This window comes from Paenibacillus ihbetae (assembly GCF_002741055.1).
In the GTDB taxonomy this organism is placed as follows: Bacteria; Bacillota; Bacilli; order Paenibacillales; family Paenibacillaceae; genus Paenibacillus_AQ; species Paenibacillus_AQ ihbetae.
Genome location: NZ_CP016809.1, coordinates 5,507,583 through 5,968,955, shown reverse-complemented (window position 1 = coordinate 5,968,955; position 461,373 = coordinate 5,507,583). Strand labels below are relative to the sequence as shown.

The window sequence follows — 461,373 nt, the reverse complement described above, 5'->3', positions numbered from 1 at the left end:
GCTGACGATCATATCCGTCACTTCCTCGGCCTGGGCCAAGACGGCAATCGGATCATACGGCCAGAAGCGTTTGGCATCAAGATAAAACACCCGCCCCTGGTTTACAGCTTCTATCGATGTCCAAACCTTATTGCTCTTATCCATCTCGGCATCGCCTGACTCATCAAAGAAGATATAATCGCCCGCATAATCTTTCAGCACCTCCATGGACACCTCTTTGTAGGTCTCGCCAGTGGCAATCAGTTCTTGTTGGATCCGTTCCGGAGGGGTAAGCTTAAGCTCCTTATAGATCGCCAATCCTCCGCGATAAATACCGTCGCCATAAAGGTAGAAGGTTTTGCCGAATGCGCCGAAGATCGAAAAAGTTTCTCCTTCCTCCACCAAGCCGTTCACCTTCAAGCGCAGCGCTTCTATTTTCTCATCAAACCCGGCCAGCCATTCCTTCGCTTCCTCTTCCTTGCCCAGGATTGCCCCCAGCCCTTCCACTTCTTCATGCACGCTTCGATAGGTCTCATATGGCAGAATGATCGTCGGCGCAATTTTGGACAGCTTCTCGTACACTTCCGGATCGGAGTTGGCGCTGATAATCAGGTCGGGATTGAGCTCCAAGATTTTTTCCGTGGCGTTCTCGCCCGTGCTCTCAATTCCATCGATCATGTCTTGGATATGGACGTTCTCGAGATCCTTTGCTGTCGCGCCCACCGGCTTCTCTCCGAGCAGCAGCAGGGTAGGCAAATAGGCATCGACGACTATTCGCTTCGGCTCAGCCGGATATCGGATTTCTCCATGTATAGTATCCACTTTTCTTGTCTGAGGCTGAGCTGAGGATTCGGTTTGGGGCTTGTCGGCGCTTGCAGCCGTTTCCCCCGCTGTACCCGCACTGCCGGTCGTATTGCTCTTCCCGCCGCATGCGGAAATTAAGAATGAACATAAGATGAGCATTGTGAGAATGACCCGAAACCTAGATATGAACATATTGTCTCCTCCTGATTTCGTAGTGTATGCCTGGATCATGCACCGAATTAGGCTCGATGCAGACGGCTGTATATTCCACTCGATGCGAGCAGATCCTGGCGGATGCCTTGTTCGGCAATGCCTTTATCAGCAGCGACCACAATACGGTCTGCATTCACGATGGTAGCAGGCATGTTATCCCGTGCAGCGTAAGGATTTCTACAAGTGTTATTCCGTGCTAACAAAATGTGCAAGTCCCTTCCCCTTCACCAGTCTCCAATTAGCCCCTTGCACCGGAGCCGCTAAGCTCTGGTCCTGGATAACAGGTAAAGGAAGTAGGGCGCGCCGATCACCGCAACCACAATTCCTGTCGGAATTTCGGACGGTTGAATAACCGAGCGGCTCAGCGTGTCCGCTGTAAGAACCAGCAATGCACCGGTCAGCGCCGTTGCCGGCAGCAGCATCTGATGCTTCGCACCGACCAAGCGTCTGGCCAGGTGGGGCGCGATCAGCCCGACGAATCCAATCCCTCCGCTTACCGCGACGCAGGAGGCCGCCAAGCCGACCGCCGCCGCCAGCAGCTTCAACTGCTCCCTGGTTACGGAAGCCCCCAGTCCGGTCGCCATCGACTCTCCAAGATTGAGAACGTTCATCACCTGAGCTTTGTACATCACGAAGGGCAGAAGCACCAGAATCCATGGGAGCAAAGCCAGTACAAACTTCCAACTCGAGCCCCAAATGCTGCCTGCCAGCCAAACGGCGACAAACTGGTATTTCTCCGGACTTAATCGCAGCGTGAGCACGATCATAGCCGCGCTTATGCCGGCTGCGACGGCAATGCCCGTCAACAGAAGACCCGTTGGCTTAAAGCCCTGGTTCTTCTTATAGGCAAGCACGCAGATCAAGGCGGCGGTCAAGCAAGCACCCACAAGAGCTAAAACCGGCAGCAGATAGACCGGGGCCGCTGTCGTGGTCGGGAACAACGAAATAAACAGCATCACCATCAACCCGGCTCCCGCATTGATCCCCAGGATACCCGGATCAGCCAGCGCATTGCGGGAGATTCCCTGCATCACGCAGCCGGATACCGCTAAACCGGCGCCGATAAGCAGCGAAATAACGATGCGCGGCAAGCGGAAATCAAACAGCACCAAATTCTGCTTATCCGTTCCGCCGCCAAACAACGTTGTAATGACCTCGACAGGGGTTAGTCTCATCACGCCGGTGTTCATGCTGATCAAAAACACCAGGACAATCAATCCACCCAGCACAGACAGGGTGATGATTTTCCGTTTCCTGCTTCTTCGCGCCTGGATGGCAGTTGTGACGGCCTCCATTTACAGCTCCCTCCTTTCTTTGCGTGCCAAATAGAGGAAGAAGGGGACGCCGATCAACGCAATGATCGCGCCGACGGGCGTTTCATAAGGAGGGTTCACCATTCTGGCGGCAAGGTCCGCAATGACGACCAGCAAGCTTCCCAGCACGGCCGAGCAGGGAATGATGAGCCGGTAATCCACGCCGACCAGCTTACGCGTGACATGCGGTATCAAGAGACCGACAAAGCCTACCGCTCCGGCAACCGAGACGGCGGCCCCCGCAAGCACCAGCACGATCACCGTCCCGCCCAGCTTGACGAGCCCCGTTCGCTGACCCAGTCCGCGGGCGACGTCATCCCCAAGACTAAGCATGGTAACGGAGCGCGATAATGCAATGGCCCCCAATATCGCAGCGGCTATCCAAGGCAGCATGATCTTCAAGTGATTCCAATGAATCCCTGCCGTGCCGCCGGCATACCAGAACGCCAAATCCTGTCCGATGCGAAAATACAATGCGATGCCTTCGCTAAGAGCACTTAAGAGCGCGCTGAGCGCGGCGCCGGCCAGAACGAGCCGAACCGGCGTCAAACCGCCTCTGGACATCGAGCTGATGCCATACACGAGCAGCGCGCCCAAAGCGGCCCCGGCAAATGAGAGCAGAATCAGATACATATACGGCAGCCCCGGAAAAAAGGCAAAGCAAACCGCAATCACAAATCCTGCTCCCGCATTTAATCCAAGCAGGCCCGAATCGGCAAGCGGATTCCGGGTCATCCCCTGCATGATGGCTCCCGATACGGCAAAACAGGCGCCTACCATAGCGCCCCCGAGGACCCTAGGCATACGCAGCTCTTGTATGATCTGATGCTCCGTCACACTTGGATTAAAAAAGAACACGGCTTCCCATACGCTCTCTAGATCAATCTCGGCCGCCCCTAGCGATATGGATAATGCCATGCCAAGCATCAGTGCTGCCACGCCTCCCGTGAGAATCAGGGTCGCAGCCCATGGACGCCCTTTTACGTGGACATCAATGTTAGCATCTGAAAGTTTTGGATTGGACGTGTTTGATGACATCATTCTCCCCTCAATCACATGATATTGATTCTCATTATCATTTGTAATGATAAAATATGGCATAGCTTCCGTCCATGGACATGTTGATATTCCCCTCAGGAAAAAAGTCCATGCCCCTCCATCAATCACTCTGCCTCCATCAAGCGACCGCAATATCGCGTTTCGCATCCCTGCTTTTTACCGTCTTGTCCTATTGACACGCAAACCTCCGTTCCGTTACAATGAATCCAAATTGAATCAGGCGATGGAGTTCGCCTTAACCGCTTATCGAAGCTAATGACTCCTACCAGAGGTCGCTTTCCTGGTAGGAGTCTGTTTTGTGTATCCAGGGGTTAGCCGCGAATATACAGAAAACGGGTGAACAGATTTGATTAAAAAATGGGTTGAACCTATCGAGAAATGGCCGCCATACGCCCTGCTTACCAGTTATTTGGTCAAATGGATCGTGCTGGGCAGCATCGTGGGCATGATGACAGGCAGTGCCTCTGCCTTTTTTCTTTATAGCCTTGACTATGTCACGAACCTTCGAACAGGAAACCCTTGGCTGCTGTTCCTCCTTCCCTTGGGAGGCGTGGTGGTCAGCTTCCTCTACGATAAGCTCGGCAAGACCAGCGCGAAGGGAAACAACCTTATCCTGGAACAGATTCATGGCGGCACCGAACCCATCCCGCTGCGGATGGCGCCCCTGGTCCTCTTCGGGACGCTGATTACGCATCTGCTCGGAGGCTCCGCCGGACGTGAAGGCACGGCTGTCCAAATGGGGGGAAGCTTATCCGAGTGGTTCGGCAAGCTCATTCGCGTGACGCCGCTGGATCGAAAGATACTGCTTATTTGCGGAATCAGCGGCGGCTTCGGATCCATCTTCGGCACACCGCTGGCCGGAACGCTGTTTGGGCTCGAAGTGCTAGCCATTGGCCTCATCTCGCACCAGGCGTTAATTCCTGCCTTCATCGCCAGCCTGGTCGGCAACTTAACCGCCACTTCCCTCTGGGGTGTCAGCCATGCGCATTATCCGATCGGAGAGATCCCTCCTGTAAGCTTTATGGTTCTGGTGAAAGTCGTTGCCGCTTCGATCCTCTTCGGACTGGCAAGCCGGCTATTCAGCGAGCTTACCCATTCTCTGAAAAAATGGTATAGCAACGTTTTCCGTAATCCAATGGTCAAAAGCGCAGCGGGCGGTCTGATCATCATTGGGCTGGTTTATCTGCTTGGCACACGCGATTACTTGGGGCTTGGCCTTCCGCTCATCGAAGAATCGTTCACCGGCGAAGTATCACCATTTGCCTTTCTCGGTAAAATCCTCTTTACCTCGCTGACGCTTGGAGCAGGGTTTCAGGGTGGCGAGGTAACGCCGCTGTTTGCCATCGGGGCCACTCTGGGCAATGCGATAGCGGGCTGGATCGGAATGCACGCCCCTTTCCTGGCTGCATTGGGCTTTATTGCTGTATTCTGCGGTGCGACGAACACTCCGATTGCTTGTTTCATTATGGGAATCGAGCTGTTTGGAGGAGAAGGCGCCGTCTATATGTTCCTGGCCTGCGCCATCAGCTATTTGTTTTCCGGGCACTCCGGCATCTACACCTCCCAGCATATCGGTGCTTCCAAGCACCCGCTTCTCTCGTATCCGCCGGGCACGACGCTTGCGGGAGCAAAAGAACTGCATAAAGCAAAGCGCAAGCAAAAGACGTCCAAGTGATGGGGCGTCTTTTCATTTGCCGCAGGCAGCGCTGCCTCACTCTGTGAGCTGTGTAATGATGGATGCTGTACGCTGCTCTAAGTCGAAGCCCGGACGACGCACCAAGGCAGGTCATTTGTACGAAGAACACTTTTTCACACAAAAAAAGAGAGGCACCCCCAAGATCCAATGATCTTGGTGCACCTCCCTGTCGCATCTTCTTGCGATTAGACCGTCGACTTGCGCAGACACTGGCGAGAGCACAGTGCAAGGATAAGCACAATCGGAAGCATCCATAGCGTCAAATGAAAAGCAGATTGACTGGCAAACCATTTAATGATCGGCCCCCACCATTCATAGCGCATCGCGATCAAGCTGAGACCCGAGATCATAATCATAACGGCTGCAAGCATAATAAACGTTCGGATCCCTCTGAATCTTAAGAAAAACGTTCCGATGCCGAGCCCCAGCATGGAAAACCATAACATTAAGATGACATTCACAATAAACTGGATAAGCCATGATCCATCATTCAGATACGGTAAATTGAAGAAGCGCATATGGTCTCCCCAAGCCCCAGTCCCTATTTCAATATGGGACAGCAGCACAAGAATTACAGAGTTGAAGATGCTGATCAAGGTTATAAAAGCAAGGGTCCCTAAGAAAAAGTCCGTTCTGCGTATACTAAACCCCGTGGTGAACGGGAACAGCTGAATCGCTGAGGTCAATGAGGTAACGAACATGAATATATAGATGGTAGCCAAACCGCCTGTATAAATCGTCTCTCCATTAATCAATACGCCGATCAGCAAATTGACCAAGAAGCTGAAGGCCATGATCATCCAAGGCAAATAAAACCACGTAAGTTTATGTCTTAAATGAATATTAATAACGCTCGATATCCCTCTCATTACCGGCTCGCCACCTTTCCGTTTCTCGTTAAATGAACGATTAATTGCTGCAAGGATACGGGGACCGTTTCCAGGCCTGCTTGCGCCGCTTCCTGCTTCACCTCAGCCTCGGACTTGCCCATCACCGTAGCCGAAACCGTAGACCCGAGCGTTTCCGTATGAATGACTTTTCGGCCTTGAATAAAGGCTTCGACCGCCGATTGATGCCCGATCACATTGCAGGTCCGTCCGCGGAGTTCGTCCGTATCGGAATCCAGCAGTATTTTTCCGCCATCGATAAGAATGATATGCTCCAGCAGCCTGCTGACTTCATCAATCAAGTGCGTGGACAGAATAATAGTGCGCGGATGGCTGGTGTAATCTTCAATCAGCTGATCATAGAAGAGCTCCCTTGCTACGGCGTCGAGGCCAAGATAAGGCTCGTCGAACACCGTAATGGGCGCGCGGCTCGCGAGTCCGACGATGATCCCGACCGCCGACAGCATACCGCGCGACAATCTCTTCACAAGGCGCTTTAGCGGCAGACGGAAAATCTCTATCAGCTCGTTGGCGTATTCCGCATCCCAGTTCGGATATACGTCGGAGGCAATCCCCATAACATCCCGGACGGTAACCAAATCCGGATATTTCTGGCTCTCCCGGATAAAGCATATCTGCTGAATCACCTTGTTATTTTCATAAGGATGCTCGCCAAATACGCGGATCTCCCCTTCAGTTGCGAACTGCTGTGCCGTAATCATCTGCATGATCGTTGTTTTCCCGGCGCCGTTTCTCCCCAGAAACCCGTAGATTTTATTCGCCTCAATCGTAAAGCTCACATTATCGACGGCCGTAAAATCCTTGTATACCTTACTCAAACGGTTAACTTCAATGACGGTTTGGCTCATCAGTCTTGCTCCCCTCTGCGGATCATTTCCGATAATTGATCTTTCGTAATCCCAAGCTTCGCGGCTTCCTTCACCATGGCCACCACGTACTGCTCATAAAACTCCGTCTTGCGCTTCTCGATGAGCTGTTCACGCGCTCCGGTTGCTACAAACATGCCAATCCCCCGTTTCTTATATAAAATCCCTTGATCCACCAGCAGATTGACGCCCTTGGCCGCTGTAGCCGGATTGATCTGGTAAAAGGCAGCAAACTGATTCGTTGAAGGAACCTGTGTCTCCTCAGGCAATCGTTCCTCTATGATGTCATCTTCAATTTTGTCCGCAATTTGCATGAATATAGGCCTGCTGTCATCAATTTGAAACGCCATGACCTCACCGCTTTCGTGTTCAGACTTCATTACATTGTTGGTTAGTTACTCATGTAATTAACCATACAAGAGATGGAGTCCCTTGTCAACATTTTATTGGCCAATTTTTACAAATTGGGCGAATGAATCTGTCTTGGGGGGCTAACCGTTTCTTCCCGGCAAGCCGATATAGTATTGGCACAGATGCAGCTTGAGTTGTACTCAAGCCACCCAAACAGACATAGAGAAAAGGAGTTTAGAAAGAACCATGAAAAGAATTCTCTCCCTCGTCGTAATCGCCATGCTTATGATGGTGACTCCGTTGAATGCGGCATCCGCTCCGAAAATGCTTGCCTATGTAGACAAGCACAACCAATCCTTTATCCCGGTACCCCTCCTCAAGACTTATGAAGGAATTCAAGTGTCCTACACGGCTGCGGAGAAGAAGCTTCGTATTACCAAAGACAACAAGCAGATTACACTCTATGTGGGAAGCCGGACAGCGTATATCGACGGCAAAAAAACGCAAATCAAAGCAGCCCCGTTCTCCGAGAACGGCATCACATATGTGCCGCTTCAGATTACTGCTCAGCAATTAGGACTGGCGTTGAAATGGGAGCCTAACCGTACAGCCTTACAGATAAATGACGGAGCATCGTCCGCTTCGTATACGCTGCCGGTGCTGTCGGGCAAGCTCGTTTCGAACACATCGAAGCCGGTCACATCCGCGAAGAAGACGTTCAAGGTTGGCTCCCGAAGCTTCAGCGCCCAGGTGGTAACCGTCTCCCTTCTGCACCCGAAGGTGGAGCTTGGCGTCGCCCTGGCCGGCAATAAACCCGGCAAAGTCGAGGATTTGCGCAGCCTTGCGAAACGGAATCAAGCCATTGCGGCCATCAACGGCACCTACTTCGATGCCTATACAGCCGGTGCCTATAAAGCGCCCTACGGCTATCTCGTTCATAACGGCGCTATTTTGCACAAGGCTCCGGGTGACAATCGGACGATCTTTACCTATGACCGTAACAATCTGGCCGAAATGATTCCGGGTCTTGATTTCAAATCGGAGTATGAGCAAGGACAAATGGAGGGAGCTCTCCAAGCGGGTCCACGGCTGCTGAAAGACGGCAAGGTTTCGCTGAATGTCAGGAAGGAAGGGTTTAAAGATCCGAAGATTCTAACGGGCGGAGGCGCACGAAGCGCGCTTGGGATCACGAAGGATCATAAGCTGATATTGCTGACGACAGGCGGAGCAACCATTCCCCAATTGGCGGAAATCATGAAGCAAACCGGAGCCTACCAGGCGATGAATTTGGATGGCGGCGCATCCAGCGGCCTGTATTTCAACGGCTCCTATCTTACTTCACCCGGCCGTCAGGTCAGCAACGCTCTTATCGTAAAGTTGAAGTAACGTCCCAAATCGGGATATAACGCACCTCAACGCACCTTAGGAAATATGCTCAATCTCACGATGCTCGTACCATAGGGATTATCGAATAAGGCTCCTCGAATACCCGGATGATCGGTTCCGGACATTCGAAGGAGCCTGTTCCTATTCCTCGAAGAATGTTGTCCACTCCTGCCTTAATGTGTTGATATGCTTAATGTGCTGATATGCTGCCGGCTTGTCTCTCGTGATATGTTTCGCTGCGATAACGGTGCGTGTAAATATATAGGAAAACGATGCGAGGTGAGAAGCAATGTATGAATTTCATGGCTGGATTACGATTCAAGTGACAGCTTCGAAAGCCGAGCAGGAACAACTGGAAGCGATCATTCCGAAGATTCAATTAAAAATTACGGAATATGCTTGGGGAAGCGGCCTGCTGTCTCTCAATACCGCATGCGGATGCTACTATCTGCATGTTGGAGGGTTCACGAAGGGGAAAGGGCAGGAGGCCGATGAGATCATGTCGTTATACCGCTATATCGGGGAGATCGCTCCCGGATCATACGGATTGTTGTACTCCAGGGACGACGAGAACCAGGAAGGTGCGGATAACGAATTTCGGGTGCTGGTGCTTGCGCGCGGACAGCTGAAGGAGCAGCGTGATCCTTTCCTCTCTCCGTGCATCCCTGTAATTGAAAATGCATTAAGTTAACGGCAGGGTTGAACGAGCGCAGCATTCCCCCCTTCCATCTTAATCGAACAAATTTTTATTCATTGTAAACTTCCTAAGCCGATGATCCGGTGAGCCTTCAAATTAATTTTGAACGTAAAAAAGGACCATCAAAAAACACCGATTAAAGGATGGTCCTTAATTGACTAATACAATTTTGTAAGACAAACAATCTTTTTATTTTGCTGAAAGGATTGTATTTTCGGCAGGAACCGTTGATTCGATAAAATCTTCGTCAATGTAATAAAACGACTTTTTTAGATTCTCTCTGCCTCCCATTTTTTCAAACCACTTCTGTACAAGTTCAACGTGCTCGTCATCGCTTCTAATATTATTCTCTATTTCTTCGTAAGCTTCGAGACTGTCGTATTGCCATATAGCAAAAATCTCCACATTCCCTTCCTTATTCGGAGCCATCCATCTTCCAACTAATCTTGCACCGTACTTTAATTGTGTCGGTAATAGAGTGCTGTTAAAATGCTCATTAAACGCCGCTGCGATACTTGCGTCAACCATGTACTTTTTTCTTCGGTAAATCATAAGTTTATAGCCTCCGCGTTAATTAACAAGATTTACACACCAGGCAAATTTAATGCATCCATTTCCATCCCAGGACAACAAACCCAAGCCGATTCAGAAAAGCTTACGGTTATTCAGCCAGCTCATCGATCGTCGTTCGAACAATGACTTTAAGCGCTCGAAGCATCGTATCATGGGACAGCGTCGGCAGTCCCGGCTTCTCCAAGGCCATCTCCGTCGATGCCGGAAAATGAATGAAGCCGGCGAGGATTGGCAGCTGCCGCTTCCGAATATCGTTCAGCAGCGCATACATGGTGTTATTGCAAATATAAGTGCCTGCCGTATTAGACACGGCTGCGGGGATTCCCGCTTCCTTCATCCGATTCACCATTGCGCGGATTGGAAGGGTCGAGAACAGACCGTCCGGGCCGTCCGGGTCGATCGGCTCATCCTGCGGCCTCGCCCCCCGGTTGTCCGCGATCACGGATTCAGGCGGCACATCCTTGGTATTTATCGCGATGCGTTCAGGGGTAACCGCGGTCCTTCCTCCCGCCACCCCGCAAGCGATAACCGCATCCGGTTCAAAGGTACGGACCTCCTTCAGCAGGAGCTCGGCACACTCGTCATAATGAACCGGAAGGAGGACCGTTCGGATTTCCACATCCTCGAAGCTTTCGCTTCTCATATCGTGGATCAGTCTTTCCGTCGGGTTGATGGAGCTTCCGCCGAAGGGCTCGAAGCCTGAAATCAGTATTTTTTTCATTTGTCGTCTACTCCTGTTATCCATTATGTGATGTCATTTTCACGATTCTTCATGATTCGGAGGGTGTATCATCCACGGTATTAACTGTATTGAAGGTGTAGGATAGCCTAATTAGTGGATCGTCTGCACGTGCACCCCTTCGGATTCCAGCCGGATACGCAGCGCATGGGCGAATGCAGGCGCGTGCGGGCTGTCCCCATGAATGCATATCGTATCGGCGGCAATCGGAATCATCTTGCCGGACTGCGACATGACCACGCCCTCTTTGACCATACGGAGGACTTGCAGGACCGCTTGCTCCTCATCCGTAATGAGGGCGCCGGGAAGACTGCGCGGCGTCAATGTGCCGTCATCCTGATAGGTGCGGTCGGCAAATACTTCGCTTGCCGTTCGAAGCCCCGTCCGCTGCCCGGCAGCCACCAGCTCGCTGCCGGCAAGCCCGTACAGGATGAGCCCCGGGTCAATCCGGTGGATGGCGCAAGCAATAGCCTTGGCCAGCGGTCGTGAGACTGCCGCCATATTATACAAGGCTCCATGGGGCTTCACATGATGGAGCTGTCCGCCCTCTTGAATCGTTAAAGCCATCAAGGCTCCGATCTGATACGAAACCATATCATACGCCTCATCCGGCGTAATCTCCATCCTTCTTCTCCCGAAGCCGGCCAGATCAGGCAAGCCCGGATGCGCCCCGATCGCCGCACCGTGCGCGATCGCTTGGCGGACGGTATGACGCATGACGGAAGGATCGCCGGCATGGAACCCGCAGGCGATATTGGCCGAGGTGATGCATTTCAGCAGCTCGTTATCCGAGCCGAGCCGGTATTCGCCGAAGCTTTCTCCCATATCGCAGTTAAGGTCTATTTGGATCATGGTCACACCTCCTCTATTTTTCGCTGGATCATCGCTCGGATGATCGACAGCTCGCGCTCCCGTTCGTCCCGGAGACATTCTGCCTCGCGGAGCGTAATTTCCTTGAAGCGCAATGTTCCTCCCGGCTGCAGCTGCGTAGTCAGCGGGATATCGACCGAAGCGATCTGCGCGATTTTCGGATAGCCGCCGAGCGTCTGCCGATCCGCCATCAGGATAATGGGCTGACCGTCTGCAGGCACCTGAACCGTGCCCAGTGCAACGGCCTCCGACACATATTCCTTAGGTAGGGTTAGCCCCAGATCAGGGCCTGCCAGCCGGTATCCCATCCGATCCGATTCCGGACGGATTTTAAACGGTTGATGGAAGAAGGCGTGCCGGCTGACCTCGTCAAAATCCTCATATTGCCGTCCCGGCATGGCCCGGACCGTCACCTCTTGCCCAGAAGCCGGAATCTTCCCCGGGAGGACGGACCATCGCGGCGCATAGAATGCGCCTGTTATTGTAGAACGGTCAACCGATCGGTTCAAAAGCCGGGACGGGTATGCGGACAAACGGTCGCCTGCATGAAGCGGTCGCCCCTCCCATCCGCCGATGCCGGCCCGCAAATAGGTGCTGCGGCTGTCCATAACCTTCGGGACGTTAAGCCCTCCCGACACGGCGAGATATGCGCGGCATCCGGAACGGACTTGTTGAAACGTGAGGACACTATCCCTCCGGACATAAACCGGTCGCCACATCGGTACAGGCGTATCCCCGATCCGCGGCGACAAATCCCCGCCCGTAACGGCAATCCATCCATCCTCTTCCATCCGCAGCGAGAATCCGGACCACGTGATTTCGAGCGCAGCCGCTTCTTCCGGATTGCCTACGAGCCAGTTGGCAATCCGATGGGACTCCTTGTCCATAGCACCGGACGTAATGACTCCGTACTTGCCGTAGCCAAACCTTCCAAGATCTTGAACGGTAACCAGCAGCCCCGGCTTCAAGACGGTTAATCGCATAGCTTCACTTCCCTTAGTCGATCATATTCCGCCCGGTCAATCGGCCGAAAACGAATGTACTGCCCGCCCTGCAGCAAAGTCGGAGGCTGCCGGTCTGGCCTGAACAGGGCGAGCGGAGTACGGCCGATAATTTGCCAGCCTCCCGGCGTTTCGATCGGGTAAATGCCCGTCTGCGTGCCCGCGATCCCAACAGAGCCAGCCGGGATACGCGGTCTGGGCGTCGGTTTTCGGGGAGCGGCAATACGCTCGGGAACACCGCCGATATAAGGAAAACCGGGCGCGAACCCGATCGCATAAACCAAGTAATCCTGCCCGGAATGCAGACGGATGACCTCATCTGCCGTTATTCCGTTATGCTCCGCCACGATCTCCAGATCCGGTCCATAATCACCGCCATAACAGACTGGAATATCCACAACATCCTGTATGGAAAGCGGATTCCCATCTTCTTCATCCGCTTTAAATCGTTCTTGCAGCAAGGAGCACACAACGTCGAAAGTGGAATTCGAATCATCCGGTTTCTGAACCGTCAAGGGATCGTAATAAATGCTGACGGTGGTAAAGGAAGGTACGCACTCTATAAACCCCCGAAAAGGATTCCGTTCCACCCGCTGCGTAAAGTCAACGACCCGCTGATGGACCGCATCGCTGATCCCATCGCCTAGCTGGACAAGAACGGCAGCATCCCCGAGCGGATGCATCGAGTAGGAATTGCTCATCTTCTCATTACTCCATTCCATATGTACTGCCTTACGAATGCCTGCAAAAGCTAAGAATACTCCTATGATAGCAGATAAACCGCTGCCCGTTGAGCTTGAAATCTGCATCAAATATGAAATTATGAATGTTCTTCGCCACTTCCGAAAAGAACAGCGTTGAAATGATGATCAGGGCGGTTTTAACCTACCTCAAGTACATTTTTCGTTAATGCACCCGGGGCGTAATTGCGTAAGGGTAAGAAACATGTGGTAATTTTGGTATAATTTCATCCCGGCATTGGAATCCTACATTTGTCCACGATAAAGGAGGTGCCACAATGAGCGAAACAAACCACAATGGCAATCAGCCGACTAAAGCCGACGTACAGCGTACGGAGCTGAACAAAATGCCGGTTCCGGGTGATTTTGAAACCGGGATTTCCGAAGAGGAAGTTACCGAAGCATTCAATCAGCAGCAACAGCCAAGCGCCGGTCAGCAATCCGACAATCAATCATAATAGGGAAGCCTGAAACAGCCCCGCACCGGATTTTTGCATCATCGCGAAAATCGGTGCGGGGCTGCTTGTTTTTTTCGATTCGCTCGCCTTAAGATTTGCGGCCCTGATAACGACCGGTTCGAAGCTCAATAATATACCCTTCCGGGGAAGGCATGCCCGATTGCAGCGCATCCTGGACGGCCTGTTCTATATCATACGGAACACGTATGAACTGAATGTTTAACGGAGCCCGGTCTTCGCTTCCAAGCTCTCCTTCCATAATACAATAGGAGGTTTCGCATAGCTCAAGAGGGTTGCCGACGCTGCCGGTATTAAACAGGATCTTCCCATCCAGGTGGTGAATAAACGCATTGTGGATGTCACCATAACCGGCGACGTCGGACTCTTCCCGGGTTTCACACAAATCCGAGGCCTCAAACATCGATAACTGCTTCCCCTTATCGTCCCAGGGCTGTATCCGCTCATATACACTGCGGGGCGAGGCATGGAACAGCCTGATCCGTTTGCCGCTCATTTTAAATTCAATGGTACACGCTAGGCTGCTTAAGTACCGAAGACGCTCGGCACCCAGCTTGTTCTGATGCCATTGGAGCACCGGATCCTCCGTTTCATTCCCGATAAAATCGTCCCAGTTGCCCTTAATCACCCGATCGCAACGGCTCCGTATCAGATCGACCGCTATATCTCCGTCCGGGCCTTTGCCGACGAGGTCGCCGAGACAGAAGATCCGGTCCACTCCTCGCCGGTCCATATCGTTCAGAACGGCCCGAAGCGCAGGAATGTTGCCATGAATGTCGGATATAACCGCAATAGTCGCCATAGTTCTCCCCCTAGAAAAGTAACTCGAAACACACAACCTGCAATCGCTCATGCCGCTGTTGCTCTATGTAGAAGGAATATAACAAACTTGCCATGCAGGAGCAATAGAAAAGCGCTAAACAGGCTGCTTTCATGCGGCAATGAACGAATTTATAGGGCGGGCCCGTAATGCGGGTGACCGGATCTGCCGCTTCGGCTATAGCTTCCCTATATCAATATATTTTATGTTCTTAAATGGAATGTTTCCAGGGTTCGTCTACTATGTATGAGAATGAATCGCTTACTTTTTGCTCACATGAGCGGGGTAGCTGAATACTATTTAATCATCAACGACTTCACCGCGTTAGGAGGCCGACGATCGTGAACATTCGCAGGACAGTAAGCTTAGGACTACTCATGCTGATCATGGTGATCAGCGGTTGCGCCGGTACGACACCGACCGAGAAAACGAAAACGCTTACCCTTTGGTACTGGAACCGAAGCCTGGATGACGACCTGATCAAAGCTGCCGAGCAGCAATTTCCCGGAATCCGCATTGACGCCCAAAAAATCGGAGGCGACTTTAAATCCAAGCTGAAAACAACACTCGCCGCCGGTTCGGGAGGACCTGACATTGTCGCCTTTAATGACTGGGTTGCCGAGCTGTTTACAAGCTCCGACCGCTTCTATGACTTGTATGAACTCGGAGCGCAGGAAATCGAGCAGGACTTCCTGGAATGGAAGTGGAGGCTCGGTGTAACTCCAGGAGGAGAAATGATAGCGCTTCCGATTGACACGGGGCCGACAGCGCTATTCTACCGTGCGGATCTGTTCGAGGAGGCCGGCCTTCCATCCGATCCGGATGAGATCCATGAACAGCTGGCAACCTGGGATCAGTATTTCGAGGCCGGACAGAAGCTGCAGGAGCATTTCGATAATAAAGTAAAAATGCTGGATAACATCAATAACATTTATAACCAAGTAAACGCCCAGTCGGACCGGATTTATTTTAATCCTGATGATACGTTTATCGGGGATACAGCCGATTCCTCCATGAAGAAGGCTTGGGATTTGGCGGTAAAAGCGGCTGAGATGAAGCTGAGCGCCAATGCCAGCACCCAGTCCTCCGAATGGAACGCCGCGATGAATAACGGGCGGATCGCATCGTTTGTCGGAGCGGTATGGATGAAGGAAATCCTGATGCAGGCTGCTCCGGATACGTCGGGCAAATGGAGAGTTGCAAGAGCGCCGGGCGGCGACGGCAACAACGGGGGCTCCTTCCTGGCGATTATGAAGACGAGCAAATATCCGCAGGAAGCGTTCGATGTCATCCGCTGGATTCAGAATCCGGACAATCAGATTCAATCCTTCGATAAGATGAATCTGTTCCCTTCCGCTACGAAGGCGCTGGACGCCCCTGTGATGAGCAAGCCGGAGGCGTTTTTCGGGAACCAGGCGACGGGTGAAATCTTCTCCGCCTCGGCGATGAACGTCAAGCCAGCCTATTTCGGCGGCAAACACGGCAATCTGAACGGGATTGTCAGCCGAGAGCTTTCCTCCGTCGCCTTGGAAGGCAAGAACCCGGATAAAGCCTGGAACGACGCGCTCGCGCGGGTCAAGAAGGAGCTTCTGCGCTGATGGCTTCGATACGTAAAGAATCGCCACGGCTGCACCGCGGACACGCATATCCAATCGGACTACGGGAGGTAAACACAAGATGAAGAATTCCATGCTGAATCACCCTGCTCCTCCGGAACAAAAGGCTGTTCCAAGCCAGCCGAAGCAGCGGCTGGCACCTGAGATATGGAAGCATCGTAAGGAGTACTTGGCCATCTCGCCCTTTTTCATCGTATTTGCCATCTTCGGTCTGTTCCCGATCGCCTTCTCGATGTTCCTGTCGTTTCAGAAATGGGACGGCATCGGTGAGATGACCTTTAACGGCCTGAATAACTATCAATTCATGCTGACCGATCCGGAGTTCTGGAAAGCGGTAGGAAACACCCTGCTGATCTGGGTCTACTCCACGATCCCGATGCTGTTCTTCGCGCTGATCATCGCTTTTCTGCTGAACGCGGCGTTTGTGCGGTTTCGGACTTTTTTCCGAATCGGCTATTTTCTTCCCAATGTCACCTCGCTCGTTGCCGTCGCTATCGTCTTCGGAACGCTGTTCTCCAACAACTATGGACTTCTGAATTACGTCCTTTCCTTGTTTGGCATTCCTTCCGTCGAATGGCTGAACAAAACATGGGGAATCCAGCTTGCCGTCTCCGTCATGGTGATCTGGAGATGGGTCGGCTACAATGCCATCATTTATTTGGCAGGTCTGCAGAGCATCCCGACCGTCCTGTACGAAGCGGCCAAAATCGACGGCGCCTCGGGAATCCAGGCTTTCTTCAAAATCACCATCCCGAACCTCAGACCCATTATCCTGTTTACGGTCATCACGTCGACCATCGGCGGCATGCAGGTCTTTACCGAGCCGCAGGTGCTCGTAGGCAATGACGGCGGGGTCAGCGGCGGCGGGCTTACCATCGTCCTGTATTTGTACCGGGAGGCGTTCGTGCACAATTATTTCGGTTATGGCGCTGCCGTCGGCTGGGGAATGTTCCTGCTGATCGCGCTCTTCTCGATCCTCAACTGGCGAATGGTGCAAGGCAAGCCTTCCAATGACTGATGATAGGGGTGAATCTCATGTTGAAATGGAAATCCATATTGCTGCATCTCGGGTTAATCGCCGGTTTGATCATGTCGATCTTCCCCTTCTATTGGCTTCTCGTCATGGCGACACGCACCACTTCGGAAATCTACAGCTTTCCGCCAAAACTGTGGTTCGGTCCACATTTATTCGATAATATCGCGAGGGTGCTGAGCAGCATCGACTTTTTCGGTGCCTTCTGGAATACCTTGTTCGTCGCTTTGGCCTGCACGCTGCTGGTCCTGTTCTTTGATTCGCTCGCCGGCTTTACCTTTGCCAAATTTAATTTCCCCGGCAAAAAATGGCTGTTTGTCCTGCTGCTCGCTACCATGATGGTTCCGGCCCAGCTGTCGCTCGTGCCGTCCTTTGTCATCATGGCGGAATTCGGCTGGGTGGGCACTTATAAAGCGCTGATCATCCCGGGTATGGTCAATGCGTTCGGGATATTCTGGATTCGGCAGTATGCCCAGGAGTCCGTGCCGTCCGAGCTGCTGGACGCCGGAAAAATCGACGGCTGCGGCTTTTTCCGTCTCTACTGGAATATTTCGCTCCCTATACTACGGCCGGCATTGTCATTCCTTGCTGCCTTTACGTTCATCGGCGTTTGGAACGACTATCTGTGGCCGCTCATCATCCTGAACGATGAGAGCAAGTTCACGCTGCAGGTGGCGCTTTCTTCCTTGAACGGCATCTATACCACCGATTATTCCATGGTCATCGCCGGTACGCTGCTTGCGGTCATCCCGCTCATCCTGATGTTTCTGTTCATCAGCAAGCAGTTTATTTCCGATATTGCCGCCGGCGCAATTAAAAGCTGATCCTATAACAAAGACTGCCCGGCAGGATCGCAGATCCGGCGGGCAGTCTTTGTGATGACAGAAAGACGCTTACATTCAGCTTTATTCGTTAAATTTATAAGTTGAGCAAATGAATGGATGTCAATTTATATATTTACCCCGTTAATATGTCGCTTCAGGCACTGGGCCGTCTATCATCCGATCGGAATCCTCGGTACCCCCCTTCCCCATCCCCGAACTAACCTCCGGCTCCTCATTAATCTCGGCGGTTGCATCCAGCTTCTTCGGTCCCATCAGCATCGCTGCAGTCAGCGCCAGCACGGCTGGAATGATCGCCCAAGCAAATGTGGCGGCGATTGAGGAAGCGAGCAGTTCCGAAATGGGCTTCAGCAGCTCCGTCGGAATGAGGGTGCGGGTATCCGGCGCAAGGAGGACGTGCGGGTCCGTGAGCGATAAGCCATCCTTCAGCAGTGCCTTGGTTCCTTCCCCGGTTGTCAGCGACTGCTGAAACGTCCTGCTCTGGATCAGGCCAAATACCGTTATGCCCATCGTCATTCCGACGGAACGCGTGAAATTAAAAGTTGAGCTGGCCATACCGCGCTTGGTGTAAGACAATCCGTGCATCACGGCCGTACTAAGCACCGAGAACGAGCCGCCAATCCCAAGACCGATCAGGATCATATACAAGGTAACGATGAATCGGCCTGATTCAGCCGTCAAGGTGGAAGCCAGCACCATCCCGCCCGCAAACAGCACAAGGGTCGGGATCATAATATTGCGATAGGATACCCGGGTCATAAGAAAGCCGCTAACGGTCGCCGTAATGACGGAGCCGAGCATCATCGGAAGCAGAACAAGTCCGGAGCTCGTAGCGCTTCCGCCGAGCACGCCTTGTACGAATATCGGGATATAAACCGATGCCACGATAAATGAACCCCCACTGAACAATCCGCATAGTACGCTGGTCGTATACAGTTTATTTTTGAACAAGCCGAACGAAATGATCGGTTCCTTCGCCCTTCTCTCTGCCAAGATGAAGAGCACGAGCATCACCGCCGCGGCCGCAAACAAGCCAAGCAGCATCCATGAATTCCATGTCAGCTGCTTGCCTCCCAGCTCCAGCGCCAGCATGAAACAGATGACACCCGTCAGCAGGGTTACGGCGCCAGCCCAATCAATCGGCTGCTTGGAACGCGCATGCGATTCCCGATAAAACCCGGTGACCATAAGGAACGCAAGAACACCCAGGGGCAGATTAATATAAAAGACCCACTGCCAAGCAATGTGATCCGTAATATACGCGCCTGCAAGCGGTCCGAAAATGCTGGATAAACCAAACACCGTACCGAACAGCCCCATCAGCTTGCCCCGCTTCTCAAGCGGAACCGTATCATACATGATCGCGAACGTGATCGGCACGAGCGCCCCGCCGCCAATGCCTTGAACGGCACGGTAAATTGCCAGCTCCGTGATCGAACCCGCAGTGCCGCACAGGGCCGAGCCCAGCATGAACACGATCATCCCGAAGATAAAAAACCTTTTGCGTCCATACATATCCGACAGCTTGCCGAAGATCGGCATCCCGGCCAGTTCTGCCACCATGTAAGCCGAGGTGACCCATACAAAATGGTCCAGCCCGCCCAGCTCCCCGACGATATTGCCCATCGCTGTCGCCACGATCGTATTGTCCATCGACGCCATCAGAATACTGAGGAGAAGACCGGCAAGCACTAAGGTTAGCCGGCTGGTTTGTTCTTTTTTCACTTCTCATACACTCCTTCTCGAATAAGCTTCAACTTTTATTAAGGACAGTGTACAGGGGGATATATGACAGGTGAGTGTCACACTTTATCAAGATGATGATCAGTTGCGATGGGAACGGTGCTAGCGTTAGCCGCATCGTGGTAGAATAAGAGTGCACATCAGAAATGGAGGCTTCTACATATGGACAATTTCGTGAAAAATTTGGAGAAGTACGCGGAACTGGTCGTGAAGGTCGGCGTTAACATTCAGCCCGGCCAGGTTCTGATCGTCAACGCACCGATTGAAACGGCAGACTTGACCCGGCTTATCGTTGCCAAGGCCTATGATGCCGGCGCCAAGTACGTGCAGGTCGACTGGGACGACGAGAGGGTCACCCGAATCCGCTACGAGCATGCACCGGACAATTCCTTCGGGTACTATCCGCAGTGGCAGGCTGACGCGATGGAGCAGCTGGCTGCAGGCGGCGGCGCGATTCTTCGCATCAAGGTACCGGACCCTGAGCTGTTCCGGGGCATCGACTCCGTCAAAGTATCCACTGCCGTCAAAGCCGCAGCGGTGGCGAACGAGAAATACCAGGCCTACGTCCGGAATAACAAAATCAGCTGGTCCCTGATTAAAGCGCCAACCCGCGCCTGGGCTGATAAGGTATATGCCGATCTGCCGGAGGAAGATCGCATCCCGGCGATGTGGGATGCCGTATTCCGGATGAACCGGGTATACAGCGACAATCCGGTTGCCGCATGGCGCGAGCATATCGGACAGCTGAAGGAGAAGCAGAACCACATGAATGCCAAGCGCTACAAGAGCTTCCGCTACCGCGCTCCAGGCACGGATCTTCATATCGATATGCCGGAGGGCTATCGCTGGCTCGGCGGCGGTGACGAGAATGAATCAGGCGTTTATTTCGTTGCCAACATGCCGACCGAAGAGATCTATACGATGCCCCATCGCACCGGGGTTAACGGAACGGTAACCAGCACGATGCCGCTCAATCTGAACGGCCGTCTGGTGGAGGGCTTGAAGCTGACCTTCAAGGACGGCAAAGTGGTCGAGTATGACGCCGAAGCCGGCCGCGAGCATCTGACCACCTTGCTCGAAACGGATGACGGGGCCTCCTATTTAGGCGAAATGGCGCTCGTCCCGCATGACTCCCCGATCTCCAAGCTGAACCGGGTATTCTATAACACCGGCATCGATGAGAATGCTTCCTGCCACTTTGCGCTGGGCAGCGCCTATCCGGTCAACATCGAAGGCGGAACCAAGCTGAGCAAGGAGGAGCTGGTTGCGCGCGGTGCCAATGTCAGCTTAACCCATGTGGACTTTATGGTCGGCTCCGCCGAGCTGGATATCGACGGCGTCCTCGAAGACGGCACCGTTGAACCGGTGTTCCGCGGCGGCCGCTGGGTGTAAGCTGGTCTATCCGGAGATACAAGGACGTTTTGCGAAAGGAGCGGTCCGATCCGAAAGCCGAGAGAAACGCAATCCACGCAGGACTTGCGGATACCCTTCGCTATCCGAGGCTTTCGATGAGATCGTCAGCAGAAAGAGGCTTTCACACCGCATCGCGGATGTGAAAGCTGAAGTGCACCCCTTAGAATAGACATTGGATTAACCCCCTGGTTGATCCGATAAAATTCTAGGGGGTGCATTTTTTATGCCAGCAATTAAAGGTCAGAAGTTTAAGAAGTATTCCTACGAGACAAAGATGGAGGCGATACATCTTCACTTGGTGGAAGGCTGGACTTATCGCAGAATCATGGAGAAGTTTGGGATGACAGACAGACATCGTCTCAAAGACTGGATGAAGAAGTACAAGGAATTCGGCGAGTTTGGACTCATCGATCATCGTGGAAGACGAGACGAATATGTTGACCAAGACAGACAAATGAGCCGGCTGAAACGAGAAAATGAAATGTTAAAAAAGTGCTTGGAAATCTGGATGCAGGAGATGAAACGGAAAGATATATTAGCGTCGAGAAAGCCGCGAAAGAGTATTCAGTGAGCGCTCTTTGTAAGATTTTTGGCGTCTCTAGAAGTGGCTACTATGCTTATCTCAAACGCAAAGGTCAAGATCGGGATCAAATGGACAAGGCACTTGTACAGAAGGTTTACGACCAATACAACGGAGTGTATGGCTACCGTCAGATCCAGTTGTTCTTGCTGCAGGAGCACGGGGTCTGGATGAATCATAAGAAAGTGCTGCGGCTGATGCAAGCACTTGGAATCCGTTCACGAATTCGGCGTAAACATCGATGTAATTACGTTTCTTCAACCGAAGGACGTGTTGCCAAAAACCTGCTAAAGCGCGACTTTAAAGCAGATAGAGCTAACCAAAAATGGGTTACGGACGTCACTCAATTCCGTGTAGGTGAGTCGTGGATCTACCTCTCTGCCGTAAAAGACCTATTTAATAATGAGATTGTAGCCTATCACATGAGTCAGAGAAACGACAATCTGCTGGTGCTGCAGACCTTTGAGAATGCCTTTAACAAGACAAAAAACGTGACTGGACTGATCGTTCACAGCGATCAGGGATTCCAGTACACGTCCTATGCCTACCACGACATGCTGCCAAAGGTTGGCGCCCAAATCAGCATGTCTCGCCGAGGAAATTGTTATGACAATGCCTCGATGGAGAGCTTCTTCTCGCATCTCAAAACGGAAGGGCTCTATCCTTATGATATCCGAAATATGGACGAGGCACAAAGGCGAATTGAAGCCTATATCCATTTTTACAACCAACATCGACCACAACGAAAACTCAATAAACTGCCTCCGGTAGAGTTCCGGAAGCAGTTTGTAGCCTAGGGTCTTTTTTCAATGTCTATTAAATGGGGTCTTGACCAAGCCTCTCTTTTAGTTGCAACGGGTTATTTATTTTTAGGATTCAGGAGTTAAGCTTGGCCGAACAGCGCTTGGATCGTGTCCAATGCCTAACGATCCCTTGGGCCGGCCGCTTCTGCCAGGGAAGACATCTCTTCTTCAATAGAACGTCCTCCTTGTTCGGCAGCTTTGCCCTCATCCGCAGGAGTTCCGGATCCTTCTTCAAGCTCGGCTCCTGCCCCCGCTTCAGCTCCCTTTTCAGCCTCGGCACCTGCTTCAGCTGCTGTCTTAACGGTTAACGGCTCACTCGGCTGTGATTCGATATCCTCGGCATTCACTGCCGTGACGGTAAACTTATACGCCGTTTCCGGAGCAAGTCCGGTTATCTCATATACGCTGTCGGTAACAGTAGCCTTTCGTTCGCCGTCCATGTATACATGATATCGGATGGTCTCATCTTCCGCGCCTTTTACCGGCTCCCATTCAAGCTGAACCGAGGAAGTGGTCACCTTCTGCGCTTTAAGCTTGGATGGAGCGGCAAGCTTGGACGACTCACCGGTAGTTGTGAACGTCCAGACGTCGGAGACGGCTCTGCCGCCAAACTCGTCTTCGGCCACGACATACCAAGAGTACGTTCCATTCGCCTCAAGCCCTTCCCAGCTCTGTGCGACTTCCGCACCGCTTGCTGCTTTTTGAGGGGTGCCGATCACGGCTGCCTTCAGATGATTCACTTGAATGGAATCCGTAGCGACACGCTTTAATTTCGGTTTAAGATCCAGATCAATCGTGAATTCGTCAATGCCCGGCTTCGTATAGTAGTTGTACTTATCCAGGTATGGCGAATACGTGTTCACGATGATTTGATCGCCTTCGGTATCAACATGCAGCAATCGCAAGTAACCCATTCCGCCCTCGGCGTGTCCTTGATAATCCGCAAGCATTTGATATACCGTACGATCCGGCGTGCCGTCGCCGTTATCGTCCAATTCGTTTTTAAGCATGTTTGCGCCCGTGTAGTGTCCGCTCAAGACGGCAACGACATTCGGGTTTGGTACAACAACTTCTTCATACAGCTTGTTGCCGACGGCCGAGCGTGTGCCGTTCGACAGCAGGTAATCGTGGAAGTTGAGGAATGCGATGCGATCCGGATACTCGGCCAGCACCTCATTCATCCATGCAATATCCTCGTCTTCGATGCCCCAACCCATATACATCATGATGAAGTCGTTGCCTTCAACAGAGATAAGATCATAATGACCGCGGTTGTCCTTATAGGAGCCGCCATAGTATGGCTGATCCTTATAGCGGTTCTCTCCGAAATACCGGCTGTATGTCGTATAATCCCAATCATAGCTGCCGACATCATGATTACCAGCCAGGACGCCGTGCGGCAGATCCGCCTGTTCCAGCATGCTCATGTATCCGTCGGCACGTTCCCATTGATACTGGGCTGCCGGATCATTCACGATATCGCCGGTGTGGAACAAATATTTCATATTCATCTCATCGATATTATTTACGATCCAATCGAACTGCTGCTGCTGTATATGCGGGTACAGCTCGGTCAGGAATTGCGTGTCGGACACCCATACGAAGGTATAGTCATAATCGCCGCGGGATGGGATTTCGTCCTGAACGATGATGTCGGCCTTGTTATCCCGGATATAATCGGAGGCTTCCAGCTCCCCGCGCAGGATAAAGTCATCCTCGGATCCAGCGATATGCTTGGTGATCTCCGTCCACTTGCCTTCAGCATGGTTCCAGGCGTACATCGTCACCTTCCGGCCGGCTACCGTGTGCCCTTCCCAGACGACCTCTACTTGATCACCAGGCTCAACCGCATGCTCCAGCTCTACATTAAATCTTAAGTATGGAAACTTGGACGTCGAATCCAACGTGACATACTCGTCATTGGATTTCGAGATCCGTTCAAGCTCTTCCCGGGTTAGCGCTTCCTCGCCTTCCGGATGCCGAACCTTCGGCGGCTCCTCATCGCTGGCATGCTTGGATACGGTAACCCGTCCTTCGCTGAGCGAGTCGTAACGGTATGCCTGGTGGAAAGATACCTTGATCTCATCATCCGTCGGATCGCTCACCTGAACCTTTAACTCCGGCTCTAATCCGTCAATACTCTCCCCATCTGCAGGTGACACGGGAACAGGCGCGTTTGGGTGCTCCTGCGGCGTATGGAAGGTGATGGTCCGTTCCGAACGATTGCCCGCCTTATCGGCAGCCGTAACGACCAATTGATGTGCTCCCGGTTGTAATGCTGCGGAGGAGGCAGCATAAGGAACATCGATCTGCTTACCATCCAGCTCGGCCTGCAGCGTATCCACGCCGGATACGCCGTCATTCGCGGTCACCTCGATCGTAAAGCTTCCCTTATACTCCTTGCCTTCTTCAACACTCGTATGAATGTCAGGCCCTGCATTGTCCACCAGTACCGTTGCTGTTGCCGTTTTCTTTTTGGCTTTCAGCATGACGGTATGAGGTCCGTCCGCTGCCTGTGTCGTATCCCAAGCATACGATACAGCGGTTAATCGGTCAGCCGGAATATCGAAGGTAAAATCGACATAAGGCAGAAACCGGCCGTCATCGCCCAGATCATGTACAAGAGCCGGGTCGCTGTAATTCGGATCACGAAGCTCCGTTCCATCGCTCAGCAGGAGCCGGACATTGCGGGCATTAAAATCGTCCATGTTGCCTGTCGGCTTATCGTCCTCGTAGTATGTCTTGTCATTGTCCCCCGCTCTGAGCGTAATGGTTTGGAGGCCGCCGGACAGCCGCTCCGGCTCAATCGGTACAACGATCGTCTGGTAGCCATCCATATCGGGCTCGGTCCGGTGCAGCACATCCTTGCCGATCGTTACCGTGTTGACGCCATCATCGATACCGTCACCCTCAAAGACAAAATAGGCGGGGAACTCCATTGCAGGCACGCTTTGGACAGGCTTCCCGTCAATATAGAGCTCGAGCTCTTGCCCCGGCACCCGATCCGAGGATCCGCGAATATTGGCCGTTCCGCCAAGCAACTCATTATCTGTTACGTTCAGTCGCTCTTTTGCAGAGCTGCCCGTCAGATCAACCTTATACATTCTGCTCTTCTGTTCTTTGTACGAGTCGGACACTGTAAAGAAGTATTCGAGCTTGTGATGTCCCAGCAGCTCAAGGAACGGGATCGTATACCGGTAACCTTGCTCGCTCTCTTGAAGCTGCACGACCTTGACTTCCTCTTCGCCGTCCACCCGATACGATAGCGACAAGGTGGTTATCGGGTAATTGCTGCTAAGCTCCGCGGCAATGTCCACATTTTCCCCCGGCGACACGACGCTTGTCTCCGTACGATTCACGACGGAGGGAAGCTTGGAATTTTGAACATGCACCGGTTCCGAAGGAACGATGGAATGCTGCAGACTGCCTGGCGTCGCTTTGTGCTCACGATAGGAGATGCGCTGCATCTTGATGCTGCCGTCCTCGGGATATTTATAAAAGATGCCGAGGTCCTCTTCATTCTGAACTTCTCCGTCATTATAGAATGCAGACACCACCGGACGGCCGGTGTTCGTGACAACGACCAGCTCCCTCATACGGGAGTTGGACATGCCTCCGGAGAATATTTTAACGATATCGGTATTTTCCGTCAGATTTGTGCCGTAATTTCGATTAAAATCGTCGACCGTTGCTTGATTGTTCTGACCGTTGATGATCCAGAAGACGAGCGTGCCTCCGGGCTCAATCGTTACCTCATCGGGAATATGGGCCCAAAGGGTATCACTCTCTAAGTAGCGGTACCGAAGCTTGTAATGACTGAAATCGATCACTTGATCCGTGTTGTTGTATACTTCGATAAACTCGTAGCCGTCTGCCGTACCTACATTCGTCGAATCCGGCACGAGCTCCGTGATTAACAGCACCGGCATCCCGCTTGATGGTTGGCCCGGTCTGGCCGAAGCTTGTCCGTAGCCTGAAGCAAACCATCCTGACATCACCAAACTTACGATCAAGAGACATGACAACCAACGATTCCTAACGATCTTTGACATGGAAAACCTCCTAAAATGATGTAGTGAACAATCAATTCAGTTTCCCAATTCTCCAGGTCTCCATGGGATCTCCAAATTTTTAAAGCGCTTACACAATGATTCCCTCGCTTATCACGTGGATTGGATTTGACCGGTTGTTCACCCCGCTTATCAAATCCTAGGCATATCTGAAATTCATCACCTCCCAGATTCATAATTGCATATTTCAGCAGCTATTTAAACAACTTTATGTAAATTTTGATAAATGATCAGAAAGTCTCAGTAACCAACGAACATCCTAGTTCTTTTGAATAGGTCTTCTTCGGAAATCACCCTGAGATTCTGTGAAAAAGGTCTGAACGCTGTACGCGACCCGGTGCTTTTGTATTCATTCACGCTGCAGTTTTTCACTCTATTGTTAAGAGAGTGTTAAAGAAGAGTTGTAGAGATAAGTTTCATAGGAGTTGGGAGATCATCTTAAGTAACCCTATAACCGCCTCGTGAGTCTTTCGCCTTTCGCTCTAAAATAATGGGCTTCTGCTCCTGATGTTCGGCGTCGGGATATAATTCCCTAATGCCACCAAACTTTTGCAATATATAGGTGTTTATATTTATAACTGAATTTCAAAGCTGTTTGTTTTTTTGAAATAAGGTCCGTTCTAAATATATTAGGAGGGTGAAAAATTCGTGAAAAAATCCATTCTGCTTTCCATAGGAATAGTAGCTGCCCTAGGAGCAAGCACGTCCATTTATGCTTATTCCGCCGTCGAGCAAACGCTTGAAACCAATGTACAGGATAGCAGCATATCCGGGACGAAACCGGCTGATCCGGAACATGACGTTATAGAAAATATTTCTCCTGCAAATGAACTTTCTGCACCGCTAACGCCGGTTACTGTAGATATTGAGAATCGCTCGATCGATGACCTGCACATTCCTTTAGATTTGGCAGATCGAGCAATGTCTCTTACCAATCGTATCATCTCCAGCAATCCTATTAAGGAATTAGTATTGGCAACTGCAACGGATTGGGGGACAAATAATGAAAAGCGAGTAATCTATGCTCTTGAAAGCGGGTCGGAAGTTCAGTTTTTTCAAGCAGATCTTTCTCCAAATGTGTCTATTGACTATTTTAAAAATTTGAGCATTTACGATCCGGCTGAAGTGTCCGTCATTGATATCCATGGTTTCCAAGCTGTCATCGAAGATGGAAACCCAAGAAAAACAGTCCACCTTGTAACGAATGAACACGTATATATCGTAGTTTCCGTTTACGAGGATGTGTCTCTTGATTACTTGATTGAAGTAGCGAAACAAATTAAGGTCACAGAAGAGAATACAATACAACAGAAAGTAGAAATTAACGCAACAAACGGTCAAGAAGCAATCGTTTCACCAGATCCGGACGTGCAAGACAACAGGGTTGACCTTTCTCAGCTACCAGAAGGTGTTGAAGTGCGTATTCCTGAATCGTTTAAAGACACTGCTCCTGCAGATATAAGTTCTGCACAGACCAGTGACACTCCTGATATGAAACAACTTACGCCTATCACTGCTCATGAAGTTGGTCCTGGCGAGTTTCATTTCATCACAAGATACCAATCGTTAAATGGTGCTGAGATTGTTGTAAATCAGGTGCCTATCGAGGGGAATACCATTGAAACCATAGGAGATTTCTATAGAGAACCGACTGAAGTTACCGATATCAATGGTGATACCGTTGTTTATGTAGATGGTGAATTTAGAAAAGCCGCACATTTATTGATGAACGATCATCTGTTTAATGTCTCTACTACTACTGGAAATCTTGATGATCTGATGAATGTGCTCAAACAAATTCAAGAGTATCAATCGTGAACTACCGGCCATCGATTCCTATTTCTTCAACTGTGAACCCGTTCCGTATACACGCAAAAAAAGATCCTGCGACAATATGTGCAGGATCTTTATGTGGGAAGCGGTCAATATTCCTTAATTACTATGCAGCTACTTTCCAACTGCTAGGGTGCCTTGCCTGAGAAGTATCGAAGAAACTTCGCTCTTCTTCTCCTTTTACGAGTGTTCATGGCGAATCAACTTCCTTTCGGAATGACATTTCTGTTCTTCCGTCCGTCGATTGACATTTCCACTTCCCACTTGTTATAAATGTACCCGCTCCACCGGGAATGAATCAGACTTTTTCAATTTTTATTGGCTGCCCGACTTGATCTAAAAATTGGAGAGCATCCATGCTTCAGGTCACGCCCAGCGATCAGTTCAAACTCAAGCCATCCATCAAGCCTTCATTGCTGCAGCCAGCTGTGCCAGCTTGTTCGTTGTCTTCCAATTGCGCATCGTAACCGGCACGCTCAGCTTCTGCAGCTGATTGGTCAGCTTCGAATCTCTGGCGCTCTTCCTTAACAGCAAATAAATATTGCTGCCTATACAACGGATCGTTTCTTCCTCGTTCGCAGCGGCAACGAGCTTGTCCACTTCTTCCTGCGAAGGGGCATCCGGCAGCATTCCTACATAGAAGCTGACGAAAGCCGAAGCTTCATCCGCTTCCTGTATCATTGCTTCCGAGAAAGGACAGCTCCGAATGATGTCTTCCATTTCCGCCTCTGTTCGAAAGATGACCGAAATGGAGTAACCGAAGGTCTCGCGGATTCCTTTCTCAAATAATTCCTTCAGCTCGGTCTTGGATTTGGGCGATTCGAACAATACATTACCGCTCTGAATATACGTCTGGACGCGGGACAGACCGAGGCCCGCCAGCATCGCTTTTAAATCGGCCATTTTGATTTTATGGTGTCCGCCGACGTTGATCCCTCTCAACAGTGCAATATAGATGGTCACTTGAAGCACTTCCTTTCGTGCAAGGCTGCAAAACTAGTTCTGTATCGATGCTATTTTCCAGACTTCATTTACTTTAACCATATTATAGATTTTATCCGCTCGATGTACACGCTTCCCCGGATCAGCTAATGTGATGTCCGACCGTTCGATTTCATCGATTATGGTAATAAACGTATCCAGCATCCAAAAGGTTAGCTATGAGGGGAAATTATTAGTCTGACGATAAATTTGAAGTTGAGGCTGAAGCCTTCATTTTAACCAAACCCAACCTCTACTTTCATAAAAAAGCCCCAGCGAACAAATTCTCACTGGGGTGAAGGCGCATGATGCTTGCTTATGTTTAAACCTGTTTAATCTCGCAACGAGTCTTCCACCCGTTCCATAATAAGTCCCGCCGTGCGCTCCCCGTTTGCGATGCAATCCGAGATGCCGACGCCGTAGTACGAGCATCCGGCCAAGAGCACATTCGGGTAATACCGGGCCATCGCTTCCTCCAGCGACTTGACCACATGGCGGTGCTTCAAATGATAGTTCGGCATATTATCCTGCCATTTGGTGACCTCGCATGTAACCGGGCTTGCATTGATCCCTAGACTCCGCCTGATATCATCTAACGCGACCTGTTTCAATTCGTCCTCCGACATCCGGATCAGCTGCTCGTAATAGAGACTGGAGCTCTTATAGAACAGCCGCATCAGCAGGCGCTTATTGCTGGAGGTATGCTCCCATTTCCGGCTCGTCCACGTGCATGCATCGCATTTCAGGTCCGTATCCCGTGCCGTAATAAAACCCGTCCCGTCATAAGGAAGCTCATCATCTTGAATATCAAATCCGAGATAAACGCTAATCAGCGACTTGGTCAGCAATTGATCGAAATTCCCAGCCAGCTTCGGTTCCGGCAGCAGCTCTTTAGCCGACGAGCCCAGCGTAGCCAGGACAACGTAATCCGCATCCAGTCTCTGACCGTCCCCCAACGAAACGGTATAACCGCTCCCATTCCTCTCCAGCTTCGAGGCATTAACGCCTTTAAGAATTTGCGCATCGGAAAGATGGGTTTCCAGTGCGTCAATGATTTCGGAAGCTCCGCTCTTAAAGGAGAGGAACTTCTTGCCGGAGCCTAAGTATTTATGGCGGTTTTCTGCCAGTCCTCCCATAATGCTTCCATAGGTATTCTTGTATTCCAGCAAATACGGAAAGGTTGAAGCGATCGTCAAGTCATGCAGCTCTCCGGAATATACACCCGAGATCACCGGAGCGATCTGGTTTCGAACAAGCTCCTTGCCAAGGAACGCCTCCAAAAACTTACCGAGCGAATCGTCCTTGCCGAAGGTCTCGTTCGGCACGTAATAGTCCTTAAGCGCCTCTACCTTCCCCTCGGCGGACACGAGCTCGCTCTCGGCCAAGGACTTCAGACTCAACGGTATGCCGAACACACTTTCTTCCGGGATCTTCTTCAAGCCCTTATTCGTATAAATAAATGACGTTCCGGTGGCATTGTATACCACTCGATCCGTCAAACCGAGCTCTTCGAGGAGCGGGGCGACATTGGTTTTGCGGGCTACGATGGAATCCGCACCGGTCTCCATAATAAATTCACCGTCATGGACCGTACGGATTTTGCCCCCCAGCGCATCGCCGGCTTCGACCAGCACAAGCTTCATCTCGCGGTCGGCATGCTGCAGCTTTTTCTTCAAATAATATAATGTGGACAGACCGGTAATTCCTCCGCCTATAACTACGGTTGTTGTCACTGAATACACCTCGAACTATGTAAAGTTGAAATCGTACCCCTTGTCTTGCTTTTGTTCCACTTTCCCATTGTATCCAATTCACTAGTATAACATAGGAAATATCGGACGGGCCGCGCCCTTTCCCTCAATTATGTGAACAGATTGCCGGTCCCGATGCCCTTATATCTCCGGAAAATACAAAAACTCCGCGAGTTCACTCGCAGAGCTTTGTAAAGCGGGAAGCGGTTTTCCATCTCACGCAATGTTAAAATTGCCTCTCAAGGTGTTCCTTGGGAACGAATCAGGCGAAGCCTTCCTCATTCCCTGCTCTGTTGTCCATGGGTATCAACATCCTTTCGGTTAGCTGACAATACGTCATGTTATCCGTCTGGTGATGATCAGTTCCACTCCCCACTTAGGATATATATACCCGCTCGATCCGGAATGAAACCATGCTTATCGAATTCGTATTGATGACGTAACTAGGCGATTCATTGTTTAATGGCGGCTGCCGCAAGCCGCTCATTAAACAGGGATTCCATCCGGCTGCAGGTATCCGCAGGCGTCTCCATTCCCGCCCACAGCAGGTTCAGCTCATCAAACAGCAATTCGATTTCGGACTGGGTCAAATGGAGCGTATGCAGCGGATAAGCATGCGGCAGCACATCCAGGTAGCAGTTGTAATGCTCGGGATGGATGGCCGGATCAAGCAATGCATCGTCCTCTGCAACGGATCGAAGCACCGGAATCGTGCATCCGTATTGCTTGATCAGCCGTTGCCCCTCTTCGCCCGTCATATAATCGACCAGCTTCTCGGCTACCTGCCGATGGCTGCTGCGCGCGTTGATCGCAAGCCCCCCGCCGAGCAGCAGCGTGGCAGGCTGCTTGCCTCGCGGAAGCTCCATCACGTCCCATGCGATGGAATGATCGCGAAACTCGTTCATGAAGTAATAGGTTGACATGATCATGGCTACCCGTTCCTTCATGAAGAGTCCCTCCGCCAAATGACTGCTGCCATGCGCGTAGATTGGCGAAACATGCTCCTTATACATCAGGGACAGGCAATACTCCAGTGCTTGAATGTTGTTCTCGTTCGCCATGGTGCTGCGGCTGCGATCGCTCTTCATGATCTGTCCATTATTCTGGAGCAGGAAGACGGGCCAGCGGTTGGACGAGGCGGAGAAGCAGAAGCCGTAATGCTCCACCATCCCGTCCTCATCCGGCGCTTTCGTGCACAGCTTCGCCACGCGGAGCAGATCGTCCCAGCTCTCGAGCGGCTGGTATTCCTTGATCCCGTATTTCTCAAAGATCGACCGGTTAAAGCAAATGACGACCGGCGAGAAGATGAATGGTGCAGCAAGCATCTGCTGCCCCTGCTGGAACAGCGGGAACACCTCCGGGTAGCTGACGCCTTCCTCAAGCAGGTGAGGGGGGATATAGCCGGTCAGAAGCTCGGTGCGCCGGCTCTCTATCCATTCTCTGGAATGCATCTCGGACATCACGAATACATCCGGTCCCTGCTCCTCATCCATTGAATGAATGAGCGTGCGGGTATAATTCTCCTCCGAATACAGCATCAGCTCTACCTTAACGAACGGGTACTTCTTCTCGAAGGATGCAATGATCCGTTTCACGATTTCAATCTCATAAGATGTGGAGAACCAGGCCAGCTTAAGGACGATCGGCGTTCGGTCCTCGTCCGGCAGCTTGACGCGATTGCCCTTGCCGGCAATCTTCTCGATAAGTCCCTCCTGGACAAGCTCATCAAGCGCTTTGCGAATGGAGACCCTGCTCATTTCGTACTTCTGGCTCAATGTGTTCTCCGGTAGAATAAACTCTCCCGGCGCTAGTGTCCCGCTTACGATCTCATTCCTGAGATCCTGTAAGAAACGCTCATAGCGTTCATGAAATTCATTTCTTCTACGTAACAATATATACCGCTCCTATACATGTCTATGAATATCAGTATAACATGCATGAGATAAGGATTCCAATCATTGTCATTTCGGTGGACAGCTCCTTAAATCAGCAAATGAGCGTCAAGAAAACGGTATGCTCTCTCACGTAGATCCGGCGGGAAATCATGACCTTCCGTCCCCAGCCAGCATTCGAAATCGCTCTCGCGGCCCAAACCGCGGTATAACTTCATCAGCTCGGCAAGCCCGTGCGTGTTGTCCAGCCAATTCGGAAAGATCGCATCCCTCATGCCGCACCACATGAACATCGGTACAGGAGCGGCAAGCGCTGCGATCTCATGCCATTCGAACGGCGGGCCCCCTTGCTTCATCACCTCGGTGAGGCCGGCAAAATGCGAGAACCAATCCCGCCGCCCCCATCGGTTCGGATCCGGATCTCCTTGGAACAGGGAGAAGCCGCAGCTGGATGCAACTGCCCGGATCCGCGAATCCATGCCTGCCAGAAACCAGCCGTTGTATCCGCCGAGCGAATGGCCAACAACTCCGATCCGGTCGGAGCGAACCTGCTTCATGGTTGTGAGTACGTCCACGCCCCGGATATGATCGGCCAGCATTTTGCCGACGGCCGACCACGCTGGAAATCGTTTATAGAACGGAGCCGTTTGAAAAGGAGCTTCGCCCTCGTAGATCCGCTCCCCGAATGTAATGGAATCCGGGGCTAGCACGATATAGCCACGGCGTGCAAGCTCCAAACCGTATCTGCGATTGTCTCTTCCCGACGCAAGGGCTACATCCGCCTTCCCGACTTCGGTCGTCGGATGCAGTGCCAGCACGGCCGGCCGCGGGGCGGCAGCGGACACGCCGCGGGGAAGCAGAAGGTACGCATGCACCAGATCCTGGTCCTTGGTTTCATACCGGATATGCTGACAGCAGTGATCCTCTTCTTGCTTCTCGCTTAGTACCGTATATGCGCCCTCACCTAACGCTTCGCTGTCGTACATATCCTCCAGCGGTGCCTCGCCGAGTGTGTGCATCCACACGGACTGAATTTGCCTCCTCTTAGTCTCCCAATCCGATTTCGTCTCCCCCGTGTCCAGCAGTGGAGCAACCCGGTTTATATCGCGAAGCCCTTCATTCGATAATCGCTGAGCTTCATTCATGTCGGCTTGCGCCCTCCTCCCAATGGAATCGCCACAGCTCGGCCCCTGCCGCGTAATAAATATCGTTCCCGATACGGGCCAGCCCGCAGGTAGCCGGCACGGGCAGCGCCGCGACCCGAACAGGAACGTCAAATCCAGCCGTAATCATGAACAGGCTGCGGCTAAGCAGCCCTATAACAATCGGCTTGCCGTCTCGGGAGGACGCCATCATTCCGTTTCGAACGACGGAACCCCACGAGGACAGGTCATGCCGGCTGACAACCTTACCTTGCTTAACATCGAAACGGAACAAGATACTGTCCGAGGTGATTCCGTACACATCTCCCCCATGGCCGGGGCATAATCCCGAAATCTCACGTGCGCCGGCAATCGGAACCCAGGATCCGGTAACGGAACGTGACGCCCAGTCCCATGCATAGAGTACCGCTTCCTTGGACGAGGAGTGCCCCCCGCCCGGTGTCTCGATGCTGGTCCCCCCGATGACAATGCCTTCAGGGAGAACGGCTAGCGACACCGTGCTTTGTTCGGGGATCACTTGCTCATGCCCCAGCATCGTGACGCTTTCTTCATCCACGTTCACGATGCCCAGCCCCCCGCCGACCGCTCCGTAACCAGGAAAGCCGCCGTACAAGACGTGAATGCCATCGTTCAAGGAAACCGCGCAGCGCGGACGATGAACCCGGTTGTCGGCATAGATCAGTCTGGGATTTCTCAAGCTTGGCGAAACCATATCGGTTTCCCGAGAAGCTGGCTGTCTAATCCCCTCCCAATCGCGGGACGTGTCCATTACATGGATCAGGCCGCCGGCATAAGCGGCACCGATGATTTTGGAGCCTTGGGAAGCGTAAGCGGCAATATTGCCTCCGCCCCCCTTCTGAATCATGTCCGAGCCATATTTCATGATTCGGCGGCGGTCCGGTTCATATCGATAAAAATGCAGCGGATGATTGGAGGTGCCGTACAGATTGCCATCCGGTCCGGCGAAGATCGGCGACAGCTCCGCGGCATTGCCTTCATGATGCAGCGGGATTTCCGATCGCGTGCCATCCGCGTGCTGAATGGAGATTCGCATCTCAGACAGCTCCCAGGACAGCAGGCTCCGGCCATTGCTGAGGTCCTGATGAAGCTTTCGGTAACCTTCCCCGCGATACAGCGAAGGAGATACCGAAGCTTCAGGAATTGGACGTTCTTGGCCGTTCTCGATGATGTACCAATTCTCTGCGGCGGCAGCCGACGGATGTGAAGAATTCGGAATCCGGGCATACACCCTTCCGTCTTGCCCCCGGTGTATCTGTGCACTGCCCGGGGCCGCGTTCCCGTTCACCGTAATTGTCTTCACTTCGCTGCTGTCCACATGAACGGCTGCAACCGCTGGAGAGGATGTGCCCAGTCCCGCATAGATCCATCCATCGCTTCCGGCAGCCAGCGTCATCGCATATGTCCGATCGGAATCAAGCCGGGTAACAACCCGGCATTCCTGCATCGCAGCATCCATGCTTAGCAAATAGCTGCCCGGATACGTCGTGGCATAGACTGTCCCGCGTTCATCTTCCGCGAATGCAAAACCCGCGTGCTCCTCACCTGGCGGGACTTCAAACCGTGCTATGTATTCGGCCTTGAAGGGGTCAAGCACATACAAGCACGTTCCGGCTCCCGTACATAACAAGCCGCTCCTCGTGCTCATTGCCGCAAAAGGATACTCCCGGCATAAGTCGGGAAAAGGCAGCTGGCGGCAGCTGCCGTTATCCGGATCCACGATGAGTAAGTAGCCTCTTGCGGCAATGACGATGCGCTCTTCTCCGCTTACGTTTCTGCATACCGCAGCCGACCGAGTTTCGTCGGCGCGGACCGGGTAGCCGAGGGACTCAAAGGGCTTCGTCTCTGAATGCTCACTACTCTTTAACATGGCTGACCCGTCCCTTACTCTGCATGCTGTATGCGCTCGCGACCTTTAAGACGGCCAGCCCGATGTCGCGGATATCCTCATCCGAATAAAACTCACTGATCGGAATTTGCACCGCTGTCTCCAGAGTACTCTCTGCAACGGGGCACAGGCCCTGTTCATAGGAAGTTTCCGTTAGATCAAACGGGAAGCTGCTCCCCAGATAAGCTTGCCGATTCTGAAAGAGCGGCTGCATATAGCACACCTGCGGAATATAGCCTGCCCGGTTCGGAATGCCTTCCGCTTCCAGCGCCTTGCAAAATTGCTCTCTCGTGCAGGACAGCTCGTTCAGCTCCAGTCGAAACATATAAAACCAATACGTGCATTCGTCATCCGGCCGAACCTCGGGAATACGTATTCCCGGCGCGGTGGCCAGCACTTGATTCAAGCGGTCTCCCATCACCTTCCGCCGTTCGCAAATCCACGGAAGCTTGCGGACTTGGGCGATCCCGACAGCCCCTTGAAGCTCGGTCATCCGGTAATTCGGTGCAATGTACTTCGTTCCCCGGTCAAGCTGAGTGCCGAGTCGGCGATAGTTCTTGTCCGCAAAGGCATGCGTGGTCTCATAATCCGCTTCATTCCCTGAATTTACAACCACAATGCCTCCATCGCCGGTTGAAATATGCTTGAAGTCATTGGTGCTGAAACAGCCGTAATCGCCGATGGTTCCCGCCAGCCGTCCCTTATATTTCGTCAAATAGGCCTGGGCGCAGTCTTCAATCACCTTCAGACCGTATCGCTCGGCAATCTCCATGATTGGGTCCATATCGCACGGATTGCCTGCAAGATGAACGACCAGGATCGCCTTCGTCCGCGGCGTGATCCGCAACTCCACCGATTTCGGATCCAGATTGTAGGTGTGCGGCTCCAAATCGGCAAACACCGGGATCGCGTTCTGATACAGGATGCCGATCAAGCTGCCTTGATCCGTGATCGGGCTTGTGATCACTTCATCGCCTACCGAGATGCCGGCCGCTCCAAGCGCAACATGCAGTGCCGCCGTTCCGGATGAAGTCGCAACGCTGTACTTGACTCCATACAATTGATTGAAATCCGTCAGAAACTGTTTGACCTTGTGGCCGAAATGATAAAATAACGTATTTTGCTCAAGAGCCTCAAGGAGCTGCTCTGCTTCCTCCGCACCAAATCGCTTGCCCGAGGCAAACGGCGTGGATTTGGTTTTCGGCCCCCCGTCTAGTGCCAGTGGTTCCATGCTGTCCTTCCCTCCCTTTACCGCGTCCGCTCGGCAGCGCCCTTGATCATTCCGCTCCATTCCGGGCATGGGAGCCCGTAGCGATCGCGCTTCGATTCTTCTTCTACATCTGCATGTGGATGTTGGTAATATCGGATGACGGCTCCTTCCGGCAAATGGCCGGCCTCCAAGGCTCCGCTTGCATCCACAGATAGTCTCACCTTCCGTCTGGCTTGCTCCCAGCTTGTGATTTCCGCACAGGTCCAGAACGTATATCCCAGACTCTTCGCTTGACTGACAACCGCCCGAAAGGCTTCCCTCACACCATCGATATGGTGGATATGCTGCTGGTGAAACAGAAAGTGTGCAACGCCGCGTACGCCTTTGACAGCTTGAAGGAACGGCCCAATGACCGACATGTCCGGAAGCATCGGATGCTCCAGATCCTGCGTCAAAAATCCGATCTGCAGTACATCATACAGCCGGTTGCGTTCTCCAGCCCATGCGATCGGATAGTACGGGTGCGCCGTGCCGAACGGGAAACCGACATTTCCCTTTTTGCTAGGACCGCGGGTTTGATCCGCCTGGATCCCCTCCGCTTCGCACCAACGGTACAATTCTCCCCAGCCTTCAAAGCGGGTGTAATGGTTCTTATTCGATACGATATCCGCTCCGCTTGCCTGCCGTAAATGCTGCAGCTGGCGGGCAAATTCATCCTGGGACCATATGCCGCCCTCCGCTTCAAGCGCATTGAAGTGAAATGCCAGCTCATGCCCCGCAGCGGTGATCATATCGTACGTTTCCCTGGAATATCCGGGTTCGATCATGCACCAAGTGGAGCGGACGCCGCATTCCTTGAGAAGCTCCAGCGTCGTTCTTGCAGCCTCTTCGGAATTGAAGTCGCTGTCATGGGAGATCATCGCAACCTGCTCGATCCCGCGAGGCCAATAGTCCAGAAGCGGGAGGGCAAGTCCGAGTCCTTCTGTTTCCTTCATCAGCTCGTGAACGATCACCTCGCGCCACAGGTCGCCATATGGAATCGAAAAGTAAGGAATATTCGAATCGGACAAGATCCGATCCTTCTTCCAATCGACTTCCATCCCGTCATCCGCCTTCAATATTCCCTCATCGATGCCGCCGGTTCCATCCTCGGCAGGAATACCGTCTTGATACACAGGCCCTCTTCCTTGCTGAAGAAAAACGACCGTGCTCGGAATATCCACATTCCAGCGAATGAGCTTGCCGCTGCCGATCCGAAAGGTCAAGCTCGCTGCACCCAGCTCGCTCCCGGCTTTCCCCAAACGCAGCTTTCCTTGTGCTTCTGCAAGCAGCGATCCAGACTTCTCATGCCTGTTAGACGGTAGCCAAGGCTGGCTGCAAAGTGCCCGGAGGAGCTTTTCTTGAAGGAACGATTCCATCCCTTCAATCTCCGCATACACCGCTTCACGGCAGCCGACCTCGACGCATCCCATCCTGGAAGCCAAACGGTTCAAGCCCCCGTAAGCAATAACGACGGCGCCATCTTGCGCCCACTGCAGCAGTCGGTCCAAATCCTCATCCCGCTCGCCCGCAAGCACGTTCACGATGATATCAGGTCGATATGCATGCAATTGCTCCGCTTGATCGAACAACCGATACGGTATGCCGGCATGTGACAGAATTTCTTCGATATAGAGCTGAAATATATTTTGGCCATGCTTCCAATGATATTCCGCTGCATTGCGGTTTAGCCACAACCCGATTTTTACTGCCTGCATACTCAATGCTGCCTACTCCCTTCTCAGCCTCCCTGGCGATTGAATACGTCTGCCCGCGCCAACCTTTGCGTATGGACAGACGTATTCTCCAAGGACATGCTCTTAACGATTCACCTCGGCTTTATTTGAAAAGCGCTTTTGGGTCTTTCTCCGTAATGCCTGCGTTATATTCCGCGATGATATCGGCTCCGCCCTTGCTCAGATACTCCTGAACAAGCTGATCCCACTCGGATACCGGACGCGTTCCCGCAATCATCTTCACTTGCTCATCCATGACGAATTTCTTAAGCTCGGCTCCCTTGGCATTATCCGTCGCGGATTCCAGGCCGGTGATCGGGTTCGCATACAGCTTGATTTCCTTATACATTGCTTCAATCGATTCAACCAGATCGGACAATTGCTTGGTCTGATAAGTGATCGAGTAGTCGTTGTCGAAATCCTGCGGCGCCCATGCCGTATTGTCCACAAAATAAGTGGATGGCGCGAGTCCGTCAGACGCGAAGTTTTCCTTGTTCACCGGTACGCCGTCTTTCATGTCGTAGCCGACGCCGATTTTTCCGGACCACCAGTCGAAGTCCGCATTGCTCTCGTTCCGGCTGTCTTCCGGGTAGAAGGTGCGGCCGAAATCAATCATCGTAAGAATCCGCTTCAGCTTCTCCGGCTCGGACGCCAGCTTGGCGCTTAGCAGCGTAATGCCGTTAAATCCTGCACCTGAGGTAAGCCCTTGATTACCGTATGCATCCTTGAACGGTCCAAGGCTTACAAACTGTGCGTCCGGATGGATGGCCAGCAGTCCGTCCATGTACTCCTGGGACATACCGCGAGGCGTTCCGATGAAAATGCCGGCCTTGCCCGAATAGAACTCCTTGTTGGTATCCGCCCAATTCAAAATGGCGTAGTCTTTGGTCATCGCCCCTGCTTTATACAGTTCAGACAGCATTGTGATAAATTCCTTCCGGCCGTTGCCGATGATTCCCGGAATATAATTGCCCGCTTCATCCTGATGATACCAGGCATCCGGGTCCCAATACGGCCCTTGGTTGAAGTTCGGGTTAATATCCTGCCCGATGGCCAGGCCGTACGTATCCTTCTTGCCGTTGCCGTCCGGATCGTTATTCGTGAATGCGATCGCGACCTCCTTCAATTGCTCGTAGTTGGTCGGAACCTCAAGCCCCAGCTTATCGAGCCAATCCTTGCGGATGACCGTGACGACCTGGTATTTCGGGGCATACTGCGGAATCGCGTAGATTTTCCCGTCAACCCGCACCGCATCCCATATAAAATCCGGGACCAGCTTCAGCGTCGGATATTCCTGGATATACGGTTCGATGTCAAGGAATGCGCCCTGCTTGGCGAATTTGTTATAGCGGTTCTTTACATCCGCCGACATCAATCCGATCATATCCGGTATTTTGCCTGAGGCGAAGGTGGCGTTGATTTTCTCGTCAAAAGCGGTATTCGGCACAAACGTCGGCTCATACTTGACATTGAATCTCTCATTAATCATCGTCAGCCCTGGGCTGGATGACGGCGGCGGATCCCCATAGCGGTAATCGATTGCCGTAACGGTATAGGTCTGATTCGCTTCGCCTTCGGCAGGTGTCTTTCCTCCTTCCTGCGGCTGTTCCGCACTCTTTGGCCCCGGACTGCTCTGGCCGCAAGCGGCCAGGCTGACCGAGAGAAGTGCAGCCATCACCATGGTAATCATGCGCTTTTTCGACATTTACGTTCCCCCATTTTGTTATGATTTTGGAGCGTGCGCCCCGGTTATAATGATCTCAGTGCCCGCTTTGTTCTTGCAGCAGCCTGAGTTCTCACCCTTTTACAGCGCCAAGCATGACACCCTTGGCAAAATGCTTCTGCAGGAATGGATACACGATCAGAATCGGCAGCGTAGCCATCAGAATCGCCGCCATCTGGATCGTCTCCGGAGGCGGAGGCTGCGCGGCAAACATGTTGTCACCGCCGAGCGTGCCCGTCGTCTCCCCCACCACCACGATCTGCCGAAGCACGACCTGGATGGTCCACTTCGAGGAATCATTGATGTACAGAATCGGAGCAAAGTAGTTGTTCCAATGGGTCACGGCGTAGAACAGACTGAATGCCGCCAGCGCCGGTTTGGACAGCGGAAGGATGATTTTGTAGAAAATCTGCAGATCGTTGGCACCGTCTACAATCCCCGCCTCAATCATTTCGCCAGGTATGTTGAGGAAAAACTGGCGGATCACGATCAGATTGAACGGAGCGATCGCGACTGGCAGAATCAAGGACCAGATCGAATCCAGCAGTCCCGTTGCCTGCACAACCAAATAAGTTGGGATCATCCCTGCCGAGAACAGCAGCGAGAACACCACCATAAACATGACGCTCCGCTGGCCGATAATCGGTCTTGACAAAGCGTAGGCCATCGTGCTGGTAAAGAACAAATTAACCAGCGTCCCAAGCACGGTTACAAGCGAGGTGGTCCATAGCGCCTGACGAAACGTGCGGGAGCTCCAGATGTACTCATACGCATCGGTCGTCCAGTTCGACGGCCATAACAGCAGCCGGCTTCCTAGAAAATCCTCATAGGACGAGAAGGAAACCGAGAATAAATATAGGAACGGAAACAGCATAAGCGCTGAAATCAGCAGCAGCAAACCGATATTCACCGAGTTGAACAAGCGTTCGGCGATGGATTTCTGATTCAAGGATGTCTCTCCTTTCTGTGGACCTGCACAACGGATCAATATACGCCCTGCTCGCCAAAGCGCTTGGATAATTTGTTCGCGCCCATGACCAGGATCAGCCCGACCAGCCCTTTGAACACGCCGACGGCGGTTGAGAAGCTGTAATCGGATTGTTGAATACCCTTAAAGTACACATAGGTATCCAGCGTATTTCCGATATGCATGTTGAATGCGTTCAGCTGGAGGAAGACCTGCTCGAACCCTACCTCAAGGACGTCCCCGAGCCGGATGATCAGCATGATGATGATCGTGCTTCGGATCGCCGGCAGCGTAATATGCCAAATTTGGCGGAACCGGCTTGCTCCGTCCATCACCGCAGCTTCATACAGCGCCGGATTGACGCCGCTCAGTGCGGCAAGGAAGATGATCGTTCCCCATCCCGCTTCCTTCCAAATCACCTCTAAGATCAGAAACGGACGGAAATATTGCGGCTCGGTCAAAAAGCCGATCGTCTGCTGAGCGCCGAATGCTTCCCGCAGCAGGTCGTTAACCAGGCCCTCATTTCGGAAAAAGATCGTCACGATCCCAACCACGACGACCCACGATAGGAAATGCGGCATGTATACCACCGACTGCATCACGCGTTTCAACAGGGGGTTGGCCACTTCGTTCAGCATGATCGCCAGTATGATCGGCGCAGGAAAAGCGAAAATAATTTGCAGAAATGAAATAATAAGCGTATTCCAGATCACCTGAACGACTTCCGAGCTTTCAAAAATGCGGCTGAAGTTATCAAAGCCGATCCAAGGACTGTCGACGATGCCCATGAAGGGGCTGTAATCTTTAAATGCAATGGTGATGCCCAGCATCGGAACATACCGATAGACGATAAAATACAATAGTCCCGGAAGCAAAAGCAGGTAGAGATAGCGGTCCTTCCACATGCGTGCGCGAATCCGCTTGCCTCGGCTTGCCTTAGTCGCGGTCGGTTTTTTTCCGGGCTCCGTGCTGTGTACGAGCGTTTCCATTGGTTTCCCCCCTTTCCTCGGCTGGAATGATCCATCCCTGTTTCAAATCCAGATTATGCTTCCCGGGAGGAACGATCAGGTCCAGCCGAACACCGGACGAATCCAGGCACAATTCGCAGGCCGAGGCGCGAGTAGTTCCGTTGTAAACCGCCCCTCTCAAACTTCCGGTCTCCAAATATAAGCTTAGAGGCTTGTCGGAACGGTAACGGATTCCCTGACCTGCAAAGCGTGTCGCACTGGAAAGATCAAGTCTGCCGGGCTTGCCGGTATCTAGAGGATCCTGCCCCATCATGCTTGAACTCCATCGTACGGCAGCCCCACTGAATGAATAGCCTTCGTAATCCATCGTTTCTGTAGTATCGCAAAACATCATGAAATCCCTTCGCTCCCCTTCTTCTAGTACGGTAAAGCCGATTCCGCTGATACCGCTTGTCGCCACATGGTCTACGGTGATGTTTCTTGGATCGTCGCACTGCGGGATCAATAGCGTAACAAATCGAATGCTGCTCCCGGACGCTGCCTTTACGCTGATAAAAGGTCCGTAGCTTTCCGCGCCCGGATATTCCTGTACGGTAATCCCAAGGCTACCCGGGGCGAGGAAAAACAGCCGAACCGACGCCTCTTCCCCGCGAATTATCAAGCTGGGCTTCTTCACCGACTCTCCCGGACCGAGCAGGGCATGATCATGCCCGTAAATGGATGAGGTGGTGTGGAATAGCAGCTCCGCCTCATCCCCTTCCCGGTTCAGCTCAGCATCGTCGACTATGACATAATAAGACGCGTCGATATGATACAGCGTCCGGCGATACGATCTTAGGCTTTCCCCATAACTTGCCGAAGCGTCCCCGCTTACGACTTCGAAGGAAGGGAACAGCGAGCTGTCGCAAATGTGCCCGCCGCCGAGCGACTGCTGCCCCTGTCCATTGACAAGCAGCGAATTATGCCCGATCGTGCCTATTGTATAATCCGCTCTCGGGCCCGGCACATAGTCCTGATAGCCAGGGCCCGTCAGAAGCCATTCGCCGCCGACATTCAGCATGATCTGGTTCTGATCCCTATGATTGTGATCCTTGGCCGACGGGCTTGAGGTGAAGCACAGGAGGTGATCGCCTCTCCCCCAACCCGATCGCAGCGCAGCCCAGCCGACCGGCTGGAACACGGCGGAGACGGCTCCTTGGTAATAAGCTTCCGGATTGATTGAAAGCGTTTCCTCTTTAAGATATAAAAGTGCAGCCGGATGCTCCGCCTCATACCTTCGCATATACCAGCCCGCTGCGGGATGGGCATGATGAGAGGCCGTCATAGCCATGACATATGCGATATCCAGCTTGTAGAACGAATCCGAGAAGTTTGGAAACGTATTCACAACCGGGGATAAAAAATGCAGCAAACGCTCCGGCAGCTCTTCCGCCAAATAAGGATGATTGACCAGATCGGCATTTCCCGTCATTCTTCGGTACAGATCAGCCGCCATCCATACGTGCCTTGCAGCTACTTGATCATATAAAAAGCCTTCCGTTTCCCCGGAATTCAGCTTGAAATCCAAGTAACCCGTCAAATAATCAAGTGAAGCCTGCAAATATTTGGCTGCATACGGAACTTCATCCGCGATCGCTGCCGCTCCGAACATCATGGCAACATGCTTGGCGGCCACGATATTATGCCGATCCCGATTTCCGATATCAATGGCTAACGGCTGCAAACCTTTACTTAGGATGGCGTCCCTAATACGAAGCCTTTCCCCTTCCGTAATGATATCGCGGATGGCGTCATAAGCAGCAGATACGCCGATCAGGAAGTGGGCATTGCTGAGATTGCCCTCGGCGCCCCGATGATCGAACTCATACCATTTTCCGTAAGAAGCCAATGCGAGTAAATATCCTCTTGCCTTCTCGGCATAATCGACCTTGCCGGTCACGATATAAACGGTAGATAACACGATAAGCCGTTCTTCGATTGCCCTTGCGTACATCGTCCAGTAAGGAAAGTCGGTGTAGCCCTGCGGATCTGGGGTTGGCTCCGGTTCCTCCAACGGCAGCGATACATGCCACTCTTGGGAGATCGAAGGATAGTGGACCGTAAAACCCGTCTCGTTCAAATAACCTGCTGCCCGCTCTACATAACTGTGCCACAGCCTAGCGTATTGGATGACTAACACCTCAGCGGTTTCAGGGGCATCCTCTGCTGTATCCTCCTTACCTCTAATCCGCCGACGGAATGCTTCAGCCTCTTCCTTAAGGAATAAAATCCGCGGGCTCTGAGCTGTTATTCTATGTATGGGCTCGGAAGGCGGTATAACCGTTATACGCCAGCATACGGAAGGGAATCGGTTATCGCCGAAGTCCACCTTTACCTCTGCTTCGCCCGGCTCCAACGCGGTCAGGGTCAACCCCTTCGCCTGAAGCACCTGTGACGGCGTGCAGGTAACGATTCCCGCCGTCGTGCAGCCTTGCAAGACACTGCCGGAAGGACCGATGAACCTGAACGCCAGCGTATGGGTCTCGCCGGTCTCGAGGAGCGGAACTCTAATCATCTCTACCCGGTACAAATCAATGACGCCCCTCTCTTGATTCTTCACCATGTTCATCGCTTTATTGATCGGCTTCGTTGATCAGGCTTCATGCTGTCTTGATCAAGCTTGATATGGTTTTCACTTAATATACATGTATTTTACTTGTATACATTAAAGGCTGTCAATTTAAATTTTTCTTTTTCGTTAAACCTATCGATCGGATTAATCCTCAGCCAAGTTGAAGGTGCCGGTGTATGAACACATGAAAAAGGAACTGTCCGCAGTAGAAATCCAATCCATTTCTACTTCGGGACAGCCCCTATGAGAGCTGACAGACACACCAGTATTTATGGAATCATCATCGTTCCATCTCTATCCATCTTCGGTCTCATCCATTGCCTTACGCACATCATAATCCTGAATATCGATATCGAGCGGCAGCCCCAGCGCCAGCTTTGCCAATTGGCTCCCGATAAAAGGTCCCATCGTCAATCCGGATGCTCCAAGCCCGTTGGCGGTTAATAGGTCCTCCCAGCCGGGAACAGCTCCGATCACCGGAAGAAAGCCCGGCGTGAATGGGCGAAAACCGACTCTTACCTCTTGGAAGGTGCTGTCGGCCAAGCCAGGCGCCAGCTCCAGCCCTTTATTCAGAATTTCCTGCATTCCGGCGGCGGTCACCCTGGTATCGTATCCCTCTGCATCATTCTCGTGAGTCGCTCCGATGACGATCTTCTGCTGATCGAAAGCGAGCAGATATTGGTCAGAAGGCGGCATGACTACCGGCCAATGGCTTGGATTTTGCTGATTAAGAAGCTGCAGATGCATGATTTGCGCTTTTTGATAATGTACCTTAAAACGAATGCCTAAAGGCTTCATCAGCTGATCCGCCCATGCGCCTGCGCACACCACGACTTTGTCGGATAGAAAGTATTGCCCCTCGACAACAGCTCCGGTGATGCGGCCCGATTGATATTGCAGCTGCGCATCGCCGTTTATCAAAACAGCGCCGTTTCGCTGTGCCGACCGGAGGAGCGCATCCCGGAGCGCGCGGCCATCTACCCGCGCGGCGCCGCTGATATGTACGGATGAATATCCTTCCGCGAGCAGAGGAAATGATTCAAGCGTTTTCCTTTCATCCAGGCGGGTGATTTCGCCAATCTCCGGTGCATCCGCTTTACGAAGCTGCGCGCGCTCCGCCATCGCGGTAATTTTCTCCTGGTTATGATGGATGCTAATGGCACCGACCTGGGCATAGCCCGTCTCGGTCTCCCCCTCCGCGGTAAGCTCTTCGATCAAGCAGGGATAGAAGCGCGCGCCGGCCTTAGCCAGACGGTACCAAGCCTGATTGCGTCTCTGCGACAGCCAGGGACAGATAATGCCCGCAGCTGCGTCGGTAGCTTGTCCTGCATCTTTGCGGTCTATGACAAGCACCTCTGCTCCTTGTTTGGCTAACGCGTAGGCTGTCGATGCCCCTAGGATTCCCGATCCAATGACGATGACTTTCTTCATGGTTACATCCTTTCAGAATCAGACTATTAAAAAGCCGCGAAATCGCGGCTTATCTTGGCATGTATACGATTATTCGCGGTAAAAGATCCTCTAACTTCAGGCTTCTTCACCCTCCGAGAAGATTTCCAGCAGCCCTGCTGGCAGCTGATATTTGTGGTTGTTGATCTGAATGCTCTTCAGCTCCTCCAGCAAGGAATCTTCATCATGCATATCCTTGATCGCTTGGACCTCGCGGTTCAGCCGCTCCATTTGGTGGTCGAGCGCATTAGCCGTATCCGCCGCGGCTTTCAGCTCCTCAAGCAGCCGCTGGGGAACCGATTTATTATATTTATAGAAGATTTTATGCTCCAGGCTTGCCCAGAAATCCATCGCGATGGTCCGGATTTGTACTTCTACGCATACCTTCTCCACCCGGTCGGAGAAAAACACCGGCACCTCTACGAGCAGATGCAAGCTTTGATAGCCGTTCGGCTTCGGATGCTTGATGTAATCCTTGACGTTCAGCACGGTCAGATCGCTTTGCTTCTGCAGCATCTCGCTGATTTTATAAATATCGGATATGAATGAGCAGGTTATCCGCAATCCTGCGATATCCTTGATGTTCTCCTCAATCGATGCCAGGGAGATCTCTCCTCCCTTGCGAAGCAGCTTCTTCATCATGCTCTCCGGGGACTTCAGGCGGGATTTCGTATGCTCGATCGGGCTATAGTCATGCAGAGCTTGAAACTCTTCCTTCAGGATCTCGATCTTGGTTTCGATTTCGTCCAGTGCGAATTTATATTTTAGCATAAACCTGGTGATTTCCGTACGGATCAGCTTCAATTGTTCCATTTGCATTACATTCATGAATAACTTCCTTTCGACCGAATGGACATAAACCTTAGGCGCTTACGTTTGCCGCCTCTTCCATTCTCGAGTGGTTAATATTTAGAAACAGGGATTCGTCCTCGCCCTCTATAAATTTTAGTTGATCTTCGGGTACCACTGCAACTTCATCACATTGACGTGAAAAAGAGCCGATCGCTTGACAGCCGGATTCTTGCATGCCCATATGCCCTCCGGCCGATATGTACTAGCAGTAAGTCGGAGCATCTGCCCCGGCAATAAAACGCTTAATCCTTAGCCAATTGAATGCCCGGGCTTCGCTGAGCCGCCCATTGCGGATAGGCGATGCCGAGCAGGATGAGAGATACGCCTATCCACTGAACGGCCGTGACCTGTTCATTCAACACCATCACCGATGCGATGACGGCCACCGGAAGCTCCCCTGCACCAAGAATCGTAGCCAGGCCCGTGCTGATCTTCGGCGCACCAAGCGCAAACAGAAGCACCGGAAGCACGACCCCGAACGTTCCCAGGATCAAGCCGTAGAACCATAAGCCGTTACCGCTAACCATTTGGACATTCCCCGTAAATACGTTCGGGGCAAACAGAACCGTCAGCAGGACAAGACCGCCGGTCGATGTATAAAAGCTGCGGGTGATCGCCGGCATGCCGGTCTCAACCCGCCCGCTGAAGAAGACGAACAATGCCATCATAACGGCAGCCGCGAGAGCAAGCAGCGTTCCTTTCAGGTTAAGCTGAAGCTCGCCTGTACCGAGGATGCCGCCGGCCATCAGCGTCCCGAGAAACAGAATGGCGATCGAAATGGCCGTCGCTTTGTCCGGGAGCCGGCGGTATACGATCGACTCGATGATCACCCCGATCCAGGTAAATTGAAACAGCAGCACAACGGCGATGGAGGCCGGAATGCTTTGCAGCGAAAGATAATATGTAACACCGGTCAGACAGGTGCACAAGCCGACGCCAGCAAGACGAACCGCCTGTTTCCAGGTCACTTTCCGTCTCGCGAACAGCAGCATGAGAATCAGCAAAATAAGCCACCCTGTTCCGAATTGGCTCAGCATCACTTGTTCAAACTTGAATCCGTCACGGTATGCCAGCTTCACAACCGTAGATAAAATCCCGAAGCAGCAAGCCCCTAAAAATACATACAACGAGTTCTTCAGCAATTGATACAACGTTTCGTTCCTCCTCCACACGTCAAAAAAACCCCATTTCTCATTGTTTTGGATCCAGAAAACAATAAAAAATGGGGTTCGTCTTATAAAATTCTATCTAATTATGCTTCCATTCTAAAATAGATTTCGCGGAATGTAAACAACCCGTTTTGTCCACTAGGACGCCATCGTTCTTAGTCTCCGATCAACGCGAGGATCTCCTTCATGCACTCCAGCGCTTTGGACTCCAGCGGCTTAATTCCTTCAACCAAGCCTCTTGCCTCTCTAGCGGTGAGAGGATCGTTCGGCTGGCCCCCTTGCGGAAACGGGAACATCCGGTGCAGTTCATCGAGCTTCTCATACATCCCTTCGTACAATGCCGACGCTTCATCGAAATGCCGGATCAGCTCCGCTGACTTCTCCTCAAGGTGCCAAGCCTGCTTGAGCTCTTTAAAGAACTCTGCCCCAAAATAGCGCCCGTCCCTCAGTACAGCAACATTATAGGCATGACCATTCGGCTCAATCACGCCGCCTTCCAACGCTTCCAGCCAAGTATCATAGGCCGCCAATCCCTTGACGCAATTAGCCGGAATCGCGCTCTCCCGGCCTTCATAATGCTCAATCGCCGATTCCAGCGCCAGCCGGAGCTGCTGTTTCAGGGTCAAATCCACTTTGCCGTCAACGGCAAGCACAAAAATCTCCTCAAGCACGCTGCGGCCCAGATGATCGAATTGCAGCGTCTCCACCTTGCCGCATTCCTCGGCATACAGCAGCCTCGTCTCATCATCATAGCCATATATGGTGCCGAATTCCGGGAAGAACAGATCCCATGCCAGTACCGGAATCCCCTGATCCAGCGAGCGGTGAATCAGATCCAGCGCTCGCGGAAGCTCACGGTGAATGCTGCGTTTGCCCATCGCATCCTTCCCCGTCAATGAAGGATCAAGGAGATTGCTGTTTTCGCCGATATTCGGGGACATCCCGTCGATTACTTTAGCGTGAAATCCGATATTGTGCAGCCCCCGGGGAAGCACTTCACTGAAGTTATAGCCGGTCGGTCCCGCAATATGGACGGTCTTCGGCACGATATTGATCCGGAAGGCATGACCGGTCAGTCCCATGACCATCGGCAGCGAGAGCTTGCGGTCCGTAAATTGCAGCATTTTGTAAATCACATCCGCCGCTGTCGTCCATGTGCCTGTGTCGTGAAAGGCCTTACCGTAGTCCAAAATCCGTTTGCTCATAATTCCCATATCCCTTCTTGTTTTCATATAGGAGTCAACGGTAACGCGGATTTTTTCCTGGATCACCTTTTTGCGGGATCTGGAAATAATCTGGTATACATTGGCTGAAGAGAGCTGAAACAGCTTGGCGATTTCCTGCGGCGACAGCTGGTCGAAGAAATGGGACTCGAAGATCATCCGCTCTCGCGGCTTCAGGCAATGAATGATGTCGGTTAACGTATGCAGCGTTTCCTTCTGAATCAGCTTCTCCTCAGGCGCATTGGCAGAAGCAGCCGCTTCGTTCGCGGTCCGGTTCAGCCTGAACAGAATGCGGTCCAGATCGTTCCATTCGCCATCCTCCTGGCCGTTCAAGCGACCTCCCCCTTCCAGCTCCGTGAACGTTTGCTCCTGAAGCGTGGGTCTCGCCTTGAGCCTGGTGTATGCCTGGTTCCTCACGATCCGCTGCATCCAGGGTAGGAACCGCCCAGCATCGACCAGCTTGCTGAGATGCAGGAAGGCGCGCATCAGCGCATCCTGAACGATGTCCTCTGCCAGATAGGACTCCTGGGTAATGGCTCTGGCATAGCCGTATACCTTTGCTCGGTGTCTGCGTACCAGCTCGCCGAAAGCCTCCCGTTCCCCTGCCTGTGCACGAATGACCAACTCGCTGTCTTCCATTTCATCCCAATCTGTCCGTTTGTCTGCTGTCACTTCCAATGTCTATACCCTCTTTCATTTCGTTGACTGCTTATATGACTCCGGGATCGGGTCATTTCTGACAATTTCGCAAAAAAACTTTTTGAAAGGATCCGAATCCACGTTATTTCTCTCATCTTATCATCGTTTTCTGCTTAGCGGAGGAAGGAACTTACGGTTCCCCCCATAACAAACATGCCTCCATTAGCGGAGTGCATGTTCCCTAAATGGAGGCGACATGTTTTGGTCATTCTACTCATTGCCATGGAAATGGACCGGATTAATTTCAAATCAAGCTTCGCTTACCAAGAACCTTCATTGTCACGCGAGGATGTCCCAAGGTCATGGACAACGCGGCGCTATAATGCGACAATAGACACTGCGCGTCATACTTTAGAAATGAACGACATCATGCGTGAAAGGAACGAAAGCATGGCTCAATTATTTTTCAAGTACGGATCAATGAACAGCGGCAAATCCATCGAGATTTTGAAGGTCGCCCATAATTACGAGGAGCAGAACAAGCCTGTCCTCCTCTTTACTTCAGCCATAGACGACCGGGACGCAATCGGATACGTATCGTCACGGATCGGCCTGCGCCGGGAAGCAATTCCTATTTTCGAGGACACCGATATATTCAGCATCGTGAAAAATCACGATCCCAAGCCTTATTGCGTTCTGGTGGATGAATGCCAGTTCCTGAGCAAGGGCAGCATTCTGCAGCTTGTCCAAATCGTGGATGAGCTGAATGTGCCGGTTATGGGCTTTGGGCTTAAGAACGATTTCCGGAACGAGCTGTTTGAAGGCAGCCGCTGGATGCTGATTTACGCGGATAAAATCGAGGAAATGAAGACGATCTGCTGGTTCTGCGAGCGCAAGGCAACCATGAATCTTAGAGTAATAGACGGTAAACCGGTCTATACCGGCGAACAGATTTTGATCGGAGGGAATGACACGTATTTTCCCGTCTGCCGGAAATGCCATGCGAATCCGCCTCTTCCGCAGCCTTGATGGAACAAATTCACGTACCAGCCGTTGCCAGTGATTTCTAACCGAAAGGAGTAGAATGGTTATGCCGATTGTCAGGCCGTTGTTGACCGACGCTGATTTCAAGGAAGTTTTGGAGAAGTCGATCCCCATCCGCATCTTCAAAGATAACCACCTTATCGAATCAGGCGGCATCGTGATCCGGTTCACCGAGGACACGATCATCACGCAGTCCGGTGTGAGCTCGCTCGGTTACCACGGGAGAGACAACTGCGAATTTTTCGAAGTGAAGGGTTAAGTGCGGCTTCCGCCAAAAACAGGGTGTTTCAAGGACCGATGGCTTGGGTCCGTGAAACACCCTGTTTTTTAGTGAATATTGCTCTTGGCCATGCTTCCGCCGAGCACGTCGGCCACATTCTGGATCGATATAAAAGCATTTTTGTCGATCTCCTGCACAACGGTCTTCAGCTTGGCGATTTCCAAACGGGTGATCACGCAATAAATCATCTGCGTATCCTCTTGGGAATATCCGCCCTTCGCATAAATCATCGTCGTGCTGCGGCCCAGCCGCTGCATGATGGCACTGGAGATTTCCTCATACTCGTTCGAAATAATGGTGACAGACTTGGATTCATCCAGTCCTTCTACGACGATATCCATTACCTTGGCAGCGATGTAATACGAGAAGATCGAGTACATGGCCGAGTCCGCTCCAAACACAAAGCCTGCCGTGATAAAGATGAACACATTAATGATCATGATGATCTGGCCGACCGGGACGCGAAGCTTCTTCGATAGAAGAATCGCCACGATTTCGGTTCCGTCCAGGGCTCCGCCGTAACGGATCACGAGCCCGACCCCTAAACCCAGAATCAAGCCGCCGAAGAGCACGGCCAAAATTTTCTCGTTGGTGAACGGTTCGAAATGATGGAGAAATGTCGTCGCTACCGACAGCATCACGATTCCGTACAAGGTGGAAAAAGCGAATGTCTTTCCGATCTGCTTATACCCGATAAACAGGAACGGCAGGTTAATGATAAAGAGATACAGACCTAGCTTAATTGGCGTAATCTCGGATAATACGATGGAAATACCCGTTATGCCTCCGTCGATGATTTCATTCGGCACCAGGAATATCTCAAGCGCCACCGCCATCAGGATAGCGCCGATCGTAATAAAGATGAACCTTTTGACAATCTCGCCCATCGTCAGCTTCTTATGATTTTTGACCATATCCAACTCCTTTTGTCTTTTTTTTCACACGTAAAAAGCCTGTCGAGATAACATTTTATTAAATATTTCAATATCATGTCAATGTTGATGCTGCTAGAATCCAAGCGGATCAAGCTTTTTTTCGAAGTTCAGGGAGCTGGAAATATTCGTGGTCAGCGATAATCCATCAAGACAAACGCTGCCTTTTTTATCCTGGCAATGATGCTCCCTCCCTTTGTTTAACGGCTTCCCGGCAGCGCCTCCGGAAAAATAGGTTCTCTTAAAAGGAACACATTACTAGAGTCATCACTATACATATAAAGATCGGTCTGGAATCTTTCAAACCGAGAGTTCATAGATGAAAGGAGAATCCGCCATGACATTAGCTGCGGACGACAACGATCAGCAAGTGGGCAATCCCCGGCTCTTGCGTCGCGATGACGGACGGCTCCATTTGTTCTGGCGCATCCTGTTGGGCTGGCTCGCGTTCGTGGCCGGACTAGGGCTGGCCGTCGTGGCGGCTACCGCGGGCGGCTCCTATGGCTTGTCGACGCTCGGACAGCAGATCCTGCTCGCCGTGGTTACGACATCCGTATCGGTACCGCTGACCTACTTGCTCAGGCGTTATGCCGATCGTCGGCCATGGCGCGGGATCGGGCTCTCTTCTCCGCCGTCCGGGCTCCCATATTTCTTACTGGGGATCGGCTTTATCGTGTTGATCATGGCCGTCTCCCTCCTGCTCGGCAGCGCGCTCGGATGGCTGCGGATCGTCGATGTGCATCTCCCTGTGCCTACACTCCTCGTAATTCTGATCAATTCGATGATCGCCTTTTTCTATGAAGCCTTCCCTGAGGAGATAACCTTCAGGGGATATCTGTACCGCAATCTGAACACCCGGTTTCCCCGCTGGCTTGCGCTGCTCCTCCAAATTGTATTGTTCGTTATGGCCCCGATTGCGATAACGGCTTGGATGGTTACGATCGGTATCGGCACCTGGGATCTCATCACCACAGAATATATCATCAGCTTGATTGTCTTCAGTGCGGCGCTTCAGCTGTCCCGCCTTGTGACAAACCATCTATGGATGAGCATCGGCTTTCATCTCGCTTGGCTGGAAATGGTCCGATATGTGATCGTCCCTTCCAGCTCCGCCATCGTGGAGGTAGAATACTTGTCTCCACTCGGCAGTTATCTCATATCCATCGGCTCGGTTATCATCGGGGTAATCTTCCTGCTGATCTGGTCGATTCGTAAAGACATCGATTGGAATGCCATAGTTCCGGATTCGGATCCGATCCCGGAACCTGATCAAACATCCGCTCTGCCTGTGGAAGCCTCGAACGGAGGCAATGAACAGACGAGCTGAACCTAAGGCAAAGCTCCCACCCGCAAGGCGGATGGGAGCTTCACGTTTTATTACCTAATAGATATCGGTTACGCACGAAAGATGAACATGTCAAATTTTAATATATCCGAACCAGTATGATATAATATGGAACAACCGCCAGTGCACACTGGTTACATAAGGAAACTGCCTTTATTACAATGCTGACAATTACATACTTCAGGGGTGCCGCATGGCCGGATGCTTCGTGACACATTGCCGTTTGTGCGCTTATCAACGTATATCCGTCAGCTCCCTACGAACCGTATGTTAGTTTGTCGTAGTTTGGATGCAGGGAGAGGATTGTACTCAACATGGATTGGCTTCAACACATATGGACCTATTTAAAAGATTTGGACATGGAGCAGGTGCAGCGTTGGCTCAAGGAATATTCCGAGCTGGGACCGCTCCCGGGGATCCTGCTGCCCTTCTTCGAGGCGTTCCTTCCGTTTCTTCCCTTGATCGTACTGGTTATGGGGAACGCAGCGGCGTATGGACTATGGTGGGGTTTCTTGTTATCGTGGATCGGGGTTTGCCTCGGATCCATCACGGTGTTCTGGATTGCACGCAAGCTTGGCGGTAAGCTGGGGCTGCTGATTCAGAAGCGGATGCCGGGAACACAGCGCTTCTTTCACTGGATTGAGGAAAGGGGCTTCACCCCGATCTTCATTCTATACTGTTTCCCGTTCACTCCGTCCTCGCTGATTAACATTGCTTCCGGAATCAGCACCGTATCGGCAAGCACCTTCACGATTGCCGTCATGGCCGGTAAGTCTGTAATGATCTTCATGGTCGCCTTTATCGGACACGATTGGCAGGGGTTCGTGCAGCAGCCTTGGCGGATTCTGGTCGCAGCCATTGTGCTGTGGCTGCTGTGGCTTGCAGGCAAGAAGATGGAGAACCGGTATCACCACTCGGACGAGCAGAATCAACCTGATCCCAAATCATAATCGGGAGATCTAATTCATAAGATCGATGCTCTCATGACGTAATCAAGGCAGAACCTCCCGCCAGGAATGGTTAAGAGCCCGCCATGCCCCTCGGGGAATGACGGGCTCTTAACCCTATTTTTAAACCCATATATAAGTACGCCCGGCGAGATGCGGATCACTTCCGGTTCTCACCACTCCTGCAGTGTGGCTGTCATCCACCCGCAATTCTTCCAGCTTAGCCCCATATTTCGTGCCACAGCCGCTCGGTCTCCGCAGCAGCTTCCCGAAGGATGCAATCTTTATGGTCCAACAGCATATGCAGCGCTTCCTGCACGAGCCCGCCCTCAAATTGATGCAGCGGTTCAGGCAGCTCGTCTTGATCCAAAATAAAATATTCCCCTTCAGGAAGCACCAGCACATCGATAATCAAATCCTCGAAGGATACCGCCTCCTCGGACACATGCGTATTTCTGACAATATTGAAATACGCACCCAGCTCCTGCCCGTTTGCATCCCTCCAATAATACAAGTTATAGGGCCGATCTATCCAATAGTAGGCAAAGGTTAGAACTCCCTTGGATATCGTAAGCTCCTTCGCACCGGCCTCCATCGAGAACGATTGTTCGTTTTGATGCATAAGGATGACCGTGCTGCCCTCCGCTTTCAGAAGCTTGCAGCGGTGATCAACCACGGTAGCATCATAGCGTATTTTCCGTTCAAGAATGCTCTTCCCTTTAGGCATAGACCATATCGGCAAGAAACCATCAGCTCCTCTCGGACGTCGCTGCAATCCGGTCCTGTTCCTGTGTCGGGGATATTCCTTCAACCTTAAGGACAAATGCCGCAAGCTGATGCTCCGTATCGAAGCCCATGCTTTCATATAACCGGATGGCGCCGATATTGTCCCGGCTCACGCAGAGCGAAATTTCCTCCGTGCCTACGTTCCCGAACAAATATCGGAGCGCTCTCGCCAGCAGCTTCTTCCCGTATCCTCTTCGCTGGAAATCACTCGAAACGGCGATGTACTCAATACTGCCTTCCCTAAACTCAGGTTCAGCTTCCACATAAACGTATCCTGCAAGCTCCCCGTGTTCCACCGCCGTGAACAGCCTTCGGTCCCCGTTCAGCCGGTTCAAAATCTCCTTCCCTCCATAGTAGGTACCGGGAAAGGACATCGCATGCAGCTTAAGGAATTCAGCCTCTAATTCCGGCGTAATATCCTCCACACCGGTTGAATCGACTAGGGGGGAATCCGAAGTCCAATTTACACCTGCTTTGCCTCTTGATTTCAGAATGGTATGAAGCCCTGAACGTTCAGCACCTATTTCAGCCATGAAGTTAGTACAGTTAACATTCTCCATATTATAAAAACCGTACAGAGTATCCACCACTGCATCCAGCCTGGACAATCCCTCTCTCCATAACCGATTCGCCAACGGAGCCCATTCGGCCTGCCCGGCATCGATGAAGGGTCCCCATACTTCTGCCGAACGGTCCTCTTCATCCACTTGGAAGCCGAGCGCTCCTATGATCCGGCCTTCACTCGCATAGACCGTGAATCTCTGTCCGCGGCCGCCCCCCTCAGCAAAGTCCTCCATCAATGCGCCGTAGATCTCCTCTTCCTGTTCCCCGCAATAGCCGACATGGTGCTGTTTGAGTCGATTCATCCGGGCCAGAAATTCTGATAACTGCTTCCAATCGGTCTTGTCCTGAATGGAATTCATCAAATCCTCCCCCTCCTTCGCGAGCGAATGAAACCATGCTCCCAATCGCTCCTGCAGGCTGCGTCCCAGTCCGCTTGAAACTCGTTGGATTATTCCGCACACCTCTGGTTTATTCTACCATATCACTAGGCTCCTATAGATAGTCAAACATGAATATATGGAACAAGCCGCCAACTTTGGCGGCTTGCATAACATGCCCGTTTATATCGTGATATCGTGCATAACATTCAGTTTTAGGCGTTCCGTCTCCCTGCGTCATGAAAAAGCTCACAGAGGTTACACATCCTTGACCCTCTCGCCGGATTCGGATTTTCCGGCTTGCAGCTGCTCCCGTTCACGCCGCAGCACGGGCTTCAAATCGTCATGGACGCTCCCTTCCCACAGGGACACGCCGGAACGATAAGCTGCCCGTCCGTTCAGATGGCCAGCCACCGGGCCGGTAATGAACACGAACACGATCCCCAGAAGAAGCTTAATGCTGATATGGTCCAGATAGAGAGCAAAATACAGAAAGGCGCCGGCCAAGATCATCAGAACGCCGAGCGTAGCGCTCTTCGTAGCGGCATGGGAACGCATATACACGTCCGGCAGCCGTACCAGGCCAAAGGCGCTTAAAGCGCCTAGCAGTGCACCGATAAGCACCATAATAGCAATCAGGAATTCACCGATCCTGCTCATCACTTCAGCGGTCAATGACATCACCCCTCTCAATGTATCTGGCCAGCGCGGTCGTTCCGATAAATGTTAATATCCCGATCAGCAGGATAATATCGACATATACCGAGGTCCTGAACAGCATACAGAGCACTGCGATGATCGAGAGCAGCAGAATGCCGATCGTGTCCAGCGACATGATCCGGTCGTTCATGGAAGGTCCCTTGATCAGCCGGTACAGACAGGCGAGAATCGCCAGCGACAAAATGATGAGCGAAGCAATCAGTATGCCGTTGATCATGTGCGGGTCACCTCCTTAATGGCTCGCTCGAATGTTCCCCGGATCTGTTCCGACAGCTCATCGGTATCCTCGATGTCCATCGCGTGTATAAATAAGGTCTGCCCATCCGGGGACACCTCCAGGGTAAGGGTTCCCGGCGTTAAGCATATGAGGCATGAGAGCAAGGTGATTTCCCAATCCGACTTCAGCTCGGTCGTATATGCAAAGATGCCGGGCCGTACATTCAACTTCGGCTGCAAAATCTGCCCGATCACGGTGATACTCGACTTGAACAGCTCTTTGAAGAACAAGAGCAGCAGCAGCAATATCGACCACAGCCTCCGCATATAAAAACCACTCGGCCAGAATCTCCGCAGCAAGAAGATCATCAGCATGCCTATAATATAGCCGACAATGAACTGCTGCGGGGTCGGCTCATCTTTCAAAAACATCCAAAGAACCGCAATGACGATATTCAAAAGGATTTGTTGTCCCATAACCACTACTCCTTTAATACGGCGTTAATGTACAGGGACGGATCCGTCAGCACCGCTCCTGCCTGGGAAGTATACGAATATACCCACTCGGAGCCGATACCCATCAGCATGACAATCAGCGTTAAGCCGATTGCCGCACCGTATGCCGTGCGAGGAATGTTGATCGTCTGCTGATCCCCGCGGGCCGTGGAATCGCCCCAGAACGCGCCCATGAACACCTTGATGAGCGAATACAGCACGAGCAGGCTGGACAGAAGCCCAATGCCGCTGAGCCAGTAGTGTCCTTCCTGCAAGCCGCCTTGGAGAATCAACACTTTCCCCAAAAATCCGCTGAGCGGCGGAATGCCAACGAGCGCAAGCAGGGCGATGAAGAACATCCAGCCGATCCAAGGATATCGCTTCATCAACCCGCCCATCTCGCCCAGCTTGGCCGTGCCGGCACTCGTAATGATCATGCCTCCAAGAATGAACAGCAGCGCCTTGGCTGCCATGTCATGCAGCAGGTAGAACACCGCGCCGTTCAGCGATGCCTCGCTGGCCGTGGCGATCCCAAATGCGATAAGACCGACGCTGATCACAATGTTATAGTTCAAGACGCGGCCGATGTCTTTGTACGCAACCGCCCCGAGTCCTCCCAGAATCATCGTCGCAGCCGCCATCCATCCGATGATCGCATGGATGCCGCCGGTTTCGTGGTAGAAGATCAGGGTGAAGGTCCGGATAATGGCGTATAGGCCGACCTTCGTCAGAAGAGCACCGAACAGCGCTGTCACTGCGGCCGGAGGGGCGTTATACGAGCCCGGCAGCCAGAAGAACAGGAACAATCCGGCCTTTAATGCGAACACGATCAGGAACAGGATGCCGATCACCGACAGAATGCCCTCCTGCTGCACCTCGGCTACGCGCAGGGAGAGATGGGCCATGTTCAACGTGCCGACCGTGCCGTACAAATACGCAACGGCAGCAACGAATAGCGTGGATGAGATAATGTTGATCAGCATGTATTTGAGCGTTTCCCGCAGCTGACGCTTGGTGCCCCCAAGAACGATCAGCGCGTAGGAGGAGATCAGCATCACCTCGAAGCAGACGAACAAGTTGAACAGATCCCCGGTCAGAAACGAACCGATGACACCGGCAAGCAAAAACTGAAAAAACGTATAAAAATAATGCTTTTCCCGCTCCTCCCCGATGCTGCGAAAGGCGTAGAACAGACAGGCAGCCGCTACAAGAAGCGTCATCAGCACCAGCAAAGCTGCAAGCATATCCGCCACAAACACGATGCCGTGCGGCGGAAGCCATCCGCCCATATGAAGCGTCTGGATGCCTTGAGTGTCCACCTGATATACGATGAACAGAGCAACAAGCACATTCATTGCAATGCTGATTGCACTCATCCAGCGCTGAAGGCGAATGTTCTTCGCACAGAAGATAAGAAGAACGGCGGTGACCAGCGGGATCAGCAGCGGAAGGACAATTATATTATTCATCGTCCTTCCCCCTTAGCTCTTCCATATTGTCCGTGCCCAGGCGCTGATATGCCTTGTAGGCTAAAACGAAGAAGAAGGAAGTGACCCCGAAGCTGATCACGATGGATGTCAGAATGAGCGCCTGCGGCACGGGATCCACATAGGAGGAAGCCTCTTCGCCCAGCAAGGGAGCTGCGCCGGTCTTCAAACGCGACATCGTCAGCAGAAGCAGGTGGACTCCATGGGTCAGCAGGTTCGTTCCTAATATGATGCGCAGGAGGCTTTTGGACAAGATCTGGTACACACCGACCGCAAAAAGAATGCCAATGGCCAGCGACATGTATAATTCCACGGTTATTGATCCCTCCCGATCGAATTGATGATGGTCATGGTGACGCCTACAACAGCCAGATAAACCCCGAGATCAAACAGAACAGCCGTCGCAAGCTCGGTATCTCCTAGCAGTGGCAGTTCACGGTGCCCAAACGTATGGCTAAGGAACGGCACGCCAATCACCAGCGAACCGATGCCTGTCAGTAGTGCGATGAGAAGTCCCACAGCCGTTACCTTCCGGAATTGAACCGGGATGACATTCCGCGTCACGTCCATGCCGAATGCCATGGACAGCAGGACAAGCGCCGCCGCCGTCATTAATCCGCCGATAAATCCGCCGCCCGGCTCGTTGTGCCCGGCACTGAACAGATACCAGGAGAAGGCGACTACGATGAAAATAACGACCTTCGACACCGTGCGCAGGATGACGTCGTTTCTGCTAGGCAGGTAAACCTCCTGGTAGGGATCACGCTGTCCAAGCAATTGCTCACCCATATCTACCCGGATCAACGCATAGATGCCTAACGAAGCGATGCCAAGCACCATGATTTCAAGCAGCGTATCGAATCCGCGGAAATCCACGAGTATGACGTTAACGATGTTCTTGCCGCCCGCGGATGGATAGCTCTCCTTAATGAAGAAATCGGCGATGGAATCGAATGAGCGGCCGCTGCTCGCAGCCAGCGCAATCAGTGTGACGACGATCCCGACGCCGGCCGAGATCAATAGATTCCTCCATTTCAATCCCATCGGGACCTTCTCCCGCTTCAGCTTCGGCAAATGATAGAAACAGAGCAAGAACAGCATGACCGATACCGTCTCGACAATCATCTGCGTAAGCGCCAGGTCCGGTGCCCGAAACAGCACGAAGAACAACGTGACCATATAACCTGCCGCCCCGGTCAGGATGATGGCCATCAGACGCGTGCGAACGAAAGGCAGCACCAGCACAGGAATAACCAGCGCGATGATGGCCACGGCTTCATAGAAAGAGATCGGAGCGTACGAGCCGCTGCCGCCGTAATGGATATCTCCGATCAGCAGCAATCCTCCGCCCAGAACGAGGATGAAGAAAGCGAAAATATAGATAACATAATGACGAACCGATCCGGTCATATACGTGGACGTTATCGATTTTCCGCCCCCCTCCAGCGCACGAAGCCCCCGGTCGTACAGACGGTTCAAGGTAAATTTCTTGGTCAAGGCTTGGTTCAGTACCCCGACGGAACCATGCAGCTTATAGAGCACGACACCGATGACGATGATCGCGATGGTCATAAAAATTTCCGCCGTCCAGCCATGCCACATTTCGATCTTAACGTGGAAGGTGTCCCCGGGCTCCAGCAGTGCGGGATGGATCGCCGTCATTGCAGGCTCGATCAACGAGTAGGACAGCAGATTCGGGAACAGGCCGAAGATTATCGCCAGCGAAGCCAGCACAACCGGCGGAATCAGCATGCCGATCGGGGCCTCGTGCGGCTTTTTCTCAAGCTTCTCAGGCTGGTACCTCCCGGTGAAGGTTTTGAACACCAGGATCATGCTGTACAGGAATGTGAACACGCTTGCTGTCCAAGCGACCACCGGAATTAGAATTCCCCAGGTTTCGGCCGCCCAGAAGCTCATCTGCGACGCCTGAAGGACGGCGGTAAAGAACATCTCCTTACTGAGAAAACCGTTAAACGGCGGCAATCCCGCCATGGAAAAAGCCCCGATTAATGCCACAGTGAACGTGATCGGCATCAGATTCAGCAAACCGCCCAGCTTGCGCAGGTCTCGCGTTCCCGTCTCATGGTCGACGATGCCGACCACCATGAACAGCGCGCCTTTAAATATGGCATGGTTCATCAAGTGAAAGATCGCGGCCGTCGTCGCTTTGGCATAGATGACGGAATCCGGACCTGCGCCGAAGTAGGCGGCGGCCGAGCCCAGTCCGAGCAAGCTCATGATCAGACCCAGCTGGCTGACGGTCGAGAAGGCAAGCAGCGCCTTCAGATCCGTCTGCTTGATCGCTCTCAGCGACGCATACATCAAGGTGGTCAAGCCGGTGATCGTGATGATCCAGAACCACCATGAATGGCCGGCGAACACCGGGCTGAAGCGGGCTACCAAATAGATGCCCGCCTTAACCATCGTTGCCGAATGAAGATAGGCGCTGACCGGAGTCGGCGCCTCCATCGCATCCGGAAGCCAGATATGGAACGGGAACTGGGCCGATTTCGTGAATGCCCCCAGCAAAATCAGAAGCATGGCCGGAAGGAACAGCGGTTCTCCCGTTATGGTTCCAATGGAAGCGACGATCTCCCGAATGCTGAAAGTTCCGGTCATCACGTAGAGCACGATGAAGCCTGCCAGCATGGCCAGCCCGCCGAACACCGTGATGAGCATGGATTTCAGCGCTCCGTATCTTGAACGGTCCCGATGATGCCAGAAGGCGATCAGAAGAAACGACGAGATGCTCGTCAATTCCCAGAACCCGTACAAAACAAGGAGATTGTCAGACAATACGACGCCGAGCATAGCCCCCATGAACAGGAGCAGATAAACATAGAAGCGCTGGACGGCCTCTTTGGTTCGATCCATATAAAAGATAGAATACAAGACCACAAGGGAACCGATCCCCGATATTAAAAGTGCAAATATCAAGCTGAGACCATCCAGGTACAACGTAATGTCGATGCCGAGCGATGGGATCCACGCTGCCCGTACATGCTGCGGTTCACCTCCCTGAATGGTCGGTATTCGTCCCAGAAAATACGTAAATAAAATGATTGGTACCGGCAAAACAGCCCAGCCGGCATGGATTCGACTCAAGGGCTTACGCAGCAGCATAATCCCAAGGGCGACGATAAAAGGTGCCAGAACGGCGATGTGCAGCAATGACAAAATCTACTCCTCCTATAGTCTGATTTTTTCCTGCATTTAGTATTTCCCCAAATATCCGGATCAAAGTCCGGAAAAACACAAAAAGAGCCCGCTGTTGGCAGGCTCCTCCGGGAAAATCATATCGTATTGTCTCGCGTCACACTGATGAAAAGTATATATGCAGTTCGCTATTTTGTCAAAGATTTCTTCGGGAATGAAAAACATGGAATGGGGACAACACTGTAGTGAAAGGAGTGAATGTCACATGGCAAAAAAAGCTGCTCTATGCGCCCTGATCTTTATCGTCCTGCTAACCGCCGCATACTTAGCGGATTCCGCCTCGCGCAACCGCTACCGGCCGGGAAGCTCCCAAATGATGCAAAAGCCGGGCGAATCCTTGGAAATCTATCATTCCAACGAGATCCGAAATACATCATCCGGCTTCTCGCCGCGTGAATATATTAAAATCCTCCGCGGCTTGCCCGAACCCCCTTCCGACGACACGCCATGATGGGCGATTCGAACCAACGTATCGGCATGGTCTAACCGTGGATCTGAACCTCTTTGTCGACCTTTAAGCGTTTGTTTCTTCGTCTTGACAAGATCAGGATGAGAACCACAGCGAGCACAGCTACCACCCCGGCCAGGTAATATCCGTAACGGTTAATGAGTGCACCGATGTGATCAACCACTTGATCGCCGACGTACATGCCCAAGGAGAAATAGCCGACGGTCCACAGCAATGATGCCGAATAGGAAAAAAGCGCAAATTTCCGGTAAGGCATCCCTTTCATGCCAACCGCATAGGGAGTCACGTTACGGAGAATCGGCAGAAACGCGCTGATGCAGATCGCATAATTGCCGTACTGGCGGGTCAGCCGTTCGGAGACGTCCAGGAACTGCCGGATGCTCTTCCTGTCCCCAAACCGCTCCAGCAGCCGGCTAGCCGTAAAGCGGCTGAGCATAAAGCCTACGGTAGCCCCGGAGCATACCCCCAGATAAATCATCACGAATGAAGGGAATGGCGCTAGTATTTCGGATGCGGCCAGCGCACCGCCCGTCATCGCAACGACCTCGTTCGGCACAGGCAGACCGATAACTCCAAGGCATAAGACGAGAAATAATGCGTAATGCCCGATTTGTTCGATAAAATTAAGCAGCGTGTCCACGCGCCGGCCCCCTAATCCGTCCAAAAGTATATAACCAGCTTACTGAATGCTCGGCATTCGGAAAACGTGCTCAAGACGAGGTTCCTAACTAGACCTGAGACTAGGAATCTTTGGGAATTTCTGCGCTTAAAGCTGTTTGAAGGCCTCGATGAAGGTCCGGGGATCTTCCTTCACCGTATAGGAATATACGCCCTGCCGGGTATGCAGATATAAGAAGCCTCCCTCTCCTCCCATCGTGCGATACGAGAGGTCAAACACTTGATTCAGCGGAAAAACCCGGTACTTGGTTACGATTCTGTCTTCGTACAGGTACATCTTCCGCCACTGTTCTTCGGTTCTTTGTTCGATGCCGTCCACGACGCGATGGATTTTGTAGTAAGGCTGTACCGCGATCCAATTCATGCTCTCCCTCCTTTAGGAGTTGGCTTCTCTCACTTGGAAGAAGGTTTTCGGTTGGTTTTGCCCCTCCCCCGTCTTTTGATCCATTCCATAAGCTCAAGACACCCGATAAATAACACAAATACTGCAAATAACGCGCCCGCCCGCATGGGCTCAATGAGTCCCGCTGAAGAAGCGGCAATCCCGGCGATCCCTACGATAACGATCCCGAGCACGGATAACTTCCATCCTGTCAACATATGTATGCTCCTAAAAATTCCGTAATTAGTGCTTCTTACGAATCTCAATGATGCCCTCCATCGTCCGGGCCAGATTCCATGCACTTTAAAATTGTTTTCCATTTCAGTTATAGGGCCTGTAGGCATCCGTGTCAAATCCGCGCGGGAACCAGCATGGATCCGGGGGAATGAATAGCAATCGAGAAGAAATGCGATGCAGTCAAGTATGATAGATTAACATTGACTGATACGATATCAAGTTGAAAGGATTGAGGAGAACCCATGGGTACGCTGAAGCCATATCTCATTTCCACTAATGCCAGGGAACAGGCGGATTTCTATTTGAACTCGCTTGGCGGAAAGATCGTGTCCCTTACAACGCATGAAGAGGCAATGGGCACGCAGTCCGAACTGAAAGACAAGGTAATGCATATGTGTCTGAATCTTGCCGGCGATAATTACATTTTCATGGCGGATGCCATCGAGCCGTCCTCCCCCGGTACCGACATCTATTTGTCCATAGATTACAATAATATAGCCGAAGCCAGTGAGGCCTTCCGGAAGCTTGCTGAGGGAGGAAAAGTGAATTATCCGTTCGAGCTGCAGCCGTTCGGCATCTATTTGGGCGAGGTACGGGACAAGTATGGCGTGCAATGGATGATTACCTCAGAGACCAAGACGGATGCGACATAGACTCTCGTATAAAGCGTAAGGCAGGTTTTATCTTACTGCTTTGACGGAACGTTTTTGAGGAGCGTTAAGCCGTATTTCCATCCGAAAGGGGGCGCTGGTATGGGAGATAGTCGTTGTTTCCTGAGAGAGCGCCTCTTTTTTACGCTGTTGTATCACGTCGGCTCTTTCGCTTTAGCAGCCCTGCCGGCAAACTTTGAATTGCCAATGTCGTGCTTCATTTGCCATAATTAAGGAAGGAGAGAACCTTTCTGCCTCCAAACCAACATACATAAACAGGAGGAATATGCGATGAATACGACAGGCTGGATCATTCTCATTTTGTTTATCATTGCGGATATTTTCATCATTTCTTACTTTGTGAAACGATCGTCGCGCAAAGAGCGGGCAATGAGCCCAACACGCCGGAGAAACCCTTTCCGAAATGCACCCGAACCGCCTCTGGTGGCCGAGCCCGGGAGTCCCGCTTACGGACTTGCCAAGCGTCTGGAAGCTTCCCTCCCCTCCGCCTTGCCGGATGCCGTCAGGCAGCGGGTGATGACCGAATACCCCGAAATATCGGAGCGGGAGTATGAATGGCGGTGGGTCGAGCTTAAGCGATTCTTTATCCTGTGTGCCGTCATGGACCGCGTACCGATGTTCAGCAAAGCGGTCGACGAAGTGTGGCATGAGATGCTGATGTATACATACGAGTATCAACAATTTTCGGACCGCTTCCTCGGACGGATGCTGCATCATGCGCCCAATACCGGCAGCGAGCAGGTATCCATGAAGAACGAGCGGGCATGGTTCGATGTTATATACGTGCAATTATTCGGGTGGAACGAGTACAGCGCCGCCTTGTGGGGACCGTTCTTCCGTGTTCCTCTGCCGCGCGAAGAGCTGGAGGAGTTCCGTCACGCCCATTCTTTCATCGAAAATGAGCGTTTCAATTCGTGGACATATGAGCGACTGCCCGAAGCAGCCGAGGCCATCGACCAGGTCATCGGCGGACTCAAGGAGAGGCTGTTGGAAGCCGAGAACGGCTCCCCGCCGGCAAGTCGTAAGGTGGATTACGGAAACAATGAGGTGCTCCTTGCCTCGGCAGTCTTCTTTGCCTGGCATTATTCCGACGATTTCATGCATCGGATGGAACCTGAAGTGAAGTACACGGAGAAGACCGCCGGAGCAACCGGGAGCAGCTGCACCTACGCCTCCGCCTGCGGCTCCGGAGGACGGGATGACCCAGGTGACGGAGGCGGCAGCGGCAGCGATGCATCCTGCAGCAGCGGATCTTCCTGCAGCAGCGGCTCCTCTTGCAGCAGCTGCGGTGGAGGCGGCTGCAGCAGCTAAGGCAGCCTTCGTAAATATGTACCAAAGCGGTCAACGCATTTGAATCGGCAAACCGTGTTTTTCACTCAACAGGTTAAAAAGCTATACGGGGATGGAGACAGATTCAATCTTTTAAAAGCCGGATTTTCCTACTTCCAAGGAATCCGGCTTTTGTTTATTTCTGATCGTAGTGGTGATGAATGTTTTATTGATCTGTATAAAGGACCGAACCTTTTTTTCCAAGCGAGACAATATAGGGTGTAAGCCGCTTACCCAGGAGGGCCCACTGAATGCAAAGTGATATTATGTACCAGTTACTCACAAAAATGAAAGATGGTGATCAACAGGCATTTCATTCGATCTATGATGCCACCTATCAGGACGTTTACCGCACAGTCTCGTTTCTGGTCGATCATCCGCAGGACCGGGAAGATGTCATGAACGAAATCTACATGCAAATGTGGAAGTCCCTTGCGAATTACGATACGAATCGGCCATTCCGCTTCTGGCTGCACGGCTTGGTCATCCGTCAGGTGCAGAGATTCCGGGTTAAACGCTGGCGGAGATTCCGGATTTTTGAACGCATTCGTGCCTTCTCGCGGGAAGAGTCTCATTGGGATCAGCCTGCCGTGTTGATGGATGGGACGAACCAGATGATATCGCAAGCCATTCAAAAGCTGACCGACAAACAGCGAACCGTGATCATCCTCCGCTTTTTTCACGACTATACGCTTGAGGAAATCGCGACATTGCTCGATATTCCGCTCGGTACCGTCAAGTCCAGATATCATGCCGGCCTTCAGGCGCTTCGAAAACACATAGGGAATCTCCCCCCAGAGAGGATGGAAAAGATCTATGACTATTGAACACAAAATCCGTGAACATCTGCATCATGAAGCAGAAAAAATGGATTGCCCTCCGGCAATCTCCCGACGAATCGAACAATCTTATTCAAAATATGTGGTAAGAAAAAGGAGCGAGAAACCTATGAAAAAACGCATGATTGCCGGCATCGTTGCCACTGCGATTTTGATTCCCACCGCAGCGTTTGCTGCCCCTACCCTGATTGACATGCTGACGAGAACACCGATGACTGCGGAACAAATCAAGACAGATAAGGTTGGCAAAGCTACGCTCGAGAAGCTGTATCGCGCATTTCCCGAAACGAAATCGTTTGAGATCATCGAGGCAAGCACCGTTCAAGGTGTCCAAACCAGCATAATCCTCCAGGAAAAAGGTGGGGGCAGCAAGAAAATTACCCTTCATACAAACAGTGCTACCGGTGAGATTGAACACTTAATTCAAGAGAATTGGGAGCCTAAGGAAAAGCCCCTCGTTGCTTTAACCGATCAGGAAATCAAATCGAAGGTTGATTATCTCATTAATAACATCTATGGCAGCACTAAAGAGTACGAATTTGCTATGGAGCAAATGGAGAACCCGGATCAAAAAACGCTGCTGTTGAATTATTCCGAAAAGGGGTCAAAAACACCGTTCTATCAGGTTTTGGTTCAGGATAATACAATCAGCGTTTCTGTCATTGGCGGTGAGACCGCATCTTCAAATATTACAGTAGAAGGTTTCTTCTCTACAGATGGTAAGCCTGATTACTTTGCCGATGCCTATTTGAATGATCAAAACCTGTTTTCTTTACTTAACATGAGTGCAACCGAATTAAAGCAAGAATTAGCAAAAGGTAAATCTGTAGTGGAAATTGCGGCATCTAAAAATGTCTCCAAGCAGCAAGTGGTCGATGTTATTGCGAAAACTCAGGTTGATTTACAAATTGAAGCTGAACGTAATGGCGAAATTCCTAATAACAATCTTTCATATGAACAACTGGTAAAAGCGATAGAGCCCAAAGTGCTGCAAATTATCGAACACAAATCGGATAGGCCAGCGAACAAATCATAATCAGTTCAGCCTTCCCTGTTGACCTAGCCATCTGCATACCAAGAGCGCAATCTCCTACGGGGAGATGCGCTCTTGGTGTTCTATCGTCTTTACTGCCCCGCAATTACGCCCCTGGATACACGAACATGATGGATCCACTGAGCCTTGCATCTTGAATAATACACTGCTCAACAAATCGAAAAAGCACCTGCCCATCAATGATGGTTCAGGTGCTTTCTTCCCAGCTGCCGAAGCGAGTTACGCGTTCGAAGAAGTCAGGACCATATCGGTCCGGGTCTGCGGGCCGATCTTGCGGACCGCAATACCGTTGTGCTCCGCCCATCTTGTCAACTGGCGGATTCCTTCGCAGTTCTTATCTTCGAACTTAAAGCTCCAAAACAGCGGCGTTGCATTCTTGTCTTTCAGGCTGAGACGGAACGTTGCTTTGTGACAGCCGGAAACCTTGATCTCGCGGATCTGGTCAGCCTTCACTGAAGCACCGTTAATGGTGATCGTATCGGAATTTTCTTGAATCCGGATTTCCCGTTTGATCAATCGTGCATACCCCTCAATCGCGAGGGCTGCCAGCATAACCGCATTCACTGCCATCTGCATATAGAATAAAACCGGATAGGAGTACTCCGTCAGGGTTGCGACTTGAAACATAATAATGCTGATGACCAGCGAAAAAATTAAAATGTCCTTCATTCTTGTAGAGTAATGGATGGCGAACTTCATCATGATCAGCTCCGTTCCTTCTGTAAGGGTTTACATGCTCTTCTTCTCTTATTATAACACCATTGTACATAATTTTGACACATTTAATTCATATTTTCGTCAAAAATATGCTGTGCACCATGCTCCATTCTATGCTTATCCCCATTCAATTGAGCGGAGAGGCTCGGCAGTCCCGACAAAAAAAAGGAGATACCGGCCTTCTCCTTAGGCTGATATCTCCTCATGATTCTCTTGTATTCGAGTGTTCTGTTTACTTGCTCAATACTTTTGGCCCGTCTTTGTGACGGAACCATTTCATCCCAACGGATACGGTATCAATTAAGTTGATGATTACAATGATGTAGATGAGCCCTTCCCTGGACTGATTCCAAATCCGGTTTACCGTATTATACGATGCTTCGCCCGTAGTCAGCAGGTTGGCATCCACGAGCTGATTCATAAACATAGGGTTCATGATGGCCGGATCGGAAAGTATGACGATCGCAGCGATCGTAAATACGACATTAAAAATGAGGTGTACAGCCACCAGCTGGGAAGTCCATGTTCGCAAGATGAGTTTCATTGCGTCCTTCAAAATACCGATCGCCGTCACGGCCCAGATGAAAGGCAAGTAGATCGCGAACGCTTCTTTATCAAACACCGGTATGTTAAAGGATTGCTCGCCCGAAATCCGGATCACCCCGAGCCAATCGATTGAGAACGTGAACACGACAAAGAACAGGATCGATGCCAAAAAACCGATTATTGGCTCAATGGGCTTAATCCGCGTAGCAGTATCGGGGACGGGGTCCAACTGCGACGGGTCCCAATCCTTCGCCTTGTCGGTTCGTGCTCCCAGGTATTCAATAAAGGCAAAAATCCCTGTTACCCATGCGAACCCTTGAATGCTTACACTCAATATCGTCACAAAATATTCAAGCAGCGACTTCCCCGAGCTGTCTGTGCTCGAAAAATATTCAATGATATACGAAATGCTGAGGAAGATCACCAAAGAATAAATCACAATCTTCAGCACTGACCAATATCCTTCGATCAATCCCGGACCGATCAAATACCTTTCCTTCACCCTATACCGGGCAGCCATTTCATTTGGCGGGCCGAGCTCCAGCAGTACCTGCTCTACAACCTCACGGCTGGCTGTATCTCCTGGAGCCCCCCGATCCTCCAACATGTCCTCTATAAGTCCCCGCAATTCCAATTCAATATCGGCTCTTTGCGACACGGGCAGCTTCTGGGTTACGGCATACACATACCTGTTTATCAGATCCATCATAGGTCTTTCTTCTCCTCCTTGGCGTCGACGAGTCCTTCAAGGCTCGTCATCATATCCTTCCACTCCCTGTACAACTTGCTGTATATCTCTTTGCCCGTCTGACTTATGATGTAGTATTTCCTTGGTCTTGCCTCGTTCGTATCCCACTGGCTTTCAAGCAGGCCTTGCTTTTCCAACCTCCTCAGCAACGGGTATAGCGTCCCCGCCTCGACGCCAATCCCCTTCTCCTGCAATAGGGCGACGAGGGAGTAACCATACTGCGGCTCGGATAATTGACTGAGCACACCAATAATAATGGTGCCTCTCCGAAGCTCCTGTACCAATCCATTCAATATCTCTTGTTCTTCAGACATGTCATCAACTCCTGGAAATAATTATACTGTACGTCACACACTATTGTAAAGGGAACAATAATGGAATCAGGAAATATTTTTTTAAAACAATCACTATTCGACCCAGACGACAAACAAAAAAAGGTTATCGAAGGGTCGGCGTGACCGTATCGATAACCTTTTTATATCCAATAAACGATTGAAATCGGAAATAGACGTTGAACCGTTTGATGATACTCAGCAGTTCTTCTTGTTACTTACTGCAAGTTAAAGAAGGTGAATCTTTGCATTCTACGGGCTTATCGGGCCTGCTTAGGAAATCCGTTGAGATACTGTCTTGGAATGGACGTATCCTTCTGAAGAACAGCTGCCGCTTCCAACGCCCAGTATGGATTGCGCAGCATCCCCCTGCCCACGGCAACGAGATCCGCTTCTTCATTCCCGATGACGGCGTTCGCCAGAGTCGGCTCATCCAGCCGGCCGACGGCAATCACCGGTACATCCAGCGCTTCTTTGATTTGTCGAGCCAGCGGAACCTGGTAAGCCGCATGGGTACCTGGTCTTCCCTCCGCTGCGATCGGACCTTCGCCGCCGGCGCTGATATGGAACATATCTACCCCCGCTGCTTTATACGCCTTGGAGAATGCAATGCTCTCCTCGATGCCGTAGCCGCCTTCCACATACTCTCTCGCGGAGATACGCATGATCAGCGGCATATCGTCAGGCATTTCGCTCTTGGCCGCTTGAATCACCTCGACGCCGAATTTCGTTAAATCTTGCCCATAGGCATCGGTTCTTGTGTTCGTTAATGGCGAATGGAACTGGTGAATTAAGTATCCATGAGCGCCATGCAGCTCGATTGCATCAAAGCCGGCTTGCACAGCTCGGCGAACGGCCAACCGAAACTTCTCCACCATCTCTTGCACTTCTTCGGTCGTTAGGGCTCTCGGCGTCTTGGAATTATGGTCAAAAGGAATGGCCGACGGCGCGACAGGTATTTCCGCGTCCTCCGCCTTCCGGCCGGCATGGGCAATCTGAATCGCAGCCTTCGCGCCATGCTGGTGTATTCCATCGACGATGCGCGCAAGCGGCGCGATATGTTCATCGGACCATAAACCAAGGTCGTAGTCCGAAATCCGTCCGTCAGGCTCCACATCCGTCATCTCAACGATGACAAGCCCGGTTCCGCCGACCGCGCGGCTGACATAATGCAGGTAATGCCAATCCGTTGCGATACCGTCTTTGTTCGTAACGGAATATTGACACATCGGAGGCATCACGATGCGGTTTTTCAGTTCCAAAGCTTTCAATGTAAATGGGCTGAATAAATGTTCCATAGGGCTTCACTCACTCTCCTGTTGTCCTCGAAATTAAATGCATGCGCATGCATTTAAAATAACAGACGAAGGAGCATTCGTCAACAAGGCCTTACAATCAGGGCTTGAGAATCTCCATAATATCCTGGACGCCTTGGCGGAACCTCGGAGAAGAGAACTGCTGCTCCAGCACTTTCAGCACGGTGCTTCTGGCCCGCTGAAGCTTGTCTTCGCCAATGGACGTCAGCGACGTATATATCCCCCTGCGGTCATTCTCGCAGATCGCCCGCTGCATCGCACCGCAGCCTTTGGCTTCAAAGCGGCTGACCAGCCTGGAAATTGCGCTTTGGCTGAGGCCCACCATCGCCTGCAATTGCTGCAGCCTCAGTTTTTTCTCGGGAGCCTCAAACAAAAATAACAGCACGTAAAACTCGTTCAGCGACAAGTCGTGCTGCTGCTGAAGCGTCTGTTCCAGTTCATTCGTTATCATCGCCTGGGTTTGCGTTAGGGACAGCCAGCTGGTTATGAGATCATGCTTTGGATTGGTTGACATTGTTCCCACCTATTCTAGGTTAATGGCCCGTCAGATGGCAGGTCTTCCCCACCCGAAAGGCAGCTGTTGTTTACTAATCATATCAAGGTCTCATTTCAGCCGTCAAACGGCTTTTTCCGATGCCGTGCATCATCGACTGCAAAAAAGCCCGTTCTTTATCATCAAGAACGGGCTTTACATTGTGTATCATGTGTATGCTCGAAATCGCAAACAAGTTGCTACAAGGGAGCCGCGCAGGTGAGCATCGTGCAAGCGCAGGCATCATTTGGGAATCTGCTTTGAACAGAGTCGTATCGTCCGGCTTGGACGATGAACTGTTGACTTTGCTCAGCCGTAGGCTCCTGGAACATTTCCTTTAAATAAAGGAGACGCTTTTTGCGGTACTACCTACTGCTATTGACTCTTGTTATTCAATGCCGGATTCTTTCGCTTTGGCATTAACCTCTTCTATCATCTGATCGAGTCCTTTGGATTTGTAGTTATTCACAATACCACTCCAAACCTGCTCTACCGGCTCTTTGCTCAGCATGACCTTCAGCAGATCATCATGATCCAGCACGCTGAATTTATCCTTGGTCGGAGTAGACAGATAGGTCAGGCGGATATCATAATCCGGTACTTTGGAGTTCTGAATACTCCAGTCAATAAAGTCAACCGCTTCCTGTCTGATCTTTTTGTTAGCAATCGTTGGGTTATCCATTGCATAAGTATCCGAAGTGTTATAAGTAACCAGGTTCAACAGGGTGTTAATTGCTGGATACTTCAACATCAGGCTCTCTTCGTGTAAAGGAACCTTCTTGTCCCCTTCCAGCTTGTAATCCTCGCCCTCGATCCCGTAAGTCAGCAATGTGCTACCTTCCTCGGAAAGAATATAATCGTACAGTCTCAGAATACGGTCCAGCTTCTTATCATCCATCTTGGCGTTAAAGTAGCTTTCGGACCAATAGGTTTTAAATACAGGATGATACCGTTCGCCGTCCGGGCCTTTTAACGGCTTCAATACTTTGACGGCTTCCGTGAATTCTACATCGGGGTAAGCTGTTTTCCAGCGCTTCTCATAAACGTTCTGATCAATGCCTTTAAATCCTCCACCCATAAGCAGTGCTGCTGATTTACCGGAAACAAATTTATCATACGCGGAATCCGGTTTAGTCAACGCGATATCCGGGTCTACCAATTGATTGTCATACATCTCTCTCATGTTTTGCAGGGCAGGAAGTGCGTTTTTGCTGAATACAGCCGGTATGAACTTCCCGTCTTCCTTGATCCATTTGAAATCGCTTCCGCTGCCGTCGCTTGTTGCCGCAGCATTACCGTACAACCAGAAGAATCCGCCTAGCATTTTAACCGTAGAGGATGTAAGACCTGTAACCCCTTTGCCTTCCGGATCTTGGTCTACAATCGCTTGCAGCATGGCTTTGAATTCATCCCAGGTTTCAGGCTCCTTGGTGATACCTGCTTGCTGGGCAAGGTCCCATCTGTACAACACAGGGCGATCAAGTACGCTCCACTGAACCGTAGGGAACATACGTCTCGGAACGTTATAGAATTTCCCGTCCTCACTCAATCCTTTAATATCTGGTGTTTCGAAATACTCTTTCAAGTTCGGGTAAGCGGACAGGTCCTCAGGAAGCGCTTTAACGATCCCCTGATTGACCCAGTTTCTGTAGTATTGGGTTCCGATGGCATCGGTTGCGAAAATATCCGGAAGCTGGCCGGAAGCGGCCCACATCTGATATTTTTGTACATAGTCATCCCATGTCACGTTTACAGGCTTGATGGTGATATTGAATTTCTTCATAACATCCTGAAAAATTTGATCCTCTTGAAACTTGGGAGCAATCGTGTCGATATCCCAAAAACCAACCGAAATTTCGAGATGTTCCTTGAACGGATCATCACTGGCCGCTGTGCCCGAGCTGGTCCCCCCATTGCTGTCGGGTTCCTGATTTGAAGCTTCCTTTGTACCGCATCCAGCAAACAATCCTGCCATCAGCACCAGGATGATGGTCAGCGTGCTGAATTTACGCAGCTTTTGCATTGTAAAACCTCCCTTTTTATGTGTACAAGCAGATGTCTGTATATGAAAGTGTTATTCTTTCATGGATCCGACAAGGACGCCCTTGGCGAAGTGTTTCTGCAGGAACGGGTATACCAGCATGATCGGCAAACAGGAAATCACGATGCTGGCCATCTGGAGACTCGGGGTGTATACCTTCGTCAAATTTTTCTGCTCGGCCATGGTCATAGCAATGCTATTTAATGAAGAGCTGGCCGTAATCAAGATATTTCGAAGGTAAATCTGCAGCGGGGCCTTGTCTGCATCACTGATAAAGATGAGGGCATGCCACCACTCGTTCCACCTTTCCACCGCATAGAACAAACCGAAGGTTGCCATAAACGGCATGGAAATCGGGATGATAATTTTGAGCAAAATATACATATCATTCGCGCCGTCCAGCTTGGCTGATTCTTCGAGGCCATCTGGAATCGTGCTGAAATAATTCTTCATAATAATGAGGTACATCGTATTAATCCCCGCTGGAATAATCATGACGAGGATGTTATTGATCAGGCCTACTTCCTTTACCACCAGGTAAAAGGGAATGAGTCCCCCGTTAAAAAACATCGTGAACAAGATGAGCGTGAGAACCGCGTTTCTTCCCGGCATTCCTTTTTTGGAGAGAGCATAAGCACCCGCGACCGAGATGACCATACTGAAGATCACCCCGCCGATGGTCACCAAGATCGTCACCAGGAACGAGCTCCAGAATTTCGTATCCGACAATACAACCTTATAGGCCGAGAAGTCAAAGGATTGCGGCAGCCAGTATAAATCACTTTTGCTGATGACATCAAACTTAGCAAATGAAATGATGATCACGTTATAGAAAGGATAAAAAGTAATTAGTGCAAGAAAGCCCAGAATAATATACGTTACGATATCGAAGGTACTCATTTTCTTTTTAGCTCGCGTTGGTTCCATCCTCTTTAGCAGCTCCTTTCAGCTAGTACAATCCTTGTTCTCCCATTCTTTTCACAGCCATGTTCGCCAGCACTAAAAGCACCAGGTTGATCACCGACTTCAGCAATCCGACCGCTGTCATATAACCAAAATCAGCGCCGACTGTAAAAGTGGTCCGGTAAATATAGGTATCGATTGTATCCGCTACGGAATATACCGGTGAACTGTACAGGTTGAAAATTTGATCAAAGCTGCCTCCCAGACTCATAAGGCCGCCAATCGTAAGTACAAACAGGATGGCTACTGTGCTCTTAATACCCGGCCAAGCGATATACCGTAGACGCTGGAAGCGGCTGGCTCCATCGATTTCGGCAGCTTCGTACAGATCCGGATTGATGCCTGCGAGCGCTGCCATATAAATGATGGAATCCCATCCAATCTCTTTCCACACATGGGTAATGTAAAGCATAGGCCGGAACTCATTTTCATTGACCAACGGCGACGAAGCTTCAATTCCTAGCAGTGACAAGAACTGGGTATATACCCCGTCATTACTTAGAATATTGGTAAGGATCCCCGCCAGGACAACCCATGAGATAAAGTGCGGAAACGTAAAGAGCGTCTGGAAGAACTTCCTTGCTCGATTGCGCGAAAACTCGTTCATGACGATAGCTAAAATGATCGGAAGCGGAAAATGGATGACCAATTTCGCCAAGCTGATGATGACGGTATTTTCGAAGGCATTCCAGAATTCCTGGTCCTGCAAGAGAGTCTTGAAATGATCCAACCCAATCCAAGGACTTCCTAGTATTCCCTTGCTGAAATCAAACGTTTTTAAAGCTAGTGTGACCCCGTACATCGGCAAATAGCTAAATACAAGGTACCAGATCACGACGGGAAGAAGCATTAAATAATGATACTTATATTGACGAATGGTGCTCCACAAAGCATTTTTAGAGGGGTGCGCCTCCAATCTTTTCTCTGATTTCATTCTTTCTCGCCGCCTTATTCCGTATTTTCATGATCGTGTGCCGTCTCTATGTATACGTTTTCAAGTTTCGAATAGAGGCTGCAGCCATATCGACTTGATGTGATTTATTATATTAATCCTCCTTTTCGGCGCATATAGACATAATTCGGGTTCTGTTTGGACTTAATTATGATCTGATCCGCATCTCCCAATTCTAAGTTTTGTACATAGGAATCCGTAATAATGTCTATATCGCAAGGCCCGCTTCCCCGTTTACCCGAAACGAAAAGTAGTGTATTCTTTCTACAAGAAATGAGTGCGCTTTCAGCGGCATCCATGCTTGCATATCGTTCTACATAGGAGGTCATATGTACAAAGCTATTATTGTAGATGACGAAAAATGGATCGTGGAAGGCATTAAAGCAGGAGTGGATTGGGGAGCATACGGGTTCGAGGTCGTCGGCAGTGCCGAAAACGGCCTGGATGCACTTACAATGATCGATCAGCTTCGTCCGGATGTCGTATTTACGGATATCAAGATGCCGCTGATGAACGGTCTTGAGCTCATCAAAACCGGCAGAGAACGGCTTCCGAATACATTATTTGTCGTGCTCAGCGCCCATGCTGAATTTGCGTACGCCCAGAAAGCCTTAAATTACGGGACGTTCGGCTACTGTCTTAAACCGTTCGAGGTTGAGGAAATTCACAATATGTTAAAGCGGCTGTCGGATGTACTATCGACGCGTCCGCAAGAATCAGTCCTGCCTCCTTCACCTGAACTCTACGAGGCGATCTGCGCCAATGAGACGGACCTGGTTAAGAAGATAATCACACGAAGCGAGATGAACTTACATGATAAACATAAAATCCAGCCTTTGGTTATCGTTGTTCATGGCAATAAGTCTCCCGTTATTTCGGGGACAATCAAGCATCTCCGCTTTCAAATGAGCCCCCGCCGGTTAGGCTGTCTCGTCTATGAGAATGAGACGGAAGTTTTGATTCGAAGCCTACTCTCTAACAGCAAAGAATCATGGTGCAGCATCGGAATCGGGTATGCCCTCTCCGACTTGTCCGAGCTCAGTTCTTCCTTAGAAGCGGCTTCTCTTGCATCGTACGGGATGTTTACAACCGGAAAACCCGGTGTATTCCATGCTCCTCCCCATACCAATCCCCTGATTGAAGAAGTACTTAGGAATTTATCGCAAGCAATGGAACAAAAGGATAGAATCCAATTCAGCGCTGCCATGAACCACGCCAGGCTCCAATTTCGCAGCGGAGCTTTCAGCATAAAGGATGCCTATCTCATCTTCACTGCTTTAATGACTTTGTTCTACAGGGAAGGCGTATCGGGCTCAGCCCGGGTGTATGAAGGATATGAACAGCTTTCATATCATTACGGGGATGCGGATGCCATGATTGACTACTTGATGGAGCACACGCTGGGCTACCTTTCGGAAGAACAGCCCGGACTCAAAACCGAGGTTTCCCATAAAACGATCCGAAAAATGTTGGAGTTTATCCATGACAACTTTACAACCGAAATCTCTATTCAGAGTCTTTCCGAGCGATTTTATCTGAGCCCCAATTATTTATGCCACTTATTCAAAAAAGAAGTCGGTGAAAACTTTATTGAGTATATCTCCCGTCTTCGGATCCAGTATGCCTGCAAGCTTCTTGCCGAAACGGATCTTGCGATCAAGCATATCGGAGAAAAATGCGGTTTTAACGATTATTTTTATTTCACCAGAATATTTAAACGGATCGTAAGCCAGACGCCCACCCAGTACAGGGAGAGCATATCCGGATGAAGTTCTTCAAGAAGCTCTCTATCCGAATTCAGGTGATGATGATTGGATTGATCATCGTTGCGATGGTTCCCTTTATTGTCTTGAATGCGTACAAGCAATCAAGTGAATTAATTATCGATCAGAACACTCAGTATAACAAAGAGCTTATCGCGATCATGAAGCAGCGGATCTCCTCCAACTACTCGGAGATTTCGGAGCTCATGGTCAATCTGGGGTATGATGCCACGGTTCAGAATTTCCTGGCGGAACGCGATGATTTAAAAATTTACGAGCTTGCCAAGAAGGTTGAAAGCGTCATGGGCGTCATCAAAAATACCAATCCCGATATATTGGACATCTCCGTCGTCAGCAACACCGGCAAAGTCGTCTCGTTAAAGGGAACGATTACCGATGTTTACGATACGGAAAACATACCGGAGCAAGACGGTGCCGTCCACTATGCCGGGTTCCGAAAGGGCAGTCCCACGCTTGACCGGGACAAGTTCCTGTTCAGCATGAATATATTCTCGCTAGGCAATAGAATCCCGTACGGGGACAACGCCGGCTTTATGATGATCGGCCTTGATGTGCGTTCCATAAATAAGGAGATCGAAAAATACCCCCGCTTGGCCGGTACCAATTTTTATCTGTTTGACAACCGCGATCTGGTGTATTCCAACAGCAGCCAGGATGAGCATCTAATCCAGCTGATCAACGGCCCTTTGTTTAACAAGGATCAGGATCATATGGTTCTGGAAACGAATGCCGGCGCCCGTTATATCGTGCAATCCCATGTGCTGCCCGAAATTGGAGGCAAAATTGTGACGGCTACGCCAATCAGCCTGCTGACTAAGGGGCTTCAGCCTTTGAAAACGAAGAGCTACATTCTGGTTGTGTTCATGCTGCTGATTATATCCATTCCATACAGTATTCTAATGATGAACTTATTAAAGCCGCTGTCCAAGCTCATGACCTTCATGAAACAATTAAAGACCGGAAACTTGAATGTGCTGCATTCAAAGGTCCGACTGGAAGGCTATGCGGAAATCGAAATGATCTCGAACGAATTCAATACGATGCTCCAGCGGATCAATGGTTTAACGAATCAGCTGGTTCAATCCGATACCCAACTGTATCAATCCGAGCTGGAGAAACAGCGGTTGCAGTACGCCTTTCTTCAGAGCCAGATCAATCCGCATTTTCTAAGCAATACGCTGGATACGATGAAAGGGATCGCCATTTCGCAGGGCAGCAGAGAAACGTATGAGATGGCGGGTGCCTTAAGCCGGATGCTCCGGTACAGCATCAAGGGAGGGGATGAGGTCAGTCTCGGGGAAGAGCTTCAAATCGTAAACGCGTATATCACCATCTATCAGATAAGGTTCTCCGGCCGCTTTACGTATGGACTGGTCTGCCCAGAGGAGTTTTTGCCCCTCCTCATACCCAAGATGATCATCCAGCCGATCGTGGAAAATGCGCTCACGCACGGTCTTGAAACCTTGGGTGAAGGCGGGGCAGTACATATCCATGTGCACACCAACGATAATGGGGATCTTGTTGTCATGGTAAAAGATAATGGGATTGGAATGTCATCTGAGCGGCTGGAGCAGCTTAACCATCTTCTCCATACTGAGGGCAAGGACTCGATATTGAACGGACATATCGGGGTGGCTAACGTTCATCACCGCATCCAATTCAAATACGGCAGCGCTTATGGATTAAGACTTAAGAGTGAAACGGGAAAAGGAACCGAGGTAACCCTCATCTTTCCTTGCATTCTTCCCAATGGTACGTCCGCAAATAAATAGGAGCCATGTACATGGCCCCTTCACAATCGGCATGCCTTTAATGCTCAGGCAGCCAAAGCGCATCTTGTCAACCGAAATGCTTACGCCATCACCTGCGGCTTTGGATCCAGCAGGCCCAGCATCTGAAGCCCGTGCCGGATGCCGTCCTCGCTTACGTCCTTGGTAACATGCCGGGCCGCGCGCTTGACGATGTCAGGCGCGTTCCCCATGGCTACGCCATGGCCGACATACGACAGCATCTCCAGATCATTCAAATAATCGCCAAAGGCGATGGTATCGGCAATCTCCATGCCCAGCGCCTGGATAAACTGCCGGATGCCTTCGGCTTTGGAGCCGCCGGCCGGAAGCACATCCGTGCCGTACGGACCCCAGCGGACTAGATCGAGTCTTCCTTCAAATCCGGACCGATAGGCCCCCTCTTCCTCCTCGGTACAAAACACAATAGCCTGGTAAATATCCCGCCCGAGATAATATTCGGGATCGTATTCCGGAATGGTCAGCTTCAGCTCGCCCCAGCTGGAATCGATGAACTTGTGGTGAGTCACGTTCATTTTCATCGCATCGCTTCCCGCATAAATGATCGGATGATCCAGCTGCACCGCCAGCTCGGTGAGCTGCTGCAACTGCTCCGGAGGCAGCGGGTTCCCGTATATCGGCTTGCCCTCGTGAACGACGTATTGCCCGTTCAGGGACACATAGGAATCAATGCCGAGCAGCTCGCGGATGTCCTGGAAATGATAGGGAGCGCGACCAGTCGCGATCGCGACTTCATGCCCGTTGTCTTTTAATTGCTGAATGGATTCCAGTGTCGACTCCGGGACTCGCTTGTCATGATCGAGCAGCGTTCCGTCGATGTCAAAGAAGATCAATTTTTTATTCATTAGCCCTCGCTCCTCTTTTCATTAGCTGATGGGTGTATTGTAAATGATGAAAAGCATTTCAGAGCAAGCAACAATTTATATCCTGTGATTGTCCAACCGTGCGAATCCTTTGGTTTTTAACCGTATCTTGGTGACCCAAACCTCGTGAAAGACAGTCCGTACAAGGGCTTACAAGCCCATAGCCGGAAAGGGAAGTCTTCCTCTCTGCCTCCAATTCTATTATAAAAACCGAGCCTTCAAAAGGACCCGGTTCATTTGCATTGCATTATCCATGTTTAGGACTTCAGTGTTCTTTCGGCCGCCTCAACCGTATGCTTCAGCAGCGTGGCAATTGTTACCGGCCCGACGCCTGCCGGAACCGGCGTGATCGCGGACGCGCGCTCCGCACAAGCCTCATAATCGACATCTCCGATATTGCCTTCGTTATAGCCGGCGTCAAGCACCACAGCGCCCGGCTTGATCCACTCGCCTTGAATGAACTTGGGCTTGCCGACCGCAGCAACGACAATATCACCTTGCGCGACGATGTCGCCTAGATGGTTCGTTTTGGAGTGGCAGATCGTCACTGTAGCGTTGCGGTTTAGCAGCATCATCGAGACCGGCTTGCCGAGGATCGGGCTCCGGCCGATAACCACGGCATGCTTGCCTTCGATTGGAAGCTTGTAATAATCCATAATCGCGATAATCGCTGCCGGGGTGCAGGACGGATAGTCCGCGAACCCGAACGCATTTTGCGAAAAGCCGAGCGTGGTCACGCCGTCCACATCCTTTTCGATCGCGATCGCATCGAATGCCGCTCTTTCATCAATATGATGCGGAACCGGATGCTGGAGCAGAATGCCGTGCACCGCGGAATCCTCATTCAGCTCGCGAATGGCCGCAATGAGCTCCTCGGTCGTCGTCGACGCCTTCAGCTCGATTTTCCGGGATTCGATTCCCAGTCGCCGGCACGCATTGCCCTTCATTCGCACATAGGTTGCCGAGGCCGGATCATCCCCGACGAGGATCGTCGCCAAGCAAGGAGTAACTCCCTTGGCTTTGAGCTGCTCGACCTTAACGGCCAGCTTGGCCTTAAGATCATCCGATACCGCTTTTCCATCCAAAATCAACGTTTCTGTACTCATGTTCAACCCGCTCCTTCGCCATTGTTAGTCAATAAAACATAAAGAGGCAAGGCGACATGATCGTCTCCTTACCTCTTGCCCAGGCGTACGGCATATGAAACTATGCGCTCCCTCTTGGTACCCCAAGCTACGCCAGTAACGCACAGTCAACGTACTACTACTATACCATGAGCGAGCGGGAGTACGCCATAGCTTCGAATGGAAAGAGTTATTCGTAATTCTTTTGATTAAAATGGAAAGTTGTCTATCGTCCAAGCATAGAATGTCCTCGTAGATGATTTTTTTTCGTCAGGAGGCCCGCATGAAAATTCCGGCTTTATTCAAATGGCTGCCGTTCTTTCTTCCGCTGCTCTTTCTGTTCCCGGCTCTCATGACGATGCCTAGGAGCGGGCTCGCCCTGCTGGGCAGTACCGAAGTGCAGCAGCTCAAAACCGTATTCATCGGCATTTTCCTTGAGGCCCTGCCGTTCGTGCTGCTCGGGGTGTTGATTTCTTCGCTGCTGCAAATCTTTGTCAAGGAAGAATGGGTTCGCCGACTAATGCCGAAGCATCCGGTGCCCGGCGTCTTGTTCGCCTCCCTGCTCGGGATGATCCTTCCGGTCTGCGAATGCGGCATGATTCCTGTCGTGCGCCGGCTCATGTTAAAAGGCATGCCGGCTTATGTCGGGATCACCTTTCTTCTTAGCGGCCCGATCCTGAATCCGGTGGTGCTTGCCGCGACGATGATGGCATTCCGTTCGCATCCCGAGATCACGATCGGACGAATGGGACTGGCCTTCATGATTGCCGTCACGATTGGGTTGCTCGTATTTGCTTTCGTGAAGAATAACCCGCTTAAGCGCTCCTTCCAAGATTTCACGGCCGGGTCCGAAGCCGCCGGAAGCCGGCCATCCCACGCACACAGCAAAACTTGGCGTAGCCTTTTTGTTCATGCCGGCGACGAAATGGTGGATATGGGCAAATATTTGGTGCTCGGAGCCTTCGTTACGGCCTGCATTCAAGCGTTTATTCCGCGGGAGGAGCTGCTTTCGCTTGCGAACGGTCCGCTGTCCTCCTATCTGTTCATGATGGGACTGGCATTTGTCCTCTCGCTCTGCTCAACGTCGGATGCATTCGTCGCGTCGGCTTTTACGCATACCTTTACCGTGGGCCCTCTCGTGTCCTTTCTCGTGCTTGGCCCGATGCTCGATTTCAAAACGCTGCTCATGCTATCCGCCGCATTTAAGACGAAATTCGTCATCGGACTAAGCATTGTCATCGTCATGCTCGTATTTGTCGGTTCCCTGATCGTGAATATTTTCCTTGGCGGATAATCCTTGAACAAAAAGGAGGCGAGCCCTTGCCATGAACCGTTCATCGGCGGTCACGCGGGTCCATTATGCCATGCGTGCGCTGCTATTGGCTGCTCTTGCTATTTATATCATGCACTTGAATGAATCGAATCTGCTTGAATACTACCTGGCTCCGCAGATGCAGAAACTTCTGCTGCTCTGTCCGGTTCCGCTTCTGTTCATCGCCTTCGGCATGGTATACCATGCCGTCATGGGCGACGCCGGCGACGTATGCGATTGCGAGCACCCTCATCCCCGGGGCGTGGTCCGAAATATGACGGTATATGGTTTGTTCGCCCTGCCTTTGTTCTTCGGTCTGCTGGTGCCCGATCAGCCTCTCGCGAGCAGCATGGCTGCCAAGAAGGGCATGGTGTACACCTATCCGAATCCGGATGTCCGGACCGGCTCCGGTTCGGAAGACGTACCCGAAGATACCGGTACCGCTGATGGCGTCGGCAAACCCAACCCCGCCGGTAATGAAAATGCTCCTGTCGATCTCTTCGCACCCAAGGATAAGTATAGCGTCGAATTTGCGGAGCTGGCCAAGCGGCTGTACGCCTTGCCCTCCGTCACGGTAAGGCCCGAAATATTTTCCGAAACGGTCGGCGCGATCGAGATGTATAAGCCTGTCTTTGCCGGCAAGCCTATCTCGGTCCAAGGCTTTGTCTTCAGGGATGACAGCATGGATAAGAACATGTTTGCCGTCAGCCGGTTCTTGCTGATGTGCTGCACGGCCGATGCCGTTCCGTTCGGCATTCTCGTGAGCGGAGAGCAGGCATCCCGTTTCGAGAATGATGCCTGGGTATCGATTGAAGGCACGGTCCAAACCGTGAAGATCGGAGGCGAGGAGCGCCTGCTGATTCAAGCCGAATCGATCGAGACGATTGAAGAGCCGGCTTCGCCGTACATTTTTACCAATCCGGACTCTGTAGCAGCGTTTGATGAGCTGTATCCGGCAGCCCAACCCTAATCGGAGGTGAGGAAGATGAACAAAACACCTGTCATTATTATCAGCGGCTTTCTAGGCAGCGGCAAAACAACCCTGCTCCTCAGACTGCTCGCTTACGCAAAGGCTCAGCGGTGGAGCACGGCCGTTATCATGAATGAGATGGGCGAAATGGACGTAGACGGAGCGGTCATTTCCGGCGATATGCCCGACGTACCGGTGGAGAAGCTGCTCGATGGCTGCATTTGCTGCACGAAGCGCGGAGAGCTCGAGCTGGCGATGGATAACCAGCTCAAGCGTAGCCCCGACCTCATTCTGATCGAAACAACCGGCGTTGCGAACCCGCAGCTAATTCTTGAAGATTTGGCTAAACCGGCGCTGGCCGAACGCATATCCATAGCGCGCAAGGTGGCCGTCGTCGACGCCGGCAAAATGCTCGAATACAACAGCTTCTTCGCTTCGGACCGCACTTTGGTGCGTACGCTCCGGGGGCAGATCGCTTTCGCCGATACCATTCTGCTGAACAAAGCCGGCGATTGCGATGCCAAGATGCTGAGAAAAGTGACGGCGGCGGTTCAGAACATGAACGGCACCGCCAAGCTTCGGCTGACAGACTATGCCCATATTAACGAAGCCGAAGTTTTCGGAGCCGTTCCGCTTCCCCCTCGAAACCAGGGCGGGATGGCGTCCGGCAGCGCCGCCGGAACCAGCTTCTCCCTTGGCCATATGGAAACCGCTGAGCCTGGAGCTACTGCGGCTCAAACCAACTCGCATGCAGCTTCGCCCGCGTTGGCGGAGAAAACGGCTGGCTTAGCGCCGGATCCATCGGTTGCACAAGATCGGCTTCAGGAAAGACATGCGCATCATCATGATGACGGCAGCAGCCGATCTCCTCTCCATACCCATCGGGATCCCAATGAGCCGACCTCCTACGCCGGCCTGGATTCGTTAACCTTGTCCTTGCCGGACTTGTTTTTGCCGCCGGGCTCGTTTTCGGCCGGGATGCAGGAGCTCGAGGCCTTCTTCCAGGGCGTAACCGGCCTCCTTCGAGCCAAAGGCTATATCCGCCTGGATTCAGGTTCAGTGCTGGTGCAGTGGGCAGGGGGCAAGCTGGAGCATAAGACCAGCTCCCTGCCGTTGCAGCGGGGGTATCTTACGCTAATCGGAAGCGGGCTCGACAAGCCCCGAATCACCGAGGAATGGGATCGAAGGATGCGGAGCATCACCCGGTAAAGCAAGGTTTAGATCCTACCGTCCATCATTTGAACAGGATACAGGCACTGGGGAGCCTCCAGTGCCTGTATTTACTCTGTTGTTTCACAGGAACATGAGCGCCCTGCTTCACAAACTCGAACCATACTCCTTAAGTTAATGTTAATTGTATTAATTATCATCTCAAGCAGGGAACGATTCACTTCACTCCATACCATTCGATTCATTGGTAAAAAATATATTGAACAATCCTTTCCCCTCCTCCGATGCGGGTTCTATGCTATCGTTGAAGTCAAGAGGAATACACCAACACGGAACGCATAGGGCACAAACAACCCGATCTTTAGACGGACACCATTTGGAATTGGTTGGTTTATTGTATGCGTATCAACTGCACCTATAAGGAGGTTTTACGAATGACTCATGTACAAAATCCTGGCGTCATCATTGTGACAGGGGCCATGGCATCCGGCAAATCCACGATCGCCGAGCGGCTGGCGGAGAAATTCGAACGTGCCGTACACTTACGGGGAGATACCTTTCGAAGAATGATTGTCAGAGGAAGAGAAGAACTTCTGCCTGACGCCTCAGAGAAAGCGTTAGCTCAGCTTGAGCTGCGGTATCGCCTCTCTGCTTCCGCCGCGGCCGCCTATGCCGCTGCCGGGTTCCAGGTCGTGCTCCAGGACATCATCATTGGACCCCATCTGCAGAATATGGGCAACTTTTTGAAAGGTGTCCCGGTATATATCGTCGTATTGACGCCTAACCCGGAAGCCCTCCATCAGAGGGAAGCGCTGAGGAATAAGAAAGGGTACGGCATTTGGAGCCCCGAAGAGCTGGACCGGAGGCTCCGGGAGGAAACGCCAAGAATCGGGTTATGGCTCGATACGTCGGATTTGACCATTGAACAGACGGTGGATGTCATCTGGGAGCGGATATGGAGCGAGGGAAAAATTGAAGGGGAATAAGGGTTGGCACGCATCCCCTTTCATTCCCTTGGCAGCTCTTCGACCTCAACATCCCCTTTTTGCGATCTCACGATATACAGCTTATCAAACCCTTCAGTATACGAAGGCGTTTGCAGTTTCTTTAATGTACTTTTGATTCCTGCTTCTGCATTTCTCTCTTTACCAGATCTCTTGCTATTCCGCTCACAGGATCGCTCATAATCCGGCTCAAATTACTTGTATCCCTACGAAGATAACGCATTCCATCGATGAATCATCCTTTGATCAATAACGTATTGGGTAATGCACGCTCGATTTCAGGCCTAGCATCGGGGAAAAAAATCAAGAGACTCACTTTACTTTTATTTCCTACCAAACGCTATCCATTTATGATACTTTAGTCATGGATCATACTAACTATGCGCTTGGAGGCCGTATGAAAAAACTACTGAAAACAAAAGTGCTTATCATTTTTCTGGTTACATCATTCTTTTCCATATTCTTATTACCTGAATCAAACGCATCGTCAAATGTTGTACCTAGGAATGCCTACTTGTCAGGAGAGAAGTCCGTTTTTTTAGACGGTGACGTTCTTGTAACACGTGAAAAAGCCTATTCCATCGAAAAAATCAATAATCCGGGTACATATGTCCCTGTGAAATTATTATCTAAACTAAAGAACGTATCCATCGATTACTCCAAACCCATCACCGTAAAATCAAATAAGGGAACATACAAAATTAATGAGAGTAATTCCGTTTTACTAGACGGGACCACCTACATAAAATTAGAATATTTCTATAAAATATCTGGACTGTCCGGCACTGATGATTACAAATCCAATACTATTTTTTTGTGGAGCAGCAAGGAAGGTAAAGCAAAATCGGAAAAATTAATATCCCAGCTCAAAAGGGTATCCGATGATAATCTTAGAACGTATATGGGCAAAAAGGTATACATCTATGATGGAGAAAAAATTGGGCGAGTCATTGAGATCGCAGTAATAAGCAATCAAACAACGAGTGTTAAAATATTGCTGAATGATGGATCCGTCGTTGAAGAGTTTGTAATTGGTTCTACTCCCGATACATTCTGCACTTATTTTTTTTATGAAAGCATAAACAGCTTTTATGCCGGTAAGCATTACTGGGCAAATAAAAACCAATTACCTTCATCCAACCCCCTTTTAAATATTGAAAAGATCTACTTTAAATCGGTGAAATTGAAGGGAAGTAATCTCTTTGTAACTGCAAAAAGATCAAACGGCGCAAACGTTACGTTTAAACTTCCTTTTTATGGGGACCCTGGCACAGTCATAAAGCAAGGCTTTTACACCGTTAATCCCAAGAGCGTCTTCCCTAAGTGGAGCTCCGCTACCTGGAATCGGATCGTTCAGCAAAGGATAGCTATTGGCATGAATCAGGATCAGGTGTTGCTATCCTGGGGTGCTCCCGATGATTATAGTTCGTACACGGGCAGCTATATAACAATGGATCAATGGATTTATGGCGACACTTACTTGCACTTCTATAATGGTATACTTGAATCCTGGTCGGATTATTAAACTCCATCTCTAGGGCAGTCATAGACTGCCCTCAGATTGTCGAGAAACCCTGTACTTTTTTTAAAGTGCAGGGTTTCTCGATTTCAAGTGGTCACTTCAAATGTGAAAATGGGGAGATTACCCCCGTTTTTCCAGGCGATCCAGGTGGATCGCCATCTTCTTCATGTTCTGTACAGCTGCTGTCATCAGGGCCTGTTCCCTGACGTTTTGCAGCCCGCGCAAACGGCAATAGCGATACCCATGGAGCTCTTTGGCATCCGCGAAGCTTCGCTCAATCGTTTCTTTTCGTTTTCGGTAGAGATATTTCCCGGATCGACTCAACCGGTTGCCTCGCACCCACTCTTTGCTGTCCTCCCAGACATGACGAGTTACCACCTTTCGGTGGTTGCGAGACCGCGTGCATTCATTTAATAACGGGCAGTTCTTGCAGTGCTGTGGATCCGAAGCGTACTGTCGGTATCCCTCACGGTTGGTCGTCTTGTACGGTAATTCGTGCTTTGCAGGTTTGCAGGGCAAACATAAAGATTGCGCTCCGCATCATACGTGAACTTCCATTTAGGGAATAAACCCTGGGTCGGGTGAAATCTTCGGTGAGCAATAACGGCAAAAATGTTTCGGCTTTGCAGATGGGTGAAGTCAAGTACCCGGAGTCCAGAGCAACGGCTTCGACTTTAAAACCAAATCGTTCTTGTTGACGATCCAAACGGGACAAATACGGTACAGAATCATGGACATTTCCGGCGGTGACATGGACATCCGTAATCATATTATATTTCAGGTCCACGGTACGGTGGTCTAAATAGGAATCCTTCCGGTTTCCCATCACGAATCATATAACCGCTGTCGGGATCTGTCGTGCTCACTTTAAACTTCCTTTTCCTCGATCACGTCCTCTCTTGGCTTTAGCGCTTTTTTCCATGTGAATTCCGGTCAGCCTCTACAGCCGCATTAAGTTCACTCACATAATCACGAGTGTTTTGCAAAACCTGTTCCTTTGTGTATTTATGCTTGTTCGCATTCGCTTTGACGTGAGTTGAGTCGGTAACTAAGACACGTCCGCCCACCATACGGTGCTGGATAGCTTGAAGCACAATCTCATCGAAGATCTCCTGAAAAATCTCGGTGTCTTTAAAGCGCGTGCGACGATTCCAGCTAATCGTAGAGTGGTCCGGCACTTTGTCGGTTAAACCTAACCCCAAAAACCAGCGGTAAGCAAGGTTGGTTTGAATTTCACGTTCGAGTTGGCGTTCGGAACGGATGCCATAAAAATAACCGAGGAAAATCATTTTAAATAACACGACAGGGTCGATAGCAGGCCGCCCATTATCCGCACAGTAAAGCGGACGAACCTTTTCGTCGATGAAAGAGAAATCGATATACTTGTCCACTTTACGGAGCAGATGATCTTGAGGAACCAATTCTTCAATCGAAACAAATTCGTAAGTCTGCTGTTTTTCTCGATTCGAACGCAACATATGTAACACCCTTCCGAACGGTTTATTTACTATTATTATACAACATTAACGCGGTGTCGTGTTGAATTAAATTCACAAGAAAATAGCTGTCGAGACTTTCTCGACAGCCTGAGGGCAGCCATAGACTGCCCTTTTTTTCTTCGATTTTTTCAAAAAAACTTCTGATGTTCAGGCTGGCCCTATGGAACAAATCAGGAAAGGGCCGTCCAATTCTAGCTCGCTGGTAAAAAACAATTAAGCCTGTTTATTCTCTACACTCTACGGCAGGGCTATGGTTTAATATAATTGTCCGGCCGGACGGAATTCACCGGAAAGGAGGCTGAACGAATTGATTCAGAATACGGAGGTGGCATTCGCATAAAGCGGATGCTGCACGAACAAGGGGAGCCCTAGGGCTCCCCTTTTGTATAACGAATGCCTATTCGTAAATAACCGCCTTAATCTCCTCGCTGTCGATGTTGTTCTTGTCGTACCAGTAGAAGCCCGTGTCAATCTGCGGCTCCAGCTTCTCGCCTTTGATGGCGGCCACGGCGGCTTTCACCGTTTCATAGCCGATGCCTACCGGATTTTGCGTAATCGCTCCCGCCATCGTACCATTCTTGATCGCATCGATCTGGGCTTTGCCCGAATCGAAGCCGATCACGACAATCCGGCCTTCCTTCTTCATTTCGGTGACGGCGTTAATGACGCCGACGGCCGAGCCTTCATTCGCACCGAATATGCCTTTCAGATCGGGATGCGCCTGCATCATCGCCTTGGCCAGGTCCGTCGATTTCAGATGGTCCCCGCCGCCGTACTGAATATCGACGATCTGGATATTCGGGTACTTCTCCTCAATCTGCTTCTTGAAGCCGTCGCGACGGCTGACGCCAGTCACACTCGTCTGGTCATGAACAACCATGGCGATTTTACCTTCGCCCCCGATCAGCTCCGCCATCTTGTCGGCGGCCAGTGCCGAAGCTGCCATGTTATCGGTCGACGCCGTCGTCACCGGAATATCGCTTTCCACCCCGGAGTCAAATGCGATGACCGGAATGTTGTTCTCCTGGGCTTTCTTCAGCAGCGGAATCGAAGCCTGGCTGTCCAGCGCGGCGAAACCGATCGCGCTTGGTTTTTTGTCCAGTGCAGCCTGCATCATCTCAATCTGCTTATCCACTTGGGATTCCGTCTCCGGCCCTTCGAATGTAATGCGCACGCCAAGCTCTTGACCGGCTTGTTCAGCCCCTGACTTTACGGCTTGCCAGAACTGGTGCTGGAACCCTTTGGAAATGATTGGAATGTAGATTTCTCCTTCTGCGGCTGAACCTCCGCTGGCGGAGCCCCCTTCGCTTGAATTGTCACCTCCGGATGCTCCATTGCCTGCATTGCCACAGGCTGACAGCAGACTCGCTGCGAGCATGAGCACGAGCGCAAATACCGATAGCTTTTTTCCCATCTTCAATCTCCCCTTGTTCTTTGAATAGAAGCCCATCTATAAAACTTCCTGAAGGAAGGATTACAATTGCTGTGGGTTGCCTCGTCGATGATAGCGAAATCTCACCGCGCAATTCCCTGCCGAACGAAGCTCTCCCTGCGATTCCCTACGCTTCCCCTCGATTACCTATGCCTTCCTTCTGCGCAGCATATCCGCGTACACAGCCAATATAATGACGAATCCGACAACGACCGTCTGCCACTCCTGCGGTACGGACAAGATGCGCAGTCCGTTCGTCAGCACGCTCATGATCAGGGCGCCGATAACCGTCCCCATGATCGTGCCCTTTCCGCCGCTGAGCGAGGTGCCTCCTAGAACGACGGCTGCGATCGCCTCCAGCTCATATCCGGCGCCAAGGGCCGGGTTGGCCGAATTCAGCCGGGAAGCCATCATGACGCCGGCAAGCCCAGTGAACGCCCCTGTCAGGGTGTATATGACAATTTTCCAGTAACCGACGTTGACCCCGGATAACCGCGTTGCTTCTTCATTGCTGCCAAGCGCGACATTGTAACGGCCGATGATCGTCTTTGACAATATCAAGAAGCCGAGAATCGCGGCGATGAAGAATATAAGCACCGCATTCGGAATATCGAAGCCCGGAATCAGCGAGCCCAGCACGCTCCCCTGGGAAATGTTCGCAAAGCTTTCCGCTTCGGTAAAATAAATCGGCTTCGCACCCGAGATGATGAGTGCCAGCCCTTTCGCGATCATCATCATGGCCAAGGTGGCGATGAACGGCGGTATCTTCATCTCGGCCACCGCCGTTCCCGACAGCAGCCCGCACAACGCGCCTGTCAGGATGCCGCCGAGAATGCCGATCGGGACGGGCAGCCCCCAGAACGTGATGAATACGCCCGACATGACCGCACTTAAGGTCATGACCGTCCCGACGGACAGATCGATGCCACCCGTTATGATCTCGAAGGTCGAGCCAAGCGCCAATACGCCGATGACTGCCGTGGACAACAGGATGCCGATCAGGTTGGAGAATTGAAAAAAGTTGCCTGAGGAAAGCGAAAAAGTGACGAGAAGCACCACCAAGCTTGCGAGGGCGAGCACCTGCTGCAGTGCGCCTGATTTCAGCTGTAGATTCATGGATTGTATCTTTCCTTTCGTTTGGTTAGATTCCGTAAACCGCTCACATCGCCGCCGTTGCCAATTGCATGATGTTCTCCTGCGTTGCCTCTTCATGCCCCAGCTCGCCGGTAATTCTGCCTTCGCACATGACGAGGATCCGGTGGCTCATCCGAAGAATCTCCGGCAGCTCCGACGAGATCATGATGATCGATTTGCCTTGAGCAGCCAGCTCGTTCAGCAGTTTGTAAATCTCGCTCTTCGCGCCTACGTCAATGCCGCGCGTCGGCTCGTCGAAGATGAGAATATCGCAGTCACGGGTCAGCCATTTTCCGATGACGACCTTCTGCTGGTTCCCGCCGGAGAGGAACTTGACTTCCTGGTCAACATGCGGCGTTTTCACCTTTAGCCGATCGACGATACGCTCTGCTTCTAGCCGGATTCGTCCCGTATCCATCCATCCCGCCGGCTTCAGAAAGCGGCGGTAGGAGGCAATAGCCACATTGCTCTTCACGTCCAGGTCGACGATGCAGCCGAAGCGCTTCCGGTCCTCGGATAAATAACCGATGCCGTGGCGTACCGCATCATGCGGACCCTTCATGCGCACGGTCCTTCCGTGTATGCGAATCTCTCCCGCATCCGGCCGGTCCGCCCCGAAGATTACCCGCGCCAATTCCGTTCGTCCAGCGCCGACCAGCCCGGCGACGCCCAGAATCTCCCCTTTTTTCAAGGTGAAGCTGACATCGTTCAAGACTCTTCCACGGCTTAACCCCCGAACCTCAAGTACGGTCTCCCGATCGCGGAAGACGCCCTCGGGCTTGGACGTATCGTAAATCTGGCGCCCGACCATCATGGAGATGATGTCCTGCGTGGAGACTTCCGCGGTCGCCACGGTGGCGATGTATTGGCCGTCGCGCATCACGGTAATGCGATCCGTAATCCGCTTGATTTCATCCATCCGGTGCGAAATGTAAACGATTCCAACTCCTTCGGCGCGAAGCTGCCGGATGATGCGGAACAAATCCTCGATTTCCGCCTCGCTCAATGCCGCCGTCGGCTCATCCATCACCAGCACATCGGCGTTGTAGGAAAGCGCCTTTGCGATTTCCACCATCTGCTGCCTCGCTACCGTTAAATCCGCCACCAACGCGGAAGGATCCATGGCGAGTCCCATGCGCTGAAACAGCGCCTCTACCTGGCGGTTGAGGGCCTTCTCGTCGAGGAAGAGGCCGAGCCCCCGCCGCGGTTCCCGTCCGATATAAATATTCTGAGCCACGGTCAGATCGGGCGCGAGGTTCAATTCCTGGTGGATCATGCTGATCCCCGCATCCTGAGCCGCTTTCGGGTCATTGATTTCGATGGTCCTGCCTTTGTACGCGATGCTCCCCTCATCCTTCTGGTATACGCCCGTCAAAATTTTCATCATGGTGGATTTGCCGGCCCCGTTCTCTCCCATTAACGCATGAACCTCGCCTTTCCTCAGCTCGAAGCGGCATCCGTTCAGCGCCAATACACCAGGAAATTGCTTGGTGATTCCTTCCATATGCACTAGTATTTCGCTCACAGTCATTCACCTCTCTAGCAGTGGAGCCTCTTTTTACGAACATTCTACCTGGGTGGTACGGCCGCCGGAATGGAATATTCTCTTGCCGATGTTGAAAAATCTATGATTTTTCTCTCATCGAATAAATCACTTGATAAAAGGAAGAAGCTACTCCTCCACAAAGGGAAAGAGCAGCTTCTGATTTTCTTCGGTATACATATTGCTTTTGTGAATGACGACCGAGTCGGTATACACCTTGTCGGGAACCTTATCGCCTTCCAGTACGGAAAGGGCGGTTTTCACACCCAAATAGCCGATGTTAAACGGCTTTTGCACGATAATTGATTGAATGACGCCCTCCTCCAGCAGCTTGACCTCCTTGATCGAGCTGTCGAAACCAACCAGCTTGACTTGTCCCGTAAGGCCAAGCTCGCGGATCGCCCTTCCTGCGCCGACGGTAGACGGCTCGTTCAAGCCGACGATCCCATCCAGGTCCGGCCGCTCCTTCAGCAGCCTCATCGTGATCTCGTATGCGCGCTCCTCCATGCCTTCGCTGAAATAGGTGCCGACAATCTCGGTCCCGGCCCTTCCATTAAGGATGCTGCGAACGCCCTGCTCCCTCTCAATTTGGGTCGACGCGCCTTGCACATAGCTTACGATCGCCACTTGAGCCTTCGGTGGAAGCAGAGCTGCAAGCTCTTTGCCGGCTTTCTGCCCGGCATCGAAATTATCGGTGGCAATCAAGGCTTTTGCATAGTTCCCCTGTACAGCCGAATCGATCATGATCAAGGGAATCCCCGCCCGGTGAATTTTCTGAGCAACCGGAACAAGGCGATGATAGTCGCTTGCGGCCATGACAATAGCGTCCGGCTTATCCGGAATCGCCGCCTCGATCAGCTCGATCTGCCGGTCGACGTCGACCTCCTTCGGCGGACCAATGACGGATACTTCTGCATTAAATTCCCGCGAAGCCGTATGAACGCCGTCAATCAAGACGCGCCAAAACTCGATTTCATCCAGCGCTTTAACGGCGACGACTATTTTAGGGGGTTCCTGACGCCCCCCGCCGATCAGCTGATGCACGGCGACTCCGAAGACCACGGCCGCGACGGCTGCCAGCAGAACATATCGCATGCGTATCGGTGATCTCACGACGGAATCTCCTCCCTTCCTGCAAGCTCCTCGGCTCGGAGAGCCGGAATGGTAACGGTAACGGTCGTTCCTGCACCAGGTTCGCTTTCATAGGACAGGCCGTAATCGGGTCCAAAATACAACTGGATCCGCTGATGCACATTAGCGATGCCTACGCTCGTTTTGGATCGCCCTTTCCCCGGAGCGGTCAACAGCTTGGAAAGCTTGTCCGAATCCATCCCGATCCCGTCATCCGCCACCCGCAGCATAATGCGATCCCCTTTCAGCTCGCCGCTGATGGCGATGCTGCCGGGCCCCTGCTTATTCTTGATGCCATGGTAAATCGCGTTCTCCACAAGGGGCTGGAGGAGCACCTTTAGCGTCACGTACGGGTACAGGCTCGGATCGACGTCCAGCGTGAACCGGATTTTATCCTGATACCGCATCTGCTGGATGCTTAAATAACTCGTAATATGCTCGATCTCCGTAGCGATCGGGATCATCTCCCTGCCCTTGCTCAGCGATGCCCGGAACAGTCTGGCGAGTGCCGACGTCATTAGAATCACCTCGTCATGCTTTTTGCTCTCCGCCATCCAGATGATGGAATCCAGCGTGTTATACAGAAAATGCGGGTTGATCTGGGCTTGCAGCGCATTCAGCTCGCTTTTTCGTTTGACCTCCTGCTCGACGACAATCTGGTTCATGAGCTCCTTGACCTTGAGCACCATGACATTGAAGCTGCGGGCCAAGCTGGAGATTTCCTTGGAATGTCCGACCGGAACACGGATATCGAAGTTCCCCTTCTCAACCTCGGCCATCGTTTCCTGCAGTCGTTTGATCGGTCGCGTCAAGTTACGGGAAAGAAGGAACGATAACAGCACTCCGACGCCAAGGCAGAGCATCCCCGCAATGGCAAAGGAGCGCTGCATCTGCCTTTTGTTGTCAACAAGCTCATTCTCGTAGAACACGCCGACGATTTTCCACCCGAAATCCGTGTCTTTAATGCTGTAAATCCGGCTGCCACCGTCTTCGTTCACTACAAATCCGCCTTGGGTATCCTGCAGCACTTGCTCCAGCTGTTCGGTCTTCAAATTGCTGTAGAGCAGCTGCTGCTGCGGATGATAGACGATACGGCCTTCCTTGTCGATCACGAATACGTACCCCCGGTTACCAAGGTCCAGCTTGCTGAGCATGTCGTTGATGACTTTGAAATTCAGGTCGATCAACAGAACGCCGATCCCCTTGTCCGGATCCGCTCCGCTCAGCTCTCGGCTAAGCGAGACGACCCATCGATACTCGTCCTTAACGACAGGCTGCACATGCGAAGAGGAGATGACCGCCTGGCCTTTATGCGCCTGCGCCTGCAGGTACCAATCCTGGTCCTGCGGCAGGATATTCGGATTCAGCTCCGCATCCATTCGATCCGAAATGAAGGTGCCGTTGTATCCGAAGATGTGAATGGAGGCGATATCCTTACGGGAGACGAGGATAGCGTGGAAATAGTCGGAGATCTTCCTCTTCAGCTTGGCCAGCTCTTCCGGCTCGAGCTCGCCGCCCGCAACGAGATATTCACGTACATTCGGATTGTTCATGGCCGCCAAAGACATGTCCTTCATGCCGGTGATATAGGTCTCAATATTCGCGTTCACTTGATTAATCAGCTCGGAGGTGTAATTTTCCGCGGTCTCCCGGACTGCCGATTCCGACAAGGGATAGGAGATAAATATCAGCAGCAGCGCCGTGAACAGCACGAGCATGACGAAAGAGCCGGCGATGCGGGACTGAATGCTTTTGATCCGGGCGGCCGGTCTCATCGACGCTCTCCTCCAGCCGTAATCCGGTTTCGATATTCCGTCGGCGTATCGCCTGTATGCTTCTTGAACAGGACGCTGAAATACTGCGGATCCTGGTACCCCGTACTTGCTGCAATCTCATACGTTTTCATTCCCGAATGCTTGAGCAGCTCCTTCGCCTTCTCCATCCGGATATCGGTCACGTATTCCACGAAGGTCCTGCCGGTATGCGCCTTAAAGAGCGCGCTGAAATAGCTGGTACTCATGAAAATCCGGCTGCTCACCGTCTTTACGGACAGATCCGGATTGCTGTAGTGGGAATGTATGTAGTCCACCGCCTCCATCATTTGACTGCGGGTAAGATCCTTACGGGTCTGCGCCACGCCGCGAAGCGCCTCCCCGCACACGCCTTTGAGCCACACCTCGATCTGCTCCAGCGATCGGAAGGAATACAGGTCGGACAGCAGTCTTTTCTCCATCCCGAACAGATCATGATCGTTGCTGCCGATCTCCATCAAGGTCTGCAGTACGGCGAGCATGACGCGCAAAATCCGTACATGGCATAATTCAATCGGCATTGAAGCGCTTCCAATTTCCCGGATCAGCCGATGGCTGCATTCGTCGACCTCGGAAGCGGTCCCCGCACGGATTGCCGACACAAGCGCCGCTTCGGCTTCGAATCCGTCTTGCAGAGGCTTCCCCCCGCGCAGCTCCAGATCCGTAATGTTCACGACCTGATTGGGCCCCATCAGCAGCCGGTACTCCAGGGCGGCCTCGGAAGCTCGGCAGGAATGCCGGATCTCGGCGACATCACTGCATACGGTCCCGATGCCGACCGTTACCGTGAACTTCATATATTCCTTCACCGAATCGCGAATGTCCTCGGCCAGCCTATATGCCCGTGCATGCAGCTCTTCCGCATTGGGTCCTGACAGCATCGCCATCACCTTATGTTCCTTGAAACGAAAAATCGCGGATTGCTGTGCGCCCCCTGCGATCTCCTGCACGATGTTGTAAAGTGCGAAAGCATACAGCTCCACATCGGCCGTCTCCGCGTGCAGCGACAGCTCGTCCATTTCGGCTGCCATGGCGATATATAACGGCCCGTTTAGCGGAATATTGAAGTACGCCAGCTTGGCCGCGATCTCCGATCTTCGCATCGGCGATGAGGCCAGGCGTTCCAGAAACCGTTCCGAGAGCAGCGCCATGCTGTTCTTCAGCTCCTGCTTCATCCTTAAAAGATGCTCGTTCCGGCCGCTCTCCTCGTCCAGCTCCAGTTTGATTTTGTCCAAGAGCTCGCGCAGCTCGGCAGATGTAATCGGTTTCAAAATAAAGTCGGTCACCTGCAGCTTCACCGCCTGCTGGGCATAATCGAAATCATCAAAGCCGGTCAAAATAATAATCCGCGTCTTCGGATATCTCTCCACGATTTGACGCGACAGCTCCAGTCCGTCCATGTACGGCATGCAGATGTCCGTCAGCACCACGTCCGGCCGTTCCCGGGCCATCAGCTCCAGCGCCTCGCGTCCGTTCTCGCAGGCTCCGATGCACTCATACCCATGTTCGGCCCATTGAATCCGGTCCCGTATGCCTTCCCGTACGATCGGTTCATCATCCACGATCAGGATTTTGTACACGCAGCATCTCCCCCATCCGAAGCAATTCGTATTTTTGTTGATTTTGTCGCGTTATGAGGTGAATATACAGGAAAAGCCCTTCGGCAGGCAACTGCCAAAGGGCTCCATGTCATATTATCTACTTGCGGGTTTGCATCCATGTCATGAAATTGTTGACCACGAGATCGATGAAACCGATCGTCGGTTCATGAATCAGCTTGCCGGATTCATCCATCTTCTCATGGACGGCCCCGATATATACCTCATTGTTCGGCAGCAGAGGAGATGTGATGCCCACGGAAAAGAGAATATCCCGCAAGTGCTCTTGTGCGCGGACCGTTCCCAGCTGCCCCATCGATGCGCCCATGATCCATGACGGCTTTCCGTTCATGACCTTATCGACGCGCGATAACCAATCCAGCGCGTTCTTGAGCACGCCCGGTATGGAATAATTATACTCCGGCGTGATCCATAATACCGCGTCCGCGGCGGCAATCTTCCCTTTAAACTCCTTGACGGCCGCAGGAGGATCCAGCTCAATGTCTTCATCGTAAAACGGAAGAGGGCGAATATCCGCAATTTCAAACGTGATCTGATCCGCATACCGCATTTTCAAATATTCCGCCAGCTTCCTATTGTACGACTCTTTTCTAATGCTTCCTACAACGACTGCAACTTTCATGATACCCTCCAGTTCCGTGCTTTATTAGCACATAAATGCTCATTTGATCGATACCCTACTTGAGATGATTACCATATCTTACAATGTTTAAAATAACTTTTATCCTACTTCATTAACGACAGCAGCTTACACACACCGCGCTCCATTTCGGCTCTTCTCTCTTGCGGCACATATTGGAGCAGGGACAATGCAGCATAAGGCACTTTGATGGCATGCGGATCTTCATATTGTCTGTTCCAATAGCGTGCTTCCGTAATCGAGGCATCTTCGGCGATGTTTACTCCCTGGTTCGATAGCGCCTCAGGCCTTAGGCGGTTGAGCTTCATTTGCAGCCGATGATTGCCTTGCCCGAGCTTGGCCAGCTCGGCGTATCCAAGCCGTTCCAGTTCAATCAGCGCGTGGGCATGGGTAATCCCATGCTCCAGTTCACCGGCAAAAAAGTAAAACTTGCCTTCAACATGTTGATCCGGCAGGACGAGTTCCAGCTCGGAAAGGGCACGCACTGCCAGATCCGATGCATCCCGGTAAGGCGGGACTTCAAGAAGCGAATTTTCCGATCGATCCAGCTGCGTATAATCATTGATTCCGTAATAGCGCGCAAGTTTATGTTCTCCGGCTGCATCCTGCATCAGCTTAAGTACCCCCCGCACGATGGAGGGAGTCAGTAAATCCGGACGGTCCCGCAGCGCCTTGAGCGCCAGTACGCCCAGCGTTACCCCATGTCCGGAGGTGCTCAGATTTGTCAGGTTAGGCAGCAGGCCTTCGATCAGTCGATCCATCAGCTCTGGCTGGGCAGGTTCGAGAGGATAAGGTTCAAACCAATCTTCATGGCGACTGCGCAAGTGACGGCAATTGGCGGCCAGACCCTGCAATACCTCCAGCGGAAGGTCGTGCTCTTTTTGCATATAATAAGCTGCCAAATAAGCTCCGCCGACATGCCCTTCAAACCAACCGACCTCGCCACCCCGGCTCAAAGCAGTCAGACCTTCCTCCAGATATTCGTCGCCAATGACGGAATTCACCTCCTCCCCCACGGCGGCATGCGGCAAATTCAGCCTGACCGCAATATCATCGGGGAAGCTAGTGACCTTCAACCGGATGCTGTACCCGTACATTCTGAAAAGGAGGCCCTCCTCGGTATCCGATATAATCAGCCGGCGATCCAGGGATGACCGAACCCGGTCCAGAAAGCTTTCGTCTGTCACGCCATATGTTATTTCCAGTGAAGGCGCCAGCGCATACATCGCGATCGGGATCCATTTGCGCATCGTCGATACCACAACGGCATGGGCCGTGCCGCCGATTACGAAAGCAAATTGATCCGACTCCTTGGCAAGCGTTAATCCGAGCGTCTGTTTCATCCATAGCCTTGCGGCTATTGGATCTTCCACAGGCAGCCCGACCTCCCGCAAATACAGGAAACCGTAGGTGCCATTTGGAGCGAGCACACCTTCCTTGACATACGGATGGGCAATAAACTCGAGCAAATTCCCGTCTCCATCCCTGAAGTACACGTTCGCGCCGGAATCGATATATTCAACAATTTTTCCGTCCGGCCATTTTAATAAGGGCACCTGCTCGCCAAGCTTCTGAACAATGAGTTCAAATTGGGAAAAAGCCACTTCAAACGCGATGTGGACAGGGGTTACCGGTTCACTCGCTTCCTCAAAGGTCAGCGTGACATCAGGTGTTGGCTGAAATTCGATCTCGTTCTCTTCTTCCCTTGCGACAGGGAAATGAAGCAGATCGTGGTAGAATTGCTTCACCCCCTGGAGCGAAACCGTCTTTAGTTTCAAACCGGCGAAATGGGTAATCATACGGATTCGACCTCCTCTTTATTGCTGATCTTCTTCACCAGCTCCATAAAGATAGAGAGGGCTTCCTTCGCTCGATAATCCAGGACAATCGTCCCTTCCGCTGACTCCGATTCATAAAGGTCGCGCTGAGAGCCCCCAATGGAAATCCACTCCGGACTGTTGATTCCGTGCAAATTGCGCACCGTAGCCTGCATCTGCTGCAACGAGCTCACACCGACCGCGCCGCCCGCCGAGCTCACGGATAGAACCGGCTTACCCGAGAAATGCATTTGCCCCAAATGGTCCAAAGCGTTTTTCAGAACCCCGCTCATCCCACCGTGGTACTCCGGTGTAGTCAAAATAATGCCGTCGGCCTCCATGACTAGACGCTGCAGCTCGCGCACGCCCTCATGACGGTTGAATATCTCGTCTGGGGAATAGAAGGGAAGCGGAGTTTCATACAAGTTAAACAGCTCCGTTTCCACAGACCCCCGATTCATTTGTGCTTGAAGGGCTTTCGCCAAAATGGTGCTCGTTGCTTCCTTGCGGTTGCTGCCCGCGATGATCACGATCTTCATTTGTACTGCCTCCCCTGCTCGTATTTGAATGGTTGTTATCTACATTGTAGAGGAGGCAAGCGATCGAAATCGTCAGCATATGGAGTGATTTTGCAAGCAAAAGCTCTCATGCCTTCGGCTGAGAGCTTCTCAAACTTTAGTCTTAGAAATGTTGGCGTTAATCAGCCCCAATTCATTCCCAGCACCTTATACAATTCCATGCTTTAGCGCATAAATGGCTGCCTGCGTCCGGTCGGCAACCCCCAGCTTATCGAGCAGATGGCTGACATGGGTTTTGACCGTTTTCTCCGTGATGTGAAGGGCTTCGCTGATTTCCCTATTGTTCATGCCCGATGCGATCAGCTGCAGGACCTCTTGCTCGCGGCGGGTAAGCTTATCCAGCTCCTGGGCAGCCATTCCCGAATGACCGGGCCCGCTCGCTTCCTCAACTCCCGCAGGTGAGGTCACATGCGTCATTAGCAGACCGGCCGCATCCGGATGCAGCTCGACCTGCCCCTGGAACACGCGTCTGATCGCCGCTACCAGCTCCTCCGGCTCAATATCCTTCAGGAGATAGCCGCGGGCACCCGCCCGAATGGCGGGCAGCACGTGGTCATAATCGACAAACGAGGTCAGCACGATGACTTTGATGTCCGGCCTTTCTTTTTTTAGCCGGGCTGTCGTGTCGATGCCATTGAGAACAGGCATATTCAAATCCATTAACACGATATCGGGATTTACATGCTTGGCCGTTTCCAGCGTCTCCTCTCCGTTCGCTGCTTCGCCCACCATTTCGATATCCGGCTGGGTTGCCAGAAAAACCTGAAGCCCCCGTCGAACCATGGCATGATCATCAGCGATCAATAATCGGATCATTCGTTGCCCCCCTCATTCTTCCCTGTTAAATTCCCCACCAAGGGCAGCTGTACCTCAATGATGGTTCCCTCTCTGTATGTACTGTATAGACGGAATTGTCCTCCGAGCGATTCGGCCCGCTCCCGCATGCTGGACAGCCCAATGGAATGTCTCGTCAGCTCGTTCAATCGCTGCCTGGTAATCCCCCGCCCCCGGTCCTCAATCCGAAGCTCAACCTCATGATTCTGAAGGGATAAAGCTATCGTTACTTCCTTCGTATCCGCATGCTTGCTTACATTGTTCAGCGCCTCTTGGCCGATTCTCCACAAGGCTTCTTCCACGGTACGCGGAAGCTCCTGTATCCCGCTGATATGTGAATGAACATGCAGCTTCAATCGTTCCCCGTATTGTTTAAGGCCTGTCATAAGCCCTTCCTCGAGTCCGGGCGGACGAAGCTGCATAATCAGCTCCCGCATTTCCTTCAGGGCGCTTTGCGACAACGACTGGATATCATGGATCGTGTCCTGCAGCAAACTGTTCGGTCCCTTCGGCTCCCCGGCAAGCATACCGCTTACTCCCTTGGACATCATGACCAGGGAGAAGAGGGTCTGACTTACGGAATCGTGCAGGTCCCGGGCCAGACGATTTCGCTCATCCATCCTTGCGAGCTCCCGTCTGTTCTCTTCCAGACGAAAACGCTGAAGGGTTATGCCGATATGCTCAGCCAGAGCCTCAATCACCCCGAGGTCCGCCCGATATGAATCACGGTACGGGTTATACGCGACCAGAAGCAGTCCATTTGCGGAATCCCCTGCAACCGCTATCGGGACGGCAACCGCTCGGGTTACGGATGGGATCCAGCCCTCTTCAGCCAAGTGATCCGCAAGCCGCTGCGCGTCTTCGGCACTTAACGGATCCGTCGCGCCTGCTTCCTTCCGGAAAAGGGCCCGTGCGGTCTCGGCAATCGGAAATTGGGCATGGGGCAGCGTGGTTTGCCCTCCGCTGTATAGAGCCCTGAGCGTCACTTCGTTGCCGGCGGGCTCCAGCAATGCGGCCGCAGGCCAATCAAAATAACGGCCGATCAAGCTCATGACCTGTTTCGTTAATTCGGCCCGATCCACCGCCTGGGAAGCATAAGACCCGAGTGCGCCGCTATATTCTCCGAGGCGGGCGAATAATTCCGCCCGACGCTGCTCGGCCGCGTATAGTCGCATGCGCTCCATAGCGCTGCCGATTTGGTAAGCTACAGACTCTAAGAGCGCCAGCTCCTCTTTGGCAAAATGCAGCTTCCCGGGTGCTGCCACGTTCAGCACGCCGAACCTTCGATTACCGGATCGCAAAGGAACGGTTGCATGGTGGGTAATGCCTTCCGTTTCGCCCCACTGGTACCGTACGGCGTTATCCAGCCGTTTGCAATTCAAAATGTTTACGGCATTTTTCAATCGGCCGTCATCATAACGCTCCAGGCACCAGCAGCTGCCGCATCGCATAGGTTCGTTGTTCTCCCGGCGGAGGGCAGGCGGCAAATTCCGGCCTGCAACGAATTCATGCGTTCCCGGCTCCTCCACCAGGAACAGCCAACCGGTCGTAAGTCCCGTCAGCTCCAGCAGCTTCCCAATCACCACGTCCAGCATAGGGATTAGCGCATTCGATTCGTTCAACGTTTCGGCAATGGTCTTCAGCGTGATTAATTCCTGAACATGCGGCGTATCGTGAGTGGACATACGCGAAAACTCCTTTTGTTTTTTGCATTCTGAAGTAACTATATTATATAATCCTGTCACGTACCACCTGTTACCTTCCTAAGCGGCTACCTCATCCAATACTGAACGTTCGCGTCATGAATGTTGGTAAAAAACAATTATTATTGTTTTATCTATTGCAAATTTCCACCAATCTATGGTTTATTATAGAGGTCGGGCCGACGAAATGAGCGGAAAGGAGGCTGAAGCGCAATGATTCAGATCCACGAGGTGGTATTCGCGTAAAGCGAATATCCGTTCCCATGGGAGCCCCCGGGGCTCCCTATATCTGTTTTCCAAATCGTAAATCACAACAAATTATAAATTCGAAAGGAGGAGGGCAAGCATGATCAATGCAATTGTTTTGACACTCAGCGATAGCTTGAACATTCATACAGAAAGAGGAGGGCATCGATGGGCCATTACAAGAACGGTAGAGAAGTGCTTCCCCCCGAGCTGCTGCAGCAAATTCAACAGTATATAGACGGAGAACTTCTCTACATACCGAAACAAAGCGAGCAAAGAGCCGGCTGGGGTGAATTAAGCGGTTCCCGAGAACGCATCGAACGTCGCAATAAGGAAATGTACCGGGCCTACTGTAAGGGTCGGACGATTGAGGAATTAGAACGGACCTACTTCCTGTCAGGGGAAAGCGTCCGCAAAATCATCAGTAAACTTACCCGCGTTGGGACTGGAACCTAAATCCATGAGACTTCCAAACAGCTCACGCGGATTACGATAGGACTGTTTCCCCGAGGGAGCAGTCCCTTTCAATTTACATAGCTATGATCGGCAATGGCCAAGGGCGAGAGGGTGCCAAAGACAGCTAAATCTGGCCTGCACACCGTTTCCCAAGTGCTGTTGGCTCCTATTCGCCTGGTCGATCGGATCAACATCGTTGCATTTCAATAATCGAAAAACAATCAGCCCTTTCGATTCCCGCAAGGAAGTCGGAAGGGCTGTGTTGATTTGGGTGAGCAGTCTGCGATCGGCTTCGTTCTGCAGGCTTAACGCCTTATCGCGTGCAGATGCATTCAGAAGTAAGGAGGCCACGGCCAGCATCGCGACAACGAGCATAAAACGTAACAAGATCCGCTGCAAATATTTGCGAGAGCGAAGCGTCTGCAGCTTTTATCGAGCAGATGGATGCTAGCTCAGCCCGCTACGATTGGACCGGGAAGAATTCCAGCAGCCGGAGGATCCCGTCGCTCTCCCTTGCCACGGCTTCCGCATATATAGCAAGCCGATTCTCCGCTCCCTCGGCAAACCAGCTTCCCGGAAGCAAAAACGATGTCTGGTCCCCGCCGGAAAATACGGGCCGTGCCGTGGAATCCGGCGTCCACAGCCGTCCTGCCACCCGGCCGTTAAAGAACACCGTCAGCTTGAGGTTTTTTCCGTCTACACGCACACGCCATCCGCGGCCATGATTGGAATCCGGCACCACTGCATGCAGCCATGACGTCCCGCCGGACCGCAAAGGATACGGGAGCAGGATGGCGGAAGCTTCCTTCATGGAGGCCATTGCATGCTGCCAGAAAGCTTGCTCTTCCCCCCCTGTCAACGTCCACTCCTCCGCGCGGGTTCCTTCATACAGCAGAACCTCGCCTGCTGAGGAAGCATATTGGCGATTCACTTCGCAGGCGATGGTGAGCGATCGTTCTCCGGTATCCAGCCGGAGGAAGGGATTGCGTGGATTGATCACGCCGTGCTCGCGCCCATTGATATATACCTTGACCGTGCACTGGAGATCGCGGAAATGCAGAATGGCCGCATCGGCATCCTCGGATATTCCAATCGTTTTGCGGTACCAGCCTCGTGCATGAACCGAGGTATCCATCCATGCGCCCCAGCCGATGACCGTCCACGAAGCATCGCTGGTCCCTTCTGCAAACGCCCGATCTCCCTTCTCCGCTTCTGACAATAGAGCATCCACACTTGCCGCCTTGAACCTCCAGTTGTCGGTGAGCCTGCGAATTCGGCGGACACCCGTCACTCCCTTGATCCCTTTCGTGCTTTGAAGTCGGATGGAAGGCAGGCGGTTGTCGTCGAAATTGGTATGCCCCCAAATTTCCGCGCGAACAGTCAGCGCGAGCGGATCCTGACCGGTCCAGTTTCCCGGCAAATAGCACATGCCGCCCGCCGGCACATGTGTTCCTTCATAACGGCCGTTTACATAAACCGACACAATGTCGCTCGCTTCCTCCAGCATCAAACCGCAGTACCCGTCTTCCGTCGGAGCCGCCAACACCGCTTCATACCAGCCAAATCCCCTGTAGATCCCGTAATACTCCAGATGGTTTGGCGCTCTTCCGAGAACGGTACTCTGATCGAACAAAGGGGAGTCGGACGGCAGCTCCAAGGCATTCCAAGCGATGTCGACGGGAGCTGCGGCAGGCTGCGGCCAAACGATCCTATCCTCCAGCAGCAGCCGGCCTTGCCCGATTCCGGTGAGTCGAAGCGCTTCATCCCTTGTACACACCGCTACGTATAAACGACGGCCATCCTCATAAGTCAGGCAAGCAATGCGGCTGCCGTCCTGATGCATGAATCGCAAGCGGCAGCCGTCGTTCATCATGTCGACTTCAGCGCCATTGCTAGTGACCTCCGCTTTCGACCCTCGCTCAAACCGGAAACAAACTTCCGTGTGATGATCGCTTTGAAAGATCATATATCGTTCCGATGTCGTTTGGTCCAAGGTCACCCATACCAGCTCGGCATTGGCATATTCGAGCACGCCGCTGTATCCCCATGTCTCCATTGGAACGCCCAGCGGGAAGAACGGGCATTCGCGGGCACCGATCCGAAACGGCAAAGTGCGCCGAAGGGAACCGGTGTCGAAGGATACTGTTGCCTCCGCTTCCTCACCAGTCAAGTTGGCCATAGCAAATACGATGCCGCCTTGGGGAAAACGAATAACGTGCGGCCCGGCAAGTACGCCGGGTTGAATCCCGGAGGTGCGTATCTCTTGCGCAGTTGCTTCATCCGGTGTTCCTGACGCCAATCCGGTGCCGTAGGTCGATATGAGGCGTCCCAGCATCCGCCCTTCATGGATTTCGGGCCGAAGATGCCCCTCGGGGGATATCATGCCGCCGAAATCATAATCCGTGGTCAGCATCGCCAGCGGATCGCCCCAGTTATTGGCCGCATTGGTGAAACCAAAGTCGGTGCCCGATACCTGCAGATACGGTCCCAACAGCTTCGCGCCGCTAACGAGCAGGCGGCGGAGCAAGTAATGGGATCGATTCGTTTCGGTCACGAGCAGCGGAAACCCCAACTTGTTGAGCCGCTGCTGATACGCCCTCACCTTCTCCTCAAAATCCGGCTGCACATCGTCCGGATAAAAATTACAGGTCGGAAAGATGCCTTCCGCATCGCCGGAGGCGCGAAAAAGATCGCCCTGACCGGCGCAGGCGATCAGCGGCACGCCGATGCCTTCGGCCCGTGCCAGATCCCGCAATGCCGACATATACCCTTTCGGATCTTCGCAAGCATAGAAATCCAGCTCGTTATCCAGTTGTACGCAGATCACCGTTCCCTCCCGGCCATACTCATACCGCCTTAGGATGGGCATGATCCGGCCGTACCATTTCGCCGTTTCGGCCAAGAACTGCGGGTCGTTGTCGCGCAGCTTCATCCCGCTTCGCGTGAGCAGGTAGGCGGGCAATGCTCCTCCGTCCCATTCCGAGCAGATGTACGGACCCGGCCGGGCGATTACGTACAGCCCTTCTTCCGCTGCCATTCGCAGGAAAGCCCCGGCATCCTTATCCTCTTCAAACTCCCATTGACCCGGCTTAGGCTCGTGAAAATTCCAGGGGAAATACACATCGATCGCATGGTAGCCCGCATCTCTTACCTTCCTCATCCGATCGCGCCATTCCGCCCGCGGCAGCCGGAAATAAAACAAGGATGCGCTTAGGAGGACAACCGCTTGGCCGTCAATATAGACTCCCTCTTTGCTTAATTCAATCCGTGGTATCGTCTCCGTGTGTTTCATAATGCCCTCCATTTCTGCATGAAGCCTTTGCGGCATCTTCGGTACCCGCCATTGCCTGATCCGAGTTGCCGTATAGGGCTGTTAATCCTCGTTGATATTCTTCGTTCTTGGTTCTTCGTTCTTCGTTCTTCGTTCTTTGGTCTTCGATCTTGGTTCTTCGTTCTTGGTTCTTCGTTCTTGGTTCTTCGTTCTTGGTTCTTCGTTCTACGTTTCACATCAACACACCGTTCTCACCCCTTAAGCGCTCCGCCGATCTTAATGCCGCTCATGAAATATTTCTGGCCGAAGGCGAAGAGCAGAAGGCTCGGAAGCAGCGTAACCAGCGACGCGGCAAACATCAGCCCGTAATCGGTCAGCCCCTGCCGGCCTGCATTCAGATTGTAAATGCCCATCTGAAGCGTATATTTCTCCGGGGTGCTCAAGTAAATCAAAGGCCCCATAAAATCGTTCCAGTTGCTGTTGATCGTCCAAATGCCGATGGTGACGAGAATCGGCAGGCACATCGGCATAATGATCCGGACCAGGATTCCGAAGGAATTCGCGCCGTCGATCTTCGCCGACTCATCCAGCTCTTTCGGGATGGTCAGCATGAATTGGCGCAGCAGAAAGATGTTAATCGCCGCCGCAAAATAGTTCGGAACGATGAGCGGCAGGTATGTGTCGATCCAGCTGAGCTCTTTGTAGATCAAATATTGCGGTATCATCGTCACCTGGCCAGGGATCATCATCGTCGACAGGACGAGGATGAACAGCGGGCCGTTCAGCCGGTGCCGGAATCGGGCGAAACCGTAAGCCACCAGCACGGAGGATGCCAATTGACCGATCAAGGCAAATGCTACGATAATCAGCGTATTTTTGACGTAAATCCAGAACGGGAACACGCTGAACAGCCGTACATAAGTATCCCATTGAAAATCCGAAGGGATCCAGCGAATCGGAACCGTGAATATTTCCCCGGGAGGCTTCAGCGAACCTGAGATGGTCCATATCAAAGGCAGCAGGAATAAGACCGCGCCCATCGTGAGGACCGCATATCGCAGCACCAGCCGTATGTTCCGCATCAGCCTCGTGCTCTGCCGGCGGACCGGAGTCCCCTTTTCCGTTGCGACCGCGTTATTTCGACTCATAATAGACCCACCTTCTAGAGAAATACAGGTTCACCAAGGTGACGAGCATAATCATGATAAAAATGACCCAGGCGATCGCCGAAGCGTACCCCATCTTATAGAACCGGAATGCATTGTCGAACAGAACGACCATCAGACTGTCGGTCCACGTCTTGGAAGATCCCGGCATGATGACGGGCTCCATGAAAATTTGGAATGAACCGATAATGCCCATGGTAAGCTGGAAAAAGATCGCCGGCGTGATCAGCGGAACCGTAATGCGCCAAAACCGCTGGAACCGGTTGGCTCCGTCGATTTCGCCCGCCTCGAGCAAATCTTTCGGAACCGAAGCAAGCGCCGGCAGCCAGATCATCATGCTGCCCCCGACGCCCCATAAACCGACCAGCAATACAGCCGGCTTGGCCCAGTGCGGATCCTGGGACCAGCCGGGCCCCTGTATGCCGAACCAGCCGAGCATCGCATTGATCAGCCCGGGATTCATGCCGTCGCCCGTTCCCGGCGAGAGCAGGTAAGTCCAGAGCTTCAGAACCGCGACTCCGCCGAATACGGCAGGCAAATAAAAGACGATGCGGTAGAAGTTAATGCCGCGGATCGGCTTGGACAGCAGCACGGATACCGCTAGTCCGAGAATGATCGTCAGCGGAACACCGATCAACGCATAATACAGCGTATTATTGAGGTCTTTCCAGAAGTATGTTTTGTCTTGCGAGAGCTGCACATAGTTATCGATCCCGACGAACTTCGGCGGCGAGAGGACGTCCCATTGCATGAAGCTGAGGATGAACGAGGAAAGGAACGGAAACGCCGTAAACGCCACAAACCCGATGATCCAGGGAGATGTATACAACCAGAAATTTCTCGATTCCCGTTTAGTTAGCGAGCGCGCCCGCCGCGTCTTGACCATGATGCTTCCCCTCCAAATCATTGGTTTTTATGAAGGAAGCGGGGCATCCCCCGCCCCCCTTCGGCACGTTCGCTACTGTTCAAGCTGCTTGGCTTCTTCAAGCAAACGGTCAACTTCGATTTTCATCTCGGCCAAGGCATCGTCCACGCTTCGTTGTTCATTAAAGATCTGTCCAAGGTACGTATCGGCGGCCCGGTTGATCTCATCCCATTTGACGGTTGCCTGTGGAGCGAAGGCCCGCTGGGCGGAGGTCAGCTGGGATTTGAAGTTTGCCGGCGGGTTGTCGCCGATATTCAGGTAAGCATCGGATTCCGCCACCGATTTCAGCGGCGGTATTTCGCCGTGCTCCGCAGCCAGGATCTTCTGTCCGGTCTCGCCGGTCCAGAATTTAACGACTTCCCATGCCGCCTCCTTGTTCTTGGACAGCTTAGGAATAGCGAATGCGTTGGAGAACAGTGGGGATGCTTCCTTTGCTCCCTTCGGTACAGGTGCGATATCCCATTCGAAGTCTTTGATGTTCGCCTGGCTGCTGAGAATATGCCACGGTCCGTCGATGATCATGCCGACCTTTCCGCTGGTCCACATATCAACGCCCTGCAGCAGCTGACTCGCCTGGGGTGCTATGTTGTCCTTCCATATCATGTCTTGAATCGTTTGGATCGCTTTCTTCGCTTCCGGTGAATCGAGCGTTAATTGCGTGCGGTCTTCGCTGAGCAGACTGCCTCCGTAAGAATAAACCCAGGTTTGGTAGCTTGCCCACCACGATCCGACGCCCCCGAGGCCGAAGATGCTGTTTTTAGGATCGGTGATCGTTTTCGCAGCGGCATAAAAATCGTCCCAAGTCCACTCGTCCGACGGGTATTCCAATCCATGCTGGTCGAACAGGTTTTTGTTGTAAAGCAGTATCATGGTTCCCATCCGCATCGGCATTGCCATTACTTTGTCTTGGTAGCTGTACGCACGGATGGCGGCATCGTAATAATCGGAGGTATCGATGCCGTCCCGTTCAAGATACGGGGTAAGATCTTCCAAAGTCCCCTTGGATGCATAGCTGTAGAAGGATTCGGCAAGCTGAACGACATCATAGGGATTGCCCGCAGCCATCGTTGCCAGCTGCTTCTGTTCATATCCGTCGCTCGGAATTTGGATCAGGTTCACCTTGATTTCGGGATGCACCTTCTTGAATTCTTCGTAGATCTTCTCCATTCGCGCTTTATCGAAGTCCCCTCCCCAATAGGAGAAGCTGACTTCCGCGGTTTTGCCCGGCTCCCCGCCGGAATCCGCCCCTCCCCCGGTGTCTGCGCTTCCTCCGCAGCCTGCTGTCATCATCATTGCGGTCACCAACAACATTGCCAACAACATACGCCAAGACTTCTTCATCACCCAATAACCCCTCCGATCACAATTTAGCTTTCACCAGAGTAATGTAACCCATTTCATGAAACGGGTTTCATTACAATCCAAAAAAGAAAGCGGTCAGCATCCGCCGTGTCCTCACTTGTTTGTAAGGGCTTTCTTTTTCCACATTTTATTCGATGCCTTATCGGGTGTCAACTCATTTTTGCGAGCACGAGGACGGATTCGGTTAACGCAAGTTCCGGGTGCTGTTCCGTACGACCAGCTCAGGCTCGATGACCGTAAGCATCTTAACTTTTTCCTTGAGAATCATCTTGTGCAGCACTTGCACACCGGTTCCGCCAAGCAGATCCATTCGCTGGGAAACGGTAGTCAATTCGGGATAGATTGCCGACGCAAGCGGAATGTCGTCGAATCCGATGACCGATACCTCATCCGGAACGGATACGCCTGCCTTCATGGCTGCCTTCAATGCTCCGACGGCCGTGAGATCGTTCACGCAGAATACGGCTGTCGGCCGTTCCCGCCGCGCAAGAATTTTCTCCATCGAGCTCTCTCCCGACGCCATTGAATAATCCCCGTAAAGAACGCTGTCCTTGGCGGCCTCCAAGCCGTTCTTCTTCATCACGCGCCTAAAGGCCCTTACCTTCTGGGCCGTTGTGGTCATTTCTTCGTTCCCGGCAATGAATGCTATGCTTCGATGACCGGCATCAATAAGAAATTGGGTCGCCATCTCCGCGCCCTTGGCTTCATTCAGAATGACTCGATGAAGCGAGGTGCCCGGCAGATTGCCGTTAATGAGCACGGTCGGAATCCGTGATGCCGTCTCAACGACCTCTTCGGCCAGCTCCGGATCGCACTTGGACAAATTAATGCGTCCACCCAGAAATAGAATTCCGTCTACCTGTTTCTCCCGCAGCATATGCAAATACTGCGACTCTTTCCGAGTGTCGCCCAGCGTATCGCACAGAAAAAACGTGTAGCCCATCTCACTGGCCGCCCGATCGATGCCGCTGAATACTTCCGGAAAGAATGGGTTCGTGATATCGGGCATGATCACGCCGATCGTCCCTGTTTCTTTTTTCAGTAAGCTTCGGGCCAGGGCGTTCGGCTGGAACTGATATTTATGGATGATCTGCATGATCTTGGAACGCGTGCTTTCTTTGACAGGCGCCGTGTTGTTCAGCACTCTCGAGACCGTGGCGGCAGAGACCTTGGCCTCCTTGGCTATATCGTAGATCGTCACTTGCTTCATCCACACGCACCCTACCTTTACGTTTTCGTTTCATTTAAATGTATCAAATAAAGCACGAAATGGAAATGCTTTTACGCTAACGCGTGCTTTGCCATTGACCTGCATTGCCGATTCAGGAGGGGATTTCCCGTTTTTTTGAGGCCACTTAAGCAAACGTCTGCAGGCTAGAGGGCATATTTTTAAAGACATGAAGATGCTCTTTGGCTCTTGGATATCGCGTCCTTCCGATTTGTCGACGATTTTGACACTATTTCCGAAAAAAGAATCCGGATCACCGAACAAGCCCTTTCCATAGCGGAAAAGGCTTGTTCTAAGCGTATACCTTTTGTTCCTAACCCGATTCTTCCGGGATTAAGACTCGCTGTCCGTCTCCAGGACCTCCCACCGGTGGCGGAACTTGTCCAGCCTCGGATGCGGATGCTTCGGTTCAGACACAAGTATCAGTCTCAGCCGGACGATCCATTCCTCAAACGAGGAATAGGATGCGAACGCATTGGCGATCTCGGGGGTCATCAGTACGAAATGAGGACTGCCGTACTTCTCGACCAGATGCCGAAGAGCCGTATCGATCGGCGTATATTTTTTTCGTTTCGCTTCGAAAGACTCTACGACGACGAAGGAAGCGCCGCGCTCATCCAGCCATTCCCGCAGCTCCTGTTCCCTCTTGTAAAATGGGCTGACCTGGACTTTGAACATCCGCTTCATCGTCTCCTCATGCAGCGGATACAGAACCAGCTTCGAAAATGCTCTTTTCTGTTTCGTCTGAACCGCCCGCTCCACAAGCTCCTGCACCTGCTCGAAGGGATCATAGAAGATCAACGTTCCCTTTGTCGCCGGAGTTGGCGGTTCATAACCAAATGGGACATATTCCGTTTTTCGCGGCATTGCATTGCACCTCTCTTCCACCTTGTATGACGGATTCCTAAAGCACGGGAGGCACCCTGTGGCGTGTGGCCTGCTCAAAGGCATAGGCAAGCTTGATTAATTGGGGCTCGCTAAATGCCGTGCCAACGAACGTGATGCCCTGCGGCCCTTTTGTAATGTATCCTCCCGGAGCAATGATGCCTCGCTGCGCATAACCGCCGGGAACGGTTATCGATGGATAGCTTGCCCGGGCAGCCAGATCCGCCCCGTATTCATTACCCAGAAACAACAAGGCATCCAGCTTGTGCTCCTTCAAGGCATGGTCAATCCCATTGGTCCCGGCCATTTCCTTGTTCTTCCTTAGGCTCTTCAGGTAGACCGTTTCCGTCAGCGTACCGCTTGTTTCATTTGCCCAGATCAGCGTATCCTGTCCATACTTCAGTGCTGTTTCGGCATGCGTTTCATTAAATGCGATCACATCTGCAAGTGAATGCACCGGCTGCTCTGGGCCCAGTGTGGCCAAATAATCATTCACATATTTCTTGAACTCGTATCGCAGCACATTCGCATCCCAGTGCGTCCCCTGGCAGGGAAGATGCACGGGATCGACGATTTCCGCTCCCAGTTCGCGCAGCACCCGGATCGCCGACTCGACTATATCTATTCTGTCCGAATCGAGATGCTTGTAGTAGTATCTTGGTATACCGATCCTCGCATGTCTCGCTCCGTCAATGACAAGCGCATCCGTATAATCCGGTCGGTGCTGCCGCGGATCGATCTTCGTGGCGTCGTCCCGCTCATCCCTTCCGACAATGGCGCCAAGGAGGATGGCCGCATCCGCGACGGTTCTAGCCATAGGTCCGGCTGTATCTTGGGTGTTGGTTATCGGGATGATGCCGCTCCGGCTCACAAGTCCAATCGTCGGCTTGATCCCCACGAGGCTGTTCTGGCTGGACGGGCTGATAATCGAACCTGATGTTTCCGTTCCGATCGCTGCAGCAGCTAAATTGGCTGCCACGGCAGCAGCGGAACCCGAGCTCGATCCGCCAACAAACAGCTCGCCGGGACCGTATGGATTTAGCGTCAGCCCGTTCCTTGCGCTATACCCCGCCCACATCGTCGGCGACATAAAATTTGCCCATTCGGTCATATTCGCTTTCCCCAACAGAACGGCGCCGGCCTCCCGCAGCCTTGCCGTAATAAAGGCATCGCCTTTCGCAAAAGATTCCGCCAGTGCGAGCGAACCGGCACTTGTGTGCATCCGGTCTCCTGTATCGATATTGTCCTTCAGAATAATCGGAATCCCGTGAAGAGGCCCTCTAGCCCCTTTCTCTCGCCGCTCTTGGTCCAGCTTCCGTCCAATCGCCAGCGCATCGGGATTCACCTCGATTATGGAGCGGAGTCTACCGTCATGCCGGCCGATCCGGACCAAATACAGTTGAACGAGCTCGAATGAAGTGATCAAGCCTTCATCCATCGCCCGCTGCATATCGGATATGGTTGCTTCCACAACCCATTTTTCTTTGTCCAAAGACATCCAAAGTCCCCCTCGTTCTGTGTATTCCAATTACCGCAGCCGGGGATTAACGCTTCATGTTGTGGCCTCCAATCGGTTCATATCCATAGTGATTTCGCTGTATTTGGTGAAATACCTTTTTATTTCTTGCGCAGCCAGTGCTCGATAACCTTCTGGATGGAGGCAACCCGTACCGTTATTCGGAATATCAGGATGTCAATCGTGGTAATTGTATATCGGGATAGCTGGCTGTTAAAAAGCACTTGAGCGCGCGGGCGAGGTGCATTGCTCCCTGGCGTTATTCCCCTCTGTGGTTCTGCTCACATACATTAGGTGATATGTATCTGAATCCACAAACAACGGGGGAGCTCCCGAACGATCCGCTAGGAGCTCCCCACCCGCTGTTTTCGTTACATAATGATCGTTATCGTTGGCGCCGAAATCGTTGGCTGCGTTGTGATTGCAGATGCCGTGTTGGTAAAGCTTGCGATCTCGAGCAGCACCGGAATCCCTTCAGGGACATCCGTGGCATCAAGCACCAAATCCGCGGTCGACAACGTAAAGAGAGCGCTTTGCTGCAGCATGCCGTTGATATACACATTGACATATTCCGTTCCCGTCAGAGCGGGAAATGCCGTGATCGCAGCGCCCGCATCATCAAGAAAGCTCGTCGCCGGCATCGTGGTCGCAGTGGCTCCAATCATGGCTGCCGTTACCACTGCGAAATAGCGTGAGACAACGGGAGTGACCGTCGTCGTTACGACTCCTCCCGTCGCCACCGGCGCCGTGGCGATCGCCGTAATGACCGGTTTAATAACTGGCATAGCCTCTTCCTCCTCTCGATCCATGAATTTCATAGACTCGCAGCACATGCTGCTATCTTATTAAATGCTATTTTCATAGATTTTGATTCCGGCATCGCACCATTTTCCGTTGAGGCGGGCTCAACGCTTATCCGGGGATTTGCAGGCATCCACCAATATTACTAGACCAACGTCCACTCCTGAAATGACAATCACACATATACTGTATCAATGCAATGGCGGAGGTGATATTCTGAAAAGTTCCCTTCAAATGCATAAAAAACGCAGCAGGGATAAAGGTCAACCTGCCCGGCACAGGAATCGCGGCCGCCGAAGAACAGGCGTCCGGAAATGCCGAAGGAAGAACTCTCCTGCGGGGAGGGGATGGTCTCGGAGTATCGTTATCCCTCCTGTACGGCAAAGATTTCGGGGGCCTCAAAGCGTCCAAGGCGTCCACAACGGGCACGGGATAGCAGGAGCTGATGCACCGGGAGGACCGCCTGGAGTACAGGGACCCGGGAGCCCTGCCGGAATACCGGGTCCAGCCGGACCTCCTGGCGAACAAGGGCATGCGGGCAATCCGGGACTTTTAGGTCCACCGGGGCCGCCTGGACCACCAGGCCCCGCCGGTTTTCCTGGTCCGCCAGGCATTCAAGGTCCTCCGGGGCCGCAAGGCCTGCAGGGAATTCCCGGACCTCGGGGCCCGCGAGGCGAACCGGGTGAGGTCAGGCTCCCGGGAGTTGTGGTCACGCCTAATGTCATGCGCTATTTTTATACAACCGATACCTTGGTCGCACTCGATCCTCCGCTGGTCATCCCGGCGAACCAGTTTACGGATGATAACGGTAATGCCGTTACCGAATTGATGGAGATCACGTCAAGCGGTTATTCCAACCTTTACATTAATGGCATGATGCAAGAGGGCCGCATATTTAGCGTCACCCCCGATAGGCTGACACTTTTCTCCCCTGGCGATGTTCTCCTCGCGGGAACACCGGTGATCCTGCAGGTCTTTCAATTTAGCGCCCAAGTGGTCGTATAATGCTTAATTGATGGTTCGGAGACCGCTGTTTATAAAAAGTCCGCCCAAACGGACCTTGGGCGGACTTAACCTTGCATTGTGTCACCAAGGGTTTACTCCCCGATGACGCCTTTTTTTAGAATAATATTGGCGTACAGCGCCTTCTCTCCTGTCGAGACGATGGCGTACGCTTGCTTCGCCCGCTCGTAGAAAGCCGAGCGCTCCATTTCTTCAACTTCTACCTTAGCGTGATGAAACTTGGAGATGATGCTCCGGTATTCATCCCAAATCGGGGTCTGCACGGGATCGCCGGGCATGACGGCCATGAGTGCAGCCGGGGACGCTACATACGTATCCAGCGGGAACAGCGGCAGGATCGCCTGCAGCAGCTCCGGAATTCCGTGACCGTCCTCCCGGACCAATCGCCGGGCATGGCTGGCTGCTGGGAAATTGCCATCACCGAATACGATTTCATCGCCATGGCCCATCTCCATCAAGATTTTCAACAGCTCGGGTGATATCAGATTGGATATTCCTTTTAACATAGACAACCCCCTGATCTATTCGGCATTTCCCTAGATTCGGTACAGCACGGCTGTTTGCGGCTCGATCGCGCGAATTAACCGCTGACCTGGCGTTCCCGGGTAGCCGCTTGGTATTTGGAAAACATCGCATTCCATTCGGAATCCGCTTCCGGATCGTACACCGCAAGCGGGAACGAACGTTTGACGAGCTCGATTCCTTCATCCCGGCTTGCCAAGGCTCCGTTCGCGATGAATTGCACGAGCATATTGCCGATCGCGCTAGCTTCGACCGGACCGGCCCATACGGTTCTTCCCAGCGCATTGGCCGTGAACCGGCAGAGCAGCTCGTTCTGAATCCCACCGCCGACCATATGCAAGCCTTCATATCGGATCCCGGTCAAACGCTCCATGCTCTCCAGCACCTCGCGGTACCGGAAGGCAAGGCTTTCAAGAATGCAGCGAACCATCGCTCCCGTACTCTCCGGCACAGGCTGCCCCGTTTCCCTGCAATACGTCTGGATTTCCGAAATCATATCCGCCGGATTCATAAAGCGGAGATCGTCCGGCTGGATAAAGCTGCGAAACGCCTCCGCCTCCTCGGCCAACCGGACCAAATCGCCGTACCCATAGCCCAGGCCTTGCTGATCCCACTGCCGCTTGCATTCCTGTAGGATCCACAATCCCATAATGTTCTTCAGCAGCTGAAAGGTATCGAAGGCTCCGCCTTCATTCGAGAAGTCCTCCTTCAATACGGCCGGGTGAAGCAGCGGTTCCCTCATCTCGGTTCCCAGAAGCGACCATGTGCCGCATACGAGATAGGCAAAAGACGATGAGCTTGCCGGAACGGCTACGACGGCGGATTCCGTATCATGCGATGCCACCGCGATCGCCCGGATCGGCGGAACGCCGAGCTCCTTCGCGGTTGAACCGGACAGATTGCCGATCCACGTGCCCGGCTCCACCGGTTCGATGAACATGGAAGGATTGAGCCCGAGCTCTTCAATGAGCGGTTCGTTCCACTTCCGCTGCCGTACATGATACAGCTGCGTTGTAGTGGCCATCGTAAATTCACATGCCTTCACGCCTGTCAAAAAATAATTGATCAGATCCGGCGTCAGCAGCAGGGCATCCGCGATATCCAGCATCGGAGAGCTTGCCTTCCGCATGGCGTTCAATTGGAAGATCGTGTTAAACGGCATAAACTGAAGACCGCTCTCCTGAAACAACCGCTCCCGGCCGACTTGGCTGCAGGTTTCCTCCACCATGCCTTCCGTCCTCGGATCCCGGTAATGATAGGGAATCCCGATTAGCTCCCCGTTACGGTCAATCAGCCCGTAATCGACGCCCCACGAATCAATCCCGTAGCTGACCGGGGCATAGCCGGCTTGAAAGGCTTTGCGAATGCCGTTCTTTACCTCCTGCAGCAGCATGGGGGTGTTCCAGTGCATATGCTCTCCGAACTGCACGGGGACATTGGCGAAGCGGTGGATCTCCGTAATTTTTAGAATCCCCTGCGAGCCGCCGTCCGGGGAGGCGACGATCTCCCCAAGCAGCGCCCGACCGCTGCTAGCCCCCATATCGAACGCCAGCACGGCAGATGAATGGCTCATATGATTCACCTCTTCCCACAAAAATGCTCACAAGCACGAAACAGGCTGCCATGAATGTTTAGATTATTTCATTTTCTGAAGCAGCTGAATCCGGTAGTCCTCGCTCTCCAGCGCCGCGATGTCATCGACCTCCTGGTCCGTCAGCGGCACCGGTTGACCGGCAGCCTTGGCGCTCAAGTAAATTTTGGCGCTTTCCTCGACCACCTGTGTCCGGTAGTAAGCCTCGCGTAAATTTCTCCCTGTAGTTACAAGGCCATGGTTGCCGAGCAGGATCGAGCTCGCCTCCGTCACCTTGGCCGCAACCGCTTCGGCGAGTAAATCCGTTGTCGGAATAATATAGGGCACATAAGCGGTCCGCCCCACAAGAGCGGCCTGATCCGGAAACATGACCGGCAGCTCCTTTTCGATTAACGTAAAGGCGATGCAGTGGGACGGATGGGTATGCACCATCGCTCCGATATCCGGGTTGCTGCGGTAGCCATACAAGTGCATCAGCACCTCAGAGGACGGTCTTAACCCGATATCCGTAATCTCGCCTGTCGGTATATGAACCTCGATCCATTGCTCCGGCTCGATTTCCTCCAATGCGAAGCCGCTCGGGGACAGGTACATCATCTCCCCCGACTTAGCGCTGATATTCCCGCCGGGTCCGACGACTAGGCCGTTGTCCACGATTTTTTTCGCATATTTACACAGCTCCTGCCGTGTCTCCATATTTTGCATGGTCTCGTCTCCTCTCCCAGGAATGCTTTTTACTTATACAGCGGACCGAAGTTCTGACAAGCGCGGAAGTCGGCGCTTTCCGGATCGGCGGTGCCGAATAAGCCCCAAGCACGCGGGCGGAATACCTGCTCAGCCGGTACATTATGCATGTTGACCGGAATGCGGAGCACCGATGCCAGCGTAATCAGGTCGGCTCCGATATGGCCGTAGCTGATGACCCCGTGATTGGCTCCCCACTGATTCATGACTTCGTATACGCTTGTGAACGCGCCTTCGCCCGTAATATTTGGAACGAACCAGGTGGTCGGCCATGTCGGATCCGTACGCTTATCGAGCGTATCATGAACCTCGGCCGGCAAGTCCACCGAATATCCCTCCGCGATCTGCAGCACCGGCCCTATGCCCTTGACCAAATTCAGGCGGAACATCGTCATCGGCATTCCACCGCGTGTCAGGTAGTCCGTGGAGAAGCCGCCGCCGCGGAAATACTCAAGGGAAGCCGGTCTGAACTGCGTTGCCTTCAGGGTCCGTTCCACTTCTTCGTCGGTAATCTCCCAGAACGGCTTCATGACCGGCTTTCCGTCCCGCTGCTGTTCACCGGTGCCGTCAAGCGCCGCGGAGCCGGAGTTGATTAAATGCAGAATGCCGCCCGCTGCTTTCCCTTCAAGCTTGTAGCCGGTCACCCGTTCAACCGAAGCCGGGCTCCAGTATGTCCGTACGTCCGCGAATATCTGAGCCGTATTGGTAAGCAGATAACCGAACAGCATGCCGACCCCGTTCAAGCTGTCATTTTCCGTCGCCACAATATACGGCGAACGCTTGCCGTTCCAGTCGAAGGAGGAGTTCAGAATGGTTTCAAGGAAGTCCCCGTTCGGGAAGTGATCGGTCCATTGACGCTGCCCCTGGAAGCCTGATGCGATCGCATGATGTCCTTGTGCTTCCTCCTCGAAGCCCAGCTCCGCAAGGCGTGGATTACCGATCATCAGATCGCGCGTAATCAGCGTCATTTTTACGACCGTTTCCCACTCGTAGTCCTTGCGTTCACGGGACGTCTGAAGCTTCTGCGGGTTGTTGTCCGGTCCTTCGACGCAGTTCTCCTTCACCCACGCCAGCGCCAGCTTGTACTCCTCAGGGTCGTAGATTTCCTCTTCCAACCGGCGGGTAAATTCACTCATATCGACATATTCATTCCGCATGCCGAGGTATTCCTGGAAGAAGCTGTCGTCCACAATCGAGCCGGCGATCCCCATCGACACCGAGCCCATGGACAGATACGCTTGGCCGCGCATGATGGCAGCAGCCAGACCGCTCCGTGCAAAACGCAGCAGCTTCTCCTGCACGTCATCCGGAATCCGGGTATCTCCTTCATCCTGCACATCCTCGCCGTAAATACCGAATGCAGGCAATCCTTTTTGCGCATGAGCGGACAGCACCGCAGCCAGATAGACCGCACCTGGACGGCCCGTGCCGTTAAAGCCCCAGACCGCCTTCGGTCTGGAAGGATCCGCATCCATCGTTTCCGTTCCATAGCACCAGCAAGGCGTCACCGTGATCGTAAGACCGACATCGGCATGCTTGAATTTTTTCTCAGCCGCCGCCGCCTCGGCCACTCCGCCGATACAGGTATCGGCAATGACGCATTCCACCGGCTCGCCGTTCGGATAATGGAGCTGCTCCGACAGCAGCGCCGCAACCGCCTTGGCCAGGTTCATCGTTTGTTCCTCGAGGGATTCCCGCACGCCTCTTCGCCGCCCGTCGATCGTCGGCCGGATTCCGATCTTCGGAAATCCGTCTCTCCATCTGTAATCGTTTTCAATCGTCATAATGCCACGCCTCCCAAATCATTGATTATATCCACATTGTAAATAGATTCGATATGCGGGATAACCCACTATATTGCTTTGTTGCCCTGGATATTCAGCAAAACAGTGAACCGCCGGCCTTGAACTGAAAACGATTTCGAGATAACGCAATTATGCAGTATAATAATGACAGGAAGTTTCGCTTTGGGGAGGGACAACGACGTGCCGAAGATTGAAATACCACACAGCAGAAGCGATCAATTCCGATTCAAGAAAAATCCACAGCTGCTCTTTGCCGGACAGGTCGTGGATGAAGACTTCTTCTACGGACCGCCGCAAATCCATGATTTTTGCGAAATTTTGTATGTCGTGGAAGGCCGCGGCGAATTCAGGATCGCGGGCAAGGTGTACGAACTCCGAAAAGGAGATGTGGCCATCTACAATCCGGGTGTGCCGCATGAGGAGAAGTCGGCAGGAAGCAGTCCCTTTAAAGTCATCTATTGCGGAGTCGATTCCCTGCATATCGAGGGCGTTCCTCAGGGAATGCTGCTGCCTCCGTACGTGGAGCCGGTTATTTCATGCGAGAAATACGCATATAAGGTAGAGAGCTATCTATCGGACATCATTCGAGAATGCGATTCTCAAATTCTTGGCTATGAAACGCTGAGCACGAATCTGCTTATGTCGCTGATTACGGTCATTTACCGGATTATCGACGTGAAGCACCAATTCCAGGCGTTGAAAGGAAAACATGAAATTGCGCTGAGAACCAAGCAATTCATTGATGCCAACTACACCCAGAGCATCAGCCTGAAGGACATCGCCGACACGCTGTATGTCAGTCAGCACTATTTATCCCATCTATTCAAAAAAGAGCTCGGCGATTCGCCCTTCAACTACTTAATCTCCAAGCGGATTGAAGAAGCGAAACGTCTGCTGTCGGATTCCGACGCCCCCGTGCACGAGGTTGCGTCGCAGGTCGGATATGGGAATGATAAGTATTTCTCCATGCTGTTCAAAAAAATAACCGGGCAGACGCCATCCTCCTATCGGGAAAGTCAGCGGCGGCAAGCCCAGTTGACGGAATAACGCAAGCAGGCAGCGGCTATGATGCGGCTGCCTGCTTGACGTTTATGCGGCGAATGCGCCGCCAATCGCAATCCCGTGACGAGGATTGCCGGCTTCCTCGCGCCGACAACGCACTCGTGCCGAGGCACGAATGGTCCGTGTAAGCGAGCTTCGAGCAATCATCAAGATTTTATTAGACGAGGGACGGTCACTTGTTAACCCAAAAAGGTACAAATATTCTACTAAAAATAAGGGGCATGCTTAATCTTGATCGGGCCGACCGATTCGATCCGGCTTTGGCAGCCGAGCCGGTACCCTTCCTCGAGCTCTTCGGGGTCCAGCCTCTGTTCCTCCGCCTGATTCGGTGACGACAAATGCTGGACACCAACGCTTACATGGCATCGGCAGCGTGCGCATGTGCCCCTTTTGCAAAAAGAGTTCCAATCCACATCGTTCCGCTCGGCCAGATCCAGCACCGTCATCCCAAGCACGGGAGCAACGCTCTTGTGAACCTCCCGACCGGAAAGCTCGATGAGCTTGTCGGGAACAGCCTCCGCCAGCTCCTGTCCACCGGATGCAGACGGATGACCGGCCGAATGGCTGTTCTTTCTACTCCTCCAGAATTTAAACACGATATATCCTCCTAAAATGCCTGGAACTATTCACTCCTACGTACGCTTACCATTATACTCGAAAGCCGGGCTATTCTCACGCCTTCTATACGCAGACATTCAATGGAAAACCGCTCTATTTATTTATTTTGTATTCTACCAATATTTTGCTATACTATCATTGCTGTAAACCGTTTCATAGATTCATTTATCTTTCATAGAATGTGGGGGAGATTATTATCGGATACTCAAATCGATTGGGAAAGCTGGCCGCCGCCTCCCTGCTCTCTTTGTCGCTGCTCGGAACCGGGGCTGATCATCATCCAGCCCATGCGGCACCATCCATTTACGTTCTGTTGGATGATGTTCCGCTTGCGTTCGATGCGGCTCCGCGAATTGAGAAAGGCGTAACGTACGTACCTTTCCGGGCCGTGGGCGAGGCACTGGGCATCGATATCAAATGGAACAGCAAGACTCAAACCGTGCAGGCGGTAAAGAACGGCACCGATAACACAACCGAGGTTCAGCTCAGAGTCGGCAGCACCACCGCCGTGGTGAATAAGAAGAACGTCAAGCTGCCTGCAGCGCCCATCATGCGCGAGGGACGCGTGCTGATTCCGCTCAGCTCGTTCAGCAGCCAATTCGGGGCTTCCGTAAAGTGGAATCAGGCAACGCGCACCGTATCGCTCAAATCACCGAAAAGCAAAATGCATCTGCGGGCCTTCTATGCCATTGAATCCTTCAAAGAGCGGGATATTATTCAATGGATGAATTCCGTCGCCTTTGGCTGGAGCCGAATTGACCGTAACGGCGAATTCACCCTTCAAGGGGTTGAATACCGCATGCCGGAAGCCGCCGGAGACATCACGCCCCAGTCACTTGTAGCCGATGCGGAAGAACAGGGCATTAAGCCCTATCTGATGGTATATGCACTGGACGGTAACGGCGAGCTGACAAAAATGATGAGCGACGCCTTGCTGCGGATGAAATCGATCGACGGGATTACCGCCGCCGTTGCGGACAATGGGTTCGGCGGAGTCGTGCTTGATTTCGAAGGATTGGGCTTCAAGCTGGATGCCGCCTCCCAGCAGAAGCTGCTGAACCAATACGTGAAGGACCTTAGAGCTGCCTTGCCGAAAGGGGCTGCCCTGTCCTTGGCCGTACCTCCGTTAAACAGCGCCTATAAAGGGTATGATTACAAAACGCTTGCATCGATTGCCGACGATCTGATTATCATGGCATACCAGTATCACCCGGTTGGCAACAAAGACCGAAAGCCGGAACCGAACACGCAAGTGCAGCAGGCCATTCAGCTTGCTTTGGATGCCGGGGCACCCAAGGACAAGCTGCTGCTTGGTATCAGCCTGGGCAGCGAAACGGAGAACTCCATCGACGACAAGCTTGGTCTGGCCAAGCGCTATCAGCTGAAAGGTGCGGCATTGTGGCGGCTCGGTATATTCAGAGTCTACGGTGATGATATCGAAGGCGCCATGAACAAAGCGGTGATCAAAGAGTGATCCGTAATAAAGGTTGAAGCGTGGATGAGTCCATCCTTCCTCTCTTCACCATACAGGCTGCCGGTCGCTATGGACCTGCAGCCTGTTCAGCTTGTTCAATGCTTCCGTGATAACCGAGCATCTCTGACAGCCAATGAAACGACACAGGCTATGAATTAGCCGATGCCACTCTTCCGCATGACCGGCACAAAAAAAATGACCTCCGTTGTAAACAGAGGTCATCATCAAGACTTATGTATGTATTCGGTGCAATCAATAAAAATCGACCATAGGATTCCTTTACTAGGACTTTCAAGACTTGCATCGTGCAGAGAGTCGGATCATGATCAAGGATTAGCTGGTCTAGCTAACGCTTCCTACCAGCTTCGCATATTCCTCTTGGCCTAGCACCCGACGTGCGGTAACATAACGAGGCTTATAGTAAGAATCGCTAAGCTTGCTGATTCGAACACCCTTGCTGCTTGAAGCATGTGCGAACTGCCCGTCTCCAATATAAACGCCAGCATGTGAAATTCCCTTGCCGTTCGTGTTGAAGAATACCAGATCACCGACACGCAGCTCTTCCTGGTCTACATGCACGCCTACTTGGGCTTGTCCTTGGGAAGTGCGCGGAAGGTCAAGATCAAAATTACGGAACATATACAGAATAAATCCGGAGCAATCAAATCCGCTTGTGGTTGTTCCGCCCCACTTGTACGGTGTTCCTACTAACTGCTTCACTTGCTGCTGAAAGTTAGGCTGCTGATCGGCAAACGCTGTCACGGCACCGGAAGAAAAAATGATTGCGGATCCTAGCAAAGAAATGACCAATTTCTTCAAAATATATTCTCTCCTTCGATGCCTACGGAGTTAGCTAAGGGTTCGGCTGAAGGTCACCTATATTCCCTCTACTACAAGAATAATTCACCCAGGACGGTTCCCCCGTTTTCTTTAGCGAAATTCGGCAAAATTCATTAACATTTTGTAACCCTTTCTTAATATAGTATACAAGCTAGCAAACTGTCAATAATATCCGATAAATCTATCGTTTTTTAGATATCGCCGTCGAATCGAAAGAGTTTCAACAGTGTTTTTACTATATGAAAGGTCACATAGTCATGACATTTATGTTAAAATTGTTTCCGTTTTCTCGTGCGGCGAAATTCTTCATATAAGAAGCCGGCAGCTAAGGCGCCGGCTTCTGTACTAGCAAATGCAAGCTGTATGAAATCACATGTGGTTTATCGACTCGGCATGCCGCAGCAGGACGTCTGCCGCCATTTCTGACAGATGCTTGCCTCGCTGCGCCCCGACTTCATTCTCAAAGCTGCCCAGATTCCCCTTCTCCAGCTTCTTCGTCAAACTGTTCGCGATCCCTGCGTTCCGGATATCCCCGCTGCTCAGGAACCGCTCGATCAGGGCGATCATATCGCCGGGGCTCGTCACCGTCTGAAATTCAATCTCGGCTGCTGCCGTATTGCCCGCTAGATCTGCTCCTTCCACGGTCAAGACATGATCACCGAGCGGAAGCTGATACAGCGGGATAGCTTCACCGGGTGGGACGGGTTGGCCGTCCAGCTTAATGACCGTCCGGCTTCCATCAATGCCGGAAACGGAGTCGGTCATATGGATGACCGGCGTCCAATCGCTGGAGACATTCCATCCTCCCTCTTTTGCCGGTGGCTCTACCCGAATGTCCGGCGGGGACAGATCAATGGCCAATGGAACGGATTGGATGCTTTCTTCAAGACCTGCAGCGTTGACAGAGCGGTAATATAGCGCAGCCGATGCCGCTTCCTGGTCCAGAACGATCGGCCCCGAGTAGTGAGTCCAGGTAACGCCGTCAAAGCTGTAGACGGTTTCGGTAACGGTCGAACCGTCGTCTTGCACGCTCAATTCAACGGTAACTGGCACCGTGTACCAGCCGTTCAGGCCGTTAGGTTGTTCCGGCGTTAATTTGGAAGCCGTGTGCGGCGGCGTATCGTCATCTTCCCCGTAAGGCTCGGGAAGAACCGGCATCATGGTCGGATCCCAGCCATCCGATCCTTTCATCATCATGGGAACCGTGTACAGATTGGCTTCGTCCGGCGTGAGCTGCTTCGACCAATTCGCGCGGGCCTCGGCTGCCGCGCCAGGTCCGGTATTGTTATATTCGTAGTATTTGGCGGTTTTCTCGTTATCCGGCCTTCCCCAGTTATGCCAGCCTTTATCGTGCACGATTCCTTCCATTTCCGAGTTCATGAACAGCACATGGGCAAACGGTCGCCATGGACGCCCAAGATAAACATCGAAGATTCCGCCCGCTCCCGTAATTTTGCTGTTGATGAACAAATATCCGTAAGATTGATTTTCCGGGGTGCTGGCGGCTGTAATATATCCCCCTGAACGGACATTGTGAATGACGCTCTGGTCAAACACGCCGATTCCTGGTCCGTAAATAAAATCAACCGCTCCTTCAATATAGCTGTTCTTCACGTACACCCGTTTCCCGGCATTGTTCACAAAGAACGTGTCCTGATATCCGAGCATTCGTACATTGTTGAAATAGGCCCGATCGCCCCGCAGATCGATTGCCGCCGCCGGGCCTTGGGCACCCGCTCCATTCGCAAACGTGATGTTCTCGGCGGTAAAATCATCGGATTCGATTGCAGTGGCACGCTCATTGAATCCGGTGCCCGTTATCCCGGTATAGGTGATGACCGTCTCTTCCTTGCTCTCGCCGATCAAGCTCACGGCATGCTTCGTTTTGGGAACGGTAACCTGCTCCTCATAGATCCCGTTACGGATATAGATTATCGCTCGGTCCGTATTGCCATCCGGGATGGAGTCTATCGCGGCTTGAACGCTCGTAAACATACCTGTACCGTCCTTGGCCACGATGATGATCGAAGCAGGCGTTGCGCCTTGAGGATAGCTTCCGACTCCCGGTCCGTTCCCGTTTACCGACCTGACCGAATAATAATAGGTTTTACCTGTAACGACATCCGTATCGATCAAACCGGGCTGCCGCAAATCAGACGCGATGACCTTACCTTCTTCGTTTCTGGATTCCGACCTTGTAACTTGGTAAGAAGCCGCACCTTCTACGGCTGACCAGGAGAGCTTGACGCGGTTCTTGCCCGGGTTCAATCGAAGATCAGCCGGAGGCGGCGCGGTACTCGCAGGGAATGGAATGACCCGAACCGCTTCAGAATTCGCGCTGGAGGCGGCGCCGTTATGTGCGGAAACGACATAATAATAGGCCGTCCCGTTCTCCAAGCCGCTGTCCTCATAGCGGACATCCTTTACTTGATCGGCAATGACCGTGTAAGGGCCTCCCTGAACGGTGCTTCGCTTGATCTGATAACTCGAAGCTTCGGGTAAGGCATTCCATGAGATTACAGCCGATGCATCAGCGGCACTCGCGTTAACTCCCGCTGGCGATTCTAGCGGCGCCACCGGGCGGGCCTCAACCGGGTCCGACGCCTCGCTTTCGCCGGCAACGCTAGTCGCAGTTACCGTATAATAGTAGACTTTACCGTTTACAAGCCCCGCATCTCGATAGAAGGGCTCTTCTACACGTCCTACCTCGATATAGGGCCCTTCCAGACTCTCGCTTCGTCTCACCGTATAAGTGATTGCATGCTCCACCGGCTGCCAGGTAAGATCCGCCTGGGTGTGACGGCCAAGTCCCGCGAGCTCCGCCGGCGCCTGCGGCTTTACGGCATTCACCGACGGCGTGACACGCACTTGGTTGGAGGGATCGCTTTCTCCAAACTCGCTCACGGCCGTAACCACATAATAATAAGTGGTTTCATTGATGACGCTCGTATCCGTATACGATGGATTGGAAGCACTCCAATCGGCAGCAACGGTCTCGTAAGGTCCCCCGTTTGTCGTGCTTCTTTTAACGGTATACGATAGAGCGCCTTGCGTACTGCTCCAATCCAGCTGAACCTTTCCGTTCCCCGGGAGCGCCCGCAAGCCCTTAGGCGCGGCTGCCGGCTCCACGTATACCTTGATGTTGTCGAAGTAATAGGTCCCCTTGCCGGTTCCGGGCGTTCTGCCGAACAAGGCGCTTCCCAGTCCTAACGTCCGCATATCGTCCCTAAGCTCAGCCCCCTCCGCTGCGAGCACGTTGTCCACGTAAATATCCATGGTGTTGGCGGCCGCATTGGCAATGACCTTCAGATTGTACCAGCGGTTGGCGGCCGGGAGGCCGGTCAGCTTAACGTCTTGGCCATTCTTGTTCTTGTAAACCAGGGCGTAGGCATCCTCCTGAATCGGTAGCTGGGGCTTGCGCACCTCAAGAGCAATCGGCGTCTTGGTACCTTCTGCATCCTTGATTTGAAGCAGCACCGAAGTGCCAGGCATGGCCGGTGACATGAAATCCGTCTCGACAACGACCGTGCCTGCCTGCCTCGGGAAGTTGATTGTAAACCCTGTGCTGCCCACGGCATTATCGTATACCTTCAGCGCCTTTTCCGAATCGTTACCCGTAGAATTGACGGGGACTTCCTCCACGGTGACCGTATGATCCGCATCCTGAGGCTGCGGGATCACGCCATATCCGTCAGGCACCGAGCCGGCTTCAAGGTTTTCGAAGTCATCGTTCACATAATACACGGTTTTCGGACCGCCGCCTGTATCCGCCGATAGATTGACGTTGGAAATTGTCGCGGTATTGTATTTCCACGTCTCATTATTCACTTTGGCCGCATCCGCCACGAGACCGGCATAGACTTGCTTGGGCAAATCGACCTGGACATTTCCGACCGTGGTCCAGCTGGTTCCATCTTGAGAGATCATCGAGGTGAATTGGTTATCCTTGCGGACAAGCTTGATCCAGTAGGGCAGCTGAAATTCCTGCTCCGGCTGAATTCTTGCAGCTTCTCCCCCCTCTTCTGCGCGGCTAAGGGTGACGCCTCTTTTCCCCGTACGAATATAAGGGACGACCAGGGAAACGAATGGAGCATCCTCCTTCAGGCTCTCGCGGAACATGATACCGGCTTCTGCTTCTTCGTTCGTGGGGGTAATGGCTTCGACGCGAGCAACAATTTCAGCATCGCCCTCTATTTCCTGATAGGCAAAATGAAAGACGTCCTCTGTGCCGCCGATATCGCCTGCCGCCTTGACGGTCACTTCGCCGGGGCGGTTACCAAGCTGCGTGTGTCCCGGAATTCCCGGACTGCCGACATCTGCCGACTTCCAAGGCTTAATGCTCCCTTCGGTGTTCACATGAACGACCACGCTTGTCGAGAACGCCATCGTACCCGTATCGTCAACCGCTTTCGCAGCCCAATAATGGGTGCCGTCCGCGGCGTTCGTCCACTCATAACTGAACGGCTTGCTGTCGTCCTCTCCAACCTTCTCCCCATTCCGGTAAAACTCGACTTTCGTTACGCTTCCGTCTTCATCCGAAACGGACGCTTCAATCGTTACATCCGATCCGGCTTTCACCACCGTGTTGTTCGCCGGAGATGTAATGACCGCAGAGGGATTGGCCGACCCGTTGCCTGTAATGGAATTCAGATACAGCTCCAGATTCGTATATCCTTCCTCATTGACCAGATTACGGTCGCTTGGATCCTTCGGATCCAGACCGCGGGCGGCCTCCCAATCATTCGGCATCCCATCATGATCGTCATCCTCTATCGTGGATCTAACCGGTTCTACGATCGGATATCCCCCTACTTCATTCTGAGAGTTGATATGCATGCCGGTTCGGTGAATAACGTCATGGATGATTCTGGCATCGACGGCATCCCGCTTCGGCAGGATGGCGCCAGCGCCTTGCATGACCCTTTCATAAGCGGCCTCGGCGGATTCGGTCGGCAATGGATTGGCGAAGGAAGCGGGGGCTTCCAGCTTCACGTAATTCGGGTATTTATGAACGCCTGACCAGTTATCCTGTGTATATTCCGGGTATCCGTCCATGATGTTACCATCGATATAGTAGCTTCCGGTGCTCTCCGCATTCATGAACCGGACGACTTCCGTTTCGGGGCCGGGCTTGTAATAATTGTTGATGATATTGGTAACCGCGCCTTTACCCCCGTAAGAAGCAAAGAAACCCCAGTTATATACAACGTTATTGCGAAAATCATGGGAGTTGCCGGCTGTGCTGTCAAAGGCAGGGTTGCGGCTGGAGTTGTGGGCGATCAGGTTATGATGAAAGCTGGTGTTCTTTCCGCCCCATATTCCCCCGTAGCCGTGTCTGCCTTTGGCATGCCTGCTAATATGCATGGCGTCTGCTATGATTGACCACTGCACGGTGACATTTTCGTTGCCGTAAGGGCTGAGCACTTCGTCGACGGACCAGCTGAACGAGGAGTGGTCGATGATAATATCTTTCTTGTACCGCCCGCCAAAAGAGTCTGCTTCCGTTTCGTTCATATCGCCCAGCCGGAAGCGCATGTAACGGATGATCAGATTGTTTCCATCGAAGGACGTCGGGTATCCGATGACCGTAATCCCATCGCCCGGAGCCGTTTGGCCGGCAATCGTCAAATTGTCACCGAGAATTTTGAGCGGAGATTTCAGCTGAATGACGCCGCCGACCTTAAATACAACGGTCCGGTTCCCGGTGCTGACGGCGTCACGCAGCGACCCCGGACCCGAATCGGCCAGCGTCGTTACCTCGTACACGTCGCCGCCCCGGCCGCCGGTCGTATACTTGCCGCCGCCTTCGGCCCCTGGAAAGGCAGGCGTCCGCAGCGATTTCGCCGGAACTTCGGATTCAGGGCCCTCCTCGGCATAGGCGGCTCCTCCGGAGAAACCGGTAAACAGCATCGTGAGAACAAGCATTTGCTTCAGCCATTTTGCAGCTTTCAATGGCGAACCTCCTTATCATATTGAGATAGTTGCAACGGTTATAATTCCATCACCTCCTTTCTAAGCCTTAATGCATCCAACAGCAAAGCTACTTGATCACAACCTCCTCCGGTTCCACTTCAGAAGAAATCATAATCTGCCCTGCCCTATCGGCATGCAGCCCCGAGCATTCGATTTGCCCGGACCGTTCCCCGGTAACCACAAGCAAGCGGTCATCCAGCGAGTCGCTTTCCCCCTTGACGTTCACCACCTGTACATTTCGGCTCTGGTGAAAGAGAAGCAGCGGATTGTCCTGATTGCGAAGGACCATGTCCTGAATCGTCAGGTTCTTTCCATTGCGGCATACAATGCCTTCCCGACTTGTGATGGCCGAGCGCATCACCGTCACCTTCTCCACCGGCATCTCTGGCAGTCCATTGATGAGGAGCGCAGTATGCGCGCCGCTGCAGACGATATCCTGAATAACAATATTGCGGAACACGGGGGTTTCCTCGGTAACGGGGAGCATCGCTTCCGCTTGGTATTCGCCGGAGCCGGCTTTCCCTTCGTAATATAAATTGAAGGAGATGGCATCCCCGTCGATATCCCGCATCCGGATCCGTTCAATGAAGATATTCTCGACCACGCCGCCGCGTCCGCGGCAGCTTTTAAACCGGATGCCGATATCGGTGCCGATGAAGGTGCAATCGGATACGTGCACATCCTTGATGCCTCCGGACATTTCACTGCCGATAACGATCCCGCCGTGGCCGTGATAAACGGTGCAGTTCCGGATGCTGATCCGCTCGCTCGGCTTTCCCAGCAGGCGCCCGGCTTCATTTTTGCCGGACTTCAGACAGATCGCGTCATCTCCTACATCAAACGAGCTATTTTCCACGATCACGTATTTGCACGAATCGATGTCCAGTCCGTCCCCGTTCTGGGCATACCATGGATTGCGGACGGTAATGTTTTGAATGGTAATCTGCTCCGACGCCCAGGGATGCAGGCACCAGGCTGCGGAATTTTGAAAGGTAGGGCCGCTGAGCAGAATCCGCTTGCAGTTTCTCAAGCTGAGCAGATTGGGTCTCAGATAGTCTCTGACAGGCTCATAATCCTGGGGATTTCGGCTGCCTGTCTGTTCGATCCGGGCCAGGTTCTCCTTCCCGTCCCGGGCAGCCGGCGTTGGCCACCACAGTCCCTCGTCATCCACGACGCCGCCGGTATGAATTAAACGATCCCACTGGCTTTCCGTCAGCTTCCCTTGCTTAACGGGCCTCCAGGCTTCGCCGCCTCCGTCAAAGATGCCGCTGCCGGTGATTGCGATATCCTCCAATCCTTCTCCATCGAGCGGAGACTGGCAGCGGAACATCTGCCGGCCCTCATAAGTAGACATCCGGATCGGATAAGCTTCGAATTGCTTGCTGAACATGACGAGAGCACCGGCAGAAGCGTGAAGCTCAATCCGGCTCTGCAGGGTTAACGGACCGGTGTGCCAAATCCCCGGAGGGATGACCACCTTCCCCCCTCCTGCCTTTGCGCAAGCTTCGATTGCTTGATGAAATGCCTGGGTATTGTCATAAACGCCGTCTCCTACAGCGCCATAGTCTGTGATCATAACTGTGTATTCCGGGATTACAGGCAAGTCGGGACATATTGCTTCTTCTGTTTGTTTGATCATGCTTACCTCCGCTTTAGTAAGTTTCAAGTTTGATTATTCGATTGATACCACATGAAGATGTAAGCGCTTATAAAAAAATGCTGCCGATTGCAACCAAAGCCCTTGAAGATCGTCTGCAGGCATGTTATATAATTTTCTACGACCCCAATTGGCCGTATCCGTTGTCTCCGACCTGTTTAGGTACATCAGGCTTCACGAATGACAATAGGATCGGGATCCGCGGTTGCAAAGGAGTTAGAGAGAATGAATGACCGGCTGCAGCCCAAGTACCACATTGGAGAAGATGATTTCTCCATCCAATACATGTCGAGAAACGGTTCCAGCAGCATGCCCCGTCCGCATGAGCACCCCTACTTCGAGCTGTATTATCTGCTTAATGGAGAGCGGGTCTACTTCATGGACGATAATGTGTTCACCGTCAAAAAAGGGGATATGATGATCGTGAACCCGCATGATCTGCATTCGACGGCAAGCTCCGATAAGCTGATCTTCGAGCGGGTGCTGATCGGCTTCTCCCGAAGCTTCATCGAAGAGGGCGATGCCGGCGTCGCCAAGCTGCTCGATCACGGAACATCCAGGCTGGTTCGCATTCCGCTGAAGCATCAGCCCGAAATCGAACGGCTGCTCCTCTCGATGCTCGCAGAATGTCAATCCGGGCAGGCACATTACGGCTCGTTGGTTCGCGCGTGGATGAACGAGCTGCTCATCCGCCTGCACCGGATTGAGACCTCGCTCCAATCGCAGCCCCCTGAATATGAGCATCCGATGCACCAGAAAATTTCGGAGATTGCCCAGTATATCAAATCCAACTATCATGAAAGGCTTACGCTCGATCAGGTCGCCAAGCAGTTTTACATCAGCCCTTCCTATCTCAGCAGAGTGTTCACTAAGCTGACGGGCTTTCACTTTCGCGAGTACCTGCAGGTGGTACGGATTCGTGAAGCCCAGAAGATGCTTGTGAGCAGCCGGGAATCCGTACAATTCATCTCCGAGCAAACCGGATTTGAGCATATTGCCCACTTTAATAAAACCTTTAAAAAAATCGCAGGCACGACGCCCCTTCAATACCGTAAGCGCCATGGATAGCCTCAGGGCCGTTCGGGCTGATCCAATGCCGGGTTCCCCGTCTAGGAGCAGCCCTTCCAGCTTCTATTTCTCTCCTCTTCCAACCCGGAACCAGTCGATATCCGCATACCCTCTGTCTGAGTGATCCTCTCGGCTCGCCGCAAACAATCCTACCTTGGCTCCGACCCAGTGCCCCTTTTCCGCTTCGAACTCCTTATCTCCGCACGGCACGAAAGGACCGCCAGCGCCGGCGTACTCGAAGCGGCATATAGCGCCAGGATGAACCGTCACCCGCAGCGTTACCTTCCCTTCGCTCAATCCACCGGACCACACAATATGTTCCGCCTGGTCGTTTCCTTCGGCACGGAGGAGTTCCATGCCGGATCCGTCCTCCTTCATCCGAATGGCTGCATAAGCAAAGGCTCGCCCGAATATGATCAGGCCCGCATATTCACCGGGCTTGAGTGCCGTTCCGTCCACCCTCGCTTCAGCTTGAAATACTTCTGCCGGGAATTTCTGCATCAGCAAGTGAGGGGCAGCGTAGATCGTGCGGGAGGACTGGTTATCCGGCACCGGGAAGGCAAATAATCGCAAATGGCTCTCCCTCTCGAATGCGTACCAGGCCGGATTGGGATTGGCCTGCCATTGCCACTGGAGACCAAGCTCAGCCCCTTCGAATTCGTCCGAATCATCCGGTGCCTGAATCGCATGCTCCCCGCCGACGTTTGGCTTCGGATAACGCAGAACCGGTTCGCCGATCCCGTCCCCATTCGCATCGATACCGATCTGCGGCCAATCATCGACCCAGCGCATCGGCTGCAGATGAGTGATTCGCCCGTATGCCCCTTTGTCTTGAAAATGCATGAACCAGCATTCGCCCGAAGCGAGCTCTACCCAGCCGCCTTGATGCGGGCCGTTAATCGGGCTGCTGCCTTGATGCAGTACGATTTTGTCCTCATAAGGCCCAAAGACCGAGGTTGACCGGAGCACGGTCTGCCACCCCGTTGATACTCCCCCGGCAGGCGCAAAAATATAATAATAACCATGCCGTTTATACATCTTCGGCCCTTCCATCGTCGGATGATGCTCGGTCCCGTCGAAGACGATCTGGCCTTCATCCAAGAGACGCTTTCCGTCCGGGGACATCCGGCACATTCTTAATAGGTGCTTGATGCCGCATCTGCTTTTGGCGAACGCGTGAACCAGGTAGGCCTGGCCGTCATCGTCCCAGAACGGACACGGGTCGATCAGGCCTTTCCCCTCTTGAACCAGATGCAGAGGCGTCCAGCTGCCTGCCGGGTCCCTTGCTGTGCTCATCATAATGCCGACATCCGGATCTCCATAGAACACCCAGTACTTGCCGTCATGGAACCGAAGGGCCGGAGCCCACACGCCGTTCCCGTGCTGAGGGACGTCATAGCCCGGCAGCTCCATTCGGGGCAGCACATGATTAATAATCCTCCAGTTAATCAGATCCTTCGAGTGCAGAATCGGCAGTCCCGGCAGATGGCCGAAGCTGGAAGCCGTCATATAGAAATCTTCCCCGACCCGGATCACATCCGGATCCGAATAATCCGCATGAAGCACCGGGTTCACGAACGTCCCGTCCCCCTGGTCCGACAGCCAAAGTTTGTTCTGTAATGCTTGCAGTGTTGACGATGAGTGCATCATCGAGTTCCTCCTCCTATAACGAATCTAGTAACCGCTCCATTTCCAGACTGGCAAGGATGAAAGGCGCCACGCCAATCTGGGCATCGGACACCACTTGTTCACCGATGTAATATTCATACGAGCCGTTGCGGTCATCGCTCAGCCCTGCTCCATGGCATATGGAGTGAAGATGCACGCCGGTTTCGCCGGCCTCAACAAACCGCTGAATCAAACCGGCGTACGCCCGCTCCGCAACAGGCCTTGAAGGCTGCTCCAGGTACTGGAGCCGAACGCCCTTGGCCAAAGCATAAATAAACATGGAGGAGCCGGAGGTTTCAAGATAATTGCCTTCCCGGAAGCCCTGGTCGAGCACCTGGAACCACAGCCCGCTCTCTTTCTCCTGCCATCGTGCCAGCGCTCGGCTTAGGCGCTCGAATATGCCAATGATCGTACCGCGCTGCGGATGATCTACCGGGAAAAACTCCAGACTGTCCACAAGCGCCATCGCATACCAGCCCAAAGCCCGGCTCCAAAAGTTCGGGGACCGCCCGCTTTCCGGATCGGCCCAAACCTGTTCCTTCGCTTCATCCCATCCGTGATACAGAAGACCCGTCTTGGGATCCCGGGTTCTGCGCTCCACCAGCAGAAGCTGATGTGCCACCTCGTCAAACAATTCGGGGCGGTTGTAGGTTTTGGCATACTGCGCCAGGAACGGCGAAGACATATAGAGCCCATCCAGCCACATCTGAAATGGATATACTTTTTTGTGCCAAAAACCGCCGTCCGTCGTCCTGGGCTGGCTGATGAGCTGGGCGGCCAGCGTATGGGAAGCCTTTTCATAACGGGAGTCTGGAAATTTGGCCCTCAGGGCAAACAAATTCTTCCCCTGGTTGATCTGGTCCAGATTGTACTCCTCGATGCGATACCCCCGAATGCTTCCATCCTCTTGAACAAACAGATCCATATGCCGTTTCATGAAGTCGAAATAACCATCCTTGTTATAAAAATCCCCTGCGCGGGCGATCGCCATGAGCATCATCCCGGGCACATACGCCCACCGGCGGGCAATTTCCGGGTGAACTCCCTCGCCGTCCGCTTGACGGAGGATCGTCTCCACCGTCCGGACGGACCATGGGTTCCCTTCCATCCATATCCCCCCTCAATCTTCTTGGAAGTATAATTTCAAGCTTCATTATAATGAAACATAAACGATAAAAATTCCGGGTTTGATGCTGAATCCCCCGCATATTTTGCATTTTATGCTCTCTTTCCCCGCACTCGCTTCCTTCATGAAGCTAAAAATGCCGCTAGGATTCAAATCCGGCAAAAAAAGCAAAGAATGAACCGAATTAAACATCGGAGACCGTTTTTATAGGAGCATGCCATTCGGTAACATAGATGGAAACGAAGAATAAACAAGCCGCAAAAATAAGAAACAGCTGAAAGGTTGATGATGATGACTTCACTGCCTCGAGTCCGTCCGGAGGAGGTCGGCATTCCTTCATCCGCCATCCTCCGCTTTATGGAGGACATGACGGACAAAAATATGAACCTGCACAGCTTTATGCTCCTTCGGCATGGCAAAGTGGCAGCCGAAGGCTATTACTTCCCGTTCCACAAAGATTTAAGGCATCCGATATTCTCGGTCAGCAAGAGCCTGACATCGGCCGCTGTCGGCATTGCCATCGGAGAAGGGCGGATCTCCCTGGATGACAAGGTCATTCATTTTTTTCCGGATAAACAGCCGGAGACCGTACATCCGTACACAGCCAGTATGACCATCCGGCATCTCTTGAGCATGCAAACCGTCCACAGAAAATCAACCAATAAGGAGGCCCGGGATATCGTATTCGAATACCTTCATACGCCGCCGAGCCATCCCCCGGGAACCGTCTTTGCCTACGATACGACAGGTACGCATACGCTGTGCGCCATTCTCCAACGGGTCACGGGGACTACCGTACATGACTATCTCGATGCCCGCTTGTTCCAGCCTCTCGGGATGCAGGATATCGAGTGGGAGACCTGTCCGCTCGGAATTAACCTGGGCGGCAGCGGGGCCTATTGCACCACGGAGGATCTGGCCAAATTCGGTCAGCTCTATCTGCAGGACGGGGTGTGGAATGGGACGAGGATCCTCCCTGAGGGCTGGGTAGAGCAAAGCACGTCCAAGGTCGTTGATAATTCCAGTGCCGGAATTTTGCTGGAAGGGCGAAGCGGTTACGGGTACCAGTTCTGGCGGGCCAGGCGTCAAGCCTACTGCGCATTCGGAGCCGGAGGGCAATTCGTTCTCGTCAGCCCGCACCATGACGCCGTGTTCGTGTCGACGGCCAACACCATGCTGAACCGGGATGAGCACCAAGGGATTCTTGACAGCGTCTGGACCCATCTGATTTCTTCCATGCAGGAGCCCTGCCCCTTCGATGATGCCGGTTATGACCGGATGCAGCAGCGTCTGAGCGCCTTGAAGCTCCTTCTGCCGAAAGGAAGCTCCTTCTCCCATGCAGCCGCACAAGTCTCGGGACACCCTTATCGCCTATCAGCTAACGAGCCGGGATGGACAGACTGCCAATTTACGTTCAGTGATCAAGCCTGCGAGCTCATCTTCATTCATGAAACCGGTCGTTCCCGTGTTGTATGCTCCATGAATGATTGGCATATCGGTCCCGATCCTTTTTTCGGCCTTCCCTCCGCTTGCGGTGCAGTATGGGCAGATTCGTCGACTTGCTTGATTCACATTCAGCTGCTGGAACAGCAGCAGATGTTTATTCTTACCTGCCGCTTTGACCGCGACGGTCTAGTGCTGCAAATCAAGCCGGCCGGCGCGCTTAAAACGAATCATCTTGATCTCGTGCTAATCGGAACGCCAATCAACAAGCCTCGAACTATCTGTTCATCATTTGCCTCTCCAGATAACTTGCATTGATTAAATTTGCATGTTAACCAGCCGCAATGAAATGCTCTTTCGATCATGAATACCGTTTATACGCGAGCGAGAGACAATGCAGTCAAGTACGTCAAAGGCATTTCCTTTTACTTGCCCGCTTTGTCTCCCGTTTGCATGATCAATGACCGTTATTGCTGATTCGCATAGGACTCTTTATATTCTGCGGCCATTTGATCGCCGCCGCTCTTTCTCCATCTCTCCACCTCAGCCTTCCAGCCGGCCTCGTCAATCTGCCCCATAATAAACTTGGTTTGCGCATCGGTGATGATCTGCTCCAGTTCTCCGCCGCGTTCATTGTAAGTCGTTGATTTCAGGGTCAGCGCCGGATTCGGCACAATGTATTTCTCGTTCTCGAACACGATTTTTTTGTTCTTGTTAAACAGCTCCGTTCCTTTCGGCTTCTTCTCCATGTTGTACAAATCGCCCCGCTGCGGCAGCGTGTCACGGTAAGGCTTAACCTCCTGAGCATCCTTATCCGCATCGATCGTTTCGGTATAATCTCCTACAACTTTGTAATGGACGCCCTCGATGCCTTTATTAATGACGTTGACCATTTCGGGATCCAGCAGCTTGTCGACGAAGGTCAACACTTTCGCCAGCTCCTCTTCAGACTTGACCGTCGATTTCGGGATTGCCAGGAACCCGGTATTTCCGCTTTCTCCCGGAACCCGAATGCCCTCCGGACCTTGCAGCGGCGATACGTCGACAACCGCTTCCGGAACGACCTTCTCCAGCTTGGTTTGCAGCGATTGGCCGTTACCGCCTGAGATTCGGATATTGGCGCGTCCCGATTCGTACACCTTGTTGAGCTCGGAGGAATCCACCACAGCAAAATCCTGATTGATCAGCTTCTCTTCATATAATTTCCTGAACAGCTTCATAACCTCGAAGAACTGCTCGGATTCAAACTCCGGATAGAAATTGCCTTGCTCGTCGATGCCCCATTTATTCGGTGCGCCTTGGGAAACGGCAAGCCGGGTTAACGTTGATGCCGTACCCTGGTTGTAGCCTTTGTCCAGCATCATTCCGTAGGTGTCCCTTTTTCCGTTGCCATCCGGGTCCTCCTCCGTGCTGTACCGGATAATTTCATACCAATCATCCAGGGTGACAGGCTCCTTCAAGCCGGCTGCATCGAGCCAGTCCTTGCGGTAGCTGACGATCGCCCGTCCCATGTCCCGGAACAAGGGGATGCCGTACACTCTGCCGTTCACGCTGATGTTGTCGTAGTAAGCCTGCGGCTGAGCGGCCAGATTCGGATAATTTTTCAATTGGTCGGTGATGTCCCAGAACAGATCGGCTTCGAGCGAGCTGATCGTCGTTGGCGTATAGTTCAGCTTGATCAGCTTCGGAAGCTCATTGGAAGCGACCATGACATTAACCTTCTCATCGTATGCGGAGTAGGGAATCCACTGAATCCGCAGATCCGTGTTCGTGTATTCGCGTATTTTTTCCTCAATCGGATTATTCGGGTCGGGTATTTCACCTACCTGGTTAACGACCAGGGTGAGCGGATAAGGTCCGTCGCCATCAGCCCCGCTCCCGCCGCTCTTGTCCCCGCATGCCGTCACGACCATCATCCCCGCCAGCATTGCCATTACGGCTGTCATCCATCTTTTCTTCATCTTTACCCCTCCATCATATTCATTTCTATAGAAACCCCTCTTATGGGAAGAAGGCACCATCCAATCGCTTTATCCTTTCACAGAGCCCAGCATGACCCCTTTCGCAAAATGCTTCTGCAGAAAAGGATACACGAGCAGAATAGGCACGGTGGCAAAAACGATGACCGCCATCCGAATCGTTAACGGCTGCACGTCCATTTCGTCGAAGCTGGAATCCCCCACCCGGCTCTGCGCCAAAATCACGATTTCCCTAAGCAGGACCTGAATCGGCCATTTCTCGTTGTCATTGATGTATAGAATCGCATTGAAAAACGTGTTCCAGTGAGCCACAGCATAGAACAAACCAAACGTCGCCATGGCCGGGAGGGATAAGGGAAGCACGATTCGAATCAGTACCCCCAAGTCGTTGCAGCCGTCGATTTTGGCCGAATCCTCCAGCCCGTCGGGAATTTGCTGAAAAAAGTTCTTCAGCACGATCAGGTTAAACGCACTGATGGCATTCGGGATCATCAGGGACCACAGCGTATTGGTCAGATTCAACCCGTTCACGACGAAGTACGTCGGAATCATCCCCCCGCTAAAGAGCATCGTAATCAAAACGCCCAGCAGGATGGGATTTCGGCCCCGGAGATGAGGCTTGGACAACGGATAAGCCATCAGCGATGTAAACGCCAGGTTGATCAGTGTTCCTACTACCGTAATATAGATCGAAACGAGCAAGCTTCGCGGCAGTGTGTCCGACGAGAAAATATATTGGTACGATACGAGCGACCATTCCTTGGGCCATAAAATCAATCCGCCCTTTGCGACTTCAGCCGGGCTGGCAAACGAAACCGCCAGCACATACACGAATGGAAGCACACATACGATCGCAACGATGAATAATATGGAATGGTTAATGATATCAAACAGGCGATTGCCCCAGGTTTGATCTTGACGCATGTCTATTCCCTCCTCAAGTTTTGTCAGCGTGGCTCCTGAATGGACTCCGTACAAAACTCACATCGAAAGCATGTTGATCTTCCGAAAAATGCATCCACGGCATCCCCTAGTACACCCCTTCTTCCCCAAATCGCTTGGCCATCCAGTTGGAACCGAGAACCAAAACCAATCCGACGAAGGATTTGAACAATCCGACGGCTGCGCTGTAGCTGTACTGCGCCTGCGTCATCCCTTTGGTGTACACATACGTATCGAACACTTCGCTCACTTCCCGGTTCGTCGGCGTGATCATCAGGAAGATTTGCTCGAACCCGGAGTCCAGAAAGTTGCCTAAACGTAGAATAAGCAAAATGATGATCGTGCTGCGGATGGCCGGCAGCGTGATATGCCACAGCTGGCGCCAGCGTCCTGCTCCATCGATCCGTGCGGCTTCATATTGCTGCAGGTCTACGCCTGCAAGGGCGGCAAGAAAGATCACGGTACCCCATCCGACTTCCTTCCAGATCGACTGGGACACAATCATCGTCCGGAACCAGTCCTTCTCCAGCAGGAAAGCGATTTTCTCACCCGTTATCTGATAAATGATTTCATTCAGAATGCCGTTCTCGGTCGTAAACAAGATATAGAAAATACCTACGACGACAACCCAGGATACAAAATGCGGGATGTAAATCAAGGTTTGCACAAATCTTTTAAAGCGTTCCCGCCTCAGCTCATTCAGCATGAGTGCCAGTATAATCGGCAGCGGAAAGAAAAAGATCAGATTATATAACGCTAAAATGATGGTGTTGCGAAAAAGCATCCAAAACTGCGGTTCGCTGAAGAAGCGCTCAAAATGCTTAAAACCGACCCACGGGCTGCCGAAGAATCCGGTATGCGGCTTGTAATCCTGAAAAGCCATCGTCACCCCGTACATCGGCACGTATTTAAATACGATAAAATACAGCACGCCTGGCAGCAGCATCAGATACATCCATCTGTCTCTGACCAGATCCCTCAGTAAGAGCTTTCGTTTCTCCAGACGCCGTTCCCTCTTTACTTGCGGTCTTGTTGTTGCCGGAGCTTGATTTGAATTCATTGCATCTCTCCCCCTGCCTGTTTGAACATCATTCTTGTTGCCTGGACTGTATGCGTTTTCATGGAATTATTATCCGCCACCGGCTTTATGTCCGGCTATACTCCGTTCATGACTTTACGCGCAAGCCTTCTGCAATTGCCTTTCCGGCAAGGGCTTTAAGGGTTCCATGATTTCTCCGGCATATGCCGGATTTCACCTTCTGTATGCTGCATATGACATCCTGTGCGGAGCCGGAGCTTCGCGGTATAGCGCTATGGACGGTATGAATTGGCCGTGCCGTGAATATATCCGGGATTCATTTGCCGCGGTCACTTACGGGAAGGCTCTTTATGGTACAAAAAAGCTGCTCCATCTCAACACAGAATTTTCTGCGGATGGAACAGCTTTATTGATTTCTTTTTTGTAGCTGTTTTTTCATAAAATGAACCACATACAAGGTGTGCCTTCATCTTCGAGTAGGTCTGCTCATTCTCAAGCTAACCTTCTTCACGGTGAAGCTGCTCCCGGTACTGGCCGGGAGTTACCCCGAACGTCCGGCGGAACGTACGAATGAAGGCGCTGATATTGGTATAGCTCACTTTCTGACCGATTTCCGAAACCTTCAGCTCGGTCGTAGCCAGCAGATTTTTGGCTATATTCATTCGATACTCGCTTAAGTATTCACTGAAGGAGACACCCATCTCTTTCTTAAATACACGACTGATATAAGCCGGATTAAAATTCATGATCGCTGCGCAGTACTCAAGTGAAATGTCTCTGTCATACTGCTCCTGCACAATCTCAATGATTCGGCGGGTGATGTTCACGAATTGCTTATCCGCCATATCCCCCAAAATTTCGATAACAGGCTTAAACAATCTGGCGTCGAACCAGCTTGCAATTTCGGTTCGGGTCTGCAGCCTGAACAGACGCTTCAGCTCCTCTTCGCCATTCCATAATTGCTGCATCGACAGTCCCTGCTCCTGGGCTATGCTGACGGTCCTGGAGGCAAGCTGCAGCAGCAATAATTGATGCTCTTGATAGAGCCCGCCATTGCACAGCAGCTCATCCAAGTAACGCTGAAACAGCTGCTCGACCTTCCCGAGCTGGCGCTCTTCCAGGGCAAGCATCATCTGATCCTCAATCTGCCTTAATTTATTGTATACCGTCTTCTCTGCGCTGCCCTGATCCTCAATATCGGCATAGCGCACGATGATATTCGACCCGAGCACAAATCGCAATTTAAGTGCCGCGCTGCTTTCTTTATAGGCACGCTTCACATCGGACAACCGCTGAAACGGGTGGCTGATGCCGATGCTGCATTCGAGCCCGAGATATTCTTGAACCTTGGCTTTGATGTGCTGAGCGGTCTCATAGAACAAAGCCTGCCCGGCTTCGGCATCCTTTTCTTTACAGGTCAGCAGCGTCACCTGGGAATGATTCAGCACGATCGGACTGAAGCGGGCCTCTTCGGGCAAGGTTTCCGAGACGATATTGTTTACCGCAAACAGAAGAAGCTCCCGGTCCTGTTCCTGAAACCGCGACTGCTGCAGGTTATCCAGCTCAAGCTGCAGCACCCCGAGGCTCCCCCAGCCCGTGGGAAACCCGTAGCGTTCGGAAGCATACTTGTCATCGGCTCCGGACATTTGCTCAGTGAACAGCTTGAGGACATAGAACTCCCGCAGATGGACCGTTTGGGATTTCATCTGTTTGTCCAGTTCGTTTCTGGATACGGCAAGGGAGGTCAGACTATCCCGGATGAACTCAAACTCGTCCTTGCGGTTGCCATCGGCCTGCTGCGGCTGAACGTTCGTCGCAAACTCATGGAGTCTGCGGATTGGTGAATACATTCTCCGGCTGCCAAACAAGGAAGCGATCAGCACGGTCACAATGATCCCGAAACAGGCGGCGGCTGTAATCAGCGCAATGTTCCCCGTCTGGTCCGTTACTTTATCCAGGGATACCACGGACACATAGGTCCATCCGTTATATTCCGACTTGGCATACAGCACGCTCACCTTTTTGCCTTCGCTCTCTGCGTGGAATGCGCCTTGGAGCTGGCCGGACTGTGCAATCCTTGTCGAGACCTCTCCGTTGATCGAGCGGTAAGCCACCCGATCCTGAACCGGCGACAGGAATGCCTCTCCCTGCTCGTTCAGGATATACTGGGCTGCCCGCAAATTGTCCGGCTCCAGCATGCTCCGGATATCTTTGGCAGTGATTTGCAGGATCAGAATACCTGACGGGGACGCGTTCTTCGACAGCAGCGGTATTTTATGCACCAGCCGAAGAGTTGTTGCCGTTTGTTCCGCGCTGTTCCAATGATCCGTCTCCACCGGATTCGCGGTTTGCGAGATTTCCCCCGATCCCGCTGCCCAGAATATGCTTTCATTGGTATCCAGATACCGCTCGAACTCGGCCTTGTTCAAGCCCTCCAGCGGCTTGAGGGAATTTAAATCCACGACCCATTCATGCTTCAGATTAACGACGTACACCTGGTTTAATATGGTCTGCGTCTGCAGATTAAACATTTCCTTCATCAGTTCCCGGACCTTAATAAAGTCCTGTCCGCTTAACTTGCTGTCCATCACAGACTTGAGCAGCGCGGAGTTCTCAAACTGCAGGGCGGTTCGTTGCATGGAATCGAGCACCTGCTCCACCCTCATCCGGGTCTGGTTCAACAGATGCATATTCCCCTCGTTCACCTTCTCCTCCACGTCTTTGGCGGCAATGAAATAAGAGAAGAATCCGATAAGAATCGTCGGAAAGGATCCCAATAGCAAACTATATATGAGTATTTTGGATTTAAATGTTCCCAATATCATTTGCTCCTTTGTTATGATAACGCTTACAACCAGTATCCTAAGATCATAACATAGAAGCACATGATTTCTATCATGATCGATGCTCATTTGCCAATATTTTTAATATTTTTTGTCCGTGCACTCGATCGTTCAGAGCTCCACGACCGCTTTGATTACCTTGGAGGACGGGTCCAGCCAATGTTTAAATTCGCCGATCATTTCATCAAATCCGCATCGATGCGTGACATACCGCTCCAATTCAAGACCACTTTCCGTTATCGTATTTATAACATGATTGAAGTCGGCTTTGGTCGCATTACGGCTGCCCATCAAGGTCAATTCCCGTTTATGGAAATCGGAATCCTCGAAGGAAATGTCTCCGTTGATTAACCCGACGTACACCAGGGTTCCACCGTGCCCAACCAACTTGAAGGCATGGGTCATGGATCGCTGATTTCCAGTTGCATCAAAAACAATGGCGGGAAGCTCTCCACCCGTTAACGCCGCAAGTTCATTTGACGATTCTTGCCCGGCCCGGATTATATGGTCAGCCTTGGCCCACGACTTGCTGAAGGCTAATCGCTCAGCGTTCATGTCCATTGCGATAACGGTTGCTCCCTTCTCCTTAGCAAACACCATGACGCCAAGTCCGATAGGACCGGCACCGATCACCAAAACCGTATCCCCGCGGGTGATATTCGCCCTTTGAACACTATGGGCCCCTATCGCTAACGGTTCTACCAGGGCCGCCTGATCCATTGATAATCCGTCTGCTCGAACCAAATGGGTGATCGGAACCGAAATGCGCTCCCGCATGCCTCCGTCTGTATGCACGCCGATGACATTCATCGATCTGCAGCAATTGGTTTTGCCTCTGAGACAAGCCATGCATTGTCCACAGTGCATGTAAGGAATGACACAGACGATGTCGCCTGCCTTCAACCCCACTTCATTGTCCCCGATCTGTTCAATCATCCCGGATAGCTCATGACCGAGAATTCGCGGGTAGGTAAAGAACGGCTGATTGCCGTTAAAGGCATGAAGATCCGTACCGCAAATCCCGATTCGTTTAATGCTGATGATAGCCTCGCCATCAAGCAATTGCGGCTCCGGCAAATCCTCGCGGAATTGAAACTCTCCAATCCGACTGCACACAATTCCCTTCATTATGCCCGCCCCCTTTATGGTCTGATCCCTTCATTGTATTCCGGGCGTCCGCTTATCCAAGTCCGACCTTGAATCGGCTCCAGGATCCTTAAAACCTCGGCCGCCAACCTTTGATCCAGAGGTTCTTCGGTCCATTCGGCATTGCGCACGATGTTATCCGGGTTGGCCGTACTGACCAGTGTCGTGGGAATCTGCTCATGCGAGGTCGAGAACTGCACGGCTAGCTTGGCAATATCGATTCCTTCTTTCGCGCAATATTCAGCCGCTTGTCTGCACGCTTCCTTGATTTCCGCCGAAGCCGGATGCCATGACGGCGCTCCTCGATGGCTAAGCAGCCCCATCGACAATGGAGACGCGTTCATGAGACCGATTCCTTCTTGATAAAGCAATGGCAGCAAACGTGTCAGCGTCTGATCATTTAAAGAATAGTGGCAATACGAGATGATTGCATCCACTTTCGTCTGAGGCAGCAGCTTTTCAAACAGCTGTAACGGCAGGCCGCATATTCCGCTAAAGCGGATTTTTCCTTGCTCTTTTAAATGCTGGAGTGCAGGGATACCTTCCTCCAAAATGATCCGTGCGGGCACGAACTCAATATCATGCAGGAAGAGAAAATCCACATAGTCGGTATTCAACCGTTTCAAGCTCTCATCTGCACTGGCAATGATCCGCTTGAATGTAAAATCAAAATCCTGCTCGCCGTAACGGCCGGCTTTGGTGGAGAGATAAAATTTGTCCCGGGGGATCTGCCCGATGGCTTGGCCAAGTACCGCTTCAGCCTTCGTCAGTCCATAATAAGGGGAAACATCAATCAAATTAATCCCTGCATCAATGGCTGCATGAACGGTACGGATTCCTTCGCTGTCGTCCGTTTCCCGAAAGACGGAGCCCAGCGAGGATGCGCCGAAGCTTAATACGGAAACCTCCAGTCCGGTACGACCCAGCTTGCGGTACTTCATAGTATTAACCCACCTTTTTATTGAGATTACGCTTTATAGCAATGAGGATTACTAGCATCCTAGCGAAAAGGAGTAAAGGAATTTCCTCACCCCGTCGTTGTTCGGATATTCAGAGCTTGTAGAACTCTACGGCATTCAGCCCGAACAATCGTGCCCGCTCCTGCTCTCCCCATGTGTTGGGCAGCGCCCCTTCTAACACGTGCACGACTTGGCTATATTCAGCGGACAGCAGACATACCGGCCAGTCGCTTCCGAACATGACCCGCTCGGAACCGAACAGGGCAATGGCTTTATGTACATAATCTGTGAAGTCCTCCTGGTTCCACCGCCGATGCTCGGCCTCGGTGACCATGCCGGACAGCTTGCAGTATATTCCCGGAAAACGTGCGATTTCCTTCATGAAGCTCTCCCAGGGTTCCATCTCCCCGCTTCTTATCGGTGGTTTGCCCAGATGGTCCACCACGCCTCGCATGTTCGGGACTTGCTGAATGAGCTTCAGTAAGTGCTCCAACTGATGGCTTCGAACAAGAAGATCGATCGGAACCTCTTCCTGGATATACATATTCAAGGCTTCGATAAACGCCGGCTCCAGAATGGCACTGGAATCAGGCATATCCTGAATCATAATCCGAAAGCCGATAAACTTTGGATGCTTTGAGAATCGTTCATAATGGCGGCGATGCTCCGGATCAAAGAGATCAATCCACCCTACCACGCCGAGAATGGAAGGATCACGATCGGCCAGGGATAAAAGATAATCCGTTTCTTCTAGGGTCGGGGCCGCCTGAACCGCAATCGTGCCGTCAAGCTGATGTGCATCCAGATACGGTTTTAAATCGGATGGCAGGAAGTCCCGATAAAGCACGGGAAGCTCAGGTGTGATCCATCCGTAATCCCCCCGTTCGATCCGCCAATAATGCTGGTGGGCATCCACTTTCATGTACTTCCCCCGCCTTTCTGTATCGCTTTTCTTATCCCCATTGTATGTTCAAAATCCGTGTATAAAAATAGCGTATTCTTGCAGATTCATAACGTATTTTGATATTGTGAACGTATCAGAGTGAAGGAGGAGGATCATCATGACTCCCATGCGCAAAGCCTTTAACGGAGACCCCTTGTTTCCTATGGAGCTGGTTTATCGGACGCAGAAAAGCCCCCGCATGGAGCTGCCCCACCATCTGCACGATCTTTACGAATTGGTATACATACATCAGGGGAAAGGCACTTTTTTTATTGAAAACAAATTAGTGGAGAAAAAAGAAGGCGACCTGTTTATCATTCCCGGGAACACGATCCACAGCTCTTTCCCTGACCCGGACGATCCGATTATTTCAAGCGCGTTATTCTTTGCGCCATCGCTCGTCCAAGGTGATCCTATCAGCGATTTACAATACGCTGCCCTTCATTGCTTCGAAGTTTCCCGGAAATCGGGAGCTTATCGTTATGAACTTTCAGGTACCGATCGAACGTATATCGAGGACATACTGAAAGCAATGTCGGACGAGTTTGGGCAGACCCGGTTAGGATCCCGGGAGGCGCTTGTGCTTCAGCTGCGCTCTATCCTGCTGTATATCAATCGTTATATCAGCGTCTCATCTGCAGAGAAGCCGGCCCCTGCGGGGCTTGGACCAACTTGGTTGATCGAATCCATTCAATGGATTCACGAGCATCTGGATCAACCCATCGGACTAGCCGCACTGTCGGCTCATGCGTCGGTAGATCCGGCCCATTACTCCAGAATGTTCAAGAAGTACACCGGCCTTACGGTTACCGATTATATCAATGCGAAACGGATCGCGCATGCCAAAGAGCTTATGCTCACGAACGAGATGCCCATAGGCCGCATCGCGGAAATTTGCGGGTACGACACCCTGACGCATTTTCACCGAAAATTCAAAAGCTTGACGGGAATGACGCCTGGTGCTTACAGGAGGCAGGCGCTGTCAACCAGCTAGGGTTATCGGGAGATAGCCTTGGACATAGGATCTCCCGACATGGGGACTGAGCCGATGCTTAGGCTCCGCGAATCCCATCTAATGATAAATTTTATTGCTAAAAATCATGAACGTGTAAGCAACCTTTTCCATTTGGAAGCGTCTATTCCTATATATAGGAACTTTGCGTTCGCAGGAGCTTGCTCCACGCATCCTCACATCCATATGTTAATCTTTACGAACGTATCTAAATCGAGAGGTGATTGAGTACATATGAGTCAAATTACTATGGCGGAAGCTTTGGCTGTCCGGGCAGCCATGAATCGACTGATCAATCAATTGATGCAGGAGCGATTGAACAACAGCAGCACCATTATTGAAAAAGGGGAGACCGCCGAGGTGCCTGCGCGCAGCGTCGATGTCATCACGGAAGAAATCGATGCCGTCTCCGCCGATTTCAGAAAGCTGGACCTGTTAATGGCGATTTCAAATACCACCGAGACGATCCCGTGGAACGGCACCAACATAACCGTCATGGAAGCGATCGAGCTGGCCAAGCAAATGCGCAATGAAATCGGACAGCTCGCGCATCTCGGCTCCCGCAAGAAGCTGGAGCGCCAGACCAGCCGGGGTCTTGAGGGCGGCGCCGTAACGCTGTTCAATGTGGCGTTATATGATCCGGAAGCCTACCATGCAGCCGCCCGCAAGAAGGAACGCGAGGTAACGAAGCTCTCCTCCCTGATCGAGCATGCGAACCATCATTCGAAGATTCCCTTCGACGCTGCGAAGTACATGGAATAACGGAAGCCGCCGGCTTCAAGCCTACAACGTTATGCCGCGTGCAGGTTTGGAGCCGGCGGTTACCGCCGGCTGGCGGGAAAGTGCGGGCAGCCGCTTGTTGTTTGTCGGATACAAACAAATGAATAAGTAAACCTACAATCGACTCCAACTGTGAAAACGGATGACGGTTGACGGATTACGCTCTTCACTCGGTTACGATTGACGGACTTTCGACCGCAAATATGATTCGCCCCGTTTCCCGCCGCCACCTAACACTCTAACCATCGGAATCGCCTCAACCTATGACCGCCGATGAAGCCTATATCTAATCTGCAACGAACAAAAAGCCTCCGGCCCGCTTGAAACGGGTTGGAGGCTTCTGTATGCCCGGGAGCCACATCGGCAAATTTATTTCAATCATCACATGCCTGTGATGGTTCCATTTTATTGAAACAGGGCGGCCGCTCCGACGAGACCGACATCATCCCGCAGACCGGCGGGAACGATCTCATAGGTTCCTAGATAAGCCGGCATAACCAGCTTGTCCGTCATTTCGCGGAGCGCCGGGAACAGCAGCTCACCGGCCCTGCTGACTCCCCCTCCGATGACGATCCGGTCCGGATTAAAGCTGTGAATGACGTTGACCAGACCAAGAGCCATATAGTAGACCGCGCGATCGATAACCTCGATCGCGACGGAATCGCCCAGCCGCTTCGCCTCAAATACATGCCGTGCATTGACGCTGCCGTCGGCAGCCGCCAGCTCGGCGATCACACTCGTCCGCTCCTGAATCTTCAGGGCGGCTTCCTGGCCGATCGCCGTTCCGGAAGCAAACACCTCCCAGCAGCCGCGGCTTCCGCAGTTGCACTGCGGTCCACTCGGGTCGATGATGTGGTGCCCCAGCTCGCCCGCATAGGAGTTGCTTCCAAGGAACAGCTTGCCGTCCAGCACGATGCCCGAGCCGATTCCCGTGCTGAAGGTGACGTACACCATATTCGTGGAGCCTGCGCCGGCCCCGCGTACATATTCCCCCCACGCAGCGGCATTGGCATCGTTCAATACCTGGACTTCGGTATTCAGCTCCCGCTCCATCCATGCTTTCAAGGGGACATTCGTCCATTCCGGCAAGTTTGTGCCGTAAATGACGATGCCCTCCCTGCTGTTCACCGCTCCCGGCGAAGCCATCCCGACACCCCGCAGCGGGTGGCCGCCCGAAACGCTGCGAATCATCGCCGTAATTCTCCCGACGACCTCCTCAGCCGTTCGGGCGCCTGCCGTTTCCACTTGCTCGCGGTTCAGCAGCCGACCTTCGGAATCAAAGAGCGCAGCCGCGATCTTCGTACCCCCAAGATCAACGCCAACTACAAATTCTTGTTGTTTATTAAGAATGGTTTGCAATTTGTGTTCACCTGTTTTCCGATATGTTTGCTACATCTATTGATGAATGCTGTCTGCCAGCGACCGAAGCTCAACCGGATCAATCGGCTTCAGTCCGGACCGGCCGTAGCGGACCGCCGAGCCGAAATGCACTTCCGGTACACCGGTCTGATCGATGAAGTCCCGGATGATCTCCCACGTTAATCCATTGCCGGCCAAGATCTTAAGATGACTTCCGCGCGCCTCTTCGACCAGCCGGCGAATTTGCGGAATGGCTTGCGGTGCCGGCTGGGGTCCGCCCGATGTCAGCACACGGGTAACCGCCGGATACTTCATTAACGTGCGCAGACCTTCGAACTGATCATCCAACTCGTCAAAGGCGCGGTGATACGTCACCTGCATGTCCCCGGTCCACGCCAGGAGAGCACCCAGCGTTTCTTCGTCAATCTTCCCGTCGGGAGTCAGCGCGCCAAGGACGACCCCGGCAGCTCCGGCGCTGCGAATCGCCTGAATCTCGGCGATCATGGTGGCTACGTCGGTCTCGCTGTACACGAAGGAACGGCTGTGAGGCCGGACCATCACATGGACCGGAATGTTTACGGCCTTGATGACCTGCTGGACAAGTCCTATTCCCGGCGTCAGTCCGCCTTCCGTGATTGCCGTGATCAGCTCCAGCCGGTCTGCGCCGTTATTTTCAGCTGTGATGGCGTCATCCACGGTCGTGGCTATAACCTCTAGGAGCATCGGGCTCACTCCTTCCCGGAAGCCGGTTTCTTATGAAACTGCTTCTCTACATAATCCGCCAGCAGTCTGGCGCCGTAGCCGGTTGCTCCCGCAGCCGCATGCGGAAACTCCCGCTTGTACTGAACCGTTCCCGCCATGTCGATGTGAACCCACTTCATCGATGCCGGAACAAAATGCCGGATAAACAGGGCGGCCGTAATTGCACCGGCCAAGGTCGATGTGCCGACATTGCGTAAATCCGCGTAGTCGCTCCGCAGCTCGGACTCGTATTCGTCCACAAGCGGCATCGGCCACAGCCGTTCGCCGTTGCGTTCACCGATTTCGACCAGCTCGCGGGTCATCGCTTCATCGCCCCAGATTCCTGCCAGCTCAAGCCCTAGCGCAGCGCCGACATTGCCTGTCAGCGTCGCGATGTCGATCACTTGATCCGCCTGAAGGGTCGCCGCATGAAGCAGCGCATCCGCGATGATCAGTCTGCCTTCGCCGTCCGTATTCGCGATCTGGACGCTGATGCCGTTCGGATAATGGATGACGGAGGACGGCAGCATCGCATGCTGGTCCGGGAGATTATCGGCAACCGCGATAAGAGCTGTTACCTTCACCGGAGCTTTTCGGGAGATCAGAATCTCCATAGCGCCGGCTACCGCAGCCGCGCCGCCCATATCCATGCGCGCATCGCTTATATCCCTGCCGGTCTTGACGTTCATGCCGCCCATGTCAAAGGTAATGCCCTTGCCGATTAGCACGACATGAGAACCCTTCTGTCCGGCCGGGACGCCATCATACGTAATTTCAACCAGGGATGGCCCGAAACGGCTGCCCTTCCCGACCGCAAGCAGTCCATTCATTTGGCGCTCATGGAGCTCCTGGCCGCGGTAAACATGAAGCTTGGCCTCCGTGTCCTTGAAGCGTGCTTCCAATACAGCAGCGAACGCTTCCGGATTCAGAGTCTCCGGCGACTCGTTGACCAAGTCTCTGGCAAGCCTTGTTCCCCGTTCGCGGACCGCGGCGATGGACAGCAGGGAATCCAGCTCCTCGCGCGGGATTCCTTCCCAATCCTTCGACCGGATATGAAGCTTGATCGAGGCTTCCGTTGCTGTCACGCCCCGATGCTTGTTGAACTGATACAATCCGTATAACCAGCCTTCCATCCAGGCCTGGAATTCCTCTGCCTCAGTCAGCTTGGTTTTCTCCGAACCCGCATCAAGCGGTTTGCGGATGAGAACAGCGCTTGTTTTATGTTCCTTCAGCAGCGCCCGGGCAACTGAGGCCGCTGCTTTACGCACCTTCTCTGCGGTTAGCTGCTCCCTTGAACCCATGCCCGCGATTAAGTAATCCGCTTCATCCCGGGAACGCGCATACAGCCATGTTAAGCTTCCGCTTCGTTTTCGGGAATCAGGGAGGCGAAACGGCGGCTCGTCTCCCTCATATATCGCATAGACCCGGCTTTCGGCTGCATGCGATTCGTCAAATATGATATTCATCGGCGTATTTCCCTCCTCTGGCTCTATTTCAACCCAGCGATTCGATTTGATCCGGTCAGGCTTGCTTCATGATCTCCTCATCATACAAATGGCAGGCCACCTGATGGCCCGGTTCCACTTCGCGGAAGACCGGCGCCTTCTGCTTGCACACCTCCATGCAGGCCGGGCAGCGGGTATGGAAACGGCATCCCGTCGGCGGATTAACCGGGCTTGGCAGATCCCCCTTCAGAATAATCCGTTCTTTCTTCAGCTTAGGATCCGGTACCGGCACGGAGGACAGCAGCGCTTGGGTATAAGGATGCAGCGGACGGTCATAGAGCGTATCCTTATCGGCTGATTCGACCAGCGTTCCCAAATACATAACCCCGATCCGATCGCTGATATGCTCGACGACGCTCAGATCGTGAGAGATGAACAGATACGTAAGGCCGTATTCTTCCTGCAAATCCTGGAGCAAATTCAGCACCTGCGACTGAATCGATACGTCGAGCGCCGAAACGGGCTCATCCGCCACGATCAGGCTCGGCCGTACCGAAAGCGCACGGGCGATGCCGATCCGCTGGCGCTGCCCGCCGCTGAACTCATGGGCGTAGCGCTCGGCATGAAAGCTGTTCAGACCCACCGTTTCAAGCAGCTCTCCGGCCAGCTTGTCACGTTCCTTGGCGCTTAGCTTCGTATGAATGAGCAGCGGCTCGGCTACCAGCTCCTTCACCTTCATTCGCGGATTCAAGGAGGCGTAAGGATCCTGAAACACCATCTGCATATCTTTTCGCAGCGGACGCATCTGGTTCTCGTTGAAACGGCTGATATCGGTTCCATTGAAAATAACCTCGCCGTCGTTTGGCGTTAACAGGCGCGTAACAAGCCGGCCGGTGGTCGACTTGCCGCAGCCGCTCTCTCCGACGAGGCTGAAGGTTTCGCCCTTCCGAATCGCGAAGGAGATTCCGTCCACGGCGCGAAGCTGCTTGGAGCTGCCGAAGAAGCCTTTTTTGACCGTAAATGATTTCTGCAGATTCCGTACTTCTAATAGCGGCGAATCTTTCATGCGGTTTCTCCCCCTTTCGCATGCCCATCCTGCGTCAGCCAGCACCGGCTCTTGCGATCCGCTTCGTTCGCGACCGGGAGCAGCTGCGGCTCCTGCGACAAACAGCGCTCCATCACATAAGGACACCGGGGAGCAAATTTGCAGCCCGGAGGCATGTTGCGCAGATCGGGAACGTTGCCCGGAATGGATTCCAGCCGACGGACCTTCTGTCTAAGCTTCGGCACCGAGGCGATAAGTCCCTTGGTATACGGATGCTGCGGATTCTCGAACAGCTCGGTCACGCTCGCTTCTTCCACGACCCGGCCCGCATACATGACGACCACCCGGTCGCACATCTCCGCCACAACGCCGAGGTCATGCGTAATAAGCAGCATGCCCATGTTTTGTTCCTTCTTCAGGCGGTTCATCAGTTCGAGAATTTGCGCCTGGATCGTCACGTCAAGCGCCGTCGTCGGCTCGTCCGCGATCAAGAGCTTCGGGTTGCAGGCCATCGCCATCGCGATCATGACCCGCTGCCGCATGCCCCCGGACAATTGATGCGGATAATCGTCGACCACTTCATCGGCCCTTGGGATCCCGACGAGCTTCAGCGATTCGATCGCATGCTCGCGCGCTTTCTTCCGGCCGTATCCAAGATGGAGCATGATCGACTCCTCAAGCTGCTTACCGATTCGGAGCACCGGGTTGAGTGAGGTCATCGGCTCCTGGAAGATCATTGCAAGCTCATTGCCGCGGTAGCGGCGCATGTCTTTTTCCGGCAGCTGCACGAGGTCCTTGCCCTCAAACAAGACCGATCCGCCGGCGATTCGGCCGGGCGTATCCTTGAGCAGTCTCATGATAGACAGGGAGGTCACGCTTTTTCCACAGCCGGATTCGCCCACGAGCCCAAGCACTTCGCCTTTGTTGATATGAAAGTCCACGCCCGCCACGGCGAGCACCGAGGAACCGTCCCGCTTGAATTCGGTTTTGAGTCCTTTGACTTCTAGCAATGTTTGCGTCACGTTCAATCCCCCCTATTCGTTCTTCGACTTCGGATCCAGCGCATCGTTAAGTCCATCGCCGATCAGGTTGAACGCGAGAACCGTCAAGAAGATGAGCAGACCCGGAAAATATACGATGTGCGGTGCGATGCTTAAATAATCGCGTCCCATACTGAGCATCGCGCCCCAGTCCGGCTCCGTCGGCTTGGCGCCAAGCCCGAGGAAGCTGAGGGAGGACGCCGCGAGAATGGCTCCGCCGATCTTCATCGATACGTTGACGATGATGCTCGGAACCGTTTCAGGGAAGATATGCTTCCAGATGATCCGGTTGTTTTTAGCGCCCATGGATCGTGCCGCTTCGACGTACAGCGATTCTTTCGCAGACAGCGTCACGCTTCGGATAATTCTGGCGAAGGAAGGCGTGCCGAATACCGCTACCGCAATGACGACATTGGACAAGCCCGGACCGAGAATCGCCACGATGCCGATTGCAAGAAGCAGATCCGGGAAGGAGAACATGACGTCGCTTCCGCGCATGATCAGGCGGTCAATCCAGCCGCCGTAATAACCGCTGATAAGCCCCAGAATCGTACCGGCAATCGCCGAAATAAATACGGCGCTCAGACTGACCGACATCGTCAGCCGGGTTCCGTCGATCAGACGGCTGAGAATATCCCGTCCGTATTCATCGGTCCCTGCCCAGTGCGCAGCCGAAGGGCCTTGCATCATTGCATCGTAGTTCGGCTCATTCGGAGGATATGGAACAATATGCGGGCCGATGACGGCCAGCACCAGCAATATCAAGATGAAAACGCCGGATACGACGGCAAGCTTTTGCTTCATAAACTTGGATATAAACGTGCTGAACTTCCCTTTAACCGGGCTGTTCACCACAGCCTCCCCCGGCACGGAGGATGAATGGACCGTTACTGAAGAATTGTCGCTCATGAGCTCCCCCTCCTATTTCGATGCATACCGGATTTTTGGATTCAGTACACCGTATAATAAATCGACAATCAGGTTAATCAGGATAAATTCGGTCGCAAACATCAGGAGCAGCGCCTGAATGACCGTATAATCCCGGAACGCGATCGAATCGACCAGCAGCCGGCCCATCCCCGGAATACTGAATACGGTCTCGACCATGACCGAGCCCCCGAGCAAAAAGCCGAATTGAAGCCCGGCTACCGTAACGACCTGGATCAAGGAATTGCGCAGCGCGTGTCTTCCGACAACGACGAATTCCCGCAGTCCTTTCGCCCGTCCGGTCCGGACATAATCCTCACGCATCGATTCAAGCATCGATGTGCGCGAGTATCGTGCGAGCATGGACATAATCCCCGCACCGAGCGTGAACGAAGGAAGAATATACGATTGCCAGCTGTCAACGCCGCCGGTAGGGAACCAGCCCAGCTCGACGGAGAAGATTTGAATCAGAACGAGACCCAGCCAGAAGCCCGGCAGGGATATTCCCGAAATGGCAGTGAGCATCCCGAGGTAATCCGGCCATTTGCCGCGATTGACGGCGGACACGATCCCGATCAAGAGTCCGATGACCAGCGCCCAGCCAAGACTCGTAAACGTTAGCACGATCGTCGGAAAAAACCGGCTTTCCAGCATATCCACGACCGGCAGCCCGGAGGTAATGGAAACACCCAGGTCACCCTTCAACAGATCACCCATATAGTTAACATATTGCTGCCACAGCGGCAGATTTAGTCCCAGCTGCTCCCGTATCCCGTTGATCTCCTCAAGGGTGGCTTCCTTACCTGCGACAAGCCGTGCCGGGTCTCCGGGAATCAGGTGAATAAACATGAACACAAGTATCGACACAATGAATAACAGAGGGATGACACCCAGCAGCCTCTGAATTGCATATCTTCCCAAAGGATAAGCCTCCTTTCAACATGCCAGCCTTAAAAATAAATGGGCCGCTTCCTTATCATCAAAAGAGGCGGCCCACCCTAGTTCAACATTTCAGCAAACCCGTGCTGCCAGAATTACTTCACTTCGGCATTCAATACATTGATCGAGCCGTCAGGGAATACTTTCACGCCGTCCAGATAAGCGCGTTTACCCGTAATGACTTGGTCGACGCCCAGGAACACCCATGGAGCGTCTTCCCAGATTTGCTTCTGGATTTTGGCATAGATTTCTTTAGCTTCGTCCGGATTAACCGATGCGTTTGCATCCTTGATCCATTGATCGACATTATCATTTTTGTAATATGCGGTGTTGGAGCCTGCAGGCGGGAAGAACTCGCTGCTGAACAGACCTTTCGTCGCACCGTCCGCATCGCCGGAAGACGGAGACCAGCTGACGTACCACATTTGGATTTTCGCATTTTCCGGCGTAGCCGAGTTGATTTGATCGGACAAGGTCGCGCCTTCCATTGATTTCACCTCAACCTTAATGCCGACAAGCGCAAGCTGCTGTTGAATAAACTGCATGCCCTTCATCGTCTCGGAATCGTTCTCGCCCCAAATCTCGGCTTCGAATCCGTCCGGATATCCGGCTTCGGCGAGCAGCGCCTTTGCCTTCTCCGGATCATAGTCATAACCGGATTGCTCCGAATAGTACTGGGTCATGGAGGACATGGAAGACTTCAGCTTAGAACCCAGACCGGATTTAACAACCTTGATGTAGGCGTCCTTATCGATCGCATAGTTGATCGCTTGACGAACCTTCAGATCGTCATACGGCTTCTTCATCGTGTTCAGCGTAATATAGCGAACGATCGTCGAATCGATCTTATCGACCACAATGTTGGAATCCCCTTCGACCTCGGATACTTGCTCCGTCGGCATCGGGTAGATGAAGTCCGCTTCGCCGGTCTTCAGCATGGCAATACGGGAACCGTTCTCCGGTACAGGCTTGAACGTGATGCTGTCCACCTTCGGAAGCCCTTCCTGCCAGTATTCTTCATTCTTCACGACAACCAAACGGTCGCCTTGAACCCATTCCTTGAACTTGTATGCACCTGTTCCCACCGCATTCTTCGTTACATCCACGCCGTCTTGAAGCGCTTTAGGGCTGATCATGAGCGCCATGGCGGTTTTGTTCAAAAATGCGCTGTACGGCTGGCTAAGCGTAATGACAACCGTGTTCTCATCCGGTGTTTGCACGTCGGATACCGTTGAGAAGCTGCGGCGCATTCTAAGATTGTTCTTTTCGTCCAGGATGCGGTCCAGGTTAGCTTTTACAGCTTCGGCATTGAAGTCGGTGCCGTCATGGAATTTCACGTTTTTACGAAGATTAAACGTATAAGTCAGACCGTCTTCGCTGACTTTATAATCTTCAGCCAAGACCGGAACGAGTTCCATCTTTTCATTGAAACCCATCAAGCCTTCGTACATCGTGCGCGCACCGGAGATCGAGTGCGTATCGCCGGCATTATGCGGATCCAGCGTGAGGAAATTCGCGTTGATCGCAATGGTGACATCCTTGTTGTTTTTCGTCACCGGTTTGCTTTCCCCGCCGGCATTAGTCGCCCCTTCGCTGCCTCCGCCGCCGTTTCCGCCGCAAGCTGATGCTACGATTGTAAATGCAAGCAACAGCATGAGCAGTGACCATGTTCTACTCTTGAATCTCATTGTTTACTCCCCCTTTGATGTAGTTAAGAATCTATAGATTCACTCGGCATGCCTTCGAATGGATCGAGGAGCACCCGAATTCTTCACCCTTTATTTGCTGCATTCAAATACGCACCTTTATTTGTTCCATTCAAATACGGCGCGGCGCTCACCTACAAGCGTTCCACCGTCGTTGAAAATTTCGTTCGGCACAAGCTCGTACAGCCGGTCGATCGTGGCTTGGTTGCTATAACCCAGCCGCTCCAGAATGGTCGCGATGATGCATGGCCATACCTGCTCGGAACCGTCGGATACCTTAAGGGAAATCGCCAACCGTTCCTTCCGCAGCCCGATGCCGTATACTCCTTTAGCACCGCCCTTGGCCGTCAGGTTGTCATCCTTCAAGAGAGCAGAGCATACGAATTTCGTGTCTGCGATGATATCGGGGTATTCGTTCATCACCTTCGCGATTCTTGCTGCAGCTTCTGCCGTCTCCGGATCCCGGATCAAGTCCGGACAAGCGAGCTTCAAGAATGAATAGGCGATCCGGTCCAGCGGAATCGCGAAGATCGGCAGGCCGCAGCCGTCAATCCCTTGCGGGATGGAGGATACCGGAACTTCCGCGATATCGGCGAGCGTTTCAAGGATTTCCTTTTGCAGCGGATGCTCGGGTTGGTAATACGTCGCTTCATCCCAGCCCATATGCTTGCACAATGCAATCATTCCGCTATGCTTGCCGGAGCAGTTGTGGAAAATCCGGCGCTTCGCCTCATGGTTCTGATGGCGCTCGGCCTTCGCATCCTCGTTCAAGGGGTATGTAGCGCAGCAATGGAGCGCGTCCTCCTGGATGCCAATTTTGCGCATGAGCGATTCAAGGGCATCAATGTGGAAGCTCTCTCCCCGGTGGGAAGCCGCAAACAGAGCCGTCTCCTCGCCGGTCAGTCCGTATACTTCGTCAATGCGGCGCTTCATGGCCGGCAGTGCTTGAAAAGGCTTTGCAGCAGAGCGCAAAAACGTCATATGATGGGGATCGCCTGCCGCATAGAGCACCTTCCCGCTTTCATCGACGACGCTCACCGCGCCGTAATGGACATTTTCCAGCACATTGCCGCGGTATTCCTCAACCAATGGAACAAAACTCATGATTATTTCCCCCGATTTCCTGATGAATTAATTCAATTGAAAATAACGATCCTGCGCCACCATACCCGAGCCGATCATGACGCCTTCCTCATGCAGCTTCGAACGGACGATGGAAAAACTGCCCTGAAGCGGCTCCCACACATACCTCGAGCAAAGGTTCACGATCTCTTCATGCACCTCCGGGAACTTGTCCAGGATTTCGCCGCTCAGGATGACGCTGTCCGGGTTGTACATGCTGACCACGTTATTGACCGTGATGGCCATATACGCAAGGGCGCGATCGATTAAGTAGCAGGCCCAGTGAGTACCCGCACGCCGCTCGGCAAACAGCTCCTCGATCGTGCGGACCGGCTTGATTTTACTCGCTTCGGATAATAGGGACGGGATGTTAATATACGTCTGCAAACAGCCGGCCTTACCGCAATCGCACATCATGCCCTCCGGGTCCACCGTCGTATGTCCGATTTCCCCCGCACTGTTCGTCACCCCGCGATAGATTTCGCCTTCAAGAATCAAGGCAGAGCCGACGCCATTACCAAAGCCGAGGAGAACCGTCCGATTCGAACCATAGGCGGAGCCCTTCAACTGTTCGGCTAGGGCCTTTACCTTCAGCTCATTGTCCACGACAGCCTGAAACCCGGTCACGTCCTGAAGCAGGTCGGCGAGGCGGATATTCTTCCAGCCCAGCTGTACGGAGAATTTAACAATCCCCTCCTGGACCTCGATGATGCCGGGAAGCCCGACGCCGATGCCCACGATGCGCTTGCGGTCGATGCCGCCTGTCGAAATCAGCTCTTCGATCGTGCTTCCGATGCGCGCTACGGTCGTGCTCGCCTCCTCGTTCGGCGGTCTGCTGAAACTCTCGCTGCACAGAACGTTTCCTTGGATATCGATGAATCCGATATTCGCCCGATCACGGTCCAGCTCCACGCCAATCGAAATTACCGCGGTATCCAGCAGTCGGATGAGCGAGGATTTTCTTCCGCGCCCGGCGGAAACCTGCTCCTCCGTTTCATGCACATATCCCTCATCCGTCAGTTCGGCTACAATCCGGCTGACGGTCGTCGGGCTCATGCCTGTTTGCTTCGCAATGGCTGCTCTTGAAATCGGCTGTTCATTCTTGATGATCTGGAACACCGTAAGTCTGTTCTGCCGCTTCATAAAATCCTGGTCATGCTTTTTCATGAAGACATCCCCTATTTAATTTCATCAATAGATTAATTAGCGCATTCTCCCAACTTAAAAGGTGGTCAATCATCAAATATCTGTGTTAAATATCATTTTTTTCATTTTTATTCTCCAGTGATGATATTAATAATAAAATGGCATTTGTGAAAGTGTCAATATATATGACACATTTAATTTCCCTTAAAATTTTATTACCAATGTAAGCATTTCAATTTTACCCTAAAAAAACACAGCTCTCCTGCACGGATACACTTGGCTTTTACAGGCGTACAACGTAACATGTACCTGACATCATTATTTTCAAAATACGCAAGCTCAACCGTCAAAGTCATAAAATTAATCCACCGGAGAAATGAATTCCGAGAACAGAGCCGGAAGCTAGTGTCTGCTACTTGATCTCCTGCGCCTGGGCGTTGGTTTATATGTGTTAAGGTGTGAGGAGGCTGTAGCGTCCAATTGCTATTGTTATTGAGGAAGCGTTGGGGGATGTTTTGGGATTATTGGGATTTTCATGTGACAAAAACAGGTTGTGGTTATGGATTGGTGTTTTCCTAATTTCATTATTTGTATTAACACAAGGCTTTATATTGAACGAGTTGGGAACGATAGCTCAAATAACAGCCTCTTTGCTAAGGAGGTTTTCTCGTGGTCACATATCAACAATCTCAATTTAGCAGAGCCAATCAAAAAAGTCGCGGAAGATGCTTTTCTGTATATTTTGGCTTTATGCAGCTCTCCAAAAAAACTGCAAACGCCAAGCGCCAAGCCCCACGGGTCAGGGCGAGCCCTACCCCCAGCGAAGGCTTGAGGATAGCCGATCCTTTGGGAGTCCGTTTCTATCACTTAATATTCCAATCCAGAAACAGACGAACAACAGAGCGGATAGCCTCAACAAACCGGAGCGCCGACAAGAGAGCGGGTATCTCCGAACCTGAGCGCAAAAAATGGCCACCCATTCAAGGGTGGCCTGTCTCGCACTTGCCTTTGGTTTGCTCGCCCTACCGAAGGTCTGGGCAAGATCCCACAACCCCCAGCGAAGGTTTGAGGATAGCCGATCCTTTGGAAGTCCGTTTCTACTGCTTACTATTCCATTCCGGAAACGGACGAACAACAGAGCGGATAGCCTCTAACCGGAGCGCCGACAAGAGAGCGGGTACCTCCAAGCCTGAGCGCAAAAAATGGCCACCCATTCAAGGGTGGCCTGTCTCGCACTTGCCTTTGGTTTGCTCGCCCTACCGAAGGTCAGGGCGAGATCCCACAACCCCCAGCGGAGGTTTGAGGATAGCCGATCCTTTGGAAGTCCGTTTCTACTGCTTACTATTCCATTCCGGAAACGGACGAACAACAGAGCGGATAGCCTCAAACCGGAGCGAAACTACTTGCTCCTATAATACTCAACCGCTTTATCAAAGTAATGCTTCTGATCCTCGGGCAAATCCTCGAAATAATAGATCGCCGCTACAGGGCAGGCAGCCTCGCAGGCACCGCAGGAAATGCAGATATCCGTATCGATATAAAATTGGTCGTCGCCTTCCTCGATACAGTCGACGGGGCACACATCGACGCATTCTCCCGCTTTCTCTTCAATACAAGCCGATCCAATGACATACATCGGTTATTCCACCTTCCCATGTGTGATCGCTTTCATCCATGATTCGTCCGGTCGAAATCTACAGCAAAATATTGAATCTACGATTTCCATACATTGTATACTAAAATATATCATAATTATGTAGGGAGCATTGCCGATTGTCAATCGGCCGTCCCCGGCGGATGGCGAAAATCCAGGCCAATCGGTTGACTTCTATCCATCAAAGACATAAGATGAGACATATTGCTTTCATCTAATCATACTGCTGTGGAAGCTACTCATCGAGAATCAAGGCGGTGATATTATGGAACAGGAAGTCGCTTACAGCACACGCGAATATATCATGCAATTGTTAAAAATAAACGGCGAGATGAGCACTAAATCCATTACCGAGGCGCTCGGGATTACCGGAATGGCCGTTCGGCGCCATCTGGAGAGCCTAAAGAATGAAGGATATATTACATTTCGAACGGTGAAGCAGCCCATGGGCAGACCCGTTTCCCTATACAGCCTTACCGAATCTGCGGAGGATTTCTTCCCTAGAAACTATCATTCCCTTGCCTTGGATCTGCTCCAGGAGCTGCAGGATGAGGCAGGAGACGAGATGATCTCCCTGCTGTTCGATAAGCGGAAAGAGACGCTGCGAAGCAAGTATTCGCCCACCGTTGCCGCAGACGCATTAGAAGCACGGGTTGCGGCGCTGGCGCAAATCCAGAATGACAACGGGTATATGGTCGATTATAAAAAGGTCGCCGAAGAAGAGTTCATTCTCGAGGAATTAAACTGCCCGATCTCTCAAGTCGCGAGCCGCTATCAGCATGCCTGCCGCTGCGAGCTGGATTTGTTCCGCTCACTGCTCGGGGCAGATGTGGAGCGTACGGAATGCCTGGCCAAAGGCGGCAAAAAATGCGTGTATCACATACGCAACAAGCAGCATAAAGCGCAAATGTAATATCCATTCTTGCCGCGCGGCGGCCCTTCCATACAGGAGGGGTCGTTCTTTTTTAAATCGCCTTAATCGCGAACCCTCTCATTCAACAAAGCCCTTTAGCCCAAGGCTCGTACACCATTCTGCTTTATTCTATTCCGGAAATAGCCGATTATGAATCAACCTCTATATTTCCAATACTAGCAGCCGGTCATCCCGCTCGCCAGGCACGCCCCGTCCATCCGTATTATTGGTAATCACATAGATTCGGCCGTTCTGCACCTTGACATCCCGGAGCCTTCCCTCGCCCTCCAGCACAGCCTCAAGCTCGTCCTTGTCCGGTTCGTACCGGTACAGCTTGCTGCCTCGTAAAGTAGCGACATACAGCACATCCTCCTCATCAAAGGCCACGCCCGACGGCGCCAACGCCGTTTCGCCCGTATGGTATACCGGCTGCTCCATGCCGCTCTCCTTCGCGTCGCCAATCAGCGCAGGCCATCCATAATTACGGCCGGCGGCGATGTTATTAATTTCATCGTGCCCGCCGGGAGTGCCGGATGGCCCGTGCTCCGAACTGTACAGCTCCCCGTCCGAATTCCAGTCCAGCCCCTGGGCATTACGATGCCCGAACGAGTAGACATAGGAGTCCGGCATAGGATTATCCGACGGAACCGAGCCGTCCAGCGAGATTCTGAGGATTTTCCCCGCCAGATTCTCCGGATCCTGCGCCAGCTCGCCGTTACCGGCGTCTCCGGTCGTGACGTAGAGAAACCCGTCCGGACCGATCGCGATTCTTCCGCCGTTATGCACATTGGATCCGGGGATATCCTCGAGGAGAGAAGCCGTTTCCTTCCAAGATGTTGCATGCTCCTTAAGACGTACCAGCCGGTTCTTGACCGCCCCATCCTGTTCATACGTATGATAGACAAAGGCCGCCTTCGATTCCTCATAATCGGGGGCAAGGACGAAGCCCAGCAGGCCGCCCTCGCCAATGGAGGCAATCGGCTTGCTCGTGACGGCAGGCCGCCTCGATACTTGGCCGTCTCGGATTTGAACGACATTCCCTTCCCGTTCGCTAAGGAAGATAACCTCCCCGTGAAAATCGATGGCCCACGGCGTTTCCAAATCTTCGGCAAGGACCTTGTAAGGAGCGCCAGTCCTATGCTCAGCGCTTTCCCTCCGTTCTTCCCCGCCCGAAGGCGACGGAGCGTAACCTCCGGAGCATGCCGGCATCAGCAGCATGATCGCCGTAATCAAGGCATACGGTAAGAATGCATGTCGTTTCATCGCATCACTCCTCTGCTCTTACAAGTTTGGGGCGTTCGCCGTCTGAATGCCTTCGCCGGATCCGGCAAGGGAATGGAGCACGACCTCCTCATCGCTGAACAATTCGGTCGTTCCGCCAGAGACGTAACGTCGTTCATGTCCGCGCCCGGTGATGATGATACGGTCCTCATCCCCTGCCATCTTCACCGCCCGCCGGATCGCTTCTTTCCGATTCAGAACGACCTCCCAATTGACCGATTCCCGGTCATTCAGACCGTTCAGCATCTCCGCCAGGATCGTTTCCGGATCCTCTGAGAACGGATTGTCGGTCGTAAAAAACACATAGTCACTATGCGAAGCGGCGATATCAGCCATGATGGGCCTCTTCAGTCGATCACGCTCCCCTCTGCAGCCGAGAACACAGATCATTTTGCCCGAAGTAATGGTTCTTGCCGACTGCAGAGTCGCCTTCAGCCCGTCGGGATTATGGGCATAATCCACCACGACCCGAAAGCTTTGATTGGTTTGTATTTCTTGAAAACGGCCCTGAACTCCTGCAAATTGCTCAAGACTGTGCCGAATGTCCTCCAAATGAAGCCCTTCCACTAAACCGACGGCGATCGCTGCCAGCGCATTATATACATTGTACATTCCATGGACCTTCAGGGAAAACCGCCCGTCCCCCCAAGGAGAACGGACCATAAAGCTGCATCCCTCCGAAGCGTGGCGGATATCCTCGGCGCGTATATGTGCAGGCTGCTTTATGCCATAGGTTACGACCTGCGCCGATGTTCGCTTCGCATAATACGCCGATGCCTCGTCGTCGGCGTTCAGCACGGCTTTCTTCAGCATATCCCGGCTGCTGTTGCCCAATTGGGAGAAGAGAAGCTCCTTTGTGCTGCGGTAGCTGTCCATATCCAGATGATAGTCCAGATGATCATGGGACAAATTCGTAAACACAACGGTTTGAAAATCAGATCCGCGGACCCGTCCCATATCCAGACCGTGCGAGGATACTTCCAGGACGGCATATTCCCCTCCAAGCGCAGCCATGGTATGCAAGTAACGCTGGAGCTGGATCGTATCCGGCGTCGTATTTTGAGCAGGCTCCGTATGCTCGCCGATCCGCATGTACAGCGTCCCGATCATGCCTGTTTTTCGCCCGCAGTCATTCAATATCTTTTCCACCATATGGGTGGTCGTCGTCTTGCCGTTTGTTCCTGTTATGCCGATCAGCCTCAGCCTCCCGGTGGGGTTATCAAAAAAAGCATTCGCAAGAATCGGCAGTGCCCGGCGTACATCCGGGACCTTGATACAGGTTACATCCCCTGGCAGATCCGGCAGGTCTTGCTCCGCAACGACGGCAACGGCTCCATTCGCAACGGCATCGCGGGCATAGTCATGTCCATTGACACGAAATCCGGGTACGCAAATAAACAGACCGCCCGGCTTTATATTACGGGAGTCGGTATCCAGATTCGTTATCTCTCGTGAAGTGCTGCCGGTAATCGTCTTCAGAATCAGCCCGTCCGTCAAAGATTTCAGATTCATGCAAGGCTCCTCGTCTCGTGATGGTATCGTGTCATATAGGATGTAGAATTAGCGATGAGATATACTTTTAATCAACATTTCAAAATTAGATAACCTTCCGCACAGGGATCAAAACATAAATCGTAAGCGTTTCCAATCGATAAAGGGAATTTGTGAATTCGCACAGAATTGTTAGAGATGTACGAATCCATCTGCAAGAACGGTCAGATTCAAAAATTTGCAATGAAAGGAAGATGCGCATGGGACTGTTCGCAAGTGATTTGCTTAAAGACAAAGTGATTTTGATTACAGGGGGAGCCACCGGACTGGGCCGGTCAATGGGAGAGACCTTCGCGAAGCTCGGGGCCCGGCTCGCCATATGCGGACGCCGCGAAGAACGCTTAAAGCAGACTGCCGAGGAACTCAGAAGCCAAGGACTGGAGGTATGGTATAAGACCTGTGACGTAAGGGATCCTGCCCAAATCGCCGAGCTTGTGGACGCTGCCGAAGCACAATACGGGAGGATCGACATTCTCGTCAACAATGCGGCCGGCAATTTCATCAGTCCGACCGAACGCTTGTCGCCGCGAGCCGTTGATGCCGTGCTCAATATCGTCCTGCACGGTACATTCTATGCTACGCTGGAAGTCGGCAAACGCTGGATCGACCAAGGCCATTCGGGAACGATGCTGAACATTGTGACCACCTACGCATCGACCGGATCTGGTTATGTCGTTCCTTCCGCCGCCGCGAAGGCAGGCGTCCTGGCGCTGACCCGTTCACTGGCAGTAGAGTGGGCCCCCTACGGGATCCGGCAGGTTGCGGTCGCGCCGGGACCTTTTCCGACGGAAGGGGCCTGGTCCAGACTTTCCCCTACTCCCGAGCTTGAACAAAAGATGGTGGATCGGGTCCCTCTCCGCAGGGTCGGCCGTCCGGAGGAGCTCGCCGATCTGGCGGCTTATCTGATCTCGGACTATGCCGCCTATATCAACGGTGAGGTCATAACCATCGATGGCGGCGAGTGGCTGCAGGGTGCCGGACAGTTCAACGCTTTATCCAAGGTCACAAGCGATCAATGGGATAAGCTGGCCGAGCTGACGCGGAAAGGAAAGTAATCCACTTCTTTTTCTTCATCTAATGGACAGGAGCAAACACCAAATGTACCGAATCGGCGTACCCTAGTATATGATCCTTGTCCTTGCGGCGGGTTAATCGTATCGGGCTGCACAGCAACCGTCCAGCGGTCAAAGCTCCTGACCTTCCCGCTCGCCGCATCGGCTGATCGGTATCAAGGACCTCACAATCCTTAAAGGCGGTGAAACATCTTGAAGAAGGTTTGGATCGATGCCGGACACGGAGGCAAGGATCCGGGCGCCACAGCCAACGGATTGCAGGAGAAGGATATCGTGCTTGCATTGTCTCTTGCCGTAAAAAAAAGACTGGAAGCCGAATATAGCGGCGTGAAGGTGTTTCTCTCCCGAACGACTGATGTTTTTGTCGAACTGCCGGACCGGACTGCAGCAGCCAATCGGGAGAAAGCCGATATTCTCGTCTCCATACACTGCAATGCCGGCGGCGGCTCGGGTGGATTCGAAAGCTATCGCTACCCGCGAGCTTCCGCAGCTTCGACCGCATTTCACCATGTGCTTCATTCAGAGATCATGTCGGCATTGAAGCCGCTGGGAATAACGGACCGCGGGCAAAAGACCAAAAACCTCCACATGCTTCGCGAAAGTAACATGCCCGCAGTTCTCACCGAGAATCTGTTCGTCGACGTTGCAGCAGATGCTGCCCTGTTGAAACGACAGGAGGTAATGAACGCTTTGGCGGCCGGCCATACGGCCGGTATCGCCAAGGCTTTGGGACTCCAGCGAAAAGGAGGGGATCACGTGGATCATCCAGGACGCGATATTCATGTGGTAAGTCCCTGGGCCGCCGCGGCTTGGGATGAGATGACCAAGAACGGTTATTTTGACGGGAGCCGACCGGGCGCACCGATTACACGGGAGGAATGCGCCATTGTATTCAACCGATTACGCAAAGATCTCCTGTCCATGATAACGGCAAATCAGGAGCAGCTTAAGTCGCTGGAGAAGCGCCTTCAAGCCTTGGAAGAAGGAAAATAAACGATTGGACTGCAAAGAGGCTGTCCCGGGTGCATTCTCCCGGAACAGCCTCTTCTCATTTGATCTATTGCCTGCCTTGTTTGAACCATGCACCATCTGCGACCAAGGCGTCTATTAATCAAGATGCAGACCGTAGGCGCCTTTAGGCATCACACTGCATCGAAATCATCATCCACCAATATCGCAAACACGATTCCAGGGCCGTGAACGCCGATCGTGAGATCGTTCTCGATGTCGGCGGACCGGCTCGGTCCGGATATAAAATGAATGCCTGCAGGCAGCTGCTCCCGCCCGGCTTCATCGAAACGCACCAGAATTTCGCCTAACCGGGTAACCATCCGGTCGACCGGAACGATCGCCATAAGCACGGTAGGCAGCAAACTAACGGATCTCCCCTTGGCCGGCGAAGACGTAACGACGAGCGAACCGGTATAAGCGGCTGCGTAATCCGCCATGACAATACCGATATCGGAGCGCGACGCCTCCGCCCGCCAATTTTCGTCCGGATCCTCGTTCCAGCTGCGCACCATCACATCCGGAAGCGACGACGCAAGATTTAATGCGGAGAGCTCTTCTTCGTCGTTGATCAGGATCGATCCCGCGCTCATCTCGGCAGCTTTATCCACAATAAACGCAGACGCCTCCGCCCGGTTTTTCACCCTTACCACATGGCCGCCGGCAGCTTCAAAATTCGCCGTAAACTGCCGAATGCTATCCTCAAGCGGCAATTGGAACTCCTTCCAGAAATCCGGCGCGCCCCGGAACGGATGCTTCGGCCGTGTCCGAACGCGCTCCCGGCCCAATTTAGCGGCGATGCCGTCCATAAAGGCCTCCTGCTTGGTCCGGGACCGGGCTTCCAGCCGCTTCAGCCACTCGTCGGGTTGTACTGGATTCGTCATTGACCATGCCCTCCGTTCTTTCGCTGGTCCATTAGCTTACTGAGCCTGTCGGCCACTTCCGGTTTCATCGGTGTGGACTCGCTGTACAGCTCCTGTTCAACCTTCGACCAGCGGTCCCGGAATGAATCCTTCGGCAGCTCCGGGGTCACCCGGTACGTATTCCACCCCTTCAACGGCCCGATCCGGGCCCGGATCTCACCGTTGCGAACGACGAGCTTCTGACCGAGCTTGCCCAGCCGGACGACATTTCGGTACCGCTTCGCATTCCCCATCACGACCGAGAAGCCTTTCATGCCCAGCGTTTCCGCCTTGTTCCCGCGCCCGGCCTCAACCTTTCTTCTGCGCAGGTAGACAAGCATATCATGCAGCGGAATCTTGACCGGACACGCCTCATAGCAGGCTCCGCACAGACTTGAAGCATTGGCGATATCGTCCCATTCCGCGACGTTCTTCTTCAATGCCGGCGTCAGTACGGCGCCGATCGGCCCGCTGTAGGTACCGCCATAAGCATGACCGCCAATATGCCGGTATACCGGGCAAGCGTTCAGGCAAGCGCCGCACCGGATGCAATTCAGCAGCTCCTGAAACTCCGGATCGCCCAGCTGAAGGGATCGGCCGTTATCGATAATGATGATATGCATCTGATCCGGTCCGTCCGCATCCTGCTCCCTCCGCGGTCCGGTAATCCCCGACATGTAGACGGTCAGCTTCTGGCCCGTCGCCGATCTTGGCAGCAGGGTCGCCATCACTTCAAGGTCTGCCCAGGAAGGGATGATGCGCTCCATTCCCATCAGGGTGATCTGCGTTTTCGGAACGGTCGTGACCATCCGCGCATTCCCTTCATTCTCGAACAGCACCATCGAGCCGGTCTCCGCGATCGCGAAATTGCAGCCGGTCATACCGATATCCGCCTCCAGAAACTTCTCCCGCAGCTTCGTTCTGACAAAGCCGGCCAGCACCGCCGTGTCCGCAGGCAAATCCTCTCCCGCTTCCCGGGACAGCAGTCCGGCGATTTGGTGCCGATTTTTATGAATGGCCGGGATGATGATATGGGAAGGCGTTTCATTCGCCAGCTGGATAATGTACTCTCCGAGGTCCGTTTCAATGGCCTCCACGCCGATGGAATCCAGCGCCTGATTGAGATGCAGCTCCTCCGAAACCATCGACTTCGATTTCACCACCGACTTGGCGGATGCATGCTTGGCGATTTCAAGCGAGATCCGGACAGCCTCCTCGGCCGTATCGGCAAAATGGACATGAACGCCATTCGCCCGGGCGTTCTCGGCAAACTCATTCAAGTAGTAATCCAGATGGGCAATCGTATGCAGACGGATCTGCCTTCCCCGCTCACGCCAGTCGTCCCAGTTGCCATGCTCCTCCGCAGCCAGCTTCTTGCCCAGCCGGAGCCGCTCGGTCGTAAACCGGACCGCGCTGCGCAAAAAATCGTTCCCTAAGGCATCGCGGGCACGCTCCTTTACCGTCTGTCCTTTCGTCTCAGCTGCGCTCATGGACGCTCACCCCCTCATACAGCAGCTCAGCCAGATGCATCACCCGCACCTTTTCTCCCCGATGCCGCAGGTTGCCCGCAATATTCAGCAGGCATGCCATATCCAGGCCGACAAGCACTTCGGCTTCCGTTTCCAGCACGTGGTCGCTCTTCTCGGTTACCATCGCACCGGAAATGTCGGCCATCTTCACGGCAAAGGTTCCTCCGAAGCCGCAGCAATCCTCCGCATAAGGCAGCGGAACCAGCTCCAAACCCTTCACTCCGTTCAACAGGCGAATCGGCTCATCCTTGATGCCCAACAGGCGGCTGCCGTGGCAGGAGGGATGATACGTAACCTTGTGCGGAAAATAAGCGCCTACATCCGTGATGCCCATGACGTCGACCAGGAACTGCGAAAATTCATAGGCTTTGGATTGAAGCGCTTTCGCTTTCTCCAAGTATTCGGCATCTCCCTTGAACAGCTCCGAATAATGGTGAATCATATACGTGCACGAGCCCGAAGGGGCAACGACAAAATCGCTGTCTTCAAATGCATCGAGTATCGTGCGCGCAGAAGTTCGCGCATCGTCCCAATACCCGCTGTTAAAGGCCGGTTGACCGCAGCAGGTCTGAATTTCCGGAAATTCCAGCTTAACGCCGTATTTCGCCAGCAGCCGGGTCATGGACTCAGCCGCCCGCGGGAACAAAGCGTCGCTGAGGCATGTGACAAATAATGATATTTTCAAACTCCTCCACCCCGCTTAGCACACATTATGATGTATAAAAAAATGACTCAGGCCGAGTCGAATGATCGAGAAAGCCCCCCTTGCGGGGGACTGAATACTGTAGGCCGTAAGGAACAGACCGACCACGACTACACCGATCGAATCGAGATGCCCAGCGCTTGATAAGGCTCAGCCTCGTGACCCGGCAGCCGGCGGTCCGTGATGATCATGTGAACCTGCGACAGATCGGCCACTTGGGTAAATGCCTGGACGCCGAATTTGCTGGCATCGGCCAAGACAATCGCCTGATCGGTCATCCCGATCATTTTATGCTTGATTCTGGCCTGAAGCTCATTGGATTCGCTGAGCCCCCGTTCCAAATGAACGCCTTTGCAGGAGAGAAACGCTTTATCCACGTAATACGCATCGAGCGACCGCTCCGCAAGCGGCCCGACAAACGACAACGAGCGATGGGCCAAAATGCCGCCGGTCGAGATGACCTGCACCTTCTCCTTGGCGCTAAGCTCTGCCGCCACCTTGATGGAGTTGGTCAGCACGGTCAACGGGATATCCGGAATGATCCGGGCCATATACCACGCCGTCGAGCTCGCATCCAGCAGAATCCGGTCGTTCGGCGATATTAACGTTACCGCCTCCTCCGCGATCCGCTGCTTCTCCGCCGCATTCATAATTTCCCGTTCCGCGTACGGCACCTCCGGTTGCGACCGATGAATTTCCGGTTGATCCTTCACGCTGACCGCGCCCCCGTGCGAACGGCGCAGGCGTCCCGATTCCTCCAGCCGGTCCAAATCCCGGCGAATCGTCTCCTCCGTCACGCCGCATATCCGGCTTAGTTCCGCAACACGGATGCTTCCTCTCTCGTTGACCAACTGTACAATTTTCTCATATCGTTCAGCAACCAGCATGATACCGCCCTCATCCTTACTATTGTTGTATTGTGTTCCCTCCGGTTCTTTGTTTGAACAAACCGTAGGCTTCTTCCCATAACGGGATATTCGCAGGCTCATATACGCGAACCTCGAAGGAGTCTCTAATCACGGCACGAGCCTCCCAAATATCCGAAAGCTCGCCAAGCGAAATCCATTGCACCGCCATATTGCCGACGGCGCTGCCTTCCGCAGGGCCGGCCCAAACCGGCCTGCCGATCGCATTCGCCGTCCACTGGCACAACGACTCGTTGTGAATGCCGCCGCCGACCATATGCAGACCCTTGAAGGCTTGACCGGACAGCTCCTCGGTCAATTCCAGCACCTGCCGGTAACGAAGGGCCAAGCTCTCCATTATGCAACGTACGATTGCGCCCGGGGTTTGCGGCGGCTTCTGGTTGGTTCGAGCTGCATATTCCCTGATCCGCTTCGGCATGTCTCCGGCCGGCAAAAATACCGGATCGTCCGGATCGATAAAGCAGGCGAATGCAGGCTCCGCTTCTGCCATCATAACCAATTCGGAATACGAGTACAATACGCCCTCGAGCTCCCAGGAACGCTTCGCTTCCTGCAAAATCCACAGCCCCATGATATTTTTGAGCAGGCGGAATGTGCCGTAGACGCCCCCTTCGTTCGTAAAGTTCAGCTCCCTTGCCCTTTCGGTCAGGACCGGTCTCTCAACCTCCGTCCCCATCAGGGACCAGGTTCCGCAGCTCAGATAAGCGAAGGAACGTTCCAGCGCCGGAACGGCTGCGACGGCAGAGGCGGTATCATGCTCCGCAACCGTATATACCGGTATCGGAGGAAGACCGAGCTCGCCGGTTACGGATTCACGAAGCTTGCCGGCGAGCGTTCCCGGCTGAAGCACGGAATGAAATATGGATGAAGGCAGGTTCAGCTTCCGCAGTAATTCCTCGTCCCACCCGCGGGCTGCAGGATTGTACAGCTGGGTCGTCGTGGCGTTCGTAAACTCGCTTTCCATCTCACCGGTAAGGAAATACCGGAGCAGATCGGGAATCATCAGAAAGCTGCCGGCTTCCTGAAGCAGAAACGGCCTTAACTGCTGAATGGAAACGAGCTGGTAAATGGAATTGAACGGAAGAAATTGAATTCCTGTCCGGCTGAAGATCTCGGCAGGCGGGATTTCGCGGAACACCCGCTCCATGACCCCTTCCGTGGCCGGATCCCGATAGTGGTAAGGGTTCATGAGCAGCTCGCCCCGGGCGTCCAGGAGGCCGAAGTCGACCGCCCACGAATCGATGCCGATGCTGGCGGGCAGTTCCTGTTCCCCTTTTGCCCGGAGCAATCCCTGCTTAATCTCGTGATACAGCCTTAGAATATCCCACTGAAACCGGTCTCCGATGCGAACCGGATCATTCGGGAACCGGTGGATCTCCTTCATTTCGATGGCCCGGCTGTTCAGCCGCCCGAGCATCGCTCTGCCGCTGCTTGCTCCTAAGTCAAACGCAAGAACGCTCACTGTCCCAAGCCTCCTTCTGGTCCCGCTTTAGATATTTTATCGAAAACGCTATTCACCGTTTCGATCCGTAGTTTGGCTATACCGATTGCAGCAGCATGCCGCAGCCCTTTACCGCTTCAGCAGCACATCCTGCTCATAACGCTTGACTTCGGCAAGCCATTCTTCCCGAACGGGCACGCCCATCTTCTCGCAGTAATAATCCCAGACAGCTCCGAACGGATACGATTTGAACTCTTCCATTAAGGCCAGGCGTGTGGTGTAATCGCCATCCAGCTCCGCCTGCTTCAGCTTCTCGGTCGGTTCCAGCTTTGCTTTCAGCAGCGCTTTGATCGTATTGCGCGTTCCGATCACCCAGGCAGCAATTCGGTTGATGCTGCCATCGAAGAAATCCAGACCGATATGCGTCGTGTGCAGCAAATGATTCCGGACAAGCTCTCTGCCGATCTCCAGCAGCTCGTCATCCATAATCACGACATGATCGCTGTCCCAGCGCATCGGGCGGCTCACATGAAGCAGAATGCCGTCCGTGAACAATGCCAAGGATGACAGCTTCCCCGCGATTCCTTCCGTCGGGTGAAAATGCCCCGCATCCAGGCAGATCAGCTTGTTATTGCGCATTCCGTACCCCATGTAAAACTCATGGGATCCGACGACATACGCCTCCGAACCGATACCGAACAGCTTGCTCTCAACCGCATCCAGATTCCATGCCGGATTCAGCTCTTCGGCGAAAATCTCGTCCAGCGCATCCTTGAGCCGCTGTCTTGGAGCCAGCCGGTCTACCGGCACATCCTTGTAGCCGTCAGGCACCCATATGTTCGTGACGCAGGTCTGCCCCAGCTGCTCGCCGAAAAAGGCGCCGATCCGCCGGGAAGCCTTGCAATGGTCAATCCAGAATTGACGGATTTCCGGATCCGGGTGACTTAGCGTAAAGCCGTCCTTGGACTTGTCGTGGGAGAAGCACGTTGGGTTAAAGTCCAGACCGATGCCCTGCTCCTTCGCCCAATCCACCCATTTTTGAAAATGTCTAGGCTCCAATTGATCCAAGTCAACGCTTTCATCCGTGTCCGCATAAATGGCGTGCAGATTGACCTTGTGCGTCCCCGGTATCATGGACATCGCCTTGGTCAGATCGGCCCGCAGCTCTTCCGGTGTGCGTGCGGCGCCCAGATACTCGCCCGTAACGGAGATGCCGCCCGACAATTCCTGGTCGCGGAACAAAAAGCCGCGCACATCGTCTCCCTGCCAGCAGTGAATGGATATTTTGATGTCCGAGAGCTCGGCAAGCGCCCGGTCCACATCGATGCCATGGGAAGCATACTGCTTCTTCGCCTCTTCATAATTCCGTGCAATATCCTGCCTCATCTTGGTACCTCCCGCCTCATAAAAAGATAAGGTCCGCAGGGGACAAGCCCCTGCTTCCTTTCATGGCCGTGCCTGTACGGCCTGGATGCTTCACCAAGGAGTCCAGCTTGTTGCCTTCTGTCTGATCAGCGAGTAAATGCGGCAGGAACCCCGCCGTCGATCGTCAGCATGCAGCCGGTAGTCTTTGAGGATTTCGACGATGCGAAGAAGGCGATGCCTTCAGCGATGTCCTGCGGATAAATATTAACCAGCAGCGTAGTGCGCTTGCGATAATGCTCCTCGAGCTGATCCGGCTCGATGCCGTAAGCGGCCGCCCGCTCGTTTCTCCAGTTCGAGTTCCAGATCGCCGAGCCCTGCAGAATTGCATCCGGCAAAATGGTATTGACCCGGATGCCGTACTCTCCGCCCTCGGCCGCGATGCAGCGTGCCAAGTGCGCCTCCAGCGCTTTGGCGGAGCTGTAGGCGGTCACATTCTTGCCGGCATAGATCGAGTTCTTCGAGCCGATGAACACCATGCTGCCTCCGATGCCTTGAACCTTCATAAGTTTGAAGGCCTCTCTGGCCACGAGGAAATATCCTGTCCCCAGTACATTCATATTCAGGTTCCATTCCTTCAACGACGTCTCATCGAGCGGACTGGATGTCGCCAGACCCGCATTGTTCACGATGATATCGACACCGCCGTAGGTCAAGGAAGTTTCATGGTACGCCAGCTGTACCGCGGATTCGTCGGTCACGTCCATCTTAACGGCAATGGCCCGGTGATCGCCGTATGCAGCGTTAAGCTCTTCCGCAACCTTCTGCGCCCCTTCCAGATTCAAATCGGCCAGCACGACATGCGCCCCCTCGGCGACGAGCCTGCGAGCCGCTGCGCTGCCGATGCCGCCGGCACCGCCGGTTATGAACGCCACTTGCCGGGAGAATTCCGCCTCGGCCGGAGCAAGGGTCAGCTTGTAAAGCTCCAGCGGCCAATATTCTACGTTGTAGGATTCATTTTCGCTCAGGGAGACGAATTCACCCAGCGCTGTCGCTCCGCGCATCACCGCAATGGCACGGTGGTAAAGCGCGCCGCTGACCTGGGACATCGCCCAGCTCTTGCCGGTATTAATCATGCCGAGCCCCGGGATGAGGATAACGCGCGGTGCGGCTTCAAACATGACATCCCCATCGTGCCGGTTCCGTTCAAAATAAGCCTGATACTGCTCCTTGTACGCCGCAATTCCAGCTACCAGCTTCTCTTGCAGCCCTTGGGCGTCATCCGCATCCGGCGTCCAATCGATAAAGAGCGGAACCACCTTCGTATGAACCAGATGATCGGGACAAGCTGCACCGACCTGAGACAGCTTCGGCGAATCGCTGCCGCATACGAAATCCAGCACGTCATCCTGATCGTCGAAGGTCAGGATTATTTTCTTGCTGTCGCTCACCGCTCCGCGAACCGCAGGCATGATCTCGCCGGCAATGCGTCTGCGGACGTCCGGAGGCAGCGGGGCAAACTTCCGTCCACCGAACAGCTTGCTGTCATCGATCCGAGCCTCGATATAAGCCTCCGCCTCGCTAATAATCCGTATCGTTTGGGCATAGCATGCTTCGGATGTATCTCCCCAGGTAACAAGGCCGTGCTTCTCCATCAATACGAGCTCGGCTTTCGGATTGGCGAGCACGCCCTCGGCAATCATCTTAGAGAGGGTGAAGCCTGGACGTACATAAGGCACCCATACGAACCGGTCTCCGAAAATTTCCTGCGCGATTTCTTTGCCGTTATGTGCGCAGCATAAGCTGATAATGGCGTCCGGATGGGTATGATCCACATGCGGAAACGGAAGGAAAGCATGCAGCAGCGTTTCGATGGAAGGCCGCGGGTCCTTGGCATCAACCATGCAGTGGCCGAGATAAGCGACCATTTCTTCATCCGTCATCGACTCGCGTTCAAACAGCGGTCGGATGTCTTCCATCCGCAGACCTGTGAAATTGCCGGCTTTCATCGTGGCCAGGTCGGAACCGCTTCCTTTTACATACATGACTTCAACGTCTTTGCCGCGGAAATCCTTAATCGTTGTTTTGCTTGACGTGTTGCCCCCGCCCCAATTGCAGACACGGCGGTCCGCGCCGATCAGATTCGAGCGGTATACGAGCTCCTCGCGCGTGTTCTGCGCCTGCTGCGCCTTCGAATGTTCCCATAAGCTTTGTACCATGAAAAACTTCCCCTCCGATTCATCTTCGATTGCTTTGGTTTTGCCCTCATCTTAACATGTTTGTTTGTTTTTGAATAGATTGTTTTCAAAAATAAACAAAGATTTTTGTTTTGTTTTTTTGTGAAATTTTCTGAAAAAGCAATAAATCCAAATCCACACTTGCCCAATCCACCTGCCCATAAGTCAACATTTAGTACCCATTCCATTATCCAAATATACGGAACAGCCGCTTGATCAAAAGACGCAGCTTATAAAAACGGAGCTTAAAAAAACGGAGCTTAAAAAAATACAAAAAAAGCTGCCCGCACGCATCCTTTAATGCGCCCAGACAGCTATACGTTTCGCTTCAAATCTTATTTATCCTGATCTGCCGCCGCTGCAGCAGCTTTATCCGCTTTCTCGATCCCCTCAAGCAAAGCGTCCCGGAAAGCGATCTCCTCATCATTGATATAACCCGTAAACACGACTTCGGAAATATCCTTATGGTTAAAAAAGATATTGGAATCTTTCGTCAGATTGCCATGCGGGTAGAAGCAGGCAACATAATCCCAACGCTTCAGCGTCTTCGAGTCGTTCTGCATTCTTCCGTAGATCATCAGCGTTTGATCCCAATCCTTGAACTTGACCACCGATCCGATCGGAAGCAAATGTTTCTCTCCTTGCCCCTGATGCTCTTGATTCATTCGCTGATCCATTTGCGTTTCCATGATCATCAACCCTTCATTAATCTACTACCGATTTTATATACGACAAATACGACAAGAGGAACTCCCAGGAGATAGGAAATACAGATTACGGCTTTCTCTGCGGCCGCATAATCGGTCTCGAGCAGGTTTGGAATCACCGTGCCCAGTATGCCGACAATGGCAATGACGATCATTATGTATTTAAAACGCTGCTGCTTACCGCTCATTGTACGGCACTCCTCCTTTACTTGACGGATATGGAACCCCCGACTCCGACGAGACTGGCCCCCGGACCCAGCGGTATATGGAACTTCAAGCCGCTCTTCCCGACCTCTGCCGACGCTCCGACCGTGCCGAGCGAAGCGGAACCGCCGATATGGAGCTCTCTGTCCGTAAAAGGCAGCGGAATTTTGACCCCGCCTTCGTATTTATTCAGCGTTGCTTCGGCACCAAGACTCAACGTGCCGTCCTTCACCGATGCCTCCAGCTCGCCCTTCACCAGGCTGACGGAGCCTTGCACGTAATCATTCTCGTAACCGGCTTCCACCACGGCGCCGCTGGCACTTGCGCCTTCGGTTAAATTCGCGCTTGCGCTGCCGGTAATGGCTTTGGTATACAGACCATTCTCTTCATTTTTAACGACGCTGCCTTCCGCTTCTACGCCTTTGAGCGCCTTATCCAGTAGGTCCTCTGCACTGGCAGACTGGACTCCTGCCGGTTTGCCGTTCGCAGCTGCCGTCATGCCTAGAGCTCCCGATCCTGCCGATCCCGCTAACGCTGCGGCACCTGCTGCTCCTGCAGTGCCTGCCAGGATTCCTGCTCCAACTCCTCCGGCAGGAACAGCTCCCGCTCCGTTGATCATTTCGTCCGTCGTCCGGAACTTCACCGAGATTTGCTTCAGATCCGTCGAGATCGTCTGAAGGCATTCGAGATATTTGTTCATGGTTGCTCTGGCCTGTTGATAATCCCCGTAGAACCGTTCCCGCGTCATTCCTTCCCATTGGCTCTCCATCTCAAGAATGCTTCGCGATAGACGATCGACAATCTCTCGACTTTGTTGTCCGGACTGCGCGAACTGGGTTGAGACCTGCTCCAGCTGTTCGGGTGTAATCAAAATTCGATTGGACATAAACGATATAACGCCCCTTCTGTCTGTCATTTCATTCAAGTTTGGTATTCCTAATCAACCGGCATGATTGGAAACCATGGGATAACCCTATCAACCATTAACCGGTTCTCCAAACGATTAACCACATTTTTCAATTTTAGTCTGAAATCAGGGGATGGGCAATAAAACAAAGGGGCCAATTATACCATATTCAAATCTAGGAAACTCGGTCCTAGCCGCTAGGGTTTCCTTCTGCTAGTCCCCTACCCATGTCCTTAATCCTATGCGAAAAATCGAGTCCGGGGAAAGGTTCTCTGCTAACTGTCTATGAGGTTACAGCCTCAAGTCCTAGGATGTGGTCCACGTCCATGCTGTTATCGCTTGTGCTACAGAGTCCTGCCGCTTTAGCTGTTCAAGGAACTCCCCATCCAAAGTCGGGGATGAAATCAGCCCAGCGAACGTCAGAATATCCCTCTCTGGACGGTTAAAGAACAGGTCTCTTCTCCTGTAAATTTGAGAAAGTCTAATGGAGAGGGTGTTGTTGAACATGAATCACAGAATTCAAGAAGGGCCGACGTATATTGCAGATATTTTGAAACAGGAAAAATCGTTGATCGTCGCAGGACTGCTCGGATTTCTGCTGGCGGGGATATGCGGGATCTGGGTACTGATATACGGGGCACCGATCGGACCGGAAGGGAATATTGGAAAAGCATTCTCGTTTAATGCCGCGCTCGGGATATTCCTGTTTTCGACCGCAGTGATCCTCCCTTTCTCGGGTATGGGAACCAGATCCAAGGCTTGGTTTCGCTGGAGTTATATTGTGCTCGCGCTGTATTCCTACTTCGCGGAAACCGTTCAAAACTTCAGAGGCGTCGATCCCCGGTTCGTTCGGAACGGGACGGGCTTCGATGAGGCCGTCTCCAATATATTCGTATTAGTTGCGCTGCTGCTCGTCCTCTTTTATGTCATCATCGCTGTTCAATATTTTCGCAGTCGGGTGCTGAACGCCAATCCGGAAATCGTGCTCGGCATACGCTATGCCATGATCGCCGTCATCATCTCGTTTGCCGCAGGAATCTGGATCTCCGTCAACACCGGGCGCTTCACCGGAGCAGACGGCAATATAATCTGGCTTCACGGATTCGGGTTTCACGCCCTGCAGGTCGTTCCGTTTGCAGCTTGGCTGTCCATGATTACCCTCAATCCGGCATCAAGGTTCATCGTTATCCATCTGACCGGAATTACCTACCTGCTCGGCCTCATGGCTATCGGGTGGCAGACGCTTCTCGGTTACACGCTGTTCGAGTGGTCGGCACTTCCCATTGGGGCTGCATTCTTCTTCCTGGTAGCATTCATTCTTTCTGCCTGGATGGTAGGCCAAGCTTATGTACAGCACGCTAACCAACGGATCAACCGTTCATCGCATGGCCGGTGATCTTTCGCCGGGATACGAAAGAAGACAGGGCAAGCGCGCTTACGCCCCGTCTTCTTCCATCTCCGTTGTTTAGGAGATCAATCTTTACCTACCGAACTCTTGCTGCAGCCTGCTAAATGAATAAAAACGGGATCAGGAACAACAGGGCGATCGCTTCCCATGCAAGGACGTTGCCGAAGCCATAGCCGTAGCCGCCGTAACCCCACGGCCCAAACGCAGACGTTTGTGCCCGAGCCTTCTTGGATTTCGCAGCTTTCTTTCCTTTTTTCCCTTTTACAGACAAAATCGAAGCTGAAGGATTCGAGGCATACTCAAGCTCAAGTCCGTTATCATGAACGCCTCGGATCGTGCCTACAACTTCAGTTCCGTCATACAGGACCGCGCATACTTGTTTACCAATGTATCCCCGGCAAACATCAGCCGAAACCGGTATTTGCTGCACTCGACTTTCCCCCTCCCCAGCGTTTGTGTATTATATTCTTCCTGGAGAGTGTGCGGTAATGATAGGTGTCCTGGACGTTAAAAATCCGCGAGTTGCCCCTCGGTTCAAGACCCGCTTGCACGCCGGTAAGCCTTGACCATGAGCTCCTCGTTAATGGCTCCTTGGTACCGCCCCGAAACAACGCCGTCCGGCGTCAGCACATAGGTTGTCGGATAAGCAGTGATCTCGTACGTTCCGGTTACCGTTCCGTCTCGATCATACAACACGGGAAATGTGAGACCATTCGAGTGCACGAAGGATGCAGCGTCCTCCATGCTGCCTTCAAGATGCGTCATATTAACGGCTAGAATGACGACGTCTTCTGCTTTGTGCCGATTATAAAAATCCTTCATATAGGGCATTTCCGCTTTACACGGCGGGCACCAGGAAGCCCAGAAATTAAGGAGGACCGTACGGCCGCGGTAATCCGACAGCCGGACCTCCTGTCCGTCTACTGTCTGCAACGCAAAATCAGGCGCACGTTTCCCCGGCTTGAGGCCTACGGCGATTCCATCGGCATCGTCCGTTAGTGCAGGACGGTCACCCGTCGAGCCGTTGCCGGAGTTGTTCAGGTGATTATATACCGCCCACACAAGTAAAGAACCGATCACAAGCATAACCGCTCCGTTCCTGCCTAGACCGAATGTCAACCATTGCGGTAAGGGAGTATCAAATTTTAACCAGGCGGAGCTCAACAGAACGATAAGCAGAAGCATCACCAGTAGCTGCCCGGCCCCGATCGGACGGTCCGTGATCAGCCCATCGAGCAGTATATAACCAAAGCCGCCAGCCAGTGCGGCCATAAGAAAGGACTTGATTAACAGCGACCCCAGTGATCTCATCTTATTCCACCGAACGAGGACGTAGATGCCGGCTGCAAGGCTCCCAAGCCCTATTCCGCGCACTCCGCCGGTCATATAAATTAGAGACAAGGGGTGGCGGAGCGTACGCACCGGGTCCCAAAGGAGCATACCGAATTTCCATACGGCGAAGCCGATCATCAGCGAATAAACGTAAGTATCAAGCAGCCAATCCCTGTGCTCAAGACGATGTAACCGGACGCGGAGCGTCATATACCCTGCCAAGGCAACGATCAGAAAAACGGCAATATCCGCCCGTATCATGAACGGACCTATCGGAATGACAGTCACGGGGGAACCTCCACCTCCTTGCAGTGTTCTGAGAGAATAGCAGTTACGGATCGCAAATTCATTTATGTATAGTGACTTTTATGTATAGTAATTTTTTATATACAGCAACCATATGAAGGGCAGTAATTGATCAGCGTGCCCATTTTGGAGTAACCATGAAAAGAGTAATCATGGAGAGAGTAACCATTGAAAGAGTGACTATGAAAAGAGAATCGTTAATTGACCGTTCCATGGATGAAGCGTTCACTAGGCGCTAGGTGACTTTGAGATCGATCCAAGGAGCATATTGACGTATCGTTCCGTTCAACTAATTACCCCGCGGGGTATATCATCTATCTTATTGCATTCATGCTTAGATGTAAACACTCCGAAATCGGGTCAGACCTCCCGTTCCGGTAGCTGCTCGATAGAATCCCATTTTAAAGCAAATTCCGTATACGTCTTTCCGCCAATTTCGATCTCCTTCCGCTTGATTTCACGCCCGCCCATACGCTGGTAGAATGCCAAAGCAGAATTCCCCTCAAGGACCCATACCATCAAGGAAGTAAATCCTTTGGAGCGCAAAAATTCCTTCATTCTTGCGAACAGTCGTCTCCCCCATCCCTGACCTTGAATCTCCTTCAGTAAATAGACCGCATAGACCTCACCTTCATGCGGCAGCTTGTCCTCACGCTCCCTCCCATAGGTCATGAACCCGTAAATGGTTCCCTGATCATCGGCAACAACCAAGAGCTCCTCGTCATCCCGAAGGTTGCCGATTTTCCAGCGCCATCTATCCTCCCGGTCCGAGACCGACAGCGAATTCAGGTACGCGTCATCAACAATCCCCCGGTATGTCGTCTTCCAGCTGTTCACATGCACGCTTGCGATACCTTCAGCATCGGCTTCAACTGCAGTTCTGATATACATTGAATTACCTCCCCGTTTTTTTGCACTAGTCCCTTTTCGGGATTTGTTCGGCTCTTGGAGTTCCCTATGGCCGGGACAAGTCCCTAAAGGAACATTCTCGAATAACTGCCATCATTTCTGTTCTTTCTTTTCAGAACATTCTATAGTAAACCGTTACATCTCTCAATTCTTCTATTGTCGGGTCTTCAAAAAGATTCATAGTCTGGCGGGATCCCCAACCTATTTTACAAAGTGTTTCATGTAAACGGCACGATACCCATCTCAAGTATGAGTCCGTCACAGACTACTTAAGTTACAAAGGCCCTATTCCCATCCACAGTTTTCGATATACAGAGATCAAGTTTGAGTTACGGTACTATATTGAAATCACAGGCATCTCTATTAAGTTACTCTACTACTTTTGAAATCGCAGGTATCTTGTTTTGAGTTACAGAAATCCATTTGGAGTTATAGACCTCTATAGCAATAGGTAGCTTTGTAAATTTGTGAATCTATACAGTATGAATCACTATGAGTCACTGAATTTGTCGAGTTACAGAATCGTTTAAGTACAGAATCTTTTTAAGTACAAGTATATTCTTGAGTCAAAAGTATTTTTTTTGAGTTACAAGCAACGATAAAAGTTACGAGCTTTTACACGAATCACGGATATCGTGACAGTCAGCAATCGACGATAACATAAAAACGTCGGCGCACGGTAGTCATCCCGGGCACCGACATCTTTTTGGTTGCTGCATTTCTTTAACGAGGCAGCTCCTCCATCGAGTATGCAGTCCTGATAATTTATAAACTTCGCGCTTGAAAACGCTGCTCTCCTGGTTGCGAAGCCTCACAGCTATTGCTCGATCAACAGATCCAACGGAACCTCCTGCTCGTTCTCCGGCTGATCGAGCGGGAATACGCGAGCGGTCTCACGATCCTCGTCCACATGCTGGATATAGATCGGGGTTCCGTTGAGCAGCACATTCGCCATGACCGGCGAAGCGGCAATTTCCTGGGCACGGTGTATATTCATGCTTGTACCTCCATATCAAGATTGGCAATGCTTAGTATTCTTCAATTCTCCTTGAATATTCTCAAAGTTATCTACAGCATTTCCGTAGCATTCTCCGTTACAAGGAACCAATGGCGCCAGCCCATGTGCTGCATACATATATTAAGACGATCGCACTTTAAAACAAAGGAGTCTGCTCCATGGCAAAAGCACTGATCCGGCTTGAGGACATCAGCCCCGGCGGATGGTATGAAACGGAAGAACAGCAAGCCAAGCTGCTACCGAAAAAGAGCTGCAGCGGCTAATATAGCCATAGGTCACAGCGTGGAAATCACGCTGTGACCTATGGCTTTTATGAAACATTTGTCCTCATGCATCATGGTGGGACGGCTGAATTTTGACACGGAATGCCCTCATCCTAAGTCAACATCATAGAAATCAGGCTGTATTCCATCCGAGTTCTGAGCTCGCGCGGGAATAAACATCATTCCTTTTTATTGTATTCGAATGAAATCTTAACGGGATCCGACATTCCATCCATAGACAGATAGGCGTCGCAAGTTCCCTTCAAATTGCCAGTAAGCTTAATCATGAATTCGAAACTTCCCGTTTCCGTACTGGTCGTCTGGCCTTCGTAGCGAACCTTCCCTTTCGAATCGAGTATTTTCAAATTCACTTGGGACTGGCCGCCGTTCACGACCAGCCCGTCAATCGTCAATTTCTTCGCATCGGCATCCACCACGGCTCTTGCGCCGTCAATTGTAGTGCCACCCCCGGCATGGCCGTCAACGCCGAGAACTTCGATTTCATCCAGGAAGACCCAGACGTTGACCGGGAATTCGACTTTGACATAGCGGGCGTATACTTTATCGGATCCCGCTTTCCCCGGCACGCCATCTGTTATTCCGCTCCAACCCACGAACTCGGCCGAGGCAGCATCCTGTGCCGGTGGCGGAGAAACGGTTGCCAGCGTGCTCCAGGATTCGCCGTCAGATGAAACGGAAAAAGCGACGTTCTGAGGAAAATAGATGCCAGGCCCTTTATCCTGAAGAAAATGGGCTCTAATTGCCCCGATCGATTTGTTGCTGCCCAAATCAAATGTGATGGTGCGGCTTCGTTCGTCAGGGTAATCGCTTCCCGCATGGGCCTGCCACTGCTCGGTGCGGTAATCCGTCCCGCCGAATCGGCCGTCCGTAAGTTCGTTCCCGGAATCGGGATAGTTGCTGTTAGGCTGCTGTGAAATTGTATAGCTTTGGCCAAGAACCAGATTGCTGAGTCCCCCTCCGTCAGACCAGGTTTGAATGAGAACTTGGGCGTAGGAATCAAGCACCGTTGCGGCCGGGACCGAAATCAACCCTTGCGCTTGGACGGCCGGGTCGTGAATGTGCGCGAGAAAATCCTGCATATACGTCACGGCTTGCTTCGGCTTGTTATCGTCCAGAAGAAGTTTGATGGTCTGCAATCGATACGTCAAATCATTACCAAAAGCCGGCTTGATTTCGTTCGATGCGACATAACGCTGTACAACCTCCGCCATCGTCTCCGGCGCCGGGCTGCTATCGATGGCGTACGCTCCGTTCAAATACTGGTACAGCCAGTCATACATTAAACGCAAACTTGGATCCTTGCTTACCCCTAAGTTGTATACTGCATTATTGCCTTGATAGTGAGCTCTGAAGCCATTTTGCATCAGACCGGATCTGACGCCGCTGTCCAAGTATTCGACAAAACGCTGACGAAGTACGGGATCTGTCAGCATTCCGTCATCAAATTCAACTTCGTTCCCCATTCCGTATCGCTTTGCCGTATCCGTAGCATCGTCCAGACGGTCGGAATCCATTCCGCCAAAGAAATAGTTAGGCTGAAGCGCCGCGGCATCGAACCCTACGTCTTTCCACATAAACATTTTGTAAGCATATGAGTGTGGAATCCAGAAAACCTTCATGTTCATGGCGTGCACTTTATCCGACACCATGCGAGCTATGTCTGGTCCCGATTCGGATATATCGATTTGTTCCGGCATCCAGTACATGCCGACAAGCTCAAGATTCGAGTAGTTGGCAGCCTGCCATCTTTGCCGGGTCTGGTCCAGCCACCACTGCACCGCTTTTCCTCTGTTTTCAGACGCTTTTTCTTTGCCTACGACGGCGTCGTTGAAATTTAAGGAACCGCTACCGTCAATGTCGCCAAAATCGGTTAAGGATTCCCCTGGATTCGGAATCATTAACACAACCTTGACTTGATGATCGGGCTGTTTCAGCTTGGCCCCAACTTCCTTGGCAGCCTCATTCAACTGCTGCATATCGCCCGTGGCTGCAAATGTTTTATCCAAATACCATTTCCAATCGTCCAGGTTCGTTTGTCCCTGACCGAAATCGCGACCGGCAGGCGAAGCAATCCCGAGATATAGAACGCCGTCATAAAGCCAATCGACCGGCTCGCCGTCTTTATTTACATAGCTGATATTAGGGATAATCCGTTCCTTCTTCCAATCGCCCAAACCATTCGCGTATTGTCCGTTATACAGCAGATTCAGATTCCGGATCCCGGCCGTAGCTTCCCCCGGCTCCAAAAAACGAGGCTGCTCGGCAGGAACCTTTACCGCACCGTCAACCTTGCCGTCCATACCCATAATTTCGATTTCATCAATGTATTCCCACTGTGTAGGATGCATATAAAAGGTCACCTTCACATAACGGGCATAAGCCAGCTTGCCATCCGTATTCCCGTCTTTGATTCCATCCCGGCTGCCATCCCATTCAAAGGTCTCGTGTCTGGGCGGTCCTTCTCCCCACAGAAGCTGCGTAGCGTTATGGGAAAGCAGCCCCCAATTTTCCTTATCGTCGGAGACATACATCGATACCGACAGCGGCACGAGAATCGAATTCGTAGGAAAATCTTGAAAGAAATTAGCCGTGATCTTTCCAATTGACTTTTCCTCACCGAGATCGAACACAACTTCGCGAGCCTTTCCGCGCAGATGTCCTACCCATGCCGGGTCGTTCATATCCAATGCGCCGTATTTTCCGTCCGTAAGCTTGTATCCGTCATCGGGATGCGAAGCTTCCGGAGCTTCAGACCATTCGTACGGAAGATCTGCCGCGAGATTGCGAAATTGCGTCTCCTGCACAGCCGAAGATGCTGCCGCTTGATTTTCGTCTTTTGCTTGTGGTGCCTGTTCCGCTGCCGGTTCACCAGCATCCGTCAGTTGATCTAGATCGACCTGTGGATTACCTGAATCATTCCCTGCTTCCATCTGGTCTGCACCTGCCGCCTGCAGGACAGTCACATCCGGAACAAGCGATTTCGCCTGAACCGCAGAGAGCGGAGTCAGTAGTAATACGGCTGCCATTAAACCGGATAACCATTTTTTATTCAAATTCATCAAGGCCAGCTCCTTTTCTTTATTCTCGAGTACAGAAATATCAAGAACCTTTAAACCCTTATTTCTGTTCCGGTTGAACGCTAAATTTTGATCCCCCCTTTCGCGAAATCTGGTATAAGTAAGCAGCAAAGCGTATAAGATCGGCTTCCTCCGAAAGAGGAAGCCGTCACCGCCGCGTCCAGTACCGCCAGCGGCGCGGAGTTTCCAGTGGGCAACAGCAGTAGTGCAGCGCTGCCAAACACTCCGCACTTCGGGCGATTCTTAGGCATGGATAAGCAAACTTCGGTTTATCCGTGCTCAGGTGATTCTGTTCTACTTCGCCTTTGCCGCCAGGAACTCATCAATCTGCTTTTGCAGTTCCTGCTGAATTTTTTTGAGGGCAGGGCCGGCTTCCGCTTCAAATTTCTTCAATGTCTCATCCGGATCGATAACCCCGTTGAACAGCGCCGTGTAGTATTGCCCATCGACTGTATTGTACTGGCTGACCTCGTTTTGCACCGGGGTACTGTCAAATTCGAAGCCGGCCAAAATATCGGTCGTGAACATGTCGGCATCCTTAAGCACAGCGTTCAACTCCTCATTCTCGCCCTTCACATCACTGCGCTCATCGACGGGATTCCACAGCCAAACGTAGCCGAATGCAGAGTAGCCAGCTGTATCCAGGGTTTTCATTTTGTCGTCGCCTACCGCTTCCCAATGCTTCCCTTCGATTCCGTAAGAAAGCAGGTCGTAGTTCTCCTTCTCATTCGCCCAGTTCAGGAACATAATCGCCCGCTCCTTATTCTTGCTTACCTTCGGAACGGCCAGAAAGTTCCACTGTTTGAAGTCGGTGATGTTCGCGCCCTTCTCCGGATTAAAGAAGGTGACCGTCTCCAGCTCGCTGTCCGGCACATTGTTCTTTAACGTGTTCTTGAGGGAATCGCCGATGCCGAACGCGCCGTTCGTGACGATTGCCACTTTGCCTGCCGAGATCGGCTGATGAAAATCTTTTGTCGTCAAAATGTCCTTGAAGATCAGTCCGTCTTTAAACCATTTGTGCGTGTTCGCCAGCCAAGTTTCGATCGGCTCCCGATCCTCCAGCAAATTGTAAACTTTGCCGTCATTGTTCTTGTAATAGAGCATCAGGCTGTTGCCCAGGGCGTGGGTCGGTCTGACATGGGTTTCGTAATCGTTCAGCGCATGGTGAGCGACAAATGTATAAGTGCCGGAGCCTGCGGTCATCGGGATGATGCCTTTCTCCTGCTCTTTCACCTTGTAGGCGAAAGCGATCAAATCTTCATAGGTTTTAATCGGCGGTACGCCGAGCTTCTCGCGAATATCTTTGCGCACCATGTAGGAATTGCCGGACATGTAGCTGACGCCGAGCGGAACGGCCATAATTTTGCCGCCGTACTTGTTGTAATCCCACATTTGCTTCGGCCGTTTCTCGAGCACCGTTTGGCCGTACTGGGCCAACAGGTCGTCCAGTGGCTCATAGAATCCGTTAGCGATCATTTGGTTGATATGCAGCCATGGCGCATCGAAGATGAGATCGATGTTTTCGCCGGAAGCAAGCGTCACCTGTGTCTTTTGCGCCAGATCGGACCAGGGTACGAAGACGACGTCGAGTTTGACGTTGATCGTATCCTTCATTCGCTTCTCTGCTTCGGCGATGACCAAATCCATATCCGACGGCCGATCGCCGGGAATCATGATTTTCAGCGTCACCTCTTCAAGTTTGGCGTCACCGCTGGCGCTGTCTCCGGTTTGACCCGACGGTCCGGGCGTCTTCCCTTCCCCTTCGTTCTTGCCCGAACAACCTGCAATCGCGATGAGCGCGATCAACAACACGAGCACGATGGGCAATAGCTTTTTCATAGTCATTCCCCCTGAATCAATAATAGAGAAAATAGGCAGATGAGCCGGTTCATAAACTGCAGCGATTGAAAGCTCGAACCGGCCAAACGCCTTCACGTTTGCCGCTCTACCCTTTTACCGAACCAAGCGTCAAACCTTTAATAAAGAAGCGCTGGATGAAAGGATAGACGAACACGATCGGGCCGATGGTAACGCAGACGATCGCCAGCTGCATGCCATAGGTCGGCACGACGACGTTGTACTGCGTCTGACTCCCGCTCACGTAAGCCATAACATTCAAATTGGACATAAGCTGGCGGATCATCATCTGCAGCGGCAGCATTTTGTGATTGTCGATAAACAGCAATGACAAGTACCAGTCGTTCCAATATTGCAGCGCGTAAAACAGGCTCACCGTGGCAATAACAGGCAGCGCAATCGGCCAGATGATGCGAAAGAAAATATAGAGATCATTGGCGCCGTCCACAGTCGCAGCTTCATTCAATTCATACGGCAGCGTCCGGTAGTAAGAGACAAGAATGAAGGCATAGAACGGATTAAGCAGATAGGGCAAAATGAGCGCCCAAACCGAGTCTTTCAGATGCAGCCAGTTGGCGATCAGCATGTAAAAGCCGACAAGTCCTGCGCCGAATAACATCGTCAGAAAGGTTAAAAACGATAAAATATGGCGGTACTTCACTTTCCGGTGGCTTAGCGTGTACGCATAGGCAGCTGTCAAGAGTACGCCCAGCGCCGTGCCGGCGATCGTCACGATAATCGTAATGCCGTAGCTTAGAAACACCTGCTTGCCGGAAAGCAAAAATTTGTACGCATGGAGGCTGAATTTGCTCGGCAGCAACTGGTACCCCGCCGTCTGCAGAAGCGATTCATCGGCGAACGAGTTGATGAACACAATCCAGAACGGAATGAAGCAAAACAGCGCAAAAGCGCCCAGCACCGCGTACATCAAAACAAGAAACAACCGTTCTCTCACTTCGATCACACCTTAACTGGTTGGGACTGAAGCAAAGGGCCGGTTCGGAGCTGGAGAAACGCAAGTGGTCGCCTTTGTTCCCTAATCGTATCCGCTTAACGAGCTTATACGATCATAACGATTCGGGAACAACAGCGATCGAAAAGCCCGAATCCGGCCTCATGCCAACTCGCCCAACCTTCCTTTTAGAATAGTCTTGAATCCGCGTCCACCTTGCGCGCGATCGCATTGAAGATCAGAATCGTGACAAGCCCCATGCAGGACTGGTACACGACAACGGCAGCGGACATGCTGAAATTCCCCAGCTGCCTCAGCGCACGAAACGCATACGTATCGATGACATCTGTCGTTGGAAAGAGTATGCCGTTATCTCCGATGATCGCGTAAATCATGCCGAAATCACCGTAGAAAATACGGCCAATGCCAAGCAGCGCCAATATCATCACGGTCGGCCGCATCAACGGCAGCGTTATGTAGAGCATCTGCTGCATCCGGCTGGCGCCTTCTATTCGGGCGCTCTCGTAATATTCTGAGGAGATGCCCGTAATGACGGCCAAAAAAATAATGGAATTATAGCCGGCAATCTTCCAGGCGCTAATGACGGTTAAGATATACGGCCATACGCTAGGCATCAAATACCAGTCCACTCCTTCGTAGCCAAGGGCGGCAAGCGCGCGGTTAATGAGCCCCTCGGATGTGCTGAATAGCGTCAACGTCATCATGCTGACGACAAGCCAAGAAATGAAATACGGTAAAAAAATAAACGATTGCGTGATTCGCTTGAACAGCCTGTTACGGATTTCATTCAGAAAGATAGCCAGCACGACCGCGCTGCCGAGACCGGTTACGAGAAACAGTGCATTCAGGAAAACGGTATTCAGCGTCACCCGCAGCCAGTCTTTCCCATTGAAGAAAAACTCAAAGTTCTTAAATCCGACCCATTCGCTCCCCCATATTCCATCGGATAGCCGGTAATCCTGGAAGGCGAGCAGATGCCCAGCCATGGGCATATACGCAAATACGACCAGAAACGCAATGCCGGGCAGCGCCAGCAAGTACAAATACCGGTTCCGCGACAGCTCGTGCACAAACGACCCGCCGAACCTTCTACGTCGCTCCAAAGAACGTCCCTCCTTTCTTGTGCGGCTTGCAGGATTCGAACGGAGCCATCGTAGCATTCACGGCTGCTGCTTGCCTAGTTCTCATTGGCCGGATCTGGTTCTCACGCGGCAGATTCGCAAGCGTTCGACCGGTTGTTATTGGTCTGGCCAGTTCTCAATCGCCCGTTGACCTTTCTAATTCGCAGAGTTCCCTGCTATCTGCCGCGTCCGCTCCATCCGCTCGCTCGCCTTGCTATCGCGGTATTGGCTTGGCGTCATACCGGTCGCTTTTTTGAATGCAGTGAAAAAGTGGCTTTTCGTCTGAAAACCAGACTGCTCTGCAATTTCGGTGACCTGCATGCTGGTCTGCTCCAACAGTTCCTTGACCTTCCCGAGCCGCTCGTTCAAGATGAAATTCGATAGAGGCATGCCATGATGTTCGTGAAACAGCTGCCGGACGTATTTGGCCGACAAAGCGATATGGTCAGCGATATCGTCTACCGACAGCATCGGGTCATGGGTATGGTAGCGGACGTACTCGATGATTTCCCTCACCAGCTTTTCCTTGCGATTGAATCCCTTTTGATCGCTAAGCTGCCGGATAATCCGCCCGATTTCTTCCTTCAACCATCCATGAACATCAGTAAGCGTGGCGAACTGCCTCAAGTGGCGCTCAATCCCTTCAACACTCTGGATAGACATCACTTTGCTGAACGATTTGACGATCGCAAACAGAAGCAGCTTCAGTTGGAATTGACACTCGGTATATTTCATCGTCTTAAGGCGCGTGAACACCTCGTCCAGCATGGCCAGCACCTTCTCCTCTTTGCCGCTGCGAATCGTCTGGATCAAGCTTTCATGCACGGCGGAGTCGATCGGCGACTGTAAATCGGCATACCGTTCAAAGTCTTGTTCGACGTAGATTTTGTCATCACCGCTGACAAACTTGAATAATGTCAGTTCGTTCATATCGTCGTATACTTTGCGTAAATCGTCATGTACGCGCCGCGCTTCGCTTTCGGCGATCGTCACGTCCAGCTTGACGTAACGGCTGACTTGACGGCTAAGCTCCTTGAGCTCTTGGGTCAACTCGGGATCAGGGAGGGAACTGGCCGTGCCAACCAGAACGACCAGATGGTCGGTCCCAAAATCGACCACCTCGATCGGCCGTTCAGCTGTGCCGAGCAGCTCCTCTGCGATATTACCGATTGCATACTTGAGCAGCTTGCGAGAGACAAAATCGTACTGCTCGGATATTTCGTAATAGGAATCAATCTTGATCACAGCCAACCGAAGCCACTCATAGTCAAGCAGGCACGATTCGCGCGCAACCGCCGCTCTGGCGCCATCGCTCAGCCTGCCCTGCAGCAGCCATTGCCGCAAATATTCGGTCTTGATCAGCGGATAATGATCGCGAAGCATAACGACGCCCTGCTCAATGACACCGTAATCGTTCTCCCCCTTCACGCCAAGCTTCCGCTGCAGTTGATCCGCCAAACGGCGAAATGGCCCGACGAAACGGCGCGAATTCCAATAGGCGGCCAGAAGCAGCGCCGCGAGCAGTAAGAGCGAGCAAGCGATGATGACTGTTTTGAACGCCCCGGCCTTTTCGCGGAATTGCTTCATTTCAGTGACAGATATAATGGTCCACTCCGGCGATTCCATCCGCGAATAATTGACGAATGCTTTCCCTCCCGTACGGCTCAGCTCAAATGAACCCCCCTTCCGTCCCGGCTGGATGCTATCCATGGTCTCCTCGAGATGCTCATCCCGTTCCCCCAGAATCAACCTTCCTCGATCATCCACGATCGAAAGCAGTGTATCCGCCCTTCCGTCGCCTGAAATCAAATGCTTCTGCAGCTCTTTCTTGTCAAACAGGACGACAAGATACCCGTCTCGGTTTTTCTGCACAGGAGCCGAAGGAAGCTGAAGCGCCAAATACGTGTCGTTTCCTATCTGATGATCAAAATAACGAAGGAAGGTCCCTGGCGTACGCTTAATCCGCTTCAGCATCGGCTGATCGGCAAATTCCTCGAACGAAAGCAATCCGACTTTGGAGTCGATCACCTCATGTTTACGGAAGCTAAATAAGTAAGCGGTTTCAATATAAGGTTCATTAGATAGATATTTCGTCAACACCCCCATCGCGCTGGCATTTTGCAGCAGATTGTCGGCGGTAGCATACATCCAGTTTTGCACGGTACGGTCTTCGTACATGGTCAGACTATACCATTTCAGCTTGTCTAGAATGTACTCGACCCGCTCCGCCATTTCGTTGATGCGGTCCTGATTAAACGTCCCCATCTGGGAATAAGCGAAATGAGAAAATCGGTTAGCCAGCAACAACGAGAGCGGTATGATGGTAATTGCAAAAAAGATGCCGCTTATCACAAATATGCGCCAGGATGTCGATCTGAACATAGTATCCCCCTGTCCCCTTCCTCTATAGGAGTTCTCTTATGACTGATATGTCCTATCATAAGTACCCCTTTTCCATTTGCCTAGTTCTCATTTGTCCGTCAAGTTCTATTTCTCCGAATTTTCCTGTAGGACCTCCTTTGTGCCCGTGGAAAATACGGGATCTGTTGTCCGCCATTCCCGATAATGGCGCTCCTTTGTTAACAGATAATAGCTCATATTTTCGCATGACCGTCACGATCTGCAATTATAACAGGAATACTCGTCGGGATTGGGGGAAGGAACAGTCGTTAACCGACGAAGGTAAAACGCGAAGATGTCATGATGAGGAAGATGAGAATGGTACACAGTTGAAATTTAACAGCCAGAACTAGGACGGGAAAGAACGGTTCGCTCTGTTCTCGCCGCTCCATCTGCTTGAAAGCTGGCATAAGAAAAGCCACTGAGCTGGATGCAGCTCATATCCTCAATTCTCCTGGTGTTTTCAGCAGGGCTAATTTACGCTGGACAGTCGTAGCGCCCGCCCATGGGTGCTGCATACATATATTTTAGTAAAACTTATCTTGAATAAGGAGTTCAAGCCATGGCAAAAGCACTGATCCGGCTTGAGGACATCAGCCCCGGCGGATGGTATGAAACGGAAGAACAGCAAGCCAAGCTGCTCGTGATCGCAAACGAGCTTCACACCCAATCCATACCGTTCCATCTTGCCGTCATCCCTCGCTATATTGACCCGGCCCGAGGGATCGACAGGTCGTTGACCGATCTTGACGACCCCGTATCCGTCCGTTTCCTCCGTCTCCTTCATAAAATGGTGCGCCTTGGCGCATCACTCGGAGTACATGGTTATACCCACCAATATGCGAATGCCACCACCGGGGACGGGTTCGAATTCGCCTATGACGGCTGCTTGCACGACTGCCCTCCGGACGATGCCCCGTTGGCCGCCAGCTCACGCCGTGAACTGACCCGATCCTATGCTTACCGGCGTCTGAGCCTTGCCCGGAAAATGATGGAGCAGGCCGGGCTTACCGCCGTCTGGTTCGAAACGCCGCATTATACGGCTTCCCCGGTTCAGCGGCGAATTCTTGAAAGCTGCTGCGGATTAATGTACGAAACCTCGCCCGATGCACCGAACCTGAACAATGCAGCCCTTTTCAGTCCAACAGAGCATAGCTTGAGTAACGGGACTTATTACGTGCCCACCCCGCTCTACTATGTGGCGGGTGACAACATCGAGGGGGATGTCCGGCGGATCCGGCAAACGGTGCAGGAGCTTCCGCTAACCGAGCTGGCTTCATTCTTTTACCATCCCTATCTAGAGTTTCCTTATATAGAACCTCAAGCAGACGGCACCGCTCAATATGGTCCGTCCTCCCCATTAAAAAGAATCATAAGCGCGATCAAGAGCACTGGCCGCACATTTGTCCATGTTACCTCCTTCATGCCCTTTATCCCGGACTTCAGGGAGAGGAGTCTTCCTTGGAGTAACGGCGACCGGATCCATGCGATGGCAGGCCGTCCCGGCTCACAAGAGACCCGCCAAGAAGCGGCATTGCTTATCCGCAAGCTTGATTCCGCCACTTGGTACCGTGCTTCGCTAACCGCCAACAGCTTGATTAAAATCGATAATGGCCTCTGCAGCATGCGGCCCATTCTGGCTGGCTGGCCCGAAAATGCCGGCGGCCAAGAGATGGTCGGGGATGTCAATGGTGACGGCATCGATGATATCGCCCTGTGGTATCCTCAGCTCGGGCAGTGCCATATAGCACTCGGCACGGCTGAAGGCGGCATACGTCCATCTGGTGTGTGGCTATGTGCGCCGGATTATGCGGATTGGGATGCATACGTCGGCGACTTTGACGGAGATGGAAGGGACGATTTGCTGTTATGGAACCGGGCTTCAGGCCTAGTCGCTCTTGCCTTTTCGGACCTGCACGGTTTTAGACAGCCTTTGCTTCAAACGGAGCGGATCCAATATGATCCCGATCCAACCCCGGCACTAGACATCGGCGATGTAAACGGCGACGGGCTGGATGACCTCGTCCTGTGGCATCCATCCAGCGGAATCTGCGAGGTTTGGGTTAACCAAGGCGGCCGCTTCATTGTTGAGGGAAATTGGTATGGAACGGATGCCCCCCTTCTCCGCGGCATTACGTCGTTTCGTGTTACGGATGTGGACGGGGACGGATATGATGACCTTCTGCTCATCGATCGGTCCCAGGGATTTTGGTACGTTCTGTACAGCAGCGGAACAACATTCGGACCGGAGGCTCGGCCGTTCGGGCCATGGCTTCCGGGGAAGGAAGCCGTCCTGCTGGCTCTGGATTTCGGCGGCTCCGGCCGGGCGAGCTTGCTCGCCTGGTCTCCGGATCAGTCTGACGGAATCCTCGATGCAGCGATCAACACTCTGGACCGGGACCGGACAACATAAGAAGGACATGGTATACTGCATGTGCCAGAGGAATTCAACTATCCTCGCATTCATAGATCGAGATTTTTATAGAAATCGTCAAATGGATGGAATGAATCTTTGGCACCTAATACCTTTTTTTCGGAGGAATTGCCATGTCCAATACGGAAGCAACCCCCTTAAAGATCCTCAAACCCAAACTCCCGAAGCAGCTTGAGCCAATCTGTCTATCCGATGAAGGGATCGATGACGAAGCATCATTCCTGCAGTTCACCTGCAAAGACGAGACGCTCTCCGAGATCACGGCAAACAAAGTGCTGTTCGATCAAATGACGTTTGATAGTGTGGCCTTCGAACGGGTTTCGCTTCGGCACGCCGAGCTCACCGATATTGTATTTCGGCAATGCGATCTATCCAACGTCGATTTCAGCGAGGCCATCCTTCATCGCGTGGAGTTCCGTCATTGTAAGCTGGTAGGCATCGATCTGGCTGCGGCCACCCTTCGAAACGTCCGGTTCGAGCAGTGCGCAGGCGATTATGCCACCTTTCGGTTTGCCAATATGAAGGCCGTATCCTTTCAGTCGACGACGCTGATCCAATCGGATTTTTATCATTCGGAGCTGTCAAAGGTGGAATTTGCCGAATGCCAAATCGATAAGGCACAGTTCTCCGGGACGAAGCTTGCCGGTATCGATCTGAGCCGGACCGATTTCCATAATTTAGGCGTTACGCTGGAGGACCTGCAGGGCTGTATCATCTCCCCGGCGCAGGCTATTCTGTTTACCCGAATCTTCGGCCTTGTCGTCAAGGAATAGCTTCCGGAGTACACAGCTTAACGAAGCTTAGAGCGGCTTTAGCAGATTCATAAAACGGAGATCACCGTGCTGCTTTACCAGGCACAAAGTCTTCATGAACCGCGGGAGTACCGTGGGAGTCAAGTTCTGGGAGTCACAGTCACTTAAAGGCCGAAAAAGAGACTCTCACGAATAGTCATAAGACCTTCGTCAGAGCCCCTTGTTTATTCATTATTCATCATGATTCAAAATACTAAATGCACGCTTATAAAATTCGCTTCTATTTATCCAACGTGTATAACGGCAGATCAAGCGGAAGCGGCGCCGGAATCTCGCAAGTGCTCTTCATCTCGTACTGCGTGCCCGAATCGGAGGAATCATGGAATGCCCACATGGCTTCCAGGACGTGATAAGCCAATTCGCCGCTTGCGCGGTGGGATCGTCCGCTTCGGATGGCGTACGCCATGTCCGCAGGTCCGATGCCTCTTGTGTTCTGGTTGTAACCCGGCAGAAGCGGTTCCTCGGTCCATTCGCTTTCTCCGGTCAAGCGGTATTTCACGGAACCGCCGAACGTATTCGGGTCCGGTACAAGCATTGTTCCTTGCGTGCCGTAAATTTCGATATTCGGAAGCGTGCTGCCGCCGAACACGTCAAAGCTGGTGATGAGCGTCCCGATAGCGCCATTATCGAACCGGAGCAGTCCGGCCACATGCGTCGGAACGTCCACCTGAATTTTCTGCCCATACTTCTTCTCGCTCGTAATGGTCCGCTCGGTCAGCGCTTTACCTGTCATGCCGCTGACGCTGCGGATCGGGCCGAGGAGCTGAACAAGCGCCGTCAAGTAGTATGGACCCATATCAAACATCGGTCCTCCGCCTGCGGCATAATAAAATTCAGGGTCCGGATGCCAAAATTCATGACCCCGGCTCATCATAAATGCCGTAGCCGCGATCGGCGTGCCGATCTTGCCGTCCCTGACAAGCTTTAATGCCGTCTGGATCCCCGCTCCGAGGAATGTCTCCGGGGCACAGCCGACCAGCAGCCCCTTCTCTCTCGCGGTCTCCAGCACGGCCAGCCCTTCCTCCCGGGTGACGGCCAGGGGCTTTTCCACGTATACATGCTTCCCGGCCTGCAGCGCATCGAGCGTGATTTTGGCATGCAGCGCCGGAATGGTAAGATTGATGACAATTTCTATTTCAGGGTCGGCCAGCAGCTCTTCCGTCGTATAAACGTGGGGGATGCCGTAACGGGCAGCCTGCTCCTCAGCCCGGGACCGGTCGATATCCGAGCATGCCTTCAGCTCCAGAATATCGAATTTTTGACAGTTTTCCATATAGATACCGCTGATTTTTCCGCAGCCGATGACCCCTGCTTTAACCTTGTTCATGATCCCGTCTCCTTTTCGCAGCCTATTGGCTGTCTCCCATCCCGGTATATCCTTGCTCGCCGCTGAACAGCTTGAGATCGCCGCCGCCGTACAAGGTCTTTCCTTCAGCCGCCCACAGCAGTCCCCTGCGCATCATTTCCTTGACCTGCGGCATATCCACGATATCCGCATGATGGCCCAAGGAGTTATAGTATACGCGTCCGTATCCCCAGCGCTTGGTCCAGGCAACCGGCATGTCAACGGCCTTGTTCAGCACATGCGGTCCGGATACGACCGGAAAACGGGTGGTTGCCAGCACTTCTACCGCCGGATCGACATGCAGATAGTACTGTTCAGATACCACCTTGAAATCCTGAATGCCTTCAACCAGGGGGCTGAAGCTTTGCTTGATTTCGACCAGGTATTCAACGCCGTCGTTGCCGGGGTGCGCCACCCACTGGCCGCCGGTCATAAACTGCCAATCGACATTGTTGCGGAACGAATCGCACATTCCGCCGTGGCATCCGGCGATGCCGGTGCCTCCTTGCACCGCTTCGGATACATTCGCAACCTGCTCCTTCGATATGTCGCCCATCGTCCATACCGGGACGATCAGATCCAATCCCTTCAGCTTCTCTCCGTCGTTGAACGCATCCAAGGTATCTGAAACCTCAACATCAAACTTCGCCTCTCGCAGTAGTCCGGCGAAGATGCCTGCCACCTGCTCCGGCTCATGGCCATCCCATCCGCCCCATACGATTAATGCCTTTTTCATACTCCGCACTTCCTTTATATGATCTGTATAATAAAAGCTCGATAACGTCCGGTTCAAAGTCTTCGTTCGGCTAACGCTCTCACGCTCGCGCGCATCCGCTTTCACCGGCAGCCGTGTCCAATGATAACGATAACATCGCCCTCCCGATTTCACCCCGCGCTTTCGCGAGTCACCGAATCCGGCGGTAGGTCTTGCCTACATCTCCGACAGTGACACCCACCGGCGTTCTTCGATGGACTTATCCACGGCTTCCAGAACGGCTTGGCACTTCACGCCGTCCTCAAAGCTAGGCACTGGCTGTCTGCCTTCCGAGATTGCTTGGGACAGCTCCAGTACTTCATGGATGAAGGTATGCTCGAAACCGATCGTATGCCCCGGCGGCCACCAAGCCTCCATATAATCATGGACAGGATCCGTTGCAAGCACCCGCCGGAAGCCCTGTACATCCTCCTCGTCGGATGTGAAATAAACCTCCAGCTCGTTCATGCGTTCAAAATCGAATTTGACGCTGCCCAGGCTTCCATTGATTTCGAAGGCGTTCGTACTGCGATGGCCTGCGGCAAAGCGAGTGGCCTCGAAGCTGCCAAGGGCTCCGTTCTCAAATCGGGTCAGGAACAACGTCGCGTCGTCCACCGTCACCTTGCCTTTCGGCCCATCCCCGCTGCCTTTGGCGCTCAGCCCCGTCATCTCGCTGGCAATCGGACGCTCCTTGATGAAGGTCTCGCTCATGCCGATGACCTCCTGCATGTCGCCGACCAGATAATGAGCCAGATCGATCAGATGGGCACCGAGATCGCCATGGGAGCCGGAGCCGGCCACTTCCTTCTGCAGCCGCCATACGAGCGGGAACTGCGGATCCATGATCCAGTCCTGCAGAAACCATGCGCGGAAATGGTAGATTTGTCCGAGTCTGCCGCTGTCAACCAGCTTCTTCGCAAGCCGGACCGCCGGCGAGAACCGGTAGTTGAACCCGACCATGTGCCGGACGCCTGCGTCCTCGGCAGCCTGAAGCATTTCTCTCGCGTCGGCGAGCGTTAACGCCAGGGGCTTTTCGCAGAATATATGCTTGCCGGCCTTCGCTGCCGCAATCGCAATTTCCTTATGCGCATCGCTAGGAGCGTTAATATCAATCAGATCGATGTCATCCCGCTGGATCAGCTCGCGCCAATCGGTAACGCTTTCATTCCAGCCGAGCTGCTCCGCCGCCTCCTGAACCGCCGAAGCATTGCGGCCGCAGATCGCCTTCATTTCCGGCTTCAGTGCTTTCGGGAAGAACATCGGTAGGCTCCGGTAGGCGTTGCTGTGCGCCTTGCCCATAAATTTGTATCCGATCATTCCGACTCGCAGTTGATTCATTGTTCATTCCTCCTTTGTTATCATTACTTTCGTTTCAACGATGAAGCACGGATAACCAGACGGGTAGGCAGTTTGCGGTGAAGCGGGATGCGGCTTGCACCGGAAGGCAATGTATGCTCCAGCATGGCGAGAACATGCTCTGCGGCCAGGCAGCCCAGTTCATAGAAGGGAACCCTTACACTCGTTAACGGCGGAGCTCCCAGCTCGGCGGCATCCGAATCATCATAGCCGACGAAGGCCGGCATCTTCTTCTCCGGGACGCCCATTGAGCGCAGACCCTGCTGAAGGCCGATCGCCATCCGGTCATTCGCCGCAAATACGGCATCGATGTCCTTCAGATGCGCGGCGACCTTCTCCGCTGCTGCATATCCGCTTTTCCGGCTGAAGTTACCTTCGAACAGGAGCGATTCATCAAGCTTGATGCCCGCATCTTCCAATGCCCGGCGGTACCCGGACATACGATCCCGGCTGTTGGAATATTCCAGGGGGCCGTTGAGAAAGGCGATCCTCCGAAAGCCCTGCTCCGTAAGATGTTTCACGGCTTCGTAGCTGCCCTCCACATGATCGGCATCCATCACGTGAAAGCTCTCCCCTTCAAAGTGCTGATTAATCAAGCAATAGGGGTGTCCCGCTTCGCTCAGCTGCCGGAGAGCCGCTCGTTCGCCATCCTCGTCCTTAGCTCCGAGAATGATGCAGGCGTCCACCTTTTGGGTCCGGAACAAATTCAAGTAATCCATGGTGCCGCCCGGCTCGCGAAACAGCATCAATAAATCATATTTGCCCTCCAGCGCTTTACTGCCGATACCGCTTAAAATTTCCGAGAAATAATACGCGGAGAAGATCCGTGCTTTCGGCAGATACGGCATGACAACGCCGAGGTTGCCGCTCCGGCGCCGCGCGAAGCTTTGGGCGAGCGCGTTCGGGGTATACCCGAGCCGCTCTGCGGCTTCCATCACCCGCTGCCGGGTCTCCTCCCGGATCGGGCCAACCCCGTTTAATACCCGGGATACGGTAGCTTCCGATACGCCGGCAAGCTGTGCGACTTCCTTACGACTAGCGATAATCACCATGCCTCCTGAAAATTATGTACGCGCGTACATTTTCTCATGGAGTTCATCTGATGTCAACAGATTCAGGATCTGTTTTCCTGATTTCTTTTGCTGCAGTTGTATATCCGGCTTGAGCATTATAAACTTTATGGGTTCTTTCTTTTTTAAGCTCGGCCGAATGCTTGTCCAAATGTTGTATAATGGACGGGCTGGACGCAGAACCCCAACTCAATATGAAAGAGAAAGCTTCACGATAACGATTATTATTGGGAAGATGTCGGGGTTAAGCCAATCATGCTATTTAGCTGACTTATGAACATAAAGGATAGGGGATTACAAATGAACACTCAACTGCAAACAACCGTAAGCAACCCGCAGAAAAAAAGCTACATTCTGCACTTGGCAACGATCTTCCTCGGCTTTATCATTTTTGGAATTTCGGAAAATATTAAAGGACCGGCCATTCCCCGGATTCAGCTGGATTTTCGGCTGGATGAAATGCAGATCGGCACCTTGCTGTCGCTCAATGCGCTCGGTTATTTGATCGCCTGCTCTTTTACGGCCATCCTGACCCGCAAGATCGGCATCAAATGGGTGAGCATGCTTGCCTTTGGTTCGATGGCGGTCTCAGGCATTTTCATCTTCCTGTCCCACAGCTACCCGATGTTCACCGCTTCGTACTTCCTGATGTACATCGGGAACGGGATGCTGGAGATTGGCCTCGCCATTCTGGCTGCAAGAATATTCGTCCGCAATACGGGAACGATGATGAACCTGTCGCATTTTTTCTATGGCATCAGCTCTACCGTCGCTCCGATGCTCGCCTCGGGATTGATGACCGTCACCGTTCTCGGCTACACCATTGATTGGCGGGGCATGTATTTGGCGATGCTGATGCTCTCCGTACTGCCGATGATCCCTGCGCTGATGAGCAAATTTCCTGGCGACGATCATCCTGAATCCGAGCGGACGCCTCTGAAGCAATTAATCAAGGATCGGGCGCTGTGGCTGATCGTCATCATCCTGTCCTTCGGCGTCGTATCGGAAATGGCCGTCGGCGGCTGGCTCGTAAATTTTCTTGAAAAATCGTACAACTGGGATCCGGCCGCGGCAGCCGGCATGCTGTCCGCGTTCTTCCTGTGCTTCTCAGCAGCACGCCTGCTGCTAGGACCGATTACGGACCGGATCGGATTCACCTTGTCGATTATCATCCTTTCGGGATTCACGGGCATATGCACCTTTATCGCCATTTTCGGCGGGGAATCCTATGCCTTCCTATTCGCGGCGGCCGGAATCGGCATCGCTCCGATCTATCCGACAGTCATGGCCCTGATTGCCAAGCGATACCCGAAGGAGAGCGATACGGCGATTACCTTCACGGTCACGATGATGGGCATCGGCAGCGTAATCGGCAACTACGCCATCGGAGCCATCACGAGCGGTTTCAAACAATTGTACGGCAGCGGAACCGAACTGGGGCTGCTGCGGGGTCTTCAGGCCGGTTACGGTTTTATCGGCTTATGCGCCCTGATATGCTCGCTGTTCGGCATTGTGCTGTACCGATACTTGAAGAACCGTAAGCAGCTGGTTTAAACAGGCTTTCACCGCCGAGTTATCGCCCATGCCGGGCGCACACAAGAAAAGAGGACGTCCACCAGGGGACATCCTCTTTTTTTTTCGATTGACCGTTTCATGGCATTACGCGTAAGCTCCTGCTGCCATTTCCGCTCGTATTAGCCCAAATCCGGCTTGTCGACCAGTTCGATGCTTGCCTTATCCGTGTGATGCAGCTCGAATACGATGATTTCATTGCTTCCCTTCTTCAGCAGCGGACCGGGCAGATAAAGCGTCGCTTGAGGTCCCTGCTCCCAGTATCGCCCAAGATTGAACCCGTTGATCCAGACGACGCCCTTCACCCAGCCGTCCAGTCGAACGAACGTGTCCATCCGATCTTCCACATGGAATTCTCCCTTATAAAATGCCGGACGGTCCTTCCGCCCTGCATTAGGCGCCGACAACGGCCCGAACGGCACTGCCCCCAGATGATCCATCGGCAAGCAGGAAATGCTCCAATCGTACAGAAACTGGTTATTCATCCGCACGCCTTCGGTAATCCCTTTGTAATCCTTCAAGCGGGGACCATAATTGACGCGCCCCATGTTCTCCACAACGATGTCCAGCTTGGCGCCTGCTGCTGGAATGTCCAAAGGAATAGGCGCATTATTCCAGCGTTCCACGGTCCCCTGGTATACGCCATCGAGAAACACCTGGGCTCGGTCATGCACTTCTTGCAGATGCAGGGATTCGCCTTGCCGCGGACCGGAAATTTTTGTGGAGTATACGATAAAACCGTAGTTATGACCAAGCAGCTCCATCGGCACCGGTGTTCGGTGCTTCTCGCTGGAGGCCAATACCGGCAAATTCTCGAGCAGATCGGCATAGAAAGTCATGCTGACCGTCCCGTATGCCTTCTTCCGCACCGGCTCAGGCAGCGCCGGCAAATCCCCGAGCTCCACACCTTGGTGCTTCGCAATCACCTGCCGGACCGCCTCATACTTCGGTGTAACATCGCCGCACTCCGATAGAGGCGCATCATAATCGTAGCTCGTGATGGTCGGCTCGTATCTGTCATGATAATTCGCGCCATTGTAAAATCCGAAATTCGTCCCGCCATGGAACATATAAAAGTTAACGGATGCTCCAAGGGCCAGCATTTCGGCAAATACCGCCGCTGCGTCCTCCGAATCGCGCGTATGGTGCGGCTTCATCCAATGATCGAACCAGCCGTTCCAATATTCCATGCACATGAGCGGATCTTCGGACCGATACTCCCGCAGCTTGGCGAACGCTTCGGCCGGCCTGGATCCGAAATTGACGGTGGCCGTTACACCGGGAACCGTGCCGCCCTGCAGCATGCCGTCTGTCGGACCGTCCGAAGTAAACAGCAGCACATCCACGCCCCTGCTGATCAATGCCTCCTGAAGATACTGCAGGTATGCCGTATCATTGCCATAGCTGCCGTATTCATTCTCGATTTGGACCGCGATGATCGGCCCGCCGTTCGAGGACAACAGCGGCACCAGACGCGGAATCAACTCGTCATAATATGCATCGACCTTTTTCAGGAACTTCGGATCCAGGCAGCGAAGCTGCATATGCGGATCCTGCAGCAGCCACCCCGGCAGTCCGCCAAATTCCCACTCTGCGCAAATGTAAGGACTCGGTCTGACGATGACCTGCAGCCCCAGCTTCCCCGCGAGCGTGACGAAGGCTTCGATATCCGCCATCCCGGAGAAATTGAACCTTCCTTCATCCGGCTCATGCCAATTCCAAGGTATGTAAGTCTCGACCGTATTCAAGCCGCATGCTTTCAGCTTCAGCAGCCGATCCTCCCAATGTTCAGGCACAACGCGGAAATAATGAATGGCACCCGATAAGATTTGAATCGCTTCCTCACCAAGAACAAACTGCTTGTTAACCGCTTTCAATTGTGTCATGGAAACATCCCCTCCGTTTTCCGATACATGATTCTACATACGTATCATCCATGAAAAGAACGGCTCACTCAATCTCCAAATGGAGCATCTTCTATACCATTTGTGCCAAATCCCCGCCTCGGTCCGCCGCTCCATATGATAAGATAGATTACACGATACGCTGATTTATACGATAAAGGAGTCCCGGAGCCCATGGATATCAAATTTTGCTTCCCTAATATGATCAACACCTTGCAGGTTACAGGCTGCCATTTCGACCACCAGCAGCCGGGATGGCACTATCCGAGGCATCATCACCATCTGTTCGAGCTTCTCTATTGCATGGAGGGCGAGGTTGAACAGGAAATTCACCGGGACCGCTTCACGCTGCGTGAAGGCGAGTGGCTGCTGATCAAATCGGGGGTGCGTCATCAATCCTCGAACCGTTCGGGCAGGACGTACGGTTATTTCAATGTACATTTTGATCTGGACGATACCGATATCCGGAGCAGATTGTCCGCAGCGCCGTTCCGGCATATTCCAAGATCCGTGGGAGAACGGACCAAGCTCGGCGAATATGTAAAAAAGCTGGAAGGAATTATCCCGCAGAGCCAGAATATAAACGAAGACGCCTCCGACCAGGCCGGTCAGCTCCGGTACGAGCTTTCGTTCGAAGAGAGGCTGCTTCTGCAATCCTACACCCTGCTGATCATACATGAGGTGCTTATGCTTCTAAATTCCCCGGTGCTGGGTCCTGCGCTTCCTTCCCAAGCCCCTTCATCGGCGGCTCCTCGCCCAGCATCAGCGATGACGGCCGATGTAGCACATGCCATCGAAGAGAAGCTGCTGTCGGGATTATCCGGGGATGCTTCGGTCAGCCGCGTTGCTCGGGAGCTTAATCTAAGCCGCAGCCAGTGCAGCAAGCAGTTCACCAAGATTTATGGCATGTCTCCAAGACAGTATGTCAGCAGACAGAAGCTCAACCTGGCCAAGGAGCTGCTGGTGACGACTAACCTGCCGGTCTATGCCATTGCCGACAAGCTTGGTTTCCGTTCAGCAAGCCATTTCTCGAGACAGTTTCGCCGCTGGACCGGACAATCGCCGACCGATTATAAGCCCCGTGCCTAACATTGACGCTGCCCCCGTATTATCCGGAAGATCGGCAGAGCGGTACCGTCCCTTCATAACGCTTCCCGGGCAGTGCGGCTATCCGTTATTAGGATGCGTCCTCCAAATCAAGCAAGCCAGAAACTCCGTATTTAGAGACAATGCCGCTAAACATGATTTACGCGAGTGATTTTTAGTTAGTTACTTGACAATGAATAGATGAGTCTGTATGATACAACTTATTGTTATTTCTATACGAAAAGTTAGCTAATAACATTACTAGGATCTGTTGTCTTCATTGTCACGATTAATATCTGAAAAAAGGAGTGAACGACTCAAAATGAAAAGCTATGCTTCTGCAGGCACTTTGATCATAAGGGTAATCCTGGGCATTATCTTCCTGGCCCATGGGCTGGATAAATTCGGGAGCGGCATCGGCAATATCGAGGGCTTCTTCGAAAGCCTCGGCATTCCGGCATTCATGGCTTCGGTTGTCGCCATAATCGAAATCGTCGGAGGAATCGCCTTGATTCTGGGCTTTGCCACCCGCATCGCTTCCGTTATTCTCGGAATCGTGCTGATTGTTGCCATCGTGCAGGCCAAGCTCGGGATGGGATTCCTGAACGGCTATGAGCTCGACGTTGCGCTTCTGGCCATGGCGGCCCATCTTGCGCTCAGCGGCAGCAGCCTGCTATCCGTCGATTCATTATTTACCAAGAAGCGCTAGGTGTAAGCCGGCGTTACAACCGAGCAGCCAACGGCCGATCCCGATGAACGGCAGCGAGCGTTCCAAGCATACTCCGGCCATCGTGCCCCTCATGATAGGAAATCAACATTAAGAAAGCTGCACCGGCATTCCGGCTTGTCCGGATATCAGGTGCAGCTTTCTTGTTCATGATACTGGATTATCCCAGCGCCAAAATAAACTTCAATCTTCTTTCTAAGCCGTTCTCCCGCTTGGGTCCACCACTTGTGCAGACTTCTTTTGCATACTTACGATGACGAAGGACAGCCCCGCCGAAACCGCAATACAAGCGGCACCGATGATATAGACCATCCGAATGCCGAGCGTATCCGCAATCAGGCCGATGACGGCGATGGAAATGCTCGTAATCGTTGATAACAGGATGCCGCGCGATGCGTATACCTTCGGCAGCATGGATGGCTCGATGCTCGTCTGAAAAGCGGTCTGCTGAGCAACGTCCCTCAGCTGATAGGCCGGTCCCATTCCGATACACAGCAGGAGCGCAACAATAGGGATGCTGTTCAGTCCGTACCACAGCGTCAGCAGGCTGAACACGGCGGAGCCTGCAGCCATACAAGCGATCAAATGCTTCTGGATAAATGATGAGAAGAGAACCGTCAGCAGACCGCCAAGGATCGCGCCCGCATAATAGCTTGCATTAATAAAGCCCCACCACGCTTCTCCTTGATTGAGTACTTCCTTCACGTAAACCAAAGTAATGGCACCGACCCAAATCGTTCCGGCCACGCCTTCAATCATATCCATGATTGTTACGATGCGAAGCGTCGGGATGCGCCATAAATACGACCACCCCTCAAGAATCGCCTTGCGATTCGGCTTCGCACGCCGGGGGCCTGAATCGTCACCTGGCATTGCCCGTGTGACCAGCAGCAGGCTGATCACCGACACCCAGATCAGGATGGCCGTCAAGATTAATGTCGGTTGATGCCCAATCTGAATCACCAGAAAGCCTGTAAAGGTGTAGCCTGCGATCTGCAGAGACTGCTCTGTCACCGAGAGAGAGCTGTTCGCCTTGACGAGCCGGTCTTGCGGCACGATTCGCGGCACGATCGACTGCAGAAGCGGAGTCCCCCAGCCGTGAGCGCAGGCGATCAGCAGGATCATGATGCACAGCAGATAAACATGCGGAGCGATGTATGAAAAAAACACCACAAGCGCGGTAACGAGCAGCGCTTTTACAAGCTGCAGCCAGGTGAGAAGCTTGGCAAACGGGTACCTTTCCATAAGAAGCGGCACCGTGAATCCCGCCGCGAATTTGGCTGCTGCATTGAGCAGCGGGAACAGCGCGGCGATGAATGCAGAGCCCGATTCCTGGTACATATACGTCGTGATCGCCATGATGTACACGACATCAGCCAGTGATGTGCCGGAATGAGCCGTCCAGTAACAGGCGAAAATTCCTCTATTCATGGTTCATTGCAGCCTCCGATCCGAATCCGATCCAAATCCTTACGTCCCGTTATATATTCCAAAATCATATCATCGGCCTTCAGAATTTGTAAACCTCGGGTCCCTTGTAACGAGGAAATCTTCCATTAAAAAAGCCTGCTTCCCGTGTTCAATACACGGGAAGCAGGCTAATGTACCGGAAGCGTCAAGATACGGCCTCAATCGACCATCGGTCTTCGCCGGGATATGGACAACGCTTCTCCTTCAGCTTTGCCGTGATCTGCACGATACAGCCGCATACCAGGCATGTAGTGCCGCCTTGCAGCTTCGGACATGACATGCAGGCATCCAGGCGAGTTAAATACTCGCTGTCGGAGACGCAGCGGTCCGAACGGAACATCGGGGAAGCCAGCACACGCTCGATCTGTTTGCTGTCGACGACATAATCGTCGCGGCAGCCCTTGCATCGGTTATCCACCATGCGGATTACCCCGCCGTGATTTCGAAGACGGTCACCGACATCGGAGCCAGCTTCGCGTGAAGGACGCCCTCCTCCACTTCATAGGCGCTGAAGGTCGACGGCGTAAGCGCGTCCGGTGCCTCGAAGGTGTTATGGGCATCCAGCGAATCTGCGGCCAGCTGCTCAGCCTTGATTTTGAAGATCGGTCCGCCAAGACCGCGGAGCGCAACGGACACATCTGCCTGCGAATCATGGCTTACATTACACAGGCTGACATGGATTTTCCCTTCGGCATCCTTGGATGCAGAGACGGAGACTTGCGGAATCTTTTCGCCGTCCATTTCATATTCGGAGCCGCTGATGTGGGCATCCAGACGTTCTGCGTCTTGATGCACCTTATACATATTGAACACATGGTAAGTCGGCGTCAGCAGCATTTTCTCTCCTTCCGTCAAGATGACGGACTGAAGCACGTTGACGATCTGGGCGATATTCGCCATGACGACACGGTCATTATGCTCATGGAAGATGTTCAGCGTCAAGCCGGCAACGAGAGCGTCCCGAATCGTGTTTTGCTGATACAGGAAGCCGGGATTCGTTCCAGGCTCCACATCATACCAGGTTCCCCATTCATCGACGATCAAACCGATCCGCTTGTTCGGATCGTATTGATCCATAATCGCGGAATGTCTCGTAATCAACTCATCCATATGAAGCGCCTTTTTCAAGGTCGTAAACCATTCCTGCTCCGTAAATCCGGTCGCTGGGCCCTTGCCTGTCCAGAATTCGCCCGGAATCGTGTAATAATGGAGGCTGATCGCATCCATGAACGGATGGGCTTCCCTCATGACCGTCTCCATCCAGCGGTAATCGTCCACGTTCGGGCCACATGCGATTTTGTACACCTTATTCTCGCCGTAATTCCGGACATAGGTTTGATACTGGCGATACAGGTCCGCATAATATTCCGGACGCATATTGCCGCCGCATCCCCAGTTCTCGTTGCCCACGCCGAAATACTTCAGCTTCCAAGGCTTCTCCCGGCCGTTCTCCTTACGCCATTCAGCCATCGGAGACACTCCGTCGAACGTCATATACTCGACCCATTCCGACATTTCCTGAACCGTGCCGCTTCCGACGTTGCCCGATATGTATGGTTCGCATTCCAGCAGCTCGCAGAGCCGCATAAACTCATGGGTGCCGAAATGATTATTCTCGACCACGCCGCCCCAGTGCGTATTGATCATCCGCTTGCGGTTCTCCCGCGGTCCGATGCCGTCCTTCCAATGATATTCATCCGCGAAGCAGCCGCCCGGCCAACGCAGCACCGGAATCTTGAGCTTCTTCAGCGCTTCCAGCACATCATTTCGAATTCCTTCGGTGTTCGGGATATTCGAGTCCTCGCCAACCCAGATCCCTTCATAAATGCAGCGTCCCAAATGCTCGGAGAAATGCCCGTAAATATTGCGGTTAATCGTTCCATGCGACACATCGGCGTTAATCGTAATAACATGACTCATTGGTTACTCGCTCCTCCCTGTACTTTTATAAATATTTATATGAATCAATTCATATTTCTTTAAAACAATGATATCGGTCATTTCTCCATTCGTCAACCCGGAAATTAAACGCTTTCACCAAAAATACATTTTTTCTTCGTAAAAATAGACCTGCTCCACAGCAGGACGACGTGGTCCTGTACGTGCAGCAGGTCTATTGGGCTTAACGCATCGCCCGGTTAAGAAACTCCCGGGTCCGATCGGTTTTTGGATGGTAAAATATTTGCTCCGGCGTTCCGGATTCGATCACTTGTCCATGATCCATAAATAGAATACGGTCCGCTACATCCCGTGCAAACCCCATTTCATGGGTGACGATGATCATCGTCATATTCTCTCTGGCGAGCTGCTTGATTACTTCAAGCACTTCGCCCGTCAGTTCGGGATCGAGCGCCGACGTCGGCTCGTCGAACAGCAGGATGTCAGGATTCATCATAAGCGCCCTCGCAATGGCGACACGCTGCTTCTGCCCCCCGGACAGGTTCGCCGGGTAGACTCCAGCTTTATCCGCGAGGCCGACCTTCTGAAGGAGCGCTGTGCCCCTTCTATTTACTTCATCCTTCGATTCCTTCTTGACGTATTTCGGGGCGAGCGCCAAATTCTCCTGAACGGTGAGATGCGGAAACAAATTAAAGTGCTGGAACACCATCCCCATGCGGGATGTGATCGTCTTGATTTGTTTTGGAGCGGAATATGCGCCGTCCTTCACCAAGTATTGGTCCTGGACCTTGATCGATCCGCCGTTGATTTCTTCCAGATGGACAAGGCTCCGAAGCATTGTACTCTTGCCCGAGCCGGAGGGGCCGATTACGGCCACGACTTCGTTCCGTTGGATATCGAAGCTGACGTCTTTCAGCACGTCCAGCGGTCCGAATGATTTCTTCATGTGGGATACTTCAATAATCGCCATAGCAGCCATTCCTTCTATTGAAATTTAAATCGTCGTTCGAGGTATTTGAACAGCAGCGTAAGTACGAGCGTCATCAGCAAATAAATGATGCCTGCAATCACAAACGGCATGATCGTAAAATCGCGGTTGACGGCTGTATGCGCGAAATGAAGCAGCTCCGGTACCGCCACCGCATACAGCAGCGCGGTGTCTTTAATCAGCGTAATGGATTCGTTGGATACGGCCGGCAGGGCCACGCGGAACATTTGCGGCAGGATGACTCTGACCATCGTCTGCCATCTGCTAAGGCCGAGCACCTGAGCGGCCTCATACTGCCCCTTATCGATGGACAGCAGGCCGCCTCTGAAGATTTCGGCAAAATAGGCGGCATAATTCAGCACGAAGGCCAAGCATGCCGCAACAAAACGATCAAAAACGAGATACTCCCCGATGACCGGCAGCACAGGCAGACCGAAGCAGATGAACAGCATCTGCAGCAGCAGCGGCGTGCCCCGCATGACGTAAATATAAACTCCCGCAAACCAGGCGAGCGGCTTCACCGAACTTCTTGCCATTAACGTTAAGGCAAAGCCGAGCGGGATCGATGCAATGATGGCGATGAAGAACAGCAGAATCGTTGTCTGTGCGCCCTCCAGCATCGGCTTGCCGATCTGAATGATATAATCCAAATTCATGTTGATCACTATACTCCCGTTATGAAAACTCATATTCAGAGTTTTTCATTAATGTCGTCAACAAAACCGGAGCCTTTGGTTAAAGTCCGGTTTCTTGATCATAAGCTATGAAATGACTGCGTACATACTCTAGTTTCTGCGAATTACTTCAGTACCTTGTCTTCGCCAAACCATTTTTCCGATATGGACGCTGCGGTTCCATCCGCATTCAGCTCATCCAAAGCCTTCTGCAGCTTGTTCAGCAGCTCTTCATTGCCCTTTTTCACACCGATGCCATATTGTTCGGGCGCCAAAGATTCGTCCAAAATCTTGAAGGTCCCCTCTTCTTTGGACATATAATATTTCATGACAACTTCGTCAATCACGACGGCATCTACCCGGCCATTCTTCAAATCGCTTAAGGCAAGCACATTGTCCGGGAATTCGGAAATGTTCTTTACCTGGCTATGGATAGCATTCGCACTGAGCGCATCGGCTGCGGAAGAAAGCGACTGCAGGCCAATATTCTTGCCGGCCAGGTCACTGATGGTACTGATATCCGAGCCCTCAAGCACAACGACTACCTGGCTGTTCTCAAGGTATGGCTTCGTAAACAGCACCTTCTCCTTGCGCTCATCCGTAATCGTGTAACCATTCCAGATCAGGTCGATCCGTCCGCTGCTAAGCTCCGATTCCTTCGCTTTCCAGTCGATCGGCTGGAACTTTACCTCCATCCCCATCTTCTCTGCAGCGGCACGCGCATAATCAATATCGAAGCCGACGATTTCGTTGTTCTCGTCCCGGAAGCCCATCGGAGCAAATTTGTCATCGATGCCAATCACCAGCTCATTCGAGCTGCCGCCGGAGCTTGAACAGCCGATCACGGTCATTAGGATAACCAATCCTGCCAATAATGACGCCAATTTTTTCATGTATAAATCCCCCTTGTGACATATCATGCAGCCATATTCAGGATATCGGTGATCCGTGCAATATGAAAATCTCTGCTTTTTGCTTTAGTGCGTTATCAGGACACCATAATACCATATTAGCAGAAAAGAGTCGATAGGTTCACAGAAGCTTCATGATCATCGCCGAAATATGAAATTTATGTATTTTCATCCTAATTTAAGGTTATTTTAATGATGGACTCAGCAAAACCGGAAACAATGACGAACGTTACACCAAACATCCAGAAAGGCGGTAACCTATATGAACCGAAAGCATGTGCATATCACCAGAAGACTTGTCTTGATGACGATCGCCATCGTCATGGGGCTCGCCTATCTGCCTGGCTTGGCATGGGCGCAGGAGCCTGCAGGCAATGAGAATCAGGCGCCTTCGCCTTCCCGCCCTGCCGCGCACGACGGCCATGGCCAGCATAAACCCGGCCGCATGTTCAAAGCCATTGCCGAGTACCTCAAGCTAGAGCCGGAGGTTCTGCGGGATAAGCTCAAGACCTCCTCGCTCGCGGAAATTGCCAAAGAGCAAGGGGTATCCAGAGAGGATATGAAAGCGAAGCTCGTCGAGATGTTGAAGGAGAAAGCAGCTGCACATCCGAAGCAGCTCGGTAAGTCCATTGATTACTCCGCAGCTGCCGACAGGCTGCTCGATGCCAAAGGCGGGTGGAAGAAGCAGCGGGTGCATCTTCGCCAAGGAAGAATGATTGCCGCCGAGCATGAGCTTGCCCAAATGCTGAAGCTGACCGATGACCAATTGAAGGAGTCCCTCCAGTCCGGCAAAACCCTTGCACAGCTGGCGAAGGAGCAAGGAGTAGCCGTGCAGTCCGTGATCGATCAGCAGGTTCAGGCATTTACAAAGCGTCTTGACCGAAAACTGTCGGAAGGGAAAATTTCCAAGGAAGAATATTCGGAGCACAAGGCGAAGCTGCCGCAGTTCGTCAGCGATGTCGTAAACGGAAAGCTGGCGCCGTCCGCACATCCAGGCCGCAAAGACTCTTAGTCCATACTGGCGATCCGAGTCAAAAACAAATAAAGTGACATAAGAAAGCGCCGCTATGTATTTAGCGGCACTTTCTTTGTACATGACTCCATCAAGGAGCTTGTTGATTTTCCTTGAAATTGCACTAAACGACGTGAGAGATGATTATTCTTGAGCCTTCTTGGGCCCTCAGGGCCCAATTACGGCACATATTGCTGGATGATCTTCACAACCTCGCCGTCTTCCACCGTGATGTGGAACGGGAACCATTTCATATCCACAATATCATCTTTTCGATAAATGTCGGTGAACTTGTCAAGGCTGACCTGCTGATTCCAAATGATCTGTGCATCCTCATACCGTCCGGTATGATCATACAGCTGCAGCAGAACTTCTGCATCCGCCGCCACCGGCAAGGAAATGCGTTCTTCCGTATCATTCACAATATAGTAACCGTCAGGGGCCTCGGTCATTTCCGGATCTTGCTCCCTTTCACGGAATATTGCGTTTGCTTCTTCGCCTTCGTACCATTCAATCGGATCGATTTCCAGATAAACCTGTCCGTCTTTCACCTCAAGCGCATTGATATAGGCAGCCTCCTGATTCGAAGCTTTCGGAACCGGCTCATAATTGTTGCTCGAGGCTACGCCAACCGAATGGACCATGAACAAACCAAGCAGCATCAACGCTCCCAATCTCCAAGCCGTTTTCTTCATACTTCTCATCGCTCCCTCAACATTACTAAGTGTGAAAGATCGTTTTCTCACCGTATATTACCCGAATTTTGTGAGATTGAAACAATCCTCTATGTATGATTCATAATATGATTATACGGAGCATCGCGCCAAAAAGGATGTCAAAGCGATGTAATTTCATTACAAAATTTCAATCTTCGCCATAACGGACTGGTGGATGCATGCATCGCCCCGCTGTCCGCAACAAAAAAAGCCCGTCCGCCGAACCATTCTTCGGCAAGGACAGGCCCTGATCATCAAGATTATTGAGTAAATGCTTCGGTAAGCACAGGAACGATTTGCGATTTGCGGGATACCACGCCTTTCAGCAGTGCTTTATTGTCCGAAAGCGTCACATTGTAGGCTCTTTCCACCGCCTTGGCATCTTTGCCAAGCGCAAGGGCGATCGAATCGTTATTCAGAATGTCTGTGACAACGAATACGAACAGATCCAGGTTTTTCTCCGCGATAATGCCTTGAATCGCTTCTTCCAGCTCCGCTTGACGGGACAGAACGTCGTTCGTGTCAACCGCATTCACCTGGGCGATTTCAACCTTCGCAGCCCCCATGTTAAATTCCTTCGCGTCAAGGGAAATAAGCTGTTCGATCGTTTTGTCGCTCAGATCAGCACCGGCCTTCAGCATTTCGAGTCCGTAGCTTTCCGCATCGACGCCTGCAATCTCTGCGAGCTCCCGGGCAGCCGCAACGTCTTCTTCCGTGCAGGTTGGAGATTTGAACAGCAGCGAATCGGAGATAATGGCGGACAGCATCAGACCTGCGATTTCCTTACGAACAGCAACACCCTTCTCCTTGTAGATCTTGTTCAGGATCGTAGCGGTGCAGCCGACAGGCTCAGCACGGTAGTACAACGGCTGGCTTGTCTCAAAATTCGCAATCCGATGATGGTCGATAACTTCAACCACCCGAACCTGGTCGATGTCGCTGGCGCTTTGCTGGCGTTCATTATGGTCGACAAGAATAACGTCCTGCGCTTCATTGGCAACAGTCTCTACAAGACGCGGTGCTTCGACGTTGAAATATTTCAACGCATAAGCGGTTTCACCGTTCACTTCACCGAGACGTACCGGTTCTGCGTCGAGTCCGAGCTGGTTCTTCAAATCGGCATAAGCGATTGCCGAGCAAATCGTATCCGTATCCGGATTTTTGTGTCCAAAGATTAATGTTTTAGCCATTAGGTTATTCCCCTTTCACATCCTAGATTAACCGTTTAAATCCATAAACAGATGTCACCTATCTGATTATAGCGTTAAATGCTCCTTATTCCAATGACTTTACAGAGAATTTTTGAATGCCCCTTCTATACCAAGACAATCTCAGGCTCCGGAATAAAACCGAACTGTTGATGAATCGCCTCTGTAATGACGTTCATCAGATATAATATATCCGTCGCTTTGGCATGATTCTGATTCAGGATCATATTGCCATGATGCGGGGAAATGATTGCTCCGCCGTATTCCGTCCCCTTTAAATTCAGCTGATCCACCAAGGAGCCGATGGCAACTCCATAATCATAGTTATTTTTAAATACGGAGCCGCAGGAAGGGTAATCGAAATGCTTTTTACTTGTCCGGTACTTGATAATGTCGAGCATCGACTGCGGGGTCGGTATGCCTCTTCCCGCTAGCGCATGAACCTCGCCAAGGAAGAAGGAGAAGAACGACGGCAAGGAGGATGGATGGCTTCCTCTTATCTTCCATTCCTGCAAGAGCAGCGCGGTAGAGCTGATCTGCTCCTCGGAGCTGACCGGCGTGTTCAGATCTGCCCCGATAATTATCCATGGGTGGTGCTGGAATATCGACTGTTTGTAAGCGAACTGGCAGTCTGAAGCCGGGATAGACCGGACGCTGAGCGCCGGATCCATCGTATCGATATAATAGACGGTATCAAGAATATCGCATACTTGACTGGCATTATATTTAGCGTTCATATAGATGCCTGCCCCGACACAGCCCGGCAGCAGGAACGTAAAGTCCAGCGAATCTCCCCCGCCGATCAAGCCCATAAGCGACAAGAGCGACATCGGCGTTCCCGACGCCACAAACCATTTGTCATTCTTGACCGTAAGCTCGACAAGCCGCTTCAAGGAAATATACACCATGTCCGGGTTCGGTTCGTCCGGAAACAGGATATTGGAGCCCATGCCGAATATATACCAAGGCATGCCGAGCCGCTTGCAATCCTGCAGCAGCTCCGCAAGATCGGCAGAAGTCTCCGGCATAGCCAAATAGTTAGCCAAGCCGCCGACTCCGTAAGTTGAAAAATCGGATAACGCAACATGGCGCTTGCACAATCGATCCATTGCAGATGTATGTAAAGTCATCTTAGACACTCCCTATCGTTTCACTTTCACACAGCGGATAATCGCCTGCCTGTGGGGATGCTACATAATTATGATGCAACTCGTCGGTTGGTGTCAATCGAAAGGGACACATGCATGAGTCCATAAAAAAACCCTTGACTGCAGCGCGCGCACCGCAATCAAGGGGTGTTGATCCACTTCGTGAACGAAAGAAACGGTTACTCCAGAAAATCCTTGAGCCGCTTGCTGCGGCTCGGATGACGCAGCTTACGGAGCGCCTTCGCTTCAATCTGTCGAATCCGCTCGCGCGTAACGCCAAATACCTGGCCAACCTCTTCGAGCGTCCGAGTCCGCCCGTCCTCAAGCCCGAAGCGCAGCCGAAGCACGTTCTCTTCACGATCCGTCAAGGTATCGAGGACTTCCTCTAGCTGCTCCTTAAGCAGCTCGAATGCAGCTGCGTCAGCTGGAGCCAACGCATCCTGGTCCTCGATGAAATCCCCCAGGTTCGAATCGCTCTCCTCGCCAACCGGCGTCTCCAGCGATACGGGCTCCTGTGAAACTTTAAGGATTTCCCGGACCTTCTCCGGCGTAATATCCATCTCCTTGGCAATTTCCTCCGGCGTCGGTTCCCGCCCAAGCTCTTGCAGAAGCTGTCTGGAAACGCGGACGAGCTTATTGATCGTCTCTACCATGTGAACCGGAATTCGAATCGTTCTTGCCTGATCGGCAATCGAGCGGGTAATCGCCTGCCGGATCCACCATGTCGCATAGGTGCTGAACTTGAAGCCTTTGGAGTAATCAAACTTCTCCACCGCTTTGATCAATCCCATATTGCCTTCCTGTATCAGATCAAGGAACTGCATGCCCCGACCTGCATAACGTCTGGCAATGCTGACGACTAGACGAAGATTGGCTTCCGCCAGACGTCGCTTCGCATCCTCATCGCCTTCCTCGATACGCTTGGACAGCTCCACTTCCTCATCGGCTGAGAGGAGGGGAACACGGCCGATTTCCTTCAGGTACATGCGAACCGGATCGCTAATCTTGATGCCTGGCGGAAGGGAGAGGTCATCATGAACTGCAAAATCCTCCGCGGGAGAATTAGCCGCTTTTTCCGCATCCACTACCTCACGATCCAATGCAAAATCCGCACTCTGACGGTTCTCCATTCTATGCCCCCCTGTTGACAATCCTATAATTTTGTGCTAATCTATCATTAGGTCATTATGACATCTACCTAATAATTATTTATCCTTCATTCTAGCATATTACGCCTATTTTTTCAACTTCTAATATATTCTATCTCCAACACGGCAATCTCTTCGGAAGAGATTGCTTTTTTTCATATCATGAATGGCCGGAGAATCCGGAGGGGCATTCTTACGGGAAGGATCCCGGGAATGCCTCTTGTAGTATATGTTCTCCGATGTTCTTCAAGTACATATGGATGCTACTTGATCTCCTTCAGCACTGCCCTTGTATCCTCGTTTAAGCGTTCGATGTCCGGTATGTCCGCCGGCTCGTCCTTCAAATGGTATCGCTGCTTTAGCGCCAGGGTTGCCAGCACGCGTTCATCCAGCACCTCCCCGGAAATCACCCCTGAATTCACGGCCTCCGTGATGGCTTGAATAACAGCCTCCTCCAGGGCATAATCGTGCCCGATCATAACGATATTGGTTCCGGCCAGGATCGATTGAACCGCAGCCTCGCCAGCATCGATATTCTTCGTAATGGCGCCCATCGTCATGTCGTCCGTGATGACGACACCATCAAAACCCAGCTCCTGTCTTAACAGATCCGTGATGACCGCCTTGGAATAGGAGGACGGCGTGTTCTCATCAATTGCCGTCATGAGCAGGTGCCCGACCATCACGACGTCAGCGCCTTCCTCGATCGCTTTGCGGAACGGAGCAATCTCCAGCTCCTGCAGCCGCTTGATATCATGCGTTACGACGGGGAGCCCAAGATGGGAATCGACAGAGGTATCGCCATGGCCCGGGAAGTGCTTTACGACCGGCACGACGCCCGCTTCCTGAATCCCTTTCATGGAAGCAATGCCCTGCCTGCTCACCTCTTCTGCCGTCTCACCGAAGGATCGGTCTCCGATCACCGGGTTGTCCGGATTGCTGTTCACATCGAGCACAGGCGCGTAGACCATGTTTATACCGATCGAGTTCACTTTCTGCCCGATAAGCTCGCCGACCTGCCGGGTAACGTCGGGGTCATTACCGCTTCCCACCTTTCCGCTTGACGGCAGCTTGACATAATCCTCCGGAAAGCGGGTGACCCGCCCTCCTTCCTCATCAATGCTCAGCCATAGAGGCACCGGATTAGACGCATTCGCCTTTTTCAGCTCGTTAAGCAGCGATACGGCCTGGCTGGTGCTTTCGATATTATCCTTAAAGAAAATAAACCCGCCGACGTGGTAGGCATCCAGCATCTTTCGGGCAACGTCGTCCATGCGCGTCCCCTCGATCCCGACCATGACAAGCTGGCCAATCTTCTCTTTGTCTGTCATTTCGGAGAGCTGTGCCGCTGCGGCAGCCAATGCTGGATCTGCTTCCCCGCTTTCCTTGGACGGATCCCCTGTCTCTTCATGATCCGAACCATCCGTGTTACTTGCGGCTCCGCCCTGCTCCTGATGTTCAGCAGGCGGCTTGGCATCGCCTTCCTGCTGCTGCGACTGCTGTCCATTCCCGGATGGCGAATCCGCCGATCCGCTTCCCGGCATATTGGTTCCTGCTCCGCCTTGACAAGCCGTCAGCATCAAGAGCATGACCAGAAGGATCGCCCATATCCCTGCTTGCTTATGTTTCAATAACTGCTTCATCTTCTTAGAGCCACCACCCTTTTATAAACCTTGCTACGTAATTATTCGGCTCCGAAACTTCAAATTCCTTTTTCCTAACTGATCAGGTTCAGCTGCCTGGCCTGCTCCTCCGTCAAGATGAATTGTTCCGTGTCGGCGATTTTGTCGTCCTCATTTAGACCGAACATCAGCATAACGTCATCCCATATTTTCCGTTCCATCGCTTCGGCCTGCGTAATGATAATCTTCACAATGGGTCACTCCCTTCCTGAATCATTCCTTGGACATCTTCCTCAAGCCAGCTCACACCTGACCTATTTACATATACAACCTGATACACGGATTCGAATCTCTTGGCCCTCCAAAGCCATTACCCACCCTAGTATGAATGCATCCTCGCGTACGGATTCGAACCGCTGACAGCTTCCTGCAGGCGGTATCGCTCTTTCCATATCAGAGGAGATCCGCCGTATGCGCACTTTCGCATGAACAGCAGCAACAGCCGCTGGGAGCGAAGCAGAAAAGAGCCTGCAGTTAACTTCTGCAGGCTCTACTAATAATATAACAATAATTACGCTGGATAATGCCGAATCCAGGACATCGCGATCGTTCCTTCGCCGGCATGAACGCCGACGACCGGAATGAACGTCATGACTTCGGTCTTCACGCTCGGATGCGCGCCGCTGATTTCCTTCCGCAGCTCTTCTGCTTCCGCCTCGTTATTTGCATGCATAATGCACACCTTTTTAATCATTTGGATCTCATGCTTCAATGTCTCCAGCATTCGCTGTCTGGCCTTCTTGAACGTGCGAATCTTCTCCTCGACGATCACTTTGCCCTCTTCGAATCGAAGCAAAAGATGAATCCGGAGCAGATTGCTCAGAAGCAGCTGCGTCCCCGATACTCTGCCGCTGCTGTGCAGCCGGTGCAGACTGGCTGGAATCAGGTAGAAGGACATATTATGGACCATGCCCTGGATCTTCTCCTTGATCATCTGCACGGTATCGCCCTGCTTATGCCACTCAATGCCGGATCGTATCATTTCACGGAGCGGGAAAGCCCCGGCTCTCGAATCTATTCCTACCACGGGTACCTCAGCGATCTCGGCAGCCTGCATCGACGAATGCAGTGTCCCGCTCAGCTCGGAGGAGCAGTGGATTGCAATGACGTCATCATATCGTCCCTTCAGGGATTCGTACAGCTCGATGAATTCCCCGATCGGAGGCTGGGAGCTGCTGACTTTGGGTTCATCCTTCATTTTCTCGTAAAAGGCTTCAGCCGTCACATCAATGCCTTCCCGATACGTTTCTTGTCCAAGAATCAATCGCAAGGGCACAATATAGATATGATGGTCCCGGGCGAACGCAGGATCGATCGTGCTTGTGCTGTCGGTAACCCATGCTATGGATCTCATTATGTTGTTCACGTCTCGCTTTCGTATTTATGAAATAGTTATGGAAGCGATTTAAGCCGCTGAACCCATCATATCTCACCATAGCTGCGCATGCAAATGGAAGGAATATCATCTCTGTAAGCTCGGTTTTGCAAGATCTGCGAGGAAAGTCCCCTGTTCCTATCCGTTATTTTTTGGCGGCGGGTTATATCCTTTATCACCAAACGGCTCAAGCTTCCGTATCCAATGCTCCTCCCGCTTATTCACCGCGTCCTTCATATCGAAAAAGACACCCGGCTTAGGCTCAATCTGCTCCAAAATTTCAAATTCAAACGCATCCTCGCCGAATTCGTTCCACTCCTGCTGCAGCGTTTTATTATAGCTGGTTCCCATCTGCAGTTCAAAGCGCTTGCCGTTTATCGTTTTCAAGTTCGGCGTACCCGCGACAAACACTTTCCCGTTCACCTTGTTCCGGATTTGATAGACTCCGGCGATGATCTTGATTTCCTTGTACATCTGCGTCAATTCCGCTCTACGGTTCACAGTTACCTTGCCTCCTCTTGTATTCCTGCACTGCCTCTAACAACCTGCTTCTTCAGTTCCCGATGCGGTATCCGGTACCGTCGATACAAGCTGCTCGGCGCTTCATTGATACTGTTTATTGCCATCTACGTGAACAGTTAAGTCATCAGCCAATATTCACTGCCGTCATCCTTGCGGTCGATAAAGCCGTATTCCACCAGATAACGGCGGATCGTAACATAATCGGGATTATCGCGCCCGATCAAATCATTAACCTCGTTCTCGGTGTATACCCTGCCGGGCTCAAAGCGCGTCGCGATTTCCCGGAGCACGACATACTTCTGCTTCTCCCTAAGCTTGAAAGTCTTCAGCGGGCCTTGAGTCCCGCTGGGAAACACCTTTGCCAGAATCGCCTGCCGTTCCTCCTCCGTTACGTTATAGCGGTCATCGACCATTCGGGCTTGCTTCGGAATTTCCACAATGGCCGGCGCATGATTATCCTTTTCTTTAAGGAGCTCCATCATGGTCAGCAGCACCTTCGACTGGCGTTCCTTCTCCTTCAACGCGAATCGGTGGTTGCGGATCGTGGACGCGCTGCCGATCCCCATCTCCTGCTGCACTTCTTTATCGCTCTTCCCTTGATAGAACAGCTGCAGCAGCCGGTTTTGATGCTCTGTCAGCCCGGTCAATTTCTTATCCAGGCCCGACAAATATTGAAATACCGAGCCGTGCTCACGCTGAATATGAACCGTCATATACCGTTCAGCCTCATATAGCTTGTCATGGTCGGGGTATATGATCCCCTTCTCGATTGCTTTGCCGCATAGCAGGCACAAGAAGCCTGCCTTTTCCTCAACATAGCCCCGTTTCAATTCATCGATCGAAGCATTCCAAAATCGTTCCGTATGATCCAATACTAACACCACTTTTCATATATTGAGCTACTGACAATCACATATTGATTATATAGACATTTTGTTATTTTGTCTATGTATATGTAAAACCTCGTGAAATCAGCGTGGCTGTCAAAGCTGTGGATATTCGAGCGATCCGAGCCGGCAACGGAACCAAGCCATTTCTTCGGATTTGTTTACCTTCTCCCGTGCCTTCACACGGTATTTCGGAATAACCCCGAGCGGCGCGTTATGGAGTTTTGGCTCAGACTCCCTTCAGAAGAGCTGGGAGCCGCCCACTTTTCCCATAATATGGTCGACCTTTTCGGGTTCTCCTGGAATCTTTTCTTCCTCCCATGAAGCGAACCTGCTAAAATATAGAGGTTGCTGCTGTCAATATTAGGGGGTATCATCATGGGAATTATACAACGGTCAGCAAATGAGCTGCGAACCTGGCCGCGTAATATTAAGCTCTTTTTCCTTTCCAATGTCCTGTACCAGTTCGGTACAGGCATGTTCAGCGTGCTCTACAATCTGTACATACAAAGCCTCGGCTATAATGATTCCATGAACGGTACCGTCGTAAGCGTTCAATCCCTGGCTACCGCACTGTTGTTTATCCCGATCGGGCTGATCGGAGACCGCACCAGCCGCAAACGGATCCTGGTGCTCGGCGCGCTGCTCAGCGGAGCAGGATTGATCGCCCGTTCCCTGTTTGAAAGCGAATTCAGCTTAATGGCTCTGGCGGTTTACACCGGATTGTTCGCTTCATTCTTCCAGGTGCTCGCCATTCCTTTTCTGGCGGAAAACACGCCCAAGCAGGCGCGCATGCGCATCTTCAGCATTCATGCCTCCCTCGTGCTTGCTTCCCAGGTGCTTGGCAGCATGGGAGGGGGATTTCTGGCCGATGCCCTGCAGGCGCTCGGCATGAACAAAGTCGGCAGCTTGAAGTTCGCACTGCTCATCGGGGGCATCGCCACCTTCGCTGCCTTCGTTCCGCTGCTCTTTACAACCGACAAGCGGGAATCTCTCGAACCGCAGGAACCGCAGCCTGTCCATCCCGACCAGGAAACGGTACCGAAGCAGCAGCCGTCCTTCACGAAAGACAAGCCTTCGCTGCAGCCTGCAGCAGCTGGTGCCGGCAAGAAAGCACAACGCGATGACTATAAAGTCATCGGCCAATTCGCCTTGGCACAGCTGTTGATCGGGCTGGGCTCGGGCCTCGTCGTGCCGTATCTGAATCTGTATTTTACGAACCGGTTCTCGGTATCGCTCTCGGCGGTCGGCATTCTGATCTCCCTTGGACAAGTGATGACGATTGTATCCATGCTGATCGGGCCTACGCTGGTTAACCGGGTCGGCGCCGTTCGGGCCGTCGTGTATTTCCAGGTCATGTCCCTGCCTTTCCTGGTGCTGACCGGCTTTACCAACATCCTGATCGTGGCGTCCATCGGATTCCTGTTCCGTCAGGCACTGATGAACGCGGCCAACCCGATCCAATCCTCCATTCTGATCGACCGGGTGCCGGACGACAAACGTGGAATCGCAAACTCCGTGACCCAGACGGCATTCATGATGGGCTGGGCAACGATGGGCCCGGTGCAGTCCGCTTTGGTTACCACCTACGGCAGCTATTGGGGATATGCGATCACCTTCTGCATTACGGGCACGCTTTACGTTTTCTCGTCGTTATTGTACTACCGCATGTTCCGGGAGCCTAAGAGCAAGAAGGCGGCCGAGGCCGCTACACTCTAGCTTCTTCGCGCAGCGGCTTGACATGCGAAGGAATACCGCTGTCCCGCGTCGATAGGAATCGGGCCTGGAAGCTTCCGCGATAGCGGAAGACAGGCCCGAACAGCGGGTTGAGCACATCCACCCGAATCCGGTAGGTTTGATGCCGGTCATCATACCATTCGCACACATCGGCCGTTCCCGTGAGTCCCGCCGGAAAGCGAAACCCAAGCCACCCCTCGTAAAACCGCTGCTCCCCGGAGCGAATGTTTATTCCGCCGTTGCCGCCCGCCGACACCTCAAGGTCTACCGCTAAATGCTGCTTGTTCCCCAGATAATCCACGATGCCGTTCCGCTCATGGCTGTAAATCATCGTCGCGTCAAATCTTCGAATGCCGGACGGAAAATGAAAGCTTCTGCACCAGGTCACCGTCTCTCGTCCGTAACGATCCAAATAGGCGTAGTTCTCAATCCGGAAAGGGATATGGAGTCCACGTTCCGGGAACATAATGTGACGCACCGTCCCGATCTGGAGCGGGAGCTTTGCCCAGCGCGCATACCAAATTTCATCCATGGTCCCTTCGCCGATCGAAGCGACCTTGTCCTTGCTGCCGAACCCGAACCTCTCCTGGATTTTGGGATGAAGCTTCCGAAATTCCGGGCCCAGCGCCTGCTCATAAATGGATGTCATGCCCTCTCCTCCTTCTGCCGGGCTTTACTTGTCCTTCGAGCGACCGGCTCCCGCAAGCATCGGGATGCACTCGGCAGATCCGTCGAAGACCAGGAGGCAAGCAGACATAGAACCAGCATCGTACCGCTTAGAAGCAGCGGATTGAACGGCGCTTTAAGCAAGGCAGGATCGGGGATGAGCGCTCCCAGCATCAATGCAGCCAGCAGGACGGACTGGAGCCTGTACCACCACCGGCTCTTATGAAAGGTAAGACTGATCAAGCCCACCAATATTTCAAAACCGCCCAGCATACCAAGGACAGCACGTTCCTGACCGCTCCACCAGCCGAGATGCTGCAGCATCTCCAGCTCCCCGCCCTCCGGGAACAGCAGCTTCGGCACCAATCCCTCGTAGATCCACAGCATGGCCAGCGTCAATACGCTGCATGCATGAATCCACGTTTGCCGGATCGAAACGGCAGGCGGAATGCTTCTCTCCAGCCACAGCCGCAGCACGTCAAAGCTCCAGGCCGTAGCCGTCCCGAACAGCGGACGAAACACCAGCCGGTCAAACCAGGCGCCGATTAACCCGAATCGTGTTTTGTAATCATATTGGGTCGAGAAGGTTATGACGCCACTCCCTCCATCCCGGTACCGCCAGTAACCGCTGCCTTCGCGGATCAAAGATATGTTCTGATCCGAGCCAAAACGCAGCACCGACATCCGTTCCCCGTCGTCCCGCCGCGAAACCGCATGGGTTACCCCTATTCCGGTGATCGTAAGACCGAATCCGATTCGGGTCTTATATAGAAACCGCTGAAGCTCGGAATCACCTTTGGGCAAGTAATGGATGCTTGAGAACCGCAGGTCCCACTGCTGATGCAGCTCCGGTTGCTGCGTATGCTTCCACAGCGTATCCGGATCTGACTCGATATCAATTTCTACATAGATCGGCTTCCTCTTCATGCTCTAATTCCTCCATACCAGCAATTTTACCGGTGTAACGGTACTTTTCGTTCGCCGGGTGTTGCTGCATTTAGCATACAGCCGATTCCGCGATCCGGTTAGTTCCGACTTTCATAGAACCAAAGCCAAAAAAGGTACTACATTTCGTAGTACCCCCACAATAAATACGCTATGTTTTTGGCTCAATACCTTGCACCGGGCGTTCGCCCTAACCCCTAACGGTCCTTTACGATCCCTTTTCGCCGCACCTTTTCTACGGCTTCTTTGCCGCTCTTTACGCCAAGCTTTTTCAGGATTTTATTAATTTGATTCTTTAATGTGCTTTCCGACTTGAACAGCTTATGCTCAATCTGGGCATGGGTGTACCCTTCCTCCATCAGCTCGAACACTTCCCGCTCCGCTTGCGTTAAGCCTCGCAGCTGCTCCTCCCGTTTTAAGCGGGAATATTCCTTCAGCAGCGCTTCCATCGGACCGGCATGCAGCACGGCGCCCCGGATCGCCGCCGGCAGTTCCTTGAACCTGGTCTTTTCGATATATTGCGCGGCGCCGGCCGTAAAAGCCTGCGTGATGGTCTGCTCGTCATCCATGGAGGTTAGCATGATCACTTTTGCCTGCGGCCTGATTTCCAATATGTCGGCCGCTGCGTAAATGCCGTCCAGTTGTGCCGGGGTAAGCTGTATATCCATCAGCACAACATCAAACGAAAGGACCCGCGCCATCTCCGCAGCCTGCTCGGGCGTCTGGGCCGCACCCGCCACCAGCATGTCCTCCTGTCCGTTCAGAAACACGGTCATTGCCTTAATCCAATCGGGATCGTCTTCAACCAGAAAAATTCGTATCGGATTCATTCCTCTCCCCTTCCTGCCAGTCGTATTAACACCCGGCGGGGGAAATACAAGGACACCTCGGTTCCTTCCCCCTGGCGGCTCTGCAGGCCTATCGATCCCCCGCTTTTTTTCATCACATGGTAAGCGTAAGAAAGACCCAGTCCGTAATTGCTTCGTTTATCCTTCTTGGTGCTGTAAAAAGGTTCAAATACCCGCGCCTGCAGCCCGTCCGGAATGCCGTCGCCATAATCCTTGACGGACACCACCGCGCCTCGCCGTCCGGCATCCACCGTCAATTCGATCACTCCGTCCCCGGGCGCAGCCTCGACCGCATTTCGCAGCAGATTGCCCGCGGCCTCGGTAACGTGAACCGGATCGATCAGCAGCCACGGGCGCTGCCGGATGTGAAGCTTCACCTCGATGCCATGACTGTCCAGCATTTCCTGCTCGCGCTGCACGAGCTCCTCGATGAGTTGATCCAGCCGAATCGGCTGCACCTTCAGGACAAGCTCTTTGGTTTGCTGCTGGATCCGTTCCGTCATCGCAAGGAGATGCTCCGATGCCTGCGTAATGATTCTGAGCTGCGTAAGCACCGCACCTTGGTTTGGGAGCAGCATTTGCTTTACATTTTCCGTGCTTAGAGCGATTTTTCCAATTTCATTCTTGAGGGTGTGGTTCAGCAGGGAGGTTCCCGTCGAAACTGCTTCCATCGTACGGTCCATCGGATCCCGTTCAACCTTCAGCCGCATGCCGAGCACACCGTAAACGAACACGCAGATCAACCCGACGCCGAATGAATAAACAATCAGCAGTGATACATATTGAAAGAAATCGTAACCCGGGAATAACAGGCTGCCGACATTAATCAGAAGCATTACACCCAGCAGCGTGGGGACCATGATCATAGCCGTGATCAGCAGACTTCTGCGTCTGTACGGGTTTATTTCTTGAGCATAGGCCCGAATTAACAAATAGCAGGAAATAAAGTAATACGTAGCCGTCCAAACAAGCAGCAGTCCGAAATCGATCCGATGCTCATGCGAAAGAATGACTTGGATTACCGATGCAAGCGGGGGCAGAAGCAGCCCGAGCTTCAAGTACCGCAGCTTGAGAGGATCGATCTGCTGCCGGGTGTACACGATACAAAATACAAGCACCCCGTATGGCGACATCGTATGATTGAAGCTTTGAATGATCGGCTCAAACGAAGCCGGTATAAAGCCGTCCGGCTCAAGGAGTGCGGTTAAGCCGCCTACGCCTGAGCTGAATAAGAAGAAAGCCGCCCAGCGATTCACCTCTTGCCGCGGCTGGTTCGCCAGCAGCACGATTGCCGCGATCCATAAGGCCGCCACATAGTATAGCATTTCACATCGCCCTATCCTCTTTCATTTTCTAGTTTCATCCTACCATACCTGTTCGACAAATGGAGCACGCTTTACATTACGAAAACACTCAGTTTACATTCAGCTGGATTTAAGCCAGAAATCAGAAACGATTGATAGCATGGTTTCAGAAGCAAATAAGCGAACTGACAGAAATGAGGTGGAAGCATGAAGAAAGGATTGAAATACCGGAATGAACTGAAGTTTTTTGTCAACATGCATCAATACCGGATCATCCGCCAGCGGTTGAACCATTTGATCCGTCACGATAACCATGCGGGACCGTCCGGAGAATACCATATCCGAAGCCTGTATTTCGACGATATCAATAACAAAGCGCTGCACGAGAAGCTGGCCGGTGTCCGGGACCGCGTAAAATACCGGATCCGCATCTATAACGTGAAGGATGACGTGATCCATTTTGAGAAAAAGATAAAGTTCCGCGACTACATCGCGAAGCTGAAAGAACCCCTTACGAGGGAGATGACGGACCGGATTATGGCGGGAGATTACGAATGTCTGTACCAGCCGGACAAGCCTCTGATGATGGAGCTCTATCACGAGATGAAGCATAACCTGCTTCGCCCGAAGGTCATCGTCGATTATGTCCGCGAACCGTACGTATGCGCAAACGGTAATGTCCGGATCACGTTCGACAAGGAGCTGCGTACAGGGCTCCACTCCGTCGATCTGTTCAACCGCGAGCTGCTGCCGATTCAGGCTATTGATGAGAATCTGATCATTCTTGAAGTCAAGTATGACGAGTATATACCGGATTACATCAAGATCGCCCTGCAGCTGGAGGGACTTCAGCGGCAGTCCGCATCGAAATATGTCATATGCCGAAAATTTTTAAAGTATAACGCTTGGGAGGATCAATAATTCATGAATGTAACGTCTAACGAAACGACCAACTTTTCTAATATTATCAAAAAATCCGTCCTGGAGAACTTCGCATCCGATATCAGCATCGCCAAAATATTGATTACGCTCGCCATGGCCTTTGTCATCGGATTGTTTATATATCTGCTGTATAAACGGGTATTCAGCGGGGTGCTCTATTCGAAGAGCTTCAATGTGTCCCTGATCGGAATGACCATGATTACGGCGGTTGTCATCATCGCCATCAACTCCAATCTCGTGCTCTCGCTCGGCATGGTCGGCGCGCTGTCCATCGTTCGTTTCAGGACCCCGATCAAAGACCCGACCGATTTGATCTTTCTGTTCTGGGCAGCTGTTGCCGGTATCGTAACCGGCGCCGGATTCTATACGCTGGCGGCGATCGGTTCCGTGGTCGTAGGCCTCATTCTGTTCTTCTTCATTAAAAAAGCGTCCGTTGACACTCCCTACCTCCTTGTCATCCATTGTCAGGACGAGCAGAGCGAGCAGGCGGTCCGCACTCGCATCGCCGAAGCGGTGAAGCGTTACAATCTGAAGCAAAAGACCGTAACGAACGGGAACATCGAGCTGACGGTGGAAGTCAGACTGAAGGATGCCGAAGGCGAATTCGTCAACAAGCTGTCCGGGCTCCCCGGCGTCCATAACGCGGTCCTGATCAGCTACAGCGGCGATTATGTATCCTAAGACAGGTGGTGTCTTGATATGAAAACAAAATATGCCGCGGCTCCCCTGTCCCTTTTGCTGGCTCTGATGCTATTCCTGTCCGGCTGTCAGCACTGGCTGGCGCCCGGCGCAAGCCAGGCGAACAAAGCGGAGGATGAAAATGCAGCCGCGCAGGAAAGCGTGTCGGCGGTGTTCCCGAAGGATCAGGTTATCGATGTGAAGATTACGATCGATGAAGCGGATTTTGCGGATATGATCGACAATGCCGAAGCGGAGGAATATAAAGAGGCTTCGGTCGAATATAACGGGCAGAAGTTCGAACATGTCGGCATCCGGACCAAAGGTAACCTTAGCCTGCGGAGCGTGGTCAATTCCGACTCCGATCGATATAGCTTCAAGCTGTCCTTCGATGAATATGTGAATCAGACGCTGGATGGGATCAGCAAAATCAATCTCAACAACAACTACAGCGACGCCACGTACATGAGAGAGTTCCTCGCCTATGAGCTGGCAGCCTCCGCAGGCCTGCCAACGCCCGGCTTCTCATACGTCAATGTCTATATCAACGGTGAGCTGTGGGGGTTCTACCTTGCCGTCGAGCAGATCGGCGATGCATATCTGGAACGCCACTTCGGCAATGCATACGGCGCATTGTATAAGGGCGTGATGACCGGAGCCGGCAGCGATCTGACCTGGCTCGGCCAGGATCCGGATTCGTATACGGGACTTGAAATGAAGTCCAAATCCTCCAATGACGACGCCTTGATCGACATGCTGGACGAGCTGAATAACGGCTCAGATTACGAGCAGGTGCTCGATGTGGACCAGGCGTTGAAGTATATCGCCTTAAACGTGGCCGCTTCGAATATGGACAGCTATCTCGGCATGAACAAACAAAATTACTATTTATATGAAAATAAAGGCGTCTTCTCCATTCTCCCGTGGGATTACAACATGGCCTTCGGAGGGTTCGGCGGTTCCAATATTCTGATCGACGAACCTACCCAAGGAGCCTTAGCCGAACGGCCGCTCGTTGCGAAGCTCCTGGAGGCGGATGAATACAAGGAGCGCTACCATGCCATCCTTCAGGACATGCTGGATGGCTATCTCAAGCAAGAAACGTTTGCTAAGCGCGTGGAAGAGCTTAAGACGTTAATCTCGGAGCACGTCCGTCAGGATCCGCGCCCTTTCTATACGTATGAGCAGTACGAAGAAGCCATCCCTGCCCTCCTCAGCTTCGTCCAGCAATCATCGGAGAATATCCAGCAGCAGCTGGACGGGACGCTCCCTTCTTCGGGAGACGGCAGCGGCAGCGGAGGCGGCATGGGGCCCGGAGGGATGGGCGGCATGCGTCAGGGCGATGCAGGCGGCATGCCGCCGGGAGACGGCGAGGAGACCACCGGCGGTGCCGAAACCACCGCGGCAAACATGCTCGCAGCCGGCAGCACCGCTGATGACGGGAACGCCGTTCCCGTATCGCAAGCGCCGGCTGGAGAGCAGACACCGGAGCTGTCGCAGCAGCAATCACGGCAAGAAGCCCAGCAGGAGTCCTCGCTGGTAACGTCCCAGCAATCCCAACAGGAAGGTCAGCTGCCTCAGCAGTCGCAACAGGAAGCTCAGCTGCCTCAGCGGTCGCAGCAAGGAGCCCAGCAACCGTCCCAAGAGGACGCAGCTGGCCAAGGAGCGGTGCCCGGGGATGCGCCTGTTCCGGACACCGACGCTCAAACCGGGCAGCCGAATGCCAATCAAGAGCAGCCGACGAATCGCTTTGGCGAATTCGGCGGCGGTATGGGCGGAGGAATGCCGGGCGGCCGGGGCATGGGGCCGCAGGACTGGAGCCGCAGCCAGGATCAGGAGGAAGGGAATATGCAAGAGCTGATCTATACCGGGATCTCCGTCCTCCTTCTCATAGCGGCTTGTCTTGTCGTTACGCTGTATAAACGCAAAAAGCTGTAACTCTCAGCATATCATCACAAAACAAGCTCCAATCATTCAAGACACGAATGAATGGAGCTTGTTTGTGATCGTACCGATAACCGTTTATGCTAAACGCCCAAGTAAATCTAGAATGGCAGGCAGCGCAACATATCGCAATGACGATCGTTCATTCCCCGGCCAACCGGCATGACCACATTAAGGTGCTTCGCTATTCAGGTCGGTAACGGGCGATTGCTCCGCTTTCTTCGCATGGCTGTTTAAATAATAGCTTTCCAGCCGCCGGCTCCCCCATAAGGAAAGCGCGATAAAGGCCAGAACGCCAACGAGTTTATAGGGCTCGGCCGCAATGTCCGACAGGTTCGCACCAATATAGGATACGCAGAATACCATAATCCCTTTTCCTAATGTAACAGCCAGCAGGTAGGACAAAATATGCATTCTCGCCAGTCCTGCGGCGATATTTACAGCGACGAACGGACCGACCGGTAAAATGCCGAGCAGAAACACGTAACTGAACCCGTTCTTCTGAATCCAACGCATCCCCCGCTGCACCTTGGGCTTGGCTGCCCAGCGCGAGAGCAAGCGGCTGTCGGATATTTTCCTAACCAGCAGAAAGGTTGTCAGGCAGCCTGCAATCATGCCGATCCAAGAATACAGGAACCCTTCCCACAACCCGTATACGGCGGCATTCACCCCTACAATCACAATCGTCGGCATTGGCGGAACGAAGGACTTCAAGAAGGTCAGCAGGATGCCCGGCAAAGGACCAAGCGCTCTGAACTGCTCCAGAAACCACTCCAGGTTGCTCTCCGTAAAATAAGACGTGATATCCAAATAACCCGTCGGCATTGCGTTCACTCATTTCTATCGTCAGTTGCCTATAGTATAAATCAATAACGACCCTGAATCTATAAAAGAAAGTATTGACTCGCATTGTAGGAAGCTTGTGTAATCCACTCGCGGCTCACATGAGCGCTACCAGCTCCAGCTGTCTTAGATGATGGTTGTCATGCCATATAAAATCCTTCATAAACTGCGCCACCTTAAACGGATGACCGTCCTTATCCGTATATTCCCCCTCGTACACGTTTTCCGGCATGGCCCGGATCGCTTCGATCAGCCGCTCACGCGCGGCAATCGTCTGGCGGACCAACGCCTCGGTCGTGCACGCTTTCGCATAATGCCTCGCATTTTCATTAAACTCGTCATAGTCCAAGTGTTCAGAGGTCGGATCTTCCCCGCGAGCAATTTTCTCAATCGCCTCTGTGAAAAAGTATTCGTCCCATCTGAAAATATGACAGACAACCTCGCGAACCGTCCACTTGCCTTCCGCCACCGGTGTGCTCCACAACGTTTCATCCCGTTCGGCAAGCTCCTTCACCCGATCGATCCATTCCCCATATTGCCCAAGCAGCTGCTCCTTCTCACGCATCTTCGTTCCTCTCCCTCGCTAATAATTTGTAATATAATCCGCTTAGCCGGTCATCCGGCCAGTAATACATGTCCAGCAGCGCCGCATAGGGATCGCCCGGTATTCCCAGCAGCTCCGCAAAAGCCGGCTCCGTCTTGATTCCCGCTTGCTTCATTGCGATAATCCGTTCTCTCCCGGCTCCCCCGATCAGCTGAAGCAGCCGATACTCTACGACCATATGCCGGTATCCGTTCTGCTGCTCCGTCGGCACAGGCTGGCCGAATATTTCGAACATCCAGCCTCTATGGCGGAATCGAACCACGATGCGATCAACACCATTTACGTTTCGGCTAACGACCGACAGATCCGGCAGATGTCCGAAATTCCGACGGATGGTCTGTTCAAATGCAGCGAACTCCGTAACGTGGCAGGCGATATCGAGATCACTTCCCGGGATGTCGATGCCAATAGGGACCGTGCCAACGAGAATGGGATCATTACGCGCAAGATGGGCAAACACCCCCAAGTCTTCCATGACGACAGCGGCCTGCTTCTGCTTCTCCGTTCCCTGATACAAAAAATCGATATTCCGAAAGTTTATGTCCTGCATGCTCAATCTTTTTCCTTTCCCGGACCGGCTGCACCCATAGAACCAACTAACAAACTAACCCTCCCCGCAAAATTATGCCGCCGGTCGGTCAGAAAGAAGGGTCGGTCTTATCCTGTGGCTATCCCCCAGGGTCCTACCTTTCCGTCCACGTCGTCCGCACATATCCGAGCCGCATGCCGACCGCTTCCATATTGCGGTGGCTTTGCGACAAGAACGCGCACTGGCCGACCACTAAAGCGCAGCCTGCTTGCTGGGCGATCCGGAACCGATGGCGAAGGAGCAGCCGATGCAGGCCGTGCCTGCGATAATCGGGCAGAGTCGCTCCGAAAGTAAGAGAGGCAACGCCCTCATTGATGTACATCACGCCAGCTGCGGCAGGCTCATCTTGGACATAGGCAAGATAAAATCTCCAGCCTTTCCGCGAGGAGAGCACCCGGTTATTTGCGGCCACGGACGGGATCCCCTGATCTGGAAGCCCGGTTCCGCGGCAATGGATCATGGCATACCGTTCGAACTCATTCTCGGCGACCTGACGAATCGCAACAGCCGAATCGCTCTCTTCCTCCACGTTAATCGGATACATATACATCGAATTGTGAAACCCTGACTGGTATAACCCTCGTTCCGCAAGCGCCTTCAAAAGTTCCTGATTTGCCGTGGAAGGCACGATCTCGAACTGAAATCTCCGGTCCCTCGACCGATAGAAATCAATGATCGCATCAAGATGGCTGATGTCTTCCGATTGGATGCCTTTGACGGTGTTAAAGGAAAGCCAAGGCATTGTTTTGCTGTACATGCACAACGCATTCCCGAAACGTTCCACCTCGACGCCCTCCGGATTGCCCGGCCGTTTCGCAATGGCATCCATCCGATCGTGCATATACGCTGTTTCGGAGCGCTGAATATGTATGATTAGCTCCTTCGTCGGGAGTTCGTCCATAATAACCTCCATCGATATGTAATAGGACGGTGATAAGAGATCAGCCTGAAGATCATGCGAACGATGCATCTTCAGGCTGTTATCATCACCTATTTATTTCGTGCTGCCAGGCAGATCGCAGGATCCGTCGGCACATATCCCCTCATCCTTCTCGTTCACCATCACAAGCGGATGGGCTTCACGATAGGCTTTCTCCAGGGCGTCCGTGAAGACCTCCAGCGGCTGTGCGCCGGATACGCCGTACTTGCCTCCCAGCACGAAGAAAGGAACCCCGCGAATACCCAGCTGGTTGGCAGCCGCTTCATCAGCGCGCACTTCAGAGCTGTAGGCGTCACCCTCAAGCACGGCCTCTGCCTCTTCTCGCTTCAATCCGACCTCAGCGGCCAGGTCGGCGAGCAAGGAGCGGTCCTGCAAATTGCTGCCTTCCGTAAAATGAGCGTAGAACAAACGCTCCGTCATCTCTTTCATTTTGCCATGCTGGCTTGCAAAATGAACCAGTCGATGGGCATCAAAGGAATTCGCTGGGATGATCCGGTCCATGTGATACGTGAGGCCGACGCTAGCCGCCTGCTGCGTAACATTGGCGTTCGCCGCCCGGGCCTGCTCAATGCTCATCCCGTATTTGGAAGCCAGCAATTCATCCATCGACACTCCCGGCTCGTACGATGCGCCAGGATCAAGCTCGAAGCTCCGGTAAACCACCTCGACCTGATCCTTATTCGGAAATAATGCCAGTGCATTCTCGAAACGACGCTTTCCTATATAACAGAACGGACACATAAAATCCGACCAAATCTCAACCTTCAATGTCTTACCCCCTATAAGCATGTATTTTACTTACTTATTGTAACTTTCTTTCTGGATTACTTCAAGATAAGCCTGCATCGCTGCATAAGGGGAAAGGCAAGTTCGGTTCTCCAGATCATAACAACGGGGCGGCTATCGTCCATCTGTCATTTGTATCGTTTCCAGTCCATATCACTGTTCTCCAGCAAATACTCAAAATCGTTATCCCTGCGCTTCTGCTCCGCTGCGCGGGCGGCCTCGCGCTCCTGTCTTTCTTTCTCCAAACGCTCAGCCTCCGAGGCCTTCAACGTTTCGGAGGTCTCCTTCAATTTCTGAAGCAGCTCGGGGTTCAGAAGATCCTTCAACGTTGCCGGCTTGTCGGCCTGAGAAGCACTCGGAGCGGGTACGTTGCGTTTCTTTTTAGCCATATTCACTCACCTCGGTTTCCCCATCATTATATCATCTTCCATGCGGACTGACAGCACTGGAGGGATGCAAAAAAAAGAGAGAGCCTTACGGCTCTCTCTTCTCGGTTATGTATAATATAAAGGGCGATCGATGGGACTTGAACCCACGAATGCCGGAGCCACAATCCGGTGCGTTAACCCCTTCGCCACGACCGCCATCTTATGAAAGGACAACCTGTCCGGATAATTAATATAGCATAGGATTCGAGAATGTGCAAATTGTAAAAGTTTCCACCGGGGTCCAGCGGATTTCTACCGGTTTTGTTCGCGGATGCCGGCCACTGGCTATTAGGATCGCAAAATATTGATTTCTTGCTGCAGTAAATACTATACTAACAAGAATGTTGACAGCGCGCGGCTTCAAATAACAAAAGCATTGGCATAAAAGATTTCAAAAACCGTATCCATCGGGTTACAGCTGGAGGTCGATTCATCATGATATATCATATTGATTACGTTTCCGAAGGACTTCATGTTAAGGGGTACCTGGGCCTTCCCCCTCAGCTTCCCCACGCCCTTAGTCATTCCATGGCTGACACTGCCGGTACCCGGCCCGGCGTTTCGGTCAAAGGCACATTGGCTTGCTCATGGCGCCCGTATAAAGAATTTCAACATCCTGACGGATCAACCCGGAAGCTTCCTCTCCTGATCTATTGCAGGGGCGGGATCGGCCGCGTCGGGGCGGTGCGTCTGAAGTGGGTCGAGGAGTTCGCCATGCACGGCTTCGCGGTCTTCGCCCCTGCATATCGCGGAAACGAAGGCAGCGAGGGGCGGGATGAGTTCGGCGGAGCCGATACGATGGACGTCGTAAACGCAATCGATTGGCTCCGGGACATACCGTGGATCGACCCGGCCCGGATTTATCTGCTCGGCTTCTCCCGCGGTGCGATCAATGCCGCCAAAGCAGCGGTTATCTCGCCGGTGGTTGCGAAGCTCATTCTGTGGAGCGGGGTATCGGACCTGGCCCAAACATATGAAGAACGGATCGACCTCAGACGAATGATGAAACGGGTTATCGGCGGCTCTCCGAACAAAGTGCCGGAGCGATATCTCGCTAGGTCTCCGCTGCATTACGCGGAGCAGCTTAAGATCCCGGTGCTCATCGTCCACGGGACCCGCGACGAGCAGGTCCTTATCGGGCACAGCTATCGAATGGCGGACAGGCTCGCGGAGCTTGGCCGGCAGGTAGAGACTCATTTCTACCGGGATCTGAAGCATCATTTTCCCCCGCCGCAGCATGAAGCGGCGGTTCATCGCATGTGCTGTTGGCTGATGAAAGATTAACGGCTCCCGGGTTTAAGCTCTCGGGATGCCATCAGTTTGACGCAGTCCCAATCAGACCTCCACCTGAAACATGGAATCAACAATCACCGGTAGTTGGTCCCTTAGGGATATCGCACCAAAGACGGATCGCGCATGGCTTCCGTTATCCCCGAACACTTCAACCATTAAATCAGAGAAGCCGTTCAGCACCTTGTGATGCTCCTCATAATCCGGTGAAGCATGGATAAACCCTTGGACCTTGACTACGCGCTTCACATGATCGAGAGAGCCCAAAGCATCCTTCAACACGGCAAGCACTTCGATGGCGACGGAACGGGCGAACGCATATCCCTGCTCAGTCGTAAAGTCCACGCCCAGTTTGCCTCTCGGATGACCCGAAGGACCTTTCCCAGACACATACATCATTCCGTCTACGATGACGTAATTGGCATATTTTGCTGCCGGCGCGCTGGCCACCGGCAAAGCAATCCCCATCTGTGCCAATCGCTGCTCTGCATTCCCCCCCATATCAGCCAACTCCCCCTTTAGTAAAATCCTCCTATAGGTTTCGATTATTGTACCATGGAAAATTCCCTTTGCAAGAGTAAACATGCTGTTCCCTCGCACTAGAGAGAACTCAACTTCGATTTATGATTGTTAATCCTTATTAACTGAAAATTATGGATTGACAGTCGGCAAACGATCCTTTACAGTATCTCATATATGAAAATGATAATCATTATCGTTTAGTGCATATGTCATTATTCTACATACAAGGAGAATCGAAATGAAGAATAAGCTGTTCATCCCCTTTATCGTTGTGCTTCTCGTTATCCTCAGCGCTTGCGGCACTGGTTCCGGAACGCCAGCCTCATCGGCTTCAACAACTCCTGACGCTCAAAGCAGTCAAAATGCGGACACGACGAAGGCCGCCGCTCCATCCGAAGGGACGATTACGTACCAATCGGAGAAAGGTCCCGTTAAAGTACCGGCCCACCCACAACGGATCGTCGCGTTGACATATGCGCCAAATGTGCTCTCGCTTGATGGAACGCTGGTCGGCGTCGATCAGTGGACGAATGCGAATCCGCTGTTCACGGACAAGTTGGAGGGCGTAACCGTCGTATCGAAAGAAGACCTCGAGACCATTATCGAACAGGATCCGGATCTCATTATTGCCGGGACCGAAATGAAGAATCTCGATAAGCTTAGTCAAATCGCTCCCACCGTTGCTTTTACCTGGGGAAAGCTGGACTACTTGTCCCAGCAGCTGGAGATCGGAAAGCTGCTCAACAAGGAGCAAGAAGCACAGGCATGGATCGATGATTTCAAGCACCGTGCGGCAGCCATCGGCAGCGAAATCAAAGCCAAAGAAGGCGATGACGTCACCGTTTCCGTGTTTGAAACCGATTCGGCCAAGAACTTCTACGTATTCGGCAATAACTGGGCGCGTGGCACCGAAATCCTGTACCAGGCCATGGGATTGAATATGCCTGAACAAGTCGAAAAGGATGCGCTCGGCCCCGGCTATTTTGCACTGTCGCAAGAGGTGCTCTCGGATTATGCGGGAGATTATATTGTACTTAGCCGAAATTCGCAAGCCGATACCGCATTCATGAAGACCGATATTTGGAAGGGCATCCCGGCCGTTGCAAACGGACATGTCATTGAAATCGATACCGAGGCCGCCACCTATAGTGATCCGATTACGCTTGAATATTTGCTGAATATTTTCAAGACCGGGTTCCTTGGCGACGGTTCGACCCAATAAAGAAGACTGTTCGTTCTAACAAAGAAAATGCAATGATCGTAACCATACCCCGGAGCTCGTTCTTGCCCGAGCTTGATCCGGGGTTTTTATGTGCCTTTCCAGGGGGTCCGGTGTTTTTCTGCATTGGAAAATAATTTATCTTTGCTGCCTAATAAAGAATAATCCCTCTCACAAAGGGCAATATAATTCTGGTACCTGTCCTCTACAAATAAATCACCTTAACGGAAAGGAGTTGTGTCACGATGAAGAAGATCATTGCTTCGTTCTTGGCCGGATTGAGTTTGGCTATGGTGCTTGCGGTTCCGGCTTTTGCGAATAATAACAACATGAATACAAACGATATGAACACCAACAACGTGAACACCAACAGCTATAACGCAAATGCTACAGGCAATGACAATGATATGGACTGGGGTTGGCTTGGATTGATTGGTCTTGCCGGCCTTGCCGGTCTGAGACGCCGTAATCCTGAGCGCCAATAGTCAATAAGTACAAAAGCATCGTGGTTTTGTTCTTTTTGACCGACATCATGGCGGCGGATCGTAAGCTAATCAAATCATAGTCTAAGCAGCATCCGTTTAAACATCAAAAAGGCTGTATCTAAGCAGGCATTTACCTGCCAAGATACAGCCTTTTGGCGCGAAGTGAACTATAGCCGGTACACCTCGATGACTATGTTTATCACGCAAGTTTGTCTCGGGACCACTTATTGAATGTAGAATGAATAGGAAGCATAACGCTGGGCGTTCGGGATCGCCTTCCAGACGTCAACTGTCTCGGCTCCCGGATACCAGTAGGCAAAACCGGCAACTTGATAAGCCGAAGCCATAAGGTGCTTGACGGACAAGGAACGGGCGTCTTCCGTCCAGATGCGATGCTGAACGTCGCCGTATCGGTATCCTGCTTCATATTGCCCCACTTCCGCATTCCACGATATCGGAGCCTGGAGACTGCGAATTCGCCGCCCCTGCTCCACCAAGGTGATGTCCTCGGAGGAGACGCTGGATGCCAGCTTCCAATCCCTCGTATACAGCGGAAAGGCGACGATTGCTTGGCTCGCCCGAATCTGGGTCAGCAGCCGCTTTAGTGCAGATTCCGACCAAGGAAGGGACGACACGGAGCCTGCTTTGGGCGAGCCTCCCCAGTGCTCGTCATAACTCATCAGCACGACATAATCCAAATGCCTGCCAAGTGCCGCATAATCGAATGCCGCCGTCCAATCCGAGTTCAGATCAGGGGATACGTCAATCGACAGCTTGGCACCCAGTCGCTTCATTTCAGCTGATAATTCCGTAACGAACAGCGTCAGATTCTCGCGATCCTGCGGCATCACGTTCTCAAAATCAATGTTGATTCCATCCAGCTTATACTTCACGGTATTGTCGGCGATGCTGCTGATCACCGATTGCCGGAGCGCCCGGCTGCCAAGGATTTGATGCGTCATCTCGGCATTGCTCCGGTTGCCGATCATCGCCCACACTTCGCGGCCGTTCTTGTGCGCCCAATTCAGCAGCGCCGTATCGGTATAATCCGACAGCTTGCCGGAGCTGTTCAGGTAGTACCAGCGAGGCACCAGAACGTTCAGTCCAGCCCGCTTAGCATAGCTGATATATTGGCTTGTTGTTCCATTATACAGCCATCCCATGCGTACGCTTGCTCCCTCTTGGCGGTCCAGCACGGACTGGACATTGCCCGTACGCAGAACGCGGTCCAGCAGCATGGCGGTCTCCTCACGGGTAATCGGATCCTGCGGCCTGAACCGGCCTTCGCTGCCCTGCAGCCAGCCCGTTTCCGTTGCGCGCCCTACGGCGCTCCAGGCCCAGTCGGCTATGGAACCCGAGTCCGAGTATCTCCAGGCGCTGCTCCCGCTGCCTTTACCGCTCTCCTTCATCGCTCGGACCATCATGACGGCAGCCTCCTGCCGGGTAATCTGCGCATTCGGATAGAAATAAGCGCCGCTCCCCTTCACAATCGATACGTTCAGCCCGGCATGGATATAGCCGTAATACCAGGCAGCCGGGCGCACGTCCCGGAACGCTGAGAGGTCATTATTCACGGGTGACAGTTTCAGGAGCCTTGTCAGCATCGCCGTGAATTCGGCACGGGAGATGTGATTTTTCGGCAAAAAGGCTCCATTGCCGTCCCCGCTAATGATCCCCCGCTTCGCCAATCGCAAAATCGCTTCCTTTGCGTAGCTACCGGAGATATCATGAAACGCGGGTTGGCTTGGAGCCTCAAGTCCCGATACCTTAACAGGATGAATCACGCCTGCTAGTAACAGAAAAACACATAACGCCAGAACATATTTCTTCAAGTGGTACGCCTCGATTCTATCATCTGATATCCTCAGCATATCAGATGATCATAGAATCGGGCATTGCTCATTTATTGGTAATATTCGCTTAAGTTTTGCCGGCCATTCAGCAAGAAAGAATAACAGCCCCGATTCCATCCACGGTCAGGGATTTCGGAGACAGCTGCTTGATCGTTTCTTCCCCTAGTAGGACGGTCCATTCTCCCAGCTCCGGCAGACGCAAGGTTGCCTCGCTTCGGCCGGCATAATAGAGAACATAAAGATGCCGGGCCTGATCGCCGCCGGCGTTGTCTCGCAGCGTGAAGGCGATGGCATGCTCCGGACAAGCCTCGAAGCGTAAATGCTTTCGTATCGTATCTGCATCCCGCAGTCGGAATGCCGGATGCTCTTTTCGCAGCTGAATGAGCCGCCGGATATATTTCACGCCATCCTGATGCTCCGCCGCTTGCCGCCAATCCAGGCGGTTGACCTCATCCGGCTTATTATAGCTGTTCTCGACCCCGCCTTTGGACCGGTAATATTCCTGACCGGCATGGATGAACGGAATGCCTTGGCTGGTAAGCGTGATGGCTGATGCCAGCCGGTGCATGTCCCGGCGAATCTCGTCACTCTCTCCTGCGGTGGAGAGCTGGATTTTGTCCCAGAGCGTGTGATTATCGTGGCACTCTACATAATTCACATTCTGATCCGGCTCGGACGCGAACGAGCGTATATCGTCCGAATACGAAATGCCGCCGGCAACTCCCTGCTTCACCCGTTCTTTGAGCCCAGTTCCGCCGCTAATAAAACCTTTGTATTCAAATTTGAAGATATCGCCCTTGACCGCATCCCGGAACCCGTCGTTGAAATGTCCGATTCTCGGCATCCGGACGGCCTGCTGCTGATTCGCGCGCAGCTCTGGAGCTAGCTCGGTGTCCATGACCCAGCCTTCCCCGATCATGATGATCGACGGATCGATCTCATCAAGCGCTCCGCGGATTTCATTCATCGTCTCCACATCCATCAGGCCCATCAGATCAAAGCGGAAGCCGTCGACATGGTATTCCCGGACCCAGTGCAGGACGGATTCCACAATGAATTTGCGCATCATCGGCCGCTCGGTTGCCGTGTCATTGCCGCAGCCCGAGCCGTTCGAAAACTTGCCGTCCTTCTTGTACCGCAGATAATAACCTGGCACAAGCTTAGTGAAATTGATTAAATAACCGTCGTAAACATGGTTGTAAACCACGTCCATGATGACCCGGAGACCGCGATCATGCAGCGCTTGGACCAATTGCTTGAACTCGCGGATCCGCACCTCCGGCACATATGGATCCGTCGCATAGGATCCTTCGGGTACATTGTAATTTTTCGGATCGTAGCCCCAATTATATTGCGGCTCATCAAGCCGCGTCTCATCCACGCTTTCGGTTGCATAATCGAATACGGGAAGCAACTCCACATGGGTAACCCCGAGCTCCACAATGTGATCAAGCCCCGTCCGGATTCCATCAGGTCCTTTGGTACCCGCCTCGGTCAGCCCCGCGAACTTACCTTTATGATGAACACCGCTGTCCGGATGGATCGTGTAATCCCGAACATGCAGCTCATAAATGACGGCATCCACAGCGCTTTCCAGCTTGGGCTTCTCTTCGGTCCAGCGCTCCGGATTCGTATCCGACATATCCAGAATATAAGCGCGGTCGCCGTTAACGCCCACGGCCTTGGCATAGGGGTCAATGGCTTCATTCCATTGTTCGCCGATGCGAACCTGATAGGTATAGAACCGGCCCTTCAGGTCCTCTTTCACCCGCAGAAGCCATGTTCCCGATACATCGCGGGTCATCGCATAACGGTCCGCCTCTGTTGTTTTCCAATCGGAATAGATTAACACATAGGCCTCGCTCGCCGTTGGCGCCCACAGGCGGAATTGACTCTCCTGCGGACGATAGGTCAGGCCGAGATCGTCACCGTCATAATAAAATAACTCATCAAATTCCTTCGAGAATACCGATACGCCTCCGGTTACTGCCGGATCTCCATAATCGATAACAGCATTGCTTTCTTTCTGTACGGACAAGCTCTTCACTCCTCATCTCTTCCTGCTGTTCTGCAGCCGCTGTACCTCTTCTTCCGTTAAGGACCGATTACCATAACGGGCTTTCTCGTAGAGCTCGACCAAGGTCTTGGGCATCCGCTCCTGCGAATGTTCCTGCCAGTCCTTCAGGTCGTTCTCCGTTTCCCTTGGCGTTAAGGCCGCCTTCCAATTATACCCTTCCCTGATGCTTTGCAAAAGTATCCTTCGGTACATTTGGCGGATGATCCGATTCGGATCATGCCGCTCTTCGCCGCGGTCCTTCTTGGAGAAACGCACGCTGGCAAGAGCCCGCCGCAGCCGCTGTCCAGCTCGTTCATGCTCGATATCCTCGACCTCATCCTCATACCCCAGCGACGCTTGCGTCTCTTGCCGGGACATCATCCGATTCATCCACTTGGAGAGGATCCCAAGGAGCTTTGGCAGCTGCTTCCCAAATCTCATAAAAAGCAGCAAAAGGCCGATGCCAATCGCGATAAATACGCCGTATACCAGCACCGTCTCCAACGATTTCATGAACCGGCTCGGCGCCTTCTGCTCGCTGTCGGGCAGCTGGAGCTCAGGCGGCGGTTGAGGCGCCGCCGGCGTTTCCGGAGGTGTCTCCGTTCCTGCGCTGAACAGCCCCGATAACCATGCGGTCAGCCCTCGGGCCATCTCCTCGAACCAATGACGGAGCTGGGGAAGAAACGCGATCGCTGCGATGATCAGGAGCAGCACCACGATGAATGAGCGGTTATATCGCAGCACGCGGCGCTCCAGCACGGGCCGGTCATTGCCGGGAAGCGTCTCGTCCAGCACCAGCTGCTGATTTACGATGAGCAGCGTAAGCGCCAGCGCGCCTGCTCCGAACCAAGTAAGGACCGGCATTCCTTCCCGGAAGGAATCCATGAAGGCGAGCACGAAGCTGCTTGCGCCGTATAGAATCAGGCCGGCCAGGTAATAGGTTCCGGGGAACATGCTGCTCCAATTGATCTGCTCCATCCGGCTTCCGCGATAGCTGGCTGTGAATAGTACCGGTATCGCATAAGCTAGAAGCAGGTCCACGCCTAACAGCCAGCTCCCCAGGGCGATGGATACGATAACGGCCCACATCACTGCTTTGAACTGCCGGTTCAAGCGAAGCAAGGCGCTGCCGGCATAGCCGATCAGATATGCGCCCAATGCAGCAGCCGGCCAAAGCCATCTTAACGAATCGGGGAACAGAAAATAGGCGGGAATGAAAAGCACAGGGAAATAAAGCACGCACTCCACCAGGCTGTTGAAGAAAGCCTGCAGCATCCCGAATCCGCGGATCCTCATGCGGACACCTCCTTGCCTGCCACGATCATCCCGTCCTCCAGAAGCGTAACCTCGACGGAGTGGCCTTTCATCCTAAAGCGCTCAAGCAAGGCTTCCAGCCGGGGACTTACATACGTCGTGAGCAAGATCATATCCACCGATTCCTCCTGGCGTTCCAGCATGGACAGAAGATAATCATGGAACGACAGCTTCCGGGTGAGCTCAAGCTTCGCAAGCCGTTCAAGGATCAATTTCTGCTGGCCTTCGCCGCCGGCTGCAGGGAGAAGCATGTCCTGCTCCTCGCCATCCTCCACGGCTCCGTTCGTACCGAATCCAACCTCGATGCCCTGCGAGAGCAGGTGCGCGCTAATACCCGCAGCCAGACGAATCCCGTATTCAATCGGCTCCGGCCGCGTCACCTTGGTCCACATCCCCTCATGATCTTCAATATTCAAGTAGATCATAAGGCGGCAATCTGCGGTCGTATCCCGCCGGTATACCTGAAGGCTGCCCGTCCGGGCAGTCGCTTTCCATTGAATGTCCTTCATCGGATCGCCGCTGCGGTACTCGCGCACGCCGGAGATATGGAACGGATCCTCCATAATCCATCGCCGTACCAGCAGCTCGCCGATCCATGTCCGTACCGGGAGCTCCATCTCCGAGACGTCGAGCGGCCTCGGGTACACCGTAATCCCGCCGGCAAGCGTCATGCTCTGCACGACGGACTGGATCCCCAGCAGATCACCCGTCGTCATGGATACGGTTCCAAGCCGGTACACGCCGCGCTGCTTTGCCGTGATGCGGTGCCTGCGCACGATTTTGGTCCAGGGAAGAAGGCTGAAGAAGCTCTTATGATTCTGGTTGTACTGGCCTTCGCTGATATTCAGATTCAGCTGGCTCTCAAAGGCCAGGCCTGTCCGGAATTGCGATTCGACCCTAAGCCAGGGAACCGGCAGCGCTTTCCGGTTTTCGATCGTCTCGATCAGCTCGATCGAATCCCCCTCGTAGCAGAATGACGCCTTGAATGATCGGCTGTAGGTTAATTTTTTCAGCGCCATTCTCTTGAAGATCATGCCCTGCAAAAAAATGATTACAGCGGCGATCAGCAAAATCCAGTAAGCTCCCATCCGCGAGCCCCCTTAAGGCGCGATGCCGGCTTCCGTCGGTACCGGAACCTGCGTCAGCAGGCGCTTGATGACATCCTCCGCCGCCTCCGTCAAGCTCCGGCCCCTGACGCCGCCGCGCAGCTGCAAACGATGGGCCCAAGCCGGCACAGCCAGTGTCTTCACATCGTCCGGCGTCACGAATGCTCTGCCCTCAAGAACCGCCTGTACCTGGACGGCCTTGAGCAGTGCCTGGCAGCCCCTTGGGCTTACGCCTGCGACTACGGCTTCGTCGGCTCTTGATTGCTCGGCCAGCTGTACGATATAAGATAACAGCTCATCGCTCACGTGCACCTTGCTGACGACTTGCCGCGCTTGAATCAAGCTGCTTGAAGCCGCAACCGCCGTCAGCGATTCCAGCGGCTGCTGTTCCTTGAACCGTTTTAGAATATTGACGCTCTCCTCGGAGGAGGGATATCCCATGCTCAACTTAAACAGGAAACGGTCCAACTGCGCTTCCGGCAGCGGAAAGGTTCCCTGCTGCTCCAGCGGATTTTGGGTCGCGATAACCAGGAACGGCTCCTGCAGCGCGTGCGTCACGCCGTCAATGCTGATCTGGCGCTCCTCCATGCATTCCAGCAGACTGGCCTGCGTGCGGGGCGTAGCCCGGTTAATCTCATCCGCAAGCAGGATATTCGTAAACAGCGGGCCTGGTCGAAATTCGAATTCAGATATTTTTTGATTATAGAAATAGATGCCGCTCAAATCGGAGGGGAGCAGGTCCGGCGTAAATTGTACCCGCTTGAATGTGCAGTCGACAGATCTTGATAAGGATTTTGCCAGCAGCGTTTTCCCCGTGCCCGGAACATCCTCGAGGAGCACATGGCCTGCGGTCACCATCGCGATGAACAGCCTGTCAATGAGCTGCTCCTTCCCTATAATAACCTTGGATACGTTGTCACGAATCTCGTCTCTTAAGCGTCGAACGGAATCAAAATCGGTAATGATGGTAATCACTCCTTATGTTTTAAGCATATCCATCAAAGTTCGTCATCAGCTGCCTTGATTCCTGTTCGAGCCGTAAAATTAGCCGAAGTTCTTAGGTGCTCTTATAAGCTCCACCCTCGGGATGTTATGGACCATATGCCGTCCGGCCATCGCCGGTTTCCGCGAGCTCGGCCAACTCCTGCTCCGCCTGCTCCCTGCTGTCCACGCGGATGTCAATATAGTGCTTAATCTGCGGCGGATCGGCATAATAAGGCTCTAAAGCCTGAACCCATGTCTTGTAATCCGGATGGCCTCTGAAGCCGATCAGATGGTCCTTGATCCCTGTCCAACGGATCAGGAGTATATATTCGTCCCGATTCTCCACGCATTTGTGAAGCTCATGGTCAATATAGCCTTTTTTGGTCAACAGAACGGCTGAAGCCGTCCGGAAGACACTCTCGAATTCACTAGCCAGCCCCGGCTTGATTTGCAGAACAGCGGTTTCCAGAATCATGGCGCTTCCCCCTCTTCACATCCGTCATTCAGCCTTGCATCGCGTTTCGGCGGATCATGTTCGATACAGGCATAGAATGCATTAGGTGCAGTGAAGTATATGCTGGTATAATGGGAAGCATGAATACTCTTACAAGGATGAGACCAACATGGCATTCGGCATCACCAAACAAGAATTGCAGCAATGGAAGCAGAAGGTGTCTCGGGGAGAAATCGCATTTTTGACGCATTTCTGGTATGATCAGCGCTTCCCTCAGTATCATACCGTAACGAAGGTGGGATGCTCGGACCTCCGGCGGCTTGCGGACTGGTGCTTGACCAACGGGCTGAACCCCCAATATATTCATGACCGGCAGCCTTATCCGCATTTCGACTTACTCGGCCCGAAGCAAACGGAGCTGCTGCGAAAATATAAGCTGGAGGACCATATCACCCGTTTCGGCTTGACTTAATAAACCCGCCCCTTGGCAGGGCTCGTTGAAGATCCCTTCTCCTAGAGGCGGGTTTATAGGCAAATTACTTGCAAACAGGGTAACCCTTCGATTCGTTTCATGTTCATTTTCGAGTTGGATCGGCTATTTTTCGAAGCTCCTTATTGATCCAGATCGCCGCCGTCGCCCCTTCTCCCATGGCTACGGTGGTCAATTCGGAATGCACTCCGATATCTCCGGCGGCCCACAGATAGTTGACATTGGTCATCTTGGACCTCGGATCCGTCTTGACATGCTGATTGTGCTCCAGCTCGGCCCCAAGCTGCCTTGCCAGATCGGAATGGATCCGGTTTCCGCCAAAGGCGATAAAGCCGCGCTCGGCCGGGATGGATTGCCCGTCCGCCAGCTCTATGGACGAGATTACCCCATCTCCTTTACATTTGACCTCCGTCACGCGCTCCTCGATATAGGATATTCCCCGTTCCGCTATCCGCTGCATAAGCTCTGCGGATGCTGGCTTACCCTCATGATTGACGTACGTCATATCACCCGTTCGCTCGGATAACAAAAGTGCCATATTGGCCCCAGGGTCGCCCGTTCCGAGTACGACGGTCTTCCGGTCCTGAATTTCATATCCGTCACAGTCCGGACATACATAGACGGTACTGCCCAGCGTCTCCAGCAGTCCCGGAACGTCGGGGAACCGGTCCGACAATCCGGTTGCCAATAGGAGCGTCTTCGCCCTGTATACCGTCCCGTCTTTTCCCGTCAATTCAAAATAGTCCTCCAGCCTGTTCGCCTTCCGGATGTCATTTTCTATAAAATCCACGCCGTACGATTCGGCCTGCGCTCGGCCAAGCTCCCTAAGCTCCTTGCCGGACACGCCTTTCGGCCAACCAAGAATATTATGATAGCTCCTGCAGATGACCGACCGTCCCGTTCCTCGGTCAATGACTGCAACCGAATAGACGGAATACCGCCCCAGCTGGATCGCAGCCTGTAATCCCGCAATGCCGCCTCCGACAATGATACAATCCTTCACGTCCGTGCTGTTCATCGTTTATACACCCACTCTTTTCTATACCGGATTCAGGTTTGTTTCGCATTTTCCATCAATCTGCTGAGGAAGATGCTGGCTCTTTGTTCTTATTGATACACCCTACATATTTAACCAATCCGGCAAGAATTACTCCTGTAACGGCAAATAGGCTCCGGATTAGGATCCAGAGCCTACGGTATCCCGCTGTATGAGAACCGGGAGTATGATTGTCGGCGTTGACCGATTCGGGTTACAACAGCAGTTGCCCGGCTGCCGCACCGGCGAGCACGACCACCCAAGGTGGGCATTTCCAGAACATCAGCATGGCGAACAAACCTGCACCGATGACAAATTCAATCGATCCGTGAATCGAGGATGTCCAGATCGGGTGGTACAGGGCGGCCAGCAGGATGCCTACAACCGCTGCATTCATTCCCGTCAGCATTCCCTGGAGCTTCGCATGGGTACGAATCGTGTTCCAGAAAGGCATGACGCCGACGATGAGCAGAAATCCCGGCAAAAAGATGGCGAGCGTCGCCAGAATGCCTCCAGGCACGCCTTGAATCAGCATCCCCAGGTAACCCGCAAATGTAAACAGAGGTCCCGGAACCGCCTGCGTTGCCCCATACCCGGTCAGAAATTCCTCTTTAGTCATCCATCCGTTCGCTACCGTTTCGCTCTCAAGAAGCGGCAGCACGACATGACCGCCGCCGAATACCAGTGATCCGGCACGATAGAAGCTGTCCACTACGGCAATCCCGGTGCTGCTGGACAAGCTGGCCAGGAGAGGCAAGCCGAGCAGCAGGATCAGGAACAGACCGAGGCATACCAGCCCTGCCCTCCGGCTGATCGGTATTCGCGCCTGTTTCGGTGCCGCCTCTTCCTCCCCTTGCTTCTTCCTGAAGATCCACCAGCCGAGGGCACCCGCAGCGGCGATAACTGTTACCTGGGCGACAGGAGAGGTCCAGAGCAGCACAACAGACATGGCCGCAAAAGCAACCGCAGCGCGGATCGGACCGGAGGCCAGCTTCCCGGCCATTCCGAGCACGGCCTGTGCGACAATCGCAACCGCCACGATTTTGAGACCTTGGATCCAGCCTGCCGCGCCCGGATCGAAAGCCTCCATCAAATATGCAAAGAGCATCAGCATGACAACCGATGGGAGCGTGAAGCCGAGCCATGCGATGATTCCGCCCCATATTCCGGCACGCATGACACCCACGCCGATGCCTACCTGGCTGCTGGCAGGGCCGGGCAGAAATTGCGCCAGCGCGACCAGGTCTGCATAGGATTTCTCGTCCAGCCATTTCTTCTGCCTTACATAGGTCGTATGAAAATAGCCAAGATGGGCAATCGGACCTCCGAATGAGGTTAATCCAAGCTGGAGCGCGGTCCACCAGGTTTCGCGTATTGCGCGCCATCGGCCTTGCTGCGTGTCATAGGCAAGCCGGTTCTCCGTCTGCTGCTTCTCCATGTTCATCGCCACTTCTCTCCCCTTGGTCAACAGTCATATCACAGAGCCTTGACTGTCCTGTCCGTTCTCAGCACGTTTGCCAAAGCTCTTTCAATGCCAGTCTCTTTTATTGGTCAACCTATAGGATATATCAGATGCGTCGTAACCATCTACAGATTTATGTTAACGCTGTGTAAAATGTATTGCCGGAGGAGGAGTTCTTCGCTGGGAGGATGTCTTCACCTGGAGAGAAAGCGGGTCCATGTTTAAGGTTCTCCCTGTGTCCATAGAATGGTCGCATAAACGGGCTTAGGAGCGGCAGGTTTCAGAGTTATACGATAAATCGTGCAAAAGGGACCTGGAAAATGTCTTGTTACAGAGGTTTTTTACCATAAATCGTTCAAGAAATAGCTAGGGAGCGGCAAGTTTCAGAGGTGGTACCTTCAACAAATTCGGATGCTCATAAACGAAATAGGCCAGCCAGAAATTCTGGCTGACCTCATCACGCTAAAGATTATTATGAGCAGATGAACTTGCAGTGCTGTGAAGCTTCTTACGCTTGAACATTCATTTTGCTTGTGCACGGAAGAATCGATCTGTCACGCCGAAACATATGAACTCCCAACCCGCAGTGGACGTTGGATTACCGAGCAAACAATCGATTACAATCGATTCCGGTCTATTCCTGCTCTCCCCGTACCTTCAGGTATCCCGGCTTGGCTGCACCCAGTCCAAACAGGAACAGGAGAACAACAACGGCGGACAAAATCATAAGCGGAACCTTCCAGCCTGTGGTTATATCATGCAGGAAACCGATAAGCATCGGCCCGATCGCTGCTAGCAAATAACCAAGGGATTGGGCCACGCCCGACAGCGCAGCCGCCTCCTGAGCGGTCCGGGTCCGGAGGGTAAAAAACATGAGCGACAGGCTGAAGTTCGCACCGCCCGAAATGCCGACCAGAATCACCCACAGTACATTCAACGACGTTAATCCGAACAATAAGCCGAGATACCCCGCCAGCATGCAAATCGCCGAAATCGAGACCAGCAAGCGCTGATTCGGGTTGCGGCCGGCCAGTACCGGAATAATGAATGAGAACGGTATGCTGACGAACTGAAGAATCGAGAGCATCCACCCGGCACCGCTGTAATCCATGCCTTGGCTTCGCAAAATTTCCGGCATCCAGGAGACGTTGACATAAAACGTAAACGACTGCAATCCCATGAAAAAGGTGACATACCAAGTCAGCGAAGAACGCAGCACATTCGGTGCTTTCCCCTGTTCGGAACGAATCTCTGCCTTCCGGTCACTGCTTCGCCATTCGATGACCCACACCGCTGTAGCGATCACCGCCAGGATTCCCCATACCAGCAAGGCGCCTTGCCATCCGAGTCCGGCCTGGGTAGCAAGCGGAATGCTGACCCCGGATGCTACGGCGGCCAGCAGGTTCATGGATGCCGAATAGGTACCGGTCATCAATCCGATCTGACGCGGGAAATCGCGTTTGACCAGGCTAGGCAGCAGCACATTCCCCAGCGCTATGGCCATACCGAGAAAGGCAGTGCCGAGCAGCAATGTAACCGGCGAGGATAAAGAACGGATTCCGATGCCAAACATGAGCAGCACCATGCTCAGGAGCAGGGTTGTCTCCAATCCCCATTTTCTAGCCATAGCCGGCGCCATCGGAGACAGCAGCGCAAATGCCAGCAGCGGCAGCGTGGTCAGCATGCCGGCCAATGTATTCGAAATCCCGGTATCATCCCGGATGATGCCGATTAACGGCCCTACGGACGTGATCGCTGCACGGAGGTTAATTGCAATCAGAATAATGCCTGCAAAAATCAACCAGCGGCGTCCAGAGGACACGGAGTTCTTTTCGACCAATGATGTAGTAGACATGATAAGACTCCTCACTCCAACGATATGTAAAAATAAACTTATCCGATTTTATCACAAACCCTTCCTTTCGGCTACCGATCATCACAAACTTCTGCATCCATCGGATGGGCAGCCCGTCTGTCACAACGAATGAAGAGCATGGTTCCAAGTCATTTTTACACGGGTTAGACGACCGGCATCCAGGCATAAACCGATAATTTCTAAACTTCACGGATTAGCTCCTGATAACGCTTCTGGATCTCTGCTGAAGCATATGAACGGAATTGCTCGAATAGCCCCATGCATCTTAGCATGCCCTTATCGCTCCGAATCCGAATCGAATATTCAAAACTGTCCACGATGTAGGCTAACCCGCGCTCGTACTGCTCGGCATTTAAGTAATAGATGCCTAGCTCGGCTAATAGGCGGGTGTAGCGGTTTAGATTAACTTGTTCACTGATTTTACCTAGTTTATTTTTTTGAGGCTGATATACAATAAACTCCTTGAAACGCTCCAAGATATGATCCACTTTAAAATCGTGCCGATTCGCAGCCAGCATGATGTAACTTAAAGCATGATATATTTCATCCTTTTGCTCGGATATATATTTTACGTAGGTATCTAGAATGTCAGTCTCACCACTCATTAGTTTGAGCATATATCTATTGGCTTTAGCCCACTCAGAAAATTGATCAATTATAATGAGTTCTTCTTCGCAAGGGTTAACCAACCAGCTGGGATTGTCATATAACGATACTATATCCGATGCTTTACCATAATTTCCTCGCTCTTTATGCGAATGGGATTCCATAAGATACGCATATAAGATATAAAAGCTGATGGGCTTCTTTGGGTAGACCTGCCCTTCATATAACTTTCTTTTTAAATTATAAAGCACTTTTGCAAGTAGCCTCATCTTCCTGCTTAAAAGTTCAATTTCTTCCCATCGGTGCAAGGATAAATAACTGTTAATTATTTTCGTATATGCATCGAGCTGATAGCATTCATCTAATTTGTCGATAAATGATTCAAAATGCACAGCGGCTTGTAAATTTTTCTCTTGATCAGCACTTAATTTGATTAAAAATAAACGATATTGACAAAAAGCCAATCGTTCAGAATGTTGGGACTTCTCACTCTCGGCTACACACTCATAGAGCATTTTTGCAGCTTCATACCTCCCCTCACCGAACAACGTTTCCGCTGTTTCAAAAAGCACAGGAAGATAACTCGTATTGTCCAATGTCATGCGGGCTGCCAGATCCAAACAATCGAGTTTGTTCAATTCGGCACAGCGGTGCAGAAATGGACCAAGCCGACGCCAATCCGGCTTCGAAGGAAATAGATATTCATGGATATACATTTCATAGAAATGCCCTTCACTGCATCCCATCGCTAAAGTCATTTGATCCAATTGTTTAATGGATATAGGGCGGCGACCATTAAGGATGTTGCTGAGGGTTCCGTTGTTTATCCCCGATATTCTTGCGAACTGGTTGATCGTCATCCCACGTTCATCGATATATCGTGTAATTTGCTCACGAATCGTGGCCGTCGATATCAATCCATAACACCCCAGAAACTGACCATTGCATTGTTATCCGACGCGCTGCTTTTATATTCGGAGCCAATAGTAATACATAGGTGAGGCCTCATTGGGCAGATTTTCGTACCGTCAAGATTTAAGGTTGTATGTGGACATTCGCTGCATACCATTCCCCCGAAGTTAGCTTTAGATCCAAACGGACGGGCTCTTTGAAACCAAAATGAGCATTTTCATATTGCTGAGTTACAAAGACTTTCGAAATGAAAAAGAAATGCAGCGGTAAAATTACCCCCACGTCATGTAATTCTTTATCGAATTCAAAATGACTTGCCGTCAATCCACGTTCGATTGGATTTATCGTTTGGAAGGCCGTTTGGTTCATATAATGCGAATAATCAAGGTCACCGCTCATTGCCTTTTCCAGAATAATTTTCGCATCATGAGCAATCCATACTCCAAATATAACGTAAGCTGCAACAAAGAGAATTGCTAGAGTTAGCATCTGCTTTTTGCCCCTCATAATCATCCCCCCTTTATCCCATATCTATAAAAAAATCCAGCACAATTGGTGAATTGCGCCTTCTGTCTATGCTCTATATAAAATCTTCATACCAACTATACGACCGGCATCCAGGCATAAACCGATAACTTTTGTACTTCGGTGATTAACTCCTGGTAGCGCTCCTGGATCTCGGACGATGCAAATGAACGGAACTGCTCAAATAGCCCCATGCATCTTAGCATGCCCTTATCGCTTCGAATCCGAATCGCATACTCGAAACTGTCCACGATGTAGGCTAACCCACGATCGTACTGCTTGGCATTCAGGTAATAGATGCCTAACTCAGCCAATAAGCGCGTGTAGTTGTTAAGGGTCACCTGCTCATTAACAGGAGCAATAACGTTCCGTTGCGATTTATAAACGAGGTAATCCTTAAATCGCTCTATCACATGATCGATATTTAATTTATGACGGTTGGCAGCCAATACAATATTGCATATCGCTGTGAAGATTTCGTCCTCTCTTGTAGAGATATACTCAACGTATTCAGGCAGCACTTCCCGGTCACCGCTTAATAGCCTGTACAAATAACGATTAGCAATGGCCCACTCGTGGAATTGATTTAAAATTTTGCGTTCTGCTTCGGAAGGATTAACGATCCAGTCTGGGAAGTCATATAGCGATACATATTCTAGAGCGCGTCCATAATCTTCGAAATGAGCATAATAATTTTCTAAGACCAAATAATAGTAGAGTACATAAAAGATGATTGGCTGATTGGGTTTACCCGAATCCGTATCCAAATAGTTGCCGTTATCATACTGAATACGGGCCTTTTTCCCCATCCTCTCCGCGAGATTTCGTATACTATCCCATCGATCGAGAGGAAGACTTACATTGATAACATGTACATATGCATCCAACTGATCCGCTTCATTTAAACGTTCTATGTAAGGTTCAAAGAGTACGACAGCTCGCCCATTTGATTCTTGATTGTTCTCAATTCGATGTTTAAATAGTCTATATTGACATAAGGCTAAGCGTTCGGAATGCTGATACTTCTCGCTTTCGGCTACGCATTCATAGAGCAATATTGCTGCTTTATATTTCGCTTCTTGCACAAACGTTTCCGCTAGATCATATAGCATTGGCAAATAGGTAGTGTTATCCAACGTCATCCGGACAGCCGTATCAAGACAGTCTAATTTATCAAGCTCCGCGCAGCGGTACAGAAACGGGCCTAAGCGACGCCAGTCCGGCGTAGAGTGAAAAATGCATTCATCGATGTACAGTTCATAGAAATGCCCCTCTTCCAATCCCATGACTGAAGTAATCCGGTCTAACTGCTTCATGGATAGTGGACGACGACCATTTATAATGCTGCTTAATGTTCCGCTGTTTATTCCTGTAGCATTGGCAAACTGGTTGATCGTCATTCCGTGCTCATCAATAAAACGTTCAATCTCTCCGCGAATCGTGGCTGTCGATTTCACGCAACAACACCCCCAAGCTCCACCCAAAATATACATTAATTACATTCTATTATTTAATATACCCCAGGCCAATAGTAAGGTTATACATGGAATTGATTGAAATAAATTTAAATTCCTATTGCCCACCTATAGCTTTTCGAATTGGTAGACTATATCATGGGCAACCATGCATAAACCGATAATTTTTGAACTTCGCTAATCAGGTTCTGATAGCGTTGCTGGATTTCGGGCGAAGCAAAGGGGCGGAATTGCTCGAACAGCCCCATACATCTCAGCATGCCTTTATCGCTGCGAATCCGAATTGAATACTCCAGACTATCCACGATGTAAGCTAAGCCCTCTTCGTATCGTTTAGCATTCAAATAATAAATGCCTAGCTCAGCTAAGAGGCGGGTATAGTTATTAATATTTACTTGTTCATCAATGGTGCCGATCCTGCTTTTTCGAGGCTTATAAGCGATATAATCCTTGTATCGCTCCAAAATATGATCCACTTGAAGATGATAGCGATTGGCAGCCACCATGATGTGAGTCAGAGCATGAAAAATCTCGTCTTCATTTGAGCTTATAAACTCTACGTACATGTCCAAACTGTCAGGCTGTCCACTCAGCAATCGATACAAATACCTATTGGCTTTGGCCCACTCGGAAAACTGATCCGTTATAACAAGTTCTTCTTGACTGGGATTATCCACCCAATCTGGATCTTGATAATACGATATCAATTCCAATGCTTTATCAAATTTCCCTCGCTCTTTGTAAGTATGGGATTCCATAAGATAAGAATATAAAATATAAAAAATCACCGGCTTGTTGGGATAATCTAGCACCTGATATGCATTCCTGTTCTCTGTGTAAAGCATTTTTGCTGCTTGTCTCATTCTCCTGCTTAAACGCTCAGCATCTTCCCAGCGATGCAATGCCGAATAGGTGTTTAATAGATTCTTGTATGCATCAAGTTGATAGCGTTCGTCCAATTTATCTATATAGGGTTCAAATTGTACTGCTGCCTGTAAGTTTTTCTCTTGGTCATCACTTAATTTGAGTGTGAATATTCGGTATTGACACAGAGCCAAGCGTTCAGAATGCTGTGATTTTTCACTCTCTGCAACACATTCATATAGCAGCATTGACGCTTCGTTTCTTCCTGAATAATAAAACGACTCTGCTAACTCAAATAACATGGGTGCATAGGAGACGTTATCCAGTATTATTCTGGCGGCTTTATCTAGGGAATCAAGCTTATCTAACTGAGCGCAGCGTTGCAGAAGCGGGCCCAACCGGCGCCAATCTGGTGTTAAGTGAAATATAAACTCGTCGATATACATGTCGTAGAAATGCCCGTCTTCCAACCCCATACAATGCGTAATCCGATCCAACTGCTGCATAGACATAGGGCGATGACCATTAAGAATACTGCTGAGTGTTCCGCTATTCACTCCTGAAAGCCTTGCAAATTGATTAATAGTTAAACGATGATGATGTAGAAATTTATCGATTTCACTGCGAATCGTGGCTGTCGTTTTCAAGCAACAACATCCCCCCAGAGCCTAACCAAATAAAAGTAAAAAGATGGAATTAAAAAGTTTTACTCCATTTTATGAACTTCATAAGTAACTATGTACCAATGGATCACTTCACTGAGTAACTCGATAAAAAAAACACTTTCAATATCGAAAGTGTTTTTTTTAATTCTTAAAACTCTGCCCCACTTCCATGTCCTCCTGATTGAAGAGTCATTATCTCACTGTTATCAGCATACGATGTACTAGAAGGGGTTACAGTAATAACCAAGGCGCTACAAATAGCTAATAGACAAACCAATTTTTTTATCATTTATTTTCTGCACCTCACTTACCAATTTTTTATATTGCTGCTGTGCTTCGTCTGTTGCATTTTGACGAAATTGCTCAAATATTCCCATACATCTCAGCATACCATTACTGCTATTTATTGCAATACAATATTTCAGACTCTCTAAAATATATTCCATACCTTTCTCAAATCTTTTCAAGTTTAAATAATATAGGCCCAATTCGGATAATAATCTTGTAAAACGACTTAATGTCACTTGATTACTAACTTTAGCAACAGAATACGTTTGTTCCTTATATACTAAGTAATCCTTAAATCGTTCCAGAATATGATCAACATTTAATTTATATAGGTTCGCAACAATCATAATATTGCAAACTGCTGTAAATATCTCGCTCTCTCTTTCGGCAATATATTCTACGTATTCAGATAATACATCAACATGACCCGCCAATAGTTGATATAAGTAACGATTAGCTACCGCCCATTCCTTAAACTGTACCAGAATGACACGTTCCTCTTCATTCGGGTCAACTACCCAATCCGGATCATCGTATAGAGATACGAAGTGCAATGCTTTCTCGTAGTCCCTTTCCTCGCTATAGAAATTTTCAATGGAAAGGTATGCGTACAGAATGTAGGAGATAATCGGCTTCTTTTTTCCTTGTTTATTTGTTATCTTTGAGGATCTGCTATATTTATACTGAACCGTTGCTAGCTGCAACATTTTTTCGGCCAAGATCTTAACTTTGCTCAAACGATTTAAAGATAGATTTATATTTATTAACTTCACATAAGCATCCAACTGATAACCCTCATCCAACCGATCAATATACGGCTCAAAAGACACGGCCGCTTGCAGATTCGCCTCCTGGTCCTCCGACAAGCTGAGCATAAAAAGCCGGTACTGGCAAAGAGCCAGCCGTTCGGAATGCTGGAACTTCTCGCTCTCGGCAACGCATTGATATAAAATGGCGGCTGCCTCATTCTTCCCTTCTTGAAACAAGGTCTCCGCCATGTCGAACAGCATCGGGGCATACGCGACATTATCCATCGTCATCCGGATCGCACGGTCCAGACAATCCAGCTTGTCCAGCTCGGCACAGCGAAGAAGGAAGGGGCCCAGGCGCCGCCAATCGGGCGTGGCATGAAAAATACATTCATCTATGTACAAATCGTAGAAATAACCATCAGGAAGTCCCATCCCGGACGTGATCCTGTCCAGCTGCTGCATCGAAATTGGTCGGTTCCCGTTCAGGATGTTGCTGAGCGTGCCGCTGTTCACCCCCGATAAATCTGCAAACCGGTTTATCGTCATCCCATGCTTGCGCAAATGCTCTTCTAACTGTTCGCGAATCGTGGTTAATTTCTCCAAGCTAACACCACCTCCGGGGTTGCAACCAAATATTAGGATATTGCTGTATATAGCTATCATATTGATTAATATTACACCGGTCAATACTTATTTACGTCATTATTTGACATTTGGTTTCGAAAATAAGAGAAAATATTTAAAGATTCAAGTATTTCCTGGAGGTTTCCCCAATAAAAAAAGAGAACAGGCGTTTCCCGGTATGGACCGAAAAACGCCTGCATCCTATATCAAATATTCATGAAGTCGTCCGAACGCCGTTAAAGTTTTTTAACGATTAACCCAGCACAAGCCGGTCATCCGACAGCTTATGACCGCTGATCTGCTCGAACTCGCCGAGCAGCTGTTCAACGGTCAGCGATTGCTTGCGCTGCTCGTCCACATCGAGAATAATTCGTCCCTTATCCATCATAATGAGTCGATTACCGAGGCGGATCGCTTGCTCCATATTGTGGGTCACCATGAGTGTCGTCAGGTTCATATCCCGGACGATCTCGTCGGTAATGCGTGTGATCAGCTCCGCACGGGCCGGGTCCAGCGCCGCTGTATGCTCGTCAAGCAGCAGAATCTGCGGCTCCGTGAATGTCGCCATCAGGAGGCTGAGTGCTTGGCGTTCACCGCCCGAGAGCATGCCAACCTTCGCGCGAAGTCGATTTTCCAGGCCAATGCCGAGCCGTTCCAAATGCTGACGGAACGCCGTACGCTTGGCTGCGGATACCCCGATCCCAAGTCCGCGGGATTTCCCCCGCTTTAATGCCATCGCCAGGTTTTCTTCAATCGTCATATGCGGTGCCGTGCCTGCCATCGGATCCTGGAACACGCGGCCGATCCAGCGGCTGCGGCGGAATTCGGGCAGGTGACCGATGTCGTTGCCGTCAATCCGGACCTCGCCCGCATCGGGCCTCAGCACTCCGGATATGATGTTCATTAATGTGGATTTGCCTGCACCGTTGCTTCCGATGACCGTAACGAAATCGCCGGGCTTCAGATGAAGGTTCACATCCATGAGAGCAACCTTCTCATCCACCGTTCCAGGGTTAAAAAGCTTGGATACATGATTCATCTGCAGCATTAAAAGGCACCTCCTTCCGACTTGCCTTGAGCGGTCAGCAGCTCGGTCGAACGCTTCTTCGCCTGCGATCGCTGCTTCATCGACCGCTGCACGGTCGGCAGCACAAGCGCGACAATTACGATAACGGCGGTAATCAGCTTCAGGTCGGAAGCTTCAAGCCAAGGGATTTCATAGGCAGCCGCAACCACGATCCGATAAATAATCGAACCGCATACCACCGCAAGTGTCGTACGGAATACGGAGCCCTTGCCAAGGATCGCTTCACCGATAATGACAGACGCCAGACCGATCACGATCATCCCGATCCCTGAGCTGATATCCGCAAAGCTGGACTGCTGCGCAACGACGGCGCCTGAAAAGGCAACCAAGCCGTTGGAAATGCTGAGCCCGAGAATCGTGGTTGTATCGGTGTTCGCGCCGAAGCTGCGGATCATCCGTTTGTTGTCCCCCGTTGCCCGCAGGGCAAGACCGAGATCGGTGCGGAAGAACGCATCCAGCAATAGCTTCACGATGATCACAATAACAAGCATGACATAAATCGGATCGATAGAGCCGAATACGTTATCCTCCTGGCTGAGCGAGATGTTCGGCTTGCCCATAATCCGCATGTTAATGGAATAAAGGGCAATCATCATAATAATCCCGGACAGCAATCCGTTAATCTTGCCCTTCGTATGAAGGAGTCCTGTGCATACCCCCGCGGCCATCCCGCCGGCAATCGCAACCAACGTTGCAAGCCAAGGGTTGGTGCCGTTTATAATCAGTACGGCTGCAATCGCGCCCCCCATGGTAAAGCTTCCATCCACCGTAAGATCCGGAAAATCCAAAATGCGGAACGTAATATAAACGCCAAGTGCCATCAGCGCATACAACAGACCTAATTCAATCGGACCGTCCAGTCTCATCAGGAATTCCAACATGTCTTGACCTCCTTTATGATTAAGGAAGGCGCGGGCTCAAGACTCCGCGCCTTACATTTACTCAATGATGTTGTTGTCAGGGTCTTTGACTTCCTGCTTCATGGCGTCCGTAACCTCGATGCCGTAGTCCGCCGCAGCCTTCACATTGAGAATCAGATCCAGCTTGTCAGGCTTCGTGATTTCCATGTCAGCCGGCTTCTTGCCGTTCTTCAAAATCTCTACCGCCATCTGACCAACCTGATACCCATGGTCATAATACTTGAAGCCAACGGTAGCAAAAGCCCCCTTCTCCACCGTGTCGCGGTCACTGGAGAAGAACGGAATTTTATTCTGTTGGGCGGTTTGAATAATCGTGTCCACTCCGCTTACAACCCGGTTGTCGAGCGTAATATAGAATGCATCCACCTTACCGACCAGAGACTCGGCAGCCTGCTTCACTTCCGAAGTATTGGTGACAGAAGCCTTCACCAGTTCGATCCCATGCTCCGCGAGCACCTCTTCGGCTGTCTTGGCCATGACGACGGCATTCGCTTCCCCTTCATCGATGATCAAACCAATCTTCTTCACATTAGGAAAATGGGTGCTGACAAAATTCATCAGCTGCTTTGTCGCTTCCGGATTCGTGTCGGAAGCGCCGGTAACGTTGCCGCCCGGCTTCTGCAGGTCGCTGACCAGCTTCGCATCCAGCGGGTCGGTAACCGCTGCAAACAGGACCGGCTTCTCCTTCACTTCGTTTGCCACGGCTTGCGCGGATGGCGTAGCAATCGCCACAACCAAATCGGCTTTCGAATCCTTCAGCTTCTGAGCGATGGTGTGATTGTTCGTTGAATCGTTCTGAGCATTGTTATAGTCAAGCTTCAGCGTGTTGTCCTCTTCCGATATTCCGGCATCCTTCAGCGCCGCAAGAATTCCTTCCCTCGTTGCGTCAAGGGACGGATGCTCTACATATTGCGAGATCGCGATGCTGTAAGACTTCTTCTCGGCATCGCCGCCGCTTCCTGTCTCCGTACTTCCGCCTTCCGGCTTGTCCCCGCAGCCGACTGCCGTCACGAGCACTGCCGACAATGCAAGTGATACCCACATTTTTCTCTTCATCTAATGAATCCCCTCTCTCATGAATGACCCGTTCGTTTCGTCATTTAAGCTTCGACACAAAGCGACAACGCATCGCCGCTTTTATTGACAAAAGCATTAAAGTAAAAAAATAGGACGCACCAATTGAACAACGGTCTATTATGAACCATTGTAAAGGTATCCAAACACATTCGTCAATCAGGATTTTCTTTACTTCTGGAGCATCTCCTGTCGAATGAACGAAACGTCCCCGGAGGGCTCTCTCCGGGGACGTTGTCTCCCAATAATGCCTTGTATATGAAGCGGATAAACAGCCTTACAGCACCGAACGTCCCTGAATAGCTGCGAGCCAGGACTGAGCAATCAGCGCATGGCCCGCTGGGGTAGGATGCACGCCGTCTTCAGCCCAGTAGGTCATCTCGATCGTGGAGCTTGCAGCAGCAAAAATACCGTCCAACGGCACATACAGTGTCTCAAACTCCCGCGACAGCTCCCGCACCGCCGCAATCTTCGGGTCCAGATCCTCGCGCCACTCCTTCTTATCCTCCGTGACGGGCAGCAGAAACGGTTCCATAAGAATCAGTCTCGCGCCTGTATGCTCTCGGGTCTGGAACAGCAGCTCCCTATAGCCTTCATAAAAAGCCTCAACTGAAGTCGGCTCTCCCCGCCTGTATTTCCTCCCCGTCTCGTTGATGCCGACGAGAATCGAAACCCAAGTCGGGTCGAGCCGTATACAATCTTCCTCCCATCGTCCCCGAAGATCAACAACCCGGTTTCCGCTGATGCCGCGATTTACAAACCGTAAACGCTTATGAGGCTGCTCCATGCTCAACCGGGCCGCAGCCATCAGTGCATATCCTTGCCCCAAACTGCTAGGCTCCTCATAATTCCGACCACAATCGGTAATACTGTCGCCTTGAAACAATACGAGCGCATTTTGTTCGATATGTACCATGCTGTTCACGCCTCCAATTAATGAAAGTGTTCGCATTCCTGCTCCTTCATCATAACCGCTTTACAGCGTTCATGAAACCCTAAAATTCACATTTCATGGCAAACTTTCTATACATTTAAGTTGACTAAGTGGTCTGAAATCAACTACAATTCTATAAGTATGCTTTTGGCTAACACTATCAACAGAACAGGTGATAAAACATGACTGATTCACAGCAATATCAAATTTTGCTTTATTATAAATTCGTGCCGATTCCGGACCCGGAGGCCTTCAAGGAGGAACATCTGCAGTACTGCAAGGAGCTGGGCCTCAAGGGCCGCATCCTGGTTGCAGCCGAAGGCATCAACGGTACCGTGTCCGGTACGATTGAACAGACAGAGCAGTATATGCGGGATATGCACGCCAATCCGCTGTTCGCCGATATGGTGTTTAAGGTGGACCCTTCCGAAGGGCATGCGTTCAAAAAAATGTTCGTCCGTCATCGTAAGGAGCTCGTGACCTTCCGTGTCGAGGACGAGCTGGATCCGAATGTCATCAGCGGCAAGCGCCTGTCGCCGAAGGAATTTTTCGAGTACCTTCAACGCGATGATGTCATCGTCATTGACGGCCGCAATGATTACGAATACGATATCGGCCATTTCCGCAACGCCATTCGGCCGGATGTGCAGTCGTTCCGCGAGTTTCCGGAATGGATTCGGGAGAACCTGTCCGAGCATAAGGATAAGATCATCCTGACTTACTGCACCGGCGGCATCCGCTGTGAGAAGCTGACAGGATTCATGCTGAAGGAAGGATTCCATGATGTTGCCCAGCTGGAGGGCGGGATCGTAACGTACGGGAAGGATCCTGAGGTTCAAGGCCGGCTGTTCGACGGCAAATGCTACGTCTTTGATGAGCGCATTTCCGTGCCTATCAACCGCACCGATGAAGATATCATCGTCGGAAAATGCCATCACTGCGGCAAGCCGGAGGACCGTTACATCAACTGCGATAACGATGCATGCCATTTGCAGCATATTTGCTGCGAGGAATGCGAAGAGCTTCACAATAGCTGCTGCTCCGCCGAGTGCGAAGAGATTGTTGCTGCAAGCCATCACGCTTCCTAAAGTCCCCAATATTATAGAAAAGGGCATGTCGCTTGGAATGAGCGACATGCCCTTTTTGAATATATCATATAACGAAGCATCGCTTAGGACGCTTTAAATCTCATTGTAGATGGCCAACTCAGCTTCGATGGCTGCCTTAATCTTCTCGATGCACTCCTCCGTCGTGGCTGCAAATACACGCTTGCCATTGACCAGCGCGTAGGGGCGCAGCTTGCATAGCCCGCACAGGTTCATACAATCTGCACGCAGCACGGCGATCTCGGGATACAGCTCCTCCAGGTGCTCGAGCTCCAAAGCGCTCATCAAGTTGCTGTCGCACACTTCCACGATGACGATTCCCATCGATATCACCACTATTCTATTTGACAATATATCTATTTATTATGCGACAATAAAGTCCATATTGTCAAATCCGCCAGCGGTGCGGGCACCTAGCTGACCGAGCGCTCAAGTTAAGCTTGAGCCGGCCAATCAATGGATCAGAGACTCGGCTCCATCGATATAAATTTCGGTTCCGGTAATGTGCGAGGCGTCGTCGGATGCCAGGAAAGCGACCAGACGGGCAACCTGCTCCGGCTGGCCGGGACCGTTCGCCAGCGGCTGATCCCCTTCCGGGTATTCGATCGGAATCGTCACTTCCTCCAGCTCCGGCTTGGCAATCGTGCTGGAGTCGATATTGGTTGCAATGGCTCCCGGACAAATCGCGTTCACGCGGATTTTGTAACGGGCCAGCTCCAGCGCCGCCATCTTCATGAAAGCCACCTGCCCTGCCTTGGTCGTGCTGTAGGCGGAAAATCCGAAGCCGGTGAACACCCGGTTGCCGTTTATCGAGCTCGTAATGATGATGCTGCCGCCCTTCTCCTTCAAATAAGGAATCGAATATTTCACCGTCGCAAAGGTTCCCCTCAGGTTCGTATTGATCGTTGTATCCCACTCGTCCAGCTCCATCGTCTCAATCGGAGCTTTCGTACCGTTAATGCCGGCGTTGGCAAAAACAATATCGAGGCCGCCCCATTTCTCCACCGCTTGCTGAAAACAATCCTTTAGGGTCTCCGCTTTCGAAATATCGCAATTGCCGGTTATCGCTTGCCCCCCGGCAGCCTCAATCTGCTTACGAACCTTCTCCACCCGTTCAGGGTCAATATCGATCAGCAGCACGTTCGCTCCCTGCTCCGCCATCAGAAGGGCTGCAGCACGGCCGATTCCTGAGCCTGCACCTGTAATGATTGCCGTCTTCCCTTTCAATTGTTGGTTCATAGACATTGCCACACCCTCCTCAATTACATGTTCATGTTATTACATAACCAATCGAGGCGAGCTCTGAATCCCGTCAAACGCCAAACGCGGAGCCGCTTAAGGTCAGCGAAGCGATTTGCCTGCACGAAAAAGCGCCCCTGCAAGGCAACGAACCTTTAGGTCCATTGCCTGCATAGAGCGCTTCTCTAAGCAATTCCAAGGATTATTTCTCAAGCAATCGCGATCCACTACAAATACAAACCATTTCAGCTGTTATCCGTTAAATACGGCCGGTTTCACGCAGACCGGCTTGGATTGGGATACGGTATAACCGGTGAAGGCAAGCTTTCCGTCCTCCGGATTTACCGTAAAGAGCACGAGATTATTACCGTCCCGGTTGGCCGCCAGCAGCTGCTTCCCGCCCGGCAGCAGGCTGAAATGCCGCGGGTGGCCGCCCTCGGTCGAAATATACTGAACCGGATTCAGGAGCCCGCTATCCTGGTGGACGGTGAATACCACGATACTGTCATGTCCGCGGTTCGATCCGTACACCGTCCGGCCGTCGCCGGATACCGCAATTTCGGCGCAGGAGCTTTCCCCTTCGAAATCGGCAGGCAACGTCGAGACCGTCCCAAGCGGCGTCAGACTGCCGTCTTCACTCGAATACCGGAGCGTCGTCACGCTGGAGTTCAACTCATTAATGACGTATGCATAGGCTCCGCCCGGATGGAAGGCCAAATGGCGAGGCCCCGCCCCGTCCTCAAGCTGGGTTTCGCGAACGAAACGAAGCTGGCCCTGCTCGCTGTCTAAGGTATAGGTCATAATCTTATCCAATCCTAAATCCTGCACGAATATGTATCGTCCATCCGGACTGTAAAAGGCGGAATGCGCTCTCGGCTGCTGATCCTCCCGGACATGGACAAGCTCGGCGTGCTTCTTCTCATCCAGCAGTTCACCCGCCGTACCGTCCTCGTTAATCCGGTGAAGGCCGATCAGTCCCCCGTGAAAGCTGGATACGATCAGAAACGTACTCCCCTCGTCCCGTTGAATATGGCAAGTTGAGCTGCTGACACTCCGAACGCGGCTCAATTCTTTCAGCTTGCCGGTATCAGGTTGAATCCCGAATGTGACGATCTCGGCTGCTTTATTGCCCTGGTCCGATATCTCCCCGATGGCATACAGCCGCTTGGCTGCCGGATCCACATTTAGAAATGTCGGATTCTTGATCCCTGAGACTTCGTCCAGCAGCTGAAGCTCTCCGGATGCCTCGTCCACGGCATATACGCAGATTCCGGTCTGATCGGCTTCGGCATAAGCGCCTGTAAAGAGTAATGTATGCTGTGATTGTTGTTGCATAGAAGACAACTCCTCTCGATATCGGTTATTCATGCGATTCGTCTCTGTAACATGTTAACGTCAAGTATGCGGAAAATCAAATTCCTCCGCAAACGGCTCTTCCCTGTTTGTCTTTTGTCACACAGGGTATGTAATACTATATTCGTATGAAGGAGGTATTCCCATGACATCATCTAGCGGCGATGAAGTGCGCAATCACCAGTACACGGAGAACGATTCCAAAGAGCAGCGAGACAAGGTGAAGAAGCATCAGGATATCGAGCCTCAGGCTGAGAACTGGAATCCTCGCGATACCACGGAATCGAAAGGACAAGACCAGAAGCAGGGTTCCTCCTCGTAGAGGCGCATGCTTTCGAATCACAGCGCAGCATCATCTGTATTTAAGGACAATGGCCAATGTGTAGAATAGGCATCGCTATCCATAGTAGTACCATGCCATCTGCATCGAAGGACAAATCATCGGATAAGGCGTAAAAGAGGGCCGCATGGACTTTCCCATGCGGCCCTTTATTTCTTGATGGATGTCGCTGTCTTGGCATTAACCTTCCAACAGCAGAGATTCCGGATCTTCCAGCAGCTCTTTTACGGTGACCAAGAAGCGAACCGCTTCTGCGCCGTCGACGATTCGATGGTCATACGACAATGCGATGTACATCATCGGACGATTCTCCATACGCTCCTCATCGATAGCAACCGGACGAATCTGGATCTTATGCATACCCAGGATGCCGACCTGCGGTGTATTCAGGATTGGTGTCGACAGCAGCGATCCGAAGACGCCTCCGTTCGTAATCGTAAAGGTTCCGCCTTGCAGCTCGGACAGCGACAAGGTGTTACTGCGTGCCTTGTTCGCGAGGTTCACGATTTCCTTCTCGATCTCGGCGAATCCGAGACGGTCAGCGTCACGAACGACAGGAACGACGAGTCCTTCCTTCGCCGAAACGGCAATGCCGATATCATAAAACTTCTTCACGACGATATCGTCACCGTCAATTTCCGCATTGAGCAGCGGGAACTTCTTCAATGCGCCGACAACAGCCTTCGTAAAGAACGACATGAAGCCCAGTCCAACGTCATGCTTTTCCTTGAAAGCGTCCTTGCGGCGCTTACGCACATCCAGGATAGCGGTCATGTCGACTTCGTTGAAGGTGGTCAGCATTGCAGCCGTGTGCTGCGCCTCGACCAGGCGATTGGCGATTGTCTGACGGCGGCGAGACATCCGCGTACGCTCGACAGGCTTGCCGTATTCCGCAGCCGGTGCCTGCACCGCGGGAGCTGCTGGCGTGGACGGCTTGCTTGCAGGCGCAGCAGGCTTACTGCCTTCTGTATGGTTCTTCACATCATCGTGATAAATGCGACCGATTGGGTCGCGGCCCTGTACCTGTTCCAGGTCAATCCCGCGCTCACGAGCCAGCTTGCGTGCGGACGGCGATGCAGTCAAATTCGAGCCTTCTCCACCGGCTTCCGGTGCAGGCGCTGGTGCCTTTGGTGCCTCTTGCGCAGGCTGGGCCGCTGCCGGAGGAGCAGCAGGAGCTTCCGCTTGCGGCGCAGGTGCGCTTGGCTTAACGCCTTCCTGTGGAGAGATTTGGCCGATGACTTCGCCGATCGTAACATTTTCTCCTTCTTGGCGAAGGATTTTTTCCACAACGCCTTCAGACTCCGCGCTAATTTCCAGATTAACCTTATCCGTTTCTAACTCGAGCAGAACGTCACCGATGTTGACGCGGTCCCCTTCTTTCACGTGCCATTTGAATATCGTTCCTTCGGTGATGGATTCGCCCATAGCTGGTACAGTAATTTCACTCACAGCCGCTACCTCCCCAATGAGATCTGTTGATTTATAGTTTTACGATTAAGGGCAAACGAAATGATCGTCTGTTGTTCGTATGCGTGTACATCCTGATATCCGGTGGCCGGGCTGGACCGTTCAGGTCGTCCGTTGTAACGAACCTCTACGCCGCTTGGCGCGATTTCGCGGATTCTTGGTTCCATGAAGCTCCAGGAGCCCATATTCTGCGGTTCTTCCTGAACCCACAGAATTTCCTTGAGATTCGGGAACTTTTGCATAATGCGCGAAATTTCTTCTTTCGGGAACGGATACAGCTGTTCCACCCGCGCAATATGAATCCAGGAGTGATCTTCGCCCTTCTGCTTGTCGAGTGCTTCGTCCAGATCGATCGCCACTTTCCCCGAGCACAGCACGAGGCGTTCGACCTTCTTCGGCGATTGTCCGAGACCAGGCTGCTCCAGCACCTTCTGGAAGCCGCCTTCGCTAAATGCGCTAACCGGCGATGCAACGCGCGGATTCCGGATCAAGCTCTTCGGAGCCATCAGCACGAGCGGACGGGCATCGTCCGTTTCCGTCAGCGACGCTTGCTTGCGCAGCAGATGGAAGTATTGCGCGGCCGACGTCAGGTTAGCCACCGTCCAGTTATCTTCCCCGCTCAGCTGCAAGAAGCGCTCGAGTCTTGCGCTGGAATGCTCAGGACCGTTCCCTTCATATCCATGCGGCAGCAGCATGACAAGGCTCGATTTCTGTCTCCACTTCGAACGGCCTGCCGAGATGAACTGGTCGATGATAACTTGGGCGCAGTTCGTGAAGTCCCCGTATTGCGCTTCCCAAATCACCATCGTCTCCGGCGAATACACATTGTAGCCGTATTCGAAGCCGACAACCGCTGCTTCTGTAAGCGGACTGTTGTGAATCGCAAACGATGCCTTTGCCTGCGGCAAACGGTGCAGCGGGCAGAACGTATCTCCATTCGCGGCATCATGCAGAACCAGGTTCCGGTGCGCAAATGTTGCGCGCTCAGCATCCTGTCCGGTAATCCGGATCGGCTTGCCGTCTGAAAGAATCGTAGCGAACGCCAGCGTCTCTGCATGGCCCCAGTCTACCTTCCCGCCTTCGTCAAGCGCGTTGCTGCGGCGCTCCAGGATGCGCTGAAGCTTCGGATATACCGTGAAGCCTTCCGGCCATTGCAGGAGCTCGCGGTTAATCGCACGAAGCTGTTCCGCGGATACATTCGTAGCCGTTTCCTTCTTGGAGTTCTCGTCGGACGGGTTGATGCCGAGCAGAACCGAGTCCACCGAATCCTTCGATTTCACGGTTTCATAAGCAGCTTTCAGCACTTCGACCACTGCGTTCTTCAGTTCGTCCGCCTGCGCTTGGGACAGCACCTGGCTATCCACCAGTTTCTTCATATATAATGTGCTGACCGTAGGGTGATTCTTCACCTTCTGGTAAATCAGCGGCTGAGTCGTTTCCGGATCGTCAGTCTCGTTATGGCCGTACTTGCGGTAGCCGACCAGGTCGATCAGAATGCTCTTCTTGAACTTGTTGCGGTAATCGCTCGCGAGACGGGCAGCAGCGATACATGCTTCCGGATCGTCCGCATTCACGTGAATGATCGGGATTTCATATCCTTTCGCCAGATCGCTGGCGTAATGCGTGGATCTCGAATCCTTCCCTTCCGTCGTAAAGCCGATCCGGTTATTGACGATAATATGAATCGTTCCGCCGGTACGGAAGCCAGGCAGCTTGTTGAAGTTGAGCGTCTCCGGTACGATTCCCTCGCCCGGGAACGCAGAGTCGCCGTGAATCTGAATGCTGACGGCCTTGTTGACGTCCTGCTTCGGATAGCCGGCTTCGCTGCGGGTTTCTTGAGCCGCGCGCGTGTACCCTTCAACGACCGGATTGACGTATTCCAGGTGGCTCGGGTTGTTGGCTAACGTAATACGAACCTCGCGGGCCTCGTTCTTCTTCATATAACGATCGGCGCCCAAGTGATATTTCACGTCGCCGGTCCAGCCGTAATTCATGCCCATCGAGCCTTCGGAAGGCACCAGATGCTTATTCGGCGAATGCATGAACTCGGAGAAGATCTTGGTGTAATCCTTCCCGAGAATATGCGCAAGCACGTTCAGACGTCCGCGGTGCGCCATGCCGACAAGGATCGAGTTGACCTCCACTTCCGCTAATTGCTGGACGATTTCGTCAAGCAGCGGCACCAGCGCTTCGTTCCCTTCGACCGAGAAGCGCTTTGCACCAACGAAGGTACGGTGCAGGAATTCCTCGAATTGCTCGGCCTCCAGCAGCTTCTTCAGGAGCTCCTTACGCTCTTCGACGCTCAGGTTAAGCGGGAAGCGTCCGGACTCCGCTTGTTGGTTAAGCCATTTCCGTTCTTCTTCATCATGAATGTGGCTGAATTCATATGCAATGGTTCCAGTATATAGTTTCAGCAGCCGCTGGATGGCATCCCAACCGTTCTTGACATCGCCGGGAGCCTCCTCCCAGACGATCTCGGCAGGCAAGGCCGCCAAATCCGCTTGGCTTAACTGATAGCTTTCAGGCTGAAGCAGTCGTGTATCCGTTTCACCGCCGATTCCGATCGGGTCGATGACGGCGGCCAAATGGCCGTATGTTCTAATGTTCCATACCAGTTTACCGGCGGCTACGCTTTTCTTAAGCAATTGCGGGTCAAGTCCTACGCCTTGTCCCTGCGAATCCGCTTTCTTTTCATTGTTTTCCAAAGCAGGGGGCGGTCCCCAGCTGGCGAACAGTTCACGGTATCCTGGTTCCACAGACTGCGGGTCTTGCAAAAACTTCTCGTACTGATCTTGAATGTACCCCAGGTTCGGACCGTGATATTTTTGCCATGGTCCCACTGCCTTACTGTCAAGGGTCTTCATCGCTGACTCCCTCCGTCAGATTATTTTGATAGTTCATGGACGGAATTTCATTTTTTACATTCGCAAAACACTTTCTTACGATTTCATTATAATACACTTGACCGCAGAACCGAAAATACCCTTTATATATAATAATGATCTCATAAACAGATGGATTTGCGTCAATTTTATGACGGTTTCGGACAACGGCTTCCAGTTCCCTGTTTGGTTTACATTTAAAGTCATTAATCAGTAAAAATATCCTCTTCCAGCCAATCCATCTGCCTGATCGGTTCGGGTCCGCTGTCCATTCCAAACATGCGAAGGAGCTGCTTCGCATTATCGGATGCATCGCCTCCCGAGTTGTTATTGAAGATAATCCAGCATTGGCTCGTCTCCTCAAGCAGCTTCAGCACGGATTCCTTCCACTGCGCAAGCTCTTCCTCATTGTATCTGTACAAATAACGGACCTCCCGCCAATTCGGCTGCCCGCCCGTTTGCCACCCTTTCTCATTGCGGCCATGCATGCGAATCATAACCGCATCCTGACGGGTTGCGGCAAGGACAGCCGGTACCGATCCGATTCCGGCCTGGGGCTCATCGGCAATGCTGTGAATCCACCCCTCGCTTCGCATGAAATCCAGCGTCTTCTCCCGGAATTCGGGAGCGAACCAGGTCTGATGGCGAAATTCCAGGGCAACCGGCAGATCCTCCATCCATTCACGCGTCCGTTTCAAAATGTCCACATGCTTCCGCTCGCAGCCAAACCACGGCGGATATTGAAACAGCACCGCTCTCAGCTTGCCGGCGGCTTGAAGGGCCCTTACCGAAGCCCGGAACTCGTCGAACATGCTTCTCGTGTTGGAATATCTCGACAAGGTGCCGCCTCTGGCATGGCCGGTCATGCCTTGATAGGCTTTGACAATAAATCCGAAATGGGCGGGCACGGCATGAGCCCATTTGTCCATCTGCTCCGGAGAGGGTATCGCATAGAACGAGTTGTCCATCTCCACGATCGGAAAGTGCCGTGCGTACATGCCCAGCCGATCGGAGGCCTTCGCTCCATCATCGTACAGCTTGTCATGATCTCCCCAGCCGGACAGGCCGATCTGGATTCTTCGCTCGAACTGTTCTTCCTTTACCATAGCCATCCTCTCACTTGCATCATGTGTATCCATCAAGGACTCATATTTATTAACCCGATGCTTCCGGAATTAAAAGCATGCAACCGATTCACTTACCATCAGTATATGACTGAATCTGCTTTATGTACGGTCATAGAACACATGTCCCGCATCCAACCGGCCTTCGGCAGCCCGAATGATGCCGTGCGAGTATTGAGGCTGTCTTCGTTTATCGGTCGGAGAGCCGGGATTGAAAAGCAGCGTGCCCCGTACCGATTCCATATAAGGAATGTGGGTGTGACCGAATACGATCATATCCACTCCGCTTCCCTCGAATGCCTTCAGGGCGCGCTCTGGCGTCGTCCCGCCTTTTCCGTGTCCATGCACAATTCCGATCCGATGACCGAGAACCTCAACGATCTTCTGGTATCCCAGCTTCGAAATGATCTCCTCCGGGTCTGTATTGCCGGCCACGCCTTCGACCGGAGCATAGCGGCTGAACTGTTCATAGACGTCCCAGCTCGACCAGTCGCCCGCATGCAAAATAAGCTGCGCTTCCTTCAAGTCCTCCACCAGCCGAGACGGGAGCTGCTTGCTCCGCATGGGTATATGGGTATCCGATACCACGACGATTTGGTAAGGCCTGCTCATGTTATCCCTCCTCTTCGCTGCCGGTTCGATCCCTCTACGGTATCGAAGGCATCGCTACTACTATCCTAGCAAAATCGGCCGACGAATCAAAATACGGGCAAAAAAATAACGGCTTCCCGTTCTCAGGGCAGCCGACGGATTCGTACGCTTTTTTTCTATATTGGATGTTCTTAGATGGGCTTTCCCGTGAATAGAATGGTACGAGCCATCTTCCGTACAAGCAGTGCAAAAAATTCGGGAACCGTTATAGAGGAGGAATTTGTTGTCATGAGCATGATTTTCAGCTATATCATTCTGGGACTTTCGCTCTCTGCGCCGCTCGGTCCGATTAATGCAGCCCAGCTCGATCAAGGGATCAAAAAAGGGTTCTGGCATGCCTGGATGTTTGGAATCGGTGCCGTGCTGGCGGATATCCTGTACATGATCCTCGTATATTTGGGCGTCGTTCATTTCCTGAGCACCCCTTTCATGCAGACGTTCCTGTGGCTGTTTGGCGCATTCGTTCTCATCTATACAGGCGTGGAAAGCATCATCAATGCAAGAAAGGTAACGGTCAGCTCAGCCAGCGGCGGGGAATCGATTATGAAAACGCTGGTCTCCGGATTCCTGATGTCCGTCTCTAATCCGATGACCATTCTGTTCTGGCTCGGCATCTATGGCTCCATTCTGGCCAAGACGGCGGCCGACAATGGTACTGGCCAGCTTTTCATCTACAGTATTGCCGTCATTTCAGGCGTCGTCCTGTGGGATTTCTTCATGGCCATGGTCAGCAGCATGTTCCGAAAATATTTAAGCCAAAGAGCAATATCGGTGATTTCCGTGCTCTCTGGCCTCTCATTGGTTGTATTCGGTTTGTACTTTGGCATTCGTGCGGTGTCGCTGCTGTATCCGATGCTGTTCTAACGGGCAGGCTTCGGACGCAGCTTGGGCTTGCCGGGCTTCTTGGACTCCTGGGCGGATTTCTTCCAAACCCTCTGCATGAACAATACGACGATGCCGATGAGGATAATAAAGCCGAAGCTGATCCACAGTCCCGGACGGCTCGTCGGATGAAATGCGGTGCCGCTTACTCCTGCAGCGATCATTAGCATGCCGGCGAAGCGTTTGACATGTCCCCAAACGGTGAGCCGGATGACTTTCCCTGCCGTAACCAGGATGAAGAACCAGTTGTACAGAAGCATTAAACCGGCGGCAGTCGTAAGATACTCGTAAATCTTGCCGGGGATCAGAAGCGACAGTATGATCGATACGGCAAGACCGGCTGCCGTAAGCCCCAGCGCAAACACCGGTGTTTTCCGCTTGGTTTTCTTTACGGCAAATACCTTGGGCGCGTCCCGGTCTTCGGATAACGTGACCAGCATCGTTGTCACGGCATACAGTGAAGCCACCATCGTCGAAAATCCAGCAATAATCAGCACCGCGTTGAAGACATGCGGTATAAAGGGAAGGTTATACGACCCTAACGCAACAACGAACGGGCTTTTGGCCGGTGAAAAACGGTTCCATGCCACCATCATGACGGCAAGCCCGATGGATAGGATATAGACGATCGACAACAGCAAAATCATGATTTTTCCTGACTTGGGAGCTTCCTTCGGGTTCTTTAACCGGATGGCCATCACTCCCATCACTTCGATTCCCCCAAACGCGTAGAAAGCAAAGATCAATGACGCCCACAGCCCTCTTCCTCCTGCAGCGAAAAAATCCCCCCACGTCGCAGGCAGCTGAGGCCTTGCTCCCCCGTGAAGCCATCCGAAGCATGCCGCTGCGGCAATCACCAGGAACATGACGATCGCGGCAATTTTCAGAACGGCCAGCACATTCTCCAGCCGGTCAAACCCCTTGTTGCCGATCCATATGACAAATAGTCCGAGAACCGCGTAGCCGCAAGCGAATATCCACATCGGGACGTCCGGAAACCAGAAGCGCGAAAAAATGGAGAGCGCCGTCATTTGACTCCCCATGATCAGCACCTCCGCACACCAGTACATCCACCCTGTCGAAAATCCAGCCCATCTGCCGTAAGCCTGCTTTGCATAGGTTCGGAACGAGCCCGGCTGCGGGTCATCCGCGGTCATTCGCGCCAGCATATCGAATACGAGATAGGTGGCGAAGGCGGCTATGACGATCGAGATTAGAAACGCCGGCCCGCCAACCCGGATACCAAGCGCCGATCCAAGGAAATAGCCTGTCCCGATGGTCGACGCTACGCCCAGGAGGGATAGCTGCCACCATTTCAATGTTCCTACCTTTTTCCTCGACTTCCTTTCTCTGCTCACGCATGCATCCCCCAATCTTGTAATCCTACAAAAGCTTACCTTATTATGCAGGGATGCGAATGGCTTTATGTACCGGGGCTCGCCCTAATTTATGGCTTTCAAGGGAACCTGCCGATTGACGTTGTGTTCCTTCGTATTGGATGAGATCGCATATTTTGGGTATTCCCCGAGAACTCTAAACCGTATAAAAGCCGGCAAGGAGGATGAGCATGTCAGGGGGAATTCCAACGAATCAGGCATTTATGATGATGATGCTGACAGCCGGTTTGACGAACCACGTCATGATCATTCCGGTGCTGATCGAAATATCGGGGCGGGACGCCTGGATCACGATTCTTGCTTCCGGCGTTTTGTTTCTTCCATGGGTGCTTCTGATTTACGGCATTATTCGGAAGCTCGGAGACCGGACGATCCGGCAAGCCATCGACGAAAGCAGCGGCAAAGCGGCACGCGTGCTTATCATGAGCATGGCCTCCCTCTATTTCATCGCATTTGCCTTCTATACGCTGAAAGAAGTGATCGACTGGACGAAATCCACTTATTTGCTTCAGACCCCCGTCGTCGCCACGTCCTTGATTCTGGTTTTGCTATGTTTGGTGACCGCGAGGCAAGGATTACGCACGGTCGGCATCTCAGCGGGAATATTGCTGCCCATCGTTGTACTTCTTGGCATATTTGTATCCGTTGCAAATTTTAAAGTGAAGAACTACCACTATCTTATGCCGGTTCTTGAGCATGGCTTCACCCCGGTCCTAGAGGGTCTGCCGGTCATGTTCGGGGGGCTGTCGCAGTTTATTTTAATCCTGTTTCTCAGGCCGCATCTTCAGAAAAAGCCCCGTTTCCTGACGGTGCTTGCCATTCATGCCGTGCTTGTGTTCTTGACATTCGGTCCCACAATCGGCGGCATTGCAGAATTCGGACCTGAAGAGATGAAACTGCAGCGGTATCCGGCTTATGAGCAGTGGCGCCTCGTAAAGCTCGGCAAATTCGTTGAGCATGTCGACTTTCTGTCGATCTTTCAGTGGCTGAGCGGAGCCTATATTTCCATCTCGCTGTCGATTTATTTGCTGTGCGAGACGCTGCTGCCGCCTTCGAAGCGAAGCGTCGGTATACTGGCGGTCTCCTTGCTGATGATCATCCTCTGCGCATCGCCTATCAGCAATCTGAAGATGTACTATGTCATGGCCGACTATTTCTTGCCGATCTCCAGCATTTACCTCACCGTATTGAGCATACTCATGTTCCTCCTGATTCGAAGACAACCGCGGCACAGCACAGCGAAAGGAGAGCATTCATCATGATCACCGTGCAAAGTCTTCAAGAACGTTTTGCCGATTGCGACGATATCCTCATTTCAACGTTCCCTGCTATCGACGGTGCCGAGCTGCCTTGGGCCGTAATGATCTATAACGTCTACATGAGCGACTCGGCGTTGATCTCCAAAATCATTCTGCCCGTCATCCATAACAAATGGAAAGCTAGCAGCGCTCAGCACAAAGCCTTCGATCCCTCCGAGCTGAAATTGGAGCTTTGTCTGGATCCCATAACGGATGAGGATGCATTAGTAGATCATGTTTTTTCAGGGGACGTAGCGCTTTATTTCCCAAGCAGCGACAAGCTGTATTCATTTAGCGCGGCGAATAATATTTCAAGATCCCCGGAGGAAAGCTCCTCCGAAACCTCGATCAAAGGCCCCAAGGACGGATTCGTGGAGGAATTGGACACCAATGTAGCCCTTATACGCAAACGCATGAAAACGACAGATCTCGTCTTTACCGCGTTTGAGCTGGGTGACCGGAGTAAAACCTCTATCGGAATCATGTATCTCAAAGATAAAGTCATCCCTGAGACGGTGGATGAAGTTACCAAGAAGCTTCAATCGTTCAATGGGGAATCGCCTACCGGCATCGCAGAGCTGGCTGAGCATATATCTCCGTACCGGTACAGCGTGCTGCCGATGTTCGATTATACCGGCCGCCCTGACCGGGCCTATGATTCCTTGACGCGCGGCAGGTTGATCATCATCATGCAGGGAAGTCCGGTCGTACTGGTCGCGCCGGCCAGCCTCATGCAGCTTCTCTTCGCGACTGAGGATCCCCAAATGCCATACTACTACGTGTTTCCTTGGAGACTGCTCCGGCTGCTGGGTTTTCTGATCTCCATCATGCTGCCGGGATTCTATATCACGGTTGTGTCCTTTCACCAAGACCAGATCCCGTTCCCGCTCCTGGCTACGATCGCCAATACCCGGCTCGGCCTTCCGATTCCGACCGGATTCGAAATGCTGATCATTCTGTTTCTGCTAACGCTGCTTCGGGAAGCCGGCATACGGATGCCTTCTCCGATCGCTTCTACCATCACGGTCGTATCCGGCATCATTATCGGGGACGCTGCCATTCGGGGCGGTTTCTTCTCCCCGACCATGACGGTGATCGGCGCATTGTCCTTTGTGGCCGGCTCTACCCATAACAACGAGGATTTCGTCGTCACGCAGACGATTATGCGATACTTCATCCTTGGCTTATCTTCCATTCTCGGATTATTCGGCTTCTTCATATCGGTGTTCTTTATCGTCCAGTATGCGGCGCATCACCGCCCGTTCGGACAGCCTTTCCTGGCCCCCTTCTCCCCGTTCTCGCTATCCAAGGTCGTGCGGAACCTGATGAGACTGCCGGAAAAACGGAAGAAAGGCGGGGCGATATGAAAAAGCTCCTATGCCTCTTCTTCATCATATCCGTGCTGCTCGCAGGCTGCTGGGACAACAAAGAGGTTCAGGATATCAATTATATTACCGCGCTCGGGATCGATTACAAGGAAGATCAGTATATCATTTATGTCCAGATGCTTGATTTTGCGACGATCGCCAAACAGGAAGGGACGAAGCAGACCGAGACGGCCCCGATATGGGTCGGCAGAGGAAGCGGCGGCACGCTCTCTGATGCGCTGATCGACCTTTACACAGCCAGCCAGCAGCGGGTTTCCTGGGGACATGTTACGGCGTTGGTTCTCAGCGAGGCCGTACTGGCGCCCGAACGGTTGTCCCAAGTATTCGATATGACGAACCGGTCGCAGGAGATCCGCTATACCAAATGGGTTTACGGAACCAAGGACTCGATGGATGATCTGTTTACCGTGTCGCCTTTTTTCCAATTGTCGCCGCTGCATTCCCTGCTCCATGAGCCGCAGGAGAGCTATCGGCAATTCTCGTTTATCCGCCCGATCCAATTCGTGAATTTTATCCGGCTCTACCGTGAACATGCCGCGACCGTCGTTCTTCCCTCCCTCCATATTTCCACGGAAAACTGGACGGAAAATTTAAAGCAGCATCCGCTGCTTGAAGTAAACGGCGCATTTCTGATCCAGCATCAGACCCTAAAGGGATGGATGGATCGTTCCGATCTTACCGGTGCCCGCTGGCTGTCTACGCCGGAGACGCGCGCTTCCCTCGTCGTACTGTCCGGAAACAAGGCCGCTGGCAGCATTAACCTGGAGAATCCGAAATCCGCCATAGAGGTTATACGCGAAGGGAAAGAGGTCTTTTACCGGATCAAACTGAACGTTGATGGGATGGTGCAGAATATTTATCAGAAAAAGAGGATTGACGAAATGAGGAGGTTAACCGAGGCTACGCTCCGGGAGGAAATTCAGAATACGTTCCTGAAAACCGCGGCCATTCATGCCGACCCCTATCAATTAGGCCTCCAGCTTCGCAGAACGGATCCCAGTCTATGGGACGAGCTGAGGAAGGAGAAGCGGGTAGTGCATCCAGCATCGCTGCGTGAGATTGACGTTCATGTAAGTCTTCGTTATTGGGGTCAGCGCAAAAATGTAAACCGGTAGGCCGGGTAATTTAATAGAAGCGAAAATTTAATTTCCTTACTCCGGTGGCCATGGAAACCCTGCACTTTCTGTACTTGCGCAGGGTTTCTTGCATTACATATACGCTCTTCGATTTTTAATCCTCCGCTCACCCCACTTTTCGAATCTTTCCCATCGCTCTTCTGACCCGAGACTGATTTGGCGCATCATACGAATGCATAAACCGAAGGCTGAAATGGAAATGATATCTATGAATCGTTGGACTGGGGAGTGATATCGGGATGGAGCTTAAAGAAAGGCTGGCTGCCTATTTTGATGGAAACGCCGATTATTTCAATGTTGATATTCGGTTGCTGCAATACCAAGTTCAGATGATCGGTTTGGATTCGTTGGTTGATCTTCCCCAGAGCATCGCATCCCTTCAAACCCAAACCTCGAACCTGGACCATGCTTCGCTTCAGCCTGCCGCTCTTCTGAACATATTGGGCAAGCTTGTGGAGCCCAAGCTGGAGGCGATCGTCCCTGACATCATGAAGGGGAATCTGATCCTATTCGAACCCAAGTCCGGAACCTGCAGCTCCGTCCTGCCGATCCCCAAAAATGTCACCCGTTCCGTTACTTCACCCGAAACCGAAAATACGCTGTATGGCGCAAGCAGCGCTTTTCAGGAGGATGTCGATACAAACATCGGCATTTTGCGTAAGCAGTGCTCCGGGGCCTCCATGCAAGTAGAAACGTACAAGGTCGGAAAGCATCATCCCAGGTCATTATTTTTAATTTATCAGGAGGATCGGGTCGACTCCCGGTTATTGCGTTCCGTTCAAGCAAAAATCAAGGAGGGGCAGGATCAGGAGGTTCATCATATTCAGCAGCTCGGGAACATGCTGGGAATGAATCCATGGTCGTTCTTGCCCAGCTTCAACATGACGGAATTGCCGCAAAATGCAGCCCATTCCCTTCAGCAAGGCAAAATCGTATGCATGATTGACCGTTATCCTTTCGCGATTATTTTGCCTAGCCATATCATGGATATGTTCCGTTTGAAGGATGATTATAATTACGCTCTCCCCTTTATGTACCTGATCCGGCTCCTCAGAATCATTGGCGCCTTGATCGCTACGATCATTCCCGGACTGTATGTTGCCCTGGTATCCGTCAATCCTGAGGTTCTGAGGCTTCAACTGGCCTTATCAATTGCAAACAGCAGACAGGATGTCCCTTACCCTGCCTTTGTCGAGACGCTCTTGCTCCTCATCGTTCTGGAGCTCATTCTCGAAGCAAGTGTCCGTCTTCCCAAAAGCGTCGGGCCTACCATAACGATGGTTGGCGGTATCATATTGGGCCAGGCGGCCGTATCGGCCAAACTTGTCAGCAATCTGCTGATTATCGTTCTGGCCGGTACAACCATTGCATCCTCAACGGTGGTCGGCTTTCAGAACTCGGTGACTTTACGCGTATTTAAATATGTGCTGATCATCTTGTCCGCCATCTATGGCATGCTGGGGCTTCTTGCAGGAATCGTTGTCGTGTGTGCTTATTTAGGTCATCAAACAAGCATGGGCGTTCCTTACTTATCGCTGCCTGCATTCAATAAAAAGGATGAGCGAAATGGATAAGAGCGGTTATCAAGCAGCCATCTTATACGTCGTTTGTCATATGGGGCTAATCTTTTTCCTCTACCCGTCCGATCTGTTCACAGCCATGGATATGGGGCACTGGATCGGCATCGGGATCAGCTATGCGCTCCATGCAGCTGCGCTTTTCCTGTATCTAAAGGGGCTCGCCTGGACTTCCCGGAAGAACGTCATTGATATGTTCCGCAGCGCCGGAGCATTGTTCGCTTGGCTGTTGTTGGTTCCCGTCTTCGTCTACTTTGGCATAGCAATCATTATCACGCTGCGAGCGTATTCGGAGATGCTGACCCTGGTCTTTTTATCGAGCACGCCGCTGTGGGCGATCCAGCTGCTATTGATCGGCATTGCCTTTCTTATGGCCTGGCAAGGAATGGCCAGTATGGCACGCACCGGGGTGCTCTTGGCCATCCTGTTTACTTTTCCCATTTTGTTTGTCCTCTGCCTCAGCTTTCAAAACGTGGACTGGTATTATTTGCTGCCGATCATTGATCACGAGCAGACCTTCCGGTTCTTGATAAAGCCTGATTTTCTTGTCAGTTTATTCGTATATGCAGGCGGCTTCTTTTTTCTGGGACTGTTACCTGCATCCATACATATCAGCATAAAAAAAATGATGCTGGGCTGCCTCCTCCTCCTGCCCATGTTCCTGTTATCCGTATATTTGCCGCTGCTGACCTTTGGGCAAGCAACCGCGGAAATGTACGAGTTCCCTATGCTCATGACCATCGATACCGTGAATATCACGTGGCTCTTGTTTGACCGGATCACGATTTTCTTTCTATTGAGCCTGATGGCGTTTGCGCTCCTGTACCTGGGTGTCACGCTATGGGTGCTTTTAACGCTTACGAAGCGGGCCGTTCCGGTTATCCCGAATATCTACCTGTTAATTGTACTGACTGCGGGATTGTTTGCCATCTCCATGGCCATTCCCAATTGGGATTTTCTTAAGAAGCTTCAGGGCTGGATCATCCCTCTGAGGATGTATGTATTTCTGGTCGTTCCCCTGATCACGTTCATTATCGGATGGCGGCACAAGCATAAAACAAGCCGCGCTACGGAGGTTACTTAATATGAACAAGTCGGAGATGAACAACCCGCATATGGACAGCCCGGCTAAGCCCTGCAAGGCAATCAAGCTCATTCTATTACTGGTTGCAGCGGTGCCCCTGCTTGCCGGCTGCTGGGATAACAAGGACATAAACCATCGCTCGCTCCCGGTCATCATGGGCATTTCGCTGACTGAAGAGAATCAATATAAGGTGTACCTGGACATTCCGGCAACGAATGAGACGAGCTCGGTCAGCATCGTTTCGGAAACCGGCGACACGATCAATGAAATCATCGATGACATAAGCATGAATATGGAGACCCAGGTGGATCTGCTCCATTTGAAGATCGTTATTGCAGATAAACGCATTGCCCGAAGAGGGATGGAGGACATCATCTCCGCCTTTAACCGCTCCCGGGATATCTCCGCCAAAACGCTGTTTGCGATCAGTGATCAGCCTCTAGACCAATTCTTCTCCGAAATGCAAGCGAAATCGGAGCAAAGCGGCAGTATCATCTATGATTATTTCGAGAAAAATGCCGGCTGGAACCCCCAATTGGCCGACACGCGCGTATGGCAGTTGTTTCGAAGCATTCATTCCTATACGCATGACGTGATCGTCCCGATCATTCGTTCTGGCGTATCCACAAGCATCGAATGCACAGGCTCGGCCATCATCAAGAACGGACGGATGACAGGCCAAATCGGAACCGATGAAACGCTTGTGGCTAATGCCTTTTATGGAAAAAGCGCATTCGGCAAAATCGAGGTCATGGATAGCGCAACCGTGCAAATCACAAGCAACCGGCTTACCCATCAAAGCTGGCTAAAGGACGGGAAGCCTTACCTTCGAAGCCATCTCAGGCTGAAAGTCACCATCTTGGATTCCCGGGGACATCCGACGGAAGCGCAGATCAACGAGAAGCTTGAAGAGCTCCTTACCCTTCGACTGAATAAGTTGTTTCGGAAAACGCAAAAAGAACAAGCCGATATCTTAGCCCTGGGGCAATACTTCAGAAAACATTTGACCCGGGAACAGCTTCAGGAATGGAGATCCGGGTACTATCCCAACCTGGATTTCAAGCTGAGCGTAACGACCGTCATCGAAAATCGGGGCAATCTCAAGAACTTGTGAATGTGTCTATAATGACGGATCAAAACATTTATTGAATGGCTTGATAATCAAACCAATCAAAGTGGGCCCACGAAGCGGAAGGAACGCCGTTGCCTGTAGCATACATGGCAATAAGTACTCCAGTAAACCCGCCGGCAACTTCCGCGGCTAACATGGCACATTCGCCTTCCCCGAACCAAAACGGATCCTGGCCGCTGCTGGAAAATCCGAAGGCATACATCTCTTGGTCGGCGCGAATCGTAAGCACAACTGTATCTGCATACCAGGGAGCCTCGTTTTCAATTTTCCACAAGCTTCCGATCCTTCTGCGGAAGATGATCTTTCGATGACCGTCGAGTCGCGTTAGAGCGATCTCATAGTGAAAACGCTCGTTCATAAACACGGTTAATCCTGCTTCCTCGCCGTTCTGATGCGGCGTAAACGTCAATTGTGCCGAAGCCTTCATCGTAAAATGCTGTTGTTTTCTTCCGACGAAGGCGGGAGCGCCCCCCTCATTCAAGGATACCGCCGATCCCTTTAATGACAAGCAGCTCTCCTTTACGGACAGGGACCATTGATCCCGATTCGGTGACCGAAGGAAATTCCAATATGGTGCGAGTTCCAAATCTATAAAGTCATCTCTTACAGGGGAGCTCCCCGCGGATTGCAAACGGAGACTTCCTGCTGGCATCGTTTCATCAATCATGCCGTTCTCTCCAATAATCGGCCATCCATCCTTTGTCCAAGTTACCGGTGCCAGAAACGTTTCTCTGCCCAGATGATGGCGAGGGGGGTAGCCGACGGGCCGGATGCCTAGAAAGACAGCCCACCAGTTGTCATCAGATGTCTGTACCAGATCGGCATGGCCCGTAGCTTGAATTGGCTTCAACAGACTCCGATGAGTGAGAATCGGGTTGTAGGGACAGCTCTCGTAAGGACCGTCTGGCCGCTGACTCCTAGCGACAGTAACCATATGTCCGTATTCGGTGCCTCCTTCGGAAATAAGCAGATAATACCACTCCCCGATCCGATAGAGATGCGGAGCTTCCGGATATTGCCCGCCCGTTCCGTTCCACAGGAGCTTGACGTCGGATAGCCTCTTTCCGGTTTGCACGTCAATCCGGCTTTGATAGATCCCCTGGTTCCAAGATGTCGTATAATAAACCGCACCATCCCCATCAAACAACAAATCGGGATCAATTCCGGGATGGTCTACATAAACCGGATTGGACCAATCCCCGAAAGGATCCTCCGAGGTTACATAAAAGTTTCCTCCGCTCGACACGTTGGTCATCGTCACGTAGAAGATGCCTTGGTGAAAACGGATCGTTGGGGCGTAAATTCCTCCAGAAGTCCGTGCATTATGCAGATCCAATTGTTCCATTCGTGTCAAGCAATGGCCGATTTGCTCCCAATGCACCAGATCTTTGCTGTGAAAAAGAGGCACCCCCGGAAAATATTCAAAGGAACTCGTCACAAGAAAGTAATCTTCGCCCACTCGGCAGATACTTGGGTCTGGATGAAAGCCGCTAATCACGGGATTATGGTAGTTCATTTCAGCAGAATACCCTCCTTATTCGTTCATTGAGATTATTTCACGGCCCCGATCGTGATTCCTCTAACGAAATACTTTTGAAAGAATGGGTACGCGATCAGAATCGGCAATACCCCTATCGCAGCAATCGCCATGCGTACGGTCGTGCTTGGCAGTTCCATAATGGCCTGCCCTGCACCTGTACTGGCAAGGTTGCTATTGCTCGTCAGGAACTGGATATCCGTCATCATTTTGTTAAGAATCGTTTGGATACCAAACAATCTGGCGTCCGTTAGATAGATCAGCCCATTAAACCAGTCGTTCCAGTACGCGATGGCTTGAAATAGCCCAATGGTCGCCATGATCGGAAGGGACAGCGGAAGCACGATCCGGTAAAATGTTTTGATTTCACTCGCTCCGTCTATGCTGGCTGCTTCGATCAACGCTGACGGTATAGACGTCATGAAGAAGGTCCGTACTAGAAGAACGTTAAACCCGTTCATGAGCAGTCCAGGGATGAGCAATCCAAAGAGAGTATTTTTTATATCGAAGAGCTGTGTATACACCATGTAGGTTGGAACCAGCCCGCCGTTAAACAGCATCGTAAAGAAAACGAAAAACGTCCAAAAGCTCTTTAACGGCATATCGTGTCGAGATAGCGGATAAGCCAGCATGGAGCTTATCGCCAAACTGACCACCGTCCCTACGGCCGTGATGAGAATCGTTATGCCATAAGCCCGTCCAAGCTCCCCGACATGCGTCCACAGATAGTGATAAGCATCCAGACTAAACTCCGTTGGAAAGAAGGAGTATCCGTTCTGGATAATGCTTGCTTCACTGCTCAGCGAGGAAACGACCAGCAAAGCAAATGGAATCAAACATGCCGCTGCAAACAATCCAAGGATGACATTGGCGGACCACTGCAGCAATTTGCTTTCATATACCATACTTTCAATGCACCTCTATTCTAGGTCTAGAACAACGCGTTCTCCCTATTGAATTTACGAACAATATAGTTTGCACTCAGTACGAGAACGAAACCGACAATGGATTGGTAGACACCCGCAGCCGAAGCCATGCCTATATCCCCCATGATCATCAAACTTCTGTAGACGTACGTATCGATCACGTTTGTGGTATCGTTGAGCATGCCCGAGTTCATCGGTACTTGATAGAATAGTCCGAAATCGGAATAGAACATGCGCCCGATACTCAACAGTGTAAGCATGATGATCACCGGTGTTATCAGCGGAATCGTAATCGACCGAATTTGTCTCCATTTCGACGCTCCATCAAGCGTTGCGGCTTCATAGTACTCTGGATCGATACTGATTATGGAAGCCAGAAAGATAATGCAGGAGAATCCGACACTCTTCCAAAGCTGGACCACGGTCAGAATAATCGGCCAATACTTCGGCTCGGTATACCATGAAATGCTTTCGACTCCCATTAGGGGAAGAATGGTTTTGTTCATGAAACCAGTCTCAAAACTCAGCGCCGCATATACCAAGTAACCGACAACGACAAAGGAAATAAGGTGGGGCAGCACAATAACGCTCTGGTAGAAACGAGACAGCAGCTTCACTCTAATCTCGTTAAGCAGGATGGCAACGGCAATGGAGAGCACCGTACCGATCACGATAAAGGCTGCATTATATAGAATCGTATTTCGCGTGATGATAAAGGCGTCGGTCGTTTTAAACAAATACTCGAAATTTTTAAAGCCAACCCAGTCACTGTCAAATATCCCGGCCGAGAAATTAATATTTTTAAAGGCAATAAACATGCCGAACATAGGAGCATAATTGTTAATGATGAGGTAGAGAATTCCCGGGAGCATAAGGAGATATAGAGGCGAGTATTTCCTGAACCGTTTCAACCCGCTCCGTCTTGTCATAAGTACACAACCTTTCTTTAATCAATTACCGCATAAAAGTACCGGTCCAATCGGCACTGCCGCCGATCGGACCGTCTCGCCTCGTCGCTTTATTTTATTCCATTTGTGCTGGCCCACTCATCAAGCTGTCTTTGCTTCTCTTCGATAATTTTATTGATCCCGGCGTTCTCAAGCTTGTTGAGGAATTCAGGAAGCGCCTTATCAACATCCAGGATTCCACTTTCCAAGGCTCTCCGGTATTGCTCAAGAACGCTATTGCAGGCAGCAACTTCATTCTTTACAGGTTCTGAGTCGAATGAAAACCCGAGTGCTTTCGATTTTGCAGCGGATTTATTGAACTCGTCCATTTGCTCATAAATACTTGGGTCGTCTCCTTCAAACACATACGTAAGAAACTGATTTCCGTGCATCCAACCATAGTTCTTGTATCCGACATTATCGCTTGTAATGCCGTCAGGATATTTGATCATATTGTCATGGCCTTCGACTTTCACATAATGCTTGCCCTCGATCCCCCAAACCATAAGATTGGCAATCTCTTTATCGGTATACAACAGGTTCATGAATTGCAGTGCTTTCTCCGGCTTCTCCGAATTCGAGGTTACTCCGACGGCTACATTCGTGACCGTATCCGTCTTTGCTACAGGCTGCAAGGTACGGACGGCGGTCATTTCCATTCCAACATTTCGGCTTTCCTGCGCCTCGAATCCAGGCTTCATCGCCGACATCCATCCCGCTGCCTTTCCATTAGCGACTAACACGTTCGTAGACTCGGGGCTGGTTGCCGCATCTTTGATTAAATAACCCGCCAGATACCATTCCCGAAGCTTGCGTAGCATATGTTCATATTCTTCCGATGCGAACAAATTAACGACCTTTAAATCATCGAGTCCGTTGTTGAGCAGGACTCCAAAATTATTGCCCAACGGGTCATGTATAGCATAAGTACTCAGAATTGAGCCGTTCGACAAGTTTGCTGCCCCGGCCATACCCGGCTCGTTTTCCTTAATGACCTTGAAAATGTTCTCGAAATCATCAAAGGTTTGAACTTGACTCAAATCGATGCGATGTTTATCCACCAAATCCTTGCGCAAAACAAAGCCATAATCCTGAGCCAAATCACGGATGCTCGGCACTCCGTAACTAACGCCTCCGACTTTGGTGGCATTGTAATAATCGGTCCCCAGGACATCGATGATTCCTTGGGCATTATCCTCCATGATATTGCCAATCGGATATAGAACACCTTTCGCTACCTGAGTACTGTAGTTCCCAAGCATCGCAATCATATCCAATTTCTCACCACTGGACATCATCAGATTTACTTGGTTGGCGAATGCACTGTTGCTTATCGGCAGCAATTTTACAGTCACATTGATCTTTTCTTTGGCGATCTTGTTGATTTCGTCTTGAACCAACTGGATGTCGGCCGGTACGCTATCAAAGGTCGGGTATGCATAAACCACTTCGTATGGAGCATCCGATGCACCGGCGGCCGCGCCATCCTCCTTCGAACCTGACGCAGCGTCTCCTCCGTTCGATTGGTTTCCTCCGCAAGCGGTTACCATGACTATCAAAGCCAGTAAAAGACTTAACCATCCCCACGTTTTCTTCATATTCATCCCCCGTACGATTTTTTTATGGATTCGGATTGTTCCGAGCCTGCTTTCATTGTAGGGGCTTCCTGTTCCAACAACTACTCCGATTTCGACATGCAATTTGCATCAAATCGACTTTTCGCTAAACGGGCTGTTGGCAGCTTGTTTGCGGTAATCGGCAGGGCTCATGCCGAACTGCTTCTTGAATCGGCGGGAGAAGTGGGCGAAATTGGAATAACCGGTTTGTGCAGCGATAGAGCCGATCGATAAATTGGTTTTAAGCAGCAAATCTTGTGCCAGCAACAGACGTTTCCTCACGATGTATTCCGTGACGGAAGTACCGGCTACTTTCTTGAACAAACGATCCAGATAATCGGGGTTGAGAAAAACATGCTTGGCCACGGTTTCCCGGGTCAGATCCTCCAGTTGGATTCGCTCCTGAATAAACCGCTCCACTTTATCGATCATGGAGTCGGTTTGCTGCAGATCGCCCATCGATTCCATCGATTTGCTGACGGTATGCCTCACCCACAGGATCATATCCGGCACGGAGCGGGCCGCTCGATGGTATAAACGTTCGGACGCTTCGTCTTCGAAGAGAAGATGCGCTTCGATTCCTTTAAGCTTCAAGACGTAAAAAATCATCTGGAGAAAGTTATGATGGAACCGGTATAGCGTTTCCGCGCCGGTGCCTTCATTCCCGATCCAGCTTTTAAGAACATCCTCGGCTTCCATTACGACCTGATTCCCTTGCCCCTCCTTCAGCATAATCGACCATGCATTCATATCAGGGATCTTAATGGCATCTTGGACAGGCTGCTTGCTCCCCCAAACGAAGACCTTATTCGTAAAACTCACATTGCCTTTATCCCACTGCACCAACTGGCCGACCATTTCCCTCACTTCATGTCCGTACACGGCATTCCCAATATAGATGGACACATCGCAATAAAACCATGCCGTGCACGATGCTATGAATTCCTCGCTGCGACTGCGCAGCGACTTTTGATGCGATTCGACTTCACGTTCGAAGGGAACCAGCGCGAGCAGCTTGCCTTCGGTTAGCCCGAACAGCAGTCCATTGCCATGAATCTGCAAAATTTCTTCCCCGCTGTTTATCAACGCATATTCAATAATTTTCTCGTCACGGGGAGAGAACGGCTTGTGATAGCGCTGAACGGAGATCAGGACGGGAAGGAGCCTCATACGCGGGTCAAAGGGAATATTTCGCTCTTCCGCCGCTTTTTGAATGTGGTCCGGTTGCGAAGCGATCGTAAGGTTAATAATATCGAGCCATAACCGTTCGGCAAGCAATGGCTGATGACGGGCCCAGAATTGGCCGATCCGGCTATATTGCTGCACTTCCTGATCCTTCATGATTTTCTCTACAACATTTCCGATCACTTCCCGAAGCTCGTCGTCTGGAATCGGCTTAAGCAAGTAATCGAAGCTGCCCAGTTGGAGCGCCCGCTGCGCCAGTTTAAACTCGGCATGGCAAGTCATAAACACGGACTCGGTTTGCGGGTAGTTCGTTCTGACCCATGCGAGCAGCTCCAGTCCGCTTTCCTGTGGCATCTCGATATCGCACAAGATAAGATCAACCCGCTCTTGCTTGAACACTTCTTTGGCTTGGCGAGAATTATAAGCTGTAAATACGGTTCCAATCCCTAAGCTCTCCCAATCGATATCCATCTTCAGCGAGTCGGTTAACAGTTTCTCATCATCCACGATCATCATGTTTAACATTATGGAATGGCTCCTTCCTGAGCTGACGTTCCCCCATCCGCCTGAAAGGGAAGCTTGAGTTCGACCATGGCTCCGTGGGGCTGGACATTTCGAAGCTCCACCTGTACCCGGTTCCCATAGAGAATCCGCAGCCTTTGCTTCAAATTCCAGAAGCCGATGTGTTCTCCCTCCTCGTCAATAATCCGTTCATCGGCAGCGATTTTTTCAATCATTCCCTCTTTAAAGCCCGGTCCTGTATCCTGTATTTGAATGATTAACCCCGGTTCCGGTTCCTCGGTCATTTCTGCCCGGATCTGGACCCGGACCGGCTCATCAAGCGTCACTGCGTGTTTCATCGCATTCTCCACAAGCGTCTGAATGACCAGAGGCGGGACAGGGGTGCGCAGCAAGAAGTCCGGAACCTCGATTTCGTGGGCAATTTGGTCCGGAAACCGCAGTTCTTGAATCCTTAGGTAGTTCCGGATATGCTGAATTTCATCCTTTAACGGAACAAACGTCAAATTGCTTTGAAACATATAGCGAAAATACCGGACCATATAAAGCGACATGTCCTCGATCCGCTTTACATCGTTTCTGCGGGCCAAAGTATGTATCATATTTAAGGCGTTAATATAAAAATGCGGTTTGATCTGCAATTGCAAATGCTGAAGCTCCGCTTTTTGCTTGTTGAGCTGTTCTTCATAAATGTTGATCCGGAGGCTTCTAATTTGCCCGACCATGCTATTGAACGTATCATTCATGACACGAAACTCCGTGGAGGTAGGATAATCCCGGATCTGCGTGTCCACATGGCCCTGTTGTATCCGATTCATGGCTCTGAGCAGCCTGTTGATGGGGACCAGCAACCACTTCCGAAGCAAAATCAATCCGATGACCAGGATAGCGACTGACCCGAAAGGCAATAAGGTAGAGATGGCTTTCAAGGTGGGCAGATGCTCCAATATTGTTTCTTCCGGAACAAAGGCATATAAGCTGAATTCGCCCAAGCGCGAATGCTCTCCAACGGTTAAATAACGGCTGGAGGTGCCTGTTAAGTAATAGGATTCTGGATGGAGCCGTACCTCGACACCGCTGTCCTGAATGAAGCTTTGATTGACCATCGCTTTTCCTTCATCATCGATCAAGAGGGAAGCGCCTTTATTTCCGACGCTCAACAGCTCAAGCGGGGTTTGAAAAGAACGCACATTCAACCAGGCACCTACCGTTGTACCGTTTGTCGTTTTCCATAGACGGATGAGGTAGGTTTGGTTGTTATGGTTTTGTACATACCATTTTTTCCGATTCAGTTCCAATGGGGTGGCGCCGATCTTAAAGCTATCGTACACATGCGACCTTATAAATTGCCGATCCTCATACGTCGAGCGGCTCTGGAACGAATAATAATAGTTGTCACTGGCTGGCACGTACACATAAAGACCGTCCAGGACGCTATATCGTGAAATCGAGCTGGAGAGATTTGCCGCAATGCGTTGGGATGCGAAGAACCGCTCCTCCGGATTCAATGCGTATTCCAATTCATTCAAATCCGTACCGATCATTAATTCAACGAGATAATCGTCGGCCTCCTTCAGCTTGGCATCAACTTGGTCTCTATACAACGCCAATAAATCCTTGTTCGAGCTGGCTACCTGATTACGAACCACGTCGATGGCATAAATATTGGAATACAACAGAAAACCGATCAGGGGTAGAACGACGAGCAGTAAACCTCCAATCATTCGTACCCGGATAGACTGCCATGTTAATTGTCGAAGGCTTCGGTAGCCTGGCATGATGTTCATCGATAGGGCCTCCTGCATGCTAAGTTTTATGTACTGCCAATATCTTTTCTTTATGTGATTTGAGATCCGACCAAGAAGATATATTTGAACTTGAGGCGGATAGGTAAAAAGGAAGTAAGCGTTTTTGATTCATGACGAATGATTCTATAACCCCCGGATTTTCTTAGTATAGCGAATAAATAGCGATCCGTCTTTGAAGTTTAAGCTGTTGATTCCGACTTTTCCAGATCACAGCACAAAAAAAGATGATCCCTGTGAGAACAGGAATCATCTTCAAGGTGATGCTTTACTCTTTGTTTCGAACTCATTCATGAAGCGGACGTCCTTTATTACCGCTTCTTTTGTGCTTCATTCATCAAGTTACTTCCCTGTCATGTTTTTGATCTCATCCTTCAGCTGCTCCGATTTAGGTCCGAATACGACCTGAACCGCACCTTGGCCGAGTCGCATGACCCCGGCAGCGCCGAGCGATTTCAAAGCGGAATCGTTCACGGCCTTGTCGTCTTTCACCACAAGTCGAAGCCGGGTGATGCATGCATCGATGCTAACGATATTGTCCTCGCCGCCGATGTTAGCCAGCACTTTGGCAGCCTGGCTGTCATTGCCGGCCACTGCTCCTCCTACTTCTCCTGCGCTTTCAGCACTCTCGGATTCCTCGCCGTCATCCTCGCGTCCAGGCGTTTTCAAGTTCAGCTTGACGATCAGGATTCGGAACAGCAGATAGTAAACCACGCCGAATGCCAAGCCTACCGGCAGGAGCAGCCAAGCATTGGTGGACAGCTTCAGATTCACCAGGTAGTCGATCAGGCCTGCCGAGAACGAGAAGCCCAAATGCACATCCAGGACATACATGATCAATCCGGAAAGGCCTGTCAAAATCGCATGCACCACATACAGTACCGGTGCAATGAACATAAATGCGAATTCAAGCGGCTCGGTGATCCCCGTCAGGAACGATGCCACGGCCGATCCGATAAAGATGGAGCCGACGAGCTTGCGTTTGGACGGCTTGGCGGTATGCATAAAGGCCAGCGCCGCTGCCGGCATCGCAAACATCATGATCGGGAAGAAACCGGACATGAACATCCCTGCCGTCGGATCTCCCGCAAAGAAGCGCCACAGGTCGCCGTGAACGACTTCGCCAGCGGCATTCGTGTAATCCCCGATCTGGAACCAGGCGATGGAATTTAATACGTGGTGCAGACCCAGAGGGATCAGAAGACGGTTCGCCGTACCGAAGATGAACGACCCGATTCCTCCAAGACCGACAACCCAGTTGCCGAAGGCGGAGATCGCATCCTGTACAGGGCTCCAGATCATACCGATCAGCACCGCAAGCACCATCGTGGAGGCTGCCGTGATAATCGGAACGAAGCGTTTGCCTGCAAAGAAGCCTAACCAATCCGGCATTTTAATCTTGTGGAATTTATTATACAGGTAGGCGGACCACAGACCGACAAAGAAACCGCCAAGAACGCCCATATTCAGCTTTACGTCATCCGGTATAAACGGCATTTGCAGCGGTACTTTTTCCAGCACTCGTGTAAGCACCATGTACCCGATAAGAGCGGAAAGAGCAGCAACCGCATCCCCTGCGAATCCGATCGCAACCCCGATCGCAAAGATAATCGGCAGATTATCCAGAATAGCCAGGGCGCCGGACGTCATGAACGGAGTTACATATTGATTCAGAAAAGCTCCGAGAGCTCCCAAAGGTATATCCTTTTGATAGTCGATCAATCCAAGCCCCTGCAATATCCCAGCTGCAGGCAATGTGGCCACAGGCAGCATTAGGGATTTACCCAGCTTTTGCAATTTAGCCAGCATGTCAATCATCCTTTCAACTTCAATAATTTAGCATTGTTCTGAAAACGTTTACATAATGCGTCGAATGAATAACTATTTTTTCCCTTCCATCCCTGGAACGAAAAAACCCGGGGTGAATCCTCCTCCTCATGAGCCTCATGTATTCAACATTTTAAGACGCGAAAGAGTGTAGCAGACAAAAAAAGCCAAGAAGAATGACGACAACGTAATATCGTCCACATCTTCTTGGCTCATGCCCATATCCATGGTAACACGCCTTAAAACGTATTCATTTGATGTTGTTATCTTAATTCAGGCATTCCATATTGTCAATAACAAAAATAATTTTTTTAGGAATTAAGGGTGATGCTCAGTATGGAATCCGTGCCTGCAGTCACATTTCCGGTGTGACCTTCCACCGAAGCCGACAGTTCATCGGCGTTCGTAACAATGATCGGAGTAACGATCGGATAACCCGCCGCCTTGATGGCTTCCATATCGAATTCAATCAGCGTTTGACCGGCTTTCACCGAATCCCCGGCATTCACCTGGCTGGTATAGCCTTCTCCTTTCAAACCGACGGTGTTAATCCCGATATGAAAGAGATACTGCAAGCCGGTCGCTGTATCTTCCAGCATAACAGCATGCTTCGTTTTAATGACATGCGCCACCGTTCCGTCAAATGGAGAGATCAAACGACCCTCCGAAGGCTCGATTGCGATGCCTTTCCCCATATGTCCTGCCGCAAACGCCTCATCCGGCACCTCCGACAACGGAACGGCCTTTCCGGACAACGGCGCCTTTACCTGAATAGCAGTAGCGGTTTTCTTCTTCTTCCAACCAAACATTATGATTCCTCCTTGAGTTGATTCTTCTGCTGCAATCGGCCCGTAAACAGGCGATATAGATGCATGGCCAAAAAGCAGACCTCCGCTTCCGGGACCTTTTTGCCGAGCTCCAGCTCCATCATGGCAGCAAGCTCTTTGGCCAATTCATATTCATCCGCAAATTTTGTGCGGATTTGTTCCGCAAACGGGTTATCGACATTTACATCCTGATTCAATATACGGTCGACCGAGAAGCGCAGGTGCATGAGCAGCCGGACGTAATCCATGCTTCCCCGGTCGAATCGGATCCCCCGCTTCGTCTCAATGTGCTTCACAAGCGTTCCCACCACATTGGAAGCCTTGACGAGATGGCCTACCGGCACATGGCTGACCGCTGAATAGACGTGATAAGTCAGGAAACCAATCTCATCCTCCGGCACGGTGATATGAAAAGCCTGTCCGATAAGCTCTGCCGCTTTGACAGCAATTTCGTATTCCTTAGGGAAGCTGATTCGGGTCTCTTCAAGGAAAGGGTTGATGATATCCATCCCTTTTCGGATCCGATAGACGGTAAATTGGATATGGCTTGGCAATGCCAAGTAGACCTTATCGTTTAAAGTGCCCGGGAATTCCTGGACAATCATATTCAGAATCTGATCGGTAATATCCATTACCAACGGATCAAATTCCTCGAGTAGATGATGGGCCTGGCTCCATTGCTCGCGGTCTTCCAGCTTGAAGAGCTTCTCGATCCGGGAATCGCTTGCGGATATTTCCGCTCCAGCTTTGATCCCGAAACCGATTCCTTTGCCAAGGATCACATATTCGGATTCTTTCTTGCCGCCGGTTGCCATGACGACATTGTTACCGATGACACGAATAACCGTAAACGACTCGAGCCCGCTCATAGACTTCCCCCTTTCCTTTAAGTTTAACAAAAGAGCCTCGAAGGATTCATGGACAGCATATTAAATAAGCCAAGAAAAGACGTCCCAAAGGATGTCTCTTCTTGGCTCATGCCCTGTTAAGGTAACACGCCGTCTACCGTCAAGTTATGACTCCATCATAAATCAACCGCAATGCATTCGTCAACAAGCGACAAAGCGAACACATGCTTTCGGGTGAGCCGGACACGTTCAGGACCAGGCGCCCTATGACTCATTAATCACCGGTCAATCCTTTGATTGCGGCAACGACCTTCTCCATCCGTACCGGCTTCATAATATAACCGTTCGCGCCGTAACCCAAGAACTGATCCCGGTCCATCGCCCTTGCGGTCATAATAATGATCGGCAAGTCCGCCCAATCCGGATTGCTTCGAATCCGTCTCAATGCCTCCACTCCGTCCATCTCCGGCATGACGATATCGAGCAGAACAAAATCGATCTGCGGATGCTTCTCCAGCAGCTCCAAACATTCATAGCCGTTCTGAGCCGTGTGTACGGTCATTTGGAGCTTTTCAAGCGCATTGGTTAATCCGTACACATTGCGGATATCGTCATCGACGATCAACACGGTTTTGCCTTCAAGTTCCTTCACGCATTCCGGCTCCGTAACCTCCCCGGCCTCAAAATCCTGAAGGACATCCTCACTCGTCGCTGCAGCGGCCTCAGGCATAAGAAAGAGATTCTCGACCGTTTCGGAATCGGTTACGAGCGGGAGGTATAAAATGAAGGTGCTCCCCTTCCCCTCCTCGCTCTCGACGGTGATATACCCGCCAAGCAGCTTGGCCAGGTGAAGGGAAATCGAAAGTCCGAGACCCGTCCCTCCGAATTTGCGAGCCGTCATCTCTTCTCCTTGGTGAAACGCCTCGAAGATCGAATGCAGCTGATTAGAGGCAATGCCGATTCCCGTATCCTCCACCGAGAAGGCAATCGCTTCGCCGGTGATCATGAAATCGGACGTCACGATGGAGTCCGTCTTCGAGACGTGCAGTCTGACACGGCCGCTATCGGTAAACTTGATGGCGTTGGACAACAGATTGCGCAAAATTTGATGCAATCTCAGCCCGTCACTGTAGATGATTTCCGGCAAGCCTTCATCCATTTCGATCACGAAGTCCAGGTTTTTGGACTCCGCACTTTTCGCGAAATATCCCTTCATTTGTTCCGGAAGCTCCGTAAGGTTGACCAGATCCATATCAATCTGCATCTTCCCTGCTTCAACCTTCGATAGATCAAGGATATCGTTGATCAAGTTCAATAATTCACTGCCTGAGTTATGAATAACTGAAGCATAGTGCTGCTCTTCTTCCGTTAAATTTCCGTTTTTGTTCTCGGCTAAAATCTGCGAGAGGATTAGCATGCTGTTCAGCGGTGTTCGAAGCTCATGCGACATATTTGCCAAAAATTGTGATTTATATTTGGAGCTCTGCTCGAGCTCCTTGGCATATTTCTCCAGCTCTTGCGCGGCAATCAGCGCCGCTTCCTTCTGAGTTGCAAGCCGCTCGTTCAGCAGCTGCATCTCCACGGTATGGTTCTGCAATTCTTCCGTCTGGGTCTGCAGCTCTTCGGTCTGGCTCTGCAGCTCCTCGTTCAACGTCTGCGATTCATGGTACAGCTGCTGGATTTCCATCTTGCTGCGAATGGAGTTCAGCGACGTGCCGAGCTGTTGGGTTAACTGCTCCAGCAGCTGAAGCTCCAGCGCATCAAGCGGCCGGAACATAGCCAGCTCAATTACGCCAAGCACCTTGTCCTCGAAGAGAACGGGTGCAAGCAGCAGCGTGGAGGGCTCCGCATCGCCAAGCCCCGATTCGATCCGTACGTAATTCGGAGGAATATCATCGAGGATGATCATCCGCTTCTCCAGCATGCACTGCCCCACCAAGCCTTCACCGGGGAGGAAGCGGTCGCGCACCTTATCCCACGGTTCGCCGTCAGGATCGGCAAATGCGGCCGCCTTGACCAGCTCCTGTCCTTTACGGACGATAAATACCGCGCCATACGGCAGATTCAGAATGGAAGCCAGCTTATGGATATAGAACCGGGAGGCAGTCTCTACCTTGTCAGCAGATTGGAGGAGGGTCGACATGACGTTGACGTGGTCCTTCGCCCAATTTTGCCTGCTCACCAGCGCCAGCAGCTCATTGGTCGTATCCGCCAGCTTGCGAACCTCGTCATGAGAATGGACTTGAACTCGCTGCGCGAGGCTCCCTCCCTTGACGATGTCCGAAATCATATGTGTCACCTGCAAAATGGGCCTGACAATGCTCTTCGAGACGAACCAGGCGGCTCCAATCGTAATGAAGGCGGCTCCCGCCCATAATGCGTACATCGTATACAACAGATTGGTATTGCTTCGCCTCATATCATCGATTCGGGCGGCAGTCAGCTCACGCTCCGTTTTACGGAAGGACAAAAACATGTCATGGACCGAATCCATCGCTTGCTGTCCGGGATCATTGATGAAGAAATGCAGGGCTTCCTCATCGTGTCCAAGCTGCTTCAATTGAACGGCCGGTTGGCCTGCAACTTGGATCCATTCCTTGATGTTGTCCTTAATATTCTCAAGATGATTCGCCTGCTCGGCATTATCGCTAATTAGCTGGTACAGCTTATTGTAGTTGATCTGCCATGAGGATAAAGCTTTATTGAACGGTTCGAGGTAATCCTCGTCCCCTGTAATAACATAACCCCGTTGGCCGGTTTCCATCTCCAGCATATTCTTCTCGATCTCATGCGTCAGATTGTGGACCTCGATGTCATGCTGCTCGATAAAATCCGCTTCTTGCTGCAAGGAGGAGATGCGATCCGAGACGATCCATAAGAAAGCGCCCAGACACAGTAAGATCAGCAAGTATCCTAAAACGATCTTGGTGCGAATGTAGATTTTCAGGTTGTTAGACAAACAGCCAATCTCCCCCATCTTCATCAGAATAAGTCTGTCCCTATCATCATAGTAATTGTTATGAAAATGGTTTACAAGGCAAAACCTGCTTGGAAAACGGCAATGATACTTTAGTCGTAGGCAGTCAGATTTAGATTGCGCTGCATTCCTAGTCAATCATGCTGGCCGTGTATCAGCCGCATGTTCGGCTGTACGCATAAGGAGGCTCTATCACTTGACCATCCATCATTCGCCTGAAAACGACATGGCTCCAACCAGGCATGTTTACCATCCGAGACGCATCGCCGAAAGCCCCTCCGGAAGGGGGCGGGCGGACGTATCATCCGCACAGCTTCCGCTCCTGCAAGGAATGGCGATGTCCGAGATTCATCTGGATCGCGGCGGAAGCCTTCCTCCGCACTGGCATCCGGATACCGATGAGCTCTGCTATGTTATTCAAGGGGAAATCAGTTATCATCTCCATGATCCGGACAGGCTGCAGGTGCGGTCAAATATGCTGACGAGCGGACAAGTGGCTCACGCTCCGGTCGGGTGGCTGCACTGGATAACGGCTTTTGTGCCAGGCACCGTTCTTCTTCTTGTTTATCGGACGGGCAACCCGCATCAGCTGGAGGCCTCAAGAATGTGGAGCTGCTCTCCCCACGCGGGGTTGTCCCCGGAGAAGCATCCAGCCAAGGAACAACCGATGCCATCCCCGATCCCGGTTCCGATCATGGACCCGCCAGAAGCCCGGGAGCAGCAAGCCCTACCCGCGGCTCCTCCAGTACTGTTTATCCCGAAAACCAACAAAAAGAACCGCAAATAACCGTTCATCGGTGTTTGCGGTTCTTTTCATGAAAAGCATTCGTATTATGTAAGGAAATATCTAGACCATGGGCGTCACAGCAGGATCAAGCTGATACTGACCGCCGGGGGTGGCCCTTAGTCAATATAAAAGCGCTGCTCCGGCCGGATTTGCTTCTTCAGGATGCGTAAGTCCGCTTCCAGTCTGGTCACCGTCTCTTCCAGTTCAACCGGATCCAGCAGCGGCCGCTCGGGCTCCGGCTTTACGCCCGCCTTCAAATCCCTGATAATAATTTGCTGCTCCTGCCATTTATCCATAAGATCCGAGATCGTAGCATAAAAACGCTCGTAATCCTTGATGACTTCGTCCAGGAAGGTATCCACCTCCTGCTGGTCGTATCCACGCAGCTTGGTTGAAAATTCTTTCTCATGGATAGACAAAGCGTCCAGTTGAATGCCTAGCTGCCGGAATAACTTTTTCTGTTTATCCAATCGGCGTTTCATGTGTTCATCCATAGTGATTTACCTCCAAATATTGGTACGGCTACTTATGCAATCGGTATCTCTCTATCTTTTTTTATATCATATTCGCCGTCTTGATTAAAACTGTCCGGGGCTTTTTTGGAGAATGTTCCAAAAACGTAAGGACATGCCGTGAATCATCCCAAATGATTGTCCAGGCCCAATTCCGGGTATTGTCATACATGAAGCATTTCATCAGATCGAGAGGAGCGACCATCATGAATGCCAAGACGAGACAGCAATACGAGCAGTTGAAGCAGCGCCTGCTTCAGGACAAAAAGCGTCTGGAGCAACATCTCTCCGATCCGGATTCCGTATCCGGAGAATCCCTTCGGGATTCTACCGGCGAGCTCAGCGCCGCCGACAATCACCCGGCTGACACCGGAACCGAAGTGTTCGAACGCGGACGCGATTTGGCCATCGAGGAATCGCAGCAGATGGAGCTGGAACAAATCAATGCGGCTCTGGCTCGAATGGATCGCGGCGAGTACGGGGCTTGCACCGTATGCGGCAAAGAGATCCCTTTGGAACGGCTGGAAGCTGTACCTTACACGGCCTACTGTATCGACCATGCGCCGAATCGGGCATTGTCGGATGATCGACCCGTTGAAGAGGAAGTCATGACAGCACCGCCGTCAGGCGCAGGCATCAACCGCCAGAGTATGAGCGGCAGATTCGATGATGCCGATGCGTGGGACGCCGTGAACGATTATGGCACATCAACTTCGCCGGCCATGTCCGTAAAACCCGGACAAGACGATTATAAGAAATAGGTTATGCCGTTCTTTCACGCATTAGAAGACAAAGCTGACACCTGTACGGTTATCAGGTGCCAGCTTTTTGATTATGGGTTATTACTCATTTAGTCGACGGAACGAATATTCGTGGCAAAAAACTCGTATTCTTGATCCGCTTCGCTGCGTTTATTTTTGTAAGGTTCGAGCAGCTTATCCAGCTCCTTGAACAGATTTCTGGCCTCATCTTCTGTCATATACAGGGTCGTGTTCGTCAGCATCGAAGTCGTTAATCCTTCTTCGTTATTAAGATACTTAAAGAACCGTTCCCTGTTCTGATTAAACAGCTCCGACAGCAGCTTATTGGTCTCGGAGCGGATCAGCTCCTTGATGACCGGCTCTTCCGTATCGTTCCCGCGCTTGATCCGGATCGCCCCTGCAAATGGTTCGTAGTATTTTGCAATGATACCATTAATCTCTTTGGTTGAGACGATCTTGACCAGCTCGATCTTCTCCAGTTTTTTCATATGATAATGAACTTTAGCAGGCACATCCCCCATCCGGTCCGCTACTTCCTTCACGGTGGCCGGACGCCCGAATTTGTTAAGCACGTTCAATATTTGGAGTCGATATGGATCCGAATATATTTTGATCTCTTCCAGCGTCGTCAATTCCTTGCTTTCCACACCGAACACCTTCTTTGCAAATTTCGTTCCTCTCATTATAGGCCCAGAAGTTCGAAATTACAAAGCGTGTCATCATTTAAATCGCCCGGAAGCTCTTCTTGCGGAGCAGGAACATGACGGGAAGGATCATGACGATCCCCATGATCATAAACAGGATCGGAGGCGGCTGATGCTCTGCAATGGCACCGGTGATAAAGCTGCCAACAGGTATAGCGGCCGTACACAATACCGACATCAACGCACCGACTCTTCCGAGGAGAGCTTTCGGTGTTACTTCCATGATGTACGTCGAGATGGGAGTATTGAGGATCGTCACGGCAACGCCCGCGAGGAACATACAGCCGGCAGCCGCTTCAATCCGAAATGCAGGCAGATTGCCCGGAATTCCCAATGCGAAGTAGCTTAGTCCAAGCAGAATGGAGCCTGCAATGATCAATGTGCTCTTTTTAAAAGACTTGCCGTAGCGCCCCATCCAGATGCCGCAGCAGACCATCCCGATCAGAAGCGAGCTCCCCATTACGCTCATTCCCCCTGCGCCTGCCCCCAGCGTTTCTTTGACGTACACAGGCTGCAGCACATTCAGGGGTGCAAGACAGAAATTATTGATCATCGCCAGCACCGTGGTGATCAGAAGCAAAGCGTGCTGTTTGACGAAGGCAAGCGCTTCCCGGATATCCCCTAGGACTGTTCTCCTCGCCGGTTCGGCAGCCGGAGGACTTTCGGTCACTTCCCGGGCTGCTTCAGCGGCTTCCGGATTCGGCATGAACGCAATGATCAACGCGGCAAACAAAAACGTACAAGCATCGATCAGTATGGTTCCCGAGATGCCGATCAGGGCGATAAGAGCCCCCGCTGCGGACAGCCCGATGAACTCGGCGCTGCGGCTGATCGACGTGGAGAAGGAATTGCCGGTCATCAGCTTATCATGTGGAAGCAGTCTTGGGACGATCGACATTTCCGCCGGTCTGGAAAAGCACTCCAGCGTTGAGTTGATAAACGTGATGAAGAACAAGTGCCACACTTCCAGCAGTCCAAGGGCAAAAAGAAAGGCCGTTAAAGATACCATGATCCCGCGCGCCAAATAAATCACGATAAGCACGCGCTTTTTCAGCCATCGATCGACGAATGTTCCGGTAAACAGACTGAACAGCAATCCAGGCACAAAATTAAAAGCAAACAACGATCCCATCAAGAGCTCCGATCCTGTCAGCATATAGACCATCCAGCTGTATGCGATGGAATCCAAGGAATCTCCAAAGCGCGTTACCGCTTGGGCGGTCAGATACAACAGATACGGCTTATGGGGCAGAAGCTGGCTGAATCCTCGTTTTTCTAACATGGCAGCATTTTGCATACTTGTTCTCCTCTTCAATATCGATTTGATATTCTCCCTTTTAAATCAGGTACCGTAAAAATCTTTTTACTCGCACAAGAAATTCCTTTTAAAGGCATCTGAATAATCCTTTTAGAGCACCAGAATATTCCTTTAAAGCACCAGAACATCCATTTAAAAGCACAAGAAAATCTTTTTAAAAGCAACGTTAAATGTTTTGGGTTCGTTAAAATTTTTTTAACGTTAAGTTTATTTTATCGATTATGGAGAAGAATGCAATAGGCAAAAAAAAATAAACCGCTAATGCAGCGGTTTAAGAATGTAAATCTATTGATTATGCATGGAATTGCTTGTCCTTAACCGGCGGGATTTCGATACGTGACGACGTCCGCGCTGAACGTAAGCATGCCTCAATCGCCCGAATGTTCCGTATCGAATCGTCAGGTCCATAAGGCAATGGGATACCATCCATAACCGCGGAAGCCATGGCATCCGCCTGCAGCGCAAAATGGTTGTAGATGCCGACCTTCTCTTCCCGGCTCCCCTTCGCGGTATGAATGCAGATTTGCGACATATGCTCCATCCGTTCCCATCCGAATGCGCAAGGGAGCTCGATTCTCCCTTCGGTCCCCGAGATTTCAAGCGAGCATCGGGGATACGTCCACATCCCGCATTCGAAGGTTAGGCCCAGCCCGTTTCCAAATTCCATCATGCCATGCACCATCATATCCACGCCGTCATGCTCTTCGGAAAAAAAGGCGTGGGCCGTCACTGCCCGGGGCTCCTGGCCGTAGATCATTCGGGCTGCCGAAATCGGATAGCACCCCACATCGTAAATCGAGCCTCCGCCCATTTCTTGGCTGTAGCGGACATTTCCTTTATCACTCGCATTATTGAACGTAAATGAGCCGTGGATGCCTCTTAGCTCACCGATTTCACCACTCTCAATAATTTCGCGTACACGTGCATGCTTCGGGTGATAGCGGTACATGAATGCTTCAGCAAACAGCACATCATGGGCTTTGGCCGCGTCCGCCATTTCCCTGACATCCGCTTCAGTCAATGCCGCCGGCTTCTCGCAGAGCACATGCTTTCCTGCCTCAGCAGCTTTAATGCTCCACATCTTATGAAGGTGATTAGGCAGCGGAATATAAACCGCGTCAATATCGGGATCAAGCAAAAGCTCGTCGTAGCAACCGTAATATCGATCAATATGATAGCGTTTGGCGAGCTCAGCCGCCTTCTCCTTATTGCGGCTTGCGACCGCTTTCACCTCACAGCGTTCCGATTTCAGGATGCCAGGTATCATGGCATTTCGTGCAATCCGAGCGGTACTCATAATTCCGAATCGCAATTTCCTGCTCATATGGCCATTCCTCCTTCGGATCATCGTTGTTATTCGTGACTATGGATTATCCAAAATTATCGTTGACCGCTTTATGAAGAATTCCCAAGCACCGATCCAGATCTTGTTTGACCTGCTTTTTATACAGCTTGGCCTTCTCGGCTCCTTCGTCGGTGAAGTGATAGAGCACGATTTCTTGGAAATCGACACGCGGATCATTGCCCTTCAGCTGCTTCGTACGATACAGCACGCCTTCTTGGACCAGCTCATGCAGTGCGCGGTAGATTTCACTTTGCGGCGGCGAATAGCCATGATCCTTAAATCGCTGGCGCAGCTCCTCCAGCATCTGATATCCGTACCCCCGCTGCTGCTCCACCATCGTAATAAGATAAACCTTGATAAAAGCACGCTGCGCGATCATAAACGCCATTCGAACGCCTCCTGACTGTCGGGTCTCTTCCCGTTTGTTAAGATATCAGAAAGTATAAGCTTAGAAGGATCCGCTGCCTGATATCTCAAGAAAAACCACCGCGAAAAGGCGGTCTGTCTACTGTGAGAGTATCTCGATAGACGTTTTTTCTTATATTCCATTATAACCCACAGTTTCCCAGACTGCACAATAGGAGGCATCCCCTTCTTTTAACCAAAATAGGGTGGATTGAAACGTGTTGAAGCTGGGATTAAGCGAGAACGGAGGCGAGAAGGTGTTTTCGGATTTTTCTATTGTGAATTTTTCATATGTTGAAATTATTACAGTTTGAATTTACCCCGGTAGTTCGGATCAGGTTGGTTCTCGCGTCACCTGCGTCACCTGCTAGCTTGTTTACATGTTAACTTGGTAACTGGTTTGTCCATAGTTAGTCTATGGTTTGCCCATGGTACATCCTCAGCTTGCTTGTTCGGCTGCTTATTAGCTTGCTCGATTGCTTGATGGTTGGTCGAGCCGGGTAGAACGGTACTTGGTTGGATGGTGCGCTGATGGCCCGTTGGTCGAAGTACGCAAGGTCTTGAGACTTGTGGGGATGGTAGGGGTCGTGGGGGCTTGAGTGCCGTGGGCGCCCCGGAACGGCAAAAAAGTCCCCATAAGGGACTTGTGAGAGCCATCTGCGCCCGCTGGTGCGCTGACCCAGGCAGTTATTTCTCGTTTTATCCGTGTGAGGAACGATATTCCACGGGATGCGTAACTAGACGCCGGGTGCTTGCCCAGCCTGAGGCTTCGGCTTAAGCCGGTGCGGCCGATCCGGCGGATGCGGCTGCGAACGTCCCCTTCTTCCCGATAATCCGACCAGCCATTTTCCAAACGGCAGCTTCGACAGCAAATAGGTACCCCCATATGCGACTGCCGCACTAATGATCCAAGAAGCGGCGATTCGAACGGAGGCAGGCGCATGCAGGAGCAGGCTTTCATCCACTGTGTAGCTAAGACGCAGTGTCAGAAGGTGCATCAGATATGCCCCGTACGAATACAAGCCGATGGAAGTCAGCGCTTTGTTGAGCGTCTCCCCGCCATTTTTGCAGATCCAGCCTGCCGCATCATACATGACAATGATCGAGCTGATCAGGAACAACGCCATCGACGGACGAAGCAGCGACAACGAATAGAACGTAATTCCACCGTCTGCCGCCCGGATTTCAGACACCGCTTGGATGAGCAACCACCCGAACAAAAAAGCAAATACGACCCAGTTCAGTTTCCGGTAACGGCGAATCCACCCTTTCCACTCCTGCTGATACAGCCCGGCTGCGGCTCCTAGCGTAAAGTAAAAAAAGTAGTATAATGCATTCCGATCCGCATAAGTCGTAAACAGCTCACTCCAAACGGGAATCCGGAGGCTTCCCATCCACTGGCCAATCTCGCTAATCCCGCTGATCAGCCATAGATACAGCACGCCCGACAGGAGCAGAAGCAAGAGCCCTATAGATCGGCTGGCCTGCGCCTTCACGCGGAAGAATGCTGGACGAAACAGCGGATACAGCAAGTACATCTGAAACAACATGATGATATACCAAAAATGCGAGCTGGATTTTCCGGTGATCAGAACAAAGCCCAGGTCCTTCCAATCCTCTAGAACAAACGGGTTAAATCCCGAATTTATCAAAATCGTAACAACCGTCCATACAGCAAATGGAATATAGATATCGCCAAAGCGTTTTTTAATGAAACGACCATAATGAAGTTGTCCGCGGTCGTTGTAAAATAGCACTAAACCTGTGATAAACACGAATACAGGGACTGCAAATTTGGTGCCCATGAGCAGAACCGCCATCAGGATGCCGTCATCAGCCGTCATTCCGGGTGCGATCGAATAATGGGCAATCGAGTGCTGCAGAACGACAGCCAAAAAGGCGATGCCTCGCAAACGTTCAACCTCGGGTATTCGTTCTTTAGCCATAACTGCTCCCCCCTAACCGATTTCTTTCTTAGTTGACGTATTTCATTCTAAGGGAGCGGGGACGCCTGACGCCAATCCAAAAAATCCCATTCACCCGCCCGATGCGAGCTCCAATGCCTCCTCTGTATGTACGGATAATCCGGGAAAACCGCATAATTATTACTTGTGAAATCAACCTGTTCTTAATGTAAAAAAACTGTCCGCCAGCAGAATAAATCCACATAGGGGACAGTTCTTTTGATATCGCATCAATATCAACAACGAGCATTGAGCACTCCAACTGTTCCAAATGAATGGACGTAACGTCAACCGTTCCTCTGAATCCCTTTAAGGGATTCTTTGTTTCGGTTAAGTAATGTAACTCCATTCGGATCATGTCAAAGATTCGTTCCGCGCGGCGGTAAGGACGCCTCACCCTCGGGACCGGCCTGTCCATAACGATCCGCATTCATCGCATCCGAATCACGGAAGATATCGTATATTCCCGTATTTTCTTGATCGGCATCGACAAGCACCAGAATACGGCCCTCCTCAACATAGGACTCGTACTCTCTCGCCTCCTCCTCCGGTATGCCAAGGCCGATAAAACCGCCGACCAAGCCTCCGGTACCGGCTCCTACCGCCGCCCCTGTCAGCACAGCGGCAATTGGGCCAGCTGCGAGGATCGGTCCGATTCCCGGGATCGCCAAAGCGCCAAGTCCGGCCAGCAAGCCGGCGGTGCCGCCAAGAATTCCTCCGGTTGCCGCACCTGCAGCCACGCCTTCAGGTGCCATCGTGCCCGTCTGCTCGGCTATATGGTCCGCATCCCGTTGATCCTTCGTAATAATCGAAATCGCATCGCTCGGAATACCGTTTCGCTGCAGCCGTTCGATCGCCTGCGCTGCTTCCTGCTCCGAACGAAACACGCCCGCCACTTTCCGCTCCATGCCATTCCCTCCTTCATCAGGTTATTTTCTTATCATTACCCGATGAACCCGTAAGCCAAACGTCTACCTTTGTTTCGGCTGATGGCCTATGACGGCTTGGGACGGGTCCGGCTGGTCGCCGTGGCTTCAAGCGGATCATCCGGCCAATAGTGCTTAGGATATCTCCCCTTTAAGTCCTTCTTCACCTCGAAATATCCGCTGGACCAAAAGCTCGCCAAATCCGAGGTCACTTGAACGGGGCGATGAGCCGGCGACAACAGATGCAGCGTCAGCGCAACCCTGCCTCCGGCAATGCGCGGCGTCTCCTTCATCCCGAACAGCTCCTGCAGCCGGACCGCCAGATACGGCTTGTCCGGATCGCTGTAATCCACCGGTATTCGGGATCCGCTGGGAACCTGAATATGCGTCGGTGCTTCGCGTTCAAGCTCCTGCTTCATTTCCCAGCTCAGCAAATGGGACAGAAGTCCTGCTATGCCAAGGCGGCTTAAATCCGAGCGGTTCCGAACCCCGCCCAGGTACGGCAGCAGCCAAGTATCCGCATGGGCAAGCAAGGCTTCATCCGATACATCCGGCCACACTCCGGCAGGATCATGCCTCTTCATGAAGGCCATCCGCTCGCGCAGTTGGACGGCTGTTTTGGTCCACGTTAGTAGTCCCAGCCCTTCCCGGCGGATCGCCTTCAGGACGGCGGCCGAACGCTCTTCGTCGGTTACGCCTTCATAAGGCTGCTCCCGAATCAGAATAGCGCCCAGCATCAAACGCTGCCTCGCCCTCACGCTGCCGGACGCCGGATCCCAGCTTACTTCCCGGACCAGCTCCATCTCGCCGCGATAGTGTTCCTCAAGCCAGTCTTCCTCCAGCGGAGCCGCAAGCTGAATCAGGCCGTCCGGTCCTTGATCATCGATGGCCGCAGCGACAATATAGGACGCCCGGCTTAGAGGCTGGACCGTGGCCAACCTGATCCCCCGGCCGGTCCGAAGCACATAGCTGCCCGTTCCCCTGCGCTTGGCAATTCGGTCCGGATAGGCAAATGAGAGCAGCAATCCGCACCGCTCCGTCCGCAGTATGCCGGAATCGGGGATGCCCAGATCCGCTTGGAGCTTCTTTATCTCCTGAAGCAGCCGTCTCAGAACGGCATCATCGACCCCTTCCGGGGCGGCAGAAGCATGCCCACGGCGCTCATATTGCCCGAGCCGCTCCAGACGCGTCCTTATATCCTGGTCCGCGGCCGATGCCTGTGCCCGGAAAATGTCCCGCTCCTGAAGCAGCACCGCAAGTCGAACGGCCAAACCTGCTTCGCCGAGCTCCTTTCCCCGAAGGAGCATATGGGCCAGCCGCGGATGAAGACCCAGCGATGCCATGCAGCGCCCGTGCTCCGTGATGCTGCCCGACTCGTCCAACGCGCCAAGCTGTCGCAGCAGCTCTTGGCCCTGCGCGAACGCCGCCCGGGGCGGAGGATCCAGCCATGCAAGCTGCAGCGGGTCTCGAGCTCCCCAGGCTGCCAGCTCCAGCGCCAGCGGCGCCAAATCCGATTCGCGGATTGCCGGCTCCGAACGCTCAGGCAGGTGGCGGTGCTCCTCCTCGCTCCACATCCGATAACAAACGCCGGGGGCTATTCGCCCGGCCCGTCCTCTTCGCTGGTCGGCGGAAGCTTGGGATACCCGTCTCGTGATGAGCTGCGGAAGGCCGGTACGCGGCGAGAAAACCTCGGTGCGTGCATAACCGGAATCCACTACCACCTTGATCCCCTGGATCGTTATGCTGCTCTCAGCAATGCTGGTGGACAGCACCACTTTGCGCCTTCCGTCTGGATCCGGGCTTACCGCTTCATCCTGCATCTCCGGCGAAAGCGTACCGTGCAGCTGGCGAACGACGATATCCCCTCCAAGGCTTGCCTGCTGCAGCTCGCTCGCAGTACGCCTTATTTCCCTTGCTCCCGGAAGAAAAACGAGAATATCTCCCTCCTCCTCCGATAGCGCCAGCTGAATGGCGCGAGCGGCACCTTTATGGAGCTCCTCCAGCCCCGAGGAGCGCAAATATCGGGTTGCAACCGGGTAGGAGCGGCCTTCGCTCACAATGACCGGTGCTCCGCCAAGCAGCTCGGCTACAGGCTCAGCCTCCAGCGTAGCCGACATGACGAGCAGCCGCAGGTCATCGCGCAGAACCGACTGCGATTCCAGCGCAAACGCAAGGCCGGTATCCGCCTGCAGGCTGCGTTCATGATATTCATCAAATATGATCATACCGATGCCGGACAACTCGGGGTCCTCCTGCAGCATTCGGGTCAGGATCCCTTCCGTAACGACCTCGATCACGGTCCGGTCACTGACCCGGCTGTCCATCCGCACCCGGTATCCGACGGTCTCGCCTACCCGCTCCCCGAGCGCGGAAGCCATATAGCGGGCTGCGGACCGGGCGGCAAGCCTCCGCGGCTCAAGCATGATAATCCGCCGTCCCTGAAGCCACGGCGCCTTTAAGAAGGCCAGCGGAACTTGTGTGGTCTTGCCCGCCCCCGGCTCCGCGATCAAGACGGCAGCCGTCCGCTCAGCGAGTGCCGCAGTTAATTGCGGCATTACTTGATGTATGGGAAATTGATTCATGTTTTGCCTCGTCTCCATCATTCACATAGAATTTGCTCTTTTCTAGAATTCGCTCTCCCTGTTCTTGTTTTACAATTGGACGACCAGTCCATCGGTTAGCATGCCTCCTCTGGAAACACAACGCCCATTTGCGCTACAATACATTATATTAAAACATCTCCCTCGGATATTTTAAAGAAGATGCAGTCAAGAAGGTGAAAATGATGCAGCAAGAAACTATATGCCGCGGACGATTTGCCCCGACGCCGTCGGGTAAGATGCATATCGGCAACGCACTCACCGCGTTACTAGGATGGCTGCAAATGAGAAGGTTGAACGGATGTTATATTCTTCGGATTGAAGATATCGATGAGCAGCGCTCGCGTGGAGAACTCGTTGATGAACTGATACGGGATTTGAAATGGCTTGGTCTTGATTGGGACGAAGGACCCGGTGTCGGGGGGAGCTTTGGACCGTATGTTCAGACCGAACGAAAAGCGCTGTACGAGCATGCGCTCGCAAAGCTGAACGAGGCGGGACTGCTCTACCCGTGCTACTGCAGCCGAGCCGATATTATGGCCGCTGCAAGCGCGCCGCATGGCTTGGCCTCCGAAGGCCGCCGCTATCCAGGCACCTGCAGGCATTTAACGAAGGAAGAAGCGCAGCGAAAGGAACTGCACAAGAAGCCTTCCCTGCGTATGAAGGTTCCCAAGCAGGCGGTTGCCTTCACTGACGAAATCGCGGGCCACCAAATCTATGCGCTTGAGAAGAGCGGCGATTTCGTTGTCCGCAGAGCGGATGCGATGATCTCTTACCAGCTTGCCGTCGTTGTAGATGACGCATTGATGGGGATTACGCACGTATTACGGGGCGCTGATCTGCTTGATTCCACCCCGCGGCAGCTGCTGTTGTACGAAGCGCTCGGTTACAAGCCTCCGCACTTTGCCCATGTTCCCTTGATCGTTGATGCCGAGGGCAAGCGGCTGGCCAAACGGAATCGTGGACTGAGCCTGTCCTTTTTGCGGGGACAAGGAATCCAGCCGCAGCGAATCGTCGGATGGCTTGCCTGGACTGCCGGGCTGATCAGCTCTCCGGAGCCAGTTTCACCATCCGAGCTGGTCCAAAGCTTCGATACGGCCCATATCACGCCGGAGCCGATCAGGCTGACCCATGCTGCTCTGAAAATGCTGTTTACCCCATTGCCCACCCTGCAATAATGCATACACAACAATAAGCGCCAGCCGTCATTCGAGACCCGAATGGAAGCTGGCGCATGCTCTATGTGATCCATCTATTCGCTGTTTCTATTCCTCCAGCAGCCGTTCCCTGATTCGGGATTCGTACTGCATAAACGCACCGCTTGAGCCAAGCCCACGCTGCTCCAGCAGCATCTGCAGTCTCAGCTGCTTCTCGTTCAGCTTGCGTCTCAGCTGCTCCTGCTCTCCGTCATTCCGTGCGGCAGCGAGCAAATCATGCAGTCGAAGGCATTCCTTCCTCAAGCTGACTTCCTCCGGAACATATCCCGCATTCTTCATGATACGGTAGGACATTCGCAGATCCTCCGGGATATGAGATAAATCATCTACCGGGAGCTTTTTGCCGGCCATCGGCAAATTGTCCAGCTCTCCGTTTCGAACCGCTTCCTCGATCTTCTGTTCCGCCAACCTGGAAAAGATTCCCATAAGTGCCCCCTCTGTATTCCGTACTCATGTATCTGACATGAACTTCTCGGAACCAAGTTAAGATGTCCATGGATTTATTTTATCATAATCCAGCAGGCTCCGGATTCCAAGCTGAAATCATAAATTATGGATGTCAGAGGAGGGATTCCGCTCCATCGATAAAGATTTGGGCGCCGGTAATATGCCTGGATTGGTCGGAGGCAAGGAAGGCGACCAGATCCGCAACTTCCTCCGGTTGTCCCGGACCGTCCGCCAACGGCTGGCTTCCTTCCGGATACTCGACCGGAATCGTAATCTCATCCAGGTTGTCCTTTTTCTTCGTGCTTTGATCGATATTCGTGGCAATCGCTCCCGGACAGATTACATTGACCCTTATTTTAAACTTCGCCAGCTCGAGTGCCGCCATTTTGGCAAAAGCCACCTGTCCCGCCTTGGTGGTGCTGTATGCGCTCATCCCGAAATTCGAGAAGGTCCGCGTCCCGTTCACCGAGCTGGTAATAATAATGCTGCCCTGGCCGCGTTTCTTCAGATGGGGAAGGGCGTATTTCACCGTTAAAAAGGTACCGTTCAGATTCACCTTCAACGTCTTCTCCCATTCCTCCAGCTTCATTTCGTCAATCGGGGCGAGCACGCCGTTAATCCCTGCATTCGCAAATACGATATCTACGCCTCCGAAAATTTCCACCGTCTCAAGGACCGCTTTCTCGACCCTGTCCGGATCGGTAATATCCACATCGAACGCCCGTGCGGATCCCTCGCGCAGTGCGTTGATTTCCGCCTCGGCCTTGTTCGTCCGCTCATCCAATAGATCGAACAGGGCAACATTCGCCCCCATGCGCGCAAGCTTGACGGCCGCTGCCTTCCCGATCCCCGACCCTGCTCCTGTAATGATCGCTGTTCTTCCATGAATGCTTCCCTGAACTTCATTCATCCTCATCCACGCTCCTTCATCTCATGACTTCGTTGGTTCGTCTGTCACAAGATTACCCAAAAGCACGTGTTTTATAATCCGTATTTCGATTATTTTTCCATGACCATGAAATATCGCAGCGCCGCCCGATAACAAATGAAGAGGGAAAACCATATAGAGTGAGATGGGATACGGTGGGAAGCTAGAGCATGTCCAAGTGATAGTTGATGGCATATGGCATGGGATATGGGATTAACACCCACACCGTCATAATTTTAGCTTTGAAATTATGCTTCCAAGGTGTGTTTTTGCCAAAACGCCTGCACTGCCTGGAACCAAGCCTATTGGTCTTCCCCCTATCGCAAAAAAAGGGCTGTCTCCAAAGTCTACTTCAATGACTTCGAAGACAAGCCCATCCTATCATGTATTCCGTTGATCATTACCACATAATTTCCAGAAACGAAGCGTCATCCTCCAGTCCGCCTGTATGCAAAGCGTTCATAAGCACTTGGACCTGGTCATCGGGAATCGGCTCCTTCATCGGGTCCAGGTCATTCAGACCATCGCTGTACATTTGCAGGCGATAGCCTGATTCATGCTCCAACCGGCCTTGGTATACATGGGGCTTGCCGCCTACCGGCCCGTTTTTGGATGACCAGCGCTCAGCCGTACGAAACCGGTCGCCGAATATAGGCGAAATTTCATGCTGCCCTTGCCACAGCCGCAAGCGGGAATCTCCCTGCCATGCCAGCCACAGCCTGCCTTTTCGCCTGAATCGGGTCGGCAGCTCGATTCGTCCGCACACGTACATCGCTTCGCTTCCCATTCGCTGCTTCTCCTCCAGCACCTCTCGCAGCAGCTTGGGGGCATTGGCATCGACGGTCAGGCTGCGCATCTCCCGCTCCGCCTCCTCCGTCAGCTCAAGCAGCTTGCGCTCCAAGGAAGCCTGCGACAGCTCATCCTGCGAATAAAGCCATCCCATCAGCCCCCGTCCGAGAAGCTGGGAAGCCACATCGCCACGGTAGCTTAAGCCGACTCCGTCGCACAGCACGAAGCGGCAAACGTCCCGATCGATCGCGAACGCCATGAAATCCTGACTCTTCTCCGACATCAATACCGACTCCGCAGCTCTGCCGTAAGCGTACCGGCAAATGAACTGTTCCTCTACCCGGGTCAAGGGCTCCTCTCCGGTCTGTTTGCTCTCATAATAATAGGAGGTTGACCGCGCCCTTTTCTTCCGTCCGCTCCAAGCTTCCGCGTTTGCAAATGACCGCTTCATGCCCGTTACCTTACCGGTGTCGCTGCCGACATCTGGAATCCGATGGACACCAGCTCCGAGCATGTTCCGGGAAGCATCATTAAAGCCCCCGGGCTAAGCTGATAGTCCGCCTCCACCAGCATTTCCCGATAGCTCTCAGGAAGCACCGAAGACATCATCTTCAGCTTGCGGGCGTGCTCGTCCTCGAGCGGAGTGTCTGGCAGTATGCCCTTCCAGCGGCGCGGCTCCGCTATCGGCTGGCTCATCAGATGGTCGGAGATAAAGATATTCTCCACAAGGACATTCCCGTCCGGAACGCTCATGCTCATGATCCGGCGGGCGATCGGCTCCGGATCCTCGCCCGTTGAAACGCCGTCGGTCATATGGCACACAAGCGGGGCAGGGCAATCCTGCATATTCGGAATTTCCATCTGCAAGATTTTCTCTGCTTGCGAAAAGGCCTTTGCCGAATCGGAGAACCGCTTCGGCGTCAAATCCGGCAGGGAGCCTATGGCCGCAATTTCATCGATGCCTTTAATGCCGCCCAGCAAATCGTATACATCATCGCTGTATGCCAGGATCGCAATCCGGTAACGCGGTGTAAGCCGGTTCCCCTTCGTCGAACGGAATACCATCTGCCGGATGGCTAGAGACAAAGCTTCATAAACGACGTCGATCCGCCTCTTGTCCTCCATGAGCATATTCATCGATGCGCTGATATCAATCAGGTATATAATGAGCGCGGGCGTGCGCTGTGATGCTTGTATGGTATAGTTCATCGCGAAACCTTCACCCCTGCTAATTCTTCAGTTAATGTTCCTACAGCTTAGGTATCCAGAAGCTGTCGTCCTCTAAGAACTTGTTCAAATTGTTGCGACGGCTGATCATACTGCCAACCGTCCGGTTATAAGAAGCATCCTTGTTGTACAGGGTCATGAATTGACGGGCGAAATTTTTGGCACGGTCCTTATTACCCGCGACCTGCGCATTATACGCTTTATTGTACAGCGCCACCAGCTCCACGATATTCTGGGAGCGCTGCTTCTGCAGCTGTTCCGCCCGCGCAGCTGCAGCTTGCTCTCTAGCCTTCCGTTCCGCCTCAGCCTTGGCAGCCGCTTTGGCAGCGGCCTCCTCCTGCGCGGCTTTCTTCTTCTTCTCTTCCAGCTGGGCAAGATAGGCTTCATATTTCGCCTGTTTATCGTATTTTTCCTGAAGCTCCTGCTTCTTTTTCTTCTCTTCCAGCGATGCGAGATAGGCCTCATACTTAGCCTGCCTGTCATATTTCGCCTGAAGCTCCGCCCTTTCCTTGGCTTTGCGGGCTTCCTCCGCCTTCTTCGCCGCTTCTGCAGCCTTCTTGGCTTCTTCGGCCTTCTTCGCTTCTTCCGCGGCTTTTTTCGCCTCCTCAGCCTTCTTGGCTTCCTCGGCCTTCCGTGCTTCCTCGGCTTTCGCCGCCTCTTCCTGCTGCTTGCGTGCAGCTTCCTCCTGTTCCTTGGCCTGCTGCTCGGCAAGACGCTGAGCCTCAAGCTGCTTGCTCTCCGCCTTCTCCGCCAGGATCTGGTTAACCGTGAAGGCCGACCCGGCCAGGATGACGATCGCCGCAGCCGCGGAGATCATGAACTTGCGGGAGGTCAGCAGCGCCTTTAGTCCTTTATCGGCAGGGTCCTCCGGAGGAAACAGCTCCTTCTCCAGACCTGCGATCGCTGCGGCAAGCTCAACCTCAAGCGGGCTGTCTTTCTTAACAAAATGATAGGCCGAACGGAATATTTCCAGCGCTCCGGACAAATTGCCCGCAGCCTCCAAGTCACGGGCCTGATGAAACAGCCGGGAAACCACGTTATCGTTAACTTCCCGGGTGCCTGGCTGGATGCCCAGCGATTCCATCAATTCGGCAGGCACTTCTGCAGGACTTTCGGAAGACGACTCGGCAGGCTTTGCCTGAGTATCCGCATCCGCAACCGCTACTGCCGCAGCAGCCGGCGGGTCTTCCGGCACTTCCTCTTCGCTTACGGAGGACAAAGCGATCAGCCACTCGCCGAACGTCGGGCAGCTGCTTAGGTCCTGGCTGTCCCATGCTCTGCCGAACAGGTCGGCGATACGGGACCCCCAGCGTTGGCCAAGCGATTTTTTCAACAGGAAATACCGCTCACACGGCGTCTGCATCTCATGCTGGTCGAAGTAGCTTTCGCCCCAGGCACGGTTGACGATCGCGGGATCGCTCCATCCCAGCATCTCCGCGATAATGACAGCGCCAGCGAATCGGTCCGCATATGCGCTCCACAAACCGCTGTGCACCGTCCGGTGAGCCGCATACCCCGGAGACCCTGCAAGCAGGACGTCCGGACGGTCCATCTTGGGGCTGTACATTTGCTCCACGTCCACAAGCTCTACGGCGGCCGCTCCTTCCGGCAGCTTCACTTCCGAAAAAAACGGAAGCATGACATTAGGCGCAGACAGATCACAATGCGCCAATCCGCGCTGCTCCATGCTTGAGCCGATGGCGGCTAGCGCTTTGGCAAGCATAAGACTTTCAGAACGCCCGATATTCCGCTGATCGCTGATCACATCGAACCAGGTGCACCCATGGACCCAGGGCATAATGACCGCATACAGCAAATCAGGGTATTCTGCTATCAAATCTCCGTTTCTTTCGGGAGTGAGCACCTCACGGTTGCATACCCGCAAACCCGGCATTTCTTGATAGCTGCCCAGATGCTCGGATTGATATACCATTGCGGGAATTCTGAATTTAGGAAAAAATACCTTGAGCGCTTTGGCTTGATAAATCTCACCGTCAACAGGAATCAGCTGGTATACAATCCCCTGCCTCCCTGCTTGGGCATAGGCTACGCCAGGGGCGGCAGGATGCTGTCCTACCGTATATGCCGTACCATTGATTACGATTCCGTCGCCAGGGTTAGGCTGAAAAGTCACGAAACAATCACCCTCTCTTAAACACCATCACCCGCCTTCTTGGGGCGGGCTCTCACTATATAAAGATCCTGGATTGCAAGAAAACCGGGTTGTCTGGCACCCGGTTTATCTGCCCTATGAATCTATTATAAAACAAAAGATCCTTGTATGGATTAACGAGATTCGTCCGCCATACGGAATTTCTGAGCGATCGCCTTCAGCTCGTTGCTGATGCTGTCAAGTGTCTGAACAAAGGATTGCATCAGACGGCTTGCTTCCTGGAACTCTTGGAAGAAGCGCTGCTTAGTCATACCGTCCCATTGTCCTTCCATTCCGTTAATGGATTGGGTCAGACTGTTAACGATTTGCTGACTTTGCTCACCGCTCTGCTTAAATTGATTTGCTACTTGTTCTACCTGTTCTGGCGTAATTAAAATACGACCTGCCATGTATGTAACCTCCTTGAAATTCAATTTCTGGTGACACTTGACATCTTAGCCTACGGGCCTTGGATTATCAAAATGTCCTCAGACCTAATTTCCAGTTACCCTATACGTCCCAAGTTGAAACCTAATCTTATCCGTTCGTCCTAAGTTTTGGAAATCAATTGGCTATGCTGAGGGAAGAAGGATCCGTAAAGGTCCAGCTTTGTCCTGCCAGTGCGGCCTGCTTCACCGAATTCCCCTTCTCCTCGCTCGTCATCCCGACAGCAGCTGCCACCGAGCTTGGATTCGAAATGACCGAGGCCGAGCTATGCTCGGGCAGTATGGAAACGCGGTCTTCCATACCGGAAGCCGAGAACAGCGCCGTAGGGGACACCGTGATGATCGCATGCTCCAAAATGCTGTGGTACTGATGATCCGTTTCTTGAAATTGATCCGCTTTGTTTTGAAGATGCTTGCCCAGCTGAACTAGAAGAGCTCCCAGATGCTCCCCCAGCTTCTGGGCAGACTGCCACTCATCGATAACCGCCGCTTTGAGAGAAGTTTCCCATATCAGCGAATTCATCGCCTGACCCAATCTTCTCGTCATCGCAAAGTATTCTTCGCCGCTGAGCTGCAGCTGACGGCTTAACGTCCGGAGTGATTCCGGCTCGACAGAAATACGCATTGGTCCTCACCTTTCATACGGGCTCTGTTACTGTTTCAGCCACATGAGAAGCATATGACGAAACTGCTCTTTGGTTGCTGGCGCTGCGGTTAGCCAGTCCTGGTCTCCCTCCAGGCTCATTCGCAGAAGCCAATTCATGGACTCATTCACAATAAACGCTGCATTTTGACTTTCCCAGCTGGTTCCGTTCCAAATCGACAGCTGGAGCTCCCCCGAGGAAATTTTGTTCTTCATGCATTTGGCCAGTGCTATCGATCCTTCGGCATCATCGGTTAACCGGGCCAGCCGATCACCGATTTCTTCCCCGCTGTGCAAGGAGGCCGAGGTGTAGATGTCGCCGAACTCCTTACGGCTTAACAGGAGTGCGGGGATATCCCCCCAGTTGTGATCGCTGAGCGCAAGATCCTCGACCAACTGATCGCAAGCCTGGTCAATCGTCCCGAGCTCGCTAAGCATATAACACCGGTCGTCTTCACTGCTTCTGCACACTTGTATTACTCGTTCGTCAGTGACATGCAGATATCCTTCAAATGCCTTACCCTGATTTTCGTATTTCAACCAGCAGGCACGCTCCGCAAGTCCCGCAATAGCAACTCTCGAGAATACTTCAGGAGGAATTGACAATTCCCCGCCCTCTTCTTGTATCAAGTATTGCTTGCTTAACAGCGATTGCTTGGCATTCTCCCATTCCACTGCGATTTCTTCGGTTAAGTACCCGACAAAGGGATCCTCAACGCCAAGCAATCTGTCCGATCCGATAATTCCAGCCAAGAAGAAGAATTCCTTGTCGTTCAGAGTGATTGTTTCTTGTTTGGAAGCATGAATTGTCAACATTATGAGCCACCTCCCCTCAAACTACAACATGCCATCGGTCGCGAATTTCTGTGACCCATCTCTGGGCATTCCACTCTTCATGAAACGGAATTGCGCCTTTTATTCTGGAAAATTTGCGTTTTACATAGTACCCTTGTCCCGGAGGAAGAATCTTTAGTCCTCCAGGACTATTCGCGGATTCGGAAAAAGGAATTCTAAAGAAGGATAAATCGTTCGAATCCAGGGTCCCGAATAAAAATCCATTTTGCGCCGCTTTTATATCAGTAAACCAGTCGACGCCGTATGTCGGAAAGTCAGCAGGCACGCCGGCAACGATAACATGGACGTTCCGGTCCCGCCCTTGCCTTACAATGGCTGACAACTGATCCTTCAAAGTAAAATCGTTTAGCTGCTTGCTCAGCACGTCGGCATCGTCGATCAGAAGCACGATGGCCGGATCCTCGCCGTCTTTGGACCTGCCCTGAATCCGCTCATGCAGGCCGGAGATCACGGAGGCCAGCTCCTCTTCATTCTCAGCATGACCGCGGACATGCGGCAGATGATTCAGCCGGCTCAGGCCGCTGCTTCCATACCGTGTATCCACGGTATATATTTCAAGAGCCTCCGGTGGCGTGTAATAGGCAAGCGCGAGCATCCAGCTCAGCAGGAATGACGTCTTGCCGCCCTCCATCGGACTTGCAACGATGAAATGCGGCCCGTCCGCGAGATTGATCCTAAACGGCGACAAGTCGTCCGTTGCAACCCCGACCGGAACCTCATACGGATTCATCCCGCCGCGTTCGAACGGCTCGTCCACCTTCAGCAGCTGATGGAGCGGGATCTGCTCCGGCAGGGATTCGATCGGAGGAGCTTCCTCGCCTTGCCAGGAATTCCCGATGTCGCGGATGAGCTGGCGGAGCGCCGAAGAGCGATCTCCTTCCTCTTCTCCCGGAGCCGGCAGTGCCGTCTGGAACTCTAGCGGCGGCACCTGGCCTTTGACGAGGCCCCTGCCCGGCGGCAGCTGGCTCGGCGCCTTCGTCGGCCGACCTACCGCATAGTAGTAGTCGGCAGGATCGGCCAATTCGTAAGAAACCGCATGAGCAATATTGCTTCGCACCTTTTCGAACATATCCGACACCCGATTTGCCGTAATGACGAACGTAATGCCGAGACTGCCACCTTCACGCAGCAAATACTCGAGCATATCGTTCTCTTCCGTATACGTATTGCGGAAATTCAAATACCCGTCGATGACGATGAGCAGCTGAGGCACGGGCTCGGATGACGCTCTGCGGTATGCAGCGACGGTCTTCACCCCGGCTTCCGCGATCATATCCTTGCGCTGACCCGCGATTTTCGCAAGATAGCGGAACAGGCGTTTAATCCGGTCCTCTTCCTCTGCCGCCATGACAGCACCGACATGCGGCAGGCGCGTAAAGTCACGCATCATACGGCCCATGTCAACAACGTACCCATGCCAATCGTCAGGCGTATAGCGCCGGGCCAGCGACATCAGCATCGTCTGAATGAAGGTCGTCTTCCCGAGTCCAGGCATGCCGTATACTGCCCAGTGCCCCTGCTCTAAATTAAGGACCAGCGGACGCTGGCATTGATTAGGTAAATCGTCCACCGTTCCTACATAAGACTCAAGCGGTCTGCGGCCAATCGCTGCGCCCTGCATCGGCTCCTCCACATCAGCCATGACGGTATCGAGGTCCAGAGTCTCAGGAAGAGGCGGCAGCCACGGGCCCTGCAGCCGTTCTATTCCTTGCCGCTCGGCCACTTGGGCCAAATGGTCGATAAACACTTGAAGCTGCTTCGGCTGCTCCTGTTGAGCTCCAACGCTATGTTCGGAAGCAAGCAGCGGTTCGGTTTTTCCGTTCAGACGCACCTCACGGATCACGATCGCGCCATCGGAGTCCATCTCCTCTACATAAGGAGCACCGCTCCAAGCGAATTGCATCTCCTCGAACACCTCGTCGCTGCCGACCTGGAAATACCCCCGCCCCGGCTTGTTGATCCAGGCAGCATTCGGAATTTTCAGCATATCCCGGCTGTCTCCCTCGCTTTGAACGCGAAGACAGATGCGGAACCGGGAGTTACTCCAGATCTTGTCATCCACGACGCCTGCCGGCTTCTGGGTCGCTAGAATCAGATGGACGCCGAGCGTCCGCCCGATTGCGGCGATGCTGATCAGCTCGTCCATGAATTCGGGCTGATCCTTCTTTAATTGCGCGAATTCGTCGATAATGATGACCAAATGCGGCAGCGGTTCGCCGGCACGATTGCGGAGATGTTTATAATACTCGTCGATATGCTGGAGATTGCCAGCATCATTCAATATTTTCTGCCGCCGCACGAGCTCGGCCTTGAGCGATACCTTCGCCCGCTCAATCAGATTGTTGTCCAGATTCGTAATCGTGCCCACGACATGCGGCAGATTCACAAACGTATTGGACATGCCCCCGCCCTTGTAGTCGATCAGCATGAACGCAAGATCATGCGGATGGAATTCGGCAGCCAGCGAAGCGACGATCGATTGAATGACCTCGCTCTTCCCCGACCCGGTCGTTCCGGCGATCAATCCGTGGGGCCCATGTCCCTGACGCTCTATTTTATCATGAAGATTCAAATTAATCTTCTTGCCTCCGGCGCGGACGCCCATCGGAACAGGCAGCGTGTCCGGGTAACGGTTTTGCTGCCAGCGACGGTAAACGTCGAAATCCCCGATGCGTTGAATGTCCATCATTTCAAACAGAGGCAGGATGCTCGGAATATCCGATGCGGAGGAGCGTTTGAGCCGGATTGGCGCCATATAGCGCGCCATGGCTTCCATCTGCTCACGGCTGATGTGATGAGGCTGGAAGGCTTGACGGGACACCGTGCCGTCCGGTTTCTTTACCGTATAGTCCGCCTGGTCCCGGCCCACCTCCACAATCAGCTGGCAGTGCATCGGAAGGCTCTCCTTGCGGTCGGACAGCACGATCGTTACCGCATCGACGGCTTCGCCATCCTCCATAAGCAACGGTAAAAGCGGCTCTTCCTCGATAAGGTGAGTGCCGGACAATATGACCACATAGGCCGGAGTCACGATGGACTTGTTCCCGTATTCGGAGCGATTGTTCTTGCGGCGATGCAGCTGCGTGAAGATATCGTCGGCAAGCTGGTGAGCGCTGCTCCGGCGGTCCGCCAAATAACGGGTGGACCGGTCATCGTCCCACGTATGCGGAAGCCACCGCAGCCATTGCCACTCGGTGGACTCCTTCTCTTCATAGAAAGCCGCAATCTTTACTTCGTCAGGAGAGTGCCTTACCGCTGTCTGCGCCATAAGAACCCTCAGCATGTTCAAGACCTGGTCTCTGCCTCCTACGATTCCGATCACCTTGGACTCGAATAACGGAAGCGCGATCGAAGCATCCTCAACGGTTTGAAATTCAGAGGCCAAATTTTCGGCAGCTTCAATCAGCGGGTCTTTATCATACCCGTCGGCGCGGGGCGGCTTCACCCGGATGCGGAACGGCACTTGGCCTTTGCCGGCGCAAACTTCGAGAAAATCCGAATCCTCCGGGGAACGCTCCCACAAATTGCTGCTGCGGTTCTTCACAACATGAAAGCACACGCCGGGATCACCGTGAATATCGAACAGCGTCTCGACCTGCTCCTTCTGCCGCTCCTTGAGCTCTTCCCGATGGAGTTCCAGCTGGGCCCGATACTTCTGATTGCGCTCCTCAAGCTTCTTCTGATACGTCTTCTTGTTGCCTAAATACATAAAAAACGGCAGCGTATACGAGGTCAGCATCATAAAGATGGACAGCATCTGGAACATCATAAAGTTGGGATTTCCAACCTTGCCGCTCATATTCATATAAATATAAAATCCGATCGTCGCAGCCGTCATAATGACCGGAATGATAATCGAGATCAAGGAGAAGGAGGGCTTGCTGGGCTCGGAAGGCGGCCTCAATATCTCCAAGTCTTCATCGGGTAAAGCCGGTTTAATACGCGGCGAACGTTGATATAACACGTTCATATGTCACTTTCCTCCTAATCGAGAGCATCTGGTCTGGTAGGTTCATTAAGTATGTATGTTTTTTTTGATCCGGGCTGTTTCATCCAAAACCAAGGGGTTATTTACCCAAATTCAGCCTTCTTGAAACAACGATCGTCTGCCATAGACGGGTGCCTCCTCCGTCGTGGTGGAATATGCCCGCTGCAGGCGGATGTAAGAACCCTCTCTCAATCCTGCCTCGACAAGGCTTGAACGGCCTTCGACCTTGAACCACAAGCCTTCCGGAAACTTCGCTTCCAATATATATTGAATGCCGTCCCCCGACGGTCCATGAAACAAACGCAAGCCCAGCAGCTCGACCAGCCGATCGATGGAGCATTCGTCTGGAACATCGATATCAAACCATTCTTCTTCGTTACGCCCGCTGATTACGGTAAGAATCATCCGGTCAACCCTGCCTTTCAAATTCAACATCATTCTTTTGAATATTCCATGCGCAAAGCCGAAACACCTATATCATTAGATATAAAAAATAGTTACATTATTGTAACTATATCATTCTAGAGATCGCTCTGTCAATTTGTGACATAATCCCCATTTCCTATTTTTGGGTGATTATGCATGCTTCCAATGAACTAAATGTGTATCCATTATAATGGATTTCCGCCTCCAATGGGGCAGGAACGCGCTGTTCACAAAACTGTCAATCTCATAAAATTGATGCTGATTAATTCTATGAATTTAAGGTTATTTTAAGATTGGCAACTTATAATGCAAATATCATGAAATAAGTTTTCGTGAGGTGATTGATATGAGAACACTGATAATGTTCCAAAACAGACCGGTTCCCGTCTATTTTACGACAGATAGCAAGCAGCCGGTACAGAAGGTGCTTAAACTGCTGACTAGCGCCCTTGACAATAAAATCCGCAATGGAAAAAAAGCGCTGAAAAAATGCCTCAACTCCCTCATCAGCATTGAGATCGAAGGATCCGAGGCAATTCTTCACAGCAAAAGTGAAAACGACTCTCTTGCGCTATCCCTCTTTTAAGAGGGGTAGCCCCTTTTTTTCTTCTATTATAACCTCAAGTGGCGCTCCTCCGCCATCTGTGCTCTCTGAATTCGAATTTGAAACAATTTGACAAGGTTCATTCTCGTTGTCTTCCCTCTGCAACTCGCCAGCTTCATGAGGATAAATCGATCGATTGACATACAACCATCCCTCCATGATTGATTTGGAACAACGAACGTCTGAAATCATGCCCTGTTAACTTCTATTAACCCCGCATTTTTAAGCTCAAACGGCTTTCTTCCCTTCTAACAAAGCTTCCAAAGGTTCGACCGTTTTTGACGTTTAACATAGCCAGGCTGTTTTTTGATCAGTATCTTGCATTATTCAGTACCTAATGGTATTTTATTGTTGTCAGCTACTGAACAATAATTACTACCGAATGTACATCACAGACATTCATTCAACAGAAAGGAGGCTCTTTTTGCATGGATGTGAGCGTCCAGTTCAAAAAAGGAGTGCTTGAGCTCTGCGTCCTGGTGCTCATCAGCCGCAAGGATCAATACGGCTATGAGCTGGCGCAAGCCGTTTCGCGGCACATCGAGGTGGCCGAAGGGGCTCTCTATCCGCTCCTTCGCCGTCTCGTGAATGAGGGCTATTGCACGACTTATCTTCAGGAATCCAGCGAGGGGCCGCCCCGTAAATATTACAGGCTTACCGACAGCGGAGTGATTTATATGAAAGCCATGGTAAAGGAATGGAAGGCTTTTGTAAGCAATGTGACCAATCTGATCGAGGAAGGAAATTAATATGACAAGACAACAGTTCATTTCGATTTTGGAATCGCGCCTAGCGGCGCTCCCTGCCGATGAACGCCGGGAACTGATTCAAGACGTGGAATCCCACTTTATATTCGGATTGCATAACGGCCGCACCGAGGAGGAGATTGCCCGCGAGCTCGGTGATCCGTTTGAGATTGTGAGGGATGCGCTAAGCGGCGGATATATTGAAGATATCGGGCTGCCTTCGGCAGCAAGGAAGAATCCAACCTCCATCGGAAAAATAGCGGCTTGCATCGGCCTCGTTTTCTGCGGCATGATCGCCTATCCGCTCATCGCTGCCTTATGGTCGTTTGCGATAGCCGTTGCAGCCTTGGTGCTGGCATGCTTGATCAGTCCCGCGCTTGTGCTTGCGGAATATATCATTAACGGCAGCTTTTATCCGGCTAAATTGTTTCTGTCGGTATCCTTGGTCGGTGTCGGCATCCTGCTTGTGTATGGCGCCCGTTCCATCTTTCGGCGGCTCTCCCATCTTACCCGGGGCTACTCGAGCTGGAATGTCCGTGTAATGAAGGGAAGTGACATGCGATGATCAAGAAATCACTGTTTGGCCTTGCGGCTGTTTTGATCCTCATTGGCATCGCCGGGATGGCCGTGAACAAATTCAGATTCGACGAGGATCTGGTTGTTTATGAGAAACGATGGGAGCTTAACGACACTGACGCGCTCAAGCAGTTCAGGCTGTCCAGCGGCTTCGCGACGGAGATCGAATTCGAAACAAGCAGCGATAATACCAGTTCCATTTCATTTGAAGGAACGGTTAAGCAAGAGCATGCGGATATCCTAAATGCTTTCAATCCGGCAGGCTCCGAAATCGATCTCGATTTGACCACGCCTCAGACCATCGAGTTTCTTGGCGTGAACTTCCGCTTCCCCAAGGGGAAGCTGACGGTCTCTCTCCCCGCTGACAAGGAGCTGGAAGAGCTGATGGTATCCTCCTTATCGAACAATATCCGCTTGAATGGCGTCTCATCCAAACGAATCGACATCTCACTGACTTCTGGCGATCTCGTTCTGAATCAGATAAGCGCCGATCAGCTGATCATCGAGAACATATCCGGCGATATCAAAGGCACTGGGATACAGGCAACAACCTCCGTCACGAATCGATCGGGCAACATCCGGTTGAAAGATCTGGAAGGTCCCGCCGACGTCAGCCTGACTTCAGGCGATATCCATTTGGGACTGATTGGAAGCTCTCCCGTCAGCATTCTATGCAGATCAGGCGATGTAAACGTTCGGCCGGATACGGCATTCCGGGGCGTCTATGAACTCACGTCCCATTCAGGCTCTGTGGATGCCCCGGATTCTCCAGGGGAAACAACGGATACGATCCAGGTGGAAACTCATTCCGGTGACATTCGCATTCTCCAGTAGGCGTCATTGACAAACAATCTAAAGGTAATATACTATACTTTGTAAAGTCAAACTACAACAAGGAGCGTTTTCATACATGTCTAACGTACTATTTATCAAAGCCAACAACAGAGCTATCGATCAATCGGTAAGCGTAAAGATGTACCATGAGTTTTTGGACGCGTACAAGGCGAATCATCCGGATGACCAAATTACGGAGCTCGACCTGTTCGCCGAGAATCTTCCTTACTATGACAGCACCGCGATCAACGGGATGTTCAAGGCTTCCCGCGGGATCGAGGCAACGCCGGAAGAACAGGCTGCCGCTGCCAACGTTACGAAATATATCGATCAATTTTTGGCCGCGGACAAAATCGTGTTTGCCTTCCCGCTGTGGAACATGACGGTGCCTGCTGTGCTGCATACTTATATCGACTACTTGAACCAAGCCGGCAGAACCTTCAAGTATACGCCGGAAGGTGTTGTGGGACTCGTGACAGGCAAGAAAGCAGTTCTGCTTAACGCACGCGGAGGCAACTATTCCGAAGGACCGATGGCCGCTGCCGAAATGGCTGTGAACTTCGTGGTCCGCAACCTTCGCCAATGGGGCGTACAGGATATCGAAACGCTCATCATCGAAGGCCATAACCAATTCCCTCAAGAAGCGGAAGCTATCGTGCAATCCGGCTTGGAGCTTGTGAAAAAAGCGGCTGCCGGCTTCTAAACGGACTTATATCCTTTCGATAACATTCCCTTGTTATATATCGATATAACCACCTTCCTTGGGCGCCTCGCCTATGAAGGTGGTTTTTTTGATGCATTCCAGCCGCTTCTCATTCAGTTGGATAGAAACGGAGATTGCAGCGCTTGATCTATGCGCGGTTAGCTATGCTGACGGCTCCTACACCTCCTCCCACTTGGTCCAGCGTTCCCGCGGATTTCGCACATACATTTCCTTGTCCCTGCGCATGTATTCATGAACGATGAATTCGCGGCGGATCGTGGCATAATCCTCATGAAACCTTTGAATATAAGCATTGATTTCCTTCTCGGGATAAACTCTCCCTTCTTCCAGCTGCTCGACTAGATGCTCCAAAATGACCAGCTTCTTCTTGTATTGCGCCGGGATGTGCCGGAGCCTCCCTTCGCGGGTCATGAAGTTGTTGATGACGGATGCCTTATATGCTTCGTTGGTTGATGATTTCATGGCTTTTCCTCCTCTTTGGTGTTCAACAGTTTTAACCATCTTTTAATTTAATGTATGTCTAATTTGATATTAATCTAATTTGTTTCGTTTATCAACCCTCAATTTAACCTCATCCACCTCTTAATGAGGCTTGTCCATCCGTCAAAAACCTCTCATCCGGGGCAGGACGCGGCGCCAAACCTGGATTTATCCCTTCATTTGCTGTAGGATTATAATGCTGATGAAAAGCGCAAGGTATATACATAAGGAGGATCACCATGCTAGATGTTCTTGTTATCGGTGCAGGCCCCTGCGGACTGGCAGCAGCGATCGAATGCGGCCGCCAGGGACTCGACTGCGAAATTATTGATAAGCATAATGTCGTTCATTCCATTTACCTCTACCCGACGCATATGCAATTTTTCAGTACGGCTGAAATGCTCGAAATCGGAGATATTCCGTTTGCCATATCGAATGACAAGCCTTACCGGCACGAGGCTCTCGCCTATTACCGCCGCGTTGCCAAACATTTTGATCTGAAAATATCGCCATATGAAGAGGCCCTGACCATTGCTAAGCAGCCAGACGGCAGCTTCATTGTCCGCACTCGCCGGCGAAACGGCGAAGAGAACGTGCGGCAAGCCCGTCACGTCGTCATTGCAACCGGATATTTCGATCATCCGAATTATATTGGCATCCCCGGTGAAGACTTGGAGAAGGTCACCCATTACTTCCGCGAAGCCCATCCGTATGCCGGAATGAAGACCGTTATTATCGGCGGCAGCAACTCGGCCGTGGATGCGGCGATGGAGCTGATCCGTGTCGGCGCGGAGGTCACGATGGTTTATCGGGGCGAAGCCGTATCCGAAAACATCAAGCCTTGGGTTCGCCCGCTGTTCGACAGCATGGTGCAGAAAGGGCATATCAACCTCTATCTGCAGTCCCGCGTCATTGAAATTACGGAGGATTCGGTCCGGATCCAATCCGACCAAGGCGAAGAGCTTCGGCTGGATAACGACTTTGTGCTCGCCTTGACGGGGTTCCGTCCGGACCGCAAGCTCCTCTCCTCCTCCGGCGTTCAATTGGATGAAGGTATGGAGAAGCCGCTGTACGACCCCGAGACGATGGAAACGAACGTGCCCGGGTTGTATGTGGCCGGGGTAATCGCTTCCGGACGCAACGCGAACGAGGTCTTTATCGAGACCGGCCGTTATCATGGGCGGTTAATCGCACAGCACTTGAATGCTACAGCACAAAGCTAAGCTAATAAGGAGTGATTCCGTATGGATGTAACCTCCCTCATCCTGCTTGCCATGGCTGCGCTCGGGATTATCAGCAGCAACTCGGCCGTAACCATCGCGATGCTCGCCCTTTTGCTGATCCGGGTGACCGGCTTTCACCAAGCCTTCCCATGGCTTGAGAAATACGGCCTTACGATCGGTATCATTATATTGACCATTGGCGTCATGTCTCCGCTGGCTAGCGGGAAGATGAGTCTTGCGTCGATCGGCCAATCGTTCATGAACTGGAAGTCGCTTCTTGCCATTGCCGTAGGCATGCTTGTCGCTTACCTTGGGGGCAGGGGAGCAACCCTGATGGGGAGCAACCCGACCGTCGTCGCAGGTCTGCTGATCGGGACCGTGCTCGGTGTCGCGTTATTCCGCGGCGTCCCGGTCGGCCCGCTGATTGCAGCTGGATTATTATCCCTGTTGATCGGCAAATCCTGAACGGATATCCAGCTGGATCACTGATCATAGAATGAAACAAGTTTGGCCTCCTTACCGTCTTACTTAACGTAGGGAGGCTTTTCGATTTGTATTTATGCAAACCTATCATTTCCATTCAAAGGCAAATTTATGGTATGATAGCTATCGTATTTTATGAAGTCTCTTCTTCCCTCAGCTTATGCATAACGTTAGATCCAGGAGGTAATCCCATTGTCGTCAACAAATACGGAATCGTCCGCCGCTCCTGCGAGAAGGCTTCCTTTCCTTCTCTTCAGGCAGCTCAGACCGAAGCAGTGGACGAAAAATTTACTCATTTTTGCAGCTCCATTATTCTCATTCGAAACGGTGCATGCCCGCACGCTGCTGGATACCGTAATCGGCTTTTTTCTGCTGTCTTTTGTGTCCGGCTGCGTTTATATTATCAATGACTATGCGGACCGCGAGGCGGACCGGAACCACCCTGTAAAGAAATTCCGACCGATGGCTTCCGGCGAACTCCCGCCGAATTTGGCCCTTGTATTTGGCGCGTTGCTGCTCATCGTCTCTCTGGCGGTTTCTTACCTTCTGAACCCGTTGTTCACAGGTCTGCTGCTGCTCTATTTTGCGATGAACGTCGCCTATTCTTTCCGGCTGAAACACGTCGTTATCATTGATATTATGATCATAGCGGCCGGGTTCGTGCTTCGGGCGATTGCGGGCGGCCTTGTCATCCATGTGCCGTTTACGCCGTGGTTCCTCTTGTGCACGATGCTCCTCTCCCTGTTTCTAGCAATCGGTAAACGGCGCCATGAGCTTTATTTGCTGCAGAACGATGTTGGCTCCCATCGTAAAGTGCTGGATCATTACTCATTTGACCTGTTAGATCAGATGAGCAGTATCGTGACGACGGCAACGATCATCAGCTACTCCCTGTTCACCTTTACTTCGGGCCGAACCGTCCATCTCATGTGGACAATTCCGTTCGTCATCTACGGCATGTTCCGTTACCTGTACCTGATTCACATCGAGAAGAAAGGCGGTGCCCCCGACAAGGTTCTCTTGGAGGATCGCCACATCCTGGTCACCGTGATCTTGTACGTGATCAGCGTCGTCGTAATATTAGTGAACTTTGAATAGCATCTATACGTCTTAATAGAAGGAATGACCTATGAAGCAAAAATTTGCGATTTTCGATGTTGATAAAACGGTGATCCATACGGACTCCATGTTCCAATTTCTTCTCTACGGATGGAGAAAGCGACCGTCCTCGGCTCCGCACCTATTTAAGGTTGTGCTGCATTCTGTTCTGTATAAAGCGGGAATGATGCCGGCTGAGCAGGCCAAGAGCGCATATTTTCATGCCATTCACCACCTGGACGATTCGGACCTTGAGCATTTCTATCGGACTAAAATCTTGCCAGCTATGTATCCGGAAGCGGTCAAGGTCATGAAGGACAAGAAAAATAAAGGCTTCCATGTCCTGCTCGTGACCGCATCGCCGGATGCTTATATGAGATTTTTCACCGAATTGCCCTATGTCGATCATGTGATCGCCACAAAGCTGACGTCCCGCCACGGACGCTTCACCTCGATGATCGAGGGGAAAAATTGCAAAGGGGAGGAGAAGGTCGTTCGCATCCGGCAATATCTGGAGGAGATCGGCCTTGAGATTGACTACGAGCAGTCCTGCGCGTATTCCGATTCGCTGTCCGATTTGCCCATGCTGGGCTTGGTCAAGCATAAATACTTGATCAATCATAAATCCGCCCATGGATGCGAGGGATTAATATGGAACAACTAAAAGCGATGGAAGCGCCGCGCCATCTCGGCAAGGGACTGATGATCCTGTCGGCCATTCTGACAGCGACCGGGCAATTGTTCTGGAAGTGGGGCCATTCGAATCTGTGGTACATGGCCATCGGATTTATCTGTTACGGTCTCGGCGCCTTGCTCATGATCAAGTCCTTTTCCTTGGAAAAGCTGTCGGTTGCCTACCCGCTGATGTCCATCAGCTACATCGTGGCCCTGTTTTACGGCGAGTTTTTCCTGGATGAGCCTTTAAGCATCAAAAAATTGGCGGCTGTTGCTCTGCTGGGAATCGGGGTGACCTTAACCTCCTATGAAAAATGAATGGATCCTTTATGCCCTGCTGCTGGTTATGACGCTTTTCGGGTCCTTGGGGAGCGTGCTGTTTAAAGCCTTCACGGCGAACAAGCAGCTCAAGCTGCTCCTGGCCGGGTTTGTCAGCTATGGTCTGGGTGCGCTGCTTAACATCTATTTGCTTGGCCAGCTGCCTTACACGCTTGTCATGCCGGCCAATGCGCTGACTTTTCTGTGGGCGCTGATCTTTGCCAAACTGGTGTTCAAAGAGACCGTCGGCATCCGGAAAATTGCGGGCGTCGCTTTTATCATCTCCGGTTTATTGCTCCTCGTATCGTGAGCACACTTGTGAGAACAAATCTTGACTATTGATGAATGGTGGAATGTGAACATGTCTTTTCTGAGCTATCTGTTTCGAAATAAACGCGATAACTACACGGCTATCGGATTGGCTGCATGCCTTGCGGTGCTGTATTTCTATATGAACATCCCATTTGTTTCATACATAAGGGACAACGCAGCCTTGCTTGCCCCGCATAATCCGTTTTACGGAGCGCCGTTCCAGCTGAATTTGTTCAACTTCGACCCTTCCATGCAGTACGGGCCCGAAAATGTCACCATTATTCACCCGCTTATCAATTTCTTGACCGGAACGCTAACCTTCCTGTTCGGCAAATCGAATCTGCCCTTTCTGATCATTCAATCGATCATGAATGCATGCAGTGCGGCGATTCTGTATTATCTCATCCGCCGGATCGGCGCCGGCTGGCTCCTAGCCTCCATTATGGCGGTCTTCTTCGGCATCAGCTCGTATACGATTTTTACCGCGCTGATTCCCGACTCCTATGCCTATGCACAGTTTGTCATCATCCTTTCAGCGGCATATCTGCACTATTGCCGGATCGAGGAACGCTTCAGCGTGCCGGCTAACGCTGCATGGGGACTGCTTAATTTCGGAATTACCTCTACGAATGTGGCAACCTTCTTCGGCGCATTCTTCATCAGCTTGTTTGACCGGCGGCGCTATTCGATATGGAGCCGGCTCTTGTACACCCTGCTCGTATTTGCCGCGCTGGTGGCCGGTGCGACGCTGATACAGTATTTCGTATTCTCCGGAAAGACATGGATTGGAAATGTATTCTCAAGCATGCAGAACGGGGCTTTCAGCTACGTGGCGCCTTTCTCGTTTTCGCACCATGCCCGTGTTTTTCATATGCTGCTGGTGAGCCCGATCCTCTCCCCGGAGATGGCCATGATCGATCCCGGCATCGCCGCGTTCGCGACCGATTTGACCAAGCCTTACCCGGTTTACGTCAACATCATCGGTTTCGGCCTGCTGGCGCTCGCTATTCTGGCTTTTGTAAGCGGCTTGAGGACGCGGAATGCCTGGGCCTTCATCGTATACATTATGTTCGGCATTCTGCTGCATGTCGTTATCGGCTTCGGGCTGGCAACCTATTCCTATGATATGTACCTGTACGCAGGCCATTATCTGTTCGCGGTATTCGTCCTGGCGGCCATGCTGATTTCGAAGCTGCACCAAGGCCTGGCCAAGCAGCTGCTGACCGGTGTCATGATCGTATTTATGCTTGTCACCCTCGTCCATAACATCGTCTTGCATCATCAAACACTGGACTACATCCAGACGACGTATGAGACGGTACTCAAGACGCCCTGAGCCCTGAGGATTTCAAACAGGCAAGCACGCATACCATAAAGCCAATAGAATCAAACATAAACAACAAAGACCCGCTTCCCTTGCCGCGCAGGCCATGGAAACGGGTCTTATTCAAGTTCTTCTCCTATGCTTCAAGATGCTGCACATTGTACAGCCGGGCATAGCTGCCGTCCAGATTCATCAGCTCGGCATGTGTGCCCTGCTCGGTAATCCGGCCGTTCTCCAGCACGACGATCTGATCGGCGTGCGTAATCGTTGACAAACGGTGCGCGACAATGAGCGTGGTCCGATTATTGGTCAGCGATTGCAGCGCCTGCTGGATCAGATGCTCGGATTCCAGATCCAGCGCGGAGGTCGCCTCGTCGAGTACAAGAATGTCCGGATCCTTAAGAAAGACGCGGGCAATGGCAAGCCTCTGCTTCTGTCCGCCCGACAGCTTGACGCCCCTCTCGCCAACCTCCGTATCATAGCCCTGCGGCAGCTGGGTAATAAAATCATGGGCGTTCGCCGCCTTCGCCGCAGCGATGATCTCCTCCTCGCCCGCTTCCGGGTTGCCGAAAAGGATATTCTCCCGGACCGTTCCGCTAAACAGGAAGTTATCCTGGAGCACCATGCCGATCGATCCGCGCAGGCTGTCCAGCGTCAAGCTGCGGACATCATGTCCGTTGATTTTGACCGCGCCCTGCTGCACGTCGTAGAATCTTGGAATCAAGCCGATTAGCGAGGATTTCCCCCCGCCGCTCATCCCGACGAAGGCGACCGTCTGCCCCTGCTTGATCGTCAAACTGATATCCTTAAGCACCCATCCCGCGTTGTCATTGTATTGAAACCACACGCGGTCGAAATCGATCTGCCCCGCCTTCTTCAGCTCCTTGGCATCCGGGCGGTCGACGATGTCGTAGGGCTCGTCCATCAGTTCCTTGACGCGCTCCAGCGATGCGGAGGCCTGTGTCAACACCGTCGAAGAGTTAATCAGACGCCGCAGGGGCGCATACAGCCTGTCCAGGTATCCGAAGAAGGCAACAAATGTCCCCAGGGTCAAATCGCCCTGGATGACCCGGTAGCCCCCGTAGCCGATCACCAGGATCGGCGCGATGTCGGTCAGCGTGTTGATCACCGAGAAGGTGAGCGCGTTCCAGCGCGTCTGCGCCATCGCCTTTTTCAGGAAATTACCGTTGATGCCTTCGAATTTCTTCTGATCGTAACGCTCCAGCGTAAAGCTGCGAATGACGGATATCCCCTGAATGCGCTCATGCAAGTAAGCCTGAATGCCCGCCAGCGCCTGGGAGCGATCCTTCGTCAGCTTCTTCAGCCGCTTGTACAGCAGATTGACGGCTAATCCGTACAGCGGGAGCACCGCAATGGCTACCAGCGTCAGCACCGGATTCATGACAAACATGATGACCAGCACGAAGAGCAGCGTGAAAATGTCCAGCCAAATGTTCATCATGCCGACTTCCACCAGGTTTTTGGACTGCTCCACATCATTAATGAAGCGGGAAATCGCCTCTCCCACCTTCGTATTCTGATAATAGCGCAGCGACAGGCGCTGCAGATGAGCGTACAGCCGGTTGCGCATATCAAATAGAATCCGGCTTGTAATGAACTGTGCGAAATATTGCCGGAAATACTCGACGGGGCCCCGGATGACAACAAATACCACCAAGGTACCGCCGAGAATCCACATGAGCTGCTCGATCTTCTGCGCGACGGACAGCTGCTGGTCGATCAGAAGATCGTCCACGACATACTTCATGATCATCGGGAGCAGCAGCGGAATCCCGAATTTAATCATCCCGATCACGAGGGTCAGAATGATCCATTTCATATAAGGCTTAACGAATGGATAGTAAATTTTCCATGATTTCAAACGAAATAACAGCCCCTTTCTTATGCAATCCACCCGGTTGTTCGGTAAAGAGCGGTTGACATTTAAGTCCTTCAATGCTTTATTAGTTCTAAACTTATTAAATGTATCATGTCACGCAGGAGGACTTCTTTCATGACCAGAGTTTTCGTGACGGAAGCGGTCATGCTGGCCATTTACGGCCAATTGTTGGTACCGCCGAGGCCCGTCGAATACATCATACCGTATACAACCATATTGGAATTATACGAGCTCCATGCCAGCGAGGAGCAGCTCATGAACAATACCGATGATGATCAGCACGTCAAGATGAAGATCCGTGAGCTCATCTCCTATTTCGAGGAGCCGCTGAACAAGAAGAAGATCGACCGCGCCCTTCAGGTGCCTTGGGCGAAGAGCCCGATGATTCCCGTAGGGGAATCCACGACCGTAACGGTGATGAATACATTGGATACCGCAACCTACGGAGAGGCCTTCGATCCGATCGAAACCGAGCTATTGCTCGCTTCCCAAAAGGCCGAAGCGCCGATCCTGACCGACCAGTTCGAGCTGATTCAGCGGATCGTGGACAGTGCGGTTCCCGTTCAGGTGTACGATATCGATGATTTCGATTTCGCCCTGGAAGTGCCGATGTCTTAAGGCCCGGTCTTGAACGGACAGGCTTCAGCCATTGTATCACAACATTCGAATAGGATCTTGACTGAAAAAAATTCCCCGTACGGGGAATTTTTGAATTCGAGCTATCCAAATGTTCGCCTGGCCATTGCCGCTGCGCCAGCGGCAATCCACATATAGACAGACAAGAGGCAAGGCCCCTGGAGGCCTTCCCCCTCTTGCTGTTGCGGAAATACGCTGCTTTTCCTTGCAGCAGCCCGCTATGGAGCTTCCTTTGCCTTGTTGGCTTTGTCAAGTAAACGGATTGTAATCTTATCCATCTGGGGCAAATTCTCCCGATTAAAAAACTTCAACGAGATTTCCGCATCCATCGACAATTGAATCGCGCTGCGCAGACCGGTTGCTTCATAGAGGCCAATAACGTAGTATTCCTCATCGCCGCCAAGATGCTTCTTCATGTACTCCGGACCGGATACCAGCTCCAGCAGCCGCATCTCGTCCGCGGTAAGCCCGGTTTCCTCCCACAGCTCTCTGGAAGCGGTATCTTCAAGGGCTTCGCCAGGCTTCAGGTTCCCCATTGGAAGTCCCCATACGTCCCTGTTCTGCCGCTTCAGAAGCAGGAGCTCTCCATGCTCATTCAGCACGAGCACAGCCGCCTTTACGCGGACCACCGAACGCTTGCCGATATATTGGCGAATATCGCGGTGATATACGTTCATCCCGGGAACCTCCTTTCCCTAGACAGCGCTGCAGTATATTCCTATGCGATCAATTCACTGCGCCCTCTTCTTCATAAATATACGAAATGTCATCCTGTGATTCCTCATATGTGACGTGCAGCGTATAGCCCTTCAAATACCAGAGGTCCTGCTCCTCCATATAAAATGTGACTTCTTCCGACTGCTCGGTCAATCCCGGGGATCTCGGCTCCTCGACGGAAATGCCAAGCGAAAATCCGGGATGCAGCCCGCCGCCTGAGCTATACCGCGGGAAGAAGCGCACGTATGTGCCTGGCTGAAGGTCCAGTTCCTTTCTATACCAACGCGCCGCCTCATCGCTGACTTGAATCTGCATTTGCTGTGCCCCCTTCTCCAGAAGTCATTATCCGACAGCCTCCGGTCCAACATCTCTTCATCCGATGGGCCGAAGATACGGTCACTAATGTTAATACCATGTACGTATTAACATAATAACGCAAACATACGTTAGGTTACAAATCCATTTTGATAACAAATTGATGACGGATTGAGCTTGATCCCGAGCGCGGAAACCCAAAATTTAGGTTTGACACACTCCAGAATATGGTGTTACAATTCACTCCATACGAGATCGATTTGAATTTATTGTAAAATTACGAAGAAAGGGTGAGCCTCATGTTGAATCCAATTGGCATGGATGTCCTGTTTGATCTGAAGATCCTACAATTGAATATGATTCGGCTCCCCGTTCGTGCTGCATCGTCATCATGAAGCCTTGTTCATCCGGATTCTTGTCCGCCGATAAACAGGTCTAACCGCGCGCGAAAGGCCTCGATCACCGTGCGTATGATAGGTTAAAGATTGAATAAGCATATCGTCCGTCATCGGATGATGTGCTTTTTTTGGTTTTTAGAGATGATCGGCTGCAGAAAACCTGCATACGAAAGGAAGGGATACCATGTTTGCCGTACTTCGAAATTTAGGATGGTTTTTCAAGCGTGAACGGAAACGATACTTAATCGGATTGTTTTTCCTCATTTTTTGCGGGCTGATCGAGCTCCTGCCGCCGCTGCTGCTCGGAGACGCGATTGACGACATCGTCAGCAGCTCCATTACCTGGGCCTCCCTGGTCAAATATATCCTGTTGATTCTCGGGATTGTTGCAATCGTTTATGGAGCGACCTACATATGGATGCACCGCCTGTTCGGAGGCGCTAATCTCGTGGAGCGTCTGCTCCGGACCCGGTATATGAATCATCTGCTGCGAATGCTGCCTCCGTTCTTCGAACGGAACCGGACCGGGGACTTGATGGCCAAGGCAACGAACGATCTTCGTTCCGTTGCGGCCACGGCCGGATTCGGCATGCTCGTCATGACCGACTCCACGATCTATTTGATCGTAGTTCTGTTTGCGATGGGCTTTATCGTCAGCTGGAAGCTGACGCTCGCTGCCATTCTCCCGCTTCCCATCATCGCCGTCGGCATGGTGATCTATGGAAGAGCGATCCATAAACGCTATACGCTCGCGCAGGACGCGTTCGGCGATATGAACGATCAGGTGCTGGAATCCGTCGCCGGCGTGCGGGTCGTCCGGGCGTATGTGCAGGAACGCGCAGACCAGAAGCGGTTTCAGGATATCACGGATGATGTCTACCGAAAAAACCTGGCCGTAGCCAAGGTTGACGCTCTATTCGAGCCGACGATTAATTTTTCCATTGGACTGAGCTATGTGATCAGCCTGGCCTATGGCGTATACCTGGTCTTTCATAACCAAATCACTCTCGGGGATCTCGTATCGTTCAATATGTACCTGGGGATGATGATTTGGCCGATGTTCGCAATCGGCGAGCTGATCAATATCATGCAGCGGGGCAATGCGTCCCTGGATCGTGTCAATGAAACGCTCAATACGCCGCCGGACGTCCCAGATCCCGAACAGCCCGTTGACCTTGATCAGCCGGACTCGATCCGTTTCCGAGACGTTACGTTCCGCTATCCGACCTCATCCATCGATAATTTGAAAAATATCAGCTTCACGCTGCAGAAAGGCCAGACGCTCGGCGTCGTCGGACGAACGGGCAGCGGCAAATCGACGCTGCTTAAGCAGCTTCTGCATGAATATCCGACCGGAACCGGAGATATTCTGATCGGAGGCGTTCCGATCGAGAGGCTTGCGGCCGACAAGCTGCACAGCTGGATCGGGTATGTTCCCCAGGAGCAAATTCTGTTCTCCAAAACCGTGAGACAGAACATCCAATTCGGCAAAAAGGACGCCAGTGACGAGCTCATTATGGAGGCGATCACGACTGCCGCATTCGATAAGGACCTTGTCACGCTGTCCGACGGACTCGACACGCTCGTCGGCGAGAAGGGCGTGGCCTTATCCGGCGGCCAAAAGCAGCGCGTCTCCCTTGCCCGAGCCTTTATCGGCGATCCCGAAATTCTGATTCTGGATGACTCCCTCTCGGCGGTCGATGCCAGAACCGAGGCGAGAATTATCGAGAATATCCGAAGCAAGCGCGCAGGCAAAACAACATTGATCTCGACCCATCGCTTGTCGGCGGTACAGCATGCGGACTTCATCGTCGTGCTTGAGGACGGCCGGATTATCGAGCAGGGGACCCATGACGAGCTGCTGGCGCTTGGCGGCTGGTACCGCGAGCAATATGAACGCCAGCAGGTGGAAAACAATCTGACCTCCGAGGAGGTGTCATAATTGACTCCAAACGATACAACGATATCCAATGATTCCGGAATTGCCAAGCGGCTGTTCCGATATGCCTTAACGGCTAAAGGCACCTTCATCACGGCGCTGCTCCTGCTTGCGATCGGTGTCGCTGCAGAGCTCGCCGGCCCGTTCATCGCCAAGACGATGATTGACGACCATATCCTTGCCATCGAGAAGCCGTATTATGAGAGCAAGGAAGCGGATGGGGCTGCACAATATAAAGGGACCTATTACAAGCGCGAGGACCGCTTCACGGTCGGTGAAGCACGCGGACAGGAGGTGCGGATCCTCCAAGCGGGACGCAGCTTCTACTTTATCCAAGAGCCGGTGACGCGGGTTGACGGTACCCGCTCTTATGAGAACGGAATGCTGACGATCACCGCAGGGCAGGAGCAGCTCCGGTACCCGGCTGTACCCTTGTCCACAAATGAATTATTCGAGTTTTACAAGCCAGAGCTTCCCAGCATCTACAAGCTGGTCGGCCTGTTCCTGATCTGCTTGCTGGTGTCCATGATTACGGTATTCGGCCGAACCTACTGGCTGCAATCGGCAGCCAACCGGGTTATCCAGAAGCTGCGGACCGATGTGTACGCGCACATTCAGCGGCTGCCGGTGAACTTCTTCGATAATCTGCCGGCGGGGAAGGTCGTGTCCCGGGTCACGAACGATACTGAAGCGGTCAAAGACCTGTTCGTAGCCGTGTTATCCAACTTCAGCTCAGGCGCGGTTTACATTACCGGGATCTACGTCGCCTTGTTCCTTCTCGATGTTCGTCTCGGTTTAATCAGCCTGTTTGTCATTCCGATGCTGATCGTATGGACGATTCTGTACCGCAAATTCGCGACAAAATACAATACGGTGATTCGCTCACGGCTCAGTGAGATTAACGCCATAATCAATGAGTCCATCCAGGGGATGGCCATTATTCGCGTATTCCGCCGCCAGAAGGCGACGCAGGAGGAATTTGAAGCCCTGAACGCCGATTACATGGCGCATCAGAACAAGATGCTGAACCTGAACTCCTTCACCACCCATAACCTTGTTAACGTATTGCGGAACGTAAGCTTCGTGGTCGTGCTGTGGTATTTCGGCTCTGCTTCGCTGAACGGGGCCGGCATCGTATCGATCGGGGTTCTCTACGCCTTCGTCGACCTGCTCGGCCGGATGTTCCAGCCGATTACCGGCATGGTGAACCAGCTGGCAGCGCTGGATACCTCTATCGTATCCGCAAAACGCGTATTCGAGCTGATGGATGAAACCGGCGAGAACGTGACGGACGGCTCGATGCCTCGTTATTTGGGGAATGTGGAATTTAAGGACGTGTCTTTTGCTTACAAAAAGGATTGGGTGCTTAAAAATATTTCCTTCGAAGCGAAGCAAGGCCAGACGGTGGCCCTTGTCGGCCACACGGGATCAGGCAAAAGCTCCATCATCAACCTGTTGTTCCGTTTCTACGATCCGCAGAAAGGCACCATTACGATTGACGGGCAGCCGGTGACGGACATTCCGAAGCAGTGGCTGCGGAAGCATATGGGCATCGTGCTTCAGGATCCGTATTTATTCACCGGGACGATTGCCTCCAACGTAAGCCTTGGCGATCCCGAAATTACGCGGGAGCAGGTTGAACAGGCACTACGCGATGTAGGCGCAGACCGGCTGCTGGCCCATCTTCCTCAAGGATTCGACGAGCCGGTGATCGAGAAAGGAAGCACCCTCTCTGCCGGTCAGCGTCAATTGATCTCATTTGCGCGTGCCCTCGCGTTCAATCCGGCTATCCTTATTCTCGATGAAGCTACAGCCAACATCGATACCGAGACCGAGGCGCTGATCCAGGATGCGCTCGAGGTTCTGAAGCGCGGCCGTACGACCTTTATCATCGCGCACCGGCTGTCGACCATTCGCAGTGCAGACCAGATCCTAGTCCTGCACCGGGGCGAAATCGTGGAGCGGGGCTCGCATGAGGAATTGATGGCCCTTGAAGGAAGATACTACAAGATGTATCAGCTGCAGCAAGGAGGCGTCTCAGGTCAAGTCGAGCCTAAAGAGCCGGTTGGAGCTCAGCTAGCGGCCAAACCAGCAGGCAGTCATCTATAATCGCAAGAGTCTTGTGTCCCTTGCATTCGCTACCTTCTGGGGGTGGCTGCGCTAGTTCGCGTTACTCGGTTTGCCGCCCTTTTAAAAAACATGAATTTAGACAGCAATGCAAGAAGGCTGCCTTATCGCGTGTTCAGCGCGTGAGGCAGCCTTCTTGCATAAACTTGTTTGTAAGGCCGAATAAGCCGGCCCAGCCGAAGCATTACTTCGACAATTCAAGCTTATCATCGATTTTGACTGAAATTTTCGAATACTTGGCCGGAATGAGCACATCGTCCGATGCTGAAGAAATCACTTGCGGATAAAATTTGTCCGGGTCGGGTTGAATGATTCGGTAGTAGACTACCGCTTCCGTGCTGCTTGTATAATCAACCGAGGTAATCTTGATGGAATATCCCGGATGCGGCAAGTCATCCTTCGTTACCGTGACTTTGTTCTGCTTCTCGTCCACTTTTTCGATACGGGTCGTTACGGTTGGGTCGGATTCACCGGGCTCAGCAGGAAGGGTGTTGTTCTGATGCTCTTCAATAAATTGAATCGCGTTATAGACCAGCTCGGCCGCTTCCATGCGTTTCAGCTGTTGATCCGGATGGAATTTGTCGTTAGCATCCAGCTTCGCGATTTTGGTCAGCAGCAGGAATTGAACTGCGCTTTTGCTTTCCTGCTTGATTTGATCCTCATCTGCCACATTGACGTACATCATGACGATTGGGTAATCGCCGGTTTTCCCGATCGCTTCCACCAGCAGTCTCGCAAAGTCTTCGCGGGTGATCGGCTTATTCCACTCCATGTCGGCCGTTACGGACAGTCCGTTCTGGGCCGCGATATTGACCGCATCCGTGAACCAGGCATCCTTCGGAACGCTCTCGAAGGAACGGCCCGTAAAGTTCGGCATCACCTTCAAATCGACCGCTTTGACGATCAATTGTACGGCCTGTGCATACGTTAGAGGTTTGCCGGGAGCAAACCGGTCAGCACTCACGCCTTGGATAACCCCTTTCGCTTGCAGGTCCTTTACCATTTGCAGCTGCTTCTCTCCCTGGACATCGGTAAAAGCCGATGCAGCTCCGGCGCCTAGAAGCGAGGATGCCACCAGGATCGCGGATAACCATTTCGTTGTTTTCTTCATCATAACACCTCCTATCATTTCTGACGCAGAGGTGCTGGAATATGTTTCATATCTGCGTATTTTTCTAAACGCTTTTTTCGCCGTCCAAACCGAGCTTCACATACATTTCCTTCGAGTAGCCTTGCAGCTTCTGCTCAAGGGCCTGCGCCTGGTCTTTGAAGGCGGTCAGCTCCCGGATCATGCGGGAACGTCCGGCCGGGCTGAAGGTTTCATGAATCCGTTCTTTAAAATAGTCATGAACAATATAATTGCGCTGCTTCCACACTTTCTTCAATTGAACCGTCTCTTCTTCGGAGAAAGGAAAGTAATGCTGGATTTCGTGCACCAGCTGACCGAGCGAGCTGCTTAATTTTCGTTGGTACAGCTCTGCAAAATCCTCCTCCGACGGCACATTACCTTGGGACAGCTTAATCAGCATCAACAAATTCGCCAGCTGCTGCTCAAGCGCCTGTGAATAATATACCGCTAATCCGAAATAGGCAAACAGCTCTTTGGAGTGGTCACTGTCCAGCAGTCGAGTTTGTTTCATCGTTACCTCCTCTGGTATAGGCTGTCTTTACCGTTTCGTTTAAAAACCATATCCCTATGGTAATGGAAGACCTCTCCCACTTCAACCTGATTTTCGCAGCAAGCTTGCGGCATCCTTGTTACAAGCGATCCGCAGATAGATAGCAAACGAGACCAGAGGATATGCAAGCAAATAGAGCACCGTTCCGCCAATTCGCAGCGTCGTCAGCTCCCTGGCATTCATCAGCACATCGATCATTACGGAAACCGGCGGCAGAACATAGGGAATGAAGCCGTAAAAGGCAGGAAGCGAATCGACGAGCGACTTTCCCGCCAAGGACAGGATGATCATAATGATCAACCCGCCGGCAGCCCTCCCCTGGTTCTCGATCCAGCCAGGCTGAAAGAACAACGACAGCGATATACCAATCAGCGACAAACTGAAATGTCCGGCCAGGGCGAGCGCGAGGACAGGCGCTGAGACCGGTTCACCGAACATCCTGAAGGCAGCCGGATAGACCACGGCGAATACGCACATCAGGAATCCGATGATCGCGGCTGCTCCGTATTGGGCCGCATAATACCGCCTCGGGCTGCCGGCATGAATGATCAGCAGCATCGATTGGCGGCCCTGGTCATGGTTCAAAAAATTCATCCCGAGCCAGGCAGAGCCGATAAAGAGCAGCGATGCCGTCACGGCATAGCTGTCCAGAACGGGATTCGGCCGATAGGAATAGATCAGCAGCACCGAGATGATCGTAAAAGCCAGCGGCGCAAAATACCGGTAGGATCTCGTATAGCTCGCCAGCATGTATTTCATTAAAGCCATTGTTCTCATGGGTTAAGCCCCCCTCCCCGGAACGTCATCGTAACCCAGTCCATCCGATACGGATGGATTCTTCCGCAGGGGCTCCAATCTGCTGATCGTCCCTCCGCAACGCAGAATCTCGATCAGCAGCTCGTCCGTAAACGGCTGGGCCGCGACCATGACAGCAGGACTGCCTCTGGATATCCAATATAAAAAGCCCTGTCTGCTCTCCAATTGCTGCATGACGTCCGGCCGCAGGCGGGAGAACTCCAGCCGCATTCTCGCAGCCTCTTTCTGCTGAGCAAGGATGCCGTCCTGCGTAATGGCTCCACCTTCAACGGCCGTCACCCGATCAGCCAGCGAGGCGATCAAAAGCGGCTCATGGACCGACATGGCAATCGACGTCCCCTGCCGCTTAATCTCGCTCAGCATACCGATCATCTCCAGCTGCGAGGGTTCATCCAGTCCGGAGAGAGGCTCGTCCAGAACGAGCAGATCAGGCTGCCGAAGCAGCGCCTGCATGACATTCACTTTCTGGAGCATTCCCTTGGAGCATAAGTTCATCATGGTATCCGGCAGCTGAAATATATTCATCATGGCATCAATCCGCCTGACCGCCGTCTCCTTGTCTATTCCTTGTATGCGAGCGATATACCGCAAGTATTCCGAAGGCCGGAACCGCAGCGGAGGGAAGCGGTCGGGTACGTAACCGATGATTAACGGTTTAACATGTTCCGTTCGGGTACCGCTTGAGGGATTAGCCAATCCGGCGACAAGACAGAGCAAGGTGCTCTTTCCGGCACCATTCCCTCCCGTGATCGCGACGCATTCCCCGCGTGCGATGCTCCAGGATACATCGGACAGCACGTTTGTTTTTCCATAACGTTTGCCGACCTCCCGTAAAGACAGCAGCTTCTGCAAATCTCTCAGCTCCCGTTCCATTAAATGGCGTTTAATATGTATTGTAGTCCCTTTTGCATTCCAAAAACAACCTCCGCCTATTTCGTTCCGGCGGAGGTTAAGTTCGAACCACAGTATCCTATTGACGCCATTCATGATGAAAGGCGGGGCCGTAATGTTTACAGGCGGAGCATGGGATCGGCATCTTTTGTTCAAGCGCCGGGCAGTGCCTCGTGGTTCACCGTCATACTACCCTGCGCCCAGGCAATCATTCATCGGCGGCAAGCTCCCAATCCAGCCAGCCATTCGCCTCCACCACCTGAATGAAAGCTGCCAGACGGGGGATCAGCGGTTCGGCCTGTTCCCCAAATTCGGCATGGATCAAATGCGCGATATCGGATAGGGTATGCTCGCCGTCACATCTTCGGATGACTGCCGCGCCCAGTCGATCCAGCCGGACCCGGATGACTTCGGGCTGGTTCAGGAAACGGACAGCCTGCCGCTCCAGCCAGGAGGCCCTTGGCACATGCACCCGCGCCCCTTCGTCTCCCGGCTCGAATCGGATTCCCGGCTTCAGCAGCGGTTTCATCTCCAGCAGATTGAGCCGGGTGTGGCGGTTATTCCGCATATATCTGGCACGCCGCTTTTTAGGACGAAGCTTCATACCAGTATCATCCCTTTTGTTCCTCGGTTATCGGTTCCGGTTTCCCGCGAAACGAGCCCCATATCAAAATAACGGTTACGGCTAAAAATACAAGGAGCGGCACCGTATTATTCGCAATCAGCACATCGCCCGGCATGTCGACATTCATCCAGATCAATACGGCGATAATGACGCCGATTAGGGATTCGCCTGCGATCAAGCCGGAGGCAAGAAGCGTTCCCTTCTCGATTCTGGCTGCCTTTAACTGCTCATTCTTGCGCGAAGCAAACTCGATAATCCAGCGAACCACGCCTCCGATCATGATCGGCACGCTCACATGAATGGGGAGATAAAGCCCGACGGCCACCGTCAGCGAATTCAAGCCGAGCAGCTCGATAACGACAGCAGCGGCTACGCCGATAAAGATGAGATCCCACGGCAAGCTGCCGGCCATGATCCCCTCGACGATGATCCGCATCAGAACGGCCTTCGGGGCCGGAAGCTGTTCGGAACCAAGACCGTAGCTCTCATTCAACACGGAGAGAATGAATCCGATCACAAGTCCCGAAACAAGGACGCCGATCATCATCGCTACCTGCTGCTTCCAAGGGGTTCCCCCTACCAGGTACCCGGTTTTCAGATCCTGGGAAATATCGCCGGATACGGCAAGCGCGACGCATACGATTGCCCCGACGGTCAGCGAGGCGATCATGCCGGTCATGCCTGTTAAGCCTGTCATTTTAAAAATAAACGTGACGATCAATAACGTCGCAATGGTCATGCCGGATACCGGCGAGGAGGAGCTCCCGACGAGCCCGACGATTCGGGAAGCAACGGTAACGAACAAGAAACCGAACACGGCGATCGCAATCGCTCCGATGATGCCCACATCGGTAAGGGGTGCAAATGCGATGATGACGATCAAGACAGCGATCATCACGACGACCCAGAAGGCGGGAATGTCCTTGTTGGTACGATCCAGGGTTGCCTTCTCGGGTTCCCGGTTCCGAAGGCCGCCAAGGGTGGCAAAGAGTGAGCCGAACAGCATCGGCAAGGTTTTAATCAACGTAATTAATCCGCCAGCCGCCACAGCGCCCGCACCGATGTAGCGGATATAGTCCTCCCACAATCCCCAGGCCGTCAGCTCCCCGATCGGAGCTGCGGACGGGGCGATGACGCTTTGTCCACCCGCGCCGATATAACCGATGATCGGAATGAGGACCAGCCAGGCGAGAGCCCCTCCGGCGAGCATCTGTCCGGATATCCTCGGCCCGATAATGTATCCGACGCCGAGCAAGGCCGGAAAAATATCCATCCCGATCAGGGCATTTTTAAACCGGTAGATATAGGTCTCAATCTCGGTTCTGAACCATTTAAAGCCGTCTCCCATCGCCTTGACGACTCCCCCAATCAGAAAGCCGTACACGACAAAGAGGGCGCTGCGTCCGCCGCGGTCGCCTGATTTAAGCACTTCCGCGCAAGCCATCCCCTCCGGATAAGGGAGCGTAGCATGTTCATTGACGATCAGAAGCCGCCGCAGCGGCACCATCATCGCCACGCCAAGAAAGCCGCCGACGAGCACGATGAAGCTTACGGTCGCCATGGAAGGAATATGATTCCACATATACAGCGCAGGCAGCGTAAAGATAGTGCCAGCGGCAACGGCTTCGCCGGCTGTGGTCATCGTCTGCACGATGTTATTTTCCAGAATGGACTGCCTTCGGAATATTCCTCTTAATACCCCTAACGAGATCACCGCTGCGGGGATGGAGGCGCTGACCGTCAAGCCGATTTTCAGCCCCAAATAGGCATTGGCGGCAGCAAATACAACGGCCAGCACGATGCCCAGGATAATGGCAAATGCCGTTAGCTCGGCCATCGACCTGGAAGCGGGTATGTAAGGAACGAATCCGGTCCCCTTGCTCGCTTGCGCTTGTTTTCCATCTTGCATGCGCATGGCTCCTTTCTAAGCTGTATATGTGGTATGGGCTCGAATCGTAGAGCATCCTTATGTTACCCTCTTCTTCCAATCCTAAACGTGCGGGCATGTTTCTTCGGAAAGAACAAAAAAGCCCGGAGCATCAAAACATGTTTGATACTCCGGGCTGCATGTATGATCAATATGATAACCTCTGCTTTATTTCCCGGAAGTGTCTTGCTTTCCGTTGACCTTGACTTTGACTTCAACATACTTTACATTGCCGGAGTCGCCGACCTCCGTCTTTACATGCTTGCCTTTCAACTTCTCGCCATGCTCGCCGTAAGCCTCTTTGACCGTCGGCCACATATCCTCATCCGGCTTGACTCGGATCATCATATAGAATTCGCCAACATTTTTCGGCTTTGCGATCTGCAGCAAGAAACGGCCGTCGGGGCCGACTTGGCTGCGATCGAAATAACCGGTATGTATTTTTCCCGGAATATCGATATTGAGCTGTACTTCCGTGCCTTCCAGGAGATTGCTCTCGCCGCTGACATAATAGTTCCGGTCATCCAGGGTAATCAAAGGCTTAATCCATACCTCGGGATTGCCTTGATCGTCCGGCTTCTCTCCTGCAGGTTCCTCCAGCCGTGCCTGACCAGCCCCAGGCTTGATACGTGCGGTTGCGCGGATTTCATAATGAATTTCATCATCGCCGGACAAATATTGATGCACATAAGGCCCGGTCAGAAGCTCGCCCTTTGCGCCAAGAACCTTCTGTATCGGCTCCGACAGATCCTCCGGCTGTATATTCACCGTGAGATCCAACGGGTCCTTCGTAATATCCGGCCGCTTGATTTCAAGCCGATAACTGCCGTCATTCTCGGTAAGGGCATCATCGTTATAACCGAACATCGTATACCCTCTGGCCGTAATTTCCCCGTTCACTTCAATGCCGGCCGGCAGATTGCTGGTTCCTTCGACAATCACCTGATTGTCTTCTACCTGAATGTCCCCTTTGATCCATATGTTCGGATCCAGCGTAGCATCGCCATCTGCGCTTACACCCTCAACAATTTCTGCGTCCGCGAGCGTCTCCGCATCCGCTGTCTCCGTACCGCCTGCTTCAGCGGCATCCGACGCTTCATCATCTTCACCGGAAGCCGTCCCCGCCTGTTCGTCCGTTCCAGGCGATACCGGGTTCTCCTGCTTGGCTTCTTCCTTGGGAGCATCGGTTTGCTCCCCTGTCGGCGTTTTGCCACCTCCGCTGCAGCCTGCCAGCACGAGCAGGACAGACAGCAGCAAAGCCTGCCATCCCTTGCGATTCATCTTTCTAACATCTTCCCTTCGACCTAAAATGTAAACGTCTCCCTCTTCACCCCAAAAATTTGAAAATAGGCAGACCAATAACATTTATACACCAAAACTCGATCCGATGAAACAAAAAAGATCAGGGGCAAAGGAAATTTGGCTGCCCAACCTTCTCATGATCGCAGAAAAACCCGATCTTCGTTACAAGAAGATCGGGCTTTCGGGAACACTTTGGTTATGGACTTTCGCTTAAAGCTGCCCGACCATCTCGCGGCATACGTCCGCGCAGCGGCGGCATGCCTCGGCACATTGACGGCAGTGGTCGTGATCATGCTTCTCGCATTCTTCCGCGCAAGCCACACATGCTTGGATGCACAGCTCGCATATTTCCTTAACGAAGGGGCTGTTGCGCGACATTGCCTGTGCGGCAAAGGCGCAAATATCGGCACATTCGCGATCCAGCGCGATACAATCCCGCAGCATCGCAAGCTCGTATTCTTTCAGGCAGGATACATAACATACGTTGCAAGCGTTCATACATTGGAGACATGCTTCGATGCATTCTTTATATTTGAGTTCATTGATCATGGATATATCCTCCTTGTAATTATAACGCTATGCCCTTGTATTAAACTGCCGGACACCGGTTGAATCACGAGCCGCCTTCTGAAAGGCAGCGACATGATGATATCACGCCTGCCGTTTCTAGACCGATGTACGCTTTCCTTCGAGCGCTTCAAGCTGCTCTTGAAGCACGGATTTGTTGAAATGCTCCCCGATGAACACGACGACATCCGGAACCCGGCCTCGCGGCGTAATCTTCATGAAATCCGACTCGCGAAATGCATACTGGAACAGGAATCGGCTGTTCGTATCGCTGAAGGTCAGTACCCCCTTGGCACGGTATACATCCCGCGGAAGCCCGCCTATGAAGCGCTCGAACTCCACACTGTTGACAGGACGGCTGAAATAATACGTGTAGGACATCACATGATCATGAGAATGGTGGGGATGACCACTGTGATTCGATTCCGGCTGATTATGACCCTCGACCCGTTCAGGGGACAGTGCTGCGCCCAGTGGTTCATCCGCTTCATGGTTGGCCGAAGGCTGCACCACCGGATGACTGCCGTGGTCCGCGAGGCCGCCCAGAAGCTCCTCCGGGTTCACGTTGCAGCGTTCGGTTGGCAGAATCGGCGCGAATGGGTTCCAGCGGCGCACCAATTGCTCCATCGCATCCTTCTCCGCCGTGCTCACCCGATCTGTTTTATTTAACAAAAGAACGGAGGCCGAGCGAATCTGCTCCTGCATCAAGCGGTACGTTTTCCCTTTTTGCTCGATGCTGAGGTGGAGCAGGTGAGCGGTATCCACAACGGTGATCAGCTTCTTGATGTCCATTTGTATATAGAGGGAGGCCTCGGCTACCGCATCCAAAATTTCCATCGGATTGGCGATGCCCGTCGCCTCGATCACGATGACATCCGGCTTCTCGTTCTGGATGAGCATGGCGATTTCCGAAGTCAGATCAGCGCGGATGGAGCAGCAAATGCAGCCGCTCAGCATTTCGGCTGTCGGTACATTGTCCCCGGCGATCACACCGTCGATATTCACTTCCCCGATTTCATTCATGACGATGGCCGGCCGCAAGCCTTGAGCCTTCCAGTGAGCGATCATACGCGATAGCAAGGTTGTTTTCCCGCTGCCGAGAAAACCTGATAAAATATATATGGGCGTCACATGTTCCACGAATATGTACTCCTTCTTGATCAACTTGTCATTATGCTAGCGAGTGTACTACATTTCAGCAATCCATCGCAAGCTTCGCCGCGGCATACATCAATAATAGGAGTAGTGATGACATGAACTCAGTTCAAGAGCATAAAGAGCAATCCCCTGCCGCCGTGCAGTGTATGGTTGTCACCGTCTCGGATACCCGGACCACAGACAACGACAAGAGCGGACAGCTGATGATCGGCCTCCTGGAAGATGCGGGGCATCGGATCACCGCTTACACGATCGTAAAGGACGATTATGAGCTGATCCGGGAGACCGTGCGTACCGGCGTTAGCCGTTCGGATGTCGATATCGTACTCCTTACGGGCGGGACGGGCATTTCCAGCCGGGACACGACCTATGAAGCCGTCTCTTCCCTGCTGGAGAAGGAGCTTCCCGGCTTCGGGGAAATTTTCCGTTATCTCAGCTTTGCCGAGGATATCGGGACCGCAGCCATCTTGAGCCGGGCGATTGGCGGGACGATCCAGAATACGGCCGTTTTCTCGATGCCCGGTTCCACCGGCGCCGTGAAGCTGGCGATGAATCGCATCCTGCTGCCGGAGCTGACACATATCAAGCAGGAGTTAATCAAGCATGAGTTTAAGCGCTGATGCGATCCGGCTTAAGGCCCTTCCGCAACGAGATATTACGGCAGGTCATCCATACGAGTCCTGGTCTTTAGGAAGACCAAATTGAAGCATACGTTAAGGACACGGCAGGTTACGGATAAAAGCTATGCGACCGGCCTGGCAGAAGATATCCGGTTGCGGAGCAGGAAGCATAACGGCCGCCAACCGAGGCTAAGGGGCATCTCCAGCGTCCCATTCGGACCTGGAGATGCCCCTTGCGGTAATCAGGACATATTAACTACCGGCGCGACCGTCATGCTCGTTAAGCAATTGAGGCGCTATTTTTTTGAACAGGCTGTAATAGTTATCGGTTTTATCCCCTGTGGACGTATAAACGATCGACGTCTCCTTATCGCTGTAGATCAGGTTATGGCCTCCTCCTACGTTCACGTCCCCCTCCTGTGCACCGTAGATTTCGTCCATCCCTTTTCGCCTAGCTTCCGGGCTCTGATAAATATATACCGTAATAAACTGACTGGCATCATTGTTGATTCGATATTGATACGTCAGGTTGCCGATGTCATCTTCGGTAAAGGTTTCGTTGGTCAGCCGGATATGCTCCTGGCTGAAAGCGGCTTGAAGTTCCTCCAGCAATTTACCATTCCGGCCGCGTCCAGCAATCCGGGCTTCCCTTGAGCCTTCTTCGTAAGCCCGCATGCTGTACAAACGCGCCTCTTCCTTGGCGACCTGTTTGGAGCAGCCGAGCGTCGTCGATAAAATCATGCAGATGAAAAGCGCGGCAGCATATCGTTGGACCATCATGTTCACTCACCCCTTCATTCATTCAAAGGCCTCTCCCCATAGGATGCCTGCGGGTGACCAACATTATGCGGCTGCCGGCATTATAAGCGAACGACGCTCCTTCCGACTGCTTCTCCAGCCAGTATGGTCTCCAGCAGTCCCGGCAGATCGGACAAGCCGTATTCCGTTATGCCGTCCGCAAGCACGGTTTCAGGCTTCCACTCATCTGCAAGCTTCTTCCAGATCGATGCTCGCACATCCATCGGACAGTACACCGAATCGATTCCGAGCAGGCTGATCCCGCGCAGGATGAACGGATAGACGGTCGTTTCAACCGCCCCGCCGCCCGTCATGCCGGACACGGCAATACTGCCGCCGTACCGGACGCTCTTGAGCAAGGAGCCGAGCTGGCTCCCACCGACCGGATCCACGACCGCCGCCCATTTTTGGCTCGACAGCGCTTTTCCGGAATCGGCTGCCGTCTCTTCCCGCGACAGGACGTCTGCTGCGCCAAGCCGCTTCAACCACTCGATATGGCTGGTCTTACCCGTTGAAGCTGTCACGCTGTAGCCAAGCCGGCTAAGAATGGATACGGCGAAGCTTCCTACCCCGCCAGTGGCACCGGTCACCATCACAGGACCTTGATCGTTCGACAAGCCGTTTCGGATTAAGGCAGCGATTGACAGCGCAGCGGTAAAGCCGGCCGTTCCGATCGCCATGGCATCCCTCGGAGACAATCCATCCGGTAGATGAAGCAACCAATCCCCTTTGACTCTGGCATACTGGCTGAAGCCGCCCTCATGCGAAACGCCAAGCTCATACCCCGTGCACAGCACCCCGTCGCCCGGTATGAAGCCGGGATGCGAGGATTCAACGACCGTTCCGGCCAGGTCGATTCCCGGGATAAAGGGATACCTGCGCACGATCGTGCTGTTCGGGATGCTGGCCAGTCCATCCTTGTAATTCACGCCGCTGTGGCTCACTTGCACGAGCACATCTCCCTCAGGCAGTTGATCCAGATTTAAGCTTTCTACAGCGCTTTGTATTCCGCCTTCATCGTCCTGACGGATGACAAAGGCCTGAAATTGCAGCTCTTTGTTCATCGCTATATCGCTCCTTTTCCTAAATATGCTTGAGAAAATGGTATGACACTATCTTGCTTGGTTTGAACTGGGATTCAATCGCTCTAGCATTATAATGACTATATCCCGCCCCCTCTTTCTCTTCTGCATCGTAATCGAAAAACCTGTCATAGCACCATGATCTCTTCCATTCCTATCATTAACGTTTCCCGCTTTCTTGCCTGCCTCAAGGATATCATCCAACACTTTGTCGAAGACATGTATAAACTCACGGACGATGGCGATTCATGCGCTTTCCCGAGAAATAACCCCACAACGCCCCATTTGGATTTCGCGCGCGGACCCCAGTATAGCCGTGATTGAAGATACGTTATACGTTGAACAGGCCCCCCCGTGAAAAGATGGCTGCTGCACGATGATCATCGTCGCTCGGAGGAATTAGGACGAATGCCCGCTGGGGTACGAAAAAGACGCCCCTACAGAAGCAATGCTTCGAAGGGAGCGTCTTTATCCTATCCGCAAAAGCTATTCATCATGCTCCATAAACTCGGCCATCATCCGCTGCTTGACATCCCAAACCTCTTCGCTCAGATTCACCCGGTAGATTTCCGGATTCAGCTTCCGCAAATACTCAGGCCAGAACTGATCCAGCTGCGCATTATGATAGCTGCGGATTTCCTCCAGCTTCGGCAGCTCGTAAACGAGCTCGCCGTCCTTGAAGATCGGCGTAAGCATCGGGATTGCATCAAAATTCCGCACATTTTTGCGCATGTAAGGATGAAGCGGATTGAACAGCTTTAGCTTGCCGCCTTCAGGCGGCATCGGCTCATCCGGAAAGCAAATATAATCGGCGATGGCTTTCCCGCTTCCCCGGGAAATAATCCGGTATACGTCCTTTTTGCCAGGGGTCGATACCTTCTCGGGATTGCCGGAGATCTTGATGGTCGGTACCATCTTGCCGTCAACCTCCCGCTCGACAAGCTTATATACGCCCCCGAGCGCCGGCTGATCCGCCGCGGTAATGAGCTGGGTTCCGACGCCCCAGGTGTCCACCTTGGCTCCCTGGGCTTTCAAGTCCATAATCGTGCCCTCATCCAAATCATTGGATGCTACGATCCCCACATATGACAAGCCGGCCTCATCGAGCATCTTACGGGCCTGGATCGACAGGTAAGCCAGGTCGCCGCTATCCAGACGGATCGCATTCATCCGTTTCCCTTGGGCTTCCAGCTTCTTAGCCGTGGCGATCGCATGCGGGATTCCGCTCTTGAGCGTATCGAACGTATCGACCAGCAGCGTGACTTGATCGGGCATCACCTGGGCGAAGATGTCGAAGGCCTCCTGCTCGCTCCGGAAGGTTTGCACCCAGGAATGTGCGTGGGTGCCTTTCGTCGGAATGCCGAATTTCTCCCCGGCAAGCATGTTGGACGTTGCATGGAAGCCCGCCAGATACGCTGCGCGTGCGCCCCAAACGGCCGCGTCCAGCTCTTGGGCACGCCGTGTGCCGAATTCCAGCAGGATATCGTTGCCGGCAACCTGGCGAATCCGTGAAGCCTTTGTTGCGATCAAGGTCTGGAAATTCATGAAGTTCAAGATGGCCGTTTCCACAAGCTGCGTTTCGAAGATGGTGCCCTCCACCCGGATCAACGGCTCGTTCGGGAATACAAGCGTTCCCTCGCGCATGGAATGAATACTGCCGCGGAACCTGAAGCTGCGCAGCTCATCCAGAAATTCCGGCTTGTAGTTCTCCTCTTGTTTGGCCAGATAAGCAATATCCTCTTCAGAAAAACGCAAGGATTCAATGTAGTTTACGATACGCTCCAATCCGGCAAATACCGCATAGCCGTTCCCGAACGGCAGCTTGCGGAAATACGCTTCAAAGACCGCACGGGTTCGGTGGGAACCGTTGATCCAATGGGCATACATCATGTTAATCTGATATTTGTCCGTGTGAAGAGCCAATCCTGCTGTCTGCATAACCATCATCCTCCAAGTAATACCCGGCTATCCCGTGACGGGAATATGTCGCCGTCCATTATTTAGCGTCGCTTCGTACGACTGCCGCTCCGAGACTGCCTTTAAAATGACCTAACGCCCACTCATGCCCCTGCGGATTAAAGCTTGCCACCGCATCCTCATAAACAGTAATCGCGTATCCGAAATTATAAGCATCCACTGCTGTATGCAGCACGCAAATATCCGTACAAACCCCGACCAAATGCACCTCGGTAATGCCCCGTTCCCTCAGCTTCTGATTCAGATTCGTGCCGCAAAAGGCGCTGTACCTCGTTTTATCCATCCAGTCGATGCGATCCTTATACTCCTCATATACCTGCTGCAGTTCCCCATACAGATCACGCCCGCGCGTGCCGCGGATGTTATGGGGCGGAAACAGCTTCGTCTCCGGATGGTACGGATCCTTCTCTTCATGAAGATCAACGGCCATCACAACATAGTCTCCCCGGTCGCTGTACTGCTTCGTCAGCCTGGCAATCGTTCCTTGAATGTCTACGGCAGGAGCTCCTACCGGCAAGCTTCCGTCCACGAAATCATTCGTGAAATCTATCACGATCAAAGCCTTCATCATGACACACTCCTCTACAGAATGATGACATTGAATAAAACAATGGATTCTGCTTTCTTAATCTTACGTGTAAATCGACAACAAGGGTACATGATCCGTGAAGCGATACAACTGTGCCGGCCGCTGCGAATACTGGTTGGAGCTCAGCGGCTTGCCGCTGTCGTCCCGTACCTCTTCCAAAATCCCCTGCCGGCTGCGGGTCGACGTAATTTTGCGGATGAAATTCGGCTCCTTAAACTCGGGCACAACCGTCTGAATCACCTGATACAGCTCGCTTAGCGTAAAAAACTCGGGCAAAAACTGGCGGGCGATCGTCGTCTGCAGCATCTGCTGCTGAATCTTCCGGTAAGCATCCATGATGATATCCCGGTGATCAAAGGCAAGCTCGAGCTCTTCCAGCGCCTCGTTGATCGTAAACAGTCCGACCTCTTCCGCATCATCGGCTGCTTGACGATGCTCCAGCATCCATTCCTCCACGAGCGCATAGAAGGCATGGCTGATAATCCAGCCGCGGGGATCGCGCCCCGGTGCGCTGTAGACGCCCAAATATTCCAGATGGCCGCCGTCCACGCCGGTTTCCTCTTTCAATTCTCTCTTGGCAGCATCGTATATGGACTCGCTCTCCCGGCAAAAGCCTCCGGGCAGCGCCCACATCCCGGCACACGGCCAGGATCTGCGGCGAATGAGCATGACCTTCAACTCCCGAATCGGCAGGGTCTTGGTGAAGGTCTTGCGCTCCCGCTTCGTCAACGTAAACATCACGATGTCGGCAGGCACACCGTCCGGCGTTCTGTACTTCTTGGCACTGCTGCTTGGCGCCTGTTCATGATCCGTCATATCCATCACCATAAATATTAATTTGATAATTTCATTATGACATATATAAGAATGATGTCAAGGATTTCCTTGCCGGGATTTGCATTTATGGTTTACTATGCCCCAACCGCTACATTTTCGATTCTTTAACGTATAAAAGGTGCGGAGTTCATATCCGCACCCTCAATGGTTTATCCGCAGCTGCTTGGCGGCGTATCTTTCCCGGTTTCCACGTTTACCTTTTCCGATACGGTGTCATGAATAACCGACACGACCAGCTGAAGCAGATAGTTGATATCGCTTTGGCTTTGCTGGAATTCCGCGACCAGCGGAATGCTGTCAATCTCCTCCTGCAGCTCCTCGATCTCGCGTTCGATTTTCGCAACCATATCCTTGTTCTGGAAGGTTTCGAAAGCTACAATTTCCTTCTGCTTCTTCTTGATCGTCTTGATCAAGCTTTGAACGCGCTCATGATTGCGGATTTTCTCCTCCGCTTTCTTGAACACCTGCACTTCCTCACTGGTCGAGATCAGCTCGGCCAGTTCTCCGGCTTTAGCCAAAATATCGTCTCGAATAATTAGCTCTCTTGTATTATAGGTCTTCATACCATATGTGTTCGTACGACCATGATCGTGTGCCAAGGTTCATCGCTCCAATTCTTTGTCATCTATATAAACCCAATTTTGTATGTCCATTAAGAAAACCGGGCGATCGACAATAACATGATTACTTATACAGCATCCGAGGCCGGCACCGGATCGGCGATGAGATCGCCTTTAATATACCAGGTCTTCGTATCGGTCACTTTCACTTGAACGAAGCTTCCGATCAGATCAGGGGAACCTTCGAAATGGACCAGCTTGTTGCTCCGCGTGCGTCCGGACAGCACGGAATCGTTATTTTTGCTGATTCCTTCCACGAGCACCTCCACGGTGGCTCCAAGCAGCTGGTCATTGCTCTTGCGGCTGAACTCATTAATAACCTCATTTAAGCGCTGCAGCCTTTGGCTCTTAACCTCCATCGGAACGTTATCTTCCATGACGGCTGCCGGCGTGCCTTCACGCGGCGAGTAAATGAAGGTAAATGCCGAGTCATACCCAACCTCGCGTACAAGCGATAAGGTTTCCTCGAACTGCTCATCCGTCTCTCCCGGGAAGCCTACGATGATATCCGTCGTCAGAACGACATCAGGGATAGCCTGTTTGATCTTCCGAACGAGCTCCAGGTAGCTCTCGCGCGTATATTTCCGGCTCATCCGCTTCAGCACCTGCGAGCTGCCGGACTGCACAGGCAGATGGATATGCTCCACCAGGTTGCCGCCCTTGGCGAGCACCTCGATCAGATGATCGTCGAAGTCTCTCGGGTGGGACGTCGTAAACCGGACGCGGGGGATATCGATCTTGCGAATATCGTCCATCAGATCGCCGAACCGGTATTGGATATCGGTGAAATCCTTGCCGTAGGCGTTGACATTCTGACCAAGCAGCGTTATCTCCTTATAGCCTTGGCGGGCGAGCTCCCGCACTTCGGCGATCACGTCCTCCGGTCGGCGGCTGCGCTCCTTCCCGCGCGTATACGGAACAATACAGTATGTACAGAACTTGTCACAGCCGTACATAATGTTAACCCAGCCGCGCAGTCCTTCCCGCTTCTTCGGCAGGTTCTCGACGATATCGCCTTCCTTCGACCATACCTCAACGACCATTTCCTTGCTGAACAGCGCTTCTTGAATCAAATGCGGCAAACGGTGAATATTGTGCGTGCCGAAGATCAGATCGACGAAGCCATGCTTCTGAAGAATTCGGTTCACGACCGCTTCTTCCTGCGACATGCAGCCGCACACGCCGAGCAGCATATCCGGCTTCTCGGTCTTCAGATGCTTCAAATGGCCAAGCTCGCCGAACACCTTATCCTCCGCGTTCTCCCGGATTGCGCAGGTGTTGAGCAGAATGATATCCGCCTCTTTACGGTCTTCCGTTGGCTGATAGCCCATTTGCTCAAGCAGTCCCTTGATCGTCTCCGAATCGTGCTCGTTCATCTGGCAGCCGTAAGTATAGACGATGTAATGCTTGCCCGCGCCAAGCTGCTTGAACTCTTCCGGCAGCGCCGTATCGTACAATACCTGCACGCTCTCTTTGCCGCGCTGTTTTTCCTGTCTATGATTAGGCTCCGATAGAATATTGATTTCCCGGCCGTTAATCCGGATTCTCTTGCCATGCTCGTCTTCCGAGAGAATCTTTGCGCCAGAAAAATCAAAATACTTGGAGTAGTCCTTACTTTCCTTGGACATGCTAGGTCACTCCTTAGATCCGCTATATCTCTGGTTTAAAATTTATCCTGCAGTATCATTGCCTGTTCACGCCAAAGCCTTGGCAGCCCGCGTTTTTCGAAAATGGCGCCGCCGATAGCTTCTGGTAAGGAACAACTTCAATAGGCACTGTTTTAAATTATATCATGATCTTTATAGCGAAGCTACCACCGGAATATCCGTGATCATGGCCGGCCAACGTTAAAAAAGCCCGAATCGACTCCCATCGATTCAGGCTTACTCTTTATCACAGTATGATTTAGTCTATAATCTCGGCGGTATCGCCTGTTTTTGAACCGGCTGCATTCGCTTCATCCGTGTCGATGTGCATATCCAGCGCAAAGTTGTCGGATACGCGGGCGATGACATTTTCCAGAACCAATCCGCGTTCTCCACCCAGGCGCACCTTCAGCAAATCCTTATCCTTGATGCCCCATTTTTCCGCATCGGAGGTATGGAAGTGGATATGACGGGCTGCAACGATAACCCCTTCATCCACGGTGACTTCCCCCGCAGGGCCCTTAATCGTAATGCCCGGCGTGCCGGCGATGTTGCCGGATTCGCGGACAGGGGCCTTCACGCCGATCGCAAAGGAATCGGTGCGCGAAATTTCAAGCTGGGTCGCAGGACGGGCAGGTCCCAAAATTCTCACTTTATCAAATTGTCCCTTCGTACCAATCACAGCAACCGTTTCATTCGCTGCGAATTGTCCTGGCTGGGACAATGGCTTCATTTCGGTCAATTGATATCCAGGGCCGAACAAGGCCTCGATATGCTCTTGCGTTAAATGAATATGGCGGGCGGAAACACCCACAGGTACAGTTTTACTCATCTGACTCACTCCTTGTTTTCTCTATATGCTGTACATGCCATTGTCTATTATACTCTCTATTACCCAAAAATAAAAAGGGAACCGCTCGTTTACCGGCTCCCGCTTCGCATGGATTTGCATGGTTGCTACAAGATTGTCAAAGTTTTATGATACGGAACAGCTTTGATGCTGCTTTTTTAATATGACAAATTATTATCCGTTTGCGATGGCAGGTTGTTATCCAGGAACCGGAGCGCATTGCCCGCCATCCATCCTTGCACCACATCTTCCGGGTAATGTTTCAGCAGAAGCTCTTGCAAGGCCGGATAGTGCCCGGGATGCGCCAGTCCCTCAACCCAACGGTCAATCCCGTCGAAATCCGAGCCGAACATCAAATGCTTTGCTCCGCCAAGCTCGCACACCTTCTCGATATGCGGCAGCAGATCCTCCGGCTTCACTCCCTGCCCATCGCTCCGTATGAACCATGGCACGAACGTTATTCCAATTCGCCCGTCCAAGGCAACAAGCGCTCGAATCTGATCGTCCCGTAAATTACGCGGATGAGGACAGATGGTGTAGGCGTTCGAATGGGAAGCGATGACGGGACGGCCCGTCAGCTCCATCAGCTCCCAGAAGCCTGCCTCGGACAAATGGGACACGTCCAGCACCATGCCGATCTCATTGCACAGCCTCACCAGCTCGCGCCCCCGCTCCGTAAAACCGCCGTTTCGGGCCTCCATCGCTCCATCCGCCGCCCAATTGGCATAATTCCAGGTTATCCCCATGCAGCGCACGCCCATTTCATAACAAAGCCTCACATAGTGGAGATTCCCTTCCAGGCCGTCAACGCCCTCGAGCGACAGCAGGCCGTAACGATGCCTTCCGCTGTCTTCCCTAATCGCCTGAACCTGCTCCTTCCAGAGCAGCGGCTTCACGAATTCCGGTTCCGCAAGACGTCTTCGAAACACTTCAATCTGCGCGAGCACCCGTTCAAACGACGGCCGGCCGTACTGTTCCGATACGAATACGGCAAACACCTGGAGATCAACATGACCCTGAATCATTCGCTCCAAGCTGACATCCAGCCTTGGATCATCCTTAAAGGAGGCTTTGGAAGCCTCCCATAATTTGCTTAAAGCGTCACAGTGAAAATCAACCGTCTGCATAGCAGCTAAAACCTCTCCCTTCAGGGCCTGGGCACAGCAAAAAGCCTGTTTACTCGGATAAAGGGTAAACAGGCTATACCTCACATCAAACTCTATCTAGGCTCCACAATTAATTTAATTGCCGTTCGGTCTTCGCCATCAATCACAATATCCGTAAAAGCAGGGATACAGATCAAATCCACCCCGCTAGGTGCTACAAATCCCCGGGCAATCGCAACAGCTTTAATGGCCTGGTTCAGTGCTCCCGCCCCTATCGCCTGCAGCTCTGCTCCCCCACGTTCCCGAAGAACTCCAGCTAGCGCCCCTGCAACCGAATTGGGATTGGATTTTGCTGAAACTTTTAATACTTCCATGGTAAGTACCTCCCCTGGGAATGTTGAGTGATGGTTTGCTTCCGCTTACTAGATGTTATTCGTGAGAGGGGAAAAAATTCCTGCTTTTTGCCATTCGTTCCTATTTTTCATTAAACGGATTTCGCCGCTTTTAATCCATTCGCCATTCATCTTCGTACATGCGGATTTTTTCAATCCTGCGCGCTTTGCCGCTCGCTTCGTCCAGCTCGGCGAAGACGGCATGGAACTGCCATTTCCCTTCATCCACCTGGAAACGGGCAGGGAGCTGGGTTTTAAATTTGTACAGCACCGCCTCGCGCTGCATGCCGAGGATTCCTTCTTTGGAGCCGACCATACCGGTATCCGTGATATAAGCCGTTCCGCCAGGCAGAATCGTGTCGTCATTGCTCTGTACATGCGTATGGGTACCGACGACCATGGAAGCCCGTCCGTCCATATGCCAGCCCATGGCTATTTTCTCCGAAGTAGCTTCGGCGTGAAAATCGACGAGAATGCACTTCACCTGCTGACGCAGCCCGTCCACGATCTCATCGGCCGCCCGGAAGGGGCAGTCGATCGCCGGCAGAAACGTCCGGCCTTGAAGGTTCACGATCGCCAGCTGCTTGCCGTTGGCTTTGATCACCGCATGTCCTTGTCCTGGAGTTCCCGATGGAAAATTCGCCGGCCGAACCAAACGCGGCTCATCGTCAATGAATTCAAAAATGTCCTTGTTGTCCCACGTATGGTTACCCATCGTAATGCCGTGAATGCCCCAATTGAAAAACTCGTTTGCGATGGCCGAGGTGATTCCCCGCCCTGACGCCGCATTCTCGCCGTTAGCAATGATGATATGCGGATTGTACTTCGACTTCAGTTCCGTCAGGGATGCTTTCAACGCTTTTCGCCCCGTGCTGCCAACGATATCTCCGATAAATAAGACGTTGATGTCAATCACTCCTCTAACAGGAAGCGTTACTAATTTGAATATTGGCTTCCTTTTCCATTACGTTCATTTCTTCTGTAAAGATAAAAAGTGGCCGTTATAGCGGCCACTTTCTAAATTCGATGCATTATTTCGCGTAATCCACCGCTCGGGTTTCCCGGATCACGGTGACCTTGATATGACCTGGGTAATCCAGTTCATTCTCAATCGTCTTGGTGATGTCGCGCGCCAAGCGGAATGCTTCGGCATCGTCGATCTTGTCAGGTTGCACCATGACGCGAACTTCACGCCCCGCTTGAATCGCATAGGATTTCTCCACGCCTTCAAACGATTCGGAAATCTCTTCGAGCTTCTCAAGGCGTCTGATGTACGTCTCCAGCGTCTCTCGGCGTGCTCCCGGTCTAGCCGCGGACAATGCGTCAGCAGCACCTACCAGCATCGCAATCACGGAAGTTGCTTCGCAATCCCCGTGGTGAGAGGCAATACTGTTGATAACCACCGGATGTTCTTTATACTTCTTCGCCAGCTCCACGCCAATTTCAACATGTGAACCTTCCACTTCATGATCCAGCGCTTTACCGATGTCATGCAACAGCCCTGCCCGCTTCGCAAGAACGATGTCTTCGCCCAATTCGCCAGCCATCAGGCCAGCCAAATAGGCGACTTCCATGGAATGCTTCAGCACGTTTTGCCCGTAGCTTGTACGGAACTTCAGTCGTCCCAAAATTTTGATCAAATCCGGGTGCAGACCGTGTACGCCAACCTCAAAGGTTGCTTGTTCTCCATACTCGCGGATACGTTCGTCAACTTCCTTACGGGATTTCTCCACCATTTCCTCGATACGAGCCGGATGAATCCGACCGTCCGCCACCAGCTTCTCAAGCGCTGTTCGTGCAATCTCGCGGCGAATGGGATCAAATCCGGACAGTATAACAGCTTCCGGCGTATCATCGATAATAAGGTCAATCCCTGTGAGGGTCTCAAGCGCACGGATATTCCGGCCTTCACGTCCGATGATCCGGCCCTTCATCTCTTCGTTCGGCAGCGTAACTACAGATACCGTCGTTTCGGCCACATGATCAGCCGCACAGCGCTGAATCGCCAGCGTAATGATCTCGCGTGACTTCTTGTCGGCCTCTTCCTTCGCCTGCTGCTCGATCTCTTTGATCATTTGAGCGGTTTCGTGACGAACCTCCTGCTCTACATTGCTGAGGATAATGCTGCGAGCATCCTCCATCGTCAGGTTGGAGATGCGCTCCAGTTCCGTTGTTTGCTTCTTGTAAATCGCATCGATTTGCTGCTGGGTCTCTTCAATTCGTTTCTCTTTGTTCGCCACCTGTTCTTCTTTACGTTCCAAAGATTCTATTTTTTTATCCAGCGACTCTTCCTTTTGCAACAATCTACGCTCCTGCCGTTGTATTTCGTTACGGCGCTCACGAGTGTCTTTTTCAGCTTCGGCTCTGATTCTATGGACTTCGTCCTTAGCTTCAAGAACCGTTTCTTTCTTCAATGCCTCAGCTTCCTTCTTTGCACTTTCAATAATCTGCAAAGCGGCGTGCTCGGCACTCGAAATTTTAGCTTCTGCAAGGGATTTGCGAATAAAATAACCGAACCCAAAGAATATAGCGGCTACAACGAGAACGATTATGATCCAGATCCATGTCTCAAGCATCTGATCACCTCCTCGTTGGTTCCTCCAAGGCATTCCTTGGGAAATGTGCAATTGTCAGTTACTCATTCATACATAAAATTCCGGCAGCTGCCTGCCGTCCATGCTGCGTGCATCTGGTTGCCCGCATATCCCGCTTGAATCCCAGCGGAATTCATTTCACTATGAATTGGCGATAAAATGAATCTTTCACAAAGTAGTCACTTTTTTGGAAGGAAAAAGGCTGCTAATTTAAAAAAGATTCATGTTTATTTTATTATTTATAAAAAGATATTGTCAAGGGAAAGCAATGGGTAAACGTCAGTTTCAGTCACGAGTGCCAATATCTATGCAGAAGTCAGCGACTTTTGTTCATTTCATTCAAATTCTTCCAGTTCCTGGTCGTCCGCTCCATACTCCTGCTCCTCTTCCATTAGACGCCTTAGCACCTGCCTCGCCTGTTCCCCACTGAAGCCGCGCCGCATTAAATACGCTCCCGTCTTCCGCTTGCGATCCAGCAGCTCGCCCTTCGTCTGCTGCCACTTCTTTCTGGCAACCACAAGCGCGCTTTCCAGCTCCTCCTCAGGGCTTACCTCGCTCAATGCCTCCGTAATCAGGTCGGTCCGGATTCCTTTCTGCCTCAGCTCCTGCTTAACCCACAATCGGCCCTTCTTATGTCCTGTCATCCGCTGCTCCGCCCACATTCTCGCATATAATGCGTCATCGATCAGCTTTTCGGCCTCAAGCCGACGGAGGGTCACCTCGGTGCTAACCGGATCCACGCCCTTCTGCTGGAGACGCTGCACGATTTCCTGCGATGTTCGAGGCTTTCGTGACAGGTAGTTCAGAGCCTCCACGTAGGCTCGCTGCCTATCATCCGCGACTACGATATCCTGAAGCTCCTCCTTGCGGAAGCTGCTCCCCTTCAGCATCCGGTATTTCAGCATCACGTCTTCATGAACCGTCATCACATAAGGGCCGAACGATATTTTATAACGTCCTTTAGGCTTACGCAGCTTCTCCACGGACGAGATCACCAGATCCTCCTGATTCGGAAAATGCTCGATTCCTGAAGGAGCTTCTTCGGTTATATCACGATTTTCACTCATAGCTTCTCCTTATCGCTCACCAGCTTCTACAACTCTTAACCTTGGATGACTTTAACTTAACGCTCCGCTATGATAATGCAAAGAAGACCGTCCAGGCGTTCTTTTCAACACCGGACGGTCCTAGCACTATCAGAAATAGCTGGGCATTATTCCACTTTAAATAGATCTTGCTCTTCCAGCTCCTCTTGCTCCTTCTCGCTTGCGCTCTGTTCAGGAACAATCGTGGTCAGGTTGCTTGCTTCCCGGATCTTGTTCTCGATCACATTCGCCACTTCCGGATGCTCCTTCAGGAATTGCTTCGCATTCTCACGTCCCTGGCCAAGACGATCCCCGCCAAAGGAATACCAAGCACCGCTCTTATCCACAATGTCAAGCTCAGTACCGATATCGATCAAGCTTCCCTCTCTGGAGATGCCCTCACCATACATAATGTCAAGCTCGGCTTGCTTGAACGGCGGCGCAACCTTGTTCTTAACCACTTTAATCCGTGTGCGGTTACCTACGACGTCATTCCCCATCTTAATGCTCTCTACACGGCGTACATCCAAACGCACGGTGGAGTAGAACTTCAGGGCACGGCCGCCCGGAGTCGTCTCAGGGTTACCGAACATAACGCCGACCTTCTCACGAAGCTGGTTAATAAAGATCGCGATCGTTTTGGACTTGTTGATCGCGCCGGACAATTTACGCAGAGCCTGGGACATCAGACGAGCCTGCAGACCCACATGGGAGTCTCCCATGTCGCCTTCAATCTCGGCCTTCGGCACAAGCGCTGCGACCGAGTCGATAACAATGATATCCACAGCGCCGCTGCGCACCAAAGCTTCAGCAATTTCAAGCGCTTGCTCACCCGTATCCGGCTGGGAAAGCAGGAGTTCATCGATGTTAACGCCCAATTTGCTTGCATAGGATGGATCCAGCGCGTGCTCGGCATCGATGAACGCAGCTTGTCCGCCAGTCTTCTGAACCTCGGCAATCGCATGGAGCGCTACCGTCGTTTTACCGGAGGATTCCGGTCCATATACTTCAATAATCCGGCCTCTAGGCAATCCGCCGGTTCCAAGTGCTATATCCAATGCCAGCGATCCGCTAGGCACAATCTCTACCTGCATATGGGTGGATTCACCCAATTTCATGATGGAACCTTTTCCGAACTGTTTCTCTATCTGACGAAGCGCCATTTCAAGCGCAGCACGACGATCTGACAATTGTTCCACAACCCTTCACTGTTGATAGTCTAATCATACCTTGTTTTGACACGTTTGCCAAGCTTTTTTTCGAACATACATTCGTTTTTTACCCCTCCTCCTTCCCAGCTAAATTCCGGGCAGTCTCCAGAAACAAGCAAAACCGTGGCATCATCCTTCGATATGCCACGGTTCTTCCGTACTTCCGATTATACCTGGATCGATTCTCCAGTTCAAGAACACTGTAAAAGATTTACTATATATTATGTCAAGGGGCTCCGCATCTATTCACGACATGTAGATGCCCCGACATGCATGGCCGGAAAAGCATATTCCATAGCAGGAGAAGCAGACCGGGCGGCTTCAAACCACCGGGACGAGTCCCCGGCACGTACGTCTGCTATACCTCGTCCTGCTGCGTCTGTTCCGATCCCTCCGAGACAAGCCGCCGCCATAAGCGGTACAGCAGCGCCTTGGTCGCGCGCAGACGGATCGTTTCCCGGTTGCCTTGAAGGTTAAGCTCGTGTACCTCGGTCTCTCTTCCGCGCTGGGCCAATCCGATGTATACAAGCCCCACAGGCTTGCGCTCGGCATAACCGGGACCGGCCACGCCGGTAACGGACAGACCGAAATCGCTGTCGGTGATCAGCCGGATATTCTCCGCTAGGGCCTGGGCGACCTCCCTGCTCACTGCGCCCGGCGCATCGTCGCCTTCCAGCAGCGCTTGCGGGATATGCACCAGCTTCCGTTTCATTTCATTCGTGTAGGAAACGATCCCTCCAAGGAACATTGTCGCGCTCCCCGGTACGGAGGTCAGGCTTTCCGCCACGAGACCGCCCGTGCAGCTCTCCGCCGCGCTCAGCGTCAATCCCCGGTCTGCCATCTTGTCGACGATCACCTTCTCGATCGGCACATCCTCGCTGGCGTACATGAATTCTGGGCCGCGCTCGCGAATCCGCTCTTGCAGCTCATCCAGGCGGACCATCGCTTCAGACTCGCTTGCGGCCTTGGTGGAGATGCGGACGGTCACCTCACCGTCCTTCGCATACAGCGCGATCGTCGGGTCGGTCTGCTCGGTGATCAGGTCCGAAAGCCTCTCATCCAAGGCAGATTCCCCGATTCCGGCAAACTTCAGCATCTTGGAGTAGATCGGAAGCTCATCCGTCAGCACATGCTGGAGCAGCCAAGGCTTGGCTTGCTGCTCGAACATCGGGATCAATTCCTTCGGCGGTCCCGGCAATACGATGTAATGCGTCCCGTCCTGCGTGATCGCATTGCCAACGGCCAGCCCGGTTTCGTTCGGCAGCGGCGTTCCCCCTTCGATGGCGATCGCCTGGCGGCGGTTGTTCTCGGTCATAACGACGCCCCGGTCCTGGAAGAAACGCTCAATGCGGTCCATGGCCATCCTGTCGATATGCAGCGACCGGTTCAGCAGCGAAGCCAGCGCATCCTTCGTCAGGTCGTCCTGGGTAGGGCCGAGCCCGCCCGATAGGATGACGATGTCCGCTCTGCTGCTCGACAGGCGGAGCGCTTCCTTCAAGCGCTCCATGTTATCCCCGACTACGGTCTGGTAATATACGTCGATGCCCATGGCTGCAAGCTCTCTGGACAAGTACTGGGCATTGGTATTCACGATCTGCCCCAGCAGCAATTCCGTTCCGACTGCAATGATCTCTGCTTTCATACGATAATAGCCCCTCCTGTACTCTTCTATGTTTAGTCTCGAAATGATAACTCGAGCGGTGCCGGCCATGGAGCGTGGAAGAAAAAAGCAATAGGATTGCTCCTATTGCTGTTATGCTCCTGCGCCGTCAAGCAGATGTCTGTTCTTGACAAAGTATTCGATTCCCGAATAAATCGTAATGGCCGCAGCAGCCCAGATCGCAATGATATCGAATGGGATGCCGAGGAACACAAACGGAAAGTTGTTGATCAGGAGCGCAACGATCGCCACAATCTGAATGACGGTCTTGATCTTGCCGGATTGTCCGGCAGCGACGACCGCGCCGTCAAGAAGAGCAATCTGGCGCAAACCGGTAACCGCAAACTCTCTGCTGATAATGACAACCGCAATCCAGGAATCGCATTTGCCCATCTCCACTAAGGAAATGAGGATCGCCGCCACGAGCAGCTTGTCGGCCAGCGGATCCAGCAGCTTTCCGAGATTCGTAACCATGTTGTTCTTCCGGGCCAAATACCCGTCAATGCCGTCCGTGCTTGCAGCAAGGATGAAGATCAGCGCCGCGATCAGCTGATTGTACGGCAGCTCGAAGCCGTGCCAAGCAATCGGATCCGGATAAAAACCAAAATCCACCAGCAAAAATACCATCATGATAGGGATCAAGCATATACGGGCAAGCGTGATTCGGTTGGGTAAATTCATAGGGCAACCTCCCTTGCATCGGGTTGTCTTGAAATTTCAGCAGCCCCACAAAGGGCTGAGCGGATCTCTTGCGGCAAGGCCGCCCCTCCCAAGGGCCAAAAAGGTCTGAAGCGCTGAACGCTTTCCGTCATATTCATCCCCCAGTAATCTATGTATACGTTAATTCTTATATATCGTTTTTTAGTATAATCTTTCCGATTACGGCCTGTCAAAAGAACAAACTGCAAGCCGGCAGGAATGCAGATGAAACGTCCATAGATTATTTGAAGTTGGTGAATTGCAGGTCGAGCGGCAGATCCGCTTTGCGCAGCAGCTGCATGATCGTCTGAAGATCATCCTTGCTCTTTCCGGTTACCCGGATTTGGTCCCCCTGAATCTGGCTTTTGACCTTGAGCTTGGAATCCCGGATAAGAATATTGATCTTCTTGGCGTTCTCCTGATCGATCCCCTGCTTCAGGGCCAGCCGCTGTCTGACCGTACCCATGGAAGCCGGCTCGATTTTGCCGTATTCGACGTTCTTGATCGACAAGCCGCGCTTGATCATCTTCGTCTGCAGAATATCGATGACCGCATTCAGCTTGTACTCATCGTCGGACGTGATGATCAGGGCGTCCTTCTCGAGCTTCAGGCTGCTCTTGCTCCCCTTGAAATCAAAACGGTTCTCGATTTCCCGTTCAGCCTGATTAACCGCATTGTTCAGTTCCTGCATATCCATCTTGGATACGATATCAAATGAATTTTCCGAAGCCATGGTGAATCCTTCCTCCTTGCATTATGCTGCTTCTATTATAGGTAAAACGAGGCCGCAAGTCTAATCCCGAATGACATATACGGAGGGCAGCAGCTCCACTTTTCGGGAACGAAAAAGACCCCGTTGTCCGCCGGGCCGGCGAACACGAAGCCCATCCTACGTCAATGTCTTGATTTCGGCTCACGCATCGGGCGGCGGAACATGCTCAGAATTCCGAGCAGGATCAACGCCAGTCCAAAGCCTAAAATACCGTATCCCCAGTCGCCTGGAATCAAATAATATCCCAAGAGACTGATAATTACGCCTAATCCGAACACGATCCAGTTGACCGTCATACCACATCACCTCATTGGACAGGAAGTGAATAACAGCATGTTTATTCAAACATGCCGTTAGTATCATTTCCTTGAAGCAATGCAATTATTCAGTAGCGGCTTCAGCCGGCTCCAGAATGATGCGGGACGTCGTCTTGCCGTCGGTCACCGTCTGCCCGCCTACCTTGATCGTCGTTGCGGTCGAGTTGCCGGACTTCACGTACATGCCTTGACTGTCGAGATCATAGCTGATCGCAGCGCCGTTCTCCAGCATCCCGAAAAACAGCTTCTCCCCGGACGAATTTTTTCCGCGGTATACTTCCACCCAGCTCTGGGCGTTGCTGCCTGCAACAAGCTCGACCTTCACATTCGATCCGGTTACCTTGAAGATGGTGCTCTTGCCTTCGGTCCGATCCTGCGTTACCGTCGTTTGACCTGGAACCGCATCATCCGGATTATCCGTAGTCGTGCCATCCGTACCATCGGTGCTGTCCGTGTTATCGGTGCCTTCGGTGCCGTCAGCAGGATCCGTACCGTCTGTACCGTCCGTGCCGTCCGTCCCTTCGCCGTTCGTGTCACCGCCGGTTTCGCCTGTCGTCGTTCCGTTGCCCTTGGCGCCTCCGCCATCACCCTGCGTTTGAGTCGGCTGTTGCTGGCCCTGATCCGTCTGCGTCTGGTCATTCTGGCTGACCGGAGGCGCGTCCGTTTTATTGGAATGGGTCGCAACCAGATAGATCACCACGACGATCAGGATGGGAAACGTCCACATCAGCAGGGTCGGCAGCCATTTCATATTCCGTTCGCCTGCAGGCCGGCTGGCGCGTTTCTGGATCACCGGCTCCATCGTCGGCTCCGCTTCCGTTTTAGGAACATCCTGTTTATGACCTTCCAGCAGCTCCTCCGGGTTGATGCCCACGGCTTCCGCATAGGTTTTGATGAATGCCCGCACGTAAAAACTGCCGGGAAGTACTTTGTAATCCCCTGCCTCGATGGCTTCCAAGTATCGTTTGCGTATTTTTGTCATTTCCTGCACGTCATCAAGGCTCATCCCTTTTTGCAGACGCGCCTCCCTCAATTGCTGTCCCAGTTCGGACATGCCATCACCTCCTACTTAGAATACTATGTAGTCCGAAGAACATATTATAAATCGTCACTATATGAACCTGTGAACGTATCGTAAACGATTTCCTCGTCCGGATTGTTTCGCAATTCAATAATAATGTCAAAATCATCATAAGAATATTCCGATTCGCGAACGAAAATATCCGGATGCTCGATCACCTTGGTGCTTTCCATGCCCATAATGTCCTGGAGCAGCTGATAATGACGTTCATTCGAGCGGATCGTGCTGACGATGCCGTCGATGATAAACACGTTATTCGGATTCATTTCATCCTCGGAAAGCTGACTTCGGATCGTCTGCCGCAGCAGGGTTGACGAAACAAAGGTCCAACGCTTCATCGCGCAGACGCTGCCCGCAATAATAGACTCCGTTTTGCCGACGCGCGGCATCCCCCGAAGTCCCACCACCTGATTTCCTTCCCTTTTGAACATTTCACCCAAAAAGTCAACAAGTAAACCGAGCTCATCGCGCGTAAAACGGAATGTTTTACGATCGTCCGAGTCCCGGTCAATGTATCGTCCATGCCGGACAGCCAAAATATCCACCAGCTTGGGAGGTCTTAAGGCTGTTACCGTAATATTCGCAACCTTATTTAACATTTTACCCATGAGGATGATTTTTTCTTCATCATCGGTCTCAAGGAGCATACCGCGAGTACGGCCTTCCACGCCGTTGATCGTCAGAATGTTCACTTCCAGCATGCCGAGCACGGAGGCGATATCGCCAAGGAGGCCCGGCCGGTTTTTATGTATTTTATACTCCATGTACCACTGATTCGATTCCACAAAGACACCTCTTTGCACTTCTTTTCCATCTATATTCGACAATTCTCCTGTATTTTCCACAAAAAACAAGTCAAATGATTAATGGGTCACGTTAATGATATATAAAATAAAAATGAAAGGCAAGTATTAACGGTGACATGAAAATTACATTCTTTTATCTTGACAAAAAGCCCCTTGTCAAGGGGGCTTTTTGCAAGCGTATTAGGCGTTGTGTTTGGCCAATTTCACCATCAGGCGGGCGATCACGCGGCGCTCTTCTTCGCTGCCGACGTCCCACAATTCCTTGATCGCACGGTTCGAAGCATTCTGTGGGTCGATCTTCTCATCGAGAAAGTCGCCGATTTCATACGCCAGCTGTGAAATGGTGTCTTCGGTCATGCCGGCTTTTTCCGCTTGCACGACACGCTCGCCCAGGAATTTCTTCCAGGAATCAAAGTTCTTGATTACGGATGACATGATGAAATCCTCCTTTTGGTTGTGGCAATTGAGATTGAAGTAACCAATAGTAATATGTCCCCGTAATCAAACCCTTATAAGTGGTGAATTACACCACGATTGCCGCCTACGTCACCCATCCGCCGTTCGGGCTGATCACTTGACCGGTTATATAACCCGATTCGGGCAGCGCCAGAAAATATACGAGCGATGAGATTTCATCCGGATGCGCCAACCGGCCGGCCGGAATTTCCTCTTCGAGCATCCGAATCTCGTCGGAGGCCAAATGCCCCAGCATCGACGTATCCACCGCTCCGGGCGCAACGGCATTAACCGTGACTCCCGAAGGGGCAAGCTCCTTCGCCAGCGCCTTCGTAAACGCATTGACGCCGCCTTTGCTCGTGGAATACAGCACCTCGCACGAGGCCCCGGACAGTCCCCAGACGGAGGACACATTGATGATTCTCCCGAACCGTTGGGAGATCATCCGGCCCATGAATGCCTGGGTGCACAGAAACATGCCTTTTAAATTTATGGACATGAGGGTATCCCAATCGGCTTCGGTAACGTCGGACAACAGCCCGTAGTGGGATACCCCGGCATTGTTAACCAGAATATCGGGCTCCATGCCGTGGCTCTGGAGCTTTTCCTTCATTCGCATAATCTGCTCTTTGTCGCGCAGGTCCGCCGATACCGTAAGCACCCGCGCGCCATGCTCAAGGCATCGCCTCGCCACTTCATTCGCCGCTTCATGCGAATTCATATAGTGGATGATCACATTCATCCGAACCGACGCGAAGCGCTCGGCAATCGCCGCTCCGATTCCCCTGCTGGCGCCTGTCACAAGCACCGTCATCTCCCCGATCGGCTTCATTTCCTTTCCCATGCCTGTCATCACCTACGGACTCACCACAATCGAGACAGCCAGCTGATTCCAGTCGACGTGCTCCTGAAGGCGGCGGTTTACTTCTTCAAGCGTGATCGATTCATAGACCGGCAGCACTTTAAACAGGTCGGCACCGCGGAACTGATAGCGCGTAAATTCATGCGCAATGTTCTCAGGGGAATTGAGCATGCGGAGGTAACCGCCCATTTTTTTCTTGCGCGCCCGTTCGAAATCATCCTCCCGGAATCCGCTGGCCTTCAGCTTGTCGACTTCTTCGCGGATGCGGGCCAGCAGGGCGTCCGGATCCTTCGTATCCCCGCCGACCGCGGAGAACGCATACTCCGGCGAGCTGTTGTATTCATGTCCGAAGCTGTCCGAGATCAGATCGTCTTCATACAGCTTCTGATAAAGCTCGGTGCTCGCCCCGAACAGAAGGTCCAGCATCAGCTTGGTGGTCAAATCCCGGCGCAGCTGGTCTTCTCCAGACAAGCCCGTCTCCTTCTCCTTGAAGCCGAACAGGCACTTCGGCAGCGATACCGCAAGCCGGCTCTCGCGGCGCTTCTCGGCAACCTCCGTCGGCTCGGGATCGAAAATGCGCTCAATCGCTCCCTGCTGTTCATAAGTCTTCCGCGCTTGGTTGCTGCGGATCAAATTCATCGTTTCTTCGGGGTCCACCCCGCCGACCACGAACAGCAGCATATTGCTTGGATGATAGAACGCGTTGTAACAGGTGTACAAATCCTCCTTCGTGATCGTTCCGATGGACTCCACCGTTCCGGCGATATCGATATGAACGGGATGCACCTTATACATTGCCTCGATCAGCCCGAAATACACGCGCCAATCCGGGTTATCCTGGTACATATTGATTTCCTGCCCGATAATCCCCTTCTCCTTCTCGACGTTCTGGTCCGTAAAATAGGGGTTCTGAACGAAATCGATCAAGGTTTCCAGGTTTTCGTGGATGTGATCCGTAGCCGAGAATAGATACACGGTCTGGTCGAAACTGGTAAAGGCGTTGGCGGAGGCTCCGTTGGAAGCGAATTTCGCAAAAATATCGCCTTCGGGCTCCTCAAACATTTTGTGCTCGAGAAAATGCGCGATCCCATCCGGCACCCGAACCTCGGCCTCGCCCTCCACCTTGAAGTGATTGTCCACCGAACCGTATTTGGTTGCGAAGGTCGCATAGGTTTTCTGGAATCCGGGCTTCGGCAGCACATAGACGCGCAGCCCGTTATCCATCACCTCGTAATACAGCGTCTCCTGCAGGTTGTCATAATGAATGCGTTCCACGGGCTATTCCTCCTTTTGGCCTTTCAGGAAGTAAATCGTGTCCAATGAAAATGCGGAGGCCGCCTGCTTCACATCATCCGCGGACATGCGATCCACCTGATCGAGAAGCTCATCCGGCGTGCGCTCCTTGCCGGACAGCTGGCGGTTGAAATCGTAGGCGATCATCTCGAAGGCCGAATCCTGCATTTCCTTGATGACATTCCGGATCATGGCCTTCGTCTGGGACATCTCGATATCCGTAATGGCACCCTGTGCCATATCATCCAGTTGTTTCCGAATGATATCCACCGCTTTATCGAAATTCTGAACTTCAATGCCGGACTGTATCGTGGCGATGCCCTTATGTCCGTCATAGCGGGAAGAGGCGTAATATGCTAGGCTGGCCTTCTCGCGCACGTTGACGAACAGCTTCGAATGCGGATATCCGCCCAGAATGCCGTTATATAAAAGCGCAGCGGCATACTCGTCATCCCCGTACGTTATGGTGCTGCGGAGCCCCATGTTCAGCTTGCCCTGGTTAATGTCCAGCTGCTCGATGACGGTTTGGGTATCTCTAGCCGCTGCGCGCGTAACCGAAGGCTTGTAATCCTTGGTCTTCGTGCGGTCCAGCTTGAAGTGCTCCTCCACGAGCTTCTTCACTTCATCCAGGCTGGTATCGCCAACGACGTACAGGTCCAGCACCGATTCATCCAGCCATTTCCGGTAGGCCTGATAAAGCCCCTCCGGCGTAATTCCTTCGAGATCCTTGCGTTCTCCCAGCGGATGGAGGCGATACGGCTCATCCTTGCACATCACCTCGATGCAGCGCTCGGCAGCATAGCGGATTTTATCATTCACGATGGATTCAAGCTTCTTCCTTACGGTATCGCGCTCGGTCTGCACGTACGCTTTGCGGAAGGCGCCGTTCTCGAGCACCGGATCCGTAAAGGCCTCGCCTAAAAATGCAAACGAAGAAGAAAGCAGGCTCTCCGGACTGTTTACGAACGAATCATTAATCGTGTCCATCCGGAAGTGAACGATCTGATAATCGCCCCGTTTATATATATCGAAGCCAAAGCCGGCTCCGTACAGCTGCTCAAGGCGCTCCCGGAACGCTCTCGTCTCGGGATAGGATACGGTCCCCCGGCGCAGCACGAACGGTGTCAGCGCGGTCGTTGTGACGGTATCTTCGGCTAAAGGGCTTCCGGCGTAAAGCGATATCGCAAATGTCTTGAATCGGCGTGTAGGCAGCACGTGGATCCGCATTCCTCCGGCTGTGCCGTGTTCAAATTCGGTTTTCGTCAAGGTCCTTATCCCCTTACTTCGTGGATTGTCATTACCATAATTTACTCATCATTTATCGTTCATTCTAACCCATTGCAAAGTGAAGAAGCAACCGAAGACAAGTCCCCGGTTGCTTGTAAAACGGCTTACATACAGAAGATATGCTGTCCGATGGTCTTGACCTGAGGCCGTGTCCAGATCCAAGGCGATGTCGCCGTTTTCGGGTTAAAGTAATAGAGACAGCCGCCGGTCGGATCCCACCCGTTGATGGCCTGGATGACCGCTTTTCTGGCATTTTCGTTCGGCTCGAGCCAAATTTGCCCGTCTGCGACGGCCGTAAATGCCCGCGGCTGAAAAATAACCCCGTGCGGCGTATTCGGGAAGCTTGGCGACTTTACCCGGTTTAAAATAACCGCTGCCACGGCGACCTGGCCCTCGAATGGCTCGCCCCGGGCTTCTCCATAAACCGCGTTGGCCATGATCTTAATGTCATTCTCAGATAATCCCATCGTATTCGATGAGGCCAGGTTGTTGTCTCCCCCGCCGCCAGCATTGCCTGCATTGCCTGCATTTCCTCCGCCGCCGGCTCCGGCGCCGCCGCCCCCTTCATGAAGCTTCGGCTCGGTCGGCTTGAAATCCTTCGTCGCATTGTACAGCTTCAGCTTCACCTTCGGTCCGACGATGCCGTCAACCTTCATCCCGAATTCGGATTGGAACCATTTCACAGCTCCCAATGTTTTGGAGCCGAATACGCTGTCGATTTTCCCGTAATAGAAGCCCAAATGCTTTAGACGGCCCTGCAGCTCATATACATCCTCGCCATAGGAACCGAATTTGATCGTTTGCTGGCTGAAAGTGGGTATCGCATCCTGTACTGCCGGATTGTCGTCTGCATGAAGGGTGCCTTGCGCGAATACCGTTCCTGATAACAGAAGCGCCGTGCTTATCATAATCAAGATTCTCGAGTTTTTCATGCTGCTCTACCTTTCTCTTATGGTTTAACAAGCCTCGCTAACGTATATTATGACAAGCCTGCCATGTTCCTATGCACCTGATGAGCCTAGAGCACGTTGCAGAATCCGTGTGAGGAACGGTTCGCGCAGCCGGCGGCATTAAGCGAAAAAAAGGGGCCCGTAAGATCAGATGATCTTCACGGACACCCCTTTTGTACCGCAAATATTTGGCATATCGCAAATCTTGGAACTATTGCAATTAAACATGCAGCGATTCGCTTTGATCCAGCTCAACGCAAGCCATCACAAGCGCGCCTACCCCGTGAAGGTCATTCTCGCAGCGGTCCCTCTGCACGTAATGCCGGTAATCGCCTACACCGGTCCCGATACATATATCAGGCATGATTAGCTGGCCTCGTTCATTGTAGTATACCGCATCGACCAATCCCTGGTAACCCCGCCGTGCATGCTCCAGGAACGAAGGCTCCAGATGGCCGAGCCGCACGCCCTTCGCCAGCGTGTATACAAAGAGGCTTGAGCAGGACGTCTCCAGCCAATTATCCGGCTCCTCTCCTTTATCCAGCACCTGATACCACATTCCGGTCGCCCGATCCTGGCAGGCCACGAGAGCGCTGCATAAGTCGCGCAGCACCGGGACAAGCGCAGCGCTTCCCGCATGGTCTTCAGGAAGCATATCAAGAAATTCGACAAGCGATAGCGCATACCATCCCACGGAACGCCCCCAATATTCGGGGGATTGGCCTGTGGCCGGATCGGCCCACGGCATATGCCTGCTCTCGTCCCATGCATGATAATACAGGCCGCTTGCCTCATTCCGCGTATTTTTACGCATCAGCTGCTCCTGGTTCAGCACTTCATCGTACAAATACGGCTGTCCGTATTGCTGCCCGTATTTCATCGTAAACACGCCGCCCATGTACAGCCCGTCAAGCCACATCTGGTAAGGATACCGGTCCTTATGCCAATATCCCCCCTCGGTCGTCCGGTTTAAGGCGGACTGCAGGCGCAGCAGCTTATCCGCCGCTGCCCTGTATTTTCGCTCGGGCTTGATCGCATCCAGCTCCAGCAGCAGCAAGCCGGCCTGAACGGAATCCAGCTCGCCGCGCTCCAGCAGCACATTCCCGTTCGTATCGACCAGATGATCGACATAGCCTTTAATATATTCTAAATATCGCGGTTCTCCGCATCTTTTCCAGAGCTGGAACATTCCCGTCAGAAACACGCCTTGGTGATAGTGCCATCTCCCGGCAGGCGGGAGCTCCTCAGGGGAGAAGGTCTCCATGATGGAACGGCAGGCCTCGATGCCAAGCCGGAGTGGTGTTATGTCTGCAGGCGCTTTTTGCTGCGTATGATTAGACATCTTAACTTCCTCCTTTAAGAGGTTGTTCAAAAAAGTCATCTTGGATCATGAAGTGAATCCAAGTGACCCGGCATCGACTCTTGAAAATCAGCCGGGCTGATGCATAAGCTTCATTGCTGATAAACCGACTTTTTGAACTCGCTCTTTAAATGATCTGCTTGAGCTGAACATCAGAACATCGGTTTACAGGATAACGCCATCCTTGAAGATGGAGATTTCCCGGAAGCCGCCAATTTCATTATGTGTCTGCCGCACGCCCGAAGCCAGCTGGAGAATCTGGTCGGCCAATGCCTCCTCCAGCTCCTCCATACGGGCCCCTTCCACCAATGTTCCCGCATTGAAATCGATCCAGTGGGGCTTACGGGCGGCGAGCTCCGAATTCGTCGATATTTTGACCGTTGGCACAGGCCCGCCGAACGGCGTTCCTCTGCCCGTCGTGAAGAGCACGAGATGCGCTCCTGCCGCTGCAAGCGCCGTAACGGACACCAAGTCATTGCCTGGAGCCTGAATCAGGTTCAATCCCGGGCGGCTTGACCTTTCGCCATATGGCAGGACTGCCGAAACGATGGCCGTTCCCCCCTTCTGCGTGCATCCCAGCGATTTTTCCTCCAACGTGGTTATGCCGCCGTCTTTGTTACCGGGCGAAGGATTTTCATAGATTTGCTGGCCATGGGAAATGAAGTACTGCTTGAAATCATTAATGAGCGACGTTATCTCTTGGAATACCTGCTCATTTTCCGCCCGTTCCATCAGGATCGTCTCCGCGCCGAACATTTCGGGCACTTCCGTCAGCAGCGCAGTCCCTCCAGCAGCCGTTACCCAATCCGCGATCCGGCCGGCAAGGGGATTCGCGGTAATGCCGGAAAGCCCGTCGGAACCGCCGCATTTAAGACCGATCTTCAGCAGCGACAGCGGAAGCTCGGAACGTTGATAGCCCTCTGCATAACGGACAAGCTCCTCGATCATCGCCAGCCCGGATGCAAGCTCGTCTTCTACATCCTGCGCACGCAGATACCGGACTCTGTCCGGCTCGTCTTCACCGATCAACGCCTTCATCTGGTCAATTTGATTGTTCTCGCAGCCAAGTCCGACGATCAGCACCCCTGCGGCATTGCCGTGCCGCGCCAAGGAAGCAAGAAGGCGCTGGGTATGGGCCAGATCGTCCCCGAGCTGGGAACAACCGTACGGATGCGGGAAATGGTAAACCCCGTCAATTCCCCTTCCGCGAAACTGCTGGTCTGCCAGCCGGGCGAGCTGCTCGCAGGTTTTATTGATGCAGCCGACGGTATTAATGATCCATATTTCGTTGCGGATGCCGGCCTCGCCATTCCTGCGCAAATAGCCCTGGAATGTCCGCTCTCCATCAGCCGGATTGCCCGCCGCAGCGAAGGACGGAGCGGTCGCACTGCCCGGCGTGTATTGGTACTCGACCTCGCCGGCAAGTCCCGTCTTTAAATTATGCGTATGGACCCACGCACCCGGTAAAATCAGCTGCGATGCCTTGCCGATGGAATAGCCGAATTTCATGACCGAGCGGTCTTTCTCAATGACCCGCAGCGCCACTTTATGGCCCTTCGGCACATCCTCGGCTAACTCGATGGCATGCTCTTTTCCATTGATCGTGACTGCGGCGTGTGCTCCTGCCTTTAAAGGGCGGAGCGCAACGCCTACATCATCTTTGGGGTGAAGGATGATTATATCGGTCATGATTGCTTACGCTCCATTTCCTGAAGATTTCGATGCACACTCTCTACCAGTCCCGGAAAATCGTTCAGCTTCTCGCCCCACAGCAGCTCCGAGCCCAAGATGGCGTTCACCCGCTCGAGCCGGCTCCATTCCCCGCGGAGCTCCTTCTGCCACACGTCATGGAGAAACGCTAGTGCGTCCGGATCGTCCCGAAGCGGCACAGGCTTCCCATCCAAACGGGTCCCATGCCACTGATCTTCCATCCTATACGGCTGATAGAGCCTGATTAGCGAAGACAGCGTCAGGGTGATTACGTCAGGGAGCTTGCCGTACTGATCCGCATAGCTCTTCAGGCCGGGGAGCAGTCGCACTTTGAATTTTGATACGCTGTTCATGGCAATGTCGCCCAGCTTGTGCCGGATAAAAGGGTTAAGAAACCGCTCCCAAACCGCATCGGCATACCGTCTCGCAGATTCTGAAGGCAGCGGAACCAGCGGGACGATTTCGTTCAGCATGGCTTCCCGAATCCGCGTTCCCCATACCGGGTGCTCTGCCGCCTCCCTGACCTCGGCCAAGCCGTGAAGCAGGCCGATCAGCGCCATTAATGTATGGGTTCCGTTCAGAATCCGCACCTTGCGGATCTGATACGGGGTCAAGTCCGGTACCCATTCCACCTGCAGTCCCGCCGCTTTCAGCGGGAGCCTCTCGTCCAGGGAAGGATCCCCTTCAATCGCCCAGAAGTAATAGGGCTCTGCCGTATTAAGCAGCCGGTCTTCAAAGCCCCACTCGCGAAAATATTCCGGCGCATTGTCGGGATATCCCGTCACGATTCGGTCGACCAGCGAATTCAGAAACCGATTGCATTCCTCTACCCATTTCCTAAATGCGTCAGATAGTCCCCAATCGTCCGCATGCCGGAGCACAATCGCCTTCAAGGCGTCCCCGTTCCGCTCCAGCAGCTCGCACGGGACGATCATCAGGCCCTTATCGGCATCCCCTTGGAAATGCTCAAACCGGCGATTCAGAAGCAAGGTCAGCTTCCCCGGATAAGTGGCCGGCGGCTCGGCAGGATTCCAGGGGATCTCCTCGTAGCGGATTCCAGCCTCGGTCGTATTGGACACGATGAGATCTAGCTCCGGGTTTTCGGCCATCGACAGGAACGTCTCCCATTCCGAATAAGGGTCGATGAACCGTGAAAATATGGAAATCAGCTGCCGCTCTTCGATTTCATGTCCGTTCTGAATCCCTTTGGTCAGCAGCCCATAAATGCCGTCCTGCTCGCGAAGCTGGTCCAGCTTGCGCTTTCCCCCCGGTCTCGGCTGGCTGACGGCCACACTGCCCCGGAACAATCCCTGCCGGTTGCACTCAAACAGCATCCAATCGATAAACCCTCTCAAAAAATTGCCTTCTCCGATCTGCAATGCTCTCACGGGATAGCTGCTGGCATCCGCTCCTGGCATCAGCTTCCCTGCCTCCTGCCGCTCCAGCGTATGGCGGTTAAGCAGCGGAAGCGTATCCTCACGCATCGTATCCATCGTCATGCTCCTTCTTTCGTCTGTCCGAATCGGAAGTAGGCCTCTGCATTGTAATAGCAAATATCCTCGACGATCCCGCCCAACCATGGCAGATCTGCCGGGGCTTCGCCTTTCGTGACCCAGTCTCCGATGAGATCGCACAGCACCCGCCGGAAGTATTCATGGCGCGTATAGGACAGGAAGCTTCTGGAATCCGTCAGCATGCCGACGAAGCGGCTGAGCAGCCCCATATTGCCGAGTTTGCTCATCTGTTCGATCATGCCGTCCTTCGTATCGTTGAACCACCAGGCTGATCCAAACTGAATTTTCCCGGCAATTCCATCTCCCTGAAAGCTCCCGATGAGCGCAGCAAGGATATCATTGTCTCTAGGATTCAACGAATACAGAATCGTTCTTGGGAGCGCTTGTTCCTGATCCAATCGGTCCAATAACCGGACCAGCGGCTCGGCAATCAGTCCGTCGTGTATCGAATCATATCCGGTATCCGGACCGAGCTGCCGGAACATCCGGGTGTTGTTGTTCCGATGTGCGTTAATATGAAATTGCATCACCCAGCCCAGCTTGGCGTACATCCGGCCCAGCTCAAGCAGCGTTGCGGTCTTGAACTGCTCTTCTTCTTCACGGGAAACCGCACGCCCTTCAAGCGCTTTCATAAAGATGTCGGCAACTTGACGCTCCGTTGCTTCACGGTATGGCACGAAGTCCAGCGCATGATCCGATACCCGTCCGCCAACCGAATGGAAAAACTGAACCCGGTCCTGCAGCGCCTCCAAAAATTCAGTGTAGCTGCTGATGTCTTTCCCGCACCGCTCCGAAAGCTGCTTCAACCAATCCGTGAAGGTCGAACGATTGATTTCAAGCGCCTTGTCCGGTCGGAAGGACGGCAGCATCTGAAACCGGCTTTCTCCCTCATCCGCAAGCTTGATATGGTATTCCAGGGAATCCGCCGGATCATCCGTCGTGCAGACCACCTTTACCCCGCATGATGCAATGAGCCCCCGTGTGGTGAAATCATCCTCCTCTAAACGCGCATTGGCCGCTTCCCAAATACGCGGCGCGTTATGCTCATTAATGATCTCCTGGATCCCGAACAGCCGCCGCAGCTCCAGATGGGACCAATGGAATAACGGATTGCCGAGAGTTTTGGGAACCGTCTTCGTCCAGGCCAGGAAACGGTCATAGTCCTGTACGCCTTCTCCTCCGGTTATAAAGGCTTCATCTATGCCGTTGGCCCGCATGGCCCGCCATTTGTAGTGATCTCCGTTGATCCATGCCTCGGTCAGATTGCCGAACCGGTGATTGTCATAAATCATTTGCGGATTTAAATGACAGTGGTAGTCGATGATCGGCATGTTCTTCGCAAAATTATGGTATAAATTCTGGGCCGTCTCACTGTTCAACAAAAAATGATCATCCATAAATGCCTTCATTGGGTTCACCTGCCATCTCTTTAGATTACTTCTAATCATACGGCATCATCGGTTGTATATCTTCACGTTTATTGCTTATTTCGCTTAAAAATCAACCGATCTTGCTTTTTTATTCCCCGACTGCCTGATAGAATAAAATTAACTTGAGGTTGACCCCGAATAACGAAAGGAGGCACCGCTAAATGCAAGCTGATCATCACAGCGTCTCATTCGGCAACGAAGAAGAGGAATTTTACTATCATCGCATTCATCGAAAGCGGCCCTTCGAGCGGAATAACCACTACCACGGAACCTACGAAATTTATTATCTGATATCCGGTGAACGCAGCTATTTCATTAAAGAAAAGCTGTATTCGATTCAAGCCGGGGATCTGACCCTGATCAACAAATTCGACGTCCATAAAACATCCGGCCAAGGCGATCCCGAGCATGAGCGCATCGTCATCAATTTCAGCGACTCCTTTCTCGGCAGCGGTCACCCGTTCCTGCCCGCCGGGTTGCTGTCGATGTTCGATCAGGATCAGCCCGTACTGCGTCTGCGTCCTTCCGAGCAAGACAGCGTTATGCATATTCTGGACAGCATGGCTGCCGAAATCTTGAACCGGTCTCCGGCCTTCGAGCATATGCTCCGCCTGCAGCTGACAGAACTGTTGATCAAGGCGAACCGCTTGTCCGCTTCCGCCATAGAGCCTGCCTCACCGTCCTTGAACCCGCTGCACCAGAAAATTACGGATGTCGTCCAATATATCAACAGCCATTATCCGCTCAAAATCACGCTCAAACAGCTGTCCGACACCTTTTACATCAGTCCGTTCTATCTCAGCCGGATATTCAAGGAAATCACCGGCTTCACAATCGTCAATTATATTCAGCTGACGCGGATCCGGGAGGCCCAGCGGCTGCTGCTCAGCACGGATTTGCGGATCGTCGATATTGCGGAGACTGTCGGATTTGAAAGCCTGACCCATTTTGACCGCACATTCAAAAAAATGACCAGCATGACCGCAAGCCGATACCGCAAATTGAACAGCCAGCAGTAAAACTATTTGTTGGGCTGCTGGGCTCCTTATGCATCCGCGATGTTTCTTTTAGTTCATCCCTTAAAGACAAAAATCCGGAAAGCGCATTTCTTCATACGTAAGAAACGCTCTTTCCGGACCGAAATGGGCTTTAAACGGAAACGGCATCAGCTTATTCGATTTTGCTGCTGCTGATACTGCTCCAACGACATCAGCACTTCGCGCGGTTTGCTTCCCTCATAGGGACCGATCACCCCGCGGGCTTCCATGGAATCGATGAGCCGCGCTGCTCGGGTATACCCGACGCGCATTCTCCGCTGCAGCAAGGAAACGGAGGCCTGCTTCGCTTCAAGGACGATGGTGACCGCCTGGTCATACAGCTCATCGAGCTCCTCATCCCCGGATTGCGCGGACTCCTCAATCTCCGGAACAAGCGATTCGTCATATTCCGCCTGCCCCTGATCGCGTACGAAGGAGACGATATTCTCGACCTCCTGGTCGCTCATAAACGCTCCCTGCACGCGAATCGGCTTGGAGGATCCCATCGGCATAAACAGCATGTCGCCGCGTCCGAGGAGCTTCTCCGCACCGGCCATATCGAGTATGGTCCGCGAATCGACCTGGGAGGATACGCCGAAGGCGATCCGTGAAGGGATGTTCGCCTTGATAACACCCGTAATAACATCGACCGACGGCCGCTGTGTTGCAATGATCAGATGGATGCCCGCGGCACGGGCCATCTGTGCGAGACGGGTAATGGCATCCTCCACGTCGTTAGCTGCTACCATCATCAAGTCGGCGAGCTCGTCCACGATAACGACGATATAAGGCAGAACCGCCGCTGGATTATCCTTCATCAGATTGTTATAACCCTCGATATTGCGGGTGCCTGATTTGGAGAAGAGATCGTAGCGCTTCTCCATTTCGACCACGATTTTTTTCAGGGCGAGCGACGCCCGCTTCGGATCGGTTACAACCGGTGCCATCAGATGCGGGATGCCGTTGTATACATTCAGCTCGACCATCTTCGGATCGACCATCAGGAACTTGACCTCATCCGGCTTGGCCTTGTACAGAATGCTCGTGATGATCCCGTTAATACAGACCGACTTCCCCGACCCGGTTGCACCCGCAACGAGCAGGTGGGGCATCCGGGCCAGGTTGCCGACGATCGTCTGGCCGGAAATATCCCGGCCAAAGGCGATCGACAGCTTGGATTCTGCCTCCTGGAAGATCGGAGTTTCCATGACTTCACGCATTGTTACAATTGAAACTTCATTGTTCGGCACCTCGATGCCGATGGCGGATTTGCCCGGAATCGGGGCCTCCATCCGAATATCCTTGGCAGCCAGCGCAAGGGCGATGTCATCCGTCAAGTTGACGATCCGGCTGACCTTCACGCCGATATCCGGCTGAATTTCATAGCGGGTCACCGAAGGTCCTCTCACGACCTCCAGCACCTTGGCACGGACGCCGAAGCTTTCGAGCGTAGCTTCCAGCTTGCGGGCCGTCTGCATGTAATCGCTCTGATCCCCGCCTTTTCCGCCATTCTTCGGCTTGGATAGCAGACGGAACGGAGGCAGCTTATAGGGCTTAGGCGGCGGTGCGGGAGGTGCCGCAGGTATGGATTGTCCAATCCCGTTGCCCGTGCCATCCTGGCCGTTTGCCTCTGCTGCTGCACCGTCACCTGAATGTTCGGCTTCGACAGCGTTAACCGCAGCTTCCGAATGGTCCGGCGATATGTCCATCCCCGGTTCGCCGATTGGCCCGTCCGGCTCATCGGCCTCCTCATGCAGGCTGCCTTCCTGCTTCACCTGCTCGAAGAAATCACGGATAATCGGCGAGGAAGGGGCTCCTGAATGTTCGGCTTCTTCCGGTGACAAATGCGCAGCGTCGTCATTCCGGTACAGAACCTTCTCGACCTGATCATGAACACCGTTCCCGGCCGTAAATACGGGGGCTTGATCTTCGTCATGATCATCGCTGAAATCGGGCGTTGGCTGTGCCGTCTTTTGCCCCTTGCCGCCAAACAGCTGAAAAAACTGCGGGGCTTTACGGCGCGGCAGCCGCAGATCCTCCATATCGTCCAAATCATCATCTAAATCGTCCGGCAGCGGCGTCCGCTCCTCCTTCGCCGCTGTTTTGGCAGCAGCTTTGGATTTCGTCTGCCTACTGTTCATCTTCTTCTGAAGCCGTTCTCCCGCCTTAACCACTCTTACGCGGAACATTCGCATCAAATCCACGTAAGACAAGTTCGTTATCAGCATAAAGCTGATAAACAGCATGACGATGACAATCAATCTTGCGCCAAGGCTGCCAAATAACATGATCAAGAGCGCAAACTGTAAAGCTCCGACATATCCTCCGCTGATATCTCTGCCCATAACGGGATGTTGATCGCTGCGAACCTCACCATGGAGGAGCTCACCTTGCAAATCACTATGTATCTGGCTCATCACATTCGAAGCAGTCAACTGCCCGATGGGAGCCAGCTTGGATCCCAAACCCGCGATGCTGCTCATTAATGTAAGGGCCAAGACCAGAAGAAGAACGCCGGTTCGTCTGCTGTTCCAACGGCGCGGCCATTTACGGTGAATCATCACCATTAATCCGTAATAGATACCGATCAGGGGGATGATAAAATAATATTTGCCAAGCAAATATCCCGACATCTTGGCCAGGGAACGCCCGACCGGCGCCTCTCCGGATAACGCAATCACCGAGAGGGTCATGAGCACGATCCCGTAGATTTCGTATTTCAGTACGGCTGCAAAGGCAGCCTTCTTCTTTTTTCTGCGCTTCGCCAAAAAGTCTCACCCCCGAAACCATATTATAGCATAATATTCGGTGGCGTACCTATGTTCTGTTTTCAGCCTTTAGCCTCATTTTCACCCGCTGCGATCGTCGGAATATAGCGAATGATACTGCCTGGAGCATAACTGGAATTCAAGTAATGCTCGAGCCCGCAATCCAGGAGACGGACGATCCTGGCCTGCTCCTCTCCCATCGGTTCGACTTCCATCAGGACGCCCCCGATCCGGATCTCTCTAAAGCGACGGCCCGGCTCTAAATCGTCCGAACCTGGGGCGAGGCTCCGCTCAAGTGGAATAATGCTGTACCAGCTCATTGCGTGATTCCCCCCGGGGTGACCGCTTTTCGCTCGGCAATCATTTGATTCAGCCGTAGCAGCGCTTGGCCGATCCCCCCGACTTCATCCATCAGCCCGTACTCAACCGCATCGGAGCCCGATACCGCCGTACCGATGTCCCGGTTCAGCTCGCCGGTCTTGAACATGAGATCCTTAAACTGCTCCTCTGAGATCCGGGAGTGGCTCGTGACGAAACGGACGACCCGCTCCTGCATCTTCTCCATATACTCGAACGTTTGCGGCACTCCGATGACAAGTCCGCTCATCCGGATCGGATGGATCGTCATTGTCGCGCTCTCCGCGATGAACGAATGATCGGCAGCTACGGCGATCGGCACCCCGATGCTGTGCCCGCCTCCGATAACCACCGTAACGGTCGGTTTGGACAGCGATGCGATCATCTCTGCGATGGCCAGGCCGGCCTCTACGTCTCCGCCCACCGTATTAAGAATGATGAGGAGTCCTTCAATCTTCGGATTCTGCTCGGCTGCCACGAGCTGCGGGATCATGTGCTCGTATTTCGTCGTTTTATTTTGCGGAGGCAGCACGAAATGCCCCTCGATTTGGCCGATTATGGTCATGCAGAATACATTAGATTCATTGCCGACCGGCACCCCGGTTTGGCCCAGCTGGGTGATCGCTTCCGTTACGGCACTCTTCTTCCCCTCTTCGGCCGGAGCCGCCGGCGCTTCGGTTTCCCCGGTAATGCCGGCACCCTTTCTGCCGGTAAACTCTAGCTCGTTTTGCATAACGCCATCCCTGCCTTTTCGCTTATTCTTGGGCTGCAGCTACATCCATAGCTGACCCTTAGTATGGCAAGCGGCGGCATAGTTTTATGCTTCCGGCCAGGATCGGCGTGCAAAACCTACGAATCTTGATCAAGGTATCCTTGCATATGGCGCAGGTTTGCATGTCCTTCACAGAGACATCCCCCATTCCTTCGATTGTAACTTCTACCTGTCATGAATTACATGTTCGCTTGTAGCGATTGAATCCTGCGGTTTGTAAAACAGCATAAAAAGCCCCTCTTTCGCGGAAACCGTCCAATTATTACCTGCGAAAGAGAGGCGACTGTGTGCCTGATTATTTTTGAGGTCGTTATGCTAAAACGACAATTTATACTTCCATGATGATCGGAAGGATCATCGGTCTACGGCGTGTCTGCTCGTACAAGAAGCGTCCGAGCGCGTCCTTGACGCTAGTTTTCAGTGACGCCCACTCGTTTACGTTCTCACTCATCAGCTTCTGAAGCGTGCTGGAAACGATCCGGTTAGCCTCATCCAGAAGACCTTCAGATTCACGGACATAAACGAATCCGCGCGAGATGATATCCGGACCGGAGACGATGGAACCGTTCTGCTTGCTGAGCGTAACGACAACAACCAGGATGCCGTCTTGGGACAACAGCTTTCGGTCGCGCAGCACGATGTTGCCTACGTCACCTACACCAAGTCCGTCAATCAGAACGTTGCCTGCGGTTACCTTGCCGGCCTTGCGGGCGGCTCCGCCTTGAATCTCTACGATCTCACCGATATCGGTAATAAAGATGTTGTCCGGGTCGACACCGACGGACTCTGCAAGCAGAGCGTGACGGCGCTGCATCCGGTACTCCCCGTGAACAGGGATGAAAAATTGCGGCTTCATCAGGTTCAGCATCAGCTTCAGCTCTTCCTGGCTTCCGTGGCCCGATACGTGCACACCGGAGTTGGAACCGCTGTAAATCACGTCGGCACCGAGGCGGAACAGCTCGTCGATCGTGCGTCCGACATACTTCTCGTTGCCCGGAACCGGGGTTGCGGCAATGATGACCGTATCGCCTGGCAAAATATCCACCTTGCGGTGGGTCGAGCGAGCCATGCGCGTAAGCGCCGACATCGGCTCTCCCTGACTGCCTGTACACAATACGACCACGCGGTCGGCTGCCATCTTGTTAACCTCTTCCGGCTCGATCAGCATGCCGTCAGGGATATGAAGATATCCAAGCTCGGCTGCAATCGAGACGACGTTCACCATGCTTCTCCCGATCACCGTAACCTTGCGTCCGGTGGATTCGGCAGCATTCACTACTTGCTGGATCCGGTGTACATTCGATGCGAATGTAGCCACCACCACACGCTGCTCGGCCTTGCGGAAAATATCTTCAAGAACGATGCCCACGTTTTTCTCCGAAGGCGTAAAGCCGGGTCTTTCCGCATTGGTGCTGTCGGACAGAAGGGCGAGAACGCCCTTGCTTCCGATCTCAGCCATCCGCTGCAAATCCGCATACTGGTCATTGACCGGCGTATGGTCGAATTTAAAGTCCCCTGTATGCACCACATTGCCTTCCGGCGTCTCGATGCAAATGCCGACCGAATCCGGGATACTGTGGTTGGTCTTGAAGAAGGTCGCCTTCATGGTGTTTCCGAGCTTGACCTCGGAATCCGCATGAATCAGAATCCGCTTCGTTTCGCCCAGCAGATTCGCTTCCCTGAGCTTGTTCTCCACCAATCCGAGTGTCAATTTCGTTCCGTAAACCGGAACATTCAAGTGCTTCAACACGTACGGGAGTCCGCCGATATGGTCCTCGTGACCGTGAGTCAGCAAAATCCCTCTCACCTTGTCGCGATTTTCCGTTAAATAGCTAATATCAGGAATAACGATATCAATTCCAAGCATATCTTCTTCTGGGAACTTCAGCCCAGCATCCACGACTACGATGTCATTGGCATATTGGATGACATACATGTTTTTCCCGATCTCACCGACGCCGCCCAAGGCAAAAATCGATAGTTTATCGCTGCTTATTTTCTTAGACAAATGTATCTAACCCTCCTATAGTTTTGGACGTCGTACCATTGTTATATTTAAATTTCAAAAAAATACCGCACCCAGTCACTTGAATTCATTATACATGATGAAAAAGTGAAAACACAAGTCAGCCGCCTACGTGTCCCATAGGATGCCCGAAACGGTGCGGTTTATAACGAAAGAAGCCGCTGCCTTCTTCAGGCAGCGGCTGTACGTTTATTCGGCTTTTCGAAGCAGGTATATTACAATGACGCCAGCATCGAACGGATGAACGATGCTTCGCTTTCACTCGGCGAGACGAGCGGCAGGCGGACATCGCCGACCTGATAGCCTCTTTCATTCAATGCGAACTTAACCGCGGATGGGTTCGGAAGCGGGTCCGGACACTCGAACAATCCCTTGAACAGCGGGAATAACGATTGGTGAAGCTTTGCAGCTTCCTGCACATTCCCGGCTACATACGCTTCGATCATCTCTTTCATCCGCGCGCCGGCAATATGACTGGCAACACTCACGATGCCGTAGGCTCCTACCGACAAGGCCGGCAACGCTGCCGAATCGTCGCCGGAATAGACGATGAATCCTTCCGGTGCGCCGGCCGCGATTGCGGTTACCTGATCGATCGAGGCGCATTCCTTCGTGGCAACGATATTCGGCAATTGCGCAAGTCGCAACGTCGTTGCGGTGCTCAAGCTGACCCCCGTGCGTCCAGGCACGTTGTACAGCATGACAGGCAGCGAGGTTGCTGCTGCGATTGCTTCAAAATGCTTATACAGACCTTCTTGGTTCGGTTTATTGTAATAAGGAGCGACCAGCAGAATGCCGTCGACCCCGCAAGCTTCAGCTTTCTTCGTCAATTCGACCGAATGCGCGGTGTTGTTGCTGCCTGTGCCTGCGATTATTTTACATCTCCCGGCCGCCTGCTTCACGGCGAATGCGAACAGCTCGAGCTTCTCCGATTCGGTCAGCGTGGGAGACTCGCCGGTTGTCCCGGCGATTACAAGGGAGTCTGATTTTTGATCCGCAATCAAATGCTCAATTAATCTTGCCGTCTCGTCCCAATTGATCTCGCCGCTGCGATCGAACGGGGTGACCATGGCCGTAATCAATCTTCCGAAATCCACAATGATTCCTCCTTAGCTTTTTCCCGTACACGGGAAAACCTGCTTCATTCTAGTACATAGCATATCTTATATGAGGGCAATCTGCATTAAAAACGCCTTGATCCATGCCGATAAACGATAGGACAATTGATGCTGATTTATCGATGAAGCTCAAATTTGCTGTGCAGGGCGCGCAGCGCCTGAGCCATATCTTCTTTTTTGACAAGCACCCAAATCGTTGTGTTGGAGTCGGCCGATTGCAAAATGGAAATATCGTGCTCGCTGAGCGATTCGACAATTTTCGCCATAATGCCGGGCACACCGTTGATACCGCCTCCGATTACCGAAACCTTCGCGCATCCGGATAAGCTTCTCGGCTTCAATCCGAGGTTTTGCAGAACTTCAATCGCCTTTTCCGAATCGCTGTCGAAAACGGTATAAACAACCCCGGTCGGGGTAACATTAATAAAGTCCACGCTGATCGAATGCTCAGCCATGGATTTGAACACCTTCAGCTGCAAGCCTTCGGTCCGGTCGCACTCGACCGAGATTTGGGTAATGTTGCTGACATAGGCAACGCCGGTCACATAGCGGTCTACAATGCCGGATTGGATGTCCCTGAATCCTTCAGGCTGGGTCACTAGCGTTCCTTCGCTGTCCGAAAAGGTCGAACGGACGCGAACGGGAATTTGGGACTGCATCGCAATCTCCACCGCTCTCGGATGAATGACCTTGGCCCCCTGATGGGCCATATTGCAAATCTCCGTGTAGCTTACATAGCTTAACGGCTTGGCATCCTCTACGATCCGTGGGTCTGCCGTCAAAATACCGTTCACATCGGTATAGATATCCACCATTTCAGCACGAAGCGCCGCACCTAGTGCTGTTGCGGAGGTGTCGCTGCCTCCTCTGCCGAGCGTCGTTAAATCCCCCGACTCGGTCTGCCCCTGAAAGCCCGTCACGATCACGACCTGGAATTGCTCCAGCTCCTTCAAAACCCGATCAGGCTTCACGTCCTTGATGCGTGCATTACCGAAGTGATTGTCTGTTAGAAATCCGGCTTGGGCGCCTGTCAGCACCGTAGCGGTAATGCCCTCATGCTGAAGCAGGCTGCACAGCGTTGTCGCCGATATCACTTCACCGCAGCCCAGCAGCATGTCCTTCTCCCTGCTTGGAAGAGCATTTCCGTTATGCTCGATCCAATCCAGCAGCGTGTCGGTTGCGTAGGGTTCCCCCCGTCGTCCCATCGCGGACACCACGACAACCAATCGGTACTGATTGTCCAACTCGCGCCGGATGTGTCCGATCACATGGTTTCTCGCTTGCGGTGTGGACAACGAAGTGCCTCCGAATTTTTGAACTAAGATGCGCATGCATATTCCTCCGTTTATCTATGCCCGGGAGCGTGTAAACTCGGGCCGACCGACTGAAACGGCCGGCTATGTAGCCTGGCCGCTTCGGTTAGTGCAGGATGATTTCAGCAAAACTCCATGGATCTGCTGTTTATTTGAATGTTAAGGTTCCAAATGATGCCTTTCGTATCAATGAGCGTATTGCACAAGCATCGGCTGCAGCTGTTTTCCTTCCAGCGCCGCAGAGCAGGCTTCCGGAATCAAGTCCATTCTCGCCACGAGCGAGTTCGGCTTCTGCTGCGGGTTATCCTGGCCGAACGGAACGAAATAGATATTCTTCGTAACCAGCAGTTTGGCGATATTGGCTGCATTCAGTCCCAGTCCGTCGTTCGTTGAAATGGCAAGCACCAGCGGTCTGCCATTTCTCATCTGCGCCTTGGCAGCCATCAGAACAGGACTATCCGTCATCGCATTCGCCAGCTTGCTGGTCGTATTCCCCGTGCAAGGAGCGATGACCAGCACGTCAAGAAGCTTGGAAGGTCCAAGCGGCTCCGCCTCAACAATCGTAGAAATAATATCATTCCCGGTTATATCTTTCAACTGTTTCTGCCAATTTTCCGATGTCCCAAATCGGGTATCCGTCGTCATGATGGTGCTTGATACAATCGGAACCACATTCGCTCCGCCCGATTTGAACCGCTCGATCTGCGGCATCACTTCTTCCAGCGTGCAGTGTGACCCCGTCAGGGCATAGCCCACCGTTTTTCCATTCCAATTCATTACGCATCCCCCCGAATCTTGATTTCTTCTGAAATCAGCTCCACCAGCGCGTTGGCGATTATGATGCCGGCTGTCTTAGGAGCCACGATTCCGGGTAGTCCGGGTGCGAGCATGGCTTTGATGCCCCGTTTTTCGGCATAGCGAAAATCGCATCCGCCGGGTGCGGAGGCGAGATCGATGATGACAGCCTCCCGAGGCATTTTCGAGATGATTTGTGCTGTGACTATCATAGTTGGAATCGTGTTAAAAAGCAAGTCAACACCGGCTACATGAGTCCCCAAATCCTTGATGAGAAAAGGCTTCCAGCCCATTTCCTCCGCTCTGGCATAATGCTCCGATTTCCGTACGCCCATCATGACATTCGCACCGAGCCCCTGGAGGCTCCGCGCCATCGTAAATCCCGTCCGGCCCATGCCGAGCACCATGCTCGTCGATCCATGAACCGTAAAATCGGTATTCTGGATCGCCATCATGAGCGCTCCTTCCGCCGTCGGGATGGAGTTGTAGATCGCTACATCGTCCCGTTCAAATATTTCAACCAGCTTGATTGTATATTTCTCACACAGCGATCGTAAGTAAGGTTTGGCCATGCCGGTATAAACGACCCCGTGCTTCGGCATAGCGGCAATATGATCCTCCAGCAGCCGTAATGGACCTTCCGAAAACAATGCGCTGACACGTCCCTCATCATCGCAGCCGACTACCGGCAAAATCAGGGCGTCGGCATCCGCCATCAGCTCGGTGGTCAGCGTCTCGCGCGTAACCCCTTGGAATGAATCCTGCAGCTTCTCAAAGCCCGCGATCATGACAGAAGCATCCATCTCGGCGCATTTGCGGATCACTTCAATTTGCCTTGCGTCTCCTCCAACGAAGACGGTCCGGACTCCAGTCAGCATGGAAGGCGTCGCTCCTTTCTTTCAAACCAATGTATAGACCATCTTATGCTGCGGCCCATAAGGTGGTGAGGGAATAATCCATGTCACGCGTTGGAAAGCACGCACGCGCCGCGTAGAAGCGTTGGCTCGCTGCTGCGCGATTTGTCATCATCGCGCGGAAGAGGCGACATATTCAGCGGTGTCCGGCAACAACAAAAAAGCCGCTTCAGCTATACAGCCAAAGCAGCTTTCCAATGCGGTGCATGAAGCTCGCAAACGTGAGCTATTTCCCCGTATGTCCAAATCCGCCCGCACCGCGAACCGTTTCGGACAGCTCTTCCACCTCGGTAAAGGCGACGGCAGGCACGGTCTGAAACACCATTTGCGCAATCCGCTCGTTCCGCTCGATCGTAAATGGCTCTTGTCCCAAATTAATGAGCAGCACCTTCACTTCACCGCGATAGTCGGCATCGATGGTGCCCGGCGAATTCAAGCAGGTAATTCCGTGCTTGAACGCCAGTCCGCTGCGAGGGCGGATTTGGGCCTCCAGCTCTGCCGGCATGGCCATGGCAAAGCCTGCCGGGATCAGCTTGCGCTCGCCCGGCTGCAGAACCACCGGTTCCTGTACAGCGGCATGCAGGTCGAAGCCTGCAGCGAGCTCGGACATTTTCACAGGCAGCTTCACATCTTCATTACCGGGTAATCTATGGATTTGAACGTAATGCAACAAATTCATTCCTCCTATGTCCATTCAATGCTTTGTCTGAGGTTCCAACCATTGCGAGCGCATATGGCGTATTAAACATTCGGTTGAGGACGGCATTCACATCCTCCATGCTAACTTTCTCAATCCGCTTGATCAGCTCGTCAAGGGTGTAATGACGGCCCAGCATCAGCTCGTTCTTGCCCAGCCGGTTCATGCGGCTGCTGGTGCTCTCCAGGCTCAGGATGAGGCTTCCCTTCAGCTGCTCCTTCCCCTTCTTAAGCTCCTGCTCCGTCATGCCGTTCGTCGCCAGATCATGCAGCATCTCGATCGTCAGGTCCAGCACGTCCTTCGTCTGCTTGGGCGCCGTGCCCGCATAGATGGTGAACATGCCGCTGTCCGCATGCGAGCTGTGATAGGAATATACCGAGTAAGCAAGCCCCCGCTTCTCCCGGATTTCCTGGAACAGCCGCGAGCTCATTCCGCCGCCGATGGCATTGTTCAGAAGCACCATCGCATATTGAAGATCCTCGCCGATTGAGCAGCCCGGGAACGACATGCAAATATGATTCTGCTCGGTCTTCTTCTTCCGGAACTGGACGCCGTCCAGAAAAGAAGGCACCTCCAGGGCCTCAGGCGCGCGGCGGTTGGAAAATCCGCCGAAGTGCCGCTCCAACAGCTCGATCGTTCCTTCATTGATATTGCCGGCAAGGGCAATAACCGTATTCTCGATTGTGTAATGTTGTTCCATGTATGCGCGCAGCGCGTCGGAATCCATCGCTTCCAGCCGTTCCTTCGTGCCGAGGATCGGAAATGCCAGCGGGTGATCGCCATAGACAGCCGTCGACATCAGGTCATGAACCAGATCATCCGGCGTATCCTCATACATGGCGATTTCTTCCAGAATCACATTCTTCTCCTTCGCCAATTCTTCCGCATCCAGCTTGGAGTTGAAGAACATATCGGAAAGAACGTCGACTGCAATCGGAAAATGCTCATCCAATACCTTCGCATAATAACAGGTATACTCTTTGGCCGTGAACGCGTTGACATTTCCGCCGATCGCGTCGAACTGCTCGGCAATCGCACGGGCGTCAAACCGCTCCGTCCCTTTGAACATCATATGCTCTATAAAATGCGTAATCCCATTGATCTCCGGCGTCTCATTGCGGGATCCGGTCTTTACCCAGATGCCGAAGGATACCGAACGACTTGTGGGAATGCTCTCCATCACCACGCGCAGGCCGTTTGACAATTGTATTTTTTTCACGAAAGGGCCCCCTAACTGTCCATCCAGGTTCATTTCAGCTGACTAACAGCCTCATGCCATCCATTCATTCTATCAAACTTTACCATGTGCCACAACACCTTGGATGTCTAAGTTCCGCCCGGCATAACCCGGTCAGGCGAAAGCGTCTGGCTGACCGTGCCGATCGTCAGGCCCTTGGCCCGTATGCCGTCAATCATTCCCTTCAACGCTTTCGAGGAGGAGTCCGTGGGATGCATGAGAATGAGGAAGCCTGGTTCGACCTTGCTGCTTATTTTCTGAACGACCGCTTCCGGTGCCGGATGCTGCCAATCCACGGTATCCAGCGTCCACAGCACCGTTTTCAGCCCCCGGGCATGGGCAATCGCTACCGTCTGCTTGTTGAAATCGCCGGAAGGGGGCGCAAACCATTGATTTTCCACCCCTAAACTGGTCTTTAGCAGCTCCTGCGTTTTCGCAATTTCCATATCGGCGCGTTCCCTGCTTAAACGGCTCATATTGGGATGGGTATAGGCATGGTTCTCGACTTCATGGCCCCGCTTGACAATCTCGCCTGCGAGCTCCGGATTTTTCTTGAGCCAGCTGCCGTCGAGGAAGAAGGTGGTCTTGATATTCTCCTCATCGAGCGTATTCAGCATGGGCTCCAGAAATTCGTTGCCCCACGCAACATTGATCATGAGCGACACCATCGGTTTATTCGGATTCCCCCGATAGATCGGGTGAGATGCAAGATCCAGGTCGTTCAGCGTTATTTTGGCCGGAATTTCACGATATACGAGCGGGAGGCTCTCGCCCTCCCCCCGGTTCTTGACAGCCAGATTATAGGTTGCCTCCACATCGACCTCGAGCCCGTTATAGCCGGGGATTGCCTCCCATACTCGATCCACTCTCGCGTCCACAGGCTCCACTCTTTTCTTGGCCGCCACAGCCTCGATCTGATTGAGCAGCTCCACATCCACTACCGCTCCCGTAAGACTGCTGCTGTTCACGAGCCTTGCATTGGCCGCAGGCTCAAGTCCGGACACATACCCCCACGCGCCGCTGAACACGGCGGCAGCCGATACCAACGCGGTACCGGTCAGGAGCACGGCGATTTTCTTATCTTTCATGGGCTCTCCCACTCTCCCTCAGGCAGCTTTGTCCCATTTTATGTGCCGGGCTCCGGAATTATGAGCCGAAAGTAGAGCTGCAGCCCCGGGCTGGGGGTGCCCATCCCTGCTCGCCACTTGGGTGGCTATGCTGAACATCGTCCAGGAGTCCTCCTTAATCCGCTGCAAGACGCAAAAAAAGAGCCAGAATCAGGTTCTGTCTCTTTCTTCATTTGCTGTTACGGACGCTCAGTCCATGCCCGCGATTACTTCGCTTCTGCCGTCAAAACCGCTTTGCGCGACAGGTTAATGCGTCCTTGCTGATCGATTTCCGTGACCTTAACGGTGATGACGTCGCCAATGGCAACCACATCCTCCACCTTCGCCACCCGTTCGGTCGACAGTTGGGAAATGTGAACCAGTCCGTCTTTGTTAGGCAGAATTTCCACGAACGCGCCGAACTTTTCGATCCGCTTGACGGTACCGGTGTAGATTTCGCCGACCGCGACTTCCTTTACAATGCCTTCGATAATCGTGAGGGCTTTGCGGTTCATCTCTTCATTCGAGGAAGCGATAAATACGCGTCCGTCCTGCTCGATGTCGATCTTCACGCCGGTTTCCTCAATGATTTTGTTGATAATCTTGCCGCCGGCTCCGATAACATCGCGGATTTTGTCCGGATTGATCTGCATCGTAATGATCTTAGGCGCATATTGGGACAAGCTTGCTCTCGGTTCTTTGATGACTTCCATCATCTTGCCGAGGATATGCATACGTCCTTCCTTTGCTTGCTGGAGTGCTTCCTGCAAAATCGCGCGGTCGATGCCGTCGATTTTGATATCCATCTGAATGGCGGTAACCCCGTCCGGCGTTCCGGCAACCTTGAAGTCCATATCCCCGAGATGGTCTTCCATCCCCTGGATGTCCGTCAGAATGGATACATGCTCTCCGTCCTTGATCAAGCCCATGGCTACGCCTGCTACAGGCGCTTTGATCGGTACACCGGCGTCCATCATTGCCAGCGTGCTTGCGCAAATGCTCGCCTGGGAAGTCGAACCGTTCGATTCAAGCACTTCCGATACCAGGCGAATCGTATACGGGAACTCGGCTTCATTGGGAATGACCTTGCTCAGTGCACGCTCACCCAAGGCACCATGTCCGATTTCCCGGCGACCTGGCGCGCGGAGCGGACGAGCCTCACCTACGCTGAACGGCGGGAAGTTATAATGGTGCATGAAACGCTTGGTTTCCTCCAAGTCGATGCCGTCAAGAATCTGGACATCGCCGAGCGCACCCAAAGTACATACGCTGAGCGCCTGCGTTTGACCGCGCGTGAACAAGCCGGAGCCGTGGGTTCTAGGAAGCAGGCCCGTATCGCATTCGATCGGACGAATCTCGGACAGACCGCGTCCATCCGGACGAACCTTGTCATGCGTGATGAGACGACGGACTTCCTCCTTCACGATATCGTGAAGAACCTCTTTAACATCCTTCAGAAGTTCCGGCGTTTCAATATATTTTTCCTCGAATACGGCGTAAGTCTCTTCATTAATCGCATCGATGGCATCCTGACGGGCATGCTTCTCTTCAATGCGAACGGCTTCGACAAGGCGGGCCTCCGCAAACTCGCGAACCTCGCGATCAACGTTTTCGTCTACGGCATGGAGCTTGACTTCCATCTTCTCCTTGCCGGCAACAGCCACCAATTCCTCGATCTTGGCCACGATCTTCTTGATTTCCTCATGACCGAACATGATCGCTTCCAGCATTACTTCTTCCGGAACCTCATTGGCTTCGGCCTCCACCATCATGATCGCGTCTTTCGTACCTGCTACGACAAGATAAATGTCGCTGGCTTCCTGCTCTGCAATCGTAGGGTTCACGACAAAATTGCCGTTAACGCGTCCTACCGCCACGCCGCCGATCGGTCCGTTGAACGGAACATCGGAAATGCTGAGCGCTGCAGAGGTACCGATCATCGCGGCAATTTCCGGCTCGCAGTCCTGATCCACGCTCATGACGAGATTAAGGACCTGAACATCGTTACGGAAGCCTTCCGGGAACAGCGGACGAATCGGACGGTCAGTCAAGCGGCTTGCAAGGATTGCCTTCTCGCTCGGTCTGCCCTCCCGCTTGATGAATCCGCCGGGGATTTTGCCGACCGCGTACAATCTTTCCTCATAGTTCACCGTTAACGGGAAGAAATCCAAATCCTTCGGCTCGCTTGAAGCCGTTACCGTACAGAGAACTGCCGTATCGCCGTAACGGACCATAACAGCCGCATTCGCCTGCTTAGCCAGCCGACCGGTTTCGAGTACGAGAGGTCTTCCGCCAAGCTGCATTTCAACACTAGTTTCCATGTATTCCCTCCTCATAGGGATAAAATTTTTTGTCGTCTTCTAGCTTTCAGTATTGCCAAAAACAGCGTCATCTTTAATAATGCCGCCCGGTTGAACGATCGGAGGCTCCTTGGATTCTATTGCTCGAACCTATGTACGAATAACAACGGTCTCACCTTGGAGCTCCCGATTGCACAAGCGGGAAACGCCGGCAGAAGCATAAAAGCATATGGAAGGCGAAGTCAGGTACTTCAATATCTATGTGAATATCTTTCGCAGCAAGGCCTCAGCTTATGAATAACGGCATCGCCCTGCAGGAAAGCGGGCAAACGAAAGCAAATTCCATATTACTTAGAAAAGAGCCCGGTTGTGCCGCTGTCGTTCCAAGAAGGACAGTGGACAACCAGGCTGTTTTCGGTAAATCCTATGGATGATTAGCGACGCAATCCAAGCTTCTCGATCAAAGCACTGTAACGTTTTACATCCTTGTTTTTCAAGTATGCAAGCAACTTACGGCGTTGGCCGACCATTTTCAGCAATCCACGGCGGGAATGATGATCCTTCTTGTGCGTACGCAAGTGGTCAGTCAAGTTCGTAATGTTTTCCGTTAGGATAGCGATCTGCACCTCTGGAGATCCTGTATCGGACTCGTGAGTTTTGTGCTCGTCAATCAGTTGTTGTTTACGTTCTTGAGTCAATGCCATCCTGTTCACCTCCTTCGTCATAATCGCCGTTGGCCCAGATACCGACGGTGAGATCAAACATCCAAGCCAAGGTTAAATTGCCCGTATCCCGGGCAACCTCTAAGAGTATAGCATACTTTTCCGAAAAAAGAAAATCCGATCCGCTAATTTACCGAAAAGCCAGCTGCCCTATTCGATGTCCTTCATAATTTTGCGGGCTTCGACCGCATCGCGGTGAATCCACTCCACAAGCTCCTGAACCGATTCGAACTTATGCTCTTTCCGAATATATTGAACCATCTCCACCGTCATGACCTGACCGTATAGATCGGCGCTGTAATCAAAAAGATGCACCTCGAAAATCGGCTTCGTAATGCCTTCATGGAACGTTGGCTTGACGCCGACGTTCATGACGCCGGCAATCCAGCTCCCCTCCTGATCCGAGCGTGCACGCACGGCGTACACGCCGAGGGCCGGGATGACGTACGGATCCGTCAGCTCGAGATTCGCCGTCGGAAAGCCGATCTGTCTTCCGCGCTTCTCCCCGTGGATGACGGTACCGCGGATGCTGTAATTTCGTCCGAGCCACCGGTTGGCATCCGCAAGCTGTCCGGTCTGCAGCGCAATCCGGATGGAGGAGCTGCCTACCTTCTCTCCATCCACTAAGAACGGCGGAACGGTAACGACAGACATCGCCCCTTCGCTCAAAGCCTGAAGCTTGACGGCATCTCCCGCTCCCTTATGTCCAAAGCGGAAATCAAATCCGACCACGGCCGTCTGCAGCGAGAGCGGGAGCAGCATGTCCGATACGAACGCTTCCGGGCTGACTTCCGAGAATGCTTTGTTGAACTCCACCACATACACGATATCGATGCCCATCTCCTGCAACAGCTTTTCTTTATCCGCTTGGGGAGTAAGATAGCCCTCATAATTTCCTTTGCCGATCACATCTTTGGGATGGGGATAGAAGGTGATCAGGGCGGCAGGAAGCCCTTGCTCCCGCGCAATTCCGACAGCTGTCGAAATCACGCTCTCATGACCCAGATGCAGACCGTCAAATTGTCCAATCGCCGCAACTTTTGGCACGCCGGCCTCCGTTACGGTCTCCGGATTTACAGGGTAGGATAATGATACAATTCTCATGTTTTCTCTCACCTCCATCCAACTAGAACAAACATTTATCTTGAGAAGACCTTCACCGGCACGATCGCCCCTGATTCGGCCTGCCGTTTGTAGATTCCAAGAAATCTTTCTTGGCTGTCATAGAGCCTGATCGGCTCGTCGCTTTCGACCCGGGGTTCCACGGCTCTGGCGGACAAGCGCTGTCCTTGCAGAGCAGCTTCAGCCTTCTCATCCGATACGGTATGAGCAGGAAGATGGGAGACCGCCCGGTCGACCGGAATCAGCTTATTCTGAAGCTGTCCTTCCTTCATAAGCTGTTCGATGGTGTCAAGAGTCAGGCAATCGGCTGCCGGAATGCCGGCCGAGATCGTGCGTACAAGCCGAACCATGACGGAAGGAACGCCGAGCTTGCGGCCGATATCCACGCACAATGTGCGGATATATGTACCTTTGGAGCACAGCACCCGAAACGATATTTCGGGATAGGCGCCGCTGGCGTCAAAGCCGGTCATCTCAATCTCATGAATGGTAACGGTCCGGCTTTTGCGTTCCACGGTCTTCCCTTCACGCGCAAGCTCATACAGCCGCTTGCCGTTTATCTTGACAGCGGAATACATTGGGGGAACCTGGGAAATCTCACCGACAAAGGAATTCAGCGCTTGCTCCGCTTCCTCCCTCGTCACCTGCACGCTGTCTGCCTCTTCAATAACCGTACCTGTGACATCCTCCGTATCCGTAGCATATCCAAGTCGCAGAACAGCCTCGTATTCCTTCGGCAGCTCCTGCATATACTCCACGACTCGCGTCGCTCTGCCCAAACACAGCGGCAGCACTCCCGTAACCTCGGGATCCAGCGTACCCGTATGGCCAATCCGTTTCATGCGGACAATCCCCCTTACTTTGGCTACCACATCATGCGATGTCCAGCCGGCGGGCTTATGCACAGCCAAGATACCTTCCAGTTCTGTCATAACCGTAATCTCACCTGCTCCACAACGCGAGGGATAACATCCTCCAAAGGCCCCTCCAGACTGCAGCCGGCAGCCCGGACATGACCGCCGCCTCCGAAACCTTGGGCAAGAGCGGCTACATCGACCTTTCCGGCGGAACGAAGGCTAACCTTCACGATACCGGATTTCAGAAGCTTAAACAAGATTCCGACCTCGACGCCTTGAATGTTGCGGGGATAATTGACAATCCCCTCCAGATCCTCGCTGGCTGCGCCGCAGCGTTCCATATGATCCGGGGTGATGTGTACCCATGCGATTTTACCGTCCTCCGACACCCGAAGCGTATTCAGCGCTTCAACAAGCACCTTCATCTGGGGAAGGGTCATCTCTTCCAGCAGAATCTCCGCGAGCTCCGGCCCGTTCACGCCATGGCCGAGCAGCTCCGAGGCAATGCTCATCACTTTAGGCGACGTGTTCGTATAACGGAAACCTCCGGTATCAGTCAGAAGCCCCGTATAGACGGCAGCAGCAATCTCGGCATCCCAGGTTATCCCGCATGCATTCAACAAATCATAGAGAATTTCAGCCGTCGCCGCAGCTTGAGGCAGTACAAGGTTAACGGATCCGTACCGGTCATTGGTGGGATGGTGGTCGATGTTCACGATGGTTGCGTCCTCTGCAAACAGCGTCCGGACGTTTCCTACCCGGGCAAAGTCCGCGCAATCCACGCAGATCACATGCGTAAACATGCGGTCCGGCGGCTCTTCCGACCCGTTGATAATATCCCCGGCATGCCACAGCATGTTCATCCGTTTGGGGATCGGTCCTTCATTGATCATCGTGAATTTCTTGCCCAGACATGAGAGAAGCCAGCCCACCGCAAGGGTGGAACTGACTGCATCTCCATCGGGCTGAACATGCGACACAACCAAATAGTCATCGTGCTCCAGCAGAAACGACTTTACCTGCTGCAGCTCTTGCTCATAGGTCTGCATTCGCCCTCTCCTTTATTTACGAACTTGCATGATTACTCTTCGCGCTCACCGATCTCATTCAGCAGCTTCTCGATCCGGCTTCCATAGGCAATGGATTCGTCAAACTTGAAGATCAGCTCCGGAACATGCCGGAGACGGATCCGTTTGCCAAGCTCGGAACGGAGGAACCCGGTTGCTTTTTCCAGGCCCTTTAAGGATGCTGCCTTCTGTTCTTCGTCTCCGAGCACGCTCAAGTACACCTTGGCTTGCGACAAGTCGTTCGTCACATCAACGCCGGTTACGGTGATGAAGCCGATTCTCGGATCTTTGATTTCAGTCTGAATCAGTTGGCTGAGCTCTTTCTTAATTTGCTCGCCTACGCGCCCTGTTCTGATTTTTGCCATCGTTGATCACCTCGTTTATTAGCGCTCTACCGTCTCCATGACAAAGGCTTCGATGACGTCTCCTTCTTTGACATCGCTGTAGCTGGCCAACGTAATACCGCATTCGTAGCCCTGCGCCACTTCCTTCGCGTCGTCCTTGAAACGCTTGAGGGAATCGATCTTGCCCTCATGAATGACGATGCCGTCGCGGATCAAGCGGGCTTCGGCATTGCGCGTGATTTTTCCGGAAGTAACCATACAGCCTGCAATCGTACCAATCTTGCTCACTTTAAAGGTGTTGCGGACTTCCGCATGTCCGATCACGGATTCTTTGTATTCCGGATCGAGCATCCCCTTCATAGCTTGCTCAATTTCCTCGATTACATTATAGATGACACGGTGCAGACGCACGTCGACCTTCTCCTGCTCCGACGTTTGTTTCGCTTGAACATCCGGACGGACGTTGAAGCCGATAACAATCGCATTGGAGGCAGCCGCCAGAATAATATCGGATTCCGTAATCGCTCCGACGCCGCTGTGGATGATTTTTACGCGCACGCCTTCCACTTCGATCTTGTTAAGCGAGCTCTTCAACGCTTCAACCGAGCCCTGTACGTCACCTTTAATGATCACGTTCAGATCCTTGATCTCGCCGTCCTTGATGTGCTTGAACAAGTCGTCGAGGGTTACGCGGGTATTCGTGTTAAGCTCCGACTGACGCTGTGTGATCGCACGTTTCTCGGCGATCGAGCGCGCCTTGCGCTCGTCCTCGAACACCATGAACGGATCCCCTGCGCCTGGCACCTCCGTAAGACCGGTGATTTCAACCGGCGTGGACGGACCGGCTTCTTTCAGGCGGCGTCCTTTGTCATTCACCATCGCACGGATGCGGCCGAAGCAGTTGCCCGCTACAAACGCATCGCCGACTTTCAGCGTTCCGTGCTGAACGAGGATGCGGGCGACCGGACCTCTGCCTTTATCCAGCTCCGCTTCAATAACCGTACCGCGGGCACGCTTATCCGGATTCGCTTTGTATTCATTCACTTCCGCTACAAGCAGAATCATTTCAAGCAGATCCTCGAGTCCCATGCGCTGTTTTGCCGAAACGTTAACGAAGATCGTATCTCCGCCCCATTCCTCCGGCACAAGCTCGTATTCGGTCAGCTCCTGCTTCACCTTATCCGGATTGGCAGTCGGTTTATCGATTTTGTTCACGGCCACGATGATCGGCAATCCTGCCGCCTTCGCATGGTTGATCGCTTCTACCGTCTGCGGCATCACGCCGTCATCGGCTGCAACAACGATAATCGTCATATCCGTGACCTGCGCGCCGCGTGCACGCATCGCGGTAAACGCTTCGTGACCCGGTGTATCCAGGAAGGTGATCTTCTTGCCGTTGATTTCAACTTGATAAGCACCGATGTGCTGAGTGATGCCGCCGGCTTCGCCGCCGGTCACGTTCGTGGAACGGATCGCATCAAGAAGCGTCGTTTTACCATGGTCAACGTGACCCATGATGGTAACGACCGGAGGGCGCTCCTTCAAATCTTCAGGCGCGTCATTCTCTTCGACCGTCTCGAACCGGTCTTCTTCCACCGGAATCTTCACTTCAACCTCGACGCCGAATTCGCCCGCAAGCAGCTGGATCGTATCGATGTCCAGCTCCTGGTTGATCGTGGCCATCACGCCGAGGAAAATCAGCTTCTTGATGACTTCGGAAGCGTCCTTATGAAGCAGCTTCGCCGTTTCACCGACGGTCATGTTGCCACGGACGATAATTTTCTTCGGCGTGTTGTCGATTTTCTCACGAGGCGGCTGCTGATTGTTCTGGTTCCGTCCGCGGTTATTCTTGCCGCCGCGATTGTTGCCGCGGAATCCGCCTTGGCGGTTGTTATCGTCAAACCGCTTGGAATTGTTGTTGTTATTGTTTCTTCCGCCCCGGTTGTTTTGACTGTTGCTGTTGTTGTTGTTCTGGTTGCCGGAGTCCGTGCGTCCCGTTCTGCCTTGCGGACGCGAAGCGCCTTGAGCGCCGTTATTCTGCGGACGAGCACCGCCTTGGCCTCCGCCTTGCGGACGGGAGCCGGATGCTGTTCCGCCTTGTCTTGGTGCCTGGTTGCCGCGATTTTGATTCTGGCTTCCTTGAGCCGGGCCTGATTGGCTTCTGCGAGAGTCCTGTCCCTGTCCTTGCGGACGCTGGGATCCGGATGTGTTCTGGTTCTGGTTATTTTGATGATTTCTACTATTCATACCTACCTGCTTTTCCTGTTGTTTTTTTGGTTGACCTTGACCGCGCTGACCTGCATTTCTAGAGCCGTCCTGTCCGCTGCTTACTTTCGAATCAGCCGCGGAAGAGCTGGAAGCAACCGATACGGGCGGCTTGCGGCTCTCCCCGCGGGAAGCGTCCGCACCGTCACGCTTGGCTGCAGCATTCGACTTGATATCCTTAAAGAACTGCTCAACCTTGGATACCGTATCGTTCTCCATGACGCTCATGTGGTTGTTAACCGGAATGTTCAAACGCTTAAGGATCGTTATAATTTCTTTACTGCTCATATTCAGCGATTTCGCGTATTCATATACGCGAAGTTTATTGTCTTTGTTTTCTTGTTTACTCAATATACTCCACCTCCGACATTGTCTCCATCGTTCTGGAGATCATTTCTGCGAATCCTTGATCCGTAACGGCCAGCACAACCCGCTCGGGTTTACCTACACTTGTGCCCAGACTTTCCCGGTCAAATCCGATTACCAGAGGGATGTTATAAGAACCGCATTTGTCGCGGAACTTTTTTTTAGTATTATCTGAGGCGTCACCCGCAAGAATAACCAACTTTGCTTCTGAAGACCGGATGGCTTTGAGCACGATCTCATCACCCGTAACCACCTTGCCGGCCCGCATGGCCAGGCCGAGCTGAGAAAGCGCCCTATTCATCATCGGCTGCACGCTCTTTAGCGGCCAGGAATTCATCCTCAACCTTGATGAAATCCTGGGCCAATTGTTCATAGATCTCAGGCTTCACTTGCTGCTTCAACGCGCGATCCAAAGCTTTATTTTTGTGTGCAAGCTTAAAGCAGGAAACTTTGCCGCACAGATAAGCGCCGCGGCCCGACTTTTTGCCGGTCAGATCAATCATGACCGCCTCGTCGGGCGTTCTGACAATCCGGATCAGCTCTTTCTTCGGCATCATTTCCTGACATGCCACACATTTACGCAGCGGTATTTTTCTCTGTTTCAAGACGCTTACCCCCCCGCTTGTTTCGGAATTAATCCACGGAGACGGAATCCTGGTGCATCTCACCGGATTGGGATTTTGGTCTGCCAAATTCCTGCTCCGCCTGGCTTTCGCTCTTAATATCGATCTTCCAGCCTGTCAATTTAGCTGCAAGGCGCGCGTTCTGGCCCTTGATGCCGATGGCCAGCGAGAGCTGGTAGTCGGGAACGATGACGCGGGCCATCTTCTCATCCTCGAACACTTGAACCTCAAGCACCTTCGAAGGACTGAGGGCGTTGGCCACATACTCCTCGACCGAATCCGAATAGCGGACGATGTCGATCTTCTCTCCGCGAAGCTCGTTCACGATCGTCTGGACGCGCATCCCTTTCGGACCTACGCAGGAGCCCACCGGATCGACCTCCTCATTGCGAGAGTACACCGCAATCTTGGAGCGGTAACCCGCTTCGCGCGCAACCGAGCGGATCTCGACGACACCGTCGAAAATTTCGGGAACCTCCAGCTCGAACAGGCGCTTGAGCAGACCCGGATGCGTACGGGACAGCATGATTTGCGGACCTTTCGTGGTGTTCTCAACCTTCGTGATATACGCCTTGATCCGGTCGCCGTGCTTGAACTTCTCATTGGGCATCAGCTCCGTAAGCGGTAGCGCGGCCTCGATCTTCCCGAGGTCGATGTAAATGTTTCTAAGATCCTGGCGCTGCAGCGTGCCGGTGACGATATCGTCTTCCTTGTCGATAAACGCGCTGTAGATCAAACCGCGCTCGGCTTCCCGGATGCGCTGCGTAACGACCTGCTTCGCCGTCTGAGCCGCGATCCGGCCGAAATCGCGAGGCGTTACCTCGATCTCGGCGATATCCTCGAGCTGGAAATGCGGATTGATTTCGCGTGCCGCATGCAGCGAAATTTCCGTCCGCGGATCCAGAACCTCTTCAACGATCAGCTTCCGTGCAAACACTTTGATGACGCCGGTATTGCGGTTCATATCCACACGGACATTTTGCGCCGTGTTGAAGTTACGCTTGTAACTCGAGATCAGCGCAGCCTCGATGGCTTCAAACAACACATCTTTGCTGATGCCTTTCTCTCTCTCCAGCTCGTTCATCGCTTCAATAAAATCCATACTCATTGAAAATCGGTTCCCCCTTTCAAAACTTCCGTCTAAAAAATGATGGCCAATCTGGCACTGGCTACTTTGGCATATGGAATAACGTGCTGCTTCTTGCCCGTTTGAATAACAAGCTCTTCCTGCTCGAAGGATTCCAGCTTGCCCTCGAACTCCTTCAGCCCGTCGATCGGCTCGTATACCGTAACGAATACGTTCTTGCCGACAGCTTTGGCGACGTCCTCCTTCTTCTTAAGCGGACGCTCGGCGCCCGGAGAGGAAACCTCGAGAAAATAAGCGGTCGGAATCGGATCGTTCTCATCCAGCTTCTGGCTCAGATATTCACTGATTACTCCGCAATCGTCAATATCAATGCCGCCCTCTTTATCTACAAACACACGCAGGAACCAGCTGCTTCCTTCCTTCACGTATTCCACATCGACCAGTTCGAAGCCGTGTTCGTCCAGATACGGCTGCACCATTTCTTCCACAGTCGTTTTAATCTTTGATGTGCTCAAAGAACATAACCTCCAAGTTGAATTCCTATATACCAAAGAGTAAAGAGTGGGTTGCCCCACTCTTTACTCAACGGTTTTATCTCCATGATTACCAAAAAAATTATAACATAGTCTGGTAATAGTGACAAGTATGACTCCTTGACTGTCAAGAAGCCTCCAATGCAAGGCGTTCGTGTTCGAAACAGGATAGAGAAATCAGAATAATGACAGCTGATTGCTCTCCGGCAAGCCGCGGAAGCAGCCCATCTGGGTCAGCAGCTCTACCGCCGTCTTACTCGCCTTGGACTTCTGCTGGAAATCCTCGATCGATAAGAACTCGCCGAATTCGCGGGCGGCCGCAATGTTGCGGGCGGCGTTCTCGCCGATACCGGCAAGGGCCGAGAACGGCGGGATGAGCGAATCCCCATCCACCGTAAATTTGGTTGCATCCGAACGATAAAGATCGATGCTCTTGAAGGTAAAGCCTCTGGCCGTCATCTCCAGCGCCATCTCCAGGATCGGCAGACTCCCTTTCTCCTTCGCGCTGGCTCCGAAGCCGAGCTGCTCGATTTCCTCGATCCGGCGGTATATCGCGTCATATCCTTGACAGCACAGCTCAATATCGATATCCTCGGCGCGAACCGAGAAATACGTCGCATAGTACTCGATCGGATAATACAGCTTGAAATACGCAGTACGTACCGCCGAGATAACATATGCGGCCGCGTGGGCTTTCGGGAACATGTACTGGATTTTGAGACAGGAGTCAATGTACCACTGAGGCACCTTGCACCGCTTCATCTCGTCGATCCATTCCTGGGTCAGCCCCTTGCCCTTCCGCACGCTCTCCGTGATCTTAAATGCGAGGCTTGCATCCATCCCGGCCTTGTAGATCAGGAACAGCATGATATCGTCACGACAGCCGATAACCGTCTTGATGTTGCATGTGCCGTTCTTGATGAGCTCCTGCGCATTGCCGAGCCATACGCCGGTACCGTGCGAGAGGCCGGATATTTGCAGCAGGTCGGCGAAGCTGGACGGCTGGGATTCCACGAGCATCTGCCGGACGAACTTGGTTCCCATCTCCGGAACGCCGTAGGTCGCCACCGGCGAACGGATTTGCTCCGGGGTTACCCCGAGCGCTTCCGTCGAGTTGAACATGCTCATTACCTTCGGATCGTTCATCGGAATCGTCGTCGGATCGACGCCCGTCAGATCCTGCAGCATTCTCATCATCGTCGGATCATCGTGTCCCAGTATATCGAGCTTCAGCAGGTTCGCATCAAAGGCGTGGTAATCGAAATGCGTCGTCTTCCACTCGGCGTTCACGTCGTCGGCCGGATACTGAACCGGGGTGATATCCTCGACCTCGATATAATCCGGTACGACGACGATACCGCCGGGATGCTGACCGGTGCTTCGCTTCACGCCGGTACAGCCGGCGGCTAGCCGGTTCAGCTCCGCGCCCCGCCAGCGCTTGTTATGATGCTCCTCATACTTCTTGGCGAAGCCGAACGCCGTCTTCTCGGCGACGGTACCGATCGTCCCCGCCCGAAACACGCTCTTCTCGCCGAACATTTCCTTCGTAAAGTTATGGGCATGCGGCTGATATTCCCCGGAGAAGTTCAAGTCGATATCGGGAACCTTGTCCCCCTTGAAACCGAGGAACGTCTCAAACGGAATATCCTGCCCTTCGCCTTTCATCATGTTGCCGCAGTTCGGGCAAGCCTTGTCCGGCAAGTCGAAACCGCTCGGCACGCTGCCGTCGAGGAACCACTCGCTGTGCTTGCACTCTTTGTTCAGGCAAATATAATGGGCCGGCAGCGGGTTAACCTCGGAAATGCCGAGGAAGGTTGCAACGACCGATGAGCCGACGGATCCCCGGGAGCCGACCAAATATCCGTCGCGGTTCGATTTTTTAACCAGCCGCTCGGAAATCAGGTAGTTCGCGGAGAAGCCGTATTTGATAATCGGCTCCAGCTCCTTCTCGAGCCGGGCTACGACAACCTCAGGCAGATCGTCGCCGTATATCGACCGGGCTGTCTCGTAGCAGGTGTTGCGGATCTCCTCGTCCGCTCCTTCCAGGACCGGCGTGAACAGCTTATCCGGGAACAGCTCCAGCTCTTCGAACCGGTCCGCAAGCTCGGACGTATTGGTTACGACGACTTCATAAGCCTTGTCCTCGCCCAAGAACTCGAATTCCTCCAGCATCTCCTCCGTAGTCCGGAAATGCGCATCAGGCTTGCGCATATCCTTAAGCGGGCTGAATCCGGTAATGCCATGGATCGTAATGTCCCTGAACAGCTTGTCCCGCGGTTCCAGATAGTGCACATTCCCGGTTGCGATCACCGGCTTGTTCAGCTTCTCGCCGATCCGCACCACTTTGGATATGGCCGTCTTGATTTCTTCGGGACTGCCGACCAGGCCTTTATCCACCAAATGCATATACATCGTCAGCGGCTGGATCTCCAGCACATCATAGAAGGCCGCAATTTCTTCCGCTTCTTCCTCGGTCTTGTTGAGCACCGTCTCGAAGAACTCGCCTTTTTCGCAGCCTGACAGCACAAGCAGGCCTTCGCGCATCTCCTGAAGCTTGGATTTCGGTATGCACGGCACGCGCTTGAAATACTCCGTATGCGACATCGACACCAGCTTGTACAGATTCTTCTTGCCCGTCATATTCAGGGCATAGATACCGCAGTGAAACGGACGCGCATTGGACAGGTCCATGCCGACGTAGTCGTTCAGCCGGTCCAGCATCTTGATCCCCTTCATTTTATCCGAGTCTGCAAGCAGTCCGTTCAGAATGCCGGCAAGCGCAACGGTATCATCGATCGCGCGGTGATGGCTTTCCAGGGCAACCTTGTATTTATCGGCAAGCGTGTTGAGCCGGTGGTTTTTCATCCCCGGATGCAGCAGCCGCGCAAGCTCCAGCGTATCCAGATACGGGTTGTCCAGCGTATTCATGCCGGCATTTTGCAGCGATGCCTGAATGAAGCCGACGTCGAATCTTGCATTGTGCGCGACAAGCACCGCGTCCCCAACGAATTCTACGAACTCCTTCAGCACCGGCTCAAGCTCAGGCGCATCCCTTACCATCTCATCGTTAATGTTTGTCAATTGCTGAATATGGTACGGTATCCGCTCATGCGGATTGACGAACGTCGCATACCGGTCGATCTCCTTGCCCTCGTGCATTTTGACGGCAGCCAGCTCGATAATTTTGTTCGCGGTAATCGACAGGCCCGTTGTCTCGATATCGAAGACGACGTAGGTTGCGCTGCTCAGCTCGATCGGCTTCGCCTGCTCCACGATATTAACCGCATCGTTAACGACGTTCGCTTCGAGTCCGTATATCATCTTGATTCCGTTCTTCTTCGCATGCTTCGCCGCGTCGGGATAGCACTGTACACCGCCATGATCGCTGACGGCGATCGCTTTATGTCCCCAGCTCGCCGCCGTTTTGATATAGCGGTCGACCGGCGTAACGGCATCCATCGTGCTCATCGTTGTATGGAGATGGAATTCGACCCGCTTCTCGGGCGCATTATCCTTCCGGGCCGGTGGAGCTTGCACCTCGGACAGATCGGTAGGAATCATGACCAGCTCCGGCACTTGCATGAACCGGTCATATTCCACCCGGCCTCTGGCCTTAACCCATTTGCCGTCGGCAAGCAGGCTTAACACTTTCAGGTCATCCTTCGTCTTGGCAAACATCTTCATCTGCAGGGAATCGCTGAAATCGGTCAAATTGAAGGTGAACAGCGTGCTGCCGTTTCGCAGCTCCTTGCGGTCCAAGCCGAAGATCGTGCCCTGGATCGTAATCTTCTTCTCCTCGTCCTGGATGTCCTGGATAGGTACCGGCTGGTCCTTAATATCATAGCCGACCTGCAGCCGGACCGGAGCCTCATCCTCGTCACCGGCATCCATCTCGGCTTCCAGGCTGCTCATGATCTGCTCGATCACCTCCCGCTCTTCCTGCCGCTTACGCTGCTCAAATTCCTCATAAGCAGCCTGTCCGTTATCGCCGACCTGCATCTTAACGCGGAGCTGCAAATCAAAGTAATGGCTGAAAAAGCGGGTGATGGCCGTATCGATCTGCTTCTTCCTGGCAAGCTCGAGCGACATGCCGTCCGACATGGTCAGCAGCAGCTGCCCCTCCTCGACCTCGTGCCGGGCCCGGGTCATCCAGCCGTTAACGGATGGAATCTCACGGTGTACCCATTCCAGGAACAGATTCCAGTATTCCTGCACTATGTCGGCAGCCTGCACATTGCCCTGATACCTGAATACGAATACGATCCGGGCAATGTGGTTCATCTTCTCCTGTATTCTCAGGCAGAAGGTCCGGTACACCTCGGCGGGGACGAGCGTCTCCTTCAGGATCGTAATCTTCCACTCCTTGCTCGCCCGGCTCGTCTCCACCTGCTCGATGATACCGTCCAAGAAATAGGGTTCCACCAGATTGGCCGGAACTTCGCCCTGCTTCATCAGCAGTTCTAGCCGTTTCCTTTTATCTTCTGCTGTGCCCATGGTTCCCTCCCCCTATACTTTCGCGCGTAATGCTTATAAAACAACAGAAGCCTCCGCCGGCAGCATATCCATACCGTCCTGCCTCGAAACAGAGCGATGGGTCTGCTGCCATCCGGAAGCTTGCTCCAGACGAACCTATTCCGGGTTCAGGAGAACGAGGAAAGCTCTCTTGGCCCTCTTCGCTCGTCCCGGAATAACTAATTATCGGTATATTAATACGCTCTGGCAAACAGTACGGTATGCTTCGCATCGTCGCCGCAAACGAGACACTTCGTCTTCGTCTCGCCCGGCTCAAACGGTATGTTCCGGCTGGTCGCCCCGGTCTCCTGCTTCACGGTATCCTCGCAAGCCTCGGAGCCGCACCATCCCGCCAGCGTAAATCCGCGCTTCTCTTCCATGCTCGCTTTCATCTCGTCCAGTGTATCCACGGAATAGAAATGATCCTCGCGGAATTGCTTCGCACGGTTATACATTTCTTGATGCACCTGCTCCAGCATGGCCTGAACCTCTTGGACCAGATTAGCCTGCTCGACGACCTTCTTCTCGCCGGTGATTCGGGATACAAGCACGCATACCCCGTTCTCCATATCACGAGGTCCGATCTCGAGACGCACCGGAACGCCGCGCATTTCATACTCGTTAAACTTCCAGCCCGGGCGCACATCCGGATTGTCGTCCACGCGAACCCGGATACCGGCAGCCTTCAATTCACGGTAAAGCTCGTCCGTACGGCCAACCACCGCATCGCGGGTCTTCGGAGGACCGATCGGGATCATAATGACCTGAGTCGGCGCAACCTTAGGCGGAAGCACCAATCCGCGGTCATCCCCGTGAACCATGATCAAGGAGCCGATCAGGCGCGTGCTGACGCCCCAAGACGTGGTGTGGGCATACTCGAGCGTGTTTTCGCGGTTCAAATACTGGATCTCGAAGGCCTCTGCAAAATTGGTGCCCATATAATGGGATGTTCCTGCCTGAACTGCTCGTCCGTCCTTCATCATGGCTTCGATGGAGAACGTGTCGACAGCCCCGGCGAACTTCTCCGATGGCGTCTTCTGTCCTTTAATCACCGGAATAGCCAAGTAGTTCTCAACGAAATCCTGGTAGATATCGAGCATTTGCATCGTTTCTTCGCGAGCCTCGGCTTCGGTTTCATGAGCCGTATGGCCCTCCTGCCACAGGAATTCGCTGGTGCGGAGGAACGGCAGCGTACGCTTCTCCCAACGGACGACGTTCGCCCACTGGTTGATCTTCACCGGAAGATCGCGATAGGATTGAATCCACTTGGAATACATATGCCCGAACATCGTTTCGGACGTCGGCCGAATCGCCAGACGCTCCTCCAGCTTTTCTCCCGCCGCCTCGGTTACCCATGGCAGCTCCGGATTAAAGCCTTCCACATGCTCTTTCTCTTTCTGGAAGAAGCTTTCCGGAATGAACAGCGGGAAGTACGCGTTGCGGTGCCCCGTTTCCTTGAAACGGCGGTCCAGCTCCTCCTGGATATGCTCCCAAATTTCATAGCCGTCCGGCTTGAACACGATGCAGCCCCGGACCGGCGAATAATCCATCAGGTCCGCTTTTTTGATGACATCGATATACCAGCGGGAGAAGTCCTCTCCTTGCGGCGTGATCTCCGTCACGAATTGTTTGTCCTTCGATTCCTTCGACATAAAAATCCTGTTCCTCCCATTATTAAAACGCTTCTTCGGGCGATTGCGCTGTGCTTAAGCCTGCTTCCGAATGCGGCGTTATTGGCGATATGTGTAAGCAGGCCCGGCGAGTGACGGTTGATATCCATACGTGCACCCGCAAAAGAGGCCTGCCGATAACGGAAACTCCCAGGGGGCCCAGATCCGACAGCGTCTGCGTAATACCGTCTCTAAGCAAAGAGACCTTACGGCTGTTCGCTACCCGGGACACCCCGCTGGACGATTTATCCGTTGATTAAGCGAAGTATGTCATTGTACGTCACGGCAATCATCAGCAGAAACAGCATCGCAAAGCCGATAAAATGCACCATGCCTTCCCGGTTCGGGTCGATCGGCTTCCCGCGCAATGCCTCGATGCCGAGGAACACGAGCCGGCTGCCGTCAAGCGCCGGAATCGGCAGCAGATTGAAGATGCCGAGATACAAGCTCAATATAGCCGCCCAATAGGTCAGCTGTTCAATTCCTTGCTTCGCGATCTGACCGGTCACTTCGAAGGTCCGGACCGGGCCTCCAAGATCATCCATCGAGAACTGCTGGATCAATTGCCTGAACCCTTGGAAAATGATGCTTGTCGTGTCTACCATCGCGGTACCCGCGCCCGTAATCGTCTCTCCGATGCCAGCCGATCTGGTCGGAAGCTCCGGAACGATTCCGACCTTTCCGCCTTCCTGGCCTTCCATCGTGCGCGGCGTCAGCGTCAGCTCGAAGGATTCGTCGCCGCGGCGGACGGTCCAATCCATCGGCTTGTCCTTGGATGCCGCGATCAATTCGATCATCTTCTGATAATCCGAGCCGATGGCGACACCGTTAATGCTTTCGATGATGTCACCCTTCTTCAGGTTCGCCTCATCGGCCGGCATGCCCTTTGTAATCTCTCCGATCTGCACATAAGTCGGATTCTCGACCGGAATGCCCGCCATCTGAATATGCAGCGCGAACAGAACAAAAGCCAGAATAAAGTTCATCACCGGCCCGGCAAAGATGGCCAAGGCTCTCTGTCCGACCGTCTTGCTGCCGAACTGGCGGTCTCTTGGCGCGATCTGGGTCTCAATGCCTTTGGCCACGGTCATGGCCTGCGGGTGAATCTGGTACTGCTGGTGCTCGCCGTCCACATCCAGCCGCACCGACAGCCGATCCACCATATCCATGAATTCGACCTCGCCGCGGATTACATTCTTGCGGTTGTCGAGCTGGTCTAAAAAAATCTTCTTAACCTGATTGTCCGCATTCAACCGGACCGCAATCGTCTGACCCGGATGGATCTCAACCAGTTCAGGGTCTTCACCCGCCATGCGCGCATATCCGCCGAAAGGCAGCAGGCGAAGCGTAAACTGCGTTTCGTTGCGTTTATAAGAGAACAGCTTCGGACCGAATCCGATCGCAAATTCCCGCACCAATATCCCCGCACGCCGGGCAAAATAATAGTGCCCCCATTCATGCACTGTGACAATAACAAAAAACATGAGCACCGTTAAAAAAACGATCCGCAGCATTTCCAAATCCGTACATCCCCCTTTTCCTCTGAGAACGCAGTATGTCCCTATAGATTATCATTATTCTCCTGTCGTCCACAAGAGAATCACAAGCTGTCAGCTTTTTTCAAGGGAGATTATGATATGACATCTGATCCTATAGCGTGGAAGCAAGCTCGCGCGCGGATTGATCGCTCGCTTCGATCGTTTCGAGCGGCGGCTCCGGATGGTTCTGGTGCCGCTCAACCACTTGCTCGATGATCTCTTCGATCCGAAGGAAGGAGATCTCCTTGCGCAGGAACCGGGCAACGGCCACCTCGTTGGCAGCATTGAATACGGTTGGCGCCGTCCCTCCCATTTTACCACATTCATAGGCAAGCCTTAAACACGGAAAGCGTTCAAAATCCATTTCCCGAAAATTCAGCCTGCCCGCTTCCGCCAGCGAAAGCCTTGTTGCCGGAGAATTCCAGCGTTCCGGATACGTCAGGGCATACTGGATCGGCACCCTCATGTCCGGATTGCCTAACTGCGCAATGATGCTGGAATCCCGAAACTCCACGAAGGAATGGATAATGCTCTCGGGATGAAGCAACACGGAAATCTGCTCGTAAGGGAGACCATACAGCCAGTGGGCTTCGATCACCTCAAGCCCTTTGTTGACCATCGTTGCCGAGTCGATCGTGATCTTGGCCCCCATGGACCAATTCGGGTGCTTCAATGCATCCTCGACCGTTACGTCCACCAGCTGCTCGCGCGTGTAATCGCGAAAGGATCCGCCCGACGCCGTTAGGGTGATCCGTTCGATATCCTCGTACCGTTCGCCGTTCAAGCACTGGAATATGGCCGAATGCTCACTGTCGATGGGCAGCAGCTTGACCCCTTTCGCCGCTGCGGCCGCTGTCACCAGATGCCCTGCGGTTACCAGCGTCTCCTTATTGGCAAGCCCGATGTTCTTCCCTGCTTCGATGGCCGCCAGCGTGGAGGGAAGCCCCATGCTCCCGACAACCGCCGTGACCACCAGCTCGGCATCCGTTCCGGCGGCGATCTCGATCAAGCCCTCCCGCCCGTAGAACACTTCCGTTCCGGCAGGCAGGGAATGCTTCACCCGGTCCGCGAGCTCCTTGGTTGCGACCGAAACTTTTCGCGGCCCAAATTCCTTCACCTGCTGAAGCAGCAGCTCCACGTTGCTCCCAGCAGCCAAACCTTCGATCTGAAACTGGTCCCGATGCATCCTGGCGACATCCAAAGTCTGTGTACCGATGGAGCCGGTAGACCCGAGAACGCTGATTTTCTTCATAAATACATCTTTCCTTTCCATCAGTAAGGCAGAAGGCCAAGCATATGTACGAACGGGAATACGACGATCCAGCTGTCGCAGCGATCCAGTATTCCGCCGTGCCCGGGCAGCAGGCTGCCTGAATCCTTGATGCCGTACACCCTCTTGTAGGCGGACTGCACCAGATCTCCCAGCTGACCGATGACAGCACAGGACAGACCGATCAGAACGGCTTGTCCGGCCGATAATAATCCATTCGAGAAAAAGGAAAAGACCAGGGATGTAAACACAGCGATGACCACACCGCCCAATGCACCCTCGATCGTTTTGTTCGGACTGATGGAAGGCCACAGCTTATGCCGCCCTGCGGCCTTCCCGACGAAATAGGCCCCCGCATCGCTCGCCCAGATGGAGCCCAGCAGGAGGAACGTCCAAAAGATGCCGTGGCCGTCCCCCGCATGCCGCGACTCGGCGATGAAGGAAAAGCCGATCCCGACATATACTGCCCCCAGGAACAGCAACGCGACACGCTGAATATCAATGGCATTCTTCGTCGTGACCGTTGCCAGTAGGAACAACAGAAGCAGGAGCCATATCGCGTGCTCCCAAGGGAGCTGAACCTCGATATTCAGCATTTTCCACGGGAACACCAGCAGCAGCACTCCTGCATAGCCGATCCACGCCGTTCCTCCGAACGGCGCTGTTTTCGTCATTTTCACAAACTCATAGTATCCGATGAGTGCCATGGCCAGAATAAGAAGATGGTACGACAGTCCACCGATGAAACATAATCCCAAAAAGACCGTGCCCGCTATAATTCCGGTAATCAATCGCTGCTTCAATACGCCCCATCCTCCATCGGCTACGACAGTCCACCGTAGCGCCGTGTTCTATGTTGATAATCGGCTACTGCCGCGACCAAATGTTCTTTGGTAAACTCCGGCCAATAAATGTCGGTAAACCATAATTCGCTGTAAGCAAGCTGCCATAGCATGAAATTGCTCAAACGCAATTCCCCGCTCGTCCGGATAAGCAGATCCGGATCCGGCAAGTCGCCTGTGAGGAGCCGCTGACCGATCAGTTCCTCGGTTATATCTTCAGGACGAAGAATTCCGTCACGCACTTCCTGCCCGAGCGCTTTAAAACTCTCGGTGATCTCTTTCCGGCTGCCGTAATTAAGCGCAAAATTCAGCACAAGCCCCGTGTTGTCCGCCGTTCTGGCAACTGCCTCTTCCATCGCGGACACCGTATGGGACGGCAGGTCCTCCGGGTGCCCCATCATTCTGACCTGGACATTCTTCTCAATGAGCTCTTCCAGCTCAATGGCCAGAAACTCCTGGGGAAGCTTCATAAGGAAATCCACTTCCTCCTTCGGCCGCGTCCAGTTTTCCGTTGAAAAAGCATACATCGTCAATATTTTGATCCCTAAATCATTGGCGGCGATGGCCGCTCTTTTGACAGCCTTCATGCCGTTCTGGTGGCCGACGATTCGCGGCATGCCGCGCCGTTTAGCCCAGCGTCCGTTACCGTCCATAATAATCGCCACATGATGAGGGATGTTGTCCGGAGAGAGCTGATGCGTCTGCTGACTGTCCTCCTGATTCAACCACGATCGAACCCGTTTGATCATTCCATTTCCTCCAGGCTTCTTTCTGCAAAAAAGAGACAAACCCCACCATAACCGGAGGGGCCGCAAGTCTCTTACACTTCCATAATCTCTTTTTCTTTGGCAACGAGGACTTTGTCGACTTCCGCGATAAATTTATCCGTCGTTTTCTGGATATCTTCTTGATGCCTCCGGGACTCGTCCTCGGAAATATCCGTTTTCTCCATCTTTTTGATGTCATCGTTGGCATCACGGCGAATGTTGCGGATGGCCACTTTCGCTTCCTCGCCGAATTTCTTGGTCATTTTGACCAATTCGCTTCTTCGCTCTTCCGTGAGCGCAGGAATCACCAACCGGATTTGCATGCCGTCGTTAGCCGGCGTCAATCCGAGATCCGATTTCATAATCGCCTTTTCGATATCTGCCAAAGACGACTTATCCCAAGGCTGAATCATCAGCGTCCGGGAATCCGGCGTGCTGATATTTGCCAGCTGGTTGATCGGTGTAGGCGCTCCGTAATACTCAACCGTAATCCGGTCGAGAAGCGCCGGCGCTGCCCGTCCTGCACGCAGCGTAGCCAGATCGCGCTTCAAAGCCAAAATCGCTTTTTCCATGCGTTCCTCTGCATTCTTTTTCACTGATTGCGGCATTTAATCTACACTCCCTTTGACAATCGTTCCGATTTTCTCACCCAGAACGACACGCTTGATATTGCCTTGCTCCGTAATGGCGAATACGATGAGCGGAATGTTGTTGTCCATACATAACGATGAAGCTGTAGAGTCCATTACCCCAAGGTTTTTGTTCAATACATCAAGATACGTAAGCTGCTCGTATTTCTCAGCAGTTTCATCCTTAAATGGATCAGCGGAATACACTCCGTCCACTTTGTTCTTAGCCATCAAAATCACTTCTGCTTCGATTTCCGCTGCGCGAAGCGCTGCAGTCGTATCGGTGGAGAAGTATGGGTTACCCGTTCCCGCCGCGAAAATAACGACACGGCCTTTTTCCAGATGTCTTATCGCTCTGCGGCGAATATACGGTTCTGCAATTTGCTGCATGGAGATGGATGTTTGCACACGGGTCGGCACTCCGATTTGCTCCAGGGCATCCTGAAGCGCCAGGGAATTCATCACGGTGGCGAGCATTCCCATATAGTCCGCAGTCGCGCGGTCGATGCCGTTCGCGCTGCCGGCAATGCCGCGCCAGATGTTTCCGCCGCCGCAGACGATGGCCACTTCCACGCCAAGTTCTACGACGTCGCGAACCTGCTCGGCGATTGATCCGATCGTTTCAGCATCAATACCATATCCGTTCTGACCAGCAAGGGATTCCCCGCTAACTTTCAATATGACTCGTTTATATACAGGCTGTTCCAAATGATAACCCTCCACTTTAAGACGGCGCCTCGTTGTACAGACGCCCGTTTGAAAAACGACAGACAGACACACCGGCACTGCTTGACGGTTAAAAAAATCGGGTAAACACATCCGTCTCAAGTAGAAACATCCTGGTCGTCTAATCAGACTATAGTCGGTTCTCTCTAACGAGATAAGGGTAGTCTCTACTCCGGGCTGCATCGCATTCTTATCTCTCTTTAAAAAAGAAGGAACACGGGTGTGTTCCACTCTTTCCTCTTACTTATATTAGCTCATCCGACTTATTTATTCACCTGAGCCATAACTTCTTCTGCGAAGTTCTCTTGTTTCTTCTCAAGGCCTTCGCCCAGCTCGAAGCGAGCAAAACGACGGATCGAGATGTTCTCGCCGATCGTGCTGATTTTTTCGTTCAGCAGCGTGTTGATCGTTTTGTCCGGATCCTTGATGAATGCCTGCTCCATCAAGCAGTTCTCCTCATAGTACTTGTTGATGCGGCCTTCAACCATTTTTTCAACGATTTTCTCAGGTTTGCCTTCGTTCAGCGCTTGGTTCTTCAGAATTTCCTTCTCTTTCTCAAGCTCCTCAGCAGGAACTTCCTCGCGGCGAACATATTTAGGGCTTGCTGCAGCGATGTGCATCGCGATGTCGCGGGCAAACTCTTTGAATTGATCGGTCTTGCCGACGAAGTCGGTTTCGCAGTTGATTTCAACGAGAACGCCGATGCGTCCGCCGCCGTGGATGTAGGATTCTACAACGCCTTCCGTTGCGATACGGCCTGCTTTGTTCGCAGCTGCCGCCAAACCTTTTTCGCGAAGAACCGCGATCGCTTTATCGATGTCACCGTTTGTTTCATCCAGCGCTTTTTTGCAATCCAGCATGCCTGCGCCTGTTCTTTCGCGAAGTTCTTTTACCGCACTAGCTGTTACTGCCATTTCATTTCCCTCCAAAATTGGTATTGATGAAGCGGTAGTCCCGGTCATGGCTTCACTCGCCCGAAAAGGCGGGCTCCAACCAATAGGCCGCTTCGCCTTCTAAGTATTCATCTTTTGCAAAATCGTCTTTAGATATCAGGCCCTTATGTACTGACATCTTAAAAAAAGGGCGGTGAGAGGTTATCCACCTACCAACCACCCTTTTCATTTAATTCATGGTTTATACGTTTAATCCCGATTAAGCGGTTGTTTCTTCGCCTTGGTGAGCTTCAACAACAGCGTCGGCCATTTTGCCAGTCAGCAATTTAACCGCACGGATCGCGTCATCGTTACCTGGGATTACGTAATCGATTTCATCCGGATCACAGTTCGTATCCACGATGCCTACGATTGGGATACCCAATTTGCGAGCTTCCGCAACCGCGATGCGCTCTTTGCGAGGGTCGATAACGAACAATGCGCTTGGAAGACCCTTCATGTTCTTGATGCCGCCCAGGAATTTCTCAAGACGATCTTTCTCTTTGCGGAGAAGGATAACTTCTTTCTTAGGCAGCACTTGGAACGTGCCGTCTTCTTCCCAAGACTCGAGCTGCTTCAAGCGGTTGATCCGCTTCTGGATCGTTTCGAAGTTTGTCAGCGTTCCGCCGAGCCAGCGTTGGTTGATGTAGTACATACCGCAACGCTCTGCTTCTTCCTTCACGGAATCTTGCGCTTGCTTCTTGGTGCCGACGAACAGGATTGTTCCGTTCTCAGCCGCAATGCTTTTTACAAAGTTGAATGCTTCTTCAACTTTCTTGACCGTTTTTTGCAGGTCGATAATGTAAATACCGTTTCTTTCAGTGAAGATATATTTATCCATTTTCGGGTTCCAGCGACGAGTCTGGTGACCGAAGTGAACGCCAGCTTCCAAAAGCTGCTTCATGGAGATTACTGCCATCTTCACGCACCTCCTAAATTTGGTTTTTGTGTGTCCCTCCGCCAAGATCATTTCCCGTCAAGACTCCAGCTCTTCGCAGAAGCACCCTTCACGGAATCACTCTGGCGTGTGTTTTAACACCGTCAATTACTATAACATAACCGAAGGCAGGTTGCAATGTCTTTTGTGCATGTCCTAAACGGCCCGTTTTCCCCTCATCAGGGCGATGTCCGGTTTCAAAAAAAACCGTTCGCAACCAGAAATCTAGTTGGACGGTTTTGCCGTTATTTTCGCAATGATCGAGCCGAAATCCTCGCCCGCGGTGAACGTGTACGTTCCGCTTTGGATAAAGCGGTTAATCTTCTTGTCGGTTGCTTTATCGATGAATGCCTGTCTGTCCTTGATCACCCCGGCAGCGAGCAGACTGTCCGCCACATCGCTGAGATTGTTGCCGGCTGGCACGCTGACGGATATCGGCGCTTGGGCTTTAGCCGGAGTCTTCGGCTTCGGCGGTGCTGCGGTTTGCTGTGTTTCCTTGGTCTTCGCGGCTTCCGGCTCATCCGGCTGTTCCGGCTGCTTTGGCGTCACCGGCTTATCCGTCCCGGTATCGACCGGTTCCGATGGCTTGTCTTGTTCACCGGCCTCGGGCTGCTCCCCGCCCCCGGACGGTTCCACGTTAAGCTGCTTTTGCTCCCACTGCTCGGCGGTCATAAGCTCTTCGGATTTATCCAGCACCTGCATATCCATCGCTTCGGCCGCAGCCTGCAGCTCCTCCTTGGTCAGCTCCCCGGTCAATGAGGCTTTGGTCATCTGTGCCCCTTGGCCGATCAGCATAAGCTGGAGCAGCACGGCTCCGGCGACGATGCCGACGCCCAGTCCCATCATGAAGGTTCGGTTCCTGATCATACGGATTCCTCCTGTCTGGCCAGTTGAATAATCAGCTGAACCTCGCCGCGCTGCATCCCCGAAGCTTTGGCAATCATATCGATCGACTTGCCCTGATCATACCATTCGAACAGTTCGGCGTATCTCTCCTTGATCGAAGGCATATGCACCTCCGCATCGCTGTTCGAAGCAGCGCCCGTCTTGCCATCATCCGCCGCCGATGACAGCACCTTCGCAAGCTGGGTCTCCGCTGCACGGAGCCTGTCTTCGGATGCGGCAGCCTTCTTCTCCAATTCCACGATCCTTGCGCTCCATTGCTCCGCCTGCTCCTGCTGCTCGACCAGCTTGGCGCTCTGTTCCTCCTTCATCTTTCGGATCAGCTCCACCAGCTGCTCGTTCTCCTGCTGGATTTCGGCCATGTATCCTTCAAGCGTAGCTTCGACTTCCTTCACGAGCTGTTCCCCGGATGCGCTCTCCCCCCGGCGATTAGGCAGCATGAACGCATACAGTACGGCCGCAGCGCCCAGCAAAACGATGTATATCCATGGATACAAAACGATTAACTCCTTTATGTGCTTAAAATTATCTATCTCGCAAAGCTGTTCTCCAGTGCCGAAAACCGGCTATTGGACTCTCTCTATAATGAAATATCCAAGTTTCGTCCCTTATAGGGGTGCTCAGCCGGATGCTCGGCAGGCTCCTTCGATTCTTCGCCGCCCAGGCTCTGCCCCTGCTGTCCTTGCGACCGGCGGCTGCCATCATCGCGCACCGCGGTTTCGGAGGACTCGCTGACCTCGGCGCTCCGCTTGGCTTCGGCCCGGCTGTTCTTGATCTGCTCGCCAGCGAGCAGATTCTGGTCATTCTGCGGCCGCTGCTGCAGTTCATTATGCATTTTTCCTGCCTCATTCGTTCTCGGTACGGCAATTTGCATTTCGACAGACTTCAAACTCAAGTGAAGATCACCTCATTATAATAGGATCATTCCCACATGCATCTGCTCGATCAACTACACCCGGCCCCAGGCCCAGCTCCGCTGCAAAAGGCTGCTACAACAACGGCACCATCGTGACATCTCCCTCATGATAGTAAAAAGAAACCCGCTGCGTGGGATCCTTGATGAAGCGGGTATACCGGCCAATCACAATTTTAGCCCCTCCGTATATGGTTTTGACGACGTTAACCCTGGCTTTCCCGGTATCCTCCAGCGTCTTTTCGATTTCCAGCATTCGCTCCTTAATTGCGGTCTGCTCGGCCATATTGGATTTTCTCGTTGCATTCAGCTTGATCCGCATCGCCATCTTATCGGGTGACAGCTGGCCGGTCGAAGCCAATTGATTCAGCAAATAAAGCGCTTTATCTGTCTTGTCCACACTTTCGATCAGCTGCTTCAGCTGTACGCGCAGCTCGGCCAATTCGTTGCGCAGGTCCGGAAGCACTCCCACCTCGACGACGGTAGCCGTTGACATGCTGTTGCCGATGGTTCGGGCGACGACCATCTCTCCGGCTTGCAATACGCCGCCGACGACCAAGCCTTTCGTTCCGTTGCATTCGATATTCCGACCCGCGCGGATGTTGGAGTGCATAATGCTCTGGGAGACGAGCACGTTCGCCCCGGCAACGACGTTTCCGTCCTGGATAAAGGAGCTCTTAACATCCTGACCGGCCTTGACGCATCCTTTGTTATAGCCGATAATTCCGCCGGAAATATCGATCGAGCCCTCCGCATCGAGCTCGGCGCCTTCCACAAAGCCGGTCACCCGGATATCACCGGCCGCCTTGATTCGAAACCCGGTCAGCACATTTCCGCGGACAACGACCGTTCCGACAAAATCGATGTTGCCGATGCTGTAATCGACGTCCCCATTAATCTCGTATACCGGAAACACGTTGATTTTCCCTTTATCGGTCCTTGTAAGCAGACCATCGATCGCCGCGTACATCGCCGTTTTTTCCGCGTTGACCACGACGTTTTTACCGATCTTGAAATGAGCTTCCTTGCCCGGCTTGCTAGGGATTTCTTCACCGGTGACCGTTGTCCCGGGCTCTCCCTTTGTCGGGGGGACTCGGGTCGCCAGCAGCTGTCCCTTCTTTACATTATTTAACCGAGTGATTTCTTTGTAATCGACTTTGCCGTCCTCAGTCTCGAGCGGCTTCAAGTGGGTCTGGCCACCGAAATCGACGGTGAATTCAATTCTTCCGTTCTGTCCGTGCACAGGCTCCGTTCCGATGGCTATCGGCGTCCTGCTGTACTGGTATTCCTCCGCATGACCGGCGATGCGCTGCAGGATATCCTGCTGGATCCCGTACCGGATGCCGTGACTTCGCAAGAACTGCTCCAGCGCTTCCAGCGTGCAGGAGAACCCGTCCTCCCATTTCGTGAACTGAATGTAGGCGATAACCTTGTCATCCGAAAACGTGACGCTCATGTACTGATCCAATGCATAATCTAGAGACAATCCAGCCAACCCCCTTCCTAAATGGCAAGCGTCAATCGTTTTGCATCAGCAAATCCCGATCTTTATCAAGCGCGCCCCGCAGTCTCATTATCGCTTTGGAATGAAGCTGTGAAATACGCGATGGCGATAGCGACATGACCTCGGCGATTTCACTAAGTGATAAGTCCTCATAATATAATAATGAAACGACGGTTCTTTCCTTTGGGGTTAATTTACTGATCCCTTTCTTCAGCGCTTCCCGAAGGTAAAATTCATGCACCTTGTGATCCGGATTTTTTGCTTTCTCGTCAACCAGCACCGACATGCGGGTCTCCGACTCCTCCTCGCGAATCGGATCCTCCAGCGACGTCAGCGTCATCACAGCCACCTCCTGCAGCATGTGCCGGAATTCCTTCTCGGACACCTCCAGGTAGCTGCTCATCTCCGAATCGCTGACGCTGCGCAAATACTTCTGTTCTAGTTGCTGGTACGCAGTTTCGATCTTCTTCGCCTTCTCTCGGACGGAACGAGGCACCCAATCCCCCTGGCGCAGCGAATCAAGGATTGCGCCCCGAACCCGCCAGGAGGCATAGGTCTCGAACTGCAGACCGCGCTTGTAGTCGAACTTCTCGATGGCATCGATCAGACCCATAACGCCGTTGCTGGCGAGATCTCCCTTCGAGACATTCTTGGGAAGGCCGATGGCCAAGCGGCTTGAAACATAGTCAACGATGTGCAAATGATTTTCGATTAATTTCTTTTTCGCTTCCGGGTCCCCATCTTCCTTCCATGCACTCCATAAATCCGCATGATTCAGCATTGTAGCCTTACGTTCGTCCAATTGCCTTCACCCTCCTTATTTTTCCGTAAGGTGACGAACGGCCTTGGCCAGTTCCTCGGGATCTTTTGTTGAAACCAGCTTGGGCGGGTTGAGCGGAACGAAGCCGTCCTTGCCTTTGCTGCCGTTTTCGGAGTGGATCATATCCATCAGCTCCCGGTCTTCGTCCGGTGTAGCCAGATCAAGGACGGCTCCCCGTTCATCCTCTTGCCCCGTTCCGGCACCGGCGCTCTTCCCTGCCTTCGGCCCCTGTTCGTTTCGGCCCACGATGATGTCCAGCACCCGTTTCAATAAGAAAGCCAGCACAAACCAGATTACGAAGGCGAGGAACGCCCGGGTCATGCTGGTTGTCCATAGATTGTTGCGTATGGATAAAATAAAAGTGAAAATAAATCCGGCAATTCCCGATAGGATATAAAAACGCAGTTTTTCCATCATCTCTACAGTTCCTTTATGCCCTTTTGTACACTCCGCACGGTAAATTTCCCCGTAAAACAGTCCAGCTCCACTGTTCTTCCGTAATTTTCTCCGGTATCCTCCGCTATCAGGGCGATGCCCATCTGCTGCAGCCCCTCTTTGCACGATTCGACATTCCGTGGGCCGATCCGCATGGTATCGCCGGCTCCGGCAAAGGAGAACATTTGCGCGCCGCCGGCCATTTTTGCAACCATTCTGGCTTGAACGGCGCCCATATCCTTCATTTTGTTCAGAAGGACCGGCAGGGCCGTGTCCGCATACTTTGCCAGGTTCAGCTGCCCCTCCCTGGCAATCGAGGAGGAAGGAAGCATGACATGGGCCAGCCCCCCGATCTTCGCAACCGGATCATATAAGGTCAGTCCGACGCAGGAGCCAAGCCCGGTCGTGCGCAATATGCCGTTTGGACCTGCGACGTTCAGATCCGCCATGGCCACCTTCACGATGCTTTGCTCATCAATCATGCTCTAAAGGCACTCCCAGGGCTTCGAATATTTGTGCGAATGAAGGCGGATCGGGTATGAGGAAAAACTGACCTTCAACTTCATTCTGTCCTTCCAGAAACGTCGTGTTGATCAAGAGCGCATCGTCTCCCATTTCCCCGAATTGAAGGAGTCCGTAGCTCAATATGGCGCCCGCCATATCCATGGCCAGTCCCGGAACGGTCGGCGTCATGGATAAATTGGTGAAATCCGCAAGCGAGGACAGATAGGAGCCGGCCAGGATGTTGCCGATTTCGCACAATGCCGACAGCTCCATTTCGGAGAATTGTTCATCCTCCGACACTTCGATGCCCGCAAGGTTCTGGAGCAGATTTTTTCCCGCTTCGGGGCTCATGATAAAGAACAGATTGCCCGGCGCGCTGCCTTCCACCCGCAGGAAGACGGCCAGCACCACTTGCTCGCTGCCGCCCACGCTTTCCGCGATTTCTTTGAAAGGAAGCAGCTGCACTTTCGGCACGGCCATATCGATGGGCTTGTCCAGCAAGCGGGACAACGCCGTTGCAGCATTGCCCGCACCGATGTTCCCCACTTCCTTCAGCACGTCCATCTTGACTTCCCTGCCATACTTAAACAGCTCCACGATTAATCCTCGAGGCCTTCCAGCTGAATGATCTCGCTCTTGTTCAATACTTCGGACAGATTCAGCATGACCAGAAGGCGCTCCTCTCCTACCCGCGCGACACCGCGGAGATATTTCGCTTTGATGCCGCCGACCACTTCAGGCGGTGAATCGATGTTGTCGGTGTTCAAGTCGATGACGTCGCTTGCGGAATCGACGATAAAGCCGACCTGCATATCGCTCACCGCAACGATGATGATCCGGGTTTGATCGGTCGGCTCCACCTCGGGCAGACCGAAGCGGCCCCTTAGGTCAATAACCGGGATGACCACGCCGCGAAGGTTGATCACACCTTTTACAAAAGCATAGGTTTTCGGTACGCGCGTAATCGGCATCATCCGTTCAATCGTTTGAACCTTATCTACCTCAATACCGTATTCCTCAGTGCCGAGCTTAAAGACGATAACCTTGATTTCTTCTCCCATGACTGAATCCTCCTTCAAATTATGCGGCCTGCCGCTTTACCGGGTGAAGCTTGCTTTATTTAATGAACGCATTCGCATCGATAATAAGAGCAACTTGTCCGTCGCCGAGGATCGTTGCCCCGGAAATCCCTTGAATCGCCGGCAAGTATTTGCCCAGATTTTTAATCACGATCTCGCTTTGGCCGATAAAATCATCGATCGCCAGCGCGGCTAGACGATCGCCTTTTCGAATCACGACAACCTCGGTTTCTTCTTCCTGCTCTTCATCGAAATCCGGTACTTCGAACACCTTGCTGAGCGAAATAATCGGAATCATCGACTCGCGGAAGTGAACCATGCGGCTGCCGTGCACATTTTTGACGTGACCGCGCTTGATGACTGCCGTTTCCACGATGGACGAGAGCGGGATCGCATATTTCTCGGAGCCCATCCGGATCAGCATGGCGGCGATGATCGACAAGGTCAGCGGAAGCTGTACGGAGAAGTTGGTTCCTTTCCCCGGCGTCGAATAGATCGTTACATTGCCGCCAAGCGAAACGATTTTGGATTTGACGACGTCAAGTCCTACTCCGCGGCCCGATACGTCGGATATTTTCTCCGCCGTACTGAATCCCGGGGCAAAGAGCAGCTGATGCACCTCTTCATCCGTCATCGCTTCCGCCTCGGCCTCGGTAACTACCCCCTTCTGGAGCGCATTCTTCAAGATCTTCTCACGATAGATCCCCCGGCCGTCATCCTCAATCTCGATGAAAACGTTGTTGCCGCTGTGGAAGGCGCGCAGATGGACCGTGCCGGTCTCCGGCTTGCCCGCGGCAATGCGGTCGGCGACAGGTTCGATGCCGTGGTCAGCCGAATTGCGCAGCAGGTGGACCAGCGGGTCGCCGATTTCGTCGATGACGGTCCGGTCCAGCTCCGTATCGGCGCCGGTGATAATGAGATCGATTTTTTTATCGAGCGTTTTCGCAAGGTCCCGGACCATCCGCGGGAAGCGGTTGAATACCGTGTCCACGGGAACCATCCGGAGCTTCAGCACGATATTCTGAAGATCGCTGCTGACCCGGCTCATATGCTCGACGGTATCGGTCAGCTCCTGGTTCTGGGCCTCGCTCGCCAATTGCTCAAGCCGTACCCGGTCAATGAGCAGCTCGCTGAACAGGTTCATCAGGACGTCCAGCCGTTCAATGTCCACACGGATCGTGCGGGACGGGTTCGCCCCGCCGCTTCGAGCCGTAGCCTTCGCTTCCTTGGCGGGTGTAGGGGTGCTCTTCGACTCTGGCACCGAGGCTGCCGCTGAAGGCTGCTGCGCTTCGGGCTTGGCGGTTTCGAGCGCTGCCGCAGCCTGTTGTACCATTTGCTGGAGCGTTTCATGATCCAGCGAGACAACCTGGGCCGTCTCGATTTCGGAAACGCCGAGGATCTGGCTCTCCATGTCGGCGGCTTCCCGCTGGGTTATGTAGTACAACGAAAATACGCGATCGAATTCACCTTGTTCAATGTCTTGAACGTCCGGATGCGTCTTCACGATTTCTCCGGATCTTTCCAGCGCTTCGAATACCATGTAGGCCCGAACCGCTTTAAGCTGGCAATCCTCTCGCAGGGTCACTTGTATATAGAGAACCTTATGTCCTTCCGAAATTGATTGTTCGAGCACCGAGTACTGAAACTCGTCCAGCGTGATTCCGGGATGGGAAGCCGATCCTTGATCCGCGCCTTTAACGTCTCCGGTTGGCGCATGCGCCGGGCTCTCTCCGCGGACAATAGACTGGAGAGCGGCCACAATCGAAGACACATCCGACTTGCCGTCACCTCCGGACGTAATATCCTGCACCATCGATTCAAGCGCGTCCAAGCTTTTGAAGAGCGTGTCGAAGATATAATCCTGCATGGTCAGCTTTTCATTCCGGACGAGGTCGAGCACATTTTCCATTTGGTGCGTTAACGAGGCGAGATCCTCGAAGCCCATCGTCGCGGCCATCCCTTTTAACGTATGCGCCGACCGGAAAATCACTTGCACGATCCCCAAATCGTCCGGATTGTTTTCTAATTGCAGCATGTTTTCATTTAATGATTGCAGATGATCATTTGACTCATCAATAAACATTGTCAAATATTGATTCATGTCCATTGAGAGACACCTCCTCCTGAGTTCACTTTCTGTTATTTACAGCTTGAACCACTTTGGGTGCAAGTTCCTGCAGAGGCAACACATCATTGACGCATCCGAGTTCGACAGCCGAGCGAGGCATTCCGTATACAACGCAGGTTTCCTCGCTCTCCGCAAAGGTGGATCTAACGCCCGAATCATAGAGCTTCTTCATCATTCTCGCTCCGTCGCTCCCCATGCCGGTCATCAGCACCGCGTGACGCGTAAGCTCCGTCAGCGGGAGCAGTGACTCGAACAGCGTATCGACGGATGGGCGATGGCCGTTGCGCGGCTCATCCATGCTCGTTGCAATCACGTATCCGTTCTTCTCGGTGCGCTTTACCCGGATATGGCTTCCCCCCGGTGCGATATAAGCCTTTCCCGGCTCCAGAGCCATTCCGTCAGCTGCTTCGAGCACCTCCAGCCGGCTAAAGGAATTCAGGCGCTGCGCAAGTGATTTCGTAAACTTGGGCGGCATATGCTGCACGATAACGATCGGAGCAGGAAAGCCGCTCGGGATTCCTTCCAGAAATGCCTTCAGCGCCCGCGGTCCCCCTGTGGAGCAGCCGACGGCTACGAGATCCGATAGCGCCGCCGAAGAGGACGGACTGACGTCTGCAGCTGGCCGGGTCTCCGCCCCCGCGGCGGAAGGCTTTGCGGACTCCGGCTTTCTGCGTTTGTCCGGAGTGTCGGGCTTCCGCTGCAATGGGTCAGTGCCCGGAAGCACCTCCCGTAATCTCTGTTTCGCCTTGCTGACCGGAGGCAGCTCCTGACGAGCATGGACCTCGGCAGCCTTTGTCCGAGTATGGTCAACCGGAGGCTGTTCCTTCACATTCGGCTTCTTATCCGGCAGCTTGCCGAGAGGCCTGGAAGCTCGTGAAGAGGAGGATGGATGCCTTGCGGCTTGCCGCGCCCTCTCTTCCTCCTCCCATAAGGCTCGGCGCTGCTTGGCCTGCATCGCCGCATGCAGCTGCTTCATCAGCTCTTCCCCGACCTGCTCGATCCCGAGCGCATTCGTAATGGAAGGCTTTCGTATGAAGTCAAACGCACCGGCCTCGAGGGCCAGAATCGTTTCCCTCATCCCTTCTTCATTCAAGCCGGACAGCATGATCACCGGAGGCCCTAATTCCATAATGAATTTCAGAGCGTCCAATCCGTTCATCTCCGGCATTTCCACGTCCAGGGTAACTGCATCCGGGTTTAATTCCTTCACTTTCCGGATGGCCTCTTGCCCGTTCTCAGCCGTTCCGACCACCTGAAAGAGAGCGTCTCGCTCGATGAAGTCGGAGAAAATTTTTCTCATAAATGCGGAATCGTCCACAACAAGCACACGAAAGGGCACCACGATCAGTCCACCTCAGTTCCAATTATCCAAGTGAGGATGATGCAAAAATCCAAAGAGCGCTGGAATCCAATTTTGCAAAATCCTGATGTAAGAATCACTTTGTTCGTTTGAGCAAGCGATGCATGAATGCTTTGATTCCCTTTGGCGCATCCGGCTCTGCAGCGGCGGGAGATGCCATGCTGCGAAGGGCGATCCGTCTGATGTCGCTTGCGGCATCGCACTTCGGGAACGCTATCGTGAATGGAGTCTGCCGCTTGACCGCCTGCACCACATGCGGATCATCCGCAATCGAACCCAGCAGCTGCATATCCAAATCCAGAAAGCGGCGGGCCGTTAACATGATTTTATCCGCGGCCTCCCGCGCCTCCTGCTCATCGCCGGCCCGGTTGACGATCAGGCTGAACGGGACTTTGGACCCGGTTCCATGCACGACTTTGATGAGAGCATACGCATCCGTGATGGAAGTCGGCTCAGGCGTCGTAACGACGTAACAATGATCGGCCGATGTAATGAATCGCATGTTTTCTTTTGACAAGCCTGCGCCTGTATCAAAGATGATGTAATCCATGCCGGACGATATGCGCTCTAGCTGATCAAGAAAGTAAGTCATGTCCGAGTCGGAGAGAGAGAACAGATCGGCAAGTCCGGATCCCCCTGGAATGAAGGGGAGCCGCTCCGGTCCGTACTGGATCACGTCCTCCATGCTCTTCTCCCGTCGCAGCAAATGATAGAGGCTGTAGCGGGACGAGACTCCCATGAGCACATCGATATTGGCCATGCCGATATCAGCGTCAAACACCAGCACTTTTTTGCCCATCGACTGCAAGGCAAGCGCAAAGTTCAGCGTGAAATTGGATTTTCCGACACCGCCCTTGCCGCTCGTGACCGTAATGATCTTGGCGCTCTCGGCTGAGGTCCTCGGAGGCGTTCCCATGTTCTCGTTCCGCTGCGCAGATACAAGCTGTCTGAGCGAATGGGCTTGATCCGTCATGACCACGATTCTCCCAGCAGCAGATCGCACAGCTGATCGCTGCTTGCCAGAAGCAGGTCGTCCGGCACATTTTGACCATTGGTCATATAAGACAGGCGCAGGTTATGCGCATGCAGCAGATTGAAGATCGCGCCGAAGCTTCCGGTCTCATCCATCTTGGTGAATATGACTTTATCGAGTGCATATTTGCTGAAATGATCGGCGATTTCGATCATATCTCCGCTCTTGGATGTCAGGCTGAGGACAAGGTAGGTTTCGCTGTGCTCCGAATGGGAAAAGAGGCTCTGCAATTCGGAGACGAGCAGCTCGTTCCGATAATTCCGGCCGGCCGTATCCATCAAGATCAGGTCGCAGTCCTGAAGCGTTTGAAGCGCCCGCTGCATATCCCCCGGCGACTGCACCACCTCCATCGGGACATTCAAAATCGAGGCATAGGTCCTAAGCTGCTCTACCGCTGATATCCGGTACGTATCCGAGGTTATAAAGCCCACCTTGCGGTGATATCTGAACAGCTGCTCTGCAGCGATTTTGGCGATCGTTGTCGTCTTGCCGACACCCGTCGGCCCGGCGATGTATACGATCCGGGTATCGGATTGAATGCCTCCTCCGATCCGCTCATCAATAAAAGCCTTCGCCCGCTCGCGTATTATCGCCTGCAGCTGCTCGCTTCCAAGCTGCATCCCGCTCTCCCGCAGAGCTTCTTCGGCAGCCCCAAGCCACTGCTCGCTGAGCCTCGCGGAAACGTCCTGTCCAAGCAGGCGATCCCTTAACGGCTCCAGCGGCTCCGGCAGCTGTCTCGCTTCAAAATTATGCCGGGACAGCTTGGCGATCCATTCCTTCATTTCCTTCAGTTCCTCAAGCACTCGCTGCTCCGATTCACTGATGCCCAGGCGGGAGCTCAACGGCTCAGCCGGAGGCGTCTGCAAATTGCCTTGCGCTGCAGCAGCTGCTTTCGCGCCCTGGAAGGCGGCTTCGGCCGAAGCCGTTGCCGTCTGTATCGGGGGCTGGGTATCCTCCCGGACCTCCTGCGCCTCCCCGGCTGCAGCGGCCTGGCTCATAATCTCGGCAAAGCGGACATAATCCGCGTCCTGTGCGGAATCCTTCGCCGCCGGTATCGCTTCCGGGGCAGGAGCCTTCGGCAGGTCGGCTGCCGAAGGAGTCGCGATTTCCGCTGTGCGCTGGTATGCCTTCGGTACAGCAGCCTTCGGCACGGCTGCAGGCGGCTTCGGCTTGGCTTTGACGGCGGATTTCAATTTCTCCTCCTGTTCAACCGCGGCGATGACCTCGATCTTCTTGCGGGAGAACATTCCTAGAAAACCGCCTACCTTAATGTCCTTCGTGCTCAGTATGACCGCATCCGCACCCAAATCCGACCGGATCTGCGCCATCGCTTCCGGCATCGTGTCGACGATATACCTTTTTACTCTCATAAGTTCACCACTCCGACACTTTGAATTTCGACGTTCGGCTCAAGCTCGCTGTAGGATAGAACCGGTATATCCTGCATGCCGCGTTCAATCACCTGCCGCAAGTACATGCGGATGGCCGGAGAGGTAAGCAGCACCGGCTGTTGTCCCATCTGGATTATCCGATTCACTTGCTCGCTCAGCTTCTGGAATACGCTCTGCGTAGATACAGGGTCCATCGCCAGGTAAGTCCCCTGTTCGCTCTGCTGGACGCTCTCCGCGATTTTCTTCTCAAGCTGCGGTCCGACGGTGATCACCTTCATGGCCTCTCCGTCCTGAGCATACTGCTGGGTGATTTGCCTCGAGAGCGCTTGTCTTACATACTCTGTTAAGACATCCGGGTCCTTCGAATAATGCCCGTAATCCGCGAGCGTCTCCAGGATCGTAACCATGTCGCGGATGGAGATTTTCTCCCTTAGCAGCTTCGCGAGCACCTTCTGAACCTCCCCGATCGTCAGCACGGAAGGGATCAGCTCGTCGACAAGCACAGGGTAGCTTTCCTTGATATTGTCGACCAGCGCTTTGGTCTCCTGGCGCCCCAGCAGCTCATGCGCGTGCCGCTTGATCAGTTCTGTCAGATGGGTAGCTACGACGGACGGCGGATCCACCACGGTATACCCCGCCAGGTCGGCCCGTTCTTTCGTCGCCTCGTCGATCCAGAGCGCCGGCAGCCCGAACGCGGGCTCCGTCGTTTCGATTCCCGTGACGGAATCATCCTCGTAGCCGGGACTCATGGCGAGGTAATGATTGAGAAGTAATTCCCCGCCGCCGACAGCATTCCCTTTAATTTTTATGACATATTCATTCGGTTTAAGCTGAATATTGTCGCGGATTCGGATCACCGGTACGACCAGGCCGAGTTCAAGCGCGCATTGTCTCCGGATCATAATGATCCGATCCAGCAAGTCTCCGCCCTGCTGGGTATCCGCAAGCGGGATCAAGCCGTAGCCGAACTCGAATTCGATCGGATCCACCTGCAGCAGGTTGATGACGCTTTCCGGGCTGCGAACCTCTTCGATCTGCTGCTCCTCTTCCATCTGCTCCACCTCGACCTGCTTGCGGTCCAGATTGTTCTGCATTCTCCTTGCTGCAATAAACAGAACAAGCGCGATGGGTGCTGTCGTAATAAAATGAATCGGAGTGAACAATCCCAGCAGCAATACGGTACCTGAAACGATGTACAGCAAGCGCGGATAAGAGAACAGCTGGCCTGTCAAATCCTCGGCCAGATTTCCTTCAGAGGAAGCTCTGGTGACGATAAGACCTGCCGATGTCGATATGAGGAGCGCCGGAATCTGGCTGACCAGTCCATCCCCGATCGTCAGGATCGAGTACGTGCTCAACGCTTCGGCAAACGACATGCCGTGAATCGAAATCCCGATAATAAATCCGCCGATCAGGTTGATCAGCAGGATGATGATCGAGGCGATGGCATCCCCTTTTACGAATTTGCTGGCACCGTCCATCGCGCCGTAAAAGTCGGCCTCCCGCTCGATTTTCCGTCTGCGCTCCCGGGCTTGCTGCTCATTGATTAGCCCTGCATTCAAATCGGCGTCGATGCTCATCTGCTTACCCGGCATGGCATCCAGCGTAAATCGTGCAGCAACCTCGGCCACGCGCTCGGAGCCTTTCGTGATGACGATGAATTGGACCACGATCAAAATTAAAAAGACGATGAAGCCGACCGCGATCTCGCCGTTGGCAATCCAGCTGCCGAAGGTAGCGACAACTTCACCCGCATTGGCTTCGGACAAAATCAGCTTGGTCGTCGATATGTTCAGCGCAACCCGAAACAGGGTCGTAATGAGAAGCAGGGAAGGAAATATCGAAAAGTCCAGTGCTTCCCTCGTATTCATGGCCACCAGCAGGATAATCAATGCCACCGATATATTGATGATAAGCAGTACATCCAGCAGCCAGATCGGGATCGGAAGAATCATCATGAGTACGATGCCAATGACACCCGCAAGGACAGATAAATCTTTTATTTTCACTGCACTTAGGCCTCCGGTCCCTAGTTATTTCGCTTTACCTTTAAGTTTATATACATAGGCCAGCACTTCAGCTACGGCCTGGAACAGGTCTCCGGGAATGGAATCCCCGATCTCCGACCGTTGGTACAACGCTCGCGCCAGCGGCTTGTTTTCCATGGTTATAATGCCGTGTTCCTTGGCAATTTCCTTAATGCGCAGGGCCATGTAGTCCTGGCCTTTCGCGATAATCTGCGGAGCTTCCATCGTAGAACCGTCATATTTGAGCGCAACCGCAAAATGGGTCGGGTTCGTAATGATGACGTCTGCGTTCGGTACCTCCTGCATCATTCTTTGAAGCGCCATTCGGCGCTGCCGTTCCCTGATTTTTCCTTTGATCAGCGGATCGCCTTCCATTTTCTTGAACTCATCCTTGATGTCCTGTTTTGACATGCGGATGTTTTTTTCGTATTCGTACTTCTGGTACAAATAGTCCAGGACGGACAGGATTAACAGGCCAGCCCCGATCTTAAAGCCAAGCGACATCGTTACATTCGTTACAAAATGAAAAATAGAATCCGGATTCTTCGTCGACAAAGAGGAGAATTCCGCTCTGGCCCCCCAAAGGGTGGTGTATACGAGGTAGCCGATGATCGTCAGCTTAAATATGGATTTGAAAAATTCGATCAAGGATCTCATGGAGAAAATGTTTTTGAATCCTTTGATCGGATCGATCTTGCTGAGCTTCATTTTCAAGGGCTCGCCTGTCAGGAGAAAACCGACCTGAATATAATTGACGACCAGTGAGACCACAAAAACAGCGACAAACAGCGGTGCGAGCAGCAGCAATATTTGAATGGCGTACTCGCCCAAAAGCTGCATGACATTGTCTTTCGTTACATCCATGGAGAGCCGGTTTATGTATACGTCCGTAAACAGCCGGACCGTATGGTCTCTCATGTATCCGCCGAACATCAGCATGCACAGGAAAGCGGATAGTAACACCGATGCGCCCGATACTTCCATACTTTTGGCCACTTGACCTTTTTTGCGCGTATCCTGACGTTTCTTCGGCGTCGCTTTTTCCGTCTTCTCCCCCGCAAACAGCTGCAAATCCACCGGATAACGGTATGGGTATCGGTTCGTCATCATCTTCTTCCTCCTTACGCCGCTCCGTCGTGCATGACGCCGAGCAGCTGCCGGAGCGCCTCGAACATTTGGGTAAACAAATGATCAAATAATGATACAAGTCCCGGCATTAGCACCATCAGCAGCACTAAACCGACCAGGATTTTAAGAATAATGCCGATGATAAATACGTTGAACTGCGGTGCCGTTCTCGCCAGGAAGCCGAGCCCGACATCGGTCAGAAACAAGGCCGCCACAAGCGGAGCCGCCATTTGAAGGGCAAGCACGAACGAGTGGGCAAAGGTTCTGACAAGAATGTCCGTAACGCTGCCGTCTTGAATCTTGGAAAATACGTTGCCCGTAATGGGCACCCAATCGTAGCTGTGCATAATGGCATCGAGCAGATAATGATGGCCGTTCATGCCAAGGAATACGAGCAGTGCGAGATAGTACTTAAAGTTGCCGATCAGCGGCATGGATGCCCCGGTAAACGGATCGATGACGTTGGCCATGCTGAAGCCGATCTGGATATCAATCAGCGCGCCGGCCGTTTGGACGACGGCCATGATCAGATAGGCGGTGAAGCCGAGCAGCAGTCCTACCAGCACTTCCTGGACAATCAGCAGAACGTAGGATAGATCCTGCGGCACCGTTTCTCCTATGCCGAACGTAAGATACACGATCACCGTAAGCAGAAAGGAAAACCCGATTTTGAATGAAGTCGGGATACCCCGCGATGCAAATACGGGAGCTATTACAAAAAAAGATGTTATTCGACAAAAAACAAGCATGAAGACAGGTATACTTTGCTGCAACCATTCCATGGACACTCAGCCTATCCGATATATTTGTAGAGATTGTCCAAAATTCCGTGGGTGAAATCCACCAACGTTGTCAATATCCAAGGACCGAACAGCAGGAGTGCGACAAGAACAATAATGATTTTTGGAACGAACGCCAGCGTCTGCTCCTGAATCTGCGTCGTCGCTTGGAAAATACTTATGATGAGTCCTACGACCAGCGCGAGGACGAGCATCGGCGCGCTCACTTGAAGCACAATGTAGACGGCCTGCCCTGCGAGGCCGATAATAAATTCAGAGCTCACGGCGAGTCCCCCTGTTTTCGAATTCCTAGCCGTTTTATAAACGTTACGGATTAAAGCTCATCAGCATGGATTTGACCACCAGATACCAGCCGTCCACAAGGACAAAGAGCAAGATTTTGAACGGCAGCGAGATCATGACCGGCGGAAGCATCATCATCCCCATCGCCATCAGAACGCTGGCAACGACAATATCGATGACCAGAAACGGAATGAAGATCATAAAGCCCATTTGAAAGCCTGTCTTCAGCTCACTGATGGCAAAGGCCGGCACCATGACGGTTAACGGAATGTCCTCGTACGATTCGGGCTTCTCTGCTCCCGTGTAATTCATGAACAGCAGCAGATCCTTCTCCCGCGTATGGGAGAACATGAACTTCTTGATCGGATCCTGGGCCTTCTGCAGCGCTTCGGTTTGGCTGATTTCGCCCTTGAGATACGGCTGCAGCGCAACCTCGTTCATGGCTGAAAACGTAGGCGCCATAACGAACAAGGTAAGAAAAAGAGCCAGCCCGATCAATACTTGGTTCGGTGGTGTTTGCTGTGTTCCAAGCGATGTGCGGACAAACCCCAGCACAATGACGATCCGCGTAAAGCTTGTCATCAGCACGAGCAAGGCCGGTGCAATGCTAAGAACGGTAATCAGGAGGATCAAGGACAACGAGCTGGTCCCCGGGGTCTCCCCTTCTCCGCCGATTTGAATATCGATGTTCGGAATTGGATCTGCAAATGCGGTGTGGGATAGCAGCATCCCGGCCAGCATAAGCATCGTGATAGCAATCGAGATCTTTTTATTCATGAATCCTTATGATCCTCCCGCAGCAATTCTTCGACCTTTTGCTTCCGGTTCGGTACGCTGCGCAGTTTAGATTCGAACACCTCGTGAAAAGAGGAGCCGTCATCCAATTCGATTTCTTCCGGTTGCTTGTCCTTACGGAGCTTTGCCGCCAATTTGGTTACAAAAGGCGGCAGCGCCCCGCTGTACATTCCTGAATCCTGTTCAAATGCCGCCTGAATCAGCGCGACCTCCGCGGGATCGGAAATTTTGTCCAAGAGCCGGACGTCTTCGCCAACCCCGATCACATAGATGCTGCCCCCGATTTCAACGAGCTGAAGGGATTTGTTAGGGCCCATCCCAACCGCACCGAGCGTACGAATGGAGCGGCCCTGCATCCAGCTCTGATTCTTTTTGCCTAGAAATCGAATCAGGAGAACAATCAATGCGACGATGATGGCTAGAACGACAAAGACATATAATAATTGCAAATAATATCCGCCAGTACCACCTGTGCCGATTTGATCGGAAGCCGCCATCATCATTAGAAACAATCCTTATACGCCAAGCGTTTTGTTGATGGCTTCAATGACGCGGTCCGCTTGGAACGGCTTAACGATAAAGTCCTTCGCTCCGGCTTGGATGGCATCGATGACCATCGCTTGCTGACCCATCGCGGAACACATGATGACTTTTGCGTTCGGATCAATCTTTTTAATTTCCTTGAGCGCGGCGATCCCGTCCATTTCCGGCATCGTAATATCCATCGTGATCAGATCCGGACGAAGCTCTTTAAACTTCTCGATCGCCTGCGATCCGTCCTGAGCCTCGCCTACAACCTCGAATCCGTTCTTGACCAGAATGTCACGGATCATCATTCTCATAAATGCAGCGTCGTCCACAATCAGAATTCGGTTAGCCATTGATAAAAATCCTCCCTAAATGTTTGTGCTATTGTAATTTTTGAATTCGGTCCCATTGGCTCACGATATCCGTTACACGTACGCCAAAGTTCTCATCGATGACGACAACCTCGCCTTTGGCAATCAGCTTGTGATTGACCAGGATGTCCACAGGCTCGCCCGCCAGCTTGTCCAGCTCGATAATCGAACCCTGGGACATTTCCAGGATATCCTTAATTTGCTTCTGAGTCCTTCCTAATTCTACGGTGACCTTAAGAGGAATGTCCATCAGCAAGTTCAGATTGTTTTCATCCACCTGCGGATAGGGCGCCGATTGGAAATTGGCGAATTGCACCGGCTGCACGTTCACATTCCGGCCGTGCATGCCTCCGTAATGCTGCGGACCCGTCTGCGGCGGCATTTGCGGCTGTCCATACGGCATCGCGTTCGGAGCAGGTCCTCCTTGGGGATGCATGGCCGCATTGTAGCCATAATGAGCCTCTTCCTGTGCATTTCCGGCATCCTGCGCATAAGCGGGCGGCTGCGTAGGCTGAGCTGCCGGTTCTTGCGCCGGAGCCGGTGCCTCTACTGCCGCCGCGGTCTCTTGCTGCACCGGCTGTGGCTCATCCGTGCCGTTAATCAGCATGCGAACCATATCTTTGGAGAAGTGTACCGGGAGCAGCTGCATGATGGTCGAATCAATCAGGTCGCCGATGATCAGGCGGAACGAAATTTTGATCAAGGTTTCGTCCTGCGGCAGATTGTTGACGCCTTCTCCGCTCACCATGTTCAAGATATCGATGCCCGGCGGCGAGATGTTGACAAACCGGTTGAATATTGTGGACATGCTCGTCGCGGAAGAGCCCATCATCTGGTTCATCGCTTCCTGAACGGCGCTGATATGGATTTCGTTCAATTCCCCTTCTTCGGGGTTGCCTTCTCCGCCCAGCATCAAGTCTGCAATCACCTGGGCATCGCGAGTTTTGATCACGAGAGAGTTAATGCCCTCGAAGCCGTCGACATACGTGACGTGTACGGCAACATGCGGCTTTGGAAACTCCTCCTCAAACTGGCTTCGCTTGATGATGGACACTCTCGGCGTCGTAATATCCACTTTCTTGCCGAGGAGCGTGGACAACGCCGTTGCGGCGCTGCCAAAGGTAATGTTACCGATCTCCCCTAGCGCATCCTGCTCCAGTGGCGTCAATACATCATCTACGGTAGCCGCCGAAGAAGAAGGATCCGATGCCATTTCCGACTGCTTCAGCAAGGCGTCGATTTCTTCCTGGGATAAATAATCTTTACTCGTCAAATTCTTCAGCTCCTTCGATGACAATTTCATCGATTTGTACAGCAACCCGGTCCTTTACCGTTCCGGGACTGCCAATAAACTTCAGTCTGTCGCCGACCTTGATGGATAACCCGTCATGCACCGGCTTGTTCAGCGAAATAACGTCCCCGACCGAGAGTCCTAAAAACTCGGAGACGGTCAGCTGGGAAACGCCAAGCTCGGCAACGATCGGAAGCTGGGCTTTGCTGACCCGCTGCTTAAGCGCGTCCACTTCCTCGGGAATTCTGGCTTTTTTCTCAGAGATGAACCACTGATGCGCGGACAGCTTGGACATGATCGGTTCCAGCACGACATGGGGAATACAGAGATTGATCATTCCCGTGGTATCGCCGATTTTGGTGCTCAGCGAGATCAGCGCAATGGTTTCGTTCGGGGAAACGATCTGCATAAACTGCGGATTCGTTTCCAGCGCCTCAAGCCGCGGAGAAATATCCAGCACCGTCTTCCAAGCCTCCTTGAGGCTGTCGAAAGCCCGGCTGAAAATCCGTTCCATGATAATGGTCTCGATTTCGGTCATCGAGTTGATCGTGGACGGGGCGACTCCGGTTCCTCCCAGCAGGCGGTCCAGCATCGCGTAGGCGATGTTTGGGTGAACCTCAAGCACCATGCGCCCTTCGAGCGGCTCAGCTTCAAAAATGTTGAGCACCGTCATTTTCGGTATGGAGCGTATGAACTCATCGTATGGGAGCTGTTCAACCTGCACCACATTGATTTGCACAAAAGTACGCAGCTGTGCCGAGAAATATGTTGTAAGATAACGTGCAAAATTTTCATGGATACGTGTCAAGCTGCGAATATGGTCCTTCGAGAAGCGAAGCGCTCTTTTGAAATCATAAGAACGAATCTTCTTCTGCGTCTCCTCTTTCTTCAGCTCCTCCGCATCCATCTCACCGGAAGAGAGCGCGGCCAACAGGGCGTCGATCTCATTCTGCGATAATACATCAACCATCTACTCACCCCCTTACAGGTCATCCGACGAACGGTCTAGATTCCGGCGATCAGCACATCGGTCATATCGATTTGAATCAATCTGCCGGACGTTAACGACTTGTTGATCAGATTCTGCAGCTTGGCCGTAAACTGTTCGCGGCCCTTCGAATCGTTTAACAGCTCGGGCTTTGTGTCGGCTAACGTCTTGATAATGATCGGTTTGATTTTGATTTCCTTGATTTTGTCGAATTCCGCCTTAGCCTTCTTGTCGCTTAACTGAAATGCAAAAGCCATCTGGGCAATGTACTGCGGATCCGCCAAATTCGTCTTAATGCCGGTTATCTCCGATGTCATCTCCACGATCTCGTCCGCCGACAGATTCACAGCGGCAGGCTCATCGCTGGCCGAAGCGGTTTTCGGTTCCTCCGTCAGCTTGTCGGACAACAAGAATATCGCAAGCACGATCAATGTGATGGACAACAGAATCGTAATTAACCAGGGAAGCATCTTTTTCATGAAGGTTCCTCCATTTGCTGCACTTTAATGGTTGCTTGATGAATGCCAACCTCGTGATGATACGCTTTAATGGAAGCTACGATGTCATTTGCACTTTCCAACACAATCAATCGTTTTCCATTAATCAATGTGATATAGGTGTCCGGAGTCTCTTCAACCATTTCGATCAGCAGTGCGTTAAGCCACATCTGCGACCCGTTTAACCTCGTTACCGATATCATGGACTGCCTCCTTGTTTACGAAAAGGGAGGGAGAATCCCCCCCTAATCCAACCTTATCGTTTCAAATTAACAACTTCCTGGAGCACTTCGTCGGAGGTTGTAATGATCCGTGAATTGGCCTGGAAGCCGCGCTGCGCCACAATCATTTCGGAAAACTCGCCCGTCAGGTCCACATTGGACATTTCTAGCTGACCCGAAATGATCGCGCCGGTGCCTTCCTCTGCGTTATTGCCTTCGAACATGTAAGGTTCAAGATCGCCTTCCGGCACTGCGTTCAGCGTCACGCGATACAGATTGCCGCCGATTTTCTCCAAGCCTTCAGGGTTCGGTACCTTTGCTACCCCGATAATCGCGCCTTCCGCCGTTGTTCCGTCACTCATCTTCTGGATGATGGCCCCGTTCTGAGCGATCGTGAACGCTGTTACATCATCCTCCAGCGTGATCGGCTCGCCGCCGGAGTCGAGCACGAGAAAACCGTCAGACGTGACAAGGTTCCGCGCAACGTCGATATGGAAATCGCCAGCCCGCGTCAGGAACGGAACTTCCTGGTCATCGGTCAGCTTGACCATAAAAAATCCGTCCCCGTCGATACGCAAGTCCGTCGGGGTGTTGGTCACCATGGCGCTGCCCGGCGTATGCAGGGTATCGATCGAGCCGATCGTTACGCCCAGGCCGATCTGCTTGGCATTGACGCCGCCTGTCGGATCGTCCGTTCCCGGCGTCACGCCGGATACCGTCTGGCTAAGAATATCTTTAAACATAACCCGTCCAGCCTTAAATCCAACGGTATTGACATTGGCAATATTGTTGCCGATTACGTCCAGCTTGGTCTGAAAGCCTCTCATCCCGGAAATACCGGAGTACATGGATCTTAACACAGGGATTCATCCTCCTTCTTATATGGGCCGCTTCTGTCGGTCAGCGGCCGCCTGGCTTCCTGACGGGCCAGCCAGTAGATCATGAAATAATGACTGCGCTGTCGATCTGGGTGAACACATTGTCCTTCATGGCGTTGCCATCCATTGCCGTGACCACCGTCCGGTTCGGAATATTGACAATGAGCGCCATATCCTTCATCAGGATCAGCGATTCCTTGCTGCCTTTCGCCGCGGCTTTTTCGATCGCGCTCTGGATCTGGACGAGCTGGTCACCCTTGATTTCGATCCCTCGCTGCTCCAGCCGCTTTGCTGCATGGTTGCTGATGCGGAGCAGATTTTCATTTAACAGCTCCTTGAAGTTGCCCTTTGGTGCATCGGATGAAGCCGATGCCGTTCGCCGCTCGGGCGACAGCGCGGCCGGATGCAATTTTCCGGGGTACAAATGGCCGATCATCATTCGATCACTCATGGCGCATTCCCTCCGGCCGAAGGGGCATCCGTATCCGATTGCACGGATTCCGGCTCAGCTGCATGGGCAGGTTCCGGCTCAGAAGCAAGCGCGTCAGCCGCACCGGCCTCAGCTCCTCCCTGATCAGGCCCCTTGGACTCGGCAGCCGGATTCTCAACCCTCAATATATCGCTGAGCAGCACTTCGCTGCTGCCAACCTTGGCGTAATGAACGCCGTCCCGCACGATGATCGACTCCACGATTCCGGTCTTCATGACAAGCGAGTCCGTACCGTCCTTCGGCGTTTCCGTCCACGTGAGATCATCGGTATTGACCGATTTTTCCATCCAGCTGATCTCTTTGCCAATCAGGCTTGAAGCGGATCCCAGGGATTGACTCATCGCCGTTAGCTGCGTATTGATGTTCATCAGCTGCTCAAGGGAGGTGAATTGGGCCATCTGGGCGATAAATTCACGGTCCTGCATCGGCTGGAGCGGATCTTGGTGCCGCAGCTGTGTAATCAGAATGCTTAGAAACTGATCCTTTCCCAGCTCTTGCTCCTTACCGCCTTTGTTACTGACATTGCCTTTTGAATAGTTCGGCCACATGTTGCTTGTGGATACTGGATTCGTTGCCATTCGAGTTCACCCCCTCGCCATTAAACTTTCGCCGTAAATGTTCCGCCTTGAACAGTTCCTTCCTCGGCCTGCATTTCGGAAATCCAATCATGCCATTCTTCCGTCAAGCTCGCAGCCAGTAGGGCGTCATCCGAAGGGGTATCTTTTCCTTTCGAGCGCTGCTGGGACTGCTGCTGACCGGAGCCTGACTGGCGTCCGTCCTGATAGAAATTGGTAGTGGAAGGCTGACTGCTCTGCGTAACCTCGATTTTATCGACTTGAAGCCCTTGAGCCACGAGCGCGGTGCGAAGCTGCGCCATTTGCTGGTCGATCAGCTCTCTTGCATCCGCCTTGGCGGTCATAAATTGGGCGATGAGTTGGCCGTTTTGCATCGTTAATTTGATATCCACTTGACCTAAATGCTCCGGATTAAGCGATATTCTCGCTTCCGTGAAGCCTTGCTGCTTTACGATTTCGAGCTTGTTTATAATGAAGGAAGTCATTTCATTGGCAAACCGCTCAACTGGCACGGGTGGTGCTGCCGGTTTGACCGCTACCTGGTTGCCTGCGCGAAGCGCGAGCTGTCCGGCGGTTACGGTACCGTGTTCAGGGATCAATGCTTCGCCGCTTCCAGTCGATTCAGCCTTAGCGGATATTTCCCCGCCTTGACTTGTATTCTGCTGGAGACCGGCTATCGGACCAGGTGCCGGCGCTGCATTTGCGGACTGTGTTCTTCCAGCCGTCGCGGCTGCCGCTGCAGTCGCCTCAGTGGCGGGTCCGAAGCCGTTTGCCGCTTGATGAGAAGATCTCGCATGTTCGGCCGCCGGCTTGACATTACCTGTGCTGCTGCCCATCAAGCTGTGGAACGACTGGACCAGCTGGTGTACCGTGGTCTCGGTTCCAGCGCTCAGCTTTCCAGCGCTGCTAACCAAAGCCTTAATCTGCGTGAGCGTATCCTGAACGACAAAACGCATCGTGTCCGCATGCTTGGCCAGCGGGGACATTGCCGCGCTGCCGTCTGATCCTTCAGACAGAACGCCGGCGCCGTTTAACACCATGCTTGCTTGAGCAAGCCAGCTCTGGAGCTCCTCCAAAAGGGCAGGGTCTTCCGCCAATGCCTGGTCCAGCTTATCCAGCTCCCCAAGCAGGCTTTGCAGCATTTCGAGCAATCCCTCCATCGCCTCGTTCATTTCGGCCGGCAAGCCTTGCAGTAAACCATCCAGCTTGACCGTTGCCTCCGAAGCAGCCGAGGAGGTGCCGCCTCCTGCGCTCGACATCTGATATGTCAGCGTCGCATCAAATGAAGCGCCTGCTGCCGTACTGCCTGGAGCGCCCGTCTTGCCGCTTACCGAAGAACTGCCGATTGTAGAGGACATGCCTTGCACTGTCATCGTCATCGTCTTATTCACCTCCTCTCCCGTGACCGGAAAAGTTCAGACCCTAAAGCGGATCTGGCGTTTTATTTGGAGCCCATAAGCCGATTCAGTATTCTTGCTGCAAGCTCCGGATCTTTCGAGGACATCGCGTTCATGATTCTGGACCTTGTCGCGTCATCGACCGTATTCAGGATGGTCATGGTCTTGGCCGGGCTGATTTTGTAGGTTTGCATCAGCAGCTCCGCCGCATTGGCTGGCGTCATGCCGGCAAACGTCTGATTGAGCTGATTTTTATCCAGGTTGCTGCTGCTCGTCTTGCTGCTTGCTGCTTCCGTTTGATTTTTCTTGATCCGGGATTGCAGCGCCGCGATCGCCAAGTCTTCGGACGGTTTGGCATCCTTCAGCATCATCGTGGCTTCCGCTGCCGTTTTCGGGTCCATCTTCTCCAAGATTGCCACCCGGTTGCTGCTCTTCATCTGGCTCAGCATCAGCACCATTTCCTCAAGGGTTAAATTTTGCATGATCGGCGCGGCCTTGCTCGGACTCATGTCGGCATACAGCTTGGCGAGTTCACGGATCTGCTTCGTATACGGATCTTCCTCCTGCTCCGGGCTGCCCGTGTTCTGGTTCTGCATCGAATCGATCTGGCTTTCCAGCTCTTTCACTTTATTCTCCTGGGCAGCCTTCTGCTCAGTGATCTCGTTTAGCGTCTCCTCGCGCTCCGCCAGCTGCTTCTTCAGCTCTACGATCGTAGCCTCGGCGCTTTCTTCCTGCTCCTTCGCTTCTTTCAGCTTCTGCTCTTCCGGCGTCAGCACCGGATCGGGAACCCAATCCTTCACAATCGGAATTTTGTTCGCCACATCGATCATGCCGTCCCGAACATCGGCTCTAAAGAAGATCGCAAGCGCCCCTAACAGAACGATCGTAAAGATGGCCGGAACCAGAATCAGCAAAATCCGTTCAAATCCACCGCTTGATTCTTCTTTATCGAGCGGCATGTCTTTTCTTGCCACGTTCATTCCTCCTTCGCGGTCTTGACCCGGTTGCTTAGCGGATTCATTATCGGGCTTTGATCGCAAAACGCACCGTCGCCAGCTCGTCCAGCTCGTTTTGTTCCCGAAGGAGACTTTCATGCCGAAATTTCTCGTGCGATTTGTCCCGTGCCTTCAACCACACTTTTTCATCCAGCATTTTTTCCGATAAAATCTCCTGCTTCTTCGTGACATTTACATGGGCGAGCCGAATATCATTCCGTTTCCGCTCAATGCACTCTTCCAAGTACTGAGCATAGCTCTGAATATTGCGGATTTCGGCGATTGCCGCGCACCGCGTAACGGCTTCCTGCTCGGCCGCATACATCTGCTCCCGCAACCGGTACAGCTCGTTCAGGCTCTTCTCCTCCGCCTGCAGCTTCCCGATGGCGCTCGACAGCATCCATTCGGCCTGGGTCTTCTCGTTACTCTTCAGGTCTACGATTTTCTGGAATGCGTATTGAAATTTCATTCTTCAAAGTCATCTCCTTGAAAATTCGGAAATCAGACGTTCCTGAACCTCGGCGAGCGTCGTTTTTTCATTCACTTTCTGCTTCGTAAAGTCCCATATCCGATGAATGTATTCAATGGATTCGTCGATGTCGGCGTTGGATCCCTGCTGGTAAGCTCCGATATTAATTAAGTCCTCGGAATCTTTATAAATTGCCATCAAGCGTTTCACATTTTCCGAAGCCTCGATCTGCTCTTCCGGAGCGATGTCCTTCATCACGCGGCTAATACTGGCCAGCACGTCGATCGCCGGAAAATGTCCCTTATTGGCGATGCTCCGGTTCAGCACGATATGGCCGTCCAGGATCCCCCTTACCGCATCGGCAATCGGCTCATTCATGTCATCGCCGTCCACCAGCACGGTATAGAAGGCCGTGATGGAGCCATTGGGACCGGTACCTGCGCGTTCGAGCAGCTTCGGGAGGCTCGCGAAGACGGAAGGCGTGTACCCTCTCATCGCCGGCGGCTCACCGATGGCTAGTCCGACCTCGCGCTGTGCCATTGCATAGCGGGTGACGGAGTCCATCATCAGCATTACATTCAGACCGCGGTCCCGAAAATATTCGGCAATCGTCGTCGCAATCAACGCTCCCTTGATACGGATCAGAGCCGGCTGGTCTGAAGTAGCGACGATGACGACGGAACGCTTGAGGCCTTCAGGTCCGAGGTCCCGTTCGATGAAGTCCAGCACCTCGCGCCCGCGTTCTCCGATTAAAGCGATCACGTTCACGTCGGCCGACGTATTTCGGGCGATCATGCCCATCAGCGTACTCTTCCCTACGCCCGAACCGGCGAAAATGCCGACCCGTTGTCCTTTCCCGATCGAGAGGAGGCCGTCGATGGCTCTCACTCCGATGCTGATCGGCTCCTTCACTCTGGGGCGATTCAGCGGATTTTGCGGAACGTTATGCGTTGAATAGTGCGGCATACGGGCTGGGATCAGCGACCCGTCTAGAGGCTGTCCCAAGCCGTCGAGCACTTTGCCCAGCAGTTCCGAACCGACCTGAACGCTCAGCGGTTTCCCGGTTCCGACCACGTCGCATCCCGGTCCTACGGAATGAAGCTCACCGAGCGGCATCAGCAGCACCTTATTGTCTCTGAAGCCGACAACCTCGGCTTTCAGCGGCTTGGACTGCTTCGACGGATAGATGTAGCACACATCCCCGATGCTCGCATCCGGGCCTTCGGACTCAACCATCAAGCCGATGACCTGGGTCACTTTTCCGTTTATGCGGACCGGGTCCAAATGTTTTAAATGCTCGATATACCGGGCGCTATTCAGCTTCTTCATCCTGATTTCTCCGTTCTTCGTCATCGAGGGCGACGCGCACCAGTTCCTTCTTGATTTCCGCAAGCTGGGTATCGATTCGGGCATCCACGCTTCCGAAAGACGAACGGATCACGCAGCCCCGGTCCTTCACCGTCGCATCCGGGAGGATTTGGAGCTCCGCTTGGGAGTCGATCGCTAATGAAAGCTCTTCTCTGGCCGCGTACACGAACTCAAAATGCTCAGGTGCAACGCACAGCGAAATCAAGCCTTTCTCCCGTTTGCGCGCTAGATTTTTCCGAATCAGCTCCAGGGTGAAATCCGGTTCAATCGTCAGCTGATGATCGAGGATTTTCTCGGCAATGCTGCAGCTCAGCTCGACCAGAAACGGCTCGGCTTCTTGGATCAAGTCTTCCTTTGCCCGGTGGGCAAGCTGCAGAAGCTCGCTAGCTTCGACCGTGGCTTTCTCCAGCAGTTCCTTCATTTCCAGCTCGGCTTTGGCAGCTCCCTCGGAATAGCCTTGGTTAAATCCCTCGATTTTCAGGGTCTCGGACAGATCCTCATCCTGCAGCCTTCGTTCCTTCCACCACGCATCGATCTGCTGCTCCGCCTCAGCCAGCAGCCGCTGGGCTTCCTCGGAGGCCTCGCGAATTTGCCGTTCGGCAAATTCCTGGGCGTCGCGCAGCATTTCACTCTTGATCCGCTCGGCCTCTGCCAGCGTGTGCATGACCGCCGGCGCAGCGGCGGGCGGTGCCGGCTCTGCTTGCGCTTCTTCGGCAGGAGCGGCGTAACGACGCGCTACATCCAACTCTTTCAAGACATCCATCGTTGTATAGTGGGACGGTTTGATCAAGTTAGACAATAATGTCATCTCCTCCGCCGCGGGCAATGATAACCTCGCCCGCTTCTTCGAGTCTTCGGATCGTGCTTACGATCCGTGTCTGAGCTTCCTCCACGTCACGCAGCCGCACAGGGCCCATGTACTCCATCTCTTCACGGAAGGTTTCCGCCATGCGCTTGGACATATTACGGAAAATAACATCCCGGACTTCCTCGCTCGCCACTTTAAGCGCAAGCTGCAAATCCGCATTCTCGACATCGCGGATGATGCGCTGGATCGATCGATTGTCGACATTGACGATATCCTCGAATACAAACATCCGCTTCTTGATTTCTTCGGCAAGCTCGGGATCCTGGATTTCCAGAGAATCCAGGATCGTCCGCTCCGTGCCCCGGTCGACGCCGTTCAATATTTGAACGATCGACTCGATGCCGCCTGCATTGGTGTAATCCTGGGTTACCGTTGCCGACAGCTTCTGCTCCAGCACACGCTCAACCTGAGCGATAACTTCCGGAGACGTGCTGTCCATGACCGCAACCCGCCGGGCAACCTCGGCCTGCTTCTCTTGAGGAAGCGAGGATAAGATGGCCGATGCCTGATCGTACTGCAGGTAGGAGAGCACGAGCGCGATCGTTTGGGCATTTTCATTCTGAATGAAATTCAGGATCTGGCTCGGATCGGCCTTGCGGGCGAAATCAAACGGCCTTACCTGAAGCGTTGCGGTCAGGCGATTGATAACCTCCATCGCTTTCTGCTGCCCGAGCGCTTTTTCCAGTATTTCTTTCGCGTAATTAATGCCGCCTTGCGATATATATTCCTGTGCAAGACAAATTTGGTGAAACTCCTGGATAATGCTATCTTTCTCTCCGCTATCGACCTTGCGCACATTCGCAATTTCCAGCGTCAGCTGCTCGATTTCGTCTTCGCGCAGATGCTTGAATATTTGTGCAGACACTTCCGGACCCAGCGTAATCAGCAATATTGCAGCTTTCTGGCGCCCGGATAATTGTTGGTTGTTTCCCTTAACCAATGCTTCCACCTCTATTCCTCAGCCAGCCATGTACGCAGCAGATTCACGAATTCATCCGGCTTTTTCTTCGCCAACGTTTCGAGCTGCTTCCGGACCTGGCTCTCGTTCGTTACACTCTCAAGATTGATCGATGGGAATTCGGTCACCGGCGGAAGCGGAATATCTTCCTCGTATTCTTCCTGCTGTCTTCTGCGTTTGCGGATGAAGAAATACGTGCCTCCCGCGATCAAAGCCAATGCAGCGATGCCGATTCCCCACAATACCGGCTGGGACAGAACGGTTTTCGAATTTTCATCCGGATTTACATTAAATACCTGTGAATTAACCGAAACTTTTTGCGACAATTGTGCGTCTGTATAGGTAGTACCTGAATCAGCAAGCGAAGCTCTCACAATGTTGATGAGAATGTTCTGGATCGCCGTCCGGGTGTCTTCGTCCAGCGTTTGCTGGCCTGCAGGTGGTTCAACTGCGACATTAATGGTTAAGTCTTTAACGGTATATGGACTTGCAATAATGTCCTTTGTAATGCGATTCACTTCATAATTGATGGTGGACGACGACTCTTCCGACGTCGACTGTCCGCTCTCGGAATCGCTCGGATACCCGGGAACCGCTTCTTCGCCCACTCCGGCAACTCCGCCGGCAGGACTGCTGGACCCGGTATAATTTTTCTGAATTTCCTGTACGCTGAGCTCGATCCCCTTCATCTCTTCTTCATCGACGGGGGTTACGAGATTTTCCTTGCTCTGTACCTGATCGAAATTCAGCTTGGAAGCAACGAGTACGTTCACTTTGCTCGATCCCATGTACTGGGACAGGAACTGTTGCACATTCTGTCGTACTTCGCTTTCAAATTTTTTCTGCAGTGCAAAGTTCTCTTCAACCCTGCCGATCAGTCCGCCTTGGCCGCCCTTGGCCGTGGCAAGAAGTTCAACTTCGTCATTGGTTATGGTTATATTGTCGATCGGGAGGTTGGGAATGGCCGTCTTGACCAGGTTGTAGTAACCGTCGATCACTTCCTGATTCGGCCGGTATCCCGGTTTGAAATGCAGGACCACGGAAGCGCTGGCCTGATCTTCATTGCCGTTCTTGGCAAACACGCTTTCTTTCGGGAGATTGAGCAGCACCGTGGCATCTTGGACGCCCTGCATCTTCTCAAGCAGTCGCTCAACCTCGCCGTTTAATGCATTTACATACTTCACTTCGAATTCGTTATCGGTCATGCCGATTGCGGATGCATTTTGCTCGAACGTTTCGAAGCCGATCGTTCCGTTCTGCACCAGGCCCTGGGAGCCGACATCAATCTGTACTCTGGCCGCCTCGGTGCTCGGTACGGAGATGCTTCGTCCGTCCGGGCTCAGCTTGTAGGAAATACCTTGCGATTCCAGGTGGCTGATAATGCCGGCGGCATCACTGGAATTCAAATCCCTGAAAGCCACCTCGTACTTCGTCTTGGAGAACTGCATCGTCAGTACGACCAGTGCGATCAGCACGAAGGCTACCGTAGCACTCAACATCAGTTTTTGCTTCTTGCTAAATTGATTCCAATATTGGGTTACTCGATCCCGATATTGGGCGATTCTCTCGTTCACATCGTCACCCCATCCGAAACTTTGCTAGAAACATTTAGATTTGCGTACGCATGATCTCTTGATAGGCTTCTACCACTTTGTTTCGGACCTGTGTTGTGAGCTGAATGCTCAACAGTGCCTGCTGGGCGGATATCATCGCCTGATCCACGTTGACTTGTCCAATCATCATTTTGTCGCTCATGACATGAGCCTGTTGTTCCTGTGCGGAAACAGAGTTCAAGGCATCACTCAAATACGAACCGAAGCTGCGGATGGATTCGGCTGGAGTCTTCTCTGCCGCCGGGGCTTGCTCTCGCATTTGAAGGGGCGAAACGCCCGAAGCTTGGAACATTGTGTTTTGAATCATCGATTTCCCCTCCTAATTTTTCTGTATATAAACACCTACCCTACACTATCTGCCGATCTCCAGCGCCTTCATAATCATGGCCTTCGATGCATTAATGGCAGTCACGTTGGCTTCATAGGACCGGGTAGCCGCGATCATATCCACCATTTCCCTTGTGACGTCCACATTAGGCATATAGACATATCCCTCCGCATTCGCGTCCGGATGAGTCGGGTTGTATACCTGCTTAAGCGGAGATGGATCCTCCTTCACGGCAGCGACCCGTACCCCTTGGCCTGTGGCTTCTCCGTTCATCTGGGCTCTAAGCATCCCTTCGAACGACTCGCTCTGCGGCGAAAGAACTACTGTCTTGCGGCGGTACGGAACCGCTTGTCCATTCTCGATCCGGGCCCTTGTCGTTTCCGCATTGGCTAGGTTCGAAGAAATGACGTCCATGCGAAGACGCTGGGCCGTAAGAGCCGATGCATTGATCGAAAAGCCGTTGCTAATATTCATGAACCTTATCTCCCCTCAATCGCTGTACGCATCATGCGAATTTGCTCATTCACTGCTTGTATGTACGAATTGTAACGAAGCTGGTTCTCCGCGAGCAGCACCATTTCCCGGTCCGCATCGACATTATTCTCGTTGTTGTTCATAGAGCTGCTGCTGTCACTCGTAATCGAAGCGCTCGGGATGCTGCCGGTTGGACCGATCGGAATATGTCTAGGATCCGTCCTTCTCCCCTGCAGCGTAAGATGAGCTCCTTCCATCTCCTGCTTCAAAAGACTCTCGAAGGATACTTCGGATCTCTTAAAATGAGGCGTATCCACGTTGGCAATATTGTTGGCAATGACGCTGTTTCTCAAATTCGCTGCGTCCAAACCGCCTTGAAGCCGCTGAAAGGAACTATTGTTCAACAGATTCACTAGCTCATTCCTCCTGACTGGACCTTGCAGAAAAGTATTCCACTCTTCCTAGCTAAATCCTCTTTTTTCGACAAAAAACATAATCCGTACGCCCTAATCTAGGTCTTAAGTAGAAAAAGACAGCATGATGTCACATAAACTAAGTTTCTTAAAGATTGGGACTTTTTACAATAAGAAAAAAGCCCTATCTTTTTCCAAGAAGAAGGGCTTTTTATTCATTTTCGTTTCGTTTTTTTCTAAAATATTGCAAATCTTAATACTGATTTTGTAAAATTTAAAGTTTTCTTCCCAAAGTATAGGTCCAGACGCAGGCCCGCTTGTTCACAAAAAATTACGAAATCGGTCCTGATCGCTTCCAACATACGCAAATATTTCGACATCCCGGACTACTTCCGCATCGACAAACATTTACAACCGATCCTTTTCCTTGCCGAATTACAAAATATATTGGCTTAAATCCCGGTCCTGGGCGATGCCGGCGAGTTTTTCCCTCACGTATTGAGGCGTAATCACCATTCGCTCCAGCGTGAGCTCAGGCGCTTCGAATGACAGATCCTCCAGCAGCTTCTCCAGGATGGTATGCAGTCTGCGTGCACCGATATTTTCGGTGTTTTGGTTCACCGAGGCCGCGATCTGGGCAATTTCCCGAATGGCCTCCGGGGAAAACTCCACTTCAAGCTCTTCGGTCCGCAGCAAATTGATATATTGCTTGGTCAGCGCATTCTTCGGCTCGGTCAAAATGGACACAAAATCATCCAGCGTCAAGCTGTTCAGCTCCACACGGATCGGGAACCGGCCCTGCAGCTCGGGAATCAGATCTGAAGGCTTAGCAATATGGAAAGCGCCTGCGGCGATAAACAGCACGAAATCCGTCTTCACCGGCCCATATTTGGTCATGATCGTAGAGCCTTCCACGATCGGCAGGATGTCGCGCTGAACGCCTTCCCTGGATACGTCTGGACCCGATTGGCGGCCTTGGCTGGCTACCTTGTCGATCTCATCGATGAAAATAATGCCCGATTGTTCGGCGCGCCGGATCGACTCCTGGATGACATCATCCATATCAATCAGCTTGGCGGCCTCCTCTTGCGTAAGCACTTTTCTCGCTTCCTTGACTGACAGCTTGCGCCGTTTCGTCCGCTTCGGCATCAGGCTGCCGAACATCTCCTGCATATTCATGCCCATCTGATCATTGCCCTGCCCTGCGAACATATCAAACATATTCGGAGCGGTGTCCTCGACATCGATCTCGATCGTTTCGTCCTCAAGCTTTCCGGACAGCAGATTAAAACGGATCTGTCTCCGTTTCTCCTTCAGGCTTTCGTCTTTATCTTCCGCATCATCGTCTGCGGCCTGAGACGGATTGCTGCCGCCGAACAGCATCTCAAACGGGTTGCGTTGGCTCTTCTGGCTCTTGGTTGACGGGGCCAGCAGCTGCACGATCCGCTCGTTCGCCATCTCTTCGGCTTTGTCCTTGACCTTCTCCGTGCGCTCCAGCTTCACCATGCGAATCGCTGTTTCCACCAGGTCGCGCACCATGGACTCTACGTCGCGTCCCACGTACCCGACCTCGGTAAACTTCGTAGCCTCCACCTTCACAAAAGGAGCGTTCACCAGCTTCGCAAGCCTCCGGGCAATTTCCGTTTTGCCGACGCCCGTAGGGCCGATCATCAGAATGTTCTTCGGAACGATCTCATCGCGCTCCTCATCGGACAGCAAGCTGCGCCGATAGCGGTTGCGGAGCGCTACCGCAACGGATTTCTTCGCTTCCTTCTGTCCGACGATATACTTATCCAACTCGGAAACAATTTGTCTTGGGGTCATAGCTTCTTTATTCACCGTGAATACCTCCCGCCCTGATATGGCTATACGCTGCCGTAAAGCATCATTACAGCTCTTCTACAGTAATATTGCTGTTCGTATATACGCAAACCTCTGAAGCAATCTGAAGCGCCTCTCGCGCGATGTCCTTAGCCTCCAGATGCGATGCGTGCCGTTTCAGCGCACGTCCTGCCGAGAGCGCAAAATTGCCTCCCGATCCGATCGCCAGGACATCGTCGTCGGGCTCAATAATTTCCCCACCGCCGGAAATCAGCAGCATTCCGGTCTTATCCACCACAATCATTAAAGCCTCCAGCTTCCGCAGCACCCGATCCTGGCGCCAGTCCTTGGCCAGCTCGACGGCCGCGCGCTGCAGGTTGCCATGATGCTCCTCCAGCTTGCCCTCAAATTTCTCAAACAGCGTAATCGCATCCGCCACAGAACCGGCAAAACCGGCGACAACTTGTCCCCGGTAAAGACGGCGCACTTTTTTGGCGGTCTGCTTCATGACTACACTTTCTCCGAACGTGACTTGGCCGTCGCCGGCAATGGCTGCCTTGCCATTATGCCGAACGGCGCAGATCGTCGTAGCGTGAAAAGTCATTTCCATGATGGCGGACCTCCCTTATTTTTAAAAGTTACAGCGTATTCAGTTGGTTGTCATTGATGAACTCGCGAATATGATCCAGAGCGCGATTAGCCAAAGCTTCATTCTTCTCTTTCTTATTCCGGATCCGGGTCTCCAGCTTCGGCAGCAGTCCGAAATTCGCGTTCATCGGCTGGAAATTATCCGGATCGGCATGCGTAATGTAATAAGCCATGCTGCCGATCGTCGATTCCTGCGGGAATACGATCCCTTCTTGTCCAAGTGCTGCTCTTGCCGCATTGATGCCTGCAATCAAGCCGGAGGCGGCGGACTCAACGTAGCCTTCGACACCCGTCATCTGCCCGGCGAGGTACAAATTCGGACGCGTCTTCACTTGATAGGTTTGCTGAAGCAGCTTCGGCGAATTGACGAATGTATTGCGGTGCATAACGCCATACCGTACGATCTCGGCATTCTCCAGCCCCGGAATCATCGAGATAATGCGCTTCTGCTCTCCCCATTTCAGATGGGTCTGGAAGCCTACCAGATTGTACAGCGTACCGGCAGCATTGTCCTGACGCAGCTGAACGACGGCGTATGGAAGCTTGCCGGTATGCGGGTTCACCAGTCCGACCGGCTTCATCGGGCCGAACAGAGCGGTTTGCTTGCCCCGCTTCATCATCACTTCGATCGGCATGCAGCCCTCGAAATAAATTTCCTTCTCAAACTCCTTGAGCTGGGCAACTTCGGCGTTGACCAGCGCATCGTAGAAAGCATCGAATTCCTCTTCCGTCATCGGGCAATTCAGATAGGCGGCCTCGCCTTTGTCATATCGGGAAGCAAGATATACCTTGCTCATATCAATGGAGTCCTTCTCTACGATCGGTGCAGCCGCATCATAGAAGTAGAAGTAGTCTTCGCCCATCAGCTCGCGGATTTGAGCCGACAATGCGGGAGAGGTCAAAGGTCCTGTCGCAATGACGACGATCCCTTCTTCAGGTATATGCTGAATTTCTTCATTTACAACCTCAATTAACGGATGCTGATGGAGCGTCTCCGTGATTTCACCGGAGAACCCGTCACGATCCACCGCAAGCGCTCCGCCCGCCGGCACGGCGTTGCGGTCCGCCGAGCCGATTACGAGCGAGTTCAGCATGCGCATCTCTTCCTTCAATACGCCGACTGCATTGGTCAACGTATTTGCACGGAGCGAGTTGCTGCAGACCAGCTCTGCGAACTTGTCTGTATGATGGGCCGGCGTCTTCACGACCGGCCGCATTTCGTATAAGGTAACGGGAATCCCGCGGCTTGCGATCTGCCAAGCCGCTTCACTGCCGGCCAGGCCCGCGCCGATCACCGTTACTCTCTGTGTGTCTGTCAACGTCATTACCCCCTGTATGCCTACATCTCTGCTGCTTCGTCCTGTTCCTCAACCATTTCGGAATAGTCGCAGGAAGTGCATTGAAGCTTGACCCCCTGCTTGCTCTTCTTCTCTACCATTAAGCTGCTGCAATTCGGGCACGGCTTGGGCGAAGGTTTATCCCAAGATACGAAATCGCACTCCGGATAGCGGTCGCATCCGAAGAATATCCGCCCCTTCTTGCTCCGTCGTTCCACGACATGGCCTTCCTTGCACTTCGGACAAGTTACGCCGATGTCTTTCACGATCGGCTTCGTGTTCCGGCAATCCGGAAAACCGGAGCACGCCAAAAACTTCCCGAATCGGCCGAGCTTATACACCAACGGCTTGCCGCATTTCTCGCAAATCTCGTCGGAAACCTCGTCTTCAATCTCGATTTCCTTCATCTCTTCCTCAGCGACCTCAAGCCGCTTTTCAAACGATTTGTAAAATTCCGACAGCACCTTGACCCAATCCTCGGAGCCTTCCTCGACATGGTCCAAATCCTCTTCCATGTTTGCGGTGAATTCCACATTCAGTATCTCGGGGAAAAATTGCTCCATCTGCTCAATGACAAGCTCGCCCAGCTCCGTCGGGACAAATTTCTTATCCTCAATGGCAACGTAGCCGCGCTTCTGGATCGTTTCAAGCGTAGGCGCGTAAGTACTCGGCCGTCCGATTCCAAGCTCCTCCAGCGTCCTTACAAGCCGTGCCTCGGTATAACGCGGAGGCGGCTGAGTGAAGTGCTGCTTCGGCTCGATATCCTGCTTCTCGAGCTTGTCGCCCGTATGCAGCTCCGGAAGGTATTTATCCTCTTCGGTCGTTCCGTCGTCGTTGCCCTCGACATAGACCTTCATAAAGCCGGGGAAGCGCACCTTGGATCCGGTAGCCCGAAAAACGGCAGTACCTGCCGAAATATCCACAGAAAGCGTATCCAGTACAGCAGAGGCCATCTGACTTGCGACAAAGCGTTCCCAGATCAATTTATACAAGCGGAGCTGATCACGGCTCATGTACGGCTTTACCGATTCCGGATCCCGAAGGACGGACGTTGGCCGGATCGCTTCGTGCGCATCCTGCGCATTTGCCGCTTTCTTTGAATACTGCCTAGGGCTTTCGGGTACGAACGGCTCTCCGTACTTCTCCGTAATGTACTCCTTCGCCTCGTCTTGCGCGGTACCGGATATCCGGGTGGAGTCGGTACGCATGTACGTAATCAAACCGACTGTGCCTTCCTTGCCAAGCTCCACACCCTCATACAGCTGCTGGGCGACCGACATCGTCTTGGCGGCCCGGAAACCGAGCTTGCGCGCCGCTTCCTGCTGCAATGAGCTTGTCGTGAACGGCGGCGACGGGTGACGCTGGCGCTCGCGCTCCTTGACTTCGCCGACCGTAAAAGAGGCATCCGCAATCGCCGCAAGCACCTCATTCACGTCCTGCTGGCTGGACAGCTCCTTCTTCTCCCCGTTCAGCTGCGTAAACTTCGCCTCGAACGAAGAGCCCTTCACGGCCAGCTTGGCCGTAATTGTCCAATATTCTTCCGGCACGAACGCGCTGATTTCGTTCTCGCGATCCAGAATAATCTTGACAGCAACGGACTGAACGCGCCCGGCCGACAGCCCTTTTTTGACTTTCTTCCATAAAAGAGGGCTGATCTTGTAGCCCACCAGACGGTCAAGAATCCGTCTGGCCTGCTGGGCGTTGACGAGATCCATATTAATTTTGCGCGGCGTCTTGAAAGCATCCTTGACGGCCGTTTTCGTAATTTCGTTAAATACGACCCGCAGGCTTTGAGATTCATCCAGCTCCAAGGCATGGGCAAGATGCCATGCGATGGCTTCCCCTTCGCGATCGGGGTCAGCTGCGAGGTATACTTTCTTTACCTTTTTGCTAGCATCCTTCAGTTCCTTTAAGACAGAACCTTTTCCGCGGATCGTAATGTATTTCGGATTGAAGTCGTTCTCCACCTCAACCCCGATCTGGCTTTTCGGCAAATCGCGCACATGACCCATCGAAGCCTTCACGATATATTTACTGCCGAGATATTTGCCAATCGTCTTCGCCTTGGCAGGCGATTCTACGATGACGAGTGAATCCGCCACAGGTTCATCCTCCTCTCCAACATTCAACTTTCCCATTATATGATCTTATATATAGCACCGGGTAATTGGGTTATCTGCTTTTTTATGATTAAAGATAACAGAACTGAATGCAAATGTCCAAAATCCCACTGGGTCCCCTCCAACAACTCGTCAAGCGACCCGGGTCCCTGTTCGAGCATATGGTAAACGTGCTGTTCATCGTTTGTCAACCCGGAATCCATGCCGGGGAGGCTCGAATGAGGGGCCTGCCGCTCCTTATTGTATGTATTGGAAGCCCTGTTTGGCAACCAGGAATCATATTCTTCGATAATATCCTGGGCGTCCGTCACCATCTTGGCCCCCTGTTTAATGAGGGCAAGCGTTCCCCGGCTCTTGGGAGAAGTCACTTGTCCGGGAACCGCGAAGACATCCCTCCCTGCCTCGAGCGCGTAATCCGCTGTTATCAGCGATCCGCTGCGCGCATCCGCCTCCACGACAACGGTTCCGAGACACAGCCCCGCAATAATTCGGTTTCTCCTTGGAAAAAATCCCGGATGGGCTTTCGTACCCGGCGGATATTCGGAAACAATCAATCCCGATTCGGCGATCCGCTCATACAAGGACCGGTGCTCTGCTGGATAGATGATATCAATCCCCGCACCGAGAACCGCAATCGTGGCTCCTCTGCTTGCTAAAGCCGCCTCGTGCGCAGCGCTGTCAATTCCTCTGGCCAATCCGCTTACGACTGCGAGCCCGTGCCCCGTGAGCGCCTCGGCCAGGACGCCGGCCATCTTGCGGCCATAAGCCGTCGGCATCCGGGTCCCGACCATGGCAACGCCGGGCTGGTCCAATAGCTCCGCTCGGCCGATCGAATATAATACCCAAGGCGGCTCGGACATTGATTTCAACAGCTCGGGATATTGATCATCGAGGGCTGTAATAATACGTATTTTGGAGCGGTTTGTCAACTTCCATACATCCCCTTGGGAATGTCCGGCCGCAGCGACCGCAGCATTTGACATCCGCTCCAGCAATTGTTCGACGCTCGACGGAAACTGTTTCGACAATTTATTCGCCTGCTCGACAGACAATCCATGGTCTCTCCAGTCATTCACGCCATAAGAAATCATGCCTTCATGCAGCGGGCCGTTCAGCAATATCCGGTGAATCGATCTCCACCCGATGCCTTCACTTTCATGCAATGTGGCCAGCAGCACGCTTTCCAGCTTCATTCCGGTCGCCTCCTTCAAAATAAACAGAAAAAGCAACCCTTCATCTCCTGAAATCAGGAAATAAAAGGTTGCTTACCTATTTTTTAATATATTGGGTTGCGCAATTAGGCAAAAAGCTGCCTCGCGTTCATACGATTAATGAGTAGTGCAAGCCTCAAGCAAGCCCTTCTCCTCAAGCACGCTGACTAGCGTCGATCCCATTTCGGCCGGTGTCGGAGCGACTTTAATACCGCAAGCCTCGAGTACAGCAATCTTCTCCTTCGCTGTCCCTTTGCCACCGGAAATGATCGCGCCGGCATGGCCCATGCGTTTGCCTGGAGGCGCAGTTGCTCCGCCAATGAAGCCGACAACCGGCTTGGTCATGTTGGCTTTGATCCACTCGGCAGCTTCTTCCTCGGCCGTACCGCCGATTTCGCCGATCATAATAACGGCTTTCGTGTTCGGATCTTCATTGAACAGCTTCAAGACATCGATAAACTCGGTGCCTTTAACAGGGTCTCCGCCGATTCCCACGGCAGACGATTGTCCGATGCCGCGTGCCGTCAGCTGATGAACCGCCTCATAGGTCAGCGTTCCGCTTCGCGATACGACGCCGACATGGCCCGGCGTATGGATATAACCCGGCATAATTCCGATCTTGCATTCGCCCGACGTAATGACACCCGGACAGTTCGGCCCGATCAGGCGGGTTTTCTTGCCTTCCATATAACGTGCAACCTTCACCATATCCAGCACCGGAATGCCTTCCGTGATGCAAATGACAAGCTCCATCTCGGCATCGACGGCTTCCATGATCGAATCGGCTGCAAATGCAGGCGGAACATAGATTACGCTTGCGGTTGCGCCGGTCTTCGCTTTCGCTTCCTCAACGGTGTTGAAGACCGGAAGCTTCACGGTATTGCCGTTCTCCAGCGTAATTTCCACTTCCGTGCCGCCTTTGCCCGGCGAGGTGCCGCCGACCATTTGCGTACCGTAATCAAGGGCGCCCTTCGCATGGAACAGAGCCGTTTTACCTGTAATCCCTTGTGTGATAACTTTTGTATTTTTATCGATCAAAATACTCACGATTGATTCACATCCCCTATTGATATTTGAAAATGAAAGCAACCGCACGGCTGGACGCGCGAAGCGTCCTTAAGTGCCATGCCTCTTCAGGAATGAACTCTTACTGAACGAGGGAGACGATCTTCTGTGCTCCGTCGGCCATGGAATCAGCTGGTACGATGTTAAGACCGGACTCGGCCAAAATCTGCTTGCCGAGGTCCACATTCGTGCCTTCCAAGCGTACAACAAGCGGACGGGTCAAGCCCAGCTGCTTCGCCGCTTCAACAACACCGGTGGCGATCACGTCGCAGCGCATGATGCCGCCGAAAATGTTGACGAAGATCCCCTTAACTTGTGGATCGGACAAAATGATCTTGAAGGCTTCCGTAACCTTCTCGGTCGTCGCGCCGCCCCCAACGTCAAGGAAGTTGGCAGGATCGCCGCCATAGTATTTGATGATGTCCATCGTAGCCATCGCAAGTCCGGCACCGTTAACCATGCAGCCGATGTTGCCATCCAGAGCTATGTAACTCAAATCGTACTTCGATGCTTCGATTTCTTTCTCGTCTTCTTCGTCCAGGTCGCGAAGCTCGACAATGTCCTTGTGACGGAACAGGGCATTGGAGTCGAAGTTCAGCTTGGCGTCAAGGGCCATGACGTTGCCGTCGCCCGTTACGACCAGCGGATTAATCTCGGCGATCGAGCAGTCCTTCTCCACGAACGCCTTGTACAAGGCAAGCATAAATTGGACGGCTTTGCCGACCAGCTCGTTCGGAATATTAATGGAATACGCCAGCTTCCGGGCTTGGAACGTTTGAAGTCCGACAGCCGGATCGATGACTTCCTTGAAAATTTTCTCAGGTGTTGCTGCTGCAACCTCTTCGATTTCCGTACCGCCTTCTTCGGATGCCATCATGACG

General features: G+C 52.5%; 404 protein-coding genes, 1 tRNA gene, 2 pseudogenes and 3 riboswitches (2 of these 410 running past the window's edge). Of the genes and pseudogenes, 82 read left to right on the top strand and 325 right to left on the bottom strand.

Annotated features, from left to right (window positions below; genetic code table 11):
* The 3 genes from BBD41_RS26815 to BBD41_RS26800 form a co-directional block, all read right to left on the bottom strand.
* Positions 1–975 carry the 5' portion of an ABC transporter substrate-binding protein gene (locus BBD41_RS26815; protein WP_099479654.1) on the bottom strand. The gene continues 27 nt to the left of window position 1, outside the view, so only the first 975 of its 1,002 coding nucleotides appear in the window; it begins with the start codon at positions 973–975; its stop codon lies beyond the left edge, outside the window.
* Between the two features lie 281 nt (positions 976–1,256).
* A complete protein-coding gene (locus tag BBD41_RS26805) occupies positions 1,257–2,291 on the bottom strand; it encodes a FecCD family ABC transporter permease (RefSeq protein WP_099479652.1) in 1,035 nt (344 codons plus the stop codon).
* A complete protein-coding gene (locus BBD41_RS26800; RefSeq protein WP_099480817.1) occupies positions 2,292–3,347 on the bottom strand; it encodes a FecCD family ABC transporter permease in 1,056 nt (351 codons plus the stop codon).
* Positions 3,348–3,578: 231 nt separating this feature from the next.
* Positions 3,579–3,640: riboswitch (Fluoride riboswitch) on the top strand.
* 74 nt (positions 3,641–3,714) lie between these two features.
* On the opposite strand from BBD41_RS26800, the gene BBD41_RS26795 reads away from it, so the two are divergent.
* Complete coding sequence (locus BBD41_RS26795; protein WP_099479650.1) at positions 3,715–5,043, top strand: voltage-gated chloride channel family protein; 1,329 nt, start codon at positions 3,715–3,717, stop codon at positions 5,041–5,043.
* 206 nt (positions 5,044–5,249) lie between these two features.
* On the opposite strand, the gene BBD41_RS26790 is transcribed toward BBD41_RS26795, so the two are convergent.
* Genes BBD41_RS26790 through BBD41_RS26780 form a run of 3 tightly spaced genes read right to left on the bottom strand, consistent with a single transcriptional unit; the run spans position 5,250 to position 7,188 of the window.
* Positions 5,250–5,933, bottom strand: a complete 684-nt coding sequence (locus BBD41_RS26790) for a hypothetical protein (protein WP_077566794.1) — start codon at positions 5,931–5,933, stop codon at positions 5,250–5,252.
* The gene (locus tag BBD41_RS26785; RefSeq protein WP_099479648.1) at positions 5,933–6,820 is read right to left on the bottom strand and encodes an ABC transporter ATP-binding protein; all 888 of its coding nucleotides are present in this window, start codon (positions 6,818–6,820) and stop codon (positions 5,933–5,935) included. The genes BBD41_RS26790 and BBD41_RS26785 overlap by 1 nt, the downstream gene beginning before the upstream one ends.
* Positions 6,820–7,188, bottom strand: a complete 369-nt coding sequence (locus BBD41_RS26780; protein WP_077566796.1) for a GntR family transcriptional regulator — start codon at positions 7,186–7,188, stop codon at positions 6,820–6,822. The genes BBD41_RS26785 and BBD41_RS26780 overlap by 1 nt, the downstream gene beginning before the upstream one ends.
* A gap of 247 nt (positions 7,189–7,435) precedes the next feature.
* On the opposite strand from BBD41_RS26780, the gene BBD41_RS26775 reads away from it, so the two are divergent.
* Complete coding sequence (locus BBD41_RS26775; protein ID WP_099479646.1) at positions 7,436–8,575, top strand: phosphodiester glycosidase family protein; 1,140 nt, start codon at positions 7,436–7,438, stop codon at positions 8,573–8,575.
* Positions 8,576–8,864: 289 nt separating this feature from the next.
* Positions 8,865–9,266, top strand: a complete 402-nt coding sequence (locus tag BBD41_RS26770; protein ID WP_077566798.1) for an Imm7 family immunity protein — start codon at positions 8,865–8,867, stop codon at positions 9,264–9,266.
* Positions 9,267–9,461: 195 nt separating this feature from the next.
* On the opposite strand, the gene BBD41_RS26765 is transcribed toward BBD41_RS26770, so the two are convergent.
* The 5 genes from BBD41_RS26765 to pxpB form a co-directional block, all read right to left on the bottom strand.
* Entirely contained in the window at positions 9,462–9,824 is a 363-nt protein-coding gene (locus BBD41_RS26765; RefSeq protein WP_077566799.1) for an NIPSNAP family protein, read from the bottom strand.
* 109 nt (positions 9,825–9,933) lie between these two features.
* Complete coding sequence (pcp, locus tag BBD41_RS26760; RefSeq protein ID WP_077566800.1) at positions 9,934–10,566, bottom strand: pyroglutamyl-peptidase I; 633 nt, start codon at positions 10,564–10,566, stop codon at positions 9,934–9,936.
* A 111-nt stretch (positions 10,567–10,677) separates the two neighbouring features.
* Positions 10,678–11,436: a LamB/YcsF family protein gene (locus BBD41_RS26755; protein WP_099479644.1), complete on the bottom strand. Its 759-nt coding sequence runs from the start codon at positions 11,434–11,436 to the stop codon at positions 10,678–10,680.
* 2 nt (positions 11,437–11,438) lie between these two features.
* Positions 11,439–12,437: a 5-oxoprolinase subunit C family protein gene (locus BBD41_RS26750; protein ID WP_099479642.1), complete on the bottom strand. Its 999-nt coding sequence runs from the start codon at positions 12,435–12,437 to the stop codon at positions 11,439–11,441.
* A complete protein-coding gene (pxpB, locus tag BBD41_RS26745; RefSeq protein ID WP_099479640.1) occupies positions 12,428–13,156 on the bottom strand; it encodes a 5-oxoprolinase subunit PxpB in 729 nt (242 codons plus the stop codon). The genes BBD41_RS26750 and pxpB overlap by 10 nt, the downstream gene beginning before the upstream one ends.
* A 317-nt stretch (positions 13,157–13,473) precedes the next feature.
* Between pxpB and BBD41_RS26740 the strand changes: the two genes are divergently transcribed.
* Complete coding sequence (locus BBD41_RS26740; RefSeq protein WP_099479638.1) at positions 13,474–13,653, top strand: hypothetical protein; 180 nt, start codon at positions 13,474–13,476, stop codon at positions 13,651–13,653.
* A gap of 88 nt (positions 13,654–13,741) precedes the next feature.
* Here the strand turns inward: BBD41_RS26740 and BBD41_RS26735 are convergent, their stop codons facing one another.
* Positions 13,742–14,473, bottom strand: coding sequence for a metallophosphoesterase family protein (locus BBD41_RS26735; RefSeq protein ID WP_099479636.1), 732 nt, complete (start codon positions 14,471–14,473; stop codon positions 13,742–13,744).
* Between the two features lie 359 nt (positions 14,474–14,832).
* Here BBD41_RS26735 and BBD41_RS26730 point away from each other — a divergent pair, with 359 nt between their 5' ends.
* The 3 genes from BBD41_RS26730 (at position 14,833) to BBD41_RS26720 (ending at position 17,964) form a co-directional block, all read left to right on the top strand.
* Positions 14,833–16,089, top strand: a complete 1,257-nt coding sequence (locus BBD41_RS26730; RefSeq protein WP_077566805.1) for an ABC transporter substrate-binding protein — start codon at positions 14,833–14,835, stop codon at positions 16,087–16,089.
* 79 nt (positions 16,090–16,168) lie between these two features.
* Positions 16,169–17,125 (top strand): carbohydrate ABC transporter permease, encoded by a 957-nt coding sequence (locus tag BBD41_RS26725; protein ID WP_077566806.1) that lies wholly within the window; start codon positions 16,169–16,171, stop codon positions 17,123–17,125.
* Positions 17,126–17,142: 17 nt separating this feature from the next.
* Positions 17,143–17,964 carry a carbohydrate ABC transporter permease gene (locus BBD41_RS26720; protein ID WP_077566807.1) on the top strand — a complete coding sequence of 274 codons (822 nt, stop codon included), beginning with the start codon at positions 17,143–17,145 and terminating at the stop codon, positions 17,962–17,964.
* A 141-nt stretch (positions 17,965–18,105) separates the two neighbouring features.
* Here the strand turns inward: BBD41_RS26720 and BBD41_RS26715 are convergent, their stop codons facing one another.
* A complete protein-coding gene (locus tag BBD41_RS26715) occupies positions 18,106–19,644 on the bottom strand; it encodes an MDR family MFS transporter (RefSeq protein ID WP_237087128.1) in 1,539 nt (512 codons plus the stop codon).
* Between the two features lie 243 nt (positions 19,645–19,887).
* Here BBD41_RS26715 and BBD41_RS26710 point away from each other — a divergent pair, with 243 nt between their 5' ends.
* From BBD41_RS26710 to BBD41_RS26700, 3 genes are all read left to right on the top strand, one after another.
* On the top strand, positions 19,888–21,117 hold the full coding sequence (locus BBD41_RS26710; protein WP_077566809.1) for an aminopeptidase: 1,230 nt from the start codon (positions 19,888–19,890) through the stop codon (positions 21,115–21,117).
* 244 nt (positions 21,118–21,361) lie between these two features.
* The gene (locus BBD41_RS26705; RefSeq protein ID WP_095399394.1) at positions 21,362–21,709 is read left to right on the top strand and encodes a helix-turn-helix domain-containing protein; all 348 of its coding nucleotides are present in this window, start codon (positions 21,362–21,364) and stop codon (positions 21,707–21,709) included.
* Positions 21,631–22,515, top strand: coding sequence for an IS3 family transposase (locus BBD41_RS26700; RefSeq protein WP_157929306.1), 885 nt, complete (start codon positions 21,631–21,633; stop codon positions 22,513–22,515). The genes BBD41_RS26705 and BBD41_RS26700 overlap by 79 nt, the downstream gene beginning before the upstream one ends.
* Positions 22,516–22,640: 125 nt before the next feature.
* Here the strand turns inward: BBD41_RS26700 and BBD41_RS26695 are convergent, their stop codons facing one another.
* The gene (locus BBD41_RS26695) at positions 22,641–26,573 is read right to left on the bottom strand and encodes a lamin tail domain-containing metallophosphoesterase family protein (protein WP_077566810.1); all 3,933 of its coding nucleotides are present in this window, start codon (positions 26,571–26,573) and stop codon (positions 22,641–22,643) included.
* A 666-nt stretch (positions 26,574–27,239) separates the two neighbouring features.
* On the opposite strand from BBD41_RS26695, the gene BBD41_RS26690 reads away from it, so the two are divergent.
* Positions 27,240–28,409 carry a hypothetical protein gene (locus BBD41_RS26690; protein WP_099479634.1) on the top strand — a complete coding sequence of 390 codons (1,170 nt, stop codon included), beginning with the start codon at positions 27,240–27,242 and terminating at the stop codon, positions 28,407–28,409.
* A 417-nt stretch (positions 28,410–28,826) separates the two neighbouring features.
* On the opposite strand, the gene BBD41_RS26685 is transcribed toward BBD41_RS26690, so the two are convergent.
* The 15 genes from BBD41_RS26685 to BBD41_RS26615 form a co-directional block, all read right to left on the bottom strand.
* Positions 28,827–29,387, bottom strand: a complete 561-nt coding sequence (locus tag BBD41_RS26685) for a DUF1697 domain-containing protein (RefSeq protein ID WP_077566812.1) — start codon at positions 29,385–29,387, stop codon at positions 28,827–28,829.
* A gap of 350 nt (positions 29,388–29,737) precedes the next feature.
* Positions 29,738–31,138: a protoporphyrinogen oxidase gene (locus BBD41_RS26680; RefSeq protein WP_099479632.1), complete on the bottom strand. Its 1,401-nt coding sequence runs from the start codon at positions 31,136–31,138 to the stop codon at positions 29,738–29,740.
* 470 nt (positions 31,139–31,608) lie between these two features.
* Entirely contained in the window at positions 31,609–33,048 is a 1,440-nt protein-coding gene (locus BBD41_RS26675; protein ID WP_077566814.1) for an extracellular solute-binding protein, read from the bottom strand.
* Between the two features lie 89 nt (positions 33,049–33,137).
* Positions 33,138–34,193, bottom strand: coding sequence for an alpha/beta hydrolase family protein (locus BBD41_RS26670; RefSeq protein ID WP_099479630.1), 1,056 nt, complete (start codon positions 34,191–34,193; stop codon positions 33,138–33,140).
* A complete protein-coding gene (locus BBD41_RS26665; RefSeq protein ID WP_099479628.1) occupies positions 34,186–36,099 on the bottom strand; it encodes an NHL repeat-containing protein in 1,914 nt (637 codons plus the stop codon). The genes BBD41_RS26670 and BBD41_RS26665 overlap by 8 nt, the downstream gene beginning before the upstream one ends.
* Positions 36,086–37,348 carry a DegT/DnrJ/EryC1/StrS family aminotransferase gene (locus BBD41_RS26660; RefSeq protein WP_099479626.1) on the bottom strand — a complete coding sequence of 421 codons (1,263 nt, stop codon included), beginning with the start codon at positions 37,346–37,348 and terminating at the stop codon, positions 36,086–36,088. Before BBD41_RS26660 ends, BBD41_RS26665 begins: the two co-directional genes overlap by 14 nt.
* Before the next feature lie 17 nt (positions 37,349–37,365).
* Positions 37,366–39,084, bottom strand: a complete 1,719-nt coding sequence (locus BBD41_RS26655; protein WP_099479625.1) for a polysaccharide deacetylase family protein — start codon at positions 39,082–39,084, stop codon at positions 37,366–37,368.
* A gap of 121 nt (positions 39,085–39,205) precedes the next feature.
* Positions 39,206–40,807: an extracellular solute-binding protein gene (locus tag BBD41_RS26650; protein WP_099479623.1), complete on the bottom strand. Its 1,602-nt coding sequence runs from the start codon at positions 40,805–40,807 to the stop codon at positions 39,206–39,208.
* Between the two features lie 91 nt (positions 40,808–40,898).
* Positions 40,899–41,774: a carbohydrate ABC transporter permease gene (locus tag BBD41_RS26645; RefSeq protein ID WP_007128386.1), complete on the bottom strand. Its 876-nt coding sequence runs from the start codon at positions 41,772–41,774 to the stop codon at positions 40,899–40,901.
* Positions 41,775–41,809: 35 nt separating this feature from the next.
* Positions 41,810–42,781, bottom strand: coding sequence for an ABC transporter permease (locus BBD41_RS26640; protein ID WP_077566821.1), 972 nt, complete (start codon positions 42,779–42,781; stop codon positions 41,810–41,812).
* Positions 42,729–45,362: a heparinase II/III domain-containing protein gene (locus BBD41_RS26635; protein WP_157929340.1), complete on the bottom strand. Its 2,634-nt coding sequence runs from the start codon at positions 45,360–45,362 to the stop codon at positions 42,729–42,731. Before BBD41_RS26635 ends, BBD41_RS26640 begins: the two co-directional genes overlap by 53 nt.
* 303 nt (positions 45,363–45,665) lie before the next feature.
* Positions 45,666–46,802: an NAD(P)/FAD-dependent oxidoreductase gene (locus BBD41_RS26630; RefSeq protein WP_099479619.1), complete on the bottom strand. Its 1,137-nt coding sequence runs from the start codon at positions 46,800–46,802 to the stop codon at positions 45,666–45,668.
* A 96-nt stretch (positions 46,803–46,898) separates the two neighbouring features.
* Complete coding sequence (locus BBD41_RS26625; protein ID WP_007128391.1) at positions 46,899–47,648, bottom strand: GTP pyrophosphokinase; 750 nt, start codon at positions 47,646–47,648, stop codon at positions 46,899–46,901.
* 266 nt (positions 47,649–47,914) lie between these two features.
* The gene (locus BBD41_RS26620; RefSeq protein ID WP_099479617.1) at positions 47,915–48,823 is read right to left on the bottom strand and encodes an EamA family transporter; all 909 of its coding nucleotides are present in this window, start codon (positions 48,821–48,823) and stop codon (positions 47,915–47,917) included.
* A 173-nt stretch (positions 48,824–48,996) separates the two neighbouring features.
* Positions 48,997–50,742 (bottom strand): RNA polymerase sigma factor, encoded by a 1,746-nt coding sequence (locus tag BBD41_RS26615; RefSeq protein ID WP_099479615.1) that lies wholly within the window; start codon positions 50,740–50,742, stop codon positions 48,997–48,999.
* A gap of 411 nt (positions 50,743–51,153) precedes the next feature.
* Here BBD41_RS26615 and BBD41_RS26610 point away from each other — a divergent pair, with 411 nt between their 5' ends.
* Complete coding sequence (locus BBD41_RS26610; protein WP_077569013.1) at positions 51,154–51,732, top strand: thymidine kinase; 579 nt, start codon at positions 51,154–51,156, stop codon at positions 51,730–51,732.
* Between the two features lie 61 nt (positions 51,733–51,793).
* A complete protein-coding gene (locus tag BBD41_RS26605) occupies positions 51,794–52,006 on the top strand; it encodes a hypothetical protein (protein ID WP_099479613.1) in 213 nt (70 codons plus the stop codon).
* Positions 52,007–52,074: 68 nt separating this feature from the next.
* On the opposite strand, the gene BBD41_RS26600 is transcribed toward BBD41_RS26605, so the two are convergent.
* On the bottom strand, positions 52,075–52,941 hold the full coding sequence (locus BBD41_RS26600) for a YitT family protein (protein ID WP_099479611.1): 867 nt from the start codon (positions 52,939–52,941) through the stop codon (positions 52,075–52,077).
* Between the two features lie 355 nt (positions 52,942–53,296).
* Between BBD41_RS26600 and BBD41_RS26595 the strand changes: the two genes are divergently transcribed.
* Positions 53,297–54,286 (top strand): CPBP family intramembrane glutamic endopeptidase, encoded by a 990-nt coding sequence (locus tag BBD41_RS26595; RefSeq protein WP_099479609.1) that lies wholly within the window; start codon positions 53,297–53,299, stop codon positions 54,284–54,286.
* A 332-nt stretch (positions 54,287–54,618) separates the two neighbouring features.
* Entirely contained in the window at positions 54,619–55,254 is a 636-nt protein-coding gene (locus BBD41_RS26590) for a TVP38/TMEM64 family protein (protein ID WP_077566833.1), read from the top strand.
* A gap of 217 nt (positions 55,255–55,471) precedes the next feature.
* Here the strand turns inward: BBD41_RS26590 and BBD41_RS26585 are convergent, their stop codons facing one another.
* From BBD41_RS26585 to BBD41_RS26550, 8 genes are all read right to left on the bottom strand, one after another.
* A complete protein-coding gene (locus BBD41_RS26585; RefSeq protein WP_077566834.1) occupies positions 55,472–55,978 on the bottom strand; it encodes a ribonuclease FAU-1 family protein in 507 nt (168 codons plus the stop codon).
* Positions 55,979–56,000: 22 nt separating this feature from the next.
* Positions 56,001–56,960, bottom strand: coding sequence for a GNAT family N-acetyltransferase (locus BBD41_RS26580; RefSeq protein WP_099479607.1), 960 nt, complete (start codon positions 56,958–56,960; stop codon positions 56,001–56,003).
* A 276-nt stretch (positions 56,961–57,236) separates the two neighbouring features.
* Positions 57,237–57,638, bottom strand: coding sequence for a monovalent cation/H(+) antiporter subunit G (gene mnhG, locus BBD41_RS26575; protein WP_099480815.1), 402 nt, complete (start codon positions 57,636–57,638; stop codon positions 57,237–57,239).
* Positions 57,639–57,642: 4 nt separating this feature from the next.
* Positions 57,643–57,915: a Na(+)/H(+) antiporter subunit F1 gene (locus BBD41_RS26570; RefSeq protein ID WP_007128406.1), complete on the bottom strand. Its 273-nt coding sequence runs from the start codon at positions 57,913–57,915 to the stop codon at positions 57,643–57,645.
* Positions 57,912–58,391, bottom strand: coding sequence for a Na+/H+ antiporter subunit E (locus BBD41_RS26565; protein WP_099479605.1), 480 nt, complete (start codon positions 58,389–58,391; stop codon positions 57,912–57,914). Before BBD41_RS26565 ends, BBD41_RS26570 begins: the two co-directional genes overlap by 4 nt.
* 5 nt (positions 58,392–58,396) lie before the next feature.
* On the bottom strand, positions 58,397–59,878 hold the full coding sequence (locus tag BBD41_RS26560) for a Na+/H+ antiporter subunit D (RefSeq protein ID WP_099479603.1): 1,482 nt from the start codon (positions 59,876–59,878) through the stop codon (positions 58,397–58,399).
* Positions 59,871–60,209, bottom strand: a complete 339-nt coding sequence (locus BBD41_RS26555) for a Na(+)/H(+) antiporter subunit C (protein WP_007128409.1) — start codon at positions 60,207–60,209, stop codon at positions 59,871–59,873. The genes BBD41_RS26560 and BBD41_RS26555 overlap by 8 nt, the downstream gene beginning before the upstream one ends.
* A gap of 2 nt (positions 60,210–60,211) precedes the next feature.
* The gene (locus BBD41_RS26550) at positions 60,212–63,073 is read right to left on the bottom strand and encodes a Na+/H+ antiporter subunit A (protein WP_099479601.1); all 2,862 of its coding nucleotides are present in this window, start codon (positions 63,071–63,073) and stop codon (positions 60,212–60,214) included.
* Positions 63,074–63,317: 244 nt separating this feature from the next.
* On the opposite strand from BBD41_RS26550, the gene BBD41_RS26545 reads away from it, so the two are divergent.
* Positions 63,318–63,563: a hypothetical protein gene (locus BBD41_RS26545; protein ID WP_077566840.1), complete on the top strand. Its 246-nt coding sequence runs from the start codon at positions 63,318–63,320 to the stop codon at positions 63,561–63,563.
* Between the two features lie 31 nt (positions 63,564–63,594).
* Here BBD41_RS26545 and BBD41_RS26540 read toward each other — a convergent pair whose 3' ends face one another.
* From BBD41_RS26540 to BBD41_RS26530, 3 genes are all read right to left on the bottom strand, one after another.
* Positions 63,595–64,221, bottom strand: coding sequence for a DedA family protein (locus BBD41_RS26540; RefSeq protein WP_099479599.1), 627 nt, complete (start codon positions 64,219–64,221; stop codon positions 63,595–63,597).
* A gap of 126 nt (positions 64,222–64,347) precedes the next feature.
* Positions 64,348–64,623 (bottom strand): hypothetical protein, encoded by a 276-nt coding sequence (locus BBD41_RS26535; RefSeq protein WP_099479597.1) that lies wholly within the window; start codon positions 64,621–64,623, stop codon positions 64,348–64,350.
* 29 nt (positions 64,624–64,652) lie between these two features.
* Positions 64,653–64,859, bottom strand: a complete 207-nt coding sequence (locus BBD41_RS26530; RefSeq protein WP_099479595.1) for a hypothetical protein — start codon at positions 64,857–64,859, stop codon at positions 64,653–64,655.
* 261 nt (positions 64,860–65,120) lie between these two features.
* Here BBD41_RS26530 and BBD41_RS26525 point away from each other — a divergent pair, with 261 nt between their 5' ends.
* From BBD41_RS26525 to BBD41_RS26510, 4 genes are all read left to right on the top strand, one after another.
* Positions 65,121–65,531 carry a VOC family protein gene (locus BBD41_RS26525; RefSeq protein ID WP_077566844.1) on the top strand — a complete coding sequence of 137 codons (411 nt, stop codon included), beginning with the start codon at positions 65,121–65,123 and terminating at the stop codon, positions 65,529–65,531.
* Positions 65,532–65,819: 288 nt separating this feature from the next.
* Positions 65,820–66,860, top strand: a complete 1,041-nt coding sequence (locus BBD41_RS26520; RefSeq protein WP_099479593.1) for a glycine-rich domain-containing protein — start codon at positions 65,820–65,822, stop codon at positions 66,858–66,860.
* Positions 66,861–67,129: 269 nt separating this feature from the next.
* The gene (locus BBD41_RS26515; RefSeq protein WP_099479592.1) at positions 67,130–67,705 is read left to right on the top strand and encodes a sigma-70 family RNA polymerase sigma factor; all 576 of its coding nucleotides are present in this window, start codon (positions 67,130–67,132) and stop codon (positions 67,703–67,705) included.
* Complete coding sequence (locus BBD41_RS26510) at positions 67,695–68,753, top strand: hypothetical protein (RefSeq protein WP_206098270.1); 1,059 nt, start codon at positions 67,695–67,697, stop codon at positions 68,751–68,753. The genes BBD41_RS26515 and BBD41_RS26510 overlap by 11 nt, the downstream gene beginning before the upstream one ends.
* A 237-nt stretch (positions 68,754–68,990) precedes the next feature.
* Here the strand turns inward: BBD41_RS26510 and BBD41_RS26505 are convergent, their stop codons facing one another.
* The 8 genes from BBD41_RS26505 to BBD41_RS26470 form a co-directional block, all read right to left on the bottom strand.
* The gene (locus BBD41_RS26505) at positions 68,991–69,473 is read right to left on the bottom strand and encodes a hypothetical protein (protein ID WP_237086930.1); all 483 of its coding nucleotides are present in this window, start codon (positions 69,471–69,473) and stop codon (positions 68,991–68,993) included.
* 247 nt (positions 69,474–69,720) lie between these two features.
* A complete protein-coding gene (locus tag BBD41_RS26500) occupies positions 69,721–70,743 on the bottom strand; it encodes a hypothetical protein (protein WP_206098269.1) in 1,023 nt (340 codons plus the stop codon).
* A complete protein-coding gene (locus BBD41_RS26495; RefSeq protein WP_077566848.1) occupies positions 70,740–71,096 on the bottom strand; it encodes a PadR family transcriptional regulator in 357 nt (118 codons plus the stop codon). Before BBD41_RS26495 ends, BBD41_RS26500 begins: the two co-directional genes overlap by 4 nt.
* Before the next feature lie 278 nt (positions 71,097–71,374).
* Positions 71,375–72,412: an NADH:flavin oxidoreductase/NADH oxidase gene (locus BBD41_RS26490; RefSeq protein WP_099479590.1), complete on the bottom strand. Its 1,038-nt coding sequence runs from the start codon at positions 72,410–72,412 to the stop codon at positions 71,375–71,377.
* Positions 72,413–72,509: 97 nt separating this feature from the next.
* Complete coding sequence (locus BBD41_RS26485) at positions 72,510–72,944, bottom strand: MarR family winged helix-turn-helix transcriptional regulator (protein WP_099479588.1); 435 nt, start codon at positions 72,942–72,944, stop codon at positions 72,510–72,512.
* A 406-nt stretch (positions 72,945–73,350) separates the two neighbouring features.
* Positions 73,351–74,985, bottom strand: coding sequence for an extracellular solute-binding protein (locus BBD41_RS26480; RefSeq protein ID WP_099479586.1), 1,635 nt, complete (start codon positions 74,983–74,985; stop codon positions 73,351–73,353).
* A gap of 51 nt (positions 74,986–75,036) precedes the next feature.
* Positions 75,037–75,930 (bottom strand): carbohydrate ABC transporter permease, encoded by an 894-nt coding sequence (locus BBD41_RS26475; RefSeq protein ID WP_099479584.1) that lies wholly within the window; start codon positions 75,928–75,930, stop codon positions 75,037–75,039.
* Between the two features lie 22 nt (positions 75,931–75,952).
* On the bottom strand, positions 75,953–76,900 hold the full coding sequence (locus BBD41_RS26470) for an ABC transporter permease (protein WP_099479582.1): 948 nt from the start codon (positions 76,898–76,900) through the stop codon (positions 75,953–75,955).
* A 347-nt stretch (positions 76,901–77,247) separates the two neighbouring features.
* On the opposite strand from BBD41_RS26470, the gene BBD41_RS26465 reads away from it, so the two are divergent.
* Positions 77,248–78,687, top strand: coding sequence for a response regulator transcription factor (locus BBD41_RS26465; RefSeq protein WP_099479580.1), 1,440 nt, complete (start codon positions 77,248–77,250; stop codon positions 78,685–78,687).
* A complete protein-coding gene (locus tag BBD41_RS26460) occupies positions 78,684–80,474 on the top strand; it encodes a cache domain-containing sensor histidine kinase (protein ID WP_099479578.1) in 1,791 nt (596 codons plus the stop codon). The genes BBD41_RS26465 and BBD41_RS26460 overlap by 4 nt, the downstream gene beginning before the upstream one ends.
* Before the next feature lie 80 nt (positions 80,475–80,554).
* Here the strand turns inward: BBD41_RS26460 and BBD41_RS26455 are convergent, their stop codons facing one another.
* Both BBD41_RS26455 and BBD41_RS26450 read right to left on the bottom strand, forming a co-directional pair.
* Entirely contained in the window at positions 80,555–81,355 is an 801-nt protein-coding gene (locus tag BBD41_RS26455) for a Cof-type HAD-IIB family hydrolase (RefSeq protein WP_099479576.1), read from the bottom strand.
* A 275-nt stretch (positions 81,356–81,630) separates the two neighbouring features.
* Positions 81,631–82,479, bottom strand: coding sequence for a bifunctional 5,10-methylenetetrahydrofolate dehydrogenase/5,10-methenyltetrahydrofolate cyclohydrolase (locus BBD41_RS26450; protein ID WP_099479574.1), 849 nt, complete (start codon positions 82,477–82,479; stop codon positions 81,631–81,633).
* 70 nt (positions 82,480–82,549) lie between these two features.
* Positions 82,550–82,629: riboswitch (ZMP/ZTP riboswitch) on the bottom strand.
* A gap of 151 nt (positions 82,630–82,780) precedes the next feature.
* On the opposite strand from BBD41_RS26450, the gene BBD41_RS26445 reads away from it, so the two are divergent.
* The 5 genes from BBD41_RS26445 (at position 82,781) to BBD41_RS26425 (ending at position 88,478) form a co-directional block, all read left to right on the top strand.
* Entirely contained in the window at positions 82,781–83,791 is a 1,011-nt protein-coding gene (locus tag BBD41_RS26445; RefSeq protein WP_077566853.1) for a permease, read from the top strand.
* 31 nt (positions 83,792–83,822) lie between these two features.
* A complete protein-coding gene (locus tag BBD41_RS26440; RefSeq protein WP_099479572.1) occupies positions 83,823–84,779 on the top strand; it encodes a TIGR03943 family putative permease subunit in 957 nt (318 codons plus the stop codon).
* Between the two features lie 15 nt (positions 84,780–84,794).
* Positions 84,795–85,988: a CobW family GTP-binding protein gene (locus BBD41_RS26435; protein WP_099479569.1), complete on the top strand. Its 1,194-nt coding sequence runs from the start codon at positions 84,795–84,797 to the stop codon at positions 85,986–85,988.
* Positions 85,989–86,383: 395 nt separating this feature from the next.
* Positions 86,384–86,935 (top strand): P-loop nucleotide/nucleoside kinase family protein, encoded by a 552-nt coding sequence (locus BBD41_RS26430; RefSeq protein ID WP_099479567.1) that lies wholly within the window; start codon positions 86,384–86,386, stop codon positions 86,933–86,935.
* Between the two features lie 415 nt (positions 86,936–87,350).
* On the top strand, positions 87,351–88,478 hold the full coding sequence (locus BBD41_RS26425) for a hypothetical protein (RefSeq protein WP_099479565.1): 1,128 nt from the start codon (positions 87,351–87,353) through the stop codon (positions 88,476–88,478).
* A gap of 117 nt (positions 88,479–88,595) precedes the next feature.
* On the opposite strand, the pseudogene BBD41_RS26420 reads toward BBD41_RS26425, so the two are convergent.
* The 12 genes and pseudogenes from BBD41_RS26420 to BBD41_RS26365 all read right to left on the bottom strand — a co-directional run bounded on the left by BBD41_RS26420 (position 88,596) and on the right by BBD41_RS26365 (position 104,198).
* Positions 88,596–89,953, bottom strand: a pseudogene (locus tag BBD41_RS26420) (IS1182 family transposase).
* A gap of 418 nt (positions 89,954–90,371) precedes the next feature.
* Positions 90,372–91,388, bottom strand: coding sequence for an ABC transporter substrate-binding protein (locus BBD41_RS26415; protein WP_099480808.1), 1,017 nt, complete (start codon positions 91,386–91,388; stop codon positions 90,372–90,374).
* A gap of 165 nt (positions 91,389–91,553) precedes the next feature.
* Positions 91,554–92,522: an ABC transporter permease gene (locus BBD41_RS26410; RefSeq protein ID WP_099479563.1), complete on the bottom strand. Its 969-nt coding sequence runs from the start codon at positions 92,520–92,522 to the stop codon at positions 91,554–91,556.
* Between the two features lie 43 nt (positions 92,523–92,565).
* Complete coding sequence (locus BBD41_RS26405) at positions 92,566–94,065, bottom strand: sugar ABC transporter ATP-binding protein (RefSeq protein WP_077566859.1); 1,500 nt, start codon at positions 94,063–94,065, stop codon at positions 92,566–92,568.
* A 147-nt stretch (positions 94,066–94,212) separates the two neighbouring features.
* Positions 94,213–95,196 carry a substrate-binding domain-containing protein gene (locus tag BBD41_RS26400; RefSeq protein ID WP_099479561.1) on the bottom strand — a complete coding sequence of 328 codons (984 nt, stop codon included), beginning with the start codon at positions 95,194–95,196 and terminating at the stop codon, positions 94,213–94,215.
* A complete protein-coding gene (locus BBD41_RS26395; protein ID WP_099479559.1) occupies positions 95,193–96,989 on the bottom strand; it encodes a cache domain-containing sensor histidine kinase in 1,797 nt (598 codons plus the stop codon). The genes BBD41_RS26400 and BBD41_RS26395 overlap by 4 nt, the downstream gene beginning before the upstream one ends.
* Entirely contained in the window at positions 96,986–98,605 is a 1,620-nt protein-coding gene (locus BBD41_RS26390; protein ID WP_099479557.1) for a response regulator transcription factor, read from the bottom strand. The genes BBD41_RS26395 and BBD41_RS26390 overlap by 4 nt, the downstream gene beginning before the upstream one ends.
* 118 nt (positions 98,606–98,723) lie before the next feature.
* The gene (locus BBD41_RS26385) at positions 98,724–99,266 is read right to left on the bottom strand and encodes an NADPH-dependent FMN reductase (RefSeq protein WP_099479555.1); all 543 of its coding nucleotides are present in this window, start codon (positions 99,264–99,266) and stop codon (positions 98,724–98,726) included.
* A 104-nt stretch (positions 99,267–99,370) separates the two neighbouring features.
* A complete protein-coding gene (locus tag BBD41_RS26380; RefSeq protein WP_099479553.1) occupies positions 99,371–101,083 on the bottom strand; it encodes a VOC family protein in 1,713 nt (570 codons plus the stop codon).
* Positions 101,080–101,640, bottom strand: coding sequence for an NADPH-dependent FMN reductase (locus BBD41_RS26375; protein WP_077566864.1), 561 nt, complete (start codon positions 101,638–101,640; stop codon positions 101,080–101,082). Before BBD41_RS26375 ends, BBD41_RS26380 begins: the two co-directional genes overlap by 4 nt.
* A 186-nt stretch (positions 101,641–101,826) precedes the next feature.
* Entirely contained in the window at positions 101,827–102,495 is a 669-nt protein-coding gene (locus BBD41_RS26370; RefSeq protein WP_077566865.1) for a response regulator, read from the bottom strand.
* Positions 102,492–104,198: a GAF domain-containing sensor histidine kinase gene (locus tag BBD41_RS26365; RefSeq protein WP_099479551.1), complete on the bottom strand. Its 1,707-nt coding sequence runs from the start codon at positions 104,196–104,198 to the stop codon at positions 102,492–102,494. The genes BBD41_RS26370 and BBD41_RS26365 overlap by 4 nt, the downstream gene beginning before the upstream one ends.
* A 432-nt stretch (positions 104,199–104,630) precedes the next feature.
* Between BBD41_RS26365 and BBD41_RS26360 the strand changes: the two genes are divergently transcribed.
* Entirely contained in the window at positions 104,631–104,918 is a 288-nt protein-coding gene (locus tag BBD41_RS26360; RefSeq protein ID WP_007128446.1) for a CD3324 family protein, read from the top strand.
* Positions 104,919–105,378: 460 nt separating this feature from the next.
* Here the strand turns inward: BBD41_RS26360 and BBD41_RS26350 are convergent, their stop codons facing one another.
* The 9 genes from BBD41_RS26350 to BBD41_RS30385 all read right to left on the bottom strand — a co-directional run bounded on the left by BBD41_RS26350 (position 105,379) and on the right by BBD41_RS30385 (position 116,634).
* The gene (locus BBD41_RS26350) at positions 105,379–108,210 is read right to left on the bottom strand and encodes a beta-galactosidase (protein WP_157929338.1); all 2,832 of its coding nucleotides are present in this window, start codon (positions 108,208–108,210) and stop codon (positions 105,379–105,381) included.
* A gap of 230 nt (positions 108,211–108,440) precedes the next feature.
* Entirely contained in the window at positions 108,441–109,337 is an 897-nt protein-coding gene (locus BBD41_RS26345) for a carbohydrate ABC transporter permease (RefSeq protein ID WP_099479545.1), read from the bottom strand.
* Positions 109,324–110,241, bottom strand: a complete 918-nt coding sequence (locus BBD41_RS26340) for a carbohydrate ABC transporter permease (RefSeq protein WP_157929337.1) — start codon at positions 110,239–110,241, stop codon at positions 109,324–109,326. Before BBD41_RS26340 ends, BBD41_RS26345 begins: the two co-directional genes overlap by 14 nt.
* A 72-nt stretch (positions 110,242–110,313) precedes the next feature.
* Positions 110,314–111,603 (bottom strand): ABC transporter substrate-binding protein, encoded by a 1,290-nt coding sequence (locus BBD41_RS26335; RefSeq protein ID WP_157929336.1) that lies wholly within the window; start codon positions 111,601–111,603, stop codon positions 110,314–110,316.
* 223 nt (positions 111,604–111,826) lie between these two features.
* Positions 111,827–112,852, bottom strand: coding sequence for a LacI family DNA-binding transcriptional regulator (locus BBD41_RS26330; RefSeq protein WP_077566872.1), 1,026 nt, complete (start codon positions 112,850–112,852; stop codon positions 111,827–111,829).
* A gap of 351 nt (positions 112,853–113,203) precedes the next feature.
* Positions 113,204–113,737, bottom strand: coding sequence for a hypothetical protein (locus BBD41_RS26325; protein ID WP_077566873.1), 534 nt, complete (start codon positions 113,735–113,737; stop codon positions 113,204–113,206).
* Between the two features lie 37 nt (positions 113,738–113,774).
* A complete protein-coding gene (locus BBD41_RS26320; protein WP_099479539.1) occupies positions 113,775–115,253 on the bottom strand; it encodes an amidase family protein in 1,479 nt (492 codons plus the stop codon).
* 389 nt (positions 115,254–115,642) lie between these two features.
* Positions 115,643–116,056 (bottom strand): DUF4183 domain-containing protein, encoded by a 414-nt coding sequence (locus tag BBD41_RS26315; RefSeq protein ID WP_099479536.1) that lies wholly within the window; start codon positions 116,054–116,056, stop codon positions 115,643–115,645.
* 380 nt (positions 116,057–116,436) lie between these two features.
* A complete protein-coding gene (locus BBD41_RS30385; RefSeq protein ID WP_162292779.1) occupies positions 116,437–116,634 on the bottom strand; it encodes a hypothetical protein in 198 nt (65 codons plus the stop codon).
* Between the two features lie 143 nt (positions 116,635–116,777).
* Here BBD41_RS30385 and BBD41_RS30380 point away from each other — a divergent pair, with 143 nt between their 5' ends.
* The gene (locus BBD41_RS30380; protein WP_237086928.1) at positions 116,778–117,077 is read left to right on the top strand and encodes a DUF4183 domain-containing protein; all 300 of its coding nucleotides are present in this window, start codon (positions 116,778–116,780) and stop codon (positions 117,075–117,077) included.
* A gap of 92 nt (positions 117,078–117,169) precedes the next feature.
* Here BBD41_RS30380 and fucU read toward each other — a convergent pair whose 3' ends face one another.
* The 4 genes from fucU to BBD41_RS26290 all read right to left on the bottom strand — a co-directional run bounded on the left by fucU (position 117,170) and on the right by BBD41_RS26290 (position 121,736).
* The gene (gene fucU, locus BBD41_RS26305; RefSeq protein WP_099479534.1) at positions 117,170–117,601 is read right to left on the bottom strand and encodes an L-fucose mutarotase; all 432 of its coding nucleotides are present in this window, start codon (positions 117,599–117,601) and stop codon (positions 117,170–117,172) included.
* Positions 117,602–117,675: 74 nt separating this feature from the next.
* Positions 117,676–119,190 carry a rhamnulokinase gene (locus BBD41_RS26300; protein ID WP_099479532.1) on the bottom strand — a complete coding sequence of 505 codons (1,515 nt, stop codon included), beginning with the start codon at positions 119,188–119,190 and terminating at the stop codon, positions 117,676–117,678.
* 63 nt (positions 119,191–119,253) lie between these two features.
* On the bottom strand, positions 119,254–119,913 hold the full coding sequence (locus BBD41_RS26295; protein ID WP_028407223.1) for a class II aldolase/adducin family protein: 660 nt from the start codon (positions 119,911–119,913) through the stop codon (positions 119,254–119,256).
* Positions 119,914–119,942: 29 nt separating this feature from the next.
* Entirely contained in the window at positions 119,943–121,736 is a 1,794-nt protein-coding gene (locus tag BBD41_RS26290; RefSeq protein ID WP_077566879.1) for an L-fucose isomerase, read from the bottom strand.
* 201 nt (positions 121,737–121,937) lie between these two features.
* Between BBD41_RS26290 and BBD41_RS26285 the strand changes: the two genes are divergently transcribed.
* On the top strand, positions 121,938–122,804 hold the full coding sequence (locus BBD41_RS26285) for an AraC family transcriptional regulator (protein WP_077566880.1): 867 nt from the start codon (positions 121,938–121,940) through the stop codon (positions 122,802–122,804).
* Positions 122,805–123,025: 221 nt separating this feature from the next.
* Here the strand turns inward: BBD41_RS26285 and BBD41_RS26280 are convergent, their stop codons facing one another.
* Positions 123,026–123,415 carry a 2Fe-2S iron-sulfur cluster-binding protein gene (locus BBD41_RS26280; protein WP_099479530.1) on the bottom strand — a complete coding sequence of 130 codons (390 nt, stop codon included), beginning with the start codon at positions 123,413–123,415 and terminating at the stop codon, positions 123,026–123,028.
* 236 nt (positions 123,416–123,651) lie between these two features.
* On the opposite strand from BBD41_RS26280, the gene BBD41_RS26275 reads away from it, so the two are divergent.
* Positions 123,652–124,911 (top strand): stalk domain-containing protein, encoded by a 1,260-nt coding sequence (locus BBD41_RS26275; protein WP_099479528.1) that lies wholly within the window; start codon positions 123,652–123,654, stop codon positions 124,909–124,911.
* A gap of 342 nt (positions 124,912–125,253) precedes the next feature.
* On the opposite strand, the gene BBD41_RS26270 is transcribed toward BBD41_RS26275, so the two are convergent.
* The 3 genes from BBD41_RS26270 to BBD41_RS26260 all read right to left on the bottom strand — a co-directional run bounded on the left by BBD41_RS26270 (position 125,254) and on the right by BBD41_RS26260 (position 133,363).
* Positions 125,254–125,730, bottom strand: coding sequence for a C40 family peptidase (locus BBD41_RS26270; RefSeq protein ID WP_077566883.1), 477 nt, complete (start codon positions 125,728–125,730; stop codon positions 125,254–125,256).
* A 3-nt stretch (positions 125,731–125,733) separates the two neighbouring features.
* Positions 125,734–125,867: riboswitch (cyclic di-AMP (ydaO/yuaA leader) on the bottom strand.
* Between the two features lie 253 nt (positions 125,868–126,120).
* Positions 126,121–131,703 (bottom strand): pectinesterase family protein, encoded by a 5,583-nt coding sequence (locus tag BBD41_RS26265; protein ID WP_099479526.1) that lies wholly within the window; start codon positions 131,701–131,703, stop codon positions 126,121–126,123.
* An 88-nt stretch (positions 131,704–131,791) separates the two neighbouring features.
* The gene (locus tag BBD41_RS26260) at positions 131,792–133,363 is read right to left on the bottom strand and encodes a glycoside hydrolase family 28 protein (RefSeq protein ID WP_099479524.1); all 1,572 of its coding nucleotides are present in this window, start codon (positions 133,361–133,363) and stop codon (positions 131,792–131,794) included.
* Positions 133,364–133,606: 243 nt separating this feature from the next.
* On the opposite strand from BBD41_RS26260, the gene BBD41_RS26255 reads away from it, so the two are divergent.
* Positions 133,607–134,449: a helix-turn-helix domain-containing protein gene (locus BBD41_RS26255; RefSeq protein WP_099479522.1), complete on the top strand. Its 843-nt coding sequence runs from the start codon at positions 133,607–133,609 to the stop codon at positions 134,447–134,449.
* Positions 134,450–134,512: 63 nt separating this feature from the next.
* Here BBD41_RS26255 and BBD41_RS26250 read toward each other — a convergent pair whose 3' ends face one another.
* Together BBD41_RS26250 and BBD41_RS26245 are read right to left on the bottom strand one after the other, a co-directional pair.
* Positions 134,513–136,096, bottom strand: a complete 1,584-nt coding sequence (locus BBD41_RS26250) for a glycoside hydrolase family 43 protein (RefSeq protein ID WP_099480805.1) — start codon at positions 136,094–136,096, stop codon at positions 134,513–134,515.
* A 16-nt stretch (positions 136,097–136,112) separates the two neighbouring features.
* A complete protein-coding gene (locus BBD41_RS26245) occupies positions 136,113–137,225 on the bottom strand; it encodes a glycoside hydrolase family 88/105 protein (RefSeq protein WP_099479520.1) in 1,113 nt (370 codons plus the stop codon).
* 303 nt (positions 137,226–137,528) lie between these two features.
* Between BBD41_RS26245 and BBD41_RS26240 the strand changes: the two genes are divergently transcribed.
* Complete coding sequence (locus BBD41_RS26240; RefSeq protein ID WP_237086927.1) at positions 137,529–139,004, top strand: serine hydrolase domain-containing protein; 1,476 nt, start codon at positions 137,529–137,531, stop codon at positions 139,002–139,004.
* Positions 139,005–139,153: 149 nt separating this feature from the next.
* Here BBD41_RS26240 and BBD41_RS26235 read toward each other — a convergent pair whose 3' ends face one another.
* From BBD41_RS26235 to BBD41_RS26200, 7 genes are all read right to left on the bottom strand, one after another.
* Positions 139,154–140,647, bottom strand: coding sequence for an extracellular solute-binding protein (locus BBD41_RS26235; RefSeq protein ID WP_099479515.1), 1,494 nt, complete (start codon positions 140,645–140,647; stop codon positions 139,154–139,156).
* Between the two features lie 69 nt (positions 140,648–140,716).
* The gene (locus BBD41_RS26230) at positions 140,717–141,589 is read right to left on the bottom strand and encodes a carbohydrate ABC transporter permease (protein WP_077566889.1); all 873 of its coding nucleotides are present in this window, start codon (positions 141,587–141,589) and stop codon (positions 140,717–140,719) included.
* Positions 141,590–141,695: 106 nt separating this feature from the next.
* The gene (locus BBD41_RS26225; RefSeq protein ID WP_099479513.1) at positions 141,696–142,667 is read right to left on the bottom strand and encodes an ABC transporter permease; all 972 of its coding nucleotides are present in this window, start codon (positions 142,665–142,667) and stop codon (positions 141,696–141,698) included.
* Positions 142,668–143,143: 476 nt separating this feature from the next.
* Positions 143,144–145,471 (bottom strand): helix-turn-helix domain-containing protein, encoded by a 2,328-nt coding sequence (locus BBD41_RS26215; protein WP_237086926.1) that lies wholly within the window; start codon positions 145,469–145,471, stop codon positions 143,144–143,146.
* Between the two features lie 129 nt (positions 145,472–145,600).
* The gene (locus BBD41_RS26210; protein WP_099479507.1) at positions 145,601–146,617 is read right to left on the bottom strand and encodes a zinc-binding alcohol dehydrogenase family protein; all 1,017 of its coding nucleotides are present in this window, start codon (positions 146,615–146,617) and stop codon (positions 145,601–145,603) included.
* 14 nt (positions 146,618–146,631) lie between these two features.
* Positions 146,632–147,576, bottom strand: a complete 945-nt coding sequence (locus BBD41_RS26205; protein ID WP_099479505.1) for an aldo/keto reductase — start codon at positions 147,574–147,576, stop codon at positions 146,632–146,634.
* A gap of 109 nt (positions 147,577–147,685) precedes the next feature.
* A complete protein-coding gene (locus tag BBD41_RS26200; protein ID WP_099479503.1) occupies positions 147,686–148,516 on the bottom strand; it encodes an amidohydrolase family protein in 831 nt (276 codons plus the stop codon).
* Between the two features lie 139 nt (positions 148,517–148,655).
* Between BBD41_RS26200 and BBD41_RS26195 the strand changes: the two genes are divergently transcribed.
* Together BBD41_RS26195 and BBD41_RS26190 are read left to right on the top strand one after the other, a co-directional pair.
* Positions 148,656–149,531, top strand: a complete 876-nt coding sequence (locus tag BBD41_RS26195) for an AraC family transcriptional regulator (protein ID WP_077566895.1) — start codon at positions 148,656–148,658, stop codon at positions 149,529–149,531.
* Between the two features lie 252 nt (positions 149,532–149,783).
* Positions 149,784–150,311, top strand: a complete 528-nt coding sequence (locus BBD41_RS26190; RefSeq protein ID WP_077566896.1) for a hypothetical protein — start codon at positions 149,784–149,786, stop codon at positions 150,309–150,311.
* Between the two features lie 423 nt (positions 150,312–150,734).
* Here the strand turns inward: BBD41_RS26190 and BBD41_RS26185 are convergent, their stop codons facing one another.
* From BBD41_RS26185 to BBD41_RS26135, 11 genes are all read right to left on the bottom strand, one after another.
* A complete protein-coding gene (locus BBD41_RS26185) occupies positions 150,735–151,688 on the bottom strand; it encodes an ROK family protein (protein ID WP_077566897.1) in 954 nt (317 codons plus the stop codon).
* Positions 151,689–151,724: 36 nt separating this feature from the next.
* Positions 151,725–152,411 (bottom strand): copper homeostasis protein CutC, encoded by a 687-nt coding sequence (locus BBD41_RS26180; RefSeq protein WP_077566898.1) that lies wholly within the window; start codon positions 152,409–152,411, stop codon positions 151,725–151,727.
* 5 nt (positions 152,412–152,416) lie between these two features.
* A complete protein-coding gene (locus BBD41_RS26175) occupies positions 152,417–153,895 on the bottom strand; it encodes a M17 family metallopeptidase (RefSeq protein ID WP_077566899.1) in 1,479 nt (492 codons plus the stop codon).
* A gap of 55 nt (positions 153,896–153,950) precedes the next feature.
* The gene (locus BBD41_RS26170) at positions 153,951–154,940 is read right to left on the bottom strand and encodes an ABC transporter ATP-binding protein (protein ID WP_077566900.1); all 990 of its coding nucleotides are present in this window, start codon (positions 154,938–154,940) and stop codon (positions 153,951–153,953) included.
* Positions 154,937–155,941, bottom strand: coding sequence for an ABC transporter ATP-binding protein (locus BBD41_RS26165; RefSeq protein ID WP_028407239.1), 1,005 nt, complete (start codon positions 155,939–155,941; stop codon positions 154,937–154,939). Before BBD41_RS26165 ends, BBD41_RS26170 begins: the two co-directional genes overlap by 4 nt.
* A gap of 12 nt (positions 155,942–155,953) precedes the next feature.
* Positions 155,954–156,868, bottom strand: a complete 915-nt coding sequence (locus tag BBD41_RS26160) for an ABC transporter permease (protein WP_077566901.1) — start codon at positions 156,866–156,868, stop codon at positions 155,954–155,956.
* A 12-nt stretch (positions 156,869–156,880) separates the two neighbouring features.
* Positions 156,881–157,807 (bottom strand): ABC transporter permease subunit, encoded by a 927-nt coding sequence (locus tag BBD41_RS26155; protein WP_007128494.1) that lies wholly within the window; start codon positions 157,805–157,807, stop codon positions 156,881–156,883.
* A 113-nt stretch (positions 157,808–157,920) separates the two neighbouring features.
* Positions 157,921–159,513, bottom strand: coding sequence for a glutathione ABC transporter substrate-binding protein (locus BBD41_RS26150; protein WP_099479501.1), 1,593 nt, complete (start codon positions 159,511–159,513; stop codon positions 157,921–157,923).
* A gap of 117 nt (positions 159,514–159,630) precedes the next feature.
* Positions 159,631–160,635 carry an asparaginase gene (locus tag BBD41_RS26145; RefSeq protein ID WP_077566903.1) on the bottom strand — a complete coding sequence of 335 codons (1,005 nt, stop codon included), beginning with the start codon at positions 160,633–160,635 and terminating at the stop codon, positions 159,631–159,633.
* Between the two features lie 27 nt (positions 160,636–160,662).
* Positions 160,663–161,820 carry an ROK family transcriptional regulator gene (locus BBD41_RS26140; RefSeq protein WP_099479499.1) on the bottom strand — a complete coding sequence of 386 codons (1,158 nt, stop codon included), beginning with the start codon at positions 161,818–161,820 and terminating at the stop codon, positions 160,663–160,665.
* A 1,378-nt stretch (positions 161,821–163,198) separates the two neighbouring features.
* Positions 163,199–163,435: a ferredoxin family protein gene (locus BBD41_RS26135; protein WP_007128499.1), complete on the bottom strand. Its 237-nt coding sequence runs from the start codon at positions 163,433–163,435 to the stop codon at positions 163,199–163,201.
* A 283-nt stretch (positions 163,436–163,718) separates the two neighbouring features.
* On the opposite strand from BBD41_RS26135, the gene BBD41_RS26130 reads away from it, so the two are divergent.
* Positions 163,719–164,366 (top strand): helix-turn-helix transcriptional regulator, encoded by a 648-nt coding sequence (locus tag BBD41_RS26130; RefSeq protein ID WP_077566905.1) that lies wholly within the window; start codon positions 163,719–163,721, stop codon positions 164,364–164,366.
* A 162-nt stretch (positions 164,367–164,528) separates the two neighbouring features.
* Here BBD41_RS26130 and BBD41_RS26125 read toward each other — a convergent pair whose 3' ends face one another.
* Both BBD41_RS26125 and BBD41_RS26120 read right to left on the bottom strand, forming a co-directional pair.
* Positions 164,529–165,629 (bottom strand): PQQ-dependent sugar dehydrogenase, encoded by a 1,101-nt coding sequence (locus BBD41_RS26125; protein WP_099479497.1) that lies wholly within the window; start codon positions 165,627–165,629, stop codon positions 164,529–164,531.
* A gap of 18 nt (positions 165,630–165,647) precedes the next feature.
* Positions 165,648–167,159: a UDP-N-acetylmuramoyl-L-alanyl-D-glutamate--2,6-diaminopimelate ligase gene (locus tag BBD41_RS26120; protein ID WP_099479496.1), complete on the bottom strand. Its 1,512-nt coding sequence runs from the start codon at positions 167,157–167,159 to the stop codon at positions 165,648–165,650.
* Between the two features lie 239 nt (positions 167,160–167,398).
* Between BBD41_RS26120 and BBD41_RS26115 the strand changes: the two genes are divergently transcribed.
* Positions 167,399–168,253: an SDR family oxidoreductase gene (locus BBD41_RS26115; protein ID WP_206098266.1), complete on the top strand. Its 855-nt coding sequence runs from the start codon at positions 167,399–167,401 to the stop codon at positions 168,251–168,253.
* 210 nt (positions 168,254–168,463) lie between these two features.
* On the top strand, positions 168,464–169,264 hold the full coding sequence (locus tag BBD41_RS26110) for an N-acetylmuramoyl-L-alanine amidase (RefSeq protein WP_099479494.1): 801 nt from the start codon (positions 168,464–168,466) through the stop codon (positions 169,262–169,264).
* Positions 169,265–169,413: 149 nt separating this feature from the next.
* Here the strand turns inward: BBD41_RS26110 and BBD41_RS26105 are convergent, their stop codons facing one another.
* The 10 genes from BBD41_RS26105 to BBD41_RS26060 form a co-directional block, all read right to left on the bottom strand.
* A complete protein-coding gene (locus BBD41_RS26105) occupies positions 169,414–170,163 on the bottom strand; it encodes a LutC/YkgG family protein (RefSeq protein ID WP_099479492.1) in 750 nt (249 codons plus the stop codon).
* Positions 170,160–171,671: a LutB/LldF family L-lactate oxidation iron-sulfur protein gene (locus BBD41_RS26100; protein WP_099479489.1), complete on the bottom strand. Its 1,512-nt coding sequence runs from the start codon at positions 171,669–171,671 to the stop codon at positions 170,160–170,162. Before BBD41_RS26100 ends, BBD41_RS26105 begins: the two co-directional genes overlap by 4 nt.
* Positions 171,658–172,395: a (Fe-S)-binding protein gene (locus BBD41_RS26095; RefSeq protein ID WP_077566911.1), complete on the bottom strand. Its 738-nt coding sequence runs from the start codon at positions 172,393–172,395 to the stop codon at positions 171,658–171,660. The genes BBD41_RS26100 and BBD41_RS26095 overlap by 14 nt, the downstream gene beginning before the upstream one ends.
* A 128-nt stretch (positions 172,396–172,523) precedes the next feature.
* Entirely contained in the window at positions 172,524–173,300 is a 777-nt protein-coding gene (locus BBD41_RS26090; RefSeq protein ID WP_099479487.1) for a DeoR/GlpR family DNA-binding transcription regulator, read from the bottom strand.
* A gap of 19 nt (positions 173,301–173,319) precedes the next feature.
* Positions 173,320–174,801 carry a rhamnulokinase gene (locus tag BBD41_RS26085; protein ID WP_099479485.1) on the bottom strand — a complete coding sequence of 494 codons (1,482 nt, stop codon included), beginning with the start codon at positions 174,799–174,801 and terminating at the stop codon, positions 173,320–173,322.
* Between the two features lie 108 nt (positions 174,802–174,909).
* A complete protein-coding gene (rhaA, locus tag BBD41_RS26080; protein WP_099479483.1) occupies positions 174,910–176,166 on the bottom strand; it encodes an L-rhamnose isomerase in 1,257 nt (418 codons plus the stop codon).
* A gap of 125 nt (positions 176,167–176,291) precedes the next feature.
* Positions 176,292–178,361: a bifunctional aldolase/short-chain dehydrogenase gene (locus BBD41_RS26075; protein ID WP_099479481.1), complete on the bottom strand. Its 2,070-nt coding sequence runs from the start codon at positions 178,359–178,361 to the stop codon at positions 176,292–176,294.
* A gap of 353 nt (positions 178,362–178,714) precedes the next feature.
* A complete protein-coding gene (locus BBD41_RS26070; protein ID WP_167393038.1) occupies positions 178,715–179,044 on the bottom strand; it encodes a DUF4176 domain-containing protein in 330 nt (109 codons plus the stop codon).
* 29 nt (positions 179,045–179,073) lie between these two features.
* Positions 179,074–179,274, bottom strand: coding sequence for a hypothetical protein (locus tag BBD41_RS26065; protein WP_007128513.1), 201 nt, complete (start codon positions 179,272–179,274; stop codon positions 179,074–179,076).
* A 17-nt stretch (positions 179,275–179,291) separates the two neighbouring features.
* Positions 179,292–180,176 carry a WXG100 family type VII secretion target gene (locus BBD41_RS26060; protein WP_099479479.1) on the bottom strand — a complete coding sequence of 295 codons (885 nt, stop codon included), beginning with the start codon at positions 180,174–180,176 and terminating at the stop codon, positions 179,292–179,294.
* A gap of 526 nt (positions 180,177–180,702) precedes the next feature.
* Between BBD41_RS26060 and BBD41_RS26055 the strand changes: the two genes are divergently transcribed.
* On the top strand, positions 180,703–181,593 hold the full coding sequence (locus tag BBD41_RS26055) for a hypothetical protein (RefSeq protein WP_099480801.1): 891 nt from the start codon (positions 180,703–180,705) through the stop codon (positions 181,591–181,593).
* A gap of 112 nt (positions 181,594–181,705) precedes the next feature.
* Here the strand turns inward: BBD41_RS26055 and BBD41_RS26050 are convergent, their stop codons facing one another.
* From BBD41_RS26050 to BBD41_RS26010, 9 genes are all read right to left on the bottom strand, one after another.
* Positions 181,706–182,035, bottom strand: coding sequence for a hypothetical protein (locus BBD41_RS26050; protein WP_077566918.1), 330 nt, complete (start codon positions 182,033–182,035; stop codon positions 181,706–181,708).
* Between the two features lie 104 nt (positions 182,036–182,139).
* On the bottom strand, positions 182,140–183,225 hold the full coding sequence (locus BBD41_RS26045) for a peroxiredoxin family protein (protein WP_099479477.1): 1,086 nt from the start codon (positions 183,223–183,225) through the stop codon (positions 182,140–182,142).
* A 378-nt stretch (positions 183,226–183,603) separates the two neighbouring features.
* On the bottom strand, positions 183,604–184,134 hold the full coding sequence (locus BBD41_RS26040; RefSeq protein WP_077566920.1) for a GNAT family N-acetyltransferase: 531 nt from the start codon (positions 184,132–184,134) through the stop codon (positions 183,604–183,606).
* 835 nt (positions 184,135–184,969) lie between these two features.
* Entirely contained in the window at positions 184,970–185,149 is a 180-nt protein-coding gene (locus tag BBD41_RS26035) for a small acid-soluble spore protein H (protein WP_007128519.1), read from the bottom strand.
* A 463-nt stretch (positions 185,150–185,612) separates the two neighbouring features.
* Entirely contained in the window at positions 185,613–188,513 is a 2,901-nt protein-coding gene (locus BBD41_RS26030) for a DUF4855 domain-containing protein (protein WP_099480799.1), read from the bottom strand.
* Positions 188,514–188,825: 312 nt separating this feature from the next.
* Positions 188,826–190,370 (bottom strand): extracellular solute-binding protein, encoded by a 1,545-nt coding sequence (locus tag BBD41_RS26025; RefSeq protein WP_099479475.1) that lies wholly within the window; start codon positions 190,368–190,370, stop codon positions 188,826–188,828.
* Positions 190,371–190,476: 106 nt separating this feature from the next.
* Positions 190,477–191,343, bottom strand: coding sequence for a carbohydrate ABC transporter permease (locus BBD41_RS26020; RefSeq protein WP_083397545.1), 867 nt, complete (start codon positions 191,341–191,343; stop codon positions 190,477–190,479).
* A 185-nt stretch (positions 191,344–191,528) separates the two neighbouring features.
* Positions 191,529–192,464, bottom strand: coding sequence for an ABC transporter permease (locus BBD41_RS26015; RefSeq protein WP_099479473.1), 936 nt, complete (start codon positions 192,462–192,464; stop codon positions 191,529–191,531).
* A gap of 174 nt (positions 192,465–192,638) precedes the next feature.
* A complete protein-coding gene (locus BBD41_RS26010; protein WP_099479471.1) occupies positions 192,639–194,864 on the bottom strand; it encodes an AraC family transcriptional regulator in 2,226 nt (741 codons plus the stop codon).
* A gap of 580 nt (positions 194,865–195,444) precedes the next feature.
* Here BBD41_RS26010 and BBD41_RS26005 point away from each other — a divergent pair.
* Together BBD41_RS26005 and BBD41_RS26000 are read left to right on the top strand one after the other, a co-directional pair.
* Positions 195,445–197,295, top strand: a complete 1,851-nt coding sequence (locus BBD41_RS26005) for a DUF2334 domain-containing protein (RefSeq protein WP_099479469.1) — start codon at positions 195,445–195,447, stop codon at positions 197,293–197,295.
* 134 nt (positions 197,296–197,429) lie between these two features.
* The gene (locus BBD41_RS26000) at positions 197,430–198,089 is read left to right on the top strand and encodes a pentapeptide repeat-containing protein (protein ID WP_099479467.1); all 660 of its coding nucleotides are present in this window, start codon (positions 197,430–197,432) and stop codon (positions 198,087–198,089) included.
* 259 nt (positions 198,090–198,348) lie between these two features.
* Here BBD41_RS26000 and BBD41_RS25995 read toward each other — a convergent pair whose 3' ends face one another.
* The 4 genes from BBD41_RS25995 to BBD41_RS25980 form a co-directional block, all read right to left on the bottom strand.
* Entirely contained in the window at positions 198,349–199,455 is a 1,107-nt protein-coding gene (locus tag BBD41_RS25995; RefSeq protein WP_077566923.1) for a Gfo/Idh/MocA family protein, read from the bottom strand.
* A 22-nt stretch (positions 199,456–199,477) separates the two neighbouring features.
* A complete protein-coding gene (locus BBD41_RS25990) occupies positions 199,478–200,209 on the bottom strand; it encodes a ThuA domain-containing protein (protein WP_099479464.1) in 732 nt (243 codons plus the stop codon).
* A 195-nt stretch (positions 200,210–200,404) separates the two neighbouring features.
* Positions 200,405–201,565: a Gfo/Idh/MocA family protein gene (locus BBD41_RS25985; protein WP_099479462.1), complete on the bottom strand. Its 1,161-nt coding sequence runs from the start codon at positions 201,563–201,565 to the stop codon at positions 200,405–200,407.
* Positions 201,566–201,588: 23 nt separating this feature from the next.
* Positions 201,589–202,635 carry a LacI family DNA-binding transcriptional regulator gene (locus BBD41_RS25980; protein ID WP_206098265.1) on the bottom strand — a complete coding sequence of 349 codons (1,047 nt, stop codon included), beginning with the start codon at positions 202,633–202,635 and terminating at the stop codon, positions 201,589–201,591.
* A 318-nt stretch (positions 202,636–202,953) separates the two neighbouring features.
* Here BBD41_RS25980 and BBD41_RS25975 point away from each other — a divergent pair, with 318 nt between their 5' ends.
* The gene (locus tag BBD41_RS25975) at positions 202,954–204,207 is read left to right on the top strand and encodes an MFS transporter (protein ID WP_028407261.1); all 1,254 of its coding nucleotides are present in this window, start codon (positions 202,954–202,956) and stop codon (positions 204,205–204,207) included.
* Between the two features lie 140 nt (positions 204,208–204,347).
* Here BBD41_RS25975 and BBD41_RS25970 read toward each other — a convergent pair whose 3' ends face one another.
* On the bottom strand, positions 204,348–206,111 hold the full coding sequence (locus tag BBD41_RS25970; RefSeq protein WP_099479460.1) for a glycoside hydrolase family 35 protein: 1,764 nt from the start codon (positions 206,109–206,111) through the stop codon (positions 204,348–204,350).
* 192 nt (positions 206,112–206,303) lie between these two features.
* Between BBD41_RS25970 and BBD41_RS25965 the strand changes: the two genes are divergently transcribed.
* Together BBD41_RS25965 and BBD41_RS25960 are read left to right on the top strand one after the other, a co-directional pair.
* A complete protein-coding gene (locus BBD41_RS25965; RefSeq protein ID WP_099479458.1) occupies positions 206,304–207,218 on the top strand; it encodes an AraC family transcriptional regulator in 915 nt (304 codons plus the stop codon).
* A 319-nt stretch (positions 207,219–207,537) separates the two neighbouring features.
* Positions 207,538–207,924 (top strand): DoxX family protein, encoded by a 387-nt coding sequence (locus BBD41_RS25960; RefSeq protein ID WP_099479456.1) that lies wholly within the window; start codon positions 207,538–207,540, stop codon positions 207,922–207,924.
* 213 nt (positions 207,925–208,137) lie between these two features.
* On the opposite strand, the gene BBD41_RS25955 is transcribed toward BBD41_RS25960, so the two are convergent.
* From BBD41_RS25955 to BBD41_RS25930, 6 genes are all read right to left on the bottom strand, one after another.
* Positions 208,138–209,373, bottom strand: a complete 1,236-nt coding sequence (locus tag BBD41_RS25955; protein ID WP_099479454.1) for an MFS transporter — start codon at positions 209,371–209,373, stop codon at positions 208,138–208,140.
* A 184-nt stretch (positions 209,374–209,557) separates the two neighbouring features.
* A complete protein-coding gene (locus BBD41_RS25950; RefSeq protein ID WP_099479452.1) occupies positions 209,558–209,833 on the bottom strand; it encodes a hypothetical protein in 276 nt (91 codons plus the stop codon).
* A gap of 5 nt (positions 209,834–209,838) precedes the next feature.
* Positions 209,839–211,332, bottom strand: a complete 1,494-nt coding sequence (locus BBD41_RS25945) for an alpha-N-arabinofuranosidase (RefSeq protein ID WP_099479450.1) — start codon at positions 211,330–211,332, stop codon at positions 209,839–209,841.
* Between the two features lie 202 nt (positions 211,333–211,534).
* A complete protein-coding gene (locus BBD41_RS25940) occupies positions 211,535–212,281 on the bottom strand; it encodes an amino acid ABC transporter ATP-binding protein (RefSeq protein ID WP_077566932.1) in 747 nt (248 codons plus the stop codon).
* Positions 212,282–212,295: 14 nt separating this feature from the next.
* Positions 212,296–212,955: an amino acid ABC transporter permease gene (locus tag BBD41_RS25935; protein ID WP_077566933.1), complete on the bottom strand. Its 660-nt coding sequence runs from the start codon at positions 212,953–212,955 to the stop codon at positions 212,296–212,298.
* Positions 212,956–213,098: 143 nt separating this feature from the next.
* A complete protein-coding gene (locus BBD41_RS25930) occupies positions 213,099–213,866 on the bottom strand; it encodes an amino acid ABC transporter substrate-binding protein (protein WP_077566934.1) in 768 nt (255 codons plus the stop codon).
* 280 nt (positions 213,867–214,146) lie between these two features.
* On the opposite strand from BBD41_RS25930, the gene BBD41_RS25925 reads away from it, so the two are divergent.
* Positions 214,147–214,896 carry a hypothetical protein gene (locus BBD41_RS25925; protein WP_099479448.1) on the top strand — a complete coding sequence of 250 codons (750 nt, stop codon included), beginning with the start codon at positions 214,147–214,149 and terminating at the stop codon, positions 214,894–214,896.
* Positions 214,897–215,075: 179 nt separating this feature from the next.
* Here the strand turns inward: BBD41_RS25925 and BBD41_RS25920 are convergent, their stop codons facing one another.
* The 9 genes and pseudogenes from BBD41_RS25920 to BBD41_RS25885 all read right to left on the bottom strand — a co-directional run bounded on the left by BBD41_RS25920 (position 215,076) and on the right by BBD41_RS25885 (position 223,567).
* Positions 215,076–215,591: a hypothetical protein gene (locus tag BBD41_RS25920; protein ID WP_077566936.1), complete on the bottom strand. Its 516-nt coding sequence runs from the start codon at positions 215,589–215,591 to the stop codon at positions 215,076–215,078.
* A 281-nt stretch (positions 215,592–215,872) separates the two neighbouring features.
* Complete coding sequence (locus BBD41_RS25915; RefSeq protein WP_077566937.1) at positions 215,873–216,802, bottom strand: manganese-dependent inorganic pyrophosphatase; 930 nt, start codon at positions 216,800–216,802, stop codon at positions 215,873–215,875.
* Positions 216,803–216,927: 125 nt separating this feature from the next.
* Positions 216,928–217,950 carry a UDP-N-acetylmuramate dehydrogenase gene (locus tag BBD41_RS25910; protein WP_099479446.1) on the bottom strand — a complete coding sequence of 341 codons (1,023 nt, stop codon included), beginning with the start codon at positions 217,948–217,950 and terminating at the stop codon, positions 216,928–216,930.
* A 197-nt stretch (positions 217,951–218,147) separates the two neighbouring features.
* Positions 218,148–219,086: pseudogene (gene rpoD / locus BBD41_RS25905) on the bottom strand (RNA polymerase sigma factor RpoD); the annotation flags it as partial.
* A 293-nt stretch (positions 219,087–219,379) separates the two neighbouring features.
* On the bottom strand, positions 219,380–220,759 hold the full coding sequence (gene nagZ / locus BBD41_RS25900; protein WP_099479444.1) for a beta-N-acetylhexosaminidase: 1,380 nt from the start codon (positions 220,757–220,759) through the stop codon (positions 219,380–219,382).
* A gap of 74 nt (positions 220,760–220,833) precedes the next feature.
* Positions 220,834–220,989: a hypothetical protein gene (locus BBD41_RS30070; protein ID WP_167392995.1), complete on the bottom strand. Its 156-nt coding sequence runs from the start codon at positions 220,987–220,989 to the stop codon at positions 220,834–220,836.
* Between the two features lie 320 nt (positions 220,990–221,309).
* Positions 221,310–222,152 (bottom strand): DegV family protein, encoded by an 843-nt coding sequence (locus tag BBD41_RS25895; protein ID WP_099479442.1) that lies wholly within the window; start codon positions 222,150–222,152, stop codon positions 221,310–221,312.
* A 159-nt stretch (positions 222,153–222,311) separates the two neighbouring features.
* Entirely contained in the window at positions 222,312–222,674 is a 363-nt protein-coding gene (locus BBD41_RS25890; protein ID WP_099479439.1) for a GIY-YIG nuclease family protein, read from the bottom strand.
* 137 nt (positions 222,675–222,811) lie between these two features.
* Positions 222,812–223,567 carry a DUF2087 domain-containing protein gene (locus BBD41_RS25885; protein WP_077566942.1) on the bottom strand — a complete coding sequence of 252 codons (756 nt, stop codon included), beginning with the start codon at positions 223,565–223,567 and terminating at the stop codon, positions 222,812–222,814.
* A gap of 393 nt (positions 223,568–223,960) precedes the next feature.
* On the opposite strand from BBD41_RS25885, the gene BBD41_RS25880 reads away from it, so the two are divergent.
* Complete coding sequence (locus BBD41_RS25880; RefSeq protein WP_099479438.1) at positions 223,961–225,301, top strand: MFS transporter; 1,341 nt, start codon at positions 223,961–223,963, stop codon at positions 225,299–225,301.
* On the opposite strand, the gene BBD41_RS25875 is transcribed toward BBD41_RS25880, so the two are convergent.
* The 4 genes from BBD41_RS25875 to BBD41_RS25860 form a co-directional block, all read right to left on the bottom strand.
* Positions 225,291–225,968, bottom strand: a complete 678-nt coding sequence (locus BBD41_RS25875; protein ID WP_099479436.1) for a DUF4166 domain-containing protein — start codon at positions 225,966–225,968, stop codon at positions 225,291–225,293. The two genes, BBD41_RS25880 and BBD41_RS25875, sit on opposite strands and share 11 nt — an antisense overlap.
* A complete protein-coding gene (locus tag BBD41_RS25870; protein WP_099479434.1) occupies positions 225,965–226,912 on the bottom strand; it encodes a DoxX-like family protein in 948 nt (315 codons plus the stop codon). The genes BBD41_RS25875 and BBD41_RS25870 overlap by 4 nt, the downstream gene beginning before the upstream one ends.
* 215 nt (positions 226,913–227,127) lie before the next feature.
* Positions 227,128–227,760, bottom strand: a complete 633-nt coding sequence (locus tag BBD41_RS25865; RefSeq protein ID WP_099479432.1) for a response regulator transcription factor — start codon at positions 227,758–227,760, stop codon at positions 227,128–227,130.
* Positions 227,757–229,103: a sensor histidine kinase gene (locus BBD41_RS25860; RefSeq protein WP_099479430.1), complete on the bottom strand. Its 1,347-nt coding sequence runs from the start codon at positions 229,101–229,103 to the stop codon at positions 227,757–227,759. Before BBD41_RS25860 ends, BBD41_RS25865 begins: the two co-directional genes overlap by 4 nt.
* A gap of 186 nt (positions 229,104–229,289) precedes the next feature.
* Here BBD41_RS25860 and BBD41_RS25855 point away from each other — a divergent pair, with 186 nt between their 5' ends.
* From BBD41_RS25855 to BBD41_RS25845, 3 genes are read left to right on the top strand one after another with little or no spacing between them, the layout of a single operon-like run.
* On the top strand, positions 229,290–230,003 hold the full coding sequence (locus BBD41_RS25855) for a polyphosphate polymerase domain-containing protein (protein ID WP_099479428.1): 714 nt from the start codon (positions 229,290–229,292) through the stop codon (positions 230,001–230,003).
* Between the two features lie 3 nt (positions 230,004–230,006).
* On the top strand, positions 230,007–230,705 hold the full coding sequence (locus tag BBD41_RS25850; protein ID WP_099479426.1) for a DUF4956 domain-containing protein: 699 nt from the start codon (positions 230,007–230,009) through the stop codon (positions 230,703–230,705).
* Between the two features lie 18 nt (positions 230,706–230,723).
* Positions 230,724–232,640 carry a CotH kinase family protein gene (locus tag BBD41_RS25845; RefSeq protein WP_099479424.1) on the top strand — a complete coding sequence of 639 codons (1,917 nt, stop codon included), beginning with the start codon at positions 230,724–230,726 and terminating at the stop codon, positions 232,638–232,640.
* Positions 232,641–232,817: 177 nt separating this feature from the next.
* Here BBD41_RS25845 and BBD41_RS25840 read toward each other — a convergent pair whose 3' ends face one another.
* The 7 genes from BBD41_RS25840 to BBD41_RS25810 form a co-directional block, all read right to left on the bottom strand.
* On the bottom strand, positions 232,818–233,471 hold the full coding sequence (locus tag BBD41_RS25840) for a TVP38/TMEM64 family protein (protein WP_099479422.1): 654 nt from the start codon (positions 233,469–233,471) through the stop codon (positions 232,818–232,820).
* 115 nt (positions 233,472–233,586) lie between these two features.
* Positions 233,587–234,054 (bottom strand): DinB family protein, encoded by a 468-nt coding sequence (locus tag BBD41_RS25835; protein ID WP_099479420.1) that lies wholly within the window; start codon positions 234,052–234,054, stop codon positions 233,587–233,589.
* Positions 234,047–234,643, bottom strand: coding sequence for a DUF4269 domain-containing protein (locus tag BBD41_RS25830; RefSeq protein ID WP_099479418.1), 597 nt, complete (start codon positions 234,641–234,643; stop codon positions 234,047–234,049). Before BBD41_RS25830 ends, BBD41_RS25835 begins: the two co-directional genes overlap by 8 nt.
* A gap of 133 nt (positions 234,644–234,776) precedes the next feature.
* Positions 234,777–235,583 carry a GNAT family N-acetyltransferase gene (locus BBD41_RS25825; RefSeq protein WP_099479416.1) on the bottom strand — a complete coding sequence of 269 codons (807 nt, stop codon included), beginning with the start codon at positions 235,581–235,583 and terminating at the stop codon, positions 234,777–234,779.
* Between the two features lie 93 nt (positions 235,584–235,676).
* The gene (locus BBD41_RS25820) at positions 235,677–236,390 is read right to left on the bottom strand and encodes a DsbA family oxidoreductase (RefSeq protein ID WP_077566956.1); all 714 of its coding nucleotides are present in this window, start codon (positions 236,388–236,390) and stop codon (positions 235,677–235,679) included.
* 146 nt (positions 236,391–236,536) lie between these two features.
* Positions 236,537–236,797, bottom strand: coding sequence for a YqkE family protein (locus BBD41_RS25815; RefSeq protein WP_099479414.1), 261 nt, complete (start codon positions 236,795–236,797; stop codon positions 236,537–236,539).
* Positions 236,798–236,919: 122 nt separating this feature from the next.
* A tRNA-His gene (locus BBD41_RS25810) sits at positions 236,920–236,992 on the bottom strand.
* A 279-nt stretch (positions 236,993–237,271) separates the two neighbouring features.
* On the opposite strand from BBD41_RS25810, the gene BBD41_RS25805 reads away from it, so the two are divergent.
* Positions 237,272–238,120, top strand: coding sequence for an alpha/beta hydrolase family protein (locus tag BBD41_RS25805; protein WP_099479412.1), 849 nt, complete (start codon positions 237,272–237,274; stop codon positions 238,118–238,120).
* Between the two features lie 51 nt (positions 238,121–238,171).
* Here BBD41_RS25805 and BBD41_RS25800 read toward each other — a convergent pair whose 3' ends face one another.
* Positions 238,172–238,627 (bottom strand): RidA family protein, encoded by a 456-nt coding sequence (locus BBD41_RS25800; protein ID WP_099479410.1) that lies wholly within the window; start codon positions 238,625–238,627, stop codon positions 238,172–238,174.
* Positions 238,628–238,886: 259 nt separating this feature from the next.
* Here BBD41_RS25800 and BBD41_RS25795 point away from each other — a divergent pair, with 259 nt between their 5' ends.
* The gene (locus BBD41_RS25795) at positions 238,887–239,870 is read left to right on the top strand and encodes an iron-hydroxamate ABC transporter substrate-binding protein (protein ID WP_099479408.1); all 984 of its coding nucleotides are present in this window, start codon (positions 238,887–238,889) and stop codon (positions 239,868–239,870) included.
* 242 nt (positions 239,871–240,112) lie between these two features.
* Positions 240,113–240,352 carry a WGxxGxxG family protein gene (locus BBD41_RS25790; protein WP_077566961.1) on the top strand — a complete coding sequence of 80 codons (240 nt, stop codon included), beginning with the start codon at positions 240,113–240,115 and terminating at the stop codon, positions 240,350–240,352.
* A gap of 224 nt (positions 240,353–240,576) precedes the next feature.
* Here the strand turns inward: BBD41_RS25790 and BBD41_RS25785 are convergent, their stop codons facing one another.
* The 6 genes from BBD41_RS25785 to BBD41_RS25760 all read right to left on the bottom strand — a co-directional run bounded on the left by BBD41_RS25785 (position 240,577) and on the right by BBD41_RS25760 (position 248,140).
* Positions 240,577–242,184 carry an S-layer homology domain-containing protein gene (locus BBD41_RS25785; RefSeq protein ID WP_099479405.1) on the bottom strand — a complete coding sequence of 536 codons (1,608 nt, stop codon included), beginning with the start codon at positions 242,182–242,184 and terminating at the stop codon, positions 240,577–240,579.
* Between the two features lie 106 nt (positions 242,185–242,290).
* The gene (pulA, locus tag BBD41_RS25780) at positions 242,291–244,243 is read right to left on the bottom strand and encodes a type I pullulanase (protein WP_099479404.1); all 1,953 of its coding nucleotides are present in this window, start codon (positions 244,241–244,243) and stop codon (positions 242,291–242,293) included.
* A 12-nt stretch (positions 244,244–244,255) separates the two neighbouring features.
* A complete protein-coding gene (locus BBD41_RS25775) occupies positions 244,256–245,557 on the bottom strand; it encodes a DUF4129 domain-containing protein (protein WP_077566964.1) in 1,302 nt (433 codons plus the stop codon).
* A complete protein-coding gene (locus BBD41_RS25770; RefSeq protein WP_077566965.1) occupies positions 245,554–246,663 on the bottom strand; it encodes a DUF58 domain-containing protein in 1,110 nt (369 codons plus the stop codon). Before BBD41_RS25770 ends, BBD41_RS25775 begins: the two co-directional genes overlap by 4 nt.
* A 12-nt stretch (positions 246,664–246,675) precedes the next feature.
* Entirely contained in the window at positions 246,676–247,656 is a 981-nt protein-coding gene (locus BBD41_RS25765; RefSeq protein ID WP_077566966.1) for an AAA family ATPase, read from the bottom strand.
* Between the two features lie 115 nt (positions 247,657–247,771).
* Positions 247,772–248,140, bottom strand: a complete 369-nt coding sequence (locus BBD41_RS25760; RefSeq protein ID WP_077566967.1) for an antibiotic biosynthesis monooxygenase family protein — start codon at positions 248,138–248,140, stop codon at positions 247,772–247,774.
* 148 nt (positions 248,141–248,288) lie between these two features.
* Between BBD41_RS25760 and BBD41_RS25755 the strand changes: the two genes are divergently transcribed.
* Entirely contained in the window at positions 248,289–248,591 is a 303-nt protein-coding gene (locus BBD41_RS25755; protein WP_077566968.1) for a hypothetical protein, read from the top strand.
* A 103-nt stretch (positions 248,592–248,694) separates the two neighbouring features.
* Here BBD41_RS25755 and BBD41_RS25750 read toward each other — a convergent pair whose 3' ends face one another.
* The 12 genes from BBD41_RS25750 to BBD41_RS25695 form a co-directional block, all read right to left on the bottom strand.
* Positions 248,695–249,627: an NAD(P)/FAD-dependent oxidoreductase gene (locus BBD41_RS25750; protein WP_077566969.1), complete on the bottom strand. Its 933-nt coding sequence runs from the start codon at positions 249,625–249,627 to the stop codon at positions 248,695–248,697.
* 232 nt (positions 249,628–249,859) lie between these two features.
* The gene (gene chrA, locus BBD41_RS25745; RefSeq protein ID WP_077566970.1) at positions 249,860–251,089 is read right to left on the bottom strand and encodes a chromate efflux transporter; all 1,230 of its coding nucleotides are present in this window, start codon (positions 251,087–251,089) and stop codon (positions 249,860–249,862) included.
* A gap of 652 nt (positions 251,090–251,741) precedes the next feature.
* Positions 251,742–252,962, bottom strand: coding sequence for a CynX/NimT family MFS transporter (locus BBD41_RS25740; protein WP_077566971.1), 1,221 nt, complete (start codon positions 252,960–252,962; stop codon positions 251,742–251,744).
* Positions 252,963–253,162: 200 nt separating this feature from the next.
* The gene (locus BBD41_RS25735; RefSeq protein WP_099479402.1) at positions 253,163–254,506 is read right to left on the bottom strand and encodes a helix-turn-helix domain-containing protein; all 1,344 of its coding nucleotides are present in this window, start codon (positions 254,504–254,506) and stop codon (positions 253,163–253,165) included.
* 118 nt (positions 254,507–254,624) lie between these two features.
* Positions 254,625–255,008: a hypothetical protein gene (locus tag BBD41_RS25730; RefSeq protein ID WP_099479400.1), complete on the bottom strand. Its 384-nt coding sequence runs from the start codon at positions 255,006–255,008 to the stop codon at positions 254,625–254,627.
* A 95-nt stretch (positions 255,009–255,103) separates the two neighbouring features.
* Positions 255,104–256,483: a helix-turn-helix transcriptional regulator gene (locus tag BBD41_RS25725; protein WP_099479398.1), complete on the bottom strand. Its 1,380-nt coding sequence runs from the start codon at positions 256,481–256,483 to the stop codon at positions 255,104–255,106.
* 149 nt (positions 256,484–256,632) lie between these two features.
* Positions 256,633–258,012 (bottom strand): helix-turn-helix domain-containing protein, encoded by a 1,380-nt coding sequence (locus tag BBD41_RS25720; protein ID WP_099479396.1) that lies wholly within the window; start codon positions 258,010–258,012, stop codon positions 256,633–256,635.
* 269 nt (positions 258,013–258,281) lie between these two features.
* Positions 258,282–259,673 (bottom strand): helix-turn-helix domain-containing protein, encoded by a 1,392-nt coding sequence (locus BBD41_RS25715; RefSeq protein WP_099479394.1) that lies wholly within the window; start codon positions 259,671–259,673, stop codon positions 258,282–258,284.
* Positions 259,674–259,947: 274 nt separating this feature from the next.
* Positions 259,948–260,742: an ABC transporter ATP-binding protein gene (locus BBD41_RS25710; RefSeq protein WP_077566976.1), complete on the bottom strand. Its 795-nt coding sequence runs from the start codon at positions 260,740–260,742 to the stop codon at positions 259,948–259,950.
* A complete protein-coding gene (locus BBD41_RS25705; protein WP_077566977.1) occupies positions 260,742–261,662 on the bottom strand; it encodes an ABC transporter permease in 921 nt (306 codons plus the stop codon). The genes BBD41_RS25710 and BBD41_RS25705 overlap by 1 nt, the downstream gene beginning before the upstream one ends.
* Before the next feature lie 57 nt (positions 261,663–261,719).
* Entirely contained in the window at positions 261,720–262,757 is a 1,038-nt protein-coding gene (locus tag BBD41_RS25700; RefSeq protein WP_077566978.1) for an ABC transporter substrate-binding protein, read from the bottom strand.
* A 295-nt stretch (positions 262,758–263,052) separates the two neighbouring features.
* Positions 263,053–263,691 (bottom strand): SGNH/GDSL hydrolase family protein, encoded by a 639-nt coding sequence (locus BBD41_RS25695; RefSeq protein WP_099479392.1) that lies wholly within the window; start codon positions 263,689–263,691, stop codon positions 263,053–263,055.
* 200 nt (positions 263,692–263,891) lie between these two features.
* Between BBD41_RS25695 and trhO the strand changes: the two genes are divergently transcribed.
* Positions 263,892–264,797: an oxygen-dependent tRNA uridine(34) hydroxylase TrhO gene (trhO, locus tag BBD41_RS25690; RefSeq protein ID WP_077566980.1), complete on the top strand. Its 906-nt coding sequence runs from the start codon at positions 263,892–263,894 to the stop codon at positions 264,795–264,797.
* Between the two features lie 93 nt (positions 264,798–264,890).
* Here trhO and BBD41_RS25685 read toward each other — a convergent pair whose 3' ends face one another.
* The 3 genes from BBD41_RS25685 to BBD41_RS25675 all read right to left on the bottom strand — a co-directional run bounded on the left by BBD41_RS25685 (position 264,891) and on the right by BBD41_RS25675 (position 267,389).
* A complete protein-coding gene (locus BBD41_RS25685) occupies positions 264,891–265,139 on the bottom strand; it encodes a YuzB family protein (protein ID WP_028406770.1) in 249 nt (82 codons plus the stop codon).
* A 129-nt stretch (positions 265,140–265,268) separates the two neighbouring features.
* A complete protein-coding gene (locus tag BBD41_RS25680) occupies positions 265,269–266,060 on the bottom strand; it encodes an SDR family oxidoreductase (RefSeq protein ID WP_077566981.1) in 792 nt (263 codons plus the stop codon).
* Positions 266,061–266,306: 246 nt separating this feature from the next.
* Positions 266,307–267,389, bottom strand: coding sequence for a lactonase family protein (locus BBD41_RS25675; protein WP_077566982.1), 1,083 nt, complete (start codon positions 267,387–267,389; stop codon positions 266,307–266,309).
* Between the two features lie 163 nt (positions 267,390–267,552).
* Here BBD41_RS25675 and BBD41_RS30065 point away from each other — a divergent pair, with 163 nt between their 5' ends.
* A complete protein-coding gene (locus BBD41_RS30065; protein WP_167392994.1) occupies positions 267,553–267,729 on the top strand; it encodes a hypothetical protein in 177 nt (58 codons plus the stop codon).
* 198 nt (positions 267,730–267,927) lie between these two features.
* Here BBD41_RS30065 and odhB read toward each other — a convergent pair whose 3' ends face one another.
* From odhB to BBD41_RS25655, 4 genes are all read right to left on the bottom strand, one after another.
* Positions 267,928–269,196, bottom strand: coding sequence for a 2-oxoglutarate dehydrogenase complex dihydrolipoyllysine-residue succinyltransferase (gene odhB / locus BBD41_RS25670; RefSeq protein WP_077566983.1), 1,269 nt, complete (start codon positions 269,194–269,196; stop codon positions 267,928–267,930).
* A gap of 5 nt (positions 269,197–269,201) precedes the next feature.
* Positions 269,202–272,078, bottom strand: a complete 2,877-nt coding sequence (locus BBD41_RS25665; protein ID WP_077566984.1) for a 2-oxoglutarate dehydrogenase E1 component — start codon at positions 272,076–272,078, stop codon at positions 269,202–269,204.
* Positions 272,079–272,302: 224 nt separating this feature from the next.
* The gene (locus BBD41_RS25660; protein WP_077566985.1) at positions 272,303–273,202 is read right to left on the bottom strand and encodes a DUF72 domain-containing protein; all 900 of its coding nucleotides are present in this window, start codon (positions 273,200–273,202) and stop codon (positions 272,303–272,305) included.
* A gap of 120 nt (positions 273,203–273,322) precedes the next feature.
* Positions 273,323–273,832 (bottom strand): metallophosphoesterase family protein, encoded by a 510-nt coding sequence (locus BBD41_RS25655; protein ID WP_099479390.1) that lies wholly within the window; start codon positions 273,830–273,832, stop codon positions 273,323–273,325.
* A 267-nt stretch (positions 273,833–274,099) separates the two neighbouring features.
* Between BBD41_RS25655 and BBD41_RS25650 the strand changes: the two genes are divergently transcribed.
* The gene (locus BBD41_RS25650; protein WP_077566987.1) at positions 274,100–274,735 is read left to right on the top strand and encodes a LysE family transporter; all 636 of its coding nucleotides are present in this window, start codon (positions 274,100–274,102) and stop codon (positions 274,733–274,735) included.
* Here BBD41_RS25650 and BBD41_RS25645 read toward each other — a convergent pair.
* Positions 274,732–276,111: an amino acid permease gene (locus BBD41_RS25645; protein ID WP_099479388.1), complete on the bottom strand. Its 1,380-nt coding sequence runs from the start codon at positions 276,109–276,111 to the stop codon at positions 274,732–274,734. The two genes, BBD41_RS25650 and BBD41_RS25645, sit on opposite strands and share 4 nt — an antisense overlap.
* Before the next feature lie 209 nt (positions 276,112–276,320).
* On the opposite strand from BBD41_RS25645, the gene BBD41_RS25640 reads away from it, so the two are divergent.
* The 6 genes from BBD41_RS25640 (at position 276,321) to BBD41_RS25615 (ending at position 283,747) form a co-directional block, all read left to right on the top strand.
* Positions 276,321–277,412: a GerAB/ArcD/ProY family transporter gene (locus BBD41_RS25640; RefSeq protein WP_237086923.1), complete on the top strand. Its 1,092-nt coding sequence runs from the start codon at positions 276,321–276,323 to the stop codon at positions 277,410–277,412.
* Complete coding sequence (locus BBD41_RS25635; protein ID WP_099479384.1) at positions 277,409–278,815, top strand: spore germination protein; 1,407 nt, start codon at positions 277,409–277,411, stop codon at positions 278,813–278,815. Before BBD41_RS25640 ends, BBD41_RS25635 begins: the two co-directional genes overlap by 4 nt.
* Positions 278,812–279,951: a Ger(x)C family spore germination protein gene (locus BBD41_RS25630; protein WP_099479382.1), complete on the top strand. Its 1,140-nt coding sequence runs from the start codon at positions 278,812–278,814 to the stop codon at positions 279,949–279,951. The genes BBD41_RS25635 and BBD41_RS25630 overlap by 4 nt, the downstream gene beginning before the upstream one ends.
* Before the next feature lie 260 nt (positions 279,952–280,211).
* On the top strand, positions 280,212–281,546 hold the full coding sequence (locus BBD41_RS25625) for a spore germination protein (RefSeq protein ID WP_099479380.1): 1,335 nt from the start codon (positions 280,212–280,214) through the stop codon (positions 281,544–281,546).
* Positions 281,539–282,633, top strand: coding sequence for a GerAB/ArcD/ProY family transporter (locus tag BBD41_RS25620; protein WP_099479378.1), 1,095 nt, complete (start codon positions 281,539–281,541; stop codon positions 282,631–282,633). Before BBD41_RS25625 ends, BBD41_RS25620 begins: the two co-directional genes overlap by 8 nt.
* A gap of 1 nt (position 282,634) precedes the next feature.
* Positions 282,635–283,747 (top strand): Ger(x)C family spore germination protein, encoded by a 1,113-nt coding sequence (locus BBD41_RS25615; RefSeq protein ID WP_099479376.1) that lies wholly within the window; start codon positions 282,635–282,637, stop codon positions 283,745–283,747.
* A gap of 28 nt (positions 283,748–283,775) precedes the next feature.
* Here the strand turns inward: BBD41_RS25615 and BBD41_RS25610 are convergent, their stop codons facing one another.
* The 10 genes from BBD41_RS25610 to BBD41_RS25565 form a co-directional block, all read right to left on the bottom strand.
* A complete protein-coding gene (locus BBD41_RS25610; protein WP_099479374.1) occupies positions 283,776–285,281 on the bottom strand; it encodes a glycoside hydrolase family 43 protein in 1,506 nt (501 codons plus the stop codon).
* A 35-nt stretch (positions 285,282–285,316) separates the two neighbouring features.
* Entirely contained in the window at positions 285,317–286,207 is an 891-nt protein-coding gene (locus BBD41_RS25605) for a carbohydrate ABC transporter permease (RefSeq protein ID WP_077566994.1), read from the bottom strand.
* A gap of 26 nt (positions 286,208–286,233) precedes the next feature.
* Entirely contained in the window at positions 286,234–287,157 is a 924-nt protein-coding gene (locus BBD41_RS25600; protein ID WP_077566995.1) for an ABC transporter permease, read from the bottom strand.
* A gap of 89 nt (positions 287,158–287,246) precedes the next feature.
* Complete coding sequence (locus tag BBD41_RS25595; RefSeq protein WP_099479372.1) at positions 287,247–288,773, bottom strand: ABC transporter substrate-binding protein; 1,527 nt, start codon at positions 288,771–288,773, stop codon at positions 287,247–287,249.
* Between the two features lie 108 nt (positions 288,774–288,881).
* Complete coding sequence (locus BBD41_RS25590; protein ID WP_077566997.1) at positions 288,882–290,501, bottom strand: response regulator transcription factor; 1,620 nt, start codon at positions 290,499–290,501, stop codon at positions 288,882–288,884.
* Complete coding sequence (locus tag BBD41_RS25585) at positions 290,501–292,282, bottom strand: sensor histidine kinase (protein WP_077566998.1); 1,782 nt, start codon at positions 292,280–292,282, stop codon at positions 290,501–290,503. Before BBD41_RS25585 ends, BBD41_RS25590 begins: the two co-directional genes overlap by 1 nt.
* A 360-nt stretch (positions 292,283–292,642) precedes the next feature.
* The gene (gene nagE / locus BBD41_RS25580) at positions 292,643–294,109 is read right to left on the bottom strand and encodes an N-acetylglucosamine-specific PTS transporter subunit IIBC (RefSeq protein ID WP_099479370.1); all 1,467 of its coding nucleotides are present in this window, start codon (positions 294,107–294,109) and stop codon (positions 292,643–292,645) included.
* 329 nt (positions 294,110–294,438) lie between these two features.
* Entirely contained in the window at positions 294,439–294,936 is a 498-nt protein-coding gene (locus tag BBD41_RS25575; RefSeq protein WP_206098264.1) for a PTS sugar transporter subunit IIA, read from the bottom strand.
* Positions 294,936–295,823 (bottom strand): BglG family transcription antiterminator, encoded by an 888-nt coding sequence (locus BBD41_RS25570; RefSeq protein ID WP_099479366.1) that lies wholly within the window; start codon positions 295,821–295,823, stop codon positions 294,936–294,938. The genes BBD41_RS25575 and BBD41_RS25570 overlap by 1 nt, the downstream gene beginning before the upstream one ends.
* A 253-nt stretch (positions 295,824–296,076) precedes the next feature.
* Positions 296,077–298,761 carry a CHASE3 domain-containing protein gene (locus BBD41_RS25565; protein WP_099479364.1) on the bottom strand — a complete coding sequence of 895 codons (2,685 nt, stop codon included), beginning with the start codon at positions 298,759–298,761 and terminating at the stop codon, positions 296,077–296,079.
* A 214-nt stretch (positions 298,762–298,975) separates the two neighbouring features.
* On the opposite strand from BBD41_RS25565, the gene BBD41_RS25560 reads away from it, so the two are divergent.
* Complete coding sequence (locus BBD41_RS25560) at positions 298,976–299,566, top strand: cupin domain-containing protein (RefSeq protein ID WP_237086921.1); 591 nt, start codon at positions 298,976–298,978, stop codon at positions 299,564–299,566.
* 116 nt (positions 299,567–299,682) lie between these two features.
* On the opposite strand, the gene BBD41_RS25555 is transcribed toward BBD41_RS25560, so the two are convergent.
* Entirely contained in the window at positions 299,683–300,060 is a 378-nt protein-coding gene (locus BBD41_RS25555) for a DivIVA domain-containing protein (RefSeq protein WP_099479362.1), read from the bottom strand.
* A gap of 224 nt (positions 300,061–300,284) precedes the next feature.
* Between BBD41_RS25555 and BBD41_RS25550 the strand changes: the two genes are divergently transcribed.
* Entirely contained in the window at positions 300,285–300,839 is a 555-nt protein-coding gene (locus BBD41_RS25550; protein WP_099479360.1) for a TraR/DksA C4-type zinc finger protein, read from the top strand.
* A gap of 89 nt (positions 300,840–300,928) precedes the next feature.
* Here the strand turns inward: BBD41_RS25550 and BBD41_RS25545 are convergent, their stop codons facing one another.
* The 7 genes from BBD41_RS25545 to hrpB all read right to left on the bottom strand — a co-directional run bounded on the left by BBD41_RS25545 (position 300,929) and on the right by hrpB (position 310,083).
* Positions 300,929–301,486 carry an ArsR/SmtB family transcription factor gene (locus BBD41_RS25545; protein WP_077567004.1) on the bottom strand — a complete coding sequence of 186 codons (558 nt, stop codon included), beginning with the start codon at positions 301,484–301,486 and terminating at the stop codon, positions 300,929–300,931.
* Between the two features lie 76 nt (positions 301,487–301,562).
* Positions 301,563–302,840 carry an MFS transporter gene (locus tag BBD41_RS25540; RefSeq protein WP_099479358.1) on the bottom strand — a complete coding sequence of 426 codons (1,278 nt, stop codon included), beginning with the start codon at positions 302,838–302,840 and terminating at the stop codon, positions 301,563–301,565.
* A gap of 313 nt (positions 302,841–303,153) precedes the next feature.
* Positions 303,154–304,185 carry a Gfo/Idh/MocA family protein gene (locus tag BBD41_RS25535; RefSeq protein WP_099479356.1) on the bottom strand — a complete coding sequence of 344 codons (1,032 nt, stop codon included), beginning with the start codon at positions 304,183–304,185 and terminating at the stop codon, positions 303,154–303,156.
* 46 nt (positions 304,186–304,231) lie between these two features.
* Positions 304,232–304,594, bottom strand: a complete 363-nt coding sequence (locus BBD41_RS25530; protein ID WP_077567007.1) for a replication termination protein — start codon at positions 304,592–304,594, stop codon at positions 304,232–304,234.
* A 754-nt stretch (positions 304,595–305,348) separates the two neighbouring features.
* Positions 305,349–306,557, bottom strand: coding sequence for an acyltransferase (locus tag BBD41_RS25525; RefSeq protein ID WP_077567008.1), 1,209 nt, complete (start codon positions 306,555–306,557; stop codon positions 305,349–305,351).
* 377 nt (positions 306,558–306,934) lie between these two features.
* Positions 306,935–307,483 carry a general stress protein gene (locus BBD41_RS25515; RefSeq protein ID WP_077567010.1) on the bottom strand — a complete coding sequence of 183 codons (549 nt, stop codon included), beginning with the start codon at positions 307,481–307,483 and terminating at the stop codon, positions 306,935–306,937.
* An 86-nt stretch (positions 307,484–307,569) separates the two neighbouring features.
* Positions 307,570–310,083, bottom strand: a complete 2,514-nt coding sequence (hrpB, locus tag BBD41_RS25510; protein ID WP_099479354.1) for an ATP-dependent helicase HrpB — start codon at positions 310,081–310,083, stop codon at positions 307,570–307,572.
* A gap of 203 nt (positions 310,084–310,286) precedes the next feature.
* On the opposite strand from hrpB, the gene gluQRS reads away from it, so the two are divergent.
* Positions 310,287–311,279 (top strand): tRNA glutamyl-Q(34) synthetase GluQRS, encoded by a 993-nt coding sequence (gluQRS, locus tag BBD41_RS25505; RefSeq protein WP_099479352.1) that lies wholly within the window; start codon positions 310,287–310,289, stop codon positions 311,277–311,279.
* A gap of 87 nt (positions 311,280–311,366) precedes the next feature.
* Here the strand turns inward: gluQRS and BBD41_RS25500 are convergent, their stop codons facing one another.
* The 10 genes from BBD41_RS25500 to BBD41_RS25455 all read right to left on the bottom strand — a co-directional run bounded on the left by BBD41_RS25500 (position 311,367) and on the right by BBD41_RS25455 (position 323,198).
* Complete coding sequence (locus BBD41_RS25500) at positions 311,367–311,744, bottom strand: DnaJ family domain-containing protein (RefSeq protein WP_099479350.1); 378 nt, start codon at positions 311,742–311,744, stop codon at positions 311,367–311,369.
* A 133-nt stretch (positions 311,745–311,877) separates the two neighbouring features.
* Positions 311,878–312,681: an SDR family oxidoreductase gene (locus tag BBD41_RS25495; protein WP_206098263.1), complete on the bottom strand. Its 804-nt coding sequence runs from the start codon at positions 312,679–312,681 to the stop codon at positions 311,878–311,880.
* A gap of 412 nt (positions 312,682–313,093) precedes the next feature.
* A complete protein-coding gene (locus BBD41_RS25490) occupies positions 313,094–313,996 on the bottom strand; it encodes a hypothetical protein (protein ID WP_237086915.1) in 903 nt (300 codons plus the stop codon).
* On the bottom strand, positions 313,939–314,691 hold the full coding sequence (locus tag BBD41_RS25485) for a vWA domain-containing protein (RefSeq protein WP_077567016.1): 753 nt from the start codon (positions 314,689–314,691) through the stop codon (positions 313,939–313,941). The genes BBD41_RS25490 and BBD41_RS25485 overlap by 58 nt, the downstream gene beginning before the upstream one ends.
* 40 nt (positions 314,692–314,731) lie before the next feature.
* The gene (locus tag BBD41_RS25480; protein WP_099479346.1) at positions 314,732–316,843 is read right to left on the bottom strand and encodes a protein kinase family protein; all 2,112 of its coding nucleotides are present in this window, start codon (positions 316,841–316,843) and stop codon (positions 314,732–314,734) included.
* 152 nt (positions 316,844–316,995) lie between these two features.
* A complete protein-coding gene (locus BBD41_RS25475) occupies positions 316,996–317,271 on the bottom strand; it encodes a WXG100 family type VII secretion target (RefSeq protein ID WP_077567018.1) in 276 nt (91 codons plus the stop codon).
* Positions 317,272–317,425: 154 nt separating this feature from the next.
* Positions 317,426–317,932 (bottom strand): WXG100 family type VII secretion target, encoded by a 507-nt coding sequence (locus BBD41_RS25470; protein ID WP_077567019.1) that lies wholly within the window; start codon positions 317,930–317,932, stop codon positions 317,426–317,428.
* A gap of 27 nt (positions 317,933–317,959) precedes the next feature.
* Positions 317,960–318,766 carry a hypothetical protein gene (locus BBD41_RS25465; RefSeq protein ID WP_077567020.1) on the bottom strand — a complete coding sequence of 269 codons (807 nt, stop codon included), beginning with the start codon at positions 318,764–318,766 and terminating at the stop codon, positions 317,960–317,962.
* 16 nt (positions 318,767–318,782) lie between these two features.
* Entirely contained in the window at positions 318,783–322,775 is a 3,993-nt protein-coding gene (essC, locus tag BBD41_RS25460; RefSeq protein WP_077567021.1) for a type VII secretion protein EssC, read from the bottom strand.
* Between the two features lie 111 nt (positions 322,776–322,886).
* A complete protein-coding gene (locus BBD41_RS25455) occupies positions 322,887–323,198 on the bottom strand; it encodes a hypothetical protein (protein WP_077569025.1) in 312 nt (103 codons plus the stop codon).
* A gap of 367 nt (positions 323,199–323,565) precedes the next feature.
* On the opposite strand from BBD41_RS25455, the gene BBD41_RS25450 reads away from it, so the two are divergent.
* From BBD41_RS25450 to BBD41_RS25430, 5 genes are all read left to right on the top strand, one after another.
* Positions 323,566–323,805 carry a hypothetical protein gene (locus tag BBD41_RS25450; RefSeq protein ID WP_007128632.1) on the top strand — a complete coding sequence of 80 codons (240 nt, stop codon included), beginning with the start codon at positions 323,566–323,568 and terminating at the stop codon, positions 323,803–323,805.
* Between the two features lie 446 nt (positions 323,806–324,251).
* Positions 324,252–324,572 carry a PadR family transcriptional regulator gene (locus BBD41_RS25445; RefSeq protein ID WP_077567022.1) on the top strand — a complete coding sequence of 107 codons (321 nt, stop codon included), beginning with the start codon at positions 324,252–324,254 and terminating at the stop codon, positions 324,570–324,572.
* 1 nt (position 324,573) lies between these two features.
* The gene (locus tag BBD41_RS25440) at positions 324,574–325,134 is read left to right on the top strand and encodes a DUF1700 domain-containing protein (RefSeq protein WP_077567023.1); all 561 of its coding nucleotides are present in this window, start codon (positions 324,574–324,576) and stop codon (positions 325,132–325,134) included.
* Positions 325,131–325,979 (top strand): DUF4097 family beta strand repeat-containing protein, encoded by an 849-nt coding sequence (locus tag BBD41_RS25435; protein ID WP_099479344.1) that lies wholly within the window; start codon positions 325,131–325,133, stop codon positions 325,977–325,979. Before BBD41_RS25440 ends, BBD41_RS25435 begins: the two co-directional genes overlap by 4 nt.
* Before the next feature lie 76 nt (positions 325,980–326,055).
* On the top strand, positions 326,056–326,682 hold the full coding sequence (locus BBD41_RS25430) for an FMN-dependent NADH-azoreductase (RefSeq protein WP_077567025.1): 627 nt from the start codon (positions 326,056–326,058) through the stop codon (positions 326,680–326,682).
* A 177-nt stretch (positions 326,683–326,859) separates the two neighbouring features.
* Here BBD41_RS25430 and BBD41_RS25425 read toward each other — a convergent pair whose 3' ends face one another.
* Positions 326,860–327,165 carry a DUF2087 domain-containing protein gene (locus BBD41_RS25425; RefSeq protein ID WP_077567026.1) on the bottom strand — a complete coding sequence of 102 codons (306 nt, stop codon included), beginning with the start codon at positions 327,163–327,165 and terminating at the stop codon, positions 326,860–326,862.
* Positions 327,166–327,422: 257 nt separating this feature from the next.
* Between BBD41_RS25425 and BBD41_RS25420 the strand changes: the two genes are divergently transcribed.
* The 7 genes from BBD41_RS25420 to BBD41_RS25390 all read left to right on the top strand — a co-directional run bounded on the left by BBD41_RS25420 (position 327,423) and on the right by BBD41_RS25390 (position 332,628).
* On the top strand, positions 327,423–328,406 hold the full coding sequence (locus BBD41_RS25420) for a YpdA family putative bacillithiol disulfide reductase (RefSeq protein WP_077567027.1): 984 nt from the start codon (positions 327,423–327,425) through the stop codon (positions 328,404–328,406).
* A 21-nt stretch (positions 328,407–328,427) separates the two neighbouring features.
* Complete coding sequence (locus BBD41_RS25415; RefSeq protein ID WP_099479342.1) at positions 328,428–328,871, top strand: DUF441 domain-containing protein; 444 nt, start codon at positions 328,428–328,430, stop codon at positions 328,869–328,871.
* Positions 328,872–329,081: 210 nt separating this feature from the next.
* Positions 329,082–329,987, top strand: coding sequence for a decaprenyl-phosphate phosphoribosyltransferase (locus BBD41_RS25410; protein WP_099479340.1), 906 nt, complete (start codon positions 329,082–329,084; stop codon positions 329,985–329,987).
* Between the two features lie 31 nt (positions 329,988–330,018).
* Positions 330,019–330,651, top strand: a complete 633-nt coding sequence (locus tag BBD41_RS25405) for an HAD family hydrolase (protein WP_099479338.1) — start codon at positions 330,019–330,021, stop codon at positions 330,649–330,651.
* Entirely contained in the window at positions 330,639–330,980 is a 342-nt protein-coding gene (locus tag BBD41_RS25400; protein WP_077567031.1) for an EamA family transporter, read from the top strand. Before BBD41_RS25405 ends, BBD41_RS25400 begins: the two co-directional genes overlap by 13 nt.
* Positions 330,970–331,290, top strand: coding sequence for an EamA family transporter (locus tag BBD41_RS25395; RefSeq protein WP_077567032.1), 321 nt, complete (start codon positions 330,970–330,972; stop codon positions 331,288–331,290). Before BBD41_RS25400 ends, BBD41_RS25395 begins: the two co-directional genes overlap by 11 nt.
* A gap of 51 nt (positions 331,291–331,341) precedes the next feature.
* Entirely contained in the window at positions 331,342–332,628 is a 1,287-nt protein-coding gene (locus tag BBD41_RS25390; protein ID WP_099479336.1) for a DUF6080 domain-containing protein, read from the top strand.
* 124 nt (positions 332,629–332,752) lie between these two features.
* Here the strand turns inward: BBD41_RS25390 and BBD41_RS25385 are convergent, their stop codons facing one another.
* The gene (locus BBD41_RS25385) at positions 332,753–334,498 is read right to left on the bottom strand and encodes an ABC transporter ATP-binding protein (RefSeq protein ID WP_077567034.1); all 1,746 of its coding nucleotides are present in this window, start codon (positions 334,496–334,498) and stop codon (positions 332,753–332,755) included.
* 132 nt (positions 334,499–334,630) lie between these two features.
* Between BBD41_RS25385 and BBD41_RS25380 the strand changes: the two genes are divergently transcribed.
* Positions 334,631–335,134, top strand: a complete 504-nt coding sequence (locus BBD41_RS25380) for an ADP-heptose synthase (protein ID WP_077567035.1) — start codon at positions 334,631–334,633, stop codon at positions 335,132–335,134.
* A gap of 236 nt (positions 335,135–335,370) precedes the next feature.
* Here BBD41_RS25380 and BBD41_RS25375 read toward each other — a convergent pair whose 3' ends face one another.
* Together BBD41_RS25375 and BBD41_RS25370 are read right to left on the bottom strand one after the other, a co-directional pair.
* On the bottom strand, positions 335,371–335,829 hold the full coding sequence (locus BBD41_RS25375; RefSeq protein WP_077567036.1) for an NUDIX domain-containing protein: 459 nt from the start codon (positions 335,827–335,829) through the stop codon (positions 335,371–335,373).
* Between the two features lie 49 nt (positions 335,830–335,878).
* A complete protein-coding gene (locus tag BBD41_RS25370; protein ID WP_077567037.1) occupies positions 335,879–336,184 on the bottom strand; it encodes a HesB/YadR/YfhF family protein in 306 nt (101 codons plus the stop codon).
* Between the two features lie 582 nt (positions 336,185–336,766).
* Between BBD41_RS25370 and BBD41_RS25365 the strand changes: the two genes are divergently transcribed.
* The gene (locus BBD41_RS25365) at positions 336,767–338,524 is read left to right on the top strand and encodes an ABC transporter ATP-binding protein (protein ID WP_077567038.1); all 1,758 of its coding nucleotides are present in this window, start codon (positions 336,767–336,769) and stop codon (positions 338,522–338,524) included.
* A complete protein-coding gene (locus BBD41_RS25360) occupies positions 338,525–340,630 on the top strand; it encodes an ABC transporter ATP-binding protein (RefSeq protein WP_077567039.1) in 2,106 nt (701 codons plus the stop codon).
* 202 nt (positions 340,631–340,832) lie between these two features.
* On the opposite strand, the gene BBD41_RS25355 is transcribed toward BBD41_RS25360, so the two are convergent.
* From BBD41_RS25355 to BBD41_RS25315, 9 genes are all read right to left on the bottom strand, one after another.
* Positions 340,833–341,762: an S-layer homology domain-containing protein gene (locus tag BBD41_RS25355; protein ID WP_237086913.1), complete on the bottom strand. Its 930-nt coding sequence runs from the start codon at positions 341,760–341,762 to the stop codon at positions 340,833–340,835.
* A 61-nt stretch (positions 341,763–341,823) separates the two neighbouring features.
* Entirely contained in the window at positions 341,824–342,288 is a 465-nt protein-coding gene (locus tag BBD41_RS25350; RefSeq protein WP_028405569.1) for a hypothetical protein, read from the bottom strand.
* Positions 342,289–342,369: 81 nt separating this feature from the next.
* Positions 342,370–343,104 (bottom strand): hypothetical protein, encoded by a 735-nt coding sequence (locus BBD41_RS25345; protein ID WP_099479331.1) that lies wholly within the window; start codon positions 343,102–343,104, stop codon positions 342,370–342,372.
* A gap of 3 nt (positions 343,105–343,107) precedes the next feature.
* Positions 343,108–343,995 carry an ATP-binding cassette domain-containing protein gene (locus BBD41_RS25340; protein ID WP_077567042.1) on the bottom strand — a complete coding sequence of 296 codons (888 nt, stop codon included), beginning with the start codon at positions 343,993–343,995 and terminating at the stop codon, positions 343,108–343,110.
* 247 nt (positions 343,996–344,242) lie between these two features.
* Positions 344,243–344,638 (bottom strand): PqqD family protein, encoded by a 396-nt coding sequence (locus tag BBD41_RS25335; RefSeq protein WP_237086912.1) that lies wholly within the window; start codon positions 344,636–344,638, stop codon positions 344,243–344,245.
* 7 nt (positions 344,639–344,645) lie between these two features.
* Complete coding sequence (locus BBD41_RS25330) at positions 344,646–346,568, bottom strand: OPT family oligopeptide transporter (protein WP_099479330.1); 1,923 nt, start codon at positions 346,566–346,568, stop codon at positions 344,646–344,648.
* Positions 346,569–346,754: 186 nt separating this feature from the next.
* On the bottom strand, positions 346,755–347,867 hold the full coding sequence (locus tag BBD41_RS25325) for a hypothetical protein (protein WP_077567045.1): 1,113 nt from the start codon (positions 347,865–347,867) through the stop codon (positions 346,755–346,757).
* A gap of 231 nt (positions 347,868–348,098) precedes the next feature.
* Positions 348,099–348,437, bottom strand: a complete 339-nt coding sequence (locus BBD41_RS25320; RefSeq protein ID WP_077567046.1) for a four-helix bundle copper-binding protein — start codon at positions 348,435–348,437, stop codon at positions 348,099–348,101.
* Positions 348,438–348,554: 117 nt separating this feature from the next.
* Positions 348,555–349,595 (bottom strand): CobW family GTP-binding protein, encoded by a 1,041-nt coding sequence (locus BBD41_RS25315; RefSeq protein WP_077567047.1) that lies wholly within the window; start codon positions 349,593–349,595, stop codon positions 348,555–348,557.
* 113 nt (positions 349,596–349,708) lie between these two features.
* Here BBD41_RS25315 and BBD41_RS25310 point away from each other — a divergent pair, with 113 nt between their 5' ends.
* A complete protein-coding gene (locus tag BBD41_RS25310) occupies positions 349,709–350,233 on the top strand; it encodes a MogA/MoaB family molybdenum cofactor biosynthesis protein (protein ID WP_099479328.1) in 525 nt (174 codons plus the stop codon).
* Positions 350,234–350,485: 252 nt separating this feature from the next.
* Here the strand turns inward: BBD41_RS25310 and BBD41_RS25305 are convergent, their stop codons facing one another.
* From BBD41_RS25305 to uxaC, 29 genes are all read right to left on the bottom strand, one after another.
* The gene (locus tag BBD41_RS25305; protein ID WP_223260497.1) at positions 350,486–351,013 is read right to left on the bottom strand and encodes a hypothetical protein; all 528 of its coding nucleotides are present in this window, start codon (positions 351,011–351,013) and stop codon (positions 350,486–350,488) included.
* Positions 351,014–351,093: 80 nt separating this feature from the next.
* A complete protein-coding gene (locus tag BBD41_RS25300) occupies positions 351,094–352,095 on the bottom strand; it encodes an acrylyl-CoA reductase family protein (protein ID WP_099479326.1) in 1,002 nt (333 codons plus the stop codon).
* Between the two features lie 504 nt (positions 352,096–352,599).
* Positions 352,600–354,051 carry a nicotinate phosphoribosyltransferase gene (locus BBD41_RS25295; protein WP_077567050.1) on the bottom strand — a complete coding sequence of 484 codons (1,452 nt, stop codon included), beginning with the start codon at positions 354,049–354,051 and terminating at the stop codon, positions 352,600–352,602.
* 58 nt (positions 354,052–354,109) lie between these two features.
* Positions 354,110–354,658, bottom strand: a complete 549-nt coding sequence (locus BBD41_RS25290) for a cysteine hydrolase family protein (RefSeq protein WP_077567051.1) — start codon at positions 354,656–354,658, stop codon at positions 354,110–354,112.
* Between the two features lie 63 nt (positions 354,659–354,721).
* A complete protein-coding gene (locus BBD41_RS25285; protein ID WP_007128669.1) occupies positions 354,722–355,507 on the bottom strand; it encodes an NUDIX domain-containing protein in 786 nt (261 codons plus the stop codon).
* Positions 355,508–355,665: 158 nt separating this feature from the next.
* A complete protein-coding gene (locus tag BBD41_RS25280) occupies positions 355,666–356,115 on the bottom strand; it encodes a YlbF/YmcA family competence regulator (protein ID WP_099479324.1) in 450 nt (149 codons plus the stop codon).
* 89 nt (positions 356,116–356,204) lie between these two features.
* Positions 356,205–357,764 (bottom strand): tRNA (N6-isopentenyl adenosine(37)-C2)-methylthiotransferase MiaB, encoded by a 1,560-nt coding sequence (miaB, locus tag BBD41_RS25275; protein ID WP_099479322.1) that lies wholly within the window; start codon positions 357,762–357,764, stop codon positions 356,205–356,207.
* 277 nt (positions 357,765–358,041) lie between these two features.
* Positions 358,042–358,614, bottom strand: coding sequence for a phosphate propanoyltransferase (gene pduL, locus BBD41_RS25270; protein ID WP_099479320.1), 573 nt, complete (start codon positions 358,612–358,614; stop codon positions 358,042–358,044).
* 176 nt (positions 358,615–358,790) lie between these two features.
* The gene (locus tag BBD41_RS25265; RefSeq protein WP_099479318.1) at positions 358,791–359,759 is read right to left on the bottom strand and encodes a dipeptidase; all 969 of its coding nucleotides are present in this window, start codon (positions 359,757–359,759) and stop codon (positions 358,791–358,793) included.
* Positions 359,760–359,851: 92 nt separating this feature from the next.
* The gene (locus tag BBD41_RS25260) at positions 359,852–360,112 is read right to left on the bottom strand and encodes a stage V sporulation protein S (RefSeq protein ID WP_006211249.1); all 261 of its coding nucleotides are present in this window, start codon (positions 360,110–360,112) and stop codon (positions 359,852–359,854) included.
* Between the two features lie 130 nt (positions 360,113–360,242).
* Positions 360,243–361,037, bottom strand: a complete 795-nt coding sequence (locus BBD41_RS25255) for a TIGR00282 family metallophosphoesterase (RefSeq protein WP_167393036.1) — start codon at positions 361,035–361,037, stop codon at positions 360,243–360,245.
* Between the two features lie 124 nt (positions 361,038–361,161).
* Complete coding sequence (rny, locus tag BBD41_RS25250; RefSeq protein WP_077567057.1) at positions 361,162–362,706, bottom strand: ribonuclease Y; 1,545 nt, start codon at positions 362,704–362,706, stop codon at positions 361,162–361,164.
* 353 nt (positions 362,707–363,059) lie between these two features.
* On the bottom strand, positions 363,060–363,791 hold the full coding sequence (locus BBD41_RS25245) for a regulatory protein RecX (protein ID WP_099479314.1): 732 nt from the start codon (positions 363,789–363,791) through the stop codon (positions 363,060–363,062).
* Positions 363,792–363,937: 146 nt separating this feature from the next.
* Positions 363,938–364,999 carry a recombinase RecA gene (recA, locus tag BBD41_RS25240; protein ID WP_077567059.1) on the bottom strand — a complete coding sequence of 354 codons (1,062 nt, stop codon included), beginning with the start codon at positions 364,997–364,999 and terminating at the stop codon, positions 363,938–363,940.
* Between the two features lie 379 nt (positions 365,000–365,378).
* The gene (locus BBD41_RS25235) at positions 365,379–366,662 is read right to left on the bottom strand and encodes a competence/damage-inducible protein A (protein WP_099479313.1); all 1,284 of its coding nucleotides are present in this window, start codon (positions 366,660–366,662) and stop codon (positions 365,379–365,381) included.
* Positions 366,663–366,773: 111 nt separating this feature from the next.
* Positions 366,774–367,361 carry a CDP-diacylglycerol--glycerol-3-phosphate 3-phosphatidyltransferase gene (pgsA, locus tag BBD41_RS25230; RefSeq protein WP_077567061.1) on the bottom strand — a complete coding sequence of 196 codons (588 nt, stop codon included), beginning with the start codon at positions 367,359–367,361 and terminating at the stop codon, positions 366,774–366,776.
* 259 nt (positions 367,362–367,620) lie between these two features.
* A complete protein-coding gene (locus BBD41_RS25225) occupies positions 367,621–368,112 on the bottom strand; it encodes a YajQ family cyclic di-GMP-binding protein (protein ID WP_028405592.1) in 492 nt (163 codons plus the stop codon).
* Between the two features lie 161 nt (positions 368,113–368,273).
* Positions 368,274–368,447 (bottom strand): hypothetical protein, encoded by a 174-nt coding sequence (locus BBD41_RS30060; protein ID WP_167392993.1) that lies wholly within the window; start codon positions 368,445–368,447, stop codon positions 368,274–368,276.
* 85 nt (positions 368,448–368,532) lie between these two features.
* Positions 368,533–369,522 (bottom strand): helix-turn-helix domain-containing protein, encoded by a 990-nt coding sequence (locus tag BBD41_RS25220; RefSeq protein ID WP_077567062.1) that lies wholly within the window; start codon positions 369,520–369,522, stop codon positions 368,533–368,535.
* A gap of 44 nt (positions 369,523–369,566) precedes the next feature.
* Positions 369,567–370,334 (bottom strand): DUF3388 domain-containing protein, encoded by a 768-nt coding sequence (locus BBD41_RS25215; RefSeq protein WP_077567063.1) that lies wholly within the window; start codon positions 370,332–370,334, stop codon positions 369,567–369,569.
* 201 nt (positions 370,335–370,535) lie between these two features.
* Positions 370,536–370,790 carry a DUF3243 domain-containing protein gene (locus BBD41_RS25210; RefSeq protein WP_077567064.1) on the bottom strand — a complete coding sequence of 85 codons (255 nt, stop codon included), beginning with the start codon at positions 370,788–370,790 and terminating at the stop codon, positions 370,536–370,538.
* Positions 370,791–370,896: 106 nt separating this feature from the next.
* Positions 370,897–371,664 carry an elongation factor P 5-aminopentanone reductase gene (ymfI, locus tag BBD41_RS25205; RefSeq protein WP_077569027.1) on the bottom strand — a complete coding sequence of 256 codons (768 nt, stop codon included), beginning with the start codon at positions 371,662–371,664 and terminating at the stop codon, positions 370,897–370,899.
* Positions 371,665–371,667: 3 nt separating this feature from the next.
* Positions 371,668–372,948 (bottom strand): EF-P 5-aminopentanol modification-associated protein YfmH, encoded by a 1,281-nt coding sequence (yfmH, locus tag BBD41_RS25200; RefSeq protein ID WP_099479308.1) that lies wholly within the window; start codon positions 372,946–372,948, stop codon positions 371,668–371,670.
* Between the two features lie 3 nt (positions 372,949–372,951).
* Positions 372,952–374,232 (bottom strand): EF-P 5-aminopentanol modification-associated protein YfmF, encoded by a 1,281-nt coding sequence (gene yfmF, locus BBD41_RS25195; RefSeq protein ID WP_099479306.1) that lies wholly within the window; start codon positions 374,230–374,232, stop codon positions 372,952–372,954.
* A gap of 125 nt (positions 374,233–374,357) precedes the next feature.
* Complete coding sequence (gene sleB / locus BBD41_RS25190) at positions 374,358–375,185, bottom strand: spore cortex-lytic enzyme (RefSeq protein ID WP_099479304.1); 828 nt, start codon at positions 375,183–375,185, stop codon at positions 374,358–374,360.
* A gap of 238 nt (positions 375,186–375,423) precedes the next feature.
* The gene (locus BBD41_RS25185) at positions 375,424–376,545 is read right to left on the bottom strand and encodes a glycoside hydrolase family 88/105 protein (RefSeq protein WP_099479301.1); all 1,122 of its coding nucleotides are present in this window, start codon (positions 376,543–376,545) and stop codon (positions 375,424–375,426) included.
* Positions 376,546–376,728: 183 nt separating this feature from the next.
* Positions 376,729–378,252, bottom strand: a complete 1,524-nt coding sequence (locus BBD41_RS25180; protein WP_099479299.1) for a UxaA family hydrolase — start codon at positions 378,250–378,252, stop codon at positions 376,729–376,731.
* Positions 378,249–379,766 (bottom strand): tagaturonate reductase, encoded by a 1,518-nt coding sequence (locus BBD41_RS25175; protein ID WP_099479297.1) that lies wholly within the window; start codon positions 379,764–379,766, stop codon positions 378,249–378,251. Before BBD41_RS25175 ends, BBD41_RS25180 begins: the two co-directional genes overlap by 4 nt.
* A gap of 2 nt (positions 379,767–379,768) precedes the next feature.
* On the bottom strand, positions 379,769–381,196 hold the full coding sequence (gene uxaC / locus BBD41_RS25170) for a glucuronate isomerase (protein WP_099479295.1): 1,428 nt from the start codon (positions 381,194–381,196) through the stop codon (positions 379,769–379,771).
* Between the two features lie 182 nt (positions 381,197–381,378).
* Here uxaC and BBD41_RS25165 point away from each other — a divergent pair, with 182 nt between their 5' ends.
* The gene (locus BBD41_RS25165) at positions 381,379–382,236 is read left to right on the top strand and encodes a helix-turn-helix transcriptional regulator (RefSeq protein WP_099479293.1); all 858 of its coding nucleotides are present in this window, start codon (positions 381,379–381,381) and stop codon (positions 382,234–382,236) included.
* Positions 382,237–382,382: 146 nt separating this feature from the next.
* Here the strand turns inward: BBD41_RS25165 and BBD41_RS25160 are convergent, their stop codons facing one another.
* The 76 genes from BBD41_RS25160 to sucC all read right to left on the bottom strand — a co-directional run.
* The gene (locus BBD41_RS25160; protein WP_099479291.1) at positions 382,383–385,022 is read right to left on the bottom strand and encodes an FtsK/SpoIIIE family DNA translocase; all 2,640 of its coding nucleotides are present in this window, start codon (positions 385,020–385,022) and stop codon (positions 382,383–382,385) included.
* Between the two features lie 62 nt (positions 385,023–385,084).
* Positions 385,085–385,342 (bottom strand): YlzJ-like family protein, encoded by a 258-nt coding sequence (locus tag BBD41_RS25155; RefSeq protein WP_099479289.1) that lies wholly within the window; start codon positions 385,340–385,342, stop codon positions 385,085–385,087.
* Positions 385,339–386,112, bottom strand: a complete 774-nt coding sequence (locus BBD41_RS25150) for a ClpP family protease (RefSeq protein WP_077567075.1) — start codon at positions 386,110–386,112, stop codon at positions 385,339–385,341. The genes BBD41_RS25155 and BBD41_RS25150 overlap by 4 nt, the downstream gene beginning before the upstream one ends.
* Positions 386,113–386,479: 367 nt before the next feature.
* Positions 386,480–388,159: a ribonuclease J gene (locus tag BBD41_RS25145; RefSeq protein ID WP_007128697.1), complete on the bottom strand. Its 1,680-nt coding sequence runs from the start codon at positions 388,157–388,159 to the stop codon at positions 386,480–386,482.
* Positions 388,160–388,392: 233 nt separating this feature from the next.
* Complete coding sequence (dapA, locus tag BBD41_RS25140; protein ID WP_099479287.1) at positions 388,393–389,274, bottom strand: 4-hydroxy-tetrahydrodipicolinate synthase; 882 nt, start codon at positions 389,272–389,274, stop codon at positions 388,393–388,395.
* A 137-nt stretch (positions 389,275–389,411) separates the two neighbouring features.
* Positions 389,412–390,626 (bottom strand): aspartate kinase, encoded by a 1,215-nt coding sequence (gene dapG, locus BBD41_RS25135; RefSeq protein WP_077567077.1) that lies wholly within the window; start codon positions 390,624–390,626, stop codon positions 389,412–389,414.
* Positions 390,627–390,794: 168 nt separating this feature from the next.
* The gene (locus BBD41_RS25130) at positions 390,795–391,385 is read right to left on the bottom strand and encodes a dipicolinate synthase subunit B (RefSeq protein ID WP_099479285.1); all 591 of its coding nucleotides are present in this window, start codon (positions 391,383–391,385) and stop codon (positions 390,795–390,797) included.
* Positions 391,385–392,281, bottom strand: coding sequence for a dipicolinate synthase subunit DpsA (gene dpsA / locus BBD41_RS25125; RefSeq protein ID WP_099479283.1), 897 nt, complete (start codon positions 392,279–392,281; stop codon positions 391,385–391,387). The genes BBD41_RS25130 and dpsA overlap by 1 nt, the downstream gene beginning before the upstream one ends.
* 262 nt (positions 392,282–392,543) lie before the next feature.
* A complete protein-coding gene (gene dut, locus BBD41_RS25120; RefSeq protein ID WP_189636048.1) occupies positions 392,544–392,990 on the bottom strand; it encodes a dUTP diphosphatase in 447 nt (148 codons plus the stop codon).
* Positions 392,965–394,233, bottom strand: a complete 1,269-nt coding sequence (locus BBD41_RS25115; RefSeq protein WP_099479281.1) for a M16 family metallopeptidase — start codon at positions 394,231–394,233, stop codon at positions 392,965–392,967. The genes dut and BBD41_RS25115 overlap by 26 nt, the downstream gene beginning before the upstream one ends.
* A 107-nt stretch (positions 394,234–394,340) precedes the next feature.
* Complete coding sequence (locus BBD41_RS25110; protein ID WP_077567081.1) at positions 394,341–395,339, bottom strand: polysaccharide deacetylase family protein; 999 nt, start codon at positions 395,337–395,339, stop codon at positions 394,341–394,343.
* A gap of 245 nt (positions 395,340–395,584) precedes the next feature.
* The gene (gene pnp, locus BBD41_RS25105; RefSeq protein WP_077567082.1) at positions 395,585–397,678 is read right to left on the bottom strand and encodes a polyribonucleotide nucleotidyltransferase; all 2,094 of its coding nucleotides are present in this window, start codon (positions 397,676–397,678) and stop codon (positions 395,585–395,587) included.
* Between the two features lie 413 nt (positions 397,679–398,091).
* A complete protein-coding gene (rpsO, locus tag BBD41_RS25100) occupies positions 398,092–398,361 on the bottom strand; it encodes a 30S ribosomal protein S15 (protein WP_006211281.1) in 270 nt (89 codons plus the stop codon).
* A 168-nt stretch (positions 398,362–398,529) separates the two neighbouring features.
* Positions 398,530–399,483, bottom strand: coding sequence for a bifunctional riboflavin kinase/FAD synthetase (locus BBD41_RS25095; protein ID WP_099479279.1), 954 nt, complete (start codon positions 399,481–399,483; stop codon positions 398,530–398,532).
* Positions 399,484–399,518: 35 nt separating this feature from the next.
* Entirely contained in the window at positions 399,519–400,433 is a 915-nt protein-coding gene (gene truB, locus BBD41_RS25090; protein ID WP_077567084.1) for a tRNA pseudouridine(55) synthase TruB, read from the bottom strand.
* Complete coding sequence (locus tag BBD41_RS25085) at positions 400,430–401,407, bottom strand: DHH family phosphoesterase (protein WP_077567085.1); 978 nt, start codon at positions 401,405–401,407, stop codon at positions 400,430–400,432. Before BBD41_RS25085 ends, truB begins: the two co-directional genes overlap by 4 nt.
* 32 nt (positions 401,408–401,439) lie before the next feature.
* The gene (rbfA, locus tag BBD41_RS25080) at positions 401,440–401,790 is read right to left on the bottom strand and encodes a 30S ribosome-binding factor RbfA (RefSeq protein ID WP_077567086.1); all 351 of its coding nucleotides are present in this window, start codon (positions 401,788–401,790) and stop codon (positions 401,440–401,442) included.
* An 18-nt stretch (positions 401,791–401,808) separates the two neighbouring features.
* A complete protein-coding gene (gene infB / locus BBD41_RS25075) occupies positions 401,809–404,385 on the bottom strand; it encodes a translation initiation factor IF-2 (RefSeq protein WP_099479276.1) in 2,577 nt (858 codons plus the stop codon).
* Positions 404,378–404,701 carry a YlxQ family RNA-binding protein gene (locus tag BBD41_RS25070; protein ID WP_028405664.1) on the bottom strand — a complete coding sequence of 108 codons (324 nt, stop codon included), beginning with the start codon at positions 404,699–404,701 and terminating at the stop codon, positions 404,378–404,380. The genes infB and BBD41_RS25070 overlap by 8 nt, the downstream gene beginning before the upstream one ends.
* On the bottom strand, positions 404,694–405,005 hold the full coding sequence (gene rnpM / locus BBD41_RS25065) for an RNase P modulator RnpM (RefSeq protein ID WP_028405665.1): 312 nt from the start codon (positions 405,003–405,005) through the stop codon (positions 404,694–404,696). Before rnpM ends, BBD41_RS25070 begins: the two co-directional genes overlap by 8 nt.
* Positions 405,006–405,033: 28 nt before the next feature.
* Positions 405,034–406,131 (bottom strand): transcription termination factor NusA, encoded by a 1,098-nt coding sequence (nusA, locus tag BBD41_RS25060; RefSeq protein ID WP_007128713.1) that lies wholly within the window; start codon positions 406,129–406,131, stop codon positions 405,034–405,036.
* A 32-nt stretch (positions 406,132–406,163) separates the two neighbouring features.
* Positions 406,164–406,625 (bottom strand): ribosome maturation factor RimP, encoded by a 462-nt coding sequence (rimP, locus tag BBD41_RS25055; protein ID WP_007128714.1) that lies wholly within the window; start codon positions 406,623–406,625, stop codon positions 406,164–406,166.
* Positions 406,626–406,820: 195 nt separating this feature from the next.
* The gene (locus BBD41_RS25050) at positions 406,821–411,137 is read right to left on the bottom strand and encodes a PolC-type DNA polymerase III (protein ID WP_099479274.1); all 4,317 of its coding nucleotides are present in this window, start codon (positions 411,135–411,137) and stop codon (positions 406,821–406,823) included.
* Between the two features lie 212 nt (positions 411,138–411,349).
* Positions 411,350–412,807, bottom strand: coding sequence for a proline--tRNA ligase (proS, locus tag BBD41_RS25045; protein WP_077567090.1), 1,458 nt, complete (start codon positions 412,805–412,807; stop codon positions 411,350–411,352).
* A 263-nt stretch (positions 412,808–413,070) separates the two neighbouring features.
* Positions 413,071–414,345 carry an RIP metalloprotease RseP gene (gene rseP, locus BBD41_RS25040; protein ID WP_099479272.1) on the bottom strand — a complete coding sequence of 425 codons (1,275 nt, stop codon included), beginning with the start codon at positions 414,343–414,345 and terminating at the stop codon, positions 413,071–413,073.
* Between the two features lie 130 nt (positions 414,346–414,475).
* Positions 414,476–415,615, bottom strand: a complete 1,140-nt coding sequence (locus tag BBD41_RS25035) for a 1-deoxy-D-xylulose-5-phosphate reductoisomerase (RefSeq protein ID WP_099479270.1) — start codon at positions 415,613–415,615, stop codon at positions 414,476–414,478.
* Between the two features lie 20 nt (positions 415,616–415,635).
* Positions 415,636–416,436, bottom strand: coding sequence for a phosphatidate cytidylyltransferase (locus BBD41_RS25030; RefSeq protein ID WP_099479268.1), 801 nt, complete (start codon positions 416,434–416,436; stop codon positions 415,636–415,638).
* Positions 416,437–416,456: 20 nt separating this feature from the next.
* Positions 416,457–417,224 carry an undecaprenyl pyrophosphate synthase gene (locus BBD41_RS25025; RefSeq protein WP_077567094.1) on the bottom strand — a complete coding sequence of 256 codons (768 nt, stop codon included), beginning with the start codon at positions 417,222–417,224 and terminating at the stop codon, positions 416,457–416,459.
* A gap of 71 nt (positions 417,225–417,295) precedes the next feature.
* A complete protein-coding gene (gene frr / locus BBD41_RS25020) occupies positions 417,296–417,850 on the bottom strand; it encodes a ribosome recycling factor (RefSeq protein ID WP_077567095.1) in 555 nt (184 codons plus the stop codon).
* On the bottom strand, positions 417,851–418,579 hold the full coding sequence (gene pyrH / locus BBD41_RS25015; protein WP_077567096.1) for a UMP kinase: 729 nt from the start codon (positions 418,577–418,579) through the stop codon (positions 417,851–417,853).
* A 281-nt stretch (positions 418,580–418,860) separates the two neighbouring features.
* Positions 418,861–419,511, bottom strand: coding sequence for a translation elongation factor Ts (gene tsf, locus BBD41_RS25010; RefSeq protein ID WP_077567097.1), 651 nt, complete (start codon positions 419,509–419,511; stop codon positions 418,861–418,863).
* A gap of 238 nt (positions 419,512–419,749) precedes the next feature.
* Entirely contained in the window at positions 419,750–420,448 is a 699-nt protein-coding gene (gene rpsB, locus BBD41_RS25005; protein ID WP_007128724.1) for a 30S ribosomal protein S2, read from the bottom strand.
* Positions 420,449–420,691: 243 nt separating this feature from the next.
* Positions 420,692–421,333, bottom strand: coding sequence for an endolytic transglycosylase MltG (locus tag BBD41_RS25000; protein ID WP_099479267.1), 642 nt, complete (start codon positions 421,331–421,333; stop codon positions 420,692–420,694).
* On the bottom strand, positions 421,330–421,866 hold the full coding sequence (locus BBD41_RS24995) for a hypothetical protein (protein WP_099479265.1): 537 nt from the start codon (positions 421,864–421,866) through the stop codon (positions 421,330–421,332). Before BBD41_RS24995 ends, BBD41_RS25000 begins: the two co-directional genes overlap by 4 nt.
* Before the next feature lie 83 nt (positions 421,867–421,949).
* Positions 421,950–422,264: a hypothetical protein gene (locus BBD41_RS24990; protein ID WP_077567100.1), complete on the bottom strand. Its 315-nt coding sequence runs from the start codon at positions 422,262–422,264 to the stop codon at positions 421,950–421,952.
* A 94-nt stretch (positions 422,265–422,358) separates the two neighbouring features.
* The gene (locus BBD41_RS24985) at positions 422,359–423,768 is read right to left on the bottom strand and encodes a flagellar assembly protein A (protein ID WP_099479263.1); all 1,410 of its coding nucleotides are present in this window, start codon (positions 423,766–423,768) and stop codon (positions 422,359–422,361) included.
* Between the two features lie 31 nt (positions 423,769–423,799).
* Entirely contained in the window at positions 423,800–424,588 is a 789-nt protein-coding gene (locus BBD41_RS24980; RefSeq protein ID WP_007128729.1) for a FliA/WhiG family RNA polymerase sigma factor, read from the bottom strand.
* A 15-nt stretch (positions 424,589–424,603) separates the two neighbouring features.
* Positions 424,604–425,023 (bottom strand): hypothetical protein, encoded by a 420-nt coding sequence (locus BBD41_RS24975; protein ID WP_099479261.1) that lies wholly within the window; start codon positions 425,021–425,023, stop codon positions 424,604–424,606.
* A 2-nt stretch (positions 425,024–425,025) separates the two neighbouring features.
* The gene (locus tag BBD41_RS24970; protein ID WP_077567103.1) at positions 425,026–425,523 is read right to left on the bottom strand and encodes a chemotaxis protein CheD; all 498 of its coding nucleotides are present in this window, start codon (positions 425,521–425,523) and stop codon (positions 425,026–425,028) included.
* Positions 425,516–426,142: a chemotaxis protein CheC gene (locus BBD41_RS24965; protein ID WP_007128732.1), complete on the bottom strand. Its 627-nt coding sequence runs from the start codon at positions 426,140–426,142 to the stop codon at positions 425,516–425,518. The genes BBD41_RS24970 and BBD41_RS24965 overlap by 8 nt, the downstream gene beginning before the upstream one ends.
* A gap of 2 nt (positions 426,143–426,144) precedes the next feature.
* Positions 426,145–426,606: a chemotaxis protein CheW gene (locus BBD41_RS24960; RefSeq protein ID WP_077567105.1), complete on the bottom strand. Its 462-nt coding sequence runs from the start codon at positions 426,604–426,606 to the stop codon at positions 426,145–426,147.
* Between the two features lie 55 nt (positions 426,607–426,661).
* Positions 426,662–428,731: a chemotaxis protein CheA gene (locus BBD41_RS24955; RefSeq protein ID WP_099479258.1), complete on the bottom strand. Its 2,070-nt coding sequence runs from the start codon at positions 428,729–428,731 to the stop codon at positions 426,662–426,664.
* A gap of 22 nt (positions 428,732–428,753) precedes the next feature.
* Entirely contained in the window at positions 428,754–430,094 is a 1,341-nt protein-coding gene (locus tag BBD41_RS24950; protein WP_099479256.1) for a protein-glutamate methylesterase/protein-glutamine glutaminase, read from the bottom strand.
* Between the two features lie 94 nt (positions 430,095–430,188).
* Positions 430,189–431,085 (bottom strand): MinD/ParA family protein, encoded by an 897-nt coding sequence (locus tag BBD41_RS24945; RefSeq protein ID WP_099479254.1) that lies wholly within the window; start codon positions 431,083–431,085, stop codon positions 430,189–430,191.
* The gene (gene flhF, locus BBD41_RS24940) at positions 431,082–432,515 is read right to left on the bottom strand and encodes a flagellar biosynthesis GTPase FlhF (protein WP_099479252.1); all 1,434 of its coding nucleotides are present in this window, start codon (positions 432,513–432,515) and stop codon (positions 431,082–431,084) included. Before flhF ends, BBD41_RS24945 begins: the two co-directional genes overlap by 4 nt.
* On the bottom strand, positions 432,512–434,545 hold the full coding sequence (gene flhA / locus BBD41_RS24935; RefSeq protein WP_099479250.1) for a flagellar biosynthesis protein FlhA: 2,034 nt from the start codon (positions 434,543–434,545) through the stop codon (positions 432,512–432,514). The genes flhF and flhA overlap by 4 nt, the downstream gene beginning before the upstream one ends.
* 24 nt (positions 434,546–434,569) lie before the next feature.
* Positions 434,570–435,670 carry a flagellar biosynthesis protein FlhB gene (flhB, locus tag BBD41_RS24930; protein ID WP_077569029.1) on the bottom strand — a complete coding sequence of 367 codons (1,101 nt, stop codon included), beginning with the start codon at positions 435,668–435,670 and terminating at the stop codon, positions 434,570–434,572.
* Positions 435,671–435,684: 14 nt separating this feature from the next.
* Positions 435,685–436,473: a flagellar biosynthetic protein FliR gene (fliR, locus tag BBD41_RS24925; protein WP_099479248.1), complete on the bottom strand. Its 789-nt coding sequence runs from the start codon at positions 436,471–436,473 to the stop codon at positions 435,685–435,687.
* A gap of 11 nt (positions 436,474–436,484) precedes the next feature.
* Positions 436,485–436,754 (bottom strand): flagellar biosynthesis protein FliQ, encoded by a 270-nt coding sequence (gene fliQ, locus BBD41_RS24920; protein WP_077567112.1) that lies wholly within the window; start codon positions 436,752–436,754, stop codon positions 436,485–436,487.
* 43 nt (positions 436,755–436,797) lie between these two features.
* Entirely contained in the window at positions 436,798–437,550 is a 753-nt protein-coding gene (gene fliP / locus BBD41_RS24915; protein ID WP_099479245.1) for a flagellar type III secretion system pore protein FliP, read from the bottom strand.
* Positions 437,547–438,071, bottom strand: a complete 525-nt coding sequence (locus BBD41_RS24910) for a FliO/MopB family protein (protein ID WP_099479243.1) — start codon at positions 438,069–438,071, stop codon at positions 437,547–437,549. The genes fliP and BBD41_RS24910 overlap by 4 nt, the downstream gene beginning before the upstream one ends.
* Positions 438,072–438,083: 12 nt before the next feature.
* Positions 438,084–438,449: a response regulator gene (locus BBD41_RS24905; protein ID WP_099479241.1), complete on the bottom strand. Its 366-nt coding sequence runs from the start codon at positions 438,447–438,449 to the stop codon at positions 438,084–438,086.
* A gap of 28 nt (positions 438,450–438,477) precedes the next feature.
* Positions 438,478–439,740 (bottom strand): flagellar motor switch phosphatase FliY, encoded by a 1,263-nt coding sequence (gene fliY, locus BBD41_RS24900; RefSeq protein ID WP_099479239.1) that lies wholly within the window; start codon positions 439,738–439,740, stop codon positions 438,478–438,480.
* Entirely contained in the window at positions 439,730–440,728 is a 999-nt protein-coding gene (gene fliM, locus BBD41_RS24895; RefSeq protein WP_099479237.1) for a flagellar motor switch protein FliM, read from the bottom strand. The genes fliY and fliM overlap by 11 nt, the downstream gene beginning before the upstream one ends.
* Before the next feature lie 35 nt (positions 440,729–440,763).
* Positions 440,764–441,225, bottom strand: a complete 462-nt coding sequence (locus tag BBD41_RS24890; protein ID WP_077567116.1) for a flagellar basal body-associated FliL family protein — start codon at positions 441,223–441,225, stop codon at positions 440,764–440,766.
* Positions 441,222–441,446 carry a flagellar FlbD family protein gene (locus BBD41_RS24885; protein WP_007128748.1) on the bottom strand — a complete coding sequence of 75 codons (225 nt, stop codon included), beginning with the start codon at positions 441,444–441,446 and terminating at the stop codon, positions 441,222–441,224. The genes BBD41_RS24890 and BBD41_RS24885 overlap by 4 nt, the downstream gene beginning before the upstream one ends.
* Positions 441,447–441,499: 53 nt before the next feature.
* On the bottom strand, positions 441,500–442,324 hold the full coding sequence (gene flgG, locus BBD41_RS24880) for a flagellar basal body rod protein FlgG (protein ID WP_077567117.1): 825 nt from the start codon (positions 442,322–442,324) through the stop codon (positions 441,500–441,502).
* A 79-nt stretch (positions 442,325–442,403) separates the two neighbouring features.
* Positions 442,404–442,793, bottom strand: a complete 390-nt coding sequence (locus BBD41_RS24875) for a TIGR02530 family flagellar biosynthesis protein (protein WP_099479235.1) — start codon at positions 442,791–442,793, stop codon at positions 442,404–442,406.
* A complete protein-coding gene (locus BBD41_RS24870) occupies positions 442,790–443,410 on the bottom strand; it encodes a flagellar hook capping FlgD N-terminal domain-containing protein (protein WP_099479233.1) in 621 nt (206 codons plus the stop codon). Before BBD41_RS24870 ends, BBD41_RS24875 begins: the two co-directional genes overlap by 4 nt.
* A 20-nt stretch (positions 443,411–443,430) precedes the next feature.
* The gene (locus BBD41_RS24865; RefSeq protein ID WP_099479231.1) at positions 443,431–444,786 is read right to left on the bottom strand and encodes a flagellar hook-length control protein FliK; all 1,356 of its coding nucleotides are present in this window, start codon (positions 444,784–444,786) and stop codon (positions 443,431–443,433) included.
* A 62-nt stretch (positions 444,787–444,848) separates the two neighbouring features.
* Positions 444,849–445,778 (bottom strand): MotE family protein, encoded by a 930-nt coding sequence (locus tag BBD41_RS24860; RefSeq protein WP_077567121.1) that lies wholly within the window; start codon positions 445,776–445,778, stop codon positions 444,849–444,851.
* 46 nt (positions 445,779–445,824) lie between these two features.
* Complete coding sequence (gene fliJ, locus BBD41_RS24855; protein ID WP_077567122.1) at positions 445,825–446,268, bottom strand: flagellar export protein FliJ; 444 nt, start codon at positions 446,266–446,268, stop codon at positions 445,825–445,827.
* Positions 446,269–446,277: 9 nt separating this feature from the next.
* Positions 446,278–447,597, bottom strand: coding sequence for a flagellar protein export ATPase FliI (gene fliI / locus BBD41_RS24850; protein ID WP_077567123.1), 1,320 nt, complete (start codon positions 447,595–447,597; stop codon positions 446,278–446,280).
* Positions 447,581–448,435 carry a FliH/SctL family protein gene (locus tag BBD41_RS24845; RefSeq protein ID WP_077567124.1) on the bottom strand — a complete coding sequence of 285 codons (855 nt, stop codon included), beginning with the start codon at positions 448,433–448,435 and terminating at the stop codon, positions 447,581–447,583. Before BBD41_RS24845 ends, fliI begins: the two co-directional genes overlap by 17 nt.
* Positions 448,428–449,444, bottom strand: coding sequence for a flagellar motor switch protein FliG (gene fliG, locus BBD41_RS24840; protein WP_007128757.1), 1,017 nt, complete (start codon positions 449,442–449,444; stop codon positions 448,428–448,430). Before fliG ends, BBD41_RS24845 begins: the two co-directional genes overlap by 8 nt.
* Positions 449,445–449,455: 11 nt before the next feature.
* Positions 449,456–451,036, bottom strand: coding sequence for a flagellar basal-body MS-ring/collar protein FliF (gene fliF / locus BBD41_RS24835; RefSeq protein ID WP_099479229.1), 1,581 nt, complete (start codon positions 451,034–451,036; stop codon positions 449,456–449,458).
* A 34-nt stretch (positions 451,037–451,070) separates the two neighbouring features.
* The gene (gene fliE / locus BBD41_RS24830; RefSeq protein WP_099479227.1) at positions 451,071–451,382 is read right to left on the bottom strand and encodes a flagellar hook-basal body complex protein FliE; all 312 of its coding nucleotides are present in this window, start codon (positions 451,380–451,382) and stop codon (positions 451,071–451,073) included.
* 45 nt (positions 451,383–451,427) lie between these two features.
* Entirely contained in the window at positions 451,428–451,877 is a 450-nt protein-coding gene (gene flgC, locus BBD41_RS24825) for a flagellar basal body rod protein FlgC (RefSeq protein WP_099479225.1), read from the bottom strand.
* Between the two features lie 5 nt (positions 451,878–451,882).
* A complete protein-coding gene (flgB, locus tag BBD41_RS24820; RefSeq protein WP_099479223.1) occupies positions 451,883–452,290 on the bottom strand; it encodes a flagellar basal body rod protein FlgB in 408 nt (135 codons plus the stop codon).
* A 435-nt stretch (positions 452,291–452,725) separates the two neighbouring features.
* A complete protein-coding gene (hslU, locus tag BBD41_RS24815) occupies positions 452,726–454,114 on the bottom strand; it encodes an ATP-dependent protease ATPase subunit HslU (RefSeq protein WP_206098335.1) in 1,389 nt (462 codons plus the stop codon).
* Positions 454,115–454,178: 64 nt separating this feature from the next.
* Positions 454,179–454,721 carry an ATP-dependent protease subunit HslV gene (hslV, locus tag BBD41_RS24810; RefSeq protein WP_099479219.1) on the bottom strand — a complete coding sequence of 181 codons (543 nt, stop codon included), beginning with the start codon at positions 454,719–454,721 and terminating at the stop codon, positions 454,179–454,181.
* Between the two features lie 28 nt (positions 454,722–454,749).
* Entirely contained in the window at positions 454,750–456,084 is a 1,335-nt protein-coding gene (gene trmFO / locus BBD41_RS24805; RefSeq protein WP_418304238.1) for an FADH(2)-oxidizing methylenetetrahydrofolate--tRNA-(uracil(54)-C(5))-methyltransferase TrmFO, read from the bottom strand.
* A gap of 14 nt (positions 456,085–456,098) precedes the next feature.
* Positions 456,099–458,198 carry a type I DNA topoisomerase gene (gene topA / locus BBD41_RS24800; protein WP_099479215.1) on the bottom strand — a complete coding sequence of 700 codons (2,100 nt, stop codon included), beginning with the start codon at positions 458,196–458,198 and terminating at the stop codon, positions 456,099–456,101.
* A gap of 35 nt (positions 458,199–458,233) precedes the next feature.
* Positions 458,234–459,409 (bottom strand): DNA-processing protein DprA, encoded by a 1,176-nt coding sequence (gene dprA, locus BBD41_RS24795; protein WP_099480787.1) that lies wholly within the window; start codon positions 459,407–459,409, stop codon positions 458,234–458,236.
* Positions 459,410–459,544: 135 nt separating this feature from the next.
* Entirely contained in the window at positions 459,545–460,474 is a 930-nt protein-coding gene (gene sucD, locus BBD41_RS24790) for a succinate--CoA ligase subunit alpha (RefSeq protein ID WP_099479213.1), read from the bottom strand.
* Between the two features lie 100 nt (positions 460,475–460,574).
* Positions 460,575–461,373 carry the 3' portion of an ADP-forming succinate--CoA ligase subunit beta gene (sucC, locus tag BBD41_RS24785; RefSeq protein ID WP_077567133.1) on the bottom strand. Its footprint extends 362 nt past the window's final position, so the window shows 799 of its 1,161 coding nt (coding positions 363–1,161); its start codon lies beyond the right edge, outside the window; the stop codon is at positions 460,575–460,577.

Bases quoted from the DNA above. Each gene is read 5' to 3' on its own strand.
- BBD41_RS25755 (WP_077566968.1), top strand. From the start codon at position 248,289: ATGGCATTCGGCATCACCAAACAAGAATTGCAGCAATGGAAGCAGAAG.
- BBD41_RS26545 (WP_077566840.1), top strand. From the start codon at position 63,318: ATGGCAAAAAAAGCTGCTCTATGCGCCCTGATCTTTATCGTCCTGCTA.
- BBD41_RS26090 (WP_099479487.1), bottom strand. From the start codon at position 173,300: ATGCTGGTTGCTGAACGATATGAGAAAATTGTACAGTTGGTCAACGAG.
- BBD41_RS26135 (WP_007128499.1), bottom strand. From the start codon at position 163,435: ATGTATGTCATTGGATCGGCTTGTATTGAAGAGAAAGCGGGAGAATGC.
- BBD41_RS26715 (WP_237087128.1), bottom strand. From the start codon at position 19,644: ATGGCGTCGATGGACAATACGATCGTGGCGACAGCGATGGGCAATATC.
- BBD41_RS25750 (WP_077566969.1), bottom strand. From the start codon at position 249,627: ATGAACAGCACGGACGTGAAGGATTGTATCATTGTCGGAGGCGGCATT.
- sleB (WP_099479304.1), bottom strand. From the start codon at position 375,185: ATGAAAAACTCGAGAATCTTGATTATGATAAGCACGGCGCTTCTGTTA.
- BBD41_RS26735 (WP_099479636.1), bottom strand. From the start codon at position 14,473: ATGGCGACTATTGCGGTTATATCCGACATTCATGGCAACATTCCTGCG.
- BBD41_RS25220 (WP_077567062.1), bottom strand. From the start codon at position 369,522: ATGTCCGAACTGGGACAGCAATTGAGGGAGGCGCGTCTGCAAAAAGGG.
- BBD41_RS24955 (WP_099479258.1), bottom strand. From the start codon at position 428,731: ATGGACATGAATCAATATTTGACAATGTTTATTGATGAGTCAAATGAT.
- miaB (WP_099479322.1), bottom strand. From the start codon at position 357,764: ATGTCCAAGGAAAGTAAGGACTACTCCAAGTATTTTGATTTTTCTGGC.
- BBD41_RS30065 (WP_167392994.1), top strand. From the start codon at position 267,553: ATGACATCATCTAGCGGCGATGAAGTGCGCAATCACCAGTACACGGAG.
- chrA (WP_077566970.1), bottom strand. From the start codon at position 251,089: ATGAACATGGAGAAGCAGCAGACGGAGAACCGGCTTGCCTATGACACG.
- BBD41_RS25625 (WP_099479380.1), top strand. From the start codon at position 280,212: ATGGAGCTTAAAGAAAGGCTGGCTGCCTATTTTGATGGAAACGCCGAT.
- pcp (WP_077566800.1), bottom strand. From the start codon at position 10,566: ATGAAAAAAATACTGATTTCAGGCTTCGAGCCCTTCGGCGGAAGCTCC.
- BBD41_RS26565 (WP_099479605.1), bottom strand. From the start codon at position 58,391: ATGGGACAACAAATCCTTTTGAATATCGTCATTGCGGTTCTTTGGATG.
- BBD41_RS26335 (WP_157929336.1), bottom strand. From the start codon at position 111,603: ATGTTGTTGGCAATGTTGTTGGTGACCGCAATGATGATGACAGCAGGC.
- BBD41_RS25740 (WP_077566971.1), bottom strand. From the start codon at position 252,962: ATGTCTACTACATCATTGGTCGAAAAGAACTCCGTGTCCTCTGGACGC.
- BBD41_RS24960 (WP_077567105.1), bottom strand. From the start codon at position 426,606: ATGGGAGAAGAAATCAAGGTTATCGTCTTTAAGCTCGGCACTGAGGAA.
- BBD41_RS25695 (WP_099479392.1), bottom strand. From the start codon at position 263,691: ATGGTACATATCGAACAAAATGCGCTCGTATTGTTTCAAGGCGACAGT.
- BBD41_RS26385 (WP_099479555.1), bottom strand. From the start codon at position 99,266: ATGAAAGTTGCAGTCGTTGTAGGAAGCATTAGAAAAGAGTCGTACAAT.
- BBD41_RS25300 (WP_099479326.1), bottom strand. From the start codon at position 352,095: ATGAACAAAGAGCTGCAATTTCAGGCCTTTGTCATCCGTCAGGACGAT.
- BBD41_RS25930 (WP_077566934.1), bottom strand. From the start codon at position 213,866: ATGAAAAAATTGGCGTCATTATTGGCAGGATTGGTTATCCTAATGACC.
- BBD41_RS25365 (WP_077567038.1), top strand. From the start codon at position 336,767: ATGTTTGCCGTACTTCGAAATTTAGGATGGTTTTTCAAGCGTGAACGG.
- BBD41_RS25355 (WP_237086913.1), bottom strand. From the start codon at position 341,762: ATGATGAAGAAAACAACGAAATGGTTATCCGCGATCCTGGTGGCATCC.
- BBD41_RS26365 (WP_099479551.1), bottom strand. From the start codon at position 104,198: ATGTCCACTCACGATACGCCGCATGTTCAGGAATTAATCACGCTGAAG.
- rbfA (WP_077567086.1), bottom strand. From the start codon at position 401,790: ATGGCAAAAATCAGAACAGGGCGCGTAGGCGAGCAAATTAAGAAAGAG.
- BBD41_RS26315 (WP_099479536.1), bottom strand. From the start codon at position 116,056: ATGCCAGTTATTAAACCGGTCATTACGGCGATCGCCACGGCGCCGGTG.
- flhF (WP_099479252.1), bottom strand. From the start codon at position 432,515: ATGAGAGTAAAAAGGTATATCGTCGACACGATGCCGGAAGCGATGGCG.
- BBD41_RS25165 (WP_099479293.1), top strand. From the start codon at position 381,379: ATGCAAGCTGATCATCACAGCGTCTCATTCGGCAACGAAGAAGAGGAA.
- pxpB (WP_099479640.1), bottom strand. From the start codon at position 13,156: ATGAGCAATTCCTACTCGATGCATCCGCTCGGGGATGCTGCCGTTCTT.
- BBD41_RS26105 (WP_099479492.1), bottom strand. From the start codon at position 170,163: ATGACGAATCCAGTACAACCCGACGAGTGGCTGAAGCGGCTGGAAGCC.
- BBD41_RS26695 (WP_077566810.1), bottom strand. From the start codon at position 26,573: ATGTCAAAGATCGTTAGGAATCGTTGGTTGTCATGTCTCTTGATCGTA.
- BBD41_RS24875 (WP_099479235.1), bottom strand. From the start codon at position 442,793: ATGAGTGATCGAATGATGATCGGCCATTTGTACCCCGGAAAATTGCAT.
- BBD41_RS24975 (WP_099479261.1), bottom strand. From the start codon at position 425,023: ATGATGGAAAAACTGCGTTTTTATATCCTATCGGGAATTGCCGGATTT.
- BBD41_RS26235 (WP_099479515.1), bottom strand. From the start codon at position 140,647: ATGAAGAAAAGATGGATGACAGCCGTAATGGCAATGCTGGCGGGGATG.
- BBD41_RS25440 (WP_077567023.1), top strand. From the start codon at position 324,574: ATGACAAGACAACAGTTCATTTCGATTTTGGAATCGCGCCTAGCGGCG.
- BBD41_RS25415 (WP_099479342.1), top strand. From the start codon at position 328,428: ATGGATGTAACCTCCCTCATCCTGCTTGCCATGGCTGCGCTCGGGATT.
- BBD41_RS25575 (WP_206098264.1), bottom strand. From the start codon at position 294,936: ATGTTTGGTTGGAAGAAGAAGAAAACCGCTACTGCTATTCAGGTAAAG.
- BBD41_RS26115 (WP_206098266.1), top strand. From the start codon at position 167,399: ATGGGACTGTTCGCAAGTGATTTGCTTAAAGACAAAGTGATTTTGATT.
- BBD41_RS25295 (WP_077567050.1), bottom strand. From the start codon at position 354,051: ATGCAGACAGCAGGATTGGCTCTTCACACGGACAAATATCAGATTAAC.
- dprA (WP_099480787.1), bottom strand. From the start codon at position 459,409: ATGAAGCTGGAAAGCGTGCTGCTGGCCACATTGCATGAAAGTGAAGGC.
- BBD41_RS26805 (WP_099479652.1), bottom strand. From the start codon at position 2,291: ATGGAGGCCGTCACAACTGCCATCCAGGCGCGAAGAAGCAGGAAACGG.
- BBD41_RS25235 (WP_099479313.1), bottom strand. From the start codon at position 366,662: ATGAAAGCAGAGATCATTGCAGTCGGAACGGAATTGCTGCTGGGGCAG.
- BBD41_RS26640 (WP_077566821.1), bottom strand. From the start codon at position 42,781: ATGGAAACGCTCGTACACAGCACGGAGCCCGGAAAAAAACCGACCGCG.
- BBD41_RS26785 (WP_099479648.1), bottom strand. From the start codon at position 6,820: ATGAGCCAAACCGTCATTGAAGTTAACCGTTTGAGTAAGGTATACAAG.
- BBD41_RS26395 (WP_099479559.1), bottom strand. From the start codon at position 96,989: ATGAGACCGGCCGCCCGGATCAAAAGCATTCAGTCCCGCATCGCCGGC.
- BBD41_RS25285 (WP_007128669.1), bottom strand. From the start codon at position 355,507: ATGGTGATGGATATGACGGATCATGAACAGGCGCCAAGCAGCAGTGCC.
- BBD41_RS26375 (WP_077566864.1), bottom strand. From the start codon at position 101,640: ATGAAGATCGTGATCATCGCGGGCAGCAACCGCAAGGAAGCAACGAGC.
- BBD41_RS25805 (WP_099479412.1), top strand. From the start codon at position 237,272: ATGATATATCATATTGATTACGTTTCCGAAGGACTTCATGTTAAGGGG.
- BBD41_RS25850 (WP_099479426.1), top strand. From the start codon at position 230,007: ATGAATGTAACGTCTAACGAAACGACCAACTTTTCTAATATTATCAAA.
- BBD41_RS26170 (WP_077566900.1), bottom strand. From the start codon at position 154,940: ATGAAAGATTCGCCGCTATTAGAAGTACGGAATCTGCAGAAATCATTT.
- BBD41_RS25245 (WP_099479314.1), bottom strand. From the start codon at position 363,791: ATGAGTGAAAATCGTGATATAACCGAAGAAGCTCCTTCAGGAATCGAG.
- BBD41_RS26025 (WP_099479475.1), bottom strand. From the start codon at position 190,370: ATGAAAAAGCTATTGCCCATCGTGCTCGTGTTGTTGATCGCGCTCATC.
- BBD41_RS26415 (WP_099480808.1), bottom strand. From the start codon at position 91,388: ATGGGAAAAAAGCTATCGGTATTTGCGCTCGTGCTCATGCTCGCAGCG.
- BBD41_RS26140 (WP_099479499.1), bottom strand. From the start codon at position 161,820: ATGAAAAAGCATGACCAGGATTTTATGAAGCGGCAGAACAGACTTACG.
- BBD41_RS26505 (WP_237086930.1), bottom strand. From the start codon at position 69,473: ATGATGAAGTTCGCCATCCATTACTCTACAAGAATGAAGGACATTTTA.
- BBD41_RS26515 (WP_099479592.1), top strand. From the start codon at position 67,130: ATGCAAAGTGATATTATGTACCAGTTACTCACAAAAATGAAAGATGGT.
- BBD41_RS26585 (WP_077566834.1), bottom strand. From the start codon at position 55,978: ATGCCTAAAGGGAAGAGCATTCTTGAACGGAAAATACGCTATGATGCT.
- fliI (WP_077567123.1), bottom strand. From the start codon at position 447,597: ATGAAGAAGCTGAATAGCGCCCGGTATATCGAGCATTTAAAACATTTG.
- BBD41_RS25130 (WP_099479285.1), bottom strand. From the start codon at position 391,385: ATGAATTGGAATGGAAAAACGGTGGGCTATGCCCTGACGGGGTCACAC.
- BBD41_RS26655 (WP_099479625.1), bottom strand. From the start codon at position 39,084: ATGCAGGCAGTAAAAATCGGGTTGTGGCTAAACCGCAATGCAGCGGAA.
- BBD41_RS25095 (WP_099479279.1), bottom strand. From the start codon at position 399,483: ATGAGAATTGTATCATTATCCTACCCTGTAAATCCGGAGACCGTAACG.
- BBD41_RS25925 (WP_099479448.1), top strand. From the start codon at position 214,147: ATGAACCGAAAGCATGTGCATATCACCAGAAGACTTGTCTTGATGACG.
- BBD41_RS25335 (WP_237086912.1), bottom strand. From the start codon at position 344,638: ATGAAGCTTCGTCCTAAAAAGCGGCGTGCCAGATATATGCGGAATAAC.
- BBD41_RS26595 (WP_099479609.1), top strand. From the start codon at position 53,297: ATGACATTAGCTGCGGACGACAACGATCAGCAAGTGGGCAATCCCCGG.
- BBD41_RS26195 (WP_077566895.1), top strand. From the start codon at position 148,656: ATGACTCCCATGCGCAAAGCCTTTAACGGAGACCCCTTGTTTCCTATG.
- BBD41_RS26060 (WP_099479479.1), bottom strand. From the start codon at position 180,176: ATGTCCAATCGAATTTTGATTACACCCGAACAGCTGGAGCAGGTCTCA.
- BBD41_RS25870 (WP_099479434.1), bottom strand. From the start codon at position 226,912: ATGAAGAGGAAGCCGATCTATGTAGAAATTGATATCGAGTCAGATCCG.
- BBD41_RS25790 (WP_077566961.1), top strand. From the start codon at position 240,113: ATGAAGAAGATCATTGCTTCGTTCTTGGCCGGATTGAGTTTGGCTATG.
- BBD41_RS26360 (WP_007128446.1), top strand. From the start codon at position 104,631: ATGGGCCATTACAAGAACGGTAGAGAAGTGCTTCCCCCCGAGCTGCTG.
- BBD41_RS24945 (WP_099479254.1), bottom strand. From the start codon at position 431,085: ATGACGGATCAAGCCCATTCGCTCAGACAGCTTGTATCTGCGCAGCGG.
- BBD41_RS25590 (WP_077566997.1), bottom strand. From the start codon at position 290,501: ATGTTAAACATGATGATCGTGGATGATGAGAAACTGTTAACCGACTCG.
- BBD41_RS24885 (WP_007128748.1), bottom strand. From the start codon at position 441,446: ATGATATCGGTAACGAGGTTAAACGGGTCGCAGATGTGGCTTAACGCA.
- BBD41_RS25915 (WP_077566937.1), bottom strand. From the start codon at position 216,802: ATGGCTAAAACATTAATCTTTGGACACAAAAATCCGGATACGGATACG.
- BBD41_RS25525 (WP_077567008.1), bottom strand. From the start codon at position 306,557: ATGGCTAAAGAACGAATACCCGAGGTTGAACGTTTGCGAGGCATCGCC.
- BBD41_RS26175 (WP_077566899.1), bottom strand. From the start codon at position 153,895: ATGAATATCATATTTGACGAATCGCATGCAGCCGAAAGCCGGGTCTAT.
- BBD41_RS26145 (WP_077566903.1), bottom strand. From the start codon at position 160,635: ATGAGTTTTGTTCCATTGGTTGAGGAATACCGCGGCAATGTGCTGGAA.
- ymfI (WP_077569027.1), bottom strand. From the start codon at position 371,664: ATGACAGGCATGGGAAAGGAAATGAAGCCGATCGGGGAGATGACGGTG.
- BBD41_RS26590 (WP_077566833.1), top strand. From the start codon at position 54,619: ATGGATTGGCTTCAACACATATGGACCTATTTAAAAGATTTGGACATG.
- BBD41_RS24910 (WP_099479243.1), bottom strand. From the start codon at position 438,071: ATGATGATGGCGGCTTCCGATCAAATCGGCACAGGTGGTACTGGCGGA.
- BBD41_RS25405 (WP_099479338.1), top strand. From the start codon at position 330,019: ATGAAGCAAAAATTTGCGATTTTCGATGTTGATAAAACGGTGATCCAT.
- BBD41_RS26245 (WP_099479520.1), bottom strand. From the start codon at position 137,225: ATGGAAGGGAACCCATGGTCCGTCCGGACGGTGGAGACGATCCTCCGT.
- BBD41_RS25970 (WP_099479460.1), bottom strand. From the start codon at position 206,111: ATGACACAATTGAAAGCGGTTAACAAGCAGTTTGTTCTTGGTGAGGAA.
- BBD41_RS26000 (WP_099479467.1), top strand. From the start codon at position 197,430: ATGTCCAATACGGAAGCAACCCCCTTAAAGATCCTCAAACCCAAACTC.
- BBD41_RS26535 (WP_099479597.1), bottom strand. From the start codon at position 64,623: ATGAATTGGATCGCGGTACAGCCTTACTACAAAATCCATCGCGTCGTG.
- BBD41_RS25395 (WP_077567032.1), top strand. From the start codon at position 330,970: ATGAAAAATGAATGGATCCTTTATGCCCTGCTGCTGGTTATGACGCTT.
- BBD41_RS25430 (WP_077567025.1), top strand. From the start codon at position 326,056: ATGTCTAACGTACTATTTATCAAAGCCAACAACAGAGCTATCGATCAA.
- BBD41_RS25370 (WP_077567037.1), bottom strand. From the start codon at position 336,184: ATGCAGATTCAAGTCAGCGATGAGGCGGCGCGTTGGTATAGAAAGGAA.
- BBD41_RS24865 (WP_099479231.1), bottom strand. From the start codon at position 444,786: ATGACGATGACAGTGCAAGGCATGTCCTCTACAATCGGCAGTTCTTCG.
- BBD41_RS25070 (WP_028405664.1), bottom strand. From the start codon at position 404,701: ATGAATAGGGCGCTTTCTCAGCTCGGCCTGGCCATGCGGGCCGGCAAG.
- BBD41_RS25380 (WP_077567035.1), top strand. From the start codon at position 334,631: ATGACCAGAGTTTTCGTGACGGAAGCGGTCATGCTGGCCATTTACGGC.
- BBD41_RS26300 (WP_099479532.1), bottom strand. From the start codon at position 119,190: ATGAGCCATTCATCTGCCGTGCTGGCGTTCGATATGGGGGCTAGCAGC.
- BBD41_RS25610 (WP_099479374.1), bottom strand. From the start codon at position 285,281: ATGAACTACCATAATCCCGTGATTAGCGGCTTTCATCCAGACCCAAGT.
- BBD41_RS25965 (WP_099479458.1), top strand. From the start codon at position 206,304: ATGGATATCAAATTTTGCTTCCCTAATATGATCAACACCTTGCAGGTT.
- BBD41_RS25665 (WP_077566984.1), bottom strand. From the start codon at position 272,078: ATGAAGACCCTTGACAGTAAGGCAGTGGGACCATGGCAAAAATATCAC.
- BBD41_RS26350 (WP_157929338.1), bottom strand. From the start codon at position 108,210: ATGAAACACACGGAGACGATACCACGGATTGAATTAAGCAAAGAGGGA.
- BBD41_RS25835 (WP_099479420.1), bottom strand. From the start codon at position 234,054: ATGCGTGAGAAGGAGCAGCTGCTTGGGCAATATGGGGAATGGATCGAT.
- BBD41_RS25325 (WP_077567045.1), bottom strand. From the start codon at position 347,867: ATGAATCGCAAGGGATGGCAGGCTTTGCTGCTGTCTGTCCTGCTCGTG.
- BBD41_RS25495 (WP_206098263.1), bottom strand. From the start codon at position 312,681: ATGAGGATGAATGAAGTTCAGGGAAGCATTCATGGAAGAACAGCGATC.
- nagZ (WP_099479444.1), bottom strand. From the start codon at position 220,759: ATGAAGCAGTTATTGAAACATAAGCAAGCAGGGATATGGGCGATCCTT.
- BBD41_RS25345 (WP_099479331.1), bottom strand. From the start codon at position 343,104: ATGAGAACAATGGCTTTAATGAAATACATGCTGGCGAGCTATACGAGA.
- BBD41_RS26460 (WP_099479578.1), top strand. From the start codon at position 78,684: ATGAAGTTCTTCAAGAAGCTCTCTATCCGAATTCAGGTGATGATGATT.
- BBD41_RS25825 (WP_099479416.1), bottom strand. From the start codon at position 235,583: ATGGACGAACTCCCGACGAAGGAGCTAATCATACATATTCAGCGCTCC.
- BBD41_RS25910 (WP_099479446.1), bottom strand. From the start codon at position 217,950: ATGACTTTACATACATCTGCAATGGATCGATTGTGCAAGCGCCATGTT.
- BBD41_RS26495 (WP_077566848.1), bottom strand. From the start codon at position 71,096: ATGTCTGAAGAACAAGAGATATTGAATGGATTGGTACAGGAGCTTCGG.
- BBD41_RS25110 (WP_077567081.1), bottom strand. From the start codon at position 395,339: ATGAAAGATAAGAAAATCGCCGTGCTCCTGACCGGTACCGCGTTGGTA.
- BBD41_RS25975 (WP_028407261.1), top strand. From the start codon at position 202,954: ATGAACACTCAACTGCAAACAACCGTAAGCAACCCGCAGAAAAAAAGC.
- BBD41_RS26660 (WP_099479626.1), bottom strand. From the start codon at position 37,348: ATGGAACCACTGGCACTAGACGGGGGGCCGAAAACCAAATCCACGCCG.
- BBD41_RS26450 (WP_099479574.1), bottom strand. From the start codon at position 82,479: ATGAGTACAGAAACGTTGATTTTGGATGGAAAAGCGGTATCGGATGAT.
- BBD41_RS25860 (WP_099479430.1), bottom strand. From the start codon at position 229,103: ATGCTATACTATGTGGCGGCCTTATGGATCGCGGCAATCGTGCTGCTG.
- proS (WP_077567090.1), bottom strand. From the start codon at position 412,807: ATGTCGAAGGAATCGAAGGACAAACAATTCGTGACGGAGATCACGCCG.
- BBD41_RS26665 (WP_099479628.1), bottom strand. From the start codon at position 36,099: ATGTTAAAGAGTAGTGAGCATTCAGAGACGAAGCCCTTTGAGTCCCTC.
- BBD41_RS26230 (WP_077566889.1), bottom strand. From the start codon at position 141,589: ATGCGTCAAGATCAAACCTGGGGCAATCGCCTGTTTGATATCATTAAC.
- BBD41_RS26500 (WP_206098269.1), bottom strand. From the start codon at position 70,743: ATGATGGATCTGATAAACAGGTATGTGTATGCCGTAACCCAGAAGCTG.
- nusA (WP_007128713.1), bottom strand. From the start codon at position 406,131: ATGAGTATGGATTTTATTGAAGCGATGAACGAGCTGGAGAGAGAGAAA.
- BBD41_RS26725 (WP_077566806.1), top strand. From the start codon at position 16,169: ATGAAGAATTCCATGCTGAATCACCCTGCTCCTCCGGAACAAAAGGCT.
- BBD41_RS25980 (WP_206098265.1), bottom strand. From the start codon at position 202,635: ATGGTGATTATCGCTAGTCGTAAGGAAGTCGCACAGCTTGCCGGCGTA.
- fliR (WP_099479248.1), bottom strand. From the start codon at position 436,473: ATGGAATGGTTGCAGCAAAGTATACCTGTCTTCATGCTTGTTTTTTGT.
- fliJ (WP_077567122.1), bottom strand. From the start codon at position 446,268: ATGAAATTTCAATACGCATTCCAGAAAATCGTAGACCTGAAGAGTAAC.
- BBD41_RS25760 (WP_077566967.1), bottom strand. From the start codon at position 248,140: ATGATTCTGGAAACCGCTGTTCTGCAAATCAAGCCGGGGCTGGCTAGT.
- BBD41_RS26790 (WP_077566794.1), bottom strand. From the start codon at position 5,933: ATGAGAGGGATATCGAGCGTTATTAATATTCATTTAAGACATAAACTT.
- pnp (WP_077567082.1), bottom strand. From the start codon at position 397,678: ATGGAAACTAGTGTTGAAATGCAGCTTGGCGGAAGACCTCTCGTACTC.
- BBD41_RS25995 (WP_077566923.1), bottom strand. From the start codon at position 199,455: ATGAACAAGGTTAAAGCAGGGGTCATCGGCTGCGGAAAAATCAGCGGT.
- BBD41_RS25530 (WP_077567007.1), bottom strand. From the start codon at position 304,594: ATGGCGTTTATGATCGCGCAGCGTGCTTTTATCAAGGTTTATCTTATT.
- BBD41_RS25155 (WP_099479289.1), bottom strand. From the start codon at position 385,342: ATGAGCTGGTACAGCATTATTCCACTTGAGCGGAGCCTCGCCCCAGGT.
- BBD41_RS25985 (WP_099479462.1), bottom strand. From the start codon at position 201,565: ATGAATCAACTGCGAGTCGGAATGATCGGATACAAATTTATGGGCAAG.
- BBD41_RS25680 (WP_077566981.1), bottom strand. From the start codon at position 266,060: ATGTCTATGAACCAACAATTGAAAGGGAAGACGGCAATCATTACAGGT.
- BBD41_RS26520 (WP_099479593.1), top strand. From the start codon at position 65,820: ATGAATACGACAGGCTGGATCATTCTCATTTTGTTTATCATTGCGGAT.
- BBD41_RS26240 (WP_237086927.1), top strand. From the start codon at position 137,529: ATGATGATGACTTCACTGCCTCGAGTCCGTCCGGAGGAGGTCGGCATT.
- BBD41_RS25265 (WP_099479318.1), bottom strand. From the start codon at position 359,759: ATGCAGACGGTTGATTTTCACTGTGACGCTTTAAGCAAATTATGGGAG.
- BBD41_RS26465 (WP_099479580.1), top strand. From the start codon at position 77,248: ATGTACAAAGCTATTATTGTAGATGACGAAAAATGGATCGTGGAAGGC.
- BBD41_RS26005 (WP_099479469.1), top strand. From the start codon at position 195,445: ATGGCAAAAGCACTGATCCGGCTTGAGGACATCAGCCCCGGCGGATGG.
- BBD41_RS26425 (WP_099479565.1), top strand. From the start codon at position 87,351: ATGAAAAAACTACTGAAAACAAAAGTGCTTATCATTTTTCTGGTTACA.
- BBD41_RS26705 (WP_095399394.1), top strand. From the start codon at position 21,362: ATGCCAGCAATTAAAGGTCAGAAGTTTAAGAAGTATTCCTACGAGACA.
- BBD41_RS25615 (WP_099479376.1), top strand. From the start codon at position 282,635: ATGAACAAGTCGGAGATGAACAACCCGCATATGGACAGCCCGGCTAAG.
- rhaA (WP_099479483.1), bottom strand. From the start codon at position 176,166: ATGAGGCAGGATATTGCACGGAATTATGAAGAGGCGAAGAAGCAGTAT.
- BBD41_RS26650 (WP_099479623.1), bottom strand. From the start codon at position 40,807: ATGTCGAAAAAGCGCATGATTACCATGGTGATGGCTGCACTTCTCTCG.
- hslV (WP_099479219.1), bottom strand. From the start codon at position 454,721: ATGGAAATGACTTTTCACGCTACGACGATCTGCGCCGTTCGGCATAAT.
- BBD41_RS25465 (WP_077567020.1), bottom strand. From the start codon at position 318,766: ATGTTGACAATTCATGCTTCCAAACAAGAAACAATCACTCTGAACGAC.
- BBD41_RS26610 (WP_077569013.1), top strand. From the start codon at position 51,154: ATGGCTCAATTATTTTTCAAGTACGGATCAATGAACAGCGGCAAATCC.
- BBD41_RS25455 (WP_077569025.1), bottom strand. From the start codon at position 323,198: ATGATTCTTACCGTAATCAGCGGGCGTAACGAAGAAGAATGGTTTGAT.
- BBD41_RS25920 (WP_077566936.1), bottom strand. From the start codon at position 215,591: ATGAAGAAAACGGCTTGGAGATTGGGAGCGTTGATGCTGCTTGGTTTG.
- BBD41_RS25500 (WP_099479350.1), bottom strand. From the start codon at position 311,744: ATGGGAATCTTTTCCAGGTTGGCGGAACAGAAGATCGAGGAAGCGGTT.
- BBD41_RS26455 (WP_099479576.1), bottom strand. From the start codon at position 81,355: ATGAATAAAAAATTGATCTTCTTTGACATCGACGGAACGCTGCTCGAT.
- BBD41_RS26635 (WP_157929340.1), bottom strand. From the start codon at position 45,362: ATGGTGAAGAATCAAGAGAGGGGCGTCATTGATTTGTACCGGGTAGAG.
- BBD41_RS25540 (WP_099479358.1), bottom strand. From the start codon at position 302,840: ATGCAAAATGCTGCCATGTTAGAAAAACGAGGATTCAGCCAGCTTCTG.
- BBD41_RS25390 (WP_099479336.1), top strand. From the start codon at position 331,342: ATGTCTTTTCTGAGCTATCTGTTTCGAAATAAACGCGATAACTACACG.
- BBD41_RS25470 (WP_077567019.1), bottom strand. From the start codon at position 317,932: ATGCGTATTTCTGTCGAGCCGGAATCACTCCGGACGTTAAGCCGTCAG.
- BBD41_RS25550 (WP_099479360.1), top strand. From the start codon at position 300,285: ATGAATGCCAAGACGAGACAGCAATACGAGCAGTTGAAGCAGCGCCTG.
- BBD41_RS26410 (WP_099479563.1), bottom strand. From the start codon at position 92,522: ATGAATCTACAGCTGAAATCAGGCGCACTGCAGCAGGTGCTCGCCCTC.
- BBD41_RS25000 (WP_099479267.1), bottom strand. From the start codon at position 421,333: ATGATCAGGAACCGAACCTTCATGATGGGACTGGGCGTCGGCATCGTC.
- fliM (WP_099479237.1), bottom strand. From the start codon at position 440,728: ATGGTTGATGTATTATCGCAGAATGAGATCGACGCCCTGTTGGCCGCG.
- BBD41_RS26130 (WP_077566905.1), top strand. From the start codon at position 163,719: ATGGAACAGGAAGTCGCTTACAGCACACGCGAATATATCATGCAATTG.
- BBD41_RS25210 (WP_077567064.1), bottom strand. From the start codon at position 370,790: ATGTCATCCGTAATCAAGAACTTTGATTCCTGGAAGAAATTCCTGGGC.
- BBD41_RS26295 (WP_028407223.1), bottom strand. From the start codon at position 119,913: ATGCAAAATATGGAGACACGGCAGGAGCTGTGTAAATATGCGAAAAAA.
- BBD41_RS25880 (WP_099479438.1), top strand. From the start codon at position 223,961: ATGGGAATTATACAACGGTCAGCAAATGAGCTGCGAACCTGGCCGCGT.
- BBD41_RS26490 (WP_099479590.1), bottom strand. From the start codon at position 72,412: ATGGAACATTTATTCAGCCCATTTACATTGAAAGCTTTGGAACTGAAA.
- BBD41_RS26120 (WP_099479496.1), bottom strand. From the start codon at position 167,159: ATGAATCTGAAATCTTTGACGGACGGGCTGATTCTGAAGACGATTACC.
- BBD41_RS26125 (WP_099479497.1), bottom strand. From the start codon at position 165,629: ATGAAACGACATGCATTCTTACCGTATGCCTTGATTACGGCGATCATG.
- BBD41_RS25535 (WP_099479356.1), bottom strand. From the start codon at position 304,185: ATGAGCAGGAAATTGCGATTCGGAATTATGAGTACCGCTCGGATTGCA.
- BBD41_RS26605 (WP_099479613.1), top strand. From the start codon at position 51,794: ATGCCGATTGTCAGGCCGTTGTTGACCGACGCTGATTTCAAGGAAGTT.
- BBD41_RS25700 (WP_077566978.1), bottom strand. From the start codon at position 262,757: ATGAAGAGAAAAATGTGGGTATCACTTGCATTGTCGGCAGTGCTCGTG.
- BBD41_RS26190 (WP_077566896.1), top strand. From the start codon at position 149,784: ATGAGTCAAATTACTATGGCGGAAGCTTTGGCTGTCCGGGCAGCCATG.
- BBD41_RS24870 (WP_099479233.1), bottom strand. From the start codon at position 443,410: ATGGCAACGAATCCAGTATCCACAAGCAACATGTGGCCGAACTATTCA.
- BBD41_RS26210 (WP_099479507.1), bottom strand. From the start codon at position 146,617: ATGAAGGGAATTGTGTGCAGTCGGATTGGAGAGTTTCAATTCCGCGAG.
- BBD41_RS26255 (WP_099479522.1), top strand. From the start codon at position 133,607: ATGAATGACCGGCTGCAGCCCAAGTACCACATTGGAGAAGATGATTTC.
- BBD41_RS26370 (WP_077566865.1), bottom strand. From the start codon at position 102,495: ATGATCCGATTATTGATCGCTGATGATCATGCCATGGTTCGACGGGGG.
- BBD41_RS25600 (WP_077566995.1), bottom strand. From the start codon at position 287,157: ATGACAAGACGGAGCGGGTTGAAACGGTTCAGGAAATACTCGCCTCTA.
- BBD41_RS26470 (WP_099479582.1), bottom strand. From the start codon at position 76,900: ATGAAATCAGAGAAAAGATTGGAGGCGCACCCCTCTAAAAATGCTTTG.
- BBD41_RS26525 (WP_077566844.1), top strand. From the start codon at position 65,121: ATGGGTACGCTGAAGCCATATCTCATTTCCACTAATGCCAGGGAACAG.
- BBD41_RS26290 (WP_077566879.1), bottom strand. From the start codon at position 121,736: ATGACGATTGAAAACGATTACAGATGGAGAGACGGATTTCCGAAGATC.
- BBD41_RS25830 (WP_099479418.1), bottom strand. From the start codon at position 234,643: ATGCAGGACATAAACTTTCGGAATATCGATTTTTTGTATCAGGGAACG.
- BBD41_RS26435 (WP_099479569.1), top strand. From the start codon at position 84,795: ATGAACAAAACACCTGTCATTATTATCAGCGGCTTTCTAGGCAGCGGC.
- BBD41_RS26600 (WP_099479611.1), bottom strand. From the start codon at position 52,941: ATGGTCAAAAATCATAAGAAGCTGACGATGGGCGAGATTGTCAAAAGG.
- BBD41_RS26580 (WP_099479607.1), bottom strand. From the start codon at position 56,960: ATGAATTCCATTCAGGACAAGACCGATTGGAAGCAGTTATCAGAATTT.
- BBD41_RS26510 (WP_206098270.1), top strand. From the start codon at position 67,695: ATGACTATTGAACACAAAATCCGTGAACATCTGCATCATGAAGCAGAA.
- BBD41_RS26260 (WP_099479524.1), bottom strand. From the start codon at position 133,363: ATGATCAAACAAACAGAAGAAGCAATATGTCCCGACTTGCCTGTAATC.
- rpsO (WP_006211281.1), bottom strand. From the start codon at position 398,361: ATGGCATTGACTCAAGAACGTAAACAACAACTGATTGACGAGCACAAA.
- BBD41_RS26380 (WP_099479553.1), bottom strand. From the start codon at position 101,083: ATGATTACCCATTTCGCCGGTTTGAAACTAAAGACGGTTTCGCTCCAG.
- fliP (WP_099479245.1), bottom strand. From the start codon at position 437,550: ATGAATAAAAAGATCTCGATTGCTATCACGATGCTTATGCTGGCCGGG.
- flgC (WP_099479225.1), bottom strand. From the start codon at position 451,877: ATGAATATTAGCAACGGCTTTTCGATCAATGCATCGGCTCTTACGGCC.
- BBD41_RS25570 (WP_099479366.1), bottom strand. From the start codon at position 295,823: ATGAGCGGGCTCGAGTCGTTTACGGTTATTCGTGTCATCGGTAACAAT.
- BBD41_RS25675 (WP_077566982.1), bottom strand. From the start codon at position 267,389: ATGCAACAACAATCACAGCATACATTACTCTTTACAGGCGCTTATGCC.
- BBD41_RS24890 (WP_077567116.1), bottom strand. From the start codon at position 441,225: ATGAAAAAGATGCTTCCCTGGTTAATTACGATTCTGTTGTCCATCACA.
- BBD41_RS25730 (WP_099479400.1), bottom strand. From the start codon at position 255,008: ATGAGGGGCAAAAAGCAGATGCTAACTCTAGCAATTCTCTTTGTTGCA.
- BBD41_RS26250 (WP_099480805.1), bottom strand. From the start codon at position 136,096: ATGCACTCATCGTCAACACTGCAAGCATTACAGAACAAACTTTGGCTG.
- BBD41_RS25585 (WP_077566998.1), bottom strand. From the start codon at position 292,282: ATGAACATCATGCCAGGCTACCGAAGCCTTCGACAATTAACATGGCAG.
- BBD41_RS25775 (WP_077566964.1), bottom strand. From the start codon at position 245,557: ATGAGGATCCGCGGATTCGGGATGCTGCAGGCTTTCTTCAACAGCCTG.
- mnhG (WP_099480815.1), bottom strand. From the start codon at position 57,638: ATGAGCAGGATCGGTGAATTCCTGATTGCTATTATGGTGCTTATCGGT.
- dapG (WP_077567077.1), bottom strand. From the start codon at position 390,626: ATGCGCATCTTAGTTCAAAAATTCGGAGGCACTTCGTTGTCCACACCG.
- BBD41_RS26630 (WP_099479619.1), bottom strand. From the start codon at position 46,802: ATGAAGAAAGTCATCGTCATTGGATCGGGAATCCTAGGGGCATCGACA.
- BBD41_RS25605 (WP_077566994.1), bottom strand. From the start codon at position 286,207: ATGGTATATGAAAGCAAATTGCTGCAGTGGTCCGCCAATGTCATCCTT.
- BBD41_RS26780 (WP_077566796.1), bottom strand. From the start codon at position 7,188: ATGGCGTTTCAAATTGATGACAGCAGGCCTATATTCATGCAAATTGCG.
- BBD41_RS26570 (WP_007128406.1), bottom strand. From the start codon at position 57,915: ATGATCAACGGCATACTGATTGCTTCGCTCATCATTTTGTCGCTGGCG.
- BBD41_RS26010 (WP_099479471.1), bottom strand. From the start codon at position 194,864: ATGTTCAGATCGACATCCTGGCGCATATTTGTGATAAGCGGCATCTTT.
- BBD41_RS25655 (WP_099479390.1), bottom strand. From the start codon at position 273,832: ATGAGCAGGCCTTACCAAATCGTCGTGGTATCGGATACCCATATACCC.
- BBD41_RS26345 (WP_099479545.1), bottom strand. From the start codon at position 109,337: ATGAGTCGAAATAACGCGGTCGCAACGGAAAAGGGGACTCCGGTCCGC.
- frr (WP_077567095.1), bottom strand. From the start codon at position 417,850: ATGCCGCAATCAGTGAAAAAGAATGCAGAGGAACGCATGGAAAAAGCG.
- BBD41_RS25445 (WP_077567022.1), top strand. From the start codon at position 324,252: ATGGATGTGAGCGTCCAGTTCAAAAAAGGAGTGCTTGAGCTCTGCGTC.
- BBD41_RS26055 (WP_099480801.1), top strand. From the start codon at position 180,703: ATGAATCACAGAATTCAAGAAGGGCCGACGTATATTGCAGATATTTTG.
- trmFO (WP_418304238.1), bottom strand. From the start codon at position 456,084: ATGACGTTGACAGACACACAGAGAGTAACGGTGATCGGCGCGGGCCTG.
- rny (WP_077567057.1), bottom strand. From the start codon at position 362,706: ATGCTTGAGACATGGATCTGGATCATAATCGTTCTCGTTGTAGCCGCT.
- BBD41_RS25305 (WP_223260497.1), bottom strand. From the start codon at position 351,013: ATGATGGTCCAACGATATGCTGCCGCGCTTTTCATCTGCATGATTTTA.
- pduL (WP_099479320.1), bottom strand. From the start codon at position 358,614: ATGAGTAAAACTGTACCTGTGGGTGTTTCCGCCCGCCATATTCATTTA.
- BBD41_RS25940 (WP_077566932.1), bottom strand. From the start codon at position 212,281: ATGGCGATTATTGAAGTATCCCACATGAAGAAATCATTCGGACCGCTG.
- BBD41_RS25945 (WP_099479450.1), bottom strand. From the start codon at position 211,332: ATGAGTCATGTTATTACGATTAACGCCGATGTGTCGCATGGAACGATT.
- BBD41_RS25400 (WP_077567031.1), top strand. From the start codon at position 330,639: ATGGAACAACTAAAAGCGATGGAAGCGCCGCGCCATCTCGGCAAGGGA.
- BBD41_RS25320 (WP_077567046.1), bottom strand. From the start codon at position 348,437: ATGATCAATGAACTCAAATATAAAGAATGCATCGAAGCATGTCTCCAA.
- BBD41_RS25180 (WP_099479299.1), bottom strand. From the start codon at position 378,252: ATGACCGATATAATCATCCTTCACCCCAAAGATGATGTAGGCGTTGCG.
- BBD41_RS25175 (WP_099479297.1), bottom strand. From the start codon at position 379,766: ATGGATACGATGCGTGAGGATACGCTTCCGCTGCTTAACCGCCATACG.
- BBD41_RS26215 (WP_237086926.1), bottom strand. From the start codon at position 145,471: ATGATATTGGGAACATTTAAATCCAAAATACTCATATATAGTTTGCTA.
- BBD41_RS26445 (WP_077566853.1), top strand. From the start codon at position 82,781: ATGAAAATTCCGGCTTTATTCAAATGGCTGCCGTTCTTTCTTCCGCTG.
- BBD41_RS26430 (WP_099479567.1), top strand. From the start codon at position 86,384: ATGACTCATGTACAAAATCCTGGCGTCATCATTGTGACAGGGGCCATG.
- nagE (WP_099479370.1), bottom strand. From the start codon at position 294,109: ATGCTGGCTAAATTGCAAAAGCTGGGTAAATCCCTAATGCTGCCTGTG.
- BBD41_RS26740 (WP_099479638.1), top strand. From the start codon at position 13,474: ATGAGCGAAACAAACCACAATGGCAATCAGCCGACTAAAGCCGACGTA.
- BBD41_RS26180 (WP_077566898.1), bottom strand. From the start codon at position 152,411: ATGCTCCTAGAGGTTATAGCCACGACCGTGGATGACGCCATCACAGCT.
- BBD41_RS26075 (WP_099479481.1), bottom strand. From the start codon at position 178,361: ATGGTACAAAGCTTATGGGAACATTCGAAGGCGCAGCAGGCGCAGAAC.
- BBD41_RS25225 (WP_028405592.1), bottom strand. From the start codon at position 368,112: ATGGCTTCGGAAAATTCATTTGATATCGTATCCAAGATGGATATGCAG.
- BBD41_RS26770 (WP_077566798.1), top strand. From the start codon at position 8,865: ATGTATGAATTTCATGGCTGGATTACGATTCAAGTGACAGCTTCGAAA.
- BBD41_RS26225 (WP_099479513.1), bottom strand. From the start codon at position 142,667: ATGAATTCAAATCAAGCTCCGGCAACAACAAGACCGCAAGTAAAGAGG.
- BBD41_RS25290 (WP_077567051.1), bottom strand. From the start codon at position 354,658: ATGAAGGCTTTGATCGTGATAGATTTCACGAATGATTTCGTGGACGGA.
- BBD41_RS25960 (WP_099479456.1), top strand. From the start codon at position 207,538: ATGAAAAGCTATGCTTCTGCAGGCACTTTGATCATAAGGGTAATCCTG.
- BBD41_RS25935 (WP_077566933.1), bottom strand. From the start codon at position 212,955: ATGAATTTGGATTATATCATTCAGATCGGCAAGCCGATGCTGGAGGGC.
- BBD41_RS25635 (WP_099479384.1), top strand. From the start codon at position 277,409: ATGATCACCGTGCAAAGTCTTCAAGAACGTTTTGCCGATTGCGACGAT.
- BBD41_RS26070 (WP_167393038.1), bottom strand. From the start codon at position 179,044: ATGAATCAAGAGCATCAGGGGCAAGGAGAGAAACATTTGCTTCCGATC.
- BBD41_RS25025 (WP_077567094.1), bottom strand. From the start codon at position 417,224: ATGATCAAACGGGTTCGATCGTGGTTGAATCAGGAGGACAGTCAGCAG.
- BBD41_RS25475 (WP_077567018.1), bottom strand. From the start codon at position 317,271: ATGGCAGGTCGTATTTTAATTACGCCAGAACAGGTAGAACAAGTAGCA.
- BBD41_RS25875 (WP_099479436.1), bottom strand. From the start codon at position 225,968: ATGACATCCATTTATGAGCAGGCGCTGGGCCCGGAATTTCGGAAGCTT.
- BBD41_RS25555 (WP_099479362.1), bottom strand. From the start codon at position 300,060: ATGGATGAACACATGAAACGCCGATTGGATAAACAGAAAAAGTTATTC.
- BBD41_RS25640 (WP_237086923.1), top strand. From the start codon at position 276,321: ATGTCAGGGGGAATTCCAACGAATCAGGCATTTATGATGATGATGCTG.
- BBD41_RS24905 (WP_099479241.1), bottom strand. From the start codon at position 438,449: ATGGCTAACCGAATTCTGATTGTGGACGACGCTGCATTTATGAGAATG.
- BBD41_RS26485 (WP_099479588.1), bottom strand. From the start codon at position 72,944: ATGTCAACCAATCCAAAGCATGATCTCATAACCAGCTGGCTGTCCCTA.
- pgsA (WP_077567061.1), bottom strand. From the start codon at position 367,361: ATGAATTTACCCAACCGAATCACGCTTGCCCGTATATGCTTGATCCCT.
- BBD41_RS25840 (WP_099479422.1), bottom strand. From the start codon at position 233,471: ATGCCGACGGGTTATTTGGATATCACGTCTTATTTTACGGAGAGCAAC.
- BBD41_RS25955 (WP_099479454.1), bottom strand. From the start codon at position 209,373: ATGAATAGAGGAATTTTCGCCTGTTACTGGACGGCTCATTCCGGCACA.
- BBD41_RS25450 (WP_007128632.1), top strand. From the start codon at position 323,566: ATGAGAACACTGATAATGTTCCAAAACAGACCGGTTCCCGTCTATTTT.
- BBD41_RS25435 (WP_099479344.1), top strand. From the start codon at position 325,131: ATGATCAAGAAATCACTGTTTGGCCTTGCGGCTGTTTTGATCCTCATT.
- BBD41_RS26800 (WP_099480817.1), bottom strand. From the start codon at position 3,347: ATGTCATCAAACACGTCCAATCCAAAACTTTCAGATGCTAACATTGAT.
- BBD41_RS25035 (WP_099479270.1), bottom strand. From the start codon at position 415,615: ATGAAGAAAATCAGCGTTCTCGGGTCTACCGGCTCCATCGGTACACAG.
- BBD41_RS25490 (WP_237086915.1), bottom strand. From the start codon at position 313,996: ATGCTCGGAGCTGGTGTCCATCGGATTCCAGATGTCGGCAGCGACACC.
- BBD41_RS25595 (WP_099479372.1), bottom strand. From the start codon at position 288,773: ATGAAGAAAACGTGGGGATGGTTAAGTCTTTTACTGGCTTTGATAGTC.
- BBD41_RS26040 (WP_077566920.1), bottom strand. From the start codon at position 184,134: ATGTATATCAGAACTGCAGTTGAAGCCGATGCTGAAGGTATCGCAAGC.
- BBD41_RS26750 (WP_099479642.1), bottom strand. From the start codon at position 12,437: ATGCGATTAACCGTCTTGAAGCCGGGGCTGCTGGTTACCGTTCAAGAT.
- BBD41_RS26560 (WP_099479603.1), bottom strand. From the start codon at position 59,878: ATGAATAATATAATTGTCCTTCCGCTGCTGATCCCGCTGGTCACCGCC.
- BBD41_RS26475 (WP_099479584.1), bottom strand. From the start codon at position 75,930: ATGGAACCAACGCGAGCTAAAAAGAAAATGAGTACCTTCGATATCGTA.
- BBD41_RS25375 (WP_077567036.1), bottom strand. From the start codon at position 335,829: ATGAACGTATATCACCGCGATATTCGCCAATATATCGGCAAGCGTTCG.
- BBD41_RS25685 (WP_028406770.1), bottom strand. From the start codon at position 265,139: ATGGGAATCGTCATCGTGGAAGTGTGCGACAGCAACTTGATGAGCGCT.
- BBD41_RS26065 (WP_007128513.1), bottom strand. From the start codon at position 179,274: ATGAGCGGTAAGCAGCAGCGTTTTAAATACATAATGATCGTCATTGCC.
- BBD41_RS26765 (WP_077566799.1), bottom strand. From the start codon at position 9,824: ATGATTTACCGAAGAAAAAAGTACATGGTTGACGCAAGTATCGCAGCG.
- BBD41_RS26100 (WP_099479489.1), bottom strand. From the start codon at position 171,671: ATGAGCGCAGCTGAGACGAAAGGACAGACGGTAAAGGAGCGTGCCCGC.
- BBD41_RS25800 (WP_099479410.1), bottom strand. From the start codon at position 238,627: ATGGGGGGGAATGCAGAGCAGCGATTGGCACAGATGGGGATTGCTTTG.
- BBD41_RS25795 (WP_099479408.1), top strand. From the start codon at position 238,887: ATGAAGAATAAGCTGTTCATCCCCTTTATCGTTGTGCTTCTCGTTATC.
- hrpB (WP_099479354.1), bottom strand. From the start codon at position 310,083: ATGAATCAATTTCCCATACATCAAGTAATGCCGCAATTAACTGCGGCA.
- fliE (WP_099479227.1), bottom strand. From the start codon at position 451,382: ATGATTCAAAACACAATGTTCCAAGCTTCGGGCGTTTCGCCCCTTCAA.
- BBD41_RS30060 (WP_167392993.1), bottom strand. From the start codon at position 368,447: ATGACGGTCAACTGGATCGTGTTCGGATTAGGCGTAATTATCAGTCTC.
- BBD41_RS25185 (WP_099479301.1), bottom strand. From the start codon at position 376,545: ATGTCTAATCATACGCAGCAAAAAGCGCCTGCAGACATAACACCACTC.
- BBD41_RS25660 (WP_077566985.1), bottom strand. From the start codon at position 273,202: ATGGTAAAGGAAGAACAGTTCGAGCGAAGAATCCAGATCGGCCTGTCC.
- BBD41_RS25855 (WP_099479428.1), top strand. From the start codon at position 229,290: ATGAAGAAAGGATTGAAATACCGGAATGAACTGAAGTTTTTTGTCAAC.
- BBD41_RS25485 (WP_077567016.1), bottom strand. From the start codon at position 314,691: ATGAACTATACCATACAAGCATCACAGCGCACGCCCGCGCTCATTATA.
- BBD41_RS26330 (WP_077566872.1), bottom strand. From the start codon at position 112,852: ATGAAGCAAGTGACGATCTACGATATAGCCAAGGAGGCCAAGGTCTCT.
- BBD41_RS26030 (WP_099480799.1), bottom strand. From the start codon at position 188,513: ATGAATTTGAATAAAAAATGGTTATCCGGTTTAATGGCAGCCGTATTA.
- BBD41_RS26200 (WP_099479503.1), bottom strand. From the start codon at position 148,516: ATGAAAGTGGATGCCCACCAGCATTATTGGCGGATCGAACGGGGGGAT.
- BBD41_RS26340 (WP_157929337.1), bottom strand. From the start codon at position 110,241: ATGGTCAAGACGCGGCGGGCGCGCTCGCTAACTAAACGGGAATCGAGA.
- BBD41_RS25845 (WP_099479424.1), top strand. From the start codon at position 230,724: ATGAAAACAAAATATGCCGCGGCTCCCCTGTCCCTTTTGCTGGCTCTG.
- gluQRS (WP_099479352.1), top strand. From the start codon at position 310,287: ATGCAGCAAGAAACTATATGCCGCGGACGATTTGCCCCGACGCCGTCG.
- BBD41_RS25620 (WP_099479378.1), top strand. From the start codon at position 281,539: ATGGATAAGAGCGGTTATCAAGCAGCCATCTTATACGTCGTTTGTCAT.
- fucU (WP_099479534.1), bottom strand. From the start codon at position 117,601: ATGTTAAAAGGAATATCCAATCTGATATCACCCGAGCTGTTGAAAATC.
- trhO (WP_077566980.1), top strand. From the start codon at position 263,892: ATGACTGATTCACAGCAATATCAAATTTTGCTTTATTATAAATTCGTG.
- BBD41_RS26530 (WP_099479595.1), bottom strand. From the start codon at position 64,859: ATGTTGACAGGATGGAAGTTATCCGTGCTCGGGATCGTTATCGTAGGG.
- BBD41_RS24970 (WP_077567103.1), bottom strand. From the start codon at position 425,523: ATGATTGATGAGCAAAGCATCGTGAAGGTGGCCATGGCGGATCTGAAC.
- rpsB (WP_007128724.1), bottom strand. From the start codon at position 420,448: ATGGCAGTAATCTCCATGAAGCAGCTTTTGGAAGCTGGCGTTCACTTC.
- BBD41_RS26480 (WP_099479586.1), bottom strand. From the start codon at position 74,985: ATGCAAAAGCTGCGTAAATTCAGCACGCTGACCATCATCCTGGTGCTG.
- essC (WP_077567021.1), bottom strand. From the start codon at position 322,775: ATGAACGTGTTATATCAACGTTCGCCGCGTATTAAACCGGCTTTACCC.
- BBD41_RS25350 (WP_028405569.1), bottom strand. From the start codon at position 342,288: ATGAAACAAACTCGACTGCTGGACAGTGACCACTCCAAAGAGCTGTTT.
- BBD41_RS25705 (WP_077566977.1), bottom strand. From the start codon at position 261,662: ATGTTGGAATTCCTGATGAGACTGGACGGTCCGATTGAATTAGGTCTG.
- BBD41_RS25815 (WP_099479414.1), bottom strand. From the start codon at position 236,797: ATGGCTAAAAAGAAACGCAACGTACCCGCTCCGAGTGCTTCTCAGGCC.
- uxaC (WP_099479295.1), bottom strand. From the start codon at position 381,196: ATGAAGGCATTTATGGATGATCATTTTTTGTTGAACAGTGAGACGGCC.
- BBD41_RS26720 (WP_077566807.1), top strand. From the start codon at position 17,143: ATGTTGAAATGGAAATCCATATTGCTGCATCTCGGGTTAATCGCCGGT.
- BBD41_RS26625 (WP_007128391.1), bottom strand. From the start codon at position 47,648: ATGAATGTAATGCAAATGGAACAATTGAAGCTGATCCGTACGGAAATC.
- BBD41_RS25950 (WP_099479452.1), bottom strand. From the start codon at position 209,833: ATGGTGGATAACCGATGCAAGGGCTGCCGCGACGATTATGTCGTCGAC.
- BBD41_RS25650 (WP_077566987.1), top strand. From the start codon at position 274,100: ATGAGCATGATTTTCAGCTATATCATTCTGGGACTTTCGCTCTCTGCG.
- truB (WP_077567084.1), bottom strand. From the start codon at position 400,433: ATGACAGAACTGGAAGGTATCTTGGCTGTGCATAAGCCCGCCGGCTGG.
- BBD41_RS25150 (WP_077567075.1), bottom strand. From the start codon at position 386,112: ATGCAAAACGAGCTAGAGTTTACCGGCAGAAAGGGTGCCGGCATTACC.
- BBD41_RS25420 (WP_077567027.1), top strand. From the start codon at position 327,423: ATGCTAGATGTTCTTGTTATCGGTGCAGGCCCCTGCGGACTGGCAGCA.
- BBD41_RS26775 (WP_099479646.1), top strand. From the start codon at position 7,436: ATGAAAAGAATTCTCTCCCTCGTCGTAATCGCCATGCTTATGATGGTG.
- BBD41_RS25865 (WP_099479432.1), bottom strand. From the start codon at position 227,760: ATGAATCCGATACGAATTTTTCTGGTTGAAGACGATCCCGATTGGATT.
- BBD41_RS25085 (WP_077567085.1), bottom strand. From the start codon at position 401,407: ATGCAGACCTATGAGCAAGAGCTGCAGCAGGTAAAGTCGTTTCTGCTG.
- BBD41_RS26205 (WP_099479505.1), bottom strand. From the start codon at position 147,576: ATGAAGTACCGCAAGCTGGGTCGTACCGGACTGGAGGTTTCCGTATTA.
- BBD41_RS25990 (WP_099479464.1), bottom strand. From the start codon at position 200,209: ATGAAAAAGGCATTAATCGTATGGGGCGGATGGGATGGCCATGAGCCG.
- BBD41_RS25310 (WP_099479328.1), top strand. From the start codon at position 349,709: ATGAACTCAGTTCAAGAGCATAAAGAGCAATCCCCTGCCGCCGTGCAG.
- BBD41_RS25330 (WP_099479330.1), bottom strand. From the start codon at position 346,568: ATGCAAGATGGAAAACAAGCGCAAGCGAGCAAGGGGACCGGATTCGTT.
- BBD41_RS26670 (WP_099479630.1), bottom strand. From the start codon at position 34,193: ATGAATGAAGCTCAGCGATTATCGAATGAAGGGCTTCGCGATATAAAC.
- BBD41_RS26035 (WP_007128519.1), bottom strand. From the start codon at position 185,149: ATGAATATACACCGTGCCCAGGAAATTGCCGCTTCGCCGGTCATGGCG.
- BBD41_RS25710 (WP_077566976.1), bottom strand. From the start codon at position 260,742: ATGCTGCAGATGAATCATGTATCCAAGCTTTTTAACCCTGGAACGGTG.
- BBD41_RS26710 (WP_077566809.1), top strand. From the start codon at position 19,888: ATGGACAATTTCGTGAAAAATTTGGAGAAGTACGCGGAACTGGTCGTG.
- BBD41_RS25425 (WP_077567026.1), bottom strand. From the start codon at position 327,165: ATGAAATCATCAACCAACGAAGCATATAAGGCATCCGTCATCAACAAC.
- hslU (WP_206098335.1), bottom strand. From the start codon at position 454,114: ATGACCCCAAGACAAATTGTTTCCGAGTTGGATAAGTATATCGTCGGA.
- BBD41_RS26325 (WP_077566873.1), bottom strand. From the start codon at position 113,737: ATGCCGCGAAAAACGGAATATGTCCCATTTGGTTATGAACCGCCAACT.
- BBD41_RS25260 (WP_006211249.1), bottom strand. From the start codon at position 360,112: ATGGAAGTATTAAAAGTTTCAGCAAAATCCAATCCCAATTCGGTTGCA.
- BBD41_RS25770 (WP_077566965.1), bottom strand. From the start codon at position 246,663: ATGGGAGCTTACTGGATTTTGCTGATCGCCGCTGTAATCATTTTTTTG.
- tsf (WP_077567097.1), bottom strand. From the start codon at position 419,511: ATGGCAGTAACAGCTAGTGCGGTAAAAGAACTTCGCGAAAGAACAGGC.
- flhB (WP_077569029.1), bottom strand. From the start codon at position 435,670: ATGACGAACCGATACCCATACCGTTATCCGGTGGATTTGCAGCTGTTT.
- BBD41_RS25515 (WP_077567010.1), bottom strand. From the start codon at position 307,483: ATGGAGCGGAAAGTGGCGGGCGTGTTTCGTTCGGAGCAGGAAGCAGCG.
- BBD41_RS26755 (WP_099479644.1), bottom strand. From the start codon at position 11,436: ATGATCCAAATAGACCTTAACTGCGATATGGGAGAAAGCTTCGGCGAA.
- BBD41_RS26320 (WP_099479539.1), bottom strand. From the start codon at position 115,253: ATGTCTTTGGACAAAGAAAAATGGGTTGTGGAAGCAACCATATCCGAT.
- BBD41_RS26160 (WP_077566901.1), bottom strand. From the start codon at position 156,868: ATGAGCGACAATTCTTCAGTAACGGTCCATTCATCCTCCGTGCCGGGG.
- BBD41_RS26150 (WP_099479501.1), bottom strand. From the start codon at position 159,513: ATGAGATTCAAGAGTAGAACATGGTCACTGCTCATGCTGTTGCTTGCA.
- dpsA (WP_099479283.1), bottom strand. From the start codon at position 392,281: ATGCTGACTGGAGTCCGGACCGTCTTCGTTGGAGGAGACGCAAGGCAA.
- BBD41_RS25895 (WP_099479442.1), bottom strand. From the start codon at position 222,152: ATGAGATCCATAGCATGGGTTACCGACAGCACAAGCACGATCGATCCT.
- BBD41_RS26440 (WP_099479572.1), top strand. From the start codon at position 83,823: ATGAACCGTTCATCGGCGGTCACGCGGGTCCATTATGCCATGCGTGCG.
- BBD41_RS25050 (WP_099479274.1), bottom strand. From the start codon at position 411,137: ATGGGCACAGCAGAAGATAAAAGGAAACGGCTAGAACTGCTGATGAAG.
- BBD41_RS25630 (WP_099479382.1), top strand. From the start codon at position 278,812: ATGAAAAAGCTCCTATGCCTCTTCTTCATCATATCCGTGCTGCTCGCA.